We start from the raw sequence: 446,337 nt of genomic DNA, 5'->3' as shown, positions 1-446,337 counted from the left end.
GCGAGCAGGCTGCGCGCCCGGCGGTGGTCGATGCCCGCGGCGTCGGTGAGCCGCCAGCCCGAGGGCTGCAGGTCGGCGCCGAGGTCGGCGACCACGGCGAGGGCGCGGCCGGTCATCGTGGCGGCCACCCCGCGTCCGGGCAGCTCCGGCAGGTGCGGCAGCTCCGGGAGCTCGCCGAGGACGACGCGCACCGCCTCGGCGTACGCGTGCTGGTCCTCGCCGGGCATCGAGCCGACGCCGGTGGCGGTGGTCATGCGTCTCCTTCGTGGGGTGCGGGCGTCACGCCGGCACCCGCTCGGTGGCGGCGACCGTGGCCGAGCCGACCACCCGCGTGCCGTCGTACACGACCGCGGCCTGCCCGGGGGCGATGCCGTACGCCGGGGCGTGCAGCTCGACGTCGACCTCCTCGCCCGTGACGGTCACCGTGGCCGGCAGCTCCTCGCCGTGCGCGCGCAGCTGGACCGTGCCGTGCAGGGTCGTGGGCACCGCGCCGCACCAGCGCGGGCGCACGCCGCGCAGCCGGGTCACCGCGAGCCGCTCGCGCGGGCCGACGGTGACGGTGCCGGCGACCGGCTCGATGTCGAGCACGAACCGGGGCTTCCCGTCGGGGGCGGGCCGGCCGATCCGCAGCCCCTTGCGCTGGCCGATGGTGAACCCGTAGGTGCCGTCGTGGCGGCCGAGCTCCTCGCCGGTCGCCTCGTCGAGGATCGCGCCGCCGTGGTTCGGGGCCCGGTCGCCGAGCTTCTCGCGCAGCCAGCCGGCGTTGTCGCCGTCGGCGACGAAGCAGATGTCGTGGCTGTCCGGCTTGTCCGCGACCAGCAGCCCGCGCCGCGCGGCCTCCTCGCGGACCGCCGGCTTGGTGGTGTCGCCGAGCGGGAAGAGCGAGTGCGCGAGCTGCTGCTGGTCGAGCACGCCCAGCACGTAGGACTGGTCCTTGCCGTGGTCGACCGCGCGGTGCAGCTCAGCCAGCCCGCCGTCCGCGGCCGGCCCGGGGCGCAGCTGGGCGTAGTGGCCGGTCGCGACCGCGTCGAACCCGAGCGCGAGCGCGCGCTCGAGGACCGCGGCGAACTTGATCTTCTCGTTGCAGCGCAGGCACGGGTTCGGCGTGCGGCCCGCGGCGTACTCGTCCATGAAGTCCTCGACCACGTCGGTGTGGAACCGCTCGGAGAGGTCCCAGACGTAGAACGGGATGCCGATGACGTCGGCCGCGCGGCGGGCGTCGTTGCTGTCCTCGATGGTGCAGCAGCCGCGGGCGCCGGAGCGGTACGACGCGGGGTTGCGCGAGAGCGCGAGGTGGATGCCGGTGACGTCGTGGCCGGCGTCGACGGCCCGGGCGGCCGCGACGGCCGAGTCGACACCGCCGGACATGGCGGCGAGGACCTTCACGGGCGGGCTGCCCGCGCTCGCTCGACGCAGGGCCCGATCGCCTCGACCAGCGCGGCGACGTCGGCGGCGGTCGAGGTGTGCCCGAGCGAGAACCGCAGCGAGCTGCGCGCCTCCTCCTCGCCGCGGCCCATGGCCAGCAGCACGTGGGAGGCCTGCGGGACGCCCGCCGAGCAGGCCGAGCCGGTGGAGCACTCGATGCCGCGGGCGTCGAGCAGCATCAGCAGCGAGTCGCCCTCGCAGCCGGGGAAGGAGAAGTGGGCGTTGCCCGGGAGGCGGTGCACCGGGTCGCCGTTGAGCACCGCGTCGGGGACGACCGCCAGCACGCCGCGCACCAGCTCGTCGCGCAGCGCGGCCACCCGGTCGGCGTGCTCGGCCTGCTGCTTGACCGCGAGCTCGACCGCGGCGGCGAAGCCGGCGATCGCCGGGGTGTCGAGGGTGCCGCTGCGGATGTCGCGCTCCTGGCCGCCGCCGTGGACCAGCGAGGTCACCTGCACCTCGCGGCGTACGACGAGCGCGCCGACGCCGTACGGCCCGCCGACCTTGTGGCCGGTCAGGGTGAGCGCGTCGACGCCGGAGCGGGCGAAGTCGACCGGGACCGCGCCGATCGCCTGCACGGCGTCGGTGTGCACCGGGATGCCGTGCGCGGCGGCCCGGGCGACGACCTCCTCGACGGGCTGCAGGCTGCCGACCTCGTTGTTGGCCCACATCACCGAGACCAGCGCGACCGACTCAGGGTCGCGCGCGATGCTCGCGGAGAGGGCGTCGAGGTCGAGGACGCCCCGGTCGTCCACGGGCAGCAGCTCCACCTCGGCGTCCTCGGTCTCCGCCAGCCAGTGCAGCGGGTCGAGGACGGCGTGGTGCTCGGCGGCGCTCGCGAGCACCCGGACCCGCCGCGGGTCGGCCTCGCGGCGCGACCAGTAGACGCCCTTGACGGCGAGGTTGTCGGCCTCGGTGCCGCCGGAGGTGAACACGACCTCGCCGGGGCGGCAGCCGAGCGCCTGCGCGATCGTCTCGCGGGACTCCTCCACCACCCGCCGCGCGTGCCGCCCGGAGGCGTGCAGCGAGCTCGGGTTGCCCACCTCGAGGAGGTGCTTCGTCAGCGCCTCGACCGCCGCGGGCACCATCGGCGTGGTGGCGGCGTGGTCGAGGTAGACGGTGGCGGGCATGGCGGCTCCCAGCGTACGGCGCCGCGCCCGCCGCTCCCGCATCTGGTCAGCCCGAGACCGCGGAGGCGAGGTTGCCGAGGGAGTGCTGCAGCTGGGTCTCGCTGACGAGCGGGAACCCGACCTTGTCGAGCAGGTCCTGGTCGGTCACCTTCGACCAGTCGTAGGTGAGCCGCACCTCGGTCGCGTCACTCCCCTGCGCCTGCAGCTCCCAGATCCACTCCCAACCCGGGGCCTCGGTGTCGGCGGGCGCGGTCTTCCACGCCAGCAGGTGCTGCGGGTCGTAGCCCGTGACGGTGTTGTCGGTCTGGTAGTCGCCGCCCATGTGGTCGCCGGTCATGTTCATCCGGAACACCTGCCCGGTGCCGGTGATCCGGTCGGTCTTCTCGTCGCTGACGACGAATCCCGATCCGTCGAGCTCGGTGTGCCGCTGAGGGTTGGACAGCACGTCGAACACGGCCGTCGAGGAGGCGTCGATCCTGCGGCTGACGGTGATGCTGGTGGCGGTGGTCATTGCTTCACCCTTGCTCGCGGGCCGGCATCTTTCAAACGCTCAGCCCGGGGAGACCTCGGCGACCAGGGCCCGGTGGTCGGCGCCGGGGATGTGGACGGTGCGGGTGGAGGCGGCCGTCCAGCCGTCGGGGACCAGCACGTGGTCGATCTGCACGAGCGGCGGGACCAGCCCGACGATCCCGGCGCCGTCGGCGGGCCAGGTGGGCTGCCAGCCCTCGCCGGCGAGCTCGGCGGCGTCGCGGTAGCCCGCGTCGAGGAACGCCCGCATCGGCCCGTGGTCCAGGGTCGCGTTGAAGTCGCCCAGCATCAGGTCGGGGCGGGTCGCCTCGGCCGCCTCGAGGAGGGCGGCCAGCTCGACCCGCCAGTCCTCGGGGTGCAGCGGGTACGCCGGGTGCACGACGAAGATCCGCAGCCCGTCGATCTCGACCGACCACGACCCCATCACGGTCGGCAGCCGCTCGACGTCCGTGATCGGCTCGCGGGCGAAGACCATCGTCCCGCGGACCCCGGTCGCCGCCGCCTCGCCGGCGCGGTGCGGGAACAGCTCGGTCAGCCCGGACCGCTCCATCGCGGCGAGCGTGCCCTCGCTCATCTCCTGGACCGCCAGGACGTCCACGTCGGCATCCGCCGCGGCCGCGACCAGGGCGGTGCCGTCGCCTTCGTCGCCGAGCATGTTGGCGCTCATCACCCGCAGCGGCGTGGAGCCGGACGCGGCGGCCGGGCCGCCGACGTACCACGGCGCGACCCAGGCCACGTGGGTCGCGAGACCGGCGGCCACGAGGACGGCGAGCACGGCCGGCGCGCGGCGGCCACGGCCGCCCGGACGCAGCAGGAGGGCGACCAGCACCAGCAGGCACGCGGCGTACAGCAGGACCCCCGCGGGGGTGAAGGAGACGGCCTTGATGACCAGGCCGTCGTCGCTGCCCGACAGCCGGGCCGCGGTCAGGGCGACCGCGGGGAGCGCCAGCAGGGCCACGACCGCCCAGAGCCCGACCCGCCACCGCACGAGGGCGAACCTAGTCGAGGGCACAAGAACGCCGGGTGGGCGGGGCGAGAGCCCCGCCCACCCGGCGTCGGGGTGGTGCTACTTGGTGACCTTGAGCGTGCCGAGCTTGGTCGGCTGGCCCTTGACCAGCGAGCACGGCGCCTCGTTCGTGAGCGGGTCGCCGTTCTGGGTGGTCGAGCTGAAGTCGAACTTCTTCGGGATCGAGATCGTGTAGCTGCCGGGCTTCTTGATCTTGAACGCCGCGGTGGTGCCCTTCGCGGTGATCTTCATCGGGCCGCTGGCGGGCACCTTCACGTCGGTGAACTTGACGCCCTTGACCGCGAACGAGGTCTTGCCGACCTTCGCCTTCACGCCGGTCGCCGAGCCGGACAGCTCCGTGACGCCGATGAAGCGGAGCGCGTCCGTGAGGCCCTGGGGCAGGACGACGACCATCGTGACCTTCTTCGAGCCGACGGTCTTGCCCTTCTTCACCTTCGCCGGCAGCTTCACCTTGGTGGTGACGGACAGGACCTGCGCGCCGAGAGCCTCGGTGTCGCAGCTGAAGTCGCTCTTCACGGAGGCGGCCTGGGCGGCCGGGGCCACCGAGACGAGCGCGCCCGCCGCGAGGGCGAAGCCGGCGCCGAGCGCCGCGATCCGGGTCTTCGTGGTCTGCTGCAAGATGTGATCCTCCTGATCATGGACGTGTCCTGCGACACATCTCTGCCTGCACCGTAGCGGCCGGTGCCGACAGTCATTGAGGAGGGGTCTCAGAGCAGCACGAGATCGTCGCGGTGCACGACCTCACGCTCGTACGCCGCCCCGAGCTCGCGCTTCAGGTCGCCGGTCGAGCGCCCCACGAGTGCCGGGACCTCGTCGGCGTCGAAGTTGACCAGGCCCCGCGCGACCGGGACGCCGTCGGGTCCCGCGAGGTCGACGGGGTCCCCGGCGTGGAAGGCGCCGGCGCACCCGGTGACGCCGGCGGCGAGCAGCGAGGCACGCCGTTCGACCACCGCGCGGACCGCCCCGGCGTCGAGGACCAGGGTGCCCTTCGGCTCGGTGGCGTGCGCGAGCCAGAGCAGCCGGGTGGGCCGGCGCTTGCCGGTGGCGTGGAAGAGGGTGCCGACGGGCTCCCCCGCCAGCGCCTCCCCCGCGCGCTCCGCGGCCGTGAGCACGACCGGGATCCCCGCGCCGGTCGCGATCCGGGCGGCCTCGACCTTGGTCTCCATCCCGCCGGTGCCGACGCCCGCGGCGCCGGCCCGGCCGATCTGCACCTCGGCCAGGTCCTCGGCGCCGTGCACGTCGCCGAGGCGTACGGCGCCGGGCGTGCGCGGGTCGGCGTCGTACAGGCCGTCGACGTCGGAGAGCAGGACCAGCAGGTCGGCGTGCACGAGGTGCGCGACCAGCGCCGCGAGCCGGTCGTTGTCGCCGAAGCGGATCTCCGAGGTCGCGACGGTGTCGTTCTCGTTGACGATCGGCAGCACGCCGAGCTCGAGGAGCTTGGCGAAGGTCTGGTGGGCGTTGCGGTAGTGCGCCCGCCGGGTGACGTCGTCGGCGGTCAGCAGCACCTGCCCGACGGTCACGCCGTGGCGCCTCAGCTCCTCGGTGTAGCGGTGCACGAGCAGCCCCTGCCCCACCGACGCCGCCGCCTGCTGGGCGGCCAGCCCGGTCGGCCGCTTGCGCAGCCCGAGCGGCGCGAGGCCGGCGGCGATGGCGCCCGAGGACACCAGGACGACCTCCGTCCCGCGGGCGCGCGCGGCGGCCAGCACGTCGACCAGCGCCTCGACCCGCCCGGGGTCGATCCCCCCGGCCGCGGTCGTCAGCGAGGAGGAGCCGACCTTGACGACGACGCGACGGGCGTCGGCGACCTCCGGGCGGAGGCTCACCTGGCCGTCCCGGGGTCGTCCTCGGCCCAGTCGGGGTCCTCGGCGGAGCCGATCTCGTAGGACATCGGTCCCACGCCGGAGCTGTTGGCGGCCTTGTCCAGCCGCCGCGCGACGTCGGCGCGGGTCTCGTTCTCGCCGCGGTCCTCCATGTGCTCCTGGATGTCGCGACGCCGGCCGTGGGCGGGCCGCTTCTCCTCGAAGCGCTGGTCCTCGCCGCGGCGGCCGAGCATCTCCGCGCCGGCCTCGATGCCGGGCTTGAAGTCGAAGACCACCGAGTTGTCGGGGTGGCCGATCAGCACGGTGTCGCCCTCGACGGCGCCCATCTTGACCAGCCGGATCTCCACGCCCATCCGGTTGAGCCGGTCCGCGAGGTACCCGACGGCCTCGTCGTTGCTGAAGTCGGTCTGCCGGACCCAGCGCTCCGGCTTGGTGCCGCGCACCCGCCACCCGTCGGTCTCCCGGGTGACGGTGAAGTCGTCGCCGCCGTCGGCGCTCGGCGGCCGCAGCACGATCCGGGTCGCCTCGACGACCTCCTTGTCGGCACGTGCCTGCGCGACCAGCTCGGCCATCGCGAACGTCAGCTCGCGGATGCCCTCGCCGGACGCGGCCGAGATCAGGAAGACCCGGTAGCCGCGCGCTCGCAGGTCGTCGGCGGTCATCTCGGCGATGTCCCGGCCGTCGGGCACGTCGACCTTGTTGAGCGCAACCAGGCGCTCGCGGTCCTCGAGCCCGCCGTACCGGGCCAGCTCGCGCTCCATCACCTCGAGGTCGTCGACCGGGTTGCGTCCCGGCTCGATCGTGGCGGTGTCGACGACGTGCAGCAGCGCCGCGCAGCGCTCGATGTGGCGCAGGAAGTCGTGGCCGAGACCGCGGCCCTCGCTGGCGCCCTCGATCAGGCCGGGGACGTCGGCGACGGTGAACGTCGTGTCGCCCGCCTTCACCACGCCCAGGTTCGGGACCAGGGTGGTGAACGGGTAGTCGGCGATCTTGGGCCGCGCGCGGGAGATCGCGGCGATCAGGCTGGACTTGCCCGCGCTCGGGTAGCCGACCAGACCGATGTCGGCGACCACCTTGAGCTCGAGGACGATCTCGATCTCCTCGCCGGGCTCGCCGAGCAGGGCGAAGCCGGGCGCCTTGCGCTTGGCCGAGGCCAGCGCGGCGTTGCCGAGGCCGCCGCGGCCGCCCTGGGCGATCACGATCTCGGTGCCCGGCCCGACCAGGTCGGCGAGCACCTCGCCGGAGCGCGTCTTCACGACGGTGCCGTCGGGGACGGGCAGCACCAGGTCGGCGCCGTGCGCGCCGTTGCGGTGGGCGCCGGCACCGTGGCCGCCGTTCTCCGCGGCGCGCTTCTTGCTGTGGTGGTAGTCGATGAGCGTGGTGACGTCGGGGTCGACGCGCAGGATGACCGACCCGCCCGGACCGCCGTTGCCGCCGTCGGGACCACCCAGCGGCTTGAACTTCTCGCGGTGGACCGAGGCCACGCCGTGACCGCCCCGGCCGGCGCTGATGTGCAGCGTCACCTCGTCGACGAAGGTGGGGACTGCCATGGTGGGTTCCTTGCTGTGGAAAATGGACGAAGGACGCCCCGGGAACGGGACGCCCTTCGGTACTGCAGGTGGGAGGTGAGCGTCAGCTCACACGCCCGGGACGATGTTGACGACCCGGCGCCCGCGACGGGTGCCGAACTCGACGGCCCCGGGGACCAGCGCGAAGAGCGTGTCGTCGCCGCCGCGGCCGACGCCGCTGCCCGGGTGGAAGTGGGTGCCGCGCTGGCGCACGATGATCTCACCGGCGTTGACCAGCTGGCCGCCGTAGCGCTTGACGCCCAGGCGCTGGCTGTTGGAGTCGCGCCCGTTCTTGGTGGACGCAGCGCCCTTCTTGTGTGCCATGAGTTCAGTCCTTCGTAGCAGCGTGAGCGGGAGGCTCAGAGGGAGATGTCGGTGACCTTGACCTGGGTGTACTTCTGGCGGTGGCCCTGGCGCTTCTTGTAACCGGTCTTGTTCTTGTACTTCTGGATGATGATCTTGGGGCCCTTGGTGGCGCCGAGCACCTCGACGGTCACCGACGCCTTGTCCAGGGCCGAGGCGTCGGAGGTGACCGTCTCGCCGTCGACGGCCAGGACGACGGGAAGGGTCAGCGTCTCGCCCACCCCGGTCGTGATCTTGTCGATCTCGATGACGTCGCCCACGGCAACCTTCTGCTGCTTGGCGCCAGCGCGCACGATCGCGTACACCGCGGTCTCCTTCGTCGGTCTCGTCTACTCGGGGTCTGGGGCTACGACCACCGCGCGCACAGCAGCGTGCCTGCGCGTCAGGTGGAGGGCCACTCAGAGACGGCGCGCGTCAGCGCACCGAAGATCAATAGTACGGATGGGGACCGGCCACAGCAATTCGGGGCCGGTCCCCTCCGGTCAGCGCTTGCGCGTGCCCTTCTTCTTCACCGGCACGTGCTCGATCGCGGGGCCGTCCTCGCCCTCGTCGGTCCCGTCCGGCCCGTCGGCGGTCGGCACGGTCGTCGTCGGGGTCTCGGCGGGCGGGCCCGCCGGGCGGCTCGCGGCGCGACCGCGGGTGCGGGTCACGACCTTGGGCGGCTCGGGAGGAGCCACCACCGCGGCGGCGACGGGCTCCGCGGTCACCGTCGGCTGCGCGACCACGACCGGCTGGACCACGCTGGTCCCGGCCGGCTGCCCGGCGGGGCGGCTGGCGCTCCGCCGGCGGGTGCGGGTGACGACCCGGGGGCCCTCCGGCTCAGCGGCGGGCGTCGGCTCGGGCGTCGGCTCGGGCGTCGGCTCGGGCGTCGGCTCCGCGGCGGGATCCGGCGTCTGCTCCACGGCGGGGCGGCTGCCGCTCCGCCGGCGGGTGCGGGTGACGACCCGGGGAGCCTCCGGCTCCGGGGCGGGAGTCGGCTCGGGCGTCGGCTCCGAGACCTGGTCCGCGGCGGGCTCGGCCGCCGGGGTGGGCTCCGGGGTGGACGGGGTGTCCGTGCCGGCCTCGAAGGCGTCCCAGGTGTCGTCGGTGTCGAGGGCATCGACTGCATCGACGGCATCGACGGCGTCCGTGTCGCCGTCGTCGCGGGGCTCGGGACGCGCCATCGCGGCGATGTCCTTGGGCGAGGGCAGCTTGGGTGCCCCGGCGCCGTTGCCGCCGCCGTTGCTCCCACCACCGCTGCCACCGCGCGCGTCGTCGTCGCCGCGACCGCGTCCGCGGCGCTTGCCGCCGCGTCCGCTGCTGCCGCCGCCGCGCATGTCGTCGTCGCGGGTGCTGGGCTCGACCGGCTGGTCCCGGATCACGACACCGCGGCCGTGGCAGTGCTCGCAGTTCTCGCCGAACGACTCGAGCAGGCCCGTGCCGATCCGCTTGCGGGTCATCTGCACGAGGCCGAGCGAGGTCACCTCGGCGACCTGGTGGCGGGTGCGGTCGCGGCCGAGGCACTCGACGAGCCGGCGCAGCACCAGGTCGCGGTTGGACTCCAGCACCATGTCGATGAAGTCGACGACGATGATGCCGCCGATGTCACGCAGCCGGAGCTGGCGCACGACCTCCTCGGCGGCCTCCAGGTTGTTCTTGGTGACCGTCTCCTCGAGGTTGCCGCCCGAGCCGGTGAACTTGCCGGTGTTGACGTCGACCACGGTCATCGCCTCGGTGCGGTCGATGACCAGCGAGCCGCCGGAGGGCAGCCAGACCTTGCGGTCGAGCGCCTTGGCGATCTGCTCCTCGACCCGGTGGACGGCGAAGACGTCCTTGCCGTTCTCGCCGGGAGTGAACCGCTCCAGCCGGTCCTGCAGGTCGGGCGCGACGTGCTGGACGTACTGCTGGACGGTCTCCCAGGCGTCGTCGCCCTGGATCACGAGCCGGGCGAAGTCCTCGGTGAACAGGTCGCGGACCACCTTGAGGGTCAGGTCCGGCTCGCCGTAGAGCAGCTGCGGGGCACCGCCCTTGCTCTTGGACTCGATGTCCTCCCAGCGGGCCTTGAGCCGCTCGACGTCGCGCGTCAGCTCGTCCTCGCTGGCGCCCTCGGCGGCCGTGCGGACGATGACGCCCGCGGTGTCCGGGACGATCTCCTTGAGCAGCGTCTTCAGCCGGGCGCGCTCGGTGTCCGGGAGCTTGCGGGAGATGCCGCTGGTGGTGCCGTCGGGCACGTAGACGAGGAACCGCCCGGCCAGGCTGACCTGGCTGGTGAGCCGGGCGCCCTTCTGGCCGATCGGGTCCTTGGTCACCTGGACCAGCACCGACTGCCCGGAGGACAGCACCGACTCGATCTTGCGGGGCTGGCCGTCCTTGTGGCCGAGCGCGGACCAGTTGACCTCGCCGGCGTACAGGACCGCGTTGCGACCCTTGCCGATGTCGATGAACGCCGCCTCCATGGAGGGCAGCACGTTCTGGACCCGGCCGAGGTAGACGTTGCCGATCAGCGAGGTCTGGGACTCGCGGGCGACGTAGTGCTCGACGAGGACCTTGTCCTCGAGCACGCCGATCTGGGTCAGGTCGTCACGCTGGCGGATCACCATGACCCGGTCGACGGCCTCGCGGCGGGCCAGGAACTCGGCCTCGCTGACGATCGGGGCCCGGCGCCGGCCGGCCTCGCGGCCGTCGCGGCGGCGCTGCTTCTTGGCCTCGAGGCGGGTGGAGCCGGCAATCGCGGTGATCTCGTCCTCGGCCGAGCGCGGCTTGCGGACCCGGGTGACGGTCTTCTCGGAGTCGTCGCCGCCCTCGCCGCCGTCGTCGCCCCCACGGCGGCGCCGGCGCCGGCGGCGGGAGGTGCCCTCGCCGGACGACTCCCCCTGGTCCTCGCCCCGCTCGCCGGAGTCCCCGGACGCCTGGTCCCCGGACGCCTGCTCGTCGCCCGACGCGGCTGCGTCACCGGCGTCGCTGGGCTCGCCGGACTCACGGGAGTCGCCGGAGTCACCGGCGTCGCTGGACTCGCCGGCGTCGCCGGACTCGCTCGCCTTGCCGCCTCCGCGGCGGCGGCGACCGCCGCGGCGACGGCGGCGGCGGCCACCGCCGGAGCCGTCGCGCTCGTCGTTGTCGTCGCTGTCGTCGTCGTCCTCGGACCCCGCGCCCTCCGGGGCCTCGGTGGCCTCGGTGGCCTCGGTCGCAGGCGCCTGCTCGCCCGGCGCCTCGGTCGTCGCGGCGGCCTCGGCGAGGATCGGGTTCCCGTCCTCGTCGAGCTCGACCTCGGCGTCGGCCGGCACCTCGGTGGCCACCGGGACCTCGGGCGCGGCGGTCTTCTTGGCCGCGGTCTTGCGGGTACGCCGGGCGCGGGCCGGGACCGGCTCGGGAGCCTGGAACAGCGGCGTGGTGACGGCGGGGGCGCTGGGGGCGCTGGGGGCGTCCGCCGGCGCGGCGGCCTCGGCCGGGGCCGCGGTCTCCGGAGCGGCGACGTCCGCCACGTCCGCGGCGGGGTCGGTGGCGGCCTCGGGAGCGGGCTCGGCGGTCTTCGCGGCCGCGGCCTTCTTCGTGGTCCGCTTCGCGGCGGTCTTCTTGGTCGCCGCGCGCTTGGCGGTCTTCTTGGCCGGCGGCGCCTCGGCGGCGGCGTCGGCTGCGTCGGCTGCTGCGTCGGTGGCGACGGCCGGTTCGGCCGCGGCAGCCGGCTCGGCCACGTCGCCGCCGAGCGGGAGCTCGGCGTCGGGGGCCGGCGTGGCGGCGGCCTTCTTCGTGGCCCGCTTCGCGGGGGCCTTCTTCGTCGCGGCCTTCTTGGTGGTCCGCTTCGCGGCCGCCTTCTTGGCGGGCGCCTCGGGGGCGCTCTCGGCGCCGCCCTCGGTGCCACTCTGCGTGGTGGTGTCGTCCTGCACGTCGTCGGGCATGTGCTGCTCCTCGGGCCCGGTCGGCGAGGCGGCCGGGTGGGTCGGACGCCGCGACCCGGGAACTCAGAGCCGTCGGCGCGAAGCCTGTCGGTGGCGGCGACCCTCTCCGCGGGTGCGTCGCCGGGTGTGGGGCGTCACCTGCCGCGGTCGCCGGGCTGGGGCGAGCCTGCTGTCACCGGGCTCACCTGGCCGCGTCGCGGTCTGGCGACGACCTGCACCCGCCGTGCCGTCCCCTCGGGTGGGGACCAGCGAGAACGTCGTCGGGTCGGCTCCGGGCGGAGGTACCACGCGTCGTCGACCGTGGCGAGTATCGCACACGCGTCACGACTTTCGGTCAATCCGACGTCGCCAGCGGGTCGCCGATCGTGCCGTCGTCGGCGAGCGGACCCTGCGCGACCCGCGTGAGCAGGGGCGCGCGCCCGGTGTCCAGACCGCTCACCGCCCGGAGGCCGGTCAGCACGTCGTCGGGTCGTACGGAGGGCACCCCGTGCCGCAGCACCAGGTCGATCCGCGCTCCCCCGGGGCGCGGCTCGGCGGCCAGCGAGACCACGGCGGCGCGGCAGTCGAACTCGCGCAGGCCCTTCTTCGTCATCCGCTCGACGGTGACCGACTCCTCGGCCAGGAAGAGCGCCACGGCGGCGGCCGTCGCCTCCGGCTCCACGTCCACGTCGAGCAGCCAGCGGCTGGCGGTGAGCAGGTCGCTGAGCGACCCGCCGGGCGACTCCGCCACCGCGAGCACGTCGAGCCCGTCGGGCAGCGCCTCCTCCAGCGCGGCGTGCACCGCGGCGGGGTCGAGCACCTCGGCGAGCCCGATCTCGAGGTACTCCGCCTCGCTCGCGGAGCCGGTCGGCGCGGCGCCGGCGTAGGAGATCCGCGGGTGGGGGTTGAACCCGGAGGAGTAGGCCATCGGCACCCGGGCACGGAAGACCGCGCGCTCGAAGGCCCGGCTGAAGTCGCGGTGGCTGGTGAACCGCAGCCGGCCGCGCTTGGCGTAGCGGACCCGCAGCCGCTGGACGGGCGGGGCTTGTTGCTCAGGCTGGGCGCGCACCAACCAACCCTACGGCGCCGCTACCGCGTGGCGGACGGCGCCATCGCCGCCGAGGGGTAGACCGTCGAGACGCGATGGCCCTCGAGCCACGCGGTCAGCCGCTCGGCCTCGACCGCGAGGGCGGCGTGGCCCTCGTCCGGCAGGTCCGTGAGCACCCGCACCTCGACCACGCCGGCGTCGTCCTGCACCCAGCACCCCACGACGCGACCGTCCCACCAGGCCGTCGTGCCGGCGTTGCCGTTGGTGTCGAACAGCCGCGGCCCCAGGCCGCCGAGGTAGAAGTCGCGCTCCTTCCAGCCCATCACCGTGGGGTCGAGCACCGGGGTCAGCGCGGCCCACGGCGCCACCGGGTCCTCGGGGTCGACGTCGTCGGGCAGCACCCACCCGACGCCCCCGCCGTCGAGCCCCACCTCGACGGCCGCCACGTCGGCGAGCGCCCGGCGTACGGCTCCCAGCGTGCCGCCGAGCCACCACCGCAGGTCGGCGGTCGTGCCCGGCCCGAAGGTCCACAGCCAGCGGCGCACCAGCGCGGCGTACCCCTCGGCCTCGGTCAGCGGCTCCGGGACGTCCCCGAGCCAGGCGGCCATCGCGGTCCACCGCGGCCGCGCGGTGCGCCAGTGGGTGGCGTTGCGGGCCCGCACGATGCTGCCCTCGGCTCCCAGCAGCCCCAGCACCCGGGGCGCGACCGGCACCGGCTGGGCCCAGCGCCCCCGGCCGAGCTCGACCTTGGCCGCGACCTCGGGCACCTGCTCGCGGATCTCCTGCGCGGAGAGCTCGTCGCCGCCGGCCAGCCGCGCGAGGACGGCGTCCCGGGCCGCGTCGACCCAGGCCGCGCCGTCCTCGCTCAGGCCGCCGGCCACCGCCTCCTTGGCGAGGCGTACGGCGAGCGGCCCCGCCACCCGTGCCGACGCGCTCCCCCACGCCGCCGGCAGCAGGTCGCGCGGGAAGACGAACAGCGTGCGGCGCATCGCGAGCTGCTTGACCAGGCTCCGGTCCTCGTAGAGCGCCCGGTCGACGTCGGCGACCGCCAGGTCCGCGACCCGGGCGTGCAGGGCGAGGTGGACCGACGGCGCCTCGGTGGCGTGCAGCACGGTCATCGCCCGGGTGGCGGCGACCGCCTCGTCGTACCGGTGCGCGGGTGCCAGGCCGTGGCGGCGGGCCAGCCGGGCCCGCCGCTCCTCGTCGGTGACGTGTCGCACGGCCCACATCCTGCCGCGCGGTCCCGACACCGCGGCGCCGGGACCGCCCGGGTGGGTGGCAGCATCGTGCGGTGACCCGCCGCGCCGTCGCACTCGTCCTCGTGGGACTGGTGCTGCTCTCCCTCAACCTCCGGCCCGCGGCGGTGACCGTCGGACCGGTCCTCGCCGAGCTGCGCGCCGGGCTCGGCCTCTCCCCCGTGACGGCCGGCCTGCTGACCTCGCTGCCCGTGCTGGCGTTCGCGCTGTTCGGCGCGTTCGCGCCCACGGTCGCGCGCCGCGTCGGCGTGCACCGGACCACCCTGATCGCCCTGCTCGCGCTGACCGCCGGGCTCGCGGGCCGGGCGGCGGCGGGCGGGGAGGCGGCGTTCCTGGCCCTCACGATGCTGGCGCTCGCGGGGATGGCGGTCGCGAACGTGCTGCTGCCCTCCCTGGTGAAGCTGCACTTCCCCCACCGGGTCGGACCGGTCACCGCCCTCTACACGACGATGCTCTCGATCGGCCTGACCGCGGCCCTGGTGCTGACCGTGCCGATCTCCGACGCGTTCGGCGGCTGGCGGGCCGGGATCGGCGCCTGGGCGGTGCTCGCCCTGGTCGCGGCGCTCCCCTGGGTGGCCCTCTCCGCGCACGACCGGCACCCGGAGACCCCGCCGCGGCGGGTGGGGTTCCGCGACGTGGCCCGGACCCGGCTCGGCTGGGCGATGGCGCTCTTCTTCGGCCTCCAGTCCCTCCAGGCGTACGCCGTCTTCGGGTGGTTCGCGACGCTGTGGCGCGACAGCGGCTGGTCGGCGTCGGCCGCCGGGGCCCTGGTGGGGCTGCTCGCGGCGACCGCGATCCCGTTCTCGCTGTGGCTGCCCGCCGCCCTCGCCCGCAGCCGCGACCCGCGGCGGATCCTGGCGCCGGTGATCGGCTGCTACCCGGTGGGCTACCTCCTCCTCGTCGTGGACCCGCACGCCCTCGCGATCCCGGCCGCGATCCTCGTCGGCGTCGGGACCGCGACGTTCCCGCTGGTGCTGACCCTGATCGGGCTCCGCGCCCGCACCCCCGAGGGCACCGGGGCGCTCTCGGCGTTCACGCAGTCGACCGGCTACCTGGTCGCGGGCATCGGGCCGTTCGCCATCGGCCTGCTGCACGACGCCTCGGACGGCTGGACGGTGCCGCTGCTGGTGCTCGCCGCGCTCACGGTGCCCCAGCTGGCGGTCGGCCTGCGCGTCGCCCGGCCGGCGTACGTCGAGGACCAGCTGCGTCTCGGCCGCGGCGATTCGCGGCCCGTGGGGTCACGGCCCCGGTAGCGTGCGCACGTGACTCAGCCGCCGCAATACCCCGGAACTCCCGACCCGTCCGACCAGACCCCCGGCGGCCAGGACGGCGGCACGCCCCCGCCGGTCCCGCCGCAGCAGCCGTCGTACGGCGCCCCGCAGCAGCCGCCCGTGTACGGCGCGCCGCCGCCCCAGCAGCCCGGGTACGGCGCCCCGCAGCAGCCCCCGCCGTACGGCGCCTCGGCGTTCCCCGCCGGCCCGGGTGGGCAGGACGAGCCGAGCAAGGGCCTGGCGATCGCCTCGCTGGTGCTCTCGTTCTTCGCCTGCACGATCATCGCGGGCCTGGTCTCGCTGGTGCTGGCCGTCATGGTGCTGCTGCGCGGCAAGGACGGCCGCAACCACGGCAAGGGGATGGCGATCGCCGCGATCGTCATCAACGTGCTGGTGATGATCGGCACGGTGCTGTTCATCGTGCTCGTCGCGGTCGGCGTGGCGTCGATGAAGGACGTCGATGACCTCAAGGCCGGTGACTGCATCTCCGCCGAGGGCCTCACCGACATCGAGAGCGACACCGTCGAGGCGATCGAGGACAAGGACTGCACGGAGGAACACGACGGCGAGGTGCTGCTGAGCAAGGAGCTCACCGCCGACGAGGCCGCCGCCTACACCGACAGCCAGACCTCCGTCTGCGTCGAGGGGATCTCCTCCGACCCGGCGCTGCAGGCGAAGATGGAGAGCCGCCAGGGCCTCACGGTCATCGCGCTGACCGAGGAGGTCCCGCCGGAGGCCGGCGACACCGTCGCCTGCGTCGCCTACCTCGAGGGCGGCGGCACCCTCACCGACAAGCTGGGCTGACCCGCCGGTCCGCACGCCCGGCTCAGCCGGGCGTGCGGACCATCAGCGACGTGGCCGGCGCGAAGCCGGACCGGGCATAGAGCGGCACCGACCGCTCGCTGGGGCTGAGCACGATCCGCACGAAGCACTGCTCGTCGCAGTACGTCGTGCAGGCCGCGAGCAACCGGCTGCCGACGCCGGCGTCGCGGTGCTCGCGGCGTACGAAGAAGTTCGCGAGGTACGCCCACCGGCTCGGCTCGGGCACCCCCGGCCGCGGCATCCGCGTGAACACCAGCACGTTGAGCATCCCGGCCGGCTCGCCGTCCGCCAGCGCGAGCCAGGTGACCCGCTGGTGCTGCTCGCGCTCGAGCCAGTCCGTGAACCGCTCGGCGAAGTCGTCGTCGACGACGGGCGCCCCGCGCTGCTCCTCCACCCAGGCCCGCCGGAGCCCGGCGAGCGCCTCCCGGTCGCCCGGTCCGGCCAGACGGACCTGCACGGCCCGCTCAGACGACGCTGAGCGGCAGCAGCTGCTGGCCGGTCGGGCCGATCTGGATCTCGGTGCCCATCTCCGGGCACACGCCGCAGTCGTAGCAGGGGGTCCAGCGGCAGTCCTCGACGTCGACCGCGTCGGGGTCGAGGGCGTCCTCCCAGTCGGCCCACAGCCAGTCCTTGTCGAGGCCCGAGTCGAGGTGGTCCCAGGGCAGGACCTCGTCGTAGGTGCGCTCGCGGACGGTGTACCAGTCCAGGTCGACGCCGGTGCCGGCGAGCCCGTGCTCGGCCGCGGCCACCCAGCGGTCGTAGGAGAAGTGCTCGCTCCAGCCGTCGAAGCGGCCGCCGTCGCGCCAGACCTGCTCGATCACCCGGCCGACCCGGCGGTCGCCCCGGGAGAGCAGTCCCTCGACCACGCCGGGCTTGCCGTCGTGGTAGCGGAAGCCGATGGCGCGGCCGTACCGCTTGTCGTCGCGGACCGTGTCGCGCAGCTTCTTCAGCCGCTCGTCGGTGGTCTCGTGGTCGAGCTGCGCGGCCCACTGGAACGGCGTGTGCGGCTTCGGCACGAACCCGCCGATCGAGACCGTGCAGCGGATGTCGTTGCGCCCGGAGACCTCACGGCCCTTGGCGATGACCTTCTTGGCCAGCTCGGCGACCTGGAGGACGTCCTCGTCGGTCTCGGTGGGCAGGCCCACCATGAAGTAGAGCTTCACCTGCCGCCAGCCGTGGGAGTACGCCGCCGCGACGGTGCGGATCAGGTCCTCCTCGGTGACCATCTTGTTGATCACCTTACGCATCCGCTCGCTGCCGCCCTCGGGGGCGAAGGTCAGCCCGGAGCGGCGGCCGTTGCGGGAGAACTCGTTGGCCAGGGAGATGTTGAAGGCGTCGACGCGGGTGCTCGGCAGGCTCAGCGAGACGTTCGAGCCCTCGTACCGGTCGGCCAGGCCCTTGGCGACCTCGCCGATCTCGGTGTGGTCGGCGCTGGAGAGCGAGAGCAGCCCGACCTCCTCGAAGCCGGTGCTGCGGATGCCGTTCTCGACCATCTCGCCGATGGTCTTGATCGAGCGCTCGCGCACCGGCCGGGTGATCATCCCGGCCTGGCAGAAGCGGCAGCCGCGGGTGCAGCCGCGGAAGATCTCGACCGAGAACCGCTCGTGGACGGTCTCGGCGAGCGGCACCAGCGGCTTGCGCGGGTAGGGCCAGGCGTCGAGGTCCATCAGCGTGTGCTTGCGGACCCGGAACGGGATGCCGGGACGGTTGGGGACGACGGCCTCGATCGACCCGTCCTCGGCGTACACGACGTCGTAGAAGCGGGGCACGTAGACGTTGCCGGTCACCGCGAGGCGGCGCAGCAGCTCGTCACGGCCGCCGGGCCGGTCCTCGGCCTTCCACTCGCGGACGACCTCGGAGATCGCGAGCACGACCTCCTCGCCGTCGCCGAGGACGGCGGCGTCGAGGAAGTCGGCGATCGGCTCGGGGTTGAACGCCGCGTGCCCGCCGGCCAGCACGACCGGGTCGGCCTCGGTGCGGTCCACCGCGTGCAGCGGGATGCCCGCGAGGTCGAGGGCGTTGAGCATGTTGGTGTAGCCGAGCTCGGTGGAGAAGCTCAGGCCCAGCACGTCGAAGGCGCCGACCGGGCGGTGGGCGTCGACGGTGAACTGCGGGATCGGGCCGTGCTCGTCGCCCGCCCGCATCACCTGCTCCATGTCGGGCCACACGGAGTACGTGCGCTCCGCGACGATCCAGTCCCGCTCGTTGAGCACCTCGTAGAGGATCTGCACGCCCTGGTTGGGCAGGCCGACCTCGTAGGCGTCGGGGTACATCAGCGCCCAGCGGACCGTCGGGCCCTCCGGGGCGCAGTCCCACTCCTTGACCGTGGAGTTCAGCTCGCCGCCGACGTACTGGATCGGCTTGGACACCGACGGCAGCAGGGGCTCAAGCCGGGGGAAGACGCTCTCGACGGCGCCGTCCGTCACGGACGTGGACATGCGGGGACCTCGCAGGTGATCGGGGGAAGACCTCGATCGTAACGGCCCTGCCTGTGTGCCACCGACTCCGCGGGCGGCGCCCGCCCTCGCGCACGCGGTCCGTAGGGTTCGGCCATGGATTCCGCGACGTTGCAGGGCAAGTTCTCCTGGACCGTCGCAGTACCGGTGGTCGCCCTGTTGTTGCTGGTCACGACGTGGGCGAGCCATGAGCACCCCGTCGTCCTGGTGGCCATCGGGGCGGCGCTGGTGGGCGCCGTGCTCGCGGCGGTGCACCACGCCGAGGTGGTCGCGCACCGGGTCGGCGAGCCGTTCGGGTCGCTCGTGCTGGCGGTGGCGGTCACGGTGATCGAGGTCGGCCTGATCGTGATGCTGATGACCAGCGGGGGCGAGGGCACCAGCACCTACGCCCGCGACACGGTCTTCGCCGCCGTGATGATCACCCTCAACGGCATCGTGGGCCTGACCCTGCTGGTGGGTGCGACCAAGCACCACCTGGTCAGCTTCAACGCCAGCGGCACCGGCTCGGCCCTGACCACCGTGATCACCCTCGCCGGGGTCGCGCTGGTGCTCCCCGGGTTCACGACCTCCGGCCAGGGGCTGCAGTACTCCGGGTCGCAGCTCGCGTTCGCCGCGGTCGCCTCGCTGGTGCTGTACGGCGGGTTCGTGTTCACCCAGACCGTCCGGCACCGCGACTTCTTCCTCCCGGTCAGCAGCGACGACTACGGCACGGTGACCGGCCTGCTCGACGAGGACGAGGACGGCCACGCCGACCCGCCCACGGTCGCCGAAGCGTGGCGCAGCCTCGGGCTCCTGGTGATGTCCCTGGCGGCGGTGGTGGGCCTCGCGAAGCTGCTCTCCCCCACCATCGAGGACGGCGTCGAGAGCCTCGGCTTCCCGTACGGCGTCGTGGGTGTCGTGATCGCGCTGCTGGTGCTCGCCCCCGAGTCGATCGCCGCCGTCCGCAACGCCGCGCGCGACCGCGTCCAGACCAGCCTCAACCTCGCCTACGGCTCCGCGATGGCCTCGATCGGCCTGACCATCCCGACGATCGCGATCGCCAGCATCTGGATCGACGGCCCGCTCGAGCTCGGGCTGCCGCCGACCCACCTGGTGCTGCTCGCCCTCACCGTCGTGGTCTCGGTGCTCACCATCGCCCAGGGCCGCGCCAAGGCCCAGCAGGGGCTCGTGCACCTGGTGCTGATGGCGGCGTTCATCTTCTTGTCGCTGCAGCCCTGAGCGGGCGCGGACAATTCACCGGTCGACCGGTGAATTGTGCGCTTGACCGATGGAGTTTCGTCGGTCAAGGGGAAGGTTCACCGGTCGACCGGTGAATCTTCCCGCCGCCGCAACCCGTGTCAGCGCGAGCCGACCAGCCGCACGGGGCGCGCCGGCATGACATAGCGCGTGGGGGCCGGCGTGCTGGTGCGCAGGTGGATGCTCTGGAGCAGGCCGACGGCGAGCATGCCCGCGAACATCGAGCTGCCGCCGTACGACACGAACGGCAGGGGTACGCCGGTGACCGGCATGATCCCCAGGCACATGCCGATGTTCTGGAAGGCCTGGAAGCCGAACCAGCAGGCGATCCCCGCGGCGGCCACGCGGCCGAAGACGTCGTCGGAGCGGGAGGCGATCAGCAGCGCGCGCCACAGCACGACGCCGAGCATCGCGATCAGCAGGCCGGCGCCGAGCAGGCCGAGCTCCTCGCCGGCGACGGTGAAGATGAAGTCGGTGTGCTGCTCGGGCACGAACCCGGAGCGGGTCTGGGAGCCGTCGAAGAGCCCCTGGCCGAAGATCCCGCCGTTGCCGACGGCGATCCGGGCCTGCTCGACGTTGTAGCCGGCGCCGCGCGGGTCCAGCGTCGGGTCGGTGAACGCGAGGAACCGGTCGACCTGGTACTCCTTCAGCAACCCGGCGGACACCGCCGCCACGGCCGCGGTGACCGTGCCGCCGGCGATCAGCAGCAACCAGCGCCGCGGCGCCCCGGAGACCGCGAGCACGCCGAACACCGTCGCGCTCAGCACCAGCATCGTGCCGAGGTCGGGCTGCAGCATGATCAGCACCGCCGGGACGCCGGCGACGACGAGCATCAGCACCACGTCGACGATCCCGACCCGGGCGCGCCACTGCCCGGCGGCGCGCTCCGCGAGGACGAGAGCCATGCCGATGACGACCGCCAGCTTGGCGATCTCGGAGGGCTGGATGGACATCCCGCCGACCATCAGCCAGGACCGGGAGCCGTTCACGACGGTGCCCATGGTGAGCACCAGCACCAGCCCGACGACCGCGACCAGGTAGACCACGGGCGCGAGCATCCGCACCCACCGGTGGTCGGCCGCGACCACCATCGCCATCAGCACCAGGCCGATGGCGACGTTGACCACCTGCTTGCGCAGGTACGCCGTGGGGTCGCCGCCGGTGAGGTCGTCGCGGGCCGAGGTGGCCGACCACACCAGCAGGGTGCCGACGGTCACCAGGACCAGGACGGCCACCATCAGCAGCCAGTCGATCCGGGGCGCGCGGACGCGGGTGGTGGTCACCGCCGTCCCTTCTTCTCGTCCTCGTCGGGGGTGCCCGGCGGCAGGATCGACCCGTCGTCGGCGAACGTCGGCAGCCCCGCGGGCGGGACGGTGCCGGGGATGGCGGCCTTCGCGGGCCGGACCTGGTCGCCCTCGATGCCGTAGAGCGCCTCGTAGATGCGGCGGATCGAGTCGCCGTTGCGGCCCGAGCCGGTGCCGCCCTGGCTGACCATCATCACGACCACGTAGTCCTCGGTGTAGGAGGCGACCCACGAGGTCGACTGCTTGCCGTACACCTCGGCCGAGCCGGTCTTGGCGCGCACCTGCACCTCGTCGAGCGGGAAGCCGGGCAGCTTCCAGCTCATCGTGCCCCGCGTGCTGACGCCCTTGAGCGCGGTGTCGATGTAGGAGATCACCTCGTCGGGCAGGCCGAGGTCGCCGACCTTCTTCGGCGCGATCCGCCGCACGACCTCGCCGTCGGGGCCGACGACCGCCTTGCCGATCCGGGGCGCGTAGAGCGTGCCGCCGTTCGCGAGGGCGGCGTACGCCCGGGCGAGCTGGAGCGGGGTCACGATCGTGTCGCCCTGCCCGATCGAGAAGTTCACCGCGTCACCGGCGCGGTAGGCGAAGCCCTCGATGCAGAACTCGCGGGCGAAGGTGTAGACGAAGTCGGAGGTGTCCCCGTCCTGCGGCTTGTCGGCGATGTCGCAGTAGTAGTCCTTCATCGACTCGTAGTAGGCGCGCTTCCACTTCCGGTCGGCGATCCGGCCGGAGGCCTCGCCGGGCAGGTCGATGCCGGTCTCGGTGCCGAAGCCGAAGTCCTTCGCCTCCTCCACCAGCGGGTCCTCGGCGTCGACGTCGTCGACGTCGGAGCCCAGCCGCTGCCAGTAGTCGTAGCCGATCCGGTAGAAGAAGGTGTTGCAGGAGACCTCGAGCGCGCGGTCGAAGCCGATCGAGCCGTGGGCGCCGGACTCGTAGTTCTTGAAGACTCGGTTGCCGACCGCGAAGCCCGCGGAGCAGTCGAGCCGGGTGTCGGTGGTGTAGCCGTGGGTCAGCGCGCCCGCGGTCATGAACGGCTTCCAGGTCGAGCCGGGGGCGAACTGGCCCTGCGTGGCCCGGCCGAGCAGCGGGGTGCCGGCCGCCTCGGAGTAGAGCCGGGCGAGCTGCTTCTTGGAGATGCCGCCGACCCAGACCCCCGGGTCGTACGTCGGCTGGCTGGCCATCGCGACCACGCGCCCGGTGTCGGCCTCGAGCACGACCGCGGCGCCGGAGTCCGCGGCGTACGGCCGGCCGGTCACCTCGTCGAACTCGGTGCGCGCCTGGGCGATGGTGTCGGCGAGCTCCCGCTCGACCAGCCCCTGCACCTTCGCGTCGATGGAGGTGACCAGGGTGCTGCCGGGCTCGGCCTCGACCGCGCCGTCGTCGCCGAGCACCCGGCCCATCGAGTCGACCGCGACCCGCTCGTAGCCGGGCATGCCGCGCAGCGCCGCGTCGTACTGCTGCTCGACGCCGGCCCGGCCGACCGTCGAGGCGCCGTTGAGGGAGTCGTCGCCCTCCTCCTTCGCCTGGTCGTACTCGTCCTCGGTCACCGGGCTCAGGTAGCCCAGGACGTGCGCGAGGTTGACGCCGAACGGGCGCGGGTAGGCGCGCACCGTCTGCTGCTCGGCGAGCACGGCCGGGAAGTCCTCGGGCTGCTCGAGGATCCGCAGCGCGACCCCCTGGCGGACGTCGGTGGCGACCGGGACGGGCTGGTACGGCGAGCCGTTCCAGCACTCCCCCGAGACGCTGCCGCCGTCGCCGCAGGTGACCAGCGCCCGCTGGATGCGGCCGGGACGCAGCCCGACCACGTCGGCGAGCCGCTCCACGAGCCGGGTCTGCCGGCTCTTGCTCAGCTTGCCGAGCACGGTGCGGTCGACCGAGACCACCCACGACGTGCGGTTGGCGACCAGGGGCCGGCCCTGGTTGTCGACGATCAGGCCGCGCTGCGGCTGGACGACGACCTCGCGCACCGACTGGGAGGCGGCCCGGGCGGTGTACTCCTCGCCGGTGACGACCTGGATGTAGTAGAGCCGGACCAGCAGGGTCGCGAAGAGGGAGAAGACCAGGGCCTGGACGACCACGAGCCGCAGCCGGCTGCGCCGCGACCCCTCGGCGGAGGCGGCCATCAGGCCATCGCCCGGTCGTGCTCGAGCCGGCGGAAGACGCCGAGCACCAGCGGCAGCACGAGCGGCGTGAGCAGCAGGTCCCAGGCGAGCGCGGCCGCGATCACCTCGAGCAGGTCGCCGACCCCGAGCAGCGGGTCGCGCAGCACCAGGCCGGTGATCGCGAAGACCGACGTGCCCACGAACGAGCAGGCGGCGACCGTGACCAGCACCGAGACCGCGGTCGGCCGGACGTCCTGGCGCACCCGGCCCGCGACGTACCCGACGACGACCAGGGCGAGCGCCCAGCGGCCGGCGACGTGGTCGGCGGGCGGGGCGAGGTCGAGCAGCACGCCGGCCGCGAAGCCGAGCAGCATCGCGAACTGCGGGCCCCGGACCAGCCCGGCCCCGACGACGACCAGCAGGCAGAGGTTGGGCACGACGCCGGCCCACGCGACGTGCGGGAACAGCGTCACCTGCAGCACCATCGCGACGACGACGGCCACCAGCGCGACCAGCCCGCGGACGCCGGTCACCTCATGGTCCCGTCGGCCTCGATGACGGCCCGGTCGCTGCCGGTGCCGGCGGGGACGACGACGCCGACGACGTCGAGCGCGCCGAAGTCGACGTACGGGTCGATGACGGCGCGCTGGGAGCTGTCGCGCAGGCTGGAGAACACGGTGGTGACCCGGCCGACGGGGACGCCGGAGACGTACGGCGCGCCGCCGTCGCTGCCCCAGGTGACCACCGAGTCGCCCTCCGCCGGGACGACCGACTCGTCCACGAGCTCGAGGTCGAGGCGGGCGTCGCCGCCGATCGCGCCACGGCCGTGCAGGAAGCCGACCTCGAGGCTGCGCCCGATCCGGCCGCCGACGACCGACTCGGCGTCGACGAGGAGGAGCACGGTGGCGGTGCTGCCGGTGACCCGCAGGATCCGGCCGACCAGGCCGTCGTTGTTCAGCACGGTCATGTCGGCGCGCAGGCCCGCGTCGGACCCGGCGTCGATGGTGACGGTGTTGGAGAAGGACTGGGAGGCGCCGAGGCCGACGACCCGCGCCGGCACCAGCGAGTGGCCGAGGTCGGACGCGGCGGCCGTGAGGCCGTCGTACTCCTCGAGGCGGTTGCGGTCGTAGTCGGCGCGGCGGGCGTCGTTGCGGAGGCGGGCGTTCTCGGCCTCGAGGTCGTCGAGCTCGTTGCGCAGCGAGTCGTGGCTGCGGAACCAGTCGGGCACCGCGACGAACGGGCGGAGCGCGGCGCTCGCGCCCACCTCGACCGGGCCGACGACCTCGCCGACGGCGCGGCGGGCGCCCTCGACCGGCGAGTCCTCGCCGGCCTGCTGGTCGAGCACCATCAGGCTCACGCAGGCGAGCACCAGCGCGACGACGAGCGAGAGCGGGGGACGCCGGCGGTCGCCGTCGAGGCGGTCGCTGCTGCGCCACCGGCGCTCACGGCGGTCCAGCAGCCGGCGGTGGTCGAGGAACCCGCGACGGTCGGGACCCATCAGAAGCGCCTCGGCTCGGAGACGAGCACCTGCTGCAGCGCCTCGAACTCCTCGACGCAGCGGCCGGCGCCGAGCGCCACGGAGCTGAGCGGGTCCTCGGCGACGTGGACCGGCATGCCGGTCTCGTGGCGGATCCGCTCGTCGAGGCCGCGCAGCAGCGCGCCGCCCCCGGTGAGCACGATGCCGCGGTCCATGATGTCGCCGGCGAGCTCGGGCGGGGTCTGGTCGAGGGTCGCGCGGACGGCGTCGACGATCGCGTGCAGCGGCTCCTCGAGCGCCTGGCGCACCTCGGCGCTGGAGACCACGACGGTGCGCGGCAGGCCGGAGACCATGTCGCGCCCGCGGATCTCGGCCTCGGGCTCGTCGCGCATCGGGAACGCGGAGCCGAGGGTCATCTTGACCTCCTCGGCGGTGCGCTCGCCGAGCATGAGGGAGTACTCCTTCTTCATCCACGCGACGATCGCCTGATCCAGGTCGTCGCCGGCGGTGCGGACCGAGAGGCTGGTGACGATGCCGCCCAGCGAGATGACCGCGACCTCCGTCGTACCGCCGCCGACGTCGACGACCATGTTGCCGGTGGCCTGGTGCACGGGGAGCCCGGCGCCGATCGCGGCGGCCATCGGCTCCTCGACGATGTAGACCCGGCGGGCGCCGGCCTGGTAGCCGGCCTCCTTGACCGCGCGCTGCTCGACCGCGGTGATGCCGCTGGGCACGCAGATGACCATCCGGGGCTTGGCGAAGTAGCGGCGGCGGTGCACCTGCTGGATGAAGTACCGCAGCATCTGCTCGGTCGCCTCGAAGTCGGCGATCACGCCGTCCTTGAGGGGGCGGATCGCGGCGATGTTGTCCGGCGTACGACCGATCATCCGCTTGGCCTCGTGCCCGACGGCGAGGATCTCGCCGGTGGTGGCGTTCAGCGCGACGACGCTCGGCTCGTCGAGCAGCACGCCCTTGCCGCGGACGTACACCAGCGTGTTGGCGGTGCCGAGGTCGACGGCCATGTCACGGCCGAAGAAGCTGTTCGCCATGCCGGGTGCCTCGCAGGTGCTCGCGTGTCGGGGAAGACGTGGTCGCCCCGTCCCCGGCACCGCGACAGCGGTGTCGCAGGACAGTCCGACCCTGGTCGCGAGCCTAGGTACCGATCACGCCACACCCGGGAAGCCACGCCGAGCCCACCCCGTGACTCCCGGGGCAGATGTGGCCTTTGTGACTCAGGCTGTGGACAGAACCGCCGAGTCGGCGCACATGTGCGCCGACTCGGCAAGGTTCTCCACAGGTCTCAGAGCTTGGGGAACCAGATCGCGATCTCGCGGGTGGCGGACTCCTCGGAGTCGGAGCCGTGGACCAGGTTCTCCCGGTTGGAGAGGGAGTAGTCGCCGCGGATGGTGCCGGGGGCGGCCTTGCGGCCGTCGGTGGCGCCGTTGAGGGCGCGGACCACCTCGACGGCGGAGTCGCCCTCCAGCACCAGGCTGACGAGCGGGCCGCTGGTGACGAACTCGCGCAGCGCCGGGTAGAAGTCGCGCTCGACGTGCTCGGCGTAGTGCTGGTCGGCCGTCGCGGTGTCGATCGTGCGGTGCTCCATCGCGACGATCCGCAGGCCCTTGGCCTCGAAGCGGCGGAGGACCTCGCCGACCAGCCCCCGCTCGACGGTGTCGGGCTTGAGCAGGACGAGAGTGCGCTGGGTCATACCTCGAGCCTACTCAGCGGCGTACGACGCGGCGCGGCGCGCTACGTCGTGCGGCACCCGGTCGTGGGAGTCCTCCCCCGCGACCGGCCCCGACGAGGTCAGCCGCAGCGGGACGACGCCGCCCCACACCCCGGCCGCCACGTCCTCGGGCTCGTCGACCGGGCCGCCGGCCCGCGCCTTCATCGACGCCTCGCGCAGGGGTACGGCGAGCACCGCCGTCGCCGCGAGCTCCTTGCGGGTGCTCGGCCGCAGGGTGGCCGACCGCCCCGGGACCATGTGGTCGACGACCAGGTCGAGCGCGTGCTCCCGCTCCGCGGGGTCCTCGACCAGCCGGGCCCGGCCGAGCACCACGGCCGAGCGGTAGTTCATCGAGTGGTTGAACGCCGACCGGGCCGCGACCAGCCCGTCGACCTCGGTGACCGTCACGCAGACGGTCGCGCCGACCGCCTGCCGCAGCCAGCCGGCGGCGACCGACCCGTGCACGTAGAGGCTGCCGCCCTCGTCCGGTCCGTCGAGGTCGACCGCGAACGCGGTCGGCAGCACGATCGGGTGGTCGCCGACGACCACGCCGACGTGGGCGACCAGCGCCTCGTCGAGGAAGCGGTGCAGCTCCGCCCGGTCCTCGACCATCCGGTTGCGCCCGCGGGTCACCGTGGTGCGGGCGGTCGGCGAGAGCGGCGCGGTCGTCATGGCGCCAGTCTGCCGCCGTCCGGGCCCGACCGCGCGGTCAGTCCGTGGCGGGACCGCCGGCCTGCGCGTCGAACGCGGCGTACGCCGCCGCCCGCTCCCGCTCGATCTTGCGGCCCAGGAAGTCGGCCGTGCCCCACAGCAGGGCGAAGATCCCGCCGAGCACGAACATCAGCGGGATCACAAAGCCCAGCCCGACCGCCGCGACCTGGACGGCCCAGCCCGCGGCGTACGCCCACTCGCGGCGCAGCATGCCGGCGAGCAGCAGGCAGAGCACGGCGAGCCCGAGCCCGATCGCGACCGACACCCCGGTCGAGACGTCGGCGATGGTGATCAGCACCGGGGTGGTGAGCCCGAGGACGATCGCCTCCAGGCACAGCACCGCCGCGCACATCCCGCGGCGCGGCGACCGCTCCCGCTCGTTGCTCACGACCGGTCCCGGGGCCGGCGCAGCAGCGTGCGCGCCTCGCCGGCGGTCACGACCGAGCCGGTGACCAGCACCGCGCCGGAGCCGAGCGGCGAGCCGAACGCCTCCCCCGCCTCCGCCATCGTGGCGGCCGCGTGGATCGCGTCCTCGAGGCGCGGCTCGACCGTGACCCGGTCCTCGTCGAAGATCTCGCGGGCGATCGCGGCGAGCTCCTCGGCGGGCTTCGCGCGGTCGGAGCTGTTCTGGGTGCAGATCACGTGCGCGAGGTGCGGCTCCAGCGCCGCCAGCAGGCCCTCGGCGTCCTTGTCGTCCATCACGCCGATCACGCCGATCAGCGGGGAGAACGTGAAGGAGTCCTCGATCGCGGCGGCCGACGCGGCCGCGCCGTGCGGGTTGTGCGCGGCGTCGAGCACGATCGTCGGCGAGCGGCGGACGATCTCGAGGCGGGCCGGCGAGGTCACCTCGGCGAACGCCGCGCGCACCAGCTCGTCGTCCAGCGGCTCGTCGCCGCCGAAGAAGGCCTCCACGGCCGCGAGCGCGACGGCGGCGTTCTGCGCCTGGTGGGCGCCGTAGAGCGGCAGGAAGATCTCGTCGTACCGGCCGCGCAGGCCCTGCAGCGAGATCACCTGGCCGCCGACCGCGGCGACCCGGGCGATCACGCCGAAGTCCAGGCCCTCCCGTACGACCCTCGCGTCGACCTCGGCGGCGCGCTCCAGCACCACGGCGGCCACGTCGGGCTCCTGCTGGGCGAGGACGACGACGGCGCCGGGCTTGATGATCCCGACCTTCTCGACCGCGATCGCGGCGGGCGTGCCGCCGAGGTAGCGCTCGTGGTCGACCGCGATCGGCAGCACCACCGCGACCTGGCCGTCGGCGACGTTGGTGGCGTCCCAGGTGCCGCCCATCCCGACCTCGACGACGGCGACGTCGACGGGGGCGTCGGCGAACGCGGCGTACGCCAGGCCGACCACGGTCTCGAAGAACGACAGCGGGTGGTCCTCGGAGGCGTCGACGAGGTGGGTGTACGGCGCGACGTCGTTGAAGGCGCGCACGAAGGCCTCGTCGCCCAGCGGCTCGCCGTCCACGGAGATCCGCTCGGCCATCCGCTCGACGTGGGGGCTGGTGAAGCGGCCGGTGCGCAGGTCCAGCGCGCGCAGCAGCGTGTCGATCATCCGCGAGGTGGAGGTCTTGCCGTTGGTCCCGGTCAGGTGGATGACGGGGTACGACGCCTGCGGGTCGCCGAGCATCTCGACGAAGGCCCGGATCCGGTCCAGCGACGGCTCGAGGCGGGTCTCCGGCCAGCGCGACAGCAGCGCGTCCTCGACCTCGGCAACGGTCTCGGCGAGGCGGGGGGCGGTGGGGTCTGCAGTGGAGTCGGACATCGCTTCGAGTCTAGGGACTCCCGAAGGGCTGACAGGAACTGGAACAGGTTCTAGGTTTGCCGTCATGAGGACCACGGTCGCGATCGTCAACTCCCCCGGGCAGGACTTCACCTTCGAGGAGGTCGACCTCGAGGAGCCCCGCGCCGACGAGGTGCTGGTGCGGATCGTCGCCACCGGGCTGTGCCACACCGACGTGACGATGCGGACGATGCTGCCCGCGGAGATGTTCCCCAACGTCTTCGGCCACGAGGGGGCGGGCGTCGTCGAGGCGGTGGGGCCGGACGTCGCGGGCATCGAGGTGGGCGACCACGTGGTGCTCAGCTTCCGCTCCTGCCGCGCGTGCGAGAAGTGCACCTCCGGCCAGGTCGGCTACTGCGACTCCAACATGGTCATGAACTACATGGGCATGCGGCTGGACGGCTCGACCACCTACACCCGCGACGGCGCCCCGGTCTTCGGCTCCTTCTTCGGCCAGTCCTCCTTCTCCCGGCACGCGATCGCGTACGCCGACAACTGCGTGGTCGTCGACCGCGACCTCGACCTGGCGCTCGCCGCGCCGTACGGCTGCGGCTTCCAGACCGGCGCCGGCACCGTCCTCAACGTGCTCCAGCCCTCCCCCGACGACAGCCTGGTCGTCTTCGGCGCCGGCGCGGTCGGCCTGGCCGCGATCGCGGCGGCGCAGGCCGAGGGCGTCGGCACGATCGTCGCCGTCGACCTGGCGCCCGGCCGGCTGGAGGCCGCCGCACGGTACGGCGCGGTCGGCGTCGACCCGGGCGCGCTCGGCGAGCAGAGCGTCGTGGAGCGGGTGAAGGAGCTGACCGGCGGCGGCGCGACGTACGCCATCGACACCACGGCGGTGCCGGCGGTCGTGAAGCAGGCCCAGCAGGCCCTCGGCACCCGCGGCACTCTGGTCGCGCTCGGCCTGGGCCCCGAGGAGTACCAGCTCGACGCCATCGACCTGCTGCAGAGCGGCAAGCGGGTGATGGGCTCGATCGAGGGCGACTCCGACCCGCAGGAGATGGTGCCGCGCCTGCTCGCGATGCGCGCCGAGGGCCGCTTCGACGTCGACCACCTGATCGCGACCTACCCCTTCGAGCGGATCAACGACGCCGTCGCCGACCTCCACGACGGGAAGGTCGTCAAGGCGGTCCTCACCTGGTGATCGGCGCCTGACAACCATCCCGGGCGACCGCCTCGTCGTGAGGGTGGAGAGGTGGTCGGTCGGATGGAGTTCGAGGAGTTCGTCGCCGCGCGGTCGACCGCGCTGTGGCGCAGCGCCTACCTGCTGACCGGTGACCGGCAGAAGGCCGAGGACCTGCTGCAGACCGCGCTGGTCAAGGCCTGGCGGCGGTGGGACACCATCGTCCGCCGCGAGGCCGCGGAGGCCTACGTCCGGGCGGCGATCGCCACGACGTACACCGACTGGTGGCGGCGGCGCTGGAACGGCGAGGTGCCCACCGGCGAGCTGCCGGAGACCGCCGGCACCGCCGTGGCGTCGGGCTCGGCGGAGGTCGACGTACGCCGCGACGTGCTCGCGGCGCTCGCCCGGCTGCCCCGCGGGCAGCGGGCCGTGGTGGTGCTGCGGTACTTCGACGACCTGACCGAGCAGCAGACCGCGGACGCCCTCGGCGTCAGCGTCGGGACGGTCAAGAGCCAGACCTCGCGGGCGCTCACTGCCCTACGGACCTCTCCCCTGTTCCACGTCGAGGGAGCCCGGACCGAAGGAGAGCGCCGATGACCGAGACCGACCGGCTCCGCGACCTGCTCGCGCAGACCGCCCCCGCCGCCCCCGACCTGCCCCCGGCCGAGCGCACCGGCGCCGTCGTACGCCGGGGTCGCACCGTCCGCCGCCGGGACCGGGCCCTGGTGGTGGGCGCGGCCGCGGCCGTCCTCGCCGTCGCTGTGGCAGTGCCGCTGGCGCTGCGCAGCGACGACGGTCCCTCGGTCGCGACCCCGACGGAGCGGACCACGGCCACGCTCGCGTCCTGTCCCGACCGGGCGGTGGACGTCTCCGAGCCGCTCGGCTCGTCCGCCAGCGCGTCCGTCGTCGCGGTCCGCTCGTGCCCGACCCGGCAGGGGGACGAGACCCGGCCCGCCGACCCCGCCGGGGTGCTTCTCGGCGAGCACGCCGACTCCTTCGTCGCCGCGGTCCGCGCCCTGCCGGCCTACCGCCCCGAGGCGTTCTGCGCGACGGCCAGCATCGGCTTCCAGCCCTGGGCCCTGGTGGTCGAGACCGAGGCCGGCGCGCGCGAGGTCGTCGCCCTACCGGCCCGCGCGTGCCGCCCGGCCAGGGTGGGCGGGGTCGAGCGCGACCCCGGGGTCGTGCTCGACACGTTCACCGAGGCGCTCGCGGCCCAGGCCGACCTGGTCTGCCCCACCGGCGACCGGCTCGTCGAGGGGGTGACCGCACCGGACCCCGCCTTCGACCTGGCCACCGCGAGCTCCGGGCTGGTCTGCTACCGCGTGGACCCGCTCGGGTCGCGCGTCTACGCCGACCTCGCGGGCGTGCTGTCCGCCGACGGGGTCGCCACGGTCCGCGACGACGCGGTGACCCGGATCGGCCCGGAGCCGCGCCGGCCCCCGAACTGCGTCGACACCGGGCCGCAGCGGCTGCTCCTGCTCCTCGACGCGGAGGGCGACCGTGCCGCGTACCTCGACGAGCGCTGCTCGGGCGGGTTCACCGGCAGCGGCGGCTACTGGGAGCCCGGAACCGCGGCCGAGGGCGCCATCGCCGCCGCGCTGGGCGGTCCGGTCAGGGGCGGACGATCAGGTTGACCATGTCGACGACCGGCTGGTACCCGATCGCGGCGTAGATCCGGTTCGAGGTCGGGTTGGCCTGGTCGGTGAACAGGCACGCCCGGTGCCCGACGGCCAGGAGCCGTCCTGAGACTCCCGCGACGGCCGCGCTGGCGTAGCCCCGCCGCCGGTGCTCGCGCGGCGTGAGGACCGGACCGATCCGGGCGACGCCGTGGGCGGGCGCGTTGGCGTGGGTCAGGTGCACGACCTCGCCGCCGTCGTCCTCCCACAGCCAGACCTGCCCCGCCTCGACCCGCCGGGCGAGCTCCGCCTCCGAGATCGCCTCGGCCCCTCGGGCGTCCGGCGCGCGCCCCGCCATCTCGGCGGCCATCGCGTGGAACCCGTTCCACCACTCGGTGGCCAGCGCGACGTCCGCGACCGTCGCGGGGCGCAGCCGCCCCGGGGCCTCGTGCGGCACCAGGGCGCCGAGCTCCCAGAGCCGCATGTGCTCGTGCACCTCCGCGGTCCCGCCGGCCAGGCGCGCGGTCTCCTCGGCGAACGCGGTCGCGCTCGTGAGCACGCCGTTGACGCCGCCCACCGCCTCCCCGCGCTCGTGCAGCAGCCGGGCCAGCGCGACGGCGGCCTCCTCCGGCATCGGCAGCAGGTACGCCTGGTGCGGGTACGGCGCCGTCCGCATCCCGACGCCGACGACCGCCTCGGAGCCGTCGCGGACCGTCACCCACCACCGCGGGTGGTCGGGCCGCGGCTCGCCGCGCTCGTCCTCGGCGACCGCGCGGGCGGTCACCGACGCCACCACCGTGGTGAGCACCGGGTCGGCCGCCAGGTGGTCGGCCGCACCGGCCAGGAACGCCGCCGGGTCGGTGGTCAGCTCCAGGCGGAACGCGGTCGCGGTCATGGCGGGGACGGTAGGGGGTGAGCGGCGCCCGGCCAACGGGGTTTTCGCAGGTGAACGCGGTCACTCTAGGATTTCAGGCATGACCGAGACCCCGCACGACCAGGCCCCCGACACGACGAGCGCTCCCCGCGCCGTCGTCGTACCGGACAAGCCTGCGCTGGAGGGCCTCGAGGCCACCTGGTCCGCCCGGTGGAAGGCGGACGACACCTACGCCTTCGACCGCACCCAGCCGCGCGAGAACGTCTACTCCATCGACACCCCGCCGCCGACGGTGAGCGGCAGCCTGCACGTCGGCCACGTCTTCTCCTACACCCACACCGACCTGATCGCCCGCTTCCAGCGGATGCGCGGCAAGACCGTCTTCTACCCGATGGGCTGGGACGACAACGGGCTCCCGACCGAGCGCCGGGTGCAGAACTACTACGGCGTCCGCTGCGACCCGAGCCTGCCCTACGACGCCGACTTCACCCCGCCGGAGAAGCCGGACCCGAAGCGCCAGGTGCCGATCAGCCGGCCCAACTTCGTCGAGCTCTGCGAGCGCCTGGTCGTCGAGGACGAGCAGGTCTTCGAGTCGCTGTGGCGCACGCTCGGCCTGTCGGTGGACTGGAAGCAGCACTACACGACCATCGGCCCGAAGGCCCAGGTCGCCAGCCAGCGCGCCTTCCTGCGCAACTTCGCCCGCGGGGAGGCCTACCTCCAGGAGGCGCCGACCCTCTGGGACGTCACCTTCCAGACCGCCGTGGCCCAGGCCGAGCTCGAGGCGCGGGACTACGCCGGCGCCTACCACCGGGTGGCCTTCCACCGCCCCGACGGCGAGCCGCTCTACATCGAGACCACCCGCCCCGAGCTCATCCCCAGCGTGGTCGCGCTGATCGCGCACCCCGACGACGAGCGCTACCAGCCGCTGTTCGGCACCACCGTCACCTCGCCCGTCTTCGGCGTCGAGGTCCCGGTCGTGGCCCACCCCGCCGCCGAGATGGACAAGGGCGCCGGCATCGCCATGTGCTGCACGTTCGGCGACCTGACCGACGTCACCTGGTGGCGCGAGCTCCAGCTGCCCGTCCGCACCGTGATCGGCCGCGACGGACGCCTGACCCGCGAGACGCCGGAGTGGCTCTCCTCCGAGCAGGCCGCCGCGGCGTACGAGGACCTGAAGGGGAAGACCACCTTCAGCGCCCGCGAGGCGATGGTCGCCAAGCTGCGCGAGTCCGGTGACCTGGACGGCGAGCCGAGGCCGACCCAGCGGATGGCGAACTTCTTCGAGAAGGGCGACAAGCCGCTCGAGATCGTCGCCACCCGCCAGTGGTACATCCGCAACGGCGGCCGGGACGCGGCGCTGCGCTCGGAGCTGCTCGAGGATGGCGCTGCGATCACCTGGGTCCCCGCCCACATGAAGCACCGCTACGACAACTGGGTGAGCGGGCTCAACGGCGACTGGCTGATCTCCCGGCAGCGGTTCTTCGGCATCCCGTTCCCGGTCTGGTACCCCCTCGACGACGAGGGCGAGCCCGACTACGCCCACCCGCTGATGCCCACCGAGGCCGAGCTGCCGGTCGACCCGTCGACCGACGCGCCGCGGGGGTACGACGAGGCCCAGCGCGGCAAGCCGGGCGGCTTCCTCGGCGACCCCGACGTGATGGACACCTGGGCGACCTCCTCCCTGACCCCGCACATCGCGGGCGGCTGGGAGAGCGACCCGGACCTCTTCGAGCGGGTCTTCCCGATGGACCTGGCGACCCAGGCCCACGACATCATCCGCACCTGGCTGTTCTCCCGCGTCGTGCGCGCCCACCTGGAGAACGGCACGGCGCCGTGGCACCACGCGATGATCTCCGGGTTCGTGATGGACCCCGACCGCAAGAAGATGTCGAAGTCCAAGGGCAACGTCGTGGTGCCCAACGAGATCCTCGAGCGGTTCGGCGCCGACGCGGTCCGCTGGCGCGCGGCGATGTCACGCCCCGGCCTGGACTCCCCCTTCGACGAGAGCCAGATGAAGGTCGGTCGCCGGCTGGCCATGAAGGTCCTCAACGCCTCGCGGTTCGTCCTCGGCGGGGTCGGCGCCACCGCGCTCACGCCGTTCGCGGTCTCCGAGCCGATCGACTGCGCGCTGCTCGGCCGGCTCGCCCAGGTGATCACGAAGGCGACCGAGGCCTTCGAGGCCTACGACTACACCACGGCCCTCGAGACCGTGGAGAAGTTCTTCTGGGAGTTCTGCGACGACTACCTCGAGCTGGTCAAGGAGCGCGCGTACGCCGAGGACGGTGGCGCCCCCTCCGAGTCGGCGCGGGCGACGCTCGCCCTCGCGCTGCACCACCAGCTCCGGCTGCTCGCCCCGTTCCTGCCCTACGTGACCGAGGAGGTCTGGTCCTGGTGGCAGGAGGGGTCGGTGCACCACGCCTCGTGGCCCGGCGTCCTCGAGCTCGGCTCCGCTGCCGCGGCTGACGGAGGCACCGTCGACGCCGTCGCGGCCGCCCTGGCCGGCATCCGCGGCGCCAAGTCCCAGGCGAAGGTCTCGATGCGGGCCGAGCTGGCCCGGGTCGAGGTGAGCGGTCCCGAGGCCCTCGTCCGGGCCGCGGAGCTCGCCGCCGACGACCTGCGCAAGTCCGGCAAGATCACCGGCGACCTGGTCTTCACGCCGGTCGGGGACGCCACCGAGCTCAGCGTGCGCGCCGAGCTGGCCGAGGTCTCACCGGACCAGTGACGCGGGGGGTCCGCCTCCGGGCGGACCTCCCCGCGCCTCGGGCCGCTACGCGGCCCCGCGCAGGCCGTCGACGACGACCAGCACGCAGGAGAGCGCCAGCACGACGAAGGCGTACGCCGAGGCTCGGTGCTGCTTGCGCACGTGCGTCCCCTCGTCGGCGGCCCGGGAGTCGCGGGTCGCTCCTCGTCCTCGACGGGGTCAACTCCGCGGGTGGCCCGGGGTCACGAGGGGTCCGCAGCTGTCCAGACCTGTCGGGTCGGCGTCGGCCGGGTCGACGTCGCCCGGGTCGACGTCGGCGCTCGGCTCACCGGGTCTCGACACGCGCGTCGCGAGCTCGTTCCTCGCTCGCGGCGCTTGCTCGACCTCGGCGTTCAAGGCCCGACTTCGTCGGGCCTTACGCCGACTTCTTCTTCTTCTCCGTGGCGCGCGGGAGGAGGGTCGGCGCGACGCCGTCGGTGACGACCTCGCGGGTCACCACGACCTTGCCGACGTCGGCGCGCGAGGGCACGTCGTACATCACGTGGAGGAGGACCTCCTCGATGATCGCGCGGAGGCCGCGGGCGCCGGTGCCGCGCTCCATCGCCTGGTCGGCGATCGCGGTGATCGCGTCGTCGGCGAACTCGAGCTCGACGCCGTCGAGGTCGAAGAGCTTCTGGTACTGCTTGACCAGGGCGTTGCGGGGCTCGGTGAGGATCTGCACGAGCGCCGCCTGGTCGAGCTTGGTGACGCTCGCGATCAGCGGCAGGCGGCCGATGAACTCGGGGATCAGGCCGAACTTCGTGAGGTCCTCGGGCCGGACCAGCGTGAGCAGGTCCTCGGCCTCCTTCTCGGCCTGGCCGCGCACGTCGGCGGTGAAGCCGAGGGTCTTCTTGCCGACCCGCTGCTCGATGATGTGCTCGAGCCCGGCGAACGCCCCGCCCACCACGAAGAGGATGTTGGTGGTGTCGATCTGGATGAACTCCTGGTGCGGGTGCTTGCGACCGCCCTGCGGCGGCACCGAGGCGGTGGTGCCCTCGATGATCTTCAGCAGCGCCTGCTGCACGCCCTCACCGGAGACGTCGCGCGTGATCGAGGGGTTCTCCGCCTTGCGGGCCACCTTGTCGATCTCGTCGATGTAGATGATGCCGGTCTCGGCCTTCTTGACGTCGTAGTCAGCGGCCTGGATCAGCTTGAGGAGGATGTTCTCGACGTCCTCGCCGACGTAGCCGGCCTCGGTCAGCGCCGTGGCGTCGGCGATCGCGAAGGGGACGTTGAGCATCCGCGCGAGGGTCTGCGCGAGGTAGGTCTTGCCGCAGCCGGTGGGCCCGATCACCAGGATGTTGGACTTGGCGACCTCGACGACCTCCTCCTTGCTGTGCTTGCCCGCCACGGGCTGGAGGCCGGCCTGGACCCGCTTGTAGTGGTTGTAGACCGCGACCGCGAGGGACTTCTTCGCCTGCTCCTGCCCGATGACGTAGGAGTTGAGGAACTCGAAGATCTCCTTGGGCTTGGGCAGCTCCTCGAGACCGACCTCGGTGCCCTCGCTGAGCTCTTCCTCGATGATCTCGTTGCAGAGGTCGATGCACTCGTCGCAGATGTAGACGCCGGGACCGGCGATCAGCTTCTTGACCTGCTTCTGGCTCTTCCCGCAGAAGGAGCACTTCAACAGGTCGCCACCGTCACCGATACGTGCCACGGGCGGTCATCCTCCTAGAACAGGTGCAGGGGCGAGCTCAGCAGACCGTACCCCGCGCCGGCCCCCCGGAGGGGCCGACACGGGGCATTGGTCAGGAGGCGCTCAGGGCGGGGGTGCCCTTGCGGGACTCGACGACGGCGTCGATGAGGCCGTACTCGACGGCTCCCGCGGCGGTGAGGATCTTGTCGCGCTCGATGTCACGGCTGACCTGGTCGGCGGCGCGGCCGGTGTGGTCGCTGATCATCTTCTCCAGCAGCTCGCGCATCCGGAGGATCTCGTTGGCCTGGATCTCGATGTCCGAGGTCTGGCCGAAGGTGCCCTCGGTGTAGGGCTGGTGGATGAGGATCCGGCTGTTCGGCAGCGCGAGCCGCTTGCCGTGGGTGCCCGCGGCCAGCAGGATCGCGGCCGCCGAGGCGGCCTGGCCGATGCAGACGGTCTGCACGTCGCACTTGATGAAGTTCATCGTGTCGTAGATCGCCGTCAGCGCGGTGAACGAGCCGCCGGGGCTGTTGATGTAGATCTGGATGTCCTGGTCGGGGTTCATCGACTCCAGGCACATGAGCTGGGCGATGACCGCGTTGGCGACGTCGTCGGAGATCGGCGTGCCGAGGTAGATGATGCGGTCCTCGAAGAGCTTGCCGTAGGGGTCGATCCGTCGGAAGCCGTAGGAGGTGCGCTCTTCCCACTGCGGGATGTAGTAGTTCATGTCATCAGTCCTTCGTGTGGGCCGGGCGGCCCTCGTCGGCAGCCTCGCGGGCGCTCTTGACGACCTGGTCGACCAGGCCGTAGGCGAGGGCCTCGTCGGCGGTGAACCAGCGGTCGCGGTCGGCGTCGTTCGTGACCTGCTCGACCGTCTGGCCGGTGTGCTCCGCGATCAGCTCGAGGAGCACCTTCTTGATGTGCAGGGACTGCTGGGCCTGGATCTTGATGTCGGAGGCGGAGCCACCCATGCCCGAGGAGGGCTGGTGCATCATGATCCGCGCGTGCGGCAGGGCGTAGCGCTTGCCCTTGGTGCCGGCGCACAGCAGGAACTGGCCCATCGACGCAGCCAGGCCCATGCCGACCGTCGCGACGTCGTTGGGGATGTAGTTCATCGTGTCGTAGATCGCCATGCCGGCGTCGACGGAGCCGCCGGGGCTGTTGATGTGCAGGAAGATGTCGGCCTCGGGGTCCTCGGCCGAGAGCAGGAGCAGCTGCGCGCAGATCGCGTTGGCGTTCTGGTCGCGCACCTCCGAGCCCAGGAAGACGATCCGCTCCCGCAGGAGTCGCTGGTAGATGTGGTCGTCGAGGACGTTGAGGCCGCCGCCACCGCCCATCATGGGGACGAGCGAGTCGCTGGGATTCTGGGTCACGCTGCGACCCTAGCCCGAAGGTCCGACACTTCCACGGACAATCCACGGCTGTTCGCCAACAGCGGATTTCGGGCGGGCTCAGGCCAGCCAGTCGGCCAGCGCCTCGTGGACGCGCGGGTGGTTCAGCAGCCCGAAGTGGTCGGTGCGCCCGAGGTGCAGCACGGTCGCGCCGGGGAAGAGCTCGGCGCCGTGCCGGTCGCGGCCGTACGCCGACGGCACCCGGACCAGCAGGTCGCCGACGACGTGCCCGACGGGGTGGCGCGGCGAGGAGGTGAGCGTCGCCGCGACCAGCCGGTACGACGCGTGCGGGAGCGGCGGGACGTCCTCGGCGAGCCCGGTCACGAGGTTGACTACCCCGACCGAGCGCCAGTCGAGCACCCGCCCGAAGGCGGCCGTCTCCGGGTAGCGCCCCAGGCCCCGGGAGCCGTGCCCGATGCCGCGGGCGATCGGCGCGCCCAGGTGCGGCGTGCCCAGGGTGACCACGTCGGAGACCAGGTCGGTCCACGGCTGCTGGGGTACGCCGGGCTCGGTGGCGACCGCCCCGGCGGCCCGGACGATCAGCCCGCCCATGGAGTGGCCGACCAGCGCGACCCGCGTGACCGGCACCGGCCACGCGGCGACCAGGTCCTGCATGAGGGAGGCGAGCGCGATGCCGTTCTCGCGCAGCGACAGGCCGGTGTTGGCGCGCAGGAAGACCGGGGTCCAGCCGCGCTCGGCCAGCGCCTCGCCGTACGTCGTGCCGGTCTTGGCGCGGCCCTTGTTCCAGTAGGCCTCGGTCTCGCAGAGGCCGTGCAGGAACACCACGACCCGGCCGCCGGCCTGCGGGAAGGCCTCGGCGAGCGCGGCCGTCTCGAGCGGCACGTCGCGCCCGTCGCGGCGCACCGCCATCGAGATCGCCAGGTGCGGGCGCTCCCGCAGCAACCGGTCGCCGATCAGGCCGTTGACGGCCGAGCTGACGAAGCGGCCGCGCGGCCCGTCCTCGAGCCGGGGCCCGATCCCGGCGGCGCCGGCCTTGTCGAGGCCGTGCGCGGCGGCCCGCAGGCCCGCGCTGGCCCCGCCGTACACCGCCGACGCGATGCCGCGGTGCAGGACCTCCGGAGCGCTGCGCCCACCCCCGCGCACGCGCCGCTTCACGCCGTACAGCCGGTCCAGCCAGGCGAGGTGGGTGTCGCGCGCGCTGCGCACCACGAGCTCGTCGGTCACCTCGGAGAGCAGCGAGAGCGCGTCCAGCACGGTGGGGCCGGGGGCGGTGGTCATGCCGCCACGCTAGCCGTTGAGTGCACAGATGTGCACCGGATTGCTCCCGGCGCGGCGTGCCAGCGGTGAGCCAGCAACCGTGGGGTGTGCCGCTTCGGTTGCCTGCTCACCGCCCACGACGCGCGAACGGCGCCTCCCCGCGAGGGAAGGCGCCGTCCGTGGTGAGGCTGCGGGGTCAGTCCTCCTTGGCGGAGGACTCCTCCTCGGCGTCGTCGGTCGAGGCGTCGTCGGCCGCGGTCTCGTCGGCGGGCTCGCCGATGGTGCCGTCGGGACGGAGGTTCTTCAGCTCGACGGGGTTGCCCGAGGCGTCCTTGACCACGGCGGTCTCGACGATCGTCGCGAGCGCCTTGCCGCGCAGGATCTCCTGCACGAGGTCGGGGATGTGGTTGTGCTCGAACATGTGGTTCGCGAACTCCTGCGGGTCCTGGCCGGACTGCTGGGCGCGACGGACCAGGTGCTGGGAGAGCTCGCCCTGGTCGACGCCGAGCTCCTCCTTCTTGGCCACCTCGTCGAGGATGAACTGCGCGGCGACGGCGTCGCGGACCCGGCGCTCGAGGTCGGCCTCGAACTCCTCGATGGTCTGGCCCTCGTCCTCGAGGTACTTGTCCATCGTGATGCCGGCCATCGCGAGCTGCTGCTCGATGTTCTGGCGGCGGGCGTTGAGCTCGTCGGTCACCAGGCTCTCGGGGAGCGGGACGTCGACCTTGTCCAGCAGTGCCTCGAGGACGGCGTCGCGGGCCGCGGCGGCCTGCTCCAGCCGCTTGCCCCGGCCCAGGCGCTCGCGCACGTCGGCGGTGAGCTCCTCGATGGTGTCGAACTCCGAGGCCAGCTGGGCGAACTCGTCGTCGAGCTCGGGGAGCTCCTGCTCCTGGACCTGCGAGACCGCGACCAGGACCTCGACCGGCTCGCCGACGAGGTCACCGCCCACGAGCTCGGAGGTGAAGGTCTTCTCCTCGCCGGCGGACATGCCGGCGAGTGCCTCGTCGAGTCCGTCGATCATGCCGCCGCGGCCGACCTGGTAGGACATCCCGGCGACCTCGGCGCCCTCGAGCACCTCGCCGTCCTTGGTGGCCTTGAGGTCGAGCACGACGAAGTCGCCGTCGGCGGCGGGGCGCTCGACGTCGCTCAGCGTCGCGAACCGCTCACGCAGCGTCGCGACCTGCTCGTCGACGTCGGAGTCGGTGACCTCGAGGTCCTCGACCTCGGCCTCGACGCCGGCGTAGTCCGGCAGCGTGATCTCGGGCTTGACGTCGACCTCGGCGGTGAACTCGAGGGCCTCGTTGTCCTCGAACTTGGTCACCTCGATGTCCGGCTGGGCCAGCGGCTCGAGGGAGTTCTCCTGGAGCGCCTCGACGTACTTCTTCGGGAGCACCTCGTTGATCGCCTGGTCCAGCACGGCGCCGCGTCCGACCTGACGGTCGATGACCATCGGGGGCACCTTGCCCCGGCGGAAGCCGGGGACGTTGATCTGCTGGGCGATCTGCTTGTACGCCGCGTCGAGGCTCGGCTTGAGCTCCTCGAAGGGCACCTCGACGGTCAGCTTGGCCCGGGTCGGGCTCAAGGTCTCGACGGCGCTCTTCACAGGTTGTCTCCTACTGGCTTGTTGGTGGGTGGTGCGTCGGGGCGACAGGACTCGAACCTGCGATCTCCTGCTCCCAAAGCAGGCGCGCTAGCCACTACGCTACGCCCCGCCAAGTGGCCCGCCGATCTCCCGCCGGGCCGCCTGGAGCGGATGACGGGAATCGAACCCGCGTAGCCAGTTTGGAAGACTGGGGCTCTACCATTGAGCTACATCCGCGCTCACGGGGGGCAAGCCCCCCGTGGACCCCCCAAGCCGCTGCTGCGGTCGCGGGAATCGGCCCCGATCCTGCCACAGGGTGCCCCCCCGAGCCGAAACGGCCGCTGCGCGCGGCTACGCCCGGTTGACCACCAGCATCGCCCGGTCGTCGTTCGGGGAGCCCAGCGCGTCGACGAGGCGGCCGGCGGCGCCGGTGAAGTCGCCGCGCAGCAGGCTCTCGGCCTCGCCGAGCATCCGGTCGATCCCGAGCTCGATGTCGCGCCGCGGCTCCTCGACCATCCCGTCGGTGTAGAGCAGGACCGCGTCGCCGCGGCCGAGGACCCCGCGGACGCAGGAGAACGTCGCGTCCGCCAGCAGCCCGAGCACCGGGCCCTCGCTGCCCAGCACCGACCAGCGACCGGAGCCCGAGGCGCGGTGGACGGCCGGGGGGTGGCCGGCGGTGCGGATCTCGTAGCCCCCCGTGGTCAGGTCGAGGGAGAGGTGGACCGCGGTCGCGAAGCCCTCGTCCCAGTCCTGGCGCAGCAGGTAGTCGTTGGCCGCGGGGAGGAACTGGTCGGGCGGCAGGGCGCCGAGCAGCCCGCCGAACGCCCCGGAGAGCTGCATGGCGCGGGTGCCGGCCTGCTCGCCCTTGCCGGACACGTCGACGACGACGACCTCGAGCCGCTCGTCGCCGGTCGGCTGGGTGGCGACGAGGAAGTCGCCGGCGAACGGCGTACCGCCCGCCGAGCGGAGCGCGGACTCGACGTGCCAGCCGTACGGCAGTGTCGGGATGCCCCCCTGGTTCAGGATCCGGTCGCGCAGGTCGACCAGCATCGACTCCCCCATCGCGCCGCCCACGCCGAGGCGCGCGCGGCGGAAGGAGGCGAGCAGCACGATGAAGCCCATCAGCAGCTGGACGGCGGTCGCACCGACGACGCGGGTCGTGATCGTCTCCTGCGCGAGCAGGGTCACCATCAGCGCGACCAGCACGCCGATCACGAACCACTCCAGCTGCCGCGGACCGAGGAGCAGGCTCCCGACCAGCAGCGGCACCATCAGCGCGGTGAACGGGAACTTGTCGGGCAGCGCCACCACGGCCGCCACGATCGCCAGGGTCACCAGGAGGAGCCCGGCGACGAGGCGGTACTCCCGGACGACTCCCTGACGCCACGTTGTCCGCCACCGACGGCCGAGGCCGGACGAGCGCGCCGTCGCCGTCCGGCTGTCGTCGTACGCCGCGTCCATCGCCAGCTGTCCTCGTTCTCAGGGGGTGCGAGTCACCCTATCCGGAGCGGTCGGGGTCCGGGGGCGGAACCGGCGCTGGCACCGGGGGCACCAGAACAGGTTGCGGCCCTGCATGACCTCGGTGCGGACCCGCGCCCCGCAGACCAGGCACGGCTGCTCGTGGCGGCGGTAGACGTACACCTCGCCACCGTGGTCGTCCTTGCGCGGCGGGCGGCCCATCGCCTCCGGCGTGTGCTCGGGTCGCACCGTGTCGATGCGTCCGGTGCGGACGCCCTCGGTCATCAGCGCCACGAGGTCGGCCCACATCGCCCGCCACTGTCCCGAGCGGAGGGTGTGGCCGGGGCGGAACGGGTCGATGCGGTGCCGGAACAGCAGCTCGGCGCGGTAGACGTTGCCGACGCCCGCGAGCACGGCCTGGTCCATCAGCAGCGCGCCGATCGCCACCTTGCTGCGCCGGATCCGCTCCCAGGCCCGGCCGGGGTCGGCGTCGGGGCGCAGCGGGTCCGGCCCGGACCGCGCGACGACGGCGTCCCGCTGCTCGGCGGTGACCAGCTCGCACGCGGTGGCGCCGCGGAGGTCGGCGTACGCCGTCCCGTCGACGCGGACGAGTCGCAGCCGCACCTGCCCGACGGGGTCCGGGACGTCCGGCACGTCGTCGTGGACGTCGAAGCGGCCGTAGAGACCCAGGTGGACGTGGACGAACCGCTCTCCCGGGAACGCGACGAAGAGGTGCTTGCCCCAGGCCTCGGCACCCTCGAGCAGCTGGCCGTCGAGCAGGGCGGCGGAGTCGGCGAACCGGCCCTGCGGGCTGCCGACCCGGACGACGTGGCCGGCGAAGGTGCGGGTCAGGTCGCCGGCGAGCCGGTGGAGGGTGTGCCCCTCAGGCATCGCTGCCGGGGTGGCCCTGCGCGGACTCGGGGAGCGGCGGCAGCACGCCGTTCTCCTGGTACGACGTGAGCTGGCCGATCCGGCGCTCGTGCCGCTCGTCGCCGCTGAAGTCGGTGGTGAGGAAGACCTCGACGAACCGGGTCATCTCCTCCAGGGAGTGCATCCGGCCGCCGACCGAGACGACGTTCGCGTCGTTGTGCTGGCGGCCCAGCGCGGCGGTCTCCTCGGACCAGGCGAGGGCGCAGCGGATGCCGCGGACCTTGTTCGCGGCGATCTGCTCGCCGTTGCCCGAGCCGCCGATCACGACGCCGAGGCTGTCCTGGCCGGAGACCCGCTCGGAGGCCACCGCCTCGGCCGCGCGCAGGCAGAAGACCGGGTAGTCGTCCTGGGCGTCGTAGACGAACGGGCCGTGGTCGACCGGCTCGTAGCCGTGCTCGGCGAGCCAGGCGACGAGGTGGTCCTTGAGGTCGAGGCCGGCGTGGTCGGAGCCCAGGTGCACGCGCATGCGGCCCATCCTTCCAGGCGAGGCGGCTCAGGCCTCGTGCAGGTCTGCGTGCAGCTGCACGAAGCCGGCGACCTGGCGCATCAGCGGCTCGGCGGCGGCGAAGACGTCGTGGTGGCGCCAGAAGCCGTGGATCTGGCCGAGGTAGCGGGTCGCGACCACGTCGACGCCGGCCTCCGCGAGCAGCCGGGCGAGGTGCTCGCCCTCGTCGCGGAGCGGGTCGTGCTCGGCGGTGACCACCAAGGTCGAGGGCAGCGTGCCGAGCCGGTCGGAGCGCAGCGGAGCGAGGTCGGGGTCGCGCAGGTCGGCCTCGGTGGCGGCGTACTGGCGCCAGTACCAGGCCGCCTCGCGCGGGTCGAAGCCGTCGGCGGCGGTGGTGTAGGAGTCGAAGGAGGCGGTCGGGTCGAGGAACGGGTAGATCAGCACGACCGCGCGGAACCGGCCCGGGTTGCGCAGCGCGGCGACCAGGGCGAGGTTGGCGCCGGAGCTGTCCCCGTGGGCGTAGGTCGGGCCGTCGAGGCCGTGCCCCGCGGCGTGCTCCTCGAGCCACCGCAGGACGGTGTCGACGTCGTCCGGCGCCGCCGGGAAGCGGTGCTCGGGGGGCCGGCGGTACTCGACGCTCAGGACGGCCACGCCGCTGCGGTTGGCGAGCCGGCGGGCGGAGGCGTCGTGCACCTCGACGTCGTTGAGCACGAAGCCGCCCCCGTGCAGGTGGACGACGACGCCGGGGCGGGCGCCGGCGGGCCGGTACAGCCGGCACGGCACTCCCCCGGCGTCGAGGTCGACCACCTCCGCGACGTCCTCGCGCGGTTGGCTCAGCGCCTCCGCCCGAGCCCGCGCGCGCTCGGCGTCGATGTCGAACGCCGGGTCGTACGCCGGCAGGTCGCCGGCGGACGCCTCGATGGCGCGGCGGGCGTCCGGGAAGAGCGCCATCGTCGTTCCTCGGGTCAGCGCTGCATCAGGGCGTCGAGCCCGACAGCGACGGCGGCGGCGACCCGGAAGTCGATCTCCGGGTTCGGGACGTGCACGGTGTACTTGTCACGCACCGAGGCCTGGCGCTCCACGCCGAGGAGCGGCTGGCCCTCCGGGGAGACGAAGTCGAAGTGGATCGGCAGGAACGGGATGTCGGTGAAGCGCCGGATCAGCGCGACCGCCTGGCTGCGCTCCTGGCCGGTGCCGGCGTAGCCCGGGCCCTCGATGTGGAAGGTCGAGCGCAGGATGCTCTTGCCGAAGTCCTTGCGGAAGAACCCGATCTGCTGGCGGTTCTCGTCGAAGATGTCGTACCCGGCGTTGAGGTCGATCCGCTTGCGGGCCTTGAAGCTGAACACCGGCCGCGACTTGGTCTCGTCGCTGAAGAAGGTCACCTCCTCCTTGAAGGCCAGCCGCTTCTGCTCGGCGAAGCCCATCAGCTGGCCGAAGCTCCCGTCGGGGTTGGCAGCGAAGATCTGGTAGCGGTTGGTGGTCATCGCGAACTTCTGCTTGACGTAGAAGGTCGGGAGATACATCTCAGCGGGCATGGGCCGCAGCGTAGCGACGTGCACGCCGATCGCCGCGATCCGACTCGGCATGGGGGTCGGTGCTGAGCGCCGGTGGTTGAGCAGCGAGGAGCGCCAGCGACGAGCGATGTCGAAACCCGGTGACCCGACAGACGGCCCCGACCCCGGCGTATCGAGGCCCCGCGAGTCGGCGCTTGTGTTCGCGGCCCGGGCCGGACACAAGCGCCGACTCGGCGAATGCTTCGGTGGTCGAGTAGCCCGCGAGGAACGAGCGGGCGTATCGAGACCTCCGACCTGAGCTCCGGACGTGCCGAGGTCCCCGCCGTGGTGGTGCGTACGGCGGGGTCCGGGGGCGTGCGGGTCAGGTGTCGTCCTGTTCGGCGGGTTGGTGGGTGCCGGTGTGGTCGCGGATGAAGATCAGCCCGTGCGGGCTGCGCCATCGGAACGTGGTCTCTTCGAGTGCGACGTAGGTCCAGCGGCCATGCGTCTTCACGCGGTGGTGTCTTCGGCACAGGGGCGCGGTGTTGCAGGAGCAGGTGGGTCCACCTTGGGAGGCTGCGGTGACGTGGTCGCAGTCGGCTTTCCGTCCGGGTCGGGTGCACCAGGGGAAGACGCAGGTGTGGTGCAGCAGCACCTGGCGTTCACGGAGCCGGTCGGGCACCTCGTACGCGGTCGTCGCGATGTGGCCGGTGAGGTCGATGACCGGCTTCACGACCACCTGGGTGTCGGGGTTCGCACACCACGCCTTGACCTGCTCGACGTCGACGAAGGAGCGGGTGTTCTCGATCCGCGCCAGGAACAAGCCGTCTGATTCACCGGTGCCGCCGGTGCCGGTGATCGCGGCGGCGGCGAGGTGGGCGTGCAGCACCACCTGGCGAGGCATCGACCGCTTGGACCGCTTCTTGCCGGTCTCCTCGGGCTGTTCGGTGTTCAGCTCGAGTGCGAGCTGGCGTCGGGCCAGGTCGCCGGCGGCCATCGAGCGCCGCACGTCGAGCGAGGCGTCGTTGCCGAGGTCCGCCAACTGCGCCGCACCACGCTTGACGGCTTCGTCGAGGTCGATCGCGTCAGCAAGGTCCAGGACACCCTCGACGCTGATGGTGCCGTCGTAGGAGACCTGGTGGGTGTCGATGTCGAAGTGCCGCCCGTCGGCGGCAGCGAGGCGGCGTTCGCGGGCTTCGTCGGGATCGAACCGGACCCTCGCTTCCTCGATCAGCCGGTCCAGGGCGGCGATGCCGATCTTGTGCGCCACCGGGGCGACGTGCCGGTCGACGTACTCCGCACCGTCGATCGGCAGGGAGATGGTCTGCTGGGCGATCCGGCGGGCCTTCCACGCCGGCAGGTCACCGGACTGGACCCGCGACCACACCCGGCGGAGCCGGTGGGCCAGCTCGACGGCCTCACCGAGGTAGCAGGCGCCGGCGTCCGACGTGATGCCCATCGCCGCCGCGAACTCACACACCGAGAACTCCGCCACCAGCGGAGCACCGGGTCCGGCGACCATCAGCTCGCCCTCGGTGCCCGGCACCACCGCCGCCAGATAGGAGTCGCGCTCGTCGACGGAGTGGATCCCCGCCCACGCCACCGCCGCGGCAAGCAGGTCAGCGGCAGCCTGGTGCTCATCGCGCCGACGCTCGCGCACCCGCGACAGCACGTCGGCTGCGCTGTCGAGAACGGAGGCGGTGGTCATGCCCTCCTTCTATTCGAACACACATTCGAACGGAAGGTCCGAGATTGGATCTGTGGAAGCAATTTTCGGTGGTAGCGGTGGGTTCTCGGGTCGCCGGGTCTCGACAACGCTCAGGCGCAGAGCGCCTTCGCTGCTCGACCACCGGTGCTCGGTGGTCGAGAAGTGAGGAGCGCCAGCGACGAGCGTTGTCGAGACCCCCGCAGCGTCCCCGCGACCTTGGTCGAGGCCTTGCGTCAGGTCACCGGGTTTCGACAACGCTCAGGCGCAGAGCGCCTTCGCTGCTCAACCACCGGCGGTGACGGGGCGGGGCTGGAGGGCGAGCTGGCGGGACTGGGCGACGAGGCGGCCGGTGGAGTCCCAGACCTCGCAGTCCTCCTCGAACATGCCGCCGGCCATGTTGCGGGTCTCGTGGCGGACCTTGAGCCAGCCGGGCGCGGGCTTCGCGCGCACGTGGACGCTGAGCTCCAGAGTGGGCGCCCAGCCCATCATCCCGAGCTCGAAGGTGACCGGCGGGAGCGCGTCGACGACCATGAGCAGCGAGACCGGGTCGGGCTCCCGGCCGTCGGCCATCCGGAACCAGGCGCTGATCACGCCGTTGCCGCTCGGCTGCCCGACCGCCCAGCCCACCTGGTCGGGGTGGAAGCGCATGTCGAAGCGGTCCATCATCGGCGCGATCTTCTTGATCTCCGGCGGGGCGTCGGCGTTGCGGACGCACTCCTCGACCGGCGGCAGGTGCGGCTCGACGGCGGTGGTGCGGACGTCGCCGGCGTCGCGGTCGAGGTCGCCGTACGTCGCGAGCGCCGTGATGCGGGTGTCCTCGCCCTGCCGCAGCTCGGCGGAGGCCGTGGCCAGCCGGCCGCCCTGGCGGCGTACGTCGACCGCGACCGTCGCGGGACCGGGCTGCGCGGCGGAGAGGTAGAAGGCGCTGACCGCGAGCGGGTCGGGCTTGCCGGGGAGCGCGGCGCGCAGCGCGGAGCCCATCAGCGCGAGCAGGTAGCCGCCGTTGATGCCGCCGCCGACGCTCCAGCCGGCGTCCACGTCGGCGGCGTACCGCCCCTCCCCCGCGGGAGTCACGGCGATCTGGCGGTCGAGCTCGTACGACGGGTGCGTGGACATGGAGGAGAACGTATCGAGACGCGCTCGCGGCCGTCCGGCAGGATGGCCGCATGGGCGAGCGGCGGCCGGGCTGGGTGTACGGCGAGGGCGAGGAGCCGGACCCGCGATTCACGTTGGCCAACGAGCGCACGTTCCTCGCCTGGGTGCGGACCTGCCTGGGCGTGCTGGCCGGTGCGATCGCGCTGGACACCCTCCAGACGCCCGCGCGGGACGACGTCCGGCTGGTGCTGGTGGTGTCCCTGCTGCTCGTCGCGGCGGCGATGGCGGTGCTCGCGTGGGTGCGCTGGGCGCGGGTGGAGCGGGCGATACGCAGCGGCGCGCCGCTGCCTCCGTTCACCCTCGGGGTGGTCGTGACCGCCGCCCTGGTCCTCGTCGCCCTGGCGCTGGTGCTGACCGTCGTCCTCTAGTCCCAGGTGAGCGCGTGCCGCTCGAACTCCTCGCCCGTCTGCACCGGCACCACGCAGAACACCAGACCGCCCGGGTCCTGCAGGACCGTCCACCCGTCGCGCTCCTCCAGCACGATGGCGCCGAGCCCCACGACCCGGGCCACCTCGGCCGCCAGGTCGTCGGTCTCGATGTCGAGGTGGATCCGGGCCGGGGTGCCGTCGCCGGTGCGCTGGGACTCCAGGGAGGCGCCGCCGCCGATCGCGCCCAGCGAGCGGTAGGTCTCCTCGGAGCCGGACGGCTCGACCCCCTGGACGCCGGCCCAGAAGGAGAGCGCGCGCTCCCAGTCCGACGCGGGGTGGTCGATCAGCACGAGACCGATGCGGGAGCGGTGCACCAGGCCACGCTAGGGCCCCGCGAGCAGCACCTGCACGGGACTGCCCAGCGGCACCGCCGCGCGCACCAGCCGTGGCCAGCGCGCGGCGGCGTACTCCCCGAACTCGCGGTCCCTCGCCTCGTCGCCCACACCCCCTGGACGCATCGAGGGGGTTCTCGGGTTCCCGCACGGGTGGTTGAGCAGCGAAGGCGCTCTACGCCTGAGCGTTCGCCCAAGGTCTCGGGGACGCTGCAGGGGTCTCGACACCGCTCGTCGCTGGCGCTCCTCGCTGCTCGACCACCGGTACGGCGGGCGCTCCTCGCTGCTCGACCACCGGTACGGCGGGCGCTCCTCGCTGCTCGACCACCGGTGGTTGAGCAGCGAAGGCGCTCTGCGCCTGAGCGTTGTCGAAACCCGGTGAGGTGAGGCAGGGCCTTGGCTGAGGTTGTACGTCGGCTGCGGGGGTCTCGACACCGCTCGTCGCTGACGCTCCTCGCTGCTCGACCACCGGTACGGCGGGCGGGAGCCCCTCAGGAACGCCGCGGCGGTGCCGAAGGACCACGCAGACCGGGGCGTGGACACCCGCCCGGTCGACGAGAGGGGGGCTCGTGAGGCACGTCGCCGCGCTGGGTCGCCTGCCCGTGGCCGCACTCGTCGCCGTGCTCGTGCTCGCGGTCGTGCAGGTGGTGCACCCGACCGGCCTGGGCGGCGAGCTGTCCTACTTCGCCGGCCTCGTGGTGGCCGCGTCCGTCGCGTGGATCGGCGTGCTGCGCACCCCGCCGGGCCGACGGCGGGTGTCGGCGCTCGTCGCGGGCGGCATCAGCGCCTCCGCCGCCGGCGACGCCGTCTGGAGCGGGTACGTCGCGGCCGGGCTCGAGCCCGACGCCACCTGGGCCGACCCGGTGTACGCCGTCGCGTACCTGCTGCTGGGCGGGGCGCTCGTCGTCCTCCTCGTGCGCGGCCAGCGCGGGGCGGGGATCGACGGGCTGATCGACGCCGTCACGGTCATCGTGGTCGCCCTGCTGCTCGCGTGGCACGTCTCGATCGCGGCGATCGTCTCCGACCCCACCTACTCCGCCTCGGTCCGCGCGGTGCTGGCCTCCTACCCGATCCTGGACGCGGTGCTGCTCGCCCTCCTGGGCCGGTTGCTGGGCGACCGGCGCACCCGCGCCCCCGGGGCGGCGTGGATCGCCGGCGGCATCGCGTGCTGGCTGGTGGCGGACGTCAGCTACCTGGTCCTCGTCGTCGAGGGCACGACCTCGGCGGTGGTCGACGCGACGTTCATGCTCGGCAGCGGCCTGCTGGCGATGGCCGTCTTCGCCCCCGATCGGGCGCGGCCGGACGACGGCGAGCGGCTCGCCACGCGCCCGGCCACCCTGCGCCGCCTCGCGATCTCCGTCCTCCCGCTGCTGGTCCCCCCGGTCCTGCTGGCCGTGGACGCGTCCACGCCGGGGCCGAGCGGCAAGGGCTGGGTGCTCGCGGGAGGCGGGATCCTGCTGGCCCTCGCCTTCGTGCGCACCGCCCGGCTGCTGGAGTCCGAGCGCCTCGCCCGCGACGAGCTGGTCGGCGCCCGCGACGCGGCACTCACGGGCTCGCGGGCGAAGTCGGCGTTCCTCGCCACGATGAGCCACGAGATCCGCACGCCGATGAACGGCGTCATCGGGCTGACCGGCCTGCTGCTCACCACCGATCTCGGCGACCGCCAGCGGCAGTACGCCGAGGGCGTGCAGGGCGCCGGCGAGCAGCTGCTCGCGATCATCAACGACATCCTCGACTTCTCCAAGGTGGAGGCAGGGCACCTGGAGCTGGAGTCGGTCGACTTCGACGTCGCCCAGCTGGTCGGCCAGTCCGGCGAGCTGGTCGCCGCGGCGGCGCAGGCCAAGGGCGTGGAGCTGCTGGCCTACTGCTCCCCCGACCTCCCGCTCGGCCTGCGGGGCGACCCCACCCGGCTGCGCCAGGTGCTGACCAACCTGGTCGGCAACGCCGTGAAGTTCACCGAGCACGGCGAGGTCGTCGTCTCGGCCCGCGTCGCCGACGACAGCCCCGGCACCGATGACCTCGTGCTGGTCCACTTCGAGGTGCGCGACACCGGCATCGGCATCCCCGAGGGTGAGACCGAGCGGCTCTTCGAGCCGTTCCTCCAGGTCGACTCCTCCACCACCCGGCGGTACGGCGGCACCGGCCTCGGGCTCGCCATCGCCCGCCGCCTGGTGGCCGCGATGGGCGGCGAGCTCCGGGTACGCAGCACGCTCGGCGAGGGCAGCACGTTCTCGTTCACGCTGCCCCTCGCCGCGGCGCTCGACCCCGACATCGCCCCCGTCCCGCTCACCCGGGGCCTCGAGCGGGCGCGGGTCCTGGTCGTGGACGACAACCAGACCAACCGGCTCATCCTCCAGGAGCAGACGACCGCCTGGGGCACCCGCACGGCGACCGTCGAGGACGCACCGACCGCCCTGCGGATGCTGCGTGCCGCCGCCGGCGCCGGCAAGCCGTTCGACATCGCGATCCTCGACCTGTGCATGCCCGGCATGGACGGACTCGAGCTGGCGCGGCTGGTCGCCGAGGACCCCGACATCCGCCTCGGCACGGTGCTGCTCACGTCCGGGCCGGACGTGAGCGCCGCCGAGGCCGCGGCGGCCGGGATCGACGTACGCCTCACCAAGCCGGTGCACCTGACCCGCCTGCGCGAGGCGCTGCAGCAGGTCCTGGGCCGGCACGCGGCGGCCAGGATCGACGACGCCGAGGCCGAGCGTCCGCCCCGCGGGCACGCACTGGTGGTCGAGGACAGCGAGCTGAACCAGATCGTCGCGGTCGGCGTGCTGACCCACCTCGGCTTCACCGCCGACGTGGTCGGCGACGGCCGACAGGCCCTCGACGCGCTCGAGCGGACGGCGTACGACGTGGTCCTGATGGACTGCCAGATGCCCGTCCTCGACGGGTACGACGCCACCCGCGAGCTGCGGCGTCGCGAGGACGGCGGGCGGCGGCTGCCGGTGATCGCGCTGACCGCCGGCGTGGTCCAGGGCGAGCGCGAGCGCTGCCTGGCCGCCGGCATGGACGACTACGTCGCCAAGCCGTTCACACCGGACGACCTCGGCGCCGCGCTGAGCCGCTGGGTCCCGGTCTCACGTTGACGCCGGCTCGACCAGCGGCAGCACGAACGCGAAGGTGCTGCCCTCGCCCAGGGTCCCCGAGGCCCAGATCGAGCCGCCCATCAGCGTCACCAGCTGCCGGCAGATCGCCAGGCCGAGGCCGGTGCCGCCGTACTGGCGGCCCACGGACGCGTCGCCCTGGCTGAAGGACTCGAAGAGCCGGGTCTGCTGATCCGTGGTCATCCCGATGCCGGTGTCCTCGACCCGGAACAGGACGGTGGTGACCGGCCCGGAGCGCTTGGCCACCTCGACGCGCACGTCGACCTGGCCCTCGGCGGTGAACTTCACAGCGTTGCTCAGCAGGTTGGTGAGCACCTGCGCGATCCGCTGCGGGTCGCCGGAGAGCACGGGCGGCAGGGTCGGGTCGACCTCGACGACCAGCCGCACCCCCTTCTCCTCGGCCTCCGGGCGCGCCAGCGCCACCGCGTCGAGCACGACGGTCCGCAGATCGAGCGGGACGTCGTACACCGTCGCCTTGCCGGCCTCGATGGCGGAGAAGTCGAGGATCTCCTCGACCAGCCGCAGCAGCCGTTGCCCGGAGCGGTGCAGGGTCTCGACGAGCCGGACCTGGACCGGGTCGAGGTCGCTCTCGGCGAGCAGCTCGGACGAGGCGAGCATCGAGGTGAGGGGCGTCCGGATCTCGTGGCTGACGTTGGCGAGGAACATCGACTTCGCCTCGCTCGCCTGCTGGGCGCTGCGGTGCGCCTCCTCCAGCTCGCGCTGGAGGCGGTTGCGCTCGGTGACGTTCTCGGCGATGCCGTGGACGCCGACCACCTCGTCGCCGACCACGATCGGCAGGCCGGTGATCGAGAGCTCCGTGGGGCTGCCGTCGGCGCGCAGGATCACGGTGTCCAGGTGCCGCGGGCGCCGGCCGACGACGTCGAGGAACGCCTCGGCGACCGCCCCCAGGTGGTCGGGCTCGATGAGGTCGGCGAAGGCCATGCCGCGCAGCTCGTCCTCGGTGTAGCCGCTGGTCCGCTCCGCCGCCGCGTTGACCGACGTGAAGCGGCCCTCGAGGTCGAGGGAGAAGACGGCGCTGGTGTGGTACTCGAACAGCGACCGGTAGCGCTCGCCGGTCTCCCCCAGCGCGTGCCCGTCGGGTGTGGGGTCGACGTCCCCCGGCGCCGCCCGCCGGGACCCCCACGACCGCGCGGCGGCGACGTGCCCGGCCACCGAGGCGCCGAGCACCACGGCGAGGACGGCGCGCACCCGGGACGGCGTCATGAACGAGGGTGTCCAGCCACGCCGATCAGGCAGTGGGCACGACTCGGTCAGAGGCGAGTCGCAGCCCGTCCCCCTCGTCGACGACGCCGATCTCGCGGGTCTCGACCTCACCGGTGTCGTAGCGCAGGGTCACCTTGACGATGCCGGGCCGGACGGTCTGCGTGCCGAGGACGTCGACCGAGCTGATCGTGCGCCAGAAGCCGGCGTACCCGTCGTAGCCGCCCTTCATCGTCGCCTGCAAGGCGGGGGTGAACATCTCCCACGCGGCCTCGGTGTCGGTGGGGAGGAGGGAGTAGTAGTCGGTGACGACCGCCCCGGCCCCGCCCGCCGGCTCCGCAGCGGGCTCCTCGGCGGGCTCCTCAGCGGACTCCTCGGGCTCAGCGGGTGTCGCCGGCGACTCCTCCACCGGGTCCGCCGGCTCCTGCGGCGTGCCGCCGCCCTGCCCGGCGGGCTCCTGGTCGCGCTCCCGCTCCGAGCTGGACGTCGGACTCGGGTCGGCGGCCGGTTCGTCGCCGTCGTCGTCGCCGCCGAGCGCGAGGTAGCCGATCCCGAGGGCGAGCAGCACGACGACCGCCGCAGCCGCCAGGAGGAGCGGACCGCGCCGGCGGCCGTCGCCGTCCGCGGACGTCGCGACAGGTGTCGCCGCAGGTGTCGCCGGGGGTGCGTCGGGTGCGGGGACCGGCGCGACGGCCGGGGTCGGCTCGGCGGGGGTGGCGACGGGGGTCGGCGCCTGGTCGCGACCGGCGCGGCGCAGCGCGTGCGCGGCGTCCTCCATCGACCACCGGGTGGTGGGGTCGGGGTCGAGCATCCGGCTCAGCGCCAGTTCGAGGACACCGGCGCGCTCGGGGGGCCGGGGCCGGCCGGACGCGATCGTGGTGAGCATCGCGATGGCGTTGTCGTGCTCCTCGTACGGGCCGCGGCCCTCGACGGCGCGGTAGAGCGTGACGCCGAGCGCCCACACGTCGGCAGGGGCGCCGGGGTTCTTGCCGCGGGCGACCTCCGGCGCGAGGTACGCCGGGGTGCCGCTGATGACGCCGACGGTGGTGAGCTGGGGGTCGCCCTGGATGCGGGCGATGCCGAAGTCGGTGATCTTCGCGCGGTCGTCGGCGTCGACCAGGATGTTGCCGGGCTTGACGTCACGGTGCACGATGCCGCGGGCGTGGGCGGCTGCCAGGCCCTCGGCGGCCTGCGCCCCGAGGCGGGCGACCCGCTCCGGCGGCAGCGGGCCCTCGGCCTCGATGAGGTCGCCGAGCGTCCGGGAGTCGACGTACTCCATCACCAGCCAGGTCTCGTCGTTCTCCTCGACGGTGTCGAAGACGGAGACGACGTGCGGGTGGTTCAGCGCGGCGGCCGACCGGGCCTCGCGCATCGCGCGGTCGAGGTCGGCGTCGGAGCCGCCCGGGCGGATGCCGACCCGCTTGAGGGCGACGTGCCGGCCGAGCACGGCGTCCCGGCACAGCCAGACGGTGCCGGTGGATCCGTGGCCGACAGCCCGTTCGACGTCGTAGCGGTCGGCGATCCTCTGGCGTGGCACGGGTCAGTCCTTCTCGTTGGGGGTCGGCGCAGTCCTCCTACTACCCCCGAACGTCGCGCCCTACGCTCGCGAGAAGGGTCACGCGGAGCGGCGGCGCCGGCGCAGGAGCGGCAGCAGGTGCGTCCTGCCCTCGCGCTCGGCGACCATGACCGTCGCCTCGCGGTCGTACGCCGCGGCCAGCTCGGCGACCTCGTCGTCCCGGTCGGACTCGACGGCGGAGTTGATCGCCGCGACGTACGACGCGTGCAGGGCGTCGAGGTCTTGGACCAGGGTGGTCGTGCGGGCGGTGCTCATGGGGGCTCTCCCTCGGTGCGGTGGCGCGGTCACCTGGTAGAGCACCCGCGGGCCGCCGTACGTTCCCCGACGGCGGCGGTGTGACGAGGAACGCGGCCCCTCGTCCGCCCGGCGCGACACGCCCACCGCTTAAGTTGACCAAGTTGATAGTTTTAAGTGAGGATGGCGGCGCCCCTCGACCCCTCGACCAGGAGCCACGTGTGAGCACCGCACACGACCACACCGGGACGGCGCCACGCGTGGCGGTCGTCGTCGGCAACCCCAAGCCGGCGTCCCGCACCCTGGGCGCCGCGGTCCACCTCGCCCGTGAGCTCACCGGCGCCGAGCCCGGCCTGGTCGTCGACCTGGCGACCCTGGGGCCGGCCCTGCTGGACTGGTCGGACCCGACGGTGGCCGGCCTGGTGGCCGAGGTGGGGGCCGCCGACCTGGTCGTGGTCGCCTGCCCGACCTACAAGGGCACGTTCACCGGGCTGCTCAAGCTCTTCCTCGACCGGTTCGGCACCGAGGGGCTGAGTGGCGTGGCCGTGCCGCTGATGCTGGGCGCCGGCCCCGGGCACGCGCTCGCCCCGGAGCTGACGCTGCGGCCGGTGCTGACCGAGATCGGCGCGAGCGTCCCGACCAGGGCGCTCTACGTCGTGGACGCGGCCCACGACGACCCCGCGTCGTACGCCGCGTGGCTCGAGCGCGCCCGGCCCGTCATCACCGCCAGCCTCCACGACCTCCCCCGCAGAGCAGGAGCGACCGCATGACGATGACCGCACTCACGACGAACCAGGACCTCGACGCGACCCGGCTCCGCGCCGCCTTCGGGGTCTTCCCCAGCGGTGTGGTGGCCGTGGCCGCGTCGGTGGACGACGAGCTCGTGGGGCTGGCGGCCAGCTCGTTCACCTCGGTGAGCCTGGACCCGCCGCTGGTGTCCTTCTCGGTGGCGACCACCTCGAAGACCTGGCCGACCCTGCGCCGCGCCGGGCACCTCGGGCTGACGGTGCTCGCCGAGCACCACGGCGCGGTCTGCCGCCAGCTCGCCGGGCCGGTCGCGCACCGCTTCGACGACGTGGCCGTGACCACGACCGACGCGGGTGCCGTCACGCTCGACGAGGGGCTGGCCCGCTTCGACTGCACGATCTACCGCGAGGTCGATGCCGGGGACCACACCATCGTGATCCTGCGCCTGCACGCCGTCGAGCACACCGACACCTCGCAGCCGCTCGTCTTCCACCGCAGCAGCTTCGGCACGCTGGCGGGCTGAGCGGGCGCGCGACGGTCGTCGTACCGCCGCCCCCCACCTCACAGGCGGCACACAGGCTCAGCACACGAGGGGCCGGGCTTGGACCGGCGTACTGGTCCTAGCGCCGGCGAGCTCGCCCGCAGGACGACTCGCCGCTCCCCCGAGCCCAGGAGTCCCCTCGATGCAGCAGTACGCCATGCTCGCCGCCGACGTGGCCGCGGTCGCCGTCCTCGTCGGCCTCTTCCTGTCCCGCCACCGTCGCCGGGAGCTGGTCGTCGCCTACCTCGGCATCAACGTCGCGGTCCTGGCGGTGACCGCCACCCTGGCGACCAGCACCGTCGGCGCCGGGCTCGGCCTCGGCCTGTTCGGCGTGCTGTCGATCATCCGCCTGCGGTCGCACGAGCTCGCCCACCACGAGATCGCCTACTACTTCGCGGCGCTGGCCATCGGCCTGATCTGCGGGCTGACGACCACCCCCACCGTCCTGCACGGCGTACTCCTCGCCGGCGTCCTGGGCGCCCTGTGGCTGGGCGACCACCCGCGGGTGGCGCCGCCGGTCCAGCAGCAGGACCTGCTGCTCGACCGGGCGATGACCGAGGGCGCCGCGCTCACGGCCCACCTCGAGCAGCTCCTGGGCACCGAGGTCCTCGCCGTCACGGTCCGGCGTACCGACCTGGTCAACGACACCACGCTCGTCGAGGTCCGGCACCGCCCGTCGTCGTCCGGCACCGTGCCGGACCCGCTCCCGCGCGTCGGCGGGCGTCGATGAGCGCGATGACCAGCGCTCCCGCCGCCGCGCTCCTCCCGGTCGGCCGCTTCGACCCCATCGGCCTCGACGACCTCGTCGAGGAGGCCTCGCTCCTGGCCCGGGTCGACCGCAAGTACGTCGTACGCACCGCCGAGCTGGCCGGGTTGCTGGCGGCTGCGCCCGCCGGCACCCGCGCCCTCGAGATCCGGGGCGTCCGCGACTTCGGCTACCGCTCGACCTACTTCGACACCCCCGACCGGACCAGCTACCTGCTCGCCGGACGCCGACGACGCCGCCGCTTCAAGGTGCGCACCCGCGCCTACCTCGACACCGGGACCTCGTGGCTGGAGGTCAAGACCCGGCGCGGGCGCGACCTGACCGTCAAGGAGCGGGTCGCGCACCACGACGCCCTCGACGGACCGCTCACCCACGACGGCCGGGCGTTCGTGGCCGGCCGCCTCGCCGCCGCCGGCATCACGGTCGACGTCGCCGCGCTCGAGCCGGTCCTCGTCACGGCGTACCGCCGCTCCACCCTGTACCTGCCCGAGGCCCGCAGCCGGGTCACCATCGACACCGACGTCGGTTGGACGTCCCTCACCAGCGTCGACCGGCCGGTCCTCGAGCGCCCGACGCTGGCGATCGTCGAGACCAAGAGCGGGTCGAGCCCCTCGGCGTTCGACCGGCTGCTGTGGTCCCGCGGGCACCGACCCTGCCGGATCTCCAAGTACGGCGTCGGCATGGCCGCGCTCCACCCCGAGCTCCCCCGGCTCAAGTGGCACCGCGTCCTCGACCAGCACCTCCTCCACGTCCCCCGCACGGCCGGGACGTTCCCCTCCCACCGCCTGTGCACCAGGTGACCCCATCCTCGAAAGGCAGCACCATGCAGCTCTCCCGACTCCGCCAGGCCATGGCCGCCGCCATGGCGACGGTCCTCCTCGCCGGCTGCGGGACGTCCGACGCCAGCGACGACCGGACCACGACCAGCACCCCCGCCACGGACGCGACCACCGTCGCCGAGGCACTCGCCGAGAACATCGAGGTCGAGACCGGTGACATCTCCTACGGCGACGCGGACCTCGTGGACGTCGCCCTGTCCGGCACGTCGGCGACGTCCGACAGCGACGCCGTGCGCAGCGACGACGGGACCGTCACCATCACCGCCCCGGGGACCTACCGCCTGCACGGCGAGCTGACCGGCCAGGTGGTCGTCGACAGCAGCGCCGACGGCGTCGTACGGCTCGTGCTCGACGGGGCGAGGATCGCCTCGGACACGACGTCGGCGCTCAACGTCGAGGACGCCGAGTCGGTCGTCGTCGTCCTCGCCGACGGCAGCGAGAACGCGCTCGCGGATGCCTCGACGCACGAGGACACCTCCGAGGACGCCCCCACCGGCGCGCTCCACTCCACCGCCGACCTCACCATCGGCGGCACCGGCGCCCTGGCCGTCACGGGCAACAGCAACAACGGCATCGTGGGCAAGGACGGCCTGGTGATCACCGGCGGCTCCATCGCCGTGACCTCGGTCGACGACGGCATCATCGGCAAGGACTACCTCGTGGTCGAGGCCGGCACCGTCGACGTCGACGCCGTCGACGACGGCATCAAGTCCGACAACACCGACCCGGGCACCGGGTTCGTGCTGGTCGAGGGCGGAGCCGTCCGGGTGGCGTCGCAGGACGACGGCATCAAGGGCACGCAGGTGCTCGTCGCCGACGGCGACGTCGACGTGACCGGCTCGATCGAGGCGATGGAGGGCTCCCTGATCATCATCGACGGCGGCGACGTCGAGCTGCACTCCGCCGACGACGGGATCAACGTCGCCTCCTCCGACGACAGCGCCGCCACGGACGGCCCGCCCGGATCCGGGCCCGGCGGAGGCATGGCGGCGGACAGCTCCCTGGGCCTCCACATCAACGGCGGGACCGTCGAGGTGTGGTCGAGCGGTGACGGGCTCGACTCCAACGGCGACGCCACCATCACGGGCGGAGACGTCACGGTGTACGGGCCGACCTCCGCCGGCAACGGGGCCCTGGACGTCAACGGCACCTTCGAGATCGCGGGCGGCACGCTGCTCGCCTCCGGGAGCGCGGGGATGATGACCGCTCCCGCGACGGACTCCCCCCAGGGCTGGATCGCCACCGCCCTCCCGGCCACCGCGCCCGCCGGCTCCGAGGTGACCGTCACCGTCACCGACGCCGACGGCGAGGAGCTGGCGGCGTACACGATCGAGAAGGACTACGCCTCGGTCGTCTACTCCTCGGCCGCCATCGAGCCCGGCGCCACCTACACCGTCAATGTCAACGGCACCGACACCGACGTCGTCGCCGGTGACGCCCCCGCCGGCGGCCACGGGCCGATGGGCTGAAGCGGCGCGCGGACGCCCTCGCTGTGCGCGGACTGTGGTGGTTCGGTTCAAGCAGGTTGAACGGATCCACCACAGTCCCGGGTCCCGACGCCGGACCCTGTCAACGCCACGGACCACGACCTGCCGACGTCCCCGGCATGACCATGGCGTACGTCACACACTTCGGCTAACTTGACGCGAGTCAATTCCGATCGACCCGAAGGACGGCAGCGTGACGACCACGACCTGGGGCTCCATCCAAGGACGAGAGATCACCTTCCCGATGGAGGTCAACTCGTTCAACGCCGCCACCCTGGGCTTCAGCGTGCCCGCCGACGCTGCTGCGGCGCTGCTCCCCGGAGACCGGTTCGAGATCGCCGAGACCGCGCCGGGGATGGCGCAGCTCATCGTCAGTCTCGTCGACTACCGGGAGAACCCGTGGGGCGACTACAACGAGGTCAACCTCGGCTTCCTGGCGCGGCCCGTCGGCGCTGGTGACGAGGTCGTCGGATCCTTCGTCTACCGGATGCCGGTCGACCAGGAGTTCACCTGCCTCGCCGGCAACCAGGTGATGGGGTTCCCCAAGACGGTGATGCGGATCGACGCGACCTACACCGATGACACCGTGACCTTCGAGCTCCTCGACGGCGAGCAGTCGGTCCTCCGCGTCTCGCTGCCGCGCGCTGAGCCGGCCGGCGCGCCCACCAGGATCGATACGTCCAGCTACTCCTACCTCGACGGCGTCGCCTATTCGACCCCGCTGGCGATGGACATGGCCTCGGGCTTCGTGGATGCCGGCGACGTGGAGATCACGGTCGGCGACGGCCCGATCGCCGACGAGCTGCGCTCCCTGGGCCTGCCGACCGCGCCTGACTTCTGTGCCTACGGTGAGGACCTGGGAGCAGTCTTCCAGCTCGGCTCCGCGTTGTGAGGACGCGATGCTGAACCACCTGGAGGGCCGCACGCTCATCGTGACCGGGGCCGCGGGCGGCTTCGGGCGTGAGCTCACGATGCAGGCCGCCGCGCGCGGAGCCAACGTCGGCGCGTGCGACATCGACGAGCCCGCGCTCGCGGACCTGGCCGGCGACCGGACCATCACCGGTGGCGTCGACGTGACCGACCTCGGTGCGATGCGTTCGTTCGCGACCCGGGTGACCGAGCGCTTCGGGGCGATCGACGTCATCATCAACAACGCCGGCGTGATGCCGCTGGCGTTCTACGCCGACCACGCGATGGCCGCTGACGCCTGGAGCCGATGCATCGACATCAACATCAAGGGCGTGCTGCACGGCATCATCGCGGTGCACGACCAGATGATGGCTCAGGGCCGCGGACACGTCGTCAACATCTCGTCGGTGTTCGGGAACCATCCGGTCGCTGGATCGGCCGTGTACGGCGCGACCAAGGCGGCGGTCAACGTGCTGTCCGAGTCGTTGCGGCAGGAGTCACTCGGCGCGATCAAGGTGACGACGATCCGGCCGACCGGGGTGCCCGGCACCGGGCTTGCCGCCGGCGTCTTGAACCCCGAGGCGATCGACCCGGTCCTCGGGACGAACCGGGCCCAGTTCTACGACAAGATGACCCGGATCTTCGGCGCCGATCCGCCCGCGGACCTCACCAGTCCCGACAGCATCGGGTACGCCGCCATGTCCCCGGCCCTGATGGCCGAGCAGGTGCTCCACACCATCGACCAGCCGTGGGGCGTCAGCATCAGCGACATCACGATCCGAGCCAGCAACGACGACTACCTGATGTGAGTCGACCGGCCCGCGGGACGGCCTCACTCCACCGGTGAAATGCTGTCCCGCAACCTCACGTCAGCCCAGCTCATGAAGCCGATCGCAGCACCTTCGCCATCGGCTTGCCCTGGGCGAGCTCGTCCACCAGCTTGTCCAGGTAGCGGATCTTCTGCATCAAGGGATCCTCGACGTCCTCGACGCGCACCCCGCACACTGAGCCGGTGATCAACGAGACGCTCGGGTTGAGCTGCGCCTCGGCGAAGAACTCCTCGAAGGTCGTCCCCGCCGCGAGGTGCTCGCGGAGCCGCGGTTCGTCGAAGCCGGTCAGCCACCCGATGACCTCGTCCAGCTCTGCCTTCGTGCGTCCCTTCTTCTCCACCTTCGTCAGGTAGTGGGGATAGACGGACGCGACGCTCGTGGCGAAGATCCGGTGCATGTCCCGACGTTATCGACAGCCCCGGGCGAGATCTACACGTGGAAGCGGATCGAGAAGGACTACGCCTCGGTCGTCTGCTCCTCGGCCGCCATCGAGCCCGGTGCCACGTACACCATGAGCGTCAACGGCAGCGACACCGACGTCGACGCCCCCGCCGGGGCCCACGGGCCCATGGGCTGACGCGGCGCACGGACGACCTCGCTGTGCGCGGAGTGGCCACCGATGAGTTCACCTCGCCACGACGGTCCATCCGCACGTCACCACATCGATCCCCCGGGAGACCCCTGTGCGCGACGTCGTCCTCTACACCCTGCTGTCCCTCGACGGCGTCGCCGAGGAGCCGGGGAACTGGATGTTCGAGGCCGACGACGAGGTGTTCGCGAACCTCGCGAGCGTCATCGCCACCCAGGACGACGTGCTCCTCGGTCGCGGGACCTACGACTACTGGGTCGACTACTGGCCCAGCAGCGACGTCCAGCCGTTCGCCGACTTCATCAACCGCACGACCAAGCACGTCTTCACCTCGGACCCCGCACCCCTCCCGGGGCGCTGGGCGCACACCGTGCCTGCCGACGACTCGCTGCTCCCCTACGTCAACCGCCTCCGCGCCGGTCCCGGTGCCGACATCGGTGTCCACGGGAGCATCGGCCTCGCCCGTGACCTCCTGGCCGCCGACCTCGTCGACCGCCTCGAGCTCGTCCTCGTCCCCACCCTTGCCGGTACGGGACGGCATCTCCTGACCGAGGCAGTGAACCTGCGACGCCTGACCCTGACCAAGGCGGCCCGATCACGAACCGGAGCGGTGTTCCTCGCCTATCGACGCCCCTGACGAACGACCAGCTCTCCCGGGACCTGGAGCGGGTGGGGCCCTGGGCCGCTCAGCTCGCGCCGAGGGCGGCGAAGATCTGCCCGTACCGCTCCTTCGGGTCGAGCAGGAGCCCCGACTTCACGAACGTCGCCCAGTCGTCGGCCAGCACCTCCTGCGCCCCCGACTCGATCGCATCGAGCGCCGCATCCACCACGGCGGCCGGGTCGATCTTCGGCGCATCGATGCCCTTGACCATGTCGGTGTCGACCAGACCCATGTGCACACCGACGACGTGCGTGCCCTGTGACGCGAGCTCGAGGCGGGTGCTGTCCGTCAGCATCCACGCCGCAGCCTTCGATGCGGCGTAGGCGCCGGCGCTCGGAGTGCTGAACCAGGACAACGCGGAGATGACGTTGAGGACGGCGCCGCCCCCGTTGGCCCGGAGGACCGGGGCGAAGGCGCGGGTCAGCAGCAGCGGACCGTAGAAGTTGGTGTCCATCTCCCGCCTGATGGTTGCCTCGTCCCCGGTCACCAGCGCCGTGCCCGTGGAGATCCCCGCGTTGTTCACGAGGACCTGCACGTCGCCCGCGGCGCGGGCCGCGGCCTCGATCTGGGCGGCGTCCGTGACGTCGAGCTCGATCACCTCGACGCCGTCGGCCTGGACCGAGCTGGCATCCCGTGCGGCGGCGTAGATCTTGGCGGCCCCGCGTTCCTTGAGGAGGCTGACGAACTCGGCGCCGATGCCCCGATTCGCTCCGGTGACGAGCACGACCGATCCCTCGAGCTTCATGACGTTCCATTCTGTAGTGATCGCTATTGATTCCGGTGGGAACCGTACCAGATTCCATAGCGATCACTACGTTATGATGGTCGCATGGCCGGCCGACCACGGAGCTTCGATCGCGAGGCGGCGCTCGCCGCCGCTGTCGAGCAGTTCTGGCGCGAGGGGTATGAGGAGACGTCCGTCGCGACGCTCACCGCGGCCATGGGCGTGTCGCCACCGAGCCTCTACGCGGCGTTCGGCGACAAGCACCGCCTCTTCGAAGAGGCCTCCGCCACGTACTTCCGCCGCACCTGCGAGGCCCTCGACCAGTCGCTCCACCTGCCGACCGCGCGCGAGGCCGTCGCGCGGATGCTCGAGGACACCGCTCGCGCCCACACCGACACGGCGACGCCTCCCGGCTGCCTGATGCTGACCGAGCCGCGGCTCACCGCCCAGCGCGAGGAGGTCCACCGGCGGCTCCGTGACCGGCTCGATCGCGGCGTGCAAGACGGCGACCTCCCGGCCGGCACCCGGACCGACCAGCTGGCCTCGTTCCTCGTGGCGGTGCTGCGCGGCATGTCCGGCTGCGCCCGCGACGGTGGCACCACCGAGGAGGTCCTGGCGATCGCTCACGCGGCGATGGCGGCGTTCCCCTCCGCGCCCTGAGGCCCAGTGCTCCGCCGCGAAGGTCCGCGGTGGCGACCCAGGTCTGCCAGTGTCCCGTCGTCCTGCCGCATGAAGGTCACGACGCCGCTCGGACGATGATCCGGTGCGGCCGACGGCGGGGCGCCGGGGGCGCCCGTGGGCACGAGCTGGACGGCGCCGACCGTCAGGGCGAGGGAGCAGGACGGGTCGTGCAAGGCGAGTCATCATCGGCACCGGTCCGGGTCGGGAGCCCAGCCGGAGGGTCGAGCTTGACCCGCACCTCACGGCGTGGCTTCAGACGTTGAGGCGAACGATCACGCGGGGTTTCGGTGGTTGTTGGTGTCTGCGGAGGGTCGCGCGTGGCGGCGGGTCGGGAGCGCCGCCGTGTGTCACGATCGCCCCGCCCGGCGCCCGGCCCGGAGCCCCGAGAGGAGTTCCACCGTGTCCGAGACCGCCTCGCCCCCGGCACGACCCCGCCGCCGGCGTCCGCTGCGCCGGGCGCTCGGCACCGTGCTGGTCCTCGTCGTCGTCCTGGCGGCCGGGGCGTACCTCGGCACCCGCGCGATGGAGATCCCCAGGCCGACGCGCCTGGCCCAGATCGCGCTGAGCGAGCCCTCGCGCCAGGGCGACTTCTTCCCAGCGCACCAGGTTCCGGCCTCCACCCGGCCCATCACCTTCCCGGCCGGGACGGGCGACCTGCCCGACGACGTGCCGTGGAAGGGCGACCGAATCTCACTGGAGGAGTTCCTCGAGAACACCAGCAGCAAGGCGCTGGTCGTCCTGCAGGACGGGGAGCTGGTCGAGGAGTGGTACGCCGACGGGATCGACGCCGGCACCCGGATGAACTCGTGGTCGGTGGCCAAGTCGGTGATCTCCCTGCTCATCGGGCAGGCCATCGACCGTGGCGAGCTCAGCGAGGACGACAGACTGGTCGACCTGGTGCCCGAGCTGAAGTCGGGCAGCGAGTACGACGACATCACCGTGCACGACCTGCTGGACATGACGGCCGGCGTGGACGTCTCGGAGAACTACAAGGCCTACTGGCCCTTCGTCGGGGCCGCCCGGATGCTGCTCACCACGGATATGCCCGGCTTCCTGCACGACAACCGCGCGGTCGAGTTCACCCCGGGCTCCCAGGGCGCCTACCGCAGCGTGAACACCCAGCTCCTGGGCATGATCCTGATACAGATCGAGGGCAAGCCGCTGGCCGACCTGCTCTCGGAACGGCTCTGGGGACCGATGGGCGCGCAGAGCTCCGCCACCTGGAACCTCGACACCGACGGCGGCGTGGAGAAGGCGTTCTGCTGCCTGAACGCGACCGCCCTGGACTTCGCCCACCTCGGCCAGCTCGTTCTCGACGACGGGCAGGTCGCGGGCCAGGAGGTCGTCCCCGCGGAGTGGATCGCCCGGATCACCACGCCCGCCGAGCACCCCGTGAGCGACTGGAACTACTCCGCGCAGTGGTGGCACCCCTCGGGCGGCGTCAGCCCCGACTACACCGCTCTCGGGGTCTACGGCCAGTTCGTCTACGTCAACCCGACGACCCGCACGGTCGTGGTCAAGCTCAGCGACCACGGCACCGAGCAGGACGGGGCCGAGACCCTCGACGTGCTGCGCACCCTGGCAGGGCAGGACCCGACCCAGCCCTGAACCGCAAGGAGCCCGCGCCCCATGACGGCTGTCGAATCATCTGAACGTGACGCCGCGGCCTGCCCCTGCGGCGCCGACGGCATGCCGCCGTGGCGGACTCGCGACGAGCTGTTCAGCCCCGCGTCGATCCTCTTCGCTCTGCCGTACTTCGTCCTGCTGCTGCTGATCTGGCCCTCACCGAAGGGCAACCTGGTCGGTCTCAGGGAACCGTGAGGGCAGGGCGGCCTTAAAGATGCTGAAAACCGCCTCTGCCCTGCGCAAACAGTGAGCGGTCAGACGTTGAAGCGGAACTCCACGACGTCGCCGTCGGCCATGACATAGTCCTTGCCCTCCATGCGGACCTTGCCGGCCTCCTTGGCCTTCTGCATGGACCCAGCCTCGATCAGGTCGTCGAAGGAGACGATCTCGGCCTTGATGAAGCCGCGCTGGAAGTCGGTGTGGATGACGCCGGCGGCCTCGGGGGCGGTGGCGCCCTTCTTGATCGTCCAGGCCCGCGTCTCCTTGGGGCCGGCGGTCAGGTAGGTCTGCAGGCCGAGGGTGTCGAAGCCGACGCGGGCGAGGGTGTCGAGCCCGGGCTCGGTGACGCCCATCTCGGCCAGCATCGCGCGGGCCTCGTCGTCGTCGCCGAGCTCGACCAGCTCGGACTCGAACTTCGCGTCGAGGAAGATCGCCTCGGACGGCGCGACCAGCGCGCGCATCCGGTCCTTGAGCTCCTCGTCGGCGAGCTCGTCGGCGTCGCAGTTGAAGACGTAGATGAACGGCTTCGCGGTGAGCAGCGACAGCTCGCGGATCAGCTCGCGGTCCACCGAGGTGGCGATGATCGGCGTCCCGGCCTCGAGGTGGCCGAGGGCCTCCTTCGCGGCCTCGAGGTTGGCGGCGAGCTCCTTCTTGCCGCGCGCCTCCTTCTCCAGCCGCGGGATCGCCTTCTCCACCGTCTGCAGGTCGGCCAGGATCAGCTCGGTCTGGATGGTGGAGATGTCGTTGCCGGGGTTGACCTCGCCGTCGACGTGGGTGACGTCCTCGTCGCGGAAGACCCGGGTGACCTGGCAGATCGCGGCGGACTCGCGGATGTGGCTGAGGAACTTGTTGCCCAGCCCCTCCCCCTCCGAGGCGCCCCGGACGATGCCGGCGATGTCGACGAACTCGACCGTCGCCGGCAGCACCTTGGCGCTGCCGAAGATCTCGGCCAGGCGCGGGAGCCGGTCGTCCGGCACCCCGACCACGCCGACGTTGGGCTCGATCGTCGCGAACGGGTAGTTCGCCGCGAGCACGTCGTTCTTGGTCAGGGCGTTGAAGAGGGTGGACTTGCCCGCGTTGGGGAGACCGACGATGCCGATGGTGAGTGCCACGGGCGGCGAGTCTACGGAGACCTGCCGCCCGCGACCCAATCACGCGGACGCTGCGTCAGCGGGCGCGGCGCAGCAGGCCGCGTACGCCGCGGCTGACCGCCTCGTCCTTGGCGCCGCGACCGGCCCGCCCCGAGCGCGTCCCACGGCCCCCGCGACCGCCGCCGGCCGTCCTGCCGCGCCGTCCGGCGGCCCCGCCGCTCCCGGTCACCTTGCTCATGATCTGGCTGATGGCACCCATGTCGACCTCCTCGTCGATCGAGCGGCCGCAGGACCCTCCTGCGGCCCACCGGACCGGTGCCCGCGGCCCCGCGTCGCATGAGCGTCGCGCGAGGGACGGTGGCAGCATCGCGGCATGGATCACGCACAGCTCCGCTCGGCCTTCCCCTCGCTCGCCCGCGGTACGGCGTACTTCGACGGGCCTGGCGGCTCGCAGGTGCCGGCCGTCGTCGCGGAGGCGGTCGCGGCGGCGATGACCTCCGGCCTGTGCCAGCGGGGTACGGCGACCGCCACCGAGCGCCGTACCGAGGCCGTCACCGTGGCCGCCCGGCAGGCCGTCGCCGACCTGGTCGGGGGCGACCCCCGCGGCGTGGTCTTCGGCCGCTCGATGACCCAGCTGACCCTCGACCTCGCGCGGACCCTGAGCAGCGGCTGGGGTCCCGGCGACGAGGTCGTCGTGACCCGGCTCGACCACGACGCGAACATCCGCCCGTGGGTGCTCGCCGCCGAGCGCGCCGGGGCGACCGTGCGATGGCTCGGGTTCGACCCGGTGACCGCCGAGTTCGACGACGTCGCGACCGTGCTCTCCGACCGCACCCGGCTGGTGGCGGTGACGGCGGCGTCCAACCTGTTCGGCACCCGCCCGGACGTCGCCAGGATCGCCGCTGCCGCGCACGAGGTCGGCGCCCTGGTCCACGTGGACGCCGTGCACCTCGCCCCGCACGCGCCGGTCGACCTGGCCGCGCTCGGCGCCGACGTCCTGGTCTGCTCGCCGTACAAGTTCTTCGGCCCGCACCTCGGCGCCCTGGTCGCCAGCCCGGCCCTGCTCGAGACGCTCCACCCCGACAAGCTGCTGCCGTCGACCGACGCCGTGCCGGAGCGCTTCGAGCTGGGCACGCTGCCGTACGAGCTGCTCGCGGGCGTGACCGCCGCCGTCGACTTCATCGCCGCGATCGAGCCCGGCACGGGCGGGCGCCGCGACCGGGTGCGCGCCTCGATGGCCGCCGTCGAGCGGCGCGAGCACCAGCTCCTCACCCGCCTCCTCGCCGACCTCGCCGCGCTCGACGGCGTCACCGTCCACGGCCACCCCGCCCCCGCAGTCGCCGAGTCGGCGCTTGTGTCCGCCTTCTCCACAGCCGGTCCTGGGGAAAACCCGGACACAAGCGCCGACTCGGCGTGGGTGGGACGCCGTACGCCGACCGTGCTGCTCACCGTCGCCGGGCACGCGCCGCGGGCGGTGCACGAGCACCTGGCGACGCTGGACGTGAACGCGCCGTCGGGGAGCTTCTACGCGCTGGAGGCGTCGCGGCACGCCGGGCTGGGCGACGCCGGCGGCGTGCGGGTCGGGCTGGCGGCGTACACCTCCGAGGAGGACGTCGACCGGCTGCTCGACGGGCTGGCCTCGCTCAGGCCGGCTGCATCGTCCGCGCCGGCCGCGCCCGGAACGTGAGCCAGAGGCTCACCACGACGTAGTAGACGACGTAGGCCAGCGACAGCACCACGAGCCAGGTCGGCGGGTCGGGCAGCAGGGCGGTGATCACGCCGAACGCCACCAGCCACACGGTCGCCGCGGTCATGTTGAGGTACCAGAGGTCCGCTGTCCGCGAGGGGTAGACGTACTTCACCGGCACGAAGACGAGCACCGCGAAGACCAGCAGCAGCGCGACCGTGAGGGTGGTGTCGACCTCGAAGACGATCACGTAGAACGCGACGACGTTCCAGTAGCTCGGGAAGCCCAGGAAGAAGTGGTCGTCGGTCTTCGCGTCGCTGCGGCAGAACTGGTAGCAGGACGCCAGGAGCGGGATGGACGCGACGACGCCGCCGGCCGCGCCCCCGGGCAGGTAGCCGTTGGCCCACAGCAGCACCATCGGGGCGAAGGCGTAGGTCAGGTAGTCGACGATGTTGTCGAGCAGCGCCCCGTCCATCCCGGGCACGACGTCCTTGACCCGGAAGTGCCGGGCAAGGAAGCCGTCGGTGCCGTCGACGACCATCGCGACGAGGAAGAGCCACAGGACGAGCTCCACGTCGTGCTCGTACGAGAAGTGCACCATCAACAACGCCAGGACCGAGCCGACGGCGGTGTACGCATGCACCGACCACGCGGCGAACCTCTCCATGTGGCGCAACCCTAGGGCCTGACTAGGGTGAACCGGTGCGCATCGCCACCTGGAACGTCAACTCCCTCCGCTCACGGATCGGCCGCGTCGAGGCGTTCCTCGACCGCCACCAGGTCGACGTCCTCGCACTGCAGGAGACCAAGGCCCGCGTGGAGCAGCTGCCGCTCATGGGTCTGCAGTCGATGGGGTACGACGTCGCGGCCGCCGGCACCAGCCAGTGGAACGGCGTCGCGCTGATCAGCCGGGTCGGCCTCGAGGACGTCCAGGTGGGGTTCGAGGGGATGCCGGAGTGGGGCGACCCGCCGGCCGCCGAGGCGCGGGCGATCGGCGCGACGTGCGGCGGCGTCCGCGTCTGGAGCCTGTACGTGCCCAACGGCCGCAAGCCCGGCGACCCGCACTACGCCTACAAGCTCGACTGGCTCGCCCGGCTGCGCGAGGCCGCGCTCGCCTGGACCGACACCGACACCGCGCTCGTCGGGGACTGGAACATCGCGCCGCTCGACGAGGACGTTTTCGACATCAAGCAGTTCGCCACGAGCACCCACGTGACCCCGCCGGAGCGCGCGGCGTTCCAGCGCTTCCTCGACGACGGGTACGTCGAGGTGGTGCGGCCGCACACGCCGGGCCCGGAGGTCTACACCTACTGGGACTACTACCGGCAGCGGTTCGAGCGCAACCGCGGGCTGCGCATCGACTTCGTCCTCGGCTCGCCGTCGCTGGCCGCCCGGGTGACGCACGCGTTCATCGACCGCGAGGAGCGCGCCGGCACCGGGGCCTCCGACCACGCCCCGGTGATCGTCGACCTCGACTGAGCGCGTCCCCGCGGACTGTCGGTGGTCGCCGTCATGCTGACCGCATGGAGACGGTCACCTTCCTCGCGCTGGTCCTCGGCCTGGTCCTCGGGCTGGCCCTGGGCGCGGTCGTCGGCGCCCTGTGGACCCGGTCCCGCCCCGGTCACGTCCAGGCGATCGGCCAAGGCATGGTCGAGCAGGCCGAGGTGATGCAGGGCCTGGACCGACTCAGCGACCAGCTCCACCACCTCGACCTGCAGCGCGAGGGCTGGACCGGCCGGCTCCACCAGCAGGTCGACGACCTCCGCCGAGAGACCCAGACGCTCTCGACCGCGCTGCGCAAGCCACAGGTGCGCGGCCGCTGGGGCGAGATGCACCTGCGGCGGGCCGTGGAGCTCGCGGGGCTGGTCGAGCGGTGCGACTTCTCCGAGCAGGTCCGGCTCGAGGACGGCGCGCTGCGGCCCGACCTGGTCGTCCACCTCGTCGGCGGCCGCTGCGTCATCGTGGACGCCAAGGTCCCCCTCGACGCCTACCTCGACGCCACCGGCGCCGACGACGACGAGCGCCCGGCCCACCTCGCGCGGCACGCGCGGCAGCTCCGCACCCACATCGACGCGCTGGGCGGCAAGGCCTACTGGCGGGCCGTGCCCGAGACGCCGGAGTTCGTGGTGCTCTTCGTCCCGGCCGAGTCGTTCCTCGCCGCGGCGCTGGAGACCGACGGCTCGCTCATCGAGCACGCCGCGTCGCGCCAGGTCGTGCTGGCGACGCCGACGACGCTGATCGCGCTGCTCCGCACCGTCGCCCACGGGTGGTCCCACGAGACGCTCGCCGACCAGGCGCGCGAGATCCAGCGGCTGGGCCGCGACCTGCACGGGCGGCTCGGCACGCTCGGGGGCCACCTCGACCTGGTCGGCCGGTCGCTGAACGCCGCCGTCGGCCACTACAACTCCGCGGTCGGCTCCCTGGAGTCGCGGGTGCTCGTGGCCGCCCGGCGGTTCAGCGACCTGGGCGTGACCGACGACGAGCTGCCGACCCCGCGGGCCGTCGAGCTGCGGGCCGTCGACCGGCGCGCCGCACCCGACGAGCCCGACGCCGGTCATACCGTGGCGCTGTAGGCCCCGTGGAGGAGGCACCCGTGAGCGAGTCCAGGACCCTCTGGGAGGAGGGGCGCGAACCCGGCCCACAGGTCGTCGCGCTCGGGCTGGCGGTCGCCCTCACCGTCGTGGTCGTCGACGTGGCGCTCACCGGGCGGGTGAGCCTGCTCTTCGACATCGCCTTCGTCGCGCTCTCGGTCGGCCTGGCGCTGGCCGTGCGGCCGGGCGACTTCTTCACCGTGGGGGTGCTGCCGCCGCTGGTGATGGTCGCGGTGTTCGTGCTCCTCGGCGCGACCCGGCCGGACGTCGTCGGCCACCCCGAGGACGGGCTGGTCCAGGCCGTGGTCTCCGGGCTCTCCAGGCACTCGGTGGCGCTGGTCCTCGGCTACGCGCTGTGCCTGGGCTGCCTCGCCGTCCGGCAGCGGGTGCTGGCCCAGCCCGACGCGGCCGCGCCGCTCAGGCCTCGAACCGCCCCGGGTCCCCTGCGCCCACGCGGGTGACCACGGGGGCGCCCTCGGACCAGTCCACGACGGTGGTCGGCTCGGCCGGGGTGTCCCCCGCCTCCAGCACCAGGTCGACCTGGTGGTCGAGCTCCTCCTTGACGTCCCAGCCCGACGTCCTCGGCTCGGTCTCGCCCGGCAGGATCAGCGTGCTGCTCAGCAGCGGCTCCCCCAGCAGGTCGAGGAGCGCCTGGACCACCGTGTGGTCGGGGATGCGCACCCCCACCGTCTTCTTCTTCGGGTGCAGCAGCCGGCGCGGCACCTCCGGGGTGCCCGGCAGGATGAACGTGTAGGGGCCGGGGGTCGCGGCCCGGATCGCCCGGAACGCCGCGTTGTCGACGTGCACGAGCTGGCCGAGCTGGGAGAAGTCCTTGCAGACCAGCGTGAAGTGGTGGCGCTCGTCGAGGCCGCGGATCCGCAGGATCCGGTCGCGCCCGTCGCGGTTGCCGACCCGCGAGCCCAGGGCGTAGCCGGAGTCGGTCGGGTAGGCGATCAGCGCGTCGTCGCGCAGCGCCTCGACGACCTGCGCCAGCAGCCGCGGCTGCGGGTTGTCGGGGTGGAGGTCGACGTACCTGGCGATGGTGCGCTCCTCAGCGGGCCGCGGCCGCGGCCTTGAGGTCGCGGCGCAGCTCCTTGGGCAGGGAGAAGATCAGCGACTCCTCCGCGCTGTGCACGGCCTGGGCGTCGGGGTAGCCCCGCTCCGCCAGGAACGCGAGCACGCCGTCGACCAGCGCCTCGGGCACGCTCGCACCGGAGGTCACGCTGACGGTGCGGACGCCCTCGAGCCAGGCCTCGTCGATCTCGCTGGCGTCGTCGACGCGGTACGACGCCTTGGCGCCGGCCTCGAGGGCGACCTCGACGAGGCGCACGGAGTTGGAGGAGTTCCCGGAGCCGACCACGATCACCAGGTCGGTACCGGGCGAGATCTCCTTGACCGCGAGCTGGCGGTTCTGGGTGGCGTAGCAGATGTCGTCGCTGGGCGGGTCGAGCAGCTGGGGGAACCGCTCGCGGATCGCGGCCACCGTCTCCAGCGTCTCGTCGACCGAGAGCGTGGTCTGGGAGAGCCAGGCCACCCGGGAGGGGTCGCGGACCACGATGCCGGGCACGTCGGCCGGGCTCTGCACGAGCTGGATGTGCTCGGGCGCCTCGCCCGCGGTGCCCTCGACCTCCTCGTGCCCCTCGTGGCCGATGAGCAGGATGTCGTAGTCGTCGGCGGCGAACCGCTTCGCCTCGTGGTGCACCTTGGTCACCAGCGGGCAGGTCGCGTCGATCGTCTTCAGGTCGCGCTCGGCGGCCTGGCGGTGCACCTCGGGCGAGACGCCGTGGGCGGAGAACACCACGGTGCGGCCGGTCGGGACCTCGTCGAGCTCCTCGACGAAGACCGCGCCACGGGCCTCGAGGTCGGCGACGACGTGCTTGTTGTGCACGATCTGCTTGCGGACGTAGACGGGCGCGCCGTACAGGTCCAGCGCCTGCTCGACGGTGACCACGGCCCGGTCCACCCCGGCGCAGTAGCCGCGCGGCGCCGCGAGCAGCACCGCCTTCTCGGCCTCGTCCGGCGAGAGGACCGCCGGCATGCCCACGCCGACGGGGCTGTTCGGGAGGTCGGTCGTCATGCCGCCAGTCTAGGAGGACCACGGGCGGGGGCCGATTCGTCGGCGCGCTGACCTAGGGTCTGCGCCATGGCCCTGGAGACCTCGCCGCAGGCACCGGCGCCCGTCCGGCAGATCGCCAACGCGATCGCGGGCTGGGTAGAGCGGCTGGGCGCGGTGTGGGTCGAGGGCCAGGTCGCCCAGCTCAACCGCCGTCCCGGGGTCGGCACCGTCTTCCTCACGCTCCGCGACACGGTCGCCGACATCTCGGTCACCGTGACCTGCTCGCGCACCATGTTCGACGGCCTCAACCCGCCGCTGGTGGAGGGCGCGAGCGTCGTCGTCCACGCGAAGCCGTCGTACTACGCCAACCGGGGCACGCTCTCGCTCTACGCCCGCGAGATCCGGATGGTCGGGCTCGGCGAGCTGCTCGCCCGGCTCGAGCGGCGCCGCCAGCTGCTGGCCGCCGAGGGGCTGTTCGCGGCCGAGCTGAAGCGCCCGCTGCCGTTCCTGCCCGGCTGCGTCGGCCTGGTGACCTCCCCCGGCTCCGCCGCCGAGCGCGACGTCCTCGACAACGCCAAGCGCCGGTGGCCGGCGGTCCGCTTCGAGACGGCGTACGCCGCGATGCAGGGCCCGCGGGCGGCGAGCGAGGTGATCGAGGCGCTGGAGCGGCTCGAGCGCCATCCCGACGTGGCCGTCGTCGTCGTGGCGCGCGGCGGCGGCTCGGTCGAGGACCTGCTGCCGTTCTCCGACGAGGCGGTGGTCCGCGCCGTCGCGAAGATGCGCACCCCGGTCGTCTCCGCGATCGGCCACGAGCCCGACTCCCCGCTGCTCGACCTGGTCGCCGACGTCCGCGCCAGCACCCCCACCGACGCGGCCAAGCTCGTGGTGCCCGACGTCATCGAGGAGTCCCGCGGGGTGAGCTGGGCCCGCGACCGGGTCCGCTCCTGCCTCGCGGCGATGCTCGACCGCGAGCAGGCCGGCCTCGACGCGCTCCGCTCCCGCCCGGCGCTCGCCGACCCGCGCACCCTGCTCGACGCCCGGCTCGACGAGGTCACCGCCCTGCGCGAGCGCGCCCGCCGCACGCTCGGCCACGCGCTCGACCGGGCCGCCGACGACGTCGGCCACCAGCGGGCCCGCGCCCGCGCCCTCTCCCCGCTCGCCACCCTGCAGCGCGGGTACGCCGTCCTGCAGGACGCCGACGGCCACGTCGTCACCTCCGTCGCCGACGTGGCGGCGGGCGCGCCGGTCAGCGTGCGGGTCGCCGACGGCCGCGTGCACGCCACGACCACCACCACCGAGACCCTTGCCGACCCGACGGAGGACCCCCATGGCTGAGCAGCAGACCGAGCCGTCCTACGAGCAGGCCCGGGAGGAGCTCGTCGACGTCGTACGCCGGCTCGAGGCGGGCGGCACGACGCTCGAGGAGTCGCTCGCGCTGTGGGAGCGCGGGGAGCGACTCGCCACCCAGTGCCAGGACTGGCTCGACGGCGCCCGCAAGCGCCTGGACGAGGCGATCGCCGCCGACGACGACTGAGCTCGCGCTCAGCGCTCGTCGAGGGTGAGCGACTCGATCAGCGTGCGCAGGTCCTCGGCCGGTGCCGATCCGTAGACCAGCAGCGTCTCGTCGCCGACGTCGGTGCGGACCTCCGCGGCGTACGCGTGGTCGCCGCCCTCGTCGGCGTACGCCTCCCAGGTCCGGGCGACCGAGCCGACGCCCTCCAGCGGCTCCTCCTCGGTCGTCTCCTCGTCGACGTGCTCCGCGAGCAGGTCCTCGAGGTCCTCGTCCTGCTGGCGCAGCCCGACGAACCGCCCGTCGTCGGTGAGGATGCCCAGGCCCCACGCCGGGCGCTCGCCGGGCTCGGCCACGACGGTGGTGACCATCCAGCCCTCCGGCAGCTCGCGGGGGTAGACGACCTCGCGGCCCGCGTCCTGCAGCGACTCCACGAGCGGGAGGTACTCCACCGGCTCCGGCTCGATCCGGGGCGTGTCGCGGAAGACCCCGCGGAAGATCACGAACGCCGCGACCGCCAGGAGCAGCACGAGCATCGCCGCGAGGAGCCCTCCGGTGGTGCGCTGGTAGCGGCCCGGACGTCCGGTCTCGCTCTGCTGACCCGACTCGCTCACCGGCCCATCCTCCCAGGCCGCTCCGGCGACCCGACGCCCCACCCGCGGGTCGGCTGGCGCGACGTCCGCTTCCTCTCGTATGGTTACTAACTCAATAGACTTATTGAAGGAGAGCGATGCCGACCGCATCCGAGCCCGTCCCCGTCCGCGTGCTGGTCGTCGGCGGCGGCGCCGGGGGCGTCATCGCCGCCGCCCGCCTGCTGCGCACCGCGACGGTCGACCGCCCCGTCGAGGTCCGCGTCGTCGAGGCCGCGGGACGCGTGGGGCCGGGGCTGGCCTACCGCACCCGGCACCCGCTGCACACGCTGAACAACTACGCGTGCCGGCTCAGCGCCCACGAGGACGACCCGGGCGACCTGGTGCGGTGGTGCCGGGCGCACGGGGTCGACGCGCACGAGTTCTCCTTCCTCCCCCGCGGCGTGTACGGCGACTACCTCAGCGAGGTTCTCGACCGGGTCCGGGTGCCCGCCGGCAGCAGCGTGACCCGACACCTCGGCCGCGTGGTCGACGTCGAGCCCGTCCCGGACGCGGCGTACGGCGAGGCGCCGTTCCTCGTCTCCGTCGACGAGGAGGTCAGCGGCCGGGCGTCGTACGCCGCGGACCGCGTGGTGCTGGCGCTGGGCAACCCCCCGCCCCGGCGGCTCGCGCACCTCGAGACGCTCGGCGAGCGGTACGTCGCGGACCCGTGGGCCGAGGACCTGGTCGAGCGGGTCGGCCCCTCCGACCGGGTGCTGCTGGTCGGCACCGGGCTCACCGCGCTCGACGTCACCGCGCAGCTGCACGCCGCCGACCCCGCCGTCGAGATCGTCGCGGTCTCCCGGCACGGGCTGCTCCCCCAGCCGCACCGCGCCCGGCCGGTCCCGACCGGACCGTGGGTGCCGCCGAGCGGCGGCCTGGCCACCGTGCTGGGCAGCACCCGCGCCGCCGTCGAGGCGGCGGGCGGCGAGTGGCGCGGCGTCCTGGACACCCTGCGCGAGCACGCCAACCGGGTCTGGCGCTCGCTGGACGCCGACGCCCAGCAGCGCTTCGTGCGGCACGTCGCCCGGCACTGGGAGGTGCGCCGGCACCGCAGCGCCCCCGACCTGGCGGCCCGCATCGACGGCCTGGTCGCCGCGGGCGCGCTGCGCCTCGCGTCGCCGCACGAGGTCGAGGCGGCGTCCTTCGACAAGGTGGTCAACTGCACCGGCCCCTCGCCCGTGCACACGCCGGGCTGGAACCCGCTCGTCGACCGGCTCCTCGACCGCGGCCTGCTTCGCCCGCACCCCCTCGGCCTCGGGCTCGACGTCGACGACCTCGGCCAGCCGCTCGGGCGCGACGGCCGGGCCACCCCGGGTCTCCACGTGGTGGGCGCGGCCCGCCGGGGCCGCGACTGGGAGGTCCAGGCCATCCCCGACCTCCGCGGCCAGGCGGTCGCGCTCGCCGACACCGTGCTGGGGGCGGGCGCGACCGCGGCCGCCTGACCGCACCTGCGGAAGCAACGTCGCCACACAGCCGCATCTGCGGCAGGATGGGCGCGTGACGACGTACCGGATCGCGGAGGCGGCCGAGCTCCTCGGCGTCAGCGACGACACCATGCGCCGCTGGGTGGACGCCGGGCGCGTGGCGGCGACGTCCGACGACGGCGGGCGCGCCGTGGTCGAGGGCCGCGACCTCGCCGCCCTGGCCGAGTCGCTGGCCGACCACCCGGACCGCGCGGCGCCCCGCGCCGCCGCCGTCAGCGCGCGCAACCGGCTCACCGGCATCGTCACCCGGGTCCGCAAGGACACCGTGATGGCCCAGGTCGACCTGATCTGCGGGCCCTACCGGATGGTCTCGCTGATGAGCACCGAGGCCGCCGAGGAGCTCGGCCTGGAGCCGGGCGTCCGCGCCATCGCGTCGGTGAAGTCGACCAACGTCGTCGTGGAGCGCCCGTGACCGGCCGACCGACCCGCGCCACGGCGCTCAGCGTCCTGCTCGGCCTGCTGGCCCTGCTCCCCCTCGCCGGCTGCGGCGAAGGCGGAGATGGGGACGGGGAGCGCACCCTCACCGTGTACGCCGCCGCCTCGCTCACCGAGCCGTTCGAGCAGCTGGCCGAGCAGTTCGCGGCCACCCACGACGGGGTCGACGTCGAGCTCTCCCTCGGCGGCTCCGCCGACCTGGTCACCCAGCTCCAGGAGGGCGCCCGCGCCGACGTGCTGGCCACGGCCGACACCGCGACCATGGACCGGCTGGTCGCCGACGGCCTCGCGGCCGGGGAGCCGCGGACGTTCGCGACCAACACGCTGGAGATCGCCGTCCCGGCGGGCAACCCGGCCGGGGTCCGGTCCCTGGAGGACCTCGACGGCGACCGGGGGCTCGACCTCGTCGTCTGCGCGCCCGAGGTGCCGTGCGGCGCCGCGGCCCTCGCCCTGGCCGAGCTCGGCGGCGTCACGCTGGCACCGGTGAGCGAGGAGCAGTCGGTGACCGACGTCCTGGCGAAGGTCGCGGCCGGCGAGGCCGACGCCGGCTTGGTCTACGTCACCGACGTCGCGACCGCCGGGGACGACGTGGAGGGGATCGCCGTCCCGGAGGCCGCGGAGGTGATCAACGACTACCCCGTGGTCGCCCTCGCGGACAGTGACGAGCCGGCGCTGGCGGAGGAGTTCGTCGACCTCGTCCTCGGCGACACCGGCCGGGCCGCGCTCGCCGCGGCCGGCTTCGGCGGGCCGCGCTAGGTGGCGGCGCCACGCCAGGTCGGCGTACCCGCCTGGATCTTCCTGCCTGCCGCGCTCGGCGCCGCCCTGGTGCTGCTCCCCCTGGCCGGGATGCTCTCCCGCGTCGCCTGGGCCGACGTCCCCGCGCTGGTCACCTCGGACTCCGCCCGCACCGCGCTCGGCCTCAGCCTGCGCACCGCGGGGTCCAGCACCCTGCTCTGCCTCCTGCTCGGCGTGCCGATGGCGCTGGTCCTGGCCCGGACGTCGTTCCCCGGCCAGGGGCTGGTGCGCTCCGCCGTCCTGCTGCCGCTGGTGCTGCCGCCGGTCGTCGGCGGCATCGCACTGCTCTACACCTTCGGCCGCCGCGGCCTGCTCGGCGCCGAGCTCGAGGCGCTGGGCGTCCAGGTCGCGTTCTCGACCGTGGCCGTCGTGCTCGCCCAGACCTTCGTCTCCCTGCCGTTCCTCGTCGTCAGCCTCGAGGGGTCGCTGCGCAGCGCCGGGCAGCGCTACGAGGTCGTCGCCGCCACCCTCGGCGCCCGGCCCACGACCGTCCTGCGCCGGGTCACGCTGCCGGTCGTGCTGCCGGGCCTGGTCTCCGGGACGGTCCTCGCCTTCGCCCGGTCGCTCGGCGAGTTCGGCGCCACCGTCACCTTCGCCGGCAGCCTCGAGGGCACCACCCGCACCCTGCCGCTCTACATCTACGGCCTCCGGGCGACCGACCCCGACGCGGCGGTCGCGATGTCGCTGCTGCTGGTGGTCGTGGCCGTGGTGGTGATCGGGCTCGCCCGACCCGGGAGCGCCGCGTCGTGAGCCTGCACCTGGACGCCCGCGTCGCCGGCCGGGGGTACGACGTGGCGCTCGACGTCGCCGCGGGCCAGACCCTCGCCGTCCTGGGTCCCAACGGCGCCGGGAAGTCGACCACGCTCGACCTGGTCGCCGGCCTGCTGCGGCCCGACGACGGACGGGTCGTCCTCGGCGGCCGCGAGCTCACCGGCCGGCACGCGTGGGTCGCGCCGCACGACCGGCGGGTCGCCCTGCTCGCCCAGGACCCGCTGCTCTTCCCCCACCTGGGCGTGCTGGACAACGTCGCCTTCGGCCCGCGCAGCCGCGGCGCCGGCCGGCGGGCGGCCCGCGACACGGCCCGGCGCTGGCTGGACGAGGTCGGGGTGGGCGACCTCGCGGACCGGAGGCCCGGCGAGCTCTCCGGCGGCCAGGGCCAGCGGGTGGCCCTGGCCCGCGCGCTCGCCGCGGAGCCGTCGCTGCTGCTGCTCGACGAGCCGCTCGCGGCCCTCGACGTGGCGGTCGCGCCGGCGCTGCGCCAGACGCTGCGCCGGGTGCTCGAGGGGCGCACGGCGGTCGTGGTCACCCACGACGCCCTGGACGCGCTGCTGCTGGCCGACCGGGTGGTGGTGCTCGACGGCGGGCGGGTCGTCGAGGACGGCCCCGCCGCCGAGGTCCTGTCCCGCCCGCGGAGCGCCTTCGCGGCCCGGGTCGCCGGGCTGGACATGGTGCGCGGCACCTGGGCCGGCGGCGTCCGGGCGCCGTCCGGGCACGTCGTGCACGGGATCGTGACCGGTCCCGCCCCGCAGCCCGGCGACCCCGTGGTCGCGGTCTTCCGCCCGGCCGCGGTCTCGGTGTTCCGTGAGGCCCCGGGCGGCAGCCCCCGCAACGCGTTCCGCGTCGTCGTCACGGACCTCGAGCCGCGCGGCGACCAGGTGCGGGTCCGGGCGGGCGACCTGGCGGCCGACGTCACGGCGTACGCCGTCGCCGAGCTCGGCCTGGCCCCGGGGTCCCCGGTGACCTTCAGCGTCAAGGCCAGCGAGGTCGCCGTCTACGGCACCTGATCGGTGGCCGGGTGCCCACGCGACCGACGATAGGGTGCCGACCATGACGGACCCCGAGAGCATGAGCGCCGCCCCCGCGTCCCCCGACCGCAACCTCGCACTGGAGCTGGTCCGGGTCACCGAGGCGGCCGCCATGGCCGCCGGCCGCTGGGTCGGGCGTGGCGACAAGAACGGCGCCGACGGCGTCGCCGTCAACGCGATGCGCGTGATGATCTCGACGATCGGCATGCGCGGCACCGTCGTCATCGGCGAGGGCGAGAAGGACAACGCCCCGATGCTCTACAACGGCGAGGAGGTCGGCGACGGCACCGGCCCCGAGTGCGACGTGGCGGTCGACCCGATCGACGGCACCACGCTGACCGCCAAGGGGATGAGCAACGCGGTCTCGGTGCTGGCGGTCTCCCCGCGCGGCTCGATGTACGACCCGTCCGCGGTCTTCTACATGGACAAGCTCGCCACCGGCCCGGAGGCCGCCGACGCCGTCGACATCCGCTTCCCGGTCGCCGAGAACATCCACCAGGTCGCCAAGGCCAAGGGCGGCAAGGCCGAGGACGTCACCGTCGTGCTCCTCGACCGGCCCCGGCACCAGCAGCTGGTCGACGACATCCGGGCCACCGGGGCGCGGATCAGGTTCCTCGTCGACGGCGACGTCGCGGGCGCGATCTCCGCCGCCCGGCCCGAGAGCGGCGTCGACCTGCTCCTGGGGGTCGGCGGCACCCCCGAGGCGATCATCACCGCGTGCGCGATGAAGTGCATGGGCGGCGTGATCCAGGGTCAGCTCTGGCCGCAGGACGACGAGGAGCGGCAGCGGGCGCTGGACGCCGGCCACGACCTGGACCCCGACTTCGTGCTCGGCACCGACGACCTGGTGACCGGCGACGACTGCTTCTTCGTCGCCACCGGCATCACCGACGGCGACCTGATGCGCGGCGTCCGGTACGCCGCGGGCGGGGCCACGACCCACTCGCTGGTGATGCGCTCGCGCAGCGGCACGATCCGCTCGATCACCTCCGAGCACCGCCTGCAGAAGCTACGCGCTTACTCCGCGATCGACTTCGAGCACTGAGGACGCCGTCGAGGTCGGCGCCAGCACCGCGGCGACGTGGTCGACGACCCGGGGGTCCACCGCCATGCCGATGTGGCTGGCGGTGACCTCGATCGCGGCCGCGGTCGGGTCGACGCAGGCCCGCCAGTCGACGATCCCGTCGCGCTTGCTGTAGATCGCCGTGAAGGCGACGTCGGCGGGGACCGGCTGCCGGCTCTCGTCGAAGCTCTGGCGCGCGCAGGCGCCGCCGACGCAGTCCTCGGACATCAGGCCGGGCAGCCCGGCCCGGCTGAGCCGGACGAGCATCTCCACGCTCGCCGTCAGCGCGCCGTGGTGGGCGCCCGGCGCGAGCATCGGGCTGCCCATCGTGACGATGCCCGAGACCAGGTCCGGCCGGCGTACGGCGATGCCGCGGGCCAGCATGCCGCCGAGGCTGTGCCCCACGAGCTGGACGCGGCTGCCGCGCCGGATGGCGATCGACTCCAGGCGCGTCTCGAGCTGGGCGGCGGCGTCGAGCGTGCAGCCGACGTTGGCGCGGATCTGGGAGCGGTAGGTGCGGAAGCCCCGCTGCCGCAGCACCGCCGCCATGAAGGCCAGCGAGTTGTCGCCGGCGAGGAAGCCCGGGACCAGCAGGACGGGGTCGGCGGTGCGGTCCAGCGCCCGCGCGGCGTACGGCGTGGCCCGGCGCACGCGGCGGTCCGCCACCCGCCGCAGGACGTGCCGGCCGGCCTCGCCGACCAGGCTGGCCTCGCGGAGGACGGCCGCCACCCCGGGTCGGGCGAAGCCGTCCGGGAGGAGGAAGGACGCCAAGGTGGGCTGGCTCACATGCCGACCGTACGGCGCCAGAGGCCGAAACCCTAGGAAATCCAGCCTTTCGGGTCATTTCGTCCACCCCGCGGGTTAGGGAACACTCTTGTCCATGACCAGCACGCGCTCCGCGCACGAGTCCGCCACTCCCGTCGCGCAGTCCGGCGAGCTCTTCGCCCCGGTCTCGAGCGGGGTCGAGCTCTGCTACCAGACCTTCGGCGACCCCGACGCCGACCCGCTGCTGCTGGTGATGGGCCTGGGCGGCCCGATGACCTGGTGGGACCCGGACCTCTGCCGGCTGCTGGCCGAGCGCGGTTTCTTCGTGATCCGCTACGACAACCGCGACACCGGCCGATCCTCGCGGGTCGGCGGGCGGGTCAGCCGCACCACGCTGGTGCGGGCGTTCCTCGGGGCGCCCGTGCGGGCGCCGTACGACATCTCCGACATGGCCCGGGACGCCACCGGCCTCCTCGACCACCTCGGCATCGACTCCGCGCACGTCGTGGGCGTCTCGATGGGCGGCATGATCGCGCAGACGCTGGCGATCGAGGAGCCGTCCCGGGTCCGGTCGCTGACCAGCATCATGTCCACGACCGGCAAGCGCACCGTCGGCTGGCAGAACCCCTCGCTGTTCCCGGCGCTGATCGGGGGCCGCGGCCCCTCGCGGGAGGCGTACGTCAAGGCCAGCGCCGCGATGTGGCGGATGATCGGCTCCCCGGCGTACCCCCAGCCGGCGGAGGAGACCCGGGCCCGCGCCGAGGAGACCTACGACCGCGGCGTCAGCGCGTCCGGCGTGCTGCGCCAGATGCTGGCGATCCTCACCCAGCCCAACCGCGGCGCGCGGCTGCGGAGCGTCAAGGTCCCCACCCTCGTGATCCACGGGCTCGCCGACAAGATGGTGCACGTCTCGGGGGGCCGCGCCACCGCAGCGGCGGTCCCGGGCGCGGAGCTGCTGCTGGTCGACGGCATGGGCCACGACATGCCGCCGGCGCTGTTCGAGACCTTCACGGCGGCGATCCGCAGGAACGCCGACCGCGCCTGACCGGGCGCTCCTCCCGCCGCCGCGCCCTCCCCGTGACGGGAGCGTGACGCGGAACGTTTCCTGCCGATCGCCTTCGGGCAGTGGACAAACCACTCGGCGAGGGACTAGACGTGTGACCCAGGCCACGCAATCCGGGAGGGGCCAGATGAGCAGAACGTCCGCACGACCAGCACGCCGCGCAAGGGCACGTCGGCGGGTCGCGCTCGCCGCCGCCGCCGTCCTGGGAGGCACCCTGCTCGCCGCGTGCAGCGAGGAGGGGAAGCCGGTCCTGACCTGGTACATCAACCCCGACGGCGTCGAGGTCCTCGACGTGATCGCGGAGCGGTGCAGCACCGACCGGTACGACATCGAGACCGAGCTGCTGCCCACCGGCGCGACCGACCAGCGGATCCAGCTCGCGCGTCGCCTCGCCGCCGAGGACGACACCACCGACCTGATGAACCTCGACCCGGTCTTCGTGCCGGAGTTCGCCAACGCCGGGTGGCTGGAGGAGATGCCCGACGACGTCGTCACCGAGGACACGCTCGACGGCATCGCCGAGACCGTGCGCTGGGACGACCGCATCTACGCGATCCCGCTCTGGGCCAACACCCAGGTGCTCTGGTACCGCAAGTCGCTGGCCAAGGAGGCCGGGCTGGACATGAGCCGGCCGGTCACCTGGGACCAGGTCATCGACGCCGCCTCCTCGGTCCCCGGCGCCACGGTCGGCGTCCAGGCCAACAAGTACGAGGCGTACGTCGTGTGGATCAATGCGCTCGTCCAGGGCGCGGGCGGCGAGATCATCTCCGACGCCGAGGCCGGCAAGGACGCCTCGGTCGACATCGACTCCGAGGCCGGCCGTGCCGCGGCGGCGGTGATCGAGAAGCTCGCGAAGTCCCGCGCCGCGCAGAGCGACCTCAGCGTCTCCAACGAGGGCACCAGCCTCCCCGCGATGTTCGCGGGGCCGGGTGAGTTCATGACCAACTGGACCTTCGTCTACAAGAACTACGCCCCCTCCCCCGAGAACGGCATCACCGAGGAGCAGTACGAGGACCTCGGCTGGGCCCGCTACCCCCGGACGGTCCCGGACATGGAGTCCCGGCCCCCGGTCGGCGGCATCGACGTCGGGGTGGGCGCGTTCAGCAAGCACCGCGACTTCGCCGTCGAGGCCGCGCAGTGCATCACCGACACCGACTCCCAGGTGGCTCTCGCCGTCGACGCCGGGCTGATGCCGGCGACCGCGACGGCGTACGAGGCACCGGAGCTCGCCGAGGCCTACCCGCCCGACCTGCTCGAGCTGTTCCGGGAGAGCGTCGACTCGGGCGGTCCCCGCCCCAAGAGCGCCTACTACGCCACGATCTCAAGCGCGATCCAGAGCGTGTGGCACTCCCCCGACTCGGTCGATGAGTCGACACCGAAGGAGTCCGCGGACTTCCTCGCCGAGGTCCTGGAAGGGAAGGCCCTGCTGTGAGCAGCACCTACGTCGCCACCCCGGAGGTCGACGCCGGGAAGACCCCGCCCGCCGGTAGCGACCGGTCGCGCGCCGAGGGACGGTTGGCCGCCAAGCTCGTCGCCCCCGCAGTGATCGTGATGCTCGTGGTCACCGCGTTCCCGATCCTGCGGGCGCTGTGGCTCTCCTTCTACAGCTACTCCCTCACCGCACCCGACGACCGCGAGTTCGTCGGCCTGAGCAACTACATCACCGCGCTGACCGACAGCCTGTTCTGGCGCGACATCGGCGTCACCGTGCTCTACATGCTGGTGACCGTCGCGATCGAGCTGGTCATCGGCTTCATCTTCGCGATGGTCATGCACCGGGTGATCTTCGCCCGGGGCGTGATCCGGACCTCGATCCTGATCCCCTACGGCATCATCACCGTCGTCTCCGGCTTCGCCTGGCAGTTCGCCTTCACCTACCAGAACGGCTTCGTCAACGGCTGGCTCCCGTTCATCGACGAGCAGTTCAACTGGTTCGGCGACACCACGCCCGCGGTCATCGCGATCATGGTCTCCGAGATCTGGAAGACCACGCCCTTCATGTCCCTGCTGCTCCTCGCCGGGCTCGCCCAGGTGTCGGAGGACATGATCGAGGCGGCGAAGGTCGACGGGGCCACCTGGTGGCAGCGGCTGTGGAAGGTGATCCTCCCGAACATGCGGGCCGCGATCATGGTGGCGGTGCTCTTCCGCGCACTGGACGCCTACCGGATCTTCGACAACATCTACGTGATGACCGCCGGTGCCGTCGGCACGGAGTCGATCTCGTTCCTCACCTACCGGCAGACCATCGAGCAGTTCCAGCTCGGCATGGGCTCCGCGCTCGCCGTGCTGCTGTTCCTCTCGGTGCTGCTGGTGGCGTTCTTGATCGTCAAGCTTTTCCGTGTCGACCTGGCCCAGGCCCGAGGGGAGTGAACGTCGGATGAAGCAGAAGATTGGTCTCGTCCTCGGCGTGGCGCTGGTGATGCTCTGGTGCCTGCTGCCGATCGCCTGGATCCTGTCCCTGTCCTTCAAGAGCCAGGACGCCGTCTCCAACGGCACCGACCCCGGCTTCCTCCCGCTCGACTCGTTCACCGGGTGGGACAACTACACCGCGGTCTGGGACGACGAGCAGTTCCGCCGCTCGATCCTGAACTCGCTCGGCATCAGCCTGATCGCCACCCTGCTCTCGGTGATCCTCGCGACGCTCGCGGCGTACGCCATCGCCCGGCTGGAGTTCCGGGGCAAGAAGTTCGTGCTCACCGTGGCCCTGGCGATCGCGATGTTCCCGGTGGTCTCGCTGGTCAGCCCGCTGTTCGACCTGTGGCGCACGATCGGCCTCTACGACACCTGGCCCGGGCTGATCATCCCGTACATGTCCTTCACGCTGCCGCTGGCGATCTGGACGCTCTCCGCCTTCTTCCGCGAGATCCCGTGGGAGATGGAGCAGGCGGCCCAGGTCGACGGCGCGACGTCGTGGCAGGCCTTCCGGAAGGTGATCGTCCCGCTCGCGGCACCCGGGGTGTTCACCGCGGCGATCCTGACGTTCTTCTTCGCCTGGAACGACTTCGTCTTCGGCATCACCCTGACCTCGACCGAGAACGCCCGACCGATCCCGGCGGCGCTGTCGTTCTTCGTGGGTCCGGACCCGTTCCAGCGGCCGGCCGGCCTGCTCGCCGCAGCCGCCGTCATCGCGACGATCCCCATCGTCGTCATCGTCCTGCTCTTCCAGCGCAAGATCGTCGCCGGACTCACCTCCGGCGCGGTGAAGGGATAACGCCATGGCCGCCATCACCCTCAAGCACATCGTCAAGAAGTACGGCGACGGCTTCCCGGCCGTCAACGACGTCTCCATCGACATCGCCGACGGGGAGTTCGTGATCCTCGTCGGGCCGTCCGGCTGCGGGAAGTCCACGCTGCTGCGGATGATCGTCGGGCTCGAGGACATCACCTCGGGCGACATGATCATCGGCGACCGCAAGGTCAACGACCTCGCTCCCCGCGACCGCAACCTGGCGATGGTCTTCCAGAACTACGCGCTCTACCCGCACCTGACCGTCTACGAGAACATCGCGTTCCCGCTGCGCCTCGCCGGGGCGTCCGACGAGGAGGTCGACAAGAAGGTCCGCGCCGCCTCGGCCACCCTCGAGCTCGACGAGCACCTCGACCGGAAGCCCGGCAACCTCTCCGGTGGCCAGCGCCAGCGCGTCGCCATGGGTCGCGCGATCGTCCGCGAGGCCGACGCCTTCCTCTTCGACGAGCCGCTCTCGAACCTCGACGCGAAGCTGCGCGGGCAGATGCGCACCGAGATCTCGCGGCTGCAGAAGAAGCTCGGCATCACCACCGTCTACGTCACCCACGACCAGACCGAGGCGATGACGCTGGGCGACCGGGTGGCGGTGCTCAAGCGCGGGATCCTGCAGCAGCTCGCCAGCCCCCGCGAGCTCTACGAGAACCCCGGCAACCTGTTCGTCGCGGGCTTCATCGGGTCCCCGCCGATGAACTTCCTCCCCGCCGAGGTCGACGGGACGACGGTGAAGCTGCCCTTCGGCAGCGTCCAGATCCCCGCCGACCGTGCCGAGCGGGCCGCGGGCAAGGGACTGCTCATCGCGGGCATCCGCCCCGAGCACTTCGAGGACGCCTCGCTGCGGGAGGACGCCTCGGGCTCGACGTTCCGGGCCCCCGTGGACGTGGTGGAGTGGCTCGGCAACGAGACCTACGCCTACATCCCCTTCGAGGCCCCGCCCCAGGTGGAGGAGCAGCTGCGCCAGCTCGAGCGCGACCTCGACGGCGAGTCGCTGCGTACCCAGCTGGTCGTCGCGCTCGACGGCACCAGCCGGATCCGCGAGGGCGAGGAGGCCGAGATCTGGGTGGACGCGGCCAAGATGCACCTCTTCGACCCGTCCACCGGCGAGAACCTCACCATCGACCACGAGCACGCCGGCGAGGTCCCCGGGGCGGCGATGGCGGCCGCCGCGGAGCAGCCCGCCGCTGCCGGCTGACCCTCGCGGGTCAGTCGACGACGATCACGACGATGCCCGGCCGAGGCGCGTGCGCCCCTGGCCGGGCATCGGCTTGCGGATCACGGTCACCGCGCCCATCAGCGCCATCCCGCGGACCCGCACCAGTGGGGAGTCCGGGCCGATCTCCGCGGCGATCTTGGCCCGGCCCTCCTCGAAGGCGCCCATGATGCCGACCCCCTCGACCTCGACCCGGGTGGCGGCGTTCACGATGATGTCGATGCCGCCCATGACGGCGTTGGCGTTGATCACGACCTCGGGGGTGGTGAACACCGCCTCGCGCAGGTCCACGTCGATGCCGCCCATCAGCGTGAACGCCGTGTGCACCGGCGGGACCGCCCACACGCCCGTGCGGTCCTGCCCGGACAAGATGGCCAGGCTGCTCGTGTGCCGCGGCAGGTCCTCGATCCGCCCGGAGTACGCCGGGGCGGCGGGCCGGCGCACGGCCGGCGGGTGCGGGCCGGGCGCCGTGCCGGGCAGGTCGGCGAGGATCGGCACCAGGTCGGCGTACACCTTGGCGGCGTACGTCGCCTCCAGCCGCTCCTCGAGCTCGTCGACGTCCAGCCGCCCCTCGCCCGCGGCCTCGCGCAGCACCTCGGCCGCCGCGTGCCGGTCGGAGTCGGAGATGCGCAGCCGCATCGGGTCGGCGGGATCCAGGTGACCCTCCATGCGGCCAACCCTAGACGCGCCCGCCCCCGGGCACGACCGGGCGGACGCCGCCGCGTCCCGACCCCGGGGGCGCCGGACCCTGACCGCTCGGTAGTCTCACCGCCCGTGTCGAGCGCCCCTGAGTACGCCTACTCCGACCTGCTCCCCCTCGGCCCGGACCGGACGCCGTACCGCCTGGTCACGACCGAGGGCGTCTCGAGCTTCGAGGCCGACGGGCAGACGTTCCTGCGGGTCTCCCCCGAGGCGATCCGCACGCTGACGGCCGAGGCGATGCGCGACATCGCCCACTACCTGCGTCCCGGGCACCTGGCCCAGCTGCGCCGGATCATCGACGACCCCGAGGCCTCGGGCAACGACCGGTTCGTGGCGCTCGACCTCCTGAAGAACGTCAACATCTCCGCCGGTGGCGTGCTGCCGATGTGCCAGGACACCGGCACCGCGATCGTGATGGGCAAGAAGTCCGAGGGCGTGCTGACCGGCGCCGACGACGGCGCCGCGATCAGCCAGGGCGTGTACGACGCCTACACCCAGCTGAACCTGCGCTACAGCCAGCTCGCCCCGCTCACGACGTACGAGGAGCAGAACACCGGGACGAACCTGCCGGCGCAGATCGAGATCTACTCCACGCCGCAGACCAGCGGGCGCCCCGAGTACAAGTTCCTGTTCATGGCGAAGGGCGGTGGGTCGGCGAACAAGTCGTTCCTGTTCCAGGAGACCAAGGCGATCCTGAACCCGGAGCGGATGCTGCAGTTCCTCGACGAGAAGATCCGCTCGCTCGGCACGGCCGCCTGCCCGCCGTACCACCTGGCCGTGGTGATCGGCGGCACCAGCGCGGAGTTCGCGCTGAAGACCGCGAAGTACGCCTCGGCGCGCTACCTCGACGACCTGCCGACGTCGGGCTCGATGAGCGCGCACGGGTTCCGCGACCTCGAGCTGGAGCAGCAGGTCCTCGAGCTCACCCGGTCCTTCGGGATCGGGGCGCAGTTCGGCGGCAAGTACTTCTGCCACGACGTCCGCGTGGTCCGGCTCCCCCGCCACGGCGCGTCCTGCCCGGTCGCCATCGCGGTCTCCTGCTCGGCCGACCGCCAGGCGCTCGGCAAGATCACCCCGGAGGGCGTCTTCCTCGAGCAGCTGGAGACCGACCCCGCGCAGTACATGCCGGACGCCGGCGTCGCCGAGGACATCGCCGGCGGCGAGGTGGTGCCGATCGACCTCAACCAGCCGATGAGCGAGATCCTCGCCGAGCTGCGCCGCCACCCGGTGAAGACCCGGCTCTCACTGACCGGCCCGCTGGTGGTCGCCCGCGACATCGCGCACGCCAAGATCAAGGAGCGGCTCGACGCCGGCGAGGAGATGCCGGCGTACCTGCGCGACCACCCGGTCTACTACGCCGGGCCCGCCAAGACGCCGGCCGGCATGGCGTCCGGCTCCTTCGGGCCCACGACCGCGGGGCGGATGGACTCCTACGTCGAGCAGTTCCAGGCCGCGGGCGGCTCGATGGTGATGCTCGCCAAGGGCAACCGCTCGAAGGCCGTCACGGACGCCTGCGCCGCGCACGGCGGCTTCTACCTGGGGTCGATCGGCGGCCCTGCGGCGCGCCTGGCGCAGGACTGCATCCGCAGCCAGGAGGTCCTGGAGTACGCCGAGCTCGGGATGGAGGCGGTCTGGAAGATCGAGGTCGAGGACTTCCCGGCGTTCATCGTCGTCGACGACCGCGGCAACGACTTCTTCACCGACCCGTCCGGCACGGTGACCGTGCCGGTGACCGGGCTGCGGGTGCGCTCGGCCCAGTAGCGGTCCGGCCCAGCAGTCCCGCTCAGTAGCTGCGGTTGGACTCCTTGTTGCCCGCCGGCTTGCCGTTGGGGCCGGCGTCCTCGCCGTCCTCGAGGGCGTTGCCCGACTCCGGGTTGCCGGCGACCCCCTGGTCGTCGGAGATCGGGGTCTCGCGGGCTGCGGGGTCCATCGACGCCACCTCGGAGACCTGTCCGCCGTCCTGCTTGTCCTGCGGGCTGCTCGACTTGTCGGTCATGCTGAGCAGGTACCCGGAACCCCGCAGGCGACTCGTCCGTTCGACGGGTGAGGACAGGAGAACACCATGAGGTGCCCCACAGACGAGACCACGCTGGTGATGAGCGAGCGGAGCGGGATCGAGATCGACTACTGCCCCACCTGCCGGGGGGTGTGGCTGGACCGCGGCGAGCTCGACAAGATCATCGACCGGTCCCTGGGCCAGGCCCCGCCGCCGGCCGCCGCGGCACCGCCGCCGGCGTACGACCGCTACGAGCAGCCGCGCCACGAGGAGCAGCGGCGCCACGAGCAGTCCTACTCGCCGCAGCAGCAGGGCTCCTACAAGAAGAAGCGCAAGGAGAGCTGGCTCAGCGAGATCTTCGACTGAGCCAGCCCTCCTGGGTGCGGGTGATGCCGGGGGGTCAGCTCCCCGGCTTCGCCTGCGACTTCACGGACTCGGCGGCGGACTGCCCCTCGTCCTTGACGCGCGCGGCCGACTCGGTCGCGGTGTCCTTGACCTCCTGGGCCGCGCCCATGGCACGCTCCTTGAGGTCGTCGGTGAGACCCTGGCCGACGGACTTCGCCTCGTCGAGGAGCGGTCCGCCCTTCTCCTGGGCGGTGTCGGCGACGAACGACGCCACCTGCGCCTCCTTGGCCGTGGCCGGGATCAGGCCGGCGAGGACGACGCCCGCGCCGAACGCGACCAGGCCCGCGGCGAGGGGGCTGCCCTCGACCCGGTCCTGCGCGCTGCCGAGCGCACCCGACGCGCCGTCGGCGACGCCCTGGGCCATCCCCTGGACGCTGCCGGCGGCGCCGGAGCCCGACGAGGCGGCGCTGCTGCGCACGCTGTCGGCGGAGCCCATCACCTTGCTGCGGAGCGCGGAGACCCTGCTGCGTGCGGCCTCCTTGCGGCGGTCGATGATCGCGCTGGGGCTGACCCGGTCCTGCAGGGCGTCGAGGTCCGACGCCATCCGCTCCCGGGTGCCGGCGATCTCGCTGCTCAGCTCTTCTGTGCTCTGGCCCATTCTGCGTCCTCCTTGAGTGTCTGCTGCGTGCGGGGCAACTGCGGGTTGCTCTCCTTGAGTGCCGTGCGACCGGTGACGGCGAGGACCGCCGCGCCGATGCCCCACAGCACGGTGACGATCAGCGCCGCCGCCCAAAGCGGCAGCACCAGGTCGAGCGCGAAGATGATCGTGAACGACAAGAACAGCAGCACCATGTAGGCGGAGAGCCCGGCACCGCCGAGCAGCCCGGCCCCCTTGCCCGCCTTGGCCATCTCCTCCTTGAGCTCGACCTTCGCCAGGTCCATCTCCTGCTTGATCAGCGTGGAGAGGTCCGTGGTGATGTCGCCGACGATCTCGCCGAGCGAGCGCTGGTCGGAGGGCTGGGCGGGGTCCAGGCCTGGGTCGGCGTGGCTCCCGTGACTCCCGGGCTGCGTGGTCATCGCTGTCCCTCGTCGCCGAGCACGCCGCGCTCGCCGTACCCGGCCTCCGGGGTGGACATCGGGGGCGGGGACGGCATGGTGGGCGCGGCCGGGATGGCGCCCGGGCCACCCGAGGTCGGCTGGCCGTGCGGCGCGCCCGCCTCGGTGCTGGGGCTCGGCACGTAGGTCTCGCCCAGGGTCGAGGTCGGGGAGCCGCCCGTGGGCGGCACGGCCGGGGTCACCGGTCCGTCGGCCTGCGCGGCGGCGATGCCGTCGGCGGCACCCCGGGCCAGGCGACCCACGACCACACCGGCCGCGAGCGCGCCGAGCAGGAAGCTGCCCGGGCGCTGACGCGCGAAGCGGCGTACGTCGTCGAGCAGCTCGCCGGGCTCGCGGCTCTCCAGCTGGGAGCTGAATGCGCGAGCGCGCTCGGAGACCTGGCGGGCGAGATCCGTGGCCATCCCCGGCGTGCCGTTGCCCGCCATGGACTCGAGGTCGTCGCCGAGCGTGCGCAGCGTCCCCGCGAGCCGGTCCTTCTGCTCCTTGGACTGCGCCGTGACCTGGCTCATGGCGTCGGCGAGGACGCTGCGGGCCTGGTTGGCGGCCTCGGCGGCCACCGCACCGGCCTCCTGCTTGGCCGTCCCGGCGACGTGCTTGCCCTCGTCGGCAGCCGTGCTGGCCGCGTCCTGTGCCCGGTCACGGGCGGACTGGTCGGTTGTCATCGGTACCTCCGTTGGATCGGGATGGGACGTCTGCAGGTATCCACCGCGGCGGGGACCAACCCTCACCCCGCTGGAGGAGTGGGTCGGGGTCCCTACCTGGGTATCGGCTTGGCAGGGTGTGGCCCATGGAGCACGTCGAGAAGGCCCGCGCCGAGTCCGCCCGCGGGGAGCTGGTGCTGCGGGAGCGCCGGGAGCCGGGCGCCCCGGCCGTGCTGGAGCTGCGCGCCAACGGCGTCTTCGTGATGGACACCCTCGAGACCAGCACCGAGCAGGCGCTCGCCGCGGCCGCGCTCGAGCTGGTGGCCGACCCGCGGGCCGTCCTGGCGGCCGGGCTGGGGCTGGGGTTCACGCTGCACGAGGTGCTCGCCGACAGCCGCGTGGAGCGGTGCGCGGTCGTCGAGATCGAGGAGGCGCTGGTCGGCTGGCTGCGCGACGGCACCGTCCCGCACGGCCCGGCGCTGCTCGCCGACGAGCGCGCGGCGATCGTGGTGGCCGACGTCGCGGTCGCGATGGCCGAGGCGCGCCCCGCGTCGTACGACCTGGTGCTGCTCGACGTCGACAACGGCCCGGGCTACCTCGTCCACGACCTCAACGCGCGGCTCTACCAGCCGGCGTTCCTGGCCGCGACGCGGACGGTGCTGCGTCCCGGCGGGGCGCTCGTCCTGTGGTCCGCCGACGAGGCTCCCGAGCTCGAGGAGACGCTGCGCTCGGTCTTCGGCGCCGCCGAGGCGCGGCCACTGGCGGTCCGGCTGCAGGACCGGGACGAGCACTACTGGCTCTACGTCGCACGGGTACCGTCTGGGGCGTGACCGAGCCTGCCGATGACTCCCCGTTCCGCACCGAGCACGACTCCATGGGCGAGGTCCTCGTCCCGAAGGACGCCCTGTGGCGCGCGCAGACCCAGCGCGCGGTCGAGAACTTCCCGATCAGCGGCACGCCGATCGAGCCGCGCCTGATCCAGGCGCTCGGCACCGTCAAGCAGGCCGCGGCCACCGCGAACCACGAGCTCGGCGTGCTCGACGACGCGCGGGCGACCGCGATCCGGGACGCCGCCGCCGAGGTCGCCGCAGGCCGTCACGACGCGCAGTTCCCGATCGACGTCTTCCAGACCGGGTCCGGCACCAGCTCCAACATGAACACCAACGAGGTGATCGCGAGCCTCGCCACCCGCGCCGGCGCGGACGTGCACCCCAACGACCACGTCAACGCCAGCCAGTCGAGCAACGACACCTTCCCGACCGCGATCCACGTCGCGGCCACGCTCGCGGTCGTCGACGACCTGCTGCCCGCGCTCGACGTGCTCGGGAGCAGCCTGGAGCGGAAGGCCGAGGAGTTCGCGGGCCTGGTGAAGTCGGGCCGGACCCACCTGATGGACGCGACCCCGGTGATGCTGGGCCAGGAGCTCTCCGGCTACGCCGCCACCGTGCGGTACGCCGCCGAGCGGCTCGCGTCGGTGCTCCCCCGGGTCCGCGAGCTGCCGCTCGGCGGCACCGCGGTCGGCACCGGCATCAACACGCCCCCCGGCTTCGCGGCCCGCGCGATCGAGGTGCTCGGCGAGCTCACCGGGCAGCCGTTCACCGAGGCGCGCAACCACTTCGAGGCACAGGGCACCCGCGACTCCCTCGTCGAGCTCAGCGGCGTCCTGCGCACGTACGCCGTGGGGCTGACCAAGATCTGCAACGACCTGCGCTGGATGTCCTCGGGACCCACGACCGGGCTCGCCGAGATCCACCTCCCCGACCTGCAGCCCGGGTCGAGCATCATGCCCGGCAAGGTCAACCCGGTCCTGCCGGAGGCGACGCTGATGGTGTGCTTCCAGGTCATCGGCAACGACGCCGCGGTCACGGCCGCCGGCGCCAGCGGCAGCTTCGAGCTCAACGTCGCCATGCCGGTGATGGCGCGCAACGTGCTGGAGTCGGTGCGGCTGCTCGCGGCGTCCTCGCGCGTGCTCGCCGAGCGCTGCGTCGACGGCATCACCGCCGACGCCGGCCGGATGCGCCAGTACGCCGAGTCCTCGCCGTCGGTCGTCACCCCGCTCAACAAGCACATCGGCTATGAGAACGCCGCCACGATCGCCAAGAAGGCGCTCGCCGACGGCGCCACCATCCGCGAGACGGTCATCGCGCTGGGGTACGTCGAGCGCGGCGAGCTCACCGAGCAGCAGCTCGACGAGGCCCTCGACGTGGAGTCGATGACCCACCCCTGACCCTGACCCTGACCCCGGCCTGACAACTCACGCCGAGTCGGCGTGAATGTCCGCGCGAGTCGGCGTGAATGTTCGCCGTACCCGGACACAAGCGCCGACTCGGCACTCGTGGGGTCAGTACCAGCCGTGCGACTCGCTGTGCGCCCAGGCGCCGCAGGGCGAGCCGTAGACGTCGGCGATGTAGCCGAGGCCCCAGCGGATCTGGGTGACGGGGTTGGTGGCCCAGTCGGCGCCGGCGGAGGCCATCTTCTCGCCGGGGAGCGCCTGCGGGATGCCGTACGCCGAGGACGTCGGGTTGTCGGCGTCGACGGTCCAGTTCGACTCGCGCGTCCAGAGGGAGTCCAGGCAGCCGAACTGGTCCACGGAGAACCCGAAGTCGCCGAGCAGGGCCCGGCCGATGTCGCGCGGGTCGTCGTCGGACAGGCTCTCGGTGGCCGTCATCGCGCCGCCACCGCGCTGGTCGAGCGCGGCCCGCTTGAGCGGGTCGGCCGACTTCCGGCGGTCGGACCGCGAGATGGTCTCGGGGCGCGCCGGGACCTCCGCCTCGGTCGCCGCGGGCGCCTCGGTCGAGGACACCGCCGACGCCAGGTCGGCCGCGGCGGGGGTGACGCTGATCGAGTCGGAGGACAGCACACCGACGGAGACGGTGGCGCCGGTCGCGGCCACGGCCGCCGAGGAGAGGACGACGGTGGTGCGGATCGCCTTCTTCGGGGCGTCCACCGAGATCGTGCGGTCGGGGGCCTGACGGTGCTTCGGAACGTGCTTGACGGGCTTCGACACAGGTAGAGACTCACGGGTAGACGACGTGGGACCGGACCACCATGCCCGAGCCACATGGCCCCTGCAAACGGAACCCCCGATCTGGGGACCGAGGGTGACGAGGGAGACGTCCGGAGGTGCCCCGCGTGGTCACACCCACCCCACGGGACACCTCCGTCACACCAGCCTCAGACGGTCATGTGCTCCAGCATCTCGGTGACCAGCGCGGCGATCGGCGACCGCTCGGAGCGGGTCAGGGTGACGTGGGCGAAGAGCGGGTGCCCCTTGAGCTTCTCGATCACCGCGACCACGCCGTCGTGCCGCCCGACCCGGAGGTTGTCGCGCTGGGCGACGTCGTGGGTCAGCACGACCTTGGAGTTGGCCCCGATCCGGGAGAGCACCGTGAGCAGCACGTTGCGCTCGAGGGACTGGGCCTCGTCGACGATCACGAACGCGTCGTGGAGCGAGCGCCCGCGGATGTGCGTGAGCGGCAGCACCTCGAGCATCCCGCGGTCCAGGATCTCCTCGATCACCTCGCGCGAGGTGATCGACCCGAGGGTGTCGAAGACCGCCTGGCCCCAGGGCGACATCTTCTCCGACTCCGACCCGGGCAGGTAGCCGAGCTCCTGGCCGCCGACCGCGAACAGCGGCCGGAACACGACCACCTTCTTGTGCTGGCGGCGCTCCAGGACCGCCTCGAGCCCCGCGCAGAGCGCCATCGCCGACTTGCCGGTGCCGGCGCGGCCGCCGAGGGAGACGATCCCGACCTCGGGGTCGAGCAGCATCTCCAGCGCGATCCGCTGCTCGGCGGACCGGCCGTGGATCCCGAAGGCCTCGCGGTCGCCGCGGACCAGGTGGACCTGCTTGTCCGGGCCGACCCGGCCGAGCGCCGTCCCGCGGTCGGAGAGCAGCACCAGGCCCTGGTGGCAGGGCAGGTCGCGGGCGTCGGCGAGGTCGAGCACGCCGTCGTCGTACAGCTCGTCGAGGTCGCTCGCGGCCACCTCGACCTCGGCCATGCCGGAGTAGCCGGTGTCGGACTCGCTGATCGCCTCGCCGCGGTACTCCTCGGCGTCCAGCCCGACCGCGGAGGCCTTGATCCGCATCGGCAGGTCCTTGGAGACGAGCGTGACGTCGGCGCCCTCGTCGGCGAGGTTCTTGGCGACCGCGAGGATCCGGGTGTCGTTGTCGCCGAGCCGGAAGCCGGAGGGCAGCGAGCCGGGGTCGGTGTGGTTGAGCTCGACCCGGACCGAGCCGCCCTCCTCGCCGACGGGGACCGGCTCGTCGAGCCGGCCGTGGGTGATCCGCAGCTCGTCGAGCATCCGGAGCGCGGTCCGCGCGAAGAACCCGAGCTCGGGGTGGTGCCGCTTCCCCTCCAGCTCGGTGATGACGACGACGGGCAGCACCACCTCGTGCTCGGCGAAGCGCTTGAGCGCGCCGGGATCGGCGAGCAGCACGCTGGTGTCGAGCACGTAGGTGCGCGCTGTGGTGCGGGCGGTGGAGGCGGAGCGTTGGGTCGTGGTGGCCTGCGTCGGCACGGTTCACCCCTCACGGGCCGGCGCGCGCACTCCTCGCCCCGGTCCTAGCTCGTGCTGGCGGACCGGGATGACGCCCGAAGACAGGAGTGCCTGCCTCCTCGCGCGCGGCAGGGATCAGCCTGCCGTGCGGTGCAGTCGTGAATGCTCACGATCGGGCCTCCCGATGCGGCGAGCTTCCCCACTCGCCGTTGCCTCGGAACGTACGCCGATCCGCGGCGCCGCGGCAGCAACACGCCCGAAAGCGGGGGGTGAACGTCAGGCGCCGTGCCGGCGCTCGCGCTGGGCGTAGGCCCGGATCGCGCGCAGGAAGTCGACCCGGCGGAAGTCGGGCCAGTAGGCCTCGCAGAAGTAGAACTCCGAGGTCGCGCTCTGCCACAGCAGGAACCCGCCGAGGCGCTGCTCCCCCGAGGTGCGGATCACCAGGTCGGGGTCGGGCTGGCCCTTGGTGTAGAGGTGCTCGGCGATCGACTCGACGCTCACGCCCGCGGCAATCTCCTCCACCGGGGTGCCCCGGGCGGCGTGCTCGAGGATGAGCGAGCGGACGGCGTCCGCGATCTCCTGGCGGCCGCCGTACCCGACGGCGATGTTCACCAGCAGCCCGTCGACGTCGCGGGTGGCGTCCTCGGCCTCCTTGAGCCGCTGCGCGGTCGAGGCCGGCAGCAGGTCGAGCGCGCCCACGGGGTGCAGCCGCCAGCGGCGGGCGTCGGCCAGCGAGGCCACCGCCTCCTCGATGATCTCGAGGAGCGGCGCCAGCTCGGCCTCGGAGCGGTTGAGGTTGTCGGTCGAGAGCAGCCACAGCGTGACCACCTCGATGCCGACCTCGTCGCACCAGCCGAGCAGCGGCTCGATGTTCGCGGCGCCGGCGCGGTGGCCATGGGCGCTGTCGCGACCGACGGCCCGGGCCCAGCGACGGTTGCCGTCGAGCATCACGCCGACGTGCTTGGGGAGGTTGTCGGGCATCCGGCGGAGGACCCGGGCCTCGTACGCCGGGTAGAGCACCCGCCTGAGCCCGCGCTTCCAGTCCGCCACGTCTCCAGGGTACCGGGGCCGCTCGGCGCGTGGCCTTCGTCTCTTTGCGTTTCCTCGATGGGTCCTGCCGACGCACCCGCCGGTAACTTTGCCACCATGAACCGCGGGATGGACGACGTGCGCGCAGGGATCGAGCACCTCGGCGACTCCTTCCACGAGACGTTCGAGGACCTCAAGCCCAAGCTGCGCGGATGGCTGCACCTGGGGGTCGTGCCGCTGACCCTCGCCGGCGGGATCGTGCTGATCGCCCTGTCGCCCGACACCCTCACCCGGATCGGGTCGACGGTGTTCACCCTCTCGGCGCTCCTGCTCTTCACGGTCTCCGCGATCTACCACACGGGCACCTGGTCGCCCCGGACATGGGCGTTCCTGCGGCGCTTCGACCACTCCAACATCTTCGTGCTGATCGCCGGCTCCTACACACCCTTCAGCCTGATCCTGCTGGAGGGCACCCAGCGCACCGTGCTGCTGACGGTCGTCTGGACCGGCGCGATCCTGGGCGTGCTGTTCCGGATCTTCTGGACCGACGCCCCGCGCTGGCTCTACACGCCGATCTACATCGCGATGGGCTGGGCGGCGGTCTTCTTCCTGCCCGGGTTCCTGCGCGGCGCCGAGGAGCTGGGCGGCACGGCCGGCATCACCGCGTTCGTGATGATCGTGGTCGGGGGGGCGCTCTACACCCTCGGCGGCGTGGTCTACGGCTTCAAGCGCCCCGACCCGTGGCCGCAGTGGTTCGGCTTCCACGAGGTCTTCCACACCTTCACGATCCTCGCGTTCGCCGCGCACTACGTCGGCGTCTCCGTCGCGACGTACGCCCTGCGCTGACGGCTTCCGTGCTGCCGGGTCAGTCCACGACCCGCCCGTGCGGGCGCCCCGGGTCGTCGTACGCCGGCTCGCGCTGGCCCGCCCGCAGCGCCTCCAGCTGGGCGCACACGGCGACGCCGTAGAAGAACGAGATCGCGGCGAGCAGCGCCCACAGCAGCAGCGCGACCATGCCGGCGAGCGGCCCGTAGGTGCTGCCGAAGGACCCGCTGAGCCCGACGTACGCCGCGAGGCCGGCGGTGGCGAGCATGCTCAGCACCACCGCGACCACCCCGCCGAGCGCGAGCCAGCTCAGCGCCGGCTGCCGGCGGCGCGGGGCGTGGTCGAGCAGCACCGCGATGGCGAGCACCAGGAGCGCCGCGCCGACCGGCCAGCGCAGCACGTTCCAGGTGCGCCGGGTGCCGTCGGACCAGCCGTAGGCCTCGGTCATCCCGTCGGCGAACGCCCCGCCGCCGACCAGGAGCAGGAAGCCGAGCCCGACCGGCACCGCGAGCAGCCCGGTGAGCACCGCCGCCCGGCCGTACTTGCGCAGCGCGGGCCGGTCGCGCCGGATGCCGTAGATCCGGTTGGCACCGCGCTCGACCTGCGCCATGGCGGTGGTCATCGAGGCGACGGAGAGCAGCAGCCCCAGCGTCAGGGCCAGCTCGCCGGCGTCCTCGCTCGACTCGGACCCGCCGACCGCCGAGGCGAGCGCGTCGCCGTCCCCCTCCCCCGGCGAGATCCCGTCGACGGTGACCGCGACGACCGTCGCGACCTTCTCGCCGTCGATGTCCGCGGCCAGCCCGGTGAGCGCCAGCAGGAACGGCACCAGCGCCAGGCACGCCTGGAGCGCGAGCGCCCGCGAGTTCGTGAACCCGTCGCCGTACCGGAACCGCACGAAGGCGTCGACCGCGACCCGGCGCAGGCCGTGCCGGCGGGCGAGGTGCCAGGCGTCCTCGGCGTCGAGCTCGTCGCCGTCGAGCTCGGTGGTCACGGGGACCGTGCGTGCGGTGGTCACGGGCGGCAGCCTCGCACGCCGCCCCTCGTGCGGCGGCGGCCGCCGCCGTACCGTGGGCGCATGGCCACGATCGAGCTCACCTCCGAGAACTTCGCCGCGCACGTCGCGGACGACGACATCCTGCTCGTCGACTTCTGGGCGGGCTGGTGCGGACCGTGCCGGCAGTTCGCCCCGACGTACGAGGCGGCGTCCGAGGCGCACCCCGACATCGTGTTCGGCTCCATCGACACCGAGGCCCAGCAGGAGCTCTCGGCCGCCGCCGGGATCCAGTCGATCCCGACGCTGATGGCGTTCCGCGAGGGCGTGCTCGTCTTCGCCCAGGCCGGGGCACTGCCCGCGCCCGCGCTCGAGCAGCTGATCAGCGGTCTCCGCGGCCTGGACATGGACGAGGTACGCCGCCGGGTCGCCGAGCAGGAGGACGCGGCCCCCTAGCCGGCGCCTGCGGGGTCGGTCAGGCCTGCCCGGAGGGCGGGGGCACGTCGTCGTCGGCGTGGTGGTCGGCTCGGCGGTCGACCTCGTCGTCGACCGGGCCGAAGACGCCGGCCTTGCGGTTGGCCTCGGTGCGCCGCAGCTGCTTGGTCAGCGACCAGCCCAGCAGGGCGAGCGCGGCGATCAGCAGCAGGAAGCCCACGAACGCGGTCCAGCCGGCCTTCACGTCCTCGGGCTCGGGCGCCTGGTCGGCGGCGAGGACGCCGACGTGCTGGATGGCGAGCCCGGTCAGCTCGGTAGTCAGGGCGAGCAGCTGCATGCGGTCCAGTCTCTCAAGCGGGGTCGGTGATGCCGGCGAACAGGTCGTCCTCCGGCAGCGTGGAAGGGACGTGGCTCACGACGAGCTCGAAGTCCTCGGTGGGCCATACGTCCTCCTGGATCTCCCGCGGGATGGCGAACCAGAAGCCGTCCGGGTCGATCTGGGTCGCGTGCGCGAGCAGCGCCTGGTCGCGCACGCCGAAGTAGTCGGCGCACGGCACCTTGGTGGTCACCCGCGCGTCCCACTCGGGCTCGGGCTCCCACTCCGCCAACCGCTCGGCCCACGGGGACTCCAGGCCGTGCGCGAGCATCGCGTCGTGCAGCCGCTGCATCCGCTCGCGGTTGAAGGAGTGGTGGTAGTAGAGCTTCAGCGGCTGCCACGGCTCGCCGAGCTCGGGGTAGCGCTCCGGGTCGCCGGCCGCGCGGAAGGCCTCGACGCTGATCTCGTGGCACTTCACGTGGTCGGGGTGCGGGTACCCGCCGCGCTCGTCGTACGTCGTCACCACGTGCGGGCGGAACTCGCGGATCAGCCGGACGAGCGGCGCCGCGGCCTCCTCGAGCGGCACCAGCGCGAAGCAGCCCTCGGGCAGCGGCGGCTTCGGGTCGCCCTCGGGCCAGCCGGAGTCGACGAAGCCGAGCCAGTCCTGCTTGACCCCGAGGATGTCGCGGGCGCGCTCCATCTCCTGGCGGCGGATCTCGGTGATGTTCTCCAGGATGTCGGGGCGTTCCATCTTGGGGTTGAGGATCGACCCGCGCTCGCCGCCGGTGCAGGTGACGACGTGGACGTCGACGCCCTCGGCGACGTACTTCGCGGTGGAGGCGGCGCCCTTGCTCGACTCGTCGTCGGGGTGGGCGTGGACATGCATGAGCCGGAGGCCCGACCGGGGGTGCTGCGACATGCCCGTCATCGTAGGTGCGACCATGGGACGGTGACCTCGCAGGACCTCGCGAACCGGTACGGCGCCCCCGCCCGCGGCGGGCGCCTGGTGCGGTACGCCGTGACCGGCGTCGTCGCCGCCGTCGCGCTGGTCTGGCTCGCCTGGGCCACGCTGTCGCACGCGAAGCCGCCGGTGGACTCCGAGATGGTGTCCTTCGACGTCACCGGCCAGCACACCGCGACCGCGCTCGTCGAGGTCCGCCTCAGCGACGACGCCACCGACGTCGAGTGCCTGCTGCGGGCGTTCGCCGAGGACCACACCGTCGTCGGCGAGCGGTCCTTCTCGCCCGTCCCCGAGGACGGCCGACGCCTGGAGCAGACGGTGCGCACCGAGCGCCTCGCGACGTCGGTGGAGCTCGTCGGCTGCACCGCCGAGGGACAGCCCCGCCCGCGCTGACCCACGCCCGGCGCTCCGACACGATGTGGTGCGGGTCACGGAGGAATCTGCTTCCGCGCCCCCGGGTTGCTAGAGTGGACGATTCCGACAGCCCTACCGGGCCGTCCGAGTGATGGTCATGCGTCCCTGAGACGCGACCACGAGCCAGCCGGACGGCCACCCGCTGTCGGACCGACGACCTGACGGGACTCCCCCGTCGTACCCGCCGAACACGTAGTGCACAGGAGTACCGCCATGACGCAGTCGACCGAGCAGGGCACGATCTGGCTCACCCAGGACGCCTTCGACAAGCTCACCCAGGAGCTCGCCGACCTCAAGGGTCCGATCCGCCAGGAGGTCATCGCGCGGATCAGCGCGGCCCGCGACGAGGGCGACCTGAAGGAGAACGGCGGCTACCACGCGGCGCGCGAGGAGCAGGGCAAGGTCGAGGGCCGGATCCGCCAGCTCGAGGACATGCTGCGGCGCGCCGAGGTCGGCGAGACGCCGCCGAACGACGGCGTCGTCGAGCCCGGCATGGTCGTGACCTACCGCTTCGTCGGCGACGACGAGGACGAGGTCGAGACCTTCCTGCTCGGCGCCCGCGAGATCGAGCCCGAGGGCCTGACGGTCTACTCGCCGCAGTCCCCGCTCGGCTCGGCGATCAACGGCCACGCCCGCGGCGAGACCGTCTCCTACGAGGCGCCCAACGGCAAGCAGCTCGAGGTCGTCATCGTCGACGCGGTCCCCTACACCGGCTGAGGCCACCCGGCCGCGCTACTCCAGGATCCGGTAGCCCCGCTCGCGGAGGCGGGCCAGCACCCGCTCGGCGTGCGGGGCGCCGCGCGTCTCGAGCTGGAGGTGCACCTCGACCTCGTCGAGGCGCAGCGAGGGCGAGATCCGCTCGTGGACGACCTCGAGCACGTTCGCGCCCTCCGCGCTGACGTCGCCGAGCAGCCGGGCGAGCCCGCCGGGCACGTCGGGCACGGTGACGTGCAGGTTGAGGTAGCGCCCGGCGGCGGCCATGCCGTGCCGGATCACCTTGCCGAGCAGCAGGGGGTCGATGTTGCCGCCCGAGAGCACGGCGACCGCCGGCGTGGCGAACCGGCCCGGGTCGTCGAGCATCGCCGCGACCGCGGCGGCGCCGGCGGGCTCCACGACCATCTTGGCGCGCTCGACGAGCGCGAGCAGGGCGCGGGAGAGCGCGTCCTCGCTGACGGTGACGATCTCGTCGACGTGGTCGCGCACGGCGGCGAAGGTGATCTCGCCGGGCAGCCCGACCGCGATGCCGTCGGCCATCGTCAGCATCGACTCCAGCGCGACCGGTCGGCCGCTGGTCAGCGAGCCGGGGTACGCCGCGGCGCCGGCCGCCTGCACCCCGACGACGCGGACGTCGGGGCGCAGCGCCTTGACCGCGATCGCGATGCCGGCCAGCAGCCCGCCGCCCCCGGTCGGCACCAGCACGGTCCGGGCCTCCGGCGCCTGCTCGAGGATCTCCAGGCCCGCCGTGCCCTGGCCCGCGACCACGTCGGCGTGGTCGAAGGGGTGGATGAACACGGCGCCGGTCTCCGCGGCGAACGCCCGGGCCGCGACCATCGCGTCCTCCAGGTAGCGGCCGTGGAAGACCACGTCGGCGCCGTACGCCCGGGTCGCCCGCTCCTTGGGGATCGGCGCCCCCTCGGGCATGAAGACGGTCGCCTTGATGCCCAGCAGCTGGGCCGCCAGCGCGACGCCCTGGGCGTGGTTGCCGGCGGACGCCGCGACCACCCCGTGGGCGCGCTCCTCGGCGCTGAGCCGCGAGATCCGGACGTAGGCGCCGCGTGCCTTGAACGACCCGGTGCGCTGGAGGTTCTCGCACTTGAGACGCACCGGGCCGCCGGCGAGCGCCGAGAGCCACCGCGACTCCTCCATGGGGGTCGCGATCGCCACGCCGTCGAGCACCTCGCGGGCCGCGACGATGTCGGCCAGCGTCACGGTCGGCGCGGGGGGCACGGGAGGATCGGGCGGGACCTCGGTCACCGCTGCTCCTCGGGCTGCGGCACCTCGAGCTCGGAGCCGGTCTCCTCGTAGTCCTCGGCGAGCTCCTCGACGGGGTCGTCGCCGATCTCGGTGTACGCCGCGAGGTGCTGCACCACCGCGTTGATCGCGGCCGCCATCGGGACGGCGACGAGCGCGCCGGCGATGCCGCCGACGATGACGCCGACCGCGATCGCGAGGATGACCCCGAGCGGGTGCAGCGAGACCCACCGGCCGAGCAGGAACGGCTGCAGGACGTGGCCCTCGATCTGCTGGACCACGATGATGACGGCGAGCATCAGCAGCGCCGTGATCGGTCCCTGGTCGACGAGCGCGACGAGCACCGCGACGATGCCGGCGAGGGTCGCGCCGATCATCGGCACGAACGCGCCGAGGAAGACCAGCACCGCGATCGCGAGCACGAACGGGACGCCGAGCACCCAGGCGCCGATGGCGATGCCGATGGCGTCCACGGCGGCGACGAGCACGGTCGCCCGCACGAACTGCGTCAGCGAGACCCAGGCGACCCGGCCCGAGCTGTCCACCCGCTCGCGGGCCGCGCGCGGCGCGAGCCGGACCACCCAGGACCAGATGCGCCGGCCGTCGGCGAGGAAGAAGTAGACCGAGAACAGCACGATGAAGAAGCCCGCGAAGACGTGGCCGACGGCGGAGCTGACCTCGGTGACCTGGGAGACGGCGCCGCCCTCGGCGGCACCCTGGGTGATCGCGTTCTGCGCGCTGGCGATGTAGTCGTTGATCTGGGACTCGCTCGCGTTGAGCGGGCCGTCCTTGAGCCACGCGCGGATCTGGTCGAGGCCCCGGACCGTGGAGTCGGCGAGGTCGGTCGCGCCGCTGGCGACCTGCTGGGTGACGAAGGTCAGCAGCGCGGCCACCAGCCCGATCCCGCCGACCACGACGAGGAGCGACCCCAGGCCGCGGGGCAGCCCGATGCGCTGGAAGCCGTCGACGATCGGGACCGCGAGGGCGGAGATGAGCAGCGCGATCGCGATCGGCAGCACGACGACCGAGAGGTGCCCGACCGCCAGGAACACCAGCGCAGCGGCGGCGACGATCACGATCAGCCGCCAGGACCACGCGGCGGCGAGGTCGAGCCCCCACGGCACCTGGGCCCGGCTGAAGTTCGACGCGCCGCCGACGATCGGGGTCGGCTGCTCCATCGCCCGGCGCTCCTCGCGCAGCTGGGCCCACTGGTGGGCGAGCCGCTGGGCGAGCCGCTCGGCGTCGTCGCTCGCCGTCCGGGGCATCGGCAGCCGGAGCCGGCGGCGCTGCTCGACGGACCCGCTGATCGGGGTGGTGGCATCGCCCTCGTCGTTCACCGGCACAGGCTATCCAGCCGCCCCCCGCGCTCAGCCCAGGGCGCGGTCGAGGTCGCCGAGGAGGTCGTCGGCGGTCTCGATGCCGACGCTCAGCCGGACCAGGTCGGCCGGCACCTCGAGGTCGGTGCCGGCGACGCTGGCGTGCGTCATCCGGCCGGGGTGCTCGATGAGCGACTCGACGCCCCCGAGGGACTCCCCCAGCGTGAACAGCTCGGTGCGCTCGCACACGGCCAGCGCGCGCTCCTCGCCGCCGCGGACCCGGAAGGACACCATCCCGCCGTACCGGAGCATCTGGCGCTGGGCGACCTCGTGGCCGGGGTGGCTCTCGAGTCCCGGGTAGATGACCTCCTCGACCGCGGGGTGGGCGGCGAGGAAGGCGACCACCTTCTCCGCGTTGTCGCAGTGCCGCTCCATCCGCAGCGCGAGGGTGCGGATGCCGCGCAGGGTCAGCCACGAGTCGAACGGGCCGGCGACCGCGCCCATCGCGTTCTGGTGGAAGGTGAGCTTCTCGGCGAGCTGGAGGTCGCGGACCACGAGCGCTCCCCCGACGACGTCGGAGTGCCCCCCGACGTACTTGGTCGTGGAGTGGACCACGACGTCGGCGCCGAGGGTCAGCGGCTGCTGGAGGTACGGCGAGGCGAAGGTGTTGTCGACGACCAGCAGCGCGCCGGCGTCGTGCGCGACCGCGGCCAGCGCCTCGATGTCGCCGATGTTGAGCAGCGGGTTGGTGGGCGTCTCGACCCAGACCAGCTTCGTCTCGCCGGGACGGACCGCCGCGGCGACCCGGTCGACGTCCGAGACCGGGGCCGGGCTGTGCGCCAGGCCCCAGACCTGCGCGACCTTGTCGAAGAGGCGGTAGGTCCCGCCGTACGCGTCGTCGGGGAGGACCACGTGGTCGCCGGGGCGGCAGAGCGCGCGGATCAGCGTGTCCTCGGCGGCCAGGCCGGAGGCGAACGCGAACGCCCGTTCCCCCTCCTCCAGCGCGGCGAGGTTGCCCTCGAGCGCGGTGCGGGTGGGGTTGCCCGAGCGGCTGTACTCGTAGCCGCCGCGCAGCCCGCCCACGCCGTCCTGCTTGTACGTCGAGGTCGCGAAGATCGGCGGGATCACCGCGCCCGTCGTCGGGTCGGGCTCGTAGCCGGCGTGGATGGCCCGGGTCTCGAAGCCCTGGCCCTTGGTCGACTCCTGGCTGCCCTGCTGCTGCTCGCTCATCCGACCGAGGCTAGCGCTCCCCGGGGAACGATCCGGCCACCCCCGGTGTTGCACACTGTGCCCGTCCAGCAGAGGAGCCCGCATGTCCTTCTTCACCCGCAAGTCCGAGCTGATCGCCCCCGACCAGGCGCTGCCCGGCCGCACCGAGCGCCCCTGGCACCTCGCCGAGCGGCACCTGGTCCTCGACGCACCCGTGGTCACCGACGAGGCTCCCCCGGGCCACGAGGTCGCGATCTTCGGCCTCGGCTGCTTCTGGGGCGCCGAGGAGATCTACTGGCAGAAGCCGGGCGTCTGGTCGACGTCGGTCGGGTACGCCGGCGGCACGACGCCGAACCCGTCGTACGAGGAGGTCTGCAGCGGCCGCACCAACCACACCGAGGCCGTGCGCATCGTCTTCGACCCCGCCGTGATCTCCTACGCCGACCTGGTCAAGACGTTCTTCGAGGTGCACGACCCGACCCAGGGCATGCGCCAGGGCAACGACGTCGGCACCCAGTACCGCTCCGCGATCTACTGGACCACGCCCGAGCAGGAGCAGACCGCGCGCGAGCTGACCCAGGTGTACGGCGACGAGCTGCGCCGCCAGCGCCTCGGCGAGATCACCACCGAGGTCCGCGAGGCCCCGACGTACTACTACGCCGAGGACCAGCACCAGCAGTACCTCGCCAAGAACCCCTTCGGCTACCGCTGCCACTCCAACACCGGCGTGAAGTTCCCCGAGACCGCCTGAGTCGCCGCCCTTCGCGGCCGCCTCACCGCGCTCGGGTGTCGTATCCGGCCCGCGCCGTTCGTAGCGTGGGTGAGGCGGACACCGGGTCCGCCCGCGCGAGGGAGCAGACATGGCCGAGTACCTCCTCTACTTCAACCAGCAGTGGGTCGGGGACCACACCGAGGAGTGGTTCCGCAGCCGCGGACCGCTTGCCTTGGCGGTCGTCGACGAGATGAAGGCGGCCGGCGTGTACGTGTTCGCCGGTGGCCTCGAGGAGGGCAGCCCGGTCTACAGCGCCGAGCCGACCGGCGGCACGGCGCTCGTCACCGACGGGCCGTACGTCGAGACCAAGGAGTTCCTCGGCGGGTTCGCCGTGGTGGACGTGGCCGACGACGAGGCCGCGAAGATGTGGGCGGGCCGGCTCGCGGAGGGGTGCGGCTGGCCCCAGGAGGTGCGCAAGTTCGGGTCGCAGCCTCAGCTCCCCTGACCGTTCCTTCTCAGCCGCAGCCAAACATGCACAACCCCCGAGCGTGCGCTCCACCCGCACGGAGCGCTGGTGCATGTCCGACCACCCAGTCCCGCTGGAACGGCGTGAGCGGGTAACCCCTGTCGGCACGGTCCGGTGCGGTGACTGCCGGGATCACATCGCCGAGTCGGCGCTTGTGTCCGGTGGATAACCCGGACACAAGCGCCGACTCGGCGTTTTGCGGGTGGAGCGGGTGGAGATCACCCGGTCGGGGCCCGACCTGGCTGAGCCGGCGTCAGGCGGACTCGTCGACCTCGAAGCCGATCAGCCACGGCACGCCGAACCGGTCGACGACCTGGCCGTCCCACGCGCCCCAGGGCCGCAGCTGGAGGTCGTCGAGGACCCGCCCGCCGTAGGCGAGCCCCGCGAACCAGGCCCGCAGCGTCTCCTTCGGGGCCGCGCCGAGCAGCGACAGCAGCAGCCCCTCACTGCGGAACGGCACCTCGCCCTCGGCCACGTCGGCCGCGAAGAGGTCGACCGGGCCGTCGACCAGGTAGCCGTGCGCGATCGCGTCCGCCGGGCCGTCGTCGCGGCCGAACTCGCCGAACGAGTGCAGCTGCGCCTCGCCCCCGAAGATCCGCGCGTAGGCGGTCAGGGCCTCGCGGGCGGTGCCGGGGAGCTGGAGGTAGGGCGTGGGTGCCGTCATGCCGCGGGATGCTACGGAGACCCGGCGTACGACGCCCTCGCGACACGACGTCCCGACCCGGATGAGTACGCGACCTCAGGTGCCGCGGCGCGCGCCCGGCCAGGCTGGACGGCATGACCGACCCGCTGCCGCCGTACCCCGTCTCCGGACCCCAGGGGACCCCCGAGCCGGTCCACCGGCACCCGGTGCTGCGCGTGGTCCTGGTCGCGGGCGCCGCGATCGCCCTCGGGTGCGGCCTGCTCGTCGGGGGCGCCTACGCGCTGCTGTACGTCGTCAACCCGCTGGGCGACGAGTGGGTCTGCGCCGAGGGTGAGGCCCCCGTCATCGCGACCAGCGACCGGGCGAGGACGGCCGGCTGCGTGCGGGAGGGGACCACGCTCCCCGAGGACGTCGTCTGGGACCCGTTCGGCAACCGCCCGATGCCCGACAACTGCGACCAGGAGGGCTGGGTGCTCGTCGAGCGCCAAGTCGTCCGCCGCGGGGTGCCGGACGTCGAGCAGGACTGCGCCCGCGAGGACCTGGTCCTGCCCGACGGCTGGACGCCCGCCGAGGCCGAGGACGACTGACGAGCCACCCCGGGGCGGACCTCAGGGTCGGACCGGGGCGGATCCGGATTGGGTGGCGGCCCGGAGACGGGCACGCTGGAGGTACGCCGGGGAGAGGCCCCGGCGCAGCGATCCGGAGGACCACCGCATGACCGACATCCGCCAGAGCCTGGCCCGTCAGGGCCTCGTCCGCCCCCGCCACGACCGGGTCGTCGCCGGAGTCTGCGCCGGCGTCGCGCGCCGCTTCGGTCTGACCCCGTGGACCGTGCGGCTGCTCTTCCTGCTGCTGCTGTTCATCCCCGGCACCCAGCTGGTGATCTACCCCGTGCTGTGGCTGCTGATGCCGTCGGAGGGGAGCGCCGCCGCGCAGCCGCCGGGGCCGTACTCGGCGTACCCGCCGGAGCGCTGAGGCCGGACGGCGGGCGCGTGCGCGGGATTGCGCTCGGCCCGCAGGGGTACCCCGCAGCCCTCCTGCCTCCGACACCCCGGGACACCCCATGACGCTCAACACCACCTCACGCGCCCTGCACGACCTCGGCCTCTCCGCCTGGTTCGGCGGCACCCTCGCGAACGCCGTGGCCCTCAACGCCGCCGCCGGCGAGGCCGACCTCGCCGGCAACAAGGGCGCGGTCGCCAACGTCGGCTGGGACCGCTGGACGCCGGTCAACGCCGCCGCCATCGGCGCCCACCTGGTCGGCAGCCTCGGCCAGCTGGCCGGCAACAAGGACCGCGTCGCCGCCCAGCAGGGGGTCGGCTCCATGGTCGTCGCCAAGACCGCCCTGACCGCCGCCGCCCTCGGGGCCACGGCGTACTCGCGGGCGCTGGGCAACCGGGTCGCGCAGCACACCCACGTGCCCGTCGAGTCCGGCACGCAGCCGGCGGACCAGACCCCCACCGGGGTCGCCCAGGCGCAGAAGCGGCTCGCCGTCCTGCAGTGGGTGGTCCCGGCACTGACCGGCACCCTCGTCGTGGTCAGCTCCTTCGCGGGCGAGCAGCAGCGCGCCGTCGCGCAGCGCCAGGGGATCGTGCAGCGCCTGCTGCCCGGGTCCTGACCCTCGCCGACGCCGACCCGCCGGCCCGCGCGCGTGCCGGGCGGCGGGTTGGGCCGACCGTCATGATGGAGTCATGACGGACCTCCCCCGCAAGGCCGTGGCCAGGACCGCCCGCCTGGCCGCCCTCCCGCTGGGGTACGCCGGCCGCAACGCGCTCGGCCTCGGCAAGCGGCTCGGTGGCCGGCCTGCCGAGGCGGTGGCGACGGAGATCCAGCAGCGCACCGCCGACCAGCTGTTCCGCACGCTCGGCGAGCTCAAGGGCGGCGCGATGAAGTTCGGCCAGGCGCTCTCCGTCCTGGAGTCAGCGCTGCCCGAGGAGCTCGCGGCGCCGTACCGCGAGCAGCTCACCCGCCTGCAGGACTCCGCTCCCCCGATGCCGACCCAGACGGTCCGCGAGGCCCTGGCCCGCGACCTCGGACCGGACTGGAAGCAGCAGCTGGTCTGGCTGGACGGCGGCCCGACCGCGGCCGCCTCGATCGGCCAGGTCCACAAGGGCCGCTGGCACGACGGCCGCGAGGTCGCCGTGAAGGTGCAGTACCCCGGGGCCGGCGAGGCGCTGCTCGCCGACCTCAAGCAGCTGGCCCGGCTCGGCCGCACCGTCGGCCAGCTGGTGCCGGGCATCGAGATCAAGCCCCTCATCGAGGAGCTGCAGGCCCGCGCCGCCGACGAGCTCGACTACCGGCTCGAGGCCGAGGCGCAGACGGCGTTCGCCGAGGCGTACGCCGACGACCCCGAGATCGTGGTCCCGCGCGTGGTCGCGGTCGGCGAGACGGTGCTGATCACCGAGTGGCTGGAGAGCCCCGCGTCGTTGGCGCAGGTGATCAGCGACGGCACCCAGGAGGAGCGGGACCGGTACGGCGAGCTGTTCGCGCGCTTCCTCTTCTCCGGCCCGGCGCGCACCGGCATGCTGCACGCCGACCCGCACCCCGGCAACTACCGCATCCTGCCCGCGCCGGACGGCGGGCCCGGCCGGCTCGGCGTCCTCGACTACGGCGCGGTCGCCCGGCTGGGCGACGAGGGGCTGCCCGAGGCGATGGGCCGGCTGATCCGGATCGCCGGGCTCAAGGACCGCGACGCCCTGCTCGCGGGGTTCCGCGAGGAGGGGTTCATCAAGGACCGGATCCAGGTCGACCCCGAGCTGCTCGTCGACTACTTCGCACCGTTCGTCGAGCCGACCCTGGTCGAGCGCTTCCGGTTCTCCCGCGAGTGGATGCAGACCCAGTTCCAGCGGATCAACAACCCCCGCGACCCGGGGTTCGCCGTCGCGACCCGGCTCAACCTGCCCCCGGCGTACCTGATGATCCACCGCACCTGGCTGGGCGGGATCGGCGTGCTGAGCCAGCTCGGCACCGAGGCGCCGTTCCGGGCGATCCTCACCGAGATGCTGCCGGGGTTCGCCGACCCGGACGCCGACCCCGAGGCGGAGGGCGAGGTCGAGGGCTAGAGCGGCAGGTGCATCACGTGCAGCCCCACGAAGCCGTGGGCCCGCGAGCGGAAGGCGCCGGGCACGGTGCCGACGACGACGAAGCCGAGTGACTCCCACAGCCGGACCGCGGCCGTGTTGGTCTCGACGACCGCGTTGAACTGGATGCCGCGGTAGCCCTGCTCGCGGTGCCAGGCCACGACGTGCTCGCCGAGCGCGCGGCCCACGCCGCGCCCGCGCGCCTGCGGCGCCACCAGGAACGACGCCGTGCCCACGTGGTCGCCGCGGCCGGGCCGGTTCGGCCCCATCTTGGCGGTGCCGAGCACGACGCCGTCCTCCTCGAGGACGACCGTGGCGCCGGGCGGCCGCTCCAGCCAGAGGTCGCGTGCCTGCTCGGAGGTGAGGTCGTGGGGATAGGCGTAGGTCTCGCCGGCCTCGACGGTGTCGCGGAGGAACGGCCAGATCGCCGGCCAGTCCTCGGCGGTGGCGGGGCGGATCATCAGTCGCCGGTGCTCCCGTCGACCGACTGCCGCAGCAGGTCGGCGTGCCCGTTGTGGCGGGCGTACTCCTCGATCATGTGCACCATGATCCACCGCAGGCTGAACCGGTCGCCGGTGCGCCCCACCCGCTCGGACGGCGTGTCCAGGCCGCGTCCCTGGGCCAGCACCTCGGCGACCACGCCGTCGGAGACCGCGATCTCGGCGTCCAGCATCGCGCGCAGCTGGGCGGGGCTGTCGTGGACGGCGCTGTGCCAGTCCCAGTCGGCGTCGTGCTTCCAGTCGACCGACGCCCACGGCTCGGAGTACTCCCGGCCGAGGAAGACGCAGGTGAACCACCAGTGCTCGACGAACGCGAGGTGCTTGAGCATCCCGCCGAGGGTGAGGTCCGAGGGTGGGAGCGTCGCCGCCAGCTGGGCGCCGTCGAGGCCCTCGGTCTTCAGCCGCAGCGTGTCGCGGTGGTAGTCCAGGAAGCCGGTCAGGATGGCGAGCTCGTCGCCGGCCAGCGGCGGGTCCACGCGTTCGGTCGAGGTCATGGGGCCCGACGCTAGCGACCGGCGCTCACGGGAGCACCCCGGTTTCGGGATCGCGGTCGGGCAGGACGAGGTCGGGGTGGCTAGTCCGGCGCGTCGACCCACCGCTCACCCGCGGCGCTCGTCTCCCCGCGGCCACCGGTCAGCTCGGCGACGAGAGCGTGCAGGCGCCCCTCCCCCTCCGGCGGTACGCCGAGGAGCAGCGTCGCGCGGTCGGCGTACGACGTGGCGAGGACGGCGACGCCCCGACCGCGCAGCTCGGTCTCGACCCGGCCCGCGTCGGCGTGGTCGACCACCAGGACGTGCTCGCGCACCAGGCTCCGGCGCCGGGTCCCGGCGAGGTCGAGGCCGGCGCGCACCGCGTCGCCGTACGCGCGGACCAGCCCGCCGGCGCCGAGCAGGGTGCCGCCGAACCAGCGGGTGACCACGGCGACCACGTCGCTCACCCCGGCGCCCCCGGCCGCCCCGCGCAGCACCTCGAGCATCGGGGCCCCGGCCGTGCCGGCGGGCTCCCCGTCGTCGCTCGCCCGCTCCACCGGCGACGGCGGCGGGCCGACCACGAACGCCGAGCAGTGGTGCCGGGCGTCGTGGTGCACCCGGCGCAGCCGGTCGACCACGGCCCGGGCCGCGGCCTCGTCGGGGACCCGCACCAGCGTCGCCAGGAACCGCGAGCGCTTGACCTCGGTCTCGACCTCGACGTCGCGGGCCAGGGTGAGGTAGCTGCTCACGGAAGCCTCACCAGACGCCCAGCACGCCGCCGCCGATCCGGACCACGAACGCGGAGACGACGACGATGAAGAACACCCGCACGAACCGAGCGCCGCGTGAGACGGCGACCCGCGCCCCGACGTACCCGCCGACGAGGTTGCACAGGCCGAGGACCAGCCCGGTCTTCCACAGCACCGCGCCTTGCGGGACGAAGAGCAGCAGCGCGCCGAGGTTGGTGGCCCAGTTGGCCATCCGGGCCTTGGCGGAGGCCTCGAGGAAGCCGTACCCGAGCAGGCCGACGAGCGCGAAGACGAAGAAGCTGCCGGTGCCGGGGCCGAGCGCGCCGTCGTAGAAGCCGATCAGGACGCCGACCAGCATCGCCGCGGCGAGGTGCTGGTGGCCGGCGTACCGCAGGACCGTGGCGGAGCCGAGGTCCGGCTTGAGGATGACGTACGCCCCCACCAGGACCAGCGCGACCAGCACGATCGGCTCGAACGCCGAGCGGGGCACCTGGCTGGCCACCAGCGCCCCGCAGAACGACCCGGCGAGGGCCAGCAGCATCAGCGGCAGGAACGTGCGGGGGTCAGGCCGGACGCGGCGGTAGTACGTCGCGGAGCTGACCGTCGTCCCGCAGATCGAGGCGAGCTTGTTGGTGGCCAGGATCTGCACCGGGCTCGCGTGCGGGAGGCCGATCAGCAGCGCGGGTAGCTGGATCAGCCCACCGCCCCCGACGACCGCGTCCACGAAGCCGGCCGTCAGCGCGGCGAGTCCGAGCAGGGCCAGCACGGTCGCAGTCGGGTCCTCCACCCCTGGAACCTATCCACCGAGGGCGCGCAGGCCCGCGGTGACCGCCACCGCCACCAGGACCGCGAGCAGCAGCGGCGCCTTCCGCCACAGCAGCACCCCCGCGACCGCGACGCCGGCGGTGCTCGCGTCGACCTCCCAGCGCTGCCCCTCGCTGAGCGCGGCGGTCACGACGAGCGCGGCGAGCAGCGGCGCGGGCAGGAGCGCGATGACGGCGGCGGCCCGCGGCGGGAGCTCGCGCCCGCCCAGCAGGACCGGACCCGCCGCCTTGATCGCGACGGTCACCAGCGCCACCGCGCCGATCAGCACCCACCACCCCGCGCTGTCCACGCCGCTACCTCGCCAGCGCCACGAGGGCGACGACGCCCGCGGCCAGGATGGGTACGCCGGGGGGCGCGACGGGCACCAGGAGCAGCGCCAGCAGCCCGCCGGCGACCGCGGCCGTCCGCGTGCGGGGGTCACGCACCTCGGCCAGCAGCAGCGCCAGGAAGAACGTCGGGTAGACCGCGTCCAGCCCGAGCCGGTCGGTGTCGCCGAGCACGTCGCCGATCAGGACCCCGACGACGGTGCCACTGATCCACCCTGCGTACTGCGGGACGGTGGAGCCCATCAGCTGCCGGTGGTCGAAGGTGCCGTCGCCGTTGTTGGCGAGCGCCCAGGAGGGGTCGACCACGGTCTGGCCCTGGAGCGCGCGGGTCAGCGGGCGCCCCGGGAGCGAGGGCGCGACCGCGACGCCCATCGCCAGGAACCGTGCGTTCATCAGCCCGGCGGCCGCGACCGCCGGGACCAGGCCGCCGCCGGCGCCGACCACCGACAGGGCGGCGAACTGCGCCGACCCCGCGTGCACGAGCGCCGACATCGCCACCGCCTGGAGCGGCGTCAGCCCGGTCTGCACGGCCAGCACGCCGAACGACATCGAGAGCAGGAAGCCGACCGCTGCGAAGGGGACCCCGAGCCGCATCCCCCGGCGGAACGACGCGTGCACCGTCACACCCTACGGACCAGACGAAGGTCGACACCGCCGGACCTGTCGACCGAAGGACCAGCGGGACGGCCGGCCGGCGGCTAGGTTCCCTGCCGACCCCGTCCCACGACCGCATCGGAGCACCCATGTCCCCCCGCTGGCTCAGCCGCACCCTGGTCGCGCTCGCCGTCCCCGCCCTCGTCGTCCCCGCCCTCGCGACCCCCGCCTCCGCGGCGAAGGCGCCCGAGGTCCCCTCGGTCGCGCAGGTCACGAAGGTCTACCCGCACCTCGGCGGCGAGTCCTACGTGACCCACGACAAGGTCTACCGCAGCACCAAGAAGTGCAAGCAGGGCAAGGCGATCAAGGGGGCGACCGCCACGTTCGCGTCCTACACCGTCGACGACCCGGCGGACCAGGCGGCCACGGGCGCCAAGCCGAGCGTGTTCACCACGGCGATGAAGTTCCGCACCGCGAAGGCCGCGAGCGCGTACCTGCGTGCGTCGGGCAAGACCGTGAAGTGCCCCCTCGCGGGCCCCGAGGGCGAGGACATCAAGATCAAGGTCACCAAGATCAAGTTCAAGCTCGGGGAGGAGCGCCAGGGCTGGACCATCTCCGCGACGTTCGACCAGACCAGGCTCGTCGCCCATGCGCTGGTGGTCCGCAAGGGCAAGCACCTCGTGACGACCGGCGTCAGCTCCTCCGACGGCAAGAAGCCCTCGGTCAAGAAGGCGGTCAAGTTCACCAAGGTCGCCATCAAGACCGCGAGCTGACGACCAGCCCGCCCGACCGTCCCCCGGCCTAGCCTCAGGCCGTGCGCATCGTCTCGCTGCTCCCCTCCACCACCGAGATCCTCTTCGCCCTCGGCGCGGGGGACGCCGTGGTCGGGGTGAGCTTCGAGTGCGACACCCCGGCTGAGGCACGGACCCGGGCGATCGTCTCCAGCACCTCGATGCCGGCCGGGCTGGACCCGGCCGGCATTGATGCGTACGTCGCCGCCGCGATCGCCGCCGGCGAGAACCTCTACCGCCTCTCGGCGGACGCCCTGCGCACGCTCGACCCGACCCACGTCGTGACCCAGGACCTCTGCGCGGTGTGCGCCGTCGACGTCACCGTCGTCGACGACGCGCTGGCGCACCTCGGGTGCACCGCCGAGGTGCTCACCGTCGACCCGCGCACGGTCGAGGAGGTGCTGGGCTCGGTGCTCGTGCTCGGCGGCGCCGTCGGGAGGGAGGCCGAGGCCGCGGACCTCGTGGCGTCGCTGCGGGCCAGGCTCGCGGCGGTCGCGGACCGGGTGGCCGACCGGCCACGGCCCAGAGTCGTCGTCCTGGAGTGGACCGACCCGCCGTACGCCCCCGGCCACTGGATCCCCGAGATGGTCACGCTCGCCGGAGGCGACCCGGTGCTGGGCACCGCCGGCGAGCGGTCGGTGCGGGTCCCGTGGGCGGCCGTCCACGACGCGCGGCCCGACCTGGTCGTCGTGGCGCCCTGCGGCTACGACCGGGCCGGCGCGCAGGCGCAGGCCGACGCGCTCCTCCGGGCGGGGCTGCTCCCGCCCGGAGTCCCGGTGCACGCGGTGGATGCGAACGCCGCCTGGGCCCGGCCCGGGCCACGCCTCGTCGACGGGGTCGAGGAGCTGGCCGGCGTCCTGCACCCGGCTGTCGGCGGTCTCCACTAGACCGGTCCCATGACGTCGATCGCCGACCAGGCCGAGCGCTACCTCCAGGACCTGGCCCACCCCTGCGCGCAGCCGTCCGCCCGCCAGTGCCTCGTGTGCTTCGTGGCCCGCGCGGTCGAGCAGATCGGGTGCGACGAGACCCTCCGGTGGGCGCAGCGCTTCCGGGAGGTCCGCTCCCCCACCGCGACCGGCCTCGAGCACCGGCTCGCGGAGGTCGGGGCCTTCTGCGACTGCGAGGTGCTCCTCAACGGCTACCGGCTGGCCCGGCACCTGCTGGTGCGCGACCTGGCCACCGACGAGCTCGAAGCACCTGACGAGCTGCCCGACTGCGCCGGCGTCCGGTCGACCTCCACCCGCCCGTGCGGCCACTGGCGACGCCGGACCACCTCGGTCTGGGACGACGCGCCCTAGTCGCCGACCCAGAACCCCCGGCCGCCGAACCAGTCGCCGTACGCCGACCCGCCGCCGCTGCCGGGGCGACGCGAGCCGAGGTACGACCCGACGACGGCGGCGCCGAGGTCGTCGAGCTCGGGGGCGACCACCCGGCCCTCGACCCGGTCGGCCATCGAGTCCACGAACCGCGCCAGCCCGGGGTCCTCCCCGAGCCGGAAGAACGTCGTCTGCGCGCCGAGGCGGCGCGCGTTGTCGAGCTCGCGGACGGCGTACGCCACGGTCAGCGGGTGCGGCGGGTAGCTGAAGAACACCTCGCCGTCCGGCTCGAGGTGGGACGTCGGCTCGCCGTCGGTGACCACGAGCAGCACCGGCTGGGCGTTCGGGTGCTTGCGGAAGTGCCGGTTGGCGAGCAGCAGCCCGTGGTGCAGGTTCGTGCCCTTCTCCCAGCGCGCGTCCAGCGCGGTGAGCTCCTCGATGTCCATCACCTCGGCGTGCCGGCCGAAGCCGATCAGCTGCAGGTGGTCGCCGCGGAACCGGGAGCGGATCAGCGTGTGCAGCGCGAGCGCGGTGCGCTTCATCGGGACCCACCGGCCGTCCATCGCCATCGAGAACGACGTGTCCACGAGCAGCGCCACCGCGGCCTGGGTGCGGGCCTCGGTCTCCTGCACCTCGACGTCGCCGATCTCGAGCACGGCGCCGGTCGGGTCGCCCGCGCGGCGGCGTACGCCGTTGAGCACGGTGCGCGGGATGTCCCACGGCTCGGTGTCGCCGAACGCCCACTCCCGCGTCGCCCCGGACAGGTCGCCCGCGGCGCCCGCGCGGCGCAGGTCGCGCTGGCCCTGGCGCCCGGACATCTTCTCGGCCACGTCGCGCAGCAGCGCCTTGCCGAGCTGGCGCATCGCCTTGGGCGTCAGCTGCAGCTGCCCGGTGGAGTCGCGGCGCAGGGTGCCCTGCTCGCGCAGCGCCTTCTCGAGCCGCTGCAGGGTCCGCGCGTCGACGGCGGCCTGGTCGCCCAGCTGGCGGGAGAGCTTGTCGAGGTCGAGGTCGTCCATCCGCGCCCCGCCGTACGACTGGGAGAGCTGCTCGGAGAGCTCGTCGAGGTCGGCGAGGTCCTGGAAGACGCCGGTGCCGTCGCCGAGGCCGAGCCCCTCCTCGCCGTCCATCCGCTCCGAGCCGCCCCAGTCCTCGCCCGGGCGCAGCGACTGCAGGTTGCCGTCGAGCCGGGACAGCGCGTCGGAGAGCTGCGGGGACCCGAACGCCTGGGCGGAGAGCTCCATCAGCTCCTGCCGCTGCTCGGCGCTCATCGAGTTGAGCATCCGCTGCGCCGCGGCGGCCCGCTGCGCCATCGCGTCGAGCAGCTCGTCGAGGTCCTTCGGGTCCTCGGGGAAGAAGTCTCCGTGCTTGGCCATGAACTCGGCGAAGTCCTCGGCGGTGTCGGTGCCCTGCTGCCGCTTCTCGAGCAGCTCGTTGAGGTCGCCGAGCATCTCGTTGATCGCGGCCCGGTCCTCGTCGGTGGCGTTCTCGAGGGCCTGCTTCATGCCGGCGAACCGCTGGTCGAGCAGCTCCCGGCCGAGCAGGTCCTTGATCTTCTCGTAGTCGGCGCGGGCCTCGCGGCTCTGCCAGTCGTACGACGAGAGCTCGCTCACCGCCGCGGCGGGGCTGGCGGGGAGGTTCTCCAGCTGGAGCTCGCGGAAGGCCCGGTCGGCGTCGTCCATCATCGCGTCGCGGGCGAGCTGCTTGCGCTCCTCGAGCACGGCGCGGTCCAGCAGCTCCTTGACCTCCTGGAGGGTGCCGTCCAGGTTGTGCCGCTGGGTCAGCTCGCGGCGCCGCTCGGCCACCCGGCGGGCGAGGTCGTCGAGCCCGGCCTGGTCCCGGCCGCCGCGGCGCAGGAACTCGCGCATCGCGCGCTCCGGGCTGTAGCCGGCCATCACGTCCTCGCCGATGGCGTCCAGCGCCTCGGCGATGTCGACCGGCGGCGCGAGCGGGTCGCCGCCGTCGTACTTCCTGAAGCGGGTGCGGTCCTTGCTCACGCCGCCCACCTCCGCGCGACGTCAGCCATAGACGGTCTCGGACCCGTCGGAGTCCTTGCCGATGCGCCGGGCCAGGTAGAGCCCCTCGAGCGCGAGCTCGATGGCGCCGGCGCGCTCGCCGTCGTCGGTGGCGCCGAGCCGGTCGCAGATCTCGTCGTACAGCTCGGACTCGCCGAGCACCGGCAGCCCGGTGAGGAAGTCGCGGGCGGTGACCTGCTCGCCGGTGGTCACCATCGCGCCGGCCTCGATCGCGTCCACCAGCAGCGCGAGGTCGAGGCCGCGGAAGTGCTGGCGGACCGTCTCGGCGGTGGCGGTGCGGAGCAGGTGGGTGAGGATCTCCTCCTCGCGGCCCTCCTCGCCGGACTCGAACTCGATCTTGCCGCCGAGCACCTCGAGCGCGGTCTCCAGGTCGACGGCCCGCGCGACCGCCTCCTCCTCGCCCTGCCGGGTGGCGCGGTGCAGCGCGGCGGCCGCGATCGTCTCGGCGCCGGCGATCGCGAAGCGCGCGGAGACGCCGCTGCGCTGGTCGACCGAGCTGGACTCGCGCAGGTTGCGGGTGAACCGGGCCAGGATCTCCAGCAGCGGCTCGGGCACCCGCGCCACGAGCTCGGCCTCCTGGCGGATGACGGCCATCTCGGCGTCGAGTCCGAGCGGGTAGTGGGTGCGGATCTCGGCGCCGAAGCGGTCCTTGAGCGGGGTGATGATCCGCCCGCGGTTGGTGTAGTCCTCGGGGTTGGCGCTGGCGACGACCAGCACGTCGAGCGGCAGGCGCAGCACGTAGCCGCGGATCTGGATGTCGCGCTCCTCCATCACGTTGAGCATCGCGACCTGGATCCGCTCGGCGAGGTCGGGGAGCTCGTTGATGGCGACGATGCCGCGGTGGCTGCGCGGGATCAGCCCGAAGTGGATGGTCTCGGGGTCGCCGAGCGAGCGGCCCTCGGCCACCTTCATCGGGTCCACGTCGCCGATCAGGTCGGCCACGCTCGTGTCGGGGGTGGCGAGCTTCTCGGCGTACCGCTCGTCGCGGTGCCGCCAGGCCACCGGGAGGTCGTCGCCGAGCTCGGCGGCGCGGCGGCGGGACGCGTGCGTGACCGGCTCGTAGGGGTGCTCGCCGAGCTCGGAGCCCGCGATCACCGGCGTCCACTCGTCGAGGAGGCCGACCATGGTGCGCAGCAGCCGGGTCTTGCCCTGGCCGCGCTCGCCGAGCAGCACCACGTCGTGCCCGGCGATCAGCGCCCGCTCGAGCTGCGGGACGACGGTGTCCTGGAGCCCGTGCAGCCCGGGCCACGGTTCGACGCCGTCGCGGAGCTTGGCGAGGAGGTTCTCGCGGATCTCGGTGCGGAGGGTGCGGTGCACGTGGCCGGAGGCCCGGAGCTCGCCGACGGTGCCGATGGTGGGGGCGTGGGTCACGTCCTCCAACGTACCCAGCGCCTCAATCGTCGCGGTCCCCGTCCACGTCGTGGGGGACGACGGCAACGGCGCCGTCGGCGCGCTCGACGACCGCCGGGGCGATCGGCACCTGGACCAGGTCCCGCAGCGGGCCGGTCTGCCGGAGCCCGACGACCGTGAGGTTGCGGCCCCGGGACGCGAGGACCAGCGCCTGGTCGACCAGGCCGCGCCAGAGCGCGCGCTCGACCTGCACGTCCGGGTACTGCTCCTGCATCCCGCTCATCGCCTCCGCGAGCAGCGCCTCGACGTCGGGGTACTGCGAGATCTCGTGCTCCGGCACCTGGTGGGCCGACCAGCCCGCGGACTGGACGTCGAAGAAGCAGTGCACGACGGTCAGCGGGAGCTGGCGCAGGGACGCCTCCCGGTAGGCGAACCCGAGCGCGGGCATCGAGGCCGGCGTGCCGTCGACCCCGACCAGGATGCCGCCGGTCGCCTCCTCGGCGCCCGGCCGCACCACCACGACCGGGCAGTGCGCCTGTTTGGAGACCGCCACGCTCACCGAGCCCAGGAGCAGGCTGCGGACCGGCCCGCGACCGCGCGAGCCCACGACGAGCACCGCGGCCGACCGGGACAGCTCCTCGAGCGCGTCGCGGGCGTCGGTGCCCACGACGAGGCCGCGGACGTCGAGGTCGGGGTGCAGCGCGAGCGCCTCGTCCCGGGCCTTCTCCAGCATCGTGGCGGCCTCGTCGCGGATCGCCTTCGCGAGGGCCTCGCTGTCGATGCCGGCCTCGGCCAGCCAGACCGTGCCCTGGACGGTGAAGCCGTTCACGAGGGTGAGCGGCCGGTGCGTGAGCCCGGCCTCGACGGCCGCCCAGCGGACCGCGCGCGCGGACCCGTCCGAGCCGTCCACCCCGACGACGACGGTGCCGGCGGGAACGTCACTGGTGCTGCTCAGAGTCTCCATGCCCGGAGTATCCACCCCCGCCGGGCCGCCCGTCAGGGGCCTCCGGACGGGCCCGAGGGGGACCTTGGTCCCGGTCGCCTACGCTTCCCGGGTGCAGCTCCAACGACCCTGCCCGTGCGGCTCCGGCACGACGTACGACGGGTGCTGCGGGCGCCTGCACCGCGGCGCGGCGCAGGCGGAGACCGCCGAGGAGCTGATGCGCTCGCGCTACGCGGCGTACGCCGTCGGAGACCTCGACCACGTGTTCCGCACCTGGCACCCGCGGACCCGGCCCGACGTCCTGGAGCCCGACCCCACGCTGACCTGGACCGGCCTGCGGATCCTCGGCAGCGGCGAGGACTGGGTCGAGTTCGTGGCCTTCTACGAGCGCGCCGGCGTACTCGGCGAGCGCCATGAGCGGTCCCGCTTCCAGCGCCGCGCCGGCCGCTGGGTCTACCTCGACGGCGACCTCACCTGAACCCACCCGTTGAGTTGGGCTCCCCTCACCGTCGAGTTGGGCGAAGCTCACCCTCGAGTTGGGCGAAGCTCACGCCAGCGCGTGAGGAACGCCCAACTCGACCGGGAGAACGGCCCAACTCAACGGTGAGGTAGGCCCAACTCAACCTAACGGCTGAGGATGACCGAGGAGCCGTGACCGAAGAGGCCCTGGTTGGCGGTGATGCCGACCCGGGCGCCCTCGACCTGGCGGCCGGTCGCCTGGCCACGGAGCTGCCAGGTGATCTCGCAGACCTGGGCGAGCGCCTGGGCCGGGACCGCCTCGCCGAAGCAGGCCAGCCCGCCCGAGGGGTTGACCGGGATCCGCCCGCCGATGGTGGTCTCGCCGGCCCGGAGCAGCGACTCGGCCTCGCCGCGTGCGCAGAGGCCGATGTCCTCCATCCAGTCCAGCTCCAGCGCCGTCGACAGGTCGTAGACCTCCGCGACGCTGACGTCCTCGGGCGAGACCCCGGCCTCCTCGTACGCCGCGTGCGCGATCGACTCCTTGAAGGTGCGCGCCGGCTCGCCGACCTCGGCGCTCGGGTCGGTGGAGAGGTTCGGCATGTCCAGCACGGTGTTGGGGAAAGTCGGCGTCACCGTGGAGACCGCGTCGACGGTCACCGGCTGGTCGAGGCCGAGCCGCCGGGCGTACTCGGTGCTGGCCAGCACGACCGCGGCGGCGCCGTCGGAGGTGGCGCAGATGTCGAGCAGGTGGAGCGGGTCGGAGACCACGGCGCTGGTCAGCACGTCCTCGACCCCGACCTCCTTGCGGTAGCGGGCGTTCGGGTTCGCCAGGCCGTGCTTGGCGTTCTTGACCTTGACCCGCGCGAAGTCCTCCTGCGTGGCGCCGTAGAGGTCCATCCGGCGGCGCGCGTACATCGCGAAGTACGCCGGGTTGGTCATGCCGAGCAGCCGGAACCGCAGCCAGTCCGGGTCGTCCCAGCGCTCCCCCGCGTTCGGCGCGAGGAACCCCTTCGGCGTGGTGTCCGCACCGACGACCAGCGCGACCTCGCAGAGCCCGGCCAGGATCCGGGCGCGGGCGGTGTCGAGGGCCTGCGCGCCCGTCGCGCACGCGGCGTACGACGTGGCGACGCGGGCGCCGTTCCAGCCGAGCGCCTGGGCGAAGGTGGCGCCTGCGACGTACCCGCCGTACCCGTTGCGGACGGTCTCGCCGCCCACGACCAGGTCGACGTCGGTCCACGGGACGCCGGCGTCGGCCAGCGCCGCGCGGGCCGCGTGCACGCCGTACGAGACGAAGCTGCGGCCCCACTTGCCCCACGGGTGCATGCCGACGCCGAGGACGGCGACGCTGTTCTGACGGCTCACTGGTCGGCCTCCTGGCCCATCTCGACGACCGGCTTCCAGCGCCAGACGGTGCGCTCCCCGGTCTCGTCGGTGTGCAGGGTCTCCACGACGAGCTCCACCTCCGCGCCCACGCGCAGGTCGGCGACGCCGTACCCCTCGGCCACCTGGCCGAGCACGGTCAGCCCCTCCGGCAGCTCGACCGCGGCGAGCGCGAACGGCTCGTAGGGGTCGCTGGCGGGGACGTACGGCGGGGGCGGCTGGTACTGCGCGTCGGTGTAGGACCAGATGCGGCCGTGACGCGACAGCTCGACGTCGGCGAACTCCTCGCCGTCGCACGCGGGGTTGCGGCAGTACCCGGCGGTCACCGGCGGGAAGTACACGCTCGCGCAGGTCACGCAGCGGGAGCCGACGAGGGCCGGCTCCGGCCCCGTCGTGAACCACCCCTCGATCACGGGTGTCGCGGTCATCGGCCCTCCTGCGCTAGGAACTAGAACAGGTTCCACCCTAAGTCAGGGCTGCGCGAGGAACCCCAGCAGGTCCTGCCTGGTGAGCACGCCGACGGGGGCGCCCTCCTCGTGGACCAGCACGCCGTCGGCCGACTCGAGCAGCCCGACGGCGGCGGAGGCGTCCTCGCCGGAGCCGATGGTCGGCAGCGGGGCCGACATGTGCTCGGAGACGCTGTCGGTGAGCCGGGCGGTGCCGGCGAACAGCGCGTCGAGCAGGGCCCGGTCGGAGACCGAGCCGACGACCTCGGCGGCGACCACGGGCGGCTCGGCGCGGACGACCGGCATCTGCGAGACGCCGTACTCCTGCAGGATCGCGACGGCCTCCGCGATGGTCTCGCTGGGGTGGGTGTGCACCAGGTCGGGCAGCCGGCCGTCCTTGCCGCGCAGCACCTCGCCCACGGTGCGTACGGCGGGGGCCTGGCCGCTGGCGAAGCCGAACTGGCTGAGCCAGCTGTCGTTGAAGATCTTGCCGAGGTAGCCGCGGCCGGAGTCCGGCAGCAGCACCACGATCACGGCGTCGGTGCGACCCTCGGCGGCGAGCTCCTCGGCCAGCTGCTTCGCGGCGTACGCCGCCATCCCGGACGAGCCGCCGACCAGCAGCGCCTCCTCGCGGGCCAGCCGCCGGGTGTAGGCGAACGAGTCGGCGTCGGAGACCTCGATGATCCGGTCCGCGACCGAGCGGTCGTAGGCGTCGGGCCAGAAGTCCTCGCCGACGCCCTCGACGAGGTAGGGCCGGCCGGTGCCGCCGGAGTAGACCGACCCGGAGGGGTCCGCGCCGACGACCTGGATGTCGGGGTTCTGCTCCTTGAGGTAGCGGCCGGTGCCGCTGATGGTGCCGCCGGTGCCGACGCCGGTCACGAAGTGCGTGATCCGGCCCTCGGTCTGCGCCCAGATCTCCGGCCCGGTGGTCTCGTAGTGCGACCGCGGGTTGTGCGGGTTGGAGTACTGGTCGGGCTTCCAGGCGCCGGGCTGGGACGCGAGCCGGTCGCTGACGTTGTAGTAGGACGTCGGGTCCTCGGGCTCGACCGCGGTCGGGCAGACGACCACCTCGGCGCCGTAGGCGCGCAGCACGTTGCGCTTGTCCTCGCTGACCTTGTCGGGGCAGACGAACACGCAGTGGTAGCCCCGGGCCTGCGCGACCATCGCCAGCCCGACGCCGGTGTTGCCGGAGGTCGGCTCCACGATGGTGCCGCCCGGCTGCAGCGCGCCGGAGGCCTCCGCGGCGTCGATCATCCGCGTCGCGATCCGGTCCTTCACCGACCCGCCCGGGTTGAGGTACTCGACCTTCGCCAGGACGAGGGGACCCTCGGTGCCGCCCAGGTCGTCGAGGGACCGGCCGAGCCGCAGCAGCGGGGTGTTGCCGATCAGGTCCAGGAGCGAGCTCACGTACTGCATCCCCTCAAGATAGGGCCGAAGGCGCGGCCCCGCAGAAACCCCGTGCCCCCGCCCCCGGCCGCCGTCCGTAGAATCGCGGCGTGGGGAAAGCCGGGGCAGCGCGCAAGCTCGCCTCCGCCGCGGTGTACGGCGGAGGCGGTCTCTCCGTCGTCGGCGGCGCCCTGTACGGCGTGCTGACCGCCGAGGCGAAGCTCGCCCGCAAGACGATCGGCAAGATCCGCGAGGACCCGCCGCCGGACTCCTCCGGCTGGTACGGCCGCGGCCGCCCGGGCCCCGCGATCCGGGTCGCCCTGCTCGGCGACTCCAGCGCGGCCGGGTACGGCGTCGAGCGGGTCGAGGAGACCCCCGGGGCGATGCTGGCCAGCGGGATCGCCGAGCACGCCGGCCGCCGGGTCCACCTGCGCGACTTCGCCGTGGTGGGCGCCCGGTCCTCCGACCTCGGCGACCAGGTGGACCGCGCCATCCCGGTCACCCCCGACGTCGCGGTCATCCTCATCGGCGCCAACGACGTCACGCACACGGTGATGCCGTCGGCCTCCGTGCGCCACCTCGCCGAGGGGGTACGCCGCCTCCGCGAGGCCGGCATCGAGGTCGTGGTCGGCACCTGTCCCGACCTCGGCACCCTCAAGCCGATCGCGCCCCCGCTCAAGCAGGTCGCCCGCGCCTGGTCGCGCCGGCTCGCCGCCGGCCAGACGATCGCGGTCGTCGAGGAGGGCGGCCGCACCGTGTCGGTCGGGTCGATCCTGGGTCCGGAGTTCGCCGCCGCCCCGGCACTGCTCTTCGGCCCCGACCAGTTCCACCCCTCCGCCCAGGGCTACCGCTCGCTCGCGTCGGTGCTGGTGCCCTCGACCCTGGCGGCGCTCGGCGTGATCCCCGACGAGGAGGCCCACGTCGAGACGCTCCGCGGCGAGGGCGTGCTGCCGATCACCAAGGCCGCGATCGAGGCGGTGCGGACGCCGGGCACCGAGCTCGACGGCACCGAGGTCGGCGGCAACCGCCTCGGCGTCCGCGGCCGGTGGGTCGAGATCCGGCACCGCCGCCGCCGGCCGCAGACCGTGGCCGAGACCCCCGAGGACGCCGACGAGCCGGAGACCGCCGACCGCTGACCGCCTCACCGTTGAAATGGGCCCACCTCACCATCGAGATGGGCCGTCATCCCGGCAGGTGCGTGAGAAGCGCCCAGCTCGAGCGCAAGGACGGCCCAACTCAACCCTTAACTGGGTCCAGCACGCAGCAGGGGCCCCGGGCGGATCGCCCGGGGCCCCTCGTGTCTTGTGCTGCTGCGGATCAGTCCTGGTTGAAGATCGCCAGGAGGCGGAGCAGGTTGGTGTAGATCCAGACCAGGCTCACGGTGATCGCGAACGCCGCGCGCCACGACTCCCGCTCGGGGATCCGGTTGGCGACGCCCTGCTCGACGAAGTCGAAGTCGAGGATCAGCATGAAGACGCCGAGCACCAGGCCGGCGATCGAGAACAGCAGGCCGATGCCGCCGAAGTCGTAGAGACCCATCCGGGAGCCGAAGAGGCCCAGGACGAGCTCGAGCAGGCTGAGCGCGACCATGCCGAACATCGCGGCCATCACGAAGGTGCGGAACTTCTGGCCGACCTTGATGTTGAGGAACTTGTACGCCGCGAGCGTGCCGGCGAAGGCCGCGAAGGTGCCGATCACCGCCTGGACGACGATGTTGCCCGAGTCGGGCGTGGAGAACTGGGCGTCGAAGAGCTTGCTCAGCGCGCCGAGCGCGACGCCCTCGAGCACCGCGAAGGCGAGCACGAGCGCCGGGCTGATGACCCGCTTGAACGAGTTCACCATCGACAGCGCGAAGGCACCGAGCGCGCCGATGGTCATCGCGGCGAACAGCGGGCCGAGGTCGACGTTGGCGTCACGCAGGTCGGGGGTCAGGAACCAGGTCGCGAAGGCCGCGACGAAGACCGTCCCGATCGTCATCGCCGACTTCTGGACGACCGAGTCGATCGTCATCGGCGCGCTGCGCTCGAAGGTCTCCGGGGTGGAGCCCGGCGTACCAGTGCCCCACTGGGAGGGGTCGGTGCCGTAACCCTGGTAGGTGCCACCGTTCCCGGCGTAGGTCTGGTTGCCGTAGGCGTTCGCGCCGGAGCGGGTGAACTCCTCCGACCGGCGGAACACCGGGTTGTTGCTCTGCATGGACTCCTCCTTGGAGGCCTGGGGGCCGTCGCCTTGACGGCTCACCTGGTGCGGTCAGCCTAGTGACCTCACCGTGCTCAACGCTCGGGGCGTCCCGGACGTTCCCCGTTCCTTTACCCGCGCCGGACCGCGAGCACCACCGTGTCGGTGACCGTCACCGTGCGCCCGTCCCGGGTGTCCTCGCGGGTCGGCGCGGCGGCGACCCGGACGTCCCACTCCCCCGGGTCGAGCAGCGCGGTGACCTTCTCGGGGCCGAACAGCAGGTGCAGGAGGCGCGGGTTGCGCAGCCCCGACCCGGCGTCGGCGGGGTGGTGCGCCGCGACCAGCAGGGTGCCGCCGGGCCGGACCGCGGCGGCCAGCGCGGCGTACGCCGTGGCGAACTGGGGATCGGGCAGGTGCATGAACTGCGCCGAGACCAGGTCGGCCTCCGGCAGCGGGTCGCCGGCGAGCAGGTCGACCTGCTGCCAGGCGCACCGGTCGGCGACCCCGGCCTCCTCGGCGTGCCGGGCGGCCCGCTCGAGCGCGACCGTCGAGAGGTCCACCCCGGTGACCCGCCACCCGCGCCGCGCGAGCCAGACCGCGTCCGCGCCCTCGCCGCAGCCGACGTCGAGCGCGGTCCCCGGCGGGAGGTCGCTCGCGTGCTCCAGCAGCCGCGGGTTGGGGTGGCCCGACCAGATCCGCTCGGACTCGGCGTACCGGCTGTCCCAGAACTCGCGGGTGAACATCTGGGCGTCGGCCTCGTGGTCGCTCATGGCCCCAGCCTGCCCCCTCAGGTCGACCTGAAGGCAAGATCCTCGGCGCGAGCACCAAAGTCCACTTTACAAGTAGACTATGCTGGGTCTCGTGTCGATCCTGCGGACCACCCCGATCCCGTCGTACGACGACGTCCAGGTGGTCGTGCCCGCGCCCGCACCCGGTCCCGGCAACTGGGCCGGCGCCGCGAGCGCCGTCCTCGTCGACGGCGTCTTCTGGCTGACCTGGCGCGACCGGCGACCGCTCACCGACGGCCGCGGCGTCGCCGTCCACGTCGCCCGCTCCACCGACGGCGAGCACTTCGAGCCGGTGACCCAGGTCCGGCGCGAGTGGTTCGGCGCGGAGTCCTTCGAGCGCCCCGTCCTGGTCCCCGTGCCGGGGGTGGGGTGGCGGCTCTACCTCTCCTGCGCCACGCCGCGCTCGAAGCACTGGTGGGTCGAGTGCCTCACCGCGCCGACCGTCGAGGGGCTGCCCGACGGCGAGCGCACCGTGGTCCTCCCGGGGAACGACCGGGTCGCGGTCAAGGACCCGGTCATCTGCCCGGCGGCCGACGGCGGGTGGGACATGTGGCTGTGCTGCCACCCGCTGACCGACCCGGGCCACGAGGACCGGATGACCTCGCGGCACCTCACCAGCCCGGACGGGCTGACCTGGACCGACCACGGCGAGGTCCTCGCGGGCCGGCCCGGCTCCTGGGACGCCCGAGGCGCGCGGGTCACCGCGGTCATCGGCCAGGACCCGCTCACCGTGCTGTACGACGGCCGCGCCGACGCGGCGTCGAACTGGCACGAGACCACCGGCGTCGCCCGCTGGGACGGCACCCGGCTGGTCCCCGACGACACCGTCGGGCCGATCGCCTCGACCGACTCCGACGGCGCGTTCCGGTACGCCGCGGCCGTGGCGCTGCCCGACGGGCGCACCCGCTTCTACGTGGAGGCCGCCCGACCCGACGGCGCCCACGACCTGGTCACGCTGGTTCGCTGAGCCGACGCTGGCGCTGCCGCTCCAGGAACGACCCGCGGCTCTCGCGGGAGAGCCAGTCGCCGAAGTCCTCGCCGGTCAGGGCAGACAGCCGGTCGACGTCGTCGGCGAACAGCGGCAGCAGCCGCTCGCGCACCTCCGGGTCCAGGCGCGGCCGGTGGCCGTCGGCGCCGTCGCTGAGCCGCGCGACCAGCGGCGCGCTCAGCCGCCGCCACGCCTCGGGGGGCGCGAACTGGCCCAGCCGGGCGCCGGCGCGCACCACCGGCCCGAGCACGCGCGGACGCCAGCCCGGTTCGACGTACGCCCGGGAGTTGTCGCGCGGCACGGCGCCGATGAGCCCGGTCTCGAGGCCGAGGAACGCGCAGGCCCGGTCGAGCGCGGCGCGCGGCTCGTCCACCAGGTCGCGGTAGCGCATCACCAGGACCCGCTCCCGGTCGACGTACCGGAGCAGGTGCTCGAGCTGCTCGCCGTACCGACCCAGCCCGGCGTACCGCCAGAACGGCGCCCAGCCCGCGTCGACCCGGCCGGGCTCGGCGGCGAGCGCCCGCTCGAGGTCGCCGATCGGCTCCAGGCCGTCGCTCCACAGGTGCATCCAGTTGCTCGCGGCCCGGTCGATCGGGTCGCGCACGACCGCGATCAGGCGTACGTCGGGGAGCTGCTCGGCGATCCGCCGGTGCGCACTGCGGCTCCACAGGTAGAACGGCGTGCTCTCGCCGCGGAGCTGGTCCTCCCGCGCCCCCTCGAAGAGCCGGTCGTAGTCGCGCCGGCGCCAGACCCACTCCTGCTGGGAGTGCCGGTCCCCCGGGCCGCCGTACGCCGGGGGCGGCGCGTCGTCGCAGAGGAAGTACTTCGGTTCCTTCGGGCTGGTCGTGAACACCTGCGGGTGCCGGCTGAGCGCAGCGTGCAGGGCCGTCGTCCCGGCCTTCGGGGCGCCGACGACCAGGAAGTCGGGCGCGGGGAGCCTGCCCATCGGGCCTCCTCGGGGAGTCGGAGGCCACAATCTACTTTGTCCACTGGGTTAGTGGGAATACCTGGCGCGACCCTGTTTCCCGGTGCCCCCGCTGGGACTCGAACCCAGACTGCGCCGCACTTGGGCGAGACCCCGGCGATTTCACCTCTCTGCTCGAGGAGGGTCTCAGTCAGCCCGGCGCGACGAAGCTCACCGACGTGGCGAGCGCCCCCCTGGCAGTGCTGCCCAGCCGCTACGAGCACTCGTCCGCTGACTTTCGCCAGCGCGAGGTAGAGCGGTGACGTCGTGATGGCCGGGGGCCCATCGTCAACGCCGTGCCCTACGCAAAGAACGCCTGACCTACCAGTTGAGCCAGGAGCCGGTGAGGATGTTTAGCGTCAAGCTCTCGATGAACACCACCGTCTCCTCACGGCCCGGCCTGTAGCCCGTCGGGTGGCCACATCGGTTACGGAGGCTCAGTCGCTCGATAAGTACCTGCCGGGCATTGCGGTTGAAGATGCCAGCGTCTTCGCCAATTTGGAGGAACTGAGACTCGCTCATGTAGAGGAGATCATCGACCTTCTTGATCTCGCGGTAGTTCTTCGCCGTTCCGTACCGAGAGAAGTTGGCGGCTTGGATCGCTTTGACACCACCCTTGCGGGCCCGGACGACGCCGTAGAGATGTTCGATAGACGCGGCCCAGACCATAAGAATCGCCGCGCGATAGAGCCCGTTCTCGTATGCAGTCACCGCCTCGTGTAGATAGTCGGCATACTCGGCTGGCGCTGCTGCCCGAGCATCGACTAGAGATTGCAGAGCCTGTGCTGGTGACTCATGTGCGGTGTCGCGAACAGGTGTCGGATACGTCTCCTGAAGGTTTTTGAGCCGGGCCACCAACTCGAGCGGATCAGACTGGTTCGGTGGCATCGTCAGGATTGTTCAAGACGTACCGGCGCATGTTCTTGAAGATCTCGGCGACCGTCTCGGCAGTCGCGTCAGCAGCGATGTGAATCTCGATGTTGACATGAACCGCAGGACTCGTTCCTACGGTGATCGAGGGGGTTGCTCGTAAGGGCGGCGTGAACGCGGGCGGATCGGCCTGCGGAGCGCTCTGCACTGGCGCTTCGGAAGACTGTTGCCCGTCTGTAGCGGCCGGATCCACCAACTTCGCAGTCACAAAGGCCTCAATGGCTGCCGAGTTAGTCTTTAGATAGGAGTCCGTCTTCGTCTTGGAACCCCGAGTGAACTTTCCGAGCCCTGCTTCCCCTGCGACCCGCATGAAGAAAATGACCGCATCCGTGAGCGCGGCACCCTGAGCGCCTTCCAACTGATCCTGATGCTTGTCGTGCCAGTAGTTGCCGACGACAGTTTTCGAAGGATCTTCGACCTTGCTGTAGAACATCCATTCGATGGTCTCGACGTAGAGCGGTACCTCGCGGAGCGCCTGCTCCATGAGGGCTTCCCTGTCCCTCTCGTCCGCGGCATTCGCGTAGCCACGGCCACGCTCGGACAATTTGACGTTGGTGCCGTCGCGCTCCAACAGCCCGATGCGCTTTAGTGCCTCAAGTTTACGGTTGTCGGCGTACTTCCCGTCGATAGCCTTCCTAACCCGGTCCAGCGGGACCCAACCCACCTGACCCTTGAGGTAAGCCCCCAGCGCGTCAATGTCTTCAATAGTGGTCTTGATCGGTAGCACGGACTTCCCCCGCTTGCTCGTTTTAGGTGGACAGCATGCCAGCCGGTCCAACAAGTTGGTTGCATTCTCGGCAGAAGCGGATGCGTCGACCAGAAGAGTGTTTCCTGGGGCGGACGGAGGTATGGGTCGATGGGCTAGCCGAGGGCAGGCGCCCGAAGATGCGACACAGTTCGACGTCTAGCCGCGACCCGACCTTGCGTCGGTCCGGGCCCGACTCCTTGACTGCGTCATACCTGCTCGGGAGCCATTCTCAGCGGACGACTCACCACCTGTAGCCCAGGCGGATCATCTTGGCCCGACAGAGCGTGGCATCGTGTGCTGCAGCGCCCGAGTAGAACCGAACCGAATCGCAAAGGTCCGACGTCAGCACACGCCTGGTCCGCATCCCCGCAGGCAATGTGTTTCGTCGGTGCCCCCGCTGGGACTCGAACCCAGACTGCGCCGCTTTTAAGGCGGCTTCCTCTGCCGATTGGGATACGGGGGCGTGCCTCGCCCGCAACCTACAAGTAGGTCTTGCGCGGGTGGATCGCGTGCGCGCCCGCGGCCCGGTCGAGGAAGAGCAGCCCGGCGCAGTGGTCGATCTCGTGCTGGAGCGCGCGCGCCTCGAAGGCGTCGGTGACCACGGTGACCTCCTCGCCGGTGCCGGGCAGCCGGCCGCGGACGACCACCCGGGTCGCGCGCTTCACGTCGCCGGTCAGGTCGGGGACGCTCATGCACCCCTCCCGCGCCTTCTCGTTGCGGCTGGCCTCGACCACCTCGGCGTTGCAGAGCACGAAGGTGCCGTGGTGGGTGCGGGTCTTGGGATGGTCGGCGACGTCGACGCAGAACACCCGGGCGGACACCCCGACCTGGGGGGCCGCCAGGCCCACGCAGCCGGGGCTGACCCGCATGGTCGCGACCAGGTCCGCGGCGAGCCGCACGGTCTCCGCCGCGCAGGGGTCGACGTCGGCGCCGGGCGTCGACAGCACCGCGGCCGGCGCGCGGACGACGTCGCGCACCACGCCCTCGACGCCCAGCTCGGTCTCGGACCAGGCGGCGACGCGGCCGTCCTGGTCCTGCTCGGCGCTCACAGCTCGTCGGCCTCCGCCGGGCGCAGGGTCGCTCCGACGCCGAGCTCCTCGCCGGCCGCGCGGATCGCGGCGCCGACCGCCTCGACGTCCACGTCGGCCGGGAGGTCGATCTCGGCGACCAGCAGGTAGAGCTCGCCCGCGAGCCGGGTGGTCAGGTCGGTGATGTTCCCGCCGACCCGGGCGACCTCGGCCGCGACGGCCGAGACGATGCCCGGGCGGTCGCCGCCGTGGACGGTGAGCACCCAGGAGGTGCCGCGGGTCGCTGGGACGTCCTCGGTCGGGACCTCCCGGACCGTGACCACGAGCGTGCCGTCGTCGGCGAGCGGCGCGAGCGCGGCCTCGACCTCGGCCGCCGGGACCGGGCCCGAGCAGACGAGCGTCATCGCGAAGTGGCCGCGGAGCAGCGTCATCGAGGAGTCCTCGAGGTTGAGCCCGAGGCCCGCGAGGATCGCGGTCGTCTCGGCGATGATGCCAGGGCGGTCGTGCCCCAGGACGGTGGCGGCGAGGTGCGTGGTCACCCGCCCATCCTCGCAGCGGCCGCCGCGCGCCCGAGCACGTCGTCCAGCATCGACTCGGTGAGCCTGCCGGTGAAGGTGTTCTGCTGGCTGGGGTGGTAGCAGCCGAGCAGCAGGACGTCGTGCGCCGGCCCGCCGATGACCGCCTCGGCGCCGTGCCCGAACTTCGGGCGGGGCCGGGGCACGTCCCAGCCCAGCGCGCGGAAGGTGCGCAGCGTGGCGTCCCAGCCGATCGAGCCGAGCGCGACGGCGACCCGCACCGAGCCCGCGAGCAGCCCCACCTCGGCCTCGATCCAGGGCGCGCAGGTGTCCCGCTCCTCGGTGGTCGGCTTGTTGAGCGGGGGCGCGCACCGCACGGCCGCGACCATCCGGGTGTCGACGAGCTCGAGGCCGTCGGCGGCGTGCACGCTGGTGGCCTGGGTGGCCAGGCCGACCCGGTGCAGGCTGGCGACCAGCCAGTCCCCCGACCGGTCGCCGGTGAAGATCCGCCCGGTGCGGTTGCCGCCGTTCGCGGCGGGAGCGAGGCCCACCACCAGCACCCGCGGGTCGGGGGCGCCCCAGCCGGCGATCGGCCGGCCCCAGTACGGCTCCCCGGCGTACGACGCGCGCTTGGTGACCGCGACGTCCTCGCGCCACCGCACCAGGCGCGGGCAGGCCCGGCAGACGCTCACCCGGGCGTCGATCTCGGGCAGGGTCGCGCCGCGCGCGAGCCGGCGTACGGCGGCGGGCGTCCGTGCGACGGGAGTGTCCGGACGTGCCGGATCGCCGGGCCATCCCGAGGCGGGTGGCACCGGCGATCCGAAGAGCTCTCCGGTGGCGGGGTGCGGAAGCACGGTCACCGGGTGCGGCGCGTGGTCACGGCGCAGGCTGGATCGACGCCTCCGTGCGGAGCTTATCGGTGGCCGACGACGTCGCGTCGCCGACCTTCTCCTTGGCGGCGCCCGCGGCGGCCGCGGCCTGGGTGACCACCGCGTCCTGCGCCTTGTGGGCCGCGTCCTGGACCTTGGGGTTGCCCGCGATCTTCTGCGCCTGGGCCTTGATCTGCTCGTAGCGGCCGCGTCCGGCCCGGGTGCCGAGCACGTAGCCGACGCCGACGCCAAGCAGCAGGGACAACTTCTTCATGTGGGACTCCTCGTGGTGGGGGTCAGTGATGGGTCAGTGGGTGAAGCGGCGGTAGACCGCCACGCCGACCAGGACGACGACGCCCGCGGCAGCCGCGATGCCCGCGATCTTGGCCTGCCGGGTGGCAGTCTCGCGCACCCGGGTCTGCAGCTCGTCGACGGTGCCGGCGAGCTCCTCGCGCTGTCGGGCGATGTCGGCCTCGATCTCGGCCGGTGTCTGGCTCTGGCTCATGGGTGCTGCTCTCCCTTGATCGCGGCGACGTCCTGCTTGACGCCGGCGACGGCCCGCTCGGGCATCACCGGCGTCGCCTGCTGGACCTCCTTCTTGCCGAAGAGCGCCGCGGCGCCCGCCAGCACGAGGAGGACGACGCCCACGATCAGCGCGGCCGCCCAGGCGGGCAGCACCAGGTCGAGGGCGAGCACGGCGCCCGCCACCAGCGTGCCCAGGCCCAGGAGCGAGAGCAGGCCGGCGGCGCCGAACGCGCCGATGCCGAGCCCCGCGGCCTTGCCCTTCTGGGAGAGCTCGGCCTGGGCGAGGCGGACCTCGCTGCGCACCAGCTCGGGCACCTGCTCGGCGAGCCGGTGGACCACGGCGCCGATCGGCTCCTCCGGTGGGGCCGCCGTGGCACCGGTGGAGGCACCCGTGGGGGTGCCCGTGGGGGTGCCGGAGGCACCCGTGGGGGTGCTGTGCGGATCGGTCATGCGTGCCCGGTTGCCCGTCGCCGGGAGGCACAAACGGGTCAGCGTGCGATCGACCAGGCGATGCCGTCGAGGATGTCGGCCTCGGAGACGACCAGGTCGGTGGCGGTCGCGCGCCGCAGCACGCGGGAGAGCACCAGCGCGCCGGCGTCGATCACGTCGGCGCGACCGGGGTGCAGCCACGGCAGCTGCAGGCGCTCGCGGACCGTCATCGAGACCAGCCGGTCGACCATCGCGTGCACCTCGTCGACCGGCAGCCGCACCTGGTCGATCGCGTCGCGGTCGTACGCCGGCAGGTCGAGCACGCCCGCCGCGACGGAGGTCACCGTGCCGGCGACGCCCACGACGGTGCGGGCCGCGGCCACGTCGACCTCGCAGGAGTCGAGCGCCAGGTCGATGTCGCGCACGCAGGCGCGCACCTCCTCGCGCGTCGCCGGGTCGGCGCGGACGTGCCGCTCGTGCAGCCGCACCGAGCCGATGTCGAGGGAGCAGGACGCCCGGGGCTCGGCGGCGCCCCCGGCCGCGGGCACGTCGCCCAGGACCAGCTCGGTCGAGCCGCCGCCGATGTCGATGACCAGCACCGGCCCGGCGGGCGGCGTACGCAGCGCCCGCACCGCGCCGGCGAAGGAGAGCGCCGCCTCCTCGGTGCCGCTGAGCACCTCCGGCTCCACGCCGAGCCGCTCGCGGACGCCGGCGACGAACACCGCGGCGTTGCTCGCGTCGCGGGTCGCGGAGGTGGCGCAGAAGCGGATGTTCTGGCGGGGGACGTCGTGCTCGCGCACCAGCACGGCGTACTCGTCGAGCGCGGCGAAGGCCCGCTCCAGGGCCTCGTCGGCGAGCCGGCCGGTGGCGTCGACGCCCTGGCCGAGCCGGACCATCCGGGCCTCGCGCACGGCGACGTCCGGGAGGTCCCCGACGAGCAGCTTGATGGTGTTGGTGCCGCAGTCGACGGCGGCTACCGGTCCACGCACGGACCCGCCTCCCACCACGGGCCCAGCAGCTCCAGCACCTCGTCGCCCAGCGGGTTGACGCCCGGGCCCTGGACCAGCGCCTGGCCGGCCAGCACGTGCAGGCACTTGACCCGGTCGGGCATGCCGCCGGCGGAGATGCCCTCGATCTCGGGCACCTCCTGGCCGACCTCGGCGGCGAGCTCGGCCCGGGCCGCGAGGTAGCGCTCGTGCGCGGCGGCGTAGGCCGCGGCGAGCTCCTCGTCCTCGGCCAGCCGGTCCTGCATCTGCTTCATCACGCCGGTGCCCTCGAGGGTCCCGATGCGCGACGCGGCGCGCGGGCAGGTGAGGTAGAAGGTGGTGGGGAACGGCGTGCCGTTGGGCAGCCGCGGCTCGGTCGTCACCACGTCGGGGTTGCCGCAGGGACAGCGGTGCCCGACCTCGTGGACGGCCCGGGGCTCCCGCCCCAGCTGGGCCGCGACCGCCGCCTCGTCGGCCGGCGAGATCACTGCTGGTCCTCCTCCGATCCGTCGATCCTCGTGAGCGGCGGGGGCTCCTCGGCGGGCGGGTCGCCCGCCAGCTCGACCGACCCCCAGGCGTCGGTCCACCAGGCGCGCGGCTCCGGCGGGTCGATCGCGGACGGGTCGCCCAGCGCCGCCCCGGCCTCGAGCGGCTCGCCGTCCTCGTCGAGCGCGACGTACGCCGTCTCCCCCGGCATCACGTAGCCCAGGCGCTTGCGCGCCTCCTGGACGACGTACGCCGGGTCCTGCCAGCGGCGCTTCTCGCGGGCGAGGTCGTCGATGTTGCGCTGCCGCTCGGCGATCTGGGACTGCAGCTCGTTGATGTCCTCGCGCTGCTGGAGGAACGCGCGCAGCGAGGAGGCGTAGGAGACGGCGAGCACGGCCAGCACCAGGACCAGGATCGCGAGCCGGCCGGTGGGCCGGGGGCGCACCGGGGCGTCCCGGCCGGCGGTGGCCGCCGGCACGGGTCGACGACCGCCCCGCCCGGTGCCCGGGGTGCGCCCGGGTCCGGTGCGGCCCGGGGGTCGGGACCCCCGGGCCGGGCGGCGGTTGTCGGCCATCGCGCGCGTCTCCCCGGACTCAGCCCTGGTAGCGCGGGAACGCCGCGGCCCCGGCGTACCGGGCGGCGTCGCCGAGCTCCTCCTCGATGCGGAGCAGCTGGTTGTACTTCGCGACCCGCTCGGACCGCGCCGGGGCGCCGGTCTTGATCTGGCCGCAGTTGGTCGCGACCGCGAGGTCGGCGATCGTGGTGTCCTCGGTCTCGCCGGAGCGGTGGCTCATCATGCAGCGGTAGCCGTTGCGGTGCGCGAGCTCGACGGAGTCGAGGGTCTCGGTGAGCGAGCCGATCTGGTTGACCTTGACCAGCAGCGCGTTGGCCTGGCCGCCGGTGATGCCGCGCTGGAGCCGCTCGACGTTGGTGACGAACAGGTCGTCGCCGACGAGCTGGGTGCGGGTGCCGAGCTGGTCGGTGATCGCCTTCCAGCCCTCCCAGTCGTCCTCGTCGAGGGGGTCCTCGATGGAGACGATCGGGTAGGAGCCGACCAGGTCGGCGTAGTAGGCGGTCATCTCCTCGGCCGACTTGGTGCCGCCCTCGAAGGAGTAGGCGCCGTTCTCGCAGAACTCGCTGGCGGCGACGTCGAGCGCGAGCGCGATGTCGGTGCCGAGCCGCAGCCCGGCGGCCTCGACGGCCTCCGCGATCAGGTCGAGCGCGGCGCGGTTGGAGTCGAGGTTGGGCGCGAAGCCGCCCTCGTCGCCGAGGCCGGTGGCCAGGCCGCGCTTCTTCAGCACCGACTTCAGCGCGTGGTAGACCTCCGTGCCCTGGCGCAGCGCCTCGCGGAAGGTGGGTGCGCCGATCGGCGCGATCATGAACTCCTGGACGTCGACGTTGGAGTCGGCGTGCGACCCGCCGTTGAGGATGTTCATCATCGGCACCGGCAGCAGGTGGGCGTTGGGGCCCCCGACGTACCGGTAGAGCGGGAGGTCGGCGGCCTGGGCGGCCGCGCGCGCCACGGCGAGCGAGACGCCGAGGATCGCGTTGGCGCCGAGCACGGCCTTGTTGGGGGTGCCGTCGAGGGAGAGCATCGTCTGGTCGACGAGGCGCTGGTCATCGGCGTCGATGCCCTCAACCGCGGGGGCGATCGTCTGGATCACGCCGGCGACGGCGTTCTCGACGCCCTTGCCGAGGTAGCGGTCGCCGCCGTCGCGCAGCTCGACGGCCTCGAACGCGCCGGTGGAGGCGCCGCTCGGGACCGCGGCGCGGCCGAACGAGCCGTCCTCGAGGAGGACCTCGACCTCGACGGTGGGGTTGCCGCGGGAGTCGAGGATCTCGCGTGCGCCGACAGCTTCGATGGATGCCAAGGGACCTGCTCCTGTGGGTGAGTCCGGGGGTACGACGGGTCGCGACTCGGGCCGCGACGGGTGCGCCGCCAGCCTAGACCGCCCCCACCGGCGTTGCGCGCAGGCCGCGCCCGCCCGGGACGCGCGGGACGTCATACGAGCTGGTCGCGATCGCCACCGCTTCGTCTGACGTCCCGCAGGACGTCGTACGACCTGGTCGCCACCGCCGCCAACCCGTATGACGTCCGGGCACGCACACGCACGTCCCGCAGGCTCGCCGAGTCGGCGCTTGTGCTCGGGTTCTCCACAGCGGACCTGGGGAGAAGGCGGACACAAGCGCCGACTCGGCGAAGAAGAAGGGGCGAGGGGGGTCAGGTGGTGAGGCGGCGGACGGTGTCGCGGAGGGCCTGCTCGGGGTCGACGCCGGCGGCGCGGGCCTCGGCGACGAGGGCGAGGAGCCGGTCGCCGAGGTCGTCGCCGGCGGGCTCGACCGGGGTGCCGGCGCGGGCGAGCCGGTCGAGCACCTTGTCGGCGTACAGCAGGGCGGGGAGCGAGGCGGGCAGGCCGTCGGTGACCGACGTGCGGTCCTTCTCGGTGGCCTTGATCGCCTGCCAGGCGTCGTTGACGGCGGCGGCGTCGCCGGGTCCCTCCCCCGACGGCGCGAAGACGTGCGGGTTGCGGCGGACCATCTTCTCGGTGATCCCGGCCGCGACGTCGTCGATCGTGAACGCGCCGGACTCCTCGGCGACCGCGGCGTGGAAGTAGACCTGCAGCAGCAGGTCCCCGAGCTCCTCGCGCAGGTGGGCGGGGTCGCCGGACTCGATCGCCTCGACCGTCTCGTGGGTCTCCTCGAGCAGGTAGCGGACCAGCGAGCGGTGCGTCTGCTCGGCCTTCCACGGGCACTCCGCGCGCAGCCGCCGCATCACCTCGCGGAACTCGAGGAGCGGCTCGGGCGGCTCGGGGCTCATGGACGCCGGGGCGCGACCGTCAGCGGCCGCAGCGCTGCGACTCGGGCAGGTCGGCCGCGCCGCCGTCCACGTCGGTGGCCGCGGACACGGCGAAGTCGCTGACCGCGACGGAGACGTCGTCGCGGCTCGTGAGCACCTGCTCGTCGCCGATCTCGATGGCGTCGAAGGCGGGGTTGATCTCGATGTCGGCGGACTCCTGCCACACCTGGGCGCGCTGGACGCCCGCGGCGACGGCCTCCTCCTCGGACGCCTCCTCGCCGACCTCGTCGCGCCCGATCAGGAGCAGCACGCCGAAGAGGAACTGGTCGCCGGTGAACGCCGGCAGCGCGGCCTCGATGGCCCCCTCGTCGGCGTCGCGGTAGTTGTCGCGGATGGCGTTGGCGCCGTCATCGATGTCGTCGGGGATGGTCTCGATGTCGTACTCGTCGAGCAGCTCCACGCCGATCTGCCGGAGCACCAGGCCCCGCTCGGCGGCGTTGCGGATGGTCGCGCCGGAGAAGACCTGGCCCTCGAGCCGCGGGTCGGTGGTGAGCACCTCGCACATGCCGGCCGCCGCCTCGTCGACCTCCCCGACCGTGATCACGTCGCCGTCGATGCGCGCCGCCTCGCCCGGGTAGAACTGGGTGCCGCTGACGCCGCAGCCGGAGAGCAGCCCGGACCCCACGAGGGCGGACGCGGCCAGGACGGCGGTCAGCGGGCGGCGCAGGCTCACGGGGACTCCTTGGGCGGTACGGCGTTGTCGGGGTCGATGATGGCGTCGATCACACGCCGCGCCCATTCAAGCAGGGCCACGCCGTCGATCGGACGCCCGCCCACCGGGGCCGTCTGCGGCCGCGGCACCAGGATGGTGTCGAGCTGGGTCTTCACGATCGACTTCGGGTAGAGCCGCTGCAGCCGTACGACGCGCGACTCCGGCAGGCTCACCGGCGCGAACCGGACGTTCTTGCCCGCGACCGTCACCTCGCCGACCCCGGCGAGGCGGGCCCGGGCGCGGAACCGCGCGACCAGCAGCAGCGACTCGACCACCTGCGGCGGCGCGCCGTACCGGTCGACCATCTCCTCGCGCAGCACGTCGACGTCCTCGTCGGTGCGGACCTCGGCGAGCCGCTTGTACATCTCGAGCCGGAGCCGCTCGGAGGAGATGTAGTCGTGCGGGAGGTGGGCGTCGACGGGGAGCTCGATGCGCACCTCGTTGAGCTCGGGCTCGGCGTCGCCCTTGAACTCGTGGACCGCCTCGCCGACCAGCCGGACGTAGAGGTCGAAGCCGACGTCGGCGATGTGCCCGGACTGCTCGCCGCCGAGCAGGTTGCCGGCGCCGCGGATCTCGAGGTCCTTCATCGCGATCGCCATGCCGCCGCCGAGGTCGGAGTGCTGCGCCAGGGTCGCGAGCCGCTCGTGGGCGGTCTCGGTCAGCGGCTTCTCCGACGGGTAGAGGAAGTAGGCGTAGGCCCGCTCCCGGGAGCGCCCGACGCGGCCGCGCAGCTGGTGCAGCTGGGAGAGGCCGAGGGTGTCGGCGCGCTCGATGATCATCGTGTTGGCGTTGGAGACGTCCAGGCCCGACTCGACGATGGTCGTGCACACCAGCACGTCGAAGCGCTTCTCCCAGAAGTCCAGCATCACCTGCTCGAGCTGGTGCTCGCCCATCTGCCCGTGGGCGGTCGCCACCCGGGCCTCCGGCACCAGCTCCTTGATCCGCGCCGCGGCCTTCTCGATCGAGTTCACCCGGTTGTGGATGTAGAAGACCTGACCCTCGCGCAGCAGCTCGCGGCGTACGGCGGCGACGATCTGCCGGTCCTCGTAGGCGCCGACGTAGGTCAGCACCGGGTGCCGCTCCTCGGGCGGGGTGGTGATCGTGGACATCTCGCGGATGCCGGTGATCGCCATCTCCAGGGTGCGCGGGATCGGCGTCGCGCTCATCGACAGCACGTCGACGGAGGTGCGCAGCCGCTTCATCTGCTCCTTGTGCTCGACGCCGAAGCGCTGCTCCTCGTCGACGATGATCAGCCCGAGGTCCTTGAACCGGGTGTCCGGGCTGAGCAGCCGGTGGGTGCCCACGACGATGTCGACCGACCCGTCCGCCATCCCGGCGGCCACCGCCGCGGCCTCCTTGGGGGTCTGGAACCGGCTCAGCCCCTTGAGGACGACGGGGAAGCCGCTCATCCGCTCGGAGAACGTGCTGAGGTGCTGGGTCACCAGCAGCGTCGTCGGCACCAGGACGGCGACCTGCTTGCCGTCCTGGACCGCCTTGAACGCCGCGCGCACCGCGATCTCGGTCTTGCCGTAGCCCACGTCGCCGCAGACCAGCCGGTCCATCGGCACGACCTGGCGCATGTCGCTCTTGACCTCCTCGACCGTGGTCAGCTGGTCGGGGGTCTCCTGGAACGGGAACGCGTCCTCGAGCTCGCGCTGCCACGGGGTGTCGGGGCCGAAGGCGTAGCCCTGGGTGGCCTGGCGCGCGGCGTACAGCTTGATCAGCTCGGCCGCGATCTCGCGCACCGCCTTGCGGGCCCGGCCCTTCCGCTTCGCCCAGTCGCCGCCGCCGAGCCGGTCGAGCGAGGGCTGCTCGCCGCCGACGTACCGGGTCACCTGGTCGAGCGCGTCGGCCGGCACGTAGAGCCGGTCGGGCGGGCCGCCGCGCTTGGACGCGCCGTACTCGAGGACGAGGTACTCGCGCACCGCTCCCCCGACCTCGCGCTGCTTCATCTCGACGAACCGGCCGACGCCGTGCTGCTCGTGGACGACGTAGTCACCGGACTTCAGCTCCAGCGGGTCGATCTGCTTCTTGCGCCGCGCCGGCATCTTGCGCATGTCGCGCGTGGAGGACCGCTGCCCGGAGATGTCCTCCCCGGTGAGCAGCGCGACCCGGTTGGTGTCGTCGACGAAGCCCTGGGTGAGCGCGCCGCAGGTGACGGTGACCAGCCCCGGGGCCAGGTCACCGTCGAGGGCGGCGGGGACGTCGCGCTCGCCGAGCGCCTCGACCATCCGCTGCGCCGGCCCGTGGCCCTGGTGCAGGACCAGCGTCCGGTAGCCCTCCTGGCGCCAGGTGTCGAGGTCCTTGGTGGCGCGGTCGACGTCGCCGCGGTAGGCGTCGACCGGCTTCATCGGCAGCGTGCGGCTCGGGACGCCGTCCTCGCCGCCGGCCGGCGACTCCTCGGAGTCGATGCCGAACGGGCTGACCGTCCACCACGCCTTGGACTGGGCCAGGGCGTGGTCGCGGACCTCGCCGAGGCTGCGGTACGACGCGGCGTCGAGGTCGATGGGCGCGGTGCCGCCGCTGGCCGCGGCCGCCCAGCTGGCGCCGAGGAACTCCTCGCTGGTCGCGACCAGGTCGTGCGCGCGGCCGCGGGCGCGCTCGGGGTCGAGGACCAGGACGTGGGTGTCCGCGGGCAGCAGGTCGACCAGCAGCTCCATCTCGTCGACGAGCACGGGGGCCAGCGACTCCATGCCCTCGACCGCGATGCCGGAGGCGATCTTGTCGGTGAGCTCGAGCAGCTGCGGGTGCGCGGCGCCCAGCGCGGCCGCGCGGCGGCGTACCTCGTCGGTGAGCAGCAGCTCGCGGCACGGCGGCGCCCAGAGCCGGTCGACGGCCTCGTGGGTGCGCTGGTCGGCGACCTGGAAGGAGCGGATGTCCTCGACGTCGTCGCCCCAGAACTCCACGCGCAGCGGGTGCTCCTCGGTCGGCGGGAAGACGTCGACGATGCCGCCGCGGACCGCGAACTCGCCACGCCGCTCGACGAGGTCGACGCGGGAGTACGCCGCGTCCGCGAGCCGCCGTACGACGTCGTCGAGCGCCGCGGTCTGGCCGGGCACCAGCTCGACCGGCTCGAGCTCGCCGAGCCCCTTGACCTGCGGCTGGAGGAGCGAGCGGACCGGTGCGACCACGACCTGCAGCGGCCCGTTGACGGGTCCGGCGGTCGAGCTCGTCGAGACCCCCGGGTGCGCCAGCCGGCGGAGCACGGCGAGCCGGCGCCCGACCGTGTCGCTGCGGGGGCTGAGCCGCTCGTGGGGCAGCGTCTCCCAGCTCGGGTAGTAGGCGACCGTGTCGGGGTCGACGAGGTCGGCGAGCGCGGCCGTCAGGTCCTCGGCCTCGCGGGACGTCGCCGTCACCGCGAGCACCGTGCGCCCGGCGCGGACCAGGCCCGCCACGACGAAGGGACGCATCGCCTCGGGCGCGGTCAGGTCGAGCGACGGGACGAGCGCACCGCGTGCGTCGTCGAGCGCCGCCGCCAGCGTCGGGTCGGCGAGGACGGCGTCGGCCAGGGCGGCGAGCGCGGCCGAGCGGGGGTGGGACACGGTGCTCCTCGAGAACGTCGGCAGGGTGCCGGTCAGCGCGACCGGTCAACACGACAGCCCCCGGTCACGGATGACAGGGGGTGGACGACGCCGATTCTACCGGCCGCCGGCGAGGGTCACACGTCGTCCGCGCGCCGCGAGGCGGCCCGTCGTCCCCCGGCCTCCTGGCCGTGCAGGTGCCGGGGCAGCAACAGGGCCGGGAGGATGATCAGCGCGGTGAGGGCGAACGCGACCCAGAAGGCGTACCCGTAGGACTCGGCCATGAGCGGGCCGACGATCGGCAGCTCGCTGCGCGGGATGGAGTGCAGCTCGGTGGCCCCGCCGCCGCTGCCGGTGCTGCCGCTCTCCAGGCCGCGGGCGGCGAGCTTCTGGGTGAGCTGGTGGGTCAGGACGGTGACCAGGACGGCGCTGCCGAAGGACGCGCCGACCTGCTGGATGGCCGAGAGCGTGGGCGCCGCCCGGGAGGCGCTCTCCTTGCTGAGGGTGCTGTACGCCGAGGAGATCGTCGGCATCATCACCGAGCCGATCCCGATGCCGCGCACGAACAGCGCGATGCTCAGCCACACGTAGGAGGTGTCCACGCCGACCTGGGTGAAGGGGTAGGTGCCGATCAGGGCGAGCAGCACCCCGACGGGGACGACGTAGCCCGCGCCGATCCGGTCGGTGAGCTTGCCGGTGACGAGCACGGCCACGATCGCGCCGAGGCCCTGCGGGGCGAGCAGGAGGCCCGCGTCCAGCGCGCCCTGGTCGCGGACGGTCTGGTAGTACAGCGGCAGCAGCAGCATCCCGCCGAACATCCCGATGGCGACGAGGAACACCGCCGCCGTGCTGGTGGCGAAGACGCGGTTGCCGAGCAGCCGGACGTCGACGATCGACGCGGGGCCGCGGACGAGGCTGTACGCGACGTACAGCGCCAGGCCGACGGCGCCGCCGATGAGCCAGCCCAGGACGCCCCACTCGTCGAAGCCGCCGCGGGAGCTGGCCTCGGAGAGCCCGTAGAGCAGGCCGGCGAGGCTGCCGGAGAGCAGGACGAGCCCGAGGAGGTCGAGCCGGCCCGGGTCGTCCTCGGCCCCTCCGGCGGGCAGCTTCCACACCGCCAGCGCGATCGCCACGATGCCGACGGGCACGTTGACCACGAAGATCCAGTGCCAGGTGGTGTACTCCACCAGCAGGCCGCCGAGCACGGGGCCGAACACCGGCCCGAGCAGCATCGGGACGCCGAGGATGGCCATGGCGCTGCCCATCCGGTCCGGCCCCGCCGCCCGCGCGATCATCGTCTGCCCGGCGGGCAGCAGCAGGCCACCGCCGATGCCCTGGACGGCGCGGAAGGCGATCAGGCTCTCGATGTTCCAGGCGGCCGCGCACAGCGCCGAGCCGATCATGAACAGGGTCACCGCCAGGACCCAGATCGGCTTCGCCCCGAAGCGGTCCATGGCCCACCCGGTGACGGGGATGACCATGGCGACCGCGAGCAGGTAGCCCGTGACGACCCACTGCGTGGTGGCCAGGGAGGCGTCCAGGTCGGAGCTCAGGGTGTCCAGCGCGACGTTGACGATCGTGCTGTCGAGCACGGACATGATCATGCCGGACACGATGACCAGCCCGGTGACGACCACCGTGCGGTCGAGCCCTCCGGAGGGCTCCGGGTCGGCGCCGGACGCGGGAGCGGGCTCCGCGTGAGGGGTGGTGGCCATGCGACTCAACGACCTTTCGTCACGGCCGCGCCCGGGCGACGACCACCTGGTACTTGGTGTAGTGGAAGTGCCCGTTGGCGTAGCGGACCCGGCCGGTGCAGCTGATCAGGACGAGGCGGTTCGCTCCGGTGGTGCCGAAGAACCTCCGCGGCAGCCGCCGGGTGCGGTCGTACGTCGCGGTCTCGCTCACCCGGTACCGGTACGTCCTGCCGCCGCTGACGACGGAGACCGACTGGCCGCGCTCGGCTCGGCGCAGGCCCCAGAGGGCGCCGGGCCGGTCCTGCCGGTCGGAGACGTGTCCGGCGACCACGGTGGCGCCGATCTTGTCGCCGTACCCGGCCGACTTCTTCAGCCAGCCGGTGCGGGAGACGTCCGCGGGCAGCACCATGTGCCCGCGCGCGACGGTGGTCGGGACGACGGTCGCGTCGAGCCCGATGCCGGGGGCGCGGACGACGGTGCGGACGGCCCGCGGGGACGGGACGGTGCCGGAGAATCCGCCGTCGACCACCGGCGGGCGGTACCGGGGCTTCGCGACCGTCGTCGTCTCCGACGCCAGGCCGCACCGGGTCGACGCGCCCTTGTTGGCCGCGGTCGGCTCGGTCGTCACCCGCCACGTGTAGACGCCTGGCGCGGTGACCCGCACCGCCGGCGTACGGGTCCAGCCGGCGCGCGCCCGCCAGTCGACGGTGCGCGCCAGCCGCGCCGGCACGCAGCGGGCCGCCGCGCGGGACGCGAAGGGGCCGTAGAGGCGCGCGGTCGCCGGCACCGTGGTGCCGCGTGCGAGCCCCGTGACCCGGACCCGGTCGTGGAAGGGCTTCCCCGGCCGGACCCGCCCGGCCGACGTGCGGGTCCGGATGACCGGCTCGCCGAGCTCGGCGCCGCCCACGGACGCGGAGTCGGTGTTGTTGGTGAGGTCGGGGTCGTACGGGACGGCGTCGGACCGGTCGGACGTGGCGGTGTTGGTGAGCCGGCCGGGCCGGGTGACGCGGGCGGTGATCCGCAGGACCGCCTGGTCGCCGGCGGTCGGGAGGTCGACGGGGTCGAGGCGGCCGATGTCCCAGGTGCCGGTGGCGGGGTCGTACGTGCCGACGGTCGCCCTGCTGCGGAGGTAGGACAGCCCCGCGGGGAGCCGGTCGGTGACCGTGACGTCCTCGGCCGCGTCGGGGCCGAGGTTGCGGACCCCCACGGTGAAGGTGACGGTGTCCCCGACGACCGGGGTGCGGTCGTCGACGGACTTGCGGACGGCGATGTCAGCCGCGGGGACGAACAGCTCGGTGGTCGCGGTGTTGTCGTCCGGTTCCGGGTCCTCGACCCGGGACTCCTGGATGACGACCAGGTTGCGGTAGTGCCCGGAGGCGGCGTCGCTGACCAGCACGGAGACGGTCAGCGTCGCGGTCTCGCCGGCCGCCAGGGTCGGGATGGTCCAGGTGCGGGTCTCCTCGTCGAAGGTGCCGTTGTCGGTGGTGTGGCCGGTGATCTCGGCCGGCTCGAGGGCGGGGTCGTTGACGACCGTGTCGTCGGTGTCGTTGGGGCCGGTGTTGGTGACGGTGATCGTGTAGTCCACGGTGTCGCCGGGCTGGGCGACCTCCGGGGCCACGCTCTTGGTCACCTCCAGGTCCGCGAGCTCGACGAAGGTCGCGGCGGCGGAGGCGGAGTTGTTCGTCTCGTCGACGTCGCGCTGGTCGAGGTTCTGCAGGCTGTGCGTGTTGTTGCGTTGTCCGACGACCGTGCCGGTCGCCCGGATGGTGAGGGTGACGGTGGTCCCGACCGGGATGGACCCGACGCTCCAGCTGCCGCTGTCGGGGTCGAAGGTCCCGTCGCCGCTGGCGGACACGAACGTCAGCCCGTCATCGAGGAGATCGGTGAAGACCGCGTTCGTGGCCGTGGTCGCGGGCTGGCCAGCGACCGCGTTGTTGGTGGCGGTGAGCGTGAACACCGCGTCCTGGCCGAGCGGGATCTGCGAGGCCGGCCCACCGTCGACCGCGGCGGCGGACTTCGTGACGCTGACGTCGACCGCGGGTGCCAGCGTGGTCACGGTGGCGGTGGACTCGTTGTCCTCCGGGGTCGGGTCGTCGAGCAGCGGCGCGTCGACCGTGACCAGGTTGGTCTTGGTGCCCGTCGTGTCGAGCCGGGCGGTGACGGTGAGGACCGCGGAGCTGCCCGAGCCCAGGGTGCCGACCTCCCACCGGCCTCCGGGGACGTCGACCGTGCCCTGGGAGGGGACGCTGTCCAGGACGGTCACCCCCTCGGGGCCGGTGTCGGTGACGTAGACGTCCCGGACCGGGTCCGGGCCTCGGTTCAGGACCGTGACCGTGTAGGTGACGGTGTCCCCGACGACCGACTCCGGCGAGTCGACGCCCTTGACGATGACCAGGTCGGCGACCGGGGTGCGCACGTCGACGCTCGCGGACGCGGAGTCGTTGGCGCTGTTGATGTCGGTGGGAGAGACCGTGGCGATGCTGGCCACGTTGGTGAACGTCCCGGGGTCCGAGGTGTCGAGGACGAAGTCGTACGTCGCGGTCCCGCCCACGGCGAGGGAGCCGATGGTCCAGGTGCCCGTGTCCGGGTCGTAGCTGCCGTCGCCACCGGAGGCGGTGGCCAGGTAGGTCAGGCCCGGCGGCAGCTCGTCGGCCACGGTGATGCCGGTGCCGGGGCGCGGGCCCAGGTTGGTGACCGTCACCCGGAACGTGACCGGCTCCCCCGCGGCGACCTCCTGGAGACCGACGACCTCCTTGGTCAGGGCCAGGTCGAGCGAGGCCGGGTTCAGGGTCACGGTGTCGCTGTTGTTGGCCGCGTTGGTGTCGAGCTGGGTGAGCCGGGTCAGGCTGGCGGTGTTCGACACCACCCCGTTGGTGTCGACCCGGGCGGTGAGGGTGAGCGTCACGGCGTTGTCGACCGCCAGCGTCGGGATGGACCAGACGCCGCTGGCGGCGGTGTACGTCGACGGCTGCGGACCCCCCGTGGTGGCGGACTCCAGCGTGAGCCGACCCTCGGGGAGCAGGTCGGTGATCACGACGTCGGTGGCGACAGCGGGTCCGTTGTTGGTCGCGGTGACGGTGAAGGTGACCGTGTCGCCGACCGCCGGCTCGGGGTCGTCGACGGTCTTCGTGACCGCGATGTCGGTGTTGATGCCGATCACCGCCTGTGCCTCGGGCGACTCGACGGGCTGCCCGATCGGGGTCTCACCGGTGGCGACCGCGGTGTTCACGATGCGACCGGTGGCGTCGGCCTCGCTGGTGTCGACGGTGTCGGTGCCGGTGCAGGTGGTCGAGGCTCCCGGGGCGAGCACGTTGGTCTCGCACACGAGGTCCCCCGAGCTCACGCGGTCGTCGGCGACGGCGATGTTCGTGACCGTGGACCCGCCGGTGTTCGTCACCGTGTACTGGTACTCGACCTGCTGCCCCGCGGCGTACGGCGGCGGGGTCTGCACGGACTTGGCCAGCTCCAGGCGGGAGACCAGGGGGACGGTGACCGTGGCCTCCGGAGACGTGACCTCGTCCTCGGCCGGGTTGCGGGCCGTCGCGGTGGCGATGTTGACGACCTCGCCGGCGTCGGCGTCCGCGGCGGTGACGGTGTAGGTCCCGCGGCACACCGTGGTCGACCCCACCGCCGGCGCCGGGGTCAGCGTGGTGGCGTCGCAGGTGATCGGTCCGGTGATCGTGTCGTCCGCGATCGCCAGGGCCGAGAGGTTCTCCGTCCCGGCGTTGGTGACGGTGTACTGGTAGGGGATGACGGTGCCGGGAGTGATCACGGCGGGCAGGGCGCCGGCGCTGCGGTCGACCTGCTTCTCCAGCTGCAGCTGGGCGAGGGGGTTGACCGACCGGACGATGGCGTTGCGGATCAGGTGGACGTCGGTCACGCCGCCCGTCGAGCCGGAGAAACCGAACTTGTAGGTGCTCGGCAGGTCCGGGGGCGCGGGTACGTCGAGCTCGGTGATCCACGGGTCGTCCGGGTCGTCGGGGTTGTAGCGGACCTGGACGATGATCCGCGGGTCGGGCGCGGGGGTGACGGTGATGTTCACCTGGCGCCGGGACGCGGCGAGCGTGCGGGCCCGCAGCGTCCCCGTGCCGCCGTTGAGGGTGGTCCCCGGGTCGTTCGGGTCCTCGGCGTCCGCGGGCGTGGTGGAGGCGAGGTAGCAGTACCCGGTCATGCCGTCGCCGGGACCACGCAGCGTGATCACGTTCGGGGCGACCGCGCCCTCCGCGGTCGAGGGCGAGCGCTCGTCCTCAGGACAGCCCGCCCCTCTGCTCTCGGCGTCGTCGTAGTAGTTGCCGTAGGCGTCCAGCCCCACGCCGAGGACCCCGCCGACGACGCCCGGCTCGTCGTCCCCGCCGGACGCAGGAGTGCGTTGGGCGTATCCCAGGCTGCCGCCGGCCCCGCCGGTCCGGACCAGGTCGGTGGCGCCGTCGACGAGGAAGAACCCGATGCCGTCGGCCCCGGTGCCGCCGTACTGGTACTGGTCGAAGGTGATGGTCACCCCGGCGACGGCCGGGATCGGCCGGTTGTACAGCACGCTGCCGGCCCTCTGGGTGGTCGTGTCGGTCAGCTGCAGGTAGCCGGGCGTGGTGCCGAGGGCCGGCACCGGGCCCGACCGGTGGGCCGCGCAGGTCGGGATCTGGGCCGCGCCGGCCGGAGGCGCCGTCCTGGCGCCGGTCAGGCAGGTGTCTCCCTGGGCGGTCCATGCCGGATCCGCCACCGAGGAGCCGGTGAAGGTCTCGTCCACGATCGTGGTCCCGCCCGTCGGCGGGTCGGCCGACGCCGGGGCGCGGGCCGCGTCCGGGACGACGGCGAGCACGGCTGAGGCCAGCGCACACGCGGCAGTGACGGCATTTCCACGGCGGAGGCTCATGCGCCCCCCTCTCGGTCTCGGACGCGTCTGTCCACGGTCGCCTCGCCGTCACCTGGGGACAACCCCCGTACGCCCACGCGAAGGAGCCCCGGCGACCCTGGCGACTGGCGCGTCCCTGTGCTAATGACCCCCGCCGCCTGCCCCTCACCCCACCCGTCGAGTTGGGCTCCCCTCACCGTTGAGTTGGGCCCCCCTCACCGTTGGGTGGGGCCCTTCTCACGCCGGCACGTGAGGAACGCCCGACTCGACGGTCAGGACGGCCCAACTCAACCGTCAGGCAGGCCCAACTCGACGGTCAGGTCAGGTGGTGCGGTCGGCGTACGACGTGGCGGCGGCGTGGACGGCGTCGACGTAGACCTGCGCGTGGTTGTAGGCGAACACCGCGGCGGCCCAGCCCTCGCCGGTGGTGAGGTCGTGGCCGTCGGCGCAGAGGTAGCGGGCGGCGGCGAGCGCGGCGTCGTCGAGGTCGTTGGGGTCGGCTTCCCCGTCCCCGTCGCCGTCGCTCCCCCAGGTCTCCCAGGTGCTCGGGATGAACTGCATCGGCCCGACCGCGTGGTCCCAGCGCGGGTTGCCGTGCCAGGACGACGACTCCGGGGTGGCCGGGATCGCGGCGACGGCGCCGCGGCCGTTCAGCGGGGGGCCGAGGATGCGCCGCGACGCGTGGCCGTCGGCCGCGATGACCCGGCCGCCGATCGTGCCGTGCTGCGACTCCACCCAGCCGATGCCGGCCAGCGTCGTCCAGCCCAGCGCGCAGCGGTTGTCGACGGCGAGCTGGGCGGCGGCGTACGCGCGCACGGCCGGCTCAGGGACGCCGGACGCCTCCGCGTGGGCGGACACCCACGCCGGGTCGACGACGGGTACGCCGACCGGCTCGCCGGCGGGCGCGGGGGCCACCGGCGCGCGGGCCGGGACCGGTGCGGCGACGTACGCGTGCTGCGCCGTTGGCGGCAGATCGGGGCGCGCGAGGACGGTCACGGACGCGACGTGCCCCAGCCCGGCGACGGCGCCCAGACCTGTCGCGAGCAGGACGATGAGCCGGACGGGCCTGGAGAGCACCGCGTCAGTATCCCGGTGGTCAGGGATGGACGGGAGGCGGCCCCGCGGCGCGCTCGGCCGCCGAGCGCAGGATGCAGAACTCGTTGCCCTCCGGGTCGGCGAGCACCACCCAGCCGCTGCCCGGGCCGTAGATCCCCCGGAGGTCGGCGACCTCGGTCGCGCCGAGGCCGAGCAGCACCGCGAGCTCCTCGTCGCGGGTCCCCTCGCGGGGCGCGAGGTCGAGGTGGATCCGGTTCTTGCCCTGCTTGCCCTCGGGCACCTCGATGAACAGCAGCCGGTGCCCCGTCGCGGGGTCGAGGATCATGCACTCCTCGTGGCCCGGCAGGTTGGGGTCGCCCTCGACGTCGACGTACCCGAGGACCTTCTTCCACCACTCCGAGAGCGCGTAGGCGTCGCGGCAGTCGATGGTCGTGTGCGAGACGAGGGCGGTCATCAGCCGGCGGAGGTGACGCCGTGCCGCTGCACGAAGTCGACGATCTGGTCGGCGAGCTCGGGCCGGCAGACGATCAGGTCGGGGAGGTAGACGTCGTCCTGGTTGTACTCCAGCGGCCGGCCGTCGATGCGCGAGGTGAACAGGCCGGCGGCGCGGGCGACGGCGACCGGGGCGGCGGAGTCCCACTCGTACTGGCCGCCGGCGTGCACGTAGGCGTCGGTCAGGTCACGGGCGACCGAGATGACCTTGACCCCGGCCGAGCCCATCGCGACCAGCTCGGCGTCCATCTCGGCGGCCAGCACGGGCACGAACGCGGGCGGCCGGCTGCGGGACACGGCGATCCGCGGCCGCTCCGACGTCCGGGGCGGTACGACGGGGGGCGCGCCGGTCGAGAACGTCTCGCCGAGCGCGGGCTGGGCGACGGCGCCGGCGGTGAGGTCGCGGGGGCCGCGCTCCCACAGGGCGACGTGGACGGCCCAGTCGTCGCGCGGCGGCTCGGAGAACTCGCGGGTGCCGTCGAGCGGGTCGATGATCCAGACCCGGTCCGCGGAGAGCCGGACCTTGTCGTCCTTGCCCTCCTCGGAGAGCACGGCGTCGTCGGGGCGGTGCTCGGCGACCAGCGCCATCAGCAGCTCGTGGGCGGCGCGGTCGCCGGCGTCCTTGAGCTCGCGGCCCTCCAGGCCCTCGGCCCGCACCTCGAGCAGCCGGCGGCCGGCGACCTCGGCCAGCCACGCGGCGAGCGCGTGGTCGTCGTGGCGGGCGGCGTCCGGCGGGGTCCCTGGGTCGAAGGTCACGAGCGTCACCCTAACCGGGCTCAGCCGGGCAGCCGCAGGCCCTGCGCGGCGAGCCGGGCGCGCAGCGCGGCGACGCCGTCGGGGATCTCCCACCCGACCGCGCGGATGCCCAGCGCCTGCGCCGTCTCGACGTACGCCGGGCCGTCGTCGACGAGCAGCAGCGCGTCGTACGGCAGGTCGAGCGTCGCGCGGACGTGCTCGAAGAACGCCGGGTCGTCCTTGGTCGTGCCGAGCTCGCAGGAGCAGAAGACGGTGTCGAGCAGGTCGCCGTACCCCACCTCGTCGCGGAGGTACGCCGCCCGCACGTCGTTCTGGTTGGTGACCAGGTGGCAGGCCAGCCCGAGCGCCCGCAGCGCGCGCACGACCGCCAGCGTCTCGTCGCTCACCTCGACGCGGCGCCAGTGCGCGAGCAGCTCGTCCTCGCGCCCGGTGAAGCCCCAGCGGTCGGCGACCTCGCGCACCACGTCGACGAACGAGCACTCGCCGCGCAGCGCCGCCTTCTCGGCGGCCCACAGGTCCTCGGTGAACGCGTCGGCCCGGTCGGGCGCCACGAAGCTGCGGACGTCGTCGTCCCAGCCGGGCGGGTTGAGCTGCAGGACGCCGTCGGCGTCGATGAGGACGGCGCGCACGCCGCCGGGGTCGCCCGCGAGGCTGGCGGACATCAGGAGTTGAACTTCTGCTGGGTGCGCTCGAGGCCCTCGGTGACCAGGCACTCGACCGCGTCGGCCGCGGTGTCGACGACGAACGGGACCACCTTGCGCTCGGCGGTGCTGTAGTTGGACAGCACAAAGTCGGCGACGTCCTGGCGGCCCGGCGGCCGGCCGATGCCGACGCGGACCCGGTGGAAGTCGCCGGTGCCGAGCGAGGAGCGCATCGACTTCAGCCCGTTGTGCCCGTTGTCGCCCCCGCCGAGCTTGACCCGCATCGTGTCGAACGGGAGGTCGAGCTCGTCGTGGATCGCGACGATCCGCTCGGCGGGCACCTTGTAGAAGGTCGCGAGCGCCTTGACCGGCCCGCCGACGTCGTTCATGTACGAGCGGGGCCGGGCCAGCACCACCCGGGGGCCGGGGTCGCCGGGGGCGCCGAGGCGGCCCTCGACGACGTCCGCGCGCCCCGTCTTGTGGGCGCGGAACGAGGACCGCATGCGGCTGGCGAGCTCGTCGGCGACGAGGTAGCCGATGTTGTGGCGGTGGCCGGCATACGTTGGCCCGGGATTGCCGAGCCCGACGACCAGCCACACGGGCGTGCTGGAGTCGGTCACGGAGTCCCGGGCCTTTCGACGATGGAGATCGAGGATCACTCCTCGGTGGCGGCCTCACCCTCGGCGGACGAGTCGGACGCCTCGGCGGCCTCGATCGCCTCGTCGGACTCCTCGCGCTCGATGCCGGCCTCGGCCTCGGCCTCCTCGAGCTCGGCCTCCAGCGCCTCGGCGCTGACCTGCTCGGTGACGTTGACGACGAGGGTGTCGGGGTCGACCAGGAGCGTCGAGCCGGAGGGCAGCTTGAGGTCGGAGGCCAGGATCTGCGTGCCGGCCGGGGCGCCCTCGATGGAGACCTCGATGAACTCGGGGATGTGGGTCGCCTCGGACTCCAGCTGCACCGTGGTGTTCTCGGTGACCACCAGGGTCTCGCGGGCGGCGTCGCCGACGACGTGCACGGGGACGTCGACGGTGACCTTCTCGCCCTTGATGACCGCGACGAAGTCGATGTGCTCGAGCACGCGGCGGATCGGGTCGACCTGGACCTGCTTGGTCAGCGCGAGCTGGACGGTGCCGTCGATGTCGAGCTCGAGGAGCGCGTTGGCGCCGAGGTGCTTGAGCGCCATCATCGTCGCGTGGCCCGGGAGGGTGACGTGGACGGTGTCGTTGCCGTGGCCGTAGATGACGGCCGGGACCTTGTTCTCGCGGCGGATGCGGCGGGCCGCGCCCTTGCCGAACTCGGTGCGGGGCTCGGCGGTGATCTTCTCGGACATGCGGGTCTCCTCGTGCTGGCTCAGGAACGTCTCGGGGGCCTCGGCGCGACGGCACGGCACACCCGGAGGTCAGCCAGCCCTGTCGATCACGGAGCGGAACACCGCTCCCTCGCCGAGGCAACCGCAGAAGTCTAGCCAGCCCGGCCGGGGACCGCGAAATCGGCTGCCGTCAGATGCGATCCAGGGTGTCCAGCCGGCGGCTCTGCTGCTCCAGGTAGCGCAGCAGCAGCAGCCCGAGCACGGCGTACAGCACCCCGACGCCGAGCTCGGCGGCCACCAGGCCGCCGACCGAGCCGAGGTCGGCGCCGTCGGCGAGCCGGCGCGCCGCCTGGATGCCGTGGGTCAGCGGCAGCCAGTCCCCCACCGACGCCATCCAGCGCGGCAGGTCGTCCTGGGCGACGTTGACGCCGCAGAAGACCAGCAGGACGCAGAAGAGCACGTTGCCGAACGTCGCGCCCTCGCGCACCCGCAGGGTCACCGCGCCCATCGCCAGGCCCAGCCCCGTGCACGAGATCGACGTGGCCACCACGACGAGCAGGATCGCGGGCCAGGCACCGGCCGGGATGTGCACGTCGAGCAGCAGCACGCCGGCGAGCACGCCGACCATCGCGACGCACCACCCGTTGGCGACCACGGGGACCGCCCGCCCCAGGAAGAGCGGCAGCCGGCGGGCCGGGGTGGTGAGCACGATGCCGAGCGTGCTGGCCTCCCGCTCGCCCCCGATGGTCACGCTCATCGCGAACAGGCACGGGATGGCCGCGTAGTTCAGCGCGTTGCCGATCACGTAGAACTCGTCGTCCCCGACGCCGGCGTTGCGGCCGATGAAGGCGAACAGCAGGATCTGGCAGATCGGGGAGATCAGCAGCGACGGGATCAGGATCCCCGGGGTGAGCCAGCCGAACATCGCCCGGTAGCTCATCAGCCCGCCGATGAAGAAGATCCGCAGCGACGTCATGTCAGCGCCAGGGTCGCGTGCCGGCGGGCGGAGTCGGCGAGCCGGCGACCGAGCCAGGCGGCGAGGACGGCGTACGCCGCGCCGGTGGCGGCGCACATCGCCAGGTCGGCCCACGGGCTCCCGCCGTCGGCCGCGGAGCGTACGGCGGCCATCCCCCACGTCGTCGGGATCGCCCAGGACAGCGGCTGCACCCAGACCGGCAGGGTGGCGACCGGGATCAGGAACCCGCAGAGGATCCAGCCGGGGTACTCCAGCGCCGCGCCGAGCGCCCAGGAGTAGCGGTACCGGACGGCGGTGACGGCCAGGAAGTAGCCGACCAGGGCGAGGGTGAGCGCGGTCATCAGCACGGCGGCGACGAAGAGCGGCCAGCTCGCGACCTCGAGGCGCAGGTCGAAGACCCAGCGCTCCCACGCGAGCGTCGCGACCACGCAGTACAGCCCGATCGTCGACATCGCCATCGTGGTCGGCACCAGGATCCGGCCGAGCCCGACCGGCGCGGCCACCACCAGCTCCAGGGTGCCGGCCCACCGCTCCCGGGTCAGCAGCGACGAGGCGATCACGCCCTGGGCGGTCCACATGCCCATCACCGCCGCCCCGAGGCCGGCGTACTGCATGGCCTCGGGGTCGTTGCGGACGCGGTAGACCAGCAGCGCCGCGGTGGCGAACATCAAGGGGAACAGCACCGCCAGGAAGCCCTCGAAGGCGGAGGTGGACAGCACCTTCAGCTGCAGCTTGTAGCAGGTCCACTGCTGGTGCAGCAGGGCGCTCACCGGCCGCTCACCCGGTCACCAGCTCGACGTAGGCGTCCTCGAGCGTGGGCTCGCGGGCGCTCACCCGGCCGACCCGGACCTCGCCGAGCCGGGCCAGCACCGCCTGCGCGACCTCGGCGTCCGGGGCGACCTGGAGGAGCAGCACCTGGAGCTGGCCGCGCTCCTCGACCGCGACGTGGCGGACGCCGGGCAGCGCCCCGACCGCCGCGACGGTCTCGGGCGGCACGCCGTACGTCTCGACCTCGAGGACCCGGTGCCCGCCGACCAGCCGCTTGAGCTGCGCCGGCGTGCCCTCGGCGACGATCTCGCCGGAGCGGATCACCGCGATCCGGTCGCAGAGCTCGTCGGCCTCGAACATGTAGTGGGTGGTGAGCAGCACCGTCTTGCCGACGGCGGTCAGCCCGGCGATGGTGCCGCGCAGCTCGCGGGCGCCCACGGGGTCGATGCCGATCGACGGCTCGTCGAGGAAGAGCACGTCGGGGTCGTGCAGCAGCCCCCGGGCGATGTGCAGGCGCTGGCGCATGCCGCGGGAGTAGCCCTCGACCCGCTCCTTCTCGCGGCCGGTGAGGCCGACCAGGTCGAGGAGCTCCGCGATCCGGGTGCGCTGCTCGCGCGGGGGCACGCCGTACAGCTCGGAGAAGTAGCGCAGGTTGTCCCGGGCGCTCAGCCGCTCGTACAGCCCCCGGTCGCCGCCGAAGACGTAGCCGATCCGCCGCCGCACCTCGCGGACGTCGTCGACGACGTCGTGCCCGAGCACGCTCGCGGACCCCGATGTCGGGAGCAGCAGCGTGATCAGCATCTTGATCGTGGTGGTCTTGCCCGCCCCGTTGGGGCCGAGCAGGCCGAACAGCTCGCCGGGCTCGATCGTGAAGCTGACGCCGCGGACCGCCTCGACCTCCTTGGCGCTGCGGCGCAGCACCCCGGTGCGGGTGCGGAAGGTGCGGTGCAGGTCCCGGGCCTCGACAGCGGTCACCGCGCGAGCCTAGGGCTCACCCGCCCCCGGGACGGGTGGAATCCTCAGGCGTGGCCGTCGAACATCGAGGTGACCGAGCCGTCCTCGAACACCTCGCGGATCGCGCGTGCCACCAGCGGGGCGATCGAGAGGATCGTCAACTTGTCGAACTCGCGGTCGGGCGGGATCGGCAGGGTGTTGGTCACGATGATCTCGGTGGCGGGGCTGTTCTTGAGCCGGTCGACCGCGGGGTCGGAGAGGATCGCGTGGGTGGCCGCGATGATCACGCCCGCGGCGCCCTCGTTCATCAGGGCCTCGGTCGCCTTCACGATGGTGCCGCCGGTGTCGATCATGTCGTCGGTGAGCACGCACATCTTGCCCGCGACCTCACCCACGACCCGGTTGGCGACCGTCTCGTTGGGGCGGTCGGTGCGCCGGGACTTGTGGATGAACGCCAGCGGCACGCCGCCGAGCTTGGCCGACCACCGCTCCGCGACCTTGATCCGGCCGGCGTCCGGGGAGACCACGCACAGCTGCTCGCGGCCGTAGTGCTCCTTGACGTAGTCGGTGAGGATCGGCAGCGCCATCAGGTGGTCGACGGGGCCGTCGAAGTAGCCCTGGATCTGGTCGGCGTGCAGGTCGATCGCGATCAGCCGGTCGGCGCCGGCGGTCTTGAACAGGTCGGCCATCAGCCGCGCGGAGATCGGCTCGCGGCCCCGGTGCTTCTTGTCCTGGCGGGCGTAGCCGTAGAACGGCAGCACGACGGTGATCCGCTTGGCGCTCGCCCGCTTGAGGGCGTCGACCATGATCAGGTGCTCCATGATCCACTCGTTGATCGGAGCGGTGTGGCTCTGGATCACGAAGGCGTCGCAGCCGCGGACCGACTCCTCGTAGCGGATGTAGATCTCGGAGTTGGCGAACTCGTACGCCGAGGTCGGCACCAGCTCGGTGCCGAGCAGCGAGGCCACCTCCTCGGAGAGATCGGGGTGGGCCCTGCCGCTGAAGACCATGAGGTTCTTCTCGGTGGTCTTCTTCATTCCGGTCACGAGGTGCTCCTGGGTCGCGGAGGGGTTATGAGGACGATTCTGCCCCTGGCTGCCCCACGTCCCCAACTCCGGGGTCGCCGTTGTGAGACTCCTCTCCTCCACCCGCCGTTCGCTTCGCCGCCGCTTCGGCGGCCGCCGCCTGCGGAGTGCCGGCGCGGCGCGTCTGCGCCCAGTCGGGGATGTTCCGCTGGGCGCCGCTGCTCACCGCCAGGGCACCGGGCGGGACGTCCTGGCGCACGACGGTCCCGCCGCCGGTGCCGGCCCCGTCGCCGATGGTCACGGGGGCGACGAAGGTGTTGTTCGAGCCGGTCCGCGCGTGCCGGCCGACGGTCGTGCGGTGCTTGGCGACGCCGTCGTAGTTGGCGAAGATCGTGCCGGCGCCGATGTTGGTGCCCTCGCCGATCTCGGCGTCCCCGACGTACGAGAGGTGCGGGACCTTGGCCCGGTCACCGATGACGGCGTTCTTGGTCTCGACGAACGCGCCGATCTTGCCGTCCGCGCCGAGCTGGGTGCCGGGCCGCAGGTAGGAGAACGGGCCGACGGTGGCGTCGGCGCCGACGACCGCGAGCTCGCCGTGGGTGCGGACGACGCGCGCGCCGACGCCGACCTCGCAGTCCTTGAGCGTGGTGTCGGGACCGACCACCGCGTCCTCGCCGACCACGGTGGCGCCCAGCAGCTGGGTGCCCGGGAGGAGCGTGACGTCGGGGGCGAGGACGACGTCGGCGTCGACCCAGGTGGTGGCGGGGTCCACGACGGTCACGCCGTCGCGCATCCAGCGGCGCAGGATCCGGCGGTTGAGCTCGCGGCCGAGCTCGGCGAGCTGCACGCGGTCGTTGGCGCCCTCGGTCTGTCGGACGTCGTCGAGGACGTGCGCGCCCACGGTCAGCCCGGCGTCGCGGGCCAGGCCGACCAGGTCGGTGAGGTAGTACTCCCCCTTCGCGTTGTCGTTGCGCAGCTTCGGCAGCGCCTCGACCAGGAAGCCCGCGTCGAGCGCGAGGATGCCGGAGTTGATCTCGGTGATCTCGCGCTGCTCGGGGGTGGCATCCTTCTCCTCCACGATCGCCACGACGTCGCCGTCGGCGTCCCGCACCACCCGGCCGTAGCCGAACGGGTCGGGCGCGATCCCGCTGAGGATGCTCACCGCCCGCTGCGCCGCCTCGTGCTCGGCCGCGAAGGCCCGCAGCGACTCGCCCTCCAGGAGCGGGGTGTCGCCGTACGCCACGACCACGGTGCCCTCGCTGACCCCGGCGGCGTCGACGGCGACCCGGACGGCGTGGCCGGTGCCGAGCTGCTCCTCCTGCACGGCGAGGATCGCGTCGGGGAGGATCTCCTGGACGTGCGGGCCGACCTGCTCGCGCTGGTTCCCGACGACCGCGACCACCCGGCTGGGCTCCATCGCGGCGACCGCGTTCAGGACGTGGCCGACCATGCTCCGCCCGCAGATGGGGTGGAGCACCTTCATCGTCTTCGACTTCATCCGGGTGCCGGCACCCGCGACCAGGACCACCACGGTCAGCTCGCTCATGGGGGCGACCCTACTCAGCCCGGGCGGGGCACCCGGACGGGATCAGTCGATCAGGCCGGGCTCGACGAGGTCGGCGAAGTCGATCTCGACCGGGATCTCCCCGGCCTCGAAGAACGCGTCGGCCAGCTGCTGCTCGGAGGCGATGTGCTCCTCGCTGACCGGGACCACGTCGGCGGCCTTGCTGGTGGCCACGGCGATCGTGGTCGAGCTCGGCAGGCCGGACTCCTCGGCCCAGCCCTCGCCCCACTTCTCCGGGTTGTCGACGGCCCAGGCGAAGCCCTCCTCCAGGAGCCCGACGAAGTGCTCGATCGACTCGCGGGTGTCCTCCTCCTCGAGCGAGGCCGAGGACGCGATCTCGAACTGCAGGTACGGGTCGGTCGCGGCGCCCTGGTCGGCGGTGATGTTGACCGCGCCGTCCTCCTGGACGGCCTGGGTCACGAACGGCTCCCAGATCGCCCAGGCGTCGACCTCCCCGGACTGGAAGGCGGCCAGGCCGTCGGCGGGGGCGAGGTACTGCGGCTCCACGTCGTCGAGCGTCATCCCGGCGTCCTCGAGGGCGAGGAGCAGGTGCCCGTGGCCCGAGGTGCCCTTGGCGACCGCGATCGTCTTGCCCTTCAGGTCGGCGACCGAGGTGACGTCGGAGCCCTCCGGCACCAGGATCGAGTCCTGCTTCTGGTCGCGCTCCTCGACCGTGGCCACGACCTTGAACGCCGCGTCGGCGGCGGCGCCGAAGATCGGCGGGGCCGAGCCGACCCAGGCCACGTCGATCTGGTCGGCCGCGGCCGCCTCGATGATCGGCGGGCCGGCCGTGAACTCCGACCACTCGATCTCGTAGGGCAGGTCCTCGAGAAGCCCGGCCTCGGTGAGGACCGAGCGGATGCCGTCCTTCTGGACGCCGACCCGCAGGACCGGCTTGCCGCCCTCCCCCGCGTCCGCGGAGTCGGAGCCGCATCCGGCGAGCAGGCCGAGCACGGTCACGGACGCGGCGGCGGCCGCGAGGGTGCGGCGGGTTCGGGCAGGGGCGTGGGACATCGGTTCTCCGTCTGGTCGCAGGGTGGTTCGGCGGGTGGTGAGGCGGGTGGTGGCTAGCGGGCGGGCGCGAGCGCGCCCTCGTCGACGCCGAGGACGCCCAACAGGTGGGCGCGTCGCCGGACGATCTCCGGGTGGTCCCGGCGCCGGGGCCGGGGCAGCGGGACGACCTCGTCGTACGCGATGCCGCCGTCGGCGATCACGAGCACGCGGTCGGCGAGCAGCAGCGCCTCCTCGACGTCGTGGGTGACCATCAGCACGGCGGGGCGGTGGACGTCGACCAGGGTGCGGACGAGCTCCTGCGCCGAGATCCGGGTGAGCGCGTCCAGGGCGCTGAACGGCTCGTCGAGGAGGAGCAGGTCGGGCTCGCGGACGAGCGCCCGGGCGAGGGAGACGCGCTGGCGCTGGCCGCCGGAGAGCTGGCGGGGCCAGGCGTCCTCGCGGCCGCCGAGGCCGACCTCGTCGATCATCGCCCGGGCCCGCTCGTCGGACCCGCGCAGCCCGAGGGTCACGTTCTGGAGGACCGTGCGCCACGGGAAGAGCCGGGGGTCCTGGAAGACGACGGCCGGTGCGGAGCCGGTGCGGACCTCCCCCTCGGCGCCCTGGTCGAGCCCGCCGACGATGCGGAGCAGGGTCGACTTGCCGCAGCCGGAGTGACCGAGCAGGGCGACGAACTCGCCGGCGTGGATGTCCAGGTCGATCGAGTCCAGCACCTCGCGGTCACCGAAGGCGCGCCGTACGCCGCGCAGGGACGCCACGGGGCGCTCGTCGGTCGCGCTCATGCCGTCCTCCCCTCGTCGCGCCAGCGCAGGGCGCGGCGCTCCAGCAGGCGTACGGCGGAGTCGGTGAGCAGGCCGAGGACCGCGTAGCAGAGCAGCCCCACGACGATGATGTCGGTCTGCAGGAAGTCGCGGGCGTTGTTGATCAGGTAGCCCAGGCCGGCGCCCGCGTTGACCTGCTCGGCGACGATCAGCGCGATCCAGGCCATGCCGAGCGCCTGGCGCAGGCCCACGAGCACGCCCGGCAGGACGGCCGGCACGTAGAGGTGGCGCAGCCGCTCGAGCCGGTCCAGGCGCAGCGCCTGGGCCGCCTCCCGCAGGTCGGGGTCGACGCCGCGCAGCGCGGCGACCAGGTTGAGGTAGAGCGGCACCACCACGAAGAGCGCGACCAGGTAGATCTTGGGCTCCTCCTTGATGCCGAACCAGATGATGAACAGCGGCACGAGGCCGAAGAGGGGCAGGGTCCGGAGCATCTGGACCAGCGGGTCGATCACGGCGTCGCCGAGGCCGCTGAGGCCGACGACCGTGCCGAGCGCGATCGCGACGGCGGCGCCCAGGAGGAACCCGATCGCGGCCCGCCGCGCGGAGACGGCGACCGCCTCCTGGAGCTGGCCGGACTCGAGGAGCTCGCGGGCGGTCCCGGCGAGCTGAACGGGCGAGGCGAGGGTCCGCTCGTCGAGGAACCCGGTGGCCGAGGCGACCTGCCACAGCACGATCGCGGCGACCGGGCTGAGCCAGCGGATGACCTGCAGGGCGCGCGGGCCCAGGACGGTGGACCGGGCCCGGGGACGCCGGGAGGTCGTCGCGGCGGTCCCCTCGAGCGCTCCCGCCGCCGGCGTCACCCGGGTGGCGGTGTCGACCGCGGTCACGACGCGGCCGCCGGGCGTGCGGCGCCGAACGGCACCGACGTGCTGCTCTGGACCGGCGCCGGGTGGGACCACAGGCCGCGGCGGGCGAGCTCGGGCAGCACGCCCTCGCCGAACCAGTAGGCCTCCTCCAGGTGGGGGTAGCCGGACAGCACGAACTCGCTGATCCCGACGGCCTGGTAGGCCTCGACGAGGTCCGCGATCTCGGCGTACGACCCGACCATGGCGGTGCCGGCTCCGCCGCGGACCAGCCCGATGCCGGCCCACAGGTTGGGGTGGATCTCCAGCCCGTCCTTGGAGCCCTGGTTCAGCTCCAGCATCCGGCGCTGACCCTCGGAGGCGGTGCGCTTGAGGCCGGCCTGGATCCGGGCGATGTCCTCCTCGGAGATGTGCTCGAGCAGCCGGTCGGCCTCGGCCCAGGCCTCCTGCGAGGTGGGCCGCGCGATGGTGTGCAGCCGGATGCCGAAGGTCAGCTCGCGGCCCTGCTCCGCCGCGGCGGCGCGGACCCGCGCGATCTTCTCCTCGACCGCGGCGGGCGGCTCGCCCCACGTCAGGTAGACGTCGGCGTGCTTCGCGGCGACGGCGATGCCCGCCGGCGAGGAGCCGCCGAAGTAGATCTTGGGCAGCGGGTCGGGGATCTGGGCCAGGCGGGCGTCCTCGGTGCTGAGGTGCACGCCGTCGAGGTTGGTGGTCTCGCCGGTCCAGAGCGCGCGCACGATCGTGAGGAACTCGTCGCACCGGGCGTACCGGGCGTCCTTGTCGAGGAAGTCGCCGTACATCCGCTGCTCGTGGTCCTCCCCGCCAGTGACGACGTTGAGCAGCAGGCGGCCGCCTGACAGGTTCTGGAAGGTGCCCGCCATCTGCGCCGCGAGGAACGGCGAGACCGAGTCGGGGCGGAAGGCCACCAGGAACTTCAGCCGCTCGCTGAGGCTGCTGATCATCGCCGTCGTCACCCAGGCGTCCTGGCACCAGGCGCCGGTCGGGGTCAGCGCGGCCTCGAAGCCGAGCTGCTCGGCGGAGCGGGCGATCTGGCCGAGGTACGGCACGCTCGCGGGCCGGCCGGACGCCTGCGCCTCGACGCCGTGCCCACCGCCCACGACGTGCCGGCCGTCGCCGCCGTTGGTCGGCAGGAACCAGTGGAAGGTCAGCGCGCTCAAGGTGTCCCCTTAACTTGCCCAGCTTGTTGAAGTAATCCAACTAGTTTGATGGACTTTCGGCACAAAAAGCAAGCCGAAGGGCTGCGACACGCCGGCGGGTGGGGTGGCCCGGGGGGGTGGAGGTTTCCCCGGTGCACCGGGGAAACCGGACGTTCTCAGGGGTCGCGATGCCTGAGAAGGTGCAGGAATCCCTGAGAAGTGCCGCCGCAGCAGGCGGCCGCGGAGGGGGTACGCCGGGGGCTCGCCGACGTGCGGTCGGCAGCGGCCTCGACATCAGCCTCGGAGCACAGAGCGTGCAGCGGGCCGGAGCTCCCCGGGATGGAGTCGAACCATCGTCGCTAATCCTGATTCAAAGTCAGGCGGGCCCTGCCGGCAGACCAACCGGGGATTGCGAGAACACCCTAGGCCCGTCGGGCGACGGGTGCGCCCCCCGGGACGTCCTACGAGCCGGCGGCGATCGCGACCACGACGTACGACGTCCCGCGCCGCCGGCGGGTAGGTTGCCGGAGTGGACCTGCCCGTCATGCCACCCGTCCAGCCGATGCTGGCCAAGTCGGTCTCCGGCATCCCCGATCCCGCGAAGCACGGCGGGCTGAGCTTCGAGCCGAAGTGGGACGGGTTCCGCTGCCTGGTCTTCCGCGACGGCGACGAGGTCGAGCTGACCTCGCGGAACACCAAGCCGCTGACCCGGTACTTCCCGGAGGTCGTCGCGGCGGTCCGCGAACAGCTGCCGGAGCGCTGCGTCCTGGACGGCGAGCTGTTCGTGGCGGTCGACCAGCGGCTGGAGTTCGAGGTGCTCCAGGAGCGCATCCACCCCGCCGCCTCCCGCGTCGCGACGCTGAGCGAGCGGACCCCGGCCGGGTTCGTCGTCTTCGACCTGCTCGCGCTCGGCGACACGTCGTACGTCGACCGCCCGTTCGCCGAGCGGCGGGCCGCGCTGGAGGAGGCGCTCGGCGGCCTGACCGGGCCCTGCTACCTGACCCGCACCACCACCGACCCGGCCGAGGCCGAGGCGTGGTTCACCCGGTTCGAGGGCGCGGGCCTCGACGGCGTGATCGCCAAGCCGGTCGGCGCGCCGTACTCCCCTCACGGCCGCACGATGCTCAAGATCAAGCACGAGCGCACCGCGGACGTGGTGGTCGCCGGCTACCGCGAGCACAAGACCAGCACCCCCGAGCGGCCGCTGCTCGGCAGCCTGCTGCTCGGCCTCTACACCCCCGAGGGGCTCCAGCACGTCGGCGTCAGCGCGAGCTTCACCGAGAAGCGCCGCGCCGAGCTGATCGAGGAGCTGCAGCCGCTCGTGTGCCCGATCGAGGAGCACCCGTGGGGGCACTGGCAGGAGTTCCTGACCGCCAACCCCGACCGGGTCCCCGGCACCCAGAGCCGGTGGAGCCAGGGCAAGGACCTCTCGTTCGTGCCGCTGCGTCCCGAGCGGGTCCTGGAGGTCAAGTACGACCACATGGAGGGCCGCCGCTTCCGGCACACCGCGCACTTCAAGCGCTGGCGCCCCGACCGCGACCCGGAGTCGTGCGGCTACGAGCAGCTGGAGGAGCCGGTGGGCTACGACCTCGCCGAGGTGCTCGGCGCAGACCCCGGCGCCTGAGCGGTCTATGGTCGGGGCCATGGAGGACTACGACGTCGTGCTGCTGGTCGAGCAGGCTCTCACCCCCGCGGACGCCGCCCAGGTGCGGTCGCTGCACGAGGGGCTCGACGAGCCGGTGACCTACCACGTGCTGCTGCCGCTCGAGGACGCCGCCGCCCGGATCGAGTCCGCGATGGGCTCGATCTCCGCCGGCGAGATGATGGCCTCCCCCGCCGCGGCGATGTCGGAGGTCGACCTGGCCGCGGTCCGCCGTGACTGCGAGGAGCGGTCCTCCGCCGACCTGCGCGCCACCCTCGAGGCACTGCGCGCCGCGGGGGCGAAGGCCCGGGGCGAGGTCGTCTCGGAGTCGCCGATCGACGCGCTCGAGGCGAAGGTCAAGGCCGTCGACGGCCGCGAGGCGATCATCCTGACCCGCCCGCACGTGGTCGCGGAGTTCTTCCACGTCGACTGGACCTCGCGGGCCCGCCGCAAGATCGGCGTCCCGGTCCTGCACCTACTGGAGCACGAAAGCTTCGACGAGCAGGCCGGCTGGGGCGAGGGCGTCACCGGAGTCTGACCCCGGGAGCCCGTCACGCTTCCGGATCTGTTACCGAAGCATGGAAGTCGTGTGGATCTTCCGTGGACCACGGCTCCGTAGTGTTCTGGTCATCAGCCAGTCCGGGCCACACGCCGGACGCTGAGCCGGACGGCCGGAGCTTCGGGGGGAGCACCGACGAACGGGCCCGCAAGGGAACTGACAGGAAGCTGGAGCACCCGGGGGGGAATGCTCTGCGGTCCGGGGGGACCGCGTCGGCTTCCACGGGGGGAACCCGCCAGGCGCCTCGCACGAGGCGCCCGGCGGGCCTCTTGTCATTTCGGGGTGATGTGCGGCGTCCGACGCCGTGGGTCAGTCCTGCTTCAGCTCGCTCTGCATCGGGCGGTGCGCCTCGTAGTCGTGCGGCTCGCTCTCGATCATGTAGTTGGGGTTCGCGCGGATCCCCTCGGCCATCCGCTGGAGCCACTCCTCGTCGGAGGTCTCGATGTCGCGCTCGGCGAGCTGCTCCCGGAGGTAGCCGACGAGGTCGTCGCCGGCCTCGCCGGCGTCCTTCGCCACGGACGTCGCGTCCACCGCGGCCTGCAAGTTCGAGTCATAGACAGCCATGGCCCGACGGTACCCACCTGCGGCCGGGAGCCGCGGGCGGCTCGCTAACCTGCCGTGCGTGAGAGCGATGGGTGCCGACCTGCTGACCGCTGCGCCGCCGGCCGACGAGGTCCACGACGCCCGGGCGTCGGTCTGGGTGCACGGCTCCCTGCTGCGCGCCCAGTTCCTGGACGCCGCGGGGACCGTCGTCGCCCACGACCTGGACCCGGTCGTGGGGCTCGACGACCTCGGCGACGCACAGCGCCGCCACCTGCTCCTCATCGGGTCGCGCGCGGCCGACGTACGCGCCTATGCGCGGAACCTGCACGACCAGGGCTGGCGCGAGATGGCGCACTCGGCGCCGGCGGCGCTCGGCCCCGGGCAGTACGCGATCACCCTGGTCGACCACCCGGCCTGAAGCCTCACTCCACGCGGTTGCCGTCCTCGTCCCAGTGGGACGCGACCTTCTTGCTCGGCTGCACGCGCGGCGGCTCCCCCGGCATCTTGGGGTAGTCGGGCGGGTAGTTGAGCTCGACCGCGCCCTGCTCCTCCCACAGCGCGAGCAGCGGCTCGAGGGAGTACGCCGTGTCGTCGATGCCGGCCCACGGGTCGCCGGTGTCGGCGAGCCGCTCGGGGACGGTGAACAGGTTCAGCTCCTTGGGGTCCGTCAGCTCCGCGAGCTCGGCCCAGGTGAGCGGCGTGGAGACCGGGGCGCCGGGCACCGGCCGCAGCGAGTACGCCGAGGCGATGGTGCGGTCGCGGTTGTTCTGGTTGTAGTCGACGAAGATCCGCTCGCCGCGCTCCTCCTTCCACCAGTCGACCGTGACGCCGTCGTCGCGCCGGGCGAGTTCGCGGCCGAAGCCGATCGCCGCGTGCCGCAGGTCGACGAACTCCCAGCGCGGCTCGATCCGCACGTAGACGTGGATCCCCCGGTTGCCGGAGGTCTTCGGGTAGCCGACCAGGCCGAGCTCCTCGAGCAGCTCGCGGGCGAGCCCCGCGACCCGGACGGCGTCGGCGAAGGTGGTGCCGGGCTGGGGATCGAGGTCGATCCGCAGCTCGTCGGGGCGGTCCACGTCGCCCCGGCGTACCGGCCAGGGGTGGAAGGTGAGCGTGCCCATGTGCGCGCACCAGACCGGGACGGCGATCTCGGTCGGGCAGATCTCGTCAGCGGTGCGCCCCGACGGGAAGGTCACCTGCACGGTCTCCAGGTAGTCGGGAGCCCCCTTCGGCACCCGCTTCTGGTAGAACGCGTCGGCGTCCTTGTCCTGCGGACCGGTGGCCAGCTTCATGCCGGGCCGGACCCCGGAGGTCCACCGCTCCAGCGCGGTGGGCCGGTCGCGCAGCGCCCGCATCAGCCCGTCGTCGACGGACGCGAAGTACTGCGCCACCATCAGCTTGGTGACCTCGGGGGTCCGCTCGGTGGCCTCGTAGATCACCCGGTCGGGGCTGGAGACGCGCACCGCGCGCCCGCCGGCGTCGACCTCCGCCGCTGGTGCTTTCGCCATGCCGCCACGCTAGCGGCCCCGCTCCCTCGCCGGGTGGAGGTCAGGGGACGCCGAGGAGCGCGGTGGGCTGGAAGGTCGGGCGCCGGTCCAGGTCCTCCTTGCGCGGCCGCACGAACTCGAACGCGGCCGTGGTCACCAGCACCCACGGCCCGGCCTCGTCCTGGCCGAGCAGCGGGCCGTCGACCCCGTCGTACGCCGCGAGCAGCGCCTCGGCGCACTCGACGTGGGCCGGCGGGAAGTGGAAGGCGTTGCGGCCCTGCTCGACCTCGGTGCCGAGGAACGCGATCGGCCGGCCCAGGCCGTCGCCGCACACCCCGCAGACCCGGCTCAGCGCGCACTGGGTCACCCGCCTGCCGTCGAGCCGGCGGGCGGTGGGGGCCGACCCGTCGCGCGGGCCGCCGTACGGGTCGTCGGTGCCGCAGGCGAACGGCACCGGCGTCCCGAGCTCGGGGTCGCGCGGCAGGTCGGCGAAGGCGCGGGGCGCCGGGTCCATCGTGGTGCTCCTCATGGGGGAAGGGGGGTGGGTCAGTCGTCGCGGTGGCGGCGCTCGGAGGAGCTGCGGGCGTAGGCGCCCAGCTCCCGCATCCGCGAGGGCCGCTCGTCGTCGGAGCGGCGCTTGCGGTCGCGCGACGGCGTCGGCGGGTCGTGCTGGTCGGACTCGGTCCAGGAGTTCGGCAGCGAGAGCTTCATGATCGTGCGCAGCGCCTGGCCGTACTGCCGGTGCAGGGGTCCGGTGGTGTACGGGATGTCGTACTTCTCGCACAGCGCCCGCACCTTGACCGCGATCTCGGGGTAGCGGTTGCTCGGCAGGTCGGGGAACAGGTGGTGCTCGATCTGGAAGCCGAGGCTGCCGCTCAGGATGTGCAGCAGCCGGCCGCCGTCGAAGTTCGCCGAGCCCAGCATCTGGCGCAGGTACCACTCCGCGCGGGTCTCGTCCTCGAGCTCCTCCTCGGTGAAGTGCAGGGCGCCGTCGGGGAAGTGGCCGCAGAAGATGATCACGTAGGACCACAGGTTGCGGGCGAAGTTGGCCGAGGCGTTGGCGATCATCACCTCGCGCCAGCGCGGCCCGGAGAGCGCCGGGTAGACGACGTAGTCCTTGAGGACCTGGTCGCGGCCCTTCCGCAGGATCTGCCCCAGCTGGCGCTTCATCACCACGGGGTCCTTCTCGCCCTTGCGGATCCGCTCCAGGTCGAGGTCGTGGAGGGCGACGCCCCACTGGAACAGCGAGGCGAGCATCGCGTTGTAGACCGGCTGCCCCAGGTAGTAGGGGTGCCAGCGCTGCTCGCGGGCCATCCGCAGGATGCCGTACCCGATGTCGTTGTCGTGGCCGAGCACGTTGGTGAACTGGTGGTGGATGTAGTTGTGGGAGTGCTTCCACTGCTCCGCGGGCTGGGCGGTGTCCCACTCCCAGTTGGAGGAGTGGATCTCCGGGTCGTTCATCCAGTCCCACTGGCCGTGCATGACGTTGTGGCCGATCTCCATGTTCTCGAGGATCTTGGCGACCCCCAGGCACACGGCGCCGAACGCGATCGCCGGCTTCTCGGCGCGCGGCGCCACCCGGCGACCCCAGGTGCCGGCCAGCATCGAGACCCGGCCCGCGGCGGCGAGGCCGCGCTGCACCTTGATCATCCGGTTGATGTACGCGGCGTCGTCGGAGTTGCGGGACTCCTCGATCTCCTGGCGGATGGCGTCGAGCTCGCGCCCGAGCTGCTCGACCTCCTCCTCGGTGAGGTGGGTGTACTCCTTGACGTCTGCGATGGCCATGGGTCCTCCGTGGATCTGGCTGGGATGTGCTCGCGGGTGGTGCGGGTGCTGGTTGCTGCGGGTGCTCGTGGTCCGGCGGGTGCCGGACTCAGATGTCGAGGACGCAGTCGCCGACGGCGGCGGTGACGCAGGTCTGCACCGGCTCGTTCGGCTGCCCGAACTCGTCGCCGTTGCGCAGGTCGCGGATCTTGCCCTCGACGAGCGTGACGGTGCAGGTGTGGCAGACCCCCATCCGGCAGCCGTACGGCATGCCGACGCCGGCCTCCTCGCCCGCCTCCAGGACGGTGGTGGCGCCGTCGACCTCGACGGTCTTGCCGGAGTTGCGAAAGGTGATCGTGCCGCCCTCGCCGCCGCCGTCGCCGAGGTCGAGGGAGAACCGCTCGAGGTGCAGCTGCTCCTCGAGCCCGGCGCCCTCGAAGTGCTCGGTGATCGCGTCGAGCATCGGGCCGGGTCCGCACGCCCAGGTCTGGCGGCGGCGCCAGTCGGGGCAGATCTCGTCGAGCTCGGCGAGGTCGAGCATGCCGTCGGTGTCGGTGTGCAGCTGGTGCAGCGTGAGGCCCTCGTGCTTCGCCGCGAGCCGCTCGACCTCCTCGCGGAAGATCATCCGGTCGGGCGTGGGCGAGGAGTAGTGCAGGACGACGTCGGGCATGGTGCCGCGGCGGTCGAGGGTGCGCAGCATCGACATCACCGGCGTGACCCCGCTGCCGGCGACCAGGAACAGGATCCTCTGCGGCGGCGGGTCGGGCAGCACGAAGTCGCCCTCGGGCAGCGCGAGCCGGACGATGGTGCCGGGCTCCAGCCCGTTGACCAGGTGCGCCGAGAGCAGCCCCTCGGGCATCGCCCGCACGGTGATCGCGATGGTGCGGCCCTTGCGCTTGGGCGGCGAGCTCACGGAGTACGAGCGCCACTGGAACTTGCCGTCGACCTGCACGCCGATCCCGACGTACTGGCCCGGCGAGTGGTGGTAGCGCCAGCCCCAGCCCGGCCGGATCACCAGCGTCGCGGCGTCCTCGGTCTCGGGGACCACCTTCTCGACCCGGCCGCGCAGCTCGCGCGCGGTCCACAGCGGGTTGATCAGGCGCAGGTAGTCGTCGGGGTCGAGGGGGGTGGTCAGCTTCGAGCCCGCCTTGCGGACCCGGTCCCACGGAATGGTGCCGGTGGCCATTCGGTCAGTGAACACGCGTTCTCCCAGTCACGTCAACGCCCCGTCCGCGCGCGAGGGGCTGGGTACCCGCCGTACGCTGGATCCATGGCCTATGACGTGGAGAAGACCGACGCCGAGTGGCGTGAGCAGCTCTCCCCTGACGAGTACGCCGTGCTGCGCCAGGCCGGCACGGAGCGTGCGTTCACCGGGAAGTACAACGACACCGAGACGACCGGCGTCTACAAGTGCAAGGCGTGCTCGGCGACCCTGTTCGAGTCGGACACGAAGTTCCACTCCGGCTGCGGCTGGCCGAGCTTCTACCAGCCGGTCAGCGACACGATCGAGTACATCGAGGACACCTCGCACGGCATGAAGCGCGTCGAGGTCCGGTGCGCGAGCTGCGGCTCCCACCTCGGGCACGTCTTCCCCGACGGCTACGGCACCCCCACCGGTGACCGGTACTGCATCAACTCGGTCAGCCTGACGCTCGAGCCGAAGGATCCCGCCGCGGGGGCCTGACGGGGGCGGGACAATTCACCGGTCGACCGGTGAATTGTGCGCTTGACCGACGGAGTTTCGTCGGTCAAGGGGAAGTTTCACCGGTCGACCGGTGAATCTTCTCGGTCAGCCCACCGGCTGCAGCGCGGACCAGACCACGACGACCCCGGCGCCGTACCGCTCGTCGAGGCGCTGCTGCAGGCTGCCGTCGTCGTGGACGACGCCGAGCTCGACGCGCTGGTCGGACACCCCGGACGTGAGGAAGCCCGGGGTGTCGTGCAGGGCGCGCTGGATGCGGCGCAGCTCGCGCTCGGAGGTCCCGGTCCCCGGCGCGGGGAGGGTGTCCTCGGGCGGCTCCGGCTGCGTCGCGTCCGCAGCGGGGACCACCTCGGTGGGCGTCACCGTCTCGCCGTCGTACGAGCCGGTCACGACGAAGTCGCCCCAGCGGGTGCCGCGCACGTCCTCGAAGGCGCCGGCGTGGTCGGTCCAGTCCCACCCCACCACCCCGGGCCCACTGCACTGCGGCGGCAGCGACTCCGCGACGCCGCCCAGGCAGAGCTCGGCCCCGTCGCCGTCGTCGAGCACGGTGACCGGGTACGCCGTGGTCAGCAGGTCGGCGTCGTCGGCTCCCACGGACGGGTCGTCCTGCTCCGCCCCGCACGCCGCCAGCCCGGCCAGCAGGCCGGCCGCGACGGCGGGACGGAGCCGCATGCTCAGGGCAGCTTCGCGACCAGCTCGGCGACCGGGGTGAGCGCGCCGGTGTAGAAGGGGATCTCCTCGCGCACGTGGCGGCGAGCCTCGGAGGCGCGCAGGTGCCGCATCAGGTCGACGATCCGGTAGAGCTCGTCGGCCTCGAAGGCGAGGATCCACTCGTAGTCGCCGAGGGAGAAGCTCGCGACGGTGTTGGCGCGCACGTCCGGGTAGTCGCGCGCCATCTTCCCGTGGTCGGCGAGCATCCGGCGGCGGTCGGCGTCGTCGAGGAGGTACCACTCGTAGGAGCGCACGAACGGGTAGACGCTGATGTGGCGGCGCGGCTCCTCCTCGTTGAGGAACGCCGGCACGTGGCTCTTGTTGAACTCCGCGGGCCGGTGCAGCGCCATCTGCGACCAGACCGGCGCGAGGCGGCGGCCGAACGCCGTACGGCGGAAGCGGTGGTAGGCCTCCTGCAGCTCCTCGGAGGTGGCCGCGTGCCACCAGACCATCACGTCGGCGTCGGCGCGCAGCCCGGCCACGTCGTACGTGCCGCGGACGACGACGCCCGCCTCGGCCAGCTCGGCGTACAGCTTCTCGACCTCGGCGCCCTCGGCCTCGCGGTCGGCGTCCTCGCCCAGCACGTCGGCGAGGCGGAAGACCGACCACATCGTGTAGCGGATGGAGTCGTTGATCTCGCGGACCCGGGAGGCGTTCGACGTCATGCCCCCATTGTGCCGCGCCGTGCGGACGCGCTCACGACCGGCCGTGTCCCGCCTGCGATCCGCCGAGTCGGCGCTTGTGTCCGCCCTCGCCTGTGGAGAAAGCGGACACAAGCGCCGACTCGGCGGTGTGGGGGGCTCAGGCGAGCTGGGCGGCGGCGCGGTGGGCGGAGGCGATGACGGCGGGGACGCCGACCCCGTCGTACGCCGCGCCGCAGACCGCGAGGCCCGGCACCCGCGCGACGTCGGCGCGCACCCGGGCGACCCGGTCGAGGTGTCCGAGGTCGTACTGCGGGAGCCCGCCGCCCCAGCGCTGCACGTGCGTGTCGACGGGGACGGCGCGCAGGCCGGTCGCGTCGGCGAGGTCGGCGAGCGACCAGGCGACCAGCTCCGCGTCGGAGGCCTGGAGCGCGGCCTCCTCGCCGTACCGGCCCAGCGAGGTGCGGAGCAGCAGCAGGTCCTCGCCGTCGAGCGCGCCCCGGCCGGCCTCCCGCACCCAGGCCCACTTGGCGAACGAGAACGTCGACGCCTTCACCCGCCGCCCCTCGACGGGGGGCACCAGGAAGCCGGACGTGCCGTTGTCGAGGACCGCGGCCTCGGCGGCCCGGAACGCCAGGGTCACCACCACCACGGACGCCGAGCCGACCCCGGCCAGCTCGGCCGCGGCCACCGGCGCGAGCCCGGCCAGCAGCCGCGCGGTCGGCGCCGCCGGGGTCGCGAGCAGCACCCCGCCGGCCTCGAGCACCTCGGGCGCGGTCGTCGGCCCGGTCACCAGCCGGAAGCCGCGGTCGGTGCGCTCGAGCGCCCGCACCGTCACCCGGGTGCGTACGTCGAGCTCCGCGGCGAGCGCCTCGGGCAGCCGGGCCATGCCGCCGGGCAGCCCCGCGAACACCGGTCCCTCGTGCGTGGCCGGCGCCGCGGCGTGGCCGAGCAGCGGTCCGCGCTCCGCGAGCGCGACCAGCTGCGGCACGGCCGCGCGCGCCGAGATGCGGCGGGCCTGCCCGGCGTACACGCCGCCGAGGAGGGGCTCGACGAGCCGGTCGGTGACCTCGGTGCCGAAGCGGCGGTCGACCAGGTCGCCGACCGTCACGTCGCCGTCGACCACCTCCGGCGGCAGGTGCGGCTCGCGGCGCACCCGCTCGACGCCCTCCTCGCTCAGCACCCCCGACGCGACGAGCTGGTCGAGGTCCAGCGGCACGCCCATCAGCGACCGCGGCAGCGGCCGCATCGCGCCGCGCGTCCAGATGCGGGACGAGGTCAGGGCCGGGTGCTCGACCTCCAGCCCGACGGCGCGGGCCAGGTCGGTGCCCTCGGGCCGGCGGTGCAGCATCGCCTCCGCGCCCACGTCGACCACGACCCCGCCGACGGACTCGCGGCGGAGCTTGCCCCCGACCCGGTCGGTCGCCTCGAGCACGACCACCTCGTGGCCGGCCGCGGCCAGGTCACGGGCGGCGGTGAGCCCGGCGACGCCGGCACCCACGACGACGACCCGCGACGTACCGACCTGGTGCACGCTCCCAGTCTCTCGCAGGCCGGTCCGAGACCCATCGCCCGCCGTACTTCTCAGGGTTTCCCTGACGTTCTCGGCCGTCGCGATGGCCCCGAACATCAGGTTTCCCCGGTGCACCGGGGAAACCCGACGGCCCCGCGGAACCGACCACCCCGCCCCGGCGTCCCAGGACCCATGAGCCGCAGCAGCCGACCCCGGACCCGACCCCGCCGTGCCACCGCCGTCGCGGTCCTCGCCGCGGCGCTCCTCGCCCTCCCGGCCTGCTCCACGTCGGGCGGGTCCGACGACTCCGGGGGCACCAGCGAGGACGGCAGCGCCGACGGCGCCAGGGCTCCGGAGGCCGCCGCCGAACGGAAGGCCGCCGACGCGGACGCGGGCGGCCCCAGGGCGAGCGTGGCCGACGTGGCCACCGAGGTGGTCGACGCCCCCGAGGCGACCCCGCGCGCCGTCATCTCGACCGGGAACGTCGCGCTGCGCGGCCCCGACGTCGCGACGGCGCTCTTCGACGTCCGCACGGTGGTCGACCGGTTCGCCGGGGAGGTCCAGGAGGACCGCACCGAGACCGACACCGAGGGCGAGGTCCTCCGGTCCCGGCTGGTGGTCCGGGTGCCGGCCGCCCGCTTCACCGAGGCGATGACGGCGCTCGAGGGCGCCGCGGACCTGGTCACCTCCAGCTCCACCAGCGAGGACGTGACCACCCAGGTGCTCGACGTCGACATCCGGGTCGCCGTGCAGCGCCGGAGCATCCGCCGGATCGCGCTGCTGCTCAACCGCGCGGAGAGCATCCGCGACGTCGTCGCGATCGAGGCCCAGCTCTTCCGCCGTCAGGCGGACCTCGCGTCGCTGGAGAGGCAGCAGTCCTTCCTCGCCGACCAGACCGCCCAGTCGACGATCACGGTCTCGCTGGAGCGCACGCCCGAGAAGCGGCCGCCGCGGGACGACGAGGAGGACGACGCGACCGGGTTCCTCGCCGGGCTGGACGCCGGCTGGGGCGCGCTGGTCACCTTCGGCGTCGGGCTCGCCACGTTCGTCGGCGCGGTGCTGCCGTGGACGCTGGTCCTGGCGCTCGTCGCCGTCCCGTGCTGGCTGCTCGCCCGCCGGCTGCGGCGCCGCCGGGTCGCGACGCCCACGGCACCCGACCCGGCCTGACCGGGCCTACGCTGGCGCACGTGCCCCCCACCCACGCCCGCCTCGCGGTCCTCATCGACGCCGACAACACCTCCCCGCGCCACGCGACCGCGCTGCTCGAGGAGGTCGCCAAGTACGGCGTGCCGACGGTCAAGCGCGCGTACGGCGACTGGACCACGCAGAACCTCGTCGGCTGGAAGGTGGAGCTGAACCGCAACGCGATCCACCCGATCCAGCAGTTCGCCTACACCGCGCGCAAGAACTCCACCGACTCCGCGCTGATCATCGACGCGATGGACCTGCTCTACACCGGCGACCTCGACGCCTTCGCGATCGTCTCCAGCGACAGCGACTTCACCCGCCTGGTGACCCGGCTGCGCGAGTCCGGCAAGACCGTCTACGGCTTCGGGCGGCGGCGTACGCCGGAGTCGCTGGTGGCGGCGTGCGACAAGTTCATCTACCTCGAGATCCTCGACCAGGACGCCGAGCCGGACGAGCGGGTCGGCGTGGACGCCGCCGACGACGCCGACCCCGACGAGCCCGACGAGTCGACCCCGCTGCCCAACCTGCAGTCGATCCTCGCCAAGGCGATCAACGCGACCTCCCAGGACGACGGCTGGGCCCGCCTGGACGCGGTCGGCAGCTGGCTCAGCACCCGGCACGCGTCGTTCGACCCGCGCAACTACGGCGCGTCCAAGCTCGTCGACCTGGTCCGCGGCGAGCGGTTCGTGGAGGTCGACCAGCCCGACTCCGGTCAGCTGCGGGTGCGGCTCAAGGGCGGGCGGCGGACGACGACCGCGAGCGCGACCCCGCCCGAGGCGAGCACGACGCCGGCCAAGACGCCGGCCAAGGACGCGCCCAAGACGGCGACGAAGACGGCGGCGAAGCGCACCACCAAGCGGACGACGAAGCGGACCCCCGCCCCGGATCAGAGCTCGTAGGACTGCACGAACTCCGTCAGCCGGGCGAGCTGGTCGGGGTCGGTCGACGGGATCACGCCGTGGCCGAGGTTGAAGACGTGCCCCTTCGCCGCGCGCCCGGCCTCGATGACCTCGGCGGCCCGGGCGGTCATCACGTCGGTCGGCGCGAAGACCAGCGTCGGGTCGAGGTTGCCCTGGACGGCGCGGTCCCCCACCATCGGGATCGCGTTCTCCAGCGGAGTGCGCCAGTCGACGCCGACGACGTCCGCGCCGGCCTCGCCCATCAGGCCGAGCAGGTTCGTCGTGCCGACCCCGAAGTGGATCCGCGGCACGCCCAGCGCACCGGCGCGCTCGAGGACGCGCGCGGAGTGCGGCATCACGTGCTCGCGGTAGTCGGCCGGCGTCAGCGCGCCCGCCCAGGAGTCGAAGAGCTGGACGGCGGAGGCGCCCGCGCCCACCTGGACCTCGAGGTACGCCGCGGCGATGCCGGCGATCTTGCGCATCAACGCGTCCCAGACGTCGGGGGCGCCGAACATCATCGCCTTGGTGCGGGCGTGCTCCTTGGACGGCCCGCCCTCGACGAGGTACGACGCCACCGTGAACGGCGCGCCCGCGAAGCCGATCAGCGGCGTGCCGCCGAGCTCGCCGACGAGGCCGCGGACCGCCTCGGTGATGAACGGGACGTGCTCGGGCGTCAGGTCGGGGATCGCCTCGACGTCCGCGAGAGTGCGCACCGGCTCGGCGACGACCGGGCCGACGCCCGGCTTGATGTCGAGGTCGACGCCGACCGCCTTGAGCGGGAGCACGATGTCGGAGAAGAAGATCGCGGCGTCCACGCCGTACCGGCGGACCGGCTGCATCGTGATCTCGACGACCAGCTCGGGGTTCATGCAGGACTCCAGCATGCCGACGCCCTCGCGCACCCGGAGGTACTCCGGCAGCGACCGGCCCGCCTGGCGCATGAACCACACCGGCGTGTGCGGCACCGGCTCGCCGCGCGCCGCCTTGAGGAAGGCGCTGTCGGCGAGGGAGGTGACGGTACTCATGGGACAAGCCTCGCACCCGCCCCGGCGTGGCTGCACACCGGTTGGCGCCGCTCCGACCTACTGTGAACCCATGGTCGTGCGTCAGGAGACGCACCCGGAGACGGGTGCGGCGGCGAGCCCCCCGGAGTTCCGGGCGGCGGTGCTGAGCATGCGCGCCGCAACGATGCGGCCCGAGGTGCTGTGCGAGGAGATGCCGGCCCCCCAGCGGATCGCGCCGCACGCCGCGGCGCTGTCGGCCGACGTCACCGTCGACGACACCGACATCGGCACCGGGCGGATCATCCTTTTGCACGACCCGGCCGGCAACGAGGCCTGGGACGGTACCTTCCGGTGCGTCGCCTACGCCCGTGCCGAGATCGAGGTCGAGATGATCACCGACCCGATGCTCGCCGAGGTGGGCTGGTCTTGGCTGACCGAGGCGCTCGACGCCCACGGCGCGACGTACGGCGCCGCCGCCGGCTCGGTCACGCGGGTCGCGACCGAGAGCTTCGGCGGCATGGCCGGCGAGGGCGGCACCGCGCAGATCGAGATCCGCGCCTCCTGGACCCCCACCGCCGAGGAGGGGACCCCGCTCGACGTCGCCCGCCACGTCGAGGCCTGGGGCGAGCTCCTCTGCACCGCCGCCGGCCTGCCGCCCGTGCCCGACGGGGTCGCGGTGATGCCGAGCCGTCGGGGTCAACGGGGCACGCCGCGTTGACCTCCGAGAACCCCGTCGAGCGCACCGAGGGCGACCCGCCCGAGGAGCTGGACGTCCCCGAGGCCGAGCCCGCCCCGCTGCTCACGCTGCGCGACGGCCTGCCCCCCGTCATCGACACCCCGCCCGCGCTCGCGGAGTTCTGCGAGCGGCTCGCCGCCGGCACCGGCCCGGTGGCGATCGACGCCGAGCGCGCCTCGGGCTACCGCTACTCCAACCGCGCCTACCTCGTGCAGCTGCGCCGCGAGGGCGCCGGCACCGCGCTCGTCGACCCGATCGGGTTCGAGTCGCTCGCGCCCCTCCAGGAGGTCCTCGAGGGCACCGAGTGGATCCTGCACGCCGCCACCCAGGACCTCCCGTGCCTGGCGGAGATCGGCCTGCACCCCACCGCGCTCTTCGACACCGAGCTCGCCGGCCGCCTGCTCGGCCACCCGCGGGTCGGGCTCGCGACCCTGGTCGAGACCGTGCTCGGCTTCCGGATGAAGAAGGAGCACTCCGCGGTCGACTGGTCGACCCGCCCGCTCCCCGCACCGTGGCTGGAGTACGCCGCCCTGGACGTCGAGGTCCTCGTCGAGCTGCGCGAGGCGCTGGGCCGCGAGCTCGACGAGGCCGGCAAGGCCGAGTGGGCGCGCCAGGAGTTCGAGTTCCTGCGGCACTTCGAGCCGACCCCCCGCGTCGAGGCCTGGCGGCGTACCTCAGGCATGCACCGGGTCCGCGGACGCCGCGGGCTGGCCGCGGTGCGCGCGCTCTGGGAGACCCGCGACCAGCTCGCCGAGCAGCGCGACGTGACCCCCGGCCGGCTCATCCCCGACGCCGCGATCGTCGCCGCCGCCCAGGCGCTGCCGACCGACCGCGCCGCCCTGCTCGCGACCAAGGGCTTCCACGGCCGCGGCGCGGAGCGCTACGCCTCGAAGTGGGTCGCCGCCCTGCGCACCGCGGCCGAGCTCGACGAGAGCGAGCTGCCGGCCCGCTCGCCCCGCGGCGACGGCCCGCCGCTGCCGCGCGCCTGGGCCGAGAAGGACCCCGTCGCCGCCCGCCGCCTGGTGCTGGCGCGGGCCGCGATGACCGAGCTCGCCGAGCAGCACCACCTCCCGGTCGAGAACCTGCTCACCCCCGACTTCCTGCGCCGCACCCTGTGGTCCCCGCCGCGCACGCGCGACCCCGAGGTGCTGGCCGACGAGGTCGCGGCGGCCCTGGCCGCGCTCGGTGCCCGCCCGTGGCAGGTCGAGCTCACCGCCCCGGTGGTCACCGAGGCGGTGCTGCGTGCCGACGTGGAGCCGGTGGAGGTGCCGCCCGAGGAGCTCGAGGCGGCCGCCGCGGATCTGCCCGAGGACTGAGCGCGCGGCGCGCGACTACTCCTCGGCGTCGTCCGAGGAGTCGTCCGAGGACCCGTCCGACGGCGCGTCGGTGGGGTCGGGCGGGTCGAGCACCGTCCGGGAGATCTCGTCGATGCGGGTGGTGATCTCCTCGAGGTCGTCGAGCACCGGCACCGTGAACATCTCCTCGAGGGTGGGCTCGACCGCGGCGTCCAGCTCGGTCCACACGTCGATGAGCGGCGGGATCCGCATCGCGGCCACGCTCGAGGTGAACACGGAGGCGTGCTCGGGCTCGCGGCCCGGCTGCAGGAAGTCGTCGGTGAGCGCGACGTCCTGGTTGGCGGGCACGAGGTAGCCGGCGCGGGCCACCTCGCTGACGGCCTCGCTCGAGAGCGCGTGCACCAGGAAGTCGGCGGCCGCCGGGATGTTCTCGGCGTCCTCGGCGATGCAGGTGCCGGTGATGTCGCCGGTCGTCGCCGCGCTGTCCAGGATCGGCATCGCGATCACGTCGAACTCCAGGCCCGGGACCGACCGCAGCCGGGGCACCATGGACCGGTAGCCCTCGATCATGCCGACCCGGCCGCGCTCGAACCACTCCAGCGGCGTGCGCCGGGCGAGCTGCTCCTCGGACAGCGTGACCGTGGGGTCGCGGAGCACCTCCAGGGTGCGGGCGAGCGCCTCGCGGGAGTTGTCGTCGGCGAGGGTCAGGCTGGTGGGGTCCTCGGCGTCGTTGAACAGCGAGCCGCCGCCGGAGTAGATGAACGGCGCCAGCGAGCGCAGCGTCGGGTCGACGTGGACGCCCTTGATGCCGCGGCGCTTGCGGGTCGCGAACCGCGCGGCCTCCTCGAACTGGTCGAAGGTCCAGCGGGTGCGCTCCTCGGCCGGCACGTCGAGACCGCGCTCGGCCATCCGGTCGAAGTCGACGAGCTCGGTGTTGTAGAACATCACCATCGGTGAGATGCCGTAGGGCATGCACTGCAGGCGCCGGTCGGCGGAGAACGCCTCGAGCGCGGCGCGCGAGTAGCGGTCGCCGAAGGCCACCCCCCGCTCGTCGAGCAGCTCGTCGACGGGGACGTTCAGGTTCTCCTCCCGCAGCCAGGCCAGCTCGCTGCGCGAGGCCAGGAACACGTCGGGACGCTCGTCCTCGTCGGTCAGCGCGGCGGCGAGCGCGTCGCGGTCGGGGTACGGCTCGACGACGACCCGGCTGGTCTCGGAGGTCTCGTTGAACTGCTCGACCATCGACTCGTACGACGCCAGCTCGTCCTCGGTGCCCCACACCCCGAAGGTCAGCCGGGCCTTGGACACCGGCGCGTCGGGCGTCGGCTCCGGGCTGGGACCGGCGTCGCCGTCGCACCCGGCGAGCACCAGCGAGGCCGTCATGGCCAGGCACGCCGCCCACGTCGTCCGCCGCCGGGACCAGCTCCCGCGCCTCGTCGCCACTGATCTCCTCCGTCGCACCCGCCCGCACCTCGCCGCCGGGACCCGGACACCCTATCGACCGGCGGTCCTACGTGCGGGGTCCACCCAGGAAGGGCCGCGCAGCGACCAGCACCGCGTCGAAGGTCGCGGGGTCGAGCGCGGCGCCCTCGCGGCGTACGCCGGCGGGGTCGAGCTCGAGGAGCCGGTCCAGGCGCACCTCGCTGGGCCGGCGCTCGCGGTCCCAGTCGCCGGTGCCGACGTCCATCCAGTGCCGGCCGTGGCGGGCCTCGTCGGCGGCGTCGCGGTCGTGGTCCTGACTGGTGAGCATCAGGCCGAGCAGCCGGTCCCCCCGCCGCCCGATCAGCAGCACCGGCCGGTCCTTGCCCTGCTGCGGGTCGTCCTCGTAGGCGACCCACGCCCACACCACCTCGCCCGGGTCGGGGAGCCCGTCGGGGCGGGGGTCGTAGCCCAGGACGTCGCCGCTCGGGACCGAGGCCGCACGAGAGGCGCGGCGCAGGCGGGGCAGGCGGGGTGAGCGACCGGGACGGACCAGGCGGGAGAGGAGTCGACGCACCCCGGAGAGGTTAGCGAACACGCCGGACCGGGAGCGCCTCACGGCGCGTGGCCGCTCGTAGCGGCTTATTGTGGGACCCGGGGCTGCCACGGCCCGACGTGCTCGTGGATCAGTCTAACCGTCTCTCCCGCTCAGGAAAGTCGGCCCGCCAGCTCGTGGTGGGCGGCGGCCTCGAGCTGCTCGGAGACGGCCAGCATCCGGCGCACCTGCTCATCGGAGCTGGCGCTCAGCCCGGCCCGACCGGCGGCCACGACGCGGGCGAACGCCGCGGCGCGGAACAGCACGTCGGCGAAGTCCCCCGCCGCGATCCCGCGCAGCACCTGGTCGATCATCGCCTTGAGCTCGTCGGGGCCGGGCGGCTCCGCGACCCCGGCGACCACCCGGGCGAGCGGGGCACGCGGCAGCCCGGCGTCGTACTCGCGCGCCGCGGCGTGCGGGTCGGCGTGCACCCAGCTGCGCAGCACGTAGAGGCGCCACAGGCACCCGGCGAGCGACTCGGGCGCGGCCCCGGACCAGAGCTCCGCGATCGCCTCGATGCCCTCGGTGTCGGCGAGGTGGAGCAGCCGCTCGGCCACGGCGCCGTCGTCGGCGCCGTGCGCGCCGCGGACGAGCAGGGTCGCGGCCCGGTCCGCGGCCTCGCTGACCAGCGCCGGGTCGGTGCCGCCGAGGAGGTCGTCGAAGAACCGGTCGCCCGGCCGCATCGGCCGGTGGTGGCGGCGCTCGCTCATCCCCCCAGGCTACGGACGGGGATCAGGCCAGCGCCTTGCGGATCCGCTGGTCGCTGACCGGGTACGGCGTGCCGAGCTGCTGGGCCCACAGCGAGACGCGGTACTCCTCGAGCATCCACCGCACCTGCCGGAGCCGCTCCCCCGGCGGCCGGCCGGGCGGCAGCGCGTCGACCTGGTGCAGGTAGGCCGCCTGGAGCTCGCCGATCCGGTCCATCAGCTGCCGGTCGCGGGCCGCCGCCTGGCCGCCGTCGTCGAGCCGGGCGCGCCGCTGCTGCAGCGCGGCGAGGTACGTCGGGTAGCGGCGCAGCTGGACCGGCCCGGCCTCGCCGACGAACCCGCGGTGCACGAGCCGGGCGAGCTGGGCCCGCATGTCGGTCAGCGCGGGCAGCTGCATCATGTCCGCGCGGCCGCTCAGCGCCTTCTCGGCCTGCCGCCAGGCGTCCAGGACCCGGATCACGTCGGCGAGCACGCCGCGCAGCGCCGCCTCCTGGTCGCGCTCGGCCTCGGCGCGCAGGGCGGCGTACGCCTGCTCGTCGCGGACCGGCGGCCGGGCGTCGACGACCGCGCCCACCACGGCGGCGCGGCAGTCCTCGAGGAGCTCGGCGACGCTGGGGTACGGCGACCCGGCGAGCCCGAGCTTCTCGGCGTTGGTCAGCCCGTCGAGGACCTGCTTGACCGGCGAGCGGGTGCCGAGCAGGAGCAGCCGTCGGACGCCGAGGCGGTGCCGGGCCTCCTGCTCCTCGGCCGACCCGAAGACCTCCAGGCCGACGGTGGCCCCCTCGTCGACCAGGGCGGGGAAGACCGTCACCTCGTGGCCGGCCCGCTTGCGGTGGATCGAGGGCTCAATGGTCCCGAAGACGTACGCCGTCGCGCCGGTGCGCGCGAGCCCGCTCTCGGTCGCGACGTCGGCGATCGCCCGGGTGAACTGCGGCCGCAGCGGCGCCTTGAGCGCCTCGAGGTCCTTGCCGCGCGCCTGCTCGTGCCCGCCGTCGTCGATCACGCGGTACGTCGGGCGCAGGTGCTCGGGCACCTTGCTCCAGTCCCAGGCGTCGCGCGGCACGACGACACCGGTCGTGGCCCGGCACCAGCGCTCCAGCGCGTCGAGCAGCGGCTCCTCGCCGGCGGGCACCGCGGCCAGGAAGTCGCGGGCCTTGTCGGGGACCGGCACGAAGGAGACCCGGAGGTTCTTGGGGAGGCTGCGGAGCAGGGCGGTGACCAGCTCGAGCCGCAGGCCGGGCACGTTCCAGGAGAAGTCGTCGGCCTCGACCCGGTTGAGCGTCGCGACCGGGACGTCGATGGTCAGGCCGTCCTCGGCCGCGCCCGGCTCGAAGTGGTAGCTGATCGGGAAGGTCAGCCCCTCGGACTGCCACTGCTCGGGGTAGTCCTCCTCGCGCACCTCCTCCACGGTGTCGTGGGTGAGCATCGCGGGGTCGAAGGTCAGCAGGTCGGGGCGGGTGCGCCGCTCCTGCTTCCACCACTGGTCGAAGTGCGCGCCGCTGACCACGTCGGGGCCGACGCGGGCGTCGTAGAAGTCGAAGAGGGTCTCCTCGTCGACGACGAGGTCGCGGCGGCGGGCGCGGTGCTCGAGCTCGGCGGCCTCCTCGAGCAGGCGGTTGTTCTCCTCCAGGAAGCGGTGCCGCGAGCTCCACTCGCCCTGCACGAGCGCGTGCCGGATGAACAGCTCGCGGGCGACCTCGCGGTCGACCTTGCCGTAGGACACGAGGCGGTCGGTGACCAGCGGGACGCCGTACAGGGTGGCCCGCTCGTAGGCCATCACCGCAGCCCGCTTCTTCGACCAGTGCGGCTCGGACCAGGTGCGCTTGACCAGGTCGCCGGCGAGCCGCTCGGCCCACTCCGGCTTGATCGCGGCGTTCTGCCGGGCCCAGAGCCGACTGGTCTCGACGAGCTCGCCGGCCATCAGGTACTGCGGGTTCTTCCGGGCCAGCACGCTCCCGGGGAAGATCGCGAACCGGGCGCCGCGCGCGCCGACGTACTCCCGGGGGCCACGGCGCTTGCCGTCGTCCTTCTCGCGCGCCTCGAGCAGGCCGATGTGGCTGAGCAGCCCGGACAGCAGCGCCTGGTGGATCCCGTCGGTGTCGGGCTGGTCCGCGGGCTCGCCGAGCTCGATGCGCATCTCCTTGCACACCTGCCGCAGCTGGGACTCGAAGTCCTGCCACTCGCGCACCCGCAGGTAGTTGAGGAACTCGCGCTTGCACATCCGGCGGAACGCGCTGCCGCTGAGCTCGCGCTGCTGCTCCTTGAGGTGGCGCCACAGGTTGAGCCAGGTGAGGAAGTCGCTGTCGTCGGCCTTGAACCGGGCGTGCAGCTGGTCGGCCTGCGCGCGCTGCTCCTCGGGGCGCTCGCGGGGGTCCTGCAGCGAGAGCGCGGCGGCGATCACGATCACCTCGCGCACGCACCCCAGCCGCTCCGCCTCCAGGACCATCCGGCCCAGCCGCGGGTCGATCGGCAGCCGTGCGAGCCGGCGCCCGAGCTTGGTCAGCTTCTCGGCGGTCGGGCCCGCCGCGGTCCGCAGGGCGCCGAGCTCCTCGAGCAGCTGCACGCCCGACTGGACGTTGCGGCGGTCGGGGGGCTCCACGAACGGGAACTGGGCGAGGTCGCCGAGGCCGAGCGAGGTCATCTGCAGGATGACGCTGGCCAGGTTGGTGCGCAGGATCTCGGGGTCGGTGAACTCCGGGCGCGCCTCGAAGTCCTCCTCGGAGTAGAGCCGGATCGCGATGCCCGCCTCGACGCGGCCGCAGCGTCCCGAGCGCTGGTTGGCCGACGCCTGGCTGATCGGCTCCACCGGGAGCCGCTGGACCTTGGTGCGCAGCGAGTAGCGCGAGATGCGCGCGACGCCGGTGTCCACGACGTACCGGATACCGGGGACGGTCAGCGAGGTCTCGGCGACGTTGGTGGCCAGGACGACGCGGCGGGTGGCGCCGCCATGGGGGGAGAAGACGCGGTGCTGCTCGGTGGCGGAGAGCCGCGAGTAGAGCGGCAGCACCTCCAGCGCGCCGCGGCGGCCGGTCCCGGCGAGGTCGTTCAGCGCCTCGGCCGTGTCGCGGATCTCGCGCTCGCCGGGCAGGAACACCAGGACGTCGCCGGGCCCCTCCGCGGAGAGCTCGCGCACGGCGTCGACGATCGCCTCGGTCTGGTCGCGGACGACGGGCTCACCCTCCTCGTCCTCGCCGGGCAGCTCCATCAGCGGCCGGTAGCGGACCTCCACCGGGTAGGTGCGCCCCGACACCTCGACGACGGGGGCGTCGAAGTGCGCCGCGAACCGGTCGACGTCGATGGTCGCGCTGGTGATGATCAGCTTGAGGTCGGGGCGCCGGGGCAGCAGCCGCTTGAGGTAGCCGAGCAGGAAGTCGATGTTGAGGCTGCGCTCGTGGGCCTCGTCGATGATGATCGTGTCGTAGCGGCGCAGCATCCGGTCGCGCTGCAGCTCCGCGAGCAGGATGCCGTCGGTCATCAGCTTGACCCGGCTCGCCTTCGAGGTGCGGTCGGTGAACCGCACCTGGTAGCCGACCAGGTCGCCGAGCTCGGTGCCGAGCTCGCTGGCGATCCGCTCGGCGACGGCGCGGGCCGCGATCCGGCGGGGCTGGGTGTGCCCGATCAGGCCGCCCCCGGAGCCCGGCCCGGCGCCGCGGCCGAGCTCGAGGCAGATCTTCGGCAGCTGGGTGGTCTTCCCCGACCCGGTCTCGCCCGCGACGATCACGACCTGGTGGTCGCGGATGGCGGCGGCGATGTCGTCCTTGCGCTGGCTGACCGGCAGCTCGGACGGATAGGTGATCTTCACGGCGCCCCCATTATCGGGTCGTGTGCCTGAGGACGCGGCATCGCGCGTCGTGGAGCACACGACCCGGGACCGGGACGGCGGCTGGCGGCGAGCTAGAACGTGTTCTAGATTCAGCGCGTGACGCAGACGCAGCAGTACGACGTGGTCGTGGTGGGATCCGGTGGCGGGGCGATGACCGGGGCGCTCCTGGCGGCGCGAGCCGGGCTCAGGACGGTCGTGGTCGAGAAGACCGACAAGCTCGGCGGCACCTCGGCGTACTCCGGCGGGGCGTGCTGGCTGCCCGGCAGCGACGTGCAGCAGCGCGCCGGCGTCACCGCCGACTCCACCGACAGCGCGCGGACCTACCTCGGCGCGATCCTCGAGGACCCCGACCCGGACCGGGTCGAGGCGTTCCTGACCCACTCCCCCGAGCTGGTCGCGGAGCTGGAGGCGGCCGGGCTGCCGTTCGAGTGGATCGCGTTCTCGGAGTACTACGACGCCCCTGGCCGGGTGTCGATGGGGCGCTCGATCCAGCCGCTGAACATCAAGCGCGACGAGCTCACCGCCGAGGTCACCGACCGGCTGCGGCCCCCCGTGGAGCGCGACCGGGTCGGCGAGGGCGGCCGGCGCACGCTCAGCGGCGGGCAGGCGCTGATCGCCCGGCTCGGCGCGCTGTACGTCGCGGCGGGCGGCGAGTTCCGCACGAACCTGCCGGTGACCGGGCTGGTGACCGCCGGGCCCGACGGCACCGGGCGCGTCACCGGCGTCGCCGCGATGTCGCCCGAGGGGCCGGTCGTCCTGGAGGCGAGCCGCGGCGTGCTCGTCGCCGCCGGCGGCTTCGAGGGCAACGCCGCGCTCCGCGAGGCCCGCGGGGTGCCCGGCGACGTCGCCTGGACGATGGCGCCGCGCGACACCAACACCGGCGAGCCGATCGACGCGGCGATCGCGATCGGCGCGGCCGCGGACTTCGGCGGCGTCGGGTGGTTCTGCCCCGGGCTCGAGCAGCCCGACGGCGGCGGCTCGTTCACGCTGGGCTTCCGCAGCGGCCTGATGGTCGACCAGCACGGTCGCCGCTACGCCAACGAGTGCCTGCCCTACGACCGGTTCGGCCGGCTCATGGCCGCGGCGCCGGAGCGGATCCCCTCCTGGTTCATCTTCGACTCCCGCGAGGGCGGCCGGCTGCCGGCGATCGGGATCCCCGAGGGCGACCTCGAGGAGCACCTCACCGCCGGCACCTGGGTCCGCGCCGACACCCTCGAGGAGCTCGCGGCGGCCACCGGGCTGCCCGCCGCCACGCTGGTCGAGCAGGTCGAGCGCTTCAACACCTTCGCGGAGAAGGGCGTCGACGAGGACTTCGGGCGCGGCGAGGACGAGTACGACACGTTCTTCGCCGGGGGGACCGGGCCGAACACGGCGCTCACGCCGTGCGACCAGCCGCCGTACCTGGCCGCCCGCTTCGTGCTCTCCGACCTCGGCACCAAGGGCGGGCTGGTCACCGACCAGGCCGGCCGGGTGCTGCGCGAGGACGGGGCGCCGATCCCGGGCCTCTACGCGTCCAGCAACTCCGCGGCGTCGGTCTTCGGCTCGGTCTACCCCGGGCCCGGGGCGCCGCTGGGCAGCGCGATGGTCTTCGCCTCGCTGGCCGTGCGGGACATGCTGGAGGGCTGAGTCGAGGCTGGGTCGAGGGCTGGGCGCTCAGGCCACGCAGAACTCGTTGCCCTCCGGGTCGAGCATCACGACGTGGCCGAGGTGCGGCCCGCCGTACGACTCCTCCCGGACGACGCTCGCCCCCGCGCCGGCGAGCTCGGCGACCTTGGCGCGGATCAGGCGCTCCCGCTCCGCCGGGTCCCACGGCGGCTCGCCGGCCACGCGGACGTCGACGTGCACGCGGTTCTTGGCCGTCTTCGCCTCCGGCACGCGCAGGAAGCCGATCGCGGGGCCCCGCCCCTCGGGGTCGACGATGGAGGCGCCGTCGGGGTCCTCGTAGCCCGGCTCCGCGACGTACCCGAGGGCGAGCGCCCAGAACGCCGCCAGCCGGTGCGGGTCCGCCGCGTCGCAGCCGAGGGTCCAGGGGATCGCCATGCCGCGCCACGCTAGTCGGCCATTCGGACTTCCGGGGGGATTCGGGATACGGTCGCCCAAAGATTGTCAGACAATCTTCGACACCCCGAGGAGGCGAAAACGATGACCGCGACCATCACCACCCCGCAGCACGAGTCGAGCACGGAGCTTTTCCAGCGTGCCGAGGCGCGCACGGCGCACAACTACCACCCGCTGCCGGTCGTCGTGGAGCACGCCGCCGGGGCCTGGATGACCGACGTCGACGGCACCCGCTTCCTCGACCTGCTCTCCGGCTACTCCGCGCTCAACTTCGGGCACAGCCACCCCACGCTGGTCCAGGCCGCGACCGAGCAGCTCGGCCGCGTCACGCTGACCAGCCGCGCGTTCGTGCACGACCAGTTCGCCGACTTCTGCACCGCGCTCGGCGACCTGTGCGGCAAGGACCTGGTGCTGCCGATGAACACCGGCGCCGAGGCCGTCGAGACCGCGATCAAGGTCGCCCGCAAGTGGGGCTACGAGGTCAAGGGCATCGCGCCGGACCAGGCGGAGATCATCGTCGCCTCGGGCAACTTCCACGGCCGCACCACCACCATCGTCGGCTTCTCCGACGACCCCGACGCGCGCGACGGCTTCGGCCCGTTCGCCCCCGGCTTCGTCACCGTGCCGTACGGCGACCTCGCCGCGATCGAGGCCGCGATCACCGAGAACACCGCCGCCGTGCTCATCGAGCCGATCCAGGGCGAGGGCGGCGTCGTGATCCCGCCGGACGGCTACCTGCGCGGCATCCGCGCGCTGTGCACCGAGCGCGACGTGCTCTTCGCCGCCGACGAGATCCAGGCCGGCCTCGGTCGCACCGGCAAGACGTTCGCCTGCGACCACGAGGACGTCGTCCCCGACATCTACGTGCTCGGCAAGGCCCTCGGCGGCGGCATCGTGCCGGTCTCCGCCGTGGTCGCCGACCGCTCGGTGCTCGGCGTGCTGCGCCCCGGCCAGCACGGGTCCACCTTCGGCGGCAACCCGCTCGCCTGCGCCGTCGGGCGCGCGGTCGTCGACATGCTCGCCACCGGCGAGCACCAGGACCGGGCCGCCGAGCTCGGCGTGCTGATGACCGAGCAGCTCGAGGCGATGATCGGGCACGGCGTCCTCGCCGTCCGCACCCGCGGGCTGTGGGCCGGCGTCGACATCGACCCCGCGGTCGGCACCGGCCGCGAGGTCTGCGAGGCCCTGATGGCCCGCGGCGTGCTCGCCAAGGACACCCACGGCTCCACGATCCGGCTCGCGCCGCCGCTCGTGATCTCCGCCGAGGACCTCACCTGGGGCCTCGACCAGCTCGCCGCCGTCGTCCGGGGCGACTGACCCTCCTCGCCGTCGGGTGACGCGCTGGTCGCGTCACTCGGCGGCGGGGCCCGGGCCGACGCCCCCGGCGCCCACCGCCTCCACGAGCGCGGGCAACGAGCCGGCGACGATCGCGATCAGGTCCTCGCGGGAGACGCCGTTCGGCTCCACCTTCCAGGTCAGCACCAGCTCCTCGGCCATCGCCGACCAGCCGCGCACCACGAGCCGGCTGGCCGGCGTGTCCGTGATCAGCTGCCCCTCCGCGTCCTCGCGGAAGATCCGGTCGGTCAGCGCCGAGCGGGCCTCGTCGTAGATCCGCCGCAGCGTGTCGTTGCCGCCGGCGGCGCCCTTGACCAGCGAGAGGTAGCCCTCGTAGTTGGCCACCACGTAGTCGACGTACGCCGTCACCGAGACCAGCAGCCGCTCCACCGGGTCCCCCTCGACGGGCGGCGCGGTCTGCGCGATCAGGTCGTCGGCAGCACGCCGTACGACGGCCTCGTGGAAGGCGTGCTTGTTGCCGAAGTAGTGGTAGAGCAGCCCCCGCGAGATGCCGGCCTCCTCGGCGAGCACGTCGATGCTCAGCTCGTCCAGGGAGCGGGTGGCGAGCAGCCGCACGCCCAGGTCGAGCAGCTGGGCGCGCCGTTCCTCGGGGCTCAGGCGGGTGCGTGCGGGGCCGGTCACATTTCCCATCCTACTATTGACACTTGTTCAATAACACCCCTACGGTCGGGGCCATGACGAGCTCCCCCTTCCGCGGCACCGCGCCGACCCGGGTCGACCACCTCGTGGTGGGCGCGGGCTTCTCCGGCCTCTGCGCGGCGATCAAGCTCCAGGAGGACGGCGAGACCGACTTCCTCGTGGTCGAGAAGGGCGACGAGGTCGGCGGCACCTGGCGCGACAACACCTACCCCGGCGCCGCCTGCGACGTGCCGAGCCAGCTCTACTCCTTCTCCTTCGCGCCCAACCCGGACTGGTCGATGTCGTTCTCCCAGCAGCCGGAGATCCAGGCCTACCTGCGCCGGGTCGCCGCGGAGTCGGGCACGCTCGACCGGTTCGCCTTCCGCACCCGGCTCGAGGACGCCCGGTGGGACGACGCCGCGCAGGAGTGGGTGTGCCGGCTCTCCGGCGACGCCACCGGCGAGGTGCGCTCGCGCACGCTGGTCCTCGGGGCCGGCGGCCTCTCCGAGCCCAAGCTCCCCGACATCGAGGGCCTCGCCGACTTCGAGGGCGAGCTGTTCCACTCCGCGCGGTGGGACCACTCGGTCGACCTCACCGGCAAGCGGGTCGCGGTCATCGGCACCGGCGCCTCGGCGATCCAGATCGTGCCCGAGGTCCAGAAGGTCGCCGGCCACCTCGACGTCTACCAGCGCACCGCGCCCTGGGTGATCCCCCGCAACGACCGGCGCTACTCCGCGGTCGAGCGCGCGGCGCTGCGCCGCCTGCCCGGGTTGCAGAAGGCCTACCGCACCGCCATCTACTGGGCCCGCGAGACCTACGTGCCGGCGTTCACCTGGCAGCCGAAGATCGCCTGGCCGGCCAAGAAGCTCGCGCTGGCCAACCTGCGGCTCGGCATCAAGGACCCCGACCTGCGCGCCCGCGCCACCCCGTCGTACCAGATCGGGTGCAAGCGGATCCTGATCTCCAACACCTACTACCCCGCGCTGGACGCCGACAACGCCGACCTGGTCACCGACCGGATCACCCGGGTCACCGACCGCGCGGTCGTCACCGCCGACGGCACCGAGCGTCCCGTCGACGTGATCGTCGTGGCGACCGGCTTCTACACCACCGAGCTGCCGATCACCGAGCACGTGACCGGCCGCACGGGCCGCACGGTCGCCGAGACCTGGCGCGAGCACGGGATGGCGGCGTACAAGGGCACCACGGTGCCGGGGTTCCCCAACCTGTTCTTCATCGTCGGCCCCAACACCGGGCTCGGCCACTCCAGCATGGTCTTCGTCATCGAGTCGCAGGTGCAGTACCTGCGCGAGGCGGTCCGCGCGATGCGCGCCGGCAGGTACGGTGCGGTCGAGCCGACCGAGCGCGCGACCCGGCGCTGGAACGCCGCGCTGCAGCGACGGATGAAGCGCACCGTGTGGAGCACCGGCGGCTGCTCGAGCTGGTACCTCGACGCCCACGGCCGCAACACCATCACCTGGCCGCGGACCACCGCCTCGATGCGCGCCTCGCTCTCCCGCTTCGACCAGGCGGCGTACGACGTCGCCCCGGACCAGACCGGATCCACCCCCACACGTGAGGACGTGAGTGCATGAAGACCCTCGATGGCAAGGTCGTCGTCATCACCGGCGCCGGCTCCGGCATCGGCCGGGCCCTGGCGGTCAACGTCGCGGGCCGCGGCGCGCTGCTCGCGATCTCCGACGTCAACGAGCCCGGCCTCGCCGAGACCGTCGACCTGGTGAGGGCGGCGGGCGCGCGCGAGGTGCGCAGCGACCGCCTCGACGTGAGCGACCGGGAGGCGTTCGCGGCGTACGCCAGGTCCGTGGTCGACCAGTTCGGCCGGGTCAACGTGATGGTCAACAACGCCGGCGTCGCGCTCGCGGGCGACTTCGTCGACCTCGACTACGACGACATCGACTGGATCCTCGGCATCAACCTCACCGGCGTGCTCACCGGCACCAAGGAGTTCCTGCCGCACCTCATCGCCTCCGGCGACGGGCACCTGGTCAACCTCTCCTCGCTCTTCGGCCTGGTCTCGATGCCCGGCCAGAGCATCTACAACGCCAGCAAGTACGCCGTGCGCGGCATGACCGAGGCGATCCGGATGGAGATGCTGACCGCGGGCCACCCCGTCGGCGTCACCGTCGTGCACCCCGGCGGCATCAAGACCGCGATCGCGCGCAACGCCCGGGTCTCGGCCACCGAGGACAAGGACGCCACCGCGAAGCTCTTCGACAAGAAGCTCGCCAAGATGACCCCGGAGCGGGCCGCCGAGATCATCGTCGACGGCGTGCTCAGCAACAAGGCGCGGGTGCTGGTCGGCCTCGACGCGCACGCCGTGCACCAGCTCGGGCGGGTCCTCGGCTCGCGCTACCAGGACGTCGTCGCCCGCGTGTCGAAGCGGGTCATGCCGAAGAAGGTCAAGGTCGTCTAGAAAGGGCACGTGACCCTCTCCCCCGGCGACCCGGTCCGCTGCGTGATGACCAAGTGGGGCGGGCGCCCGCACTGGGAGTTCGCCGGCACCTACCTCGGCGGCGACGAGCACGGCGACTGGCTGGGCTTCCCCGCCGGCACGCCGTACGCGCGCCCCGGGGCGGCGTTCGTCGCCGACGTGGCCTCGGTGACGCTGGTGCCGCGGGGCGGCGCGAGCCTGCCCACCTTCCACGCCCCCGGGATCTGGTGCTCGGTGTACGTCGACATGACCACCGAGCCGGTCTGGGACGGCGCCGTGCTGCGCGCGGTCGACCTCGACCTCGACGTGATCCGCGGCGAGACCGGCCGGGTCTGGGTCGACGACGAGGACGAGTTCGCCGACCACAAGGTCCGCTACGGCTACCCGCCGGAGGTGGTGGCGATGGCCGAGCGCACCGCCGCCGAGGTGCACGACGCGGTGCTGCGCGGGCTCCCGCCGTACGACGCCGCCACCTCCGCACCGTGGCTGGCGCGGGTCAGCGGCTGCTGACCTCCTCCGGCCGCCGCTTGCCGCGGGACCGGCGCGCCGGGGAGCGCAACGGCCCCACCAGGCGGGGTCCGGCGAGCCGCGACTCCAGCCGCCGCGCCTCGCGCTGGAGCGGCTGCGCGACGTACTCCCCCAGGATCACGCCGGAGGACAGCGCGATGGCGACCGACGCGGCGGTGACCATCGCCAGCAGGCCGGCGGACGTGGAGGTGCCGCCCTCCGCGAGCAGGGTCAGGCCGCGGTAGATCGACAGCCCCGGCAGCATCGGGACCACCGCGGAGACGACCACGACCAGCGGGGGCACCCGCATCCGGCCCGCGACCGTGTAGCTCACCAGCCCGACGAACAGCGCCGCGAGCGCGACCGACCAGGTGCGGCCGATGCCGGGGAGCTCGACGGACCGGGAGATGACGGTCGCGACCGCGGCGACCAGCGCGATCGGGACCAGGATCCGGCGGGGCGCGTGCGAGGCGTAGGCGAAGGCCCCCGCGCAGAGCGCCGAGCCCACGGCGAGCATCCCGAGGGACTGCAGGTCGGTCCGGCCGGGGTCGATCTCGGAGATCCCGGCGCCCAGCGCGTACGCCAGGCTCAGCCCACCGCTGACGCCGGCGATGATGCCCGCCGTGGCGAGGATCGCCTCGGTGCCCCGCGCGGTGGCGGTGATGTAGAAGCCGCTGAGCGCGTCCTGCAGGGCGCCCATGAAGCCGATGCCGGCCAGCAGCATCACGATGTTGGCGGTGACGACCTGGGAGACGTCCACGTCCAGCGGCGTCGCCGACGCCGCGAGAGCGATCAGCGACGCGAGGCCGCCGCCCGCGACCTGCTGGTAGAAGGTCGGGATCCGGCGCCGGGAGATCCACATCTGCAGCCGGTCGATGCTGATCGCCGCGACGAGCGCGATGAGCACGACCACCGGACCGCCGCCCAGCTGCAGGGCGACGCCCGCGCACATCACGCCCCACCCGAGGGTGATCGCCCACCGTGGCCGGTCGTGACCCGAGGAGACCACCCGGGCGAGGGAGGCCCGCGCCTCCTTGAGGGTCACCTCGTCGCGGAGCACCGCGCGGACCAGGTGGTCGACGCGCGTGAGGTGCTCGTAGTCGATCGCCCGCTGCCGCACCATCCGGGTGGACATCAGCGGGACCTCCTCGGGAGTGCGCTGGTAGCTCATCGACAGCGAGGTGAAGGTCACGTCGACCTCGGCACCGCGCAGCCCGACGTGCCGGGCCAGCGTCTGCATCGTCGCCGTCACGTCGGCGGCCCCCGCCCCCGAGGCGAGCAGCACCTCGCCCACGCGGAGGCAGAAGTCCAGTCCCAGGCCCACCTCGCGCGCGTCCACGGAGTCGATGCTGCCAGAACCGCCGATCCGTCCCCACGGCCCCTTCTGTGGTTCGCTGAGCGCGTGCGGATCGACTTCCAGGGGTCAGCGAGACCGACGTTGGGCGTCGAGTGGGAGCTCGCTCTCGTCGACCGGACCACCCGTGACCTGCGGAACGAGGCGAACCACCTCTTCGCCCGGGCGCGGCCCCGGCTCCCCGATCCCGAGCGGCTGCACAAGGAGCTGCTGCGCAACACCGTCGAGCTCGTCACCGGGGTCTGCGACACGGTCGGCGACGCGATGGACGACCTGACGCGCACGCTGGCGGCCGTCGTCCCTGCCGCCGACGAGCTGGGCCTGGACCTGTACGGCGCGGGCACCCACCCGTTCGCGTCCTGGACGGGGCAGCAGCTGACCGAGGGGCACCGCTACCAGGAGCTGATCGACCGCACCCAGTGGTGGGGCCGGCAGATGCTCATCTGGGGGGTGCACGTCCACGTCGGGGTGCCCGAGCGCGACCGGGTGATGCCGGTGCTCTCCGCGCTGCTCAACTGGTACCCCCACCTGCAGGCGCTCTCGGCCTCCTCCCCCGTCTGGGCGGGCGTGGACACCGGGTACGCCTCCAACCGGGCCCTGATGTTCCAGCAGCTGCCGACCGCCGGGCTGCCGTTCCAGTTCCAGGAGTGGGCGGAGTTCGAGGCGTTCGCGCGCGACCAGCTCACCACCGGCGTCATCGAGGACCTCTCCGAGATCCGCTGGGACATCCGGCCCGCGGCGCACCTCGGCACGATCGAGAACCGGGTCTGCGACGGCGTCTCCAACCTCGACGACCTGGCCGCGCTCGTCGCGCTCGTGCACTGCCTGGTCGTCGACCTCGACACCCGGCTCGCGGCCGGCGAGACGCTGCCGACGATGCCGCCGTGGCACGTGCAGGAGAACAAGTGGCGCGCGGCCCGCTACGGGCTCGACGCGATCATCATCTTGGACGCGGAGTCGAACGAGCGGCTGATCACCGACGACCTCGCCGACCTGCTGGTGCGGCTCGAGCCGGTGGCGGACCGGCTCGGGTGCTCGGCCGAGCTGGCGTCCGTGGCCGACATCCCGCGCCGCGGGGCGTCCTACCAGCGCCAGCGGCGGGTCGCCGAGGAGACCTCGGGCGACCTGGTCGCGGTCGTCGACTCGGTGGTCCGCGAGCTGCGCACCGGGATCGATCAGCGCGGGTAGCCGCCCTCCGGCGGCACCATCTCCAGCCGGACCCCCACCAGCCGCACCGGACGGTCGCGTTCGACGCGGCCCAGCAGCTCGACCGCGGCGTTCCCGAGCAGCTCGGGGTCGTTGGTCGGCCCGGGCAGCGTGAGGCTGCGGCTGACGGTGAAGAACGGCGTGAACCGGACCTTGAGGCCCACCCGCGCCGCCGGGCGTCCCTCGCGGTCGATGTCGGCCACCACCCGCCGGGTCAGCAGCCGGACCTCCTCGGCGATCCGGTCGGGGTCCTCGAGGTCCTCCTGGAACGTCGTCTCCCGGCCGTGGGCGCGCGGCACCCACGGGGTCGCGTCGACCGCGCTGGTGTCGGCGCCGCGGCCGAGACGGTGGTACCAGGGACCCATCGTCGGCCCCAGCTCGGCGGCCAGCACCCGGGCGTCGGACGTCGCGAGCTGCTCGACGGTGTCGATGCCGAGGGCGGCGAGCTTCTTTGCGGTCTTGGCGCCGATGCCCCACAGCGCCCGGGTCGGCCGCTCCCCCATCACCTCGAACCAGTTCTCCGCGGTCAGCCGGTAGGTCCCCTGCGGCTTGCCGAAGTCGGTGGCGGTCTTGGCGCGCAGCTTGGTGTCGCCGATCCCCACCGAGCAGTGCAGCCCGGTCGCGGCCAGCACCTCCGCGCGGATCCGGTCGGCGAAGGCCTGCGGGTCGAGCCCGGCGTCGGGGACCGACGCCGCGACGAACGCCTCGTCCCAGCCGAGCACCTCCACCACCACCGGCGCCCCGCCCCACGTGAGCGAGCGCAGCGTCTCCATCACCACGGCCGAGGCGGCGTCGTACGCCGGGGCGTCGACCGGCAGGAAGACCGCGTCGGGGCACCTGCGCGCGGCGACCCGCAGCGGCATCCCGGAGCCGACACCGTGCTCGCGGGCCTCGTACGACGCCGTCGAGACCACGCCCCGCTCGGTGGGGTCGCCGCGTCCGCCCACCACCACCGGCCGCCCGGCCAGCTCCGGGCGGCGCAGCACCTCGACGGCCGCGATGAACTGGTCGAGGTCGACGTGCAGGACCCAGGTGTTGCTCGGGCTGGTCATCGGGGTGCTCATCGGGGCGGGGGCGGGAGGGCCTCGGTGGACTCCCGCTGGTCGAGGCCGGTGAGCAGCAGCAGGTCGACGATGACGGAGCGGAGCTGGACGAGCACGACCTCGGCGGTCATCTCCTCGGCCCGCTCGACCCGGCCGGTGGCCTCGCCGATCGCCAGCAGCGTGTCGCGCGCGGCGACCGCCTGCCGGTCGGCGCGCAGCTCCTCGGCGACCAGGTCGGCGGCCTCGGCGAGGTCGCGGGCGATCCGGGCGTACGCCGTGGGGATGGCTCGCCGGTGGTACGCCGCGACTGCGGTCTGGCGGACCAGCACGCGGGTGCTGCGCAGCGCCCGGTCGAGGGGGTCGACCAGCTCGACCATCCGGCGGAGCCGGCCGCGGTGGCGCACCCGGAAGGGCGAGGATGCGACCACGGACATGCCCTCGTCTGCCGCCGCCTGCAGCTCGCGGATCAGCGCGTCGGTGGAGCGCGCGTCGGCGAGCACGTCGAGCCCGTGGTCGACCTCCCCGTCGAGCATCACGTCGCTCGCGGCACGCAGCAGCCCGGCGATCTTGCGCATCACCACGGCGGCCTGCTCGCGCGGACGTCGCAGCGGCGCGGCCGGCACGGCGGTGGCAGCGACCAGGGCCACCACCCCGCCGACCACGGCGTCGGTCCACCGCGTGAACGCGGCGCCCGGCGCCGGGACCAGGGCGGTGACGATGATCGACTGCACCGCCGCCTGGGTGACGAAGAGCTGGCCGCCGTCCAGCAGCAGCGCGCTCGTCATCGCCAGCACCACGATCAGCGAGACCTGCCAGGCGCCGGTGCCGATCTCCAGGACCAGCAGGTCGGCGATGAAGACACCCAGCGCGACACCGATCGTCACCTCGGTGACGCGGCGCAACCGCTGGCTGTAGGACGTGCCGAGCGCCACCACCGCGGCGACCGGGGCGAAGAACGGCGTGGGGTGCCCGAGGAGGTCGGACGCGATCCACCAGGAGACCCCGGCCGCCGCGGCGCACTGCAGGACCTGCCAGCGCTTGGCCCGCAACCGCGCGGCCCGTGACCGGAGCGACGTCCGGCCGCGGTGCCACATGCGGTCCAGCGGTCCGGCCTCCATGAGGCCGATGGTGCCAGAGCACCCCGCGCGCTCAGCCCGACGCGTGCGCCCAGTCGAGCGCCTGCTTCAGGTCACCGAGGTCGCGGTACCAGGTGCGGACCTCGGTGCGGCAGCGGACCCGGGCCACCCGGGTGTCGTACTCCCCGCACTCGGCGCGCGCCTCGGAGTCGGTGGGCGGGAAGAGCGCGGTGCCGTCGTAGAAGTGGATCTCGAAGCCGTTGGCGCGGTCGCCGGTCACCTCGACCACCGTGTCACCGGGCGGCGGGCCGGCCGGGGTGCTGCTGGCCGGGGTGGTCAGGCCGAGGGCGAGGAGGAGGACGGCGCCGGCCGCGACGGCCAGGGCGAGGAGCTTGTGCATCGGGGTCTCCCGAGTGGTCGGTGCCGGCGAGTTCCGGCGTACGACGACGCTAGGGAGGACGACCGTCGGCCCGGCCCGGTGCGGACCGGCCTGGGGAGATCCGGGTCCGAGGGGGTTCTGTGGACGACAGGTGGGTATTCCAGACCGCGGGACGCGCTTGTGGCGACCGTCACCTCCGGTCATAGTCGCGTCCGCCCCGTCCGTCTGCCGAAAGGCCCCCCGTGGTCACCCTGATCGACCCCACCTCGGCCGCGTTCCTGCTCGCGGAGAACCGCAGCCAGCTCATGCACGTCGGGGGCCTGCAGCTCTTCGAGAAGCCCGAGGGTGCCGGACGCGACTACACGCGCCAGATGTTCGAGACGATGCGCGACGAGGAGGACATCCGGCCGCTGTTCCTCAAGCACCCGCACCGCTCGCTCTCGGCCGCCGGCCAGCTGGTGTGGCGCCAGGACCAGCAGTTCGACATCGAGCACCACGTCCGGCACAGCGCGCTGCCCAAGCCGGGTCGGATCCGTGAGCTGCTCGACCTGTGCGGGCGCCTGCACAGCACCCGGCTGGCGTGGGAGCGGCCGCTGTGGGAGTCGCACGTGATCGAGGGGCTCCGCGACGGCCGCGTGGCGATGTACACCAAGTCCCACCACGCGCTCCTCGACGGGATCTCGGCGATGCGGCTGATGCAGAGCGTGCTGAGCACCGACCCCGACGAGCGGGACATGCCGGCGCCGTGGGGCGCGGACGGCGTCCGCGCGCCCGTCCGGGCACGGAAGCAGCGGGAGGAGCTCCCGCTCTCGGAGATCCCCGCGCACGTGTTCCAGACCGCGCTCAACAGCGGGCTGGGTATCACCGCCGAGGCCGCGGGGATGCCGGGGGCGCTGGTGCGGACCCTGCAGCGAGGGATCCGCAACGAGACCGCCGCGGTCTCCTTCCACACGCCCCGCACGATCTTCAACCAGCGGATCACCGGCTCGCGCCGGTTCGCCGCCCAGGACTGGCCCATCGAGCGGCTCCGCGCGATCGGCCGGGCGACCGACTCGACGATCAACGACGTCGTGCTGGCGATGTGCTCCGGCGCCGTGCGGAAGTACCTCCTCGAGCTCAACGCCCTCCCGGAGGCACCGCTCGTCGCGATGGTCCCGGTCGGGCTGAACGCGAAGCAGTCGCACATCGCCTCCGCGGACGGCGGCAACGCGGTCGGCGCCGTCATGTGCAAGCTCGGCACCGACCTGGCGGACCCGGCCGACCGGCTGGCGACGATCAGCCGCTCGATGAAGGACGGCAAGGATGCGCTGTCGAGCATGACGCCGATCCAGATCGTCGCGATGAGCGCGCTCGGCCAGGCGCCCGCGATCCTGCCGCCGCTGCTGCGCCTGCAGGGGATCGTGCGCTCGCCGTACAACCTGATCATCAGCAACGTGCCCGGCCCGCGCACCACGCACTACTGGAACGGCGCGAAGATGGTCGGCACCTACCCGCTGTCGATCCCGATCAACGGCATGGCGCTCAACATCACCTGCACGTCCTACGACGGGCGGATGGGCTTCGGGCTGACCGGGTGCCGGCGCACGGTCCCCCGCCTGCAGCGCCTGCTCGGCCACCTCGACGACGAGCTCGACGCGCTGACCAAGGCGGCGGGGGTCTAGCCGACCGGCTCGGCGACCGGCTCGTCCAGACCGCCACCGACGGTGGCGGCGACCGCGCGCAGCCTTGCCCGGGTGATGTCCGCGACGGTGGCGTACCCGGCGAGCGCGGCGTTGGAGCCCGGCCGGGTCGGCTCCGCGGAGTTGATGCTGGTGCAGCGCCGGGAGCCGCCGTCGGCGGCGTTCTGGAGCGCGACCGCGTGCCCCGTCGTACCGCTGCCGGCGAAGAAGTCGAGCACCCGCGCGTCGTCCGGCATGGTGCCGAGGATCCGGCGTACCAGCCCGGTCGGCTTGGGTGACTCGAAGACGTGCCCGAGGACCTCCTTGAGCTCCGCGACGGCGGTGTCGGTGGAGCCGACCTCCTCCGCGAGCCAGATCGTCGGGAGCTTCTTGCGGCGGCCGGGGTGCAGCCAGTCGCGCTGGAAGACGTCGACCCGGTCACCGCGAACGCCCTTGATCCGCCGGCAGACGAGGTCGCCGGGTCGCTCGTCGATCAGCGGCCGGCTCCACCGCCACACCGCGGGGCGGCCGTCGCCGAAGACCGGCATCACCTCGACGGCGTCGCCGAACGGGGCGGTCCGCACCTCGCCCGTCCCCGGGTCGCCCCAGACCGGGAAGTACAGGGTGCGCGCGGTGGCCGGGTTGAACTTCTTGTTGGTGTTGCGCAGCGGCAGGTGGCGGTAGCGGCGGCCGTCGGGGGCGGTCAGCGGGAAGTCGCGCTCGTCGACGGTGTCCGCGCTGCTCGCGTCGAGCACGCAGCGGCGGGCGTCACGGGCGTAGACGAGGAGGTACTCGTGGCTGGTCGCGAACCCCCGCCCCAGCTGGCGCCCCTTCGGGTTGAGGCCGACCACCACCTGCGCGAGCAGCTGCCGCTCGCCGAACACCTCGTCCATCAGCAGCCGCAGGTGCGTGACCTCGTTGTCGTCGATGCTCACGAAGATCGCGCCCGTCTCCGCCAGCACGTCCCGGGCCGCGTGCAGCCGGGGCCGCATCATCGCCACCCAGGCCTGGTGCCGGCTGGTGGTCGCGTCCCCGCGGATGTCGTCGCGGTAGGCGAAGTCGTTGCCGGTGTTGTACGGCGGGTCGATGTAGACCAGGTCGTACGCCGACCCGTCCCCCGTGATCTCCCCCAGCCGCGGCAGCACGTCGAGGTTGTCGCCCTCCACGAACGTGTTCCACGGCTCGCCCACCCGGCGAGGGTAGCCGCGGGGTTGCTGGCCGGTCGGGACGCTGGCCGGGGTCGGAACGTCATACGAGGTGGTGCGTATGGCCGCCAGCTCGTATGACGTCCCGACCAACGTCATGCGAGGTGGTCGCCGGGGCAACCGATCCGTACTACGTCAGCGGTAGCCGACGAGCGTCGGGCTCGCGGTGCGCGGCGCGCCCGGATCAGGACGTCATCCGAGGTGGTGCGTATGGCCGCCGGCTCGTATGACGTCCCGGCCAACGTCATGCGAGGTGGTCGCGATAGCAGCCGGTTCGTAGGACGTCAGCGGTAGCCGACGAGCGTCGGGCTCGCGGTGCGCACTTGGAGGCCGACCGGCGTGCCCGCCATCGTCACCGTGCCGTCCACCGGCTCCCAGGCGCCGCCGTTGACGCGGAACTCCGCGCTGTACGTCGTGTCGACCCTCGCGCCGACTCGGCCGGCGCGAAGGTAGCTGTGGGTGATCTCGAGGTCGGGGTACGCAGCTCCCGGCTCCGTCGTGGTGGTCTCCGTGCCGTCGCCGAAGCTCCACCCGAACGAGCTGGGCCAGATCCGCAGGTCGACGCGCTGTCCGACCAGCGTCACCGAGCGCTCGAAGGGCTCGGCCTCGGTGAAGAAGTTCGTCGCGAAGTTCACGAGGGTCTCGCCGCCGGGTGGTTGGACGTTGAGCACCGACGCGGGCAGCGGGATGCGGCGGAAGGCGCGGGCGACCATGGCGTTGGTGATCTCGATGGGTTCGGGAGCCACGGCATCCTCCGGGCACACATACGCAAAGTTTGATGCGACTCCGTTCTCGTCTTCGAACCACACCTGAGAAGTAATCCCCCCATTGGTGCACGTGTCGAACTCCGTGCAGGTAGCCGTACCCCCGAATTCGCAGACCGGAGCCTCATGCCAGGTGCCTGCCGCAGCATTGGTAGTCCCAGCGTTCCCGGACGACACCTGCGAGTTCTGGGTCGACGCATGACCACCAAGTACGAACTCTGACGCACCGCTCGACGCTCCGACGTCAGGCTCTTCGGCGGACGCGACCGGACCCCCGGTTCCCCAGACGGCCAAGATCGTGACGACTGCAATCAAGAATCGGCGGATCACAGGTCTACATCCCATCGCGCCACTAGGAGTGAACCTCGTTCGTTCTGAACAATGAAGTCGAAGGTGAAAGTGCCGCCGTCGTGCCTAACGGTCTCTGCCCCCGGCTCATTGACGACTTGCTCAGCGATATCGACCTCGACAGTTACCCCGAACACGCGACCCACGGCTGTTCCGAGCCGCCCTGCTTGAGCCGAAGAGACTCGCGCCTCACCGCCCTCGATAGAGCCACCGGCTCCGTACGTCTCCTCAATCGTCCGTCGGCCGCCTGCGCATGCCTCGCACGTCGGACTCTCGAGCCGTCGCAGACCCGCGACGTCCCCCGTCGCCTGTGCGTAATTCACCATCTCCCAGTAATGCCGCACGAACGCCTCCGCAGCAGCGGCGTCGTCCCCCTCCGCCTCCGGCGGCAACGTCGGCTCCACCGGACCCGCCGGCGTCGGCGAAGGCGAGGGCGACGTACTCCCGGCCGACGACGAGCTGGGCGTGGGGCTCACCTTGGGTGAGGGATCGGCGTCGTCGGAGCAGCCCGAGAGCAGCCCGAGGGTGACCGCGAGGCCGGCGAGGAGCACACGACTCATGGAGAGGTCCTTCCCGAGGGCGCCGGGCCCGGGCCGAGGCGCCGTCACGAACCTACCCAGATCCGCCCCCGCCGCGCACCCCTCTCTCCCACGCCTGTGGACAATGGAGCCGTGAGCTTCGCCGATCGCCGCGCGCAGCGGCGGTGGCGTCGCGAGATGGAGCGCCGACTGCGCGAGCTCGACCGGCTCGACGCCGAGCACGGCCTCGGCGCGAGCCCCACCCACCGGCCGATCGGCCCGATCCCGAGCACCGGGTCCACCGGACGGCGACCCCGCAAGGAGCGCGGGCCCGCGCTGCCCGGCCTGATCATCGCGCTGCTGGTCATCGTCGGGGTCTTCATGCTCGACCCGTCGGACTCGGGGCGCCGGCTGCGCGAGCTCGTCGGGCTCGACGGCCGGCTCGGGGAGCTGGTGGGGATCCCCGACGGCGAGGGCGAGTACGCGTTCGCCGCCACCCAGCCCGCTGGCGACGAGCCGGTGAGCTGGAACCCCTGCCGCCCGATCCGGTACGTCGTGAACCCCGACGGCGCGCCCGACGACTGGGAGGACCTGGTCGCCGACTCGGTGCGGGTCATCGAAGAGGCGTCCGGGTTCGAGTTCGAGGACCAGGGCACCTCCGAGGACCGCGACTTCGACAGCCGCGTCGACGGGCTCGGCCGTCCCGCGCCGGTCCTCATCGGATGGGCCGGCCCCGACGAGGTGCCGCGGCTGTCCGGGGACGTCGCGGGCCTCGGCGGGAGCACGTACCTCGAGCGCGGCCGGCAGCGGACCTACGTCACCGGCTCGATCGCGCTCGACGCCGGCCTGTACGGCGACCTCGAGGACGACCCCGGCGGCGGGGACGTCATGCGGGCGATCCTCACCCACGAGCTCGGCCACGTCATGGGCCTCGACCACGTCGACGACCGCGGCGAGCTGATGTACCGCGACAGCGTCGGCCAGACCGAGCTCGGCCCCGGCGACCTCGAGGGACTCGCCCGGCTCGGCGCCGTCGACTGCGGGTGACGTGACCCGGACGCGTCCGGGGCGTTGAGCCGGTGTGAAGAGCCCCGTCCTCGCCCTCGCCGCCGCGCTCGCGGTCGCCGGCCTCGCCGTACCCGCCGTGACCTCCCCGACGGCGACCGCCGCACAGCCCGCCGCACAGGCCGCCGCCCCCGCGCGCTCGGTGAAGATCACCGACGGCTGCGTCCGGAGCGTGCCCGAGCCGGGCACCCGCGCCAAGGTGAAGATCTGCTACACCCTGTTCAAGCCGGCCCGCGCGCACCGCCGGCACCGGGTGCCGATGCTCATGCACAGCCACGGCTGGGGCGGCTCGCGCGCGACGGCCGCCGGGATCGACCAGGTCCGGGGCTACCTCGACGCCGGGTACGGCGTGCTGTCGTTCGACCAGCGCGGGTTCGGCGAGTCCGGCGGCAAGGCGTACGTCGAGAACCCCGCCTACGAGGGCCGCGACGTACGCCGCCTGGTCCGCCGGATCGCGACACTGCGGTGGGTGCAGAAGGACGGCCGGCGCGACCCGCGGCTTGGCGCGGTCGGCGGGAGCTACGGCGGCGGGTACCAGTTCGTCGGCGCCTTCGAGCAGCTGCGCACCCGCGGCAAGTCGGTCTTCGACGCGCTGGCACCGGAGATCACCTGGCACGACCTGAGCGAGAGCCTCGCGCCGGAGGGCGTCGTCCGCACCGAGTGGGCCGCCGTGCTGGGCGCCGGCGCGCTGCCGAGCGACGCGCTGCCGCCCAGCGTCTACCAGGCGCTCGTCGAGGGCGTCGCCACCGGCCAGTGGCCCGACGGGTCGATCCCCGGCACCCAGGACCTCACCACCTTCTTCCGCAGGAACGGCCCGAAGTGGCACGTCCAGCAGGGTCGCCGCCTCGACATCCCGGTGCTGCTCGGCCAGGGCACCACCGACACCCTGTTCAACCTCCAGCAGGGCCTGGCCACCTGGCGCACGGCACTCACCAGGAAGGCGCGCCGGCACAGCATCTTCGTCGGCTACAACGGCGGCCACGTGCTGCCCGCCGTGCTGCCCGCCGGCGTCGACGTCACCTCCGACCCGTGCAGCCGCAAGCTCGGCGGCGGCGACTTCCAGAGGCTCTCGATCCGGTTCTTCGACGAGCAGCTGCGGGGCCGCAAGCGCACGCTCAAGGGGTACGGCCGCGTCCACCTCGCCACCCCCACGGGTGGCTGCGTGACCACCCGGTCCGTCGCGCCGAACCGCGCGTACCACGTCGGCACGGTCGCCACGCCCACGGTCGCGGGCGCACCGGTCGCCACCGAGATCGCGAAGGGACCGCTGACGGTCGCCGGCTCGCCGTACCTCACCGGCAAGGTGACCGCGCTCGGCCTCGACAGCCGCGCCTTCTACGGCCTCGCCGTCGGCACCAGCCCCCTGGACGCGCGCCTGGTGCAGAACAACGTGCTCCCGCTGCGCGAGCCCACCACGGTGCAGGGCGTCGCGCGCCGGGTGGCGCTGCCGTCGGTCGGGGTGCAGGTGCCGGCGGGGCAGTCGCTGTACCTGCTCGCCACGCCCATCAGCGACACCTTCGTCGGCATGGGCAGCCGGGTACCCGGGCTGATCACCATCGACGACACCCAGGTGCACCTCCCGGTCGTCCGACGGTGAGCGCCTAGCCTGCTACGAATGACCCGCCGACGCCTCGCCCTGACCTCGGGCCTGCTGGTCTGCGCGCTCGCCGGCTCCGGCACCGCGGTCGCGCAGGCCCCGGACTCCCCCGGCGCCGGCCCCCGGCACTCCTCCGACGGCGTCCGCGGCCCGATCGCGCCCGACGTCCCGGCGCACCTCCGCGGCCGCTCGAACCGCAGCGCGCCGTCGAGCTTCGAGGTCGCGCCCGGCGTCACGTACTCCTCCTGGACCCAGACCGACGCCCGCGGCCCGGTCCGGGGCCACCTGCTGACGGTGGAGTACGACCGCCGCGGGGTCCGGCTCGACTACGCCGGCCCGGGCAAGGTCTCGAAGACCGCGCCCGTCTCGTCGATGGTCAGCGACCGCGCGGTGGCCGCGGTCAACGCCGACTTCTTCGACATCGGCGACACCGGCGCCCCGCTCGGGCTGGGCAAGGATCGCAGCCGCGGGTTCCTGCACGCGCCGCGCGAGGGCTGGAACAGCGCCTTCTACGTCGGCCCCGGGGGCCGTCCCCAGATCGGCACGCTGCCGGTGGTCGCGCGGGTCAAGCAGCACCCGCGCTGGCAGCTCACCAACGTGAACTCGCCGAGCGTCCCGCCCGACGGCATCGGCGTCTACACCCCCCGCTGGGGGCGTACGTCGGGCGCCGCGGTCACCGACGGTCAGACGAGGAAGGTCCGCCAGGTCCTCGTGCGAGGCAACCGGGTCGTCGACGTACGCCGGAAGCTGTCCAGCGGCGAGCGGATCCGGGGCACCCTCCTGATCGGCCGCGACCGGGGCGCCAGCCGGCTCGCGTCGCTGCGCGTGGGCGACCGGCTCGCCGTCCGGTGGCGAATCCCCGCGCGGCCCCGGATGGCGATCACGGGCAACCGGTTCCTCGTGCAGGACGGCCTGATGAGCGTCGTCGACGACCGCGAGATGCACCCGCGCACGGCGGTCGGCATCAGCCGCGACACCCGGGAGATCCTGCTCCTCGTCATCGACGGCCGGCAGGCCGACAGCCGCGGCTACACCATGGTCGAGCTGGCCCGGCTGATGATCGACCTCGGCGCCGACGAGGCGCTGAACCTCGACGGCGGCGGCTCCTCGACGATGGTCGCCCGCCGGCCCGACGGGAAGCGGCGGGTGATGAACACGCCGTCCGACGGCGCGCCGCGCCACGTCGCCAACGCGCTCGAGGTCATCGCGCGGTAGCGGTCAGGCTGCTCACGCCGCTCCGGCCTCGACGAGCACCAGGGCGACCGTCGTGACCGGCACCAGGCACTGGACGCCGGGGCTGGGCTTCTCCTTCATGGCGGTGACGACGACGTCCTCGCCCTCCTGGACGACCGTCACCCCGGAGGGGACCTCGCAGCCGATCGCCACCACCGCGCCGTACAGCTCCTGGCCCTCGGGCACCGCCGCCGCACGCGCCGCGACCGCCACCTCGTTGGCCAGCCGGTCGTCGAACGGGGCGACGAACCCGCGCACCGCGGCCTCGTCCGGCAGCGGCGTCGCGACCGCGGCCACCTCGCCGCGGCCGGCGGACTCCGAGACCAGCGCGACCTCGCTCCAGGCCGGGGTGTCCGGGCTGGCCGGGCTGGCCGAGGCGCCCGGGGTGTCCGTGGCGGCCGGCGGGTTCCCCTCGGTCCCGCACGCGGCCAGCACGGCGAGGAGCAGGACGGTCCCGAGAGCACGGCGCATGGTGCTGGGACGGTACCCCCGCGGGGCTGGTTCCCGCCCGGGTGGCAGGCTGCTCGGGTGCCCGCCGACGCACCCCGCCGCAGCTTCACCCGCGCCGAGCTCGAGTCCTTCCGCGACGCCGAGGTGCCCGACCTGCTGCCCGGTCCGGACGACCCGCCGCTGCGGCTGCTCTTCGTGGGCATCAACCCGGGACTGTGGACGGCCGCGACCTCGACCCACTTCGCGCACCCGGGGAACCGCTTCTACCCCGCACTGCTGCGCGCCGGGATCCTGGAGCGGCCGATCGACCCGGCGGCGGGGATGACCGACGCGGACCGCGACTACCTGCGCTCGCGCGGGATCGGCATCACCAACGTCGTCCCGCGCGCGACCGCGAAGGCCTCCGAGATCAGCCCGGCCGAGTTCCGCGAGGGCGGCGAGCGCCTCGTCGCGACGGTACGCCGCGCGCGCCCGGCCGTCGTCGCGGTGGCCGGCGTGACGGCGTACCGCTCCGCCTTCGGCCTGCCGAAGGCCGTCCTCGGACCCCAGCCGGAGCCGTTCGCCGGCGCCGAGCTGTGGGTCGTCCCCAACCCGAGCGGGTTGAACGCCCACGAGACGGTCGCGTCGCTCGCCGCGGCGTACGCCGGTCCCGCCCGGGCTGCGGGCGTCATCGGCTGACTGGACCGACAGACCTTCCGCTTGACCGATGAAACTCCGTCGGTCAAGGGGACGATTCACCGGTCGACCGGTGAATCTTCCCCCCGGTCACCCCGGAAAGTGCTGGTCCTTGCCGAGCACGGTGAGCCCGTCCTCGACCACGAACCCGCGGGCCCGGTCGGCGTCGTGGTCGACGCCGACCTGGGCACCGCGGGGGACGACGACGTTCTTGTCCAGGATCGCGTTGCGGACGACCGCGCCGGCGCCGATCCGGACGCCGTCCAGCAGGACCGAACCCTCCACCAGGGCGCCCGCGCCGACGCCGGAGGACGGCGACAGGACGGAACGGACGACGGTCCCGCCGCTGACCACGGTGCCGGGCGAGAGCACCGCCTCGTCGACGTGGGCGGGGCTGCCGTCGGCGCCCTGGACGATCTGGCGGGCGGCTGCGGCCCGTAGGAGGTGAAGATCGGCCAGGCGAAGTTGTAGAGGTTGAAGACCGGCAGCGGCGAGACGACGTCCATGTGCGCGGCGTAGTAGGACGAGAGGGTCCCGACGTCGCGCCAGTAGCCCTGGTCGCGGTCGGTGGCGCCCGGCACCACGTTGTCCTTGTAGTCGTAGACGCCCGCCTGCGACCGGCGTACGAACGCCGGCACGATGTCGCCGCCCATGTCGTGCATCGACCCGGTGGTCGTCGAGTCGCGGGTGACCGCCTCGACCAGCGCGTCGGCGTCGAAGACGTAGTTGCCCATCGAGGCGAGCACCTCGCCGGGACTGTCGGGGAGCCCGATCGGGTCGGTGGGCTTCTCGAGGAACTCGCGGATCCGGCTGGGCTCCTCGGGCTGGACGTCGATGACGCCGAACTGGTCGGCCATCCCGATCGGCTGCCGGATCGCGGCGACGGTGCACGCGGCGCCGCTCTCGACGTGCTGGCTGACCATCTGCGCGAAGTCCATCCGGTAGACGTGGTCGGCGCCCACGACCACGACGATGTCGGGCTTCTCGTCCTTGATCAGGTTCAGCGACTGGTAGATCGCGTCGGCGCTGCCGAGGTACCAGTGCTTGCCGACGCGCTGCTGCGCCGGCACCGGCGCGACGTAGTTGCCGAGCAGCGTCGACATCCGCCAGGTCTGGGTGACGTGCCGGTCCAGGCTGTGCGACTTGTACTGGGTCAGCACGACCACCCGCAGGTAGCCGGAGTTCACGACGTTCGACAGCGCGAAGTCGATGAGCCGGTAGATGCCGGCGAACGGCACCGCGGGCTTGGCGCGGTCGGCGGTCAGGGGCATCAGACGCTTCCCCTCGCCGCCCGCGAGGACGATGGCCAGGACCTTCTTGCGGGCGGCAACGCTCATGGCGTCACGGTAGTGCCCAACGGGTAGTTTCACCTTGTGCGAGTCGACGTGCTGACCAAGGAGTACCCGCCCGAGGTGTACGGCGGCGCGGGGGTGCACGTCGCCGAGCTGGTCCGGGCGCTGCGGGCGCGCGGCGACCTGGACGCGCGGGTGCACGCCTTCGGCGCGCCACGCGACGAGCCCGGGACGTCGTCGTACGCCGAGCCGCCGGAGCTCGCCGGCGCCAACCCGGCGCTGCGCACGCTCGGGGTCGACCTCGCCATCGCCGACGCCTGCGCCGGGGCCGACGTCGTGCACTCCCACACCTGGTACGCCAACATGGCCGGCCACCTCGCCTCGCTCCTGCACGGCGTCCCGCACGTCGTCACCGCCCACTCCCTGGAGCCGCTGCGGCCGTGGAAGGCCGAGCAGCTCGGCGGCGGGTACGCCGTCTCCGGGTGGGCCGAGCGGACGGCGTACGAGTCGGCCGCCGCTGTGATCGCGGTCTCCGCGGCGATGCGCCGCGACGTGCTCGCGTCGTACCCCTCGATCGACCCCGACCGGGTGCACGTCGTCCACAACGGCATCGACACCGACGACTGGTCGCCGCGCCGACCCCGACCGGGTGCGCGAGCTCGGCGTCGACCCCGACCGCCCGTCGGTGGTCTTCGTCGGCCGGATCACCCGGCAGAAGGGGCTGCCGCTGTTCCTGCGCGCCTGTGCCCTGCTGCCGCCGGAGGTGCAGGTCGTGCTGTGCGCCGGCGCACCCGACACCGCCGAGATCATGGCCGAGGTCGAGGGGCTCGTCGGCGACCTGCGCGCCACCCGCACCGGCGTCGTCTGGATCGCCGAGATGCTGCCGCGCCCCGACGTGGTCGCGCTGCTGAGCGCCGCGACGGTCTTCGCGTGCCCGTCGATCTACGAGCCGCTCGGGATCGTCAACCTCGAGGCGATGGCCTGCGAGACCGCGGTCGTCGCGACCGCGACCGGCGGCATCCCCGAGGTGGTCGTCGACTCCTCCGATGACCTGGCAACCGGACGGCTGGTACCGATCGAGCAGGCCACCGACGGCACCGGCACGCCGCTGGACCCGGAACGGTACGTCGCGGACTTCGCCGCCGCGCTCACCGAGACGCTGGCCGACCCCGAGCGGGCCGCCGCGTGGGGCCGCGCGGGCCGGCGGCGGGCGGTCGAGCAGTTCAGCTGGGACGCCGTCGCGGAGCGCACCGTGGAGGTCTACCGCTCGGTGTGAGGGCCCTCGCGGAGCGCGACCACCTCGGCGCACCTGCTGCGGGACCGCGGCTCGAGCGGGAGGTGGTCGTCGTCCAGGCGGACCTCGTGCACCCGGCTCGCGGCGACCGTGACCAGCACCGGCGCCGACTCCCCCACCAGGACGCGGCCGTCCACCCGGTGGCCGCCGGGCAGCCCCGCGGCCGCCGTACGACGCGCCGCGGCGACCGCCCGTGGGCTGAGCACCTCGCGCAGCAGGAAGCGCAGCCAGGCGACGGCCTCGGCCGGCTCCGAGCGGAGCGCCAGGTCGAGGCAGCAGCCGTCGGCGCACGACGCCCACGGCGAGCGGCCGTGCGGCTGCCCGGCCCAGAGCCGGCGGACGTCGGCCTGCGGGCCGAAGGAGGCGACCACCGCGCGCTCGGTCGCGGCGAGGGGCGGGCTCACGGCGAGCCCCTGCGGCAGTTCGGACGGGTCCGGCACGGCAGGCACCTCCAGGTCGGGTGGTGCCCCCACCCTCCACGACGGCCGGCGGTCGCCGCACCCCGGGTCGCCGTACCTGTGGAGGAGCGGTCGCGCCGGCCGCTCGTGCGCAGCACGGTGGACGCCATGACCTACCGACCCGTGATCAGCACCCAGGCCGACCTCGAGCGCATGTGGCGCCACCTGATGGAGCCGCTCGGCTTCGGCGGGAGCAGCCTCTGGTTCCTCCCCGTCGGACCCGACGGCGAGGTGCACCCCGCCATCGTCCAGGTCGAGGACGTCGACCTGCTGCCGCCGCCCGAGGAGGTGCTCGCCATGGTGGCCGGGGTCGCCTCGGTCGTCGACGACGTCGCGCCGGGGGCACGGGTGGCGTTCCTGCGCTCCCGTCCCGGCCGGCGCGGCGTGGACGCCGACGACCGGGCCTGGGCCCGCGAGCTGTACGCCGCGGCGCGGACCGTCGGCGTCGCGCTCGAGGTCGTGCACCTGGCCACCGACGCCGACGTGCTGCCGCTGCCCGCCGACGCGGCGTGACCGCCCACCCACAGAACAAGAACCTGTTCTAGTCTCGGGCGGTGACCACCAAGCTGATGTACGCCGTGTGGGGCGACGCCGCGTCCGCCCTCCGCGACCCGGCCCTGCACGCGGGCCTGACCGACGCCGGCGCGCGCCGCCTCCAGCTCAACCTCGACGACGAGGACGTGGCGCCGGCGATGCGGATCCCCACCGGGGAGCCGATCCGGGCCGTGGTGAGCGTCTGGACCGACGGCGACGCCGGCGCGGTGAGCGAGGCGCTGCGCGACGTCGGCGAGCGCCGCGCGGGGTGGCGCGTCGACGAGCGCCGTCGCCTCGACCCGCCGGAGGCGGGGGACGGCGAGCGCGCGGACGCGCTCGCCAATGTCGCGGTGCTGCGCCGTCCCGCCGAGCTCCCCCACGACGAGTGGCTGCGGCGCTGGCTGGTCGACCACACCCCGATCGCGATCCGCACCCAGGCGACGTTCGGTTACGTCCAGAACATCGTGCGCGAGGCGCTCACCCCCGACGCGCCGCGGGTCGACGCGCTCGTCGAGGAGCTGTTCCCCAGCGCGGGGATGACCGACATGCACGCCTTCTACGGCAGCGGCGGGGACGGCGCCGAGCTGGACCGCCGGCTCGGAGCCCTGATGGCGAGCGTGGGCCGGATCGGCGCCGACCGCGACCTCGACCTGGTGCCGACGAGCCGCTACACCTACCGGCTCGCGGCGGCGTCCAGCGCGTCCGCGTAGAGGACCTTCCCGGTCTCGTCGGCCACGACGTACGCCGTCTCGCCGACGTCGTTGCTCGCGTACGCCTGGACCAGGCTGCCGTCGGTCCCGGCCGGTGCGTGCAGGATGGCGTACCAGGCCGTCGGGTCCTCGACGCGCGACCGCATCCGCCGCACCAGGCGCGCCATCAGCGCGTGGTCGACCTCGCGCAGGTCGACGCGGCGGTCGCTGCTGGTGTCCCTCGCACCCACTGGCTCGAGCTCGCCGTCCCACTCGTAGCCCTGCTGCTGCCGGGAGGTGCCGTCGACCGGCACCCGCACCGAGGCGTACGACGGGTGCAGCATGGCGCTGAACACCTCGCTGCGACCGGTCTCCGCCTCGAGGTCGGCGACCAGCGCGTCGTACCCACGGGCGGTGAACAGGTCCAGCTCCTCGTCCACGGCCTCCTGCGCGGGGACCGGCGTCGGGCTCTCGCCCTCGTCGTCGCCCGTCCCGGCGTTGCTCAGCAGGGTCACGACGATGACCACGGCGACGACGAGCAGGAGCGGCTTCGGGATCCGCACCGCGCGCCGCGACCGGCGGGAGTCGGGGACGGACCCGGTCGACGCCTCGACCGGCAGGTCCGGCACCGGTGCCGGCGCCAGGTCGTGGACCAGGATGGCGATCTCGCGCGTCATCTGCGCACGGTGGAGCTCCTCGACCCGCTTGTCGCGGTCCAGCTCGATGATCTGCCCGTCCGCCCAGGCGCTCTCGACCAGCCGGATCGCCGCGTCGCGGTCACGGTCGCGCGCCCTGCGGTCGGAGTCCACCGGCGCAATCTAGACCAGCGGCCGCGGCACCGGGCCGGCGGCCGGGTCGGCGCCGGGTCAGCGGTCGCGCTGGTCGACGTACGCCTGCACCACCGCGTCGATGCTCTGGTCGACGTCGATGACGACGCCGTGCTCGTCGGGGGCGAGCGGCTCGAGCGTCGAGAACTGCGAGCTGAGCAGCGAGGCCGGCATGAAGTGCCCGGGGCGGCTCGCCTGGCGGCGCTCGATGACCTCGCGGCTCCCGTGCAGCAGCACGAACTCGACGCCGTCGGCGAGCGAGCGGAGCTGGTCGCGGTAGGTGCGCCGCAGCGCCGAGCAGCTCATCACCCCCGCCGTCGAGGTGGTCGGCGAGCCACAGGCCCACCTGCTCGAGCCAGGGGTAGCGGTCGTGGTCGTCGAGCGCCTCCCCGCGCGCCATCTTGGCGATGTTGGCCTCGGGGTGGAGGTCGTCGGCGTCCGCGAACGGCACCCGCAGCCGCTGCGCGAGCGCAGCGCCGACGGTGGACTTCCCGGAGCCCGAGACGCCCATGACGACGACGGGGGGGTCATCCCGACACGGTAACGGGATCAGGCGGGATCAGGCGGGGACGCCCTGCGAGGTCCAGTAGTCGTTGAGCGCGCCGTTGGTCTTCACGAACCACACGATGGTGCCCACGAACGGGAGCAGGTTCCACAGGCCGGTGACGCCGCTGACCCGCTTCTCCAGGCCGGCCCGCTCGCGCAGGGCGCCGACCTCCGCCGGGTGCAGGAAGACCATGACGGGGCCGACGAAGAGGCTCAGCAGCAGGGCGACGGTGCCGCCGAGGCCCTGGCCGCTGTGCTGCTTCATCTCCTCGTGCGTCTGGTAGTAGTAGACCAAGCCGTAGATGCCGAAGGTCACGACCATCAGCAGGAAGCTGATCCCGGTGCCGCGCACCTGGCCGAGCGGCCCGGGGCCGCGGCCGCCGTACGCCTGGGGCGGGAGCGGTGCGCCCGGCGTGGTGGGCTGGTTGAGGTCGGTCATGGTGGCTCCCGGTGACGATGGACGGAACCGCCGAACCTAGCGGCGCGCGACCCCACCCCGTGGCGGTTCGGCCCGGAGGGCGTCGACGTCTGGACCGGTCAGGACTCGCCGCGGTCGGCGCGGGCCTCGTCGTACGCCGGCTCGCGGAGCCGCTCGACCCAGCGGTACTGGTCGAGCCCGGGGACCCGGTGGAGGACCGGGTCGAAGGAGATGTCGCCGCGCTCGTCGAGCACCGACGGGTCGGCGTCGAGCTCGGAGAGGCGGAGGTCGGCGAAGTGCCGCCACGGGCCGTCGCCGACGGCGCAGGAGAGCTCGACGGTGGCGTGGCCGACCGAGCGGGCGCCGAGCAGGAGAGGTCCGGCGGTGGTGCGGTACGGCAGCAGCGTGGTCATCGGCCGGCCGTACGTCGTGCGGCTGACGGTCAGCACGAACCGGCTGACCTTGCCCCAGCCGGTCGAGGCGAGCAGCAGGTCGCCGTACGCCCCGTCGCCGATCGGCACCCGGAGGGCGAGGCCCTGGACGTCCGGCAGCGCCTGCGGCAGCCCGACGGCGCGCGATTCGCGGACCACGACCTCGTCGACCCCGGGGGCGTCGAGGAACCCGATGCCGAGCGGCGGGTTCAGGCCGTGGCGGTACAGCCGGGCCTGGCGGATGCGTCCGCTCGGGTGCAGCGGCTTCGCCGCGGGGCGGACGGCGGCGGCCGCGCGGGTGGCGGCCGCGAGCAGGACGCCGCCGACCGAGGAGACGCCGTGCCGCACGGGTGCCAGGAGGGCCATGGCGGCGGGGTACCCAGAGCCGGACGTCCCAGCCCGGCGCGGTGACCGGTCTCACCTGCCCGTCACCCCCCTGGGTGGGCTGTGCGGTCACCCCCGGGGGCACCGTCCAGGCATGTTCCTCTTCTTCAACAACCGCCTGGGCTGCCTCGGGTCCCTGCTCGTCTCGGCGGTCCTCACCGTCGTCCTGTTCCTGCTGCTCTCGCGATGACCCGGCGGGTGCTCACCTCGGTGGTCCGGCTGATGCTCTGGGGCCGCGCCCGAGGCTGACGCCGGGACGTCATCCGACTCGGCGGGTATCGCGACCCGGTCGTATGACGTCCCGCCGGCGGGTCAGCGGCGCGGACCCGACGCCGCGCACGCGACGCAGGTCGCCGCGGCGGGGCGGGCCGCCAGCCGCTCCGGCGGGACCGGGCGACCGCAGCGCACGCAGGTGCCGTAGCTGCCGTCGGCGAGCCGGGCCAGCGCAGCGTCCACCTCGGCCAGCCGCTCCTCGGCCTGCCGGACCAGGGTGTCGAGCTGGCTGCGCTCGAAGGCGATCGTGTGCCCCTCCGGGTCGTGCTCGTCGTCGGCGTTGGAGTCGCGGGACGCCTCGACCATGCCGCTGAAGTCGCCGCGCAGCGCGGCCAGCCGGTGTACGACGGTCGCGCGCTCCTCGGCGAGCCGGACGGCGGGGTCGGCGGGTTCGTCTGCGGGGTCGGTCACGTGACCCCCGTCCGCTCGAGGAGCGTGACCACCTCGAAGTGCGCGGTCTGCGGGAACATGTCGAGCAGCCGCGCCCGCGTCGGGCGGTAGGACGGCATCGCCTCCAGGTCGCGGACCAGGGTGACGGCGTTGCAGCTGGAGTAGACGACGTGCGGCACCCCGGAGCCCTCCAGCCAGCCGGCGAGGTCGGCGCCGATGCCGCGCCGCGGCGGGTTGACGACGACCAGGTCGGGCCCGGTCTCCTGGGCGAGCGCCCAGGAGGTCGCGTCGGCCGCCACGAACGAGACGTCCGGCAGCCCGGCCGCGCTGGTGCGGGCGCTGGCCACGGCCTCCACGCTCACCTCGACGCCGAGGACGGATCGGCCCGGCCGCGCGAGGTGCAGCGCGAAGCCGCCGACCCCGCAGTAGAGGTCCCAGACCGAGGCCGGCGCGAGCTCGTCGGCCCAGTCCTCGACCTGGCGGTAGAGCGCGGCACCGACGTGGGTGTTGGTCTGGAAGAACCCCTGCGGCCGCAGGTGCAGGTCGACGGCGCCGGTGCGCATCCGCAGGGTGTCGCCGAGCAGCACCTCCTCGCGCTCCCCCTCGAGCACCGCCTTGTGCTCGGGCTGCAGGTTCACCGACACGACCACCAGCGGCAGCCGCTCGGCGAGCCAGGGCAGCTGCTTGCGGATCCGCGGCACCGCCTCGGTGGAGCGCAGCACGAACCGCACCATCAGCCCGCCCTCGGGCGAGCGGGTCACGATCAGGTGCTTGAGCTCCCCGCGCCGCGTCGGGACGTCGTACGGCGGGACCGCGGCGCGGGTGACCAGCTCGGCCAGGACGGGCAGCGCCGCCGCGAGGTCGGGCTCGTGCAGCCCGCAGCCGCGCAGGTCGATGCCGTGACCGGCCGGGTCGAGGATGCCGAGGGTGGGCGCCTCGACGGTGCCGCCGACGACCATCTTGGCCTTGTTCCGGAAGCCCGACTCCGGGCTGGTCAACGGCGGCAGCCAGGCGATCCCGGGCCACGGGGCGAGCAGCTCCTCGCAGCGCGCCTGCTTCGTCGCGACCTGCGCGTCGTACGCCTGACCCATCCAGGTGCAGGAGCGGCACACGCCCGCGTCGAAGTAGTCACACTGCACGGAACGGTCCTACCAACGGTCGTGGACGGCCTCGCGGAAGTAGGTGTCGTAGAGCTTCCGCACCCCGTCCTGGAGCTCGGGCGCGAGGGCGGGCAGGCTGCCCGCGGCGGCGTTGGCGCGCGCCTGGTCGGGGTTGCGGGCGCCCGGGATGACGGTGCTGACGCCGTCGAGCTGGGCCACCCAGGCGAGCGCCACCTGCGCGGGGGTCGCGCCCGCGGGGCCGTACTGGCCGGCCAGCTTCGTGAACTCCCGCGCCGCCGCGACGCCCGTGGCGAAGTCGACGCCCGAGAACGTCTCGCCGACGTCGAACGCGCTGCCGTCGCGGTTGTAGGTGCGGTGGTCGTCGGCGGCGAACGTGGTCTGCTCGTCGTACTTGCCGCTCAGCAGGCCGGAGGCCAGCGGCACCCGCGCGATGATGCCGACGCCGGCCTCCCGGGCGGCGGGCAGCACCCGGTCGAGCGGCTTGAGCCGGAACGCGTTGAGGATGATCTGGACGCTGGCGACGTGCGGGCGGGCGATCGCGCTGAGCGCCTGGTCGGCGGTCTCGACGCTCACGCCGTACGCCGCGATCGCGCCGTCCTCGACGAGCGCGTCGAGGGCGTCGTACGTCGCGTCGGCGTCGATCGTCGCGCTCGGCGGGCAGTGCAGCTGCACCAGGTCGAGGGTGTCGACGCCGAGGTTCTTGCGGGAGCGGTCGGTCCACGCGCGGAAGTTGTCCAGCACGTAGTTCTCCGAGACCTGGTCCATCCGGCGGCCCATCTTGGTGGCGACCGTGATGCCGTCGTGGCTGCGCAGGAACTTCCCGATCACCTGCTCGCTGCGGCCGTCGCCGTAGACGTCGGCGGTGTCGAAGACGGTGACGCCGGACTCGACGCTCGCCTCGAGGACCGCGGTCGCGTCGGCCTCGGTGACCTCGCCCCAGTCGGCGCCGAGCTGCCAGGTGCCGAGCCCGATGACCGACACGTCCCGGCCGGTGCGGCCGAGCTTCCTGCTGTCCATGGTGTGTCTCCGTTCGTCGACGACGTCCATCCTGCAGGGAGGTACCCCAACCGGGGCCGCGGGGTCCGACCGATCAGCCGAGGTAGCGCCGCGCGACGATCCGCTGGAGGTCCACCGGGGTTCCGCGCTCGATCGTCCAGGCGAGCCGGACCAGGCCGGAGTGCGACCACACCAGCGGCGTCGCCGCGCGGGTGCCCTCGCCCTCGGGGCAGCAGCCCTCGCCGGTCGGCGGGCGACCGTCCCAGACCTGCTCGGAGATCATGTCGCTGGGTCCGGCGGCGGCCGCCATCGCCGCGAGGTGGGTCGACGCGTCGCGGCCCGCGGCCACGGCGTACTCGCCCCGCTCGCCGGTGAGCAGCGGCCAGGCGCGCCCGAGCGTGGTGCCCGTGCCGGGCTCGGTGATCTCCCACTGCCCGCCGGACCGGGTCTCGCCGTACCCGTCGAAGGAGAAGCGGCGCCAGAACGGTCCGTTCGGCGTCGAGACGAGCAGCTCGTCGTCGACGACGCCGAGGGTGCGGCGTACGGCACGGTCGCGCGGCGCGAGCACGCCGAAGCGCACCAGGTCGAGGAAGCTGGGGTCCACGACCCGGCGCTGGTCGACGCTCCTCGGCCCGCCGTCGCCCATCGGGTAGCGGGTGCCGCGGTCGGGCCGGCCGTCCTTGGTGACGCGCAGGAAGTACGGCCCGTCCGCCAGCGGCCCGGTGCGGGTGACCGTCCAGTCCTTGACCCGCGCCTGCCACCGGTCGGCGGTGCGCAGCCAGCTCCGGGCCAGCCGCCCGGCGCCGTTCTCGCGGGCGATCGCGGCGGCGCTGACCAGGCCGTTGACCTGCGCCGCGATCGAGCCGGGCGAGTAGCCGGACTGGTTCTCCCAGCGCTCCTGCGGGGAGTACGGCGCGCGCCGCCCGGTCTCCTCGTCGCGGAACCGGACCAGGAAGCGGGCCGCCTTGCGCACCCCGCGCCAGGTGCGCGGGCCGTCGCGCCCGGTCAGGTGCGCGAGCACGATCGGGAGCGCGACCTCGTCGAGCTGCAGCTCGGACCAGACCGGCCGCCCGGCCACGTCGGAGTTCTGCGGGAACGACCCGTCCGCGCGCTGCTGGACCTCGAAGAGCCAGTCCACGACCCGGCGGGCGGCGGCCCGGTCGCCGACCGCCCAGAGCGCGGTGCCGAACTGGTAGGCGTCCCGCGACCAGACCAGGTGGTAGGCGCCGGAGGGGCTGGAGAGGTCCTTCACCTCGTCGCCCCACACCCACGGCGCGGACGGCGAGGCGACGATCGCGCCGCGGTGCCGCTTGTCCTCCGCCGCGGCGACGACGAGCGCCGAGGCGAGGTACTGCCGGCGCACGGCCGCCGCGGACGCCGGCACCTCCCTCAGCGAGTCGAGGTAGCCGGCCCAGCCCGCGTCGTAGGAGTCGGCGGTGGCCTGCCAGCCGGCCCTCCGCGTCGCCCTCGCGGCGCCCAGGGCCGAGGCGGCGGTGCGCCCGAACCCGAGGCTCAGGCTGGCGTCCTGCGCGCCGGGCAGGCCGGTGACGCCGGCGACCCGGCCGGTCTGCACGACGTTGCCCGGCTCCGCCAGCCTCCGGCGCCGGTCGTCGAGGTCGTGGTCGCGGCGCAGGTCGCGCCACCCGTCGGTGGTGCGGTGGTAGCCGTTGCTCGTCGCGTCGAAGCGCGGCTCCGCCACCAGCGCCGCGGCGACTCGTGCCCTGCGGTCCACGGACACCAGCGCGCCATCCCCGGTCGAGCGGGCCCGGTCGTCCATGCCGGTGTTGGCCAGCGCCGGGTCGTGCAGCACGTAGAGCGCGAGCGGGGTGCCGTCGAGCGACTCCAGGCGCACGTCGATCGCGACCGTGCTGCGGCGCGGGTCGGTGACCACCTGCTGGGTGACCCGGTAGGCCCCGGACCGCGCCTCGCTGACCTGGGTGAACCGCAGGCTGCCCTCCTCGGGCCGGGTGACCTCGTGGGTCATGTCGCGGGACCGGTCGGTGAACGTCGCGCCGTCGGTGACCACCAGCTCGAGCGCGCGGACGCTGGGCGTGGACAGGTCGGGGTAGAACACCTCGCTCATCCGCCCGCCCTGGAGCGTGAACCACACCCGGCTGCGGCGGGTGCGCGCGGTCCCGAAGCCGGTCTTGTCGGCCTCGGTCCAGGTGGACTTCTCCCCCGGCCCCGCGGGCGGCGGCGGCTGGCGGGACGGGTCGGCCTGGGCGGCGGGTACGCCGGCCGCGGCGACCCCCAGGGCGAGCGCGGTGGTGAGCGCGGTGGTGAGCGCCGCGGTCAGGGTGGCGGTGAGCGGGCGTGCGGACACGGCGTACCTCCCAGAGGGGCCCGAGGTGGGGTGCTGATCCCCTACCCCGTGCCGCACGTCACAATCAGCGTCGCTCCGGCTCCCGCAGCCGCTCGTGCAACTTGGCGCGCACCTCGTCCGGCGTCACCTGCGCACGCCGGCGCTGGTCACGCGCCATGATGGCGCCGGTGGCGGCCACGCCGGCCACCCCTGCGATCCCGAGCACCTTCCACAGCCGCACCGAGGAGCCCCTTCCCGTGACCGACCTGTCCTTGGACGAGGCCGTGGACCTCACCCGCACCGGCGACCTGTGGTTGTTCCGCGGCCGCTCCGCCGCGGACCACGCTATCCGGATGCTGACCAACGCGCCCGTCAACCACGTCGGCATGGCGATCGTGCTCGACGACCTGCCGCCGCTGATCTGGCACGCCGAGCTGGGCAAGGGCCTGCTCGACGTGTGGGCGGGCACCCACCACCGCGGCGCGCAGCTGCACGACCTGCGCGAGGCGGTGCAGCAGTGGACCGGCCGCTACGAGCAGCGCGCGTGGCTGCGCCAGCTCGACGGCGCGGTCACCCCCGCGATGGAGGACGCCGCGCTGCGCACGGTCGCCCGCCTCGACGGGACCCCGTTCCCGCCGACCGCCGCGCTGGCGGGCCGCTGGCTGCGCGGCCGCGCGCACCTCGTGGCGGCGGCGGAGACGACGTACTGCGCGGAGGTGGTGGCCGCGGCGTACACCGCGATGGGGCTGCTCGCCGACTGGCCGCCGACGAACTACTACGACCCCGGGCGGTTCTGGTCCGGCGACGAGCTCGACCTGCGGCAGGGCGCCAGCCTGGGCCGGGAGATCAGGGTTCGGGCGTGACGTCGGCGTGCAGGCCGGACTCGGTCAGCCGCCACACGCCGGGTGCGGCCGCGGTGAGGTAGCCCTCGTCCATCAGCGCCTTGCGCGCCTTCCGCGCCGCCGCCCGCCAGCGCAGCTCGCCCTGCGGGTTGCTCTCGTGGTCACCGGGACGGAGCAGGTCGCCGACCCGCTCCTCGAGACGCGTGAAGACGTCGTCGACGTCGAGCTCGCCGCCGGCCTCCTGGAGCGTCGCCAGCACGTGCGGGCGCAGCTCCTCGGGCGACGTCCACTTGCGGGGCGCGGTCGACCGGACGGGCGCCGCCCGGGTCGCGGGGGTGCCGGGCACCCGGGGCTGCACCTTGACCCTCGGGGTCGCCTTGGCGCGCGACGTACGAGGGGCCGGCGGCGGCTTCGGCGGCGGCACCGGTTCGGGCCGGCCGTGCACGCACTGGCTGAACGGGAGCTCACACATCTCGCAATAGTCGGAGTCGGCCACATGACGAACCTACGTCGTGGGTGATCCGGGCGGGACGGCGGGCGGCGCCACCCGCTCCGCGGGCTCGGCGGGGCGTCGGGTCAGCGGTCGCGCAGGCGCCGCGCCTCGCGCTCGATCTCCTCCTGGTGGCGACGGCGGATCTCGGCCAGGCGCTGCTGCTTCTCCTCGTCGCTGAGCGCGTGCCAGAACCGGCGGCGGCGTACGGGCTGCGGCCTCATCAGGACCTCCGAGGGCGGTGGGACACCCACCACGGTAAGGAGCAACGACGCTCACCGCATCCGACTTTCGTCGGTCCCAGGGTCGGCTCAGGGTCGACTCCGGCCGACCCTCAGGGTCGCCTCAGGTCGCGCGCTCGACCAGCTCGAAGGGCACCGTGAGCACCCCCTCGGGGGTGCGGAGGTGGTAGCGGGTGCGGCCGCGCTTGACCACCGCGCCGACCGCGCCGTGGTAGCGCCCCACGGCGATCACCCGGGCCCGCTCCCCCGGCCGCAGCACGACGACCGGCCGGCTGCCCGGGATGCCGGCGGGCATCGTCTCCGCCCGCTCGCGGAGCCGGCGCAGCTGCGCCTCGTAGCGCGCCGACATCGCGACGGTGCGGCCGTGGTGGGTCCAGGTGAGGAGGTGGGCCAGGTCGAACGCCGGGCCGCACCGCCGGCAGGCCGCCGGCCGGTCGGGGCGCCGGTGCCGGGTCACCTGGTGACCGGCCGTGCAGGTGCCGACCCAGGCACCCGTCAGCTCCGGTGCGTCCGGCCGCACGCACCGCTCGCCCGAGCAGCCGATCCGCCGCGCGGTCGCCCGCCAGACGGCGTCGTGGCCGTGCCGGACGCCCACCAGGGCGTGGGCGATCTCGTGGAGCAGGGTGTCGCGCACGTCGGCCTCGTCGTGCAGCTCGGTCAGCGGCGCGCTGAGGCCGATCTCGCGGCGCTCGGAGCGGCAGATCCCGGCGCGACGCTTGGCGCGGTCGAAGACCAGCGACCAGTCCTGGAGCCCGTGCTCGTCGAGGAGCGCACGGCCCAGGGCTGCGGCGGCGGCGAGCTGCACGGCGTACCTCCTCGGGGGTCGGCTGGACTGGATCCGGCAGGACGGAACGATAGTCGCGGGTGCCGACAGTCCGCGGGACGCCGATGAGTTCCGGGCCGGCCGGGAGTCAGTCCGGGCACACCCGCGACCCAGGAGGAGCCATGCCCACCCTGCTCAACCCCTACCTGCACTTCCCCGGCACCGCCCGGGAGGCACTGGACTTCTACCGGTCCGTCTTCGGCGGCGACCTGGACGTGATGACCTACGGCGAGATGGGCATGGACGGCGACCAGGCCGCGCAGGTCATGCACGGCCAGCTGACCGCCCCGAGCCTGACCCTGATGGCCTCCGACGGCATGCCCGGCGAGGAGCTGGTCCGCGGCAACACCAGCAACCTCAGCCTCAGCGGCGACGACGAGACCGAGCTGCGCGGCTGGTTCGACCGGCTCGCCGACGGCGGCGAGGTGCACGTGCCGCTCGAGAAGCAGGTCTGGGGCGACGTGTTCGGTCAGTGCGCCGACCGGTTCGGCGTGACCTGGCTGGTCAACATCGCCCAGCCGGGGTGACCGCCCGGGACGTCATACGAGCTGGCGGCGATTGGCGCCGACTCGTATGACGTCCGGCGGCGTCAGGCGGGACGCGCCGCCAGCTTGCGCAGCTGCGGCACCAGGTTGCGCCGGTTGGTCTCCGCGAGCCAGCCGTTGGGCAGCGAGAGCCGGACCACCTTGTGCCAGGCGCTGCCGACCTGCTGGACGAGCGGGCGCGAGCAGTAGTTGAGGCCGAACTTGTCGAAGACCTCGCGCACCCGCGGCGCGACCTCGGCGTACCGGTTGCTGGGCAGGTCGGGGAACATGTGGTGCTCGATCTGGTGCGAGAGGTTGCCGGCCAGCAGGTGCAGGAGCGGCGAGCCGGAGATGTTGGCCGAGCCGAGCATCTGGCGGACGTACCACTCGCCGCGCGACTCGTTCTCGTCGAGCTCGTCGAGCTCGAAGGCCTCGACCCCCTCGGGGAAGTGCCCGCACATGATGATCGAGTGGCTCCACAGGTTGCGGACCAGGTTGGCGGTGGCGTCCGCCTTCATCGTCGAGCGCCAGGCACGGCCCGACAGCAGCGGCCAGACGACGTAGTCCTTCGCCCCCTGGCGCAGGATCCGCTTCAGCGTCGTCATCGCCTCGGCCTTCTTCTCCGGCGACATCTTCCGCTTGTCGCGCAGGTGCTCGCCGAAGTCGAGGTCGTACATCGCGATGCCCTGCTCGAAGATGCAGGCGGTGAAGAAGTTCCAGATCGGCTGGACCAGGTAGCGCGGCTCCCACTCCTGCCCCTCGTCGACGCGCATGATGCCGTAGCCGAGGTCGTTGTCCTTGCCGATGATGTTCGTGTAGGTGTGGTGCACCTGGTTGTGCGCGCGCTGCCACTGCTCCGGCGGCGAGGCGTGGTCCCACTGCCAGGTCGTGGAGTGGATCTTGGGGTCGCGCATCCAGTCCCACTGCCCGTGCAGGACGTTGTGGCCGATCTCCATGTTGTCGAGGATCTTGGCCAGGCTGAGCGCGGCCGTGCCCAGCACCCACGCCTTCCGGTTGCGGCTCGCCAGCAGCACCACCCGGCCGCCGAGCTCGAGACCGCGCTGCACCTTGACCAGCCGACGGATGTACGCCGCGTCCCGCTCGCCGCGGTCGTCGAGCACCTGCTGGCGGATGGCGTCGAGCTCCTGGCCGAGCAGCTCGATCTCCTCGGGGGTCAGTCCGCCCGGGCCGCTCGGGGCGGAGGTCGTCGCCGGAATGTCCGCTGCGTCTGCAGGTGCGCTCGCCGGTGCGCTGGCCGGGGCGCCCATGGTGCTGGTCGTCATGGCCTTACAGTGCCCTGTCCGGCCCTCCGATGAACGGGGGGGTATGGCAAAACACGCGGCGCGCGCGGCGCTGCCGGATCACTCCCCGAGCAGCGCCCGGACGTCGTCGGCGGTGACCGCCGTCGACATCGCGCCGTCGCCGTCGACGACCTGGGCGAAGAGCGCGGCCTTGCGGGACTTCAGCTCCATCACCTTCTCCTCGATGGTGTCGGTCGCGACCAACCGGTAGACCATCACCGGCTGCTCCTGGCCGATCCGGTGGGCACGGTCGACGGCCTGCGCCTCGGCGGCGGGGTTCCACCACGGGTCGAGCACGAAGACGTACGTCGCCTCGGTGAGGTTGAGGCCGACGCCGCCCGCCTTGAGGCTGATCAGGAACGCCGGGGCCGTGCCGTCGCGGAACTCCGAGATCGCGGCGTCGCGGTCACGGGTGCGGCCGTCGAGGTAGGCGTGCGCGATGCCCTCCTCGTCCAGCCGCTTCCGCACCCGGGCGAGGAAGCTCGTGAACTGGCTGAAAACCAGGGCCCGGTGCCCCTCCGCGGCGAGCTCCTGGAGGTGCTCGACGAGGACGTCGATCTTCGCCGACCCGACCGCGTCGTGCTCGGGGTCGACCAGCGCCGGGTCGAGGCTGAGCTGGCGCAGCTTGGTGAGCGAGGAGAAGATCGCGACCCGGTTGGCGTTGAAGTCGCCGACCAGCCCGAGGATGTGCTGCCGCTCGCGCTGCAGGTGGACGTCGTACACCCGGCGGTGCCGCGGCCCGAGGGCCACGTCGAGCACCTGCTCCTGCTTGGGCGGCAGGTCGGCGGCGACCAGCTCCTTGGTGCGGCGGAGGAGGAAGGGCCGGATGCGGGTGCGGAACCGGCGCAGCGCCCCCTCGTCGCCCTGCCTCTCGACCGGGGTGGCGACCAGCTCGGCGAACTTGCGCGGCCACGGGTAGAGGCCGGGCGCGACGATCGAGAGCAGCGACCAGAGCTCCATCAGCCGGTTCTCGAACGGGGTGCCGGTGAGCGCGACCCGGAACGGCGCGTCGACGCGGCGGACGGCCTGGTAGGTCTTGCCCTGATGGTTCTTGACCTGCTGGGCCTCGTCGAGGATCAGCCCGCCCCACGGGCGCGCGGCGTACTCGTCGGCCTCGAGCCGCAGCAGGGTGTACGACGTGACCACGATGTCGGCGTCCTCGGCCAGCTCGGCGACGCTGGCGCCGCGACGGCGCTGGCCGGCGGTCACCGCCCGGACCTGCAGGCCCGGGGTGTGCTGCGCGGCCTCGCGCACCCAGCCGGGGACGACGCTGGTCGGCGCCACGACGAGGAACGGGCCCGCGCCGCGGCTGCGGGCGTGCGCGACCAGCGCGAGCGCCTGCAGCGTCTTGCCGAGGCCCATGTCGTCGGCGAGGATCCCGCCGAGCCCCGCGTCGTGGAGGAACGCCAGCCAGCGGAACCCCTCGAGCTGGTAGTCGCGCAGCTCGCTGGGCGTGCCGATCGGGTCGATGGCCGGGAGCTCGGTGAGCCCGCGCAGCGCCTGCGCGGCCTCGACCCAGCGCGCGGCCTGGGAGTCGACGAGCCCGATGTCGGCGAGCTCGCCCCACAGGCCGAGGTCGCGGGTGCCGATCCGGAGGCCGTCGCCGTCGTCACCCTCGGCCAGCTCGCGGGCGGCGCGCACCGCGTCGGCCAGCCGGGCCAGGGCCGGGTGGTCGGCGGGCAGGTAGCGGCCGCTGGGCAGGAACAGCTGGTCGCGGTCGAGGGTGAGCGCCTCGAGCACGAAGGTCAGCGGGACCTCCTCGCCGTCGACGCTGATCACGACCCGCAGGTCGAGCCAGTCGACGGGGCCCTCCCCCGCCGCCGCGCCCTCCTCGGCGACCTCGAAACGGATCTCGGGGTCGTCCTCGGCCGGGCGGTAGTCGGGCTGGACCCCGCGCTCCTCGACCTCGACGAGCGGGTCGGCGCGCAGCCGGGGCAGCACCTCGCCGACCAGCGCCAGCAGCCGGTCGCCGCGCAGCTCGGTGTGGCGACGCAGGCCGCCGTCGTCGCCGCGCAGCATCTCGTCGCCGACGGCACCGAGGTCGAGGCGCGCGAGGTGGGCGCGCTCGCGGTCGGGCCGGCGCAGCGCCCCACCGGTGGTGCCGAGCTCGTGCCGCTCCTCCTGCGCGCCGAGCTGGTAGCGCCAGCTCCAGGTCGTCTCGGCCACGCCCGGGCCGCGCCAGCCGACGCTGAGCACCAGGGCGGGCGGCCGCTCCTCGGGGATCGCGACGACGCCGTCGCGCGACCCGACCGGCAGGTGCCGGCGCAGGCGGGGCAGGAAGTCGCGGACGAACCGGTCGGCCTCGGACTCCGGGATGAGCAGCGGGTCGGGCGACTCGACCAGGCGACGCACCGCCGGCGGCACCAGCCGGTCGAGCGGGGCGAGGAGCACGGCACCGGCCTCGGCGTCGACCAGCGCGACCCCGTGGCCCTGCTTGCCGATCACGACCAGCTGCGCACCGGTCCACCACCGGTCGTCGTGCTGGACGCCGACCTCGACCCGCGCCGTACCGTCCTCGGCGCCGCGCACCTCGACCCGCAGGGTCACCGGCTCGCTCAGCACCGAGACCGTGCGCACCTCGTCGCCGCCGATGAGCTCCACCCCGGCGGACCGGGCGCGCTCGAGCATCGCCCAGACGCCGGACCCGAGGTCGTCGAGCGGCGTCTCGCCGGCGTAGAAGTGCGGCGAGCGCCGGGCCGCGGCGAGCTCGGTGAGGACGGCGAGGTGGTCGGGGTCGTAGGTGCCGGAGAACGCCGCGCGGTGCAGGTCGTCCCAGCCCACGCCGCGGCGTACCCACTGGCCGCGGACGCCCTTGGCCACGGGGCGCACCCGGACGGTGGGCCGCTCGGCGCGGTCCTGCCAGGACGGGGCGCGCCGGCTGCCGGCCCCGTCGGCGTCGGGGTGGTCGACGGTCAGCTCGAGGGCGAGCGGCTTCAGGGGCCGCGCGGACGAGTCGTCGCCGAGCTCGCCGAGGAGGCGGTCGAGCCGCTCGACCCAGGCGCTGGGCGGCCCGCCGCCGAGCCGGTCGCGGGCGGCGAGCACGAGGGCGACGGCGTGCTTGCAGTTCTCGCCGACGGGGCAGGTGCAGTCGCCGTCGACGACCACCGAGCGGCCCTTGCGGGTGACGACCGCCGCCACGTCGTACGGGAGGCCCGCGCTGCCCTCGACGTCGGCCATCAGCTCGATGCGGTCCGGGTCGTCGACGATCGAGGTGATCCGGCCGACCCGGCCCTCGGCGACGTACCCGCGGCCGCGGGTCACCGTGCCGGGGTCGAAGGAGAGGTGCAGCGCGTCCTCGTCGAGCTCGGCGAGCAGCGGGACGCGGGCGGATCCGGGATCAGCGGGCTGGTCGGACATGCGGCTCTCCTCCCCCTCGGTCGACGTGCGCTGGAAACTGCAGCGACCATCATCGCCCAGCGCACCGACGTCCCACAGTCCTGGGCCACTCCTGGGCGCGCCCGGCCGGGGACCGGTCAGCCGCGAGCCGTCGCCGTGGACGCCACGCGGCCGCTCAGCTGCCTCCTGCCGGGCACGAAGTCGGAGCCCGCGCCGCCCTCGCCGATGCGGAAGGACCGCACCGAGACCGCGAACGCGGCGGACCTGCCGAGGCAGTCGGGGTCGAAGCGGACCACCGAGCGGCGCTCGCGCATCTTCAGCGCGAAGCAGCCGCGGTCGGTGATGTCCCGGCCCGACTTGCGGAACCCGCGCACGCGGTAGGCGGCGTACTCCGAGAACGAGACGCCGGAAAGGTAGACGTCGGGCCGGCGGTCGCCGCGCAGGTCGAACCAGAGGTCGATCGCGTCGCCGGTGCGCACCGCTCGGGCGTGCCGGACGACGACGGAGGCGCGGGCGTTCGGGCCCGTCGCCGCCCGCAGCGTCATCGACCGCACGTCGTACGACGCGCCGGGGTCGGCCGGGTCGGTGACGGTGCGCTCCGGCGGCGGGGCGAGGGCGTCCGCGGCGGGCGCGTACGCCGTGAGGGAGAGGGTCACCGCGAGGGCGACGGCGGGGGCGGTGGCGAGGGTGCGGAGGTGTCGCATCGGTCCTGGGTCCTTCCGAGACGGTTCCGGGAGACCCATCTTGCACCCGGAACGGCCCCTATCCTCGGACCGTGACCGAGCGCAACGTCCTGGGCGGGGCCCTGGAGCCCTGCGGCACCGACCCGCTGACCGGGTTCTACCGCGACGGGAGCTGTGCGTGCGGGCCCGACGACGTCGGGCTGCACGCGATCTGCTCGATCGTCACCCAGGAGTTCCTCGACCACCAGCGGTCGGTGGGCAACGACCTGACGACGCCACGACCCGAGTACGCCTTCCCCGGCCTGCACCCGGGCGACCCGTGGTGCGTGGTCGCCGGGCGCTGGCTGCAGTCCTACCGCGCCGGGGCCGCCGCGCCGGTGCTGCTGGCGGCGACGAACTACCGCGCGCTCGAGCTGGTGCCGATCGAGCTGCTCCGCGAGCACGCCGTCGACGTGCCCGCGGATCCCAGCGGTCTGGACTAGGACTCCCGCTGCGTCAGCGGACCCGGCCGAAGAAGTGCGAGGAGGTCCAGATCGCGGCGCGGGTGACCCGCTTGCCGGAGCCGGGCGCGTGCCAGATCTGGTTGCCGCCGGCGAAGATCGCGACGTGGTAGACGCCGCCGCCGTTGTGGAAGAACACCAGGTCGCCGGGGCGCGCGGCGGCACGGGAGATCCGCTTGGTGCGGCCCACCTGCCCGCTGCTGGAGTGCGGCAGCTGCTCGCCGGCGGCGGTCCGGTAGACGTACTGGGTGAGGCCGGAGCAGTCGAACCGGTTCGGCCCGGAGCCGCCCCACACGTAGGGGTCCCCGGCCTGGCGACGGACGGCCGCCATGACCTTCGCTCCCCGGGACGGGGACGGGAGACGCTTGAGGGTCATCTGCTCGACCTTGCGGCCCTCGTGGTGCTTCACGCGCTCGGCGGCCTCGGCGGCCGGCGAGAGCGGGCTCACGCCGACGGCGAGACCGAGGGCGAGGACGGAGGTCAGGGTTCCGCGGAGAAGGCGGGCGCGCCACGGCGCGCCGGTGCTGGCGATGGTCACGATGGTTCCTCGGCGATCGCCTGCGGAAGTGGTCCTGTCGGATTCGGACGCCGTGCCCGGCCGAGCGCTGCTCGACTTCACCCCGAGCCCCGCACCTGACGGTGAGGGGCGTGCTACGTGGGACTCCCGTGCCCGTCTCTGCTTCCTCGTGTCGGTGGCCACCTGGCGACGTGACGGGCCTCGGCGCGTTCCAGGTCGGTATCGTGCGGGCGCCGACCGGGCCGGATGCCCGACGACGCCCGTACACGGTCACACACCCCCGCTCGGACGCCAAACCTTTTGCCAAGTGGTGGTCGTCACGACGTACGTCGTGCGCTAGGCCGCCGGGCCGCTCGACGCCTGGAGCACGACCGACGCGGCGGACCCGCGGTCCGGGGCTGCGAGGTCGCGGAGCACGGCCCGCACCTGCCGGCGGGACAGCACCGTGGGACGGGTCAGCAGCAGCCGCCGGATGGTGCCGGCGGAGCAGACGAGCACCCCCTGCGCGGCCCCGGCGACCTCTCCGTCCCGGGCGACGCAGAGCACCGCGTGCACCTGCTGGGCCGCCTTGCCGTCGAGCAGGTCCGCCACCGCGGCCGCCGTGTCGATCGGGACGTGCACGCCGCGCACGTTGCCCGCCTGGCGCAGCACGCCGTCCACGACGTTCACCCGCCCGGACCAGCTCCGGGTCGTGACGACGAAGACGCCACCGGGCCCCACCACGACGTGGTCGGCCACCCCGGCATCGAGCCGGACGTCGTGCTGGACCGTCCAGCCGCGCGGCAGGTCGGCGAGCGCTCGCGCCGTGATCCGGGTGCCCGCGGTGTCCCGGTCCCAGTGCCCGAAGGCCTCCAGGCGCTGGGCGAGGGCGCGCTGCCGTCGCCCGACCTCGTCGATCGACAATCCAGACATGGGCTCCTGCTCCGTCCTGCGTCATCCGTGACACGCGGAGCATCGGTCGGACGGCACCGGTCCTGAGGAGTCGTCCTACGCGAGTCGGCGCTTGTGTCCGGTCGGACACCCCTGGTCCGTCAGGCGAGCAGCGCCGCCAGCGCCGCGTCGGAGGCCGCCAGCGCCGACCTGTCGTACGTCGACCCGGTGGCCAGCAGCTCCTCGGCTCCGGTCAGGTCGGCGAGCTCTTCCAGCCGGCGTCGTACCGTGCTCGCGCTCCCGGCGGCCACCCCGTCGAGACCCTGCCGGACCCGGTCCGCGGTGCGGGCGTCCCGGGGCTGGTCGTGGATGGCGGCGACCGGCTCCAGGGCTCCGAAGACACCGGTCCGGCGGGAGCGGACCATGGCCCACACCTCGGGCAGCGCCAGCTCGCGCGCCTCCGCGTCGGTGTCGGCGACCAGCACGTCGAGCGAGACGGTGACGTGCGGACGGCTGTCGCGGTGCGGCCGGAAGTCGCGGCGGTACGCCGCCAGCAGGTCGGGCAGCTCCGGCTGGTCGAGCACGGGGCCACCGAGGACCACCGGACACCCGAGCTCGGCGGCGACCCGGAGACCCCGACCCGTGGCCAGCACGAAGACCGGGACCACCTCGTCGAGCGCCGGCCGGGCGGTCACCGGCGCAGTGCGGTCCAGGTAGCCCCGCAGCTCGACGAGGTCGTCGCCGAAGGTGTCCGGCTCCTCGGCCGAGCGGCGCAACGCTCGACGTACGGGCTCGGTGAAGCCGACCGAGCGCCCGACGCCGAGGTCCACGCGACCCGGATGCAGACCGGCCAGCATCAGGAACTGCTCGGCCACGACCAAGGGCTGGTGGTTGGGGAGCATCACCCCGCCCGACCCGATCCGGATGGAGGTGGTCCGCGCGCCGATCGCCGCCAGGAGCACCGCCGGGGCCCCGGACGCCACGCCGGGCACGCCGTGGTGCTCGGCCACCCAGAACCGGGAGTAGCCCAGCCGCTCGGCATCCACCGCCCGCTCGATCGTGTGCGTCAGCGCGGCCGCGTCGGGGTGGCCGGCGCGGGTGCGGGAGCGGTCGAGCAGGGAGAGCCTCACCCCGGGGCAACGTCCTGGAGGCGGGACGGCTTCCCCCGTTCTCGGGGCCGCTGGGCATGGCTGGGCTACCCGACGGCGACAGGTCGTCCCTGACTCAGCTCTTCCGTGTCGGCCTACCGTCGTCGGTGGAACCGGATGTCGCCGGAGGCCAGGGTGCGTAGGTCGTAGTCCGGGTCGTGGGCGCAGTGGTGGTGGAACGAGCAGAGCAGGACCCCGTCCTCGAGGTCCGTCCTCCCGCCCTGGCACCAGGGACGCCCCAGGTGGTGGGCCTCGCACCAGGCAGCCGGGACCGAGCAGCCATCGCCGCGGCAGCCGCCGTCCCGCACAGCCATCGCCAGTCGCTGGGCCTCGCTGAACAACCGTCGCGAGCGGCCCAGGTGCAAGGGCTGCCCCTGCCCACCCAGCACCATCGGCACGATGGAGGCGTTGCACGCCAGCCGCAACGCCTCCGAGGCGGAGACCCGGTCGCCGTCCAGCAGCCCGGCCGTCGCGAGACCGGCCGTGAGCTTGTCGTGATCGAGGGTGAACACCATCGTGGTCGCCGACCCGCCGTGCCGCGGCAGGGAGCTCGCCGGGACTGCCTCCAGCAGGGTGGCGAACGCCATCGCGAGCCGTCGCCGATAAGGCAGCCGTTCCCCAGTCGCCTCGTCGGTCACCGGCTGGAGCGGGTCCAGGTGCCGGCGTCGGGGGGCGTCGATCGCCTCCAGGTAGGTGCGCAGCCGCGCCGCCACCGAGTCCGAGACCCGGGCACGGAGCTCGGTCGTGCCGTCACCGCGCTTCCGGAACGACAACGACGTGGTCTCCTTCGCACGGCGGTCCTCGTCCTCCAGCCGACGGCGCTCCTCGCCCTCGAACGCCTCCGGATCCACGATCTCCAGCACCCTGCAACCCAGCACCCGCAGCTCACGCGGACCGAAGTCCGCGGCCTGCTCGACCAGGAGCGCCTCCGCTCGTGCCCGTACGTCGGGCGGCACGTCCGCGGGGAGGCCGTCGAGGGACCGGACGATCGCCTCGGCCTGCTCCAGGTGCACCGACCCCGAGAGCACCCCGGCCTGGACGACTCGCCAACGCTGCTCCAACGCCTCCGCCAACCGGCCGTCCGCGCGTGCGCTCTGCTGGCTGCTCCTCGTCCGGTGCGCCAACCAGCTGGCCGCCGACCGGGCGCCATCCTCGGCCGCGACGTCGTCGGAGACCCCCACCAACCGCAACGCCAAGCCCCGAAGCCGACTCGCCTCCCGCGTCAGTTCCACCATCAGCTCGGCCCGGTCGGCTGCCGGCAGGAACGCCGGATCGACGTCGGAGACCTCGTCCAGCGCGGCGCCGATCGCCCGGGTGCAACGCCGCACAGGGTGCTCGAGGACCGAACCTTCTGCCATACCCGAAATGCTAGGCGCCACCTCCGACAATTCTCGAACACCAGTTCGAGTCCTGTGGACAGTCCGACCTCACGTCCCTCCCCCGTGGGTGAGCGGCTGGTCGAGCAGCGCAGCCAGCCCCGGCACCCGGCGGCTGCACTCCAGGAACGTGTCGACCACCCGGGGGTGGAAGACGGGACGATGGCACAGCAGGGTGGCCAGGTCGTTGACCCAGTCCTGGATCAGGGCGGAAGCCTGCAGCGCCCGCACACGGACCTCCGGCGACGGCACCCTGCCTCGCCTCGACGGACTCGTCGCGTCCTGCACGGCGACCTCCGGGCCGAAGGCAGCGCTCGTCCACAGCGTCGCCAGCACCGGCCATCGCGACTCCCCCTCGTCGTGGGTCGACCACGTGCGGGCCGCGTCGAGGAGGTCATCGCCCGAGGTGCTGCTCAGGAGGGTCACCACGGCCTGCGCCACCGCGTCGGAGCAGGCCCACCGCCCGTCCGGGGCGAGGGGGCGCCAGGTGAGCGCCGTCCGCACGACGCCCTGGCCGAGCGTCACCACCCGGTCCGGCAGGAGGTCCGCCGTGGCCTCGACCACCAGCGCGGTCGTCACGGCGCCCACCAGGAGGGCGTGCTCGGGTGAGGCGTCCGCCGGCCCGAGGACGGACTCGACCGCCCGCTCCAACCGATCCAGTGCCGGCACCCGACCCGGCTCACGACCTGCTGCCCGAGCGACCGCCGCGGCGTACCCGACCCCGACGTGCCCGGCCACCACGAGCGCCCTGTCCAGGATGCTCTCGAGGGCCTCGGAACCCGCCTGCCAGATCTGCGCGGCCCGCGCCAGCACGAGCGGGGTGCGGGGTCCGTAGACCTGTCCGGGATCCCAGGACGGGGCACGAGGGAGCTCCCAGCCCGGCGGTACCACGATCGCCGGAACGAGCCCGGCGACGATGTCGTCGTACTCCTCGACCGCTTGCTTCTGCGCCTCGCGCGACAGCGGTCGTGGCGGCCCCAGGGGTGGCCGGACGAGCTCCCATGCGATCGGCAGCACCGGCGCATCGTCGGCACCCCACGCGTCGACGGCATCGGCGGCGACCGGCTCGCCGACGGTGAAGCGCGCCGTCACGAAGCCTTCGTCGTACGACGCCTCCCAGCTGTCGCCCGCGGCGAGCTCGCCGTCGAGGAGCCGCCAGGCCGCCTGGTTCAGGATCCGGCACGCGTCCCGCTGGCTGAAGCACCAGTCCTCGCCCGGGTCATCGCCGAGCGACGGCCTCCCCCAGATGTGCAGCTCGGGCCTACCCTCGCGCGCCAGGCCCTCGGTGTAGGCGAAGTCGGAGCCACCGCCGTCCGGGTCGAAGACGGCGGTGACCATCCACCACGGGTGTCGCGTCTCGTCCATGGACCCACGGTGGCACCGCTCGCCGACAACCGACACCGGTCCGAAGCCCGCCTGTGGACAACCCGTCGACTCAGCCGATCAGCGCGACCCGGGCAGCGCCACGCGCCAGCCGAGCGTCGGTGGTGACCACCGGGAGGCCGAGATGCTCGGCGAGCTCGACGTACAGGGAGTCCGCCAACCGGAGGTTCTCCCTGCGAGACCACGCGCCGGCCAGCAGCGGCGGGAGGGGATGCCGCAGGAGGGGCGCCTCGGCCAGGTCGGACAGCGCCGTCGAGACCTGGGCACTCGTCAGGAGTTCTGCGCGATGCAGGCGTCCCAGCGCCGACAGGCACTCCACGTCCAGGTGGGCCGGCGCGTGGAGCACCAGGCCGGCGAGGCGCGCTCGTACCGCTCCGGCCAGCTCCGTCCCCGCCAGGAGATCCACGAGGGCCGAGGCGTCGACGACCGCACCGGACGTCGTCCCCTCAGGCACCGAGCTCGTCCCGGGCTGCGTCCAGTGCTGCCGCCACGGCAGCGTGGGTGGCGGCCGATACCGGGCGATCGATCCGCGCGAGCCACGAGTCCGTGGCCGCCCGCGAGAGCGCATCCGAGAGTGCCTGCTGGGTCAGCGCCGAGACGTTCAGGCCTGCGTCGCGGGCTGCTGCCGCCAGCTCGTCGGGGACGTAGACGTTCAGGCGTGCCATACACACAAGGTACACACCTCACCGGTCCTCACGCGGAGACAGCGTGGCTGCGCTCGGCGAGCGAGGCGAGCCGTCCGGCGGCCGGGTCGGGCGCGAGCTCGGCCCATCGGATCCAAGCGGCGCGGCGTCCCGGGCCGACGAGGCGGCGCTGCGCCTCGGCGTACGCGTGCGGGTTGACCACGGCGGCCGCGACGTACGGCGCCTGGTCGTCGCCGCCGAGCGAGCCGTCGACCGCGTCGCGCAGGATGCGGTACGCCGCCCGGCCGATCTCGTCGCGACCGCGGGCGAGCTGGTCCAGCGTCGCGGCCAGGGCGGACGGGGCGGTGCCGCGATGGACCAGCTCCAGGCTGGGCACGTCGGTGACCAGCTCGCGGTCCTCCGACATCAGGACCGACGGGTCCACCCGCCCCTCGGACAGCGCGCGCTCGAGCGCCGTGATCCAGGCGCCCCGAGAGGGGTCAGCGGCGCACGCGGTCGCGGTCTGCTCGTCGACCGGCAGCGGGCGGCTGTCGAACATCAGCGCCGGGCTCCCCCCGCTGGGCACGAGCCGCCCGATCACCCAGCCGCTCGGGCCGGCGTACAGCGCCGCACCAAGGTCGAGCAGTTCAGTGCGTGCGCCGGTGACGGGGTCGTGTGCCACCAGGCCGCCATCGGTCCGCTCGAGCCGGTAGCCGCCCATCGTGGCGTCGACCCAGTCCCAGGCCAGGCCGCACTCCTCGGCGAGCCGCCCCCTCGCCAGGGTGTCCAGGAACTCCTCGAGGCCACCCAGCTCGTAGGTGCACAGCTGGTGGTAGGGCCAGCTCATCCCCATGATCCTGCCGGTCAGCCGCACCGGGTCGTCGCCCTCGTCGTACGCCTGCTGGAGCAGGTCGCGGTGGAACATGAGCACCACGTAGTCGAGCGCGGCGCGCGTGATCTCGCCCGACCCGGTGCCGCGGTCCTCCGCCCGGGTGCACTGGTACGCCGCCCACCGCGCCCACATCCAGGGCGTCATCTCGTCGGCGAGCCCGGCGAGCTGGGTGAGCACGACGCCGTGGGCGCTGCGCTGGAACATCGGGACGCCGCGGTGGTAGGCCAGCGCGGTCTCGGCGTCGCCGGCACGCTCCGCCGCGAACGCGCTGTCGACGAAGGTCTCGTAGTCGCGGGTCATCAGGTCGCTGATCCGCCGGCCACGGCGGAATCCGGGAGTGGGGCTCATGGGTCCAGGCAATCCCGGCGACGACCCGCCCGACAGGGGCTGTCGTGGACCTGTGGACAACCGCGGGTACCCAGGGACCATGGGAGAGAAAGTGGTCCGCGCGCTGCTGGACCAGCACGGCACGACGTACGCCGAGGACGCCGGCATCAAGCTGGCCGACGAGCCGGCGCCGCTGTGGCAGCTGCTGGTGCTGACCCTGCTGCTCTCGGCGCGGATCCGCTCGGAGGTGGCCGTGACGACCGCGCGCGAGCTGTTCGGCGCCGGCTGCAGCACTCCCCACGGCACCCGGGCGACCACCCGGCACCAGCGGGTCGCGGCGCTCGGTCGCGGCGGCTACCGGCGCTACGACGAGCGGACCGCCACGCAGCTCGGCGAGCTCGCCGCCGTCGTGACGGACAGGTACGGCGGCGACCTGCGGGAGCTGCACGCGGAGTGCGACGGCGTCCGCGAGCTCGAGAAGGGGCTGCAGCAGTTCACGGGCATCGGACCGGTGGGCGCGGCGATCTTCCTCCGCGAGGTGCAGGGCGTCTGGCCCGACGTCGCACCGTACGTCGACCGGCTCGCCGCGAAGGGCGCCGAGCGCGTCGGCCTGCCCACTGCACCGGCCGAGCTCGCCGACCTCGTGGCGCCGCCGGACCTCCCCCGGCTCGTCGCCGCCTGCGTGCGCGCTGCGCGGAGCAAGGAGGTGGCCGACGCCGTCCTGTGTCAACAGTAGGTAACGGTTGATTCGCGGTCAGCGACACCGACGACCGAAGAGTCTCCGGATACCGGGTCAGCCAGGCCCCCGACCTCCGGGGCACCGCGGTCGATCCGCCCCCGGCGACTCAGGGCCCAGCACCAGGTGACCTACGCGAAACATGCCCGGGTTCTGATCCCCCTGCGGCCGCCGCAGGGGCGCCGCCAGCTCCCTCCCCCCGAAGGACACCATGTCGCTCTCCTCCGCGCGCCGGTCCCGGTCGCGCTCCCGCCTCGTCCGCGTCGTCGGCTCCGCCGCCGTCGCCGCGTCGCTCACGACCAGCGCGCTGCTCGCACCCACGGCGGTCGCCGCCGCCCCCAGCAGCGTCTCCCCCAAGACCCTGCCCGGTGGCCTCGACCTCGCCACGGCGAGCATCGAGGACCTTCAGGCCGGGCTCACCGCGGGCACGTTCACCTCGGTCGACCTGGTCAAGGCCTACCTGGCCCGCATCGACGCGATCAACTACGACGGCCCCCGCCTGAACGCCGTACGCCAGCTCTCGAGCACCGCCCTCGCCCAGGCCGAGGCCGCCGACAAGGCCCGCGCGGCCGGCAAGGCGGACGGCCCGCTCTTCGGCATCCCGATCCTGCTCAAGGACAACATCGACGTGGCCGGGATGCCCACGACGGCCGGCAACGTGGCGCTCGCCAACTCCTACCCCGCCGCCGACGCGCCGCTGACCGCGTCGCTCGAGGAGGCCGGGGCGATCGTCCTCGGCAAGCTCAACCTCACCGAGTTCGCCAACTACATGACCAGCGGCATGCCCTCCGGCTACAGCTCGCTCGGCGGCCAGGTGCTCAACGCCTACGACCTCTCGCAGACGCCGAGCGGGTCGAGCGCCGGGTCCGGCGTGGCCGCGTCCACGGCGATGGCCGCGGGCACCGTCGGCACCGAGACCTCCGGCTCGATCCTCAGCCCGGCCAACGCCAACTCGCTGGTCGGCATCAAGCCGACCGTCGGGCTGATCAGCCGGACCGGCGTCATCCCGATCTCGGCGTCCCAGGACACCGCCGGGCCGATGACCCGCTCGGTGTACGACGCGGCCGCGATCCTCACCGGCCTCACGACCGGCGCCGACCCCGAGGACCCGGCCACCCAGGACGGCATCTCGGCGACCTTCGACGACGTCGACTACACCGCGAGCATCGACGCGGACGCCCTCGACGGCGTGCGGCTGGGCTACCTGACCTCCACCAACGAGACCTACCTCGCCGCGCTCGACGTGCTCCGGGCCCAGGGCGCCGAGCTGGTCCAGGTCAACGCGCCGACCAACACCACCGCGCCCGGCATCCTCACCTACGAGTTCAAGCGCGACCTGAACGCCTACCTCTCGCGGCTGCCCGCGAACGCGCCGAGGAAGTCGCTCGCCGAGATCATCGAGTACAACAAGGCGCACGCCGGCGTGGCACTCAAGTTCGGCCAGACGCTGCTGACCGACTCCGAGGCGGTCAACCTGTCCGACCCCGCCACCGCCACGGCGTACGAGTCCGCCCGTGCCCAGGGCATCACCGAGACCCGCGCCGGCATCGACGCGGTGCTGGAGCAGAACAACATCGAGGCGATCGTCAGCAGCGCGGGTACGACGGGCATCGGCGCGCGCGCCGGCTACCCCTCGATCACGCTCCCGGCCGGCTACACCCCCGCCAACCGACGCCCCGTGGCGATCACCTTCCTCGGCACGGCGTACACCGAGGAAAGCCTGATCGGCTTCGCCGCCGACTACGAGGCCGCGGCGGACGTGTGGAAGTCGCCGGAGGAGATCAACCCGACCGCCTTCGCCTGCACCCCGCTCGCCGACCCCGACACCGCCGAGACGTGCGACCAGCCGACCGAGGAGCCGACGGACGCCATCAGCGTGACGCTCGCCGACCTGGTGCGGGACCGGATCAAGCAGGGTCAGCGCGCCAAGGTCCGGGTCGCCGTCGCCGCCGGCACGACCGTGCCCACCGGCAAGGTGAAGGTCTCCACCACCAGGGGCCGCACGCTCGGCTCGGTCACCCTCACCAAGGCCGGCCGCGGCGTGGTGAAGCTGAAGAAGCTCGGCGTCGGCAAGCACAAGCTCGTCGTCCGCTACCTCGGCAGCGACACGGTCGCTGCGTCCCGCGACACGGCGACGCTGAAGGTGGTGCGCAAGCGCCGCTGATCGATCCACACCGCCACGGGGCGGCGGCCGACCTCGGCCGCCGCCCCGTTCCCCGTCCCGCGCCAGGACCCTCGGGCACACTGTCGTCCCGTGAAGCGCGAGTACGTCGTCACGGTCCCCGAGGCCGAGACAGCACGGCTCCGGGCGTTCGACAACAAGGTCGACGGCGCGATGCCGTGGCCCCTGGGCGCGAACCGCACCTTCCGGCGGAAGAACGCGACGACGTTCGTGGTCAAGGAGTACGCCGGCTCCGGGTTCGCCGGCAGCGCCATGCTGATGACGCTCGGGACGGCGACCCTGATGGAGGGCGACCAGGTGCTCGTCACCGTCGCGACGAAGGGGCAGGGGATGGGCCACCTCCTCATCGGCGGCGGCGTGCTGCTCGTCTGCCTCACGCCGCGCGACGGTCTCCCTGCCCTCCTGATGGGAGCGGTCCTCGTCCTGGCCGGCTGGTTCCTGTTCGCCCAGCGCCCGGGGCTCGCGGACGACCTCGACGAGGTCGAGAAGGTGCTGCGCTCCGAGATCCCCGGCCACTGGCAGCCGGTCGGCGCGGGCACCGGGCCGGACACGGCGCCTGTCGGCCCGCCCGCCACCGCCTTCGAGACCGCCAACCGGCTGACCAACTTCCTCCACGGGGACGACCTCGACAGCGTGCCGCCCCTCCCCGTCGGATGGTCAGTGGCCGACCTCGTCCGCCCCGCCTCGGTGGCTGTCCGGGACGGGGTCCTCGAGGTACGGCGGGGGCGGCGGGTCGTCGCCACGTTCCCCGCGCACACGATCGCCGCCGTCGCGCAGGTCCGGTGGGTGCCGGACCTCGTCAACCTGCGCCACGCGGTGGAGACCTGGGTCGTGGACCACGACGGCCGACCGATGGCGGTGATCGGCTGGGACACCCGGAGCGAGCGGGAGGCACGGGCCGCCGGGCTGCCCGTACGGCGCTTCGCCCACGGCATCGACCGCGACGTGGTGCCGCGCGTGTGGCCGGACCGGCCCACCTATCCCGTCGACGTGCACGTCCAGCCGGTCGGCCGGCGGCCCTGACCCGGTACGTCGGTCAGCCGCGGCGTACGTCCGAGGACGGCGGGGGGCCGCGGTTACCATCGCCCATGCCCACTCGCCCCCTGCGCAGCGCAGCGCTCGCCACCGTCCTCACTGTCCTGAGCACGATGCTCCTCCTCGGCGTCACGAGCTCCGCCCCGGCGGCCGCCGGCTGGACCTCGGACACCACGATCCACGACGCGAAGCTCCAGGTCTGCCGCACCACCGTGAAGGGCACTGCGTACCTCCGGCTCCGGCTCGACAACCGGGCCGGCAAGCACGCGCACCGCGGAGGCGTCTACCGCCGCACGGGCGGGGCGACGAGCCGCGAGGTCCGGGCCGCCGCGGGCCGGATCTCGGCCGTCAAGAAGATCAAGATCACCAAGAACGCGCGATTCGACACCTACGTCGGCGAGATCGGCGGAGCAGCCGCCGGAGGTGTCATCGGTTCCTACGGCCGCTGCTGACACTGGTCCCGCCCGTCGGCCTCCAGGAGCCGCAGCCAGATCTCGCTCATCGTGGGGTAGGCGGGGACCGCGTGCCAGAGGCGGTCCAGCGGGACCTCCGCCGCGATGGCGATCGTGGCGGCGTGCAGCAGCTCGCCGACGTCGGGACCGACCACGGTGAACCCGACCAGGACGCCGCGGTTCGCATCGACGACCATCCGGGCGCGGCCCCGGTAGCCGTCCGCGTGCAGCGCCGCGCCGGCCACCGCGCCGAGGTCGTGGTCGACGACCCGGGTGGCGATGCCGGCGGCCACCGCGGCCTCGGCGGTCAGGCCGACGGCAGCGACCTCGGGGTCGGTGAAGACGACCTGCGTGACGGCCCGCTCGTCGGCGGTCACCGCGTGGCGTCCCCACGGGCCCGTGTCGGGCTCCTGCCCGTGGGCGCGCGCGGCGATCGCGTCGCCGAGCGCACGGCCCTGGTACTTGCCGTGATGGGTCAGCAGCGCTCGGCGGTTGACGTCTCCGGCGGCGTACAGCCAGCCGTCGCCGGTACGGCGGCCTGAGCCGTCCATGACGGCGAGCGTCTCGTCGACCGTCAGCCAGTCCCCCGGAGTCAGACCGACGCTGTCCAGCCCCAGGTCGTGGGTGTTCGGGGTCCGGCCCGCGGCGACCAGGACCTCCTCGGCCTCGACCAGCGCGCCGTCGGAGAGGGTGAGGTGTACGACGCCCGAGGCGTCGCGGCGTACGTCGGTTGCCCCCACGCCCAGGTGCAGCGCGGCTCCGGCCGCCCGGAGCGCATCGGCGACGTGCTCGGAGGCGAAGCCCTCCACGCCGGGGAGCAGACGGGTCTGCGAGACGAGCGTGACCTGCGACCCGAGCGCCGTGAACGCAGTGGCCATCTCGGACCCGACCACGCCGCCGCCGATGATCGCCAAGCTCTCGGGCACCCGCCGCGCGGCTGCCGCCTCCCTGCTCGTCCACGGCGCTGCCTCCGCCAGTCCCGGGACGGGCGGCACCAGGGCGCGGGAGCCGGTGGCGACGACGACCGCGTGGCGCGCCTGCAGGACGGTGGTCGTGCCGTCCGCACCGGTGACCGTCACGGCTCGCGGCCCGGTGAGGCGCCCGTGGCCCCGGACCAGGCCGATCCCGGCTTCGTCGAGCCAGTCGACCTGCCCGGCGTCGTTCCAGTCCGAGGCGAACCGGTCCCGTCGGCGCAGCACGGCGCCGGCGTCGAGGTCCCCGGTGACTGCCCCGGCGGCCGCCGGCAGAGCGCGGACCGCTCGCAGCGCGGCGGCGTCGCGAAGCAGTGCCTTGGTCGGCATGCAGGCCCAGTAGGAGCACTCGCCACCGACGAGCTCGCGCTCCACGACCACCGCGCTCAGTCCGGCCTGCACCACCCGGTCGGCCACGTTCTCGCCGACCGGCCCGCCGCCGATGACCACCACGTCGACGGCGTCGGTGGCCTCCGTGCCGGTCACCGGTCGGCCTTCACGGCCGCACGGTGCAGGCGGACCGCCGAGACGAGGAAGAAGATGCCGCCCAGCGTCGCGTAGCCGGCGAGACTGGTGAGCGACGCGTCCGCGCCGTCAGCCATCAGCACGAAGCCGGCGCCCGCGAGGACGGAGATCCCACCACTGAGGATCATCGCGAGCTGGCCGCCGAGCCGCTGGCGCCGGATCGCGACGACCAGCTGGACGATGCCCGCGGTGATCGCCCAGGCGCCCCATACGCGCAGGACGTCCGGGATGCCGGAGGTGGCGGCGACGGCCAGGCCGGCCACCGTGAGCAGGCTCAGCGCCAGGTTGATGAGGAGCGGCACCCGCTGCCGCGCGGCAGCCGAGCGGAGGTCGAACACGGCGGCCGCCGCGTCGAACAGGGGGTAGACCAGCAGCAGGGTCACGCTGGCCGGACCGAGCGACGAGGCGGTGGCGGCGAGCAGCCCCGCCCAGACGACGGCGAAGGCGAAGCGGCCGTAGTACAGCCGCCGGAGGCTGACCGCCTCGTCCTCGGGCTGGTCCGCGGTGGTGTGGGGGTGACTGGTGACGGCGGGAGTGGACATGGACTTCCTCTTTCGATGATTCACGGGTAGATAGACCGATCGGTCTCTTTCAGAGTGAACCCCCTCCGAGGACTTGTCAAGACCGATCGTTCTGTCTGCTAGCGTCGGAAGCAGAAACTCCACGAAGGGCGGAACCACATGTCGGAGGCGCGAGCCCGACTGCTCAGCACGGCGAGCCGGCTCTTCTACGCCGAGGGGCTCCACTCGGTCGGCATCGACCGCATCATCGCCACGGCCGGCGTCACCCGGGCCACGCTCTACCGCCACTTCCCGAGCAAGGACGACCTCGTCGTCGCCTACCTCACCCAGGCCGACGAGGCGATCCGCGCCCGGGTGGACGCCGCGCGGGCCGAGGGCATCTCCACCGACGACGTCGTACGCACGATCGGCCGGTCGATCGCCGACGACATCCAGGGGCCGACCTTCCGGGGGTGCGCGTTCCTCAACGCCGCCGCCGAGTACCCCGACCCGGACCACCCGGTCCACCGCGCCGTCCTCGAGCACCGGGCCTGGTTCCTGGACACGATGACCCAGCTGTTCGGCGAGACCGGGAAGCCCGACGCCGAACCCGCCGCCCGGCACTTCATCATGTTGCGCGATGGCGCCATGACGGCCGGCAGCCTGACCGACCCCGCCCCCATCGTCGAGACGTTCCTGCGCGGGATCGAGGGGCTGCTCACCTACCGCAGTCGGGACCAGCAGCCCGGGACCTGACGACAGGCGGATCAGCCCGGACCAGCACCGACTCGCTGGTCAGGTCAGGCCCGGGCGGCGCCGATCCCCAGCAGCGCGGCGAGCCCCAGGGCGCTGCGCGGGGCGTACGCCCCGCGCCACAGGCCACCGTGCGCCGCGGCGTACGCCTCGTCCTGCCAGGGGTGGTCGTGGCGCGGGCCGCCGCCGGTGTGCAGGTCGTGGACGAGGAGCGCCGCCATCAGGACGTTGGAGGTCGAGGGGTCGAAGACCTCGACCCCGAACCGGTGGGCGCCGGCGTACGCCGCGGCGAGGGCGCGGTTCTTGACCACCGACCGGGTGCGGGTGGGCGGGGCGACGTTCATCGACACGGTCGCACCCTCATGGCGCGCGACCATCGAGCGCCAGCGCTGCAGTCGCTTGGCGAGCGCGTAGTTGGGACCCTGCTGCGGGACGAGCGAGTCGTTGAGGCCGGGGTCGGAGTCGGCGGCGTACGCGCGGCGCAGCAGCCGGCCACCCGAGGCGGCGCGGAGGGGCCGGCCGATCGTCTTCGACATCGCGGACCGGGACTCGTAGCGCTCGGTGGCCTGCTCCACCGCGTCGCGCGGGACGGCGAAGACGTCGGTCGGGGTGGCGAGGAACGCCAGCGCGACGTCGTCGCGGGTGGCCAGCAGTCGGCGGCTCAGCTCGTCGACGGCCGTGCTGACGCGGACGTTGGTGGCGCCGTCGGCGTACACGTAGTTGCCGAGCACCAGCGTGCCCGGCTGGGCGGTGAGCCACTCGGCGAGCGCCGGTACGTCGGCGAGCAGGTCGGCGCCGGGGACGCTGTCGGCCACCGGCGCGACCACGGTGCCGGCGCCGGTGCGGCCGGTCTCGGCGACGCGGTCCCAGAGGCCGCTCCTCGGCAGGTCGACGGCGGCGACCCGCGCGCCCCAGCGGGTCAGCGCCTGCAGCGGTCCCATCTCCGAAGCCGCGCCGATGACCGCGACGGTGTGGCCCTCGAGCCGCAGCCACCCGGGGTTGTCCACCACGGTCCCGACGGCGTCCGCCACGGACGGCTCGACGACACCGGCCCCGACCCAGCGGTCGACCTGACGGCGGAGGTCGTCGCCGCGCAGCCGGTCCCCGCGGTAGGGCACCACGAGCTCCTCGACCCGCTCCCCCGCGCCGGTCACCTCGACCTGGTCGAAGCCCTCGGTCCCACCAGGCCACGCGGACAGCGGTGCCTCGCCGGCATCGCCGAGCACCCGCATCCGTCCGTGCAGCGAGTCCAGCCCGGCCCGCGCGACGGCGAGGGCGTCCTCGGGTGAACCGAGGCCGGCCTCGACGAGCCGGCGGAAGTAGAGCAGGTACTCCCCGCGCCAGGCCGTCTCCCGCTCGGCCGCCCGCGCGCCCACCTCGTCGACCGGCCGCAGCGCGTCGGCGACCACTGCTCGCCCCAGCGCCGTCGTGCTGCGGCGACCTTCCTCGTCGCTCGGGAACACCAGTCCGTGCTGTTCGTCAACCATCCGGCCATCCTGCCCCGGCTCAGCAGCTGATGTCGGGGTAGGGCTGGGTGGCGTAGGCGAGCTTCGCGCCGTAGTCGAGCTGCATGCCCAGCGGCTCGTCCCAGTCCCGCTCGAACATCGCGATCCAGAGCGTGAGCGTGAGGAACGGGTGGGCGCCCATCTCGAAGAGCGCGACGTGGTCGTGGGTGGCCAGCGCCTGACGCTCCTCGTCGGTGAACGAGAGCCACGTCGACCTCTCGGCGTCGGTGCAGTTGAGGATGCGGTTGGCCTCCTCGGCCTCCCACCAGGCGACGGTGCCGGCGGGGTCCTCGCGGTAGCGCTCGGTGAGCGAGGTGTCGCGGTCGACGGTGAACAGGAACTTGTTGAGGAGGTACTTGCTCATCACAGAGCTCCGTTCGAGGTCAGCGGCAGGCCGGGCACCAGGCTCGGGTCCGGGTACCAGGTGAAGTAGGCCTCCATCGTGTGGAAGAGATCGAGGTTGTCGGCGTAGTCGGCCTTGGCGTAGCCCGCGATCCCCATCATCAGCATGAAGTCCATGAAGCCGTGGGTGGCGTTGCCCGGCGCGTGCAGGCTCTCGAGGGTGACGTTCGAGAGGACGCCGTCGATGTCGCCGTTCTTGATCCAGTCGACCGCCTGGGCGTCGAAGTCCGGGTCCGGACCGTGCGGGCCGAACTGGCGCGGCCCGCCGAGCTCGAGGGAGAGGTGACCGGAGCCGATGACCGCCACCCGCATCTCGCTCGGCCAGGCGTCGATGATCTCGCGGATCGTCGTGCCCAGCTGGACGAAGCGCTCGGGCCGCGGCAGCGGCGGGGCGAAGATGTTGGTGTAGATCGGCACGATCGGCAGGTCGTTCTGCGGCCGGACCGTGAGGATCGGGCAGGTGATCGAGTGGTCGACCCGCAGCTCGTGGGAGAACGCGAGGTCGAAGCCGCGGTCGATCCCCTCACGGAGCAGGTACGCCGAGAGCTCCTCGTGGCCCTGGAAGAAGAGCTTCGGCATGCCGAACTCGCGGATCTCGTTCTCCCAGTTGCCGTCGTAGAACGGCGCCTTGCCGACGAGGAACTGCGGCATGTTGTCCAGCCACAGCTGGTGGAAGTGGTCGGAGCCGACCATCACCAGCACGTCGGGCTGCGCCCGGGTGAGCGTCTCGCGGTAGGCCTCCACCTTGCGGACCCAGTCGGCCGCGAACGGCGGCGCCTGGTCGGCCGGCAGCTGGCTGGTCTGGTAGTAGAACGGGTGGTGGGTCGTGGCCAGGATCGCGACCAGCTTCGCCATCAGGGGGTCCTTCCGTCGGGCCCTGCGGCGGGCCGGGTCTGGTTCGTACGGATGTCCGCATCCCGGCGATATGACCCTGCGGAGTGTTCGACGAGCGTCCGCTGTGCGAGCATCGGCTCATGGCTGGCCGTGGATCGGGACCCGACTTCGTCGAGGCGCTCGCGCGGGGGCTCGACGTGCTCACCTGCTTCGACGCCGCGCACCCCGAGATGACGCTGGCCGAGATCGCCACTGCGACCGGGTTGGCCCGGCCCACTGCACGCCGGCTGCTGCTCACCCTCGAGGAGCTCGGCTACGTCCGGGCGAGCGGCAGCCGCTTCGCCCTGACCCCCCGCGTCCTGCGTCTCGGGGCGGCGTACGCCGCGTCCCTGGGGCTGTGGGACATGGCCCGGCCGCACCTCGAGGCGCTCGTCGCCAGGACCGGTGAGTCGTCCTCGATGACCCAGCTCGACGGCTCCGACATCGTCTACGTCGCGCGGGTCGCGGTGCCGAAGATCATCTCGCTGCGCGTCGACATCGGCACCCGCTTCCCGGCGGTGCCGACCTCGCAGGGCAAGGTGCTGCTGGCCGCGCTGGACGCCGACGCGCGCGCCGCCGTCCTCGCCGAGCCGACCCGCTCGGGCCTGCCGGACCCGGCGTACGACACCGCCGAGCTCGAGGCCGAGCTCCGCGCCGTCCGCGCCCGCGGCTGGGCGCTTGCCGACGAGGAGCTGGCCCGCGGCATCCGCTCGATCGCCGTGCCGGTGCGCGACGGCGACGGCGCGGTCCGTGCCGCCATGAACGTCACGGTGCACGCCGCGGAGACGAGTGTGGAGACGCTCACCGGGGAGTACCTCCCCTGGCTGATGCAGACCGCCGGCGAGGTCGCCGCCGACTGGGCGCTGTGGCAGGCCCGCCCCCAGGTCGGGGGCTGACCGGAGTCCCTCGGTGGGCACGGCTCAGCGGGTGTGCGTCGAGGAGTCGGCGTACTCGGTGTAGGTGTAGGGATTGTCCAGCACCTTCGACTCCGGGATGTCCGGGCTCATGCCGGCCGCCCACGCGGACTCGCCGAGGGCGTCCTGCAGGTGGGAGACGGTCTCCTCGACCACCCGGCGCGCCTTGGCGAGGTCCGCGCCGACGAGCTTGTGCTCGTGCTTCACGACCCGCCCGTTCACCAGGACCGTGTGGACGTCGCCGCGCTGGGCCTGCATCACCACGTGGCCGTAGGGGTTGAGCACCGGGAACATCACCGGCGAGTCGTCGTTCTTGATGAGCACGACGTCGGCCTTCTTGCCCGGCTCGAGGCTGCCCACCACGTCGTCGAGGCCGAGGGCGCGGGCGCCGCCGCGGGTCGCCCACTCCACGACGTCCGCGGTACGGACGGGCAGGTGGGTGACGGTCTCGTTCTTGGCGTGCGCCTCGTGGTGCTCGCGGGTGCGGTCGGCGCTGAGGGTGGACCGCATCGCGGAGAAGATGTCGCCGCTCATCCAGACGCTGGTGTCCATCGACAGCGAGATCGGGATGCCGTGCCGACGCAGCGACCAGCTCGAGGGGTAGCCCTGGCCGCAGCTGGCCTCACTCTCGGCCGACACCGACGCGTGCCCGCCGGTGGCCGCGATCCGTTGGTAGGAGTCGTCGCTCAGGGTGGCGGCGTGGACGTAGACCGTCTCGGGCCTCATGAAGCCGTGCTCGTGCATCAGCCGGATGCCGTCGTCGTTCGTCGCGCCCCACACGCCGGCGTGGGTGGTCACCGGGACGTCGAGCTCTCGGGCGACCTCGAAGGCCGCCTGCTCCGGGAACTCCGGGTCGCCGGTGACGTCGAAGGCCATCTGGAAGCCGAGCATGTCGGTGCGCGTCATCCGACGCTCGACGAAGTCGCGGAACTCCGGGGTCGCCGACCACTCCCAGGGACCGGCCTGGATGTTGCCGTACGCCATGACGAACCGACCGGGCACCTCCTCCAGCGCGTCGACCGCGGCGTCGGCGTGGTCGACGGTGTGCAGGTTGTGCGACCAGTCGACGCTGGTGGTGACGCCGGCCTCGAGGGCCTCCAGCCCGCTGAGCAGGTTGCCCGCGTAGATGTCCTGGGGTCGGAACTTCTTCCCGTGCTCGAGGTAGTTCCACACGAAGTACTGCGTCAGCGTCCAGTCCGCGCCGTACCCGCGCACCGCGGTCTGCCACATGTGTCGGTGGGTGTCGACCATGCCCGGCATCACGATGCCGCCGGAGGCGTCTACCTCGACGGTCCCCTCGGGCACCTGCAGCGCCGGGCCGACCGCCTCGATCGTGTCGCCGACGACGAGCACGTCGGCGTCGGTCAGCACGGTGCGCCGGTCGTCCATGGTCAGGACGGTGCCGCCGCGGAGCACCACGGCGGGCGCACCGGCGAGGTCGGTGGCGTGGGGCGTAGGCGTGGACATCGCAACCTCCGGCGTTCCGGGCGTGACGGACAGATGTCCGTTTTCGCGTCAGCCTCGGGTAACGCCGGTCACATGTCAAGAGCCTTCCTGGCGCTCGTCGGCCGCCTCCGGCGGTCTCTTTTCGCCACTCTTGACATCAGCGACGAGACTCGGGGAGATTAGCGGACAATTGTCCGCGAAATGCTGGGAGAGTCTGTGACCATCGACCAGGCACCGACGCCGAGCCCCGGGTCCCCCGCACCGGACGGCCCCCTCGCCGGGGTGCTCGTCGCCGACTTCTCCCGGGTGCTCGCCGGCCCGTACGCAACGATGCTGCTGGCCGACCTGGGCGCCGAGGTGGTCAAGGTCGAGAGCCCGGCCGGCGACGACACCCGGCACTGGGTGCCGCCGCGCCGCGGCGACACCGGCACCTACTACCTCGCGATCAACCGCGGGAAGCGCTCGATCGTCCTGGACCTCAAGGACGACGAGGACCTCGAGGTGGCCCACGAGCTGTCCCGCCGGGCCGACGTGTTCATCCACAACTTCAAGCCGGGTGGCCTGGACCGCTTCGGGCTCGGGTACGACGACGTGGCCGGCCGGAACCCGGCCAGCGTCTACTGCTCGATCAGCGGCTTCGGCTCGACCGGCGGCGCGCACCTGCCCGGCTACGACCTCCTGGTCCAGGCGATGTCCGGGCTGATGAGCCTCACCGGCGACCCCGACGGCGAGCCCTACCGCGCCGGCATCTCCGTCTTCGACGTGATGACCGGGCTGCAGTCGGTCATCGGCATCCTCGCCGCACTGCGGCACCGCGACGCGACCGGCGCCGGCCAGCACGTCGAGACCAACCTGCTCTCGACCGCGATGTCCACGCTGGTCAACCAGACCTCGGCGTACGTCGCCGGCGACATGGTGCCGTCCCGGATGGGCAACGCCCACCTCAGCCTCTTCCCCTACGAGCCGCTGGCCACCGGCGACGGCGACCTGGTGATCGCGGCCGGGAACGACGGCCAGTTCCGCAAGCTGGTCCAGGCGATGGGTGTGCCCGAGCTCGCCGAGGACGAGCGGTTCCGGACCGTCGGGCTGCGCAACGACCACCGCGAGGAGCTGCGGCCGCTGCTGCTCGAGCGGCTCGCGACCCGGTCGGCCCAGGGCTGGTTCACCGAGCTGAGCGCGGCCGGCGTGCCGTGCGGGCCGATCAACGACGTCCGCGGCGGCGTCGAGCTGGCCACCTCGCTCGGCCTCGAGCCGGTCGTCGAGGTCGGCGGGGTGCCGACCGTCCGCAACCCGATCCGGTTCAGCGCGACGCCGGCCCGCTACGACCTGCCGCCCCCCGCGCTGGACAGCCACGGCGAGGAGGTACGGCGGTGGCTCGGGTTCGGCCCGCACGCGCACGCCGAGGCCGCTCCGACCGAGCCGGCCACCCCGTCCGCGTGAGCCTGCGCATCACCCGAAGGAACCGACCACGATGAGCGACCACCCGACGTACCCCACCTCCCTGGGCGTCTCCGACCTGCACACGATCTCGCTGCTGGGCCAGGACCTCTCCGCGGACCTCATCGGGAAGGTGAGCTTCGGGCACCTGGCCTACCGGCTGATCACGCTCGAGGAGCCCACGCCCCAGCAGGCCCGCGTCTTCGAGGCCGTCCTCGTCGCGCTCGCCGACCACGGCTTCACCCCCACCGCGATCTCGGCGCGGATGACGTTCCTCAGCGCACCCGAGTCGATCCAGGGCGCGCTGGCCTCGGGACTGCTCGGCGGCGGCTCGCGGTTCCTCGGCGTCAGCGAGGACACCGGGCGGTTCCTGGCCGACGCGCTCGCGCAGGCCGACGAGCTGCCCACCACGCCCGAGGGCTGGGACGCGCTGGCCGCCGACGCCGTACGGCGTCAGCGGGCGGCCGGGAAGTTCGTCCCCGGGCTGGGCCACCACCTCCACAAGGAGGGCGACCCGCGCATCCCCGCGCTCTACGCGATCGCGCGCGAGGAGGGCCAGCTCGGGCCGCACCTCGCGCTCTTCGAGGCCGTCGGCCGGGTCGCGCCGGAGGTCACGGGCAAGGCGCTGCCGCTCAACGGGGCCGGCGCCTGCGGGGCCGCCCTCGCCGACATCGGGATCCCGATCGAGCTGCTGCGCGGGGTCGTGCTGCTGGCCCGGTGCGCGGGGCTGCTGGGCCACATCGCCGAGGAGGTCCGCGGCCACCACGTGGCCGCGGCGGTGTTCGCCGACGTCGAGCGCCACGCCGTGTACGTCGACCCCGCCGACCGCATGGACGACTGATGCGGGCGGCCCACCTGCACGCCTGCGGCGAGCCGCCGCGGGCGGTCGACGTCGCCGACCCGGTGCCGGGTGACGGGCAGGCCCTGGTCGCGGTCACGGCCGCACCGATCACCCCGCTGGACCTGCTGTGCGCGAGCGGCACGTCGTACTTCGGGGAGCCGGCGACGCCGTACGTGCCCGGCGTGCAGGGCGTCGGCACCGTGCTGGAGTCGACGTCGTACGCGGTGGGGACGCGCGTGTGGTTCCCGACCTCCGCGGGCATGGCGCCCGGCGACGGAGCGATGGCCGAGCGTGCGGTCGTGGCGGACGACGAGCTGGTTCCGCTCACCGGATCGGTCGACGACGTGCACCTCGCTGCCCTGGGTCTCTCGGCGATCGCGGCGTGGACCGCGCTGACGCTCAGCGGTGGGCTGACCCCGGGCGACCGGGTGCTGGTGCTCGGCTCCAGCGGGATCGTCGGCCGGGTCGGCCTGCAGGCCGCCCGTCTCCACGGCGCCGCAGCCGTCTTCGGCGCCGCCCTCGAGCCCGGCGCCGGCGACGAGGCGACCGCGCTCGGGGCGGACGGCTTCGTCCAGCTGCGCCGCGACGAGGACGTCGCCTCGCTCGCCCGGCGGATGCGGGACGTCGTCGGCGAGGTCGACCTCGTCCTCGACCCGTTGTGCGGGGTGCCCGCCTCAGCCGCGCTGCTGTGCCTGGCCCCGCGGGGGCGGCTGGTCAACCTCGGCGGCAGCGCCGGCGACGCCGCGACGTTCAGCTCCGCGCACCTGCGCAGCGGCGCCCGCCGCGTGATCGGCTACACCAACAACGACCTGTCCGCGGCTGAGCGGCACGCGGCGATGGCCGCCATCGAGGAGCACGCCGCTGCCGGCCGGCTCAGCGTGCCGTACGAGGTGTTCCCGCTCGACCGTGCCGACGAAGCCTGGGCCCACCAGCAGCGGGGCGAGGTGCGTGGTCGCGCCGTCGTCGCTCCCTGAGGTCGCTCGGCACGCTGCTGAGCAGGAAGGTAAAGAGTTCGGCTGCCGACCCTGGGATTACGTGAGAGCTTCTGGGGGTGACCAGCGAGCCCTTGGCCCTCGGGCTCCACGAGCACCTCCTCACCGAGGGACTGACCGCCACACTCGCCCAGACGCCTCATCTGCGCTCCGACATCGCGCGAGTGGACCCGGCGGACCAGCCGCACGTGCTGGCGCGGCACGTCTACGAGCTCACCGTCCGAGCACTGGAGGACGAAGGCGATCCGGCGCGGCGCTTGGCCCTGGTCAACGACCTGACCGCACGGCTGGACCACGGCGGCCAGACCGTCACGACGCCCACGTCGCAGCTCCACCGGCTCGAGCGAGCCGCTGGTCCCGGGGTGGTGGCCTTCGAGCCGGTCCGCCCCATGACTCCGCTCGCCGCCGCGGCGCTGCTTACCAACAGCGCGGGCGAGCCCAACCTGGCGGCAGAGCTCCGGGCCGAGATCGACACCTCCGACCAGGTCGACCTCCTGTGTGCCTTCGTGAAGTGGCACGGCCTCCGCCTTCTCGAGCCCGAGCTGGCGCGGCTGCGTCGCCGAGATGCGCCCCTCCGCGTCATCACCACCACGTACATGGGCGCCACCGAGCGAGCGGCCCTGGATCGTCTGGTGCGGGAGTTCGGCGCCGAGGTGCGCATCCAGTACGACGCCGCGCGCACCCGACTTCACGCGAAGGCCTGGATGTTCCGGCGCGCGACCCGCTTCGACACGGCGTACGTCGGGTCCTCGAACCTTTCCCGCGCCGCACTACTCGACGGCGTCGAGTGGAACGTACGGCTCTCCCGCGTGGCGACACCCGCCCTGCTGGAGAAGTTCCGCGCCACCTTCGACAGCTACTGGGCCGAGTCGAGCTTCGAGTCCTACGACCCCGACCGCGACCGCGACCGGCTCGACGACGCGCTCGCCGAGGCCTCGGGGCGGCGCCAGCACGACCGGGTCACGGTGAGCCTGTCCGGACTGGAGGTCCGGCCGTACCCCTACCAGCAGCAGATGCTCGACGCCCTGGCCGCCGAGCGCACCGAGCACGACCGGCACCGCAACCTCCTGGTCGCCGCGACCGGCACCGGCAAGACGGTCGTCGCCGCGCTCGACTACCGCCGGCTCTGCGGCGACACCCCCGGCGAGCGTCCGCGCCTGCTCTTCGTCGCCCACCGCAAGGAGATCCTCCAGCAGTCGCTCCGGACCTACCGCGAGGTGCTCAACGACGCCTCGTTCGGCGAGCTGTACGTCGACGGCGCCCGGCCCGAGCGCTGGGACCACGTCTTCGCGAGCGTGCAGGCCCTGTCGTCGTACGGCGCCGCGAACATCCCTGCGGACGCGTACGACGTGGTGGTCGTCGACGAGTTCCACCACGCCGAGGCGCCGACGTACCGGGTCCTGCTCAAACACCTGCTGCCGACCGAGCTCCTAGGGTTAACCGCCACGCCTGAGCGATCCGACGGCGTCGACGTACGCCACGAGTTCTTCGACGGCCGGACGGCGGCGGAGCTGCGGCTCTGGGACGCGCTCGGCGCCGACCTGCTCTGTCCGTTCCACTACTTCGCGATCGCGGACGGCACAGACCTGCGGCGCATTGCGTGGTCCCGGGGGCGGTACGACGAGTCCCAGCTGTCCAACGTCTACACCGGCAACCACCGCCGGGCCGCGATCGTGCTGCAGCAGCTGCGCGACAAGGTCATCGACGTCGGCGCGATGCGGGCGCTCGGGTTCTGCGTCAGCGTCACGCACGCGGAGTTCATGGCCGAGATCTTCCGGGCGGCTGGAATCCCCGCGCTGGCGGTCAGCGGCAACACGTCGGCGCTGGATCGGGAGCGTGCGCTGCTCGACCTGCGAGCTCGGCGGGTCAACGTGCTGTTCGCGGCCGATCTGTTCAACGAAGGTCTCGACCTGCCCGAGGTCGACACGGCGCTGTTCCTGCGGCCGACCGAGAGCGCGACCCTGTTCCTGCAGCAGCTCGGGCGCGGGTTGCGTCGTACTCCCGACAAGGCGGTGCTCACGGTGCTCGACTTCGTCGGCCACCACCGCCGAGAGTTCCGCTTCGACCGCAAGCTGCGTGCGCTCACCGGGGACACGCGCCGCGGACTGGAGCGGGCCGTGGAACAGGGCTTTCCGTTCCTGCCCGCCGGGTCGCAGATCGTGATGGACCGGCAGGCGCAGGAGCTCGTGCTCGAGAACATCCGCGCCCAGGTCGCGCAGCGCTGGAAGGACATCACCCGCGAGCTGCGGTCGTACGGCGACCTCGACCTGCCAACCTTCCTCCACGAGTCCGGCGTCGAGCTGCCCGACATCCTGCGCCGCGGACAGAAGTCATGGACGCAGCTCCGCCGGGATGCCGGCCTCCCGACGCCCGCAGGCTCGGAGCACGAGGCCCAGCTGCTGAAGCGCATCCGCGCCTTCGCGCACGTCGACGATCGGCTCCGCGCCGACGGCTACCAGCACCTTCTCGAGTCCGACGCCCGCTACGACGACCTGTCCCCCACCGAGCAGCGGCTCGCGCGGATGGTGTTCTTCTCGACGTTCCCCAGCGGCGGCGGCTTCGCGTCGTACGACGAGGGCCTGGCCGCACTCCGCGCCGAGCGCGCGGTCACGGACGAGCTCGGCGCCGTGGTCGACCTGGCCTTCGAGTCGACCCGGCACAACACGGTGCGGCTCGACGGGCCGCTCGCCGACGTCCCGCTTCGCGTGCACGCGGCGTACCAGCGCGAGGAGATCCTCGCCGCGCTCGACTACGCGAACCTCGAGCGGAAGCCGACCAGCATGATGCAGGGCGTCGTCTACTCCGAGGCGCTGAACGTCGATGCCTTCTTCGTGACGCTGAAGAAGTCCGAGGCCGACTTCTCGCCGACCACGATGTACCGCGACTACCCGATCAGCCCGACGCTGTTCCACTGGGAGTCACAGAGCACGACATCGCTCGCGTCGCCGACCGGCCAGCGCTACGTCACCGGCACCAGCACCGTGATGCTCTTCTGCCGGGTCGAGCAGAAGGGCGAGTACGACACCGCGCCGTACGTCTTCCTCGGGCCGGCGTCGTACGTCGAGCACGTCGGCGAGCGGCCGATCGCCATCACCTGGGAGCTGGCGCACGCGATGCCGACTGAGCTGTACGCGAACGCATCGGTCGTCTCGGTCTAGCGCTGGCCTCGACGCGATCAGACCCGACCTCTGGCTCAGCCATGCCAGCCGGTGGCAGTCAGCGCAAGATCACGCCCATCGCTTTGGAGAACAGCTAGCAACAGCTTGTCGAGGTGATGCGTCGATCAGACGCCGGTACAGCGGAGAACGGGCTCCCCGATTCCCGGGAACGCTTCGATGTCGTCCCGCCCGGTCGTGCCGCCGGGGGTGGTGTCCGACAGGCGGATGCCGAAGCGGTAGGGCTTGGTCGGCAGCGGAACCGTGACGGGCAGGTCCATGCCGGGGGTGAGCGTCGGTGAGGAGTAGACGGTGGCGTCGTCGGCGGTGAATTCGACGGTGCCGGAGGACCCGTCTGCAGAGCCATCGTCCACACCCAAGACGCCCCTGAATGCGTTGCAGTGCCGTCCGGACGTGAACCTCGATTCCCACGTGCCGGTGTGGGAGTAGTAGGCGGCTCCCCAACCGGCGTACGCGTGCCCGTTGATGGTGGTGGTGCCAAAGGCCGTGCCATAGGGCTCAGACACGTAGTAGGGCGTGTACTCCTTGAGCGGGATCCAGCGCCACACGAACACGGTCGCGGGTTTCGAGGTGACCGGCCTAGCCTTCTTGTAGGTCACAGTCACCCGGTACTTCTCGCTGTTGTGCTCGACGGCGACGGCAGTGAACTTGACCTTGCGTCGGGCTTTCACCTTGGCTGCTCGGACCGTGTCCCAGGCGGGCTCCTGGAAGCTGTAGTTCGGGGGGTTGAACTTCTGCAGCGTCACCTTGCGTGCTCGCCGAGGCGACTTGATGGTCGCAGTCAGCGTGTACCGGCTGCCCTCATCGACCTGACGCGCCGCCGACGTCAGCGCCGCTCCGCGCTTGATGCCGGCACGTTCAATCGCCGATGTCGCGGAGGAATCGTCGGGCTGCGTGGCATTAGTGGCGGCCGCTGCCGCGGTGCCTGTCGGCACCAGGATCAGGGCGAGCGCAGCGGCGCGGATTCGGCGGTTCATCTAAACCTCATCATGAGCGGTGGGGCGGTTGTCGTACCCATCGGCTAGCAGAGGCTGCTTCTTAACGTGGAATGACAGCCTCCAGCATCCCCGGCACGAGACATACCGCCACGGCGAGAGGAGGGACCGCGCGGCGAAAGCGAAGTCTTGGTGCATACGGAAACCCGTGTACACCCATGTAACGGAGCAAGACCCCGGAGCATGTTGCTCCGGGGCCTTCCTCGTGGTTGTCAACCTGACGTCAACTGGTCAATCTTCCGCGCTCCGCACTTGTCGTCGCGTCGTCGCAGTTGTCGTCCCGTCACTCATCTGAGTGTCGTCCGACACTGCGCAACTGTCGGACGACAGTCGGATGACAGGTAGGACGACAGTTTGGGTCGGGTCGGGTCGGGCTGTCGGGTGAAGGTCGCGTCCGTGTGCCCTGTCCTTCCCCGACCTAGGCAGTGATCTCGTTGAGCGAGTCAGCGATGGCTGCGAACGCGTCGAGCGTCTCGGCTGGCACCTTTGACGGGTCGCTCATGATCGTGTCTGCGAGTTCGCGTGCGACCTTCCACTTCTCGAAGTCGCCGAGGGACTTGCGCTCGAACAGCGCCTCGAACCGGTCCACGATGTTGGGGATGGCCTTCTCATCTGCGTTGAAGCGGAAGTCCTTCGCGCCGTAGGCACGCTTCACGGCGTCGATGTAATAGTCATCGGTGAACAGGTCTTCGATCTCGCCGGTGGTGTTGTTGTCGTGGGTGTGGTCGCCGACAAAGAGCACGCGGTTGTCGAAGCCGAGGACCCGCTCCAACTTCCTGCCTTCGCGGCGACCCGGCTCGTCGCCGTCGAGGAGTGCTGCGACCTGAACTTCGTGTCCTACGAGCATGCTTGCGAGTGGTACGACGCGGCCCGCGCCGCCACCGGGAGCGATAATCACGCCATCGGCGAGACCGGTCCGTCCGGTCGGCTTCATCGCCGCATCGAGGGCCTTGATGATCCAGTAGTCAGTGATGCCTTCGACGAGAACCTGATGCCTGGAGATGAATAGCGACTGGGCCAGTTGGTAGCCGAGAGCAGCCTGCAGAGGGAAGAGGGCGTCTTTGTCCTTGGGCCAGACGTCGTCGGAGACCTTCGTGGACCCAGTCGTCTTGTCTTCGTAGACCGGGCGGATCTCTTCGAGGTGCTCGCCGTCGATCATGAACGGAGAGTGAGTCGAGTAGATGACTTGGTTGTCTGCCGACACCTTCCTCAGGAACTCGATGATCTTGGCCTGCGCGGTGCCGTGCAGCGAGTTACCGGGCTCGTCGAGGAGCAGGATGCTGTTCTTGTGGCTGTCGACTGCCTCAACGAGAAAGATGAGAAAGAACGAGAAAAAATACTGCATGCCTTGGCTGCGTTGGTCGAGTTCAATCTCGGACGGGTCGAGATCGTCGGAGACCCAGACACGGAAGAAGTCGCCGTCGATGCCGTAGCGGAACTTGTGGCGGCGTTGTAGCCACCATGCTCCGAACTTCTCGGTCATTGCTTGTCCGGCGGACGAGGTGCGGATGGCTCGTTCATCTGTGCGGCGGCGCGCCTCGTCTTGATCTGTAACCTGCCCTGCGTTCAACTCGTTAAGTCGTGCGGGATCGAGGTCCACGTGCTTGAAGAGCGCGCGCGTCGTTCGCACGCGAGGAGCGTGGGGCGTCTGCTTCATCTGTGAGATGAAGGTGGGGATGTGAACAGCACTTTCGAGCACGTCGTAATGGTCGAAGTAGATGAACTGCGGCATGTTCTCTACGACCCAGTTGCGCGCCTCGCCTAACTTGGCTCGCTGCCGTGCCTCGTCTCGGAGGGGCCGGAGGACCGCCAGCAGGTCGCCGAGGGCCGCGCGGTGCCATTGCTCGGTCAGCTGGCCTGCGACGGCGGCGTACATGGCGTCAAGGGCGGCGACTGGCACTGCGCCACTTGCAGGCACTTGCTCGGCGTGCGGCGAGAGCGCTTGGGTGAGTGCCTCCTTGAGAGGGCCGTATTCTTCTCCGTGCCCGTCTGGCGCGACTGACTCAGCGAAGTCCGCCATGGCTTTCTCGATCAGTGGTTTCGTCTTGCTTCCAAGCAGGAAGTCGTTGCCCGGTGCTGGGCTGAAGTTCACCCAACGCTTGTTGTCGTATTTGCGACCGACCTCCGCAGAAGTGACCTCGCTCAGCAGTGGGCTCAGCGCTGCGAGTGCCGTGCGGTCCGCCTCGTCGAACTCGAATCGACCGGATGCGACTGTGGTCCCCTTGTCGTACTCATCGGAGAATCGGCGACGTGGGTACTCCTTTAGGCCGTCGTACTCTTCGCCATCCGACGGGTTCAATTTCGAGAGACCGCGCAGGACCGCAGACTTTCCGGCCTCGTTCTTGCCGACAAGGACGGTCAGGTCCCGACAATCGACCCACCCGATGTCCTCGATCCTCTTATAGTCCTGAACTCGGAAGGCAACTAGTCGCATCGGTGTTACACCCTGCTCTCATCGGCTTGCTTGTTGTTGAGATGACCGTAGCGAGGTCACCGACAGTCGTGGTTGTCATCGGCAGGATGGGGCCGTCCCGACACGGCGTCTCGCGGCGGCGCGCTGCAGGCGCGTCGCTAGCGTGCGAGTCACCGCGCGGTGGGTGCTGCCGTCGCGCGATGGCGTGGCTAATAGATAACGCGGTGCAGAAACTTGATAGCAGATTCGACGCGCTGACGCATCGCCACCAGTTGCCGCACGGTGTACTTCCCTGCCTCACCGTGCGTGCCCCCGTTGAATGCCTTGAACAGTGCAATGACGTCGTCGAGGTCGGCTTCGACGAAGTCCTCGAACTCCTGCTCGACGATGCCCTTGCGGGCCAATAGGAAGCGAACCTTGGCTCGACGCGAAGGTGTGCCATTTGGTGTGAGTTCGCAGTCGGGGTTGTTGGCGAGCACTTCCCGGTCTCCCGCCGAAGACTCAAGCATGAGGGTGAGGACCTCGCGAGCGCTGGTGCAGAAGTGTCGCGCTGCGTCGGGATTCGCAGGGTTCAAGGCGAACAGCGCCCCCTGCCAGCGCTTCACCAAGTCGTCCGAGAACGTTCCGAGTTCCTCCGCCAGACTCGGAACGCGTAGGGACGGGTCGTCGCCGACGTCGGGCGACGTGTCTAGCAGTGCGTTGAGCACGCCGACGCTGTTTGCAGCCTCACCCTCGCCTAGTTCGGCGAGGTCTACCCCCGACTGTGTTGACCCCTGCTCCTCGACCAAGGTGTCGACACGTTCAAACGAACGGGTCAGTGACTGCACTGAGGTCCGATAGGTGACGTGAACAGTGGTCGGCTGAGACTCCAAACGGCGGAGTTCGCGCTGGAGGCGTTGCCGGTTCGCGCGGACCCGGTTGTTGTGCGCCCGGACCTCACGGTTGTAGCCATCTACCGCGCGCTTCACCTTGCGGTTGTGTTCGTTCACCTTTCGGTTGTACTCATTGACGGCCTGACGTTGCTTCGCATTCGCTCGGCGGACCATCGCGTTGTACTGCGCCGGGGTTACTCGTCGAGGTGACATGTCGCCGCGCTCCTACTTCTTGTCGCGGGGTGGGTTGGGGTCGTTGCCGGGTGCCACCGTGTCCGAGTTCCGGATTTTGCCGTCGCGTCCGTGGATGCGGACTTCGCCTCCTCCGGCGTTGTGAACGATTTCTTTGGCTCGGGCGATTGCTTCCTTCTGGGTGTCGGCGTGGGCGCTGGACCGGGATGCGCCGGGCTTTTCGACGTTCCAGCCTCCGTCCTTGCCGGGGACGACGTGGCGTCGGTTGTCGTTGCTCATTGATGTCTCCTGCTATCGGGTTGGTTGTGTACTTGGAAGGTAAGTCGGCTCACCGACAGTTCTTGGGGTTGCCGCAGGCTCACCGGGGCCCGGTGAGTTGATTCGTTCCTAACGAGTGCTCGTCGGCGGCATCCAGCGAAACGGGGCGCGGGTCGATACGGCGTGTCGCGGCAGCGCGGGTGCGGGCTCTCGTTAGCGTGCGGATGTCCGCCGGTAAGGCGGGGTCCGGGTATTCCGGCGGGCATGCAGGCTCCCCAAGGCCATCGGCGTGGGGAAGGAACGCCTGTGCTGTGCGACGCGGTTGCGTCGCCACTTGCTAGATCAACATTTCCGGCGGTCGATTTGCTGCGACACGCCCGAAAACGCTGTTAGTCGTCGCTGTGGGGAGGCGCGTTGGGCGTCTCGGGAGCGTTGGCGGCTTGGGTTTCCTAGATGGCGTTGGTGTGCGCGATAGCGGGATGGGTCGGGGGCGTGCGCCTGTTCGTGCTGCCGCGAGTGCTTCGTTCAGGGTGCAGCCGAGGAGCATTTCGGCTGTCTCCGGTGCGATACGTCGTGTCTCTTCGACTTCGAACGGCCCGGGTCCGACTCGGTCGATGGAGGCTTCGATGCGCTTCTTGGTGAAGTGCCCCCCGGTTCCCGGACGGTCAGGGTTGGGTGGATGTGATCATGCTGCGGTCTCGGCGTGGGGTCCAGCAGGGCTGGTCAGGGCGGCTTGGGTCTCGTAGTCGGCGGGGCTGAGGTTGCCCAGCGTCGAGTGCCGTCGGGTCGGGTTGTAGAAGCCTTCGACGAAGGCGAAGATCGCGTTCGCCAGGCTCTCGCGGGTTGGCCAGGTCGAGCGGTCCAGCAGCTCGGTCTGCAAGGTGGCGAAGAAGCTCTCGGCCACGGAGTTGTCGAAGCAGTCGCCGATGGATCCCATCGATCCGAGCAGCCCCGCTTCGCGGAGCCGGTGTCCGAAGGCCCAGCTGGTGTAGGTCGACCCGTGGTCGCTGTGATGGATCGCGCCAGGGTCGGGGTGCCGGTTCCCGATCGCCATCTGCAACGCGTCGACCACGAGCTCGATGCGGATGTGGTCGGCCATCGACCAGCCCACGACCCGGCGGCTGAAGCAGTCGATGACCACCGCGAGGTAGAACCAGCCCTCGCTGGTGCGGTGCTGGGTCACGTCGGCGACGTAGAGCCGGTCGGGCTCGGTGGGGTTGAACCGCCGCTCGACCAGGTCATCGGACGGTGTCGCGGCCTGGTCACGACGGGTGCACCCGCGAAGCCGGCGACGGTGCACGCCCTGCACACCGGTGTGGCGCATCAGCCGCTCCACCCGGCCGTGGCTGACCCGGACGCCGCGTCCCAGGACAAGCTCGGCGTGCACGCGGCGGTGGCCGTAGGTGCCGTAGGAGGCGGTGTGGACCTGGCGGATGGTCTCCATCAGGTGCGCCTGCTCCCAGGCCCGCGTGCTGGCGGGCCGACGGCGCCATTCGTAGTAGCCCGAGGTCGAGACGTTCAGGACCCGGCAGGTCACCGCGACGGGAACCCCGTCGGCGGCGAGCTCGCAGACCACCGGGTAGATCATTTTGGGAGGACGTTCTCCCGGGCGAAGTAGGCGGACGCGCGCTTGAGGATCTCGACTTCCATCTCAAGGACGCGCTTGTCGCGACGCAGCTGGACCAGCTCCGCGCGCTCGTCGGTGGACAGGCCTTCCTGCTTGCCCTCCTCGACGTCGGCCTGCTTCATCCAGCGCCGCAGACCGGACTCAGCGATGCCGAGATCTTTCGCGATCTGCGCGATCGGCTTCTCCCGCAGCCGGGCCAACTCGACCGCTCGGCGACGGAACTCAGGACTCTTTGCTGCCGGCATACGGACTCCTCTCCGGCGACCATCGTCGCCTCACTCAAGGTGTCCGGGCTACCGGGGGCACTTCAACAAGCCACTCAAGCGGGCTGAGACCGTCCAGTTCAGGGCTGCGAGTGTGAAGCAATACCGCCACCGCCCACGGGTCGTGCCGGCGAAGCAACCGGAAGACCGGCGCAACAGCAGGCTTCACCTCAGCAGCGCCGTCACTTCGACGATGGAACTGCCACACCGGGTACACCGACACCGCATCGGCAGTCACCAGCCGAAGGACCTCACCGACAACACACCGGTCGTCCAGCGCGGCCCGGGTGACATCGAGCGCCGCGCAGACCTTCGCCTCTGACCAAAACGGACCAACGACCGCAGACAACTCGTTCGGTCCGCCGCCCTCACCGTCACCCATGCTCCCCTCCCCTCCCGTCGACCGTACCGCCACGGCGAGAAGAGGGACCGCGCGGCGAAAGCGAAGTCTTCGTGCGCACGGAAACCCGCGTAGACCCCTGGAACGGAGAAAGGCCCCGGAGCATGTCGCTCCGGGGCGTTTCTCGTCGTCAACCTGACGTCAACTGGTCAATCTTCTCGCGCTCCGCACTTGTCGTCGCCGTTGTCGTCGCACTTGTCGTCCGGTCACTCATCTGAGTGTCGTCCGACACAACCTGACAATCAGCTGCAGCCGGAGGTGCTGCCGCAGCCCTCGCAGACGTAGCAGGAGCCGGCGGGTCGCATCTTGGTGCCGCACGTGAAGCAGAGCGGGGAGTCGACGGCGGTGCCGCTGAACTTCTCCAGGAGCTCGGCCGTGGTGTGGGCCTCCCGCACGGGCTTGGCCGGGACCTCGCGCTGGTCGGAGCCCTTGCTGTCGTGGGTCACGGCGACCTCGGGGGTCTCCGTTGCCTCGTCGGCTGCGGGGGTCTCGACATCGCTCGCTGCGCTCGCAGCTCGACCACCGAAGTCGGCGTCTGCTCGACCACCGAGGTCCGCGCTGTCGTCGATGAGCTCGGCGGCGGCGCCGGTCTCCTCGACGGGCTCGTAGGAACCGGTCTCGAGGTGGCGCTGGCGCTCCTCGGCGGAGTAGATGCCGAGGGCGGAGCGGTCCTCGAAGGACAGGTAGTCCAGCGCCAGGCGGCGGAAGATGTAGTCCATGATCGACTGCGCCATCCGGACGTCGGCGTCGTCGGTGAGGCCGGCCGGCTCGAAGCGGAGGTTGGTGAACTTCGAGACGTAGGTCTCCAGCGGCACGCCGTACTGGAGGCCGATGCTGACCGCGATCGAGAACGCGTCCATCACGCCGGCCAGGGTCGAGCCCTGCTTGCCGAGCTTGAGGAAGATCTCGCCCAGCTCGCCGTCGTCGTGGGCACCCGAGGTCATGTAGCCCTCGGCGCCGCCGACGGTAAACGACGTGGTGCGCGAGACGCGGGACTTCGGCAGCCGCTTGCGGGTCGGCGCGTAGACGACCTTCTCGACGACCTTGGTCTCGACGGGCTCCACGGACTTGGCGGAGACGTTGGAGTCGGTGCCCTTGTTCTCGCCCTTGCCCGAGGACATCGGCTGGCCGACCTTGCAGTTGTCGCGGTAGATCGCCGTGGCCTTGAGGCCGAGCTTCCACGACTGCAGGTAGACGTCCTCGATCTCCTCGACCGTGGCGGTCTCGGGGAGGTTGACGGTCTTGGAGATCGCGCCGGAGAGGAACGGCTGGGCCGCCGCCATCATCCGCACGTGGCCCATCGGCTTGAGCGAGCGGGCGCCCATCGCGGTGTCGAAGACCTCGTAGTGCTCCTGGCGCAGGCCGGGGGCGTCGATGACGTGGCCGTGCTCGCCGATGTAGGCGACGATCGCCTCGACCTGCTCGGGCTGGTAGCCGAGCTTGCGCAGCGCGCGCGGGATGGTCTGGTTGACGATCTGCATCGAGCCGCCGCCGACGAGCTTCTTGAACTTCACCAGCGAGAAGTCGGGCTCGATGCCGGTGGTGTCGCAGTCCATCATGAAGCCGATGGTGCCGGTGGGCGCGAGCACCGAGGCCTGCGCGTTGCGGAAGCCGTTGGTCGCGCCGAGCGCCACCACGTCGGCCCACGCCTGGGTGGCCAGCTTGTGCACCTGGCTGTCGGCGATCGAGAGCGTGCGGACGGTGTCGTTGGCCGCCTGGTGCTTGCGCATCACCCGCTGGTGGGCCTCGGCGTTGCGGGCGTAGCCGGCGTACGGGCCGACGATCGCGGCGAGTTCGGCCGAGCGCTTGTACGACGTGCCGGTCATCAGCGAGGTGATGGTCGCGGCCATCGCGCGGCCACCCTCGGAGTCGTAGCCCAGGCCCATCGCCATCAGCAGCGCGCCCAGGTTGGCGTACCCGATGCCGAGCTGGCGGTAGTCGCGAGTGGTGTCGCCAATCGACTCGGTCGGGAAGTCGGCGAAGCAGATGGAGATGTCCATCGCGGTGATGATGAACTCCACCGCCTTCGCGAACAGCGGCGCGTCGAAGGTGTCGTCGTCCTTGAGGAACTTCAGCAGGTTCAGCGAGGCGAGGTTGCACGAGGAGTTGTCGAGCGACATGTACTCCGAGCACGGGTTGGACGCGGTGATCCGGCCGGTCTCGGGGTTGGTGTGCCAGTCGTTGATGGTGTCGTCGTACTGGAGGCCCGGGTCGGCGCACTCCCACGCGGCCTCGGCGATCTTGCGGAACAGGTTGCGAGCGTCGACGCGCTCGATGACCTCGCCGGTGGTGCGGGCCCGCAGGCCGAAGTCGGTGCCGTCCTCGACCGCGCGCATGAACTCGTCGCTGACGCGGACGGAGTTGTTGGCGTTCTGGTACTGGACCGAGGTGATGTCGCGGCCGCCGAGGTCCATGTCGAACCCGGCGTCGCGCAGCGCGCGGATCTTGTCCTCCTCGCGCGCCTTGGTCTCGACGAACTCCATGATGTCGGGGTGGTCGACGTCCAGGACGACCATCTTCGCCGCGCGACGAGTGGCGCCACCGGACTTGATGGTGCCGGCGGACGCGTCGGCGCCGCGCATGAAGGAGACCGGGCCGCTCGCCGTACCGCCGGAGGAGCGGAGCAGCTCCTTGGAGGAGCGGATCCGGGAGATGTTCAGGCCGGCACCGGAACCGCCCTTGAAGATGAAGCCCTCCTCCTTGTACCAGTTCAGGATCGAGTCCATCGAGTCGTCGACCGAGAGGATGAAGCAGGCCGAGACCTGCTGGGGCGACTCGGTGCCGACGTTGAACCACACGGGGCTGTTGAACGAGAAGTACTGGTGCACCAGGAGCCAGGTGAGCTCGTGCTCGAAGACCTCGACGTCGGCCTCGTCGGCGAAGTAGCCGTGCTCGCGGCCGGCCTTGGTGTAGGTCTTCACGACCCGGTCGACGAGCTGCTTGAGGCTCCACTCGCGGGTGTCGGTGCCGACGGCGCCGCGGAAGTACTTGGTGGTGACGATCGTGGAGGCGTTGACCGACCAGAAGTCGGGGAACTCCACGCCGCGCTGCTCGAAGACCGACTCGCCGGTCTTCCAGTTCGTCTGGACGACGTCGCGCCGCTCCCACGTGATCTCGTCGTAGGGGTGCACGCCCTCGGTGCTGAACACGCGCTCGAGGGTCAGGCCCTTCCCCTTGGCGAAGCCGCTCGTGGCAGCCCCGCTCACCGTCTCGGTCATGCCGTCTCCTCAGTTCCCGTGGTGCGTCAGTCGTTCTTCGTTCAGGTCGATGGTCGTCGAGGCCACCGACAGTCCTGCGTCGTTGCTGGTCCTGCTGGCTTTCAGGTGGTGCGCCCGGCACGCAGCTTCCCCACTACGTGCCGGGCGGTCTGGGGTCAGCCCGTGGGCTGGGGCTCCGCGACGCCGTCCGCGACTGGTGCGCGGTCGGCACGGAGCATCGCGATCTCGTCCTCGAAGTCGTCGGCGCTCTGGAAGGCGCGGTAGACCGAGGCGAACCGCAGGTAGGCGACCTCGTCGAGCTCGCGGAGCGGCCCGAGGATCGCCATGCCGACCTCGTGGGCCGGGATCTCGGCGGCCCCGGAGAGCCGCAGCGCGTCCTCGACCGCCTGCCCGAGGCAGGCCAGCTGGTCCTCGGTGACCGGGCGGCCCTTGCAGGCCTTCCGGACGCCGGCGATCGCCTTGTCGCGGGTGAACGGCTCGGTGGCGCCGGAGCGCTTGAGCACGGTCAACTGCATCATCTCGACGGTCGTGAACCGCTTGGCGCAGGACGAGCAGGTGCGCCGGCGGCGGATCGAGCCGCCGTCGTCGGCGACCCGGGAGTCGAGCACCCGGGTGTCGGTGCCGCGGCAGTAGGGACAGTGCATTCCGGGCCTCCTTCCGGGCGCGCCGAAGACACCCCGGAGGGGGCGTCTAGGTTGTGGATAACTAGCGTCCTGCTGTGTAGAACAAGCCTCCACCTGTGAGTCTTCCGCATCTGACTGTGCACTAGATGTGGATAACTACACCGATGTAAGTACTAGATATGGGGAACCGTACGCCTGCTGGCGACCAGGTGCAAGCGGTTCGGCGTGTTGCGCCGGGACCGGTCCGGACGGGTCGGAAAACCGCAGGTCAGGGGCTCGTACGACGCCCGCCGGCGTCCGACGCGTGACGCGCCTCCCGGGCGGGAAAGGTGGGACATGGACCAGTACCGCGGCCTGCTGGGCCTGGTACTCCTCGTCCTCGTGGCGGTCGCCTTCTCGACCCACCGCCGCGGCATCTCGTGGCGCACGGTGGGGGCGGCGTTCGCCTTCCAGGTCGGCTTCGCGCTGCTCGTGCTGCGGTGGGGACCGGGTGAGGACGCGCTGTCCTGGGTCTCCGACCGCGTCCAGTCGCTGATCGAGTACGCCGAGGAGGGCACCGAGTTCGTCTTCGGGCCGCTGGCCGCGGTCGGCGAGGAGGGCGAGGCGATCTTCGCGCTCCAGGTGCTGCCGGTGATCATCTTCCTCGGCGCGCTGATCGGGCTGCTGTTCTACCTGCGGGTCGTGCAGTGGACGACGTACGTGCTCGGCGGGGCGCTGGCCCGGCTGCTCGGCGTCAGCCGGGTCGAGTCGATGTTCGCCAGCGTGGTGGTCTTCCTCGGCATGAGCGAGGCGCCGCTGATGGTGGCGCCCTACCTCCGCTCGCTGCGCCGCGGGCAGGTCTTCACGCTGATGTCGTGCGGGTTCGCGGCGGCGGCCGGATCCACGCTGGTCGGCTACTCGCTGCTGGGCGCGCCGCTGGAGTACCTGCTCGCCGCCACCGTCATGAACGCGCCCGCCGCGCTGCTGATGGCCAAGATCATGTGGCCCGACAGCACGCCCGAGGACGACGACCCGACGCTCGAGCGGCCCGAGGCGGGCGCCGAGCTCGACGTACGCCGGGTGCGGGACGAGGAGTCCACCAACGTCATCGACGCGCTCGGCCGCGGCGCGCTGGCCGGCGGGCGGATCGCGGTGACCGTCGGCGGGCTGCTGATCGCCTTCATCGCGCTGATCTCCCTCGCCAACGGCATCCTCGGCGCGGTCGGCGGCTGGTTCGGGGCCGACGACCTCACCTTCGAGAAGATCCTCGGCTGGGCGCTGGCGCCGCTGACGTGGCTGCTCGGCGTGCCGTGGTCGGAGGCGGTGGACGCGGGGTCGTGGATCGGGGAGAAGACGGTGCTCAACGAGTTCGTGGCGTACGCCTCGTTCGGCCCCGAGGTCGACACCCTCTCCCCCGTGACCGTCGCGGTGGTGACCTTCGCGCTGGCCGGGTTCGCGAACTTCTCCTCCATCGCCATCCAGATCGGCACGCTCGGCTCGCTGGTCCCCGAGCGGCGCGCGATGGTCGCACAGCTCGGGCTGCGGGCGCTGCTCGCCGGCAGCCTGGCCAACCTCGCGAACGCCGCGATCGCGGGCCTGGTGGTGGGCTTCTAGGTCTACTCGGCGGGCGAGATGCCGCTCAGCGCGGCGAGGTCGCGCCACCAGGACAGCCGGTTGGGGCGGCCGTCGTAGTCCTTGCGCTGGTTGGCGCCGCTGGTGCCCGGCAGCACGAAGACCTGGGCCGGCCCGACGTACCAGTCCTGGACGCCGAGGCTCGGGCGGCCGCGGTGGCCCAGGGCGCGGTAGGCCCACTGCGCGGTGCCCTTGCCGGTGAACGCGAGCCACTCCGGCTGCCAGCGCTCGACGTCGGCGACCAGCGCGTCGATCTCGACCCAGGCCGGGTCCCAGTGGCCGACGAGGTCGGTGAGCCCGTGGCCGAGCTCGGCGACCAGCCGGTCCTCGTCGGGGCGCAGCCGGCGCGGGGAGAAGCCGCTGAGGTGGAAGGACTCCCAGAAGCTGTTGCCCGGGGAGGCGTAGTAGTGGTCGCGGGTCTTGATCGACTCGGCGCCGGCCATGCCGCAGAAGACCACGACCGGCTCAGGCGCCACGATGGCGGGCAGCACCTCCACGGCTCAGTGGACCGCCTCGCGCTCGAGCTCCACCCAGACGACGGTGCCGACGGTGTCGCGCTCGGTGCCCCAGCGGCGGGCCAGGGCGGCGACCAGCTGCAGCCCGCGGCCGTGCACGCGCATCGGGTCCGCTCCACGGGGCGCGGGCGCGGCCCGGGTCTGGGACCGGCCGCCGCGGTCGCGGACCACGAGCGTCAGCGCGTCCATGGTGAGGCTGACCCGCAGCTCCGAGGGCGTCCCGGTGTGCATGACGGCGTTGGTGACCAGCTCGGAGACGCACAGCTGTGCGGTCTCGCTCAGCTCGGCGTCGACGTCCCAGGAGGCGAGCTCGCGGCGCAGGAACCGACGCGCCTCGCGGGCCGCCCGCGGGTCACCGGTGACGACGGTCGTCGCGACCCGCGCCCCCTCCGGCGGGGTGATCAGGTCGTGGCGCACCTCGTCGGGCGCCTCGGGCCGCAGCGCGGTGAGCTCCTCGGCGGTACGGCGCGCGATCGCGGCGAGCTGGCCGGCCTGCCCGTCGTCGAAGGCCTGTCGCTCGGCGTAGTAGACGAGCAGCCCGCCGATCGCGCTGGACGGGCCGGGCAGCGGCACCACCGCGACCGCGACCACGCTCTCGTCGCGCTGGCGCTGCGCGAACTCGGCGTACCTGCGCTCGAGGTCGTCGATCGCCACCAGGAGCGCCCGGCCGGTGCGCACGACGTTGGTGAGCGGGACGTCGTCGTAGGCGTCGATGTGGTCCCACGCGAGCTCGCGGGCGTCGAGGTGGTCGGTGGAGGTGAACTTGAGCCGTCGTCCGCCGCCCTCGGCCAACGCGATCGCGGCGCGTCGCGCACTGGTGAGCGCGGCGAGCTCCACCAGGACCCGGCGCGCGACGTTCTCGACGCCGTCCACGCTGCGGGTCGCGCCCGCACCCCCCACGTCCTCCACGGCGTCAGCCTAGTCCTGCGAGTCCTTCGCTGTCGGGTAGGCGCATCGGACACAATGGCGGCCGTGGCCAGCCAGGGGAAGCGTGCGGGATCGCGACGAGCGGCGCCCAAGCCCCGAACGTTCCGTCCGGAGCTCTTGGCGCTCGCCGTCGGAGTGACGTTGGCGGTCGTCGCGTGGGGCTACCTGGTGTACGCCGCGATCGACTTCGGAGCCTCCGCGCGCGGAGGCGAGACGCAGGCGTGGTGGTTCCTCGGGCTCGCGTCGGCCGGTGCGATCGCGTGCCTGTTCATCGGGCTGATGCTGGTCGCGCGACTGCTGCGCGGGCTGGGGATCACCTCTCCCCCGCCGCCGCGGGCGTCGGTCGGGACGACCGGACCCGACGTCCTGGGCGCCCCGGAGGACCTGCCGCGTCCGCCCGGCGGGCGGCGCGCCGCGCGCTGAGCGGGGTGGTCGAGCAGGGAAGGCGCCCCGCGCCTGACCGTTGTCGAGACTGTGAGTCTTTCCTTGCAGCCCTGATCACTGATGGGCTGTGGGTACGACGGCCGCGGGTGTGACCCCTGTCGAGACTGGCCCTGCGAGTCCTTGGGGACTTAGAGGTGCCTTCCTCGGGACTTGTCCGCTCGTGGTCGTCGGCCCCGGCCCAGGTCGGAGGAGCTGGCCTGATCAGGAGCTTGACCGCCTGGCGTTAGCGGCGCCCGACGTGTCTCATCACAGTCCTGCCGATTCTCCGTCCCGGACCGGAACCACGTCCCCGTCCGGCAAGGAGAGAACGCATGACCAGTCTGACTGACTCGATCGACCTGCGGGAGGTAGTCGACGTCGTCATCGGCGTCGACACCCACGTGCACACCCACTCGGCTGCCGTCGTCGATGCCCGTACCGGTGGAGTGCTCGGTGAGATCACCGTCGAGGCCACCTGCGAGGGCTACGCCGAGCTCATCGAGTTCACCGAGCGTCACGCCGCCCTGCGTGCCTGGGCGATCGAGGGAACCGGCAGCCACGGCGCCGGCCTGACCCGAACCCTCAGCGAGCGCAGCGAGGTCGTCATCGAGCTCGACCGGCCCGTGCGGGCCAAGCGCCGCAACGGCGCGAAGTCCGACCCCCTCGACGCGATCCGCGCCGCCCGCGAGGCCCTAGCCCGACCCCGACTCGGCACCCCACGCACCGGTGGCGACCGCCAAGCCCTGGCCGTCCTGGTCACCGCACGACGCTCCGCGATCCAGGCAGCCGGCGATGCGCAACGGCAACTGTTCGCCCTGATCATCGCCGCCCCCGAACAGATCCGGAGCCGCTTTCGAGGCCAGCAACTGAAAACGATGATCCGCACCGCCGCCGCGATGCGCACCCACACCACCTGGGACCTCGAGACCACCACGACCGTGACCACACTGCGGACCCTGGCCCGCCGCAGCCAACACCTGCAGGCCGAGGCCGACGACTACGAGAAGACCATCACCGCCATCGTGAAGTCATGGCGCCCAGACCTCCTCGACCAACCCGGAATCGGACCGATCACCGCCGCGATCGTGCTGTGCGCCTGGTCCCACCCCGGCCGCATCCACTCCGAAGCAGCCTTCGCGATGCTCGCCGGCGCCGCACCCATCCCCGCCAACTCCGGCCAAACCACCAACCGCTACCGCCTCAACCGCTACGGCGACCGACAACTCAACCGCGCCCTGCACACCATCGCCATCACCCGGCAACGCTGCCACCAACCCACCCGCGACTACACCGCCCGCCGCACCACCGAAGGCAAGAACCCCCGCGAGATCCGCCGATGCCTCAAGCGCTACATCGCCCGCGACCTCTACCGACGCCTCGAGAACCCACCATCACCCCTTGACGCAACATAGGAGCGTCCCCCGCAGCCTGCCACCGCCGTACGCCGGCTCACCGGGTTTCGACAACGCTCACCCGCTAGTGCGGCCTCGCTGCTCAACCCCCGGCGGTGGTCGAGCAGGGAAGGCGCCCCGCGCCTGACCGTTGTCGAGACCCCCGCAGCATCCCCACGACCCCCACCACCGCCGTACGTCGGCTCACCGGGTTTCGACAACGCTCACCCGCTAGCGCGGCTTCGCTGCTCAACCACCGGGTGGGCGCGGATTCGCTGCTCAACCACCGGGAAATGCCGCAGGGGCGGGGCCACCGCTGGCCCCGCCCCTGTCTTCCCCGGCCCGTCAGCCGGGGTCGAGGCGGCTGACGAAGTCTGTGTGTGCGGGCTACTCCGTGGGGACGCGGAGCCGCTGGCCGGCGACGAGCATCGCCGAGTCGAGGGCGTTGAGCCGCTCGATGCGCTGCACCATCTCGCGCGTGTCGCCGTCGCCGCTGGCGTCGGCGGCGATGTCCCAGAGGGTCTCGCCGGTGCCGACGGTGACCACGGTGGTGGGCGCGGCGGCGCCGCTCTCGTTGCTGGCGACCGAGCCGGCCGCGACGAACAGGCCGACGGCGAGCAGGACGGCCATCGACAGCACGAACACCGCCAGCCGGCCGCGCCGGGTCAGGCGCAGGGTCGTGGTGGGAACCATCGGGTGGGTCATCGTGCTCATCGGGACCTCCTGGGGAAGTGGCGGTCAGCCTTGGATCGTGCGGTCGGACTGATGTCTAGTGGGAGCCACCGACAGTCCGTCCGGATCGAACATGTGTACGAGACTAGATCAGGTGTTCGAACAGAATCAAGGGTCCGACGAACATTTGTTCGAACGACACGCCGTTCGAACAAGTGTTTGAAACTGGGGCGGCAGGAGGACTACCGTGGGGCCACGAGCAAGCCGGGCCGTCGACGGCCCAGACGAAAGGCGTCCCGCATGGCCACCAAGAAGAACGTCCGCGAGCTGCCCGACGGGCCGCCCGACGCGACCGGCCTCACCCCCCGCCAGCTGGGCGTGCTCGGCCACATCAAGGACAGCATCGAGAAGCGCGGCTACCCGCCGAGCATGCGTGAGATCGGGCAGGCCGTCGGTCTGACCAGCTCCTCGAGCGTGGCCCACCAGCTGAAGGTCCTGGAGGAGAAGGGGTTCCTCAAGCGCGACCCCAACCGGCCGCGCGCGCTCGAGGTGTTCCTGCCCGAGGTGATGGCGGCCCGCCGCACGCTCAGCAGCGCCGAGGAGTCGTCGTACGACGAGACCGGTGTCGGCGACGCCGCCCCGGTCCCGACCAACGTCCCGCTGCTCGGGCGGATCGCGGCCGGTGGCCCGATCCTGGCCGAGGAGCGCTTCGAGGACGTCTTCCCGCTGCCTAAGCAGCTGGTCGGCGAGGGCGAGCTGTTCCTGCTCGAGGTCTCCGGCGACTCGATGATCGACGCGGCGATCTGCAGCGGTGACTACGTCGTGATCCGGCGCGAGCAGACCGCCGAGAACGGCGACATGGTCGCCGCGCTGCTCGACGGCGAGGCGACGGTCAAGACGTTCCGCCGCAAGGACGGCAAGGTCTGGCTGCTCCCCCACAACGACGCCTACGACCCGATCGACGGCACCCACGCGACGATCCTCGGGAAGGTCACCGCGGTCCTGCGACGAGTCTGAGGTTGTCGGCGCTGCGTGCGAGGATCGACGTCTGCTCGTCGCTCGTTCTCGGATGGAGATCCTCGTGCCCGCTCGTCCCCGCACTCGCACGGCCGCCGTCGTCCTCGGCGCCCTGGCGGTCGCCGCCTCGCTGCTGACGGCGCCCGGCCCCGCGGTCGCGGCGCCGGCGGCGACCGACCCGACGCCGGGTCCTGCGGCCGGCACGGAGGGCGGCACGGAGGCCGCCGCGGTCGAGGTGCTCGAGGAGGCGCGCGACGTGCTCTCCGGCGACCCGCAGGGCCGCGACGCCACGATCGTGCTGCACGACCTGGCGCTCGCGGCCGGCGACCTGCCCGAGGACCGCTTCGGCGAGGCCGACCGGATCCTGGCCCGGCCCACCGACGGCCCGCGCGACCCGCTCGGCAACGGCTACGGCCCCAACGCCGACCCCACCTCGACCTGCGGGGTCGTCTGCGTCCACTGGGCCCGGGCCACCGGCGACGCTCCCGACCTCGCCGACGGTGACGGCGACGGGATCCCCGACCACGTCGAGACCGTGCTGGCCACGCTGACCTCGATCCACGACACCTACGTCCGCGCCGGCTATCGCACGCCGGTGGCCGACGGCAACCGCGGCGGCAACGCCAAGACCGACATCTACCTCGCCGACATCGGCTCCGACGGGCTCTACGGCTACTGCGCGCCCGACGACGAGCCGACCCGGCCCGCGGCGCCCGCCTACTGCGTGCTCGACGACGACTACAGCAGGGCCGAGTTCCCGGCGAACACCCCGCTGGAGAACCTCCAGGTGACCGCGGCGCACGAGTACTTCCACGCCGTCCAGTACGCCTACGACATCTTCGAGGACGGCTGGTTCCTGGAGTCGACCGCGGCCTGGGTCGAGGACGAGCTGTACGACGGGGTCAACGACAACCGGCAGTACCTCCGGCAGAGCCCGCTCGCGCAGCCGTCGCGGTCGATCGACGACGGCTCCGGGATCCGCGTCTACGGCAGCTGGATCTTCTTCCGCTACCTCACCGAGCGCTCCCCCGCCGCCCAGGGCGGGCTGCCCACGATCGTCCGGGACATGTGGCGCAAGGCGGCCGGCAACGCCCGCCGCACCGACCCGCACTCGATGCGGGCCGTCGCCGCGGTGCTGGCCGCGCGCAAGATGAAGCTCCCGCGCACCGTCGCGCGCTTCGCTGCCGCCAACCGCCGGCCGGCCACGGCGTACGACGAGGGCGCGTCGTACCCCGTCGCCGCCTTGGCGGGCGTGCTCCGCGTCGGTCGCCGCGACACCCGCCGCACCACCACCCGGATCGACCACCTGAGCAGCTCGACGGTGCGCGTCCAGCGGCGCGGGTCGATGGGCAAGGCCTGGCGCCTGCGAGTCGCCGTCGACCTCGGGCCGAAGGTGGCCTCGCCCGCCGCGGTGGTCACCGTGCGCACCAAGTCCGGTCGGTTCCAGACCCGGCTGGTCCGTCTCGGCCGGTCCGGACGCGGCGGCGTCACGGTGCCGTTCGGGTCCCGCGCGATCCGCTACGCCGAGGTGACGATGGTCAACGCCAGCCGCCGCTTCGACTGCTTCCAGGGCAGCTACTTCTCCTGCCAGGGGGCGCCCCGCGACGACAACCAGCGGGCGCGGCTCACGGTGTCGACGAAGAAGGCCACCCGCTACAGCAGGTGAGCGTTCGTGCGCCGGACGTCATACGCCCTGGTCGTCATCGCCACCCGTTCGTATGACGTCCCGGCGGGACCCGTGCACACTCACGCCGACTCGGCCTCCAGGGGGCGTCAGCTGGGGTCGGCGGCGAGGCGGGAGAGGGCCTTCCGGACGACGGCGGGGTCGGTGGTGGTCCACATCGGCGGGAGGCTGGACTTGAGGAAGCCTCCGTAGCGGGCGGTCGCGAGCCTCGGGTCGAGGACGGCGACCACGCCGCGGTCGGTGGTGGTGCGGATCAGCCGGCCGGCGCCCTGGGCGAGAAGCAGGGCGGCGTGGGTGGCGGCGACCTGCATGAAGCCGTTGCCGCCGGCCTTGTCGGCGGCCTTCTGGCGCGCGGACATCAGCGGGTCGTCGGGCCGCGGGAACGGGATCCGGTCGATCAGCACCAGCTGGCAGGTCTCGCCCGGCACGTCGAGCCCCTGCCACAGGGAGAGCGTGCCGAACAGGCAGGTGTGCGGGTCCTCGACGAACTGCTTGGCGAGCTCGGGCAGCTGGGCGTCGCCCTGCGCGAGGGTGGTCAGGTGCGGGAGCCGCTCGCGGACCGCCTCCGCTGCGGTCTCGGCCGCGCGCCGGGAGGAGAACAGCCCGAGCGTGCGGCCCTCGGCGGCGTCGACGAGCTCGACGATCTCGTCGAGCTGGGCCGGGCCCAGGCCGTCGCGGCCGGGCGGCGGGAGGTGCCGCGCGACGTAGAGGATCCCCTGCCGGCCGTAGTCGAACGGCGAGCCGACGTCGACGCCGCGCCACGGCAGCGCGGTGCCCTTGGTGTCACCGGCGCCGCTGGCGGAGGCCGACGCGGGCGCCCCCTCGAGCACCCGCTCGGACGGCTTGAGCCCCACGCTGGAGGCGAGGTTGCCGAAGTCGCCGCCCAGCATCAGCGTCGCCGAGGTCATCACGACGGTCTTGTCGGTGAGCAGCTTGTCGCGCATCGTGCCCCAGACCTGGAGCGGCGCCACGCACAGCCGCGGGGGGATCCGGTCGGTGCCCTCGGAGAGCCACAGCACGTCGGCGTCGGAGCCCGCCGCCATCCGCTCGGCGGTCGCGAACACCTCCTGCACCGCGCCGCGGGCCTGGGTGCGGCCGGCGTCGGCGTCGCCGCCCTTCTCGCCCCCGTCGGCCTTGGGGTACGCCGAGAAGCACGCGCGCGCCGCGTCGCGCACCAGGGCCAGCGCGTCCGCGAGGTCGTCGGGCACCCGCTCGAAGCGGCCCGGGGTTGCGTCGCCGATCGCGCCGCGCAGCGCGTCGGCCGCGTCGGCGAGGTCGTCGGCCTCCGAGCCGTCGACGTACCGCTGCGACCGGCGGGCCGCGCGCTCGACCTCGGCGGCCCACAGCTCGTCGGTGGCGGCCTGGGTGACCCGGGCGGTGAGCTCGTGGGCCTCGTCGATGACCACCACGTCGTAGTCGGGGATCATCGGCACCCCCTCGATCGCGTCGATCGCGAGCAGCGAGTGGTTGGTGACCACGAGGTGGGACTTGTGCGCCCGCTCGCGCGCCAGCTCGGCGAAGCACTCCTGGCCGAACGGGCACTTCGCGGCGCCCAGGCACTCGCGGTGGTTGACGCTCACCTGGCGCCACTCGCGGTCGGTGTGCCGCGGCGCGTGGTCGCGCTCGCCGGTGCCGCCGTCCTCGGCCTCCTGCTCGACCCAGGACCGGAGCTCGAGCACCTTGGCGCCCAGCGAGCCCTCGGGCATCTTCACCAGCGCGCCCTGGTCGTCGGGCACGCCCTCGCGCACGCGGTGCAGGCAGGCGTAATTGGAGCGGCCCTTCAGCACGGCGTACGACGTGTCGACGCCGGGCACGCCCTTGACCGCCTCGGCGAGCCGCGGCAGGTCTCGCTCGACCAGCTGGTGCTGCAGGGCGAGGGTCGCGGTGGCGACCACGACCCGCTCGCCGTGGAGCAGGCTGGGCACCAGGTAGCCCAGCGACTTGCCGGTGCCGGTGCCGGCCTGGACGAGCAGGTGCCGGCCGTCGGACATCGCCGCCGCGACCGCCTCCGCCATCGCGACCTGCCCCTCGCGCTCCTGGCCGCCGAGCGCGGAGACGGCAGCCGCGAGCACCTCCGGGACGGTCTGGTCGGGGCGGTCGGCGTCGGGCACCCGAGCACCCTAGACGGCCTCACCGACCATCGGGCGCGGCCGTCCCCAGGCGCCTACGCTGGTGCGGTGGACGACACCTCCGCCGGCGACGGCACGCTGCTGGTGACCACCCCCGACGGACGCGAGCTGGAGGTGCTGGCCGGCGGCGACGCCGGCGGGTTCCCGCTCCTCCTGCACGGCGGTACGCCGACCGCAGCGGTCCGCTACCGGCCCCTCGACGAGGCCGCCGCCCGCCTCGGGCTGCGGCTGGTCACCTACTCCCGGCCCGGGTACGGCGCGTCCACGCCCCGGCCGCCGACGCTCGACGGCCCCCGGGTCGCCGAGGACGTCGCCGACGTGGTCACGATCCTCGACGCCCTCGACCTCGACGAGTTCCTGACCCTCGGCTGGTCCGGCGGCGGCCCCCGGGCGCTGGCCTGCGCGGCGCTGCTCCCCGCCCGGTGCCGGGCCGCGGGCACGCTCGCCGGCGTCGCGCCGTACGACGCCGCGGGCCTGGACTGGTACGCCGGCATGGGCCCGGAGAACATCGAGGACTTCGAGGCGGCGGCGCAGGGCCGGGCGGCGTACGAGGAGCTGCTGGCGCACAGCCTGACGCCGCTCTTCACCGCCACCGCAGACGACGTCGCGGCCGCGTTCGGCGGGGTGCTCACCCCCACGGACGCGGCGGCGATGACCGGCGACTTCGCGGCGTGGACCGCGGAGACGTTCCGCCGGGCCGGCGCGCAGGGCATCGTCGGCGCCGTCGAGGACGGCCTGGCGATCGTCGGCCCGTGGGGCTTCGACCTCGCCGACGTGCGCGTGCCCGTCGCGGTCTGGCAGGGCCGGCAGGACGCGATGGTGCCCTACGAGCACGGTGCCTGGCTCGCCGCGCACGTGCCGGGCGCGGAGGCGCACCTGTTCGAGGACGAGGGGCACGTGACGCTGATCGCGCAGGTCGACGTGGTGCTCGCCGACCTGATCCGGCTCGCGGGGCTCGCCGGCCCCGGCCAGGGCTAGCCGACCGCGGCGGTCGCGTTGTCGATGTACTCCGGCGACAGCACGTGGCCGATCGCCAGCGCCGCGGCGCCGATCACGCCCGCGCGCTCCCCCGCCTGCGACGTCGTGATCCGCAGGTGCTGGGTCGCCAGCGGCAGCGAGCGCTGGTAGACGACCTCGCGGATCCCGGCGAGCAGGCTCTCCCCGGCGTCGGCGAGCGCCCCGCCGACGACGATGGCGGACGGGTTGATCACGTTGACCAGCGTCGCCAGCACCTCGCCGAGGTCGCGGCCGGCCTGCCGGACCGCCTGCACCGCCCGCGGGTCGCCGCTGCGGACGAGGGCGACGACGTCCTGGCCGGCGACCGCCTCGACGCCGACCTCGCGCAGGCCGCGCGCGATCGCGGGACCGGCCGCGATCGCCTCGAGGCAGCCGTGGTTGCCGCAGCGGCAGAGCACCTCGCCGGCGCGGGCGACGGCCACGTGGCCGAGGTCGCCGGCGGTGCCCTGGGCGCCGCGCTGGAGCCTGCCGCCGGAGACGATCCCGGCGCCGATGCCGGTGCTGACCTTGATGAACACCAGGTCGTCGATGTCGGGCAGGTGGGCGTGCTGCTCGCCCAGCGCCATGATGTTCACGTCGTTGTCGACGAGCACCGGGACGTCGAACGCGCGCTGCAGGTGGCCGGGCACGTCGTACCCGTCCCAGCCGGGCATGATCGGCGGGTTGATCGCCCGGCCGGTCGAGTGCTCCACCGGGCCGGGCAGACCGACGCCGATGGCCGCCAGCTTGTGGCGGCTGCGGCCCTGGGCGGCGAGCAGGTCGGCGACGACGCCCTCCACCCAGCCCAGCACGTGCTCGGGGCCGAGCGCGACGTCGAGGTCGTCGCGGTGCTCGACCAGGATGGTGCCGGCGAGGTCGGCCAGCGCCGCGGTCGCGTGGGTGGCGCCGATGTCGACGCCGGCCACGGTCCAGGCCAGCGGGTTGAGCGCGAGCAGCGACGGGGGGCGTCCCCCGGTCGAGACCCCACCGCCGTACGGCGCGACCAGGCCGAGCCGCATCAGCGCGTCGATCCGCGAGGCGATCGTGGACCGCGCGAGCCCCGAGGTCTCCGCGAGCTGGGCGCGGGTGCGCGGCTGTCCGTCCCGCAGGAGCTCGAAGACGTCGCTGGTCCGCACGGCCGGAAGTGTTCCACGGGGACTTCTGGACGTCCACCGGCCAACTTCTGACGGACCCTCGACATAAGTACGTGACCCGTGTCACAGTGCCGTGCGTGACCACGTCACCGATCTCCGAGCCGCCCGTGACCGGCGAGGTGGTGCTCCGTGCCCGCGGGCTGACGAAGAGCTTCGTGGGCCACACCGTGCTCGCCGACGCCGACCTGGAGCTGCGCGCCGGGCAGGTGCTCGGCCTGGTCGGGGAGAACGGCGCCGGCAAGTCGACGCTGATGAAGCTGCTCGCCGGGGTGCACTCCCCCGACTCCGGCACCATCGAGGTCGGCGGCCGACAGGTCTCGTTCAGCCACCCCGTGCAGGCGCAGCAGGCCGGTCTCTCCACGGTCTTCCAGGAGTTCAACCTGCTGCCGGAGCGCTCGATCGCCGAGAACGTCCACCTCGGCCGTGAGCCGCGCCGCCGCGGCCTCGTCGACGTCGAGCGCATGCAGCGCGACACCGCCGAGCTGCTCGACGGGCTCGGCGTGGCCGGGCTCGAGCCGGGGCGCCGGGTGCGCACCCTCTCGGTCGCCGAGCAGCAGGTCGTCGAGATCGCCAAGGCGGTCAGCTACGACGCCCGGATCATCCAGATGGACGAGCCCACCGCCGCCCTCGCCGAGCACGAGGTCGAGCTGCTCTACTCCGTGATCGCCCGGCTGACCGCGCGCGGCGTGGCGATCATCTACGTCTCCCACCGGCTCCAGGAGGTCTTCGACCTCTGCGACACGATCACCGTGCTCAAGGACGGCCGCCAGGTCACCACGCAGCCGGCGGAGGACCTCGACGACGCCGAGCTGGTGCGGCTGATGGTCGGCCGCTCGATCTCCTCCTTCTTCCCCGACCCGCTGCCCGGCACCGAGGTCGGCGAGCCGCTGCTGGAGCTGCGCGACGCCGGCAACGGGTACGTCGACGGCGTCGACCTGACCCTGCGGGCGGGGGAGGTCGTGGGCATCGCCGGGCTCCAGGGCTCGGGCCGCACCGAGCTGCTCGAGGCGGTCTTCGGCGTCCGCCCGCTGACCCGCGGCACGATGCGCGTGGCGGGACGCGACGTACGACCCCGCTCGCCGCGGGCCGCCGTCCGCGCCGGCCTGGCGCTGGTCACCGAGGACCGCAAGGCCACCGGGCTCGCGCTCAACCAGACCATCCTCGACAACGCCCTCGCCGTCGTCCGCGCCGTCTTCCCGCGGCGCACCGGCGCGGCCCGGCGCGAGGTGCCGGGGCTGCTGTCCTCGCTCGAGGTCTCGGCGCGGGCGACCGACCAGGAGGTGCAGTTCCTCTCCGGCGGCAACCAGCAGAAGGTCGTCCTGGCCCGCTGGCTGGCCACCGGGCCCCGCGTGATGCTGATGGACGAGCCCACCCGCGGCATCGACGTCGGCGCCAAGCACTCCATCTACGAGCTGATGCGGATGCTCGCGGCCCAGGGCGTCGCCGTCCTCATGGTCTCCAGCGAGCTGCCGGAGGTGATCGGCATGTCCGACCGGATCCTGGTGATGCGCGACGGGCGGCTGGCCGGCGAGCTGCCGGCCGGCTCCACCGAGGAGCAGGTGCTGCAGGTCGCCACCGGCGTCACGGAAGCACCCGACACCGAGGCGGTCCCCCGGTGAGCGCCCTCGCCGAGCGCGCCGGGCGGCTCACCTCCACCGGCATCGTCCTGGCGCTGCTGGTGCTCAGCCTGGTCGTCGGGTTCGTGCTGACCGCGGTCGAGGGGCGCAACTTCCTCAGCTCGGGCAACATCTCCGCGCTGCTGACCGGCGTCAGCATCCTGGGGTTCATCGCGATCGGGCAGACGCTGGTGATCCTGGTCGGCAGCCTCGACCTCTCGGTGCCGTACGTCGTCAGCCTGGTCAGCGTGCTCGCCGCCGGCACCATGGCCGGCGAGGACGCCAACGTGCTGCCGGCGGTCGCCTACGCGGTCGTCGTCGCCGCCGCCGTCGGCCTGGTCAACGGCGCGATCGTCGCCTACCTCGGCGTCCACGGGTTCATCGCCACCCTGGGCACCGGCCTGGTGATCAGCGGCTACCTCGCCACCCACTACCAGGGCAGCCACGGCCTGGCGCCGCGCTCGTTCCGCCTCGTCGGCGCCACCAACGTCGGCCCGGTCCCGGTCTCCACGCTGATCCTGCTCGGCTGCGCGGTGCTCGTCGTGGTGATGCTGCGGCGCACCCGCATCGGCCACCACCTGTACGCCGTGGGCGGCAACCGCGACGTCGCCCGGCTCTCCGGCCTGCGCACCTCGGTGCCGGTGCTGGTGGCGCACACCCTGTCCTCGGTGCTGGCTGCGCTGGCCGGGCTGCTGCTGGTCGCCCGGCTCAGCGTCGGAAGCCCCACCATCGGCAGCCAGGGCGACTACGACCTGATGTCGATCGCCGCGGTCGTGCTCGGCGGCACCCTGCTGGCCGGCGGCAAGGGCAACATCGTCGGCACCCTCGCCGGCGTCGCGATCTTCTCCGTCCTCGACAACGTCATGGGCGTGATGGGCGTCAACCCGTTCCTCCAGGACGTCGTCCGCGGCCTGGTGATCGTGGTGGCGGTCGCGGTCTACGCCCGCCGCGAGCTCGAGCGGCGCCCCGCCCGGTTCGAGCGCCCCACCGGCCTCGATGCCGCACTCCAGGAGGCGAAGTGAGCACCCCGACCCTGGTCCCCGAGCGCGCGCAGCGCCCGCCGCTCGCCGCCCACCACCGCAGCTGGACCGGCCGCGCCGCCGCGGCGCTCGCCACCCCCGGCGGGGCGGTCTACGTGCTGGTCGTGGCGCTGCTCGTCGCCACGATCCTGGCCAACCCGAACTTCGGCGACCCCGGCGTGATCATCCGGTTCCTGGGCCGCACCGCGCCGATCGCGATCGCCGCCATCGGCCAGTACTACGTGATCGTCTCCGGCGAGTTCGACCTGTCGATGGGCGCGGTCGTCGCCACCCAGGTCGTGATGGCCGGCAACCTGATCGGCCAGGACGAGAGCCGGATCCTCCCCGTCACGCTGCTGATGCTGGCCGTCGGCGTGCTCGTCGGCGTGGTCAACGGGCTGGCGACGACGCTCCTCGGCGTCCCCAGCTTCATCGTCACGCTCGGCATGATGCTGGCGCTCGGCGGGCTCGTGGACTACCTGACCGGCGGCGCCGCGACCGGCAACCCGGCCGACTCGTTCCGCGAGATCGGCCGCGGGGGCATCCAGGACGTCCCGGTCGTCGACGTGATCCCCTACCCGCTGCTCGTCCTGGCCGCGCTCGGTGCGCTGGCGTCCTGGTCGATGCGCCGCCCGTTCGGTCGCAGCCTGGTCGCCGCCGGCGACAACGCCGAGGCCGCCCGGGTCTCCGGCAGCTCGCTGTGGTGGCTCAAGACCCGGGCGTTCGTGATCTCGTCGCTCTCGGCCACCGTCGCCGGGATCATCCTGGTCGGGTACGCCGGGGTGCACCCCTCGGTCGGCCAGGGCTACGAGTTCACCGCGATCACGGCCGTCGTCCTCGGCGGCGTGCTGCTCGGCGGCGGACGCGGCTGGGTGCTCTCGGCGGCGGCCGGCGCGGTCGCGCTCGAGCTGCTCTTCGTCCTGCTCACCGCCCTCGGCATCGAGTCCACCTGGCGCGACACCGTGCAGGGCCTGATCATCATCGCCGCCGTCGCCGTCGCCGGCCGCGCCTGGAGCCTCGGGCGGCGCCCGGGCCGGCGTACCCCGTCCTCCCCCGACCACCCGCCCACCCCGGGCACAACCACAGGAGACAACTGATGCGCACAGCGTTGCCCAGCAGGCTGCTCAGGGGCGCCGTGGCGTCCGCCGCCGCGCTGGCCGTCCTGGCCGGCTGCAGCACCGACGACTCCGTCGACGACCCGCCAGCGTCCACCTCCTCGGAGGACGGCGGCACGGAGGAGGAGACCCAGTCCAGCGAGGAGTGGTTCGTGCAGGAGGACTACGACGAGCAGGACGCGCAGCGCTCGGCGACGTTCGAGGGCGACCCCGAGCAGCCGTGGCTGCAGTACATCGACGGCGAGATGACCGACACCTCGTCGTACGCCTCGCAGGACCCGCAGAAGGTCTGCTTCGCGAACGCCTCGATCTCCAACCCCTGGCGCCAGACCGGCTGGATCACCATGAACCAGCAGCTCCAGGAGCTCCAGGACGAGGGCGTGATCTCCGAGATGGAGACCCGCGACGCCCAGGACGACGACAACACCCAGATCGCCGACATCGACTACTTCATCAGCGAGGGGAACTGCGACGTCTTCGTGATCTCGCCGAACTCCACCGCGGCGATGACCCCGGCCGTCGAGCGGGCGTGCGAGACCGGCAAGCCGGTCATCGTCTTCGACCGCGGCGTCGAGACCGACTGCTACACCACGTTCATCCACCCGATCGGCGGCTACGCCTGGGGCATCGACACCGCGACCTTCCTCAGCGAGGAGCTCGAGGAGGGCGACAAGGTCATCGCGCTGCGGATCCTGCCGGGCGTCGACGTGCTCGAGACCCGCTGGGCCGCGGCCGAGAAGATCTTCGAGGAGAACGGCATCGACGCGGTCGACTACTTCACCGGCGCCGACCCGACCGAGATCAAGAAGATCATCTCCGACGAGCTGGTCCAGGGCGACGTGCAGGGCGTGTGGATGGACGCCGGCGACGGCGCCGTCGCGGCGATCGAGGCCTTCGAGGACGCCGGCGTCGACTACCCGGTGATGACCGGCGAGGACGAGATGAGCTTCCTGCGGAAGTGGGAGGAGACCGGGCTGACCGGCCTCGCGCCCGTCTACTCCAACTTCCAGTGGCGCACCCCGCTCCTGGCGATCCAGAGCATCGTCGCGGGCGAGGAGGTCCCGAAGGAGTGGGTGCTACCGCAGGCCCCGATCACCGAGGAGGAGCGGACGGAGTACCTCGACGCCAACGACGGCATGCCCGACGGGCACTACGCCAAGTTCGGCGGCGAGGACCTGACCGGCTACCCGGACGTGTGGCAGGACCGCAAGATCCCCTGACCGGGCTCCGACCACCGGCCGGGGGCGCCTCTCTCCCGCCCCCGGCCGGTCCGCCCGCGCGTCCCGACTCCCCGACCCGGAAGGCCTGCCGTGCCTGCCTCCTCCCGCCCGCGAGCCCTGGGCGTCAACACCTGGGTGTGGACCTCCCCGCTCACCGACGCGAACCTGCCCGGGCTGCTCGACACCGTCGCCGGACTCGGCTTCGACGCGGTCGAGCTGCCGCTCGAGCAGGTCGGCGACCTCGACCCCGCCCGCACCGCCGCCGCCGTCGCGGCCTCCGGCCTGGCGCCGTACGTCGTGGGCGCGATGGCGCCGGGCCGCGACCTGGTGGCCACCGACGCCGCGACCGTCGCCGGCACCCAGGACTACCTGCGGGGCTGCGTCGACCTCGCCGCCGCGGTCGGCGCGAGCAGCGTCTGCGGCCCCTTCTACGCGCAGACCGGGCGCGTCTGGCGGATGACCGCCGCCGAGCGCGACGCGGCGTACGACGAGTGGCGCGGCCACCTCGCGCCCGTCGCCGACCACGCGGCGGCGGCCGGCGTCGCGATCGGGATCGAGCCGCTCAACCGCTACGAGACCTCGTTCCTCAACACCGTCGACCAGGCGCTCACCGCGCTCGGCCCGCTGCTCGGCCCGCACCTCGGGCTCGCGCTCGACACCTACCACCTCGGGATCGAGGAGCGCTCCACCGCGGACGCCGTACGCCGGGCGGGGCGGCACCTCGTGCACGTGCAGGTCTGCGGCAACGACCGCGGCGCCCCCGGTGGCGACCAGACCGACTGGCCGGCGCTGCTCGCCGCCCTCGACGAGGTCGGGTACGCCGGCGCGCTGAACATCGAGAGCTTCACCCCCGACAATGCTGTGATCGCGGTCGCCGCCTCGATCTGGCGACCGCTGGCCGACTCCCCCGACGACCTGGCCCGCGACGGCCTGGCCTTCCTGCGCTCCCTGGACGGAGACCTCCGTGTCCGATAGCCCCACCCGCCCCCTCGGCGTCGCCGTCGTTGGCTACTCCTTCATGGGCAAGGCCCACTCCCACGCCTGGCGCAACGTCGCGGCGTTCTTCCCCGACGTGCCGCGGGTCCGCCAGCAGGTGCTGGTCGGCCGCGACGAGCGGGCGGTCGAGGACGCCGCCGAGCGCTACGGCTGGGCCGAGTCCGCCACCGACTGGACCGAGCTCCTCGACCGCGACGACGTCGACGTCGTCGACATCTGCACCCCCGGCGAGACGCACGCCGAGATCGCGCTCGCGGCGCTGGCCGCGGGCAAGCACGTGCTGGTCGAGAAGCCGCTCGCGAACACCGTCGCCGAGGCGGAGGCGATGGTCGCCGCCGCCGCGGACGCCGCGGGCCGCGGCGTACGGTCGATGATCGGGTTCAACTACCGCCGGGTGCCGGCGCTCGCGCTCGCCCGCGCGCTGATCGCCGAGGGCCGGATCGGGACCGTCCGCCAGGTGCGGGCGGCGTACCTCCAGGACTGGCTGGCCGACGCGGCGGCGCCGATGACCTGGCGGCTGCGGCGCGAGTCCGCGGGCTCGGGCGTCCTCGGCGACCTCGGCTCGCACGTCGTCGACCAGCTGCACCACCTGCTCGGCGACCGGGTCACCGGGGCGCGCGGGCACCTGCGCACGTTCGTCACCGAGCGCACCGGGCCGAACGGCCCCGAGCCGGTCACCGTCGACGACGCCGCGTGGGCGACGCTCGAGCTGGCCTCCGGCGCGGTCGCGAGCGTGGAGGTCAGCCGGATGGCGACCGGGCGCAAGAACGGCCTCTCCCTGGAGGTGTACGGCGACCGCGGCTCGCTCGCCTTCGACCTCGAGCGGCTCAACGAGCTGCAGGTCGACGGCTGCCGGGTGCTGGTCACCGAGACCGACCACCCCTACCTCGACGCCTGGTGGCCGCCCGGCCACGTCCTGGGCTGGGACAGCACGTTCCTCGCCCAGGCCGCCGACTTCCTCGCCGCGATCGGTGCCGGGACCGACCCGTCGCCGTCGTTCGCCGACGGCCTCGCGGTGCAGCGGGTGCTGGCGGCGGTCGAGGACAGTGCGGGACGCTCGGGGGCCCGCGTCGACATCGACACCGAGGAGCTCTGATGGGCAAGCGCTTCACCCTGTTCACCGGCCAGTGGGCCGACCTGCCGCTCGAGGAGGTCGCGCGGCTCGCCGCCGGCTGGGGGTACGACGGCCTCGAGATCGCCGTCTCCGGCGAGCACCTGGACGCCTGGCGCTGGGACGAGCCCGGGTACGTCGAGGGCCGCCTCGAGATCCTCGAGCGGCACGGGCTCGGCGTCTGGACGATCTCCAACCACCTCACCGGCCAGACCGTCTGCGACGACCCGGTCGACGAGCGGCACCGCGCGATCGTGCGCGAGCGGGTCTGGGGCGACGGCGACCCCGAGGGGGTGCGCACGCGCGCCGCGGAGGAGCTGCAGCTGACCGCGCGGCTCGCGCAGCGGATGGGCGTCTCGACGGTCGTCGGGTTCACCGGGTCCTCGATCTGGCCCTACGTCGCGATGTTCCCGCCCGTCCCCGCGGCGCGGATCGAGGCGGGCTACCAGGACTTCGCCGACCGCTGGAACCCGATCCTCGACGTCTTCGACGAGTGCGGCGTCCGCTTCGCCCACGAGGTGCACCCCTCCGAGATCGCCTACGACTACTGGTCCACGGTGCGCACCCTGGAGGCGATCGGGCACCGCGAGGCGTTCGGGCTCAACTGGGACCCCAGCCACATGATGTGGCAGGACCTCGACCCGGTCGCGTTCATCACCGACTTCGCCGACCGGATCTACCACGTCGACTGCAAGGACACCCGGATGCGCCTGGGCGGCGGCCGCAACGGCGTGCTGTCCTCGCACCTGCCGTGGGGCGACCAGCGGCGCGGCTGGGACTTCGTCTCCACCGGACGCGGCGACGTGCCGTGGGAGGACTGCTTCCGGGCCCTGGCCGCCATCGGGTACGACGGGCCGGTCTCGGTGGAGTGGGAGGACGCCGGCATGGACCGCCTGCACGGGGCGCCGGAGGCGCTGGAGTTCCTCCGGCGCTTCGACTACGACCCGCCCGCGGCGTCGTTCGACGCGGCGTTCAGCAGCTGAGCGGCCATCCGCTGGGTCATCCGCTGGGCCACCGCGTCGCCGAAGGCGCGGTGGCCCTCGGGCGTGAGGTGCAGCGCGTCGTCGAGGTAGGGCAGCTCGAGGTCGGAGGTCGCGACGTACGCCGCGCCGTGGCGGGCCGCGAGGTCGGCCAGCAGCCGGTCGACGGCCGGCACCTCCGCGGCCCGCGCGGGCGCGGCCGGCGGGCCGACGACCACGACGCGGCGGCCCTCGAGGACCTGCATCAGCTGCCGGAAGCCGGCCGTCACCGCGGCCGCCGACTGGTCGTGATCGTTGAGCCCGCCCTCGACGACGACGGTCCCGGCGCCCGAGCGGCGCAGGGCCGCGGCCGCGCGGGCCGCGAACGAGACATCCGTGCAGGCGCTGGCGGTCGCGCTGAACCCGGAGCCGGAGAACCCGGCCACGTGCACGCGGCCCGGCAGCCGGCTCGGCCACGACGCGGCGGTCCGGTCGAGCCGCAGCCCCGCGGCGTACGAGTCACCGATGACGAGCAGGTCCTCGCCCGCCCCGGTCACCGCCTCCGCCCGCTCGGCGGACGCCGCGGCGAAGCGCTCGCAGCGGGACAGGTCGGCGCCGGCGCGCTCGGCGAGCACCACCGTCAGCGCGAGCACCACCACCAGCGCGGACCCGATGCCCAGGAGCACCCGGCCACGCACCGACACGCGCGCGGCCTCGCCGGCGCCTCCACCGTGAGCCACCCGACGATTCTCCGCCCTCCGGCGCCCGGCACCAATGGCCCGTTCGGGCTACGGCCCGGGGCGGTCGGACGGCGAGACCGCCCGACCCCCTCAGGGACAGGTCAGGACGGCGTGACGGCGTACGCCGCGAGCTCGCCGGCGAGGCTCTCGTTGGCTCGCCCGCGGACGACCGTGCCCTCGCCGGTGTGCTCGAGGGTGGCGATCTCGCCGTGCTGGTGGATCCGGTTGAGCAGGTCGCCCCGCTCGTAGGGCAGCAGCGCATGGAACTCGACGTCCGGCCGGGGCAGCTCGTCCTCGACGAACGCGAGCGCCTCGGCGATGCCCTCGCCGGTGCGCGCGGAGACGACCACGCTGTGCGGCTCGCGCTGCTGCAGCCGGCCGATCACGAGCGGGTCGGCCGCGTCGGCCTTGTTGATGACGATGATCTCCGGCACCTGGCTGGCGCCGATCTCGGCGAACACCTCGCGGACGGCGGCGATCTGGCCCTCGGGGTCGGCGTGCGAGCCGTCGACGACGTGCAGGATCAGGTCGGCGTCCGCGACCTCCTCCAGCGTGGAGCGGAACGCCTCCACCAGCTGGTGCGGCAGGTGCCGCACGAAGCCGACGGTGTCGCTCATCGTGTAGATGCGCCCGTCGTGGGTGGTCGTGCGCCGCGTCGTCGGGTCGAGGGTCGCGAACAGCGAGTCCTCGACCAGCACCCCGGCACTCGTGAACCGGTTGAGCAGCGAGGACTTGCCGGCGTTGGTGTAGCCCGCGATCGCGACGGCAGGGATCTGGTTGCGCTTGCGCTCGGACCGCTTGGTGTCGCGGGTGCCCTTCATCTCGCGCAGCTCGCGGCGGAGCTTGGCGATCCGGGTCTTGATCCGGCGGCGGTCGGTCTCGATCTTGGTCTCACCGGGGCCACGGCCACCGATGCCGACACCGCCGGCGGCGCGACCGCCGACCTGGCGGGACAGGTTGCCGCCCCAGCCGCGCAGCCGCTGCTTGAGGTAGTTCAGCTGCGCCAGCTCGACCTGCGCCTGGCCCTCCTTGGACTTCGCGTGCTGGGCGAAGATGTCCAGGATCAGCGCGGTGCGGTCGACGACCTTGACCTTGAGCCGGTCCTCGAGGTTGCGCAGCTGGCTCGGGGCGAGCTCGCCGTCGCAGATCACGGTGTCCGCGCCGGTCGCGGCGACGATCTCCTTGAGGCCCTCGACCTTGCCCCGCCCGATGTACGTCGCGGGGTCGGGCGACATCCGGCGCTGGTAGATCGCGTCGAGCACCTCCGAGCCGGCGGTCTCGGCGAGCAGGGCGAGCTCGGCCATGGAGTTCTCGGCGTCCTGGACGGTGCCACCGGTCCAGACGCCGACGAGGACGACGCGCTCCAGCCGGAGCTGGCGGTACTCGACCTCGGTGACGTCCTCGAGCTCGGTGCGCAGGCTCGCGACGCGGCGCAGCTGGTGGCGCTCGACGAGGTCCATCTGACCCGTGGTGGGGTCGACCTCCTCGGGGTCCGGCGCGGAGAGGTCGGGCTCGGGCTCGGTGGAGTCCGGGTCGTCGGGCTCGCTGTCGTCGAAGCTGTCGGCGTCCTCCCAGGCGGAGGTCTCGTCGAGCTCGGGGTCGAGGGTGAAGTCAGATGCGTTCGTCATACGCCTTCCAGGGTAGGTCCCTCGGTGAACACGCGCGAGGAGTTAACTATGCCCGTGCTGCTGCCGCCGGTCCCGCGCGACGTACGTCTGCTCGGGATCACCGGCCCGCCGGGGGTCGGCAAGTCCACCGCGGCGGCGGCGCTCGGCCTGCCGGTAGTACCCATGGACGGCTTCCACTACGCCGACGTCGAGCTCGTCCGGCGCGGGCTGCAGGACCGCAAGGGCGCGCCGGAGACCTTCGACGCCGAGGGGTACGCCGTCCTGCTGCGGCGGGTCCGGGCGCGCGAGCCGGACGTCGTCGCGCCGGCGTTCGAGCGGGGGCTGGAGCAGCCGCTGGCCGGGGCGCTCGCCGTACCTCCCGACGGGACGGTGGTGACCGAGGGCAACTACCTGCTGCTCGACGAGCCGCGGTGGCGCGCGGTCCGCGCCGAGGTCGACGTCGTCTGGCACCTGCACCTCGACGACGACGTACGCCGCGCGCGGCTGGTCGCCCGGCATGTGGCCTTCGGCAAGTCCCCCGCCGCCGCCCGGGAGTGGGTCGCGCGCGTCGACGAGCCCAACGCCCGCCTGGTCTCCGCCGCCGCCGCCCGCGCCGACCTGGTCGTCGACGTCAGCGGGCTCTCGGCGGGATCGTCCTAGGTGGGGGGCGGCTCGGCCGCGAACTGACCGGGGGTGAGTCCGGTCGCGGTGCGGAAGTCGCGGGAGAAGTGGGCCTGGTCGGCGTACCCGAGCTCGACGGCGACTCGCGCGAGGTCGCGGGGCTCCCCCGACCGCAGCAGCTCGGCGGCCTCGTGGAGGCGGCGCCGCTGAACGAGCCACTTCGGGGTCAGGCCCAGCCGGTGACGGGTGAGCCGCTGCAGGGTGCGCTCGGAGAGCCTGAACTTCTCGCACACCTGACTGACCCGCTGGACCCGCGGATCGCCCTCGACGTGCTCGACGACGGCGTTCACGAGCAGGCCCTCCTCGTCGACGGGAAGCAGCGCGGTCAGCGCGTCCTCGACCACGTCGACCGCCGCCTGCCGCCGGGCCGGGTCCAGCGGACCGTCACCGACCGCGTCCCGCACGGCGTGCGCCAGCGCCGCTCCGTCGAGGCCCGCCGCCTGCTCCAGCGGGACCGTCGCGTCGGTGAGCCGGTCCACGGGCCCGCCGGCGAGCGCCCGCCCGGCGGCGGGTTGGAACATGGTGCCGAGGGCCCAGCCCTCCCCGGCCAGCTCCTGCACCGACAGCCCCCGCTGCGGGCCGACGAGCAGCGCGTAGTCGCGCGCCACCACGACTAGGCAGACCGGGTACTGCAGCACCCGCTGCACGGTCGTCGCGCCGGGCGGCAGCGACCAGACCGGCATCCAGTAGCGGCGTACGACGTCGGCGAGCGCCGGGGCCGGCGCGTACCGGAAGATCGGCGGGCTCCAGCCGTCCTGGTCGCGCAGGTGGGCACGCTCGGTCGGGTCCGTGGGGCGCGCCATGTGTCGGATTCTTGCAAGAACCGCCACCCGTGGCCGGGCCACGATGGCGGCATGAGCAACCACGACCGCCTGTCCGGCTTCCACGCCAACGCCGCCCGCTTCACCTCCGTCGTCGACGCCGGTGGCACCTGGGACGGCGCCAGTCCCTGCGCCGGCTGGACCTCACGCGACGTGCTGCGGCACGTCGTCGAGACGCAGCGCAACTTCCTCGAGCAGCGCGGCGCCGGCCTCGGTCCCGCCCCCGACCTCGACCTCGATCCCGCCCGGGCCTGGGGCGCGCACCTCGCCGCCGTACGCCGGGCCGCCGAGGACCGCGACTTCGTCGAGACGGAGTACGACGGCCACTTCGGCCGCACGTCGGTCGCGGCGACCCTCGCCGACTTCTACGGCTTCGACATGCTGGTGCACCGCTGGGACCTCGCCCGCGGGCTCGGCCAGGACGCCGGCTTCACCGACGCGGAGCTGGACACGATCGAGACCGCGCTCGAGGGGTTCGGCGACAACCTGTACCTCGACGGCGTCTGCGCGCCCGCCGTACCCGTCCCCGACGACGCCCCGCGCGAGCGCGCCCTGCTGGCGCGCATGGGCCGCTCGGCGGGGTAGCCGCCGGCTACTTCGGGGGCATCCGGATGCCGCCGTCGACGCGGATCGTCTCGGCGTTCATGTAGGAGTTGGTGAGGCACTCGAGGACCATCGAGGCCAGCTCGTCGGGGGTGCCGAGGCGCTTGGGGAACAGCACGCTCTCCCCGAGCTTGGCCTTGAACGCCTCGGACTCCGGGCCCTCGCCGTAGATCGGGGTCTCGATCAGGCCGGGCGCGACGGTGTTGAGGCGGATGCCGGCGGCGGAGAGGTCGCGCGCGACGGGGAGGGTCATGCCGACGACGCCGCCCTTGGAGGCGGAGTACGCCGCCTGGCCGATCTGGCCGTCGAACGCCGCGACGCTGGCGAGGTTGACGATCGCGCCGCGCTCGCCGCTCTCGGTCGGGTCCAGGGTGCTCATCACGGTCGCCGCCTGGCGGACCATGTCGAAGGTGCCGATCAGGTTGATCGCGATCACCTTGGTGAAGGCCTCCAGCGAGTGCGCCGACTCGACCTGGCCGTCGCGGCCGATGGTGCGCGAGGCCCAGCCGATGCCGGCGGAGTTCACGACCGCCCGCAGCGGGGCGATCTCGGCGGCGGCCTTGACGGCGGCGGCGATCTGGTCGGTCTGGGTCACGTCGACCTGCGCGAAGACGCCGCCGATCTCCTCGGCGAGCGCCTCGCCCTTGTCGGCCTGCAGGTCGGCGACGACCACGACGGCGCCGCGAGCGGCGAGCTGGCGGGCAGCGGCCGCGCCGATGCCCGACGCCCCGCCCGTGACGATGGCACTGGCTCCCTTGATGTCCATGCACCGGAGGGTAGCGGGACCCCTCGGTCCGCTCCGCTCGTGGTCGTACGCCGGCAACGCAGACCGGGTCGCGGGGTCGCGGGGTCTCGGGGTCGCCGAGTCGGCGCTTGTGTCCGCGCGGGCGGCGGGGCGCGGCCGCCGCGCGGACATAGGCCGGCCGCGCGGGCCGGCGTACTGGACCGACGAACCTGCCGCTTGACCGATGAAGCTCCGTCGGTCAAGCGGACGATTCACCGGTCGACCGGTGAATCGTCCCCGGCAACTCACGCCGGCTCGGCAGGCAACTCACGCCGACTCGACCGAAGAAAGCGCGGTCAGAGGGAGGTGGTGCCCCGGGCGACGATGACGGCGGGGCCGGTGAGGAGCACCCGGCCGGCGGCGGTCCAGGTGACGGTGAGGGTGCCGCCGGGGACGTCGACGCGGTAGGCGAGGTCGGCGGCGGGTGGGCCGTCGCCGGCGGCGCCGTCGCGCAGGGCGGCGGCGACCATCACCGCGCAGGCGCCGGTGCCGCAGGAGCGGGTCTCACCGGAGCCGCGCTCGTGGACGCGCATCGCGACGTGCCGCTCACCGCGAGCGGCGACCAGCTCGACGTTCACACCGTGCGGGTAGACCGCGGGGTCGTGGCCAGGCGGCTCGAGCAGCGTGCCGGCGTCGTCGAGCGACCCCACGAACGCGACCGCGTGAGGATTGCCCATGTCGACGTGAAGGGCGGCCCAACTCGACCCGTCGACGGTCACCGAGGTGTCGCCGAGGACCCGCGGCACGCCCATGTCGGCGGTCACCAGGCCGGAGTCGGCGTCGACGTGCAGGACCTTCACCCCGTCGCGGGTGCCGATCGCGATGGGTGCCGCGGCGTCGACCAGCCCCTCGTCGACCAGGTGCCGGGCGAAGACCCGGATGCCGTTGCCGCACATCTCCGACGCCGAGCCGTCGGCGTTGCGGTAGTCCATGAACCACTCCGCCGCGCCCTCGGGCACCAGCGCCGCGGCCTCGTCGTACGCCGCGGTGCGGACGACGCGCAGCACGCCGTCGCCGCCGATCCCGGCCCGCCGGTCGCACAGCGCGCGGACCCGCGCCGGGTCGAGCGCGCCGTGCACGGTGCCGTCGTGGTCGGGCAGCAGCACGAAGTCGTTCTCGGTGCCGTGCCCCTTGAGGAAGGGGTAGCCCGCGTCAGGCATAGAGGCTCTTCCCGTAGTTCTCCGGCGCGTAGTAGTCGTCGAGCTGCTCGACGGTCATCCCGGTCGGCTCGACCTCCCGGGCGATGACCGCACGCCGCGGGACCCTCGCCTCCGGGTCCCAGGTCTCGGGCTGCCAGAGCGCCGACCGGAGGAACGCCTTCGCGCAGTGGAAGAAGATCTCGTCGATCTCGACGACCACCGCGAGCAGCGGCCGGTGCCCCTTGACGGCCAGCTCGTCGAAGAACGGCGCGTCGGAGACCAGCCGCGCGCGGCCGTTGACGCGCAGCGTGTCGCCGCGGCCGGGGATCAGGAAGTTCAGCCCGACCCGGGGGTTCTCGAGGATGTTGCGGTAGCCGTCGGCACGACGGTTGCCGGGCCGCTCGGCCAGCGCGATCGTGCGGTCGTCGAGCACGTGCACCAGCGACCCCGGCGGGTCGCCCTTCGGGGACGCATCGCACGCGCCGGTCGCCGACGCGGTGGCCAGCACGCAGAACGGCGAGGCCGCGAGCCAGTCACGGTCGACCGGGAGCAGCGCCGTCCGGACCTTGTCGCGCGCGCGGTCCGAGGGCACGCCGAGGACGCCGACGAGCTCGTCGGGCGTGGTGATCTCGACCCACCCGGACGCGCGGGACGTCGAGGCGGGAGCGGGGGTCGGCACCGCACCACGGTACGTCGCGGCGCCGACCCCCGGCCCGGCCTGTCCAGGCGTCACTTGCGCGGGCGCACCACCGCGGCCGAGCCGCCGCCGCGCCGCTCCGGCTCGGAGACCGCGATCATCCGGCCGCCGGGACGCAGCTCGATGCCGGTCGCCGCCCCGATCTGGGCGGCGCTGGTGAGCGCGTCGCCCGCGGGCACCAGCGTGTGGCCGAGCGCCTCGAGGGCCGCGCCGTACTGCTCGATGAACGCCGGCTCCGCGGTCACGTTGGCGGTGTTGCGCTGCGCGGCGCGCGGCATCGCGAGGGCCTGCGGCAGCCCGAGACCGAGGTCGATCCGGCCGACCAGCAGCTGCAGGACGGTGGTGATGATCGTGGAGCCGCCGGGCGAGCCGACCGCGAGGTACGGCTTGCCGCCCTTGAGCACGATCGTCGGCGCCATCGAGGAGCGCGGCCGCTTGCCGGGCTGGATCCGGTTGGGGTCGCTCTTCTCCCAGACCGTGCTGAAGTCGGTGAGCTCGTTGTTGAGCAGGAACCCGCGGCCCGGCACGACGATGCCCGACCCGCCGGTCTGCTCGATGGTCAGCGTGTACTCGACGACGTTGCCCCACCGGTCGGCGACCGTGAGGTTGGTGGTCGAGATGTTCTCGGTGTCCTCGGCCGGCTCCGCCGTCCGCGGCGCGCCGTCGCACTCCCCGTCGTAGGACCGGACGTCGCCGGCCGCGGTGGGCTTGGCCATCGCCTGCGCCGGGTCGAGCAGGCAGGCCCGCTCCGCGCCGTACTCGGGGTCGAGCAGCCGCTTCAGCGGGACGTCGGTGTACGCCGGGTCGCCGACGTACTTGCCCCGGTCGGCGAACGCGAGCGCGCTGGCCTCGAGGTAGTGGTGCAGCGCGTCGGTGCGCGACATGCCGGCGAGGTCGAAGCGCTTGAGGATGTTCAGCGCCTCCCCGACCGTCGAGCCGCCGCTGGAGGAGGGCCGCATGCCGAAGACCTCGTGGCCGCGGTAGCGGACCCGGGTCGGCTTCTGCATCCGGACCTCGTAGCGGGCGAGGTCGGAGGTGCGCAGGTAGCCGCGCGGGACGGGCAGGTCGGTGTTCTTGGTCTTCGGGGGCTTCCGCGCGGTGCGCACGATCTCGCGGGCGAGGGCGCCGTCGTAGAACGGGCGGAGGCCGCGCTCGGCGAGCAGCTCGTAGGTGCGGGCCAGGTCGGGGTTGCGGAACGTCGACCCGACGCGCGGCGCGTCGCCGCCCCGCCAGAACAGCTTGCGGGTCGAGGTGAACGCCGTGAACCGCTCCTCGTTGTCGAGGGTCTGCTGCCGGAAGGTGTCGTCGACGCGGAACCCCTTGCGGGCCAGCCGGGTGGCGGGCGCCAGGCTCTCCGCGAGCGACCAGGTGCCCCAGCGGTCCAGCGCCTTCTGCCAGGTCGCGGGGGTGCCCGGGGTGCCGACGGAGACGCCGCTGGTCACCAGGTCGGGGGTGAACGGGTACGGCTCGCCGGTCGCGGGGTCGATGAACGCGTCGCGGGGGATGTCCTTCGGGGCGGTCTCGCGGCCGTCGATGCTGCGGACCTTGCCCGACTTCGCGTCGTAGACCAGGAAGTAGCCACCGCCGCCGATGCCGGCGCTGTACGGCTCCGTGACGCCCAGCGCCGCCGCGGTCGCGACGGCCGCGTCGACGGCGTTGCCGCCGCGCTTGAGCACGCGCAGCCCGACGCGGGTGGCGTACGGGTCGACGGTGGAGACCGCGCCGCCGTACCCCGTGGCGGTGGGGACCTTGGCGGGGGCCTTCGGCGCGGCGCCGGGTGCCGCGGGTCCGGCGGCGGGCGCGGGAGCCGCCTCGCCGAGTGGTGCGGCCGCCAGCATCGCGGCGGGCATCGCGAGCGCGACGAGGACGGCGGAGATGCGTCTGGTGGTCATGGTTCCTCCCGAGACGAGCGGTCGAAGGACCTGAACGTACCCCGTCAGCGGCGGCCCACCACCTCATATCGGGCGCAGGCGAACGCGCCGTTGCGACCGTGCTCGACGAGCCGGAGGTCGAGGGGGCGCGGGAGCAGCGGGCGGCCGGCGCCGAGGGTCACCGGCGCGACGTGGACGACGACCTCGTCGAGCAGCCCGGCGTCGGCGTGCTGGCCCGCCAGGTCGCCGCCGCCGACCACCCAGACGCCCTGGTCGCCTGCGGCCCGGACCATCGCGGCGTGCACGGTCGGGACCGGGTCGGAGGTGAAGGTGATCCGCTCGCCCACGGGCTCGAGGTCGCGGTGCGTGAAGACCCAGCAGGGCAGGTCGTAGGGCCACGACTCCCCCGACTCGGCGAGGTGGTCGCGCACCCAGCAGTACGTCGTCGCGCCCATCGCGATCGCGCCGATCCCGCGGAGGAACGCGTCGTACCCCAGCGCGCCGTCCTCGTCCTGCTCCTGGGAGAGCAGCCAGTCCAGGGAGTCGTGCTCGTCGGCGATGAACCCGTCGAGCGTGGTCGCCACGTAGTACGTCGTGGTCACCGCTCGCCCCCTGCCTCGCGGCGCAGCCACATCAGCGGGTCGCCCTGGTCGACGGCGAGGCCGGCCTCCCGGAGCAGCTGGCGGACGAGCTGGCGCCGGTGGGCGGCGTACGTCAGGACGTGGGCGAGGATCCCGCCGAGCGGGAAGCTCTCCGGCGGGTCGCAGAGCGCGTCGACGATCCGGTCGTCCCAGGCGCCGCGCCGCTCGACGTCGCGCACGGCGGCCAGCCAGCGCGGGGCGACGTCGAAATGCCGGGCCGTGAGCGCGGCGGGGTCGTCACCGCCGCGGTCGGGGAGGTCGGCGCCCTCGACCGCCGCGAGCCAGACCTCCTTGGTCCAGACGTGGTGCTCAAGCACCGCGGCCACCGACTCCTCGGCGCCGTCCCACTCGGTCACAAGCGTCCCGGGCCGGCGCACGGCGCGGAAGTCGTCGTCCCCGAGCTGCTTGGCGAGGTCGACGAGGTACGCGGTGTCGTCGAGGTCGTGCCGGACCAGGTGGTCGACGAAGGGGTTCACGGTCTGCTCCTGGGCGTGGACCCACAGCGAGGTGGGCGGGTGGAAGTGGATGCCGTTGGGCGCGGGCAGCCAGTGGCCGGTGCGGCCGTCTCCGTCGGGGCGGGCTGCGCTGGGCGGGTGGCCGTACGCACGGGCGAAGGCGCGGGCGAACCCCTCGACCGACTCGTAGCCGGCCGCGAACGCCGTGTCGGTCACCGTCGCGCCGCGGCGCAGCTGCCACGCCGCCCGCTCGAGCATCACCCGGCGCCGCATCGCCACCGGCGGCTCGCCGGCGCCGCGGGAGAGCTGGCGGCTGAAGTGGTACGGCGAGGAGTGGGCGCCGCGGGCCATGTCCTCCAGGCTGCGGTGCTCCTCGTCGAGGACGGCGTCCAGCAGCTCCCGCAGCCGGTCCCGCCCGGCACCCGTCTCGCTCACGCCCCCAGTCTCGACCCGGCCGCCCCCACCGCGCCCGACCGTTCTTGCTCGCTCCCTGTGGACAACCTCGCCGAGTCGGCGCACATGTGCGCCGACTCGGCGGGGTCATCCACAGGTCAGGGCGCGGACCAGTTGGAGGCCGAGGCCGGTGACGCCGCGGGCCTGGGCGGAGAGGACGACCACCGAGGCGCCGGTGGCGGGGACGACGGCGGCGAAGGAGCGGTAGCCGCCGGTGCCGCCGTCGTGCCAGAGGACGTCGTGGGGAAGCCGGAAGCGGGCGGGCCCCGCGCCGCCGGCCAGCACCAGCCAGGCGAGCCCGATCGACAGTCCCGACCCGACCGGGTGGCGCGGCACGGCGGTCTCGCGCGCGGCCTCGGCGAGCGACCCGGTGGCGCCCGGCGCGTGCAGGGCGAGCAGGTCGAGGACGTCGGCGGCGGTCGAGCAGAGGCCGCCCGCGCCGGCCAGCGCGGCCATGTCCCACCGCCCGGTCTCCCGCCCCCAGAAGCCGTGGCCGGGGACGAGCCGGTGCTCCGCACCCGGCGGCGTCGTCACCGCGGTGTCGACCAGGCCGAGCGGGCCGGTCACACGCGCCGCCACCAGCCCGGCGTACGACGTCCCGGCGGCGCGAGCCAGCGCGAGCCCGAGCAGCCCGGCGCCCAGGTTGGAGTAGGCGAGCTTCTCCCCGGGCGGCCGCGTCGGCGTGGTCTCGCGGACCGCCTGCGCCAGCCGCTCCTCGTCGAGCCGGGCGTACGGGTCCCGGCGGTCGCGGGTCAGCCCCGCCAGCAGCAGCCCGGAGGGCAGCCGCGGCAGGCCGGAGTGGTGGGTGGCCAGGTCGGCCAGGGTGATCGGCCGACCGACGACCGGCGGCGCCGCAGGCAGGTACGCCGCGGCCGGGTCGTCGTACGCCACCGTGCCCTCGCGGGCCAGCAGCGCGAGCAGCGTCGCCGTGACGGTCTTGGTCACCGAGCCGATCTCGAACAGCGACGCCGCGCCGTCGGGCAGCGGTCCCCGGGACCAGTACCGCGTCCCGTCAGGGGTGCGGACACCGATCACCATCGGGCGGCCGGTCCCCCCGGCGTCCGCGACCAGCTGCTCGACGGTCCTCGTCCTCACGCCTCCGGCCCTCCTGCGGCGACGGCGGCGACCGCGGCCAGCGCCTGCTCGACCCGGTCGGGGTCGTCGTGGCGGACCCACACGATCCGGGGGTCCTTGCGGAACCACGAGTCCTGGCGCCGCGCGAACCGCCGCGTGGCGATCACCGTCCGCTCCCGCGCCTCGTCGAGGCCGAGCTCGCCACGGAGGTACGCCGCCGCCTCGCGGTAGCCGATCGCGCGCGAGGCGGTGCGCCCCTCGGCGAGCCCCTCGTCGAGCAGCCGCTCGACCTCCTCCACCAGCCCGCCGGCGAACATCGCCGCGACCCGCTGCTCGATCCGCGCGTCGAGGGTGGGCCGGTCGATGTCCACGCCGACCTGGACGGTCGCGGGGTCGACGTACTCCAGCCGCGGCAGGGAGGCGGAGTACGGCCGACCGGTGAGCTCGACGACCTCGAGCGCGCGCACGACGCGACGGCCGTTCTCCACCAGGATCCGATCCGCGGCGTCGGCGTCCACCGCCCGCAGCCGCTCGTGCATCGCGGCGGGGCCGACCTCGGCCAGCTCCTGCTCCAGGCGCGCGCGCAGGGCCTCGTCGGTGCCCGGGAACTCGAAGCGGTCCAGCACCGCGCGGGTGTACAGCGCCGAGCCGCCGACCAGCACCGGCGGCAGCCCGCGCGCCCGCAGCTCGGCGACGACGTCGCGCGCCCAGCGCTGGAACTCCGCCACCGTCGCGGTGTCGCGCACGGTGAGGGTGTCGAGCAGGTGGTGCGGGATCCCGCGCCGCTCGGCGGGCGGGAGCTTCGCGGTCCCGACGTCCATGCCGCGGTAGACCTGCATCGCGTCGGTGTTGACGACCTCGCCGCCCAGCCGCTCCGCGAGGTCGAGGGAGAGCGCGGTCTTGCCCGAGGCGGTGGCCCCGACGACCGCCACGATCGGCGGGGCGAGGGGCGGCCTGGGCATGTGGCTAGTGTGGCGGGCGGGGGTACGGGAGCCACGACCAGGAGGAGAACACCATGACCGAGCCGGACCAGCACGACGGCCGCGAGACCCCTCCGCCGCCGCGGTCTCCGCTGCGCGAGGACCAGGCCGACGCCCCCATGGCGCCGATCGAGGGCGCCAAGGAGCCCGGCCCCGAGGTCGACCGCGTGACCAAGCGCGACGACTCCCACGACATCCCGCCCGTGACGGGCGACCCCGACCTGCAGCAGGACGCCTCCGGGCGTGACGCGCAGGAGGAGAACGCCGAGACCTCGCTCGACCAGCCGTCCCACTGAGGACAGAACCCGAGAGGAGACGCCGTGACCGACGTACCGATCGAGAAGCCCACCGAGGACGTGGCCGAGGACGTGCTGCCCCCGGCCGAGCCGGACCCGGAGGAGTACGAGGCCGGGGAGCGCGAGCAGGTCTCCGACGCCACCGGCACCGCCTACGCACCGACCGGCGAGCCCGAGTCCACCCCGCACGACGAGGAGCCGGTCGAGGACGACGACGCGTGACCCACGGCCGCTTCGTCGTCGTCCCCGCGGCGTACGTCTTCCTGCTCCGCGACAGTCCCCGCGACGGCGCCACCGGCCCCGAGGTGCTGCTGCAGCTGCGGCAGGGCACGGGCTACATGGACGACCACTGGGCCGCGGCCGCCGCCGGCCACGTCGAGCAGGGCGAGACGGCGTACGACGCGGCGCGGCGCGAGGCGCTCGAGGAGATCGACGTCCGCGACCTCGACCTGGCGTTCGTCACCGCGATGCAGCGCACCCGCGGGGGCGAGCCGATCGACGAGCGGATCGACTTCTTCTTCACCGCCCGCAGCTGGACCGGCGAGCCCCGGATCGTGGAGCCCGCCAAGTGCGCCGACCTGCGGTGGTGCCCGCTCGACGACCTGCCCGAGCCGGTGGTCCCCCACGAGCGCGTCGTGTTGGAGGCGCTCCGGACGGGTACCGCGCAGGCTTACACGACCTTCGGATTCTAAAGCCCCAGAGGAGAACCGGTGCCCGACGAGACTGACCTCGGCCCCATGCCCGAGCCCGAGATCGAGCCCCGCGAGCCCAACCCCGGCGGGGCGGACGCGCTTCCCGAGTCCGGCGAGGCGCTGCCCGCCGACCTGTCGACCGCCGCGAACCCCGCGGTCGACGAGGACGCCGCCCCGGACGAGATCCAGGAGGGCGAGGACACCTCGACCGAGGCCACCGACGCCTCCGTCGAGGAGGCCGGCCGCAAGGACACCGGCAGCAGCGAGGAGGGGAACGCCTGATGAGCCACGAGGAGCCCACCGACGTCCGCGACTCCACCCCCGGCTCCACCGGCCCCGACCGGGCCGCCGGCGGGATGGGCGTGAGCAGCGAGCGGGTCGGCCACGCCGGCCCCGGCCAGGAGGCCACCGACGGCATCCGCGACGTCCGCACGGCCCCGGACTCCGACGACGCCGGCCCCGACGAGGAGGCCGCGCCCGAGCAGGCCCGCGGCGGCGTCGAGACCAACCCCGTCGACCCGGGCTCCAAGGCCGGCTACCCGAGCAAGAACCCGCGCTCCGCCGAGAAGCCGTACGACGCGCCGCCGGACGTCTGAGCCGGCCGCCGCCGCCGGGACGTCATACGAGCTGGCGGCGATAGCGACCCGCCCGTATGACGTCCCGCCGGACGTCATCCGACACGGCGGCCATAGCGACCACCGCGTATGACGTCCCGGGGACGGCGAAGCCTCAGCGGCAGGCGGGCGCGTCCGGCAGCGGGGCGGGTACGCCGAGGGTCGGCATGCCGAGCGTGACGCCGACCGGCGCGGCGGGGGCCGCGTGCCGGGCCTCCCACGCGTCGCCGGAGCGGGTACGGCGGACCGCGTGCACCCGGTCGGCGACCAGGTGGTGCGGCGCGGCGTAGGTGACCTCGACGGTGACCATGTCACCGGGGCGCGGGGTGCCGAGCTCGGGACCGGGCGCGGCGAAGTGCACCAGCCGGTTGTCGCGGGCCCGGCCGGAGAGGCGGAGGGTGGCGGCGTCCTTGCGCCCCTCCCCCTCGGCGACCATCAGCTCGACGGTGCGCCCGACGAGCAGCTTGCCCTCGTCCCAGGCGACCTGGTCGACGACCTCGACCAGCCGGCCGTACCGGTCCTTGACCACGTCCGGCGGGACCTGGTCGGGCAGCGTGGCAGCGGGGGTGCCCGGCCGCTTGGAGTACTGGAACGTGAAGGCGCTGGCGAACCGCGACTCGCGCACCACCCGCAGCGTCTCGAGGAAGTCCTCCTCGGTCTCGCCCGGGAAGCCCACGATGATGTCGGTGGTGATCGCGGCGTCCGGCAAGGCGGCGCGGACCCGCTCGATGATGCCGAGGTACTTCGAGGACCGGTAGGACCGGCGCATCGCGCGCAGCACCCGGTCCGAGCCCGACTGCAGCGGCATGTGCAGCGACGGCATCACGTTGTGGGTCTCGGCCATCGCCTCGATGACGTCGTCGGTGAACTCCGCGGGGTGCGGCGAGGTGAACCGCACCCGCTCCAGCCCCTCGATGTCGCCGCAGGCACGCAGCAGCTTGGAGAAGGCCTGCCGGTCGCCGAACTCCACGCCGTACGCGTTGACGTTCTGGCCCAGCAGCGTCACCTCGGTGACGCCCTCGTCGACCAGCGCGCGCACCTCGGCCAGGACGTCGCCGGGGCGGCGGTCCCGCTCCTTGCCGCGCAGCGCGGGGACGATGCAGAACGTGCAGGTGTTGTTGCACCCGACCGAGACCGAGACCCACGCGGCGTACGCCGACTCGCGCTTGGTCGGCAGCGTCGAGGGGAAGACGGCGAGCGACTCGAGGATCTCGACCTGCGCCTCCTCCTGCACGCGGGCGCGCTCGAGCAGCACCGGCAGCGAGCCGATGTTGTGGGTGCCGAAGACGACGTCGACCCAGGGCGCGCGCTGGGTGATCGTGGTGCGGTCCTTCTGCGCCAGACAGCCGCCGACGGCGATCTGCATCCCGGGCCGCGCGGCCTTGATCGGCGCGAGGTGCCCGAGGTTGCCGTACAGCTTGTTGTCGGCGTTCTCGCGCACCGCGCAGGTGTTCAGGACGACGACGTCGGCCTGCTCGCCGGCGGGCGCCGCGGCGTACCCCGCGTCCTCCAGCAGGCCGGTGAGCCGCTCGGAGTCGTGGACGTTCATCTGGCACCCGTAGGTGCGGACCTCGTAGGTGCGCGGGGCGATCGTGGCTGCAGACATGACCCCCCGAGGGTACGGCGGGCCGCGCCGTCGCGGGGAATCCGTGCCAGGCTGGCCTCATGCCCTCCCGCTGGTCGATCGGCTCCCGCGACTCCGTGCTGTGCCTGTGGTCCGACGGGTCCGTCCTCTCGATCGGCAGCGTCGGCTCCGCGGCGTCCGTCGGCAGCGTCGGCTCCTTCGCGTCCGCCTTCAGCGTCGGCTCGGCGATGTCCTTCGCCTCGGTCCTGTCCTCCCAGAGCGCCGGCTCCGTGCTCTCCTCGCAGGCCCGGAACGCGTTCTCGGCCTCCCGCGCCAGCGGGCCCGGCGGACGTCGTACCGGCGCGCTGGTGGCCGCGGCAGCGGTCGCGCTGGTCCTGGCGTCCCGGTCCCGGGCGTAGGTCACGGGCTGATCACTATTGGGTCGAGCCACGGGCGGCGGTGGCCCCCGTGGAGCAGCTGCGACTAGGGTCCCCGACCATGACCGCACAGGAGTCCACGCCGGTCTCGGCCGGCCGGGGCGAGCCCCTCGTCGTGCTCGACCACGTGGACAAGTGGTTCGGGCAGCTGCACGTGCTGCAGGACATCAACCTCTCGATCGCCCGCGGCGAGGTCGTGGTCGTGATCGGGCCCTCGGGGTCCGGCAAGTCCACCCTGTGCCGCGCGATCAACCGCCTGGAGACGATCGACAAGGGCACGATCAGCCTCGACGGCCGGCCGCTCCCCCAGGAGGGCAAGCAGCTGGCCGAGCTGCGCGCCGACGTCGGCATGGTCTTCCAGAGCTTCAACCTCTTCGCCCACAAGACGATCCTCGAGAACGTCACGCTGGGCCCGATCAAGGTGCGCAAGGAGTCCAAGGCCGACGCCGAGAAGCGGGCCATGGAGCTGCTGGAGCGCGTCGGGGTCGACCACCAGGCCCAGAAGTACCCCGCCCAGCTCTCCGGCGGCCAGCAGCAGCGGGTGGCGATCGCCCGGGCCCTGGCCATGGAGCCCAAGGTGATGCTCTTCGACGAGCCCACCTCGGCGCTGGACCCCGAGATGATCTCGGAGGTCCTCGAGGTGATGGTCGACCTCGCGAAGCGGGGCATGACCATGGTCGTGGTCACGCACGAGATGGGCTTCGCCCGCACGGCCGCCGACCGGGTCGTCTTCATGTCCGACGGCGCCATCGTCGAGGAGAACACCCCCGACGAGTTCTTCACCAACCCCCGGAGCGATCGGGCCAAGGAGTTCCTCGGCAAGATCCTCAAGCACTGATCCTGCACTGATCCACGAGCAAGGAGACCAGCACATGCGCATTCCGACCAGGTTCAAGGCCGCCACGGCAGCCCTGCTGCTCGCGGGCAGCCTCGCCGCGTGCGGCGACGCCGGCAGTGACGACGAGGGCTCCGACGTCGAGGCGGAGGAGGTCGAGGAGGGCAAGTTCGAGGAGGGCTCGAAGATGGCCGAGCTCGCCGAGGCCGGCAAGATCACGGTGGGCGTGAAGTACGACCAGCCCGGGCTCGGCTTCAAGGGCGCCACCGACGAGCTGCCCAGCGGCTTCGACGTCGAGATCGCCAAGCTCCTGGTCGCCGACCTCGGCATCGACCCCGAGGACACCTCGGCCGTCGACTACAAGATGACCATCTCCGACAACCGCGAGCCGTTCCTCCAGTCCGGCGAGGTCGACCTGGTGCTGGCGTCGTACTCCATGACTCCCGAGCGCCAGCAGGTCGTGGGCCAGACCGGCCCGTACATGGTCACCGGCCAGCAGCTGCTGGTGAAGAAGGGCAGCGACATCACCGGGGTCGAGGACCTCAAGGGCAAGGAGGTCTGCTCGGTGACCGGGTCGACCTCGCTCGAGAACGTCGAGGCCGAGGGCGCCAAGCCGCGCGGCTTCGAGACCTACTCCGAGTGCCGCGACCAGGTGCTCGACGGCACGGTCGACGCGATGACGACCGACGGCTCGATCCTGCTCGGGTACGCCGCCCTGAACCCCGACGAGCTCGAGGTCGTGGGTGAGGAGTTCTCCGAGGAGCGCATCGGCGTGGGCTACCCGAAGGAGAACCCCGAGATGTGCGAGTGGATCAACGGCGTCATCGAGGAGTCCATCGAGAACGGCGACTGGGCCGCGGCCTTCGAGTCGACGCTCGGCAAGTCCGGCGCGGAGACCCCGGAGCCCCCGGCGCTCGACGAGTGCCCGGCCGCCTGAGCGACCGAGAAGACGACGACGTACCGATGACGACGAGGAGGTGAGGGCGACGTGCAGGACATCTGGGAGAACTACGACCTGTTCCTCAAGGCGTTCGGCCTGACCCTCGGCCTCCTCGTCGTCTCGGGCGTCCTCTCGCTGCTGCTCGGCATCTTCCTCGCCGCGCTCCGGGTGGGGCCGGTGTCGCTGCTGCGGCGGCTCGCGGCGGTCTACGTGACCGTCGCGCGCAACACCCCGCTCGTCGTGGTGTTCATCTTCTTCGCCACGGTGGGCCCCCGCCTCGGCTACACCTTCAACTCGGTGGAGCAGCTCGACATCGGCGGGTACCACGTCTCCGGCTACTTCTTCCGCTCCTGCCTCGCGCTGACGCTCTACACCTCGGCCTTCGTCTGCGAGGCGCTGCGGTCCGGCATCAACGCGGTGCCGTTGGGCCAGGCGGAGGCCGCCCGCGCGATCGGGCTGACGTTCGCAGGCTCGATGCGCCAGGTGATCCTGCCCCAGGCGCTGCGCGCCGCGGTGCCGCCGCTGGCCAGCGTGCAGATCGCTCTCGCGAAGAACACCTCGGTCGCGGCGGCGTTCGGCATGCTCGAGGCCACGGCGCGGATGAAGTTCTTCATCAACCGCAACGCCGACGACATGGTCCTCGTGTTCGTGATCTTCGCCCTCGGCTACGTCCTCATCGTCGAGGTGATCTCGTTCGGCGCCAACCGGTTCGAACGACGATTCGCGGCGGCCCGATGAGCGCGCCCTCCGTGCTGTTCGACGCACCCGGCCCCCGCACCCGCGCGCGGCACCGGATCTACTCCGTCCTCGGCGTCCTCGCCGTCCTCGCCCTGGCCGCCTTCATCGTGTTCCGCTTCTACGACCGCGGGCAGCTCGAGTACCGCTTGTGGGAGCCGTTCCTCACGCCGAAGTTCGTCCGCGTGCTGCTCGTCGACGGCCTGCTCAAGACGCTGCAGATGGCCGCCGTCTCGATCGTGATGGCCGTGGCGTTCGGCATCCTCTTCGGCATCGGCAAGCTCTCCGAGCACGCCTGGCTGCGGTGGCCCTGCTGGCTCGTCGTGGAGTTCTTCCGGGCCGTGCCGGTGCTGCTGATGATCTACTTCATCTACTTCGCCTACGGCGTCGGCGACGGGATCGGCGCCTACTGGAGCGTCGTGATCGCCCTGACGCTCTACAACGGGTCCGTGCTGGCCGAGGTCTTCCGGGCCGGCATCCTCGCCGTGCCCCGCGGGCAGGCGGAGGCGGCGTACGCCCTCGGCATGCGCAAGACCCAGGTGATGACCAGCATCCTGCTGCCGCAGGCCGTGAAGATCATGCTGCCGGCGCTGATCAGCCAGCTCGTCGTCGCACTCAAGGACACCAGCCTCGGCATCGCGATCGGCGCCCCGGGCCTCACGTTCGTAGGCAAGCAGATCTACACCGAGTTCCAGAACCAGGTGCAGGCCGCGGTCGTGATCGCCGTCCTCTACATCGCCGCGAACCTCGTCCTCACCGCGCTCGCGACCTGGGTGCAGAAGAAGTTCGTCGGCGAGCGCAAGCCGCTCGCGGTGCCCGTGGTGGGCGGCGGAACCCTCTGAGCGACGTCAGGCCTTCGTCTTCTTCGGCGTCACCCAGAGCCGGATGACGCCCTCGATCACCACCGTGCCGTCGTCGCGGACGCCGCGCACGCGCACGGGGAGATCGGGGTCGTCGGAGGCCCACTGCTCGGCGTCGGTCTCGGCGATGCAGGTGATGTCGCTGGTGGCCTTCGCGGTGTAGCTGACCTCCATCCCCTTGGGGATCCACCGCTTGTCCGCCGGGATGGTGACCTCGGCGAGCGCGCCCATCGCCGCCTCGAGCCCGTTGCACAGCGCGATCGCGTGCACGGTGCCGAGGTGGTTGTGCACCCGGCGCCGCTTGGGGATCACGAGCTCGGCGTGGTTCGGGCGCAGCTCGGTGAACCGCGGGCGGATGGTGGCGAAGTACGGCGCCTGCTGGCCGAAGGCGAACGAGAAGACGCGGGTGCCGACGACCGGCAGCGCGCCGGCCTTCTTCCAGAGGGCGAGGACCTGACTCATGGCGCCATTATTACCGACCAGTAACATCGCTGTCCACTGACACGTGTCAAGTCCGGCTGCTAGCGTCCGGCGCGACACGGCGACCATGCTCCGGGCGCCCGACCCACACGCCTGCCCCCGAGTCCTCGGACGGAGCTCCTCAGATGCCCACGACGACGATCGCGCCCACGATCGAGGAGATCACCCCCGCGTGGCTCTCCGAGGCGCTCGGCCGACCGGTCTCGACCGTGACCTCGACGCCCGTCGGCACCGGCCAGATGGCCGTCTGCCACCGGCTCACGCTGGACGGGGGCGAGACCCTGCTGGCGAAGCTGCCCGCCGCCGACCCGGCGTACCGCGCGATGGTGGCCGGGACCTACTACAGCGAGGTCCGCTTCTACGCCGAGATCGCGGACACCGTCGCGATCCGCGTGCCGGCCTGCTCGCTCGCCGTCGGCTCCCCCGTCACCGGGGACTTCACCCTGCTCCTGGAGGACCTCGCGCCGGCCGAGCCCGGGGAGCAGCTCGCGGGCTGCACCCCCGACCAGGCCCGCGACGCCGTGGTCAACCTGGCCGGGCTGCACGGGCCGCGCTGGTGCGACCCGAGCCTGCTGGACACCGACGGGTTCGCGCTGAGCACCCCCGAGGAGGCGGCGCTGCTCTCCGAGCTCCTGGCGCCGGCGACCGAGACCTTCATCGAGGGTCTCGGCGAGCTGGTCTCCCCCGAGGACCGGGACACGCTCCGGGCGGCCGTGGACGTCATCGAGAGGTGGGCGCTCGCGCGCACCGAGCGCTTCGGCCTGGTCCACGGCGACTACCGCCTCGACAACATGATGTTCGCCCCGGGCGGCGGAGTCGCGGCCCTCGACTGGCAGACGCTGTCGGTGGGGCTGCCTGCCCGCGACCTGTCCTTCTTCGTGGGGACCAGCCTCGGCCCCGGGACCCGGCGCGCGACCGAGCGGGACCTCGTGGCGGCGTACCACGCCGCGCTCGTCGGGCACGGCGTGACGTCGTACTCCCTGGAGGAGTGTTGGGACGACTACCGCTTCGCGATGCTCCAGGGCCCGCTGATCTCGGTGTTCGGGTGCGCCTACGGCACGCGCACCGAGCGCGGCGACCGGATGTTCGCGACCATGGTGGCCCGCTCGTGCGCGGCCGTCCGTGACCTGGGCACCCTCGCGCTCGTCCGGTAGCGGCCTTCGGTCAGCCCCAGGGATCAGCCCAGGGGATCAGCCCAGGGACAGGAAATACTTCTCGATCTGCGCCAGCTCGTCGTCGGTCACGCCGCCGTCGCTGACGTTGCGGCGGAGCTCGGTGGCGACCAGCGCGAACCCCGCGCGGTCCAGCGCGCGGGTGACCGCCTTGAGCTGGTTGACCACGCTCTCGAGGTCGCGCCCGTCCTCCAGCATCCTCAGGACGCCGGCGAGCTGACCCTGGGCGCGCTTGACGCGGTTCAGGACCGGCGTCATGTCGCCGTTCTGGAGCTCCATCACTCTCCTTCAGTTCAGGCTGCGCTGAGGCGGCGCATCCGGGTGCTAACCTGGGGCCGTACGGATACCCCCGGCTGTATCTTTACTTGCCGGCCGGCCGTGGGCGCCCCCTCGGGAGGAGCTCCCCCCGCTTCGCTCGGGGGGTCGCCCTCGGCCGGTCGTGCCCCCCTAACGCGGCAATGCCCCCCGGGGTTACGGGGCGAGCAACTCGACCCGGTTGTCGTGTGCGTCACACGCGTGGAACCGCTCGTACCCCGGGAACGTGTGCCGCTCGCGCCGGTCCACGGCGTACCCCATCTCGACCAGGCGCGAACCCGTCGCCTCGAGGGCGACCACCGGTTGCCGGTGGTTGAGCAGCGAAGGCGCTCTGCGCCTGAGCGATGTCGAAACCCGGTGAACCAACCCATGGCCTCGATCCAGGTCGCCGGCACGCTGCGGGGGTCTCGACACCGCTCGTCGCTGGGGCTCCTCACTGCTCGACCACCGGCACGTGGTGCAGCCTCATGCCGGCACCTGTGCCACGACGAAGACCCGCCGGAACGGCAGCACCACGCCCCACGGTCGGGTGGGGTACGCCGCGGCGAGGCGCGCGCGGAACTCCGCCTCGAACCCGTCGCGCAGGTCGTCGGGCAGCGCCTGCAGCGTCGGCCGCGCCCCGGTGCCGGAGACCCAGGTGAAGACCGGGTCAGGGCCGGTCAGGACGTGGAGGTAGGTGGTCTCCCACGCGTCGACGCCGCAGCCGAGGGTGGCCAGCGCCTCGAGGTAGACCTCCGGGCCGTGCGCCTGCGGCACCGCGACCTCGCGCGTGTGTGCGCGGTAGGGCTCCTCGTCGGCCAGGTCGCGGCGGATCGTGTGGCTCGGCTCCTCGAAGTTGCCCGGCACCTGGAAGGCGAGCCAGCCGCCGGGCCGCGCAGCGTCGACCAGGCGCGGCAGCAGGTCGAGGTGGCCGGGCACCCACTGGAGCGTGGCGTTGGAGACCAGGACGTCGACCGGGGCCTCCGGTCGCCAGTCGCGCAGGTCGCCGACCTCGAAGGCGATGCCGGGGACGTCGCGGCGCGCGGCCGCGACCATCTCGGGGCTCGCGTCCACGCCGAGCAGGGACGCGTCCGGCCACCGCTCAGCGAGCAGCGCGGTCAGGTTGCCGGGGCCGCAGCCGAGGTCGACGACGCGCTCCGGCGCGGCCGCCGGCACCCGGGCCAGCAGCTCCACGAACGGCCGGCCGCGCTCGTCGGCGTACGTCAGGTAGCGGTCGGGGTCCCAGGTGTGCGCCATGCCACGATCGTCCGCCCGGATTCTCTTGATGTCAAGATTCTCGATGGGCGGTAGGGTGTGCCGCATGCGGGACGAGGTCGACGAGCTGGTGGAGGCGTGGGCGCGCGAGCGCGCCGACCTCGACCTGGCGCCGGTCTCGGTGTTCAGCCGGATCTCCCGCCTCGGCCGCCACGTCGACCTCGCCCGCCGGGCCGCGTTCACCGCGCACGGCATCGAGTCGTGGGAGTTCGACGTCCTGGCGGCGCTGCGCCGCGCCGGGTCGCCGTACGAGCTCTCGCCGGGGCGGCTGCTCCGCGAGACCCTCGTGACCAGCGGGACGATGACCAACCGCGTCGACCGGCTCGCGGCCCGCGGGTTCGTGGAGCGCTCCCCCGACCCCGACGACCGCCGGGGCGTGATCGTGCGGCTGACCACCGAGGGCAAGACCGCCGTCGACGGCGCGTTCGAGGCGCTGCTGGACGCCGAGCGCGAGCTGCTCGCCGGGCTGCCCGCGCCCGAGCGCGAGCAGCTGGCCGGCCTGCTCCGCACCCTGCTCGCCCCGTTCGCGGGGTCCTGAGGCTCAACCCGGTCACCCGGGTGCCGATGGGGAGGCATGGCCACCTCGCTGCTCCACCCCGCACCGGTCACCGTCGTGTCCGCGGAGGACGCGGCACCCGCCCAGCGCCGGTCGGCGTGGACGGCCTGGCTGCACGGCCGGGTCGCGGTCGTCGTCGACGACGAGGGACCGCGGCTGCTGGTGCCGATGGGTACGCCGACAGGCGCCGCGGTCGTCCTCGCCCGGCGCCTGTACGCCGTGGGCTCGGTCGAGCTGCTCGACTGAGCTACTCCAGCTGCTCCGCGGCCTCGAACCACTCCATCTCGAGCTGCTCCTTCTCCGCCGTCAGCGCCTCGAGCTCCCGGCTGATCCCCGCGAGCCGCTCGTAGTCGTGCGCGTGCTCGAGCGCCTGCTGGCCCAGCGACGTCTCGAGCTCCGCGATCCGCGCCAGCCGCTTGTCGATCCGCGCCACCACCTTGCGCGCCGACCGCTCCTCGGCGCTCCCCGACCGCGCCTTCGCCGACCCCGGACCCGACGCAGCTGTGGAGGAACCCGCCGAGACGGCGGACATGTGCGCCGACTCGGCGGCGTTCTCCACAGCCAGGGCCGCGCGACGGCGCTCGAGGTACTCGTCGACGCCGCGCGGGAGCATGGAGAGCTGGCCGTCGCCGAGGAGCGCCCAGGTCGAGTCGGTGACCCGCTCGAGGAAGTAGCGGTCGTGGGAGACCACGATCAGGGTGCCGGGCCAGCCGTCGAGGAAGTCCTCGAGGACGTTGAGGGTCTCGATGTCGAGGTCGTTGGTGGGCTCGTCGAGGAGCAGCACGTTCGGCTCGTCCAGCAGCAGCAGGAGCAGCTGGAAGCGGCGCCGCTCGCCGCCGGACAGGTCGCCGATCCGCGCGGTGAGCCGGTCGCCGGTGAACCCGAACCGCTCCAGCATCGCGCTGGCCGTGACCTCGCCGTCGGCGACCTTGGTGACCCGGCGCACCGACTCCACCGTCGGCAGCACGCGGCCGGCGGGATCGAGGTCGTCGAGCTGCTGGGTCAGGTGGCGCAGCGCGACGGTGCGGCCTCGGCGTACCTTGCCGGCGGACGGCTCCAGCGCGCCGGAGACCAGCGCGAGCACCGAGGACTTGCCGGCGCCGTTGACGCCGACGATCCCGACCCGGTCGCCCGCCCCGAGCCGCCAGGTGGCGTGCCGCAGCAGCACCCGGTCGCCGCGGACCAGGTCGACGTCCTCGAGGTCGATGACGTCCTTGCCGAGCCGCTGGGTCGCGAACTTCTGCAGCTCGAGCCGGTCGCGCGGCGGCGGCACGTCCTCGATCAGCTGGTTGGCCGCGTCGATGCGGAACTTCGGCTTCGCGGTGCGCGCCGGCGCCCCGCGGCGCAGCCAGGCGAGCTCCTTGCGGACCAGGTTCTGGCGCCGGGTCTCGGACGCCGCGGACTGGCGCTGGCGCTCGGCCTTGGCGAGCACGAACGCGGCGTACCCACCCTCGTAGACGTCGACCGCGCCGTCGTGCACCTCCCAGGTCCACTGGCAGACCGCGTCGAGGAACCACCGGTCGTGGGTGACCACGACGAGCGCCGAGGTGCGCTTCGCGAGGTGGTCGGCCAGCCAGGCGACCGCCTCGACGTCGAGGTGGTTGGTGGGCTCGTCGAGGACGACGAGGTCGTGGTCGCCGAGCAGCAGCGCGGCCAGCGAGCAGCGCCGGCGCTCGCCGCCGGAGAGGCCGAGGACCGACCGGTCCAGCGAGACGCCCGCGAGCAGCACCTCCACGATCTCGCGCATGCGCGCGTCGGCCGCCCACTCGTGGTCGGAGCGTCCGCCGAGCACGGCCTCCCGGACGGTGTGGGTGTCGACGAGCTCGTCGCCCTGGTGCAGGTAGCCGACCAGCAGGCCGCGGATCTTCGAGACCCGGCCGGTGTCGGGCTCCTCGATCCCCGTCATCACCTCCAGCAGGGTGGTCTTGCCGTCGCCGTTGCGGCCGACGATGCCGATCCGCTCCCCCTGCGCGACGCCGAGGGAGACCTCGGTGAGCAGCGGGCGGACGCCGTAGGACTTGGACACGCGTTCGAGGTTCAGCAGATTAGCCATAAGTCACCAGGTGGGCGCCTGCGACGGCGCCGTGGGTCACGAGGACGGCGGGGTGCGCGTCGTCGGTCATCGCCCCGGCCACGGCACGCGCCGCGTCGGAGGACTCGCAGAGGAAGACACAGGTCGGCCCGGAGCCCGAGACGATCCCGCGCAGGGCGCCCTCGGCCTCGCCGCGGGCGAGCAGGTCGCCCAGCTCCGGACGCAGGTCGATCGCGGGCTCCTGGAGGTCGTTGTGCAGCGCCGCCGCGAGCGCGTGCGGGTCCCCCGCGGCCAGCGCCGCGACCAGCCGGTCCGCCGGCGGCGGGTCGGCGGGGGCGTCGGGGACGAGCTCGTCGAAGTGCCGGTAGACGGCCGGGGTGGAGAGCCCCCGGTCCGACGGCACGGCGACCCACCACCAGGTGCCGACGTCGGCGACCGGCTCGACCAGCTCGCCGCGGCCGGTGCCGACGGCGGAGCCGCCGACCAGCGCGAACGGCACGTCGCTGCCGAGCACGCCGGCGATCCGGAGCAGGTCCTCGTCGCTCGTCCCGGTGCCCCAGAGCCGGTCCAGCGCCACCAGCGCGGCGGCCGCGTCGGCGGAGCCGCCCGCCATCCCGCCCGCGACCGGGATGCACTTGGCGACGTGCACCGCGCCCCGCGGCTCGATGCCGTGGTGCGCGGCCAGCAGCCGCGCGGCGCGCGTGACGATGTTGTCGTCGAGCGCGGGCAGCACGACGCCGGCCATCCAGTCCGGGACCTCCAGGTCCACCGACCAGTCGTCGGCCGGGCGCACGGTGAGGTCGTCGTACAGGCCGACGGCCTGGTAGACGGTGAGCAGCGGGTGGTAGCCGTCCTCGCGCGGGGCACCGACGCCGAGGTGCAGGTTGATCTTCGCGGGTGCCCGGACGGTCCGAGCGGTCACTCCGGGTCCTCCCAGGGCAGCGCCTCGGCGATCCGGACGTACGCCGCGATGTCGAGCACCTCGCCGCGCGCCATCGGGTCGACGCCAGCGGCCTCGAGCGCCGCGACGGCCGCCTCGGCCGAGCCGGCCAGCCCGCGGAGGGCGCCGCGCAGCGCCTTGCGCCGGTGGGCGAAGGCGGTGTCGATGACGGTGAAGACCTGCTCGCGGGTCGCGGTGGTGACCGGCGGCTCGCGGCGGGTCCAGGCGACCAGGCCGGAGTCGACGTTGGGCGCCGGCCAGAAGACGTTGCGGCCGACCGACCCCGCGCGGCGTACGTCGGCGAACCAGGCGGCCTTGACCGACGGGACGCCGTACACCTTGGAGCCCGGCGGGGCCGCGAGCCGGTCGGCGACCTCGGCCTGCACCATCACCAGGCCGCGCTCGAGCGACGGCAGCAGCGCCATCAGGTGCAGCAGCACCGGCACGGAGACGTTGTAGGGCAGGTTGGCGACCAGCGCCGTCGGCGACGGGCCGGGCAGCTCGCTGACCCGCATCGCGTCGGCGAGCACGACCTCGAGCCGGTCGCGCTGCTCGGGGGCGTACGCCGCCACGGTGGCGGGCAGCCGGGCGGCGAGCACCTCGTCGACCTCGACCGCGACGACGTGCCGCGCGACCTCCAGCAGCGCCAGGGTCAGCGACCCGAGCCCGGGGCCGACCTCGAGCACCACGTCGTCGGGACCGACGCCGGACTCGCGGACGATCCGGCGCACGGTGTTGGCGTCGATGACGAAGTTCTGGCCACGCTGCTTGGTCGGCCGCAGGTCGAGCTCGGCCGCCAGCTGACGCACCTCCGCCGGCCCCAGCAGACGGGGACCGGCGGAGGTGGGCATGACCTGAACCCTAGTCGTCAGCGGGGAAGCCCCAGCTTCGCCGCACACGAGGGCCACGAGCCGTAGCCGCCGGTCGCGTCGCGCAGCCGGGTGGCCACGGCGATCTGTGCCTCGCGGCTGTTGGCGCTCGGCAGGCCGGTGCCGCCGTACGCCTGCCAGGTGCCGAGGTTGAACTGCAGGCCGCCGTAGTAGCCGTTGCCGGTGTTGATGGCCCAGTTGCCGCCCGACTCGCACTGCGCGAGGGCGTCCCAGACGCTGTTGCCGGAGGCGTAGTTCGACGAGGGTGCCGCCGGCGCCGGTGCCGGCGCGGGCTTCTCCTTGGTGCCGATCTTGACGACCCGGTCGACCGGAGCGCGCACGAGGCGCTGGCGGACCAGCTCCCGCTTCGCGAGCTCGCCGTTGCGGAAGGTGAGGCGGTAGACGGCGTTGCGGGCACCGGCGGCGCCCTCGCGGACCACCGTCTCCTCGCCCTCGTACGCCGAGGGGTCGTCGCGCTCGACGGTGTCGAAGGCGATCGACTCGCCGGCGACCTTGCGGGTCGCGTAGCGGACGTGGGTGAAGACCACGCGGTCGCCGTCCTCCAGCTTCGCGCCGAGCTTCGGGGTGGTGACGTCGTGCTTGCTCACCCGGACGTCGAGCTCGTCGAGGGCGTCCTGGACGGTCAGCGCGGTGACGGTGCGCTTGCGCAGCTTGCCGTCGCCGATCTTGACCTTCAGCGTCTTCGGCGTGACGACCTCGAGCTCGAGGCCCTGACGGCCGATCGTGGCGCTGCGGCTGGCGGAGAGGCGCGACTCGCCGAACGTGCGGCCGAGCTCGCCGAGGGCCGAGGCCACCTCGGTCGAGGTCACCCAGTGGGTCTGCTCCTTGCCGTCGACGCTCAGCGTCAGCGGCCGGCCGTACCGCACGTTGATGCGGCCGCCGTCGGTGACGCTCTCGTCGAGGTCGGGGACGACCGAGTCGTGCTCGCCGACCTCGATCCCCTCGGCGTCGAGGACCTCTTCGACGGTGCCGCCCATCGCGCGGACCTCGCGGTCCTCCCCGTCCACCGTGAGCGTCACGGTGGTGGAGAGCGCCTGGTAGCCGAGGACGCTGCCGGCGACCGCCAGGACGACCAGCGCGCAGAGCCCGATCAGGACTCCGCGACTGCGGATCAGGCGGCTCAGCCGGCCCCCGGAGGCGGTGGGGGACGGCGTGGTCTGGGGCGGGGTGGACTGGGGGTCGTGCTGTGTGGAAGCCACACTTCTCCGAACGTCGAGCTCCCCGGGCCTCGGGACTTCCCGCACCCTCGAACCCGCCTGTCGACGAGGTTCTCGGCGGGTCGTGCGCGGGCGGTGGTGGCCCTGACGCACGGTCGGTTCGGTCCCGATCCCGGCCTTTTGTCGACTCCATCGGAACAGGGACGCGGACGCGATGCAAATGCCCGTCCCTCGATGTGAGCACCGCCACGGCGGCGCCCCGGGGTCACCAGGCGCCGCCGAACGCCTCCTCGGTGGCGTGGTCGAGGGCCGCGCAGAGCTCCTCCAGGTCGTCGCCCCGAACCTCCGCCATGGCGCGCACCGTGAGCGGCACCAGGTACGACGCGTTGGTGCGGCCGCGGTGCGGGACCGGGGTGAGGTACGGCGCGTCGGTCTCGACCAGCAGCCGGTCCGGCGGCGTCACGACGAGCGCGTCACGCAGCGGCTGGGCGTTCTTGAAGGTGACCGTCCCGGCGAAGCTGAGGTAGCCGCCGCGGTCCAGGCAGCGGCGGGCGAGGTCGGCGTCCCCGGAGAAGCAGTGCATCACCCAGCGGTCGGGCACCCCCTCCTCGTCGAGCACCCGCAGCACGTCGTCGTGGGCGTCGCGGTCGTGGATGACCAGGGTCTTGTCGAGCCGCTTGGCGAGGTCGACGTGGCGCCGGAACGCCTCCTCCTGCACGGCCCGGCCCTCCTCGCCGGTGCGGAAGTGGTCGAGCCCGGTCTCGCCGACCGCGCGCACCTTGTCGTGCGCGCCCGCGAGCGCCTCGATCTCGGCCATCGCCGCGTCGAGGTCGGCCAGGAGCGGCGCCTCGTTGGGGTGCAGGGCGACCCCGGCGACCAGCGCGTCGTACGTCGCCGCCGCCTCGACCGCCCAGCGCGCGCCGGGCAGGTCGCAGCCGATCTGCACCACCCGGCGTACGCCGACCGCGGCCGCGGCCGCGAGCGCCTCCTCGACCGGCAGCGGGTCGTCGTCGCCGTGCCGGGCGATGTCGAGGTGGCAGTGGTTGTCGACGACCGGGTGCGGCAGCGGCTCGGGGGCCGGCGGCCGGTCGCTCACGTGCCGGCCACCCGCTCCAGGATCGCCGCCGCGAGCTCCTCGGGCGCGTGCGTCGGGATCCAGTGGCTGACCCCCTCGAGCACGACGAGCCGGTAGTCGCCGTCGACGTACTCCTCGGTCGCGTCGACGCCGGCGCGCACGATCGCGGTGTCGCGGGTGCTCCACACCAGGGTGGTCGGCACCGCGACCCGGCCGCCCATGCCCTTGCCGCCGCTCAGCGGGAGCGCGCGGTACCAGCCCAGCGCGCCGGGCAGCGCCCCGCTGTCGACGATCTCGGTGCGGAAGCGGGCCACCTCCTCGGCGGTCATGCCGGAGGCGCGCAGCGCCTGGTCGACCGGCCCGCCGGCCCACTTCGCGAGGGTCTCCATCACCAGCGGCACCTGGAAGAGGCCCATGTACCAGCTGTGCAGCCCCTGCCGGGAGGTGCGCATCGCGTTCGTGAACGCCCGCGGGTGCGGCACCGACACCGCGGTCCAGCTGCGCACCAGCTCGGGGTGGCGCGCCGCGGTCGCCCAGCCGACCATCGAGCCCCAGTCGTGGCCGACGAGGTGGACCGGGCCGCCGATCTCCTCGATCAGCGCGACGACGTCGGCGACCAGCTCCGGGACGGCGTACGCCGCGCGGCCGGCCGGGCGGGCGCCCTCGGAGTAGCCGCGCTGGTCGGGCGCGTAGGTGCGCAGCCCCTGCGCGTGCAGCAGCGGGGCCACGTGCCGCCAGCTGGTGCCGCGCTCGGGGAAGCCGTGCAGCAGCACGATCGGGGTGCCGTCCTCGGGACCGTCGTCGCGGACGTCGAAGACCAGTCCGTCGCGGGTCCAGCTGGTCAGCCGGCTCATCGCTCCCCTCCCACGTGCACGGCCTGGTAGACCTCGCGCTTGGGCAGCCCGGCCAGCCGGGCCACCTCCACGATCGCGTCCTTGCGGCTCATCCCGTCCTCCTCGTGCTCGGCCACCGCGGTCCGCAGGCTCGCGGGGTCGGTGGCGACGTCGGCACCGGGGGTCGCGCCCGCGACCACGATGGTGACCTCGCCGCGCACCCCCTCGGCGGCCCACGCGACCAGGTCGCCGAGCGGTCCCCGGCGTACCTCCTCGTGGGTCTTGGTCAGCTCACGGCAGACCGCCGCGGGGCGGTCGGCGCCCAGGGCGTCGGCCATCGCGGCCAGCGCGGTCCCGGTGCGGTGCGGCGCCTCGAAGAAGACCATCGTGCGCTCCTCGTGCGCGAGGTCCCGGAGGCGGCGCGCACGCTCCCCCGCCTTGCGCGGCAGGAAGCCCTCGAAGCAGAACCGGTCCACCGGCAGCCCGCTCACCGCCAGCGCGGTGAGCACGGCGCTCGGCCCCGGCACGGCGGTCACCGGCACGTCGTGCTCGACGGCGGCCGCGACCAGGCGGTACCCGGGGTCGGAGACGCTCGGCATCCCCGCGTCGGTCACCAGCAGCACCCGCTCGCCCGCGAGCAGCGCCTCCAGCAGCACCGGCGTGCGCGCCACCTCGTTGCCCTCGAAGTAGGACAACCACCCGCCCGCCGATGCTCACCCCGAGGTCGGTCGTCAGCCGCCGGAGCCGGCGGGTGTCCTCGGCGGCGACCACGTCGGCGCCTGCGAGCTCCTCGGCGAGCCGAGGCGGCGCGTCGCCCACCCGCCCGATCGGCGTGGCCGCGAGCACGAGGACGCCGGTCATGGCCCGATCATCGCAGGTGCCGAGTCGGCGTGAGTTGCCCGCCGAGTCGGCGTGAGTTGTCCGAGGCGGCCCGCAACTCACGCCGATCGGCGGGTTCGCTGCCGGACGGTCGCGGCAGGGTGAGGAGCGCGGGCCCCCGTAGAGTTCCGGCGTGCCAGCAGCAGCCCCCGTCACCGCGCGTGAGCCGGCCGAGCAGGTGGGTCTCGCGGGGCCCACCGCGTGGCAGCGGGCCACGGGCTGGGGCGGCTCGGACGACCGGCTCCTCGGGTGGGCGGCGAGCATCGGGATCGCCGTGCTGGCGCTGGCGCTGCGGCTCTGGCACCTCGGGTCGCCCCGCGAGTTCGAGTTCGACGAGACCTACTACGCCAAGGACGCGTGGTCGCTGCTCCACCAGGGCTACGTCCGGGGGTACGTCGAGGACGCGAACGAGGCCATCCTCGACGGCCGGACCACCGGCCAGTGGACCGACCAGCCGGCGATGATCGTGCACCCCGAGGTCGGCAAGTGGCTGATCGCGCTGGGCGAGCAGGCGTTCGGGATGAACCCGTTCGGGTGGCGGTTCTCCGCGGCGGTCGCGGGCGCGCTGATGGTCCTGGTGATGTGCCGGCTGGTCCGCCGGCTCACCGGGTCGACGCTGCTCGGGTGCACCGCCGGCCTGCTGCTGAGCCTCGACGGGCTGCACTTCGTGCTCTCCCGGCTGGCCCTGCTCGACATCTTCCTGGCGCTGTTCACCCTCTGCGCGGTGTCCTGCCTGGTCAACGACCGGTTCTGGTTCCGCGCCCGGATGGCGCGGGAGGTCACCGGCCAGGTGCGGTCCGGGTGGGGACCGGTCCGCGCCATGCTCTGGCGGCCGTGGCTGCTGGCCAGCGGCGTCTGCTGGGGGCTCGCGGTCGGCACCAAGTGGACCGCGCTCTACGCGCTCGCCGCGTTCGGGATCCTGGTCTGGCTGTGGAGCGCCGGCGCCCGCCGCTCCTTCGGCGTCCGGTCGCCGGTGCTCCGCTCGGCGCTGGTGGACGGCGTACCCGCCTTCGGCTACCTCGTCGTCGTCGGCCTGTGCGTGTACGTCGCGACCTGGACCGGGTGGCTCGTGCACGCCGACGAGTACGAGGAGCACCTCTCCTCGACCCAGTACACCCGCTTCGACCGGATGGAGGGCGACGTCGCGGTCGCCGAGGGCACCGAGCGGTGGCCGACCGCCACCGAGCCCGACGCCTCGGGCCCGGCCGAGGTCTGGCAGTCGCTGCGCTCGCTGGCCAGCTACCACCACGACCTCTTCATGTTCCACACCCACTTCCTCAGCGACAGCGAGCACACCTACGCCTCCAAGCCGTCGGGGTGGCTGCTGCTCAACCGCCCGGTCGGCGTCGCGGCGGACACCGACATCCAGCCCGGCACCCGCGGCTGCGACGCCCCGCAGGGCAGCACCTGCCTGCGCCAGGTACTGCTGATCGGCACCCCGGCGATCTGGTGGGGCGGCATCCTGGCGCTGCTGTACGCCGTGGTCGCCTGGGTCGGTGCGCGCGACTGGCGGTTCGGGATCGCGGTGGTCGGCACCGCGTCGACCTGGCTGCCGTGGCTGCAGTACGACGACCGCCCGATCTTCCTGTTCTACGCCGTCGTGACGCTGCCGTTCGTGGTGATCGCGCTGACCCTGGCGCTCGGCAAGCTGGTCGGCACCGCGCCCCCCGCCAGCCCCCGGCGTACGGCGGGGGTGGTCGCGGCCGGCTCCTTCGTGGTGGTGGTGCTGCTGAACTTCGCCTGGTTCTGGCCGATCTACACCAACGGGCTGCTCACGCACGGCGAGTGGCTGGACCGGATCTGGTTCTCGCGCTGGGTCTAGGAACCCCGGCCTAGGGTGCGGACGTGACCACCTTCGTGCCCGGCTGGGACGCGCTGCCCGCTCCGCTCCTGGACTTCTGGACCGAGCGCCACCTCTGCACGCTGACCACGCTGCGCCCCGACGGTCGCCCGCACCTCGTGCCGGTCGGGGTCGCGCTCGACCCGGAGCAGTCGTGCGCCTGGGTGATCACCAACGACGCCTCGCGCAAGGCGCGCAACCTCGCGACCAACCCGCTCGTCGCCGCCTGCCAGGTCGACGGGGCCCGGTGGTCGACGATCGAGGGACGCGCGAGCGTGCACGACGACGCCGCGACCGTGGCCCGCGCGGTGGAGCGGTACGCCGCCCGCTACCGCCCGCCGCGCGCGAACCCCACCCGCGTCGCCCTCCGCATCGAGGTGGACCGCTTCGTCTTCGGCCCCGGCCTGCTCCGCACCGACCCCTGACCTGTGGACGACCCCGCCGAGTCGGCGCACAGGTGCGCCGACTCGGCGGGTTAGTCCACAGGTAGGGATCTCAGGCGGCGGCGCGCTCGGTGAGCGCCTCGGTGAGCAGCGCGACGAGCGCCTCGAGCTGGACGTCGGCGGAGGAGGTGACCTCCGCGTCGGACCCGTCGAGCGCGCGGGCGGCGAGGCCGGCCTTGCTGTCGATCAGCTCGGCGATCTTGGTGTCGATCGTCTGCGAGGCGATGATCCGCCACGCCGTGACCGGGGTGTCTTGGCCGATCCGGTGGATCCGGTCGATCGCCTGGGTCTGCTCCGCGTCGGTCCAGGACAGCTCGGCCAGCACCAGGTTCGAGGCGACCTGGAGGTTGAGGCCGACGCCCGCCGCGGTGAGCGAGCAGACGACGACCGCGACCTCGGGGTCCTCGACGAAGGCGTCGATGTTCTTCTGCCGGGTCCGGGGGGTCTGGTCGCCGCGGATCGAGGCGTACTTCAGCCCGCGGCGCTCGAAGGTCTCCTCCGCGACGTCCATGACGTCGACGTGCTTGGCGAAGAACACGACCTTGCCGACGTTGCGCGCGAGCTGCGCGGTGTAGTCGGCGGCGAGCCCGGCCTTGGCCTGGCCGATGCGACGCATCATCCCGAAGACGTTCTCGCCGGTGGACGTGGTCGTCGTGTCCTCGCGCTCCCACGTCGCGACCCGGCGTACCAGCTCGTGGTCGATGCCCTCGACCGTGCGGCCGGAGGTGCGGGTGGCCAGCGCGGTGTCGTAGCGCTCGACCAGGCGGCGGGCCAGCTCGCGCTCCGCGGCGCGGATCGAGCGCCCGACCTCGCCCTCGAGCTCGACCGGCAGGTCGGCGACGCGGCGGGCGGGGATGTCGGCGGCGACGTCGACCTTGCGGCGGCGCACGATGCCCATCTCGATCACCCGGGCCCGGGCGGCGGGGTAGAACGCCGGGTCCGCCGGGGTCAGGCCGGTCTCCTCGAGCTTGTCCATCAGCTCGCGCAGCGGCTTCTTGTCGTCGATCCACCCGAGGAACTCCCAGATCGCCTGGAAGTCCTCGATGTCGTTGATCAGCGGGGTGCCGGTGAGCGCCATCATCAGCGGCCGGGCGGTGCGCTCCCGCATCCTGTCGGCGAGGTGCAGCACGTGCTGCGAGCGCTGGGAGCCCTTGTTCTTGATGAAGTGCGCCTCGTCGACGACCATCCCGCGGAAGCCGTGGTCGCCCATCCAGCCGACGTGGCGGTCGAGGATCTCGTAGTTGATCACCACGATGTCGGCGAAGCCGTCGACGTCGTGGCCGTCGCCGTGGACGACGGTCGCGGTGCGCTCGGGGGTCCAGAGCCGGACCTCGCGGGCCCAGTTGGTCTTGACGACGTTGGGGACCACGACCAGCAGCGGGTACGCCTCCGCGGCGCGCGCCGCCAGCAGCGCCTGCGCGGTCTTGCCGAGGCCGGGCTCGTCGGCGAGCAGGAAGGTGCGGTGCCCCTCCCCCGCGGCGGCGACGAGCTGCGCCTGGTGGTGCATCAGCTCCAGGCCGGGGGGCAGCTTCATCGCACCCGGCTCGGGCAGCGACATCGACGAGGACGCGCCGCCCTGCTCGAAGGAGCGGAACAGCGGACCCAGCAGCTCCCAGGTCGCGAGCCGGCGCGGGCCGCTCGGCGGCGGCGGGACGGCGGAGAAGTCCGGCACCAGGAACGGGTTGGAGAGCTGGCGCGAGATGACCGACCGGGGTACGACGCGGCGGTGCGCGGGCACGCCCAGCAGGTCGGCCTCCGGCTCCGGCTCGGGGTCCGGCTCGGGCTCGGCGCCGGCGGCGCGGAGCATCTCGTTCTTCAGCTCGCGCGCGGAGTCGGAGAGGGTGGCGTCCTCGGCGAGCAGGACCAGCATGGAGGTGTCCCGGGCTGCGGTCTTGGCCAGGATGGTGGCGATGCCGTCGAGGCGCTTGAGCTCCTCGCCCCGCTGGTGCTCGGTGATCTCCTCGTCGGCCTTGAGCCGGGCCCGCTCCTCGCGCACCAGGATCGCGACGACCTGGAACTTCGTGCGCGTCGACCCGTCCACGCGGCCCCGCTGCACGGTCGTCTCGACCTCGCGCACCGCACGGGCGAGCACCGGGATGATGCCCTCGTTGTCGAGCGCACGACCACGCTCGCGCGCCGCCGGACGGCGAGCGCTCTGGCGCTGGCCTCGTCGAGCCACGGACCCCTCCTCCACGTGCCGGGCAGAGCCGGCCAACCGGGTGACCACCGCGCGCGGCCCCGCGGACGAGTGGACGGGGCCGGACACTGGTGGTCCCGGCCGGGTGATCGCCGTGGTGCGCTCCTCGCGCCGGCCGCGGGATCCGCCGGCTCGGAGGTGCGTGGTGTGGTGGTCCGGCTGCGCCAACCGCTGGGAACCGCGGACCACCTGCCGGGTCAGGTTACCAACGGCAGGGGCCGCGCGCCCAACCGGCGCGCGTTTGGGCGCACACCGTCCCGGGAACCCGCGGTCATGCCGGAGACCACCCTCGAGTTCATCGGGACGGCGACGACGATCCTGCGCCTCGGTCCGTTCTCGCTGCTGACCGATCCCAACTTCCTGCACCGCGGCCAGCGGGCGTACCTCGGCAAGGGTCTGTTCTCGAAGCGGCTGACCGAGCCGTCGCGGCAGCCGGCCGACCTCCCCGCGCTGGATGCGGTCGTGCTCTCCCACCTGCACGGCGACCACTTCGACCGGATCGCCCGCGCCGAGCTGACCCGCGAGCTGCCCGTGCTCACCACCCCGGCGGCCGCCCGGAAGCTGCGGACGTGGGGCTTCGCGGAGGCCCGGGACCTGCGCACCTGGGAGACCGTCACCCTGGACCGCGACGGGTGGCAGCTGACCGTGACGTCGGCCCCCGGCGTCCACGGCCCCGGCCCGGCCAAGCACCTGCTGCCGCCGGTGATGGGCAGCGTCCTGGAGCTGCGCCGGCCCGGCGCCGACGCGCCGTTCCGCCTCTACCTCAGCGGGGACACCCTGTACCGGCCCTGGCTGCGCGAGGTCGTCGAGCGCACCGGCCCGCTGGACGCGGCGGTGCTGCACCTCGGCGGGACCCGCGCCCTCGGGCTCCTGGTGACCATGGACGCCGAGCAGGGCGCCGACCTCGCCGCGCTCCTTGACCCCACCGTCACCGTCCCGGTCCACCACGACGACTACACGGTCTTCCGCTCGCCGCTCAGCGACTTCCTCGCCACCTGCGCCCGGCGCGGGCTGCGCACCCAGGTCCGTCCCGTCGACCGCGGCGAGGTCGTCTCCCTCGCCGCCGCGAGCTAGGCGGCCCCGGCATGGAGATCGGCTTCGACGAGCTGATGGAGGCCGTCGTCCACGGGTTCGAGATCGGCGGCGTCGCGATCCTCGTCCTCGGCTCGCTCGCCGCCTTCGTGCGCGCCGGCCTCTCCCTGCGGCGCAGGGAGGCGGGCGAGGTGTACGAGGAGGCCCGCCGCAACGTGGGGCGCGCGATCCTGCTGGGCCTGGAGCTGCTCATCATCGCCGACATCGTCATGACGATCACCGTGGACCCGACGCTGCGGAGCGCCGCCGCGCTCGGGCTGATCGTGCTGGTGCGGACCTTCCTGAGCTTCTCGCTGGAGGTGGAGCTCGAGGGCACGCTGCCGTGGCGCCGGGGCACGACCGCGTCCGCGTCCGGGTCGGCGGGCCGCCCGGACGGGGTGTGACGAACGTCGGTAAAGAAGTCCGCATAATTGCGGTCAGGAGGGGGCACATCTCTCCTGTGTCGAGGCGCATCGGGTCCTCGCTGGGAGGAAGTGAGCGCTCGTGGCCCTCTCTGCGTCGTCGTCGGTCTCCAGCTCGACCTTGACCTCCACCTTCATCGACGCGGACGGCCCGGTCCACGTGGCCGACTTCGGCGGCCCGGCCGGCGCACCACTGCTGGTCCTGGTGCACGGCCTGGCCAGCTCGCACGCCGGGTGGGGCTCGCTCGCCGCGCAGCTGACGGCCGACCACCGGGTCCTCGCGGTGGACCTCCCCGGCCACGGCCGCTCCCCCGCCGCCGGACGCAGCACCGCGGTCCTGGACTCCTCCGACGTGCTCGCGCGGATCGTCGAGCAGCTCGACGAGCCCGTGACCCTGGTGGGCCACTCGATGGGCGCGGCCGCGAGCCTGCTGGCCGCCGCGTCGCTCCCCGACCGGGTCGAGCGGATGATCCTGCTCGCTCCGCCCATGCCGCAGCGCGCAGTCACCATCAGCGCCGCCGTGCTCCCCCACGTCGCGATGTGCCTGTGGCCCTGGGCGGGACGGCAGGCGCTGCGCCGCCGGCTCAGCCGCGCGGGCACCGTCGAGCACGTGATGAACGGCCTGCGGCGTACCTGCGGCTCCCTCGAGCAGGCCGCCCGCCTCGCCCCCGCGCTCGCGGCCGAGCTGGAGCTCGCCCTCGAGGCCGGCGAGGACCCCTCCGCCACGTTCATCGAGGCCGCGCGGTCGGTCGGCCTCCTGGTCACCCACGGCGAGACCTACCGCGACGCGATCGCCGGCGCCGGGTGCCCCGTCCTGGTCCTGCACGGCGAGCTGGACCGGGTGCTGCCCGCAGGCGCGGCGGCGACCGCCGAAACTCTGCGCCCCGACTGGGACACCCGGGTGCTGACCGACGTCGGGCACTCCCCGCACATGGAGGAGCCGGCGTACGTCGCCGGCCTGATGTCGCGGTTCCTCACCGCCACCGACGCCGACCTGTCGGTCGACCACGCGTTGGTGTGCTGACGGACCACCCGGCACGGCGGCCGCGGGCGGGAGATCAGGCCGGCAGGCGCCGGTAGCGGTCGAGCTGCTCCCCGAGCTCGGTGAACAGCCCCTGGTTGAGGCGGAACGCCGTCTTCACCTCGGCGACCACGCGGTCGACGTCCTCGCGGGGCAGGCCGAGCGCGTCGAGGCGGGCGCGGTAGGCGTCCTTGTACGGCTTCGGCTTGGGGATCTCGGGGAACGCGTAGAACGCCGTGCCCGCACCGTCGAGCTCGAAGGCGCGGTCCAGGACCCGCCCGATCGCCTGGCCGCCGGAGAGGTCGCCGAGGTAGCGGGTGTAGTGGTGGGCGACCAGGGCGCCGCCCCAGTCGGCCCCCACCAGCCGGGCGCGGTACGCCGCGGCCGCGGGCGAGTCGCCGGCGTCCAGCTCACGGGGCTCGCCGGGGGCCCAGTGGTCGAGGTCGGCGTCGATCGCGGCGAGCCGCTCCAGGGCCGGGTCGTGCACGGCCGCGACCAGCGGGTCGTCCCGCCGGTCGCGCAGCACGGGCTCCATGGCGGCGTAGACGACGCGCAGCCGGCGCAGGTACGCGGCGTACCCGGCCTCGGAGATGCGGCCGTCGAGCAGCTCGGCCATGAACGTGGAGCCCTCGGCGTCCTCGTGCTCGGCCTTCGACCCCTCCCGCATCGCGACGGACAGGGCGGGCGCGGCGGGGCCGGCGTCGAGCACGGTCATGGGCTCTCCTCAGAGCTGGGGGACTCGGCGCTATCGAACCTGGGTTCGGACAGGCTGTCAAAAAGATTTGGACACCTTGTCAGAACGGTCCAGACCATAGGTAAGGCTTGCCTAATTTAGTGTTACCTTACCTCGGTGTTCCGCCCTCTCGTCCGCCGTGCCGCCGCGGCCTCCGTCGCCCTCGTCCCCCTCCTGCTGCTCGCCGGCTGCGGCATCTCCACCGGTGAGCGCGCGGTCGGCGCGGACGCCACCGAGCCGGCCGTCCCGCCGGCGCTCACCGAGGTCGAGCCGCTCGCCGACCCCCGCGACTGGGAGGGCGAGGTGGTGGTCGCGCCGGACGACGCCGTCGACCCGATCGCGGAGGCACCCGAGCAGCAGCTCCCCGTCACGCTGACCGACACCCAGGGCACCGAGGTCACCGTGACCGACGCCAGCCGGGTGCTGGCCCTCGACGTCCACGGCACGCTGGCCCGCACCGTGGCCGAGCTCGGCCTCGCGGACACCCTGGTGGGACGGGACGTGTCCACCCGGGCCGAGGGCCTGCGCGACCTGCCCCTGGTCACCCAGGAGGGTCACGACCTCTCCGCCGAGACGATCCTCGGGCTGGACCCGACGCTGCTCATCACCGACACCTCGCTCGGCCCCTGGGACGTCGTCCTGCAGGTGCGCGACGCCGGCATCCCGGTCGTCGTCCTCGAGCCCGACCGCGGCCTCGACAACGTCGCCAGCCTGGTTCGCGACGTCGCCGAGGCCCTGGGCGTACCCGAGGAGGGGGCGCAGCTCGCGGAGCGGACCCGGACCGAGATCGACGAGGTGCGCGCGCAGATCGAGGCGGTCGCGCCGGCCGACGACGGGCAGCGGCTGCGGATGGTCTTCCTCTACGTGCGCGGCCAGTCGGGCGTCTACTACATGTTCGGCGAGGGCTCCGGCGCCGACTCCCTGATCGAGGCGATCGGCGGGTACGACGTGGCCGAGGAGATCGGCTGGAACGGCATGAAGCCGCTGACCGACGAGGGGCTCGTGGCCGCGCAGCCCGACCTGGTGCTGATGATGAGCGGCGGGCTCACGTCCGCCGGCGGCGTCGAGGGACTGCTCGAGCGGCTGCCGGCCCTCGCCGAGACGCCGGCCGGCCGCAACCGGCGCTTCGTCGCGATGGACGACGGTGCGGTCCTGGGCTTCGGTCCCGGCACGGCCGCCGTGCTCGACGCGCTGGCCGTCGCGACGTACGCCCCGGACGCGGTGTCGTGACCGCCGTCCTCCCCGCACCGGCGCGCCCGCGGACGTCGCCGCGCGTCGTGGCCGGCCGGGTCGGCCTCCTCGGCGGGCTGGGCGTCGCGCTCCTCGTCGCGCTCGTGGTCGGCGCCGGGCACGGCCAGCTCGACGTCCCACCGTCCGAGGTCGTCGGGGCCGTGCTGCACAGCCTCGGCCTGGACTGGGGCCCGCTCCCCACCCACCCGCAGGGCGAGAGCACGCTGTGGCAGGTCCGGTTCCCGCGCGTCGCGATGGCGGCGCTGGCGGGCGCCGCGCTCGCCACCGCGGGCGCGCTGATGCAGGGCGTCTTCGGCAACCCGCTCGCCGAGCCCGGCGTCGTCGGGGTCTCGTCCGGAGCCGCGGTCGGCGCCGCGTCGGTGATCGTCTTCGACCTCGCCTTCGTCGGCACCTGGACGGTCGCGGCGTGCGCCTTCGTCGGCGGCCTCGTCGCGACCCTGCTCGTCTACCTGATGTCGCGCGACGGCGGCCGCACCGAGGTCGTGACGCTGGTGCTCACCGGCATCGCGCTCAACGCGGTCACCAGCGCCGCGCTGGCCTTCCTGATGTTCCTCGGCGACACCCAGGCCCGCGAGGAGATCGTCTTCTGGCAGCTGGGCAGCCTCAACGGCTCGCGGTGGGAGCAGGTGGGCGTCGTCGCGCCGCTCGCCCTCGGCGGGATCGCGGTCGCGCTCCTGCTCGCCCCCCGGCTCGACCTCCTCGCCCTCGGCGACCGGGCGGCCCGCCACGTCGGCGTCGACGTCGAGCGGCTCCGGCTGGGGGTCATCGTCGTGGTCGCGGTGCTCACGGCCGCCGCGGTCGCGTTCTGCGGGATCATCGCCTTCGTCGGGTTGGTCGTGCCGCACCTGGTCCGCCTGGTCGCCGGCCCCGGCCACCGTCTGCTCGTGCCGGCCAGCGCCCTGGGCGGCGCGGTGCTCCTGGTCGTCGCCGACGTCTGGGCACGGACCGCCGTGGAGTACGCCGACCTCCCGATCGGCATGATCACCTCGCTGGTCGGCGGGCCGTTCTTCTTCTGGCTGCTGCGCCGCGCCCGTCGTACGGCGGGGGGCTGGGCGTGACCGCGCTCGCGGCCCGCGGCGTCGGGGTGCTCATCGAGGGCACCCCGATCCTCGACGGCGTCGACGTGACGGTGCGGCCCGGCGAGCTGCTCGCCCTGGTCGGCCCGAACGGCGCCGGCAAGTCCACGCTGCTCGGGGTGCTGTCGGGCGACGTGGCGCCGAGCTCCGGCACCGTCGAGCTCGGCGGCCGGGCGCTCGCGCGGCACGCGGCCCGCGACCTGGCCCGGCTGCGTGCCGTGCAGCTGCAGAAGCAGGGGCTCGCCTTCGGGTTCCGGGTCCAGGACGTCGTCCGGATGGGCCGCTCCCCCTGGCACCGCACCCCGCAGGCCGACGACGACGACCGCGCGGTGGCGAGCGCGATGGACCGCGCCGAGGTCACCGAGCTCGCCGAGCGGCTCTTCCCGACCCTCTCCGGCGGCGAGCAGGCCCGGTCGTCGTTCGCCCGGCTGCTCGCCCAGGAGACGCCGGTGCTGCTCCTCGACGAGCCGACCGCCGCCCTCGACATCCGGCACCAGGAGGCGCTCCTGGAGGTGCTGCGGCGCACCGTCCGGGCCGGAGCCGCCGCGGTCGTCGTGCTGCACGACCTCTCGCTCGCCGCGGCGTACGCCGACCGGGTGTGCGTGCTCGCGGAGGGCCGGGTCCGGGCCGACGGCCCGCCGGCCGCCGTCCTCACCGGCGACCTGCTCAGCGACGTCTACGGCCACCCGGTCGACGTCGTCGAGCACGCCGGGCGCCTCGTGGTCGTCCCGGTCCGCGCCCGCTCGCTCGAGGAGGCCCCGTGCCCGCGTTGACCAGGCTGCTCCCCGCCCTCCTGCTCGCCCTCGCCGGGCCGCTCGTCGTCCCAGCCGGCCCCGCCCAGGCGGCCTCGCGTGTCACCGTCGCCAATCCCGACGGCGACTCCGTGGTCGACCCGACGTACGCCACCACGCTGACCGTGCGCGGCAGCGGGTTCCAGTCGGTCCGCGGCGGCCACGGCGGCATCTACGTCTTCTTCGGCGCCGTCGACGGGTCGTGGCGGCCGAGCCAGGGCGGCGCGTCCGGTGTGGACTACTGGTACGTCCCCGACAGCCAGGAGCGCGAGAACCAGGGCTTCCAGAAGTTCGTGTCGTTCCCCGGCTCGGACACCGCCGGGTCGGCCAACGGCGGGACCATCTCCGCCTCCGGTGCCTGGTCGACGAGCCTGGTGGTCCCCGGCGCCACCTTCCGCGCCTACGACCAGGACGACGGGGTCCGCACCGTCGACTGCCGGAAGCTGACCTGCGGCATCATCACCGTCGGCGCCCACGGGGTCGACAACGCCCGCAACGAGACCTTCACCCCCGTGCGGGTCGCCTCCCTGCAGGACGGGGGTCCGCCGCCGTCCGGCGCCGCCACTCCGGCCACCCCGGCCGACCCCGCCGCCTCGGCGACGCCGGAAGCCGGCGCGACCGCCCCCGCCGCGGCGCCCGGGTCCCCCGACGTCCCCGCGGCGACCACGCCCGGCGGCGGCGCGGCCACCGGCGCGAGCGCGCCCGCGGCCCTCGAGGTGGACCGGGCGTCCGCCGCAGTGGGGAACGTGCTGGCCTTCACCGCGACCGGGCTGCCGCCCAGCCGCCAGGTGACGGTCGTGCTGGACGACGGCGCCGCCGGAGCCGGTCCGTTCCTCGTCGGCGCCGATGGGGGCGTCGCCGGCGTCCTCACGCTCCCCGAGGACACCGTCACCGGCACGCACGAGCTGCGCGTCCACGGCGTGGCGGACCCGCCCTCCGTGCGGTTCGCCGTCACCGGCGCCGACGTGGCGCCCGCGGCCGCGGCGCAGTCCGAGCAGGACCGCGCCGGCCTGCTCTTCGCCGGCGTCTCGGCGCTGGTCCTGCTGGCGGCGCTCGCCCGGCTCGCGTCGCGGCACGGGGTCCGGCAGCGGGTGGCCCACTGGGTCACGCAGCGGGGGGTGCGCCGTGCGGCGTGAGCGCATGGCGGCCGCCGCGGCCGCCGCCGTCCTCCTCGGCACCGGCCTCGCGGTCGCGAGCCCCGCCAGCGCCGCCGCCGATGACCCGGCCGACCCCGCCGCCCCGGGAGCCGTCGCGCTCGACGACGCGGTGCTCCGCTGGGGGGTCAACCACGAGACCAGCAACCGCGCGCACGCGCCCGACACCTTCAACTTCCTCTCCGCGGGCCTGGTGCCCGACCCGGGCCGCGGCGGCACCACCCTGCCGCGCTCGCGCTGGGAGCAGCGGGCGGGGGCAGTCGAGGTCCAGAAGTGGAGCGGCACCCGCTGGCGCGCCGCCACCTGGGAGGGGCTGTCGACCGACGCCGCCGGCAAGCCGCTCGGGTCGCCGTCGAGCGGGTCGACGAGCGGGCTGCGGTTCACCATCGGGTCCGGCGAGGGCTGGGTGAACCCCGCCGCGGGCACGGCGCGGGTGGCCTGGGACGGCGACGTCACCGTCCTCTACTACTCCGGCATGTCGATGTTCCACGTCTCGGACCCCGTGCTCGACGTGGCCGACGGCCGCGGCACGCTCACCGCCACCGTCCGCGGCTACGCGTCCTCGATCGACGACCCGGGCTCGTGGGCGCCCGTCCCCGCGGCCTCGGTGACCCTGGCCGACCTCCCCGACGTCGACCTCGGCGACGGCTCCGCGACCGGCGTGATCGCGCAGCCGGCGTACCTCGGCGTCACCAGCGACGTCGCGGGCCAGGTCACGGACAGCGAGTGGGCGGGTGCCTTCCCGCGCTCGTTCGTGGCGTACCAGGACCGCCTCGGCACCGCGCCGTTCTGGTTCTCCACCGGGTCCGCGACGGACCGGTTCAAGGTGCCGCTGCCGCTCTCGGTGTCGTACGACGCCGCCGCGGACGACCCCGGCCCGACCCCGACCCAGCCGCCGACGCAGCCGCCCATCACCAACCCGACCGTCGACCCGCCGTCCCCGACCGCGACGCCGACCGCGACACCGAGCAGCCCGCCGGTGGCGCCCGCCGTCCCCGCGCCGGTCGCTCCCACGCCGGCCGTGGCGCCACCGGCGGCGGTCGTCCCGAGCGCGCCGGCTGCCGCCGCCGTACCCACCGGCGCGACCGCGCCGACCGCGCCGGCCGCCCTGCCGGCGAGCACCCAGCTGGTCTCGGCACGGCCGGCGCCGGCCTTCGAGGAGCCGCTGCCCGTCTCCCCGTGGTGGGTCGGCGGCGGCCTCCTGCTCGCGGCGGCCCTGGTGCTGCTGCTCCCCGACCCCCGACGCGACCGCGTCACCCGAGAGAAGAGGACCCCATGATCCGTCCCACCCGCTGGGTCGCCGGCGCAGCCACCACCGCGCTCGCGGCCTCCGGCCTGGCCCTGGTCGCCCCGGCACCCGCCCTGTCCGCCGCGCCCGCGGCCGCACCCGTGCTCGCCTGGGAGATCTCCCAGCAGTTTGACGACCACCTCTCCACCCACGTCCTCGCCGACGGGGCCACCGAGACCACCGACGGCGTCGTCACCTTCCCGGCCGGGGTCGGGTCGTTCGACTCCGGGACCGGCGCCGCGTCGATCGCGTACGACGGCTCGGTCGCGGGCTCGTTCGCCATGGCCGGCACGACGTACTACACCGTGACCATCGCCGACCCCACCGTGACCGTCGACGCCGTCGGCGAGGGCGTCCTGACCGCGGTCGTCTCCGCCTCGAACGCCGCGGCGATGGGTGGCCCTGCAGCCGCGACCGAGCCGAAGCGGGTCACCATCACCACGTTCGACGCCCCGGACTGGACGACCGCCGACGGGCTCGGCTCGATCACCGCCACCCCCGACTGGGCCGGCGTCCTGGCCGCCGACAGCCCCGAGGCCGCGGCCCTGGGGATCGGGGCCGGCAAGCCTGTCGACGGCAAGTCCTTCCACCGTGACTTCCTGGGTCAGCTGACCTCCGGCGTGCGCGCCCACTTCTACGCCTCCGGCGCCAGCTCCGATGTCAAGAAGGCCCCGGCGTCCCTGACCGCCCAGGCGACCCAGGCGCCGCCCGCGGTCGAGGTGACCACCGTCAGCGCGTCGTACGCCGACGGGCTCGAGCTCTCCGTCGCCGGCACCGGCTTCACCGCAGTGACCAACCCCGGCGACGCCGGGGTGTACGTCGGCCTCGCGGAGTCCGGTGGCATCCCGGACACCGGCTCGCAGGAGGGCCAGTCGGCCTTCGCGGCCGCGGCCTGGGTCTCGCCGGCGCAGATGCCGGGCGGCGAGTTCACCGCCGGCCTCGTCGCGCCGACCGCGAAGCTCGACCCGACGCGGGAGTACTCGGTCTACACCTGGCAGGCGCACAGCCACTCCAACCCCACGCAGGACACCGAGACCCGCATCGAGATCGACTGGTCGCAGCTGGCCGCCCCGGCGCCCGTCAAGACCAAGCCGACCGCGACCGTCAAGGTCCTCACCAAGCCCACGCCGAAGAAGGCGGGCAAGGTCAAGGTCGTGCTGTCCGGCAAGGCCGGCACGGCCACCGGCACGGTGAAGGTCCAGGTCGCGAAGAAGAGCGGCAAGGTCGTCAAGACCCGCTCCGCGAAGCTCGCGAAGGGCAAGGCCACCGTCGCGCTCCCGAAGCTGCCGAAGGGCAGCTACACGGTGAAGGCGACGTACGCCGGGTCCGCGGCCTACCGGGCGGTCTCGCGCACGGTGCGGCTCAAGGTCACCCGCTGACCCCTCCTCAGCGGACCGCGTGCCCCGGGCCCGCGGCACCGACCGCCCGCAGCACGAACGACTCGATCGTGCGGGGCGGGAGGTGCCGCGGGCCCAGGCACGCGTGGATCAGCGGCAGGGTCCCCTCGACGTCCTCGACGACCATCGTGCCGCTCGCGACCCCGTCGATCAGGATCGAGCGGAGCACCTCCTCGACCGCCCCGACGTGGGCGCGGATCTCCTGCCGGGCCTCCGTCGAGAGCATGCCGACCAGCCGCGGCCCGAGGCCGAGGTGGAACTCCTCGTCGGCCGCCAGGTGGTGGCGCACGTAGGTGCGCAGCCGCTCCACCGGGTCGTCGGTGGCCCCGAGCACCTCCCGCAGGCGGGCGACGTACCGGTCGGTCTCGTGCCCGGCAAAGGCGACGACGACCGCGGCCTTGTCGGGGAAGTGGTGGTAGATCGCGGTGCGGCCGATCCCGGCGCGCTCCGCGATCGCGGCCATCGAGGTCGCGTCGTACCCGCGCTCGCCGACGAGCTCGGCGAAGGCGTCGAAGACCCGGCGCCGGAGGTCCACACGATGCTCCTCCAGCGACCCGGCGCTGATGCGGGGCACCCGCGCAACCTAGCCGACGCCCCCTGGGCTCACCCCGGGACGCGGCTGATCGGCGCCTGCAGCAGGCCCGCGATCGCGTCGCACAGGAAGGCGCCGGTGTCGGCCCACCGCGGCGGCTCGCCGGACCGCTGCACGCGCTCCTCGTACTCCGCGCAGGCGGTGGCGACCACGTAGACCACCAACCGCGTCCGTGCCTCCACGATCGCGGGGTCCAGGTCCGAGAGCCGCTCCGCGGCCGAGGCGACGATCCGCGCCGAGGTCCCGGACCAGCGAGAGCCCTCGCGCAGCAGCTCCGCCGTCCCGGGATCGAGCAGCGCCTGGCGCAGGAAGCGGGCCCGCCAGGACGGGGCGGGCAGCCCGGCGAGCACGTCGGTCAGCGGGATGACCAGGGCACGGACGTCGCCGAGCAGGGAGTCGGACTCCTCGAACATCCGTCGCTGCCCCGGCTCGACCGCCTCGTGGTGGCGGTCGAGCAGGGCCTGCAGCAGCCCGGTGCGACCGCCGAAGTAGTAGTGGACCGCGGAGTGGTTGCTGCTGTGCGCCGCCTCGGCCACCTGTCGGTCGGACACGGTGGGGATGCCGTGCTCGCCGAAGAGCCGCTCCGCGGCGTCGAGGAGCGGCTCGCGGACACCCGGACGGGGCATGGTTTCCTCTCTCGGCGGACGGATCGACCCGACTCTAGGGCTTTGGGCGTTTTACGCCATGTGACTTATTATGGCCCCTCGGGCCCGAACGGGTTCCGCCCGTTGCTTGCTGCGCCCGATCCGGGCGCCCCCCGAGGAGAACTGTCGTGTCCACGACCACCGACGCCGTGAAGTATCCGCCGCCCCCGCCCGAGACGCCGGCCGAGCGCAAGGGCCGCCTGATCGCCCTGTTCGTGATGCCGTTCCTGATCGTCACGATGATGTACGCGACCTACATGGGCACCATGCACGACCCGCAGCCCCGCGACCTGCCGGTCGCGGTCGTCGGCGAGGGCGCGTCCGCCGAGCGCTTCGCGGACGACCTGCGAGCGGGCGCGGACGAGGCGCTCGACGTACGCCTCGTCGACGACGTGGACGAGGCCACGGAGCTGATCGGCGACCAGGAGGTCGCCGGCGCGATCTCCGTCCCCGCCCCCGGCGGTACGGCGACGGTCTACCGCGCGATGGCCGGCGGCGCCTCCCAGGCCACGACCGTCGACCGGATGCTGAGCGCCGCGGCGATCGGCGAGTCCTGGACGGTCGAGCGGGTCGACCTCGAGCCGCTCCCCGAGGGGGACGGCTCCGGGACCATGGTGCTGTTCGCCGCGATGGGCATGATGCTGGCCGGCTACGTGCCGCTCAGCGGGATCCTGATGGGTACGCCGAACCTGCTGCGGGCCCGCCGCTTCCTCCCCCTCGCCCTCGGCTGGGGCGCGGTCACCAGCTCGCTGATCTGGCTGCTCCTCGGCCCGGTCGTGGGCGCCGTCGACGGCCACTACCCGCTGTTCCTCGGCGTCGGCACCCTCGCGGTGACGGCGGTCGCGGCGACGCAGCTGCTGTTCACCAAGGTGCTCGGCCCGTTCGCGGTGCTCCTCGGCATGCTGCTGTGGGTCGTCTTCGGCGTCCCCGCGTCCAACCTGGCCATGCCGACGCACTCGATGCCGGGATTCTTCGGGTTCCTGCACGGCGTGCTCCCGCTGCCGGCGGCCGGCGAGGCGCTGCGCTCGGCGATCTACTTCGACGGCGACGGATTCTGGGGACACCTGCTGACCCTCGCGCTGTGGCTGGTCGCCGGCGCCGGGCTCGCGATCGCCAAGGAGCGGCGCTCCGGTCACCTGGTGGTCGGCGGACCGCTCTACACCGAGCCCGACGCCCCGCTCTCCGCCTTGGCCGGCGGCCCGGTGGCGCCGTACCGCACCCGCCTGACCGCGGTGGCCCTGTTCCCGCTCAGCATCGTGATCGCCGTCGTGGGCCTGATGAGCCTCTCGATGCACCAGCCCGAGGTGCGCGACATGCCGGTCGCGGTGGTCGGCCCGGCCGCGCAGGCGGACGAGGCGCTCTCCGGGCTCGAGACCGGCCTCGGCGACTACCTCGACCTGCGGCAGGTCGACACCACCGAGGAGGCCACCGACCTGGTCCGGAGCCAGGAGCTGGTGGCGGCGTACGTCCTGCCGACCGGTCCCGGCGCGGACCCGACCCTGGTGACCGCCGGCGGCGCCGGCGCCAGCCAGCAGTCGACCGTGACCCAGATGTTCGCGGCCGTGGCCGCCGAGAGCGGGGGCGAGCTGGTCACCGAGGACATCGCGCCGCTGACCGACGATGACGCCGGCGGCAGCAACAGCCTGTACGTCGGGATGAGCTGGATCATGGCCGGCTTCCTCTTCTTCGCCGTCATGCGCGGCGGGGCGCCCGACCTCACCCGCACCCGGCAGCTGCTGCCCCTGGTCGCCGGCTGGTCGGTGGGCATCTCAGTGTGGCTGTGGTTCCTCTTCGACGTGCTGATCGGCGCCGTCAACGGGCACGCCCTGGAGCTGATCGGCTACGGGTCCCTGACGGTGTTCTCGGTGGCCTGGGTCAGCGCCGTGCTCATCCGGGCCTTCGGGATGGGGGCGCTCGTCCCGGTGATGATCGTGGTCATGCTCGCCGGCACCCCCGCCTCCGGAGGCGGCCTGTCGCTCTACATGGTCCCCGAGTTCTTCCGGCCGATGGCGGATGTGCTGCCGCTGCCCGCCGCCGTGGACGTCGCCCGGTCGATCGTCTACCTCGACGGCACCGGCGTGGGCCGCGACCTGCTGCTGATCGCGATCTGGGGCGCCGTCGGGCTGCTGCTCAACGTCCTGCTGGTCGACCGGTGGACCAACCGGGCCAACGCCCGGCCCCCGGCGCCGATGGGCCCCCGCCACCGACCCGAGCGGCCGAAGAAGACCGACGACGCCCACCAGGACGGCGACCAGGACGCTGGTCCGCTCGCCACGGCCGGCGCCGGGCAGCCCGGCTGAGCGTCCCTCGGACCGACCACCCGGGCCGCCAGCATGCCCACCGTCGACGAAGCCACCGTCGCCGAGCCGCCTCCCGCCCGCGGAGGCCGGACCTGCTGGCGCGCTCCGCCGCCGAGCTGGCGCTCGTGAGCGCGCTGTTCGGCCTGGACAACCTCTGCCGCACCCTCGTCAGCGGTCGCGAGGAGGTCGCCTTCGGTCACGCCGAGACCGTGCACCGGCTCCAGGAGCTGCTCCTGCTCCCGTCGGAGGCGGCCATCCAGGCGGCGGTGCACGCGGAGGCGCTGTTCCGCGCGCCGAACACCTAGGTGGCTCGACGCCCTCGCCGGCGTGCTGCTCCTGGTCGCCGCCGACGCCGTCCTCCGGCGTCGGCGGTGCGACCGCTCAGCGCCGGAGACCTCGCAGAGAACGGTTGCGGGCGCAGGGCTGAGCGCCCTCGCACAGACCCCGGCCTCCTTCCCCGATCGGTACGCTGCGCCGACGAGCGAGGGCGGGGCGCCGTAACTCCAGGGCGCGCGGACTCAAGCGATGGGACCGCCGATGCGTCATCAGGGTGTGAGCACCCCCGAGTTCGTCGATTTCTACGCCGCGCAGAAGGACCGGTGCCTGCGCGCAGCGGTCGCCAGCGGCATGGCGCCGGACCGCGCCGAGGACGCCGTGGCCGAGGCGTTCGCCCGCGCCTGGTCGCGGTGGCGCGTCGTCGGCGCCATGGACTCCCCTGCGGCCTGGGTGGTGCGGACGGCGATCAACCAGAACACCTCCTGGTGGCGCACCCGACGGCGGGAGGTGGTCACCGACGCCGCCCCGGACCTGCCGGTCACCGACGAGCTCGGCCGGGTCGACCTGGTGGCCGCCATCCGGAGGCTGCCGCCCCGCCAGCGCGAGGTGGTGGTCCTGCGCTACCTGCTCGACCTCGACACCCGGTCCACCGCCCGGTCGATGGGCGTGTCACCCGGGACCGTGAGCGCCCACCTCCACCACGCACTCGCCTCCCTGCGCGAGCACCTCACCATCTCCGAAGGGACCCCCTCATGAGCACCGACCTGGAGCAGGCTCTGCGCACCAGCGCCGCCGACCTCACCCTCGACACGCCGGCCGCCGACGTCCTCGCCCGGGGCGACCACCTGCGACGCCGTCGGCGTCGCGGCCTCGCCCTGGCGGCGTCCGGCGCCATGGCGGTGGCGGCGGTGGCGGCGATCGGCGTCACCGCCCTCGACGGGCAGCAGCCGGACCGCCCGTCCGTCGGGGCGACCGCCCCGGAGCCCGCCCCGGAGCCCGCCCCGGCGTTCCAGGTCGCCTCGTGGTCCGGCCCCACCACCAACCTGTCGGCGGGGCAGCTCGCCGACGTGCAGGCGGAGTGCGGCACCGACGCCAGGAGGTTCAGAACGACCGTCCAGGGGGCCACGGAACCGGGCTGGCACCTGGCGGGCACCACCCTGCCCGTGGCCGCCGAGCTGCGCGACGACCTGGTCCTGGCCTACTTCCGCCAGGGGCGCGACTACGCGACCTGCGCACTGGAGACCACCGACGGCGGCGGGTTCCAGGTCACTGCGCAGAGCGCCGGCGTCGAGGAGACCCTCCCGTCCGGCCGGCACGTGTCCTTCGCGACCGCAGGTGCGGCCGACCCCGGGCCGCTGGGCGGAACCCTCGCCGACGTGTACGTCGTGGCCCGGACCTCGGCCGACGTCGGGAGCGTCGAGATCCACGTGGCCGGTGAGACCTACACCAGCGCTGCCGACGGGCTCGCCCTCTTCTGGCTCCCCGACGACGTACTCACCCAGGCCGACCTGGACCGAGCGACCGTCACCGCGCTCGACGAGGACGGCGACGTCCTCGGCCGATCCCGAGGCGAGCTCTGGTAGCCCGTGCGCCCGCACCCGGCGCGGTGTCCTGGGTGGTCAGGCCCGCGCCTCGTCCCGGTGGTCGCGGCGCGGACCGACGTGGGTGTCCCGGTTCAGCGGCGTGCCTGGGGCATCGTGCCGCGCGCCGGACTCGGCCTGACGCTGCCAGGCGGCGAGTGCGTCGTCGATGGACTCATAGACAGCCAGCTCGCCCTGGACCTGGGTGAGCGCCAGCAGGTGGCGGAAGAAGCACGCCACCTCCACCAGCACGACCGCGCCGCCTCGGCTCCGAGCCGCGTGGTGCGCTCGGAGCAGCACCTTGAGGGCGCTGCAGTCCATGAACGCCACCGAGCTCATGTCGACGGCGATGTACTCGGAGTGCTGTGCGGCGCAGTCGAGGAGGTTCTCGAGCGACGGGGCGGTGGCGAGGTCGAGGTCGCCGGCGGGTCGCGCGACGGGGTGTCCGTCGGGGAGCACAGACATGCGGAACTCGGGAGGCATCAGGGGCTCTTTCCGATCAACGATCGTGGTGGGCTCGGAGGCGCGAGAGCTCAGAGGGCGAGGCGGTCGGGCGTCGACGGCGACAGGCGTGAGCCGCCGGACCGCGGAGAACCGGATGGCGCGCCCGAACCGTCAGGGACACCGGCCCCCCGCGGTCGGTGCCGGGTGTACGGGGCTGACGAGGGACTCGTCGCTGTCGAGAGCTGAGAAGTCAGCACGATGTTCTCCGGACCGTAGACGAAAGGGTGGTGCCGTCAGGGGTCCGGGACGACGATGCGTGTTCAGTCTACCCCGGGGGTGGAGGCATCTAGACCTCTCGCTGGAACCCGTTAGGGTGAAGATGCATCTCGTCGTCCAGGACCCTGCCGGCGCACATCGCTCGACGCCGCCCAGGAAGCCGGACCTGTTGACCGACCCCGAGTCAGTGCACCGCCGCGTCGACGAGCTGTTGACGCGGCGTCGCCCGACGGACCCACCGGGGGTCGTGAGCGCGCTCGACAGCCTGTGCCGGACGGTGCGTGACGACCTCGACCTCATCGGGGCGACGGTCTCCCTGATTCCCAGCGTCGGGACCCACACGGTCTGCGCCGCGTCGTCGCCGGCAGCACGACGGCTCGACGAGGCCCAGTTCAACGTCGGCGAGGGCCCGGCGCGCGATGCCTTCGGCGCACGCCGTCCCGTCCTCGCCGCAGACCTGGAGAGCACCCATGCCCAGCGGTGGCCGGGGTGGATCCCGGCAGCGCTGGCTGACGGCGTGACCGGGGTGTACTCGTTCCCCCTGCACGTCGGCGCCGCCATCTTCGGCGTCCTCACGCTGTACGCCGGCGAGAGGGCGCTGGACCAGGAGCGGATCGTCACGGCGACGGCCTTCGCGGAGCTGGCGACCGAGATCCTGCTGGACGGCACCCTCCCAGGCGGGGATAGTCAATGGGAACCGGATCTCGGAAGAACCCTGGAACGCCACGCGTACGTCTACCAAGCCCAGGGCATGGTGATGGTCGCGCTCGGCGTCACGTTGGCCGAGGCGCTGGCCATCATGAGGGCCCACGCGTGGGCGAACGGCGACGACCTGACCGAGCTGGCCGGCGAGATCGTGGCCGGGCAGTTCATGCCATCGCGGGACATCAGGTGAACAGCAAGATCACTGCTCCACTCGACGAATACGAGGCCCAGCCATGATCTCCGTGATCGACCTGTCCGAGTTCTTCGTGGAGGTGGCCGACACCCTCGTCGACGATTTCGACCTCCTCGACTTCCTCGACACCCTCACCCACCGAGCCGCCACCGTGAGCGGCGCCGCCGCGGTCGGCCTCGTGCTGTCCGACCGTCCCGGCCGGGTCCGGTTCATGGCGTCGAGCAACGAGTCGGGAAAGATGCTGGAGCTGCTGCAGATCCAGAACGAGGAAGGCCCCTGCCGGGACTGCCTGACCTCGGGAGAGCCAGTCGTCAACGCGGACCTCGCCCACGCGTCCGACCGGTGGCCCACCTTCGCCCCCCGCGCCATCCACGCCGGGTTCCAGTCGGTCCACGCCTTCCCGATGCGGCTACGGACCCAGGTCATCGGTGCGCTCAACCTGTTCGGCACCGAGGACTCCAGGTTCGAGCCGGACGAGATCCGCGTCGTCCAGGCGCTCGCCGACATCGCCACGATCGCGATCCTGCAGGAACGCAACCTCGCGCATGCCGAGATCCTCACCGAGCAGCTCCAGGGCGCCCTGAACAGCCGCGTCGTGATCGAGCAGGCCAAGGGAGCCCTCGCCCAGGCCGATCACATCTCGACCTCGGAAGCCTTCGACCTCCTCCGCTCTCGCGCCCGGTCGAGCAGGCGACGCCTGGTCGACGTCGCCAACGACGTGCTTGCGCAGCTGGAGGGCCGCGTCCGCCCCTGACGGAGACCGTGGCGCAGGTCTCGCCCGCGCACCCCCTCGTAGGCTCGGGGTTGTTGCGCAGGTCTCGCCCGCGCACCCCCTCGTAGGCTCGAAGGTGTCGGGACGTCGCCCGACGACGTCCCTCGAGGACACCGCAGCCACCCGAGAGGACAGCCATGTCCGAGTCATCGACCACCCCTCCCCGCCGAGCCCTGGTCGTGGGCGTGACGGGCATCGTGGGGCAGGCCGTCGCGCGACGCCTGGTCGAGGAAGGCTGGGAGACCTACGGCCTGTCCCGCAGCGGCACACCCCAGCCCGACGTGCACACCGTGCGCGCCGACCTCGCGGACCCCGCCGGCCTGGCCACGGCGCTGGCCGACGTCGCCCCCCAGCTCGTCGCGTTCACGGCCTGGACGCGGATGGACACCGAGGCCGAGAACATCCGGGTCAACGGGGGCGCCGTCCGCGACCTCCTGGCCGCCCTGTCACCGGCCGGCAGCGTCGAGCACGTCGCCCTGATGACCGGGCTCAAGCACTACCTCGGCCCCTTCGAGGCCTACGGCCAGGGCGACATGCCCGACACGCCCTTCCACGAGGACGAGGAGCGGCTGCCGTACCCGAACTTCTACTACGCGCAGGAGGACGAGCTCTTCGCCGCCGCCGCCCGCGACGGCTTCACCTGGAGCGTGCACCGCTCGCACACCGTCTTCGGCTTCGCCACCGGCAACGCGATGAACATGGTGGCCACCCTCTGCGCCTACGCCTCGATCTGCCAGGACCAGGGCCTCCCCTTCGTCTTCCCCGGGTCCGAGACCCAGTGGAACTCGCTGACCGACGTGACCGACGCCGACCTGCTCGCCGAGCAGATGCTGTGGGCCGCGCGGACCCCCGCCGGTCGGAACGAGGCCTTCAACACCGCCAACGGCGACGTGTTCCGCTGGCGCTGGCTGTGGCCGCAGATCGCCGCCTGGTTCGGCCTGGAGTGGGAGGGGTACGCCGACGCCCCGCGCCCCCTGGAGACCGCGATGAGCGGCATGGAGCCGGTCTGGCGCGACCTGGCCCACCGGCACGGGCTGGTCGAGCCGGACCTGGCACGGGTCGCCTCGTGGTGGCACACCGACGCCGACCTCGGCCGCGACATGGAGGTCGTGACGGACATGAACAAGAGCCGCACCGCCGGCTTCTCCGCGACGCGCGACACCCGGGCGACGTTCTTCGCCTACGCCGAGCAGTACCGCAGCGCCCGCGTCATCCCCTGACCCGACCGCCACGGGGACCACACGGCCCATGAAGGTTCGGTCAAGGAGCGAGGGCCCCTCCCCTGGAACGCCCTGGACGTCCTAGGATGGCGACAGGTCAGGCACCAGGACGCCCCCCGATTCCTGGGCCGGACCAGGAACGCCCCGCTCTCCTCTGGAGGGCGGGGCGTTTCGTCTGCCTGGGCCCGCGCCCACGAGGTCGTGGGCCGAACGGCGAATCGCCTCCCTCCTGCATCGCTGCAGGTGGGAGGCGATCTTTGCTACCTGGTGGAGCTGAGGGGATTCGAACCCCTGGCCTTCTCATTGCGAACGAGACGCGCTACCAACTGCGCCACAGCCCCAGGTGTGCGTCCTCGGGACGCGAGCCGAAAGATTAGCACCCGGCTCGGGGCCGGGCCGAATCGCCTCAGGAGCCGACGGCGCGCCCGTCGTTCTCGGCCCGGGTGGCGCGGTCGGCGCGCTCGGCGCGGTCGCTCTCCTCGGCCTTCCGGGCGAGCCGGCTGTCGGCCTCGGTGTGCCCGGAGGTCCACACGCCGGTGTCGTCGAGGGCGATGGTGCGCACGGTCCGGCGCGTGGCCGCCGGCTTCGAGACGTACGTCGGGAGGGTGACGGGCACCGGGTCCCACAGCGTCGGGTCGATGCCGGCCGTGGAGACGATCGCGACCTCGGCGTCGTCGCGGACGACCGCGATGTCCTCGGTGGCCTCGCCGACGACCTCGTCCGCGACCGCAGCGGCGGGCGCGGGCGCAGCGGCGGCGGGCGTGGCGTCGGGGACGACCGGCGCGGACGCGCGCGGGGCCAGGACGGCGTGCTCGCGACGCACCATCAGGCGGCACGCGGCCAGCCAGGCGACGAGCAGGCCCGCGGGGATCGCGGCGTACCACCAGGAGTGCACGCCGGTGGCCGCCAGGACGACGACGACCGCGGTGGCGAGCAGCAGCACGCCGAGCACCCGGCGGCGACGCTGGGCGGCGCGGGCCGCGGCAGCGCGGCGGACGCGGCGCTCGGCCGGCGACGGGTCGGTGGGGACGGCTGCGGACGGCTTGGTGACCACCACGGCGGACGACGCGGGCCGCCCCGGGGTGACCACGAGCCGGGCGCTGCGCCGGTCGACGGGCTCGCGCCGGGCCAGGACCCGCATCGTGTGCGAGAAGCGGTCGACCGAGCGGCTGCGCACCACGTCGTCGTGGTGCTTGAGAGCCTTCGGGACCAGGTAGAACGCCCACGCCACTGCCAGGGCGACGAAGATCAACGCGCTCATGTCCACGGACCCGAGGTTAGGTTCGCCACCCGACGGTGGGGCGCATGTCTACAGGTGTGTCGCAGAAAGACTTCTGGGTCTCCTGTGACTCAGGTGTCCGGACCCTCCTCCAGGCGGGCCAGCAGCCCGCGCGGGCACTCCTCCTTGGTGAGGGCGTAGAGCCGGTGGTCGCGCCACGCGCCGTCGATGTGCAGGTAGCGCGGGGCGTACCCGATCTCGTGGATCCCGAGCTTCTCCACGACCCGCAGCGAGTTGGAGTTCTCCGGCCGGATCGCGATCTCGACCCGGTGCAGCCCGGCGTTCGTGAAGCAGTGGTCGACGACCAGCGCGACCGCACGCGGGATGACGCCGCGGCCGGCGTGCTCGCGGTCGAGCCAGTAGCCCACAGACCCGAACTGCGCGGACCCGCGGGCGATGTTGGTGACCGTCACCTGCCCGGCGAAGCGGCCGTCGACCTCCACCGCGAAGGGGTACGTCGTGCCCTGGCGCGCCTGTCGACGCATCCGCCGGACCAGGGTGGTGAACGTGGTCGGTCGCGCCTCGCTGCCCGGCGGGACGGTCGCGTCCCACGGCACCAGCCACGCGGCGTTCCGCTGCCGGACCTCGCGCCAGGCGGCCTGGTCGCGCAACCGGAGCGGCCGGACCGTCACCTCGCCCGAGGTCAGCCGCACCGGCCACGCGCGACCCGGGCGCGCGGCGTTCAGTGGTCGCTCCCGACGACCTGCTCGACCGCGTGCACGAGGATCGGGCCCAGCACCTCGAGCGCGTCCCGCACCCCGCCCCGCGAGCCCGGCAGGTTGACCACCAGGCACGCGCCGGCGACGCCCGCGAGGCCGCGCGAGAGCACCGCGGTCGGCACCCCCTGCGCGACGCCGTACGCCCGGATCGCCTCGGCGATGCCGGGCACCTCGCGGTCCAGCAGCGGCCGGGTCACCTCGGGGGTGCGGTCGGTCGGGGTCAGGCCGGTGCCGCCGGTGGTGAGGACCACCCGGGCGCCGCCGTCGACCTCGGCGCGGATCGCCGCGGCCACCGGGTCGCCGTCCGGCACCACCACTGGGTCGGCGACCGCGAAGTCGAGGCCCCGGAGGAAGTCGGCGATCAGCGGCCCGGTCTCGTCGGCGTACACCCCGGCAGCCGCGCGGTTCGAGGCCACCACGACGGCCGCCCGCAGGCTCACGTGCGGGTCCAGTCGCCGGACCGGCCGCCGGCCTTCGACTCCACCCGGACGTCGGTGATCACCGCGGCCTTGTCGACCGCCTTGACCATGTCGACGACGGTCAGCGCGGCGACCGAGACGGCGGTGAGCGCCTCCATCTCCACGCCGGTGCGGTCGGTGGTCCGCACGGTCGCGGTGATCTCGACCGCCGGGTCCGGAGAGTCGGCGAGAACCAGGTCGACGGTGACGCCGGAGATCGCGAGCGGGTGGCACAGCGGCACCAGCGCCGGCGTCTGCTTGGCGGCCATGATCCCGGCGACCCGGGCCACGCCGAGCGCGTCGCCCTTGGGCACCCCGTCGCCGCGCAGCAGCTCGACGACCCGCGCCGAGACCAGCACCCGCCCGGAGGCGGTGGCGCTGCGGGCCGTGACGTCCTTGGCGGAGACGTCGACCATCCGGGCCGCGCCCGACTCGTCGACGTGGGTCAGGTGGTCGGACACGGCGTGCTCCTCATCGGGGCGGGGTCAGAAGTCGAGGTCGAGCGGCAGCACGGAGACCTGCGCCCCGGGCTCCAGCGAGGTGACGTCCTCCGGGACGACGACGAGGGCGTTCGCGTTCGCGAGGTCGCCGATCAGGTGCGACCCGGCGCCGCCGACCGGCGAGACGGACGCGGCGCCGCCCTCCACGACGTACTCGGCGCGGAGGTACTGCCGGCGCCCCGGGGGCGAGGTCACCGCGTGCGTCAGCCGGGCCGGTACGCCGGGGCGTGACCACGGCGTGAGGCCCATCAGCTTGCGCAGCGCGGGCAGCACGAACAGCTGGAAGGAGACGTAGGAGGAGACCGGGTTGCCCGGCAGCGTGAAGACCGGGGTGTTGTCCTCACCGACGAACCCGAAGCCCTGCGGCTTGCCGGGCTGCATCGCCACCGGCCCGAACCACACGCCCCGCGGCGCGAGCGCGGCCTTGACCACGTCGAAGTCGCCCTGCGAGACGCCGCCGGAGGTGACCACCACGTCGGCGCGCACCAGCTGGTCCTCGAGCGCGTCCAGGAACGCCTGCGGCTCGTCGGGCACGATCCCGACCCGGTAGGCGATCGCGCCGGCCTGCCGGGCCGCGGCGGCCAGGAGGAAGGAGTTGCCGTCGTAGATCGAGTCGTGGCCGAGGGGTACGCCGGGCTCGCGCAGCTCCGTGCCGGTGGACAGGATCACCACGCGGGGCCGCGGCCGCGAGCGCACCGTCGCGCGACCGATGGAGGCGAGCAGGCCGACCTGGCGCGGGCCGAGGACCGCCCCGCGCTCGATGACCAGGTCGCCGACGCCGACGTCCTCGCCGGCGGGGCGGACGTGCTGGCCGGCCGCCGGCGCGCGGGAGACCGTCACCTGGGCGACACCGCGGTCGGTCCACTCGTAGGGGACGACCGCGTCCGCACCGGTCGGCACGGGGGCGCCGGTCATGATCTTGACGGCGGTGCCGGGCGCGAGCGCCAGCACCTGCGCGTTGCCGGCGCCGATCTCGCCGACCACCGGCAGGTGCACCGGCGACTCCTCGGTGGCGGTGGCGACGTCGGCGCTCGCCACGGCGTACCCGTCCATCGCGGAGTTGTCGAAGGCGGGCAGCGCGACGGTCGCGACGACGTCCTCGGCGCACGCGAGGCCGAGGGTGTCCATCAGCGGCTGCGGGAAGACCGGCAGCGGCTCGAGGTCGCGCAGCACCCGGTCGAGGTGCTCCTCGACGGAGTCGAGGTGGTCAGTCATCGGGCTTCAGCACGGTGCCGGGGGCGACCCGCTGCGCGGAGGTCGCGTCCAGCGACACCTCGCCGACGACCTCCACGCCGCGGCCGAAGGTCCAGTCGCCCGAGACCCGCAGCGCGTCGGCCTTGCGCAGCGACGGCGCCCCCTCGGGGAACCGCTTGTCGAACTCGCTGACCAGCTTGTAGTGGTCGGAGTCGAGGTCGACGAACGGGAGCGCGGTGGTGGTCGGGTCGAGCACGAAGTCGCCGCCGATGTCGTAGACGTCCGAGCGCAGCACCAGCAGGTCGTTGGTCGTCTTCACCGGGACGAACCGCTCGCGCCCGACCTCGATCAGCCGGGAGCCCTCGAAGACCTCGATCGCGGCGCCCATGGCGGTCTCGACCTGGATCACCTCGGGGGTGCTCGGGTCGCCGGGGTCGACGGTCTTGACGTTGCGGATCAGCGGCAGGCCGAGGATCCCCTCGCGCTGGTCGAGGGCGTCGCGCATCGCCCGCAGGTCGAACCACAGGTTGTTGGTGGAGGTGAACCGGTGCCGGTCGAGGTCCGCGAGCGCCTCGCGGTCGGCGTCCAGGGTCTGCGCGGTCTCGCGCAGCACCAGCCGGCCGTCGCCCTTGCGGCGGGCGAAGTGCCCGCCCTTGCGGTCCGACGGCGTACGGCGGGTCGCCTCGATCGCGAACGGCGCGCCGCTCGCGGCGAACCAGCCCGCGATCCTCGGGTCCGGCACCCCGCCGAGGTTGTCGGAGTTGGAGACGAAGACCCGGTCGTAGCCGGCCTCGATCAGCCGCTCGAGCAGGCCGGTGCCGCGCAGCGCGGTGTAGAGGTCGCCGTGGCCGGGGGGACACCACTCGAGGTCGGGGTCCTTGGGCCAGCTCACCGGGGAGAGGTCGTGGGCGAGGAGCTTGGGCTCCTTGTTCTGGAGGAACTCCAGCGGCAGCCCCTCGACCGGCAGCGTCTCGTACCGCGCCAGCGCCGCCATCGTGTCGGCGGAGGTGCGGAAGGAGTTCATGAAGATCAGCGGCAGGGTGGCGCCGTGCTGCTCGCGCAGGTGCAGCACCTGGCGGGCGATGATGTCGAGGAAGGACAGCCCGCGCCGCACGCACAGCAGCGACTTCGCGCGATGCATGCCCATCGAGGTGCCCAGGCCGCCGTTCAGCTTGATCACCGCGGTGCCCTGCAGCGCCTCGCGGGCGACGTCCTCGGGGACCTCGACGTCGGCGAGCGCCTCCATGTCGACCGGGTCGATCGTGGACTCCGGGATCATGCCGGTCTCGCCGTGCTCGAGGAGCCGGTAGTAGTGCGCGAAGGTGTCGATCGCGACCTCGTCCACCCCGGCAGCGACCATCTTGTCGCGCGCCTTCTTCAGGCCTGGGCTACCCATGGTGCCGATCGTAGGCTCGCGGGGTGGCGGACCGGCAACCGACGGCGAGGTGACCAGCAGGTGAACGCCCCCGGACGGCACGCGGCGAAGCTCGCGATGCGCGACCAGCTGCTCACCGCGCGCGGTCGGCGACCGCTGCTCGAGGTCGGCGAGGTGGGTCGCGCGATCGCCACGCACCTGCTCACCGCGCCGGAGGTACGCCGGGCGGCCACCGTGGCGGCGTACGTCTCGATCGGCACGGAGCCGGGGACGGGGGTGCTGCTGCGCGCGCTCCTGGACGAGGGGAAGCGGGTGCTGCTGCCGGTGCTGCTGCCCGACGGCGACCTCGACTGGGGCACCTACCGCGGCGACCGGTCCCTCGCGCCGGCGCGCCGCGGCCTGCTCGAGCCCGTCGACCGGCTCGGCGTGGACGCCGTCGCCACCGCGGACGCCGTCCTGGTCCCCGGCCTCGCCGTCTCCCCCACCGGGCTCCGACTCGGCCGCGGCGGCGGCTCCTACGACCGGGCGCTCGCCCGGGTGCCGGTCGGCACCTTCACCTGCGTGCTGCTGCACGACGAGGAGGTCGGGCTCGAGGTGCCGGTCGAGCCGCACGACCGCCCGGTCACCGCCGCCGCCAGCCCGGCGGGGATCCGGCGGTTCACCCCCGGAGGTTGAGCAGCGAAGCCGCGCTAGCGGGTGGGCGTGTCGAAACCCAGCGAGCCGACGTACGACGGCGACCACCGCTGCTCGTCCGCTGCGGGGGTTTCGACACGCTCGTCGCTGGCGCTCCTCGCTGCTCAACCACCGCCGTCGGGGTCCGGCGGTTCACCCCCGGAGGTTGAGCAGCGAAGCCGCGCTAGCGGGTGAGCGTGTCGAAACCCAGTGAGCCGACGTACGACGGCGACCACCGCTGCTCGTCCGCTGCGGGGGTTTCGACACGCTCGTCGCTGGCGCTCCTCGCTGCTCAACCACCGCCGTCGGGGTCCGGCGGTTCACCCTCGGAGGTTGAGCAGCGAAGCCGCGCTAGCGGGTGAGCGTGTCGAAACCCAGCGAGCCGACGCACGACGGCAACCACCGCTGCTCGTCCACTGCGGGGGTTTCGACACGCTCGTCGCTGGCGCTCCTCGCTGCTCAACCACCGCCGTCGGGGTCCGGCGGTTCACCCCCGGAGGTTGAGCAGCGAAGCCGCGCTAGCGGGTGAGCGTGTCGAAACCCGGTGAGCCGACGCACGACGGCGACCACCGCTGCTCGTCCGCTGCGGGGGTTTCGACACGCTCAACCACCGGCGTAGGCCCGACGCTCAACCACCGCCGGCGTCGGGGTCGGCCCCTGGCACCAGGGTCAGCACGTGCTGGGCGGCGTCCTCGACCGCCGGCTGCGTGAACGGCCAGGCGAGCGAGTCGCCGCGGGCCCACAGGTCGGTCTGGTCGGTGTAGTGGTCGCTGGCGGGGTGGCCGGAGACGCCGGTGAGGTTGATCCACCGGGACGCGTCCAGGTCGCCGAGCGAGACGACCATCCGCATCGAGGGGGCGGTGGTCACGGCGTACCCCTCCGCGGCGTCCCAGCCGGTGGCGTCGACGGTGCCGCTGCCGCCGCCGACCTCCCAGCCGCCGCGGTTCACGAGCCACTCGACCGGGCCGATCCCGGACTCCCCGAGGGTCGAGGAGCGCAGGTCGAGTCGGTGCAGGTGGCCCCAGTCCCAGCCCCGCGGGTCCCGGGCCTGCCGCCGGGTCAGCTCGTCGCGGGCGTCGCGCATCGCCTGCTCGAGCACGTCGCTGCGGGTCTCCACCGTGGTCTCGGTGGTCACGTCGTCCCACCACGGGTCGGTGGGCTCCTCGAGCAGCCGCGCGACCACGGCGTACCAGCGCGAGCCGCCGTTCGGCCACAGCTCCTCGGGCAGCTCGTCGTGGAAGGTGAGGGCGAGCAGGTTGCGCCACACGACGTTGTAGTACGCCGCCGCGCCGCTGCCCGCGGTCTGCTGGAGGTCCCAGTCGCGGAGCAGCTCCTGGCCGCCGGACCAGTAGCCCTCGGGCAGCTCCACGTCGAGCAGGTACGGCGTGAGCGCGGCCGCGAGGGGGTGGTCCGCGTCGAGCTGGAGGTCCTGCATGTCCGCGACCGTCAGCGGTCCGGCGTCCTCGAGGCGCTCGCGGATCCGCTGCGCGCGCCAGCCGTGGTCCCAGTCCTCGGTGAGCCGGTAGGGGTAGTCGGGGCCGATGACCGCCTGGTTGGCGGTGACCACGAACCCCTCCTCCGGGTCGAGCACGTGCGGCAGCCCGTCGTACGGGACGAACTCCCCCGTCCAGTCGTTCTCCGGCCGCCAGCCCGCCGAGGGCACCGTCCCGTCGTTGCCGGACTTGCGGATCGGGATCCGGCCCGGCGCCTGGTAGCCGATGTGGCCCTCGCGGTCGGCGTACACGACGTTCTGGGACGGCACCGAGAACGACGACAGCGCGGCGCGGAAGGAGTCCCAGTCGGTGGCGAGGTTGAGGTCGAGGATCGCGTCGGCGGTCGGGGCGGGGTCGAGCGCCGTCCAGGCCAGCGAGACGGCCAGGCCGCGCCCGGGGCGCGACTTCTCCCCGACGTCGGCGAGCTCGTCGGAGACGTCGGAGAGGATCGGGCCGTGCCGGGTCGAGCGGACCCGGATCGTCACGTCCTCGCCGTCCGCGACCTCGATGGTCTCGGTGCGGACCCTCAGCGGCTGCCACCGGCCGTCGTAGCGCCACTCGTCGCCGCGCACCCGCTCGAGGTAGAGGTCGGTGACGTCCGGGCCGAGGTTGGTGAACCCCCAGGCGATCTCGGCGTTGTGGCCGATCACGACGCCCGGCACGCCGGAGAAGGTGAAGCCCGCGACGTCCATCGGGCAGTCCGGGCCCGCGTCCCGGCAGTGCAGGCCCATCTGCATCCACACCCCCGGCATGCCGACGCCGAGGTGCGGGTCGTTGGCGAGCAGCGGGGCGCCGGTCGCGGAGTGCTCGCCGTCCACCACCCAGCTGTTGCTGCCGACGCCCTCGCCGCGGCCGAGCAGCGCGGGCAGCCGGCCCAGGCCCGCGCCCACCTCGCCGAGCACCGCGCGCTGGTCGGCGGTGAACGCCGGGCGCAGCGGGTTGCGGGTGGTGTTGGCGGTGGCGTCCTGGTCGAAGACGCCGTCCACGACCGCGCCCTGGCCGACGATCGGCGCGTGCTCGTCGACGGGGTACGCCGGGTGCAGCTCGCGGGCCCGCTCGACCCCCACGGCCGCCTGCGCCAGCACCCGGTCGATCTCGTCCTGCATGTTGCCGCGCAGGTCCCAGGCCATCGCCTTGAGCCACGCGAGCGAGTCGACCGGGGTCCAGTCGGCGGGGGCGTAGCCGAGCCCGCCCGCGTTCAGCACGGTGTACTCGACGGCGATCTCCGACGGGGAGTGCTCGTCGAGGTAGCTGTTCACCCCGGCCGCGTAGGCCTGCAGCAGGCCGCGAGTGGTGGGGCTGACCAGCGCGAGCTCGCGCTCGGCGACGCGGCGCCAGCCCATGGTGCGCACGTAGGAGTCGCTCTCGACCGCGTCCTCGCCGAACAGCTCGGCCAGCCGGCCCGCGGTCGCGTGCCGGCGCACGTCCATCTCGAAGAACCGCTCCTGCGCGTGCACGTAGCCCTGCGCGCGGACCAGGTCCTCCATCGAGTCGCCGTAGAGCTGGGGCACGCCGTGCTCGTCGCGCACCACGGTGACCTCGCCGTCCAGGCCGGGCAGCGTCGCCTCGCCCTCGGTCTGCGGCAGCGGCCGGCGTACCAGCCCGACGACGACCACCGCGACCACGACCAGGACCAGCGCCAGCCCGAGGGCGACGTACGACGTGAGGCGGACGCCGCGGGGCCACGCCCGGAAGGCCGCCCACCAGCGGCGGGGCGAGAGGGGCGGGGGGTCCTGCGGGGCGCTGGTCATGGCTCGGCCATTGTGCCTGTGCCTTATGCTTGGCACTCGCACATGTCGAGTGCCAGCCGCGCGATCACCTCACGATCATCCGCACGATCCGGAGACCCCATGCCCACGTACCAGTACGCCTGCACCGAGTGCGGCCACGCCTTCGAGCAGGTCCAGAGCTTCTCCGACGACGCCCTCACCGAGTGCCCGCAGTGCACCGGCCGGCTCCGCAAGGTCTACAACGCGGTCGGCGTGGTGTTCAAGGGCTCGGGCTTCTACCGCACCGACAGCCGCGCCGCGTCGTCCTCGACCGTCGCGTCGTCCGACTCGGCGTCCTCGGCGTCGGGCTCGGGCTCGGGTGACAAGGGCGGCGCGACGAAGACCGAGAGCAAGCCCGCCGCGGCCGCGAGCACGACTTCGTCCTCGTCGTCCTCGTCCTCCTCGTCCGACTGACCGCTCCCCTGTGGAGGACGCGCACACCGCGCGTCGATCCCTCCTAGCGTCGGGGGATGCTCGCCGACGACCCGGTCCACCGCTCCCGTCCCCAGCGCGTGCTGCGCGCCGTACGCCGCGCCGTGCTGGCCCGGCGGCGGCTGCTCGCCGCCGTGCTGACCGCGGTCGCCGTGGCCGCCGGCCTGCAGGCGGCGACCGCCCCTCCCCCGGCGACCCGGTCGGTGACCGTCGCGGCACGCGACCTCCCGGCCGGCTCCGTCATCGGCGCCGGTGACCTCACGACGTCCGCGTTCGCGCCGGGCAGCGTCCCGGCGGACCTCGTGGCCGAGCCGGTCGGGGGCGTGCTGGCCGCACCGCTGCGCCGCGGTGAGCCGGTGACCGACGTACGCCTGGTGGGCCCGGCGCTCACGGCGGGGCGCCCCGACCTGGTGGCGCTGCCGGTGCGCCTGCCCGACGCCGCGATGGCCGGGCTGCTGCGCGCCGGCGACGTGGTCGACCTGGTGGCCGCCGACCCCCAGGGCGGCAAGCCCGCGCTGGTCGCCTCCGGCGTGCCGGTGCTGGCGCTGCCCGACGCGGCGACCGGCCCCGGCACCGACGGGCTCAGCGGCCGGCTGGTCGTGGTCGGCGCCCGGCCGGCCGACGTACCGGGCATCGCGGACGCTGCCATTCGGCTCTACTTGACGTACTCCTTCGCCCGCTAGCCTCCGGGAGTTCTGACTTCTTCCCCGACCTGGAGGCACCGCATGAGCGGCTTCAAGAACTTCATCCTGCGCGGCAATCTCGTCGAGGTGGCGGTGGCGTTCATCATGGCCACCGCGTTCGCCGCCGTGGTCACGGCCACCGTCGACCTCATCATGGACCTCGTCGGCAAGATTGGGGGCACGCCGAACTTCTCCAACTACAAGCCCGGCGGCGTCTCCGTCGGCGCCTGGATCACCGCGCTGGTCTCGTTCCTGATCCTCTCGGCGATCGTCTACTTCCTGATCGTCAAGCCCTACACCGTCGCCAAGGACAAGTTCTTCCCCAGCGAGGACCCCGGCACCCCCGCGGACGTCGCGGTGCTCGAGGAGATCCGCGACCTGCTCGCCGCCCAGCAGGGCACGCGCCCCGGCTCAGGTGGCCCCGGCTCGGGTGACCCCGGCTCGCTGCGCTGACCCGTCGCCGAGCTGTCGCCCGGTCGGTCGCAACCTGACCGACGTACCGTCCCCTTGACCGACGAAACTCCGTCGGTCAAGAGGACGATTCACCGGTCGACCGGTGAATCCTCTCCGCCCTCAGCCCCCGTGGTGGGGCGGCACCTGCGCCCGCAGCCAGGCGTCGGTGGGGTCGTCGCGCTCGCGGGGCGAGCCCTCGTCGCGCTCGTCGCGGGTGGTGTCGGGGAGGGTGTCGCCGAAGATCTCCGCGAGCCGGCGGCGCCGGACGTGCTCGGGCTCGGTCTCGGGCGAGCTGGAGCCGGTCATGTGCACAGCCCCGCGGCCTCGAGCGCGGCCTTGTCCTCCTCGGAGCGCGCGTCGTCGGTGCCCCCGGAGCCCGAGTCCGGACCGTCGCTGCTGCCCCCGCTCGGGCCGTCCGAGCCGCCGTCGGACCCGTCGTCGGAGCCCGAGCCGGGGGAACCGGGCACGTTGCCGGCGTTGATCGCCGTGCTGTCGAGCCGGCGGGAGATGACCTCGTCGTCGCGGACCCGCTGCCAGACGGTCTCGGCGGCGGGCGTCCACACGACGCGGCCGCGGAACTCCTCGCGCTGGTCGTAGGCCCACGGCACGGTGATGAACCGGATCTGGTTGAGCCCGATGCCGTTGAAGCCGAGCCCGACCTTGCTGAGCTGGAGGACGTTGCTGAGCCCGGGGTCGACCGTGAGGGCCTCGGTGGCGGCCTGGAGGAACCCGACCAGCCGGTCGGGACGGGCGAGCACGCCGCCGGAGACGACCTTGTTGGCCATCGCGGCGATGAACGCCTGCTGGCGCTTGACCCGGCCGATGTCCGAGCCGTCGCCGAGGGTGTACCGGGCGCGGACGTAGTTCAGCGCCTCCTTGCCCTCGATCTCCCGCGACCCCGCGGGGATGCGGATGCCGTGGGCGGGGTCCTCGATGTCCTCGGGGATGCAGACGGGTACGCCGTCGATCGCGTCCACCATGGTCTGGAAGCCGGCGAAGTCGACGACGACGTAGTGGTCGATGCGGACGTCGGTGAGCTGCTCGAACTGCTGGATCGTGCAGGCCGGGCCGCCGAGCGCGAACGCCTCGTTCCACATGGCGTTCGCCGCGCCCGGGATGGTGGAGCCGTCCTCGGCCTCGCACTCCGGCCGGGTGACCAGCGAGTCGCGCGGGATGCTCACGCCGTACGCGAACTCCCGGTCGCCGGAGAGGTGGAACAGGATCGTCGTGTCCGAGCGCTCGCCGTCCCCGGTCAGGCCGTCGATGTTGTTGCCCGCACCGTCGCGGTCGTCGGAGCCCATCACCAGGATGTTGAGCGGCTCGCCCGGCTCGTCGTCGCTCGGCTTGTCGGGTCGGTTGTCGAGCTGGCCGACGACGTCGAGCACGGTGAGGTTGGAGTTGAGGTCGCGGTAGAGCCAGATGGTGCCGAGCCCGGTGACCATCGCCAGCGAGAGCGCCGTCGCGAGCAGCACCTTGGCGACCGTGTGCCGCTTGCGGGCCCGCCCGCGGCGCTTCGCCGTACGCCGTCCGCGGGCGTCCGAGGGCTGCTCCGGGACGGGCGGCTCGACGTCGGCCATGCGGGGATGCTCCAGGTGGACAGGGGATCGGCGCAGGGAGGACCTGCGCGCTCCCTCGATTCTCGCCGCGACCGGCGAGTAGGGCAAAACCCGGCTGGACGGCCGTGACAGGATGTGCGGCGCCGTTCCCGGCTCGCCCCAGTAGCTCAGCGGATAGAGCAGCCGCCTCCTAAGCGAAAGGTCGCAGGTTCGACTCCTGCCTGGGGCACCACCTCGCCCGGCTCCTGCACCGGGTGCGACCTCGGGCACGCAGGTCGGCACGGGGCCTCGGCGGCGTCCCCGGCCCGGGGATCGTCAGCGGGTGGACCTGTCGGCCGTCGCCGATTCGTCTCTCGTCCGCAGCCCGGCGCCTCCGTCGCGATCCGGGTCCGTCCCCGAGGTCCTCGACAGGCTCGCCACGGTGACGATCGTCAGCGTCACTGCGATGAAGGACAGCGACGCCCAGATTGGCACCTCGGGGACGAGGTGCACCCCGTGTCCGCCGTTGATGAAGGACACCTCGTTGGCGTGCAGCGCGTGATTGATCAGCCGCAGGCCGATGAAGGCCAGGATCGCGGAGAGTCCGACGCCGAGGTAGACCAGTCGCTCCAGGAGGTGCCCGATCAGGAAGTACAGCTGGCGGAGACCGAGCAGCGAGAAGGCGTTGGCGGCGAAGACCAGATAGCCCTCGGTGGTCAGCCCGAACACGGCCGGGATCGAGTCCAGGGCGAACACGATGTCCGTCAGCCCCAGCGCGAAGACCACGACGAGCAAGGGCGTCGCCATGCGTCGGCCGTCGCGACGCACGCTCAGGCGATCCCCGTCGTACTCGTCGGTGACCGGGACCACCCTGCGCAGCAGCCGGATCCCCCGACTGTTCGTGTGGCTCTCCCGGTCGCGAGGTCGCAGCTGGCGCACCGCGAGCAGGAGGAGCAGGGCGCCGAGGGGGTAGAAGACCCACGAGAAGGCGTTGATGACCGCGACGCCGATGAGGATCATGACCGTGCGGACGGCGAGAGCGATGGCGATGCCGAACAGCAACGCCTTCTGCTGGAGCGCCCGGGGCACGCCGAACTGGGTCATGAGCATCAAGAAGACGAACAGGTTGTCGACCGAGAGCGCCTTCTCCGTCGCGTAGCCGGCGAAGTACTCCCCGCCGAAGGTCCAGCCGTAGTGGAGCCCGACGTAGACGCCGAAGATCAGCGCGAGGCCGATGTAGAACGCGGACCAGGTCCCCGACTCGCGCAGGGTCGGTTCGTGCGGTGAGCGCACGTGGCTGTAGAAGTCGAGGACCACGAAGGCTGCAGCACAGCCCACGGTGACGATCCAGATCGAGACGGGGACGTCCATGGCGGTTCCTCGGTGAGCAGCGACGGGGCAGAGCCGAGTCTTCGCGCCACGGGGGCGGCGAAACAGGCTCCCGTGCACCTAGGCGCGACCCTCCCTGTCGCGCTTCGACACCCCAAAGGGCGTACCGCGACGTCGGTGCGCGCGGCTAGATTCCGACGCATGACCGAGGAACCGTTCCGCGCGCTCCACCTGACCGACCCGGACCGGATGTCCCTCTTCGGCTCCATCGACGAGCTGAGCATCGACTCGCTGCGGGCCACGCTCGCCGAGCTCCGCACCCCCACCGCCGTGGACCTCTCCGACGTCACCTACCTGCCGAGCATGGCGCTGAACGTCTTCCTCCGGGCGATGGCCGACGGCAGCGAGAAGATCACCCTGCAGGTACGCCCGGGCACGATCGCGCAGCGCGTCCTCCACGTCACGGGGCTCCCGCACGAGCTGGTCTGAGGACCCGGCCGGTCTGGACCGCTCGGACCGGTTCGGCCGATCCGCGGACACCGCCGGCCATCCGGCCCTAACTTCTACCTCGAAGCCCGCTGGTGACCCGAGACTCCAGCGGGCTTCGCTATGCCCGGGGTCCGTCAGGCGACGACCTCGAACCGCATGCCGGCGGACTGCAGCCGGGCCAGCAGGTGCTCCCCCATCGCCTGGGCGGTGGTGACCGAGCCGGCGGTGGGCGGGTTGTCGTCGAACGCCAGGCACAGCGCCGACTCGGCCAGCATCTTCGCGGTCTCGCCGTACCCGGGGTCGCCGCCGGAGACCCGCGTGTGCAGGGTGCGCCCGTCGCCCTCGGCGACGAAGTCGACGGTGAACCAGGCCTTCTCGCGCCGGCGCTCGTCGGGGCCCTCCCCCTGCGGCACCTTGCTCAGCAGCAGGTTGCGCAGCGGGGCGACCTGGGCGGCGACCCCGAGGGCGCCGACGCCGACCGCGCCGCCCGCGGCGTACCGCAGGGTCTTGGCGCCGGCGTAGTGGGAGTACCGGAACTCCGGGCCGTACGACGCCAGCGCGGCGCCGCTGCGCGCCACCACCGCGGGGTCGACGGTCGGGAGCGGGAGCAGCCAGTAGCCGAGCACCGGGTCGCGGTGCGGCTTGCCCGCCACCGCGCGGGAGGACCGGCCCTCGGGACGCGGCTCGATCCGGCGGCGCGCCTGGGCGGCCTCCCGCAGCTGCCGCGCCCGGGAGAACTGGGTCATCGCGGAGTGGAAGGTGCCGCCGGAGACGGTGCCCGCCGCGCGCACGACGCCGCGCACGGTCACCGGGCCCTCGGCGGCGAGCTGCTGGACGGTGTACATCGCGCCCAGGTCGTGCGGGATCGAGTCGAAGCCGCACGCGTGCACGATCCGGGCGCCGGTGCGCACGGCGGTCGCGTGGTGCGCGACGTACATCCGGTCGATGAACTCCGGCTCGCCGGTCAGGTCGACGTAGTCGGTGCCGGCCTCGGCGCACGCGGCGACCAGCGGCTCGCCGTGGGTGAGGTAGGGCCCGACGGTCGTGATGACGACCTTGGCACGGGCGGCGACGTCGGCGAGCGAGGCGGGGTCGGTGACGTCGGCGTGCAGGAGCTCGAGCTCGCCGAGGTGCGGGGCGATCACGACCAGCCGGGCACGCACGGCCTCGAGCTTGTCGCGGTTGCGGCCGGCCAGCGCCCACCGCAGCCCGTCGGGCGCGTGCCGGGCGAGGTACTCGGCGGTCAGCGCGCCGGTGAAGCCGGTGGCGCCGAAGAGCACCAGGTCGAGGTCGGGGTCAGCAGCCATGGCGGCCATGGTGCCAGCCGGAACCAGGGAACCCCGGCCGCCCCGGCCGCGTCCGACCCCTCATGGCCCGCCCCGTCCTCGCCCTCGGTCTCACCGGCGCCCTCGCGGGCGCCTTCCTCGCCGGCACCCTCGTCGCCGACCGCGACCCCGCCGGTGCGCGCGACCGGCCGGACGACGCCAGCACCCTGGCGGCCGGTCCCGGCCCGGTGCCGGCCGCGGCACCCGGCGCGCCGGTGTCGTACGCCGACTCCTGCGCCGACCTGCTCTCGTCGTACGTCGAGCGCGCCGAGGCGAGGGTGGGCCCATGGGGCTGGACCAGCCTCCACCCGGTGCTGGAGAACGACGTGGTGATGCTCGACGGCCCCGAGGAGGCGGCGCCGCTCGCGGGCGACGGGGCGTTCTCCGCCCGCGCCGGCGCCGCGGCCCCCGCGCCGGCCACCCAGCGGGCCACCAGCGGCGAGAGCGGCACCAACGTCCAGGAGGCCGGCGTCGACGAGCCGGACGTCGTGAAGACCGACGGCGAGCTGCTGGTCCGGCTCGACGAGGGGGTGCTGCGCACCTACGACGTGGCTGCGGGGGCCGCGGACGGGGAGCCGCTGGCAGCGCTCGGCTCGGTGCCGGTCGCCGGGTCCGCGGGCGGCGAGCTGCTGCTGGCGGGCGACACGGTGACGGTCGTGGTCGACGACACCGAGGCCGAGGTCTACGACGAGGCGTACGCCGAGGGCACCACGCGGGTGCACACCGTCGACGTCTCGGACCCGGCGGCGCCCCGGCTCACCGCCACGACCGAGTACGACGGCCACCTGCTCGGGGCGCGCCTGCACGGGTCCACCGTGCGCGTGGTCGTGGCCGCCGGGCTCCCGGACCTCGACTTCGTCCAGCCGGGCTTCCGCGACGACCGCGAGGCGCTCGAGGACAACCGCCGGATCGTCCGGGAGACCACGATCGAGGACTGGCTGCCGCTGGTGACCGACGACGAGGACGGCACGGACGGCACCGCCGAGCCGCTGCTCGACTGCGACGCGGTCGCGCTCCCCGACGAGGACGCCGGCCTGGACACCCTCGCCGTCGTCGGGTTCGAGGCCGGCGACCAGCGCGACCGCAGCGTGCAGGGGCTCTCGGCCGCCGCGGACGTCGCGTACTTCTCCACCGACCACCTCTACCTCGCCGCCTCCCACCAGGCGGCCTGGTCGGAGTGGGACACGTGCTGCCCCGGCGACACGGTCGCCCCCTTCCGCCCCGGCCCGGAGAAGCGCGACGAGCTCGACGGGACCACCACGGTGCACGACCTGTCCCTCGACGGCACCGGCACGACGTACCTCGCCAGCGGACGCGTGGACGGCCACGTCGCCGACCGCTGGGCGGTGGACGAGCACGACGGCGTGCTCCGGCTCGCGGTGGGCCCGACGCAGCGCACCGGGAACTTCAACGCGGTGCTCACCCTCGAGCAGGACGGCTCGTCCCTGGTCGAGGTGGGGCGCGTGGACAGCCTCGGGGTGGACGAGCAGATCGAGTCGGTGCGCTGGTTCGACGGGCTGGCGATCGTCGTGACCTTCCGCCAGGTCGACCCGCTGTACGCCGTGGACCTCACCGACCCCGACGACCCGACCCTGCTGGGCGAGCTGAAGATCCCCGGGTTCTCCGAGTACCTCCACCCGCTCGGCGGGCGGCGCCTGGTCGGCGTCGGGCAGGGGCCGACCGCCGGCGGTCGCGCCTGGGGCGCCCAGGTGGGCCTCTTCGACGTCACCGACCTCGCCGACCCGCGCCGGATCGACGTCCTCTCCTACGGCGGCGGCACCGAGGCCCTCGCCGGGCTCGACCCGCGCCGGCTGACCTGGCTGCCCGAGGTCCGGACCGTGCTCACCGTCGTGGCCGAGGGCTCGACGGGGCGCACCGGCTACGTCTCGGTGATCACCCTGGGCGAGGGCCGGATGCGCAACCGGATGGTCGAGGTGGAGCACGGCACCGACGTGGACGAGGTGCGCACGGTCCCGCTCGGGGACGGCCGGGTCGTGCTGGTCACCGGCGACGAGGTGTCCTTCTTCGACCTCTGAATCGACCCCTGACCGCAGCGCCCGCCCCGTCGTACGCTGGGTGCATGTGCCGCAACATCCGCCCGCTCAGCAACTTCGAGCCGCCGGCCACGCGCGACGAGGTCACCGCGGCCGCGCTGCAGTACGTCCGGAAGGTCAGCGGCACCACGAAGCCGTCGCAGGCCAACCAGGCGGCGTTCGACCGGGCCGTCGCCGAGATCGCGCACCTCACCGAGCACCTGCTCGACGAGTGGGTGACGACGGCGCCGCCGAAGAACCGCGAGGTCGAGGCGGACAAGGCCCGCGCCCGCGCGGCGCTGCGGTACGCCCGTTGACCCTGGCCGCCGACGCCACGGGCCGGGTCGCGGAGGTCGTCGACCTGCTGCGGGACCGGCCGCTCGTCGTGCTCACCGGCGCGGGCCTCTCGACCGACTCCGGCATCCCCGACTACCGCGGCCCGGGCGCCCCCGCGCGGGCGCCGATGACCTACCAGGAGTTCGTCTCCGGCCCGGCGGCCCAGCAGCGGTACTGGGCGCGCAGCCACCTGGGCTGGGCCCGGATGCGGCGCGCCGACCCCAACCCCGGGCACCTCGCGCTCGCGGCCCTCGACCCCGAGCTGCTGATCACCCAGAACGTCGACGGGCTGCACGAGCGCGCGGGCAGCCGGCGGGTCGTGGCGCTGCACGGGCGGATCGCCGAGGTGGTCTGCCTCGGCTGCCGGCGTACGTCGGCCCGCACCGCGCTGCAGGAGCGGCTCGCCGCCCTGAACCCCGGCTTCGCGGAGCGGCACGCCGCGGCCGAGGTGCGCCCCGACGGCGACGTCGACCTCGACGACACCGACGCGTTCGTGGTGCCGGGCTGCGCGGACTGCGGCGGGGCGCTCAAGCCCGACGTCGTCTTCTTCGGCGAGAACGTGCCGGCCCCGCGGGTCGAGCGCTGCTACGCCGCCGTCGACGCGCTCGGCACCAGCGGCGGCGTGCTGGTGGTGGTCGGCTCCAGCCTCACGGTGATGAGCGGCCTCCGGTTCGTGCGCCGGGCCGCGAAGGCCGGGACGACCGTGGTGATCGCCAACCGCGGCCCGACCCGCGGCGACGAGCTGGCGACGTACCGCCTGGAGGTGGGGTGCAGCGAGTTCCTCACCGGGCTCGCCACGAGCCGCGGCTGACCGCGCACCACAGCGAGAAAACTTCGTGGGATGTCCGAACGCAGAAGGAGTCGGCGCGCTCTACTGTGAAGAGGCCCGATGACGCGCTCAGAGGATCCGCGTCGGCTGAGCTCCACGAGCCTCTACTTCGGTAGGGGCTCTCCTCGTTTCGCACCCGTCACAAGAATCGGGAGTCCCATGAAGGAGAAGTGGTCGGCACGAACCCACCCCACGAGGTTCGTGGTGGTGCTGATCGGTGTCACCGTGGCGTGCCTGCTGCTCGGCTGGCTGATGGCACAGCTGGCGAACTCGATGGGGTGAGGCCCGTCGAGTCGGGGCCGGGATCGACCGGGGCTCAAGCGGCCCGGAGGCGGCGGAGCAGGCGCAGCTCGGCCAGCAGGTCGACGACGTCCTCGACCTCGAGCGGCTGGGTCGTCGCGGACGCGGGCGCCGCGAGGGCGTCGGCAGGGTCGACGCGGTCGTGCTGGGGGGCCCACCGGGTGTGCAGGTGCTGGTCCATGGGAGTAGTCCTTCCGTGCTCCGAGATCACTGCCGTCGGTATGCCCCGGAGAACGCGACCGGAACCTCGAGGGCACGTCTCGGAGGAAGTGGACGAGACCAGTTCGCCGACTTCCGCGAAAGTGCTCAGGTCGCCGGCCGACCTGCCGAATCAGACCCGCTTGACGAAGATGTGGTCGGCCGCCTCGGGCACGATCTCGGCGGTCTCGCCGCCCGAGCCGACCAGCACCCCGGCGGGCGTGGCGACCACGGTCACGGTCTTGTCCGGCAGCGCGCCGACGCGGCGCATCGCGCTCATCAGCAGTTCGTCCTTCTGCATCTCCTCGGAGATCCGCCGCACCAGGACCCGCCCCTCGAGCGAGCCGGCGGCCTTCGACAGCGGCTCGACGTCGGTCATGAAGTCCTCGGCCAGCACGACCTGGCCGAGCTCGTCGAGCCCCGGGATCGGGTTGCCGTACGGCGACTCGGTGGGGTGGTCGAGGAGCTCCAGCAGCCGCCGCTCGACGGTCTCGGACATCACGTGCTCCCAGCGGCACGCCTCCTCGTGGACGAGCTCCCACTCCAGGCCGATCACGTCGATCAGCAGCCGCTCGGCCAGCCGGTGCTTGCGCATCACCCGGACGGCCAGCCGCCGGCCCTCCTCGGTCAGCTCGAGGTGGCGGTCGCCCTCCACGGTGAGCAGGCCGTCGCGCTCCATCCGGGCCACCGTCTGGGACACCGTCGGCCCGCTCTGGTGGAGCCGCTCGGCGATCCGGGCACGCAGCGGGACGATGCCTTCCTCGACCAGCTCGTAGATGGTCCGGAGGTACATCTCGGTCGTGTCGATCAGGTCGCTCACGCTCCTCATCCTGCCTCATCCACCAACCGGCTGGCATCGTGGGCGAGGTGGCCTCCCTGATGTGGTTCCGGCGCGACCTGCGGCTCCGGGACAACCCCGCACTGCTCGAAGCGTGCGCCGACGGCGAGGTCCTCCCGCTGTTCGTGATCGACCCGCGCCTGTGGGGACCGGCCGGTCCGAGCCGCCGCGCCTACCTCGCCGCCTCCCTCCGCTCCCTGGACGCCGGGCTCCGCGCCGCCGGGGCGCCCGGGCTCGCGGTGGTCCGCGGGGAGCCGGCGCGCGAGGTGGTCCGCGCGGCCCGGGCGGTCGGTGCCGACCAGGTGCACGTGGCCGCCGACTTCGGGCCCTACGGACGACGCCGCGACGCCGAGGTCGAGCAGGCGCTGGCCGGTGTGGGCGCCGAGCTGGTGCGCACCGGATCGCCGTACGCCGTGGCACCGGGCACGCTGACCAGCGGCTCGGGCGACCACTACCGGGTGTTCACCCCCTTCTTCCGGGTCTGGGAGCAGCACCAGCCGGCCGACCCGCAGCCGGCGCCGCGGCACGACGCGTGGCTCGCCCTGGACCCGGGAGCCGCTGCGAGCACCGCGCTCCCGAAGACGCCGCTCCCCGAGGGGATCGAGCTCCCCGCGGCCGGCGAGGACGCCACCCTGGCCCGGTGGCGAGAGTTCCTCGAGCGCGGCCTCCAGGACTACGCCGAGGCGCGCGACCTGCCCGGCACCGACGGCACCTCGCGGCTGTCGGTGCACCTGAAGTACGGCGAGGTGCACCCGCGGCAGCTGCTCGCCGACCTGGCGCGCGCCCGCGGCCGCGGCGCCGCGGCGTACCGCACCGAGCTGGCGTGGCGTGAGTTCTACGCCGACGTGCTGTGGCACCAGCCGCGCACCGCCCGGGAGTACTACAAGACGCAGTACGCCGGGCTCGCCTACGACGAGCCGGGCGAGTTGTTCGCGGCCTGGCAGGAGGGCCGCACCGGCTTTCCGGTCGTGGACGCCGGGATGCGCCAGCTGCGGTCGGTGGGGTGGATGCACAACCGGGTCCGGATGATCACCGCCAGCTTCCTGGTCAAGGACCTGCACGTGGAGTGGCAGCACGGCGCCCGGCACTTCCTGCACTGGCTGGTCGACGGCGACCTGGCCTCCAACAACCACGGCTGGCAGTGGGTCGCCGGCTCCGGCACCGACCCGTCGCCGTTCTTCCGGGTCTTCAACCCCACGACGCAGGGCCGGAAGTTCGACCCCGACGGCGGGTACGTCCGCCGCTGGGTCCCCGAGCTGGCCGACGTCGCCGACCCCCACGACCCGTCGCCGGACGACCGGGACCGGGTCGGCTACCCGCACCCGGTCGTCGACCACGCCGAGGAGCGGCGCGAGGCGCTGGCGCGGTGGGAGAGGATCCGGTCGTGACCTCCCTCGTCGTCCCCGCCCGGTTCCGCGGGCCGGCCCGGTCCGGCAACGGCGGCTGGTCCGCGGGCCTGCTCGCCGCCCACCTCGCCGCCCACCTCGCCGCCCACCGTGCGGCTGCCGCCGGCGGCCCCGCCGTGACCGTGCGGCTGCGCCGGCCCCCGCCGCTCGACGTGGCGATGGAGGTGGGCGAGCAGGACGGCTGGTGGGTCGCCACCGACGACGGCGCGGTGGTGCTCCAGGCGCGGGCGGCGGACACCGAGCCGTTCCCGGTCGCGGCGGTGGGCGCCGACGAGGCGCGCGCCGCGGAGGCGGCGTACGCCGGGCTCGGGAGCCACCCGTTCCCGACCTGCTTCACCTGCGGGACCGGTCGCGAGCCCGGCGACGGGCTGCGGATCTTCCCCGGCCCGGTCGGCGAGGGACGCGTCGCCGCGACCTGGACCCCGCACGACTCGGTCGGCGAGGACGGCCTCGCCACGGTGCCGGTGACCTGGGCGGCGCTGGACTGCGCCGGCGCCTGGGCGGCCGGCGTTGACGAGCGGCCGATGGTCCTGGGCTCGATCACCGCCCGGCTCGCCGGCCGGCCGGTCGTCGGCGAGGAGCACGTGGTCGTGGGCGAGGCGCGCGGCCAGGACGGCCGCAAGGTCGCCACCGCGACCACGGTGCGCGGCGCCGACGGCCGCGTGGTCGGGACCGCCGAGGCGGTCTGGGTGCTGGTCGACCCCGACCGCTTCAACTGACCGGCTCCCTCACCCCACCTGGTTACCTGGGGGCATGGACTCTCCCGAGTGGTGGCGGCACGCGGTCACCTACCAGGTCTACGTCCGCAGCTTCGCCGACAGCGACGGCGACGGCGTCGGGGACCTCCCGGGCATCACGGCCCGGCTCCCCTACCTGCGCGACCTCGGCGTCGACGCGCTGTGGATCACGCCGTTCTACCGCTCCCCGCAGAAGGACCACGGGTACGACGTCGCGGACTACCTCGACGTCGACCCGCTCTTCGGCACCCTCGCGGACGCCGACGCGCTGACCACCCGCGCGCACGAGCTGGGGCTGCGGGTGATCGTCGACCTGGTGCCCAACCACACCTCGTCGGACCACGCCTGGTTCCAGGCGGCGCTGGACTCCGAGCGCGGCAGCCCGGAGCGGGCGCGGTACCTCCTTCGCGAGGGCCGCGGGTCCGAGGGCGAGGAGCCGCCCAACAACTGGCGCTCGGTGTTCGGCGGGCCGGCGTGGACGCAGATGGACGACGGGCAGTGGTACCTGCACCTGTTCGACTCCAGCCAGCCCGACCTCGACTGGCGGCACCCGGAGATCGGCGACATGTTCGAGGGCGTGCTGCGCTTCTGGCTGGACCGCGGCGTCGACGGCTTCCGCATCGACGTCGCGCACGGGCTGGTCAAGGAGGAGTCCCTGCGCGACCAGGTCGTCGACGACGGCGAGGAGCTCGGCAGCGCCGCGCCGACCGGGGAGTCGATGGTCGAGCGCACCCAGCGCGACGAGCCGATGTGGGACCAGCCCGAGGTGCACGAGGTCTACCGCCGCTGGCGGCGGGTGCTCGACGGCTACCCCGGCGACCGGATGCTCGTCGCGGAGGCCTGGACGCAGTCGCCGGAGTCGATGGCGCGCTTCGTGCGGCCCGACGAGATGCAGCAGGCGTTCAACTTCTCCTGGCTGCTGGCGCCCTGGTCGGCGACGGCGTTCGCCGAGGTCGTGACCGGCACCCTCGCCGCGGTCACGCCGGTCGGGGCCTCCCCGACCTGGGTGCTCTCCAACCACGACGTGGTGCGGCACGCGACCCGGTACGGCGGCGGCGCGACCGGGCTCGCGCGCGCCCGGGCCGCGACGCTCACCATGCTCGCGCTGCCCGGGTCGGCGTACCTCTACCAGGGCGAGGAGCTCGGGCTCGAGCAGGTCGACGTGCACCCCGACGACCGGCAGGACCCCTCCTGGTTCCGCACCGGCGAGGTCGGCCGCGACGGCTGCCGGGTGCCGCTGCCGTGGGCGGGCGACGCCCCGCCGTACGACTTCGGGCCGGGCGGCGCGCAGCCCTGGATCCCGCAGCCCGACGACTGGGGTCCGCTCACGGTCGCCGCGCAGGAGGCCGACCCCCGCTCCACGCTGGCGTTCTACCGCCGGGCGCTGGCGCTGCGTCGTACCTTCGCGACGACGGCGGGCGACCAGGTCGAGGTCCTCGACGCCGGCGCGGACGTGCTGGCGCTGCGGCGCGGGCCGGTCACCGCGGTGCTGAACTGCGGGACCTCGCCGGTGCCCCTGCCTGACGGCGAGGTGCTGATCGCGAGTGGCGAGCTCGACGTCGGCGCGCTGCCGCCGGACACGGCGGTGTGGCTCAGCCGTTGAGCGCGGCGTTGTAGCGGCCGAGGACCGCCGCGAAGTCGCCGAGCTCCTCCTCGGACCAGTCCCCCAGCTTGTCGTCGAGCAGCCGACGCCGCATCGAGGCGACCTCGGCCAGCCGGGTCGCGGCGTCGCCGCTGGCGGAGACCAGCGCGGCGCGGCCGTCGGCCGGGTCGGGGGTGCGGTCCACGAGGCCGAGGTCGACGAGGTGCTGGACCTGGCGGCTGATCGCGCCCTTGTCGATGTCGAAGACCTCCGCCATCGCCGAGGACCGCATCGGCCCGTGGGAGTCGAGGTAGGCGAGCATCAGGTACGCCGCGGGCTGCAGCTGCGGGTGCACGGCCCGGGCCCGGACGCCGAGCACCCGGCGCACCCGGCGTACCAGGACGCCGACCTCGTTCTCGAGGGTGACGAGGTGCGCCGCCCGCCGGGAGTCGCGACCTGCATCCACACTCGTCATCGGGCTCGCGCCTCCTCCGTGGTGGCCTCCGTGGTGGCTTCCGTGGCTTCCTGCTGCGCCGTGCCGACGGTGGTGCGCAGCGGCACCTCCTTGATGAAGAGCACGCAGAGGAGGGCAACCACGGCGAACGGGACGGACACCATGAACAGGTGGCCGGTGGCCTCCCCGAAGGCGTTCTCGTAGAGGTCGCGGATCGGGGCGGGCAGGCTGGCCAGGTCCGGGATGGCGCCCTTGCCGCCGCCGGCACCGGGGTCGACGCCCAGCTTCTGCAGCCCGGACGTCATCGAGTCGGCCACCTGGTGGGCCAGCAGCGCCCCCAGCGCGGAGACCCCGACCGTGCCGCCGATGGAGCGGAAGAACGCGACCACCGAGCTGGCAGCGCCGAGGTCGGCGGCCTTGGCGTTGTTCTGCACGGCAAGCACGAGGTTCTGCATGGTCATGCCCATGCCGACGCCGAGGACGGCCATGAACAGGCCGACGACGGTCAGGGAGGTGTTCGCGTCGATCGTCGCCAGCAGCGCGAAGCCGAGGACCACGAGAGCGGAGCCGGCGACGAGCCAGCGCTTCCACAGACCGGTGGCGGTGATGATCCGGCCGCTGACGATGCTCGAGACGAGGAGGCCGCCCACCATGCAGATCGTCATCAGGCCGGCGTTGGTGGGGGTCATCCCCCGGGAGAGCTGGAAGTACTGGCTCAGGTAGACCGTCGACCCGAACATCGCGACACCGATCATTACCGAGGCCAGCGTGGCCAGCGACGTGGTGCGGTCACGGAACAGGCGGAGCGGGACGACCGGCTCGCTGGCGACCTTGCCCTCGACGTACAGCGCGGCGGCGATGACGACGACCGCGGCCCCGAGCAGGAGGGCGGTCGTGCTCGAAGCCCAGGCGAACTGGTCGCCGGCCAGGGAGACCCACACCAGCAGGATCGAGACGCCCGCGACGATCAGCGTCGCGCCGGCGTAGTCGATCTTGACCTCGCGCTTGATCACCGGGAGGTGCAGCTTGAGCTGTAGGACGACGAACGCCACCACGGCCACGGGGATGCCGACGTAGAAGCAGCCGCGCCAGCCGAGCGGCGAGTCCACGATCAGGCCGCCGAGCAGCGGGCCGCTCACGGTGGCGGTGGCGAAGACCGCGCCGATGTAGCCGGCGTACCGGCCGCGCTCGCGGGGGCTCACCATGGAGGCGATGACGACCTGCACCAGCGCGGTGAGGCCGCCGACGCCGAGGCCCTGGATGGCGCGGGCGCCGATGAGCACCTCCATGCTCGGCGCGAGGCCGGCGACCAGGGAGCCGATCGCGAAGATGACCAGGGCGACCTGGACCAGCATCTTCTTGCTGAACAGGTCGGCCAGCTTGCCCCAGATCGGGGTGGTCGCGGTCATGGTGAGCAGGGTCGCGACGACGACCCAGGTGTAGCCGGTCTGGGTGCCTTCGAGGTCGGTCACGATCCGCGGCAGGGCGTTGCTGACGACGGTGCTGGAGAGCATCGCCACGAACATCGCGAGCAGCAGTCCCGACAGCGCCTCGAGGATCTCGCGGTGGGTCATCTCCGCGGCGGGCGCGTCCGGGGCGCCGGGGACGGTGCGGGACATGGCGGTGGGCTCGTCGGTCGGAGGTCCGGCCTGGGTCACGGGTGCTCGTTTCACGTCAGGAATAAGGTTGATCGCGACAACTTTATTCCAGTGCTCGTCGCCGGGTCAACGTGAGCCGGGTCGCTGCCGGACCGATCCCGGTGGGGATAGTCCGACACACCCTTGTCGTCTCCCGCCCCGGGGACAGCACGCAGGTGGCGGACTACCCCGCCGCGACCCACTCCAGGGATAGTCCGGCACGTTTCGGCTGCCGACGGGGCCCGATCACGACCGGAACGTGCCGGACTACCTCCCGACAACCAGGGTCCAGGAGGTACGACGTCGCCGGGCGACCTACGTCGTGCGGTCGCGGAGGGCCTGGCTCAGCGAGGCGACGGTCTCGTCGCTGGGCGAGGCGGCGGTGCGATTGCTGTTCTCGAGCTCGCGGAGCAGCTCGGCGCGGTTGACCGCGACCGAGCGGGGGGCGTCGATGCCGACGCGGACGACGTCCCCGCGGACCTCGAGCACCGTGATCGTGATGTCGTCGCCGATGACGACGCTCTCACCGACGCGGCGGCTCAGGACCAGCATGGGGCCAACCTACGCCACGAGCGGCGCGCTCACCGGCAATGACGAATCGTCGAGGATGATCTGCGCGGCGCGGCGGGTGGCGATGTTGACCACGACCGGGGCCAACAGGTTGGCCGTCGTCTCGTCGAGGGTGGCGCCGGCGGTGAGCACCAGCAGCACCAGGGCGTCCTCCGCGACGGTCAGCCCGAGCTCGGCGGCGGCGGCGTCGTCGATCTCCGGGCTGTAGCCGGGGAAGAAGCTGCCCGGGGTGACCACCAGGAACCGCAGGTCGGGGTCCTCGAGCGAGCGCAGGGCGCAGAGCGTGCCGGCATCGTCGAGCATCACCAGGGCGAACCGGCGCCGGTCGGGGAAGCCCGGCATGGGCTGGACCAGCTCGATGACCGGCAGGTCGGGCAGGGCCGGGGTCGGCATCTCGGTCGTCTGTTCCATCATCGTCATCATCGCAGGAAGTCCACCAGGCTCGGTTGTAGGACACGTCCGGTCGCGGCGAGGGCGGCCTCGTAGGCCACCTCCTGCATCTTCAGGTCCACGATCGCGCGGGGCAGGTCGGTGTTCTCGACCTCGGACAGGGCTTGGGTGAGGGTCAGCTCGGCGTTGGCAGCCTTCAGCGAGGCCGCCTCGATCCGGGACTGGGTGGCGCCGACCTGGGCGCGGACGGCGGCGAGCTTCTCCAGCCGCCCGCCCAGCGCGTCGAGCCCGGCACCGATGCCGGCGTCGTCGCCGGCGCGCAGGGCGTCGGACAGCGCGTCGAGGTCGTCGAAGAGCGAGGCGCCGTTGGGGCCGACCAGGTCGGTGCCGTCCACGTCGACGCGGACCCTGATCCCGTCGGCGACGGTGCGCATCACCGGGCCGGGGGTCCCGACGTACGCGCCGGTGTCGTCGAACGCCTTGCTCCCGGCGGTCACGCCGCCGAAGACCGGGCGGCCGAGGTAGTCGGTGTTCGCCTGCGCGAGCAGGCTCTCCCGGATCTGGTCGATCTCGGCGGCCAGCGCGCCGCGGGCGGCGGGGGTGGCGGCGCCGGCGCTCGCGCCCCGGATCGCGAGGTCGCGCGCCCGGCGTACGTCGGTGGTCATGGCGTCCGCCGTGCCGTCGATGAGGTCGAGCCAGGCCGACCCGTCCTCGGCGTTGCGGACGTACTGTCCTTGGTCGCCCAGCTCCGAGCGCAGCCGCATCGCGGTCGTGGTGCCGCTGGGCGAGTCCGAGGGCCGGTTGAGCACCCGCCCGGTGGACAGCTGCTCCTGGATCTTGGCCGTGCGGCCGAGGCTGCTCTGGAGCCAGTCGACCGACCGGTGGGTCAGCATCCCCTGGGTGATCCGGTACGTCATCAGCGCAGCAGTCCTGTCCTGTTGATGAGGGTGTCGAGCACCGAGTCCACGACGGTCATCACGCGGGCGGCGGCCTCGTAGGAGCGCTGGGCCGACATCATCGACACCATCTCCTCGTCGAGGTTGACGCCCGCGAGCTGCTCGCGGGACCCGTCGACCTGGGCGGTCACCAGGCCCTGGGTGGCGGCGAGCCGCGCGGCCGAGGCGACCTGGGTGCCGAACGTGACGACCAGGCGCTGGTACGCCGAGTCCGTGGCGCCCGGGCCGCCGAGCTTGTCGGCGACCGAGCCGTCGGTGACGCCGCCCGGCAGCCCGGACGCCGCCAGCCGGCGACCGTCCGTGAGTGCCACCGAGAGGGTCCCGGCGACGTTCGCCGGGTCGTAGGCGAACAGCGCCTGTCCGGGCGCACCGTCCTGGTCGAAGCCAGAGCTGTGCAGCGCGTTGACCTCGTCGGCCAGTGTCTGCGCGACCTCGGAGAGGGCCTCTCCGTACGCCGGGAGCGTCGTGGTCAGCAGCTCGCGGACCGCGCCGAGCTCGCCGCCCACGCCGGTGGGGGGCGCGGTGGCGTCGAGGGGCGTGGTGGAGTCGAAGGAGACGAGGACCGCCTCCCCCACCCGGACGTCGGCCGCGCCGTCGGGCCGGATCGTCGCGACCCCGCCGGTGAGCTCGGCGAGCCGCATCGTCAGCTGGTCGCGCCGGTCCAGCATGTCCACGTTGTCGACGCCGCTGAGCGAGGTGGAGACCAGCGTGCGGTTGGTCGCCGCCAGCTCCTGCGCGAGCGTGTTGACCTCGCCGACGACGGTGACCAGGCGCGCCTGCTGGTCGCCCTGCTCCTTGGTGATGTTCGAGGCCTGGGCCCGGATCGCGTCGGCGAGCGAGGTGGCCGTCGCCAGCACCTGGCTCCGCCCGGCCTCGCCGCCGGGGTTGTTGGCCAGGTCGTGCCAGCTGCTGCGGAACTGCTTCAGCGCGGCGGAGACGCCCGTGTCCCCGGGCTCGCCGATGCCGCCCTCGACCCGGGCGAGGACGTCGGCGCGGGTCTGGAGGAACGACTGCTGGCCGTGCTCGTAGCGGCCGCGGGCGTCGAGGAGCGGGTCGACCATCCGGTCCACCCGGGAGGCCGTGACGCCGCCGCCGGCGCCGTCGTACCGCGACCACACGGCCGGGACGGCCGGGGCGCCGAGGGACTCGCCCTGGACGCGGCGGCGGGTGTAGCCCTCGGTGTTGACGTTCGCGATGTTCGAGGAGGCCACGTCCATCGCGACCCGCTGGTACTGGAGGGCGGACAGCGCGGTGTTGAGCGAGGAGAGGGACCCGGCCATGTCAGAGACTCCGGTCGAAGCGGCGCGTGGCCGGCGCGGTCGCGACGGCGGCGCCGTCCTGGCCGTAGCTGTCCGGCGCTCCGCCGAGGTCGAGCAGGGTCTCCCGGGCAGCGCGGTAGCCGGTGGTGATCAGGTCGCGGTTGACGCCGGCGAGCGCGATGACCTGGTCGGTCAGCGAGACGAAGGCATCGCGGTGGTCGATGAGGATCTCGTGCCAGGGCTCCGGCACCGACTCGGCGAGCACCCGCAGGGAGGGGTTGGCGGAGAGGCCGACGGACGTCGCCGCCTCGTCCGCGGCCATCGCCCGCAGGATCTCGGTCTCGCGCAGCTGCTGCAGGATGCTCTCGACGTCGTTCGCGGCACGCATCAGCCACCGCGAGCGGCCCTGGGCGAGGACGAGCTGCTCCACCTCGAGCCGGTAGAGCAGCGTCTCCAGGAGCTCGCGCTCTCGCCAGAGGATGAGGGACAGCTTCTCCACGAGAAACCTCCTGGCCCGGGGGCGGTGTGGGGGGATGGACGGGGGGTGCGTCCTGACCATCGCCCGCCCCCCGACGGACCTGAGAGGTTCCCGGCTCGCAGGGCGATGAATGCCCCGGGGGGCACCGAGAGGGTGGGCTCGAGCGCGCCACGATCGCCACGACACCTGGAGGACTGAAGGCCTCTTCCGGGATCTTGATCCGTTCTTCATGGAGCGCCCGGCGTCGGTCTAGTCGGCCGGTTGAAGATCGCACGATTGCCCTTGGATGCCGCGGGGGTGGTGCCCATTCTTCTTGTCGCGAGGCCGGTGCCAGAGCACCCGGACCCCGCCACCGGCAACGAGAGCGAGGGATGATGAGCAGCTTCGGAGACGACGTGCAGCAGCACGTGACCGCGGACCCCAGCGGCGTCGAAGGCACGCCGCACGAGCGCGACGAGCTCGTCGTCCAGCACATGGGCCTGGTCGCCCACATCGTCCGGGAGACGATGAGCCGCGTCCCCTCGCACGTGAACCGGGACGACCTGCACTCGGCGGGCCTCACCGCCCTGGTGAAGGCCGGCCGCTCCTTCCAGGACGACCGCGGCGTCCCGTTCGTGCGGTACGCCGCGAGCCGGGTCCGCGGCGCGATCCTCGACGAGCTCCGCAGCGTCGACTGGGCCTCCCGATCGGTGCGCCGCCGCGGCCGGGAGCTGGACGAGACCCGCACCCGGCTCGCCACCTCGCTGGGCCGCTCCCCCGAGAACGCCGAGGTGGCGGCCGAGCTCGGCATCACCGTCGGCGAGGTCGAGGGGAACGACGACGACGTCGCCCGCGCGAACGTGCTCTCCCTGCAGGGCTCGGCCGAGACCCCGTTCGCGGAGATCCTCGCCAGCCCCGACCCGTCGCCCGAGGCTCTGGTCGAGCACCAGGAGCGCCTGGAGTACCTCGTCGACGCCATCGAGGAGCTGCCCGAGCGGCTGCGCGCGGTGGTGCAGGGCTACTTCCTCGACGAGCGCCCGATGCTGGACATCGCGGACGAGCTCGGGGTCTCGGAGTCGCGGATCTCGCAGATGCGGGCCGAGGCTCTCGTCCTGCTGCGCGACGCCATGAACTCCGCGCTCGACCCCGACCTGGTGCCCGCCCACGCGCGTCCCGACGGCTGTGCGGCCAAGCGCCGCGACGCCTACTTCCGCGCCGTGGCCGCGCGGCACACGTCCGGACGACGCACCCTCCCGGCGCCCTTCGAGGCCGCCGGCTGATCTCGAGGAGCCCGGTGGCGGACCTGCGGAGAAAAAGTCGCAGGAAATTCCTCCCCGGACTCCTCAAGCCCCCGCACCCGTCGCCGATGGGAGGGGCGCACCACCCAGAGCAGGAGCCCACGGACGGGCTCCACGCCGACTCACATTCCAGGAAGGAACACCATCATGAGTCTCCGCATCAACCAGAACACCGACGCCTTCAACACCTACCGCAACCTGTCGGTGACCCAGGGCCAGATGTCGAAGTCCCTCGAGAAGCTCTCGAGCGGCTTCCGCATCAACCGCGCCGCCGACGACGCGTCCGGCCTGGCGATCTCCGAGGGCCTCCGCGCCCAGACCGGCGGCCTCAAGGTCGGCGTCCGCAACGCCCAGGACGGCATCTCGGTCGCCCAGACCGCGGAAGGCGCCCTGACCGAGGTCCACTCCATGCTGCAGCGCATGAACGACCTCTCCGTGCAGTACGCCAACGGCATCCAGAACGACGACTCGAAGGCCGCCCTGTCGTCCGAGTTCAGCGCGCTGAAGGAGGAGATCGACCGAATCGCGGACAAGACCACGTTCAACGGCGTGAAGCTCTTCGACGGCAAGGACCTGACCTTCCAGGTCGGTTCCGACAACGGCGACATCATCACCATCGACGGCACCGGCACGGCCGGCACGCCCGCCGTGCCCGGCCCGCCTGCCGTGCCCGCCACGGCCGCCAGGCCTGGCGCCCTGTCCGAGCTGAACGTCGCGGCCGTCGACATCGAGGACAGCAGCACCGTCAAGGCCGCCATCACCACGATCTCGGCGCAGCGCGCCGAGCTCGGTGCGGTGCAGAACCGGTTCGAGCACACGATCGCGTCGACCAACGTCGCGATCGAGAACCTGTCCGCCTCGGAGAGCCGGATCCGCGACACCGACATGGCCTCGGAGATGATGAACTTCACCCGCGCCCAGATCCTGTCGCAGGCCGGCACCTCGATGCTCGCGCAGGCCAACCAGGCCCCGCAGGGCGTCCTCAGCCTCCTCCGCTGACCCTGACCGGGGTGGGAGCGCGTGACCCGCGCTCCCACCCCTGTCCCCGCTCCACCCCCGACCTGTCGCACGAGCCGAAGGAGGAACCGTGGCCACGATCAGCGGTCTCGCCAGCGGCCTGGACACCTCGACGATCATCAACCAGCTCATGCAGCTGGAGGCGGTGCCGCAGGACCGCCTCAAGACCCGCGTCTCGACCGAGAAGTCGGTCCTGACCACCCTGCAGAACCTCAACGCCAAGGTCGCCGCGCTCGCCACCAAGGCCGCCGACCTCGCCAAGCCAGCCGCCTGGTCGCCGCTCACGGCGACCTCCTCGAACGCCGCCGTCACGATCACCACCGGGCCCACGGCGTCGCCGGGCTCCCTGTCGGCGACCGTGACCTCGGTGGCCCGCAGCCACCAGCTGGGGTACGCCGAGCAGCACGCGCTGGGCGACCAGGTCACCGGCGCCTCGACCGACGTCCTCCTGGAGCGGTTCGACGGCTCGCCGCAGACGCTCGCCACCGACGGCACCCTGACCGGCCTGGTCGCGGCGATCAACGACCCGGCGAACGCCACCGGGCTCCGCGCCTCGGCGATCCAGGTCTCCGAGGGCCGCTACCAGCTGCTGGTGGAGTCCACCGCCACCGGCGCCGCGCAGGACTTCGCCCTCACCGCCGCCGACGGCTCGCCCCTCCTGGGCGGGGCCACCGTGCGACCGGGCGCCGACGCCACGCTGGACCTCGGCGCCGGCATCCGGGTCACCTCGGGCACCAACACCTTCACCGACGTGATGCCCGGCATCACCCTGGCGCTCGGCGCCGGCGCCAAGGTCGGGGACGTCGCGGCGCTCGGCGTCACCCGCGACACCGGGGCCGTGACCGCCAAGGTCAAGGACCTGGTCGACTCGATCAACGCCGTGCTCGCCGACATCGACGTCCAGACCTCGACCAAGGGCATCCTGGGCAAGCCCGGCGCCCTGGCCGGCGACGCGACGCTCCGCAACCTGCGCAGCGCCCTGGTCGACGCGGTCTACCCCGCTGACAACACCTCGATGGCCTCCCTCGGCATCCAGGTCAACCGCAACGGCCGGCTGGAGCTGGACAGCACCAAGCTGACCCAGGCGTACGCCGCCGACCCGGTCGGCGTGGCGGAGCGGTTCAGCACCGACGGCGACGGGTTCGCCGCCCGGATGGCGACGGTCACCAAGGGCGCCAGCGACCGGGCCACGGGCAGCCTCACCCTCGTGATCACCGGACGCGAGACCGGCGTCGGCCGCCTCGAGGACAGCATCGAGGACTGGGACAACCGGCTCGCGCTGCGCCGCAGCAACCTCGAGCGCCAGTACACCGCTCTGGAGACCGCCCTGTCCCAGATGAGCAGCCAGTCCAGCTGGCTGTCCAGCCAGCTCTCCTCCCTCTCCTCCTCCTGATCCAACGTCCACGTCCTGATCCACCCGTCATTCCACGGAAGCCAAGGAAGGCCACCCATGATGACCCACGCGCGCACCGCATACATGGATGCATCGGTCGCGACCGCCAGCCCCGCCCGCCTGCTCGTGATGCTCTGCGAGCGCCTCGTCCTCGACGTCACACGGGGCCGCGACGCCCTGGTCGCGGGCGACCGCGAGGAGTCCAACCGGCAGCTCGTGCACGCCCAGGAGATCATCCTGGAGCTGCGCGCGAGCCTGAAGGTCGAGGAGTGCGACGCCGGCCCCGGCCTGGCCTCCATCTACGACTACCTGCACACCCAGCTGGTCCGCGCCAACATCACCCGCGACGTCGCGATGGCCGAGGGCTGCCTGAGCCTGGTCAGCGACCTGTGCGCCACCTGGCGCGAGGCCGCCCTGCTGTCGCTGAGCGCGGCCTGAGGCCGTCGTGTTCGTCGACCGCGGCGGGCTGACGCTGGTCGTCATCGACCCCGCCCACGACGCCTGGCAGGTCACGCTCGACCGGATCGAGCTCGACGTGATCCGGGCCGAGCTGGCCCTCGCCCACGGCACCGACCTGCGCGTCGACCAGTGGGACGTCCCGAGCCCGCAGGGCCCGGTCCCGACCGCCCTCCAGGCCCGGGCGCACGAGATCCTCGCCCGCCAGGAGGCCGTCCTCGAGCAGCTGGCCGACCGTCTCGGCGACACCTCCCGGCAGCAGGCCGTGGTCGACCGCGTCGACCGCGCCTCCGGGCGCCGCCACGTGCCGGCGTACGTCGACGTCTCGGCGTAGCCGCACCCGATCCGCCTGAGAACAGGAGCACCCTCACATGCACGCGTCGACAGGGGCGGTCCGCCTGCCCGGCCCCATGCAGGTGCGCGACCTGCTCGGCGACCTACTCCGCCGGGAGGTCGCGCTCCGGCCCGGCCCGCCGCTCGCGGTGAGCGAGTTCACCCCCGCCAGCGTCGCGTCGTACGTCGACGACACGCTGGTGGTGCGGGCCCTGGTCGTGCTCGACCTGCCGCTCTCGGCGTACGCCGGGGCCGCGTCGGCGCTGGTGCCGCCCGCCGCCGCCCGGACCGCGGTCACCGAGAGCACCCTGGGTCCGGTGATCGGCGCGAGGCTGGACCGCCTCATCACCGAGGTCGCGCCGCTCCTCGCCGGCGCCGACGGCCCGCAGCTGCGCCCGTACGCCGTCCACCTGGCCGGCTCGCCGGTGCCGGCCGACCTGCGCGCCCGCACCCAGGTGCTCGGCCGCCGCCTCGACCTGCGGGTCGACGTCGCCGGGTACGGCGCCGGCCGGCTGGCCCTCGTCCTCGCCTGAGCGGCACCCCGAGAAAAGAAAGTCCTCAGATCGGCACGACCCCGACCGATCCACCTCCCAGAGCAGGGACTGCTCAGCACACCCGCCGACGGACCGGCACCTCGCTTCCTCCTGGAGAGGTCCCCCGTGTCCGTTCCTGCCTTCTCGGCGTCCGACCCCGTGTCGGCTGCCCTCGGCTTCGCGCTCGACGGGCTGTCGCTGCGCCAGCGCACGATCGCCGACAACCTCGCGAACGTCGACACCCCCGGCTTCCGCGCCGTGGCCGTCGACTTCGAGAGCGCGCTCACCGACGCCCTCGGCTCCGACGACCCCGCCGCCGACCTGGCCCGGGCCGGCATCAGCACCGTCGCCGTGGACACCCCGGTCGGCGCCAACGGGAACAACGTGGACCTCCGCAAGGAGACCCTCGCGGCGATGCAGTCGCAGTTCCAGTACCAGATGGTGACCCGCGCCGTGACCGACCGCTTCGAGCACCTCAAGACCGCGGCGAGTGCCTCCTGATGGGCGCCTTCGACCTGCTCCGCATCGCCGGCTCCGGCCTCGGCATGCACCAGACCTGGCTGGACACGATCGGCAGCAACATCGCCAACGTCAACACGATGACCTCGACCGACGAGGACGCCTTCACCGCGCAGATGGTGGTGGCGCAGGCCCGTCCCGACGGCGGCGTCGACGTCGCCGGCATCGCGACCGGCGACCCCGAGGGCGTGCTGGTGCACTCCCCCGACCACCCGCTCGCCGACGAGGACGGCTACGTCCGCGGCCCCGCGATGGACCTCACCAGCCAGATGAGCCAGCTGATCATGGCGCAGCGCGGCTTCCAGGCCTCCTCGCAGGTGACCCAGTTCGCCCAGGACGCCTACGCCAGCGCGATCCAGATCGGCAACCGCTGATGAGCGTCTCCGGCATCGAGGGCCTCGCCGGCGCGGCCGGCTTCACGCCGTACGTCGCCCCCCAGGTCCCCACGGCCCCGGCCGCCGCCACCTCCGGCGTCTCCGGCGTCTCCGCCTCCCGCTCCTCCGGTCCCGACTTCGGCGACCTCGTCCTCGACGGCCTGGACCGTCTCGACGGCGTGCAGCGCACCAGCGACTCGCTGGCCGTGCAGGCCGCCACCGGTGAGCTCGAGAACCTCCACGACTACACGATCGCGGCCTCGCAGGCCGCGGCGACCACCCAGGTGACGGTCGCCGTCCGCAACAAGGCGGTCGAGGCGTTCACCGAGATCATGCGGATGCAGGTCTGATGAAGGACACGATCACCCGGCTGACCGGCAAGCTCCGCCAGTCGTTCGCCGCCTTCACCACCGGGCAGAAGGTCGTCGCCGTGCTGGGCACGCTGGCGCTCCTGCTCGGCGGGTTCATGGTCTTCCGCTGGGCGTCCACGCCGAGCTACGCCCCGCTGTTCTCCAACCTGTCCTCGACCGACGCCTCGGCGGTCGTCGAGCAGCTGGAGTCCCAGGGCGTCCCCTACGAGATCGCCGGCGGCGGCGGCACCGTGATGGTGCCCCGCGACCAGGTCTACGAGACCCGGATCGAGCTGTCCGGCGAGGGCCTGCCCACCAGCTCCGAGGGCGGCTACTCGCTCCTCGACGACCAGGGCCTCTCCACCTCCGAGGACCAGTGGCAGACCGACTTCAAGCGCGCGATGGAGGGCGAGCTCTCCACCACCATCGAGGGCATCGACGACGTGCAGACCGCCGTCGTCCACCTCGCGCTGCCGGAGAAGGAGGTCTTCGCCGACGAGCAGGAGCCCTCCACTGCCTCGGTGCTGCTACAGACCTCCCCGGGCAACTCCCTCGAGAGCAGCCAGGTGCAGGCCGTGGTCCACCTCGTCGCCTCCAGCATCGACGGCATGGACCCCGAGAACGTCACGGTCGCCGACTCCACCGGCCGGGTGCTGACCGCGCCGGACAGCGCCGGCGGCGGCGCCGCGGCCACCACCCGCAACGAGCAGGTCAAGGCGGTCCAGGACGAGCTCAACGGCCGGCTGCAGCGGATGCTCGACCAGGTCGTCGGCGCCGGGAACTCCACCGTGCAGGTCACCGTCGACCTCGACTTCGACAAGACCGTCACCGAGACCACCGAGTACGACGAGGAGGGCAACGCCGTCCCCTTCTCGACCGCCACCTCCACCGAGTCCTACAACGGCGTCGACGGGGCCCCGGGCGCCGCCGGCGGCGTGGTCGGCCCGGACGGCCAGACCGAGGAGACCGGCGCCGCCGCGACCGACGGCAGCTACGAGAAGGAGCAGGTCACCCAGGACAACGCTGTCGGGTCCCGTGTCGAGCGCCGCGAGACCGCCCCCGGCGCGATCGAGTCGCAGCACGTCGGCGTGGTGCTCGACGGCGAGGCCGCCGGCAACGTCGACCCGAACGAGATCCGCGGCCTGGTGGCCGCCACCATCGGCATCGACAAGGCGCGCGGCGACACCGTCAAGGTCTCCTCCCTGCCCTTCAACCGGTCCGCGGAGGACGCGGCCGCGGCGGAGCTGGAGGCGGCCGCGAAGGCGGACGCCGCCAGCGCCCGGATGGACCTGATCCGCAAGGCCGGCCTGGCCGTCCTGGTGCTGCTGCTGCTGCTCCTGGCCTGGGTCACCGCCCGCCGGCGGAACAAGGCCCGGCAGGAGGCGACGTCGTACCTCGTGGAGCAGCTGAGGGCCGACCAGGCCCGGAACACCGCCGCGCTGGAGACCACCACCCCTGCCGCCCTCGCGCTGGAGCAGGCCGAGCTGGACGAGGCCGGCCAGATGCGCCACGAGCTCAACGCGCTCATCGAGCGTCAGCCCGAGGACGTCGCGGAGCTGCTGCGCGGCTGGCTCGTGGAGCGTCCCTCGTGAGCACCGCCGTCGCCTCCCTGGGCACCCGCAAGGCCGCGGTCCTGCTGGTCCAGCTCGGCCGGGACAGGGCCGCCGAGGTGCTCAGCCACCTCAGCGACACCGAGGTCGAGGCGGTCACCGCCGAGATCGCGCGCCTGGACTCGATCAGCGCCCCCGAGACCCAGGCGGTGCTGCAGGAGGCCCACGAGCTGATGACCGCGCGCACCGCGATCAGCCGCGGCGGCCTCGTGTACGCCCAGCAGCTCCTCGAGCAGTCCATGGGCCCCGAGCGCGCCGCCGAGATCATCGCCCGGCTGCACGCCGCCGCGGTGCAGATGCCCTTCCAGTTCCTGCACCGGGCCGACCCGGCGCAGCTGCGCTCCTTCATCGTCGACGAGCACCCGCAGGTCATCGCCCTGGTGCTCGCCCACATGACGCCCGACAAGGCCTCGCTGCTGCTCTCCGGGCTGCCCGCCGACCAGCAGGCGCAGGTCGCCCACCGGATCGCGGTCATGGACCGGACCTCGCCCGACATCGTGCGCGGGGTCGAGGCCACGCTCGAGCGCAAGCTCTCCTCGATGCTGCAGCCCCAGGACATGTCCCGGGTCGGCGGCCTCGACCCGCTCGTCGACATCATCAACCGCTCCGACCGCTCGACCGAGCGCCAGATCGTCGAGGGCCTCGAGTCCCTCGACCAGGCGCTGGCCGAGGAGGTCCGGAGCCGGATGTTCATGTTCGAGGACATCACGAAGCTCGACGACCGCTCCGTGCAGCAGGTGCTGCGGCAGGTCGAGACGGCCTCGTTGGCGCTCGCGCTCAAGGGGGTCCCGGACAACGTCCGCGACAAGATCGTGCGCAACCTCTCCGAGCGCGCCGGGCAGAGCCTGGTCGAGGAGATCGAGCTGCTCGGCCCGGTCCGCCTCGCGCAGGTGGAGGAGGCCCAGCAGGGCGTCATCCGCACCATCCGCCAGCTCGAGGAGCAGGGCCAGATCATGGTCCGCCGAGGAGGCGACGATGAGTTCGTCGAGTAGCCCGCTGGCGGTCCTGCCCTTCGAGGCGTACGACGCCCCGGCCGCCGCCGTGCTGCGCGGGCCCGAGGCCGTCGGCGCCGTCGGCCTGGTCACCCCGGAGCTCCGCGACGGGTCCTGGACCCGGCTCGGCGACCGCGCCGTCCTCGGGGACGAGGTCACCGAGCGCGCGCTCGGCCGGCTCGCCGAGAGCACCGCCGCCGCCGCCCGCGCGCAGGGGTACGCCGTGGGCTGGGCGGAGGGCCGCCGGGAGGCCGCGGCCCGGGCCGCCGACGAGGCCGACGAGGCCGCCCACGCCCAGCAGCTCGCCGAGCGGCGCCGGCAGGCCGAGCACGCCGACGCCGTGGCCGCGCTGGTCCGGGCCGCCGCGTCCTTCCAGGACGCCGCCGCCGCGGTGAGCGCCGCCGTCGAGGACGAGGCGCTGCGCCTCGCCCGTGAGCTCACCGCCGCCCTGCTGGGCCGCGAGCTCGCCACCGCGGCCGACCCCGCGGGCGACGTCGTACGCCGCGCGCTGGAGGTGCTGCCCGACGGCGTCCCCACGACCGTCCGCGTCCACCCCGACGTCCGCTCCCACGCCGCCGCCGAGGCGCTGGCCGCCCACGGCGTCACCGTCGTCGCCGACCCGACCCTGGGCCGCCACGACGCCGTCGTCGAGACCGCCACCACGGTGGTCGACCTCGGCGTGGACGCCGCCCTGGACCGGGTCCGGGAGGCGCTGGCATGAGCCTCGCCACCGCCCCGCTGCGCCGGGTCCGCGAGCAGGCCCTCGCCGCCGCCGGCCCGCTCCGGCTCGGCCGGGTCTCCGAGCTCGTCGGCCTGCACCTGCGCGTCTCCGGGATCCGGGCCGCGGTCGGCGACCTGCTCGAGGTGGGGGGCGGCCCCGACCCGCTGCTGGCCGAGGTCGTCGCCAGCAGCACGGACGGCGGCCTCACCTGCCTCCCCCTCGGCCGCACCGAGGGCCTGCACGTGGGCGCGGTGGTCCGCAGCACCGGCGGACCGCTCTCCATCAAGGTCGGCGACGCCCTGCGCGGGCGGGTCCTGGACGGCCTCGGCCGCCCGGTCGACGGCGGCCCGCCGCTCGCGGACCTGCCCGGCCTGCACGACGCGGTCGTGGAGCACCCCGCCCCCGACGCCTTCACCCGGCCCCGGATCCAGACGCAGCTCGGCCTCGGCGTCCGCGCCCTGGACGCGCTGGTGCCGTGCGGCACCGGCCAGCGGATCGGCATCATGGCCGGCTCCGGCGTCGGCAAGTCCAGCCTGCTCTCGATGATCGCCCGCGGCACCGAGGCCGAGGTCTCGGTCATCGCGCTGGTCGGCGAGCGCGGCCGCGAGGTCCGCGAGTTCCTCGAGAACGACCTCGGCCCCGAGGGCCTGGCCCGCTCGGTCGTCGTGGTCGCCACCTCCGACGCGCCGCCGGTCGAGCGGCTGCGCGCGGCGTTCGTCGCCACCCGGATCGCGGAGTGGTTCCGCGACGACGGCCGGCACGTCGTGCTGATGATGGACAGCCTCACCCGGGTCGCGATGGCCCAGCGCGAGATCGGCCTGTCCGCCGGCGAGCCCCCCGCGACCCGCGGCTACCCGCCGAGCGTCTTCGCCCTGCTCCCCCGGCTGCTCGAGCGCGCCGGCACCTCGCCGACCGGCTCGATCACCGGGCTCTACACCGTGCTCGTCGAGGGTGACGACCTGCAGGACCCGATCGGCGACACCGCCCGGTCGATCCTCGACGGCCACGTGGTCCTCTCGCGCCGCCTCGCGACCGCCGGCCACTTCCCCAGCATCGACGTCCTCGAGTCGATCTCGCGGGTGACGTCCGCGGTCACCACCCTCGACCAGCGGGCCGACGCGACCCGGCTGCGCCGGATGATGGCCGCGCACCGCAACGTCCGCGAGCTCGTCGAGATCGGCGCGTACGTCGCGGGCAGCGACCCCGACGCCGACGCCGCCCTCGCCCGTCGCGGCCTGATCGACGAGTTCCTCCAGCAGCCGATGGACGAGGCCACCGCCACCGGCGACACCTGGGCCTGGCTGAACGCGCTGGTGGCGCCGTGAGCGCCGGGCGCACGGCCGACCGCGGCCTGCGGGCCGTGGAGCGGGTCCGCGAGGTCCGCGAGCGGGACAGCCGGCTCGGCCTCCAGCAGGCCCGCCGGGAGCAGGAGGCGCACGCGGGGCGGCTGGCCGAGCTCGAGGAGATCACCCGGCAGCACGGGTCGTTCGTCAGCGGCGACATGGGCGCCTTCGTCGCGCTCCGCACCCAGCTGGTCGGCCTCCGCGAGGCGACCACCCACGCCCGGGCCGAGCTCGACACCGCCACGCTCGTGGCCACCTCCGCCCAGGAGCACTGGCAGGGCGACCACACCCGGCTCTCCGCGGTCGAGAGCCTCCTGGGGCGCCGCGCTGACGAGCGCCGTGCCGAGGCGCTGCAGGCCGAGGCCCGCGAGCTCGACGACGTGGCCGGACGGCTCTGGCTGCGCCGCCACCGGGCGGAGGCGACCGCATGAGCGTCAGCGAGATCACCGCACGCATCACCCAGATCCAGTCCCAGCTGGCTCTGCTCGCGCCGCGTACGGGCGCCTCGACCGCCGCCGGCTTCGCGAGCTCCCTGGCGACCGCGACCGCCGCCGCCTCCGGCACCGGGGCTGCCGGCACCGCCCCGACCGGCACCAGCGCGGACGGGCAGCAGGTCGTGGCCGAGGCGCGCAAGTACCTCGGCATCCCCTACGTCTGGGGCGGCACCGACCCCGACAAGGGCCTGGACTGCTCCGGCCTGGTCCAGCTGGTCTACAAGAACCTCGGCGTCGACCTGCCCCGCGTCTCCTACCAGCAGGCCGAGGCCGGCCGCGTCGTCCAGGGCGGGCTCGACAACGCCCAGCCCGGCGACATCCTCGCCTTCGGCTCCCCCGTGCACCACGTCGGCATCTACATCGGCGACGGCCAGATGATCGAGGCGCCGCGCACCGGGCTCGACGTCCGCGTCATCGACGTCTACGAGACCCCGAGCCACATCCGGCGGGTGCTGCCCGACGCCGCCGCGACGTCGTCCGGCGGGCTCCCCGGGATCCCCGCGCTCGACGGGATCGCCGGCATCCCCGCCGCGTCCCGGGTGCCCGCCGACGTCCCCTACCGCGACCTGTTCGTCGGCGCCTCGCAGCGGTACGGCGTCGACGCCGGCCTGCTCGCCGCCGTCGCCCGCCAGGAGTCCGGCTACGACCCGCAGGCCGTGTCGCCCGCCGGCGCCCAGGGCCTGATGCAGCTGATGCCGGGCACCGCCCGCGGCCTCGGCGTCACCGACTCCTTCGACCCGGTCCAGGCCGTGGACGGCGCCGCGCGCCTGCTGCGCGACCTCCTCGACCGGTTCGGCAGCACCGACCTCGCGCTCGCCGGCTACAACGCCGGCCCCGGCGCCGTCCTGCGCTACGACGGCGTCCCGCCGTACCCCGAGACCCAGAACTACGTCCGCTCCGTCCTCGCCATGATCGGACCCTCCTGATGTGCCCCGTCACGCCGCTCCCGGCGAACCCCCTGCTCGACCTGCTCACGGGCCCGGCGCCCACGCCCGGCACCGGTGCCGGTGCCGGTGCCGGTGCCGCCGGCTTCGGCGCGCTGCTCGCAGCGATGGTCTCCGGCGGACCGGCGCCCGCTCCGGCGACGCCGGTCTCCGCCGGCGTCCCGGGCGCCGCGCCGCTGCCGGCTGCTGCAGCGGAGCCCGCCGACCCCGCCGACCCCGCCGATCCCGCCGACCCGGCGGTTGCGCTCGCGCCCGAGCCGGGCGTCCCGCTCCCCGTCGTGTCCGGCACGCAGCCGGCACCCGCCGACGGGACCGACGTCGCCGACGCCCCCGAGGACGACGAGACCGACCCTGTCGACCCTGCCGACCCGGTCGAGGCCGCCCCGGCGCCGGACCCGGCGCTCGGCGCCGCCGTCGTGCAGGCCCGCCTGGCGGTGCCCGAGGCCGCCCTCGCCCCCCTGACCACCGCCGCCCTCGAGGCCGCGGTGAGGTCCGTCGAGCCCGTGACCGTCGAGGACGCCGCTCCGGCCGCCTCGGCGGTCCCGACGCTCGACGTCCCGGACCCGACCGCTCCCGCCGCCGCGGCGCCCGTGACCGCGCCCCCCGCCGGCACCGACCCTGCGGCCGCCACCGCTGCGGTGACCGCAGCCGGCGGGGCAACGGTCGGCGCGACGAGCACCGCCGGCCTCGAGCCGGTGCCCGCCGAGCCGGCCGCGACCGCGGTGCCGCGGCAGGTCATCCCCGAGGTCGTCCGGCTCTCGCAGTCCGGCAACGGCACCCACCGCATCACGATGCGGCTCGACCCCGGCACCCTCGGGGAGGTCCGGGTCGTGCTCACCGTCCGCGACGGGGAGGTGCAGGTCCGCCTGGCCGCCCAGCCGGACGCCCGCGACGCCCTCGTCCACGCCGCCCCCGAGCTGCGGCGGCTGCTGGAGCAGACCGGCGGCGTCGAGGCCCGGGTCGCGGTCCACGACCTGCCCGGCCAGCCGGGTCAGTCCGGCCAGCCGTCCGAGTCCTCCGCCCGCGGCGGCGCCGACCACGGCCCGTCGTACGACGGCCGCGGCCGGTCCGCGGGCGAGCACCGCGGGCCCCCCGACCGGTTCGACCGGCCGGCCCGGCCCGACGTCCCCGAGCCGCGCGCGGCCCGGGACGTGCAGCCCCGTCCCGGCCTCGACCTGGCCCTCTGACCCCCTGACCGTCCGACCCGACCACCGAAAGGTCCCACCATGTCCGTCTCCGGCATCGAAGCCGTCCCAGCCGCAGGTCTCAGCAACCTCGTGACCGCGGCCCCAGCGGGCCAGTCCGAGGACAAGGACATGTTCCTGCAGCTCCTCGTCGCCCAGCTGCGCTACCAGGACCCGATGAACCCCGCCGACTCCGGTGAGTTCCTCGCCCAGTCCGCGCAGTTCACCGCGCTCGAGAAGATGCAGGCCGTCGCCGACCAGACCACGCTCGTCCTCGGCGCGCAGATGGCCTTCGGCGCGAGCAGCATGATCGGCCAGCAGGTGACCTACACGGGCGCCGACGGCGCCTCGACCACCGGCACCGTCCGCGGCGTCACCTTCGAGGCGGCCGGCCCGGTCCTCGACGTCGACGGCGTCGACGTCCCCCTCGTCTCGGTCATCACCGTCGGCGAGGCGTCGCCCACCCCGGCCCCGTCCACCACGGACTGACCACCACCCGGACCACGCAGCAGCACCAGCACCAGCACCAGCACACCCAGACCCGGCTCCACCCCACCGTAAGGAAGTCCCATGCTCCGTTCACTCTTCGCCGGCATCAGCGGTCTCCGCGTCAACCAGACCATGCTCGACGTGACCGGCAACAACATCGCCAACGCCAACACCATCGGCTTCAAGTCCAGCACCACGGTCTTCCAGGACACCCTGAGCCAGATGCTGACCGGGGCCGCGGGCGCCAACGACGGCCGCGGCGGCACCAACCCGGTGCAGGTCGGGCTCGGCGTCCAGGTCGCCGGCACGCTCAGCAACTTCGGGCAGGGCTCGGCGCAGATGACCGGCCGCGGCACCGACCTGATGATCCAGGGCGACGGGTTCTTCGTGGTCCAGAAGGGCGAGGAGATGCTCTACACCCGCGCGGGCGCCTTCACCTTCGACGAGACCGGCACCCTGGTGACCTCCTCCGGCAGCCGCGTGCAGGGCTACGCGATCGACGCGAACGGCGAGCCCACCGGCGGCCTGGTCGACATCCGGCTCGACGCCGACGGCCTGACCCCGCCCGTCCCCGCGGGCGTCGAGCTCACGTCGTACGACTTCGGCAGCGACGGCACCCTGCGCGGCGTCTTCACCGACGGCGTGCAGCGCGAGATCGCGCAGGTCGCGGTCGGCGACTTCAACAACCCGATGGGCCTCGAGCGGGTGGGCGAGAGCTCGTTCCGCCAGTCCGCCAACTCCGGCGCCGCGGAGATCAGCACCGCGGGCCGGAACGGCAACGGCACCCTCATCGGGGGCGCGGTGGAGATGTCGAACGTCGACCTCGCCGCCGAGTTCACCAACCTGATCCTCGCCCAGCGCGGGTTCCAGGCCAGCTCGCGGGTGATCACCACCTCCGACTCGGTCCTCGAGGACCTCGTCAACATCAAGCGCTGACCCCGACCACCCCGCCCACGAGGCCGACCGCCCGGCGCACCCGGGCGGTCGGCCCCGAGGCCTCAGGTCCGGCGATGCCCGGCCGATGGGTCTCTTGACGGCCACGGACGGCCGCCGTACACCGCACTAAGGATGGTGCTCCCCCATGATCTTGCTGACCCGTCTCTCAGGCTCCCCGTTCGTGTTGAACTCGGACCTCATCGAGCGCATCGACAGCACCCCGGACACCATCGTCACGCTGGTGGACGGCTCCAAGTACGTCGTCCGCGAGGACCTGCGCGACCTCGTCACCGCGGTCCGCCACCACCGCGCGGAGGTGATCGCGCTCAGCGAGGCGCTGCAGATCGCCGGCGCCGCCGTGACCCCGTCCGCCGGCCACCAGGAGTCGGACCCGGTGCGCCCGGCCCTCTCCGTCGTCACGCACCCCGACGAGCACACCGACGAGCACGCCGACGCCCGGACGGAGGCGAAGCCCTGATGGACGTCGCGACCTCCGCAGGCGTGGGCGGCGCCTTCGTCGTCATCATCACCGCCAACGTGCTCGAGGGCGGGAACCCGATGAGCATGCTGCTGCTGCCGCCGCTGCTCCTGGTCTTCGGCGCCACCATCTGCGTGTCGATGGCGGGCGGCACGATGGACGACTTCAAGAGCTCGCTGTCCGCCCTCGGGCGAGCGTTCACCGGCAGCGTGCCGTCGTCCGGCGACGTCGTCCCCCAGGTCGTCACGCTCGCCGAGAAGGCCCGCCGCGAGGGGCTGCTCGCGCTCGAGGACTCCGTCAAGCGCCTCGACGACGAGTTCCTGGCCAAGGGCGTCACGATGGCGATCGACGGCACCGACCCCGAGGAGGTCCGCGAGATCCTCGAGGCCGAGGTGATGGCGAAGAAGCGCGCCGACAAGCAGGCCGCCAAGTTCTTCGCCGACGCCGGCGCCTACGCCCCCACCATCGGCATCATCGGCACCGTCATGGGCCTGGTGCACGTGCTGGAGAACCTCGCCCAGCCGGAGGAGCTCGGCCACCTGATCGCCGCGGCGTTCCTCGCGACCCTGTGGGGCGTGCTGTCCGCCAACGTGATGTGGCTGCCCATCGCCAGCCGGCTCAAGCGGCTCAGCGAGCTCGAGGCCGCTCGGATGGAGGTCGTGATCGAGGGCGTCGCCGCCATCCAGGCCGGCGCGAACCCGCGGATCATCTCCCAGAAGCTGACCTCGCTGCTGCCGAGCAGCCAGCAGCCCGCCCCGGAGGCGGCCTGAGATGAGCCGCCGCCGCACCAAGCACGAGGAGCCCGAGGAGCACGAGAACCACGAGCGCTGGCTGGTGACCTACGCCGACATGGTCACCTTGCTGATGGTGCTGTTCATCGTGATGTTCGCGATGAGCGCCGTCGACCAGGAGAAGTACAACGCGCTCAAGAGCGGGCTCGCGACCGGCTTCGGCCAGGACTCCATCCTCAACGGCAACGAGTCCGTGCTCGCCGACGACAACTCGCCGATCACCACCATCAACCCGCAGCTGGCGAACGCCTCGCTCTCCGAGAAGGAGCGCGCCGCGGTCGACGGCGCCCTGCAGGAGCAGAACCGGATGGCGGCCGAGCGGTCCCGCGACGACGCGGCGGCCGAGGTCGAGCGCCTCGACGAGGTGTACGAGCGGATCCGCGCCGCCCTGCGCGAGCGCGGCCTCGAGGACGACGTCCAGGCGTCGTACGACGAGCGCGGGCTGGTCGTCAGCCTGGTCTCCAAGCACGTCGTCTTCGAGGCGGACCTGGCCACCCTGAGCGATCGCGGGCGGCTGGTCGTCGACACCATGGCCCCGGTGCTGCGCGAGCTCGCGGACCCGCTGCAGGTCGACGGCCACACCAACCAGGCGTCCGGGAAGCCGAGGTTCTTCGACACCGACTGGGACCTGTCCGCCGCCCGCGCCATCGCGGTGCTCCGTCGCCTCGACGAGCACCTGGGCGTGCCCGCCGAGCGGCTCTCGCTCGCGGCGTACGGCCACGAGCGCCCGCTCGTCGACCCGGCCGAGGCCGGCTCGCAGGCGATCAACAAGCGGGTCGACATCGTGGTCCTCTCCAACGCCCCCGCCGACGCCCGCGCGCTGCTCGCCGAGGTCGCCCGCGAGAAGCGGGCCGCGGGGTTCCACGACTCCCCCGAGACCCAGACCCAGACCACCAGCAGCCAGACCGCGGACGGCAGCACCGAGGCCGCCCCCGCCCCCGAGACCAGCCCGGAAGGACCCCACCGATGAGCGTCACGACGATGCCGCAGACGGACGGCACGGACACCGAGCCGACGAAGAAGAGCAGGAAGAAGCTGCTCCTCGTGCTGGTCCTGGTGCTCGCGGTCGCGGGCGCGGCCTACTGGTTCCTCCTCAAGCCGGGCGGCGCCGACGCGGCCGAGCCGGTGCCGGGCGAGGTCGTGGTCATGGAGCCGATCCAGGTGAACCTCGCCGAGGGGCACTACCTGCGGATCGGCGTCGCCCTGCAGCTCACCGCCGACGTCACCCACGCGGCGGACGGCAGCAAGGCGCTCGACCTGGTGATCGACACCTTCAGCGGCCGGACCACCGAGGAGCTGGCGCAGCCCAAGGAGCGGGCGAAGATCAAGAAGGAGCTGCTCCACGAGGTCGAGGAGGCCTACCACCACGAGGTGATGGACCTCTACTTCACGGAGTTCGTCACCCAGTAGCCCGCACTGGTCCGGCCCGCGTCCGCGGGGAGCATGTGAAGAGACGGTAAAGATTCCGCTCAGGTCCCTCGAGCGTGCGCCGAAAACCTCGACGTGAGCCTGACCACCGCCGAGCCTGCCGGCACCGTCCCCCCCGGCCCCACCGGGTCGACGGGTCGGTCGCGCCGTCGTGGCGCGGCCGTCGAGCCGGTTCCCTACGACTTCAAGCGCCCGATCCAGCTCTCCCGCGAGCACCAGCGGATCCTGCAGCTCGGGTTCGACGCGTTCGCCCGCCAGGCGATGACGGTCTTCACCTCCGCGCTGCGCAGCGTCTGCCAGGTCTCGGTCACCCGGATCGACCAGCGCACCTACGCGGAGTACGTCGACTCGCTCGCCGGCACGACGTACCTGACGCTGTTCTCGACCGAGCCGGTCCCCGGCCAGGGCGTCCTCGACATCCCGCTGGACGCGGTGATGTCCTGCATCGACCACATGCTCGGCGGGCCCGGCACCGGCGTCCAGCCGAGGCGGCCGCTCACCGAGATCGAGAGCGGCATCATCAAGGGCGTCGTCGACCGCCTGCTCGCCGAGATGCGCTACTCCCTCACCGACATCGTCGCGCTGGACCCGCAGGTCACCGGGGTCGAGTACAGCCCGCAGTTCGCGCAGGCCGCCGGCCCCGCGGACGTCGTGGTGGTGATCCGTCTCGAGCTGCGGATCGACGACCGCCCGCACGCGATGACGGTCTGCCTGCCCTTCAACGGCCTGCACCCGCACCTGACCGCCGCCGCGGCGCCGTCCCCCGTCTCCAACCGCGAGCGGGCCCAGCGCGACCGGGCCGCCGAGCTCCTGCACCGGGAGTTCCAGGACGTCCCCGTCGACGTCGCCGTGCGCTTCCGCAGCACCGGCCTCGACCCGGCCACGCTCACCGGCCTCGGCGTCGGCGACGTCCTGCGCCTGGCCCACCCGGCCTCCGCCCCGCTCGACGTCACCGTCGACGACACCGCCTTCGCCCACGCGACCGCCGGGGCCCAGGGCCCCCGCCTCGCCGCCCTGATCGTCACCACCCCCGAGGAGAGCGCATGACCCCGCCCACCGCACACGAGCCCTCCGGCCCGGTGTCCGCGATCCTGACCGCCACCGCGCAGGGCGTCGCCGGCGCGCTGCCGTCGGCCGAGCCGCTCCGCCCGGGCGACGCGCAGCCGGGCGACGAGCAGCTCACCGGCCGCTTCGCCGGCGCGGTCGTCGCCGACCTCACCGGCGCCGTGCGGGGCCGGATCGCGATCCTGGTCGGCGAGGACCTGGTCGCCGCGCTGGCGTCCAGCCCGATGGGCGCCCTCGACCTCGCCTCCGCCGTGCAGCCCGCCCTCGACACCGCCGCGTCGATGCTGGGTGCCCGGGCGAGCGCCGCCCGAGAGCTCGACCTCGCGCTCGTCCTGCACGAGCTCGGCGGCCCGTCCACCGCGGTCCCGCTGCTCGGGTCCACCCTCGCCGCGGCGCTCCTGGTCCCCGACGCGACCCTGGCCACCGCCGCCGGCACGCCGGCGCCGTCCACCCCGACCGCGCCCTCGCCCGTCTCGGCGCTGCCCGGCACCCCGCGGCTGCGGCCGGTCGCCGGCGGCCGGGGCATCGAGATGCTGCACGGCGTCGAGATGGAGGTCACCGTCGAGCTCGGGCGCACCCGGATGACCGTGCGCGACCTGCTCGCCCTGGCCCCCGGCACCGTGCTGGAGCTGGACCGCGCCGCGGGCAGCCCCGCCGACCTGCTCGTCAACGGCCGGCTCATCGCCCGTGGCGAGGTCGTCGTCGTCGACGAGGACTTCGGCCTGCGGGTCACCGAGATCGTCGACGAGAGCGCGGCGGTCTGAGCCGTGGCCGAGCTCGCCGTGCGGATGGTCGTGTCGCTGGCCGTCGTCCTGGGCCTCCTGCTGCTGCTGGCCCGGCTCGGCTCGCGTCGCTTCCAGGGCCGGGCTGGGTCCCCGGTCAAGGTCCTGCACCGGCAGTCGCTGACCCGCGGCTCGTCGGTCGCCGTCGTCACCATCGGCTCCCGCGTGCTCGTGCTCGGCACCACCGACCAGCAGGTCCGCATGCTCGCCGAGCTCGACCCCGCCGACCTGGGGGTCGGCGACCCCGCCGACCTGATCGCCGCCGCCCCCGCGGACGGCGGGTCCACCACCGGGCGCCGCGCCCTGGTGGCGCTGCCGACCCCCGAGCCGGCCGCCCCCGACTCGTTCGCCGCCGCCCTCGCCGCCGAGCTCGAGCCGGCCCCCGCCGTACCCGCTCCGCAGCCCGCCGGCCGGCACCGCGCCGCCGCCCCGGCCGCGACCCCGCGCGCCGACCAGGCCACCGACTCCGGCCCGTTCGCGGGCTCCCTGCTCTCCGCCCAGACCTGGCGGCAGGCCGCGCGCGCCGTCACCGGGCGCGCCTCGTGACCCGGGCCGTCCTGCGCGCGACCGTCCTCCTGCTGCTGGTCCTCGCGCCCGCGCTGGGCGCGCTGGTCGGCACCGCCGGGTCCGCCTCGGCCGCCCCGGTCTCAGCCCCGGCGGCCGTCTCCGTGCCTGCGGTCGACGAGGACGGGCCCGGCGGGCCGCGGGGTCCCGGCGGCCCCGGCGGCTCGGACAGCTCGGTCACCATCGACCTCGAGGGCCTGGCCGACAAGCCGAGCTCGTCGGTGACGGTGCTGATCACCCTCACGCTGCTCTCGCTGCTGCCCGCGATCCTGCTGACCTGCACCAGCTTCACCAAGATCCTCATCGTCCTCGGGCTCACCCGGAACGCCCTCGGCCTCCAGCAGACGCCGCCGAACCAGGTGCTGGCGGGGCTGGCCCTGTTCCTCAGCCTCTTCATCATGGCGCCGGTGCTCTCGGAGATGAACGACATCGGCGTGCAGCCCTACCTCGACGGCGAGAAGACCAGCACCGAGGCCTGGGACTCCGGCATCGAGCCGCTGCGGACCTTCATGCTGCACCAGGCCGGCGACGAGGAGCTGGAGCTGCTCACGAACGTCGCCGACCGCGACCTGCCGGAGAGCCGCGAGGACGTCGCGATGTCCACGCTGGTGCCGGCGTTCATCCTGAGCGAGCTGAAGCAGGCCTTCATCATCGGCTTCATCATCTTCATCCCGTTCCTGGTCATCGACATCGTCGTGAGCGGGGCGCTGATGGCGCTCGGCATGATGATGATGCCGCCGGTGATGGTGTCGCTGCCGTTCAAGCTCCTGCTCTTCGTCCTCGTCAACGGATGGGGGCTGGTCATCACCTCCCTCGTCGCGAGCTACCAGTAGGGACCGGCCGTGACCGACACCGACATCATCGCGATCGCGATGGAGACCATGGTGGTCTCGCTCAAGCTCTCCGCACCGATCCTGGTCACCGCGCTGGCCGTCGGCTTCCTGGTCTCGCTGTTCCAGTCGATGACCCAGATCCAGGAGTTCACGCTGGCGTTCGTCCCCAAGGTGGTCGCCGTCGGCGTCGCCATCGTCGTCAGCGGCAACTGGATGCTGCACACCCTGATCACCTTCACCGAGCAGCTCTTCGAGCGCATCCCGACCCTGCTGGGCTGACATGACCATCACGGTGGCCGGCGAGCCGGTGCTCGCGTTCCTCCTCGCCTCGGTGCGCATCGTGGCGTGGATGGCCGTCGTGCCGCCGTTTTCCTCCCGCTCGGTCCCGGCGATGGCCAAGGTCGTGCTGAGCCTGGGGCTGGCCCTGGCCGTCGCGCCGGCGATGGCCGACGCGACGATCCCGGTGGACACCGTGGGCCTGGTCGTGACCGTGGTCACCCAGGCCCTGATCGGGCTGGCGATGGGCTTCCTCACCTCGGTGCTGTTCAGTGCGATCGCCGCGGCCGGCAGCCTCGTCGACGTCTTCGGCGGCTTCGCCCTCGCGCAGGGCTTCGACCCGCTGGCGATGAACATGACCACGGTGTTCGGCAAGTTCCACCAGATGCTCGCGACCATGCTCCTCTTCGCCACCGGCGGCCACCTGCTCGTCATCGGCGGGCTGCTGAGCACCTTCAAGCTGCTCCCGGTCGGCGCGACGCCGGACGTCGACCACGGCCCCGACCTGCTGCTGCGGGCCTTCCAGGTCTTCTTCGTCACCGCCGTCCAGATCGCGCTGCCGCTGATCGCGGTGCTCTTCATCGCCGACCTCGGCCTGGCGCTGATGACCAAGGTGGCCCCGCAGCTGAACGCGATCAACGTGATGTTCCCGGTCAAGATCGGGCTGACGCTGCTGCTGGTCGGCCTGTCCTTCCCGGTGCTCCCCGGCGTGGTGCGCACGCTCACCGAGCTGTCCATGGAGGTCATGGCCTCCCTCGCGGGCGGGGGGTGAGCCGTGAGCGGGGAGAAGACCGAGAAGCCCACCGCGAAGAAGCGGAAGGAGTCGCGCAAGGAGGGCCAGGTCGCGCGCACCCAGGAGCTGGGCGCCTGGTCGGCCATGATGCTCGCCGCCCTGACGATGCCGATGATGGTCGGCCACGAGCTCGGTGCGCTGCGCGAGATCGTGCTCGCCAGCCTGCGCGGCACCGAGGACCCCACGGTCGCCACCGCGACCCGGCTGCTGCGCGAGGGCGCGCTGCACGCGTTCGTCGCCGTGCTGGTCCTCTCCTGCGGGATCGCGCTGGTCAGCGTCGCCGGCACCGTCGCGCAGGGTGGCTTCTACCTGGCCACCAAGGCGGTGAAGCCGACGTTCTCCAAGCTCAACCCGATCTCGGGCGCCAAGCGGATCTTCGGTCCGCAGGCCCTCTGGGAGGGCACCAAGATGCTCATCAAGTGCTCGGTCGTCGCCGCGTTCGTGTGGTCCGCGATCCGCGCGATGATGCCGCTGCTCGGGGGGATGGTGCCGGTCGACACGGTCCTGGCCGCGGTCAGCGACCACGCGCTCGGGCTGCTGCGCAGCGTCGCGGTGGCGGGCCTGGTGATGGCCGCCGCCGACTACGCCTACCAGCGGCACCGCACCGGCAAGCAGACCCGGATGAGCAAGGACGACATCAAGCAGGAGCACAAGCAGACGGAGGGCGACCCGCTGGTCAAGAGCGCCATCCGGTCCCGCCAGCTCGCCGCCGCCCGCAACCGGATGATGGCCGACGTCCCGACCGCCGACGTCGTGCTCGTGAACCCGACCCACGTCGCGGTCGCGCTGCGCTACCAGGCCGAGCGCGGCGCGCCGGTCGTCGTGGCCCGCGGGGCGGGCGCGATCGCGGCGGCCATCCGCGAGCGGGCGGTCGAGCACGAGGTGCCGCTGGTGCGCGACGTACCGCTCGCCCGCGCTCTGTACTCCTCCACCGAGGTCGGCCGGGAGATCCCCGCGGAGCTGTTCGCGGCGGTCGCCCAGGTGCTGGCGTTCGTGATCAGCCGCCGCGGCTCCGGGCGGCGCGGCGGGCAGCACGTGAGCCCCCGCACCGAGGCCGACCTGCCTGCGGTCCCGGTCGCGGGACGACGGCGCCGGGGAGCGGGGATGGACACGTCCGCGCAGGCGCCCGTCTAGACGCGGCTCGTCGACGCGACGGCGACCCTCTCCGCCGTCGGGACGTTCGTCCTGCGGCGTGCAGGTCGCGCGACTCTGCCGGACGACGGCGCCCGCTCGTAATCTCCACGACGTTCCGTAGAGATCCCACACGCGCGCCCCCCACCAGGCCCCGCACCGCACTGAAAGCAGACGCTTCCTTGGACGTTCTCGAGATTGCCCGTTGGCAGTTCGGCATCATCACCGTCTACCACTTCCTCTTCGTCCCGATCACGATCGGCCTCTCGGCCATCGTCGCTTCCTTCGAGACGCTGTGGGTGTTCAAGAAGAGGCCCGAGTACCTCCGGCTGACCAAGTTCTTCGGGACGCTGTTCCTGATCAACTTCGCCCTCGGCCTGGTGACCGGCATCGTCCAGGAGTTCCAGTTCGGCATGAACTGGTCCGGCTACAGCCGCTTCGTCGGTGACATCTTCGGGGCGCCGCTGGCCATCGAGGGGCTGCTGGCCTTCTTCCTGGAGTCCACGTTCCTCGGCCTGTGGATCTTCGGCTGGGACAAGCTCCCCCGCGGCCTGCACGCGGCCACCATGTGGCTGGCCCACCTCGGCACTGTCTTCTCGGCGTACTTCATCCTGGCCGCCAACTCCTGGATGCAGAACCCGGTGGGCTACGAGTACAGCGCCGAGAACGGCCGCGCCGAGCTGGTCGACTTCTGGGCGGTGATGGTCAACAAGGTCCAGCTGGTCACGTTCCCGCACGTGATGACCGCGGCGTACATGACCGGTGGCGCGTTCGTGCTCGGCGTCAGCGCCTGGCTCTACCTGCGCCGCTCGACCGCCGAGGGCGACCGCCCGATGTACCGGATCGGCATCCGCGCGGGTGCGCTGGTCACCCTGGTCGCCGGCCTCGGCGTCGCCCTCACCGGCGACCTGCAGGGCAAGGTGATGACCGAGGTCCAGCCGATGAAGATGGCCGCCGCCGAGGGGCTCTACGAGACCGCCGAGACCTGCGCTCCGTTCTCGGTCTTCACCTTGGGCACGCCCGACGGCAAGGAGGAGAAGTTCGCGCTGACCGTCCCCTGCCTGCTCAGCTACCTGGGCACCGGGAGCTTCGACGGCGAGGTCCAGGGCATCAACGAGCTGCGCGAGGAGTACGCCGAGGAGTACGGCCAGGACCCGGGTGAGGCGTACTACCACGCCGGCGACTACGTCCCGGTGGTCCCGGTGACGTACTGGAGCTTCCGGTTCATGATCGGCCTGGGCGTCCTGGCCGCCGCCGGCGCCGCGCTGGTCCTGTGGGCGACCCGCAAGGGTCGGGTCCCCACCAGCGTGTGGTGGGCCAGGCTCGCGGTCGTGCTCCCGCTCGCCGTGGTCTTCGCCAACTCCTGGGGCTGGCTGTTCACCGAGCTGGGCCGCCAGCCGTGGGTGGTCTACGGCCTGATGACCGTGGGCAACGCCGTCTCCCCCGGCGTCAGCACCACCGAGGCCTGGATCTCGCTGCTCTCGCTGACCCTGGTGTACGCGGTGCTCGCGGTGATCGAGATCGGGCTCACCCTCAAGTACGTCAGGGCGGGCGCCCCCGCGTTCCAGGAGCCGCCGGACCCCGGCAACACCCCGGCCGACGACGACGCTCCCCTGACCTTCGCCTACTGAGGAGGACCCCCATGGAACTCACCACTGTCTGGTTCATCCTCATCACCGTCCTTTGGGTCGGCTACTTCACCCTCGAGGGCTTCGACTTCGGCGTCGGCATGCTGCTGCCGGTGCTGGCCGAGGACGACACCGAGCGCCGCGTCATGATCAACACCATCGGCCCGGTCTGGGACGGCAACGAGGTCTGGGTGCTGGTCGCCGGCGGTGCCACGTTCGCGGCGTTCCCGGAGTGGTACGCCACGCTCTTCAGCGGGTTCTACCTGCCCCTCCTGCTGATCCTGCTGGCGCTGATCGTGCGCAACCTGGGCTTCGAGTACCGCCACAAGCGCCCGGAGCGCCGGTGGCAGTCGCGCTGGGACGCCGCGATCATCGTCGGCTCCTTCCTGCCGGCCGTGCTCTGGGGCGTGGCGTTCGCCAACATCGTCGGCGGCGTCCCGATCGACGCCGACAAGGAGTTCACCGGCTCCCTGTTCACCCTGCTGAACCCCTACGGCCTGCTCGGCGGCTTGGTCACCCTGCTGCTCTTCCTGACCCACGGCGCGATGTTCGTGGCCCTCAAGACCGACGGCGACATCCGGCACCGGGCCCGCGCCCTCGCGGTCCGGCTCGGCGTCGGCGCCGCCGTCGCCGCGGTGGTCTTCCTGGCCTGGACCCAGGAGCGGACCGGCACCCCGGCCTCGGCCGTCGTCTTCGTGCTGGCGGCGCTGGCGCTGGTCGCTGGCATCCTCTCCGCGAGGGCCGGCCGGGAGGGCTGGGCCTTCCTCGGGACCTTCGTCACCATCGGGCTCGCGGTCACCGGCCTGTTCCTCGCCCTGTTCCCCGACGTGATGCCCTCGACGACCGACGCCGCGTTCTCGCTCACCACCACGAACGCGGCCGCGACGGCGTACACGCTGACGGTGATGACCTGGGTCGCGGCGATCTTCACCCCGATCGTGCTGGGCTACCAGGCCTGGACCTACTGGGTGTTCCGCAAGCGCATCTCCGTCCACCACATCCCGACCGCCGAGCTGGCCGCCAGCGGGACGTGATCACGACGGCGGCGCGAGAACCAGACCGAACACCGACGAACCAGGACCGCTGAGTGAAGCCCCTCGACCCCCGAGTCCTCCCCCACCTGCGACCCGCCCGGGTCTCCCTGGCCGTGGTGGTGGTGGGCAACCTGCTCGCCGGCGTGCTGCTGGTGGCGCAGGCCTTCGCCCTGGCCACGCTGGTCACCCGCCTGGTGACCGGCGGCTGGCGGGCCGACCTCTCCGCCGACGGCTGGGCCGGGCCGGCACTGGCCCTGCTCGCCGTCACCGTCGGGCGCGGGCTGCTCAGCGCCGTGGTCGACGCCGCGGCGTCCCGGGCCGCGGGCCAGGTGGCCACCCACCTGCGCCGTACGGTCCTCCAGCGCGCGCTCGACCTGGACGCCGTCAGCCTCGCCGAGCACCGCACCGGCGAGCTCGGGCTGCTCGCCACCCGCGGGGTCGCGGCGGTCGAGCCGTACCTCACCCGCTACCTGCCGACGCTGGTGCTGGCCGGGGTGCTGCCGGCGCTGACGGTGCTGGCGATCGCCACCCAGGACTGGCTCTCCGCGCTGGTCGTGGTGCTGACGCTGCCGCTGGTCCCGGTCTTCGCGGTCCTGATCGGGATGAGCACCCGCGACCGCGCCGACCGGGAGTGGCGCATCCTGAGCCAGCTCTCGGGCCACTTCGTCGACGTGGTGCGCGGACTGCCCACCCTGGTCGCGCACCGCCGGGCACGGGCGCAGGCCCCCCGGATCCGCGCGATCACCGACCGCTACCGCCGCGCCAACGGCGACGTGCTCAAGCTCGCGTTCGCCTCCTCGGCCGCGCTGGAGCTGATCGCGACGATCTCCGTCGCCCTGGTCGCGGTGCTCGTCGGCCTCCGGCTCGCCGCTGACGGCATGGAGCTGCAGACCGCGCTCACCGTGCTGCTGCTGGCCCCCGAGGCCTACTGGCCGCTGCGACGTGTCGGGGCGGAGTTCCACGCCGCCGCCGAGGGCTCCGCGACGTTCGAGGCGATCCACGACCTCACCGCGCAGCCGCTGCCCGCCGCGGGCACCGAGCCGGCTCCGCTCGCCCCGGCGCCCCTGCGCATCGACCACCTGAGCATCCGGTGGCCCGGCCGCGACCGGCCGGCGCTCGAGGGTCTCGACGTCGGCATCCCCGCCCGCGGGCTGACCGTGGTCACCGGCCCGTCCGGGTGCGGCAAGAGCACGCTCCTCGCCGCGCTGATGCGCGAGGTGCCGATCACCGGCGGGCTCGTGCGGGTGGGCGGCGTGGACCTGACCTCCCTCGACCCCGACTCGTGGCGCTCGCGGGTGGCCCACGTCGCGCAGCGGCCCTGGCTCACCGACGGCACCCTCGCCGACAACGTCCGCCTCGGCCGCCCCGACGCCGACGACGCCGCGGTGATCGGCGCCCTGTCGCGGGTGGACCTCACCGAGGTCGTCGACGCGCTGCCGCTCGGGATCCACACCCCTCTCGGCGAGGACGGCGCCGGTCTCTCCGCCGGGCAGCGCGCCCGCCTCGCGCTCGCCCGCGTGATCGTCTCCGAGCGCCCCTTCGTGCTCCTCGACGAGCCCACCGCGCACCTCGACCCCGCCACCGAGGAGGTGCTGCTGCGCACGCTGCGCGACCTGGCCCGCGATCGCTGCGTCCTCGCCGTCGCGCACAGCCAGGCGCTCGTCGACGCCGCCGACACGGTGGTGGCGCTGACGGCGGCGGGGATGGCGGCTGGGATGGCAGCGGAGCCCGTCGCGCCCCGGGTCGCTCCCGGGGACGCAGGCGCACCGCCCCGGGCACGCGAGGCGACACCGGGGACCCCGGAGGCTCCTGGGCCGTCGGCGGGCTCCCCCGACCCTGCGCCCTCCCACCCCCGGGCCCGGCTCGCGCTGGCCACGCTGCTCGGAGTGCTGGCCTCGACCTCGGGGATCGCGCTGACCGCGACGGCCGGGTGGCTGATCGTCCGGGCCGCCGAGCACCCGCCGGTGCTGATGCTGATGGTCGCGATCGTCGGGGTGCGCACCTTCGGCCTGGCCCGCCCGGCGCTGCGGTACGCCGAGCGGCTGACCTCGCACGACGTCGCCCTGCGCGAGCTGGCCGAGCGCCGGGCCAGCGTGTACGACGCGCTGGTGCCGCTGGTGCCCGGGCGGCTGGGCCGACACCGCGGCGACCTGCTGGCCTCCGTGGTCGACGACGTCGACGCGCTGCTCGACGACCAGCTGCGGGTGCGGATGCCGCTGGTCACCTGGGTGGGCGCCGGCGCGGTCACCACGCTGGTCGCGACCTGGTTCCTCCCGGCCGCCGGCCTGGTCACCGCCGCGCTGGTGCTCCTCACCGGCATGCTGAGCTGGGCGACCGCCCGCTACGGCACGGCACGGCACGCCGCCGAGCAGGTGGCCGCCCGTGCCGAGCTGTCCCGGCGCAGCCTCTCCCTGCTGACCGATGCCCGCAACCTGGTCCAGTGGCAGGCCGGCGCGCGGGCCGTCGACCACGTCCAGCAGGCCGGTGCCGCCCTCGCCCGAGCCGCCGACCGCACGACCCTCTGGCTCGTCCTGGCCCGCGCCTGGCCGATGCTGGCGGCGGGGATCGGCATGGTGACGATGGCGGCCGTCGGCGGGTCCGCGCTGCGCGAGGGCACCGTCTCGGGACCGGTCGTCGCGCTGCTCGTGCTGCTCCCGCTGGCCCTGGTCGACGTGCTCGGCCCGGTCGCCGACGCCGGCGCCCTGCAGGTCTCCACCCGCGCCGCCGCCCGGCGCCTGGACGAGCTCACCGCGCTGCCCCCGGCAGTGGCCGACCCGGCGGACCCCCTCCCGCTGCCGTGCCCGCTGTCCCCCGCGGACGCGGCCGTCCGCCTCGCCGAGGTCACGGCCGCGTGGGCGGACCGCGACGTGCTCGATCCGATCTCGCTGGACCTCCCCCCGGGGCGCCGCATCGGACTGGTCGGTCCCTCCGGCTCCGGCAAGTCCACGCTGGCCGCGGTCCTGGTCCGCTTCCTCGACCCCACCGCGGGCAGCTACCGGCTGGCGGGCCTCGACGTGCGCTCCCTGGCCGCCGACGACGTGCGCGGCGTGGTCGGGCTGCTCGACGACGACCCGTACCTGTTCGGCTCCACTCTGGTGGAGAACGTCCGGCTCGCCGCCCCCGCCGCCGGCGACGACCAGGTCGAGGCGGCGCTGCGGGCCGCCCGGCTCGGGGACTGGCTCGACGCGCTCCCCCAGGGACTGCAGACCCGGCTCGGCGACGGCGGCGCGGCCGTCTCCGGCGGGGAGCGGGCCCGGATCGGCCTGGCGCGGATGCTGCTGGCCGACCACCGCGTGCTGGTCCTGGACGAGCCGACCGCCCACCTCGACACCCGCACGGCCCGCGCGGTCGCGGACGAGCTGCTGGCGGTGACCAGCGACCGCACGGTCGTGTGGATCACCCACGGCACCGTCGGGCTGGACCGGATGGACGAGATCGTCCGCCTCGGCCAGGAGGAGCCGGCCAGGGTCCCGTGACGGGGAGGCGAGTCTTCGCCCAGCTCGCCGAGGAGTCGCCCGGTCGAACCTCTCAGCCCCCGGCACGACCGGCCGATGAAGCCCGCGAGGCCAGGACGGCGTCACCACGTGGGCCAGGGACGGCGATCGCACCCGAACGGGAGACGACCCGCCCCATGGGCCTCAAGCGACTGACCCAGCTCGGCGTGCCGATCGGCATCGTCATGATCGTCGTGATGCTGGTCGTCCCGCTCCCCGCGGTGCTGCTCGACCTGCTGATCGCCGCCAACATCACCGGCGCGCTGCTGGTCCTGCTGACCGCCATGTTCGTGGTCCGGCCGCTCGACTTCGCCTCGTTCCCCTCGGTGCTGCTGGTGATGACGCTGTTCCGCCTGGCCCTCAACGTCAGCGCGACCCGGCTGGTGCTGGTCGACGGGTACGCCGGCAAGGTGATCGAGACGTTCGGCCACTTCGTGGTCGGCGGCTCGCTGATCGTCGGCCTGATCATCTTCGTGATCCTGCTGATCATCCAGTTCATGGTGATCACCAAGGGCGCCGAGCGGGTCGCCGAGGTCGGCGCCCGCTTCACCCTCGACGCGATGCCCGGCAAGCAGATGGCGATCGACGCCGACCTGAACTCCGGCCTGATCGACGAGGACCAGGCCCGGAAGCGCCGCGCCGAGGTGCACGCCGAGGCCGACTTCTACGGCGCGATGGACGGCGCCTCGAAGTTCGTCAAGGGCGACGCGATCGCGGCGATCATGATCACCCTGGTCAACCTGATCGGAGGGTTCGCGATCGGCATGACCCAGATGGGCATGTCGGCGGGCGACGCGGTCACGACGTACAGCCTGCTCTCGGTGGGCGACGGCCTGGTCTCGCAGATCCCGGCGCTGCTGCTCTCCGTCGCCACCGGCCTGATCGTCACCCGCAGCGCCGGCGACGGCGACATGGGCTCCGACATCATCCGGCAGGTCACCCGCAACCAGATGCCCCTGCGGATCGCGGGCGCGGCGTCGATGGCGCTGTGCCTGATCCCGGGGCTGCCGAAGATCCCGTTCCTGCTGACCGGCGGCGTCCTGCTGCTGCTCTCCACCCGGGTCACCCCCGAGGACCCCGAGCCCGCGCCGTCCGAGGTCGCCGCCCTGCACGCCGCGGCCGTGGACGACTCCCCCGAGAGCCTCGCCGCCGAGATCCAGGTCGACCCGCTCGGCCTCGAGCTCTCCGCCGACCTCATCGACCTCGTCGACACCTCCTCCGGCGGCGACCTGCTCGAGCGGGTCAAGGCGCTGCGCCGCAAGGTGGCCTCCGAGATCGGCGTCGTGGTGCCCCTGGTGCGCACCCGCGACAACCTCGACCTCCCCAGCCGCACCTACGCGATCAAGCTCTTCGACATCGAGGTGGCCCGCGGGGAGGCGCCGCCCGGCACCGTGCTGGCGATCGGGGACTTCCTCGGCTCGCTGCCCGGTGAGCCCACCCGCGAGCCGGTCTTCGGGCTCGAGGCCAAGTGGATCCCCTCGGAGCTGCGCAGCCAGGCCGAGCTCAGCGGCGCCACCGTCGTCGACCGGGCCGCGGTGATCACCACCCACCTCGCCGAGGTCGTCTCCACCCACGCCGCCCGGCTGCTCGGCCGCGAGGACGTCCGGCTGCTCACCGACGTCGTCAAGCGCACCCACCCCAACGTCGTCGACGAGCTCGTCCCGGCGCACCTCAGCCTCGGCGAGGTGCAGCGGGTGCTCCAGTGCCTGCTCGACGAGGGCGTGTCCATCCGCGACCTGGTGCGCATCTACGAGGCGCTCTCGCTCCGCGCGCAGACCACCAAGGACCTCGACGCGCTCGTCGAGGTCGCGCGCGGCGCCCTCGGCCCGGCGGTGGTCGCCCCGCACATCGCCGACGGGACCGTCCACGTGATCAGCTTCGAGCCGCAGTTCGAGCAGCGGATGCTGGAGGCGATGCGCCCCTCCGAGCAGGGCACGGTGATCGTGCTGGACCCGGTGACCATGCACGCGATGGTCGGCAGCCTGGCCCAGCTCCTCGTGGACGCCGAGAACCGCAACACCCGGCCGGTGCTCGTCTGCGCCCCGCAGCTGCGCGCCGCCGTACGCCGGCTGGTGCGGCCGGCGATCGACCGGCTGCCGGTCCTCGCCTACTCCGAGCTCAGCGGCACCGCCCAGGTGCGCTCCGCCGGCGTCGTCTCCGCCGACCCGGCCCGCGAGCACGCGATGCAGGTGACGGCATGAGGATGGTCTCCGCCCCGGTCCTGGGCGCCGCCGCGCTGGTCTCCTCCCCCGCCCTCTGGCAGGGGTTCGTCACCCAGCAGCTGACGATGGAGACCGCGCTGCTGCGGTTCGCGGTCGCGCTGGTCGTGGCCTGGGTCGCGATCTCCATCGTCGAGGCGCTGGTCGGCGAGCCGCCGCGACCGGTCGCGGTGCCGCTCGAGCCGACCGAGGTCGACGAGGGTCGCGAGACCGCCGCGGCCTGAGCGTCCCCCTGAGGCGGCGGGAGACCCGGCGGAGACGCAGCGACCCGCAGGCGTGGCGCCGGATCCTGGTCTGACCGGGGTCCGGGCCGCACCGGGGGACGTGGTCCCGGTTCGCCTGCGGGTCGGGTAGCTGCTGTGGATTCGCCAGCAGCCTCGGGGGCACTCCTGCCCCGTCGTCCTGCTGGGGCTGCTAGCGGGCAGCCACCTCACGCGTCCAAGAAGAACTCATTCTCCGGACCACCTCCTTTCCCGTGTGCGACCACGGTAGGTCGCTCCGGGGCGGTGCTCAAGGACTTTTCGCGGCGGCGAACTGGGCCGCGTGCAGCCGGGCGTACGCGCCCCCGGCGGCGAGCAGGGTGGCGTGGTCGCCCTGCTCGACGATGGCGCCGTCCTCCATCACCAGGATCAGGTCCGCGTCGCGGATGGTCGAGAGCCGGTGGGCGATCACGAACGAGGTCCGGTCGGTGCGCAGCGCGGCCATCGCCTGCTGCACGAGCACCTCGGTGCGCGTGTCCACCGAGCTGGTGGCCTCGTCGAGGATCAGCAGCGCCGGGTCGGTGAGGAAGGCGCGGGCGATGGTCACCAGCTGCCGCTCGCCCGCGGAGAGGCTGGACCCCTCCTCGTCGACCAGGGTGTCGTAGCCCTCGGGGAGGGAGTGGACGAAGCGGTCCACGAACGTGGCGCGGGCGGCGTGGAGCACCTCCTCCTCGGAGGCGCCCGGGCGGCCGTAGGCGATGTTGTCGCGGATCGTGCCCTCGAAGAGCCACGCGTCCTGGAGCACCATCCCGACCTGCTCGCGCAGCTGCGCCCTCGGCACGGCGGCGATGTCGACGCCGTCGAGCGTGATCCGGCCCGCGTCGAGGTCGTAGAAGCGCATCACCAGGTTGACCAGCGTCGTCTTGCCGGCCCCGGTGGGGCCGACGATCGCCACCGTCTCGCCCGGCCTCGCGACCAGGGACAGGTCGGTGATGAGCGGCCGCTCGGGGTCGTAGGAGAACGAGACGTGCTCGAACCGGACCTCGCCGCGCCGGGCAGCCGGCCCGCCGGCGGCGGGGACGTCGGGCGGCTCCTCGTCGGCGTCGAGCAGCTCGAAGACCCGCTCGGCGGACGCGACCCCCGACTGCAGCAGGTTGGCCATCGAGGCCACCGTGGTGAGCGGCTGCGTGAACTGCCGGGTGTACTGCACGAACGCCTGCACCTCGCCCAGGGTCAGCGCCCCGCTGGAGACCCGGAACGCGCCCACGACCGCCACGACGACGTAGTTGAGGTTGCCGAGGAACATCATCGCCGGCATCACCAGCCCGCTGACGAACTGCGCCCGGAACGACACCTCGTACAGGCCCTCGTTGTGCTCCTCGAAGGACCGCTCCACCTCGCGGGTGCGGCCGAGCACCTTGACCAGCGCGTGGCCGGAGAAGGCCTCCTCGATGTGCCCGTTGAGCTGGCCGGTACGACGCCACTGGGCGACGAACTGCCCCTGGGACCGCTTCATGATCGCCCGGGTGACCCAGAACGACAGCGGGACGGTGGCCAGCGCCACCAGGGCGAGCAGCGGGGAGATCCACAGCATCATCGCGAGCACCGCGAGCACGGTGAGCACGGACTGGAGCAGCTGGCTCATCGTCTGCTGCAGGGTCTGGCTGACGTTGTCGATGTCGTTGGTGACCCGGCTCAGGAGCTCGCCGCGCGGCGAGCGGTCGAAGTACCGCAGCGGGAGCCGGTGGATCTTGTCCTCGACGTCCTGGCGCATCCGCCGCACGGTGTGCTGGACGACGCCGTTGAGCACGTAGCCGGCCAGCCAGGACAGCAGCGACGCCGCGACGTACACCGCCAGCACGAGCAGCAGCCACTCCCCGACCGCGGCGAAGTCGACGCCCTGGCCGGCCACGACCCCCTGGTCCTGCACCGCGTCCGGGAGCGCCGAGTCGGGCGTGCCCGCCGGCACCGACCCGCCGACCGCGCCACGGAAGACGAGGTCGGTGGCGTGCCCCAGCAGCCGCGGGCCGATCGCCATCAGCAGGACCGACGCGGTGACCAGCAGGACGACCAGGAGCGCCTGGCCGCGGACCGGGCGCATGCCGGCGACCAGGCGGCGCGCCGACGGCCCGAAGTCCATCGCCTTCTGGGCGACCATGCCGCCCATCGGGCCGCGGCCGGGCCCGCCGGCCGGGGCCTCGATCCGCTCCGTCGCCTGGAAGCCCTGCCCCGGCTTGGCGCCCGCGGGTCGCTCGGAGGTGGTCACGCCGCCTCCTCCGCGGTCAGCTGGGAGGCGACGATCTCCTGGTAGGTGGCGCACCCGGCGACCAGCTCGTCGTGGGTGCCCCGGCCGACGACGTGGCCGTCCTCCAGCACCAGGATCAGGTCGGCGTCGCGGATCGAGGAGACCCGCTGGGCGACGACCAGCACCGTCGCGTCGGTGGTGACCGGGCCGAGCGCGGCGCGCAGCCGCGCGTCGGTCGCGAGGTCCAGCGCGGAGAACGCGTCGTCGAAGAGGTAGACCGCGGGGCGGCGGACGACGGCCCGGGCGATCGCGAGCCGCTGGCGCTGGCCACCGGAGAAGTTGGTGCCGCCCTGGGAGACCGGGGCGTCCAGCCCCTCGGGCAGGTCCGCGACGAACGCGGCGGCCTGGGCCACCTCGAGCGCCGCCCACAGCTGCTCCTCGGTCGCGTCGGGCCGCCCGTGCAGGAGGTTGCTGCGGACCGTCCCGGAGAACAGGTACGCCCGCTGCGGGACCAGGCCGATCTGCGACCAGAGTGCGTCGGGGTCGAGCCGTCGTACGTCGACGCCGCCGACGCGCACCACGCCCCCGGTGGCGTCGAAGAGCCGCGGGACCAGGTTGACCAGCGTGGACTTGCCCGCGCCGGTGGAGCCGACGACCGCCACCGTCGTGCCGGGGCGGGCCGAGAACGAGACCCCCTCGAGCACCGGCCGGTCGGCGCCGGGGTAGGTGAGGGCCACGTCCTCGAGGTCGAGCCAGCCCCGCCTCGCCGGGTCGGGGGTGACCGGGTCGGTGGGCGGGGCGACCGAGGTCTCGGTGTCGAGGACCTCGGCGATCCGATCGCCGCACACCGCCGAGCGCGGGACCTGCATCAGCATGAACGTCGCCATCATCACCGACATCAGGATCTGCATCAGGTAGGTGAGGAACGCGGTCAGCGAGCCGACGCCCATCTGCCCGTCGTCCACGCGGTGCCCGCCGAACCAGATGACGGCGACACTGGAGACGTTCACGACCAGCATCGCCAGCGGGAACATGGTCGCCATCCACCGGCCGGCGGTGACGGCGACGTCGGTGAGCCGGTCGTTGGCCACCGCGAACCGCTCCCGCTCGTACGGCTCGCGCACGAACGCCCGGACCACCCGGATCCCGCTGATCTGCTCGCGCAGCACCCGGTTGACCTCGTCGATGCGCGTCTGCATCGCGCGGAAGCTCGGGACCATCCGGGAGACCACGAACCCCACGCTCAGGAACAGCGCGGGCACGACCACGGCCAGCACCCACCCGAGGCCGAGGTCCTCGCGCAGCGCCATCGCCACGCCGCCGACCATCATGATCGGGCTGGAGACCGCGATCAGGCAGGCCATCACCACCAGCATCTGCACCTGCTGGACGTCGTTGGTGGTGCGGGTGATGAGCGACGGCGCGCCGAAGTCCTGCACCTCCCGGGCGGAGAACGTGCCGACCCGGCGGAACAGGTCGCGGCGCAGGTCGCGCCCGAACGCCGTCGCCGTGCGCGAGCCGTACCAGGCGGCGGCGACCGCGCAGGCGACCTGGAGCAGCGAGACGGCCAGCATCAGGCTGCCGAGTCGCCAGATCAGGGCGGTGTCACCGGCGACCACGCCCTCGTCGATGATCCGGGCGTTGAGGCTCGGGAGGTAGAGCATCGCGAGGACGCCGGCGAACTGGAAGGCGACCACCGCCACGAGCCAGGTGCGGTACGGCGCGAGCCGCTCGCGGAGCAGACGGACGAGCATCAGGACCCCTCGGTTATGGCGCGAGCCGCTCCGTGCGCCACCGCTCGCCGTCGCGACGGTAGACCAGCCGGTCGTGCATCCGGCCGGGGCGTCCCTGCCAGAACTCCACGGTCTCGGGGCGGACGACGTACCCGCCCCACTCGTCGGGGACGGGGACGTCCTGGCCGTCGAACCGCGCCTCGACCTCGGCGTACGCCGCGGCGAGCTCGTCGCGGTCGGCCACCGGGCGGGACTGGTGGGAGGCCCACGCCCCCAGCTGGGAGCCCCGCGGCCGGACGGCGAAGTAGTCGGCGACCGCGGCGGCCGGCAGCGGCGTCGCGAGCCCGTCGACCCGGACCTGCCGCTCCAGGGGGTGCCAGGGGAACAGCAGCGCGCAGCGCGGGTTGCCGGCCAGCTCCTCGCCCTTGCGCGAGCGGGTGTTGGTGTAGAAGACGAAGCCGTCCTCGGAGACGCCCTTGAGGAGGACCATCCGCGACGACGGCGCGAAGTCGGCGCCGACGGTCGCGACCACCATCGCGTTCGGCTCGTGCAGCCCGGAGGCGAGCGCCTCGTCCAGCCAGCGGCGGAACATCGCCACCGGGTCCGGGGCCAGGTCGTCCTCGGCGAGGCCCGCCGCGGCGTACTCCTGGCGCAGCGCGCGCAGGTCGAGATCGGGGTCCGACATACCCACAGCCTAGGGATGGGTGCAGAATGCCCGGGGCGCTGCGGAGGTGGTGCCCGACGCAGGAGCCGAGACGAAGGAGTCCACCATGACCGAGGTCCACCACGGACTGGAGGGCGTCGTCGCCTTCGAGACGCAGATCGCGGAGCCGGACAAGGAGGGCTCCGCGCTGCGGTACCGCGGCGTCGACATCGAGGACATCGTCGGCCGGGTGCCGTTCGAGAACGTCTGGGGCCTGCTCATCGACGGCTCCTACTCCCCCGGCCTCCCGCCGGCCGAGGCCTACAACATCCCGGTGCACACCGGCGACGTGCGCGTCGACGTCCAGGCCGCCATCGCGATGCTGGCGCCGGCGTTCGGCTTCCGCCAGACCTACGACATCTCCGACGAGCAGGCCCGCGCCGACCTCTCGCGCGTCGCCGTCATGGTGCTCTCGTACGCCGCGCAGTCGGCCCGCGGCCTGCACCAGCCCGTCGTCCCGCAGGCCGACGTCGACGCCGGCGCGACGCTGGCCGAGAAGTTCCTGATCCGCTGGAAGGGCGAGGCGGACCCCAAGCACGTCCAGGCCATCGACGCCTACTGGTCCTCCGCGGCCGAGCACGGCATGAACGCCTCCACCTTCACCGCGCGCGTGATCACCTCCACCGGCGCCGACGTCGGGGCGGCGTTCTCCGGCGCGATCGGCGCGATGTCCGGCCCGCTGCACGGCGGCGCGCCGTCCCGGGTGCTCGGGATGATCGCCGACGTCGAGGAGAGCGGCGACGCCGAGGCCTACGTGAAGGGGCTGCTCGACAAGGGCGAGCGGCTGATGGGCTTCGGCCACCGCGTCTACCGCGCCGAGGACCCCCGCGCCCGGGTGCTGCGTCGGACGGCGAAGGAGCTCGACGCCCCCCGCTACGAGGTGGCCGAGGCGCTCGAGAAGGCCGCGCTCAAGGAGCTCAAGGAGCGGCGCCCCGACCGGGTGCTGGAGACCAACGTGGAGTTCTGGGCGGCGATCGTCCTGGACTTCGCCGAGGTGCCGGCGCACATGTTCACCTCGATGTTCACCTGTGCGCGCACCGGCGGCTGGTCGGCGCACATCCTGGAGCAGAAGACCACCGGCCGGCTGATCCGGCCCTCGGCGATCTACACCGGCCCCGAGCCCCGCGGCGCCGACCAGGTCGAGGGCTGGAACCCCGACTGGCACGCCTGAGCCCCTCACGGCGGGCGCTGCGGCACCCGCTGCGGCGGGCGCTCACAGGCGCCCGTCGTACCAGGACGTCCTGCCCTTGCCGCCGGCACGGCTCAGCGAGACGTGCACGTGGTCGCGGTGGCGCAGGGTCTTGGAGCAGCGCTTGCGCGACCGGCAGCCGGAGCTGAGGTACGCCGCGGGTCGGAACTCGTTCCACGCGGAGTAGATCCGGTCGTCCCAGATGACGTACATGATCCCCATCCGGCGCGCCCGCGCGTGCGGGTTGCCGGCGCGATCGGTCGCGAAGGCGTCGCGCAGGAACGCCTTCGCGGTGCGGCGGTCGCGCTTGCTCGCCGCGTCCAGGGTCCAGTCGAAGGCGCGTCCCCCCTGGTGCTCGGAGGTCGAGCCGGGGGTGCAGCCGCGGGAGATGCCGCCGTACGCCCCGCCGTACCTGCTCACGAGGTGGCGGCCGAGCGCCTCGGTGCCGGCCTTGGCGCGCGGGGAGCACTTCTTCTGCGGCTGGTAGTCGGCGTAGTCGTCGACCGGCTCCGCGGCGCCGGCGGGCGCGGCGAGCGCACCCGCGGTCAGGACGACGGCGAGCAGGACGACGAGGGAGGCCAGGGCACGGCGCAGCATGGGTGGCTCATCGGCCGGGCGCGCCCGGTGCTGAGCGGGTCGTGCGGGCGAGGTAGGCGCGGCCGCGCGGTGAGAGGTCGTAGCCGACGTCGAAGCTGACGGTCAGGCCGAGGTTCTTCAGCTTGCGGACGTCGATCTTGAACGGGTCGCGCTCGCGGCCGACCTCCGCGGCGAGGTCGGGGGCGCGGACGTGCGGGCGGCGGCCGATGAGCTCGAGCGTCCGCATCGTCCAGGGCCCGTGGCTGCTGGCGCGGTCCAGCCGCTCGAGCCGCGCGTCGATCGCGGCGACGTCGGCGTCGGTGAGATCGGCGTCCTCGCGCAGCGCGACGCGTGGGTCGGGCCCGGCCCACGCCAGCACCACCCGGTACGTCGGCGCGTCGTCGTCGCGGAGGCGGGCGCGCAGCGCGTCGGCGCTCGGGTGGCCGGCGAGTGCCGCCTCCTCGTCGGTGATCGCCGCGGGGTCCACCTCCTCGACCGCCTCGACCCGGACGACGCCCGCGACGGTGCGGAACTGCGAGCCGGGGCGGACGTCGGGCGCCCGCCACCGCCGGAACGCCAGCGTCACCGTGCCGTCGGCGACGCCGTGCGCGACCTTCGGCGGCAGCAGCACCGGTGGCTCCTCAGCCGGCCCGTCTCAGAGCCGCTTGCCGTAGCAGCGGTTGACCGGCGAGTCCCGGTAGTAGCCGAACGGCGCGATCAGCTCGTAGCCCGCGGACTCGTAGAGCGCCATCGCCTCGGGCTGCTGCGACCCGGTCTCCAGCACCAGGGCCTGGTAGCCGGCCGCGCGGGCGGTCGCCTCCAGGTGGGCGAGCACCCGCCGGGCGTGACCGCGGCGCTGGGCGCGCGGGACGACGTACATCCGCTTGATCTCGGCGGTCCGGGTGGTGCCGAGCGCCTCGACGCCCGAGTGCCGCCAGGCGCCGGTGGCGACGGCGTCCCCGTCGGGCCGGTAGCCGACGAAGAAGCTGCCCCGCGGCGGGAGGAACAGCGCGGGGTCGACCGGCGACTCGTCGCGGCCGCCGTACCGCGCGACGTACTCGGCCTGGACCTCCTCGACCAGCCGGACGGCGTCCGGGTGGTCGTAGCCGACCCGCACGACCTCCAGCTCCTGACCGGTCTCAGGCGAGCGCGGTGCCACAGCCGTCACAGAACCTCGCCTCCTCGTCGTTGCGCTTGCCGCAGGAGCGGCAGAAGGGACCGGCGGCCGCGGGCTCCGCCGTACGACCGACGCCCAGCACGCCGCGGCCGTCGGAGAGGTACGTCGCGGAGTCCTTGACCACCGGCATCGTCTCGCCCGCGACGTAGCGCGTCTGGGCGCCGAGGAAGCCGGCGTTCAGCAGGGCCAGTCCGACGATCGTCATGAAGCCGCCGGCAGCGATCCGCAGGATGGCGCCGGGACCGTCGCTGATCGCCGGGTTGTCGAACTCGTCGATGAAGTCGAGCAGGCCGGTCACGCCGAGGAGCAGGCCGGCCAGCAGCAGCGCGCCGCCGAGCACGCGCAGGGCGGTGCGGCCGCCACGCTGGTGCCGCAGCCCCGGCTCGGGGGTGCTGTCCATGGTCTCTCCGATTCCTCCGGGTGACGGTCCGGCTGCCACAATAGTCACGCTGACAGCGTCGTCAGGGACACCTCCTACCCCGTTCGGAAGGCAGTACATGACCGACGCCCTGAAGATCCCCGCCGACCTGCTCCCGGCCGACGGCCGATTCGGTGCCGGACCGTCGAAGATCCAGACCAGCCACCTCGACGCGCTCGCCGCGACCGGGTCGACGCTGATGGGCACCTCGCACCGTCAGGCGCCGGTGCGCGACACCGTGGGCCGGGTGCGCGAGGGCCTCGCCGCGCTGTTCTCGCTGCCCGAGGGCTACGAGGTGGTGCTCGGCAACGGCGGCGCGACGGCGTTCTGGGACATCGCGACGTACGGCCTGATCGAGCAGAAGAGCCAGCACCTCTCGTTCGGCGAGTTCTCCTCGAAGTTCGCGAAGGCCGCGGCCGACGCGCCGTGGCTGGACGCCCCGTCGGTCATCAAGAGCGAGCCCGGCTCCGCGCCGGTCGCCGAGGCCGAGGCCGGCGTCGACGTGTACGCGTGGGCGCACAACGAGACCTCGACCGCCGTGATGGCCCCCGTCGTGCGGCCCGCGGGCGCCGACGAGGGCTCGCTGGTGCTGATCGACGCGACCTCCGGCGCCGGCGGCCTGCCGGTCGACCTGACCGAGGTCGACACCTACTACTTCGCGCCGCAGAAGTGCTTCGCCTCCGACGGCGGCCTGTGGCTCGCGCTGATGTCGCCGGCCGCGCTGGACCGCGCCGCCCGCATCGCGGCGACCGACCGGCACGTGCCGGCGTTCTTCGACCTGCCGACCGCGATCGACAACTCCGCGAAGAACCAGACCTACAACACCCCCTCGGTCGCGACGCTCTTCCTGATGGCCGAGCAGCTGGACTGGATGAACGCCAACGGCGGCCTCGCGGGCATGGTCGAGCGCACCACCCGCTCCTCCGACGCGCTCTACGGCTGGGCCGAGCGGACGGCGTACACCACGCCGTACGTCGCCGACCCCGCCCACCGCTCGCTGGTCATCGGCACGATCGACTTCGAGGACGGCATCGACGCCGCGGCGGTCGCGAAGACCCTGCGCGCCAACGGCATCGTCGACACCGAGCCCTACCGCAAGCTCGGCCGCAACCAGCTGCGGATCGCCATGTACCCCGCGATCGACCCCGCCGACGTCGAGGCCCTCACCGCCTGCATCGACCACGTGGTCGAGCGACTCTCCTGAGGTAGTCCGGCACGTTTCGGTCGTCCGGGCCCCCGTGTCCACGACCGGAACGTGCCGGACTATCCCGCCCGCGGGCGGACACAAGCGCCGACTCGGCGTACCGAGGTAGTCCGACACACTCGTGCTGTCTCCCGGCCGGGGGACGACACAGGTGTGTCGGACTACCCCAACGACCGTCGGACCAGGTCGTACGACGGGCGGCCGAGGGCGACGATCCGGGCCTCGGTCACCTGGGTGTCGGCGGAGCGGAAGACCTCGAGGGCGGCGGCGACCGCGTCGTCCTTGGGCCAGCCGTAGATGCCGGCGCTGATGAGCGGGAACGCGACGGTGCGGGCGCCGAGCTCGTCGGCGACCTCGAGCGCGCGGCGGTAGCACGAGGTGAGCAGGGAGCGGTCGGTCTCGCCGGCGTTGTAGTTGGGGCCGACGACGTGGATCACCCACCGGGCGGGCATCTCCCCGGCCGTCGTCCAGCCGGCGTCGCCGGTCGCGAGCCCGCGGGGGAACCGGCGTACGCAGTCCTCCAGCACGGCCGGTCCGCCGGCCCGGTGGATCGCGCCGTCGACCCCGCCGCCGCCGCGCATCCCGCGGTTGGCGGCGTTGACCACCGCGTCGACCTTCTGGGTCGTGATGTCGCCCTCCACCACTGTGATGTCCACGGGAGGTCGGTACCCAGCCGCGCCGGTCAGGAGGCCTCCTGGTCCCGGATCAGCGCGAGGGTGGCCCGCTCCAGCGCGGCCTGGCGCTCGTCGGGGTTGTCGTAGGTCCGCCGGGTGGTCGCGGAGATCGTGCGGCCCTCCTCGTAGGCGTCGATGACCCGCGGGTCGACATACGCCGAGCGGGCCAGGGTCGGCGTGTTGCCGAGGAACGACGAGACCTCCTTCATCGCCCCCGACACCGCCCGCTTCCGGGAGGCCTTGGTCTGCCCGGGCTCGGGGCTCTCGGCGAGCGCCGCGGCGGCGAGGACGGTGGCGTGCCAGGTGCGGAAGTCCTTGGCCGTGGCCTCCAGCCCGGTCGACGCGCGGACGTACTCGTTGACCAGCGCCGGCAGCAGGCTGCGCCAGTCGCGGCCCTCCTTGTAGGACAGCAGCCGCGCGTCCACCCCGCGCCGGCGGCGCATCGCCTCCAGCGTCTCGATCACCACCGCGTCGTCGATCTCGATGCGGTGGTCCACCCCCGACTTGCCGGTGAAGGTGAACACCAGCCGGTCCTGGCGCCGCCGCACGTGGCGGCGCTCGAGGGTGGTGAGCCCGAAGCTGCCGTTGGTGTCGGCGTACACGTCGTTGCCGATCCGGAAGTAGCCGAGGTCGAGCAGCCGGACGGCGACCGCGCAGGCCCGCTCCAGCGGCATCCCCTCGCGCCCGAGGTCGGCGACCACGAGCTGGCGGGCCTCGGTCAGCGCCGCGCCGAAATCCAGCATCCGCTCGAACTTCTCCGCGTCCCGCTTCTGCCGCCAGACCGGGTGGTAGAGGTACTGCCGCCGCCCGGCGTCGTCGGTGCCGACCGCCTGCAGGTGGCCGTTCGGGTACGGCGTGACCCAGACGTCGCGCCACGCCGGCGGGATCACCAGGCCGCGCACCCGCTGGGCCGCGTCCTCGGGCAGCCGGCGCCCCTGGTCGTCGAGGTAGACGAAGCCCTTGCCCGCACGCCGCCGGGTCCAGCCCGGCTGGTCCGGTGAGGTACGGCGCAGGCGGGGCACGAGCGGGTCAGTAGCCGTGGCGCAGCGACGGCAAACTCCCGCCCGCGGTCAGCTCGGCCGCCGCCAGAGCCAGCGGAGCAGCACCACGAGCACGCCGACCCCCAGCCAGCCGCCGAGGAACCACGGCCACACCGGACGGTCCTCCGGGGTCGGCTCGGTCTCGTCCGCCGGGTCCGGCGCCGGCGGCGCGGAGGGTACGGCGGGCTCCGTCGGCTCGGCGGGCTCCGGCGGCGCGACCGCGGCCCGAACCTCGCGCGGGAGGGTCACGGCGAGCACGTCCGAGGCGGCTCCCTCGGTGCTGATCAGCACCCGGCCGTCCTCGTCCACCGCGATCCCCTCCCCCTGGTCCTGGTCGGGGAGGCCGAAGCTGTCCACCGTGTCCAGCGCCGGCCAGGTCAGCACCGTCGCGCTGCCGTAGTCGCGGACGACGACGTGCCGGCCGTCGGGGAAGAACGCGCCGTCGGTGGCGATGCCGGGCGCGGGACCGACGGCGGTCAGCCGGTTGGGACCGTCGGGGTCGAGCCGGGCGGGGGCGCGGTAGACGGTGCCGCCGAAGATCTCCTTGCTCACGACCACCAGCCGTCCGGTCTCCGGCTCGGCGAGCAGCGTCTCGGCGTCCGTGGGGCCGTCGGGGTAGACCAGCTCGAAGCGCTCCGGGTCGGCGGTCCGGTCGCCACGGCCGACGGGCACGCGCAGCACCTCGACGGAGTCGCGCGAGCCCGGGTTGTCGCCGATGTCCCCCACCCAGACCTCACCGGGCCCGGCCGGGGCGAGGGCCTCGACGTCGGTCGGCTCCCCCTCCCAGCGGGTCACCCCGACCGTCCGCCCGGTGGCGGGGTCGACGGTGAAGACCCGGCCGGAGTCGCCGGAGTCGTTGGTGGTCACGACCAGGTCGTCGCGGGCCACGAGGCCGCTGGACTCCACGATGGCGGGGTCGGCGAAGGTGAAGAGGGCCGGCACGTCCTCCGGCGCGAGGGCGGTCGCCGTCCCGAGCGCGAAGGGGACGCCGACCAGCCAGACCAGGAGCTGGTCAGCCACGGCCCGCGTCCAGCAGCTCGGCCAGCCGCGGCCGGACCGCCCAGCTCGTGACCAGCTCGTCGTACTCCGCGCGGACGCTGCCGGCCCGGTCCGGCGCCCCGGTGCGCACCGCGCGCAGCATGGTGTTGCGCGGGGTGTGCTGGCTCTCGACGAACTGCACCACGTCGACGCGGTAGCCCTCGATGCGCAGCAGCGCGGCGCGCAGGCCGTCGGTGAGCGTGTCAGCGAGCCGCTCGCGCAGGATGCCGTGCCGGGTGAGCAGGGCGTACGGCGCGGGCGTGGGCGCCGTGCGCAGCTGCGCGGCGACGTCGTGGTGGCAGCAGGGCGCGGCGAGCACCACCTGCGCCCCCCAGCGCACCGCCTGGGAGAGCGCCTCGTCGGTAGCCGTGTCGCAGGCGTGCAGCGCGAGCACGACCTCCGGCGCGGGGTCGAGCTCCACGCCGCCGATCGTGCCGACGACGAACTCCGCCTGGACGCCGAGCTCCTCGGCGACCCGGCTGTTGTGCTCGCGGGACTGCTCCTTGACGTCGACGCCGGTGACCACGACGGGCAGCCCGCGGACGGCCCCGAGGTAGCGCTGGGCGGCGAAGGTGAGGTAGGCGTTGCCGCACCCGAGGTCGACGATCCGCAGCGGGTCGTCGTCGGTGGGCCGGCGCAGGTGGCCCTTCTCCAGGGCATCGTCGAGGGTCGCGGCGAGCAGCCGCAGGAACTCCTCCACCTGGCGGTACTTCGACTGCCGGCTCGGCTTGATCCGCCCCTGGGCGTCGGTGAGCCCGAGGACCCGGAAGACCGGGTCGTCGGCCGGCAGCAGCCGGTCCTTCCCGCGGTCGTGGCCGCGGTCGGCCTCGACCGGCGCGGCGCGGTCGCTGGTGTGCAGCACCGCCTCGAGCTTCTTGGTGACCCGCAGCTGGTGGCTCTGCGTCGTGGTCTCGACGTGCCAGTTGCCGAACGGCTCCTCGAGCAGCGCGTCGACGGCCTCGCGGGCCTCGTCCCCGACCGCGTGGTTGGCGGTGTGCGCCTGGGTCTCGTCGTACGCCGTGACCTGCAGGTGGCGGCCGGCCTTCAGGTCGACGTACCGCAGCTCCACCCGGCGCCACCGCGGCTGCGACCCGCGCCGGCGGCCGCCGGCGACCGCCCGGACGAGGAGGTCGGGGTCGAGCAGGTGGGCGCGCACCGTGGCCAGGGCCTCGGGCAGCGGCTGGCTCACCTGTTCACCACCGAGGCGACCACCACGATCACCAGGAGGGCCACGAGCGCCGCCGGGATGAGCAGGCGGCGGTGGCGGGGGTTCACCCCTTAAGTCTAGAAGCCAGCAGCTCGGCGAGGTGCATCGCCGGCACCCCGGCGAGGTCGTCGAGCTGGTGGCGGCAGGACAGTCCGTCGGCGAGCACGACCGCGTCTGGATCGGCCCGGACCGCGGGCAGCAGGTGGGTCTCGGCCACCGCGACCGAGGTCTCGTAGTGCCCGCGCTCCATGCCCCAGTTGCCGGCGAGCCCGCAGCATCCCGGCACCCGGGCCACCGTCGCGCCGCCCGCCGCCAGCACCCGCTCGTCCGCCGCCCAGCCGAGCACCGACGCCTGGTGGCAGTGCGGCTGCGCGACGACCCGGACGCCGGTGAGGTCCGGCACCGGCACCTCGAGCCGCTCCAGGAGCTCGGCGAAGGTCAGCACGCCCTCGGCGACCGCCACCGCCCGCGGGTCGTCGGTCAGCTCGACGGCGTCGCTGCGCAGCGTCGCCAGGCACGACGGCTCGAGGCCGACGACCGGCACGCCGCTCGCGACGTACGGCGCCAGCGCGGCCACCGTGCGCCCCATCGTCGACCGCGCCTGCTCCAGCTGCCCGGTGGTCAGCCAGGTCAGCCCGCAGCAGGCGTCGTCGGCGATCACCCGGACCGTCAGCCCGGCCGCCGCCAGCACGTCCCTGGCCGCGCGGGCGGTCTGGGGCAGGAAGTGGTCGGTGAAGGAGTCCGCCCAGATCCAGACGTCGGGGAGCACGTCGGCCACCCCGGCCTCGCGCCGCAGGGTCCGGGGCGCGAACGCCGGCAGCGAGCGGCGCGGGTCCACGCCGGCGACCGCCGTCGCCACCCGGCGCAGCGGACCCACCCGCAGTGCCCGGTTGAGCAGCGGCGCCACCGGCGCCGCGAGCGCGGCCCAGCGCGGCAGCCGGCCCATCGCGTAGTGGCTGCGCGGCCGGCGGCGCCCGGCGTACGTCTGGTGCAGCGTCTCCGACTTGTAGGTCGCCATGTCGACGCCGGTGGGGCAGTCGGAGGCGCATCCCTTGCACGACAGGCAGAGGTCGAGCGCCTCGTGGACCGCCGGGTCGGCGAGACCGGCGACGAGCTCGCCGTCGAGCGCCTCCTGGAGCACCCGCGCCCGTCCCCGGGTGGAGTCCTTCTCCTCCCGCGTCGCGAGGTACGACGGGCACATCACCCCGCCCGTCGCGGGCGCGACGCACTTGCCCACCCCCGTGCAGCGGTGGACCGCGTCGCCGAGCGAGCCCCCGTCGTGGGTCAGCCGGAGCAACGGTCGCACCGGCAGCCGCGGGCGGACCGCGCGCAGGTCGGCGTCGAGCGGCGCGGGGTCCACCAGCACCCCCGGGTTGAGCAGGTTGCCGGGATCGCAGACTGCCTTGACCGCGCCGAAGAGCCGCAGCGACTCCGCGTCGTACATCAGCGGCAGCAGCTCGGAGCGCGCGCGCCCGTCGCCGTGCTCGCCGGACAGGGAGCCGCCGTGCTCGCGCAGGCGGAGCGCGCTCGCGGTGAGGAAGTCGCGGAACCGGCGCTGCCCACCTCCTGTCAGGTCGAAGTCGATGCGCACGTGCACGCAGCCGTCGCCGAAGTGGCCGTAGGGCACCCCGTCGAGGTCGTGGTCGCGCAGCAGCTCGTCGAAGTCGCGCAGCCAGGCGCCGAGCCGGTCCGGCGGGACCGCGGCGTCCTCCCAGCCGGAGTACGCCGGCCGGCTCAGGCTGCGGGCCGCCAGCCCGGCGCCGTCCTCCCGGATCCGCCACAGCGCAGCCGCCTCGGCCGGGCTCGGCACCTGCCGGTGGTCCAGCGCGCCGGAGGCGGCCACGAGCGAGGAGAGCAAGGACGGCGCGTCCGGCCCGGCGACCTCGACGAAGAGCCAGCCGGCACCGCGCGGCAGCTCCGGCACGGAGCCCCCACGGGCCCGCACCAGGTCGACGATCCGCGCGTCCAGTCCCTCGCACGCGACCAGCCGAGCACTCGCCTCCGACAGTCCGGCGGCCCCGTCCACAGCCCCCGCCGTGGGGCGCACGCCGGCGGCCGCGAGCAGGGCCGGCACGGCGTCCGCCGCCTCCACCATCGAGGGGTAGCCGAGCACGACCAGCTCGCGGACCGGCTCGTCGGGCACCAGCCGGACGGTGGCGCCGAGCACCACCGCCAGCGTGCCCTCGGAGCCGACGAGGAAGCGGTCGACCGAGCGCCGCTCCGGCAGCAGGTGCTCGAGCGCGTAGCCGCTGACCTGGCGCGAGAACCGGCCGAAGGTGGTGCGCACGTGCGCCAGGTGGTCCTCGACCACGGCCGCCAGCGCGGTGGGCACGTCGCCCGCCGCGGCGTACGCCGTGTCGAGGGCGACGACGTTGTCGGAGGTGCGCCCGTAGCCGAGCGCGCGGGACCCGCAGGCGTTGTTGCCGATCATCCCGCCGATCGTGCAGCGGGTGTGCGTCGAGGGGTCCGGCCCGAAGCGCAGCCCGTGGGCCGCGGCGGCCCGCTGCAGGGTGGCGTGCACGGCGCCCGGCTCGACCACGGCCGTCTGCGACTCGGGGTCCACCGAGACCACCCGGTCCAGGTGCCGCAGCGTGTCGACGACGATGCCCGGGCCCACCGCGTTGCCCGCGATCGAGGTGCCGGCCCCGCGCATCGTGAGCGGCACCTCGGTCAGGCGCGCGACCTCCAGCACCGCGAGCAGCTCCTCGCGCGACCGCGGCCGGGCCACCACTCGCGGCACGACGCGGTAGAGCGAGGCGTCGGAGGAGTAGAGCGCCCGGGTGAGCGTCGAGTCGTCGACGTCGGTCACCCCGCGGCGGCGCAGCTCGGCGAGCAGGTCGTCGCCGGCCACCGCGGTCACGGAGCGGTCCTCCGGTAGCGGGTGCGCAGCGACCAGACCGTCCAGCCGGTGAGGAAGAGGAGGTAGCCGGCGAACGCCACGATGAAGTGCGGCCCGAGCGCGGGGTCGTCGGAGCGCGCCGCGACGGTCGTGGCGACGACGGCCAGCGCGACGAGCAGCAGGGTCGCGGCCCCGATCACCAGCAGGTCGGTGCGCATCATCGTGCGCATCCGCCGCTCGCGCTCCGGGGTCGCGGTCCACCAGTCCCGGTGCGGGACGTTGAGGACCCCGGGCGGCATCCGGTCGACCAGCGCGGCCGAGCCACCGAGGACGAGGGCGAGCAGCCCGCCGACCAGCCCCATCGTCACCAGGGCCTCGGTGCGGCTCCCCCACCGGTCGGGGTCACCGGAGCCGTCGAAGTGCAGCGGCACCTCGGCGGGCAGGAGGAACGCTGCGCAGACCAGCGCGACGGCGAGGCTGAGGACGGACGCGGCGAAGGTCAGGCGCGCGGTCACCAGTGCTCCATCGAGCCGCGGAAGACGGCCGCGAGGTCCTCGCCGGCCACCGCGCGGGGCGCGGTCGCGAGCAGCCGCTGCTGCTTCAGCGCCCCGTCGACGAGCGGCTCGACGTCCGCCTCGCCGTACCCCACCTCGGCCAGGCCGTTGGGGATGCCGATGTCGCGCATCAACCGGGTCAGCACGCCGGGAAGCACGTCGGCGCCCTCGCCCAGGTCGGCGTCCGGCTCGAGCAGCCGCGCGGCGCGCAGGTGCCGCCCGGGGTCGGCGTCGAAGGTGAACCGGAACGCCTCCGGCGCGGTCAGCGACACCGCCATGCCGTGCGGCACGATCGGCTCGTCCGCCGGGTAGCCCTCGGGCCGGTAGGAGCGCACCCGCCCGGCGATCGGGTAGGCGTTGGCGTGCGGGATGTGCACGCCCGCGTTGCCGAACCCGAGCCCGGCGAAGGTCGCGGCGAGCGCCATCTGCTCGCGCGACAGGGTGTCGTCGCCGTCGCGGACGGCCGCGCGGAAGGCGCCGGCGAGCAGCGAGAGCGCCTTCTCCGACCACATGTCGGCGATCGGGTTCGCCCCGCAGTACGGCACCCGCTGCTCGGGCTGCTTGGCGTCGAAGTCGGCGTACCAGCGCGCGGTGTAGCTCTCCAGCGCGTGGCAGAGGATGTCCATCCCGGAGGCGGCGGTCACCATCGCCGGCTGGCTGGCGGTCAGCGAGGGGTCGACGACGGCGAGCCGGGGCCGCAGCGCGACGTGGCTGATGCCGGTCTTCACCTTCAGCGACAGCACGTCGAGCACGCAGATGGTGGTGCTCTCCGAGCCGGTGCCGGTGGTCGTCGGCACCGCGACCAGCGGCAGCAGCGGCTGGGACGGCGCCAGCGCCTTGCCGACCGGCGCGTTGATGTAGTCCATCAGCTCGCCGGGGTTGGTGGTGAGCAGGTTGACGGCCTTCGCGGTGTCGATGGCGGAGCCGCCGCCGACGGCGAGGATCGCGTCGAACGGGCCGGCGTCGCGGGCGAACGCGATCGCGTCGGCCATCGAGGCGTCCGTCGGCTCCACGTGCACCCGGTCGTACGTCGTGACCTGCAGGCCGCGGGCCGTCGCCTGCTCGGCGATCCGCGCGGGGTGCCCGGTCGCGGCCACGCCGGGGTCGGTCACCAGCAGCACCCGCCGGGCGCCGTACCCCAGCAGGTCGTGGCCCACCTCGTCGGCCGCCCCCCGGCCGAACTTCAGTGCCGGCGCCGCGTAGGTGAAGACCGTCTCGCTCACCCGGCCAACCTATCGGCCCGGCCGCCCCGGGCGCGTGGTGCGCCGCATCCGCCCGCGCCCGGCCTCCGGACCGGCCGACTTCTCAGGGTTTCCTGCACGTTCTCAGGCATCGCGACGGCTGAGAAGTTCCGGTTTCCCCGGTGAACCGGGGAAACCGCCCCCGGCCGACCCTCAGCGAGCGGCAGCAGCGAGCGCGGCGCGCACCACGTCGAGCACGTCGACCGCACCGGACTCGATGTCGCCGAGGGGCACCCAGGCGACGGCGTCGGTGGTGCCGTCGACCTCGGCGACCACCGGCTCGGCGTCGTCGGGGACGGTCGCCTCGAACACCAGGTGCAGCCCGTGGAAGTCCTCGTGGCGGCCGGACGGCGCCGTGCCGCCGAAGTGCACGTCGTGCACGTCGAGCACGCCGCCGACGACGCAGTCGAGGCCGCACTCCTCGCGGACCTCGCGCACCAGCGCCTCGCGCGGCGGCTCGCCGTGGTCGATGCCGCCGCCGGGCAGCGTCCAGCTCCCGCTGTGGAACCCCCGTGCCGAGATCCGGGTCAGCAGGACACGGTCGTCGCGCCGCACCAGCGCGTACGCCGCGACCCGCTGCAGCCGGAACGGCTCGTGCACGCGCAGCGACGCGCGCACCAGGGCCGAGGTCGGCACGGTGCCGTCGAGGACCGCCTGCACCGGGTGCCAGGCGGCGTCCACGGTCGACCCGTCCACCTCGACGACGCGGGGGGCGGGCGCGTCGCGCGGCACCCAGCCCTCGAAGACCAGCCGCACCGAGTGCGCGTCGACGCGGCGTCCGTCGCGCCACGCGGAGGGCTGGTGGAAGGAGTCGACGCGGGCGGTCTCGCCGACCACGACGTCCAGCCCGGTCTCCTCGTGCACCTCGCGGACCACGGCGTCGCGCGGGTCCTCGCCGTGCTCGACGCCACCGCCCGGCAGCGTCCACATCTCCTGCTCGCTGATCCGCGGCGCGAGCCGGCTCAGCAGCACCTGGTCGTCGCGCAGCACCACGGCGTACGCCGCGAGCCGTCGTTCCCGGGGCCGCTCGCGCATCAGGTGAAGGGCGGCCGGTGGTCGAGGGCGATCGAGCGGCGCCCCGCCCAGCGCCAGACCCGGGCCGCGTGGTCGCGGTCCTCGTCGGTGACCAGGTTGCCCATCCAGCGCAGGGCGAGCGTCATCAGCCGGTCCGAGCGCATCCCGGCCGGGCCGAGGGCCGGCAGCAGCCGGGGCACGGTCACCAGGCCGGCCAGCCGACGCGCGATCGAGAACGCCTCGCCGTAGTGCTCGCGCAGCAGCGCCGGCCAGACCTGGTCGAGCGCGGCGCCGTCGGCGATCAGCTCGGCCACCAGCCGGCCGGTCTCCAGGCCGTAGTCGATGCCCTCGCCGTTGAGCGGGTTCACGCAGCCGGCGGCGTCGCCGATCAGCGCCCAGTTGGGGCCGGCGACGTTCGAGACCGCCCCGCCCATCGGCAGCAGCGCCGACGTCGGCATCCGCAGCTCCTCACCGAGCTGGAACTCCTCGCGCCGCAGCCCGGCGTAGTGCGCCATCAGCGGCCGTACGGCGATGTCGGCGGGCCGCTTCGCGGTCGCGAGCGTGCCGACGCCCAGGTTCACCTCGCCGTTGCCGAGCGGGAAGATCCAGCCGTACCCGGACAGGATCGCGCCGTCCTCGCCGCGCAGCTCGAGGTGCGAGCTGATCCACGGGTCGTCGCTCATCCCGGAGTCGACGTAGGTGCGGCCGGCCACGCCGTACACGGTCTCGCGGTGCCACTCCCGCCCCAGCACCTTGCCCAGCGGGGAGCGCACGCCGTCGGCGACGACGAGGTGCCGGCAGGCGACCTCGAAGGTCTCCGCGTCCGAGCCCGAGCCGGACCGGAAGACGACGGCGGCGACCCGGTCGCCGTCGCGTCGTACGTCGACCGCCCGGGCGCCGTCGAGCCCGATGGCGCCGGACTTCAGCGCGGTCGTGCGCAGGTGGTCGTCGAGCTCGGTACGGGCGACCGCCGAGCCCCAGTCGGGCAGCGTGCCGCCGGGCCAGGGCAGCAGCAGCGTCTGGCCGAAGCCGTGCGCCCGCAAGCCCTGGTTGACGGTGTGCGTCCGCAGCCAGTCCTCGAGCCCCAGCCGCTGCAGCTCGCCGACCGCGCGCGGGGTGAGGCCGTCGCCGCAGGTCTTGTCCCGGGGGAAGACCGCGGCGTCGGCGAGCACGACGTCCGCGCCGGCGCGGGCCGCCCAGGTCGCGGCCGCGGAGCCGGCCGGGCCGGCGCCCACGACCAGCACGTCGGTGCTCGTGGGGGTGCTCATCCCCCGATTCTCCCAGTCGGGCCCGCGTGCTCCACATCCGGGCGGCGACCGGCGCGCCGGATCGGCCCCGGCAGTGTGGCTCAGGCGCCCTGCTCTGGGTCAGCACGCGGTCCGGGAACGACGGAACCCCGTCACGCACGCGGCGTGACGGGGTTCCGGCGATTCAGCTCAGACTCGACTCAGGACTGGTAGGACCCAAAGTCGAAGTCGTCGAGGGCGACGGCCTGGCTTCCGCCGGTGCCGCCGAACTCGTAGTCGTAGGAGTCGTAACCGGTGACGGAGTACGCCGCGGCGCGGGCCTCCTCGGTGGGCTCCACCCGGATGTTGCGGTACCGCTCGAGGCCGGTGCCCGCCGGGATCAGCTTGCCGATGATCACGTTCTCCTTCAGACCGCGCAGCGAGTCCGAGCGGCCGTGGATGGCGGCGTCGGTGAGGACGCGGGTCGTCTCCTGGAAGGAGGCGGCCGACAGCCACGACTCGGTCGCCAGCGAGGCCTTGGTGATGCCCATGAGGACCGGACGACCCGAGGCCGGCGTGCCGCCCTCGGAGACGACGCGGCGGTTCTCCTCCTCGAAGCGCACCCGGTCGACCAGGTCGGACGGCAGCAGGTTGGTCTCCCCCGACTCGATCACCGTGACCCGGCGCAGCATCTGCCGCACGATGATCTCGATGTGCTTGTCGTGGATCGACACGCCCTGGCTGCGGTACACCTGCTGGACCTCGTCCACCAGGTGCTCCTGCGCCCGACGCACACCCAGGATCCGCAGGACGTCCTGCGGGTCGGGCGTGCCGGAGGTCAGGTGGTGGCCGACCTCGATGTGCTCGCCGTCGACGACGTTGAGCCGCGACCGCTTCGAGACCGGGTACTCCTGGACCTCGGAACCGTCATCGGGCGTGACCAGGACCTTGCGGGCCTTGTCGGTCTCGTCGATCTCGACCCGGCCGGCGGCCTCGGAGATCGGCGTACGGCCCTTGGGCGAGCGGGCCTCGAAGAGCTCGACCACGCGGGGCAGACCCTGCGTGATGTCGTCCGCGGAGGCCACACCACCGGTGTGGAAGGTACGCATCGTCAGCTGCGTGCCGGGCTCACCGATCGACTGGGCCGCGATGATGCCGACCGCCTCGCCGATGTCGACGAGCTTGCCGGTGGCCAGCGAGCGGCCGTAGCACTTCGCGCAGGTGCCGGTCTTGGCGTCGCAGGTCAGCACGGAGCGGACCTTGACCTCTTCGATCCCGGCCGCGACGAGCTCGCCGATCTTGACGTCGCCCAGGTCGCCGCCCGCCTCGACCAGCGTGTCGCCGGTCTCGGGGTGGGTGACCTCGACGGCCGCCGACCGGGCGTACGCCGCGGTCTCGGCGTTCTCGTGCTTGACGACGGTGCCGTCCTCGCGACGCTCGCCGATCCGCTTCGGCAGACCACGCTCGGTGCCGCAGTCGTCCTCGCGGATGATGACGTCCTGGGAGACGTCGACGAGGCGCCGGGTGAGGTAGCCGGAGTCGGCGGTGCGCAGCGCGGTGTCGGCGAGGCCCTTGCGGGCACCGTGGGTCGAGATGAAGTACTCGAGCACGGAGAGGCCCTCGCGGAAGTTCGCCTTGATCGGCCGCGGGATGATGTCGCCCTTCGGGTTGGCCACCAGACCACGCATGGCCGCCACCTGACGGATCTGCATCATGTTTCCGGACGCACCGGAGTCGACCATCATGTAGATCGGGTTGGACCGGTCGAAGTTGGCCTCCATGGCCTTGGCCACGTCGTTCGAGGCCTGGGTCCAGATCTCGATGAGCTCCTGGCGGCGCTCGTCGTCGGTGACCAGACCGCGCTCGAACTGCTTCTGGACCTTCGCAGCCTGGGCCTCGTAGCTCTCCAGGATCGCGGCCTTGTTCGCCGGCGTGGTGACGTCGTCGATCGAGACCGTGACACCCGAGCGGGTGGCCCAGTGGAAGCCGGTGTCCTTGAGCGCGTCCAGCGACGCCGCGACCTCGACCTTGGTGTAGCGCTCGGCCAGGTCGTTGACGATCGCGCCCAGCGCCTTCTTGCCCACTTCGTAGTTCACGTAGGGGTAGTCGGCGGGCAGGGTGTCGTTGAAGATCGAGCGGCCCAGCGTGGTGTCCAGGATGAGGGACCGGCCCTCCTCCCAGTCCGTCAGGTCGTGCTCGAGCGGCGGGACGATGTCCTCGAAGCGGATCTTGACCTGGCTCTGCATCGAGATCTCGCCACGGTCGAAGGCCATGATCGCCTCGGCCTGCGACGCGAACGCGCGCCCCACGCCCGGCTGGTCGGGCCGGTCGGTGGTGAGGAAGAACAGGCCGATGATCATGTCCTGGGTCGGCATGGTGACCGGCCGGCCGTCGGACGGCTTGAGGATGTTGTTCGTCGAGAGCATCAGGATCCGCGCCTCGGCCTGGGCCTCGGCGGACAGCGGCAGGTGCACCGCCATCTGGTCGCCGTCGAAGTCGGCGTTGAACGCCGAGCAGACGAGCGGGTGGATCTGGATGGCCTTGCCCTCGATCAGCTGGGGCTCGAAGGCCTGGATGCCGAGGCGGTGCAGCGTGGGTGCCCGGTTGAGCAGCACCGGGTGCTCGGTGATGACCTCCTCGAGCACGTCCCACACGACCGGGCGCGCACGCTCGACCATCCGCTTGGCGGACTTGATGTTCTGCGCGTGCGAGAGGTCCACGAGCCGCTTCATGACGAACGGCTTGAACAGCTCCAGCGCCATCTGCTTGGGCAGACCGCACTGGTGCAGCTTCAGCTGCGGACCGGACACGATGACCGAGCGGCCGGAGTAGTCCACGCGCTTGCCCAGCAGGTTCTGGCGGAAGCGACCCTGCTTGCCCTTGAGCATGTCGGACAGCGACTTCAGCGGCCGGTTGCCCGGGCCGGTGACCGGACGGCCACGACGGCCGTTGTCGAACAGCGAGTCGACGGCCTCCTGGAGCATCCGCTTCTCGTTGTTGACGATGATCTCGGGCGCGCCGAGGTCGAGCAGCCGCTTGAGCCGGTTGTTCCGGTTGATCACGCGGCGGTACAGGTCGTTGAGGTCGGAGGTCGCGAAGCGGCCACCGTCGAGCTGCACCATCGGACGCAGGTCCGGCGGGATGACCGGGACGGCGTCGAGCACCATGCCCTGCGGCTTGTTGCCGGTCTTGCGGAACGCGTCGACGACCTTGAGCCGCTTCAGCGCGCGGACCTTCTTCTGGCCCTTGCCGTTGGCGATCGTGTCGCGCAGCGACTCGACCTCGGCCGGGATGTCGAAGTCCTCGAGGCGCTTCTGGATCGCCGTGGCGCCCATGTGGCCCTCGAAGTACTTGCCGAACCAGTTCTTCATCTCGCGGTAGAGCATCTCGTCGCCCATGAGGTCCTGGACCTTCAGCGACTTGAAGCTGTTCCACACCTCGTCGAGGCGGGCGATCTCGGCCTCGCCGCGGCGGCGGATCTGGGTCTTCTCCCGCTCCGCGCCGTCGCGGACCTTGCGCTTGGCGTCGGCCTTGGCGCCCTCCGCCTCGAGCACGGCGAGGTCCGCCTCCTCCTTCTTGGACCGGTCGTCCAGGGCGAGGTTCATGCGGTTCTCGAGGCGCTCGCGCTCGAGCTGCACCTTGCCCTCGAGCGAGGACAGGTCGCGGTGGCGGGCGTCCTCGTCGACGGAGGTGATCATGTACGCCGCGAAGTAGATGACCTTCTCGAGGTCCTTCGGGGCGAGGTCGAGCAGGTAGCCCAGGCGGCTCGGGACGCCCTTGAAGTACCAGATGTGGGTCACCGGGGCGGCGAGCTCGATGTGGCCCATCCGCTCACGGCGGACCTTGGAACGGGTCACCTCGACGCCGCAGCGCTCGCAGATGATGCCCTTGAAGCGCACGCGCTTGTACTTGCCGCAGTAGCACTCCCAGTCCCGGGTGGGACCGAAGATCTTCTCGCAGAAGAGGCCGTCACGCTCCGGCTTGAGCGTGCGGTAGTTGATGGTCTCGGGCTTCTTGACCTCGCCGTGGCTCCACGTACGGATGTCGTCCGCGGTGGCCAGGCCGATCTGAAGCTGGTCGAAGAAGTTCACGTCGAGCACGATGGCTGCAACCCTTCGGTAGTTCTAGGAAAGTGAGGCTGAGGGAGGGCGGACGGGGGAACGGCGGAGCGCCGAGTGCTCCGAGGAACAGGCGCTCCGCCGTTCCTCGACTACACCTCTTCGACCGAGCTGGGCTCGCGGCGGGACAGGTCGATGCCGAGCTCCTCGGCGGCGCGGAAGACGTCCTCCTCCGCGTCACGGAGCTCGATGCTCGAGCCGTCCTGGGAGAGGACCTCGACGTTCAGGCAGAGCGACTGCATCTCCTTGACGAGCACCTTGAACGACTCCGGGATGCCGGAGTCGGGGATGTTCTCGCCCTTGACGATCGCCTCGTAGACCTTGACGCGTCCGGGGACGTCGTCGGACTTGATCGTGAGCAGCTCCTGCAGGGCGTAGGCGGCGCCGTACGCCTCCATCGCCCAGACCTCCATCTCGCCGAACCGCTGGCCGCCGAACTGGGCCTTACCGCCCAGGGGCTGCTGCGTGATCATCGAGTAGGGGCCGGTGCTGCGCGCGTGGATCTTGTCGTCCACCAGGTGGTGCAGCTTGAGGATGTACATGTAGCCGACCGAGACCGGCTCGGGGAACGGCTCGCCGGAGCGGCCGTCGAAGAGCGACGCCTTGCCGTTGGACTTCACGGTCCGCACGCCGTCGCGGTTCGGGATCGTCGAGCCGAGCAGGCCCGTGATCTCGTCCTCGCGGGCACCGTCGAAGACCGGGGTCGCGACCTTGGTGTTGGGCGCAGCCTCCTCGGCGTGGATCTTGATCAGGCGCTGCTTCCACTCCGCGTCGGACTCGTCCTCGGCGAGCTTGATGTCCCAGCCCTGCTTGGCGAGCCAGCCGAGGTGGAGCTCGAGGATCTGACCGATGTTCATCCGGCGCGGGACACCCAGCGGGTTCAGCACGACGTCGACCGGGGTGCCGTCCTCCATGAACGGCATGTCCTCGATCGGCAGGATCTTCGCGATGACGCCCTTGTTGCCGTGGCGACCGGCGAGCTTGTCGCCGACGGAGATCTTGCGCTTCTGCGCGACGTACACGCGGACCAGCTGGTTGACGCCCGGGGGCAGCTCGTCGCCCTCCTCGCGGTCGAAGACGCGGACGCCGATGACCGTGCCGGACTCACCGTGCGGCACCTTCATCGAGGTGTCGCGGACCTCGCGCGCCTTCTCACCGAAGATCGCGCGGAGCAGCCGCTCCTCGGGGGTGAGCTCGGTCTCGCCCTTGGGCGTGACCTTGCCGACCAGGATGTCACCGGTGGTGACCTCGGCGCCGATGCGGATGATGCCGCGCTCGTCGAGGTCGGCCAGCATCTCCTCGGAGACGTTCGGGATGTCCCGGGTGATCTCCTCGGGGCCGAGCTTGGTGTCGCGGGCGTCGACCTCGTGCTCCTCGATGTGGATCGAGGTGAGGACGTCCTCCTGCACCAGGCGCTGGCTGAGGATGATCGCGTCCTCGTAGTTGTGGCCCTGCCACGGCATGAACGCCACGAGCAGGTTGGTGCCGAGCGCCATCTCCGCGTTGTCGGTGCAGGGACCGTCGGCGACCGGGCTGCCGACCTCGAGCCGGTCCCCCTCGCTGACCAGCGGGCGCTGGTTGATGCAGGTGCCCTGGTTGGAGCGGCGGAACTTCGCGAGCCGGTACGTGGAGTACGTGCCGTCGTCGTTCATGGTCTCGACCAGGTCGGCCGAGACGTCCTTGACCACGCCGGCCTTGTCGGCGACGACGACGTCGCCGGCGTCGACCGCGGCGCGGTACTCGATGCCCGTGCCGACGATCGGCGAGTCGCTCCGGATGAGCGGCACGGCCTGACGCTGCATGTTGGCGCCCATGAGCGCGCGGTTGGCGTCGTCGTGCTCGAGGAACGGGATCAGCGCGGTGGCCACGGAGACCATCTGGCGCGGCGAGACGTCCATGTAGTCGACCTCGTCGGCCAGGATCTCGGAGACCTCGCCGTCGCGCTGGCGGACCAGCACGCGCTCCTCGGTGAACCGGCCGTCGTCGTCCATGCCGGCGTTCGCCTGGGCGATGACGAAGCGGTCCTCGTCGTCGGCCGTCAGGTAGTCGATGTGGTCGGTGACCCGGCCGTTCTCGACCTTGCGGTACGGGGTCTCCACGAAGCCGAACGGGTTGATCCGGCCGTAGGAGGCGAGCGAGCCGATCAGGCCGATGTTCGGGCCTTCCGGCGTCTCGATCGGGCACATGCGGCCGTAGTGCGACGGGTGGACGTCACGGACCTCCATGCCGGCGCGGTCACGGGAGAGACCGCCGGGGCCCAGCGCCGAGAGCCGACGCTTGTGCGTCAGGCCGGCGATCGGGTTGGTCTGGTCCATGAACTGCGAGAGCTGGGAGGTGCCGAAGAACTCCTTCAGCGCCGCCACGACGGGCCGGATGTTGATCAGCGACTGCGGCGTGATCGCCTCGACGTCCTGGGTCGTCATCCGCTCGCGGACCACGCGCTCCATGCGGGCCAGGCCCGTGCGGAGCTGGTTCTGGATCAGCTCGCCGACCGTGCGCATCCGGCGGTTGCCGAAGTGGTCGATGTCGTCGGCGGAGATGTCCGACGTGCCCTGGGGCACCTCGAGCTGCTCCTGGCCGTCGTGCAGCGCGACGATGTACTTGATCGCGGCGACGATGTCGTTGACGGTCAGCGTCTGCTGGTCGAAGGCCTCGAGCAGGCCGAGCTTCTTGTTGATCTTGTAGCGGCCGACCTTGGCGAGGTCGTAGCGCTTGGGGTTGAAGTAGTAGTTGTTCAGCAGCGTCTGGGCGGCCTCCTCCGTCGGCGGCTCGCCCGGGCGCAGCTTGCGGTAGATGTCCAGAAGGGCGTCCTTCTGGGTCTCCGTGTGGTCCTTCTCCAGCGTCAGCTCGATCGAGTCGTAGATCGTGCCGTCGGGGCGCACGAACTCCTCGCGGATCTGCTCGTTGGTCCACCCGAGGGCCTTGAGCAGCACCGTGACGTTCTGCTTGCGCTTGCGGTCGAGACGGACGCCGACGAGGTCGCGCTTGTCGATCTCGAACTCCAGCCACGCGCCGCGCGACGGGATCATCTTGGCGGTGTAGATGTCCTTGTCGGACGTCTTGTCCGCGGAGCGCTCGAAGTAGACGCCCGGGCTGCGGACCAGCTGGGAGACCACGACGCGCTCGGTGCCGTTGATGACGAAGGTGCCCTTGGGGGTCATCAGGGGGAAGTCGCCCATGAAGACCGTCTGGCCCTTGATCTCACCGGTGTCGTTGTTGGTGAACTCCGCCGAGACGTAGAGCGGAGCGGAGTAGGTGAAGTCCTTCTCCTTGCACTCGTCCACGGTGTACTTCGGGTCGTAGAAGACCGGGTTCTCGAACGAGAGCGACATCGTCTCGGAGAAGTCCTCGATGGGAGAGATCTCCTCGAAGATCTCCTGGAGGCCGGACTTGCTGGAGACGTCCTCGCCCTCGGCGCGGCGCCGCTCGACGGCGGCGTCCCACTTCTCGTTGCCGACCAGCCAGTCGAAGCTGTCGGTCTGGAGGGAGAGGAGCTGGGGGACCTCGATGGGGTCCTGGATCTTGTTGAACGAGATACGACGGGAGTTCGTACCGGAGGCGGAGCGCGCGGCCAAGAGGTGTCCTTCGACGGTTCGCACTGGATCGCGTCCGGCCCACCACTAAGTCAACCACCGGGCAGGAGACTCGCATTTGAGGGCAGACGCAAAGAGCGACGATACCCCCACGCAGGGCGCAGCACAATATCTGCATGCGCCTGGTCGACGAGCGTGGCCATGATCATGCGCGGCGAGGGCCCCGAGGTCAAGCCGTTCCGCACATCCGGGGACCGCGTGTCGCGGCACCCGCCCGACCCCGGACAGCCCCGGTCAGCCCCGGTCACCCCCGGTCAGCCCCGGGTGGTGCGCAGCTCGTCGACCAGCCAGCGGTCCCCGACCCGCTCCATGGTCACCGTGACCTGGTTGCGGTAGGTCACCGGCTCCGTGGTCTGGGCGTTCGTGGTCACCTGGTCGACGAAGAGCAGCACCTGCACGCGGTCGTGGCCGCCGCGGGTGATCGCGGAGGCGCGCACCGCCGCCTCCACGACGGCCTTGGTCGACGGCGCGTTCTCCTCGATCTGGGTGAACAGCGGCTCGTAGTCGTCGTCGCGGAAGTCGTCGGTGAGGTAGCGGACCGCCGCGGCCTTGTCCTCCTCGAGGGTGCGGTGGTCGTAGGAGAGCACCGGGACGATCGCCCGCTCGGCCGTCGCCTGCGCGGTGCGGGTGGCGTCGAGCACCTCCTCGTCGGCGGGCTCGTTCACCGCGAACCAGGTCGCCGCGCCGGCGATCGCGAGCGCCAGCACCGCGAGCACGACCGGCAGCCAGAGCGGCACCCGGCGACCGCCGGAGACCGGCTGGTCGCCCGCCCGGTCCGCGGCCGGCTCCCCCGTCTCGGCGGACGCGCCGGGCTCGACCGGCTCGAGGGGCTGGACGGGCTCGACCGGCTCGGCCGCCGCGTCCTGCTCGGCGAGGTCCGCGTCGTGCGCGGCCCGGCGGTCCGGGTCGAGCAGCACCGCCGCCGCCTCGTTGAGGACGGCGAAGCGCCGGTCGGTGGGGTCGAGGTCGGCGACGCGGGCGCGCCAGGCGGCGCGGATCTCGTCGCCGGAGGCGTCGCGGTCGACGTCGAGCAGGTCGTACCAGCTGGGGGTCACGGGGTCGCCTCTCCCGACGGCTCGGTGGCGGGCGGGACGGACGGCTCGGTGGACGGCGAGGTGCCGCCCGGGAGCGCGCCCTCGTCCTCCTCCTGCACGGCCGACCCGAAGTCGTCGACGAGCCACTCGCCGTCGACCTTGAGCATCCGCAGCCGCAGGTAGACCGGGAACGGCGCGCCGGCCTCACCGGCGACGGTGTTGGTGAACGCGCCGGCGACCAGCGCCGTGGCGGAGTCCTCGTCGAGGTCGGAGACGCCGGTGCCGAAGACCTCGGCGCTGCGCTCGGCCTCCTGCTGGGCGACCAGCTGCTCGGCGACGACGACCTGGGCCTCGAACTCGGTGACCGCCTTGGGCGTGAGCACCTCCGCGACCCGGTCGCGGAACTCCGGCATCTGCTCGCCCTCGAGGAGGTCCGGGCCGAAGGTGCCGATGCGCAGCACGAACTGCTCGGCCTGCGCCATCGCCCGGTCGCGCTCGCGCTGGACGTCGTCGGCCTCGCCGCGGCGGTCCCAGAGCACGACGCCGAGCACGACCGCGGACGCCACGAGGGCGAGGGCAAGGACGACGGTCAGGACCAGGCGGGCGCGGCCGGAGCCGGGCCGGTGGCCCGGCACGCTCAGCGCGACGCCGTCGTCATGGGCTGGAGGAACAGCCACTTCCAGGACTCCTTCCCGAAGCTCCGGGGGGCGAGGCTACCGGTGGTCCGGTCCCCCGCGTCCTCGGCGCCCCAGGCGAAGGAGCCGGTCGTGCGGTCGTAGCTGCCGATGACGCTGTCGGGATCGACGTCCGCGGCGGGCCGGGGCGCCGTGTGGGAGCCGCGGGAGTTGGTGATCGCGGGCGACTCCGTGCAGCGGGCGTCCTCGTTCATCGGCCGGTTGCCGCGGTCGTCCGGCGTGCGGCGGTCGGTGCCGTCGTACCCCTCCAGGCACAGCGGCGCCTCGGTCAGCACGAGCCCGAAGTGGGCGTCGTAGAGCCCCTCGCTGTTCTTGTCGACGACGGTGTAGCCGCCCTCCACGACGTACGGGTAGAGCACGAGCATCTGGCGCAGGGCCGGGATCCGGCGCACGACGGTCTGCCCGGTCGTGATCACGTTGTCGAGCAGGCCCGCCAGCGGGACCTCGTTCTCCTCCAGGAAGGTGCGGACCTCGGTCACCGACGCGCCGCCGGTGTCGATGAGCCGGCGCAGGTCGCGGTCGCTGGTCGCGAGGGTGCCGGTGAACAGCGAGAGGTCGCGGGCGAAGGTCCGCAGCGCCCCGGCCGAGTCGATCTGGCCCTCGAGGACGACGTTGCTGTCCTCGAGGAGCGCGGTGGTGACGTCGAAGTTGTCGTTGGCGGTCTCGATGAACGAGCTGCCGGTGTCGATGATCTGCTGCAGCGTCTCCCCGGTGCCCTCGAAGGCGGTGCCGAGCTCGAGGATCGTGGTGCGCAGCGCGGCCTCCTCGACGGAGTTGACCGTGTTGGAGAGGTCGGTCAGCAGCTTCGTGGTCGAGATCGGGACCGCGGTGTCCTCGACGGCGATCTCGGAGTCGTCCTCGAGGTAGGGGCCGTCCTCGGTGCGGGGCTGCAGCTCGACGTACTGCTCGCCGACCGCCGACCGGTTGCCCACGAGCGCCGCGGTGTCGGCGGGGATCGGGTCGCTGCTCTTCTCGATGCGCAGGTGGACGTCGACGCCCTCCTCGGTGAGGACCAGCTCCTCGACGTCGCCGATGCCGACGCCGCGGTAGGTCACCTCCGCGCCGGCGAAGATGCCGCCGGACTCCTCGAAGTGCGCGACCACCGTGTAGGTGTCGTCGACGAAGAGCCGGTCGAGCTGGGCGTAGCGGGCGCCGACGTAGCTGACGCCGAGCAGCGTGATGATCGCGAAGACCAGCAGCTGGAGCTTCGTGCGGCGGGTGATCATCGCGTCACCATCCCGGGGACGAGCAGGCGGACGAGGTCGGGGTCGTACGCCGCGAGGCCCTCCGGCGTGCCCGGGGAGGAGCCCGCGGCGTCCGGGGTGGCGCCGTCGGCGGTGAACGGCGTGCGCAGCAGGCCGCCGATGATCGGGAGGTCACCGATCCCCGGCAGGTCCGGGAGCGGGAGCAGGCCCCCGCCGCCACCGCCGCCACCGCGACGCCCGCAGACGATCGGGATCGGGAGCTTGTCGCAGACCGCGCCGATCACCGCGGCGGGGATGCCGAGGCAGGCGTCGACGGTCTGCTTCTGGAGGCACTCGTTGATCGCGGCGAGCGCCTTCTCGCAGAGGTTCTGGAGGCCGAGGATGTCCTCGAGCGGGAGCTCGGCAGGGATCTCCTCGAGCCGCACGCACTCGTTGGGCAGGCCGGGCGGGTTGGTCAGCAGCTTGTCGAGCTGCAGGTCGAGCTGGATCGCGAGGTTGGTGTAGTCGCCCATGTGCAGGTTGCGGGCCACCTGGGGGTCGCGCCCGACGACCTCGTCGACGAAGGGGTAGGTGAAGAAGGTCTGGAACGCGTGGGCGAAGTCGTCGCCGGCGTTCGCCAGCTGGGTCAGCACCGGGTCGAGGGAGTCCAGGGCCGCGATGGTGTCGTCCTTGGTGGCGCGGATGACCCGGACGCCGATGTCACCGAGCCGGTTGAGCGACTGGAGCATCTTCACCAGGTCGGCGCGCTGGGAGTCGATGGACCGGATCGCGCTGGGGAGCTCGTCGAGCGCGGCGTCGATGGTGCCCTGCTCGTCCTGGATCCCGCGGGCCAGCGCGTCGATGGACTCGATGGCGCGCACGATCTCGCCCTTGCGGTCCGCGAGCTGGCCGGTGAAGCTCTCGATCTCGCTGAGCACGTTGCGCACCGACCCCTCGCGCCCCTCGAGGGCGTCGGCGAGCTCGATGTTGATGGTGCGCAGCTGGGCGATGCCGCCACCGTTGAGCACCAGGCTGAGCGCGGCGAAGACCTCCTCGACCTCCGGGTTGCGGCCGGTGCGCTCGAGCGGGATCACCGCGCCGTCGGCCAGCAGCTCGGCGCTGCCCCCGCCCTCGGGGGCGGCCAGCTCCACGAACTTCTCGCCGAGCAGGCTGGTCTGCCGGATCCTCGCCTCCGCGTCGGCGGGCAGCTCGGTGTCCTCGCGGACCTCGAGCACCACCTCCGCGGTGTAGTCGTCGACGCGGATCTCCCGCACCATGCCGACGCTCACGTCGTTGACCTTGACCGTCGACTGGGGCACCAGGTCAAGGACGTCGTTGAACTGCACCGTGACCTCGATGGCGTCCTCCCCCACGTCGGTGCCGCCGGGGAGCGGGAGGTCGTAGATGCTGAACTCGCACGCGCTGAGCGTCAGCGCACCGACGACCGTGAGCAGGACAGCCTGGAGACGGTTCACGACGGGTCCTCCACGAGGCCGAGGAGGGAGAGGTCGAACCGGTCCGGCGACCCGGTGGAGGCGGGGCCGACGGCCGCGGGGCGGGACCGGGAGCCGGCCCGCGCGTCACCGAACTTCGGCAGCAGGTCGCGCAGCTGCTTGCACAGCTGGCCCGCGCCCTGGATCTGCTCGAGCTGCGTGCAGACGTAGAGCAGGGGGTCGACCTGCAGCTGCTCGATCAGGTAGCCGAGGTTCGCCCGGACGTCGAGCGTGCCGGCCTGCGGGTTGTAGGTCAGGCCGAGGTTGTTGAGCGCGAGCGGCGCGATCTGGAGGATCTCGTCGACCGCCTCGCGCTGCTTCACGAGGACCTGGGTGACCCGCTGCAGGCCCTTGATGTCGCGGCCCAGGACCGCGCGGTTGTCGGAGACGAACCTCTTCACCTCGCCGAGCGCCGTCCCGAGGTTGTCGAGCGACGTGGCGAGCTCCTCCCGTTCGTCGGAGAGCAGCGTCGAGACCCGCGCCAGCGACTGGTTGAACTCGCGGACCGTCGTGTCGTTCTCGGCGAGCGTCTCGACGAACTGGCCGAGCTGGCGGGTCGCCCCGAACAGCTCCTCCTTGTTGTCCTCGAGGGTCGTCGAGAGGGCCGAGAAGTCCCGGATCGTCTGGTTGACCGCCTCGCCCTGACCGCTGAACTGCTCGGCGGTCTGGGTGAGCAGGTCGGAGAGCGCACCCTCCTTGTTGGCGCCCTCCGGGCCCAGCGCGACGCTCAGCTCGTCGAGGTTGGCGTAGATCTGGTCGAGCTCGACCGGCATCGCGCTGTCCTCGGCGTCGATCTCGGCGTCGTCGGCGAGCACCTTGCCGTCCTCGTACGCCGGGGAGAGCTGGATGTAGCGGTCGCCCACGATGCTCGGCGCCACGATCAGCGCCTGCGCGTCGGCCGGGACGTCGACCTCGGCGTCGTAGGCCATCTCGACGACGACCTCGGTGCCCGAGGGGGTCACTGACACGACCTCGCCGACGGGGACGCCGAGCACCCGCACGTCGCTGCCCTCGAAGACCGAGATGGCCCGGGGGAAGTGCGCCGTGACGGTCTTGCGGTCGTCGGCGCCGAGCACGGAGATCGCGGCGGCCGCGACGAGCGCGAGCACCACCAGCGGCACGAGGATCCGCGGCAGGCGGTCGGACAGCGTCGGGGTGGACATCTCAGCCTCCCAGCTGCGGGAGCGAGGACGGGAAGTTCTGGATGAAGGTGTCGAACCACGGCCCGGTCGAGAGCGTGTTGGCGAACACCCGGTAGAACGGGGCCATCAGCCGCAGGGCGGAGTCGAGGTTGTCCTCGTTCTTCAGCAGCAGGTTCACGACGCCCTCGAGCTCCTCGAGCGCCGGCGTGAGGTCGGCGCGGCTCTCGCGGACCAGCGCGGTCAGCTCGGTCGACATCTGCGTGGTGGTCACCAGCAACTGGTGCACGACGTCGCGGCGGTTCACCAGCGCCCGGAAGAGCACGTCGGCGTCGGCCATCAGGTCGACGAGGTCCTGGCCGCGCTCGTCGAGCACGGCGGTGACCTTGGTCAGGCTCTGCAGCAGCGACCCGATCTCGTCGTCCTTGGCGGCCAGGTTGCGGGAGAGCCGCGAGAGCCCGTCCAGCGCCGCGCGGAACTCCTCGGGCGTGTCGCGCCCCAGGTCGGCCACCGTGGTGAACGCCTCGGCCAGCTGGTCGGAGTCGATCTCCCCCGCGGTGTCGGCGAGCCCCTCGAACGCCTCGACCACGTCGTACGGCGCGACCGTGCGGTCGGCGGGGATCTCGGCGCCCTCCTTCAGCTCGCCGGGACCGGCGGGCTCGAGCGCGAGGAACATGTCGCCGAGCAGCGTCTTGACCTTGATCGCGGCGCCGGTCTCCTGGCCGAGGTCGGCGGGCTCCTCGAGCCGGAAGCCGACCTTGACCTCGCCCTCGTCGAGCTCGATGGACTCCACGATGCCGACCCGGACGCCGGCGATGCGGACCTCGTCGTCGGGCTCGAGGCCGCCGGCCTCGGTGAACGCCGCGTAGTAGGTGTCGCCCCCGCCGATGAGCGGCAGGTCCTGGGCGCGGAACGCGGCGACCAGCATGGCGGCCAGCACGACGATGCCGACCAGCCCGATGGTCACGGGGTTGCGGTCGCGGAAGGGCTTCATCCGAGGTCACACCTCTCGGGCGCCTTGAGGCCGTCCGGCGGGAACTGCAGCCCGACCAGCTCCTGCCCGGCCAGGGAGACGTCGGCCTTGAAGTCGCAGAGGAAGAAGTTGAAGTAGGAGCCGTAGATCGCGGTGCGGCCGATCTTCTCCAGCTTGATCGGGAGGACCTGCATCGCGCGGTCCAGCTCGGCGCGGTTCTGCGGCTCGTTGAGGTTGCCGGCGAACCGCCGCAGCTCGCGGATGTCCTTCACGAACGGCTCGCGGATGCCGTCCACCAGGCCGGCGGTCTCCGTCGAGAGCACGGAGATCTGCTCCAGCGACCCCAGGATCGCCCGGCGGTCGTCCTTGAGGCCGCCGACCAGGTCGCGGAAGTTCACGATCAGCGCGGAGAGCTCGTCGTCGCGCCGGCCGATCCGGGTCAGCACGTCGTCGAGGTTCGTGATCAGGCTGCTGATCACCTCGTCGCGGTCGGCGAGCGTCGTCGTGATCGAGGCGGTGTTGGCGAGCAGGCTCTCGACCGTGCCGCCCTCGCCCTGGAAGACCTGGACGATCTCGTAGGAGAGCCGGTTGACGTCCTCGGGCGTGAGCGCCTCGAAGAGCGGCTTGAAGCCGTTGAACAGCACGGTGAGGTCGAGCGCCGGGGCGGTGCGCTCGACCGGGATCGTGGCGCCCTCCTTCAGCTCCCGGGCGTCGCCGATGCCGTCGGTCAGCGACACGTAGCGCTGGCCGACGAGGTTGCGGTAGCGCACGGTCGCCTCGGTCGCGCCGGTGACGCTGGTGCCCTCGGCCACGCTGAAGGTGAGCACCGCGCGGTCGTCGCGCAGCTCGATGTCCTCGACGGTGCCGACCTTCACGCCGGCGACCCGGACGTCGTCGCCCTCGACCACGCCGGTCACGTCGGTGAAGACCGCGCGGTAGGAGCGGGCCTCACCGAAGGTGACGTTGCCGATGAGGATCACCAGGAGCGAGGTGGCCATCGTCGTCAACAGGATGAAGACGAGCAGCCGGCTGGCGTCGGCGCTGGTCTTCTTGTCCAGGAGCTTCATCGCAGCGACACCTCCGAGCCACGGACCATGGGCCCGAGCAGGACGGCGCCGAGGTCGGGCACCTGCGCCTCGGTGCGGCCCAGCACGGGCGCGAGCAGGGTGTTGATCAGGTCGGCCTCGGCCGCGCTGCCGACGTACTGCCCGGGGTCGACGACCCGGCGCTCCAGGTCGGGAGCGACGCGGATCGTGCCCTTGCCGGTCTCCTCGTCGACGCCGTCGTCGAAGGACGGCTGCTGGTAGCGGTTCTCCTGGTTGAACGGCGGGTCGGGCAGCGTGCCGCAGTGCGGGTCGCGGCTCTCGCCGAAGCGCGGCTGGTCGGCCTCGGTGTAGCGCCGGGGCTGGTTGGGGATCAGCTCGAGGTTGATGTGCAGGGTGTAGTTGCGGAACGCCTCGGCCTGCCGCTTGCCTGCGCCGACGATGCCCCCGGCCAGGCAGGGGAACTCCGGGGAGTACCGGGCGAGCAGCTCGAGGGTGGGCACGCTGACCTCGCCGACCTGCACGAGCGCCTGCTCGTTGCGGGCGAGGAAGCCGCGGGTGTAGTCGGAGAACGCCGAGACGTCGGTGAACAGGGCCCGCAGCTTGTCCTCGCGGCCCTCGAGGGTGCCGGTGGTGACGATCTGGTCCCGGAGGATCTGCGCCACCTCGGGCAGGATGTCGCGGTAGACGTCGGAGGTGCGCGCGGCCAGCGTCAGGTCGTCGACGAGCAGCGGGAGCTGCGGGTTGATCCGCTTCAGGTAGCCGTCGAGCGTCACGAGGGTCTCGCCCAGCTGCTCCCCGCGGCCCTCGAGAGCGGTCGAGACCGCGTTGAGGGTGTTGTTGAGCTGGACCGGCTGGACGGTCTGCAGCAGCGGGTAGAGGTCGGCGAGGACCTTCTCGACCTCGATCGAGACCTCCGTCTGGGTGATCCGGTCCCCCGCCTCGATGGGGTCGCCGCTGGGCTGGTCGGGCACCTGCAGCGCGACGAACTTCTCGCCGAAGAGCGTCTTGGGCAGGATCCGCGCCGTGACGTCGGCCGGGATGATGTCGCGCTGGTCCGGGAACAGCCCGAGGGTCAGCTCGGCGTTGCCGTCGTCATCGATCGCGCGGGAGTCGATGACCTCCCCGACGATGACGCCGCGGATCTTGACGTCGGCGCGGTCGGGCAGCTGCAGGCCGATCTTCGAGGTCTGCAGGGTGACCTCGTCGTACTCGGTGAACTTCTTCGTGAACACGGCGTAGGTCAGGTAGACCGACAGCACGACGAACGCGACGAACACGGCGCCCAGGACGCGGAACCTCATCGGGCCCTCACCCCGCCAACCGCACGGTCGTGTTCGCACCCCAGATGGCCATCGAGAGCAGCAGGTCGATCACGTTGATCGCCACGATGCTGGTCCGCACCGCCCGGCCGACCGCGACGCCCACGCCCGCTGGGCCGCCGGAGGCGGTGTAGCCGTGGTAGCAGTGGATCAGGATCACGACGACCGCGAAGACCAGCACCTTGCCGAAGGACCACAAGACGTCCTCGGGCGGCAGGAAGCGGTTGAAGTAGTAGTCGTAGGTGCCGGCGCTCTGCCCGTAGAACTGCGTGACGATCAGCCGGCTGGCGAAGTACGACGACAGCAGGCCGACGACGTACAGCGGGATGATCGCGATCAGGCCGCCCACGACGCGGGTGGCGACCAGGAAGGGCATCGAGGGGATCGCCATCACCTCGAGGGCGTCGACCTCCTCGGAGATGCGCATCGCGCCGAGCTGGGCGGTGAACCCGCAGCCGACCGTGGCGGCGAGCGCGATCCCGGCGACCAGCGGCGCGATCTCCCGGGTGTTGAAGTACGCCGAGACGAAGCCCGCGAACGGCGCCGTGCCGATCTGGTCGAGCGCGGCGTACCCGGACAGCCCGACCTGGGCCCCGGTGAAGAAGGTCATGCCGATGATCACGCCGACGGTCCCGCCGATGACCGCGAGCGCCCCCGAGCCGAGGGTGACCTCGGCCAGGATCCGCATGATCTCGCGCGGGTAGCGCCGGACCGAGCGCGGGACGGCGCGCAGGACGCCGAAGTAGAAGGAGAGCTGGGCGCCGAGGGTCGAGAGCGACTCCATCGGGCGGGTGTAGACAGCGCGCAGGTTGGCCATGTCCTCAACCCGTCTTCGGCGGGACGATCTGGAGGTAGACCGTGCTCAGGACGAAGTTGACGACGAACAGCAGCAGGAACGTGATGACGACCGACTCGTTGACGGCGTCGCCGACGCCCTTGGGCCCGCCGCCGGCGCTCATGCCCTTGTAGCAGGCGACGATCGCGGCGATGAAGCCGAACACCAGCGCCTTGACCAGGCCGATCCACAGGTCGGAGAGCTGCGCGAGCGCGGTGAAGCTGGCCAGGTAGGCGCCGGGCGTGCCCTCCTGGAGGACCACGTTGAAGACGTAGCCGCCGGCCACGCCGACGACGGTGACCAGCCCGTTGAGGAAGAACGCGACCAGCATGCAGGCGAGCACGCGCGGGACGACGAGGCGCTGGATCGGGTCGATGCCCAGCACCATCATCGCGTCGAGCTCCTCGCGGATCTTCCGCGCGCCGAGGTCCGCGGCGATGGCGGAGCCGCCGGCGCCGGCGATCAGCAGCGCCGTGGCGATCGGGCCGGCCTGCTGGACGACCGCCAGCACCGAGGCGGACCCGGTGAAGGACTGCGCGCCGAACTGCTTGATCAGGCCGCCGACCTGGAGCGCGATCACCGCGCCGAAGGGGATGGCGACCAGCGCGGTCGGGATGATCGTGACCGACGCGAGGAACCACGCCTGCTGCAGGAACTCGCGCAGCTGGAACGGGCGCTGGAACAGCGCCCGCGCGACATCGAGGCCGAAGGCGAAGAGCCCGCCCGCTGTCGCGGCGGGCTTCAGCACCCGGCTGCTGGTGAGAGATGCCAAGGTCGTCTCAGCTGCCCGTCGTCAGGGCCATGTCGCCCTCGAACGAGCCCGGGGGCGGGGTCACGCCGTGCTCGCGGCACCAGGCGCCCGGGTCACGCTGGGAGCGACGCGGGATGCCGTTGGAGGGCTCGATCTGCAGCGGGATCGGCGGCAGCGGGGGCAGCTCCTGGCCCTCCTCGGCGGCGAGCTCGTCGGCGTCCTTCTCCTCGGACATGCCGATCGGGCCGACCCGCTGGGCGTTGAGGAACTGGCGCACGACCGGCTCCTCGGAGGACAGCAGCATCTCGCGGGGGCCGAACATCGCGAGGTGCCGGTGGTAGAGCAGGCCGATGTTGTCCGGCACCGTGCGGGCGGTGTTGATGTCGTGGGTGACGATGAGGAACGTGGCGTCGATCTGGGCGTTCAGGTCGACGATGAGCTGGTTGAGGAACGCCGTGCGGACCGGGTCCAGGCCGGAGTCGGGCTCGTCGAAGAGCACGATCTCGGGGTCGAGCACCAGCGCGCGGGCCAGGCCGGCGCGCTTGCGCATGCCGCCGGAGATCTCGCCGGGAAGCTTGTCCTCGGCGCCGATCAGGCCGACCAGGTCCATCTTCTCCATGACGATGTCGCGGACCTCGGACTCGGACTTCTTGGTGTGCTCGCGCAGCGGGAACGCGACGTTGTCGTAGAGGTTCATCGAGCCGAACATCGCGCCGTCCTGGAACAGCACGCCGAAGAGCTTGCGGATCTCGTAGAGCTCCTTCTCCGAGCAGCTCGCGATGTCGGTGCCCTCGATGATGATCGAGCCCTTGTCGGGCTTGAGCAGCCCGATCAGGGTCTTGAGGAACACCGACTTGCCCGTGCCCGAGGGGCCGAGCATCACGCAGATCTCGCCCGCGGGCACGGTGAGGGTCACGTCGCCCCAGATGAGCTGCTTGCCGAACGACTTGCTCAGGTCGTCGACCTTGATCTCCACGCCCATGCTGGTGACACCCTTCTCCGACCGAGGCCCGCTCCGGTCCCTGCTCCCCACACGCGTCCGGTGAACGCACGTGCCACTGACCAGTAACAACGGAGTTACGGCGAGGAGGTTACGCGCTCCATGTGCCCGGCGTCACTCACCCCTCACCCACCGAGATGACGCCCGCGCACCCAGCCCGACCTGCGGAAACTCCACCCGTTGCCAGCCAGGGTTTGTCGTGCCCATCACGTCGCGCGCCCAAACCGGCACGAGGGCCCGGAGACGCACCAAGGGCGGCCACCCCTGCGGGTGGCCGCCCTTGGCAGCAGTCGGCTGGTCAGCCGGTGACAGGCATCGTCACTTGAGGGTGACCGAGGCGCCGGCGCCCTCGAGCTGCTCCTTGGCCTTGTCGGCCGTGGCCTTGTCGACCTTCTCGAGGATCGCCTTGGGGGCGGACTCGACCAGGTCCTTGGCCTCCTTGAGGCCGAGGGACGTGAGCGCGCGCACCTCCTTGATGACGTTGATCTTCTTGTCACCAGCGGCCTCGAGGACGACGTCGAACTCGTCCTGGACAGCGGCCTCCTCGGCACCGCCGCCGGCGCCGCCGGCAGCAGGGGCCGCGGCAACGGCGACGGGGGCGGCGGCGGTGACGCCGAAGGTCTCCTCGAACTGCTTCACGAACTCGGAGAGCTCGATCAGGGTCATCTCCTTGAAGGCGTCAAGGAGCTCGTCGGTGCTGAGCTTCGCCATGGTGGCGTTCCTTCCATTCGGTGGTCCGGGGCGCCGCGTGCGGCGCCGGACCGGGTTTCAGGTGGTGTGGTCAGCCTGGTGTCAGGCGTCGGTGGACTCGGCCTCGTCGGCAGCGGCCTCGGGGGCCTCCGCGTCGGGAGCGTCGGTGGACGGCTCCTCGGCGGGGGTCTCCTCGGCAGCGGCCTCGGGGGCCGGGGCCTCCTCGGCGGCGGCCGGCGTACCGGCACCACCTGCGAGGATCGTGGGGTCCTCCTCGGCCTTCGCCTGCAGGGCGCCGGCGAGCCGGGCAGCCTGTGCGAGCGGGGCGTTGAGGAGGTAGACGGCCTGGCTGAGCGAGGCGAGCATGGCGCCCGCGAGCTTGCCCAGGAGCACCTCGCGCGACTCGAGATCGGCCAGCTTGGCGATCTCGGCAGCGTCGAGGATGTTGCCGTCCAGGACTCCACCCTTGATGACCAGGGTGGGGTTGGCCTTGGCAAAGTCACGCAGACCCTTGGCCGCCTCGACGACGTCGCCCTGGATGAAGGCGATCGCGGTCGGGCCGGTCAGCAGGTCGTCGAAGCCGGAGATGCCCACCTGGTTGGCGGCGATCTTGGCCAGCGTGTTCTTGACCACGGCGTAGTTGGCGTTCTCACCCAGGGAGCGGCGAAGGTTCTGCAGCTCCTTGACGGTGAGACCGCGGTACTCGGTCAGCACGGCACCAGCGGAATCGTTGAAGGACTCAACGATCTCCGCGACGGCGGCGTTCCTGTCTGCCCGCGCCATGGGTCTCCTTCCGGACTGGGACCACCGGCACGGAGCCCGGGAACGACGAACGCCCTGAGCGCAGGCTCAGGGCGTGGACACGATCTCTCGTGCAGTGCTCTGTCCCCTGCGCAGGCCGTCCGCTTCTCACGGAACCTTCGGTCCGGCTGCATGCACAGCCCGACCACCGGCGGTCTCTGGTTTCAAGGGAACTGTACGGCGGTGCCGTGACCGTGACCAAATCAACGCGACCGGGTCAGCGCAGCTCGCGCACCGGGGACCCGGCGAGCCAGGCGGCGACGTCCTCGACGGCAGCGGTGAAGAAGCGGCGGTAGTTGGCCTCGGTCACGTAGCCCAGGTGCGGGGTGGCCAGCACCCGCGGATGGTCGCGCAGCGGGTCGCCCGGCGGCAGCGGCTCGGTCTCGAACACGTCCAGCCCGGCGCCGGCCAGCCGGCCCTCGTCGAGGGCGCGGAGCAGCGCGGCGGAGTCGACGAGGCCGGCGCGCGAGGTGTTCACCAGGTACGCCGAGGGCCGCAGCAGGCCGAGCTCGCGCTCCCCCACGATCCCGCGGGTCGTCTCCCCCAGCACCAGGTGCAGGGAGAGCACGTCGGCGCGCGCGAACAGCTCGTCCCTCCCCACCCGGCGCACACCGGCCTCCGCGGCGCGCGCGTCGGTCAGGTGCGGGCTCCACGCGACCACGTCCATCTCGAAGGCGGCGCCGACCCGGGCGACCCGGGACCCGATCGCGCCCAGCCCGAGCAGGGCGAGGGTCCGGCCGGCGAGGTCGCCACCGACGGTCGTCTGCCAGACGCCGGCCGCGAGGGCCCGCGACTCGGGCACCACGTGGCGCAGCAGTCCCAGCACCAGCGCCCAGGTGAGCTCGGCGGGGGGCGACTTCGACGACTCGGTGCCGCAGACCGGGATGCCCCGCTCCCGGCACGCCTCCAGGTCGATCGCAGCGTTGCGCATGCCCGTGGTCACGACCAGTCGCAGGTCGGGCAGCCGGTCGAGGAGCTCGCGACCCAGCGGGGTCCGCTCCCGCATCAGCACCGCGACCTCGGCGCCCGCCAGCGCCGCCGCGGTCGCGTCGGGATCGAGGTGCTCGCGCACGACCTCGACGTCGACCGGCAGCGCCGACCAGTCGGCGTACGTCGTCGCGACGCCCTGGTAGTCGTCGAGGATCACGCAGCGGGGGTTCGCGACCATGGCCCGAACGTACGACGCCCCGGTCACCGCGAGGGTGACCGGGGCGTCGAGGAGCTCGACCGACCAGGCGTCAGGCCTGGCCCTCGTCGTCGCTCGCGACGTTCTTGGTGCGGTTGGGGTCCACCTGGACGCCCGGGCCCATCGTCGTGGAGACGGTGACCTTGCGGAGGTAGCGGCCCTTGGAGCTGGCCGGCTTGAGCCGGAGCACCTCCTCGAGCGCCGCGGCGTAGTTCTCCGCGAGCTGCGACTCGGCGAAGGAGGCCTTGCCGATGATGAAGTGCAGGTTGGCGTGCCGGTCGACGCGGAACTCGATCTTGCCGCCCTTGATCTCCGTGACGGCCTTCGCGACGTCCGGGGTGACGGTGCCGGTCTTGGGGTTCGGCATCAGGCCACGGGGGCCCAGCACGCGGCCCAGCCGGCCGACCTTGCCCATCATGTCGGGGGTCGCGACGACGGCGTCGAAGTCGAGCCAGCCGCCCGCGACCTTCTCGATGAGCTCGTCGCCACCGACGACGTCGGCGCCGGCCTCACGGGCGGCCTCGGCCTTGTCGCCGTTCGCGAACACGAGGACGCGAGCGGTCTTGCCGGTGCCGTGCGGGAGGTTGACGGTGCCGCGGACCATCTGGTCGGCCTTGCGCGGGTCGACGCCGAGGCGCATCACGACGTCGACGGTCTCGTCAAACTTCTTCTTGCTGGCGGTCTTGGCGATCTTGATCGCGGAGAGCGGCGAGTAGAGCTCGTCCTTGTCGAACGTGTCCGCCGCTGCGCGGTAGGTCTTGCTGCGCTGCATGTCTGGTTCTCTTCTCTTCAGTGCCAGTCGTGGTCAGGTGAGCCAGCGCGGCTCTGCCACATGTGCGTGGTCGGGGCCGGAGCCCCCGTGCGTCAGTCGGTGGTGACGCCCATGGAGCGGGCGGTGCCCTCGACGATCTTCATCGCGGCATCGATGTCGTTGGCGTTGAGGTCGGGCAGCTTGGTCTGCGCGATCTCGCGGATCTGGTCCTTGGTGAGCTTCGCGACCTTCTCCTTGTGCGGGACACCCGAGCCCTTCTGGACACCGGCGGCCTTCTTGATCAGCTCCGCGGCCGGCGGGGTCTTCGTGATGAAGGTGAAGGACCGGTCCTCGTAGATGGTGATCTCGACGGGGATCACGTTGCCGCGCATGGGCTCGGTCTGGGCGTTGTACGCCTTGCAGAACTCCATGATGTTCACGCCGTGCGGACCGAGGGCGGTACCGACCGGCGGGGCGGGCGTCGCGGCGCCGGCCTGCAGCTGCACCTTGACCAGTGCGGCGATCTTCTTCTTGGGAGGCATGTTGCTTCTCTTCCTGTTCCGTGGTCATGACGAGGGCGTACGACGCCCTCTGCCACCTGAGTTGCTGAACAACCGATCTAGTGTGCGGGATTCCCGCGGGTCCTGGCCAATCGGCCCTGAGGGTCTCGGTACGCGCGTCACGGCTTCGTTCCTCAGCCGTGGCGCTACTCGACCTCCTCGGCCTACGCCCCGGAGCAAGCTCCGGGGGCGGGCCTCGGACTCAGACTCGCTGAATCTGGCTGAACGAGAGCTCGACCGGGGTCTCGCGGCCGAAGATCTCGACGAGGGCCTTGACCCGCTGCGACTCGGCGTTGATCTCGGTGATCGTGGCGTGCAGCGTGGCGAACGGGCCGTCGACCACCATGACCGAGTCGGAGACGTCGAAGTCGGCGACCTCGACCGGGCGCTTGGCGGTGGTGGCGCTGCCGGTGGACGACGCGGTGCCGGCGGCGGCGGCCTCGGCCTCGGCCTGGGCGACCACGGCGGGCGCGAGCATGCTCTCGACCTCGCTCATGCTCAGCGGCACCGGCTGGTGGCTGTGGCCGACGAAGCCGGTGACCGACGGCGTGTGCCGCACGGCCGACCAGGACTCGTCGGTGAGGTCCATGCGGACCAGGACGTAGCCGGGGAGCACGGTGCGCTTGACCATCTTGCGCTGGCCGTTCTTGATCTCGGCGACCTCCTCGGTGGGGACCACGATCTCGTGGATGTAGTCCTCCATGTTCAAGGAGATGATCCGGTTCTCGAGGTTCGACTTCACCCGGTTCTCCATGCCGGAGTAGGTGTGCACGACGAACCAGTCGCCCGGCTTGGCCCACAGCTCGCGGCGGAACGCCTCGAGCGGGTCCTCGTCCTCGGGCTCCTCGGCGTCGACCTCGGTGACCGGGTCCTCGTCACCCTCCGCGGCGCTGAGGTCGCGACTGGTCGCGCCCTCGGCGTCCGTGTCGTCGAGACCCATGGCCTCGTCGGTGTCCTCGTCGGTGACCTCGGTGTCGAGGGCGGGGTCCAGCTGGACCTCCTGGCCCTCGTCGGGCTCGCCGTACTGGTCCTCGAGGTCACCCTCGGGCTTCGCGTCGACCTCGAACGGGTCCTGCTGCTCCGACACCTGCTGCTCCATCGCTTCGCTGTGCTCGTCTCGCGCTCGGCTGGTCGCCGGGCGGGTGGACCGCGGCCGGGCCGGTCGCCCGGCCGGGCCGTGCGGTCACTGCTGGTCGGGCCCCGTGAAGACGGCGAACGCCAGCCTGCCGAAGGCCAGGTCGAGGGTGGCGATCAGCGCCATCATCACGACCACGAACACCATGACCACGAGGAAGTACGTGATCAGCTGCTCCTGCGTCGGGTAGACGACCTTCCGCAGCTCGGCGACCACCTGCCGGTAGAACGTGGTGGGGCTGGTGCGCTTGTCGGCCCCGTCGTCGCCGCGGGGACCGCGGGCCGCCTTGCCCGACGTGCTGTCCGACGTGTCCGACACCGACGCCACCTCTCCTCGTTCATCCGACCGGCCCGGTGACCGGTTGTCCTGCAGGGCACGAGGGACTTGAACCCCCAACCTTCGGTTTTGGAGACCGATGCTCTGCCAGTTGAGCTAGTGCCCTCCGGTGGTCTCCGGGCATGCGGAAGCATGCGGGGAATCCACCATCGGTGGAGTCTACGGGGTCCGGGGAGGCGGCGTCCAAACCGGTCGCCCACCGCCCCTACGATGGACCCATGACCTCGAGCGCCCCCGCACCCGACTCCGCAGTCGGCGGTCCGCGTGACCGCCGCGTCTCGCAGCGCATCGGCGCGATCGCCGAGTCCGCGACGCTGAAGGTGGACGCCAAGGCCAAGGCGCTCAAGGCCGAGGGCCGTCCGGTGATCGGCTTCGGCGCGGGCGAGCCGGACTTCCCCACCCCCGACTACATCGTCGACGCCGCCGTCGACGCGTGCCGCGACCCGCGCAACCACCGCTACACCCCGGCCGGCGGCCTGCCCGAGCTCAAGGCGGCGATCGTCGCCAAGACCGAGCGCGACAGCGGCCTGGTCGTCGAGCCCTCCCAGGTGCTGGTGACCAACGGCGGCAAGCAGGCGATCTACGAGGCGTTCGCCGCGATGATCGACCCGGGCGACGAGGTGATCGTGCCGGCGCCGTACTGGACGACGTACCCCGAGGCGATCGCGCTCGCCGGCGGCACGCCCGTCGAGGTGCTCGCCGACGAGACCCAGGACTACAAGGTCACCGTCGAGCAGCTCGAGGCGGCC

General features: G+C 73.0%; 449 protein-coding genes, 7 tRNA genes and 4 pseudogenes (2 of these 460 running past the window's edge). 189 read left to right on the top strand and 271 right to left on the bottom strand.

What is annotated here, in order from left to right:
- The 13 genes from H4O22_RS05730 to H4O22_RS05670 all read right to left on the bottom strand — a co-directional run.
- On the bottom strand, positions 1-254 hold the 5' portion of the coding sequence (locus tag H4O22_RS05730; RefSeq protein ID WP_182526071.1) for a methionine synthase. Its footprint begins 742 nt before the window's first position; only the first 254 of its 996 coding nucleotides appear in the window; the start codon lies at positions 252-254; its stop codon lies beyond the left edge, outside the window.
- 25 nt (positions 255-279) lie between these two features.
- Positions 280-1,386, bottom strand: coding sequence for a tRNA 2-thiouridine(34) synthase MnmA (gene mnmA / locus H4O22_RS05725; RefSeq protein ID WP_220451298.1), 1,107 nt, complete (start codon positions 1,384-1,386; stop codon positions 280-282).
- On the bottom strand, positions 1,383-2,552 hold the full coding sequence (locus H4O22_RS05720; protein ID WP_182526070.1) for a cysteine desulfurase family protein: 1,170 nt from the start codon (positions 2,550-2,552) through the stop codon (positions 1,383-1,385). The genes mnmA and H4O22_RS05720 overlap by 4 nt, the downstream gene beginning before the upstream one ends.
- A gap of 46 nt (positions 2,553-2,598) precedes the next feature.
- Complete coding sequence (locus tag H4O22_RS05715; RefSeq protein ID WP_182526069.1) at positions 2,599-3,063, bottom strand: SRPBCC family protein; 465 nt, start codon at positions 3,061-3,063, stop codon at positions 2,599-2,601.
- A 39-nt stretch (positions 3,064-3,102) separates the two neighbouring features.
- A complete protein-coding gene (locus H4O22_RS05710; protein ID WP_182526068.1) occupies positions 3,103-4,068 on the bottom strand; it encodes an endonuclease/exonuclease/phosphatase family protein in 966 nt (321 codons plus the stop codon).
- Between the two features lie 78 nt (positions 4,069-4,146).
- On the bottom strand, positions 4,147-4,725 hold the full coding sequence (locus H4O22_RS05705) for a DUF6801 domain-containing protein (protein WP_182526067.1): 579 nt from the start codon (positions 4,723-4,725) through the stop codon (positions 4,147-4,149).
- 89 nt (positions 4,726-4,814) lie between these two features.
- Complete coding sequence (gene proB / locus H4O22_RS05700; protein ID WP_182526066.1) at positions 4,815-5,930, bottom strand: glutamate 5-kinase; 1,116 nt, start codon at positions 5,928-5,930, stop codon at positions 4,815-4,817.
- Positions 5,927-7,477 (bottom strand): GTPase ObgE, encoded by a 1,551-nt coding sequence (gene obgE, locus H4O22_RS05695; protein ID WP_182526065.1) that lies wholly within the window; start codon positions 7,475-7,477, stop codon positions 5,927-5,929. Before obgE ends, proB begins: the two co-directional genes overlap by 4 nt.
- Positions 7,478-7,564: 87 nt before the next feature.
- Positions 7,565-7,819, bottom strand: a complete 255-nt coding sequence (gene rpmA / locus H4O22_RS05690) for a 50S ribosomal protein L27 (protein ID WP_182526064.1) — start codon at positions 7,817-7,819, stop codon at positions 7,565-7,567.
- Between the two features lie 35 nt (positions 7,820-7,854).
- Positions 7,855-8,163, bottom strand: coding sequence for a 50S ribosomal protein L21 (rplU, locus tag H4O22_RS05685; RefSeq protein ID WP_182526063.1), 309 nt, complete (start codon positions 8,161-8,163; stop codon positions 7,855-7,857).
- A gap of 177 nt (positions 8,164-8,340) precedes the next feature.
- On the bottom strand, positions 8,341-11,733 hold the full coding sequence (locus H4O22_RS20725) for an Rne/Rng family ribonuclease (protein ID WP_182526062.1): 3,393 nt from the start codon (positions 11,731-11,733) through the stop codon (positions 8,341-8,343).
- Between the two features lie 334 nt (positions 11,734-12,067).
- Entirely contained in the window at positions 12,068-12,781 is a 714-nt protein-coding gene (locus H4O22_RS05675) for a TIGR03936 family radical SAM-associated protein (protein ID WP_182526061.1), read from the bottom strand.
- Positions 12,782-12,801: 20 nt separating this feature from the next.
- Entirely contained in the window at positions 12,802-13,989 is a 1,188-nt protein-coding gene (locus H4O22_RS05670) for a winged helix DNA-binding domain-containing protein (protein ID WP_425325970.1), read from the bottom strand.
- 62 nt (positions 13,990-14,051) lie between these two features.
- Here H4O22_RS05670 and H4O22_RS05665 point away from each other — a divergent pair, with 62 nt between their 5' ends.
- Both H4O22_RS05665 and H4O22_RS05660 read left to right on the top strand, forming a co-directional pair.
- Positions 14,052-15,269 (top strand): MFS transporter, encoded by a 1,218-nt coding sequence (locus H4O22_RS05665; protein WP_182526059.1) that lies wholly within the window; start codon positions 14,052-14,054, stop codon positions 15,267-15,269.
- Positions 15,270-15,278: 9 nt separating this feature from the next.
- Positions 15,279-16,091, top strand: a complete 813-nt coding sequence (locus H4O22_RS05660; protein WP_182526058.1) for a DUF4190 domain-containing protein — start codon at positions 15,279-15,281, stop codon at positions 16,089-16,091.
- A 22-nt stretch (positions 16,092-16,113) separates the two neighbouring features.
- Here H4O22_RS05660 and H4O22_RS05655 read toward each other — a convergent pair whose 3' ends face one another.
- Both H4O22_RS05655 and H4O22_RS05650 read right to left on the bottom strand, forming a co-directional pair.
- Positions 16,114-16,566, bottom strand: coding sequence for a GNAT family N-acetyltransferase (locus H4O22_RS05655; protein WP_182526057.1), 453 nt, complete (start codon positions 16,564-16,566; stop codon positions 16,114-16,116).
- A gap of 7 nt (positions 16,567-16,573) precedes the next feature.
- Positions 16,574-18,547 carry a TIGR03960 family B12-binding radical SAM protein gene (locus tag H4O22_RS05650; RefSeq protein WP_182526056.1) on the bottom strand — a complete coding sequence of 658 codons (1,974 nt, stop codon included), beginning with the start codon at positions 18,545-18,547 and terminating at the stop codon, positions 16,574-16,576.
- Between the two features lie 114 nt (positions 18,548-18,661).
- Between H4O22_RS05650 and H4O22_RS05645 the strand changes: the two genes are divergently transcribed.
- On the top strand, positions 18,662-19,783 hold the full coding sequence (locus tag H4O22_RS05645; protein WP_182526055.1) for a calcium:cation antiporter: 1,122 nt from the start codon (positions 18,662-18,664) through the stop codon (positions 19,781-19,783).
- A gap of 119 nt (positions 19,784-19,902) precedes the next feature.
- Here the strand turns inward: H4O22_RS05645 and rodA are convergent, their stop codons facing one another.
- The 9 genes from rodA to folC form a co-directional block, all read right to left on the bottom strand.
- Entirely contained in the window at positions 19,903-21,084 is a 1,182-nt protein-coding gene (gene rodA, locus H4O22_RS05640) for a rod shape-determining protein RodA (RefSeq protein ID WP_244963122.1), read from the bottom strand.
- A complete protein-coding gene (gene mrdA, locus H4O22_RS05635; RefSeq protein ID WP_182526054.1) occupies positions 21,081-23,228 on the bottom strand; it encodes a penicillin-binding protein 2 in 2,148 nt (715 codons plus the stop codon). Before mrdA ends, rodA begins: the two co-directional genes overlap by 4 nt.
- Positions 23,228-23,740 carry a rod shape-determining protein MreD gene (gene mreD / locus H4O22_RS05630; protein ID WP_244963121.1) on the bottom strand — a complete coding sequence of 171 codons (513 nt, stop codon included), beginning with the start codon at positions 23,738-23,740 and terminating at the stop codon, positions 23,228-23,230. The genes mrdA and mreD overlap by 1 nt, the downstream gene beginning before the upstream one ends.
- Positions 23,737-24,705, bottom strand: a complete 969-nt coding sequence (gene mreC, locus H4O22_RS05625) for a rod shape-determining protein MreC (RefSeq protein ID WP_182526053.1) — start codon at positions 24,703-24,705, stop codon at positions 23,737-23,739. The genes mreD and mreC overlap by 4 nt, the downstream gene beginning before the upstream one ends.
- Positions 24,705-25,733 (bottom strand): rod shape-determining protein, encoded by a 1,029-nt coding sequence (locus tag H4O22_RS05620; protein ID WP_182526052.1) that lies wholly within the window; start codon positions 25,731-25,733, stop codon positions 24,705-24,707. Before H4O22_RS05620 ends, mreC begins: the two co-directional genes overlap by 1 nt.
- 251 nt (positions 25,734-25,984) lie before the next feature.
- Positions 25,985-26,392 (bottom strand): nucleoside-diphosphate kinase, encoded by a 408-nt coding sequence (ndk, locus tag H4O22_RS05615; RefSeq protein ID WP_182526051.1) that lies wholly within the window; start codon positions 26,390-26,392, stop codon positions 25,985-25,987.
- A gap of 9 nt (positions 26,393-26,401) precedes the next feature.
- Entirely contained in the window at positions 26,402-27,082 is a 681-nt protein-coding gene (locus tag H4O22_RS05610) for a pyridoxamine 5'-phosphate oxidase family protein (RefSeq protein WP_182526050.1), read from the bottom strand.
- A gap of 37 nt (positions 27,083-27,119) precedes the next feature.
- The gene (locus H4O22_RS05605; RefSeq protein WP_244963120.1) at positions 27,120-27,509 is read right to left on the bottom strand and encodes a DUF4233 domain-containing protein; all 390 of its coding nucleotides are present in this window, start codon (positions 27,507-27,509) and stop codon (positions 27,120-27,122) included.
- Entirely contained in the window at positions 27,506-28,888 is a 1,383-nt protein-coding gene (gene folC / locus H4O22_RS05600) for a bifunctional tetrahydrofolate synthase/dihydrofolate synthase (RefSeq protein ID WP_182526049.1), read from the bottom strand. The genes H4O22_RS05605 and folC overlap by 4 nt, the downstream gene beginning before the upstream one ends.
- 64 nt (positions 28,889-28,952) lie before the next feature.
- Here folC and H4O22_RS05595 point away from each other — a divergent pair, with 64 nt between their 5' ends.
- Genes H4O22_RS05595 through H4O22_RS05585 form a run of 3 tightly spaced genes read left to right on the top strand, consistent with a single transcriptional unit; the run spans position 28,953 to position 31,663 of the window.
- Entirely contained in the window at positions 28,953-30,050 is a 1,098-nt protein-coding gene (locus H4O22_RS05595; protein WP_182526048.1) for an NAD(P)-dependent alcohol dehydrogenase, read from the top strand.
- 51 nt (positions 30,051-30,101) lie between these two features.
- The gene (locus H4O22_RS05590; protein WP_244963119.1) at positions 30,102-30,626 is read left to right on the top strand and encodes a SigE family RNA polymerase sigma factor; all 525 of its coding nucleotides are present in this window, start codon (positions 30,102-30,104) and stop codon (positions 30,624-30,626) included.
- Entirely contained in the window at positions 30,623-31,663 is a 1,041-nt protein-coding gene (locus H4O22_RS05585) for a hypothetical protein (protein WP_182526047.1), read from the top strand. Before H4O22_RS05590 ends, H4O22_RS05585 begins: the two co-directional genes overlap by 4 nt.
- On the opposite strand, the gene H4O22_RS05580 is transcribed toward H4O22_RS05585, so the two are convergent.
- Positions 31,641-32,540 (bottom strand): GNAT family N-acetyltransferase, encoded by a 900-nt coding sequence (locus H4O22_RS05580; protein ID WP_182526046.1) that lies wholly within the window; start codon positions 32,538-32,540, stop codon positions 31,641-31,643. The genes H4O22_RS05585 and H4O22_RS05580 overlap by 23 nt on opposite strands.
- A 79-nt stretch (positions 32,541-32,619) precedes the next feature.
- Here H4O22_RS05580 and valS point away from each other — a divergent pair, with 79 nt between their 5' ends.
- The gene (valS, locus tag H4O22_RS05575) at positions 32,620-35,241 is read left to right on the top strand and encodes a valine--tRNA ligase (protein ID WP_182526045.1); all 2,622 of its coding nucleotides are present in this window, start codon (positions 32,620-32,622) and stop codon (positions 35,239-35,241) included.
- 394 nt (positions 35,242-35,635) lie between these two features.
- Here the strand turns inward: valS and clpX are convergent, their stop codons facing one another.
- From clpX to H4O22_RS05505, 14 genes are all read right to left on the bottom strand, one after another.
- Positions 35,636-36,916: an ATP-dependent Clp protease ATP-binding subunit ClpX gene (gene clpX, locus H4O22_RS05570; RefSeq protein ID WP_182526044.1), complete on the bottom strand. Its 1,281-nt coding sequence runs from the start codon at positions 36,914-36,916 to the stop codon at positions 35,636-35,638.
- 91 nt (positions 36,917-37,007) lie between these two features.
- A complete protein-coding gene (locus H4O22_RS05565; RefSeq protein WP_182526043.1) occupies positions 37,008-37,622 on the bottom strand; it encodes an ATP-dependent Clp protease proteolytic subunit in 615 nt (204 codons plus the stop codon).
- 4 nt (positions 37,623-37,626) lie between these two features.
- Complete coding sequence (locus H4O22_RS05560) at positions 37,627-38,235, bottom strand: ATP-dependent Clp protease proteolytic subunit (RefSeq protein WP_182526977.1); 609 nt, start codon at positions 38,233-38,235, stop codon at positions 37,627-37,629.
- A 111-nt stretch (positions 38,236-38,346) separates the two neighbouring features.
- Positions 38,347-39,525: a lipase family alpha/beta hydrolase gene (locus H4O22_RS05555; RefSeq protein ID WP_182526042.1), complete on the bottom strand. Its 1,179-nt coding sequence runs from the start codon at positions 39,523-39,525 to the stop codon at positions 38,347-38,349.
- Positions 39,526-39,700: 175 nt separating this feature from the next.
- Positions 39,701-41,107, bottom strand: a complete 1,407-nt coding sequence (gene tig, locus H4O22_RS05550; protein ID WP_182526041.1) for a trigger factor — start codon at positions 41,105-41,107, stop codon at positions 39,701-39,703.
- Positions 41,108-41,143: 36 nt separating this feature from the next.
- Positions 41,144-41,216 (bottom strand) — tRNA-Pro (locus tag H4O22_RS05545).
- A 33-nt stretch (positions 41,217-41,249) separates the two neighbouring features.
- Positions 41,250-41,323 (bottom strand) — tRNA-Gly (locus tag H4O22_RS05540).
- 114 nt (positions 41,324-41,437) lie between these two features.
- The gene (locus H4O22_RS05535) at positions 41,438-42,547 is read right to left on the bottom strand and encodes a PP2C family protein-serine/threonine phosphatase (protein ID WP_182526040.1); all 1,110 of its coding nucleotides are present in this window, start codon (positions 42,545-42,547) and stop codon (positions 41,438-41,440) included.
- An 18-nt stretch (positions 42,548-42,565) separates the two neighbouring features.
- A complete protein-coding gene (locus H4O22_RS05530; RefSeq protein ID WP_182526039.1) occupies positions 42,566-43,435 on the bottom strand; it encodes an Fpg/Nei family DNA glycosylase in 870 nt (289 codons plus the stop codon).
- Complete coding sequence (locus H4O22_RS05525; RefSeq protein ID WP_182526038.1) at positions 43,428-43,940, bottom strand: ribose-5-phosphate isomerase; 513 nt, start codon at positions 43,938-43,940, stop codon at positions 43,428-43,430. Before H4O22_RS05525 ends, H4O22_RS05530 begins: the two co-directional genes overlap by 8 nt.
- A gap of 27 nt (positions 43,941-43,967) precedes the next feature.
- Positions 43,968-44,870, bottom strand: a complete 903-nt coding sequence (locus H4O22_RS05520) for an alpha/beta hydrolase (protein ID WP_182526037.1) — start codon at positions 44,868-44,870, stop codon at positions 43,968-43,970.
- A gap of 14 nt (positions 44,871-44,884) precedes the next feature.
- The gene (locus H4O22_RS05515; protein ID WP_182526036.1) at positions 44,885-45,454 is read right to left on the bottom strand and encodes an LURP-one-related family protein; all 570 of its coding nucleotides are present in this window, start codon (positions 45,452-45,454) and stop codon (positions 44,885-44,887) included.
- Between the two features lie 340 nt (positions 45,455-45,794).
- Complete coding sequence (locus tag H4O22_RS05510) at positions 45,795-47,120, bottom strand: HNH endonuclease (protein WP_182526035.1); 1,326 nt, start codon at positions 47,118-47,120, stop codon at positions 45,795-45,797.
- A 282-nt stretch (positions 47,121-47,402) separates the two neighbouring features.
- Complete coding sequence (locus tag H4O22_RS05505) at positions 47,403-48,236, bottom strand: thioesterase family protein (protein ID WP_182526034.1); 834 nt, start codon at positions 48,234-48,236, stop codon at positions 47,403-47,405.
- Positions 48,237-48,286: 50 nt separating this feature from the next.
- On the opposite strand from H4O22_RS05505, the gene H4O22_RS05500 reads away from it, so the two are divergent.
- A complete protein-coding gene (locus tag H4O22_RS05500; protein WP_182526033.1) occupies positions 48,287-48,643 on the top strand; it encodes a YidH family protein in 357 nt (118 codons plus the stop codon).
- On the opposite strand, the gene H4O22_RS05495 is transcribed toward H4O22_RS05500, so the two are convergent.
- Positions 48,640-49,017, bottom strand: coding sequence for a VOC family protein (locus H4O22_RS05495; RefSeq protein ID WP_220451297.1), 378 nt, complete (start codon positions 49,015-49,017; stop codon positions 48,640-48,642). The two genes, H4O22_RS05500 and H4O22_RS05495, sit on opposite strands and share 4 nt — an antisense overlap.
- 9 nt (positions 49,018-49,026) lie before the next feature.
- Positions 49,027-49,161 carry a hypothetical protein gene (locus H4O22_RS20720; protein WP_280530184.1) on the bottom strand — a complete coding sequence of 45 codons (135 nt, stop codon included), beginning with the start codon at positions 49,159-49,161 and terminating at the stop codon, positions 49,027-49,029.
- A gap of 443 nt (positions 49,162-49,604) precedes the next feature.
- On the opposite strand from H4O22_RS20720, the gene H4O22_RS05490 reads away from it, so the two are divergent.
- Positions 49,605-52,130, top strand: coding sequence for a hybrid sensor histidine kinase/response regulator (locus tag H4O22_RS05490; RefSeq protein ID WP_182526032.1), 2,526 nt, complete (start codon positions 49,605-49,607; stop codon positions 52,128-52,130).
- Here H4O22_RS05490 and H4O22_RS05485 read toward each other — a convergent pair.
- The 3 genes from H4O22_RS05485 to H4O22_RS05475 all read right to left on the bottom strand — a co-directional run bounded on the left by H4O22_RS05485 (position 52,122) and on the right by H4O22_RS05475 (position 55,200).
- Positions 52,122-53,372: a PAS domain-containing sensor histidine kinase gene (locus H4O22_RS05485; RefSeq protein WP_182526031.1), complete on the bottom strand. Its 1,251-nt coding sequence runs from the start codon at positions 53,370-53,372 to the stop codon at positions 52,122-52,124. The genes H4O22_RS05490 and H4O22_RS05485 overlap by 9 nt on opposite strands.
- A 25-nt stretch (positions 53,373-53,397) precedes the next feature.
- On the bottom strand, positions 53,398-54,906 hold the full coding sequence (locus H4O22_RS05480) for a serine/threonine-protein kinase (protein WP_182526030.1): 1,509 nt from the start codon (positions 54,904-54,906) through the stop codon (positions 53,398-53,400).
- A gap of 78 nt (positions 54,907-54,984) precedes the next feature.
- The gene (locus tag H4O22_RS05475; RefSeq protein ID WP_182526029.1) at positions 54,985-55,200 is read right to left on the bottom strand and encodes a hypothetical protein; all 216 of its coding nucleotides are present in this window, start codon (positions 55,198-55,200) and stop codon (positions 54,985-54,987) included.
- Between the two features lie 200 nt (positions 55,201-55,400).
- Between H4O22_RS05475 and H4O22_RS05470 the strand changes: the two genes are divergently transcribed.
- The 7 genes from H4O22_RS05470 (at position 55,401) to H4O22_RS05440 (ending at position 61,277) form a co-directional block, all read left to right on the top strand.
- Positions 55,401-55,949 carry an NADPH-dependent FMN reductase gene (locus tag H4O22_RS05470; protein WP_220451296.1) on the top strand — a complete coding sequence of 183 codons (549 nt, stop codon included), beginning with the start codon at positions 55,401-55,403 and terminating at the stop codon, positions 55,947-55,949.
- Positions 55,946-56,449, top strand: a complete 504-nt coding sequence (locus H4O22_RS05465; protein ID WP_220451295.1) for a flavin reductase family protein — start codon at positions 55,946-55,948, stop codon at positions 56,447-56,449. The genes H4O22_RS05470 and H4O22_RS05465 overlap by 4 nt, the downstream gene beginning before the upstream one ends.
- Before the next feature lie 160 nt (positions 56,450-56,609).
- A complete protein-coding gene (locus H4O22_RS05460) occupies positions 56,610-57,197 on the top strand; it encodes a DUF4956 domain-containing protein (protein ID WP_182526028.1) in 588 nt (195 codons plus the stop codon).
- A 5-nt stretch (positions 57,198-57,202) separates the two neighbouring features.
- Entirely contained in the window at positions 57,203-58,033 is an 831-nt protein-coding gene (locus H4O22_RS05455; RefSeq protein ID WP_182526027.1) for a polyphosphate polymerase domain-containing protein, read from the top strand.
- A gap of 23 nt (positions 58,034-58,056) precedes the next feature.
- Entirely contained in the window at positions 58,057-59,541 is a 1,485-nt protein-coding gene (locus H4O22_RS05450) for a carbohydrate-binding domain-containing protein (RefSeq protein ID WP_182526026.1), read from the top strand.
- Between the two features lie 211 nt (positions 59,542-59,752).
- Entirely contained in the window at positions 59,753-60,451 is a 699-nt protein-coding gene (locus H4O22_RS05445) for an acetoacetate decarboxylase family protein (protein ID WP_220451294.1), read from the top strand.
- Between the two features lie 7 nt (positions 60,452-60,458).
- Positions 60,459-61,277 (top strand): SDR family oxidoreductase, encoded by an 819-nt coding sequence (locus tag H4O22_RS05440; protein WP_182526025.1) that lies wholly within the window; start codon positions 60,459-60,461, stop codon positions 61,275-61,277.
- A gap of 70 nt (positions 61,278-61,347) precedes the next feature.
- Here the strand turns inward: H4O22_RS05440 and H4O22_RS05435 are convergent, their stop codons facing one another.
- On the bottom strand, positions 61,348-61,695 hold the full coding sequence (locus H4O22_RS05435) for a DUF2200 domain-containing protein (RefSeq protein ID WP_182526024.1): 348 nt from the start codon (positions 61,693-61,695) through the stop codon (positions 61,348-61,350).
- On the opposite strand from H4O22_RS05435, the gene H4O22_RS05430 reads away from it, so the two are divergent.
- Together H4O22_RS05430 and H4O22_RS05425 are read left to right on the top strand one after the other, a co-directional pair.
- Entirely contained in the window at positions 61,690-61,875 is a 186-nt protein-coding gene (locus tag H4O22_RS05430) for a hypothetical protein (RefSeq protein ID WP_182526023.1), read from the top strand. The genes H4O22_RS05435 and H4O22_RS05430 overlap by 6 nt on opposite strands.
- A gap of 106 nt (positions 61,876-61,981) precedes the next feature.
- Positions 61,982-62,524 (top strand): dihydrofolate reductase family protein, encoded by a 543-nt coding sequence (locus H4O22_RS05425; protein ID WP_182526022.1) that lies wholly within the window; start codon positions 61,982-61,984, stop codon positions 62,522-62,524.
- 49 nt (positions 62,525-62,573) lie between these two features.
- Here H4O22_RS05425 and H4O22_RS05420 read toward each other — a convergent pair whose 3' ends face one another.
- Positions 62,574-63,293, bottom strand: a complete 720-nt coding sequence (locus H4O22_RS05420; RefSeq protein WP_182526021.1) for an SDR family oxidoreductase — start codon at positions 63,291-63,293, stop codon at positions 62,574-62,576.
- Between the two features lie 84 nt (positions 63,294-63,377).
- On the opposite strand from H4O22_RS05420, the gene H4O22_RS05415 reads away from it, so the two are divergent.
- From H4O22_RS05415 to H4O22_RS05405, 3 genes are all read left to right on the top strand, one after another.
- Entirely contained in the window at positions 63,378-63,932 is a 555-nt protein-coding gene (locus H4O22_RS05415; protein WP_182526020.1) for a TetR/AcrR family transcriptional regulator, read from the top strand.
- A gap of 420 nt (positions 63,933-64,352) precedes the next feature.
- Positions 64,353-65,561 (top strand): serine hydrolase domain-containing protein, encoded by a 1,209-nt coding sequence (locus H4O22_RS05410; RefSeq protein WP_220451293.1) that lies wholly within the window; start codon positions 64,353-64,355, stop codon positions 65,559-65,561.
- Between the two features lie 21 nt (positions 65,562-65,582).
- Positions 65,583-65,774: a hypothetical protein gene (locus tag H4O22_RS05405; RefSeq protein WP_182526019.1), complete on the top strand. Its 192-nt coding sequence runs from the start codon at positions 65,583-65,585 to the stop codon at positions 65,772-65,774.
- A gap of 59 nt (positions 65,775-65,833) precedes the next feature.
- On the opposite strand, the gene ychF is transcribed toward H4O22_RS05405, so the two are convergent.
- On the bottom strand, positions 65,834-66,910 hold the full coding sequence (gene ychF, locus H4O22_RS05400; RefSeq protein ID WP_182526018.1) for a redox-regulated ATPase YchF: 1,077 nt from the start codon (positions 66,908-66,910) through the stop codon (positions 65,834-65,836).
- 55 nt (positions 66,911-66,965) lie between these two features.
- Positions 66,966-67,148, bottom strand: a complete 183-nt coding sequence (locus H4O22_RS05395; RefSeq protein WP_182526017.1) for a hypothetical protein — start codon at positions 67,146-67,148, stop codon at positions 66,966-66,968.
- 114 nt (positions 67,149-67,262) lie between these two features.
- Here H4O22_RS05395 and H4O22_RS05390 point away from each other — a divergent pair, with 114 nt between their 5' ends.
- Positions 67,263-68,576, top strand: coding sequence for a cysteine desulfurase-like protein (locus H4O22_RS05390; RefSeq protein ID WP_182526016.1), 1,314 nt, complete (start codon positions 67,263-67,265; stop codon positions 68,574-68,576).
- Here H4O22_RS05390 and H4O22_RS05385 read toward each other — a convergent pair.
- Positions 68,533-69,243: a CDP-alcohol phosphatidyltransferase family protein gene (locus tag H4O22_RS05385; protein ID WP_182526015.1), complete on the bottom strand. Its 711-nt coding sequence runs from the start codon at positions 69,241-69,243 to the stop codon at positions 68,533-68,535. The genes H4O22_RS05390 and H4O22_RS05385 overlap by 44 nt on opposite strands.
- A 35-nt stretch (positions 69,244-69,278) precedes the next feature.
- Between H4O22_RS05385 and H4O22_RS05380 the strand changes: the two genes are divergently transcribed.
- Genes H4O22_RS05380 through H4O22_RS05370 form a run of 3 tightly spaced genes read left to right on the top strand, consistent with a single transcriptional unit; the run spans position 69,279 to position 71,628 of the window.
- Positions 69,279-70,055: an exodeoxyribonuclease III gene (locus H4O22_RS05380; RefSeq protein ID WP_182526014.1), complete on the top strand. Its 777-nt coding sequence runs from the start codon at positions 69,279-69,281 to the stop codon at positions 70,053-70,055.
- 44 nt (positions 70,056-70,099) lie between these two features.
- On the top strand, positions 70,100-71,149 hold the full coding sequence (locus H4O22_RS05375; RefSeq protein ID WP_182526013.1) for a DNA recombination protein RmuC: 1,050 nt from the start codon (positions 70,100-70,102) through the stop codon (positions 71,147-71,149).
- A 20-nt stretch (positions 71,150-71,169) separates the two neighbouring features.
- Complete coding sequence (locus H4O22_RS05370; protein ID WP_182526012.1) at positions 71,170-71,628, top strand: DUF6542 domain-containing protein; 459 nt, start codon at positions 71,170-71,172, stop codon at positions 71,626-71,628.
- Here H4O22_RS05370 and H4O22_RS05365 read toward each other — a convergent pair.
- The gene (locus tag H4O22_RS05365) at positions 71,585-72,208 is read right to left on the bottom strand and encodes an L-threonylcarbamoyladenylate synthase (protein ID WP_182526971.1); all 624 of its coding nucleotides are present in this window, start codon (positions 72,206-72,208) and stop codon (positions 71,585-71,587) included. The two genes, H4O22_RS05370 and H4O22_RS05365, sit on opposite strands and share 44 nt — an antisense overlap.
- A 10-nt stretch (positions 72,209-72,218) precedes the next feature.
- Positions 72,219-73,205, bottom strand: coding sequence for a 4-hydroxy-3-methylbut-2-enyl diphosphate reductase (locus H4O22_RS05360; RefSeq protein WP_220451368.1), 987 nt, complete (start codon positions 73,203-73,205; stop codon positions 72,219-72,221).
- Positions 73,206-73,310: 105 nt separating this feature from the next.
- Between H4O22_RS05360 and xseA the strand changes: the two genes are divergently transcribed.
- The gene (xseA, locus tag H4O22_RS05355) at positions 73,311-74,558 is read left to right on the top strand and encodes an exodeoxyribonuclease VII large subunit (RefSeq protein WP_182526010.1); all 1,248 of its coding nucleotides are present in this window, start codon (positions 73,311-73,313) and stop codon (positions 74,556-74,558) included.
- The gene (locus H4O22_RS05350; RefSeq protein ID WP_182526009.1) at positions 74,551-74,757 is read left to right on the top strand and encodes an exodeoxyribonuclease VII small subunit; all 207 of its coding nucleotides are present in this window, start codon (positions 74,551-74,553) and stop codon (positions 74,755-74,757) included. The genes xseA and H4O22_RS05350 overlap by 8 nt, the downstream gene beginning before the upstream one ends.
- Positions 74,758-74,765: 8 nt before the next feature.
- Here H4O22_RS05350 and H4O22_RS05345 read toward each other — a convergent pair whose 3' ends face one another.
- The gene (locus H4O22_RS05345) at positions 74,766-75,347 is read right to left on the bottom strand and encodes a DUF4245 family protein (RefSeq protein WP_182526008.1); all 582 of its coding nucleotides are present in this window, start codon (positions 75,345-75,347) and stop codon (positions 74,766-74,768) included.
- Between the two features lie 116 nt (positions 75,348-75,463).
- On the opposite strand from H4O22_RS05345, the gene H4O22_RS05340 reads away from it, so the two are divergent.
- The 6 genes from H4O22_RS05340 to glpX are packed head-to-tail and all read left to right on the top strand — an operon-like array spanning position 75,464 to position 80,929.
- Positions 75,464-76,807 carry an FAD/NAD(P)-binding protein gene (locus H4O22_RS05340; protein ID WP_182526007.1) on the top strand — a complete coding sequence of 448 codons (1,344 nt, stop codon included), beginning with the start codon at positions 75,464-75,466 and terminating at the stop codon, positions 76,805-76,807.
- Between the two features lie 55 nt (positions 76,808-76,862).
- A complete protein-coding gene (locus H4O22_RS05335) occupies positions 76,863-77,261 on the top strand; it encodes a TOBE domain-containing protein (protein WP_182526006.1) in 399 nt (132 codons plus the stop codon).
- Positions 77,258-78,040, top strand: coding sequence for a molybdate ABC transporter substrate-binding protein (modA, locus tag H4O22_RS05330; RefSeq protein WP_182526005.1), 783 nt, complete (start codon positions 77,258-77,260; stop codon positions 78,038-78,040). Before H4O22_RS05335 ends, modA begins: the two co-directional genes overlap by 4 nt.
- A complete protein-coding gene (locus H4O22_RS05325) occupies positions 78,041-78,829 on the top strand; it encodes an ABC transporter permease (protein WP_244963118.1) in 789 nt (262 codons plus the stop codon).
- Positions 78,826-79,863 (top strand): sulfate/molybdate ABC transporter ATP-binding protein, encoded by a 1,038-nt coding sequence (locus H4O22_RS05320; RefSeq protein WP_182526004.1) that lies wholly within the window; start codon positions 78,826-78,828, stop codon positions 79,861-79,863. Before H4O22_RS05325 ends, H4O22_RS05320 begins: the two co-directional genes overlap by 4 nt.
- 43 nt (positions 79,864-79,906) lie before the next feature.
- Positions 79,907-80,929 carry a class II fructose-bisphosphatase gene (gene glpX, locus H4O22_RS05315; protein WP_182526003.1) on the top strand — a complete coding sequence of 341 codons (1,023 nt, stop codon included), beginning with the start codon at positions 79,907-79,909 and terminating at the stop codon, positions 80,927-80,929.
- Here glpX and H4O22_RS05310 read toward each other — a convergent pair.
- Positions 80,894-81,733, bottom strand: a complete 840-nt coding sequence (locus H4O22_RS05310; RefSeq protein ID WP_182526002.1) for an esterase/lipase family protein — start codon at positions 81,731-81,733, stop codon at positions 80,894-80,896. The two genes, glpX and H4O22_RS05310, sit on opposite strands and share 36 nt — an antisense overlap.
- Positions 81,734-81,827: 94 nt before the next feature.
- On the opposite strand from H4O22_RS05310, the gene H4O22_RS05305 reads away from it, so the two are divergent.
- The 5 genes from H4O22_RS05305 to H4O22_RS05285 all read left to right on the top strand — a co-directional run bounded on the left by H4O22_RS05305 (position 81,828) and on the right by H4O22_RS05285 (position 87,211).
- Complete coding sequence (locus H4O22_RS05305) at positions 81,828-82,757, top strand: alpha/beta fold hydrolase (RefSeq protein ID WP_182526001.1); 930 nt, start codon at positions 81,828-81,830, stop codon at positions 82,755-82,757.
- Between the two features lie 145 nt (positions 82,758-82,902).
- Complete coding sequence (locus tag H4O22_RS05300; RefSeq protein ID WP_182526000.1) at positions 82,903-84,207, top strand: extracellular solute-binding protein; 1,305 nt, start codon at positions 82,903-82,905, stop codon at positions 84,205-84,207.
- Positions 84,204-85,145: a carbohydrate ABC transporter permease gene (locus H4O22_RS05295; RefSeq protein ID WP_244963117.1), complete on the top strand. Its 942-nt coding sequence runs from the start codon at positions 84,204-84,206 to the stop codon at positions 85,143-85,145. The genes H4O22_RS05300 and H4O22_RS05295 overlap by 4 nt, the downstream gene beginning before the upstream one ends.
- Before the next feature lie 7 nt (positions 85,146-85,152).
- Positions 85,153-85,986 carry a carbohydrate ABC transporter permease gene (locus tag H4O22_RS05290; RefSeq protein WP_182525999.1) on the top strand — a complete coding sequence of 278 codons (834 nt, stop codon included), beginning with the start codon at positions 85,153-85,155 and terminating at the stop codon, positions 85,984-85,986.
- A gap of 4 nt (positions 85,987-85,990) precedes the next feature.
- Positions 85,991-87,211, top strand: a complete 1,221-nt coding sequence (locus H4O22_RS05285) for an ABC transporter ATP-binding protein (protein ID WP_182525998.1) — start codon at positions 85,991-85,993, stop codon at positions 87,209-87,211.
- 24 nt (positions 87,212-87,235) lie between these two features.
- Here H4O22_RS05285 and H4O22_RS05280 read toward each other — a convergent pair whose 3' ends face one another.
- Positions 87,236-87,898: a DUF1707 SHOCT-like domain-containing protein gene (locus tag H4O22_RS05280; protein ID WP_182525997.1), complete on the bottom strand. Its 663-nt coding sequence runs from the start codon at positions 87,896-87,898 to the stop codon at positions 87,236-87,238.
- A gap of 105 nt (positions 87,899-88,003) precedes the next feature.
- Between H4O22_RS05280 and H4O22_RS05275 the strand changes: the two genes are divergently transcribed.
- Positions 88,004-89,692 carry a fumarate hydratase gene (locus H4O22_RS05275; RefSeq protein WP_182525996.1) on the top strand — a complete coding sequence of 563 codons (1,689 nt, stop codon included), beginning with the start codon at positions 88,004-88,006 and terminating at the stop codon, positions 89,690-89,692.
- Between the two features lie 22 nt (positions 89,693-89,714).
- Here H4O22_RS05275 and H4O22_RS05270 read toward each other — a convergent pair whose 3' ends face one another.
- Positions 89,715-89,927 carry a hypothetical protein gene (locus H4O22_RS05270; protein WP_182525995.1) on the bottom strand — a complete coding sequence of 71 codons (213 nt, stop codon included), beginning with the start codon at positions 89,925-89,927 and terminating at the stop codon, positions 89,715-89,717.
- Positions 89,928-89,993: 66 nt separating this feature from the next.
- Between H4O22_RS05270 and H4O22_RS05265 the strand changes: the two genes are divergently transcribed.
- Positions 89,994-90,293, top strand: a complete 300-nt coding sequence (locus H4O22_RS05265) for a TFIIB-type zinc ribbon-containing protein (protein WP_182525994.1) — start codon at positions 89,994-89,996, stop codon at positions 90,291-90,293.
- 34 nt (positions 90,294-90,327) lie between these two features.
- Here the strand turns inward: H4O22_RS05265 and H4O22_RS05260 are convergent, their stop codons facing one another.
- From H4O22_RS05260 to H4O22_RS05250, 3 genes are read right to left on the bottom strand one after another with little or no spacing between them, the layout of a single operon-like run.
- A complete protein-coding gene (locus H4O22_RS05260; RefSeq protein ID WP_182525993.1) occupies positions 90,328-90,930 on the bottom strand; it encodes a DUF3618 domain-containing protein in 603 nt (200 codons plus the stop codon).
- Positions 90,906-91,349: a phage holin family protein gene (locus tag H4O22_RS05255; protein WP_182525992.1), complete on the bottom strand. Its 444-nt coding sequence runs from the start codon at positions 91,347-91,349 to the stop codon at positions 90,906-90,908. Before H4O22_RS05255 ends, H4O22_RS05260 begins: the two co-directional genes overlap by 25 nt.
- Positions 91,346-92,050: a hypothetical protein gene (locus H4O22_RS05250; protein WP_182525991.1), complete on the bottom strand. Its 705-nt coding sequence runs from the start codon at positions 92,048-92,050 to the stop codon at positions 91,346-91,348. The genes H4O22_RS05255 and H4O22_RS05250 overlap by 4 nt, the downstream gene beginning before the upstream one ends.
- Positions 92,051-92,175: 125 nt before the next feature.
- Here H4O22_RS05250 and H4O22_RS05245 point away from each other — a divergent pair, with 125 nt between their 5' ends.
- Entirely contained in the window at positions 92,176-92,859 is a 684-nt protein-coding gene (locus tag H4O22_RS05245; RefSeq protein ID WP_182525990.1) for a spermine/spermidine synthase domain-containing protein, read from the top strand.
- Positions 92,856-94,256, top strand: a complete 1,401-nt coding sequence (locus H4O22_RS05240; RefSeq protein WP_182525989.1) for a class II fumarate hydratase — start codon at positions 92,856-92,858, stop codon at positions 94,254-94,256. Before H4O22_RS05245 ends, H4O22_RS05240 begins: the two co-directional genes overlap by 4 nt.
- Before the next feature lie 114 nt (positions 94,257-94,370).
- Here the strand turns inward: H4O22_RS05240 and H4O22_RS05235 are convergent, their stop codons facing one another.
- The 3 genes from H4O22_RS05235 to H4O22_RS05225 form a co-directional block, all read right to left on the bottom strand.
- Complete coding sequence (locus H4O22_RS05235; RefSeq protein WP_182525988.1) at positions 94,371-95,036, bottom strand: aggregation-promoting factor C-terminal-like domain-containing protein; 666 nt, start codon at positions 95,034-95,036, stop codon at positions 94,371-94,373.
- Positions 95,037-95,203: 167 nt separating this feature from the next.
- On the bottom strand, positions 95,204-96,550 hold the full coding sequence (gene phoH2 / locus H4O22_RS05230; protein ID WP_182525987.1) for an RNA 5'-3' helicase PhoH2: 1,347 nt from the start codon (positions 96,548-96,550) through the stop codon (positions 95,204-95,206).
- 255 nt (positions 96,551-96,805) lie between these two features.
- A complete protein-coding gene (locus H4O22_RS05225; protein WP_182525986.1) occupies positions 96,806-97,579 on the bottom strand; it encodes an isoprenyl transferase in 774 nt (257 codons plus the stop codon).
- Between the two features lie 96 nt (positions 97,580-97,675).
- Here H4O22_RS05225 and trhA point away from each other — a divergent pair, with 96 nt between their 5' ends.
- Positions 97,676-98,404, top strand: coding sequence for a PAQR family membrane homeostasis protein TrhA (trhA, locus tag H4O22_RS05220; RefSeq protein ID WP_220451292.1), 729 nt, complete (start codon positions 97,676-97,678; stop codon positions 98,402-98,404).
- Between the two features lie 19 nt (positions 98,405-98,423).
- Here trhA and H4O22_RS05215 read toward each other — a convergent pair whose 3' ends face one another.
- Positions 98,424-99,398 carry a YihY/virulence factor BrkB family protein gene (locus H4O22_RS05215; RefSeq protein WP_182525984.1) on the bottom strand — a complete coding sequence of 325 codons (975 nt, stop codon included), beginning with the start codon at positions 99,396-99,398 and terminating at the stop codon, positions 98,424-98,426.
- Between the two features lie 60 nt (positions 99,399-99,458).
- Between H4O22_RS05215 and H4O22_RS05210 the strand changes: the two genes are divergently transcribed.
- Complete coding sequence (locus H4O22_RS05210) at positions 99,459-99,830, top strand: thioredoxin family protein (protein ID WP_182525983.1); 372 nt, start codon at positions 99,459-99,461, stop codon at positions 99,828-99,830.
- 19 nt (positions 99,831-99,849) lie between these two features.
- Here the strand turns inward: H4O22_RS05210 and H4O22_RS05205 are convergent, their stop codons facing one another.
- Together H4O22_RS05205 and mca are read right to left on the bottom strand one after the other, a co-directional pair.
- On the bottom strand, positions 99,850-100,146 hold the full coding sequence (locus H4O22_RS05205) for a hypothetical protein (protein WP_182525982.1): 297 nt from the start codon (positions 100,144-100,146) through the stop codon (positions 99,850-99,852).
- A 13-nt stretch (positions 100,147-100,159) separates the two neighbouring features.
- Complete coding sequence (gene mca, locus H4O22_RS05200; RefSeq protein WP_220451367.1) at positions 100,160-101,053, bottom strand: mycothiol conjugate amidase Mca; 894 nt, start codon at positions 101,051-101,053, stop codon at positions 100,160-100,162.
- Between the two features lie 21 nt (positions 101,054-101,074).
- Here mca and H4O22_RS05195 point away from each other — a divergent pair, with 21 nt between their 5' ends.
- Complete coding sequence (locus tag H4O22_RS05195) at positions 101,075-101,479, top strand: DUF4307 domain-containing protein (RefSeq protein WP_182525980.1); 405 nt, start codon at positions 101,075-101,077, stop codon at positions 101,477-101,479.
- A 234-nt stretch (positions 101,480-101,713) separates the two neighbouring features.
- Positions 101,714-102,217 (top strand): transcription elongation factor GreA, encoded by a 504-nt coding sequence (gene greA / locus H4O22_RS05190; RefSeq protein ID WP_182525979.1) that lies wholly within the window; start codon positions 101,714-101,716, stop codon positions 102,215-102,217.
- A 15-nt stretch (positions 102,218-102,232) separates the two neighbouring features.
- Here greA and ilvA read toward each other — a convergent pair whose 3' ends face one another.
- The 3 genes from ilvA to H4O22_RS05175 are packed head-to-tail and all read right to left on the bottom strand — an operon-like array spanning position 102,233 to position 106,017.
- Complete coding sequence (gene ilvA, locus H4O22_RS05185) at positions 102,233-103,474, bottom strand: threonine ammonia-lyase (protein WP_244963116.1); 1,242 nt, start codon at positions 103,472-103,474, stop codon at positions 102,233-102,235.
- Positions 103,471-104,808 carry an AI-2E family transporter gene (locus H4O22_RS05180; RefSeq protein ID WP_244963115.1) on the bottom strand — a complete coding sequence of 446 codons (1,338 nt, stop codon included), beginning with the start codon at positions 104,806-104,808 and terminating at the stop codon, positions 103,471-103,473. The genes ilvA and H4O22_RS05180 overlap by 4 nt, the downstream gene beginning before the upstream one ends.
- A 30-nt stretch (positions 104,809-104,838) precedes the next feature.
- Positions 104,839-106,017 (bottom strand): cystathionine gamma-synthase, encoded by a 1,179-nt coding sequence (locus H4O22_RS05175; protein WP_182525978.1) that lies wholly within the window; start codon positions 106,015-106,017, stop codon positions 104,839-104,841.
- An 82-nt stretch (positions 106,018-106,099) separates the two neighbouring features.
- On the opposite strand from H4O22_RS05175, the gene msrA reads away from it, so the two are divergent.
- On the top strand, positions 106,100-106,747 hold the full coding sequence (gene msrA, locus H4O22_RS05170) for a peptide-methionine (S)-S-oxide reductase MsrA (RefSeq protein ID WP_182525977.1): 648 nt from the start codon (positions 106,100-106,102) through the stop codon (positions 106,745-106,747).
- Positions 106,748-106,856: 109 nt separating this feature from the next.
- Positions 106,857-107,213: a YciI family protein gene (locus H4O22_RS05165; RefSeq protein WP_182525976.1), complete on the top strand. Its 357-nt coding sequence runs from the start codon at positions 106,857-106,859 to the stop codon at positions 107,211-107,213.
- A gap of 274 nt (positions 107,214-107,487) precedes the next feature.
- On the opposite strand, the gene H4O22_RS05160 is transcribed toward H4O22_RS05165, so the two are convergent.
- Positions 107,488-107,898, bottom strand: coding sequence for a VOC family protein (locus H4O22_RS05160; RefSeq protein ID WP_182525975.1), 411 nt, complete (start codon positions 107,896-107,898; stop codon positions 107,488-107,490).
- A gap of 113 nt (positions 107,899-108,011) precedes the next feature.
- Here H4O22_RS05160 and H4O22_RS05155 point away from each other — a divergent pair, with 113 nt between their 5' ends.
- The 4 genes from H4O22_RS05155 (at position 108,012) to H4O22_RS05140 (ending at position 110,939) form a co-directional block, all read left to right on the top strand.
- Positions 108,012-108,464, top strand: a complete 453-nt coding sequence (locus H4O22_RS05155; RefSeq protein WP_182525974.1) for a hypothetical protein — start codon at positions 108,012-108,014, stop codon at positions 108,462-108,464.
- A 127-nt stretch (positions 108,465-108,591) separates the two neighbouring features.
- On the top strand, positions 108,592-108,852 hold the full coding sequence (locus tag H4O22_RS05150; protein WP_182525973.1) for a PspC domain-containing protein: 261 nt from the start codon (positions 108,592-108,594) through the stop codon (positions 108,850-108,852).
- Positions 108,853-108,940: 88 nt separating this feature from the next.
- The gene (locus tag H4O22_RS05145; protein WP_182525972.1) at positions 108,941-109,495 is read left to right on the top strand and encodes a hypothetical protein; all 555 of its coding nucleotides are present in this window, start codon (positions 108,941-108,943) and stop codon (positions 109,493-109,495) included.
- A gap of 73 nt (positions 109,496-109,568) precedes the next feature.
- Positions 109,569-110,939 (top strand): ABC1 kinase family protein, encoded by a 1,371-nt coding sequence (locus H4O22_RS05140; protein ID WP_182525971.1) that lies wholly within the window; start codon positions 109,569-109,571, stop codon positions 110,937-110,939.
- Here H4O22_RS05140 and H4O22_RS05135 read toward each other — a convergent pair.
- The 6 genes from H4O22_RS05135 to H4O22_RS05110 all read right to left on the bottom strand — a co-directional run bounded on the left by H4O22_RS05135 (position 110,936) and on the right by H4O22_RS05110 (position 114,445).
- The gene (locus tag H4O22_RS05135; protein WP_244963114.1) at positions 110,936-111,418 is read right to left on the bottom strand and encodes a GNAT family N-acetyltransferase; all 483 of its coding nucleotides are present in this window, start codon (positions 111,416-111,418) and stop codon (positions 110,936-110,938) included. The genes H4O22_RS05140 and H4O22_RS05135 overlap by 4 nt on opposite strands.
- The gene (locus tag H4O22_RS05130) at positions 111,418-111,951 is read right to left on the bottom strand and encodes a DinB family protein (protein ID WP_182525970.1); all 534 of its coding nucleotides are present in this window, start codon (positions 111,949-111,951) and stop codon (positions 111,418-111,420) included. Before H4O22_RS05130 ends, H4O22_RS05135 begins: the two co-directional genes overlap by 1 nt.
- 80 nt (positions 111,952-112,031) lie before the next feature.
- Entirely contained in the window at positions 112,032-112,676 is a 645-nt protein-coding gene (locus H4O22_RS05125) for an IMPACT family protein (protein ID WP_182525969.1), read from the bottom strand.
- A gap of 7 nt (positions 112,677-112,683) precedes the next feature.
- Positions 112,684-113,463: a TSUP family transporter gene (locus tag H4O22_RS05120; RefSeq protein ID WP_182525968.1), complete on the bottom strand. Its 780-nt coding sequence runs from the start codon at positions 113,461-113,463 to the stop codon at positions 112,684-112,686.
- Positions 113,464-113,472: 9 nt separating this feature from the next.
- The gene (locus H4O22_RS05115; protein ID WP_182525967.1) at positions 113,473-113,790 is read right to left on the bottom strand and encodes an AzlD domain-containing protein; all 318 of its coding nucleotides are present in this window, start codon (positions 113,788-113,790) and stop codon (positions 113,473-113,475) included.
- Between the two features lie 4 nt (positions 113,791-113,794).
- A complete protein-coding gene (locus tag H4O22_RS05110; protein WP_244963113.1) occupies positions 113,795-114,445 on the bottom strand; it encodes an AzlC family ABC transporter permease in 651 nt (216 codons plus the stop codon).
- A gap of 125 nt (positions 114,446-114,570) precedes the next feature.
- On the opposite strand from H4O22_RS05110, the gene H4O22_RS05105 reads away from it, so the two are divergent.
- The 3 genes from H4O22_RS05105 to H4O22_RS05095 are packed head-to-tail and all read left to right on the top strand — an operon-like array spanning position 114,571 to position 116,510.
- Positions 114,571-115,194 (top strand): hypothetical protein, encoded by a 624-nt coding sequence (locus tag H4O22_RS05105; RefSeq protein ID WP_182525966.1) that lies wholly within the window; start codon positions 114,571-114,573, stop codon positions 115,192-115,194.
- A gap of 41 nt (positions 115,195-115,235) precedes the next feature.
- Positions 115,236-116,099, top strand: a complete 864-nt coding sequence (locus tag H4O22_RS05100; protein ID WP_182525965.1) for a cobalamin-binding protein — start codon at positions 115,236-115,238, stop codon at positions 116,097-116,099.
- Positions 116,100-116,108: 9 nt separating this feature from the next.
- Positions 116,109-116,510: a DUF2695 domain-containing protein gene (locus H4O22_RS05095; protein ID WP_182525964.1), complete on the top strand. Its 402-nt coding sequence runs from the start codon at positions 116,109-116,111 to the stop codon at positions 116,508-116,510.
- On the opposite strand, the gene H4O22_RS05090 is transcribed toward H4O22_RS05095, so the two are convergent.
- The 3 genes from H4O22_RS05090 to H4O22_RS05080 are packed head-to-tail and all read right to left on the bottom strand — an operon-like array spanning position 116,507 to position 120,875.
- Positions 116,507-118,522, bottom strand: a complete 2,016-nt coding sequence (locus tag H4O22_RS05090) for a vWA domain-containing protein (RefSeq protein ID WP_182525963.1) — start codon at positions 118,520-118,522, stop codon at positions 116,507-116,509. The two genes, H4O22_RS05095 and H4O22_RS05090, sit on opposite strands and share 4 nt — an antisense overlap.
- Before the next feature lie 21 nt (positions 118,523-118,543).
- Positions 118,544-119,932 carry a magnesium chelatase ATPase subunit I gene (locus H4O22_RS05085; RefSeq protein WP_182525962.1) on the bottom strand — a complete coding sequence of 463 codons (1,389 nt, stop codon included), beginning with the start codon at positions 119,930-119,932 and terminating at the stop codon, positions 118,544-118,546.
- Positions 119,933-119,954: 22 nt separating this feature from the next.
- The gene (locus tag H4O22_RS05080) at positions 119,955-120,875 is read right to left on the bottom strand and encodes a universal stress protein (protein ID WP_182525961.1); all 921 of its coding nucleotides are present in this window, start codon (positions 120,873-120,875) and stop codon (positions 119,955-119,957) included.
- Positions 120,876-120,966: 91 nt separating this feature from the next.
- Here H4O22_RS05080 and H4O22_RS05075 point away from each other — a divergent pair, with 91 nt between their 5' ends.
- Positions 120,967-121,332: a YchJ family protein gene (locus tag H4O22_RS05075; protein WP_244963112.1), complete on the top strand. Its 366-nt coding sequence runs from the start codon at positions 120,967-120,969 to the stop codon at positions 121,330-121,332.
- A 146-nt stretch (positions 121,333-121,478) separates the two neighbouring features.
- Here H4O22_RS05075 and H4O22_RS05070 read toward each other — a convergent pair whose 3' ends face one another.
- From H4O22_RS05070 to H4O22_RS05060, 3 genes are read right to left on the bottom strand one after another with little or no spacing between them, the layout of a single operon-like run.
- Positions 121,479-122,675, bottom strand: a complete 1,197-nt coding sequence (locus tag H4O22_RS05070; protein ID WP_182525959.1) for a lipid-transfer protein — start codon at positions 122,673-122,675, stop codon at positions 121,479-121,481.
- Positions 122,672-123,121: a Zn-ribbon domain-containing OB-fold protein gene (locus H4O22_RS05065; protein ID WP_182525958.1), complete on the bottom strand. Its 450-nt coding sequence runs from the start codon at positions 123,119-123,121 to the stop codon at positions 122,672-122,674. Before H4O22_RS05065 ends, H4O22_RS05070 begins: the two co-directional genes overlap by 4 nt.
- A 42-nt stretch (positions 123,122-123,163) precedes the next feature.
- Positions 123,164-124,555, bottom strand: a complete 1,392-nt coding sequence (locus H4O22_RS05060; RefSeq protein ID WP_182525957.1) for a cystathionine beta-synthase — start codon at positions 124,553-124,555, stop codon at positions 123,164-123,166.
- 80 nt (positions 124,556-124,635) lie between these two features.
- On the opposite strand from H4O22_RS05060, the gene H4O22_RS05055 reads away from it, so the two are divergent.
- On the top strand, positions 124,636-125,661 hold the full coding sequence (locus H4O22_RS05055) for an SGNH/GDSL hydrolase family protein (protein ID WP_182525956.1): 1,026 nt from the start codon (positions 124,636-124,638) through the stop codon (positions 125,659-125,661).
- A gap of 181 nt (positions 125,662-125,842) precedes the next feature.
- On the opposite strand, the gene H4O22_RS05050 is transcribed toward H4O22_RS05055, so the two are convergent.
- The gene (locus H4O22_RS05050; protein ID WP_244963111.1) at positions 125,843-126,763 is read right to left on the bottom strand and encodes a Bax inhibitor-1/YccA family protein; all 921 of its coding nucleotides are present in this window, start codon (positions 126,761-126,763) and stop codon (positions 125,843-125,845) included.
- A gap of 68 nt (positions 126,764-126,831) precedes the next feature.
- Positions 126,832-127,470, bottom strand: coding sequence for an SAM-dependent methyltransferase (locus tag H4O22_RS05045; RefSeq protein ID WP_182525955.1), 639 nt, complete (start codon positions 127,468-127,470; stop codon positions 126,832-126,834).
- A 91-nt stretch (positions 127,471-127,561) separates the two neighbouring features.
- Here H4O22_RS05045 and H4O22_RS05040 point away from each other — a divergent pair, with 91 nt between their 5' ends.
- Entirely contained in the window at positions 127,562-128,455 is an 894-nt protein-coding gene (locus H4O22_RS05040; protein WP_244963110.1) for a hypothetical protein, read from the top strand.
- Here the strand turns inward: H4O22_RS05040 and H4O22_RS05035 are convergent.
- The 35 genes from H4O22_RS05035 to H4O22_RS04865 form a co-directional block, all read right to left on the bottom strand.
- On the bottom strand, positions 128,439-129,422 hold the full coding sequence (locus H4O22_RS05035) for a sulfotransferase family protein (RefSeq protein WP_182525953.1): 984 nt from the start codon (positions 129,420-129,422) through the stop codon (positions 128,439-128,441). The two genes, H4O22_RS05040 and H4O22_RS05035, sit on opposite strands and share 17 nt — an antisense overlap.
- Positions 129,423-129,761: 339 nt before the next feature.
- Complete coding sequence (locus tag H4O22_RS05030; RefSeq protein ID WP_182525952.1) at positions 129,762-130,328, bottom strand: hypothetical protein; 567 nt, start codon at positions 130,326-130,328, stop codon at positions 129,762-129,764.
- The gene (locus H4O22_RS05025; RefSeq protein ID WP_182525951.1) at positions 130,309-131,097 is read right to left on the bottom strand and encodes a hypothetical protein; all 789 of its coding nucleotides are present in this window, start codon (positions 131,095-131,097) and stop codon (positions 130,309-130,311) included. Before H4O22_RS05025 ends, H4O22_RS05030 begins: the two co-directional genes overlap by 20 nt.
- A 410-nt stretch (positions 131,098-131,507) precedes the next feature.
- Positions 131,508-131,581, bottom strand: a tRNA-Leu gene (locus tag H4O22_RS05020).
- 16 nt (positions 131,582-131,597) lie between these two features.
- On the bottom strand, positions 131,598-132,167 hold the full coding sequence (locus H4O22_RS05015) for a peptide deformylase (protein WP_182525950.1): 570 nt from the start codon (positions 132,165-132,167) through the stop codon (positions 131,598-131,600).
- Positions 132,164-132,685 carry a glycine cleavage system transcriptional repressor gene (locus H4O22_RS05010; RefSeq protein ID WP_182525949.1) on the bottom strand — a complete coding sequence of 174 codons (522 nt, stop codon included), beginning with the start codon at positions 132,683-132,685 and terminating at the stop codon, positions 132,164-132,166. Before H4O22_RS05010 ends, H4O22_RS05015 begins: the two co-directional genes overlap by 4 nt.
- The gene (locus H4O22_RS05005; protein WP_220451291.1) at positions 132,682-133,521 is read right to left on the bottom strand and encodes a uracil-DNA glycosylase; all 840 of its coding nucleotides are present in this window, start codon (positions 133,519-133,521) and stop codon (positions 132,682-132,684) included. Before H4O22_RS05005 ends, H4O22_RS05010 begins: the two co-directional genes overlap by 4 nt.
- A 16-nt stretch (positions 133,522-133,537) precedes the next feature.
- On the bottom strand, positions 133,538-133,804 hold the full coding sequence (locus tag H4O22_RS05000; protein ID WP_182525948.1) for a hypothetical protein: 267 nt from the start codon (positions 133,802-133,804) through the stop codon (positions 133,538-133,540).
- A gap of 33 nt (positions 133,805-133,837) precedes the next feature.
- A complete protein-coding gene (locus H4O22_RS04995) occupies positions 133,838-134,035 on the bottom strand; it encodes a DUF3618 domain-containing protein (protein ID WP_182525947.1) in 198 nt (65 codons plus the stop codon).
- Positions 134,032-134,505: a phage holin family protein gene (locus H4O22_RS04990; RefSeq protein WP_182525946.1), complete on the bottom strand. Its 474-nt coding sequence runs from the start codon at positions 134,503-134,505 to the stop codon at positions 134,032-134,034. Before H4O22_RS04990 ends, H4O22_RS04995 begins: the two co-directional genes overlap by 4 nt.
- Before the next feature lie 38 nt (positions 134,506-134,543).
- Positions 134,544-135,473: a Ppx/GppA phosphatase family protein gene (locus tag H4O22_RS04985; protein WP_182525945.1), complete on the bottom strand. Its 930-nt coding sequence runs from the start codon at positions 135,471-135,473 to the stop codon at positions 134,544-134,546.
- Entirely contained in the window at positions 135,458-135,958 is a 501-nt protein-coding gene (locus H4O22_RS04980) for a DUF501 domain-containing protein (RefSeq protein ID WP_220451290.1), read from the bottom strand. Before H4O22_RS04980 ends, H4O22_RS04985 begins: the two co-directional genes overlap by 16 nt.
- Complete coding sequence (locus tag H4O22_RS04975) at positions 135,955-136,530, bottom strand: FtsB family cell division protein (RefSeq protein WP_182525944.1); 576 nt, start codon at positions 136,528-136,530, stop codon at positions 135,955-135,957. Before H4O22_RS04975 ends, H4O22_RS04980 begins: the two co-directional genes overlap by 4 nt.
- A 19-nt stretch (positions 136,531-136,549) precedes the next feature.
- Positions 136,550-137,827, bottom strand: coding sequence for a phosphopyruvate hydratase (gene eno / locus H4O22_RS04970; RefSeq protein ID WP_182525943.1), 1,278 nt, complete (start codon positions 137,825-137,827; stop codon positions 136,550-136,552).
- Positions 137,828-138,177: 350 nt separating this feature from the next.
- A complete protein-coding gene (locus H4O22_RS04965) occupies positions 138,178-138,774 on the bottom strand; it encodes a nucleoside triphosphate pyrophosphohydrolase (protein ID WP_182525942.1) in 597 nt (198 codons plus the stop codon).
- Between the two features lie 19 nt (positions 138,775-138,793).
- Positions 138,794-139,486 carry a hypothetical protein gene (locus tag H4O22_RS04960; RefSeq protein ID WP_182525941.1) on the bottom strand — a complete coding sequence of 231 codons (693 nt, stop codon included), beginning with the start codon at positions 139,484-139,486 and terminating at the stop codon, positions 138,794-138,796.
- Positions 139,483-143,067 (bottom strand): transcription-repair coupling factor, encoded by a 3,585-nt coding sequence (mfd, locus tag H4O22_RS04955; RefSeq protein WP_182525940.1) that lies wholly within the window; start codon positions 143,065-143,067, stop codon positions 139,483-139,485. The genes H4O22_RS04960 and mfd overlap by 4 nt, the downstream gene beginning before the upstream one ends.
- 116 nt (positions 143,068-143,183) lie before the next feature.
- A complete protein-coding gene (locus H4O22_RS04950) occupies positions 143,184-144,761 on the bottom strand; it encodes an MDR family MFS transporter (protein ID WP_182525939.1) in 1,578 nt (525 codons plus the stop codon).
- Between the two features lie 19 nt (positions 144,762-144,780).
- Positions 144,781-149,556, bottom strand: a complete 4,776-nt coding sequence (locus H4O22_RS04945; protein ID WP_182525938.1) for a DUF7507 domain-containing protein — start codon at positions 149,554-149,556, stop codon at positions 144,781-144,783.
- Positions 149,557-149,910: 354 nt separating this feature from the next.
- Positions 149,911-150,666 carry a lytic transglycosylase domain-containing protein gene (locus tag H4O22_RS04940; RefSeq protein WP_182525937.1) on the bottom strand — a complete coding sequence of 252 codons (756 nt, stop codon included), beginning with the start codon at positions 150,664-150,666 and terminating at the stop codon, positions 149,911-149,913.
- 19 nt (positions 150,667-150,685) lie between these two features.
- Positions 150,686-151,099 (bottom strand): VOC family protein, encoded by a 414-nt coding sequence (locus H4O22_RS04935; RefSeq protein ID WP_182525936.1) that lies wholly within the window; start codon positions 151,097-151,099, stop codon positions 150,686-150,688.
- Complete coding sequence (locus H4O22_RS04930) at positions 151,099-151,893, bottom strand: 3'(2'),5'-bisphosphate nucleotidase CysQ (protein ID WP_182525935.1); 795 nt, start codon at positions 151,891-151,893, stop codon at positions 151,099-151,101. The genes H4O22_RS04935 and H4O22_RS04930 overlap by 1 nt, the downstream gene beginning before the upstream one ends.
- Positions 151,894-151,913: 20 nt before the next feature.
- Positions 151,914-152,555, bottom strand: coding sequence for an HAD family hydrolase (locus tag H4O22_RS04925; protein WP_182525934.1), 642 nt, complete (start codon positions 152,553-152,555; stop codon positions 151,914-151,916).
- Positions 152,555-153,154 (bottom strand): aminoacyl-tRNA hydrolase, encoded by a 600-nt coding sequence (pth, locus tag H4O22_RS04920; RefSeq protein WP_182525933.1) that lies wholly within the window; start codon positions 153,152-153,154, stop codon positions 152,555-152,557. The genes H4O22_RS04925 and pth overlap by 1 nt, the downstream gene beginning before the upstream one ends.
- A gap of 35 nt (positions 153,155-153,189) precedes the next feature.
- Positions 153,190-153,864, bottom strand: coding sequence for a 50S ribosomal protein L25/general stress protein Ctc (locus H4O22_RS04915; protein WP_182525932.1), 675 nt, complete (start codon positions 153,862-153,864; stop codon positions 153,190-153,192).
- A gap of 169 nt (positions 153,865-154,033) precedes the next feature.
- Positions 154,034-154,819: an ABC transporter permease gene (locus H4O22_RS04910; protein WP_182525931.1), complete on the bottom strand. Its 786-nt coding sequence runs from the start codon at positions 154,817-154,819 to the stop codon at positions 154,034-154,036.
- Positions 154,816-155,589, bottom strand: coding sequence for an ABC transporter permease (locus H4O22_RS04905; protein WP_182525930.1), 774 nt, complete (start codon positions 155,587-155,589; stop codon positions 154,816-154,818). The genes H4O22_RS04910 and H4O22_RS04905 overlap by 4 nt, the downstream gene beginning before the upstream one ends.
- A gap of 7 nt (positions 155,590-155,596) precedes the next feature.
- A complete protein-coding gene (locus H4O22_RS04900; protein WP_182525929.1) occupies positions 155,597-156,562 on the bottom strand; it encodes an ABC transporter ATP-binding protein in 966 nt (321 codons plus the stop codon).
- A gap of 44 nt (positions 156,563-156,606) precedes the next feature.
- Positions 156,607-157,578 carry a ribose-phosphate diphosphokinase gene (locus H4O22_RS04895; RefSeq protein WP_182526961.1) on the bottom strand — a complete coding sequence of 324 codons (972 nt, stop codon included), beginning with the start codon at positions 157,576-157,578 and terminating at the stop codon, positions 156,607-156,609.
- 34 nt (positions 157,579-157,612) lie between these two features.
- The gene (gene glmU, locus H4O22_RS04890) at positions 157,613-159,112 is read right to left on the bottom strand and encodes a bifunctional UDP-N-acetylglucosamine diphosphorylase/glucosamine-1-phosphate N-acetyltransferase GlmU (protein ID WP_182525928.1); all 1,500 of its coding nucleotides are present in this window, start codon (positions 159,110-159,112) and stop codon (positions 157,613-157,615) included.
- A gap of 42 nt (positions 159,113-159,154) precedes the next feature.
- A complete protein-coding gene (locus H4O22_RS04885; RefSeq protein ID WP_182525927.1) occupies positions 159,155-160,144 on the bottom strand; it encodes an ABC transporter substrate-binding protein in 990 nt (329 codons plus the stop codon).
- A gap of 53 nt (positions 160,145-160,197) precedes the next feature.
- Positions 160,198-160,923 (bottom strand): ABC transporter ATP-binding protein, encoded by a 726-nt coding sequence (locus tag H4O22_RS04880; RefSeq protein ID WP_182525926.1) that lies wholly within the window; start codon positions 160,921-160,923, stop codon positions 160,198-160,200.
- A complete protein-coding gene (locus H4O22_RS04875; RefSeq protein ID WP_244963109.1) occupies positions 160,920-161,789 on the bottom strand; it encodes an ABC transporter permease in 870 nt (289 codons plus the stop codon). The genes H4O22_RS04880 and H4O22_RS04875 overlap by 4 nt, the downstream gene beginning before the upstream one ends.
- Complete coding sequence (locus H4O22_RS04870; RefSeq protein ID WP_182525925.1) at positions 161,786-162,943, bottom strand: LLM class flavin-dependent oxidoreductase; 1,158 nt, start codon at positions 162,941-162,943, stop codon at positions 161,786-161,788. The genes H4O22_RS04875 and H4O22_RS04870 overlap by 4 nt, the downstream gene beginning before the upstream one ends.
- A gap of 309 nt (positions 162,944-163,252) precedes the next feature.
- Positions 163,253-163,331 (bottom strand) — tRNA-Gln (locus H4O22_RS04865).
- Positions 163,332-163,451: 120 nt separating this feature from the next.
- Between H4O22_RS04865 and H4O22_RS04860 the strand changes: the two genes are divergently transcribed.
- Together H4O22_RS04860 and H4O22_RS04855 are read left to right on the top strand one after the other, a co-directional pair.
- Positions 163,452-164,546: an ATP-dependent DNA ligase gene (locus H4O22_RS04860; RefSeq protein WP_182525924.1), complete on the top strand. Its 1,095-nt coding sequence runs from the start codon at positions 163,452-163,454 to the stop codon at positions 164,544-164,546.
- A gap of 19 nt (positions 164,547-164,565) precedes the next feature.
- Positions 164,566-165,102 (top strand): hypothetical protein, encoded by a 537-nt coding sequence (locus tag H4O22_RS04855; RefSeq protein WP_182525923.1) that lies wholly within the window; start codon positions 164,566-164,568, stop codon positions 165,100-165,102.
- Between the two features lie 330 nt (positions 165,103-165,432).
- On the opposite strand, the gene H4O22_RS04850 is transcribed toward H4O22_RS04855, so the two are convergent.
- The gene (locus tag H4O22_RS04850; protein WP_182525922.1) at positions 165,433-165,687 is read right to left on the bottom strand and encodes a hypothetical protein; all 255 of its coding nucleotides are present in this window, start codon (positions 165,685-165,687) and stop codon (positions 165,433-165,435) included.
- Positions 165,688-165,745: 58 nt separating this feature from the next.
- On the opposite strand from H4O22_RS04850, the gene H4O22_RS04845 reads away from it, so the two are divergent.
- Entirely contained in the window at positions 165,746-166,084 is a 339-nt protein-coding gene (locus tag H4O22_RS04845; RefSeq protein ID WP_182525921.1) for a hypothetical protein, read from the top strand.
- Positions 166,085-166,088: 4 nt separating this feature from the next.
- On the opposite strand, the gene H4O22_RS04840 is transcribed toward H4O22_RS04845, so the two are convergent.
- The 4 genes from H4O22_RS04840 to H4O22_RS04825 all read right to left on the bottom strand — a co-directional run bounded on the left by H4O22_RS04840 (position 166,089) and on the right by H4O22_RS04825 (position 170,115).
- Positions 166,089-167,171 carry a DNA polymerase domain-containing protein gene (locus H4O22_RS04840; protein WP_182525920.1) on the bottom strand — a complete coding sequence of 361 codons (1,083 nt, stop codon included), beginning with the start codon at positions 167,169-167,171 and terminating at the stop codon, positions 166,089-166,091.
- 40 nt (positions 167,172-167,211) lie between these two features.
- Entirely contained in the window at positions 167,212-167,679 is a 468-nt protein-coding gene (locus H4O22_RS04835) for a hypothetical protein (RefSeq protein ID WP_182525919.1), read from the bottom strand.
- Between the two features lie 17 nt (positions 167,680-167,696).
- Positions 167,697-168,935: a fatty acid desaturase family protein gene (locus H4O22_RS04830; RefSeq protein WP_182525918.1), complete on the bottom strand. Its 1,239-nt coding sequence runs from the start codon at positions 168,933-168,935 to the stop codon at positions 167,697-167,699.
- A gap of 88 nt (positions 168,936-169,023) precedes the next feature.
- Positions 169,024-170,115: a ferredoxin reductase gene (locus H4O22_RS04825; protein WP_244963108.1), complete on the bottom strand. Its 1,092-nt coding sequence runs from the start codon at positions 170,113-170,115 to the stop codon at positions 169,024-169,026.
- A gap of 69 nt (positions 170,116-170,184) precedes the next feature.
- Between H4O22_RS04825 and msrB the strand changes: the two genes are divergently transcribed.
- A complete protein-coding gene (gene msrB, locus H4O22_RS04820; protein WP_182525917.1) occupies positions 170,185-170,598 on the top strand; it encodes a peptide-methionine (R)-S-oxide reductase MsrB in 414 nt (137 codons plus the stop codon).
- A gap of 105 nt (positions 170,599-170,703) precedes the next feature.
- Here the strand turns inward: msrB and H4O22_RS04815 are convergent, their stop codons facing one another.
- From H4O22_RS04815 to hemG, 3 genes are all read right to left on the bottom strand, one after another.
- A complete protein-coding gene (locus H4O22_RS04815) occupies positions 170,704-171,288 on the bottom strand; it encodes a hypothetical protein (RefSeq protein ID WP_182525916.1) in 585 nt (194 codons plus the stop codon).
- Positions 171,289-171,290: 2 nt separating this feature from the next.
- On the bottom strand, positions 171,291-171,992 hold the full coding sequence (gene hemQ / locus H4O22_RS04810) for a hydrogen peroxide-dependent heme synthase (protein ID WP_182525915.1): 702 nt from the start codon (positions 171,990-171,992) through the stop codon (positions 171,291-171,293).
- Positions 171,993-172,128: 136 nt separating this feature from the next.
- The gene (gene hemG, locus H4O22_RS04805; protein WP_244963107.1) at positions 172,129-173,502 is read right to left on the bottom strand and encodes a protoporphyrinogen oxidase; all 1,374 of its coding nucleotides are present in this window, start codon (positions 173,500-173,502) and stop codon (positions 172,129-172,131) included.
- Between the two features lie 171 nt (positions 173,503-173,673).
- Here hemG and H4O22_RS04800 point away from each other — a divergent pair, with 171 nt between their 5' ends.
- Positions 173,674-174,648, top strand: coding sequence for a DUF4349 domain-containing protein (locus H4O22_RS04800; RefSeq protein ID WP_182525913.1), 975 nt, complete (start codon positions 173,674-173,676; stop codon positions 174,646-174,648).
- Between the two features lie 20 nt (positions 174,649-174,668).
- Positions 174,669-175,568 (top strand): NYN domain-containing protein, encoded by a 900-nt coding sequence (locus H4O22_RS04795; protein WP_182525912.1) that lies wholly within the window; start codon positions 174,669-174,671, stop codon positions 175,566-175,568.
- On the opposite strand, the gene hemE is transcribed toward H4O22_RS04795, so the two are convergent.
- Positions 175,556-176,593 carry a uroporphyrinogen decarboxylase gene (hemE, locus tag H4O22_RS04790; protein ID WP_182525911.1) on the bottom strand — a complete coding sequence of 346 codons (1,038 nt, stop codon included), beginning with the start codon at positions 176,591-176,593 and terminating at the stop codon, positions 175,556-175,558. The two genes, H4O22_RS04795 and hemE, sit on opposite strands and share 13 nt — an antisense overlap.
- Before the next feature lie 70 nt (positions 176,594-176,663).
- Between hemE and H4O22_RS04785 the strand changes: the two genes are divergently transcribed.
- Together H4O22_RS04785 and H4O22_RS04780 are read left to right on the top strand one after the other, a co-directional pair.
- On the top strand, positions 176,664-177,290 hold the full coding sequence (locus H4O22_RS04785; protein ID WP_182525910.1) for a DUF3000 domain-containing protein: 627 nt from the start codon (positions 176,664-176,666) through the stop codon (positions 177,288-177,290).
- Positions 177,287-178,624, top strand: a complete 1,338-nt coding sequence (locus tag H4O22_RS04780; RefSeq protein WP_182525909.1) for an HRDC domain-containing protein — start codon at positions 177,287-177,289, stop codon at positions 178,622-178,624. Before H4O22_RS04785 ends, H4O22_RS04780 begins: the two co-directional genes overlap by 4 nt.
- A 15-nt stretch (positions 178,625-178,639) precedes the next feature.
- Here H4O22_RS04780 and H4O22_RS04775 read toward each other — a convergent pair whose 3' ends face one another.
- The 4 genes from H4O22_RS04775 to hrpA form a co-directional block, all read right to left on the bottom strand.
- Complete coding sequence (locus H4O22_RS04775; RefSeq protein WP_182525908.1) at positions 178,640-179,983, bottom strand: ABC transporter substrate-binding protein; 1,344 nt, start codon at positions 179,981-179,983, stop codon at positions 178,640-178,642.
- 127 nt (positions 179,984-180,110) lie between these two features.
- The gene (locus H4O22_RS04770; protein ID WP_244963106.1) at positions 180,111-180,596 is read right to left on the bottom strand and encodes a type II toxin-antitoxin system PemK/MazF family toxin; all 486 of its coding nucleotides are present in this window, start codon (positions 180,594-180,596) and stop codon (positions 180,111-180,113) included.
- 131 nt (positions 180,597-180,727) lie between these two features.
- Positions 180,728-181,324, bottom strand: coding sequence for a hypothetical protein (locus tag H4O22_RS04765; RefSeq protein ID WP_227465754.1), 597 nt, complete (start codon positions 181,322-181,324; stop codon positions 180,728-180,730).
- Between the two features lie 22 nt (positions 181,325-181,346).
- Positions 181,347-185,123 carry an ATP-dependent RNA helicase HrpA gene (gene hrpA / locus H4O22_RS04760; protein ID WP_182525907.1) on the bottom strand — a complete coding sequence of 1,259 codons (3,777 nt, stop codon included), beginning with the start codon at positions 185,121-185,123 and terminating at the stop codon, positions 181,347-181,349.
- Positions 185,124-185,240: 117 nt separating this feature from the next.
- Here hrpA and H4O22_RS04755 point away from each other — a divergent pair, with 117 nt between their 5' ends.
- Positions 185,241-186,770 carry an FAD-dependent oxidoreductase gene (locus tag H4O22_RS04755; protein WP_244963105.1) on the top strand — a complete coding sequence of 510 codons (1,530 nt, stop codon included), beginning with the start codon at positions 185,241-185,243 and terminating at the stop codon, positions 186,768-186,770.
- A 27-nt stretch (positions 186,771-186,797) separates the two neighbouring features.
- Here H4O22_RS04755 and H4O22_RS04750 read toward each other — a convergent pair whose 3' ends face one another.
- Entirely contained in the window at positions 186,798-187,184 is a 387-nt protein-coding gene (locus tag H4O22_RS04750) for a VOC family protein (protein WP_182525906.1), read from the bottom strand.
- Positions 187,185-187,286: 102 nt separating this feature from the next.
- On the opposite strand from H4O22_RS04750, the gene rocD reads away from it, so the two are divergent.
- Positions 187,287-188,519 (top strand): ornithine--oxo-acid transaminase, encoded by a 1,233-nt coding sequence (gene rocD, locus H4O22_RS04745; RefSeq protein ID WP_182525905.1) that lies wholly within the window; start codon positions 187,287-187,289, stop codon positions 188,517-188,519.
- 33 nt (positions 188,520-188,552) lie between these two features.
- Here the strand turns inward: rocD and H4O22_RS04740 are convergent, their stop codons facing one another.
- Positions 188,553-189,188, bottom strand: a complete 636-nt coding sequence (locus H4O22_RS04740; RefSeq protein ID WP_182525904.1) for a TetR/AcrR family transcriptional regulator — start codon at positions 189,186-189,188, stop codon at positions 188,553-188,555.
- Positions 189,189-189,232: 44 nt separating this feature from the next.
- Here H4O22_RS04740 and H4O22_RS04735 point away from each other — a divergent pair, with 44 nt between their 5' ends.
- From H4O22_RS04735 to H4O22_RS04725, 3 genes are read left to right on the top strand one after another with little or no spacing between them, the layout of a single operon-like run.
- On the top strand, positions 189,233-190,771 hold the full coding sequence (locus H4O22_RS04735) for a flavin-containing monooxygenase (protein WP_182525903.1): 1,539 nt from the start codon (positions 189,233-189,235) through the stop codon (positions 190,769-190,771).
- On the top strand, positions 190,768-191,610 hold the full coding sequence (locus H4O22_RS04730) for an SDR family NAD(P)-dependent oxidoreductase (protein WP_182525902.1): 843 nt from the start codon (positions 190,768-190,770) through the stop codon (positions 191,608-191,610). The genes H4O22_RS04735 and H4O22_RS04730 overlap by 4 nt, the downstream gene beginning before the upstream one ends.
- Positions 191,611-191,619: 9 nt before the next feature.
- On the top strand, positions 191,620-192,138 hold the full coding sequence (locus H4O22_RS04725) for a ribonuclease FAU-1 family protein (protein ID WP_182525901.1): 519 nt from the start codon (positions 191,620-191,622) through the stop codon (positions 192,136-192,138).
- On the opposite strand, the gene H4O22_RS04720 is transcribed toward H4O22_RS04725, so the two are convergent.
- Complete coding sequence (locus tag H4O22_RS04720; RefSeq protein WP_244963104.1) at positions 192,125-193,474, bottom strand: threonine/serine exporter family protein; 1,350 nt, start codon at positions 193,472-193,474, stop codon at positions 192,125-192,127. The two genes, H4O22_RS04725 and H4O22_RS04720, sit on opposite strands and share 14 nt — an antisense overlap.
- A 63-nt stretch (positions 193,475-193,537) precedes the next feature.
- On the opposite strand from H4O22_RS04720, the gene H4O22_RS04715 reads away from it, so the two are divergent.
- On the top strand, positions 193,538-194,677 hold the full coding sequence (locus tag H4O22_RS04715; protein WP_182525900.1) for a glutamate--cysteine ligase: 1,140 nt from the start codon (positions 193,538-193,540) through the stop codon (positions 194,675-194,677).
- On the opposite strand, the gene H4O22_RS04710 is transcribed toward H4O22_RS04715, so the two are convergent.
- The 3 genes from H4O22_RS04710 to H4O22_RS04700 are packed head-to-tail and all read right to left on the bottom strand — an operon-like array spanning position 194,665 to position 197,214.
- A complete protein-coding gene (locus tag H4O22_RS04710) occupies positions 194,665-195,747 on the bottom strand; it encodes a DNA polymerase IV (protein WP_244963103.1) in 1,083 nt (360 codons plus the stop codon). The genes H4O22_RS04715 and H4O22_RS04710 overlap by 13 nt on opposite strands.
- A gap of 8 nt (positions 195,748-195,755) precedes the next feature.
- Entirely contained in the window at positions 195,756-196,856 is a 1,101-nt protein-coding gene (locus H4O22_RS04705) for an FUSC family protein (RefSeq protein ID WP_182525898.1), read from the bottom strand.
- A gap of 31 nt (positions 196,857-196,887) precedes the next feature.
- Complete coding sequence (locus H4O22_RS04700) at positions 196,888-197,214, bottom strand: hypothetical protein (protein WP_220451289.1); 327 nt, start codon at positions 197,212-197,214, stop codon at positions 196,888-196,890.
- 221 nt (positions 197,215-197,435) lie between these two features.
- On the opposite strand from H4O22_RS04700, the gene H4O22_RS04695 reads away from it, so the two are divergent.
- Complete coding sequence (locus tag H4O22_RS04695; RefSeq protein ID WP_182525897.1) at positions 197,436-198,854, top strand: WS/DGAT/MGAT family O-acyltransferase; 1,419 nt, start codon at positions 197,436-197,438, stop codon at positions 198,852-198,854.
- Here the strand turns inward: H4O22_RS04695 and H4O22_RS04690 are convergent.
- From H4O22_RS04690 to H4O22_RS04680, 3 genes are all read right to left on the bottom strand, one after another.
- On the bottom strand, positions 198,851-200,041 hold the full coding sequence (locus tag H4O22_RS04690) for a site-specific DNA-methyltransferase (protein ID WP_182525896.1): 1,191 nt from the start codon (positions 200,039-200,041) through the stop codon (positions 198,851-198,853). The two genes, H4O22_RS04695 and H4O22_RS04690, sit on opposite strands and share 4 nt — an antisense overlap.
- Positions 200,042-200,340: 299 nt before the next feature.
- A complete protein-coding gene (locus H4O22_RS04685; RefSeq protein ID WP_182525895.1) occupies positions 200,341-200,802 on the bottom strand; it encodes a hypothetical protein in 462 nt (153 codons plus the stop codon).
- A 344-nt stretch (positions 200,803-201,146) separates the two neighbouring features.
- Complete coding sequence (locus H4O22_RS04680; RefSeq protein WP_182525894.1) at positions 201,147-201,728, bottom strand: DUF6318 family protein; 582 nt, start codon at positions 201,726-201,728, stop codon at positions 201,147-201,149.
- Positions 201,729-201,839: 111 nt separating this feature from the next.
- Here H4O22_RS04680 and H4O22_RS04675 point away from each other — a divergent pair, with 111 nt between their 5' ends.
- From H4O22_RS04675 to H4O22_RS04665, 3 genes are read left to right on the top strand one after another with little or no spacing between them, the layout of a single operon-like run.
- Positions 201,840-202,733: a matrixin family metalloprotease gene (locus H4O22_RS04675; protein ID WP_182525893.1), complete on the top strand. Its 894-nt coding sequence runs from the start codon at positions 201,840-201,842 to the stop codon at positions 202,731-202,733.
- Positions 202,734-202,767: 34 nt separating this feature from the next.
- The gene (locus H4O22_RS04670) at positions 202,768-204,348 is read left to right on the top strand and encodes an alpha/beta hydrolase (RefSeq protein WP_182525892.1); all 1,581 of its coding nucleotides are present in this window, start codon (positions 202,768-202,770) and stop codon (positions 204,346-204,348) included.
- A gap of 18 nt (positions 204,349-204,366) precedes the next feature.
- The gene (locus H4O22_RS04665) at positions 204,367-205,563 is read left to right on the top strand and encodes a phosphodiester glycosidase family protein (RefSeq protein WP_182525891.1); all 1,197 of its coding nucleotides are present in this window, start codon (positions 204,367-204,369) and stop codon (positions 205,561-205,563) included.
- 12 nt (positions 205,564-205,575) lie between these two features.
- Here the strand turns inward: H4O22_RS04665 and H4O22_RS04660 are convergent, their stop codons facing one another.
- Positions 205,576-206,052 (bottom strand): hypothetical protein, encoded by a 477-nt coding sequence (locus H4O22_RS04660; RefSeq protein WP_182525890.1) that lies wholly within the window; start codon positions 206,050-206,052, stop codon positions 205,576-205,578.
- A 57-nt stretch (positions 206,053-206,109) separates the two neighbouring features.
- On the opposite strand from H4O22_RS04660, the gene H4O22_RS04655 reads away from it, so the two are divergent.
- Complete coding sequence (locus H4O22_RS04655; protein WP_182525889.1) at positions 206,110-206,709, top strand: mismatch-specific DNA-glycosylase; 600 nt, start codon at positions 206,110-206,112, stop codon at positions 206,707-206,709.
- A gap of 87 nt (positions 206,710-206,796) precedes the next feature.
- Here the strand turns inward: H4O22_RS04655 and H4O22_RS04650 are convergent.
- Positions 206,797-208,043: pseudogene (locus H4O22_RS04650) on the bottom strand (glucose-1-phosphate adenylyltransferase).
- A gap of 36 nt (positions 208,044-208,079) precedes the next feature.
- Here H4O22_RS04650 and glgA point away from each other — a divergent pair.
- A pseudogene (gene glgA, locus H4O22_RS04645) lies at positions 208,080-209,274 on the top strand (glycogen synthase).
- Here glgA and H4O22_RS04640 read toward each other — a convergent pair.
- Positions 209,259-209,696: a hypothetical protein gene (locus H4O22_RS04640; protein ID WP_182525888.1), complete on the bottom strand. Its 438-nt coding sequence runs from the start codon at positions 209,694-209,696 to the stop codon at positions 209,259-209,261. The pseudogene glgA and the gene H4O22_RS04640 overlap by 16 nt on opposite strands.
- A 162-nt stretch (positions 209,697-209,858) precedes the next feature.
- On the opposite strand from H4O22_RS04640, the gene H4O22_RS04635 reads away from it, so the two are divergent.
- Both H4O22_RS04635 and H4O22_RS04630 read left to right on the top strand, forming a co-directional pair.
- Positions 209,859-210,263, top strand: a complete 405-nt coding sequence (locus H4O22_RS04635) for a hypothetical protein (protein WP_182525887.1) — start codon at positions 209,859-209,861, stop codon at positions 210,261-210,263.
- Positions 210,264-210,304: 41 nt separating this feature from the next.
- Positions 210,305-210,994, top strand: a complete 690-nt coding sequence (locus tag H4O22_RS04630) for an EthD domain-containing protein (protein WP_244963102.1) — start codon at positions 210,305-210,307, stop codon at positions 210,992-210,994.
- Here the strand turns inward: H4O22_RS04630 and H4O22_RS04625 are convergent.
- The 10 genes and pseudogenes from H4O22_RS04625 to H4O22_RS04585 all read right to left on the bottom strand — a co-directional run bounded on the left by H4O22_RS04625 (position 210,958) and on the right by H4O22_RS04585 (position 218,902).
- The gene (locus H4O22_RS04625) at positions 210,958-211,782 is read right to left on the bottom strand and encodes a hypothetical protein (protein ID WP_182525886.1); all 825 of its coding nucleotides are present in this window, start codon (positions 211,780-211,782) and stop codon (positions 210,958-210,960) included. The two genes, H4O22_RS04630 and H4O22_RS04625, sit on opposite strands and share 37 nt — an antisense overlap.
- Before the next feature lie 57 nt (positions 211,783-211,839).
- Positions 211,840-212,106 carry a gluconokinase gene (locus tag H4O22_RS20830; RefSeq protein WP_342356066.1) on the bottom strand — a complete coding sequence of 89 codons (267 nt, stop codon included), beginning with the start codon at positions 212,104-212,106 and terminating at the stop codon, positions 211,840-211,842.
- Positions 212,107-212,251: 145 nt separating this feature from the next.
- Positions 212,252-212,311 (bottom strand): annotated as a pseudogene (locus H4O22_RS20825) (gluconokinase); the annotation flags it as partial.
- A 48-nt stretch (positions 212,312-212,359) separates the two neighbouring features.
- Positions 212,360-212,785 (bottom strand): DUF4234 domain-containing protein, encoded by a 426-nt coding sequence (locus H4O22_RS04615; RefSeq protein WP_182525885.1) that lies wholly within the window; start codon positions 212,783-212,785, stop codon positions 212,360-212,362.
- Positions 212,786-212,883: 98 nt separating this feature from the next.
- Positions 212,884-213,561, bottom strand: a complete 678-nt coding sequence (locus tag H4O22_RS04610; RefSeq protein ID WP_182525884.1) for a hypothetical protein — start codon at positions 213,559-213,561, stop codon at positions 212,884-212,886.
- A 330-nt stretch (positions 213,562-213,891) separates the two neighbouring features.
- Positions 213,892-214,263, bottom strand: coding sequence for a TraR/DksA family transcriptional regulator (locus H4O22_RS04605; RefSeq protein ID WP_244963101.1), 372 nt, complete (start codon positions 214,261-214,263; stop codon positions 213,892-213,894).
- Positions 214,260-215,381: a 23S rRNA (uracil(747)-C(5))-methyltransferase RlmC gene (gene rlmC / locus H4O22_RS04600; RefSeq protein ID WP_182525883.1), complete on the bottom strand. Its 1,122-nt coding sequence runs from the start codon at positions 215,379-215,381 to the stop codon at positions 214,260-214,262. The genes H4O22_RS04605 and rlmC overlap by 4 nt, the downstream gene beginning before the upstream one ends.
- A gap of 9 nt (positions 215,382-215,390) precedes the next feature.
- Complete coding sequence (locus H4O22_RS04595) at positions 215,391-216,380, bottom strand: aldo/keto reductase (RefSeq protein ID WP_182525882.1); 990 nt, start codon at positions 216,378-216,380, stop codon at positions 215,391-215,393.
- A 73-nt stretch (positions 216,381-216,453) separates the two neighbouring features.
- Positions 216,454-218,682, bottom strand: coding sequence for a glycoside hydrolase family 15 protein (locus tag H4O22_RS04590; protein WP_182525881.1), 2,229 nt, complete (start codon positions 218,680-218,682; stop codon positions 216,454-216,456).
- Positions 218,683-218,746: 64 nt separating this feature from the next.
- Complete coding sequence (locus H4O22_RS04585; protein ID WP_182525880.1) at positions 218,747-218,902, bottom strand: hypothetical protein; 156 nt, start codon at positions 218,900-218,902, stop codon at positions 218,747-218,749.
- A 16-nt stretch (positions 218,903-218,918) separates the two neighbouring features.
- Here H4O22_RS04585 and H4O22_RS04580 point away from each other — a divergent pair, with 16 nt between their 5' ends.
- A complete protein-coding gene (locus H4O22_RS04580) occupies positions 218,919-219,524 on the top strand; it encodes a hypothetical protein (RefSeq protein ID WP_182525879.1) in 606 nt (201 codons plus the stop codon).
- Here the strand turns inward: H4O22_RS04580 and H4O22_RS04575 are convergent.
- The 3 genes from H4O22_RS04575 to H4O22_RS04565 all read right to left on the bottom strand — a co-directional run bounded on the left by H4O22_RS04575 (position 219,508) and on the right by H4O22_RS04565 (position 221,040).
- Positions 219,508-219,975, bottom strand: a complete 468-nt coding sequence (locus H4O22_RS04575; protein ID WP_182525878.1) for a hypothetical protein — start codon at positions 219,973-219,975, stop codon at positions 219,508-219,510. The two genes, H4O22_RS04580 and H4O22_RS04575, sit on opposite strands and share 17 nt — an antisense overlap.
- A gap of 104 nt (positions 219,976-220,079) precedes the next feature.
- The gene (locus tag H4O22_RS04570) at positions 220,080-220,217 is read right to left on the bottom strand and encodes a hypothetical protein (RefSeq protein ID WP_182525877.1); all 138 of its coding nucleotides are present in this window, start codon (positions 220,215-220,217) and stop codon (positions 220,080-220,082) included.
- 121 nt (positions 220,218-220,338) lie between these two features.
- Positions 220,339-221,040 (bottom strand): SprT-like domain-containing protein, encoded by a 702-nt coding sequence (locus tag H4O22_RS04565; RefSeq protein ID WP_182525876.1) that lies wholly within the window; start codon positions 221,038-221,040, stop codon positions 220,339-220,341.
- 140 nt (positions 221,041-221,180) lie between these two features.
- On the opposite strand from H4O22_RS04565, the gene H4O22_RS04560 reads away from it, so the two are divergent.
- On the top strand, positions 221,181-221,585 hold the full coding sequence (locus H4O22_RS04560; protein WP_182525875.1) for a VOC family protein: 405 nt from the start codon (positions 221,181-221,183) through the stop codon (positions 221,583-221,585).
- Between the two features lie 62 nt (positions 221,586-221,647).
- On the opposite strand, the gene H4O22_RS04555 is transcribed toward H4O22_RS04560, so the two are convergent.
- From H4O22_RS04555 to H4O22_RS04545, 3 genes are all read right to left on the bottom strand, one after another.
- The gene (locus tag H4O22_RS04555) at positions 221,648-222,865 is read right to left on the bottom strand and encodes a fatty acid desaturase family protein (protein ID WP_227466560.1); all 1,218 of its coding nucleotides are present in this window, start codon (positions 222,863-222,865) and stop codon (positions 221,648-221,650) included.
- Between the two features lie 78 nt (positions 222,866-222,943).
- Positions 222,944-226,240: a DEAD/DEAH box helicase gene (locus H4O22_RS04550; protein WP_182525874.1), complete on the bottom strand. Its 3,297-nt coding sequence runs from the start codon at positions 226,238-226,240 to the stop codon at positions 222,944-222,946.
- A gap of 116 nt (positions 226,241-226,356) precedes the next feature.
- Complete coding sequence (locus H4O22_RS04545; protein WP_182525873.1) at positions 226,357-226,923, bottom strand: hypothetical protein; 567 nt, start codon at positions 226,921-226,923, stop codon at positions 226,357-226,359.
- 71 nt (positions 226,924-226,994) lie between these two features.
- On the opposite strand from H4O22_RS04545, the gene H4O22_RS04540 reads away from it, so the two are divergent.
- On the top strand, positions 226,995-227,384 hold the full coding sequence (locus H4O22_RS04540) for a DUF2237 family protein (protein WP_182525872.1): 390 nt from the start codon (positions 226,995-226,997) through the stop codon (positions 227,382-227,384).
- A gap of 13 nt (positions 227,385-227,397) precedes the next feature.
- On the opposite strand, the gene H4O22_RS04535 is transcribed toward H4O22_RS04540, so the two are convergent.
- The 8 genes from H4O22_RS04535 to H4O22_RS04500 all read right to left on the bottom strand — a co-directional run bounded on the left by H4O22_RS04535 (position 227,398) and on the right by H4O22_RS04500 (position 234,559).
- Positions 227,398-227,940 carry a C40 family peptidase gene (locus H4O22_RS04535; RefSeq protein ID WP_182525871.1) on the bottom strand — a complete coding sequence of 181 codons (543 nt, stop codon included), beginning with the start codon at positions 227,938-227,940 and terminating at the stop codon, positions 227,398-227,400.
- Positions 227,941-228,255: 315 nt separating this feature from the next.
- Positions 228,256-228,831 (bottom strand): NERD domain-containing protein, encoded by a 576-nt coding sequence (locus tag H4O22_RS04530; RefSeq protein WP_182525870.1) that lies wholly within the window; start codon positions 228,829-228,831, stop codon positions 228,256-228,258.
- A gap of 119 nt (positions 228,832-228,950) precedes the next feature.
- Positions 228,951-229,919 carry an MsnO8 family LLM class oxidoreductase gene (locus tag H4O22_RS04525; RefSeq protein ID WP_182525869.1) on the bottom strand — a complete coding sequence of 323 codons (969 nt, stop codon included), beginning with the start codon at positions 229,917-229,919 and terminating at the stop codon, positions 228,951-228,953.
- A gap of 113 nt (positions 229,920-230,032) precedes the next feature.
- Positions 230,033-231,295: an HNH endonuclease signature motif containing protein gene (locus tag H4O22_RS04520; RefSeq protein WP_182525868.1), complete on the bottom strand. Its 1,263-nt coding sequence runs from the start codon at positions 231,293-231,295 to the stop codon at positions 230,033-230,035.
- A 69-nt stretch (positions 231,296-231,364) separates the two neighbouring features.
- Positions 231,365-232,678: a hypothetical protein gene (locus H4O22_RS04515; RefSeq protein ID WP_182525867.1), complete on the bottom strand. Its 1,314-nt coding sequence runs from the start codon at positions 232,676-232,678 to the stop codon at positions 231,365-231,367.
- Between the two features lie 70 nt (positions 232,679-232,748).
- Complete coding sequence (locus H4O22_RS04510; protein WP_182527263.1) at positions 232,749-233,150, bottom strand: type II toxin-antitoxin system VapC family toxin; 402 nt, start codon at positions 233,148-233,150, stop codon at positions 232,749-232,751.
- Positions 233,143-233,361 carry a type II toxin-antitoxin system CcdA family antitoxin gene (locus H4O22_RS04505; protein WP_182525866.1) on the bottom strand — a complete coding sequence of 73 codons (219 nt, stop codon included), beginning with the start codon at positions 233,359-233,361 and terminating at the stop codon, positions 233,143-233,145. Before H4O22_RS04505 ends, H4O22_RS04510 begins: the two co-directional genes overlap by 8 nt.
- Before the next feature lie 28 nt (positions 233,362-233,389).
- Positions 233,390-234,559, bottom strand: coding sequence for a hypothetical protein (locus H4O22_RS04500; protein WP_182525865.1), 1,170 nt, complete (start codon positions 234,557-234,559; stop codon positions 233,390-233,392).
- A gap of 79 nt (positions 234,560-234,638) precedes the next feature.
- Here H4O22_RS04500 and H4O22_RS04495 point away from each other — a divergent pair, with 79 nt between their 5' ends.
- From H4O22_RS04495 to H4O22_RS04480, 4 genes are all read left to right on the top strand, one after another.
- On the top strand, positions 234,639-235,274 hold the full coding sequence (locus tag H4O22_RS04495; RefSeq protein WP_182525864.1) for an HhH-GDP family DNA glycosylase: 636 nt from the start codon (positions 234,639-234,641) through the stop codon (positions 235,272-235,274).
- 211 nt (positions 235,275-235,485) lie between these two features.
- Positions 235,486-237,438 (top strand): amidase family protein, encoded by a 1,953-nt coding sequence (locus H4O22_RS04490; protein WP_182525863.1) that lies wholly within the window; start codon positions 235,486-235,488, stop codon positions 237,436-237,438.
- A 90-nt stretch (positions 237,439-237,528) separates the two neighbouring features.
- Entirely contained in the window at positions 237,529-238,479 is a 951-nt protein-coding gene (locus H4O22_RS04485) for a hypothetical protein (RefSeq protein ID WP_182525862.1), read from the top strand.
- Positions 238,480-238,544: 65 nt separating this feature from the next.
- Positions 238,545-238,943 carry a hypothetical protein gene (locus H4O22_RS04480; protein WP_182525861.1) on the top strand — a complete coding sequence of 133 codons (399 nt, stop codon included), beginning with the start codon at positions 238,545-238,547 and terminating at the stop codon, positions 238,941-238,943.
- Here the strand turns inward: H4O22_RS04480 and H4O22_RS04475 are convergent.
- Together H4O22_RS04475 and H4O22_RS04470 are read right to left on the bottom strand one after the other, a co-directional pair.
- Complete coding sequence (locus H4O22_RS04475; protein ID WP_182525860.1) at positions 238,928-240,400, bottom strand: dihydrolipoyl dehydrogenase family protein; 1,473 nt, start codon at positions 240,398-240,400, stop codon at positions 238,928-238,930. The two genes, H4O22_RS04480 and H4O22_RS04475, sit on opposite strands and share 16 nt — an antisense overlap.
- The gene (locus tag H4O22_RS04470) at positions 240,397-240,981 is read right to left on the bottom strand and encodes a hypothetical protein (RefSeq protein ID WP_182525859.1); all 585 of its coding nucleotides are present in this window, start codon (positions 240,979-240,981) and stop codon (positions 240,397-240,399) included. Before H4O22_RS04470 ends, H4O22_RS04475 begins: the two co-directional genes overlap by 4 nt.
- Positions 240,982-241,119: 138 nt before the next feature.
- Between H4O22_RS04470 and H4O22_RS04465 the strand changes: the two genes are divergently transcribed.
- Positions 241,120-241,695 (top strand): TetR/AcrR family transcriptional regulator, encoded by a 576-nt coding sequence (locus H4O22_RS04465; RefSeq protein WP_182525858.1) that lies wholly within the window; start codon positions 241,120-241,122, stop codon positions 241,693-241,695.
- 44 nt (positions 241,696-241,739) lie between these two features.
- On the opposite strand, the gene H4O22_RS04460 is transcribed toward H4O22_RS04465, so the two are convergent.
- Genes H4O22_RS04460 through H4O22_RS04450 form a run of 3 tightly spaced genes read right to left on the bottom strand, consistent with a single transcriptional unit; the run spans position 241,740 to position 244,454 of the window.
- A complete protein-coding gene (locus H4O22_RS04460; RefSeq protein WP_182525857.1) occupies positions 241,740-243,179 on the bottom strand; it encodes a hypothetical protein in 1,440 nt (479 codons plus the stop codon).
- Between the two features lie 19 nt (positions 243,180-243,198).
- Positions 243,199-243,561 (bottom strand): hypothetical protein, encoded by a 363-nt coding sequence (locus H4O22_RS04455; RefSeq protein WP_182525856.1) that lies wholly within the window; start codon positions 243,559-243,561, stop codon positions 243,199-243,201.
- Positions 243,561-244,454, bottom strand: a complete 894-nt coding sequence (locus H4O22_RS04450; protein ID WP_182525855.1) for a DODA-type extradiol aromatic ring-opening family dioxygenase — start codon at positions 244,452-244,454, stop codon at positions 243,561-243,563. Before H4O22_RS04450 ends, H4O22_RS04455 begins: the two co-directional genes overlap by 1 nt.
- Positions 244,455-244,573: 119 nt before the next feature.
- On the opposite strand from H4O22_RS04450, the gene H4O22_RS04445 reads away from it, so the two are divergent.
- On the top strand, positions 244,574-245,368 hold the full coding sequence (locus tag H4O22_RS04445) for an IclR family transcriptional regulator domain-containing protein (RefSeq protein ID WP_182525854.1): 795 nt from the start codon (positions 244,574-244,576) through the stop codon (positions 245,366-245,368).
- Between the two features lie 24 nt (positions 245,369-245,392).
- Here H4O22_RS04445 and H4O22_RS04440 read toward each other — a convergent pair whose 3' ends face one another.
- The gene (locus H4O22_RS04440; protein WP_182525853.1) at positions 245,393-246,853 is read right to left on the bottom strand and encodes an amidohydrolase family protein; all 1,461 of its coding nucleotides are present in this window, start codon (positions 246,851-246,853) and stop codon (positions 245,393-245,395) included.
- A gap of 195 nt (positions 246,854-247,048) precedes the next feature.
- On the opposite strand from H4O22_RS04440, the gene H4O22_RS04435 reads away from it, so the two are divergent.
- The 4 genes from H4O22_RS04435 (at position 247,049) to H4O22_RS04420 (ending at position 253,260) form a co-directional block, all read left to right on the top strand.
- Positions 247,049-248,272 (top strand): CaiB/BaiF CoA transferase family protein, encoded by a 1,224-nt coding sequence (locus H4O22_RS04435; RefSeq protein WP_244963100.1) that lies wholly within the window; start codon positions 247,049-247,051, stop codon positions 248,270-248,272.
- Between the two features lie 31 nt (positions 248,273-248,303).
- The gene (locus tag H4O22_RS04430; RefSeq protein ID WP_182525851.1) at positions 248,304-249,110 is read left to right on the top strand and encodes a citryl-CoA lyase; all 807 of its coding nucleotides are present in this window, start codon (positions 248,304-248,306) and stop codon (positions 249,108-249,110) included.
- Positions 249,110-250,084, top strand: coding sequence for a quinone oxidoreductase family protein (locus H4O22_RS04425; RefSeq protein WP_182525850.1), 975 nt, complete (start codon positions 249,110-249,112; stop codon positions 250,082-250,084). Before H4O22_RS04430 ends, H4O22_RS04425 begins: the two co-directional genes overlap by 1 nt.
- A 77-nt stretch (positions 250,085-250,161) precedes the next feature.
- Positions 250,162-253,260, top strand: a complete 3,099-nt coding sequence (locus H4O22_RS04420) for a DEAD/DEAH box helicase (protein WP_244963099.1) — start codon at positions 250,162-250,164, stop codon at positions 253,258-253,260.
- Between the two features lie 125 nt (positions 253,261-253,385).
- Here the strand turns inward: H4O22_RS04420 and H4O22_RS04415 are convergent, their stop codons facing one another.
- From H4O22_RS04415 to nrdR, 9 genes are all read right to left on the bottom strand, one after another.
- On the bottom strand, positions 253,386-254,255 hold the full coding sequence (locus H4O22_RS04415) for an NPCBM/NEW2 domain-containing protein (RefSeq protein WP_182525849.1): 870 nt from the start codon (positions 254,253-254,255) through the stop codon (positions 253,386-253,388).
- Between the two features lie 436 nt (positions 254,256-254,691).
- Positions 254,692-256,707 (bottom strand): ATP-dependent nuclease, encoded by a 2,016-nt coding sequence (locus tag H4O22_RS04410; protein WP_182525848.1) that lies wholly within the window; start codon positions 256,705-256,707, stop codon positions 254,692-254,694.
- A 188-nt stretch (positions 256,708-256,895) separates the two neighbouring features.
- Positions 256,896-257,675 (bottom strand): pPIWI-associating nuclease domain-containing protein, encoded by a 780-nt coding sequence (locus tag H4O22_RS04405; protein WP_220451288.1) that lies wholly within the window; start codon positions 257,673-257,675, stop codon positions 256,896-256,898.
- Positions 257,676-257,783: 108 nt separating this feature from the next.
- On the bottom strand, positions 257,784-258,029 hold the full coding sequence (locus tag H4O22_RS04400) for a DUF2188 domain-containing protein (protein ID WP_182525847.1): 246 nt from the start codon (positions 258,027-258,029) through the stop codon (positions 257,784-257,786).
- Positions 258,030-258,693: 664 nt separating this feature from the next.
- Positions 258,694-259,596, bottom strand: coding sequence for an IS3 family transposase (locus H4O22_RS04395; protein ID WP_182525846.1), 903 nt, complete (start codon positions 259,594-259,596; stop codon positions 258,694-258,696).
- Entirely contained in the window at positions 259,593-259,880 is a 288-nt protein-coding gene (locus tag H4O22_RS04390) for a transposase (RefSeq protein WP_182525845.1), read from the bottom strand. Before H4O22_RS04390 ends, H4O22_RS04395 begins: the two co-directional genes overlap by 4 nt.
- Before the next feature lie 34 nt (positions 259,881-259,914).
- The gene (locus H4O22_RS04385) at positions 259,915-260,280 is read right to left on the bottom strand and encodes a hypothetical protein (RefSeq protein WP_182525844.1); all 366 of its coding nucleotides are present in this window, start codon (positions 260,278-260,280) and stop codon (positions 259,915-259,917) included.
- 260 nt (positions 260,281-260,540) lie between these two features.
- Positions 260,541-263,516: a vitamin B12-dependent ribonucleotide reductase gene (locus H4O22_RS04380; RefSeq protein ID WP_182525843.1), complete on the bottom strand. Its 2,976-nt coding sequence runs from the start codon at positions 263,514-263,516 to the stop codon at positions 260,541-260,543.
- Between the two features lie 155 nt (positions 263,517-263,671).
- Positions 263,672-264,160: a transcriptional regulator NrdR gene (gene nrdR / locus H4O22_RS04375; RefSeq protein ID WP_182525842.1), complete on the bottom strand. Its 489-nt coding sequence runs from the start codon at positions 264,158-264,160 to the stop codon at positions 263,672-263,674.
- Positions 264,161-264,475: 315 nt separating this feature from the next.
- On the opposite strand from nrdR, the gene H4O22_RS04370 reads away from it, so the two are divergent.
- Entirely contained in the window at positions 264,476-265,732 is a 1,257-nt protein-coding gene (locus H4O22_RS04370; protein ID WP_182525841.1) for a NupC/NupG family nucleoside CNT transporter, read from the top strand.
- 2 nt (positions 265,733-265,734) lie between these two features.
- Here H4O22_RS04370 and H4O22_RS04365 read toward each other — a convergent pair whose 3' ends face one another.
- Both H4O22_RS04365 and H4O22_RS04360 read right to left on the bottom strand, forming a co-directional pair.
- Positions 265,735-266,247, bottom strand: a complete 513-nt coding sequence (locus tag H4O22_RS04365; RefSeq protein WP_182525840.1) for a mismatch-specific DNA-glycosylase — start codon at positions 266,245-266,247, stop codon at positions 265,735-265,737.
- 3 nt (positions 266,248-266,250) lie between these two features.
- Complete coding sequence (locus tag H4O22_RS04360) at positions 266,251-267,174, bottom strand: ATP-binding protein (protein WP_182525839.1); 924 nt, start codon at positions 267,172-267,174, stop codon at positions 266,251-266,253.
- A gap of 63 nt (positions 267,175-267,237) precedes the next feature.
- Here H4O22_RS04360 and H4O22_RS04355 point away from each other — a divergent pair, with 63 nt between their 5' ends.
- Together H4O22_RS04355 and H4O22_RS04350 are read left to right on the top strand one after the other, a co-directional pair.
- A complete protein-coding gene (locus tag H4O22_RS04355) occupies positions 267,238-267,615 on the top strand; it encodes a hypothetical protein (RefSeq protein WP_182525838.1) in 378 nt (125 codons plus the stop codon).
- 332 nt (positions 267,616-267,947) lie between these two features.
- Positions 267,948-269,027 (top strand): IS110 family RNA-guided transposase, encoded by a 1,080-nt coding sequence (locus tag H4O22_RS04350; protein ID WP_182523591.1) that lies wholly within the window; start codon positions 267,948-267,950, stop codon positions 269,025-269,027.
- A gap of 366 nt (positions 269,028-269,393) precedes the next feature.
- Here H4O22_RS04350 and H4O22_RS04345 read toward each other — a convergent pair whose 3' ends face one another.
- Positions 269,394-269,720: a LysM peptidoglycan-binding domain-containing protein gene (locus H4O22_RS04345; protein ID WP_182525837.1), complete on the bottom strand. Its 327-nt coding sequence runs from the start codon at positions 269,718-269,720 to the stop codon at positions 269,394-269,396.
- Positions 269,721-269,978: 258 nt separating this feature from the next.
- Here H4O22_RS04345 and lexA point away from each other — a divergent pair, with 258 nt between their 5' ends.
- Together lexA and H4O22_RS04335 are read left to right on the top strand one after the other, a co-directional pair.
- On the top strand, positions 269,979-270,695 hold the full coding sequence (gene lexA / locus H4O22_RS04340) for a transcriptional repressor LexA (protein ID WP_182525836.1): 717 nt from the start codon (positions 269,979-269,981) through the stop codon (positions 270,693-270,695).
- A gap of 52 nt (positions 270,696-270,747) precedes the next feature.
- Positions 270,748-272,361, top strand: a complete 1,614-nt coding sequence (locus H4O22_RS04335) for an MXAN_6640 family putative metalloprotease (RefSeq protein ID WP_182525835.1) — start codon at positions 270,748-270,750, stop codon at positions 272,359-272,361.
- A gap of 107 nt (positions 272,362-272,468) precedes the next feature.
- Here H4O22_RS04335 and H4O22_RS04330 read toward each other — a convergent pair whose 3' ends face one another.
- Complete coding sequence (locus H4O22_RS04330; protein ID WP_182525834.1) at positions 272,469-274,490, bottom strand: ATP-dependent DNA helicase; 2,022 nt, start codon at positions 274,488-274,490, stop codon at positions 272,469-272,471.
- Between the two features lie 66 nt (positions 274,491-274,556).
- Between H4O22_RS04330 and H4O22_RS04325 the strand changes: the two genes are divergently transcribed.
- Entirely contained in the window at positions 274,557-275,486 is a 930-nt protein-coding gene (locus H4O22_RS04325; RefSeq protein ID WP_220451287.1) for an alpha/beta fold hydrolase, read from the top strand.
- Here the strand turns inward: H4O22_RS04325 and H4O22_RS04320 are convergent.
- Entirely contained in the window at positions 275,483-276,640 is a 1,158-nt protein-coding gene (locus H4O22_RS04320) for an ROK family protein (protein ID WP_182525833.1), read from the bottom strand. The two genes, H4O22_RS04325 and H4O22_RS04320, sit on opposite strands and share 4 nt — an antisense overlap.
- Before the next feature lie 95 nt (positions 276,641-276,735).
- Between H4O22_RS04320 and H4O22_RS04315 the strand changes: the two genes are divergently transcribed.
- The 7 genes from H4O22_RS04315 (at position 276,736) to H4O22_RS04285 (ending at position 284,718) form a co-directional block, all read left to right on the top strand.
- Positions 276,736-278,277: a sugar ABC transporter ATP-binding protein gene (locus tag H4O22_RS04315; RefSeq protein WP_220451286.1), complete on the top strand. Its 1,542-nt coding sequence runs from the start codon at positions 276,736-276,738 to the stop codon at positions 278,275-278,277.
- The gene (locus tag H4O22_RS04310) at positions 278,274-279,296 is read left to right on the top strand and encodes an ABC transporter permease (protein WP_182525832.1); all 1,023 of its coding nucleotides are present in this window, start codon (positions 278,274-278,276) and stop codon (positions 279,294-279,296) included. Before H4O22_RS04315 ends, H4O22_RS04310 begins: the two co-directional genes overlap by 4 nt.
- On the top strand, positions 279,293-280,390 hold the full coding sequence (locus H4O22_RS04305; RefSeq protein ID WP_220451285.1) for an ABC transporter permease: 1,098 nt from the start codon (positions 279,293-279,295) through the stop codon (positions 280,388-280,390). The genes H4O22_RS04310 and H4O22_RS04305 overlap by 4 nt, the downstream gene beginning before the upstream one ends.
- A complete protein-coding gene (locus H4O22_RS04300) occupies positions 280,390-281,628 on the top strand; it encodes a substrate-binding domain-containing protein (protein ID WP_182525831.1) in 1,239 nt (412 codons plus the stop codon). Before H4O22_RS04305 ends, H4O22_RS04300 begins: the two co-directional genes overlap by 1 nt.
- 90 nt (positions 281,629-281,718) lie before the next feature.
- Positions 281,719-282,603, top strand: a complete 885-nt coding sequence (locus H4O22_RS04295) for a sugar phosphate isomerase/epimerase family protein (protein ID WP_182525830.1) — start codon at positions 281,719-281,721, stop codon at positions 282,601-282,603.
- Complete coding sequence (locus H4O22_RS04290; protein ID WP_220451284.1) at positions 282,593-283,720, top strand: Gfo/Idh/MocA family protein; 1,128 nt, start codon at positions 282,593-282,595, stop codon at positions 283,718-283,720. Before H4O22_RS04295 ends, H4O22_RS04290 begins: the two co-directional genes overlap by 11 nt.
- A complete protein-coding gene (locus H4O22_RS04285; protein WP_182525829.1) occupies positions 283,720-284,718 on the top strand; it encodes a sugar phosphate isomerase/epimerase family protein in 999 nt (332 codons plus the stop codon). The genes H4O22_RS04290 and H4O22_RS04285 overlap by 1 nt, the downstream gene beginning before the upstream one ends.
- On the opposite strand, the gene H4O22_RS04280 is transcribed toward H4O22_RS04285, so the two are convergent.
- Together H4O22_RS04280 and hflX are read right to left on the bottom strand one after the other, a co-directional pair.
- Entirely contained in the window at positions 284,673-285,434 is a 762-nt protein-coding gene (locus H4O22_RS04280; protein WP_182525828.1) for an SGNH/GDSL hydrolase family protein, read from the bottom strand. The two genes, H4O22_RS04285 and H4O22_RS04280, sit on opposite strands and share 46 nt — an antisense overlap.
- A 101-nt stretch (positions 285,435-285,535) precedes the next feature.
- Positions 285,536-287,062, bottom strand: coding sequence for a GTPase HflX (hflX, locus tag H4O22_RS04275; RefSeq protein WP_182525827.1), 1,527 nt, complete (start codon positions 287,060-287,062; stop codon positions 285,536-285,538).
- A gap of 48 nt (positions 287,063-287,110) precedes the next feature.
- Here hflX and H4O22_RS04270 point away from each other — a divergent pair, with 48 nt between their 5' ends.
- Positions 287,111-287,701: a nucleoside/nucleotide kinase family protein gene (locus H4O22_RS04270; protein ID WP_182525826.1), complete on the top strand. Its 591-nt coding sequence runs from the start codon at positions 287,111-287,113 to the stop codon at positions 287,699-287,701.
- Here the strand turns inward: H4O22_RS04270 and H4O22_RS04265 are convergent.
- Entirely contained in the window at positions 287,698-288,525 is an 828-nt protein-coding gene (locus H4O22_RS04265) for an AraC family transcriptional regulator (RefSeq protein ID WP_182525825.1), read from the bottom strand. The two genes, H4O22_RS04270 and H4O22_RS04265, sit on opposite strands and share 4 nt — an antisense overlap.
- A gap of 51 nt (positions 288,526-288,576) precedes the next feature.
- Between H4O22_RS04265 and H4O22_RS04260 the strand changes: the two genes are divergently transcribed.
- Positions 288,577-289,128: a maleylpyruvate isomerase family mycothiol-dependent enzyme gene (locus tag H4O22_RS04260; RefSeq protein WP_182525824.1), complete on the top strand. Its 552-nt coding sequence runs from the start codon at positions 288,577-288,579 to the stop codon at positions 289,126-289,128.
- Between the two features lie 7 nt (positions 289,129-289,135).
- Here H4O22_RS04260 and H4O22_RS04255 read toward each other — a convergent pair whose 3' ends face one another.
- The 8 genes from H4O22_RS04255 to miaA all read right to left on the bottom strand — a co-directional run bounded on the left by H4O22_RS04255 (position 289,136) and on the right by miaA (position 297,222).
- The gene (locus tag H4O22_RS04255; protein ID WP_182525823.1) at positions 289,136-289,912 is read right to left on the bottom strand and encodes an SDR family NAD(P)-dependent oxidoreductase; all 777 of its coding nucleotides are present in this window, start codon (positions 289,910-289,912) and stop codon (positions 289,136-289,138) included.
- A 314-nt stretch (positions 289,913-290,226) separates the two neighbouring features.
- On the bottom strand, positions 290,227-291,090 hold the full coding sequence (gene dapF / locus H4O22_RS04250; RefSeq protein ID WP_182525822.1) for a diaminopimelate epimerase: 864 nt from the start codon (positions 291,088-291,090) through the stop codon (positions 290,227-290,229).
- Complete coding sequence (locus H4O22_RS04245; RefSeq protein ID WP_182525821.1) at positions 291,083-291,748, bottom strand: pyridoxamine 5'-phosphate oxidase family protein; 666 nt, start codon at positions 291,746-291,748, stop codon at positions 291,083-291,085. Before H4O22_RS04245 ends, dapF begins: the two co-directional genes overlap by 8 nt.
- Before the next feature lie 50 nt (positions 291,749-291,798).
- Entirely contained in the window at positions 291,799-293,658 is a 1,860-nt protein-coding gene (gene ggt, locus H4O22_RS04240; protein ID WP_220451283.1) for a gamma-glutamyltransferase, read from the bottom strand.
- A 44-nt stretch (positions 293,659-293,702) separates the two neighbouring features.
- Positions 293,703-294,239: a dihydrofolate reductase family protein gene (locus tag H4O22_RS04235; RefSeq protein ID WP_182525820.1), complete on the bottom strand. Its 537-nt coding sequence runs from the start codon at positions 294,237-294,239 to the stop codon at positions 293,703-293,705.
- Positions 294,236-295,168 carry a helix-turn-helix domain-containing protein gene (locus tag H4O22_RS04230; protein ID WP_244963098.1) on the bottom strand — a complete coding sequence of 311 codons (933 nt, stop codon included), beginning with the start codon at positions 295,166-295,168 and terminating at the stop codon, positions 294,236-294,238. Before H4O22_RS04230 ends, H4O22_RS04235 begins: the two co-directional genes overlap by 4 nt.
- A gap of 105 nt (positions 295,169-295,273) precedes the next feature.
- Entirely contained in the window at positions 295,274-296,281 is a 1,008-nt protein-coding gene (locus H4O22_RS04225) for a serine hydrolase domain-containing protein (protein ID WP_182525819.1), read from the bottom strand.
- A complete protein-coding gene (gene miaA / locus H4O22_RS04220; RefSeq protein ID WP_182525818.1) occupies positions 296,278-297,222 on the bottom strand; it encodes a tRNA (adenosine(37)-N6)-dimethylallyltransferase MiaA in 945 nt (314 codons plus the stop codon). Before miaA ends, H4O22_RS04225 begins: the two co-directional genes overlap by 4 nt.
- Before the next feature lie 53 nt (positions 297,223-297,275).
- On the opposite strand from miaA, the gene H4O22_RS04215 reads away from it, so the two are divergent.
- From H4O22_RS04215 to H4O22_RS04195, 5 genes are read left to right on the top strand one after another with little or no spacing between them, the layout of a single operon-like run.
- Positions 297,276-297,536, top strand: coding sequence for a hypothetical protein (locus tag H4O22_RS04215; protein WP_182525817.1), 261 nt, complete (start codon positions 297,276-297,278; stop codon positions 297,534-297,536).
- 24 nt (positions 297,537-297,560) lie between these two features.
- Positions 297,561-297,758 carry a hypothetical protein gene (locus tag H4O22_RS04210; RefSeq protein WP_182525816.1) on the top strand — a complete coding sequence of 66 codons (198 nt, stop codon included), beginning with the start codon at positions 297,561-297,563 and terminating at the stop codon, positions 297,756-297,758.
- Complete coding sequence (locus tag H4O22_RS04205; RefSeq protein ID WP_182525815.1) at positions 297,755-298,228, top strand: NUDIX hydrolase; 474 nt, start codon at positions 297,755-297,757, stop codon at positions 298,226-298,228. The genes H4O22_RS04210 and H4O22_RS04205 overlap by 4 nt, the downstream gene beginning before the upstream one ends.
- Positions 298,229-298,246: 18 nt before the next feature.
- Positions 298,247-298,510, top strand: coding sequence for a hypothetical protein (locus H4O22_RS04200; RefSeq protein ID WP_182525814.1), 264 nt, complete (start codon positions 298,247-298,249; stop codon positions 298,508-298,510).
- Positions 298,510-298,824, top strand: coding sequence for a hypothetical protein (locus H4O22_RS04195; RefSeq protein WP_182525813.1), 315 nt, complete (start codon positions 298,510-298,512; stop codon positions 298,822-298,824). Before H4O22_RS04200 ends, H4O22_RS04195 begins: the two co-directional genes overlap by 1 nt.
- A gap of 133 nt (positions 298,825-298,957) precedes the next feature.
- On the opposite strand, the gene miaB is transcribed toward H4O22_RS04195, so the two are convergent.
- On the bottom strand, positions 298,958-300,448 hold the full coding sequence (miaB, locus tag H4O22_RS04190) for a tRNA (N6-isopentenyl adenosine(37)-C2)-methylthiotransferase MiaB (RefSeq protein WP_182525812.1): 1,491 nt from the start codon (positions 300,446-300,448) through the stop codon (positions 298,958-298,960).
- A 59-nt stretch (positions 300,449-300,507) separates the two neighbouring features.
- On the opposite strand from miaB, the gene H4O22_RS04185 reads away from it, so the two are divergent.
- The 5 genes from H4O22_RS04185 to H4O22_RS04165 all read left to right on the top strand — a co-directional run bounded on the left by H4O22_RS04185 (position 300,508) and on the right by H4O22_RS04165 (position 304,195).
- Positions 300,508-300,825 (top strand): hypothetical protein, encoded by a 318-nt coding sequence (locus tag H4O22_RS04185; RefSeq protein WP_182525811.1) that lies wholly within the window; start codon positions 300,508-300,510, stop codon positions 300,823-300,825.
- Positions 300,826-300,904: 79 nt separating this feature from the next.
- Positions 300,905-301,681 carry an amino acid ABC transporter ATP-binding protein gene (locus H4O22_RS04180; RefSeq protein WP_182525810.1) on the top strand — a complete coding sequence of 259 codons (777 nt, stop codon included), beginning with the start codon at positions 300,905-300,907 and terminating at the stop codon, positions 301,679-301,681.
- 34 nt (positions 301,682-301,715) lie between these two features.
- Positions 301,716-302,615: a glutamate ABC transporter substrate-binding protein gene (locus tag H4O22_RS04175; protein WP_182525809.1), complete on the top strand. Its 900-nt coding sequence runs from the start codon at positions 301,716-301,718 to the stop codon at positions 302,613-302,615.
- Between the two features lie 51 nt (positions 302,616-302,666).
- Complete coding sequence (locus tag H4O22_RS04170) at positions 302,667-303,356, top strand: amino acid ABC transporter permease (RefSeq protein ID WP_182525808.1); 690 nt, start codon at positions 302,667-302,669, stop codon at positions 303,354-303,356.
- On the top strand, positions 303,353-304,195 hold the full coding sequence (locus H4O22_RS04165; protein WP_182525807.1) for an amino acid ABC transporter permease: 843 nt from the start codon (positions 303,353-303,355) through the stop codon (positions 304,193-304,195). Before H4O22_RS04170 ends, H4O22_RS04165 begins: the two co-directional genes overlap by 4 nt.
- Positions 304,196-304,201: 6 nt before the next feature.
- On the opposite strand, the gene H4O22_RS04160 is transcribed toward H4O22_RS04165, so the two are convergent.
- The gene (locus H4O22_RS04160; RefSeq protein WP_182525806.1) at positions 304,202-304,675 is read right to left on the bottom strand and encodes a hotdog fold domain-containing protein; all 474 of its coding nucleotides are present in this window, start codon (positions 304,673-304,675) and stop codon (positions 304,202-304,204) included.
- Positions 304,676-304,818: 143 nt separating this feature from the next.
- On the opposite strand from H4O22_RS04160, the gene H4O22_RS04155 reads away from it, so the two are divergent.
- Complete coding sequence (locus H4O22_RS04155; protein ID WP_182525805.1) at positions 304,819-305,847, top strand: phosphotransferase family protein; 1,029 nt, start codon at positions 304,819-304,821, stop codon at positions 305,845-305,847.
- Positions 305,848-305,883: 36 nt separating this feature from the next.
- Here the strand turns inward: H4O22_RS04155 and H4O22_RS04150 are convergent, their stop codons facing one another.
- Together H4O22_RS04150 and H4O22_RS04145 are read right to left on the bottom strand one after the other, a co-directional pair.
- Positions 305,884-306,144: a metal-sensitive transcriptional regulator gene (locus tag H4O22_RS04150; protein WP_182525804.1), complete on the bottom strand. Its 261-nt coding sequence runs from the start codon at positions 306,142-306,144 to the stop codon at positions 305,884-305,886.
- Between the two features lie 501 nt (positions 306,145-306,645).
- A complete protein-coding gene (locus tag H4O22_RS04145) occupies positions 306,646-307,416 on the bottom strand; it encodes a trans-aconitate 2-methyltransferase (RefSeq protein WP_182525803.1) in 771 nt (256 codons plus the stop codon).
- Positions 307,417-307,480: 64 nt separating this feature from the next.
- Between H4O22_RS04145 and H4O22_RS04140 the strand changes: the two genes are divergently transcribed.
- Both H4O22_RS04140 and H4O22_RS04135 read left to right on the top strand, forming a co-directional pair.
- Positions 307,481-307,972: a MarR family winged helix-turn-helix transcriptional regulator gene (locus H4O22_RS04140; RefSeq protein WP_182525802.1), complete on the top strand. Its 492-nt coding sequence runs from the start codon at positions 307,481-307,483 to the stop codon at positions 307,970-307,972.
- Between the two features lie 36 nt (positions 307,973-308,008).
- Positions 308,009-308,236 (top strand): hypothetical protein, encoded by a 228-nt coding sequence (locus tag H4O22_RS04135; protein ID WP_182525801.1) that lies wholly within the window; start codon positions 308,009-308,011, stop codon positions 308,234-308,236.
- Position 308,237: 1 nt separating this feature from the next.
- Here the strand turns inward: H4O22_RS04135 and H4O22_RS04130 are convergent, their stop codons facing one another.
- The 7 genes and pseudogenes from H4O22_RS04130 to rsmI all read right to left on the bottom strand — a co-directional run bounded on the left by H4O22_RS04130 (position 308,238) and on the right by rsmI (position 315,778).
- On the bottom strand, positions 308,238-310,043 hold the full coding sequence (locus tag H4O22_RS04130; protein ID WP_182525800.1) for an ABC-F family ATP-binding cassette domain-containing protein: 1,806 nt from the start codon (positions 310,041-310,043) through the stop codon (positions 308,238-308,240).
- Complete coding sequence (locus H4O22_RS04125) at positions 310,036-310,944, bottom strand: 4-(cytidine 5'-diphospho)-2-C-methyl-D-erythritol kinase (protein ID WP_182525799.1); 909 nt, start codon at positions 310,942-310,944, stop codon at positions 310,036-310,038. Before H4O22_RS04125 ends, H4O22_RS04130 begins: the two co-directional genes overlap by 8 nt.
- Entirely contained in the window at positions 310,941-311,813 is an 873-nt protein-coding gene (gene rsmA, locus H4O22_RS04120) for a 16S rRNA (adenine(1518)-N(6)/adenine(1519)-N(6))-dimethyltransferase RsmA (RefSeq protein WP_182525798.1), read from the bottom strand. Before rsmA ends, H4O22_RS04125 begins: the two co-directional genes overlap by 4 nt.
- Before the next feature lie 17 nt (positions 311,814-311,830).
- Positions 311,831-313,051 carry a resuscitation-promoting factor gene (locus tag H4O22_RS20715; protein ID WP_280530180.1) on the bottom strand — a complete coding sequence of 407 codons (1,221 nt, stop codon included), beginning with the start codon at positions 313,049-313,051 and terminating at the stop codon, positions 311,831-311,833.
- Between the two features lie 223 nt (positions 313,052-313,274).
- Entirely contained in the window at positions 313,275-314,105 is an 831-nt protein-coding gene (locus tag H4O22_RS04110) for a TatD family hydrolase (protein WP_182525797.1), read from the bottom strand.
- On the bottom strand, positions 314,102-314,938 hold the full coding sequence (locus H4O22_RS04105; protein ID WP_182525796.1) for an alpha/beta fold hydrolase: 837 nt from the start codon (positions 314,936-314,938) through the stop codon (positions 314,102-314,104). The genes H4O22_RS04110 and H4O22_RS04105 overlap by 4 nt, the downstream gene beginning before the upstream one ends.
- Positions 314,935-315,778, bottom strand: a pseudogene (gene rsmI, locus H4O22_RS04100) (16S rRNA (cytidine(1402)-2'-O)-methyltransferase). Before rsmI ends, H4O22_RS04105 begins: the two are co-directional and overlap by 4 nt.
- A 151-nt stretch (positions 315,779-315,929) precedes the next feature.
- Here rsmI and H4O22_RS04095 point away from each other — a divergent pair.
- Positions 315,930-317,618, top strand: a complete 1,689-nt coding sequence (locus H4O22_RS04095; RefSeq protein WP_244963097.1) for a dolichyl-phosphate-mannose--protein mannosyltransferase — start codon at positions 315,930-315,932, stop codon at positions 317,616-317,618.
- Between the two features lie 23 nt (positions 317,619-317,641).
- Positions 317,642-318,061: a pyridoxamine 5'-phosphate oxidase family protein gene (locus tag H4O22_RS04090; RefSeq protein WP_182525795.1), complete on the top strand. Its 420-nt coding sequence runs from the start codon at positions 317,642-317,644 to the stop codon at positions 318,059-318,061.
- A gap of 70 nt (positions 318,062-318,131) precedes the next feature.
- Here the strand turns inward: H4O22_RS04090 and H4O22_RS04085 are convergent, their stop codons facing one another.
- On the bottom strand, positions 318,132-320,258 hold the full coding sequence (locus tag H4O22_RS04085; RefSeq protein WP_182525794.1) for a DEAD/DEAH box helicase: 2,127 nt from the start codon (positions 320,256-320,258) through the stop codon (positions 318,132-318,134).
- Positions 320,259-320,549: 291 nt separating this feature from the next.
- On the opposite strand from H4O22_RS04085, the gene H4O22_RS04080 reads away from it, so the two are divergent.
- From H4O22_RS04080 to H4O22_RS04070, 3 genes are all read left to right on the top strand, one after another.
- Positions 320,550-321,350, top strand: coding sequence for an MBL fold metallo-hydrolase (locus tag H4O22_RS04080; protein WP_182525793.1), 801 nt, complete (start codon positions 320,550-320,552; stop codon positions 321,348-321,350).
- An 11-nt stretch (positions 321,351-321,361) separates the two neighbouring features.
- The gene (locus H4O22_RS04075) at positions 321,362-321,751 is read left to right on the top strand and encodes a DUF1622 domain-containing protein (RefSeq protein WP_182525792.1); all 390 of its coding nucleotides are present in this window, start codon (positions 321,362-321,364) and stop codon (positions 321,749-321,751) included.
- Positions 321,752-321,890: 139 nt separating this feature from the next.
- Positions 321,891-322,793 (top strand): alpha/beta fold hydrolase, encoded by a 903-nt coding sequence (locus H4O22_RS04070; RefSeq protein ID WP_182525791.1) that lies wholly within the window; start codon positions 321,891-321,893, stop codon positions 322,791-322,793.
- Positions 322,794-322,827: 34 nt separating this feature from the next.
- Here H4O22_RS04070 and H4O22_RS04065 read toward each other — a convergent pair whose 3' ends face one another.
- The gene (locus H4O22_RS04065) at positions 322,828-323,505 is read right to left on the bottom strand and encodes a biliverdin-producing heme oxygenase (protein WP_182525790.1); all 678 of its coding nucleotides are present in this window, start codon (positions 323,503-323,505) and stop codon (positions 322,828-322,830) included.
- A gap of 135 nt (positions 323,506-323,640) precedes the next feature.
- Here H4O22_RS04065 and H4O22_RS04060 point away from each other — a divergent pair, with 135 nt between their 5' ends.
- Genes H4O22_RS04060 through H4O22_RS04035 form a run of 6 tightly spaced genes read left to right on the top strand, consistent with a single transcriptional unit; the run spans position 323,641 to position 330,462 of the window.
- Complete coding sequence (locus H4O22_RS04060; RefSeq protein WP_182525789.1) at positions 323,641-324,753, top strand: heme/hemin ABC transporter substrate-binding protein; 1,113 nt, start codon at positions 323,641-323,643, stop codon at positions 324,751-324,753.
- Positions 324,750-325,832 (top strand): FecCD family ABC transporter permease, encoded by a 1,083-nt coding sequence (locus H4O22_RS04055; protein WP_244963096.1) that lies wholly within the window; start codon positions 324,750-324,752, stop codon positions 325,830-325,832. The genes H4O22_RS04060 and H4O22_RS04055 overlap by 4 nt, the downstream gene beginning before the upstream one ends.
- Entirely contained in the window at positions 325,829-326,623 is a 795-nt protein-coding gene (locus H4O22_RS04050; protein ID WP_182525788.1) for a heme ABC transporter ATP-binding protein, read from the top strand. Before H4O22_RS04055 ends, H4O22_RS04050 begins: the two co-directional genes overlap by 4 nt.
- A complete protein-coding gene (locus H4O22_RS04045) occupies positions 326,611-327,777 on the top strand; it encodes a hypothetical protein (protein WP_182525787.1) in 1,167 nt (388 codons plus the stop codon). Before H4O22_RS04050 ends, H4O22_RS04045 begins: the two co-directional genes overlap by 13 nt.
- Positions 327,767-329,074: a hypothetical protein gene (locus H4O22_RS04040; RefSeq protein ID WP_182525786.1), complete on the top strand. Its 1,308-nt coding sequence runs from the start codon at positions 327,767-327,769 to the stop codon at positions 329,072-329,074. The genes H4O22_RS04045 and H4O22_RS04040 overlap by 11 nt, the downstream gene beginning before the upstream one ends.
- Positions 329,071-330,462, top strand: coding sequence for an HtaA domain-containing protein (locus tag H4O22_RS04035; protein ID WP_182525785.1), 1,392 nt, complete (start codon positions 329,071-329,073; stop codon positions 330,460-330,462). The genes H4O22_RS04040 and H4O22_RS04035 overlap by 4 nt, the downstream gene beginning before the upstream one ends.
- A 7-nt stretch (positions 330,463-330,469) precedes the next feature.
- On the opposite strand, the gene H4O22_RS04030 is transcribed toward H4O22_RS04035, so the two are convergent.
- Both H4O22_RS04030 and H4O22_RS04025 read right to left on the bottom strand, forming a co-directional pair.
- On the bottom strand, positions 330,470-331,054 hold the full coding sequence (locus tag H4O22_RS04030) for a TetR/AcrR family transcriptional regulator (RefSeq protein WP_182525784.1): 585 nt from the start codon (positions 331,052-331,054) through the stop codon (positions 330,470-330,472).
- 29 nt (positions 331,055-331,083) lie between these two features.
- Entirely contained in the window at positions 331,084-331,698 is a 615-nt protein-coding gene (locus H4O22_RS04025) for a TetR/AcrR family transcriptional regulator (protein ID WP_182525783.1), read from the bottom strand.
- 146 nt (positions 331,699-331,844) lie between these two features.
- Between H4O22_RS04025 and H4O22_RS04020 the strand changes: the two genes are divergently transcribed.
- The 4 genes from H4O22_RS04020 (at position 331,845) to H4O22_RS04005 (ending at position 335,875) form a co-directional block, all read left to right on the top strand.
- On the top strand, positions 331,845-334,016 hold the full coding sequence (locus H4O22_RS04020; RefSeq protein ID WP_182525782.1) for an ABC transporter permease: 2,172 nt from the start codon (positions 331,845-331,847) through the stop codon (positions 334,014-334,016).
- Positions 334,017-334,141: 125 nt separating this feature from the next.
- Entirely contained in the window at positions 334,142-334,321 is a 180-nt protein-coding gene (locus H4O22_RS04015) for a hypothetical protein (RefSeq protein ID WP_182525781.1), read from the top strand.
- Positions 334,322-334,568: 247 nt separating this feature from the next.
- Complete coding sequence (locus H4O22_RS04010; RefSeq protein ID WP_220451282.1) at positions 334,569-335,048, top strand: SigE family RNA polymerase sigma factor; 480 nt, start codon at positions 334,569-334,571, stop codon at positions 335,046-335,048.
- Entirely contained in the window at positions 335,045-335,875 is an 831-nt protein-coding gene (locus H4O22_RS04005) for a hypothetical protein (RefSeq protein WP_182525779.1), read from the top strand. Before H4O22_RS04010 ends, H4O22_RS04005 begins: the two co-directional genes overlap by 4 nt.
- Positions 335,876-335,911: 36 nt before the next feature.
- Here the strand turns inward: H4O22_RS04005 and H4O22_RS04000 are convergent, their stop codons facing one another.
- Positions 335,912-336,337, bottom strand: a complete 426-nt coding sequence (locus H4O22_RS04000; protein ID WP_182525778.1) for an STAS domain-containing protein — start codon at positions 336,335-336,337, stop codon at positions 335,912-335,914.
- 358 nt (positions 336,338-336,695) lie between these two features.
- Here H4O22_RS04000 and H4O22_RS03995 point away from each other — a divergent pair, with 358 nt between their 5' ends.
- The 3 genes from H4O22_RS03995 to H4O22_RS03985 all read left to right on the top strand — a co-directional run bounded on the left by H4O22_RS03995 (position 336,696) and on the right by H4O22_RS03985 (position 339,482).
- Entirely contained in the window at positions 336,696-337,487 is a 792-nt protein-coding gene (locus H4O22_RS03995) for a GAF and ANTAR domain-containing protein (protein ID WP_182525777.1), read from the top strand.
- A gap of 43 nt (positions 337,488-337,530) precedes the next feature.
- Positions 337,531-338,244, top strand: a complete 714-nt coding sequence (locus H4O22_RS03990; RefSeq protein ID WP_182525776.1) for a GAF and ANTAR domain-containing protein — start codon at positions 337,531-337,533, stop codon at positions 338,242-338,244.
- A 155-nt stretch (positions 338,245-338,399) separates the two neighbouring features.
- Entirely contained in the window at positions 338,400-339,482 is a 1,083-nt protein-coding gene (locus H4O22_RS03985; protein ID WP_182525775.1) for an SDR family oxidoreductase, read from the top strand.
- A 265-nt stretch (positions 339,483-339,747) separates the two neighbouring features.
- Here H4O22_RS03985 and H4O22_RS03980 read toward each other — a convergent pair.
- The 7 genes from H4O22_RS03980 to H4O22_RS03950 all read right to left on the bottom strand — a co-directional run bounded on the left by H4O22_RS03980 (position 339,748) and on the right by H4O22_RS03950 (position 345,028).
- A tRNA-Ala gene (locus H4O22_RS03980) sits at positions 339,748-339,823 on the bottom strand.
- A gap of 65 nt (positions 339,824-339,888) precedes the next feature.
- Positions 339,889-340,743, bottom strand: a complete 855-nt coding sequence (gene sepX, locus H4O22_RS03975) for a divisome protein SepX/GlpR (protein WP_182525774.1) — start codon at positions 340,741-340,743, stop codon at positions 339,889-339,891.
- Positions 340,744-340,832: 89 nt separating this feature from the next.
- Positions 340,833-341,414, bottom strand: a complete 582-nt coding sequence (locus tag H4O22_RS03970) for a GNAT family N-acetyltransferase (protein WP_182525773.1) — start codon at positions 341,412-341,414, stop codon at positions 340,833-340,835.
- 29 nt (positions 341,415-341,443) lie between these two features.
- A complete protein-coding gene (locus H4O22_RS03965; RefSeq protein ID WP_182525772.1) occupies positions 341,444-341,920 on the bottom strand; it encodes a MogA/MoaB family molybdenum cofactor biosynthesis protein in 477 nt (158 codons plus the stop codon).
- Positions 341,917-342,399, bottom strand: coding sequence for a cyclic pyranopterin monophosphate synthase MoaC (moaC, locus tag H4O22_RS03960; protein WP_182525771.1), 483 nt, complete (start codon positions 342,397-342,399; stop codon positions 341,917-341,919). The genes H4O22_RS03965 and moaC overlap by 4 nt, the downstream gene beginning before the upstream one ends.
- A gap of 24 nt (positions 342,400-342,423) precedes the next feature.
- Positions 342,424-343,653 (bottom strand): molybdotransferase-like divisome protein Glp, encoded by a 1,230-nt coding sequence (glp, locus tag H4O22_RS03955; RefSeq protein ID WP_182525770.1) that lies wholly within the window; start codon positions 343,651-343,653, stop codon positions 342,424-342,426.
- Positions 343,646-345,028 (bottom strand): UTP--glucose-1-phosphate uridylyltransferase, encoded by a 1,383-nt coding sequence (locus H4O22_RS03950; RefSeq protein ID WP_182525769.1) that lies wholly within the window; start codon positions 345,026-345,028, stop codon positions 343,646-343,648. The genes glp and H4O22_RS03950 overlap by 8 nt, the downstream gene beginning before the upstream one ends.
- Positions 345,029-345,088: 60 nt before the next feature.
- Here H4O22_RS03950 and H4O22_RS03945 point away from each other — a divergent pair, with 60 nt between their 5' ends.
- The gene (locus H4O22_RS03945; RefSeq protein ID WP_244963095.1) at positions 345,089-345,682 is read left to right on the top strand and encodes a 5-formyltetrahydrofolate cyclo-ligase; all 594 of its coding nucleotides are present in this window, start codon (positions 345,089-345,091) and stop codon (positions 345,680-345,682) included.
- A gap of 625 nt (positions 345,683-346,307) precedes the next feature.
- Here the strand turns inward: H4O22_RS03945 and H4O22_RS03940 are convergent.
- Positions 346,308-348,923 (bottom strand): penicillin acylase family protein, encoded by a 2,616-nt coding sequence (locus H4O22_RS03940; RefSeq protein ID WP_182525768.1) that lies wholly within the window; start codon positions 348,921-348,923, stop codon positions 346,308-346,310.
- A 99-nt stretch (positions 348,924-349,022) separates the two neighbouring features.
- Between H4O22_RS03940 and H4O22_RS03935 the strand changes: the two genes are divergently transcribed.
- The 3 genes from H4O22_RS03935 to H4O22_RS03925 are packed head-to-tail and all read left to right on the top strand — an operon-like array spanning position 349,023 to position 350,509.
- Complete coding sequence (locus H4O22_RS03935) at positions 349,023-349,355, top strand: FmdB family zinc ribbon protein (RefSeq protein WP_182525767.1); 333 nt, start codon at positions 349,023-349,025, stop codon at positions 349,353-349,355.
- 56 nt (positions 349,356-349,411) lie between these two features.
- Positions 349,412-350,056 carry an SAF domain-containing protein gene (locus tag H4O22_RS03930; protein WP_182525766.1) on the top strand — a complete coding sequence of 215 codons (645 nt, stop codon included), beginning with the start codon at positions 349,412-349,414 and terminating at the stop codon, positions 350,054-350,056.
- Positions 350,057-350,098: 42 nt separating this feature from the next.
- Positions 350,099-350,509, top strand: coding sequence for an MscL family protein (locus tag H4O22_RS03925; RefSeq protein WP_182525765.1), 411 nt, complete (start codon positions 350,099-350,101; stop codon positions 350,507-350,509).
- 120 nt (positions 350,510-350,629) lie between these two features.
- Here H4O22_RS03925 and H4O22_RS03920 read toward each other — a convergent pair whose 3' ends face one another.
- Both H4O22_RS03920 and H4O22_RS03915 read right to left on the bottom strand, forming a co-directional pair.
- On the bottom strand, positions 350,630-350,815 hold the full coding sequence (locus H4O22_RS03920) for a hypothetical protein (protein WP_182525764.1): 186 nt from the start codon (positions 350,813-350,815) through the stop codon (positions 350,630-350,632).
- Positions 350,812-352,086: an LCP family protein gene (locus H4O22_RS03915; RefSeq protein ID WP_182525763.1), complete on the bottom strand. Its 1,275-nt coding sequence runs from the start codon at positions 352,084-352,086 to the stop codon at positions 350,812-350,814. Before H4O22_RS03915 ends, H4O22_RS03920 begins: the two co-directional genes overlap by 4 nt.
- Before the next feature lie 135 nt (positions 352,087-352,221).
- Between H4O22_RS03915 and H4O22_RS03910 the strand changes: the two genes are divergently transcribed.
- Positions 352,222-352,297: transfer RNA gene (locus H4O22_RS03910), tRNA-Arg, on the top strand.
- Positions 352,298-352,380: 83 nt separating this feature from the next.
- Here the strand turns inward: H4O22_RS03910 and H4O22_RS03905 are convergent.
- A complete protein-coding gene (locus H4O22_RS03905) occupies positions 352,381-353,415 on the bottom strand; it encodes a TerC/Alx family metal homeostasis membrane protein (protein ID WP_182525762.1) in 1,035 nt (344 codons plus the stop codon).
- A 159-nt stretch (positions 353,416-353,574) separates the two neighbouring features.
- Here H4O22_RS03905 and H4O22_RS03900 point away from each other — a divergent pair, with 159 nt between their 5' ends.
- Positions 353,575-353,862, top strand: a complete 288-nt coding sequence (locus H4O22_RS03900) for an STAS domain-containing protein (RefSeq protein WP_182525761.1) — start codon at positions 353,575-353,577, stop codon at positions 353,860-353,862.
- Positions 353,863-353,996: 134 nt separating this feature from the next.
- On the opposite strand, the gene H4O22_RS03895 is transcribed toward H4O22_RS03900, so the two are convergent.
- Positions 353,997-355,169, bottom strand: coding sequence for a saccharopine dehydrogenase family protein (locus H4O22_RS03895; protein ID WP_182525760.1), 1,173 nt, complete (start codon positions 355,167-355,169; stop codon positions 353,997-353,999).
- Between the two features lie 62 nt (positions 355,170-355,231).
- Here H4O22_RS03895 and H4O22_RS03890 point away from each other — a divergent pair, with 62 nt between their 5' ends.
- From H4O22_RS03890 to H4O22_RS20710, 4 genes are all read left to right on the top strand, one after another.
- Positions 355,232-357,223, top strand: coding sequence for a beta-propeller domain-containing protein (locus H4O22_RS03890; RefSeq protein WP_182525759.1), 1,992 nt, complete (start codon positions 355,232-355,234; stop codon positions 357,221-357,223).
- Between the two features lie 44 nt (positions 357,224-357,267).
- Entirely contained in the window at positions 357,268-357,537 is a 270-nt protein-coding gene (locus tag H4O22_RS03885; RefSeq protein ID WP_182525758.1) for a DUF2277 domain-containing protein, read from the top strand.
- Positions 357,534-358,367: a Sir2 family NAD-dependent protein deacetylase gene (locus tag H4O22_RS03880; protein ID WP_182525757.1), complete on the top strand. Its 834-nt coding sequence runs from the start codon at positions 357,534-357,536 to the stop codon at positions 358,365-358,367. Before H4O22_RS03885 ends, H4O22_RS03880 begins: the two co-directional genes overlap by 4 nt.
- A 177-nt stretch (positions 358,368-358,544) precedes the next feature.
- A complete protein-coding gene (locus H4O22_RS20710; RefSeq protein ID WP_264674366.1) occupies positions 358,545-358,667 on the top strand; it encodes a hypothetical protein in 123 nt (40 codons plus the stop codon).
- 34 nt (positions 358,668-358,701) lie between these two features.
- Here the strand turns inward: H4O22_RS20710 and H4O22_RS03875 are convergent, their stop codons facing one another.
- Together H4O22_RS03875 and H4O22_RS03870 are read right to left on the bottom strand one after the other, a co-directional pair.
- Positions 358,702-358,866, bottom strand: coding sequence for a hypothetical protein (locus H4O22_RS03875; RefSeq protein WP_182525756.1), 165 nt, complete (start codon positions 358,864-358,866; stop codon positions 358,702-358,704).
- 150 nt (positions 358,867-359,016) lie between these two features.
- Entirely contained in the window at positions 359,017-359,703 is a 687-nt protein-coding gene (locus tag H4O22_RS03870) for an iron-dependent transcriptional repressor DtxR (protein WP_182525755.1), read from the bottom strand.
- 47 nt (positions 359,704-359,750) lie between these two features.
- On the opposite strand from H4O22_RS03870, the gene H4O22_RS03865 reads away from it, so the two are divergent.
- From H4O22_RS03865 to H4O22_RS03855, 3 genes are read left to right on the top strand one after another with little or no spacing between them, the layout of a single operon-like run.
- Complete coding sequence (locus H4O22_RS03865; protein WP_244963094.1) at positions 359,751-361,109, top strand: cryptochrome/photolyase family protein; 1,359 nt, start codon at positions 359,751-359,753, stop codon at positions 361,107-361,109.
- The gene (locus H4O22_RS03860; protein ID WP_220451281.1) at positions 361,106-361,846 is read left to right on the top strand and encodes a hypothetical protein; all 741 of its coding nucleotides are present in this window, start codon (positions 361,106-361,108) and stop codon (positions 361,844-361,846) included. Before H4O22_RS03865 ends, H4O22_RS03860 begins: the two co-directional genes overlap by 4 nt.
- 34 nt (positions 361,847-361,880) lie before the next feature.
- Positions 361,881-363,467, top strand: a complete 1,587-nt coding sequence (locus tag H4O22_RS03855; protein WP_182525753.1) for a glycoside hydrolase family 13 protein — start codon at positions 361,881-361,883, stop codon at positions 363,465-363,467.
- On the opposite strand, the gene H4O22_RS03850 is transcribed toward H4O22_RS03855, so the two are convergent.
- The 7 genes from H4O22_RS03850 to H4O22_RS03820 form a co-directional block, all read right to left on the bottom strand.
- A complete protein-coding gene (locus tag H4O22_RS03850; protein WP_182525752.1) occupies positions 363,457-363,921 on the bottom strand; it encodes a MarR family winged helix-turn-helix transcriptional regulator in 465 nt (154 codons plus the stop codon). The two genes, H4O22_RS03855 and H4O22_RS03850, sit on opposite strands and share 11 nt — an antisense overlap.
- Positions 363,918-365,519, bottom strand: coding sequence for an MDR family MFS transporter (locus H4O22_RS03845; RefSeq protein WP_227466356.1), 1,602 nt, complete (start codon positions 365,517-365,519; stop codon positions 363,918-363,920). Before H4O22_RS03845 ends, H4O22_RS03850 begins: the two co-directional genes overlap by 4 nt.
- Positions 365,520-365,852: 333 nt before the next feature.
- Entirely contained in the window at positions 365,853-366,089 is a 237-nt protein-coding gene (gene csrA, locus H4O22_RS03840) for a carbon storage regulator CsrA (protein ID WP_182525751.1), read from the bottom strand.
- Between the two features lie 9 nt (positions 366,090-366,098).
- Positions 366,099-366,518: a flagellar assembly protein FliW gene (gene fliW, locus H4O22_RS03835; RefSeq protein ID WP_227466358.1), complete on the bottom strand. Its 420-nt coding sequence runs from the start codon at positions 366,516-366,518 to the stop codon at positions 366,099-366,101.
- Between the two features lie 8 nt (positions 366,519-366,526).
- Entirely contained in the window at positions 366,527-367,414 is an 888-nt protein-coding gene (locus tag H4O22_RS03830; RefSeq protein ID WP_182525750.1) for a flagellin N-terminal helical domain-containing protein, read from the bottom strand.
- Positions 367,414-368,733, bottom strand: coding sequence for a flagellar hook-associated protein FlgK (flgK, locus tag H4O22_RS03825; protein WP_182525749.1), 1,320 nt, complete (start codon positions 368,731-368,733; stop codon positions 367,414-367,416). The genes H4O22_RS03830 and flgK overlap by 1 nt, the downstream gene beginning before the upstream one ends.
- A 1-nt stretch (position 368,734) precedes the next feature.
- Complete coding sequence (locus H4O22_RS03820) at positions 368,735-369,211, bottom strand: flagellar protein FlgN (protein ID WP_182525748.1); 477 nt, start codon at positions 369,209-369,211, stop codon at positions 368,735-368,737.
- A gap of 353 nt (positions 369,212-369,564) precedes the next feature.
- Between H4O22_RS03820 and H4O22_RS03815 the strand changes: the two genes are divergently transcribed.
- From H4O22_RS03815 to H4O22_RS03650, 34 genes are all read left to right on the top strand, one after another.
- Positions 369,565-370,449, top strand: coding sequence for a sigma-70 family RNA polymerase sigma factor (locus tag H4O22_RS03815; RefSeq protein ID WP_182525747.1), 885 nt, complete (start codon positions 369,565-369,567; stop codon positions 370,447-370,449).
- Positions 370,450-370,614: 165 nt separating this feature from the next.
- The gene (locus tag H4O22_RS03810) at positions 370,615-371,466 is read left to right on the top strand and encodes a flagellin N-terminal helical domain-containing protein (protein WP_182525746.1); all 852 of its coding nucleotides are present in this window, start codon (positions 370,615-370,617) and stop codon (positions 371,464-371,466) included.
- An 88-nt stretch (positions 371,467-371,554) separates the two neighbouring features.
- Entirely contained in the window at positions 371,555-372,877 is a 1,323-nt protein-coding gene (gene fliD, locus H4O22_RS03805; RefSeq protein WP_182525745.1) for a flagellar filament capping protein FliD, read from the top strand.
- Between the two features lie 57 nt (positions 372,878-372,934).
- Positions 372,935-373,315, top strand: a complete 381-nt coding sequence (gene fliS, locus H4O22_RS03800) for a flagellar export chaperone FliS (RefSeq protein WP_182525744.1) — start codon at positions 372,935-372,937, stop codon at positions 373,313-373,315.
- A 7-nt stretch (positions 373,316-373,322) separates the two neighbouring features.
- A complete protein-coding gene (locus tag H4O22_RS03795; RefSeq protein WP_182525743.1) occupies positions 373,323-373,667 on the top strand; it encodes a hypothetical protein in 345 nt (114 codons plus the stop codon).
- A gap of 37 nt (positions 373,668-373,704) precedes the next feature.
- The gene (locus H4O22_RS03790) at positions 373,705-374,199 is read left to right on the top strand and encodes a hypothetical protein (RefSeq protein ID WP_182525742.1); all 495 of its coding nucleotides are present in this window, start codon (positions 373,705-373,707) and stop codon (positions 374,197-374,199) included.
- Between the two features lie 126 nt (positions 374,200-374,325).
- Positions 374,326-374,700 (top strand): flagellar basal body rod protein FlgB, encoded by a 375-nt coding sequence (gene flgB / locus H4O22_RS03785; protein ID WP_182525741.1) that lies wholly within the window; start codon positions 374,326-374,328, stop codon positions 374,698-374,700.
- A complete protein-coding gene (locus tag H4O22_RS03780) occupies positions 374,700-375,092 on the top strand; it encodes a flagellar basal body rod protein FlgC (protein WP_182525740.1) in 393 nt (130 codons plus the stop codon). Before flgB ends, H4O22_RS03780 begins: the two co-directional genes overlap by 1 nt.
- Positions 375,092-375,442: a flagellar hook-basal body complex protein FliE gene (fliE, locus tag H4O22_RS03775; protein WP_182525739.1), complete on the top strand. Its 351-nt coding sequence runs from the start codon at positions 375,092-375,094 to the stop codon at positions 375,440-375,442. Before H4O22_RS03780 ends, fliE begins: the two co-directional genes overlap by 1 nt.
- On the top strand, positions 375,442-377,034 hold the full coding sequence (fliF, locus tag H4O22_RS03770; protein WP_182525738.1) for a flagellar basal-body MS-ring/collar protein FliF: 1,593 nt from the start codon (positions 375,442-375,444) through the stop codon (positions 377,032-377,034). The genes fliE and fliF overlap by 1 nt, the downstream gene beginning before the upstream one ends.
- Positions 377,031-378,044: a flagellar motor switch protein FliG gene (gene fliG, locus H4O22_RS03765; RefSeq protein WP_182525737.1), complete on the top strand. Its 1,014-nt coding sequence runs from the start codon at positions 377,031-377,033 to the stop codon at positions 378,042-378,044. The genes fliF and fliG overlap by 4 nt, the downstream gene beginning before the upstream one ends.
- Complete coding sequence (locus H4O22_RS03760; protein ID WP_182525736.1) at positions 378,028-378,765, top strand: FliH/SctL family protein; 738 nt, start codon at positions 378,028-378,030, stop codon at positions 378,763-378,765. The genes fliG and H4O22_RS03760 overlap by 17 nt, the downstream gene beginning before the upstream one ends.
- Positions 378,762-380,090 carry a FliI/YscN family ATPase gene (locus H4O22_RS03755; protein WP_182525735.1) on the top strand — a complete coding sequence of 443 codons (1,329 nt, stop codon included), beginning with the start codon at positions 378,762-378,764 and terminating at the stop codon, positions 380,088-380,090. Before H4O22_RS03760 ends, H4O22_RS03755 begins: the two co-directional genes overlap by 4 nt.
- The gene (locus H4O22_RS03750) at positions 380,087-380,539 is read left to right on the top strand and encodes a flagellar export protein FliJ (RefSeq protein WP_182525734.1); all 453 of its coding nucleotides are present in this window, start codon (positions 380,087-380,089) and stop codon (positions 380,537-380,539) included. Before H4O22_RS03755 ends, H4O22_RS03750 begins: the two co-directional genes overlap by 4 nt.
- A complete protein-coding gene (locus H4O22_RS03745; protein ID WP_182525733.1) occupies positions 380,536-381,528 on the top strand; it encodes a transglycosylase SLT domain-containing protein in 993 nt (330 codons plus the stop codon). The genes H4O22_RS03750 and H4O22_RS03745 overlap by 4 nt, the downstream gene beginning before the upstream one ends.
- Entirely contained in the window at positions 381,528-382,733 is a 1,206-nt protein-coding gene (locus H4O22_RS03740) for a flagellar hook-length control protein FliK (RefSeq protein ID WP_182525732.1), read from the top strand. The genes H4O22_RS03745 and H4O22_RS03740 overlap by 1 nt, the downstream gene beginning before the upstream one ends.
- Positions 382,734-382,772: 39 nt before the next feature.
- Entirely contained in the window at positions 382,773-383,219 is a 447-nt protein-coding gene (locus H4O22_RS03735; RefSeq protein ID WP_182525731.1) for a flagellar hook capping FlgD N-terminal domain-containing protein, read from the top strand.
- 81 nt (positions 383,220-383,300) lie between these two features.
- Entirely contained in the window at positions 383,301-384,155 is an 855-nt protein-coding gene (locus tag H4O22_RS03730; RefSeq protein ID WP_182525730.1) for a flagellar hook protein FlgE, read from the top strand.
- Between the two features lie 145 nt (positions 384,156-384,300).
- Positions 384,301-384,633 (top strand): flagellar FlbD family protein, encoded by a 333-nt coding sequence (locus H4O22_RS03725; protein WP_182525729.1) that lies wholly within the window; start codon positions 384,301-384,303, stop codon positions 384,631-384,633.
- Positions 384,633-385,403: a motility protein A gene (locus H4O22_RS03720; RefSeq protein ID WP_182525728.1), complete on the top strand. Its 771-nt coding sequence runs from the start codon at positions 384,633-384,635 to the stop codon at positions 385,401-385,403. The genes H4O22_RS03725 and H4O22_RS03720 overlap by 1 nt, the downstream gene beginning before the upstream one ends.
- A gap of 1 nt (position 385,404) precedes the next feature.
- Positions 385,405-386,394, top strand: coding sequence for an OmpA/MotB family protein (locus H4O22_RS03715; protein ID WP_182525727.1), 990 nt, complete (start codon positions 385,405-385,407; stop codon positions 386,392-386,394).
- A complete protein-coding gene (locus H4O22_RS03710) occupies positions 386,391-386,834 on the top strand; it encodes a flagellar basal body-associated FliL family protein (RefSeq protein WP_182525726.1) in 444 nt (147 codons plus the stop codon). The genes H4O22_RS03715 and H4O22_RS03710 overlap by 4 nt, the downstream gene beginning before the upstream one ends.
- A 93-nt stretch (positions 386,835-386,927) precedes the next feature.
- Positions 386,928-387,899, top strand: a complete 972-nt coding sequence (locus H4O22_RS03705) for a flagellar motor switch protein FliM (RefSeq protein WP_182525725.1) — start codon at positions 386,928-386,930, stop codon at positions 387,897-387,899.
- Entirely contained in the window at positions 387,896-388,681 is a 786-nt protein-coding gene (fliN, locus tag H4O22_RS03700; protein WP_182525724.1) for a flagellar motor switch protein FliN, read from the top strand. Before H4O22_RS03705 ends, fliN begins: the two co-directional genes overlap by 4 nt.
- A 3-nt stretch (positions 388,682-388,684) precedes the next feature.
- The gene (locus H4O22_RS03695) at positions 388,685-389,245 is read left to right on the top strand and encodes a flagellar biosynthetic protein FliO (protein WP_182525723.1); all 561 of its coding nucleotides are present in this window, start codon (positions 388,685-388,687) and stop codon (positions 389,243-389,245) included.
- A complete protein-coding gene (gene fliP / locus H4O22_RS03690) occupies positions 389,242-390,096 on the top strand; it encodes a flagellar type III secretion system pore protein FliP (protein ID WP_182525722.1) in 855 nt (284 codons plus the stop codon). Before H4O22_RS03695 ends, fliP begins: the two co-directional genes overlap by 4 nt.
- Before the next feature lie 9 nt (positions 390,097-390,105).
- Positions 390,106-390,375, top strand: a complete 270-nt coding sequence (fliQ, locus tag H4O22_RS03685) for a flagellar biosynthesis protein FliQ (protein WP_182525721.1) — start codon at positions 390,106-390,108, stop codon at positions 390,373-390,375.
- A 1-nt stretch (position 390,376) separates the two neighbouring features.
- The gene (locus H4O22_RS03680) at positions 390,377-391,144 is read left to right on the top strand and encodes a flagellar biosynthetic protein FliR (RefSeq protein ID WP_182525720.1); all 768 of its coding nucleotides are present in this window, start codon (positions 390,377-390,379) and stop codon (positions 391,142-391,144) included.
- A gap of 3 nt (positions 391,145-391,147) precedes the next feature.
- Positions 391,148-392,299 (top strand): EscU/YscU/HrcU family type III secretion system export apparatus switch protein, encoded by a 1,152-nt coding sequence (locus tag H4O22_RS03675; protein WP_182525719.1) that lies wholly within the window; start codon positions 391,148-391,150, stop codon positions 392,297-392,299.
- Between the two features lie 179 nt (positions 392,300-392,478).
- Positions 392,479-393,927 (top strand): cytochrome ubiquinol oxidase subunit I, encoded by a 1,449-nt coding sequence (locus tag H4O22_RS03670; protein ID WP_182525718.1) that lies wholly within the window; start codon positions 392,479-392,481, stop codon positions 393,925-393,927.
- A gap of 11 nt (positions 393,928-393,938) precedes the next feature.
- Positions 393,939-394,958: a cytochrome d ubiquinol oxidase subunit II gene (cydB, locus tag H4O22_RS03665; protein ID WP_182525717.1), complete on the top strand. Its 1,020-nt coding sequence runs from the start codon at positions 393,939-393,941 to the stop codon at positions 394,956-394,958.
- 53 nt (positions 394,959-395,011) lie between these two features.
- Complete coding sequence (cydD, locus tag H4O22_RS03660; protein WP_182525716.1) at positions 395,012-398,434, top strand: thiol reductant ABC exporter subunit CydD; 3,423 nt, start codon at positions 395,012-395,014, stop codon at positions 398,432-398,434.
- Between the two features lie 155 nt (positions 398,435-398,589).
- On the top strand, positions 398,590-400,653 hold the full coding sequence (gene flhA, locus H4O22_RS03655; protein WP_182525715.1) for a flagellar biosynthesis protein FlhA: 2,064 nt from the start codon (positions 398,590-398,592) through the stop codon (positions 400,651-400,653).
- Positions 400,650-400,895: a hypothetical protein gene (locus H4O22_RS03650; RefSeq protein ID WP_182525714.1), complete on the top strand. Its 246-nt coding sequence runs from the start codon at positions 400,650-400,652 to the stop codon at positions 400,893-400,895. Before flhA ends, H4O22_RS03650 begins: the two co-directional genes overlap by 4 nt.
- A gap of 286 nt (positions 400,896-401,181) precedes the next feature.
- Here the strand turns inward: H4O22_RS03650 and H4O22_RS03645 are convergent, their stop codons facing one another.
- The 3 genes from H4O22_RS03645 to pdxH form a co-directional block, all read right to left on the bottom strand.
- The gene (locus H4O22_RS03645) at positions 401,182-403,038 is read right to left on the bottom strand and encodes an ABC transporter ATP-binding protein (RefSeq protein ID WP_182526936.1); all 1,857 of its coding nucleotides are present in this window, start codon (positions 403,036-403,038) and stop codon (positions 401,182-401,184) included.
- Positions 403,039-403,133: 95 nt separating this feature from the next.
- Positions 403,134-404,870, bottom strand: a complete 1,737-nt coding sequence (locus H4O22_RS03640) for an ABC transporter ATP-binding protein (RefSeq protein ID WP_182525713.1) — start codon at positions 404,868-404,870, stop codon at positions 403,134-403,136.
- A gap of 13 nt (positions 404,871-404,883) precedes the next feature.
- Entirely contained in the window at positions 404,884-405,534 is a 651-nt protein-coding gene (pdxH, locus tag H4O22_RS03635) for a pyridoxamine 5'-phosphate oxidase (protein WP_182525712.1), read from the bottom strand.
- 85 nt (positions 405,535-405,619) lie between these two features.
- On the opposite strand from pdxH, the gene H4O22_RS03630 reads away from it, so the two are divergent.
- A complete protein-coding gene (locus H4O22_RS03630) occupies positions 405,620-406,723 on the top strand; it encodes a citrate synthase 2 (protein ID WP_182525711.1) in 1,104 nt (367 codons plus the stop codon).
- A gap of 42 nt (positions 406,724-406,765) precedes the next feature.
- Here the strand turns inward: H4O22_RS03630 and H4O22_RS03625 are convergent, their stop codons facing one another.
- The 4 genes from H4O22_RS03625 to H4O22_RS03610 are packed head-to-tail and all read right to left on the bottom strand — an operon-like array spanning position 406,766 to position 408,894.
- The gene (locus H4O22_RS03625) at positions 406,766-407,338 is read right to left on the bottom strand and encodes a VldE C-terminal domain-containing protein (protein ID WP_182525710.1); all 573 of its coding nucleotides are present in this window, start codon (positions 407,336-407,338) and stop codon (positions 406,766-406,768) included.
- 7 nt (positions 407,339-407,345) lie between these two features.
- On the bottom strand, positions 407,346-407,948 hold the full coding sequence (locus H4O22_RS03620) for a hypothetical protein (RefSeq protein ID WP_182525709.1): 603 nt from the start codon (positions 407,946-407,948) through the stop codon (positions 407,346-407,348).
- 24 nt (positions 407,949-407,972) lie between these two features.
- Entirely contained in the window at positions 407,973-408,485 is a 513-nt protein-coding gene (locus H4O22_RS03615) for a GNAT family N-acetyltransferase (RefSeq protein ID WP_244963092.1), read from the bottom strand.
- Positions 408,457-408,894 (bottom strand): zinc ribbon domain-containing protein, encoded by a 438-nt coding sequence (locus H4O22_RS03610; protein WP_182525708.1) that lies wholly within the window; start codon positions 408,892-408,894, stop codon positions 408,457-408,459. Before H4O22_RS03610 ends, H4O22_RS03615 begins: the two co-directional genes overlap by 29 nt.
- Before the next feature lie 97 nt (positions 408,895-408,991).
- Here H4O22_RS03610 and serC point away from each other — a divergent pair, with 97 nt between their 5' ends.
- Positions 408,992-410,116 (top strand): phosphoserine transaminase, encoded by a 1,125-nt coding sequence (serC, locus tag H4O22_RS03605; protein ID WP_182525707.1) that lies wholly within the window; start codon positions 408,992-408,994, stop codon positions 410,114-410,116.
- Between the two features lie 161 nt (positions 410,117-410,277).
- Here serC and H4O22_RS03600 read toward each other — a convergent pair whose 3' ends face one another.
- From H4O22_RS03600 to H4O22_RS03455, 30 genes are all read right to left on the bottom strand, one after another.
- Positions 410,278-410,772 carry an O-acetyl-ADP-ribose deacetylase gene (locus tag H4O22_RS03600; protein WP_182525706.1) on the bottom strand — a complete coding sequence of 165 codons (495 nt, stop codon included), beginning with the start codon at positions 410,770-410,772 and terminating at the stop codon, positions 410,278-410,280.
- Positions 410,773-410,798: 26 nt separating this feature from the next.
- Positions 410,799-411,812: a DNA topoisomerase IB gene (locus tag H4O22_RS03595; protein ID WP_182525705.1), complete on the bottom strand. Its 1,014-nt coding sequence runs from the start codon at positions 411,810-411,812 to the stop codon at positions 410,799-410,801.
- 48 nt (positions 411,813-411,860) lie between these two features.
- A complete protein-coding gene (locus H4O22_RS03590) occupies positions 411,861-412,850 on the bottom strand; it encodes a hypothetical protein (RefSeq protein ID WP_182525704.1) in 990 nt (329 codons plus the stop codon).
- Positions 412,843-414,057, bottom strand: a complete 1,215-nt coding sequence (locus H4O22_RS03585; RefSeq protein WP_182525703.1) for a class I SAM-dependent methyltransferase — start codon at positions 414,055-414,057, stop codon at positions 412,843-412,845. Before H4O22_RS03585 ends, H4O22_RS03590 begins: the two co-directional genes overlap by 8 nt.
- A gap of 82 nt (positions 414,058-414,139) precedes the next feature.
- Complete coding sequence (locus H4O22_RS03580) at positions 414,140-416,935, bottom strand: FAD-binding and (Fe-S)-binding domain-containing protein (RefSeq protein WP_182525702.1); 2,796 nt, start codon at positions 416,933-416,935, stop codon at positions 414,140-414,142.
- Complete coding sequence (locus H4O22_RS03575; RefSeq protein ID WP_182525701.1) at positions 416,932-417,429, bottom strand: DUF1648 domain-containing protein; 498 nt, start codon at positions 417,427-417,429, stop codon at positions 416,932-416,934. Before H4O22_RS03575 ends, H4O22_RS03580 begins: the two co-directional genes overlap by 4 nt.
- A complete protein-coding gene (locus H4O22_RS03570; RefSeq protein ID WP_182525700.1) occupies positions 417,426-418,691 on the bottom strand; it encodes a hydroxyacid-oxoacid transhydrogenase in 1,266 nt (421 codons plus the stop codon). The genes H4O22_RS03575 and H4O22_RS03570 overlap by 4 nt, the downstream gene beginning before the upstream one ends.
- Before the next feature lie 171 nt (positions 418,692-418,862).
- Positions 418,863-419,744 (bottom strand): NUDIX hydrolase, encoded by an 882-nt coding sequence (locus H4O22_RS03565; RefSeq protein ID WP_182525699.1) that lies wholly within the window; start codon positions 419,742-419,744, stop codon positions 418,863-418,865.
- A complete protein-coding gene (locus H4O22_RS03560) occupies positions 419,744-420,991 on the bottom strand; it encodes a geranylgeranyl reductase family protein (RefSeq protein WP_182525698.1) in 1,248 nt (415 codons plus the stop codon). Before H4O22_RS03560 ends, H4O22_RS03565 begins: the two co-directional genes overlap by 1 nt.
- A 179-nt stretch (positions 420,992-421,170) precedes the next feature.
- Positions 421,171-425,049 (bottom strand): DNA-directed RNA polymerase subunit beta', encoded by a 3,879-nt coding sequence (locus tag H4O22_RS03555; RefSeq protein ID WP_182525697.1) that lies wholly within the window; start codon positions 425,047-425,049, stop codon positions 421,171-421,173.
- A 110-nt stretch (positions 425,050-425,159) separates the two neighbouring features.
- Positions 425,160-428,642 carry a DNA-directed RNA polymerase subunit beta gene (gene rpoB, locus H4O22_RS03550; RefSeq protein ID WP_220451278.1) on the bottom strand — a complete coding sequence of 1,161 codons (3,483 nt, stop codon included), beginning with the start codon at positions 428,640-428,642 and terminating at the stop codon, positions 425,160-425,162.
- A 272-nt stretch (positions 428,643-428,914) separates the two neighbouring features.
- Positions 428,915-429,715 (bottom strand): J domain-containing protein, encoded by an 801-nt coding sequence (locus H4O22_RS03545; RefSeq protein WP_182525695.1) that lies wholly within the window; start codon positions 429,713-429,715, stop codon positions 428,915-428,917.
- On the bottom strand, positions 429,712-430,371 hold the full coding sequence (locus H4O22_RS03540; RefSeq protein WP_182525694.1) for a hypothetical protein: 660 nt from the start codon (positions 430,369-430,371) through the stop codon (positions 429,712-429,714). The genes H4O22_RS03545 and H4O22_RS03540 overlap by 4 nt, the downstream gene beginning before the upstream one ends.
- A complete protein-coding gene (locus H4O22_RS03535) occupies positions 430,332-431,615 on the bottom strand; it encodes an MCE family protein (RefSeq protein ID WP_182525693.1) in 1,284 nt (427 codons plus the stop codon). Before H4O22_RS03535 ends, H4O22_RS03540 begins: the two co-directional genes overlap by 40 nt.
- Positions 431,612-433,048, bottom strand: coding sequence for an MCE family protein (locus tag H4O22_RS03530; RefSeq protein ID WP_182525692.1), 1,437 nt, complete (start codon positions 433,046-433,048; stop codon positions 431,612-431,614). Before H4O22_RS03530 ends, H4O22_RS03535 begins: the two co-directional genes overlap by 4 nt.
- Entirely contained in the window at positions 433,045-434,229 is a 1,185-nt protein-coding gene (locus H4O22_RS03525; RefSeq protein ID WP_227466360.1) for an MCE family protein, read from the bottom strand. The genes H4O22_RS03530 and H4O22_RS03525 overlap by 4 nt, the downstream gene beginning before the upstream one ends.
- Position 434,230: 1 nt before the next feature.
- Positions 434,231-435,199 carry an MCE family protein gene (locus H4O22_RS03520; protein ID WP_182525691.1) on the bottom strand — a complete coding sequence of 323 codons (969 nt, stop codon included), beginning with the start codon at positions 435,197-435,199 and terminating at the stop codon, positions 434,231-434,233.
- Positions 435,196-436,245: an MCE family protein gene (locus H4O22_RS03515; protein ID WP_182525690.1), complete on the bottom strand. Its 1,050-nt coding sequence runs from the start codon at positions 436,243-436,245 to the stop codon at positions 435,196-435,198. The genes H4O22_RS03520 and H4O22_RS03515 overlap by 4 nt, the downstream gene beginning before the upstream one ends.
- Entirely contained in the window at positions 436,242-437,525 is a 1,284-nt protein-coding gene (locus H4O22_RS03510) for an MCE family protein (protein ID WP_182525689.1), read from the bottom strand. Before H4O22_RS03510 ends, H4O22_RS03515 begins: the two co-directional genes overlap by 4 nt.
- Before the next feature lie 7 nt (positions 437,526-437,532).
- A complete protein-coding gene (locus tag H4O22_RS03505; RefSeq protein WP_182525688.1) occupies positions 437,533-438,360 on the bottom strand; it encodes an MlaE family ABC transporter permease in 828 nt (275 codons plus the stop codon).
- 4 nt (positions 438,361-438,364) lie between these two features.
- Positions 438,365-439,150, bottom strand: a complete 786-nt coding sequence (locus tag H4O22_RS03500) for an MlaE family ABC transporter permease (protein ID WP_182525687.1) — start codon at positions 439,148-439,150, stop codon at positions 438,365-438,367.
- Positions 439,151-439,157: 7 nt separating this feature from the next.
- Entirely contained in the window at positions 439,158-440,111 is a 954-nt protein-coding gene (locus tag H4O22_RS03495) for an ABC transporter ATP-binding protein (protein WP_182525686.1), read from the bottom strand.
- A gap of 336 nt (positions 440,112-440,447) precedes the next feature.
- A complete protein-coding gene (gene rplL / locus H4O22_RS03490) occupies positions 440,448-440,840 on the bottom strand; it encodes a 50S ribosomal protein L7/L12 (RefSeq protein ID WP_182525685.1) in 393 nt (130 codons plus the stop codon).
- Between the two features lie 81 nt (positions 440,841-440,921).
- Entirely contained in the window at positions 440,922-441,602 is a 681-nt protein-coding gene (gene rplJ / locus H4O22_RS03485; RefSeq protein WP_182525684.1) for a 50S ribosomal protein L10, read from the bottom strand.
- 235 nt (positions 441,603-441,837) lie between these two features.
- Positions 441,838-442,788, bottom strand: a complete 951-nt coding sequence (locus H4O22_RS03480) for a D-2-hydroxyacid dehydrogenase family protein (protein ID WP_182525683.1) — start codon at positions 442,786-442,788, stop codon at positions 441,838-441,840.
- Between the two features lie 70 nt (positions 442,789-442,858).
- A complete protein-coding gene (gene rplA, locus H4O22_RS03475) occupies positions 442,859-443,578 on the bottom strand; it encodes a 50S ribosomal protein L1 (RefSeq protein ID WP_182525682.1) in 720 nt (239 codons plus the stop codon).
- Positions 443,579-443,670: 92 nt separating this feature from the next.
- Positions 443,671-444,099 (bottom strand): 50S ribosomal protein L11, encoded by a 429-nt coding sequence (rplK, locus tag H4O22_RS03470; RefSeq protein ID WP_182525681.1) that lies wholly within the window; start codon positions 444,097-444,099, stop codon positions 443,671-443,673.
- A 220-nt stretch (positions 444,100-444,319) separates the two neighbouring features.
- Entirely contained in the window at positions 444,320-445,216 is an 897-nt protein-coding gene (nusG, locus tag H4O22_RS03465; protein WP_227466362.1) for a transcription termination/antitermination protein NusG, read from the bottom strand.
- Between the two features lie 84 nt (positions 445,217-445,300).
- Positions 445,301-445,570 carry a preprotein translocase subunit SecE gene (gene secE, locus H4O22_RS03460; protein WP_220451277.1) on the bottom strand — a complete coding sequence of 90 codons (270 nt, stop codon included), beginning with the start codon at positions 445,568-445,570 and terminating at the stop codon, positions 445,301-445,303.
- 51 nt (positions 445,571-445,621) lie between these two features.
- Positions 445,622-445,694, bottom strand: a tRNA-Trp gene (locus H4O22_RS03455).
- Between the two features lie 112 nt (positions 445,695-445,806).
- Between H4O22_RS03455 and H4O22_RS03450 the strand changes: the two genes are divergently transcribed.
- Positions 445,807-446,337 carry the 5' end (the start) of a pyridoxal phosphate-dependent aminotransferase gene (locus H4O22_RS03450; protein ID WP_182525680.1) on the top strand. 708 nt of this gene lie beyond the right edge of the window, so only the first 531 of its 1,239 coding nucleotides appear in the window; its start codon is at positions 445,807-445,809; its stop codon lies off the right edge, out of view.

It is taken from the genome of Nocardioides dongkuii (assembly GCF_014127485.1).
Taxonomy (GTDB): domain Bacteria; phylum Actinomycetota; class Actinomycetes; order Propionibacteriales; family Nocardioidaceae; genus Nocardioides; species Nocardioides dongkuii.
Note: the sequence above shows the minus strand (reverse complement) of the source record. Positions and strands in the feature narration are given on the sequence as shown.

What these genes read in the sequence shown, in the direction of transcription:
- H4O22_RS03985 (WP_182525775.1), top strand. Translation starts at nt 338,400, where the DNA reads ATGTCCGAGTCATCGACCACCCCTCCCCGCCGAGCCCTGGTCGTGGGC.
- H4O22_RS04610 (WP_182525884.1), bottom strand. Translation starts at nt 213,561, where the DNA reads ATGGCCCTCCTGGCACCCGTGCGGCACGGCGTCTCCTCGGTCGGCGGC.
- H4O22_RS04440 (WP_182525853.1), bottom strand. Translation starts at nt 246,853, where the DNA reads ATGTCCACGCCTACGCCCCACGCCACCGACCTCGCCGGTGCGCCCGCC.
- H4O22_RS04615 (WP_182525885.1), bottom strand. Translation starts at nt 212,785, where the DNA reads ATGACCGACCTCAACCAGCCCACCACGCCGGGCGCACCGCTCCCGCCC.
- H4O22_RS04130 (WP_182525800.1), bottom strand. Translation starts at nt 310,043, where the DNA reads ATGGCTAATCTGCTGAACCTCGAACGCGTGTCCAAGTCCTACGGCGTC.
- H4O22_RS05715 (WP_182526069.1), bottom strand. Translation starts at nt 3,063, where the DNA reads ATGACCACCGCCACCAGCATCACCGTCAGCCGCAGGATCGACGCCTCC.
- csrA (WP_182525751.1), bottom strand. Translation starts at nt 366,089, where the DNA reads ATGCTGGTCCTGAGCCGCCGCGTCGGTGAGAGCGTCGTCATCGGCGAC.
- H4O22_RS05620 (WP_182526052.1), bottom strand. Translation starts at nt 25,733, where the DNA reads ATGGCGAACAGCTTCTTCGGCCGTGACATGGCCGTCGACCTCGGCACC.
- H4O22_RS04925 (WP_182525934.1), bottom strand. Translation starts at nt 152,555, where the DNA reads ATGTCCGCCAGCCTCGCGGGCGACCCCGGCGGCGTGCGCGCCGTCCTC.
- H4O22_RS04480 (WP_182525861.1), top strand. Translation starts at nt 238,545, where the DNA reads ATGCCCACTCGCCCCCTGCGCAGCGCAGCGCTCGCCACCGTCCTCACT.
- H4O22_RS05455 (WP_182526027.1), top strand. Translation starts at nt 57,203, where the DNA reads ATGACCAGCGCTCCCGCCGCCGCGCTCCTCCCGGTCGGCCGCTTCGAC.
- H4O22_RS03645 (WP_182526936.1), bottom strand. Translation starts at nt 403,038, where the DNA reads ATGGGCGGCATGGTCGCCCAGAAGGCGATGGACTTCGGGCCGTCGGCG.
- H4O22_RS05595 (WP_182526048.1), top strand. Translation starts at nt 28,953, where the DNA reads ATGAGGACCACGGTCGCGATCGTCAACTCCCCCGGGCAGGACTTCACC.
- H4O22_RS05210 (WP_182525983.1), top strand. Translation starts at nt 99,459, where the DNA reads ATGGCCACGATCGAGCTCACCTCCGAGAACTTCGCCGCGCACGTCGCG.
- H4O22_RS05505 (WP_182526034.1), bottom strand. Translation starts at nt 48,236, where the DNA reads ATGTCCACGCACCCGTCGTACGAGCTCGACCGCCAGATCGCCGTGACT.
- H4O22_RS04750 (WP_182525906.1), bottom strand. Translation starts at nt 187,184, where the DNA reads ATGGCGATCCCCTGGACCCTCGGCTGCGACGCGGCGGACCCGCACCGG.
- rpmA (WP_182526064.1), bottom strand. Translation starts at nt 7,819, where the DNA reads ATGGCACACAAGAAGGGCGCTGCGTCCACCAAGAACGGGCGCGACTCC.
- H4O22_RS04550 (WP_182525874.1), bottom strand. Translation starts at nt 226,240, where the DNA reads ATGTCCGACCAGCCCGCTGATCCCGGATCCGCCCGCGTCCCGCTGCTC.
- fliF (WP_182525738.1), top strand. Translation starts at nt 375,442, where the DNA reads ATGAAGGACACGATCACCCGGCTGACCGGCAAGCTCCGCCAGTCGTTC.
- H4O22_RS04665 (WP_182525891.1), top strand. Translation starts at nt 204,367, where the DNA reads ATGACCCGCCGACGCCTCGCCCTGACCTCGGGCCTGCTGGTCTGCGCG.
- H4O22_RS04995 (WP_182525947.1), bottom strand. Translation starts at nt 134,035, where the DNA reads ATGAGCCAGAGCCAGACACCGGCCGAGATCGAGGCCGACATCGCCCGA.
- H4O22_RS05060 (WP_182525957.1), bottom strand. Translation starts at nt 124,555, where the DNA reads ATGCAGTACGTGAGCTCGCTCCTGGACCTGATCGGCAACACCCCGCTG.
- H4O22_RS05475 (WP_182526029.1), bottom strand. Translation starts at nt 55,200, where the DNA reads ATGAGCACCGCCCGCACGACCACCCTGGTCCAAGACCTCGACGCCCTG.
- H4O22_RS04135 (WP_182525801.1), top strand. Translation starts at nt 308,009, where the DNA reads ATGGCCACCTCGCTGCTCCACCCCGCACCGGTCACCGTCGTGTCCGCG.
- H4O22_RS03505 (WP_182525688.1), bottom strand. Translation starts at nt 438,360, where the DNA reads ATGGCCAACCTGCGCGCTGTCTACACCCGCCCGATGGAGTCGCTCTCG.
- H4O22_RS03845 (WP_227466356.1), bottom strand. Translation starts at nt 365,519, where the DNA reads ATGTCCCGCACCGTCCCCGGCGCCCCGGACGCGCCCGCCGCGGAGATG.
- H4O22_RS05035 (WP_182525953.1), bottom strand. Translation starts at nt 129,422, where the DNA reads ATGGGCAGGCTCCCCGCGCCCGACTTCCTGGTCGTCGGCGCCCCGAAG.
- H4O22_RS04035 (WP_182525785.1), top strand. Translation starts at nt 329,071, where the DNA reads ATGATCCGTCCCACCCGCTGGGTCGCCGGCGCAGCCACCACCGCGCTC.
- fliE (WP_182525739.1), top strand. Translation starts at nt 375,092, where the DNA reads ATGAGCGTCTCCGGCATCGAGGGCCTCGCCGGCGCGGCCGGCTTCACG.
- H4O22_RS03915 (WP_182525763.1), bottom strand. Translation starts at nt 352,086, where the DNA reads ATGGCCGACGTCGAGCCGCCCGTCCCGGAGCAGCCCTCGGACGCCCGC.
- H4O22_RS05285 (WP_182525998.1), top strand. Translation starts at nt 85,991, where the DNA reads ATGGCCGCCATCACCCTCAAGCACATCGTCAAGAAGTACGGCGACGGC.
- H4O22_RS04450 (WP_182525855.1), bottom strand. Translation starts at nt 244,454, where the DNA reads ATGGCGAAGCTGGTCGCGATCCTGGCCACGACCCACCACCCGTTCTAC.
- H4O22_RS03725 (WP_182525729.1), top strand. Translation starts at nt 384,301, where the DNA reads ATGATCTTGCTGACCCGTCTCTCAGGCTCCCCGTTCGTGTTGAACTCG.
- H4O22_RS05390 (WP_182526016.1), top strand. Translation starts at nt 67,263, where the DNA reads ATGGATCACGCACAGCTCCGCTCGGCCTTCCCCTCGCTCGCCCGCGGT.
- rocD (WP_182525905.1), top strand. Translation starts at nt 187,287, where the DNA reads ATGACCGCGACCATCACCACCCCGCAGCACGAGTCGAGCACGGAGCTT.
- msrA (WP_182525977.1), top strand. Translation starts at nt 106,100, where the DNA reads ATGTCCTTCTTCACCCGCAAGTCCGAGCTGATCGCCCCCGACCAGGCG.
- H4O22_RS05535 (WP_182526040.1), bottom strand. Translation starts at nt 42,547, where the DNA reads ATGGACGCGGCGTACGACGACAGCCGGACGGCGACGGCGCGCTCGTCC.
- H4O22_RS05720 (WP_182526070.1), bottom strand. Translation starts at nt 2,552, where the DNA reads ATGCCCGCCACCGTCTACCTCGACCACGCCGCCACCACGCCGATGGTG.
- H4O22_RS05465 (WP_220451295.1), top strand. Translation starts at nt 55,946, where the DNA reads ATGACGATGACCGCACTCACGACGAACCAGGACCTCGACGCGACCCGG.
- H4O22_RS04555 (WP_227466560.1), bottom strand. Translation starts at nt 222,865, where the DNA reads ATGACGACCAGCACCATGGGCGCCCCGGCCAGCGCACCGGCGAGCGCA.
- H4O22_RS05450 (WP_182526026.1), top strand. Translation starts at nt 58,057, where the DNA reads ATGCAGCTCTCCCGACTCCGCCAGGCCATGGCCGCCGCCATGGCGACG.
- H4O22_RS04265 (WP_182525825.1), bottom strand. Translation starts at nt 288,525, where the DNA reads ATGGCGCGCCCCACGGACCCGACCGAGCGTGCCCACCTGCGCGACCAG.
- H4O22_RS05520 (WP_182526037.1), bottom strand. Translation starts at nt 44,870, where the DNA reads ATGGCGCTCTTCCCGGACGCCCGCCGCGCCATCGAGGCGTCCGCCGGC.
- H4O22_RS04255 (WP_182525823.1), bottom strand. Translation starts at nt 289,912, where the DNA reads ATGGACATCAAGGGAGCCAGTGCCATCGTCACGGGCGGGGCGTCGGGC.
- H4O22_RS03535 (WP_182525693.1), bottom strand. Translation starts at nt 431,615, where the DNA reads ATGATCACCCGCCGCACGAAGCTCCAGCTGCTGGTCTTCGCGATCATC.
- H4O22_RS05560 (WP_182526977.1), bottom strand. Translation starts at nt 38,235, where the DNA reads ATGATGGGCGGTGGCGGCGGCCTCAACGTCCTCGACGACCACATCTAC.
- H4O22_RS03920 (WP_182525764.1), bottom strand. Translation starts at nt 350,815, where the DNA reads ATGACCGGCTCCAGCTCGCCCGAGACCGAGCCCGAGCACGTCCGGCGC.
- flgK (WP_182525749.1), bottom strand. Translation starts at nt 368,733, where the DNA reads ATGGCCGGGTCCCTCTCCTCGCTCAACACCGCGCTGTCCGCCCTCCAG.
- mca (WP_220451367.1), bottom strand. Translation starts at nt 101,053, where the DNA reads ATGACGGGCATGTCGCAGCACCCCCGGTCGGGCCTCCGGCTCATGCAT.
- mrdA (WP_182526054.1), bottom strand. Translation starts at nt 23,228, where the DNA reads ATGGCCGCCTCCGCCGAGGGGTCGCGGCGCAGCCGGCTGCGGCTCGTG.
- H4O22_RS05500 (WP_182526033.1), top strand. Translation starts at nt 48,287, where the DNA reads ATGGGCGAGCGGCGGCCGGGCTGGGTGTACGGCGAGGGCGAGGAGCCG.
- H4O22_RS03885 (WP_182525758.1), top strand. Translation starts at nt 357,268, where the DNA reads ATGTGCCGCAACATCCGCCCGCTCAGCAACTTCGAGCCGCCGGCCACG.
- H4O22_RS04155 (WP_182525805.1), top strand. Translation starts at nt 304,819, where the DNA reads ATGCCCACGACGACGATCGCGCCCACGATCGAGGAGATCACCCCCGCG.
- H4O22_RS20725 (WP_182526062.1), bottom strand. Translation starts at nt 11,733, where the DNA reads ATGCCCGACGACGTGCAGGACGACACCACCACGCAGAGTGGCACCGAG.
- H4O22_RS03780 (WP_182525740.1), top strand. Translation starts at nt 374,700, where the DNA reads ATGGGCGCCTTCGACCTGCTCCGCATCGCCGGCTCCGGCCTCGGCATG.
- H4O22_RS04800 (WP_182525913.1), top strand. Translation starts at nt 173,674, where the DNA reads ATGAGCCGCAGCAGCCGACCCCGGACCCGACCCCGCCGTGCCACCGCC.
- H4O22_RS05205 (WP_182525982.1), bottom strand. Translation starts at nt 100,146, where the DNA reads ATGCAGCTGCTCGCCCTGACTACCGAGCTGACCGGGCTCGCCATCCAG.
- trhA (WP_220451292.1), top strand. Translation starts at nt 97,676, where the DNA reads ATGAACCGCGGGATGGACGACGTGCGCGCAGGGATCGAGCACCTCGGC.
- sepX (WP_182525774.1), bottom strand. Translation starts at nt 340,743, where the DNA reads ATGAGCGCGTTGATCTTCGTCGCCCTGGCAGTGGCGTGGGCGTTCTAC.
- H4O22_RS05360 (WP_220451368.1), bottom strand. Translation starts at nt 73,205, where the DNA reads ATGCCGGCGGTCCTCTCGCCGGACGAGGCCGAGAAGGCGGTGCTGCTC.
- H4O22_RS05415 (WP_182526020.1), top strand. Translation starts at nt 63,378, where the DNA reads ATGGCCGGCCGACCACGGAGCTTCGATCGCGAGGCGGCGCTCGCCGCC.
- H4O22_RS05610 (WP_182526050.1), bottom strand. Translation starts at nt 27,082, where the DNA reads ATGACGACCGCGCCGCTCTCGCCGACCGCCCGCACCACGGTGACCCGC.
- H4O22_RS03720 (WP_182525728.1), top strand. Translation starts at nt 384,633, where the DNA reads ATGGACGTCGCGACCTCCGCAGGCGTGGGCGGCGCCTTCGTCGTCATC.
- H4O22_RS04105 (WP_182525796.1), bottom strand. Translation starts at nt 314,938, where the DNA reads ATGAGCCGGCTGACCAGCTGGACCCGCGACGGACTGGTCTTCGACGTC.
- H4O22_RS04465 (WP_182525858.1), top strand. Translation starts at nt 241,120, where the DNA reads ATGTCGGAGGCGCGAGCCCGACTGCTCAGCACGGCGAGCCGGCTCTTC.
- H4O22_RS03650 (WP_182525714.1), top strand. Translation starts at nt 400,650, where the DNA reads ATGAGGATGGTCTCCGCCCCGGTCCTGGGCGCCGCCGCGCTGGTCTCC.
- H4O22_RS05305 (WP_182526001.1), top strand. Translation starts at nt 81,828, where the DNA reads ATGACCAGCACGCGCTCCGCGCACGAGTCCGCCACTCCCGTCGCGCAG.
- H4O22_RS05525 (WP_182526038.1), bottom strand. Translation starts at nt 43,940, where the DNA reads ATGCGCGTGCACCTGGGCTCCGACCACGCCGGCCTCGACCTCAAGGAC.
- H4O22_RS04415 (WP_182525849.1), bottom strand. Translation starts at nt 254,255, where the DNA reads ATGAACCGCCGAATCCGCGCCGCTGCGCTCGCCCTGATCCTGGTGCCG.
- H4O22_RS03905 (WP_182525762.1), bottom strand. Translation starts at nt 353,415, where the DNA reads ATGGACGTCCCCGTCTCGATCTGGATCGTCACCGTGGGCTGTGCTGCA.
- H4O22_RS05260 (WP_182525993.1), bottom strand. Translation starts at nt 90,930, where the DNA reads ATGGGCCAGAGCACAGAAGAGCTGAGCAGCGAGATCGCCGGCACCCGG.
- H4O22_RS05510 (WP_182526035.1), bottom strand. Translation starts at nt 47,120, where the DNA reads ATGACCACCGCCTCCGTTCTCGACAGCGCAGCCGACGTGCTGTCGCGG.
- H4O22_RS04495 (WP_182525864.1), top strand. Translation starts at nt 234,639, where the DNA reads ATGGGAGAGAAAGTGGTCCGCGCGCTGCTGGACCAGCACGGCACGACG.
- H4O22_RS03630 (WP_182525711.1), top strand. Translation starts at nt 405,620, where the DNA reads ATGACCGAGGTCCACCACGGACTGGAGGGCGTCGTCGCCTTCGAGACG.
- H4O22_RS04380 (WP_182525843.1), bottom strand. Translation starts at nt 263,516, where the DNA reads ATGACCGAGACGGTGAGCGGGGCTGCCACGAGCGGCTTCGCCAAGGGG.
- H4O22_RS05375 (WP_182526013.1), top strand. Translation starts at nt 70,100, where the DNA reads ATGGAGACGGTCACCTTCCTCGCGCTGGTCCTCGGCCTGGTCCTCGGG.
- H4O22_RS03515 (WP_182525690.1), bottom strand. Translation starts at nt 436,245, where the DNA reads ATGAAGCTCCTGGACAAGAAGACCAGCGCCGACGCCAGCCGGCTGCTC.
- H4O22_RS04975 (WP_182525944.1), bottom strand. Translation starts at nt 136,530, where the DNA reads ATGGCCGACAACCGCCGCCCGGCCCGGGGGTCCCGACCCCCGGGCCGC.
- H4O22_RS04735 (WP_182525903.1), top strand. Translation starts at nt 189,233, where the DNA reads ATGACGAGCTCCCCCTTCCGCGGCACCGCGCCGACCCGGGTCGACCAC.
- H4O22_RS05000 (WP_182525948.1), bottom strand. Translation starts at nt 133,804, where the DNA reads ATGAAGAAGTTGTCCCTGCTGCTTGGCGTCGGCGTCGGCTACGTGCTC.
- greA (WP_182525979.1), top strand. Translation starts at nt 101,714, where the DNA reads ATGACGCAGTCGACCGAGCAGGGCACGATCTGGCTCACCCAGGACGCC.
- H4O22_RS04915 (WP_182525932.1), bottom strand. Translation starts at nt 153,864, where the DNA reads ATGTCCGAGAAGATCACCGCCGAGCCCCGCACCGAGTTCGGCAAGGGC.
- H4O22_RS04025 (WP_182525783.1), bottom strand. Translation starts at nt 331,698, where the DNA reads ATGCCCCGTCCGGGTGTCCGCGAGCCGCTCCTCGACGCCGCGGAGCGG.
- H4O22_RS04815 (WP_182525916.1), bottom strand. Translation starts at nt 171,288, where the DNA reads ATGCGGCTCCGTCCCGCCGTCGCGGCCGGCCTGCTGGCCGGGCTGGCG.
- H4O22_RS04850 (WP_182525922.1), bottom strand. Translation starts at nt 165,687, where the DNA reads ATGGCTGTCTATGACTCGAACTTGCAGGCCGCGGTGGACGCGACGTCC.
- H4O22_RS03850 (WP_182525752.1), bottom strand. Translation starts at nt 363,921, where the DNA reads ATGACGAGTGTGGATGCAGGTCGCGACTCCCGGCGGGCGGCGCACCTC.
- H4O22_RS04335 (WP_182525835.1), top strand. Translation starts at nt 270,748, where the DNA reads ATGGAGATCCTCGTGCCCGCTCGTCCCCGCACTCGCACGGCCGCCGTC.
- H4O22_RS03495 (WP_182525686.1), bottom strand. Translation starts at nt 440,111, where the DNA reads ATGGGCGTGGAGATCAAGGTCGACGACCTGAGCAAGTCGTTCGGCAAG.
- H4O22_RS05095 (WP_182525964.1), top strand. Translation starts at nt 116,109, where the DNA reads ATGACGTCGATCGCCGACCAGGCCGAGCGCTACCTCCAGGACCTGGCC.
- H4O22_RS03610 (WP_182525708.1), bottom strand. Translation starts at nt 408,894, where the DNA reads ATGGACAGCACCCCCGAGCCGGGGCTGCGGCACCAGCGTGGCGGCCGC.
- H4O22_RS04730 (WP_182525902.1), top strand. Translation starts at nt 190,768, where the DNA reads ATGAAGACCCTCGATGGCAAGGTCGTCGTCATCACCGGCGCCGGCTCC.
- dapF (WP_182525822.1), bottom strand. Translation starts at nt 291,090, where the DNA reads ATGCCTGACGCGGGCTACCCCTTCCTCAAGGGGCACGGCACCGAGAAC.
- H4O22_RS05265 (WP_182525994.1), top strand. Translation starts at nt 89,994, where the DNA reads ATGAGGTGCCCCACAGACGAGACCACGCTGGTGATGAGCGAGCGGAGC.
- H4O22_RS04285 (WP_182525829.1), top strand. Translation starts at nt 283,720, where the DNA reads ATGGGCAAGCGCTTCACCCTGTTCACCGGCCAGTGGGCCGACCTGCCG.
- H4O22_RS04080 (WP_182525793.1), top strand. Translation starts at nt 320,550, where the DNA reads ATGCCGGAGACCACCCTCGAGTTCATCGGGACGGCGACGACGATCCTG.
- H4O22_RS05245 (WP_182525990.1), top strand. Translation starts at nt 92,176, where the DNA reads ATGGAGCACGTCGAGAAGGCCCGCGCCGAGTCCGCCCGCGGGGAGCTG.
- folC (WP_182526049.1), bottom strand. Translation starts at nt 28,888, where the DNA reads ATGTCCGACTCCACTGCAGACCCCACCGCCCCCCGCCTCGCCGAGACC.
- cydB (WP_182525717.1), top strand. Translation starts at nt 393,939, where the DNA reads ATGGAACTCACCACTGTCTGGTTCATCCTCATCACCGTCCTTTGGGTC.
- rplA (WP_182525682.1), bottom strand. Translation starts at nt 443,578, where the DNA reads ATGCAGCGCAGCAAGACCTACCGCGCAGCGGCGGACACGTTCGACAAG.
- H4O22_RS05420 (WP_182526021.1), bottom strand. Translation starts at nt 63,293, where the DNA reads ATGAAGCTCGAGGGATCGGTCGTGCTCGTCACCGGAGCGAATCGGGGC.
- H4O22_RS05145 (WP_182525972.1), top strand. Translation starts at nt 108,941, where the DNA reads ATGACGCTCAACACCACCTCACGCGCCCTGCACGACCTCGGCCTCTCC.
- H4O22_RS04260 (WP_182525824.1), top strand. Translation starts at nt 288,577, where the DNA reads ATGAGCAACCACGACCGCCTGTCCGGCTTCCACGCCAACGCCGCCCGC.
- H4O22_RS05340 (WP_182526007.1), top strand. Translation starts at nt 75,464, where the DNA reads ATGCCGACCGCATCCGAGCCCGTCCCCGTCCGCGTGCTGGTCGTCGGC.
- H4O22_RS04460 (WP_182525857.1), bottom strand. Translation starts at nt 243,179, where the DNA reads ATGGTTGACGAACAGCACGGACTGGTGTTCCCGAGCGACGAGGAAGGT.
- glpX (WP_182526003.1), top strand. Translation starts at nt 79,907, where the DNA reads ATGACGGACCCCGAGAGCATGAGCGCCGCCCCCGCGTCCCCCGACCGC.
- mreC (WP_182526053.1), bottom strand. Translation starts at nt 24,705, where the DNA reads ATGGGTCCCGACCGTCGCGGGTTCCTCGACCACCGCCGGCTGCTGGAC.
- H4O22_RS05105 (WP_182525966.1), top strand. Translation starts at nt 114,571, where the DNA reads ATGTCCCCCCGCTGGCTCAGCCGCACCCTGGTCGCGCTCGCCGTCCCC.
- H4O22_RS03710 (WP_182525726.1), top strand. Translation starts at nt 386,391, where the DNA reads ATGAGCGTCACGACGATGCCGCAGACGGACGGCACGGACACCGAGCCG.
- ndk (WP_182526051.1), bottom strand. Translation starts at nt 26,392, where the DNA reads ATGACCCAGCGCACTCTCGTCCTGCTCAAGCCCGACACCGTCGAGCGG.
- H4O22_RS05280 (WP_182525997.1), bottom strand. Translation starts at nt 87,898, where the DNA reads ATGGAGGGTCACCTGGATCCCGCCGACCCGATGCGGCTGCGCATCTCC.
- H4O22_RS05080 (WP_182525961.1), bottom strand. Translation starts at nt 120,875, where the DNA reads ATGGAGACTCTGAGCAGCACCAGTGACGTTCCCGCCGGCACCGTCGTC.
- glmU (WP_182525928.1), bottom strand. Translation starts at nt 159,112, where the DNA reads ATGAGCGAGCTGACCGTGGTGGTCCTGGTCGCGGGTGCCGGCACCCGG.
- H4O22_RS03560 (WP_182525698.1), bottom strand. Translation starts at nt 420,991, where the DNA reads ATGAGCACCCCCACGAGCACCGACGTGCTGGTCGTGGGCGCCGGCCCG.
- H4O22_RS03810 (WP_182525746.1), top strand. Translation starts at nt 370,615, where the DNA reads ATGAGTCTCCGCATCAACCAGAACACCGACGCCTTCAACACCTACCGC.
- H4O22_RS04520 (WP_182525868.1), bottom strand. Translation starts at nt 231,295, where the DNA reads ATGGCAGAAGGTTCGGTCCTCGAGCACCCTGTGCGGCGTTGCACCCGG.
- H4O22_RS04570 (WP_182525877.1), bottom strand. Translation starts at nt 220,217, where the DNA reads ATGAGGCCGCAGCCCGTACGCCGCCGCCGGTTCTGGCACGCGCTCAGC.
- H4O22_RS04990 (WP_182525946.1), bottom strand. Translation starts at nt 134,505, where the DNA reads ATGACCGATCCGCACAGCACCCCCACGGGTGCCTCCGGCACCCCCACG.
- fliS (WP_182525744.1), top strand. Translation starts at nt 372,935, where the DNA reads ATGATGACCCACGCGCGCACCGCATACATGGATGCATCGGTCGCGACC.
- H4O22_RS05160 (WP_182525975.1), bottom strand. Translation starts at nt 107,898, where the DNA reads ATGACGGCACCCACGCCCTACCTCCAGCTCCCCGGCACCGCCCGCGAG.
- H4O22_RS05155 (WP_182525974.1), top strand. Translation starts at nt 108,012, where the DNA reads ATGACCGACCCGCTGCCGCCGTACCCCGTCTCCGGACCCCAGGGGACC.
- H4O22_RS04350 (WP_182523591.1), top strand. Translation starts at nt 267,948, where the DNA reads ATGACCAGTCTGACTGACTCGATCGACCTGCGGGAGGTAGTCGACGTC.
- H4O22_RS04430 (WP_182525851.1), top strand. Translation starts at nt 248,304, where the DNA reads ATGAGCGACCACCCGACGTACCCCACCTCCCTGGGCGTCTCCGACCTG.
- H4O22_RS04835 (WP_182525919.1), bottom strand. Translation starts at nt 167,679, where the DNA reads ATGAGGAGCACCACGATGGACCCGGCGCCCCGCGCCTTCGCCGACCTG.
- H4O22_RS05385 (WP_182526015.1), bottom strand. Translation starts at nt 69,243, where the DNA reads ATGGAGAGGTTCGCCGCGTGGTCGGTGCATGCGTACACCGCCGTCGGC.
- H4O22_RS05515 (WP_182526036.1), bottom strand. Translation starts at nt 45,454, where the DNA reads ATGCCCGCTGAGATGTATCTCCCGACCTTCTACGTCAAGCAGAAGTTC.
- H4O22_RS04065 (WP_182525790.1), bottom strand. Translation starts at nt 323,505, where the DNA reads ATGACCGTGCTCGACGCCGGCCCCGCCGCGCCCGCCCTGTCCGTCGCG.
- H4O22_RS04185 (WP_182525811.1), top strand. Translation starts at nt 300,508, where the DNA reads ATGCCCTCCCGCTGGTCGATCGGCTCCCGCGACTCCGTGCTGTGCCTG.
- H4O22_RS04840 (WP_182525920.1), bottom strand. Translation starts at nt 167,171, where the DNA reads ATGGCGAAAGCACCAGCGGCGGAGGTCGACGCCGGCGGGCGCGCGGTG.
- H4O22_RS04395 (WP_182525846.1), bottom strand. Translation starts at nt 259,596, where the DNA reads ATGATCTACCCGGTGGTCTGCGAGCTCGCCGCCGACGGGGTTCCCGTC.
- H4O22_RS04140 (WP_182525802.1), top strand. Translation starts at nt 307,481, where the DNA reads ATGCGGGACGAGGTCGACGAGCTGGTGGAGGCGTGGGCGCGCGAGCGC.
- H4O22_RS03815 (WP_182525747.1), top strand. Translation starts at nt 369,565, where the DNA reads ATGAGCAGCTTCGGAGACGACGTGCAGCAGCACGTGACCGCGGACCCC.
- H4O22_RS03895 (WP_182525760.1), bottom strand. Translation starts at nt 355,169, where the DNA reads ATGGCTGCTGACCCCGACCTCGACCTGGTGCTCTTCGGCGCCACCGGC.
- H4O22_RS04910 (WP_182525931.1), bottom strand. Translation starts at nt 154,819, where the DNA reads ATGACGTCGCTGCGGATCTTCTTCATCGGCGGGCTGATGAGCTACCGG.
- H4O22_RS03510 (WP_182525689.1), bottom strand. Translation starts at nt 437,525, where the DNA reads ATGAGGTTCCGCGTCCTGGGCGCCGTGTTCGTCGCGTTCGTCGTGCTG.
- H4O22_RS05565 (WP_182526043.1), bottom strand. Translation starts at nt 37,622, where the DNA reads ATGAACTACTACATCCCGCAGTGGGAAGAGCGCACCTCCTACGGCTTC.
- H4O22_RS03830 (WP_182525750.1), bottom strand. Translation starts at nt 367,414, where the DNA reads ATGACGTACCGGATCACCCAGGGGATGCTGACCCACCGGTCGGTCGAC.
- valS (WP_182526045.1), top strand. Translation starts at nt 32,620, where the DNA reads ATGACCGAGACCCCGCACGACCAGGCCCCCGACACGACGAGCGCTCCC.
- H4O22_RS05300 (WP_182526000.1), top strand. Translation starts at nt 82,903, where the DNA reads ATGAGCAGAACGTCCGCACGACCAGCACGCCGCGCAAGGGCACGTCGG.
- H4O22_RS04175 (WP_182525809.1), top strand. Translation starts at nt 301,716, where the DNA reads ATGCGCATTCCGACCAGGTTCAAGGCCGCCACGGCAGCCCTGCTGCTC.
- H4O22_RS04595 (WP_182525882.1), bottom strand. Translation starts at nt 216,380, where the DNA reads ATGGACAGCAGGAAGCTCGGCCGCACCGGCCGGGACGTGTCGGTCATC.
- pdxH (WP_182525712.1), bottom strand. Translation starts at nt 405,534, where the DNA reads ATGTCGGACCCCGATCTCGACCTGCGCGCGCTGCGCCAGGAGTACGCC.
- H4O22_RS04150 (WP_182525804.1), bottom strand. Translation starts at nt 306,144, where the DNA reads ATGGAGCTCCAGAACGGCGACATGACGCCGGTCCTGAACCGCGTCAAG.
- H4O22_RS05460 (WP_182526028.1), top strand. Translation starts at nt 56,610, where the DNA reads ATGCAGCAGTACGCCATGCTCGCCGCCGACGTGGCCGCGGTCGCCGTC.
- H4O22_RS05585 (WP_182526047.1), top strand. Translation starts at nt 30,623, where the DNA reads ATGACCGAGACCGACCGGCTCCGCGACCTGCTCGCGCAGACCGCCCCC.
- H4O22_RS04785 (WP_182525910.1), top strand. Translation starts at nt 176,664, where the DNA reads ATGGTCGTGCGTCAGGAGACGCACCCGGAGACGGGTGCGGCGGCGAGC.
- H4O22_RS05140 (WP_182525971.1), top strand. Translation starts at nt 109,569, where the DNA reads ATGACGGACCTCCCCCGCAAGGCCGTGGCCAGGACCGCCCGCCTGGCC.
- H4O22_RS04505 (WP_182525866.1), bottom strand. Translation starts at nt 233,361, where the DNA reads ATGGCACGCCTGAACGTCTACGTCCCCGACGAGCTGGCGGCAGCAGCC.
- glp (WP_182525770.1), bottom strand. Translation starts at nt 343,653, where the DNA reads ATGACTGACCACCTCGACTCCGTCGAGGAGCACCTCGACCGGGTGCTG.
- nusG (WP_227466362.1), bottom strand. Translation starts at nt 445,216, where the DNA reads ATGGAGCAGCAGGTGTCGGAGCAGCAGGACCCGTTCGAGGTCGACGCG.
- H4O22_RS04880 (WP_182525926.1), bottom strand. Translation starts at nt 160,923, where the DNA reads ATGAGCGCGACCGACGAGCGCCCCGTGGCGTCCCTGCGCGGCGTACGG.
- H4O22_RS04370 (WP_182525841.1), top strand. Translation starts at nt 264,476, where the DNA reads ATGGACCAGTACCGCGGCCTGCTGGGCCTGGTACTCCTCGTCCTCGTG.
- H4O22_RS04445 (WP_182525854.1), top strand. Translation starts at nt 244,574, where the DNA reads ATGGCTGGCCGTGGATCGGGACCCGACTTCGTCGAGGCGCTCGCGCGG.
- H4O22_RS03625 (WP_182525710.1), bottom strand. Translation starts at nt 407,338, where the DNA reads ATGCTGCGCCGTGCCCTGGCCTCCCTCGTCGTCCTGCTCGCCGTCGTC.
- H4O22_RS04700 (WP_220451289.1), bottom strand. Translation starts at nt 197,214, where the DNA reads ATGCACAAGCTCCTCGCCCTGGCCGTCGCGGCCGGCGCCGTCCTCCTC.
- H4O22_RS04145 (WP_182525803.1), bottom strand. Translation starts at nt 307,416, where the DNA reads ATGGCGCACACCTGGGACCCCGACCGCTACCTGACGTACGCCGACGAG.
- H4O22_RS04455 (WP_182525856.1), bottom strand. Translation starts at nt 243,561, where the DNA reads ATGAGCAAGTACCTCCTCAACAAGTTCCTGTTCACCGTCGACCGCGAC.
- H4O22_RS04545 (WP_182525873.1), bottom strand. Translation starts at nt 226,923, where the DNA reads ATGCGACACCTCCGCACCCTCGCCACCGCCCCCGCCGTCGCCCTCGCG.
- H4O22_RS03855 (WP_182525753.1), top strand. Translation starts at nt 361,881, where the DNA reads ATGGACTCTCCCGAGTGGTGGCGGCACGCGGTCACCTACCAGGTCTAC.
- hemE (WP_182525911.1), bottom strand. Translation starts at nt 176,593, where the DNA reads ATGAGTACCGTCACCTCCCTCGCCGACAGCGCCTTCCTCAAGGCGGCG.
- ggt (WP_220451283.1), bottom strand. Translation starts at nt 293,658, where the DNA reads ATGACCACCAGACGCATCTCCGCCGTCCTCGTCGCGCTCGCGATGCCC.
- H4O22_RS05175 (WP_182525978.1), bottom strand. Translation starts at nt 106,017, where the DNA reads ATGAGCGAGCAGCAGCAGGGCAGCCAGGAGTCGACCAAGGGCCAGGGC.
- H4O22_RS03875 (WP_182525756.1), bottom strand. Translation starts at nt 358,866, where the DNA reads ATGGACCAGCACCTGCACACCCGGTGGGCCCCCCAGCACGACCGCGTC.
- nrdR (WP_182525842.1), bottom strand. Translation starts at nt 264,160, where the DNA reads ATGCACTGTCCCTACTGCCGCGGCACCGACACCCGGGTGCTCGACTCC.
- H4O22_RS04345 (WP_182525837.1), bottom strand. Translation starts at nt 269,720, where the DNA reads ATGAGCACGATGACCCACCCGATGGTTCCCACCACGACCCTGCGCCTG.
- H4O22_RS03900 (WP_182525761.1), top strand. Translation starts at nt 353,575, where the DNA reads ATGACCGAGGAACCGTTCCGCGCGCTCCACCTGACCGACCCGGACCGG.
- fliW (WP_227466358.1), bottom strand. Translation starts at nt 366,518, where the DNA reads ATGGAACAGACGACCGAGATGCCGACCCCGGCCCTGCCCGACCTGCCG.
- H4O22_RS04950 (WP_182525939.1), bottom strand. Translation starts at nt 144,761, where the DNA reads ATGGCCACCACCCCTCACGCGGAGCCCGCTCCCGCGTCCGGCGCCGAC.
- H4O22_RS04710 (WP_244963103.1), bottom strand. Translation starts at nt 195,747, where the DNA reads ATGACCAGCCCGAGCAACACCTGGGTCCTGCACGTCGACCTCGACCAG.
- H4O22_RS04425 (WP_182525850.1), top strand. Translation starts at nt 249,110, where the DNA reads ATGCGGGCGGCCCACCTGCACGCCTGCGGCGAGCCGCCGCGGGCGGTC.
- H4O22_RS04390 (WP_182525845.1), bottom strand. Translation starts at nt 259,880, where the DNA reads ATGCCGGCAGCAAAGAGTCCTGAGTTCCGTCGCCGAGCGGTCGAGTTG.
- H4O22_RS04575 (WP_182525878.1), bottom strand. Translation starts at nt 219,975, where the DNA reads ATGTGTGAGCTCCCGTTCAGCCAGTGCGTGCACGGCCGGCCCGAACCG.
- H4O22_RS04560 (WP_182525875.1), top strand. Translation starts at nt 221,181, where the DNA reads ATGCCCACCCTGCTCAACCCCTACCTGCACTTCCCCGGCACCGCCCGG.
- H4O22_RS03755 (WP_182525735.1), top strand. Translation starts at nt 378,762, where the DNA reads ATGAGCCTCGCCACCGCCCCGCTGCGCCGGGTCCGCGAGCAGGCCCTC.
- H4O22_RS05255 (WP_182525992.1), bottom strand. Translation starts at nt 91,349, where the DNA reads ATGACCACGCAGCCCGGGAGTCACGGGAGCCACGCCGACCCAGGCCTG.
- rplJ (WP_182525684.1), bottom strand. Translation starts at nt 441,602, where the DNA reads ATGGCGCGGGCAGACAGGAACGCCGCCGTCGCGGAGATCGTTGAGTCC.
- flhA (WP_182525715.1), top strand. Translation starts at nt 398,590, where the DNA reads ATGGGCCTCAAGCGACTGACCCAGCTCGGCGTGCCGATCGGCATCGTC.
- rplK (WP_182525681.1), bottom strand. Translation starts at nt 444,099, where the DNA reads ATGCCTCCCAAGAAGAAGATCGCCGCACTGGTCAAGGTGCAGCTGCAG.
- H4O22_RS03740 (WP_182525732.1), top strand. Translation starts at nt 381,528, where the DNA reads ATGTGCCCCGTCACGCCGCTCCCGGCGAACCCCCTGCTCGACCTGCTC.
- H4O22_RS05670 (WP_425325970.1), bottom strand. Translation starts at nt 13,989, where the DNA reads ATGTGGGCCGTGCGACACGTCACCGACGAGGAGCGGCGGGCCCGGCTG.
- H4O22_RS05485 (WP_182526031.1), bottom strand. Translation starts at nt 53,372, where the DNA reads ATGACGCCGTCCCGGGTGCGCGCCGTCCTCGCCGTGGTGCTCGGCGCC.
- H4O22_RS03745 (WP_182525733.1), top strand. Translation starts at nt 380,536, where the DNA reads ATGAGCGTCAGCGAGATCACCGCACGCATCACCCAGATCCAGTCCCAG.
- H4O22_RS05405 (WP_182526019.1), top strand. Translation starts at nt 65,583, where the DNA reads ATGACGGCTGTCGAATCATCTGAACGTGACGCCGCGGCCTGCCCCTGC.
- H4O22_RS04005 (WP_182525779.1), top strand. Translation starts at nt 335,045, where the DNA reads ATGAGCACCGACCTGGAGCAGGCTCTGCGCACCAGCGCCGCCGACCTC.
- H4O22_RS04385 (WP_182525844.1), bottom strand. Translation starts at nt 260,280, where the DNA reads ATGGGTGACGGTGAGGGCGGCGGACCGAACGAGTTGTCTGCGGTCGTT.
- H4O22_RS04180 (WP_182525810.1), top strand. Translation starts at nt 300,905, where the DNA reads ATGACCGCACAGGAGTCCACGCCGGTCTCGGCCGGCCGGGGCGAGCCC.
- H4O22_RS03930 (WP_182525766.1), top strand. Translation starts at nt 349,412, where the DNA reads ATGCTCGCCGACGACCCGGTCCACCGCTCCCGTCCCCAGCGCGTGCTG.
- H4O22_RS03525 (WP_227466360.1), bottom strand. Translation starts at nt 434,229, where the DNA reads ATGTCCACCCCGACGCTGTCCGACCGCCTGCCGCGGATCCTCGTGCCG.
- H4O22_RS20710 (WP_264674366.1), top strand. Translation starts at nt 358,545, where the DNA reads ATGAAGGAGAAGTGGTCGGCACGAACCCACCCCACGAGGTTCGTGGTG.
- H4O22_RS05350 (WP_182526009.1), top strand. Translation starts at nt 74,551, where the DNA reads ATGGCTGAGCAGCAGACCGAGCCGTCCTACGAGCAGGCCCGGGAGGAG.
- H4O22_RS04885 (WP_182525927.1), bottom strand. Translation starts at nt 160,144, where the DNA reads ATGTCCCACGCCCCTGCCCGAACCCGCCGCACCCTCGCGGCCGCCGCC.
- H4O22_RS04470 (WP_182525859.1), bottom strand. Translation starts at nt 240,981, where the DNA reads ATGTCCACTCCCGCCGTCACCAGTCACCCCCACACCACCGCGGACCAG.
- H4O22_RS05650 (WP_182526056.1), bottom strand. Translation starts at nt 18,547, where the DNA reads ATGTCCACGTCCGTGACGGACGGCGCCGTCGAGAGCGTCTTCCCCCGG.
- fliN (WP_182525724.1), top strand. Translation starts at nt 387,896, where the DNA reads ATGACCCCGCCCACCGCACACGAGCCCTCCGGCCCGGTGTCCGCGATC.
- H4O22_RS04410 (WP_182525848.1), bottom strand. Translation starts at nt 256,707, where the DNA reads ATGCGACTAGTTGCCTTCCGAGTTCAGGACTATAAGAGGATCGAGGAC.
- H4O22_RS05645 (WP_182526055.1), top strand. Translation starts at nt 18,662, where the DNA reads ATGGATTCCGCGACGTTGCAGGGCAAGTTCTCCTGGACCGTCGCAGTA.
- H4O22_RS05030 (WP_182525952.1), bottom strand. Translation starts at nt 130,328, where the DNA reads ATGCCACCGAACCAGTCTGATCCGCTCGAGTTGGTGGCCCGGCTCAAA.
- H4O22_RS03950 (WP_182525769.1), bottom strand. Translation starts at nt 345,028, where the DNA reads ATGGGTAGCCCAGGCCTGAAGAAGGCGCGCGACAAGATGGTCGCTGCC.
- H4O22_RS03990 (WP_182525776.1), top strand. Translation starts at nt 337,531, where the DNA reads ATGATCTCCGTGATCGACCTGTCCGAGTTCTTCGTGGAGGTGGCCGAC.
- H4O22_RS04635 (WP_182525887.1), top strand. Translation starts at nt 209,859, where the DNA reads ATGACCTACCGACCCGTGATCAGCACCCAGGCCGACCTCGAGCGCATG.
- H4O22_RS03890 (WP_182525759.1), top strand. Translation starts at nt 355,232, where the DNA reads ATGGCCCGCCCCGTCCTCGCCCTCGGTCTCACCGGCGCCCTCGCGGGC.
- hflX (WP_182525827.1), bottom strand. Translation starts at nt 287,062, where the DNA reads ATGACGAACGCATCTGACTTCACCCTCGACCCCGAGCTCGACGAGACC.
- lexA (WP_182525836.1), top strand. Translation starts at nt 269,979, where the DNA reads ATGGCCACCAAGAAGAACGTCCGCGAGCTGCCCGACGGGCCGCCCGAC.
- H4O22_RS04215 (WP_182525817.1), top strand. Translation starts at nt 297,276, where the DNA reads ATGACCGAGCCGGACCAGCACGACGGCCGCGAGACCCCTCCGCCGCCG.
- H4O22_RS05065 (WP_182525958.1), bottom strand. Translation starts at nt 123,121, where the DNA reads ATGACCGCGACACCCGTGATCGAGGGGTGGTTCACGACGGGGCCGGAG.
- H4O22_RS04515 (WP_182525867.1), bottom strand. Translation starts at nt 232,678, where the DNA reads ATGGACGAGACGCGACACCCGTGGTGGATGGTCACCGCCGTCTTCGAC.
- H4O22_RS05130 (WP_182525970.1), bottom strand. Translation starts at nt 111,951, where the DNA reads ATGACCTCGACCGAACGCGTGGACCCGCCGCTGGCCGGCGACGAGCTC.
- H4O22_RS04965 (WP_182525942.1), bottom strand. Translation starts at nt 138,774, where the DNA reads ATGAGCCCCGAGCCGCCCGAGCCGCTCCTCGAGTTCCGCGAGGTGATG.
- msrB (WP_182525917.1), top strand. Translation starts at nt 170,185, where the DNA reads ATGGCCTATGACGTGGAGAAGACCGACGCCGAGTGGCGTGAGCAGCTC.
- H4O22_RS03995 (WP_182525777.1), top strand. Translation starts at nt 336,696, where the DNA reads ATGCATCTCGTCGTCCAGGACCCTGCCGGCGCACATCGCTCGACGCCG.
- H4O22_RS04195 (WP_182525813.1), top strand. Translation starts at nt 298,510, where the DNA reads ATGAGCCACGAGGAGCCCACCGACGTCCGCGACTCCACCCCCGGCTCC.
- H4O22_RS04680 (WP_182525894.1), bottom strand. Translation starts at nt 201,728, where the DNA reads ATGAGTCGTGTGCTCCTCGCCGGCCTCGCGGTCACCCTCGGGCTGCTC.
- H4O22_RS04075 (WP_182525792.1), top strand. Translation starts at nt 321,362, where the DNA reads ATGGAGATCGGCTTCGACGAGCTGATGGAGGCCGTCGTCCACGGGTTC.
- H4O22_RS04740 (WP_182525904.1), bottom strand. Translation starts at nt 189,188, where the DNA reads ATGGGAAATGTGACCGGCCCCGCACGCACCCGCCTGAGCCCCGAGGAA.
- H4O22_RS04895 (WP_182526961.1), bottom strand. Translation starts at nt 157,578, where the DNA reads ATGAAGAAGACCACCGAGAAGAACCTCATGGTCTTCAGCGGCAGGGCC.
- H4O22_RS04935 (WP_182525936.1), bottom strand. Translation starts at nt 151,099, where the DNA reads ATGACCGCCCTCGTCTCGCACACGACCATCGACTGCCGCGACGCCTAC.
- rsmA (WP_182525798.1), bottom strand. Translation starts at nt 311,813, where the DNA reads ATGCCCACCTCCGCCGGTCCCCGTCTGCTGGGGCCGGCGGAGGTGCGT.
- H4O22_RS03480 (WP_182525683.1), bottom strand. Translation starts at nt 442,788, where the DNA reads ATGGTCGCGAACCCCCGCTGCGTGATCCTCGACGACTACCAGGGCGTC.
- rplL (WP_182525685.1), bottom strand. Translation starts at nt 440,840, where the DNA reads ATGGCGAAGCTCAGCACCGACGAGCTCCTTGACGCCTTCAAGGAGATG.
- H4O22_RS05270 (WP_182525995.1), bottom strand. Translation starts at nt 89,927, where the DNA reads ATGACCGACAAGTCGAGCAGCCCGCAGGACAAGCAGGACGGCGGACAG.
- H4O22_RS05045 (WP_182525955.1), bottom strand. Translation starts at nt 127,470, where the DNA reads ATGAGCGACCACGAGGCCGACGCCCAGATGTTCACCCGCGAGTTCTGG.
- H4O22_RS05135 (WP_244963114.1), bottom strand. Translation starts at nt 111,418, where the DNA reads ATGATCCGCCCCGCCACCGCCGAGGACTGGCCGGCGATCTGGCCGTTC.
- H4O22_RS03680 (WP_182525720.1), top strand. Translation starts at nt 390,377, where the DNA reads ATGACCATCACGGTGGCCGGCGAGCCGGTGCTCGCGTTCCTCCTCGCC.
- H4O22_RS04530 (WP_182525870.1), bottom strand. Translation starts at nt 228,831, where the DNA reads ATGTCTGGATTGTCGATCGACGAGGTCGGGCGACGGCAGCGCGCCCTC.
- H4O22_RS05250 (WP_182525991.1), bottom strand. Translation starts at nt 92,050, where the DNA reads ATGACAACCGACCAGTCCGCCCGTGACCGGGCACAGGACGCGGCCAGC.
- H4O22_RS03640 (WP_182525713.1), bottom strand. Translation starts at nt 404,870, where the DNA reads ATGCTCGTCCGTCTGCTCCGCGAGCGGCTCGCGCCGTACCGCACCTGG.
- H4O22_RS04500 (WP_182525865.1), bottom strand. Translation starts at nt 234,559, where the DNA reads ATGAGCCCCACTCCCGGATTCCGCCGTGGCCGGCGGATCAGCGACCTG.
- H4O22_RS03730 (WP_182525730.1), top strand. Translation starts at nt 383,301, where the DNA reads ATGCTCCGTTCACTCTTCGCCGGCATCAGCGGTCTCCGCGTCAACCAG.
- H4O22_RS03715 (WP_182525727.1), top strand. Translation starts at nt 385,405, where the DNA reads ATGAGCCGCCGCCGCACCAAGCACGAGGAGCCCGAGGAGCACGAGAAC.
- H4O22_RS03520 (WP_182525691.1), bottom strand. Translation starts at nt 435,199, where the DNA reads ATGAAGCCCTTCCGCGACCGCAACCCCGTGACCATCGGGCTGGTCGGC.
- H4O22_RS03565 (WP_182525699.1), bottom strand. Translation starts at nt 419,744, where the DNA reads ATGCGCGAGCGGCCCCGGGAACGACGGCTCGCGGCGTACGCCGTGGTG.
- H4O22_RS04400 (WP_182525847.1), bottom strand. Translation starts at nt 258,029, where the DNA reads ATGAGCAACGACAACCGACGCCACGTCGTCCCCGGCAAGGACGGAGGC.
- H4O22_RS03790 (WP_182525742.1), top strand. Translation starts at nt 373,705, where the DNA reads ATGCACGCGTCGACAGGGGCGGTCCGCCTGCCCGGCCCCATGCAGGTG.
- xseA (WP_182526010.1), top strand. Translation starts at nt 73,311, where the DNA reads ATGGCCCTGGAGACCTCGCCGCAGGCACCGGCGCCCGTCCGGCAGATC.
- H4O22_RS05435 (WP_182526024.1), bottom strand. Translation starts at nt 61,695, where the DNA reads ATGCACCGGATCTTCGCCACGAGCGTCGCGTCCGTCTATCCCCACTAC.
- H4O22_RS04490 (WP_182525863.1), top strand. Translation starts at nt 235,486, where the DNA reads ATGTCGCTCTCCTCCGCGCGCCGGTCCCGGTCGCGCTCCCGCCTCGTC.
- H4O22_RS20830 (WP_342356066.1), bottom strand. Translation starts at nt 212,106, where the DNA reads ATGAGCTGCTCGGCGCTGCGGCGCACCTACCGCGACCAGCTCCGCTCG.
- H4O22_RS05150 (WP_182525973.1), top strand. Translation starts at nt 108,592, where the DNA reads ATGACCGACATCCGCCAGAGCCTGGCCCGTCAGGGCCTCGTCCGCCCC.
- H4O22_RS05580 (WP_182526046.1), bottom strand. Translation starts at nt 32,540, where the DNA reads ATGACCGCGACCGCGTTCCGCCTGGAGCTGACCACCGACCCGGCGGCG.
- hemQ (WP_182525915.1), bottom strand. Translation starts at nt 171,992, where the DNA reads ATGACGTCGAACGCCTCCCGGGTCCGCGAGATCAACGACTCCATCCGC.
- obgE (WP_182526065.1), bottom strand. Translation starts at nt 7,477, where the DNA reads ATGGCAGTCCCCACCTTCGTCGACGAGGTGACGCTGCACATCAGCGCC.
- H4O22_RS05165 (WP_182525976.1), top strand. Translation starts at nt 106,857, where the DNA reads ATGGCCGAGTACCTCCTCTACTTCAACCAGCAGTGGGTCGGGGACCAC.
- miaA (WP_182525818.1), bottom strand. Translation starts at nt 297,222, where the DNA reads ATGCCCAGGCCGCCCCTCGCCCCGCCGATCGTGGCGGTCGTCGGGGCC.
- H4O22_RS04165 (WP_182525807.1), top strand. Translation starts at nt 303,353, where the DNA reads ATGAGCGCGCCCTCCGTGCTGTTCGACGCACCCGGCCCCCGCACCCGC.
- H4O22_RS04765 (WP_227465754.1), bottom strand. Translation starts at nt 181,324, where the DNA reads ATGAGCGAGCGCCGCCACCACCGGCCGATGCGGCCGGGCGACCGGTTC.
- H4O22_RS04300 (WP_182525831.1), top strand. Translation starts at nt 280,390, where the DNA reads ATGCGCACAGCGTTGCCCAGCAGGCTGCTCAGGGGCGCCGTGGCGTCC.
- H4O22_RS04830 (WP_182525918.1), bottom strand. Translation starts at nt 168,935, where the DNA reads ATGGCCATCGCAGACGTCAAGGAGTACACCCACCTCACCGAGGAGGAG.
- H4O22_RS05440 (WP_182526025.1), top strand. Translation starts at nt 60,459, where the DNA reads ATGCTGAACCACCTGGAGGGCCGCACGCTCATCGTGACCGGGGCCGCG.
- serC (WP_182525707.1), top strand. Translation starts at nt 408,992, where the DNA reads ATGACCGACGCCCTGAAGATCCCCGCCGACCTGCTCCCGGCCGACGGC.
- H4O22_RS04660 (WP_182525890.1), bottom strand. Translation starts at nt 206,052, where the DNA reads ATGCGCCGTGCTCTCGGGACCGTCCTGCTCCTCGCCGTGCTGGCCGCG.
- H4O22_RS05530 (WP_182526039.1), bottom strand. Translation starts at nt 43,435, where the DNA reads ATGCCTGAGGGGCACACCCTCCACCGGCTCGCCGGCGACCTGACCCGC.
- H4O22_RS05290 (WP_182525999.1), top strand. Translation starts at nt 85,153, where the DNA reads ATGAAGCAGAAGATTGGTCTCGTCCTCGGCGTGGCGCTGGTGATGCTC.
- H4O22_RS04855 (WP_182525923.1), top strand. Translation starts at nt 164,566, where the DNA reads ATGGAGGACTACGACGTCGTGCTGCTGGTCGAGCAGGCTCTCACCCCC.
- H4O22_RS20720 (WP_280530184.1), bottom strand. Translation starts at nt 49,161, where the DNA reads ATGCGTCCAGGGGGTGTGGGCGACGAGGCGAGGGACCGCGAGTTCGGG.
- H4O22_RS03760 (WP_182525736.1), top strand. Translation starts at nt 378,028, where the DNA reads ATGAGTTCGTCGAGTAGCCCGCTGGCGGTCCTGCCCTTCGAGGCGTAC.
- H4O22_RS04270 (WP_182525826.1), top strand. Translation starts at nt 287,111, where the DNA reads ATGCCCGTGCTGCTGCCGCCGGTCCCGCGCGACGTACGTCTGCTCGGG.
- H4O22_RS04705 (WP_182525898.1), bottom strand. Translation starts at nt 196,856, where the DNA reads ATGGAGGCCGGACCGCTGGACCGCATGTGGCACCGCGGCCGGACGTCG.
- H4O22_RS03935 (WP_182525767.1), top strand. Translation starts at nt 349,023, where the DNA reads ATGCCCACGTACCAGTACGCCTGCACCGAGTGCGGCCACGCCTTCGAG.
- H4O22_RS03925 (WP_182525765.1), top strand. Translation starts at nt 350,099, where the DNA reads ATGAGCGGCTTCAAGAACTTCATCCTGCGCGGCAATCTCGTCGAGGTG.
- H4O22_RS05395 (WP_182526017.1), bottom strand. Translation starts at nt 67,148, where the DNA reads ATGGGTGCCATCAGCCAGATCATGAGCAAGGTGACCGGGAGCGGCGGG.
- H4O22_RS03735 (WP_182525731.1), top strand. Translation starts at nt 382,773, where the DNA reads ATGTCCGTCTCCGGCATCGAAGCCGTCCCAGCCGCAGGTCTCAGCAAC.
- H4O22_RS05555 (WP_182526042.1), bottom strand. Translation starts at nt 39,525, where the DNA reads ATGACCACCGCCCCCGGCCCCACCGTGCTGGACGCGCTCTCGCTGCTC.
- H4O22_RS04000 (WP_182525778.1), bottom strand. Translation starts at nt 336,337, where the DNA reads ATGTCTGTGCTCCCCGACGGACACCCCGTCGCGCGACCCGCCGGCGAC.
- H4O22_RS04775 (WP_182525908.1), bottom strand. Translation starts at nt 179,983, where the DNA reads ATGACGGCCTCGCTGGTGCTCGCCGGGTGCGACGGCGACGCCGGTCCC.
- miaB (WP_182525812.1), bottom strand. Translation starts at nt 300,448, where the DNA reads ATGTCTGCAGCCACGATCGCCCCGCGCACCTACGAGGTCCGCACCTAC.
- H4O22_RS04160 (WP_182525806.1), bottom strand. Translation starts at nt 304,675, where the DNA reads ATGAGTCAGGTCCTCGCCCTCTGGAAGAAGGCCGGCGCGCTGCCGGTC.
- H4O22_RS03940 (WP_182525768.1), bottom strand. Translation starts at nt 348,923, where the DNA reads ATGACCAGCGCCCCGCAGGACCCCCCGCCCCTCTCGCCCCGCCGCTGG.